The organism is Rufibacter roseolus (assembly GCF_017916365.1).
Classification (GTDB): domain Bacteria; phylum Bacteroidota; class Bacteroidia; order Cytophagales; family Hymenobacteraceae; genus Nibribacter; species Nibribacter roseolus.
Map to the genome: position 1 here is coordinate 230,686 of NZ_JAFMSU010000001.1, position 461,373 is coordinate 692,058.

Sequence of the window (461,373 nt, forward strand, 5' to 3'; positions counted from 1 at the left end):
CCTGGAAAAAGACCACATTCCCCACTGAAAGGCCGGTGTAGAACCGATTGCTGTACAGGTAAGCCCCCGCCCGGGCGTTGGGTTTCACTGCCCGCTCTATCCCCATGGGAATGGCCATATCGTCCCGCTCGGCAGGGTCCAGCTTGGTGCCGTCCAGGGTCTGCTGGGTCACGCCTAAAGAAAGGCCCACGGCCAACTTAGTACTGTGGCTTAAAGAAATCCGGACCGCCGAGTTGAACGACACCTCCGTGAAACGCTGGGCGCCCAACCGGTCATTGGTGATGATGAAGCCCCCAGCCAGTTTCCGGTTCAGGTTCCCGTCTACGCTCAGCGTCTGGCTGATGGGCGCTCCCTCCAGACCGGTCCACTGGCTCCTATGCGATCCGCTGAGACTGGTAAAACCTTTACTCCCGGCATACGCCGGATTCAACAACAGTCCATTGAACATGTACTGCGTGAACTGCGGGTCTTGCTGGGCAAAACTCAGGCGCGGCATTCCTACAAAGGCCACCCACACCAGCACCAGAACAAACGCTTTTTTCATTCTACTCATCTCTCTTTTAGCGCATGATGGTTATATAGCCTTTACGGATTACCTCCTGGCCCTCGCAGAGGCGTACCCGCAGCACGTAATAGTACGTTCCTTCGGCTAAGCCGCCGCCGTTCCAGTTGTTGCGGTATTTCTTCATGCGGTACACCTCACTGCCCCAGCGGTTCAGAATCACCAACTCGTTCTCTGGGTACTCCAGCAGGTTGGCCACTTCCCAGGTATCATTCTTCCCGTCATTGTTAGGCGAGAAAACGTTAGGCACGTGCAGTTCCGGGGCCAGGTATTTAGGCATGATGTCAAGGCTGGCCGAAGTGTTGGAGCAAGTGCCGTTGTGGGCTTCCACGGAGATCCTCGCCGAGGCCACCGGTGCATTCGTCGGCCCTTGCACGGTTACCCGGTTAGAACCCTGCCCAGAGGTGATGGTCCAGCCCGGGATATCCGATACGATGCTCCACTTGTAAGACACGCCTGCAGCAGCCGGCACAGAAAACTGGTTGCCCACGCAAGGCGAGCTCTCGTCAATAATCACCGGAGCCACACCCAAACCAGTTGCCACGGTCACTGATAAACTAGCCTCAGCGGTGGCGCCGCAACCATTCACCGCTTTCGCGCTCACTACCCCGGCACCTGGCTGGGCAGTAACGGTGATGCTGGTGGTTCCCTGCCCGCTGATGATCTGCCAGCCGGCTGGCACACTCCACTCGTAAGAAACCGCGCCAGTCACCGTTGTCACCTGGTACACCCGCTGCTCAGGGGAGGCGCAGAAAGCGATAGGGCCATTGATCACCCCTGGTTTCAAGGTTCCGGCCGCACTTGAGGTTACCGTCAGGCTTTTCTCTACCGCCACACCGCAGCCGTTCAAAGCTTTCACCCGAATGGTGCCTCCGTTGGAAAATGGAATTACGCTGATAGAGCTGGAATTCTGACCAGACACCAGGGTCCAACCTGCAGGCACTGTCCATTGGTATTGACTGATACCAGTACCAGAGATGCTGTAGGTTAGCGCTGCCGCGTTGGCACAGACATTCGCGTTTCCTGCAATCTCCCCGTTGATCACCGGTGACCCCGTGCTTGGCACTACGGCCACTGCCCGGGCTTCACTCTGCCCACAGGCGTTCTTGGCAATGACGCTGATTTGGCCTGCCTGGCTTCCAGCCGTCACCGTAAGGGTAGTTGTTCCCTGGCCAGACTCTATTTTCCAGCCGGCAGGCACCGTCCACTCATAAGAAGTTGCGCCGTTTACAGCCTCAATTTTGAAAATCAGCCCGGTTTGATTCACGCATGGAGCAAGCGCCGAAGCTGCTGCCTGGATGGTGTTTGGTCGGAGCGGCAGGTCTTTCTGTACCTGCACCTGCAAAGCGCTCAGGTTCGACTTCACCCCACAGCCATTCACACCAACCACACTCATAGTCCCGCCTGTTGCACCTGGAATTACCGTAATGGAGTTAGTCCCTTGTCCAGTTTCAATAGTCCAGCCAGTAGGCACCGTCCAGGTGTAGCTATTCACCGAGGCATCAGGGGTTACGCTGTACGTTACGCGGGTAGTGGCACAGGTTACCGGCTGCCCGGTGATTGCCCCCAGGTTAAAGGCCACGTTGTTGGAGACGCTTACGGCAAGACTGGTAGCGGCGCTGGTGTTACACACGTTTTTGGCCACTACGCTTACCTGCCCACCGGTAGTGCCGGTCTGCACCGTGATGGAAGTTGTTCCTTGGCCGGCAATAATGGCCCAGCCCACAGGAACTTTCCACTCATAAGAAGTAGCCCCGGTTACCGCCTGAATAGAATAGGTAATCTGGTTCTGATTGGCACAAATGGCTTTGTTACCCGTGATGGTAGCCGGTGCCGTCAGGTTGTTCATCCCCGAGGCGACCGCCAATACGCGTCTGGAGGAGGCGCCGCAGGTGTACTGTGTGTTCACTGAGATTTCTCCGGCACCAGTTCCGGCTTTCACCTGGATTTCTCTTGTACCCTGCCCACTCACAATGGTCCAGCCGGTAGGTACCTGCCATTGGTAACCGGTTGCGCCGGTGGCAGCCGTCACTGAATAGGTCTGGGTAGCCTCAAAGCAAACACCGGTAGTTCCCTGGATTGGATCAGTGGCCGGCGTGAACGCAGATGGCGCAACCACCAACATCTGGGCCGTACTGGTGCCGCAATTGTTGGATGCTTTCACAGTAACTGCCCCGGCGGTATTGCCCACTTTCACAACCAGGCTGCTGGTGCCCTGGCCAGAAACAATCTGCCATTCATCGGGCACCGTCCAGGTGTAAGTCATGCCAGCCACAGGATTTCTAACCGTGTAGGTTTGCTGGGTACCTCCGCCGCAAGGCTGGGTCTCGCCTATGATACCCGCCGGCAGCACCGGTGCGCTCTGTGAGGAAACGGCTAACTGCACCGCGGCACTTGCCCCGCAAGCATTGGAAGCGACCAGAGAGATGGTCCCTGCGCCGGCTCCTGCTTTTACCTGTATAACTCTGGTGTTCTGCCCACTCAAGATTTGCCATCCGGCGGGCACTGTCCAGGTGTATTGGGTGGCCCCAGCCAAAGCTTCCACGGAGTACGTCAGAGGCTCATTGGTGGAACAAGCTGTTTGAGGACCTGTAATAGCTTTAGGGGAGGCAGTGAGTGGTTGAGAAACGGTGATGTTCGTAGAGTCAGAGGTGGTTCCACAGTAATTAGCGGCCACTACTTTCAGGTACCCGCCCGTGGCGCCAGGTCTCACGCTCAGAGACCGGGTACCCTGCCCAGACAAGATCACCCACCCCGATGGAACAGACCAGGTAAAGGTTCTCGCGCCTTCGTTCTCCGCGATGGTGTACGTGCGCGTTGCCGTGGAAACGCAGAAAGCTTTATCGCCTGAGATGGGTCCTATGGCAGCAGGTGCCGCCGTTGACAAATTCACGTTCAGCGCTACGGCACTGCTAGTTCCGCAGGCATTACCGGCGGTTACCTGCACTTGCCCGGCCACGGTACCTACCCGCACCACCAAAGAAGTAGTGCCTTGCCCCCTGACAATGGTCCAGGTGGCTGGCACAGACCAGGTATAAGTGGTTGCTCCCGTTACGGCCGGAACAGTATAGGTAAGCTCTCCCATGTTGGCGCAGAGATTGGCTTGCCCGGCAATATTGCCAGGAGTCACGGGAATACCAGAAGAGATGGAGACAGCCAAAGAACGGGTAACGCTCTGCCCGCAACCGTTTCTGGCAGATACATTGATGGTTCCACCGCTAGTTCCTGCCTTTACCTTGATCTCACCTGTTCCCTGACCACTGAGGATACTCCAACCTGCTGGTACCTGCCACTGGAAAGAAGAAGCAGCGTTGGTAGAAGAGATAGAATAAGTAAGTTCATTGGTGTTGGCACAAACCGCACCTTCTCCTTGGATATTAGCAATTAAGGCTGGCACCCCAGCCGAAGGAGTAACCGCTAGGTCCGTAGAAGCGCTAAGCCCACAGCTGTTACTGGCGGTCACTCTCACCTGGCCGGCAGTATTACCTGCTTTTACAATCACAGTTGGGGTCCCTTGTCCGGAAACGATAGTCCAACCGGTGGGCAGGGCCCAGGTATAGGTGAGGCCCGCCACCGCATTAGGTACTGTATAGGTTTGCTGTCCGCCAATACATGGGGCAGTCTCTCCGGTAATAGAGACTGGTGCCGTAGGGATGGAAGTGGCCGGCGTTACCTGCAAGGTTCTTCCCGGGCCAGTACCGCAGCCATTCGTTCCGGATACAGAAATGTTGCCGGCAGTTGCCCCCGCTTTTACAGTGATCGCTGAAGTACCCTGACCCGAAACAATAGTCCAGCCTTGGGGCACAGTCCAGGTATAGGCCGTCACGTCAGCTGCGTTCGTCACGGAATAGGTAAGCGCTTCCTGTCCGTTACAAGGCGCAATGGAACCAGAGATGGCGCTTGGCATTACCGGTGGTCCGGTGCTCACGGTCACCTTGAGGGCGGTGGAGGTGCCATCTCCGCAAGGGTTGGAGGCCACTAACTTCACTTCGCCGGTAGACCCTACTTTCACGTTGATTCTGCGGGAACCTTGCCCAGATAGAATCCGCCAATCGGCAGGCACGGACCAGGTATACGTAGCGGCATTTGAGATTTCCTCTACAGAATAAGTGACCTCAGAGTTAGATAAACAGACGTCTGTCTCGCCGGTGATGGCACCTAAAATGGGAATATCAGAGAAAATAGACACGCCTAAGGAGGTAACCGGGCTTGTACCGCAGCTATTCTGGGCTTTCACCGTCACCTGCCCACCTGTAGTTGCGGCTTTGACCACCACGGTGGCGGTACCTTGCCCTCTCACAATACTCCAGCCGGCAGGAACCGTCCAGGCATAGCTTGAAGCAAAAGGCACAGCTGCTACCTGATAGGTAACTTCCTGCGTATTGGCACAGACCTGGGCAGGACCGGCAATAGCACCAGGGGCCGAGGGAGCTGCAGGGGCTATGATTACTTGGGCTTCGCTGCTGGCGCTTTTCCCGCAACCATTCTCCGCGGTTACTTTCACTTTACCGCCCGAGGTACCGGCATTCACGGTCACCGAAGCGGTACCTTGCCCCCGCACAATGGTCCACCCCACCGGAATTTCCCAGGCATAAGACACCGCACTGGCCACCGGATTGATGGAATAAGTAATTTCTTTCTGACCTCTACAAGCTTCTAATGGCCCTGAAATGGTGGACGGCATAGGAGGAGGCGAAGAAACGGTGCTAACCGCCAGAACAGATTCGGGTCCGTCCCCACAGGCATTCACTGCCCTTACTGAGATGGTGCCATTGACTTCAGCGCCTCCGGTGGACACCGTGATCACATTCGTCTCCGCACCCGAGGTGATAGACCAGCCGGCCGGCAGCGTCCAGGCATATCTGCGGGTTCCGGCTAGAGGCTCAATCTGGTAGACGTTTCCCGGCGTATTCACGCAGAGAGAAGTTTTACCCGTAATGGCACCCGGCTTTGAAGGCGTGGCGCAGATAGACAACTCAGAACTGTTGTTCTTGATATTGGGGTCAGTCCCGTTGCCAGTTACGGTTACAATGGTGGTAGAGAACTCGGTTTTAATGATGGTGGCCGTTACCGTCATGGTGGCGACAGCCCCACTCGGGAACTTACTGATGACCCAATCTTTCCGCAAGAGGTCAAACAAGGACCCCGTAGAGGTGGTGGCACTCAGGATTGAGAGCCCCGAGGTGGTTTCAAAGTTCAGAATAACGTTCGTTTCGTCTTCCGGTCCCAGGTTCTTGAGGGTAACGTTATAGGTCACGATAGTCCCTGCCCCGTATGGTCCCTGGCTCACGGTATGTGTCACCTCCAAATCTGAGATATTGTCAGATCCTAACTCAGACACATTGGTGCCGGTAAGCGTAACACTCCCAGATTTGCTCAACAGCTTGCCTTCTACCGCCACGCCGTTAGCCGTATTGATATTCCCGGTGCTTACCACTGTGCCTTTGAAAGCACTTTGGGCACCCATCACCACGTTTCCGGCAACTTGCCAGAACACATTCTTAGCCCTAACCCCTTGCCGCAAGTCAACCTTCACTGATGGGTCTACCTTCAGGTCACCTTCCACCTGAAACACGAAAACCCCGTTAGGAAATTTGCTCCCTAACAGTTCCAAAGATTTCTGCAGGTGGGCATTTCCTTTGATCCGGTACACGCCGGGCCACAGCTTCGCCCCAGACAGGCCGGAACCGTTTAGAGTGGAGGTAGGCTGTTGGCGGTTCAGGTCAGCGTAGACCCTGTCTATCTCAACCCAATTTTCCTGCGGGGCTGTCCCAATACGGAGCACGCGTTTTTCTACCTTGCTGGTGCCTTTGCTTTCAAATCCGGCTCCCCCGGCCACAGATACTCCTTGCAACGACTTTAGGGCCGGAGCTGTTTGCGTAAAGCCCTTTGAATGAAATACTAGGAAGATAAAGAGAAATAGTATTCGTATTTTCATGCACACACCTCCAAACTCATCTTGCTACTCCTTGGAGCATTAGTCCAATTGCAGGCACATGATTTTTATTATGATAAATAGTATTCATATTATGTTATGGACTTCCCTGAATTCAATTAAGCGGCCCTTTAGAATGAGAAAATCTATTGACTTATATAAAATAACTCCTGACTTCCTAGCCTTTGTTAAATAATTATAATCCAAATTCTTATGTCGGACAAATTTATCAAATAAAATGCAATAACACATGGATAAAATATATTCATTTTTTCTAATATTTTAAAAACCCGGGCAAGGACATCAACTTGGCACCAAGATACTTACCGGATAAGAAAGGGAATTTTACTGAAAACAGAGGGAAGCCGACCTTGATTTCAGGTCCGAAGAGAGAATCCTTCACGGACATTTTATTTGCTGACCTTCAGGGCAACAGGTCAATTTTAAGTGCATTTTAAGCCTGTTTTCCCTAAAAGCGCCTTAAAACAGCAGCCCACCCTCCTTCCTTGAAGAGATTCAAAGAAAGCGAGTGGGCTAACTTAAAGCGGCCTAAACAGTGACCGCAGCACCATTATTTATTTTTTCACTAAGGCTTCTACAATTCTAAAAAACAGAACACGCACTAAGATAAAAGTACCTTTTACTTACCTGCTTTTTATCTGTTTTTAAGGAAAGAAGCTAAAAACCTAAATATGAAAGCAAACATACCTTAGAATACTGACGAAGTTTTCAGCTCATTCATAAGGGCTAATTGCTCCATAAAAGCATCATAGTGCTCTACATTTATAAGAGCCATTAACTATTCAGAAACAAGCCACCACAAGGCCAGAAAAAAAGCATTATCAAGCCAAACCTCCATTCTATGGCTTACCAAACCCATTGCGGACACAGCACCTTCAGTTTGTTGTTTACTTTAATCCCCACCATCACCTCATGGGAACCGGCACTGGTCTTATTCTGCCCAGAGGTAGTCAAGTCATAGGAATAGGCAAAATCCAGCACGTGGTTCACGTTCAGGCCGAAGAGAAAGGCTACGGCATCTTTGTTCCGATAAGAGGCTCCCACCCATATCCGTTCATCGTACATCGCTTTCATATTCAGGTCAATGGCCTCAGGACCGGTGCTGGCTTTTTTGTACAGCACAGAAGGCGTAAAGGTAAGGTCCTGGATATGGAAGCGGTACCCGCCCGTCACAAAGTAATGAGGCACCAACCTTCCGGAAATGGAGTAATCCTGCGGTGTCCGGAAGTCGCTACCGCTATTGATGAGATGCGCCGCGGAGACACCCAGAAAAGCAAAGCGGGTATACAGCCAGGTACCCACGCTCAGGTCTGTCTTGAGCATGTTCACCTGGTCACCCAGCAAAGCAGCATCTGAGGTATTAATGGCCCTTGCCTTACTGGTGTTGAAACTGTTTCGCACCACGCCGGCAGAAATCCCCGAGGAAAGGTTCAAGGTGCTGGTAAGCGGCACGTGGAAAGCGTACACCAAGTTAACGGAACTTGTCCTGAGGAGCCCTGCTTGGTCAACCTGCACAATGGCCCCTATTCCGTGGTGCGGGCTCACGCGCCTGAACCGGTTATTGCGGTCCACCCTGCTCTTCATCCCACGGGCTCGGTTCCTGAACTTTCCGCGGCCCTGGGCGTTGCGGTCGCTCTTGCCTATGGACGCGTGCATACTGGTGTAGAGCGTGGTGGGGGACCCCTCAATGCCTATCCACTGCTTCCGGAAAGAAGACCTAATATCCATGTAATTCTCTATGCCCGCCACCGCCGGATTAATCACCAACCCATTGGTCATGTACTGGCTAAACTGAGGCATCTGCTGCCCCGCTGCGCGGAAGGAAGCCAAACAAACCAATGCCAGGCTCACAACAATAACAATTCTTCTTCCTTTCATGGCCTTAATTGATGATGGTGATACTTCCTGAGATAGGTTCTTCGTCCTCGCTCAACTTAATAATATAGTAGTAGGCTGCCACTGGCAACGGTTTGCCCTGGTAAGTGCCGTCCCAACGGGTTTGATAGCCTTTGGAGGAGAAGAGCTTGATTCCCCAGCGGTTATAAACCTCCACGGTGCAGTTAGGGTACTTCTCAATGTTCTGGATCTCCCAATCATCGTTCACACCGTCTCTGTTCAAGGTGAGCACGTTGGGAATAAAGATTTCCGGCAGCACCGTCACCGTCACCTCATCTTTTGCATAGCACCCTTCCGCCGTCTTGACCGTCACGGTGTAGGTAGTGGTCTCTTTGGGTGTGGCTGTGGTTGTGGCGGTGTTCACTGAGGACAAGCCCGTAGCCGGTGACCATTCATAACTCACCCCACCCGAGGCTACCAGCGTAGTAGACCGCCCAGTGATAATAGAGACATCAGGCCCGGCATCCGCCAACGGCGTTACCACCTCCACCTTCACTTCGGTGCGTTTACTGCTGGGGCACCCATCCGCTGAAACAGCCTGCACATAATAAGTAGTGGTTGCCGTGAGAGGCGGCGTAGCATAGGTGACATCGGTGTACAGCAGCGTGCCGCCCTGCGGTTGATCATACCATTCAACCCCAAACCCAGGATTGGTTACCGTGACGTTGATCCTATCGCCTGGACACACTTTTGGGTTAACCGTCACCAGCGCAGGCTCGGCAGGCAGCGGGTTCACTTTAATGCGCACCACATTGCTGGGTTGGTTCTGGCAAGGCAAAGAAATTGCCACCCTTCTGAACCAGGAGGTTTTGGTCAGGACCCCAGGTTGATAGTCTGCTCCATTATTGGTGCCAGGCGCAGGAGTGAAGCCGCTCGTAGGCCCATCGGTGCTGACTTCCCATTGGTAGGTCATGTCCGGACCGCCGCCGGCCGGCGTTGACCCTTGTAGCAGGGCTGGGGTCATCTGGGCGCAAATCTCCTGTTCTGTCTGGATGACGTTGTTGGTGATAGGCGTGATCACCGTAATTTTGATTGGAGCGCTTTTGCTTTCCAAACATGGGAAAGATGTCACCGTCCGCCGGAACCAGGTGGTGGTTCTCACAACTCCGGGAGAGTAGCTGGCTTTTTTATTGTCACCGGGCGCCGCCGCGAAAACAACTCCGTCGGTACTGATTTCCCATTGGTAGACATAGGTGCCATTGCCGCCGGTTGGCGTAGAGCCCGTCAACGGCTGCACGGCATCTCCGCGGCAGATGGTCTGGTCAGCGGCAATGGTGTTGCCACTGATAATGGGCACCACCGTTATCTGCACCACCGCCGAGGTAAGCGAGCATCCGCCGGAAAACACAGTGCGTCTGAACCAGGTAGTTTGGGTGAGACTCTCAGGTTGGTAGGTGCTCTCCGCATTATTGCCGGCGGCAGGAGTGAAGCCTCCGGTAGAACCGGTGGTACTGCTTTCCCAAAGATACGTATAGGTGCCATCACCTCCTTGCGGCTGCGTACCGGTAAGCGGCGCCGGCGGCGTACCAGAGCAGGTAGACTGCGGGAACGTAATCCGGTTGTTCGTGATTACCGGGCTGATGGAGATTCTTACGGGGGCACTTACGCTGGGCAGGCAAGGACCAGCGGTTACCCTTCTCCTGAACCAGGTAGGCTTGGTGATATTGGTAGGCAGATAGGTGTCACCGGTATTGTTTCCGGGCGCCGGAGCAAATCCGGCATCAGGCCCAACCGTGCTGCTTTCCCACAAATAGGTATACACGCCATCTCCGCCCGTAGGTACCGTTCCAGTCAAAAGGCTCGGCGATGAACCAACGCAAAGCGCTTGGTCAGAAGAAACTATGTTATTACTGATGTTCTGGTTTACCGTCACCAGAACCGCTGCCCGAGGGCTGGCGCAGCCCAGTGCATTGGTCACCTGCACGTAATAGGTAGTGGAGGCGGTAAGCACCGGCGTGGTGAAAGAGGTGCCCTGCCCTAAAGCCGTACCTCCCGTGGCTTCGGCAAACCACTGATAGGCGTCGGTTCCTGCCCCAGTCACCACCAAAGTTGCCGTATTGTTTTCGCAAATTACCTGGTTTGCCACCGTAGGAGCAGGTGGCAAGGGCTCTACAGTAATCTGCACCGCCACCGAGGTACTGGTACAGCCTCCTGTAGAAACCACTCTCCTGAACCACGTAGTCTGGGTGAGCGCGCCCGGCGCATAGTCCATCTCTGTTGCTCCGGCAATAGGCATAAAGTCTGTAGCAGTGGCCGAGGTGGTACTACTTTCCCAAACATAGGTGAACACGGCACCCGGACCGCTGGCAGGCACAGAGCCGGTTAATTTTTGCGGTGCAGTTTCACTGCATATTCTTTGGGCCGCGCTGATGGTGTTGTTCGTTACCGGAACGGTCACCGTTACTTTCACCATGTTACTCACGCTGGCGTCACACGCACCGCCTTCCACTCTCCTTCTGAACCAAGTGGTTTCATTCAGCCCGGTTGGCGTAAACTCCGCTTGGGTTGCGCCAGACACAGCCGCAAAGGTGGCACCATCAGTACTGGCCTCCCATTGGAATTTATAATTCCCGGACCCGCCTGTTGGCTGAGAACCAGTCAGGGTCTGGGCGGCTGAGCCTGCACATATGGTTTGCTCCCCGGTAATGGTGTTATCCGCGATAGGCTGCTGCACTTCCACCTTCACCTCTGGACTTGTAGAGGTACAGGTGCGGGAGAGGACCTTCCGTCTGAACCAGGTAGTTTGGGTCAGTGCCCCTGGCGCATAGCTTATATCTGTGGCTCCGGTAATGTCTGTGTACGTTGTACCGTCGGTGCTTTGCTCCCACTGGAAAGTAAAGTTGTTATCACCCCCGGAAGGTTGCGCGCCCTGGAGAGGGCTTGGGGTAGAACCAGTACAGATGGCCTGCGGCTGAGCATTGGTGATAACGTTATTGGCCAAAGGAGGGCTTACCGTTACCTGCACCACATTACTTGTGCTAGGCTCGCAGGCGCCTGCCGTCACCACGCGCCGGAACCAGGTGGTAGCGCTTAGGGTGGTAGGCTCCAGATCACGCCCAGTGGCGTTGGCCACCGGACTGAACCCGGCAGTGGCCGAAGTAGTGCTTTGCTCCCAGACATAGGTATAGGTTCCGCTTCCTCCGGTGGGGTCTGAGCCAACCAGCTTTTGAATAGATTCTCCAGAGCAGATGGTTTGGTCCGCTGAAACAGAATTACTGGCGATAGGCTGCTGCACTTCCACCAAAACGGCGGCACTCTCATTTCTCTGGCATGTACCCGACTCTACCACCCGCCGGAACCAGGTATTCTGGGTAACCGCAGAAGTAGGCGCAAAGTCTTTCCCCGTGGCTCCCGGAATGGCAGAAAACCCGCTGGAAGCAGAAGTCACGCTGCTTTCCCATTGATAAGTATAGGTGTTGTTCCCGCCCACCGGCTGAGAGCCCGTAAAGGCCGCTGGAATGCCTCCGGCACAAATGGTTTGCCCCGATGCCACTGTGTTATCGGTGATATCAGGCCGCACCGTCACTTCCACCGCAGCGCTGGTGGTAACACAGCCAGCGGAGCTTACTATCCTCCGGAACCAGGTGGTAGTGGTAAGGGCAGACGGCGAATAATCTTTTGCGCTAGCATTGGCAATGGGCGCAAACCCAGAGGTACCGGAAGTTGTGCTGCTCTCCCAAGTATAAGTAAAGGAGTTATTACCCCCAGTTGGCTGAGAGCCGGTTAATACGGCAGGAGTCTGCCCGGTACAGATTTCCTGGCCTCCGCTGACAGTGTTATCCGCGATGGCCGGCGCCACCCTCACCCGCACTTCCGCCCGGGAGGTGCTAACGCAATTATTTTCGTTAATGGCCTCCACATAAAATACCGTGTCACGGACCAGAACGGGAGTAGTGTACTTTTCACCCGTCGTCACCAAAGTACCACCGGTGCTGGCAGTATACCATCTGTAAGTAAATCCTGCTAATGGATTCACTGAGATATTAGCCTGCTGTCCCTCACAAATGGCCACGTCATTCAAAGTAAGGACAGGAGCGGCCGGAGTGGGGCTAAAGGTAAATGCCACCGCATTGCTTTCATGCACCTGGCACCTCTGCGAAGAAATGGTCCTTCTAAACCAAGTATTCCTAGAAATTAGCCCTGGTGTGTAGTCTCTTTCAGTATTGACACCTGGCGCATCTGTGAACGTAACGCCATCTGTACTAATCTGCCACTTATATTGGTAAGGCGCCCCATCTCCTCCGGAGGGTTGAGCCCCCGTGATGGTTCCTGGTAATACCCCTTCGCAAACTGTGGTGCCTGACTGGGCAGCAATAGTATTATTGGTGACACCCTGCAGCACCGTTACCGTTACGGCAGTCCTGGTGGCGCTCACGCAATTGAACCCACTAACCGCCTCTACATAATAAGTGGTAGTGGCCGTAAGGTCGGGAGCTGGCGTGAAAGCATCACCGGTAAACACCGGATTACCTCCAGAAGCCACCTCATACCACCGGTAAGTGGTACCTGCCGCACCTCCGGTAGCAGTCAGGGTGACTGTCTCTCCTTGGCAGATAGTCATATTGGCCACCGTCGGAGCTACCGGCAACTCCCTGATGATAATCTCCTGCGAAGCCGCTGCCGAGGCCCCGCACTCATTTGTAGCCGTGACAGTAACCGTGTAGGTACCAGGATTTGGGAAATCAATGGTAGGATACTGCGAAGTTTCAGAGGAACCAGCCACAAACGTAGCACCGCTGGGTCCACTCACCGTCCATTTATAGGCGGAGATGGTGCCGAAGTTGGCTTCGTAGATGGGCGTATGGAGCGCATTTGCAGTGGTGAACGGAATAGCCTGTGGCTCGCAGAGTTCCCGAGGCGCCGGCAAGGTGACAGTTGGTTGGGAGTTCACCTTTATCTGGGTGCTATCCCTACTGACCCCGCAGGGGTTTGTGGTTTCTAATTTAAGCGTATATACCCCGGCAGCGGAGAAGTTAAAGACTGGATCTTTGCTAGTGAGGGACCCGGAGGTAATGGTATAACCTGCATCGGGGGAAACAGACCAAAGATAAGTCAGTTGCTCACCTACAGATTGGTTAGAAGTTGCCACTTCCAGGTTGGCACATCCTGAAGCTGGATTTAGGGTAGTAGTAAAATCAGCAATAGGTGGGTCAATCACAGAAAAGACCATGGTAGTATCATGCGAATTGCAACTATTGGTTACCTTCAGCTTAATACTGTAGTCGCCTTTATTTGTAAAGTTTATAACTGGGCTTTGAGACGTAAGCGTACCAGTGGTAAGGTTCCATCCTGTGGCGGGGCTTATTTCCCACTGGTAGTTGGCGTTGTTATTACAGGACCCAAACCCAAGCAAATTCGCCCCTGGGTCAGAGGTATTCTTGAGCGTATAGGAGGTATTGATACAACCAGTGGGGCTCTTAGGATCTATTTCAAACCTGGCTTTGGGAGTGGCTGCAATAAAGATGGAACTCACAATCACCGTAGTAATTCCGCATGGGTTTTTGGCGGTAGCGATCATCTTGAAGGCATCCGTGCCACCGTTGTTACAAGAGCTCTTTAAAAAAGTATGGGTAAGGCTGGAAGGCACATTGTCCTGCGTAAATGAGTAGCCCGGCGAGCCATCATCAAACTGAAAGGTGTAAATGGTAGAAGGGGTGTTATTAGCGATCCCTGTGATAGGGAAAGTATAGGTAACCGGGGCGCAACCTACTGTGTTTCCCGGGCTACCCACAGTTAAACTAGGATTACTCCCGTTAAATACCTTTATGTTTTTGGTAGAGGTACAGTTAGGCCCGGCAATCACCAGCTTTAGGTTGAACTCTCCTTGAGTGGTATAGGTATGCTCTGCCTCTTCAAAGGAGGCCGGAAAATTCTGGATCTGGCCATCGCCCCAATCAATGGTATAGGCCCGGTTCGTAGCCTTGGTGGTGGAGGTGTTCCGAACCTTTAGCAGGTAATTTGAAGCCGTGGTGGCGCAATTAGTAAATGGGAGGGTGAAGTTTTGGGTGGCCAGCACATCTTCCAGAGACGGATCTGCCCGCTGGTTTACGGTAAGTTCTTTGGTGATTTCACTCGTACAACCGCCCGCATTGGTCACTTTCAGCTTAATTTGGTATTTCACCACACCGGTACCGTTGGAGACAAAGGTATGGTTAACCTCCTGTTGACTACCGGTATTTCCAGTTCCGGAGGAAGGGTCGCCAAAGTCCCATTCGTATTTATACCCCGGGCCCGCAGGAGAAGCCGTGAATCTTACGTTAGAACCGGAGCAGACATTATCGGTGAAGGTGAAGTCAGCGGTGGGGTTGCCACTGGTCACGACCTTGAAAGGAGCAGAGACTTTCTCAAAGCAAGTGGTGCCTTTCACCAGTACAGTGTAATCGCCTACAGCAGTAACCGTTAATCTATCACCTGTCTGGCCTGGAAGGTCAGCGCCATCTTTTTGCCATTGGAAAGTGGCTCCTGCACTGGTTGAGGTTGCTTCCAATACCACCTGACTACTACCTGGGCATATTGCTCCGGGCCCTACCGGAGAGACAGTGACATTACAGTCCTGTTGTGCCCATACTTGTACACAAGAAAACAGAATTAAAAAGCACGCAAAAGCTAGGCTACGGTAGAATTGTGCCATTGAATCTATAATATATTGTACAGAAGGGGGAATATGCTACCAATGAGAAGTAGAAAGAACTCTCATTGTTGGCTAAATATAATAAGCCAAATTATTATTTACCAATTAAGTTATATTTAAAATTAAAATAAGGATAGTTTATATTATATATAATATCGTTTATGATAGAATGGCAGGGGTGTAAGGAATTAAAACACCTTCATTTTAGATAAATTAAATCTATTTTTTTCTCAAATTTAGTAAATTTTATATCAAAAATATACTTTAACCAAGCATAAATTTACTTTATCAAACAGGACAGAAAATAAACTTGCATAGCAGGAAAAGGAAGGAGCATTCCTTAGGGAGATGCCAGAAAGGTTTATGATCGATTTTCCTGATTTTAGGTCTAAAACAAGGTAGATAGCCAAATACCAAGGATTAAACAGTCCTCAAACTCTATGCCTGCACAAAAAAGGAGAAATAATAGTTCCTCTCATGGCTTTAGCTTCTCTGCCTTCGCTGAAAGAGAGCTTATGATTTCCCAAAACAAGAGCCACCACCCAACTTGAAATTGCCTTAGAGCCAATGACCTCTGCTAATCCAACAAAGCTGCAGCAAGGAAAGCAGTTATAAACGCAAAAAGCCCTGCAGCGCTCTTTTGGTGAAGAGTGCCGCAGGGCTATTGTTGCAAATATCGCTTTCAGGGAACCTGGTTAGAGAAAATGCTTTATTGCAAAGGCTAAACTTCTTACCAACCTATTCCATAATCCTCACCATGGTTGCTGGAGCCGCCCCAGAAACTGCCGTGCTTCCAGTCAAAGTAGATGGCGTTGATCGGGCCACTGGTCCGGTCATCGAAACTCATGATGTAGCCCATCTTCTTTAGTTGTTCGCGCACCGCTTCCGGGGTACTATCATGCAGGAGGATCTGCCCTGGTTTTGGTTTGCGGTCATCCGTTTTGGTGCCGCCCAGGCTAAGCCAGAGCTGATTGGTGTTGAAGTTAGCTGCCTCAGAAGCCTGTTGCACGCTCATCCCGAATTCCGCTACGTTCAGGAAGAACTGCAGCAGGTTTTGGTCTTGCGTATCGCCGCCCTGCACCGCAAAGGACAGGAAAGGCTTGCCGTCTTTCAGGGCCATGGAGGGGGTTAAGGTCACCCGCGGTCTTTTGCCCGGCTCCACCACGTTGAAGGGGTTCAAAGAAGCATCCAGCACGAAGCTTTGCATACGCTGACTCATACCCACGCCGGTGTTGCCCGCAATGCAGGCCGGGTTCCAGCCACCACTGGGCGTGATGGACACCACCCAACCCTCTTTGTCGGCGGCCTCCACGGTAGTGGTGCCTAGCCACAGTCGCTGCTGATAATCAGACATGGAAGAGCCGTTCCGGATGTCATGGGTAGGGGCGAAGTTCCGCTTTGTGGTATCCATTTCGTAACCTCTCTGCTTCAGGAGTTTCAGATACGGGTTTTTGGCACCTTTTGCCTCAAACAGGTAAGGATCGCCGGGACCTATGTTGGGGTTGTTCTTGTCTGGCTGGATAAGGGAGGACCTTTGTTTCGCGTAATCTTTGCTGAGCAGACCTTTTATGGGTTCCTGCGGTGCGAAGTAAGAATCACCGTAATAGAAATCCCGGTCAGCGAAGGTGAGGTTCATGGCCTGGTACACCGTGTGGATATACTTGGCACTGTTGTGGCCCATCCCCTTCAAGTCGAAGTTCTCCAGCACGTTCAGAGCCTGCAGCATCACCGGCCCTTGGGTCCACTGCTGCAATTTATACACATCAATGCCTTTGTAGTTGACAGTTAGCGGCTCTTCCTCCAGCGGTTTCCATTTGGCCAGGTCCTGCATGGTAATCAGGCCGCCTTGCTCCTGGCTCCCGCGCACGAACTCCTTCGCGATATCGCCGGTATAGAAACGGTCATAGGCGGCCATGATAGCGTCTTTGCGGCTCTTCCCGTTTTTAAGGGCGTTTTTCTCAGCTTCCACCATTTTGGTGAGGGTGGTCAGCAGATCTTTCTGTACGAAGATCTCACCGGCCTCGGGGGCTTCCCTTTTCTCGCCGGGATGCGTCAGGAACACTTTCTTGCTGTAAGGCCATTGCTTAAGGCGTTCTTTTTCGCGCTCAAAGCTGTTGGCAGTCTGGGCTTCAATGGGGTAACCGGCCGCCATTTCCATGGCGGGGGCCAGCACCTGCTCCAGGCTCAGGGTACCGTAGTTGGCCAGCATGTGCAGCAGTCCGCCCGGTGTGCCGGGGGTAGTTGCGGCCAGCGGACCATATTCCGGCGGAAAATTATAGCCTTTGCTTTTAAAGAACTTCGCCGTAGCCCCGGTAGGCGCCACACCCATGGCGTTGATGGCGATGACTTTTTTGGTCTTGGGGTTATAGATGAGGGCCTGGGTCTCGCCGCCCCAACTCAGCACGTCCCACATGGTGCAGGTAGCGGCCAGCATGGCGCAGGCGGCATCCACGGCGTTTCCGCCCTTCTGGAAGATCATAGACCCGGCCGTAGCCGCGAGGGGCTTACCCGTTATGGCCATCCAGTTCTTGCCGTGCAAAGGCGGTTTCTGGGTCTGCTGCGCCGAGGCCGAAAGCGTGGCCGCAAGGCAGAGGAAAAGCGTAAAGAAACGTTTCATGTACATTTGGTTTAAGCAAGGGAAGGTAATCATAAAAACCGATGAACTGCTGGCTACAGCACGTTTTCTGCCGGAGATGTATACCTCCACCAACTGGCTTTGGGCCTGTTTTTCAGAAATAAGGCTAAAAACATATTTCTCTTAAGCCAACGCCGAGCCGATCGCTTTTTTCAGCGCGCCCATGATAAACTCATTGCTTCTCTTCAGGATGGTCTCATTCACAAAGAACTTGATCACGCCCTGGCTATCAGGCATCCTGAGTTGGATCTGCTCTTTCTCTTTGAGGTAGCCCGTAAACTTGTCATAGTTCACCGGCGCGGTGATCTGGAGGTTGAAGATGTTGCTTCCGCTGGGGATGGGGCTGATTTTCATGTTCCCAGACGCGTTCATCAGGGCCATCAACTGGTCACCTTTAGCACGGGATTTCTGGAGCAGGCTTTCAATATTGCCTATCTTGTCCAAGGCCACGGCGGCATATGGCCAGTTCTGGTAGATGTTACCTCCATAAATCTTGATCAGGTGCGGCATCTGGTCAATGACCGCGGCATCGCCGGCCAAGATGGCGCCGCCCTTGCTGCCCAGGTACTTGTAAAGCGAGATATAGACGGTGTCAAAATAAGACGCATACTCCCGGATGGGCACCCCCGAATACGCCGAGGCCAGGTGCAAACGGGCGCCATCCAGGTGCAGTTTGATGCCGTTCTCCCGGCAATACCCCGATATCTTTTTGATCTCCTCCAGCGAGAAAACCTGCCCATCGGCCCTTCTTACCGGGTTCTCAATGGAAACAGCCCCAATGCCGCTCTGGAAAACTTCCCCTTTTTGGTGGTAGGCGATGGACTCTTTCAGATCAGCCAGGCTGAACTCTCCTTTACCCGGCGCCAGCGGTACCAACCGCTTGCTGTGCACGGTTTGAGCGGCATCGGCTTCGTCGCGGTAGAGGTGGCTCGTTTCCTGCACAAAGATTTTGCTCTTGCCTTCGCTCAGCACCCGCAGTGCCAGGTTATTGGCCATGGTCCCCGAGGGCATGAAGATGGCTTTCTGTTTTCCGGTCAGTTTCGCGAATTCAGCCTCTAAACGGGAGACCGCGCCGCCTTTGGCGTAAGTATCCGGGGTATCGGGGTACTTCTCTGCAATTGCCTGTAGTTCCCGGGCGTACTCCAGCGGCGAGGTCATGGCGCCATCGGTCACGAAGTTGATGCTTTCCTCTTTTTTGGCGTAACCGGCTAACTCCGCGGAGGCGGACAGTCCGGAGGGCAGCAGGAAAGGAATCGTTGCCAAACTGGAGGTTTTCAGAAAATCACGCCTCCCTTTTATCTTCTTGGCCATAACTATTGTCTAAAGATGTGTAATCTTCCCCAATATAAAGGACTCTGTTTGATTTCTTGCCCATCATGGGCGGGTGATGCTTCCACAAATGGCAGGAGGCCTTTTAAGGCAAGTATCCAAGGCAGCGAATTCGGAGAACGGGCTCACACGGGTAGCTACTGTAACAAGCAGAGCCATCGGTGCTTTTAGATTTACCGTTTTCTGGCTCCTTTTTGCTTTATTTGGCAAAACAGATTTCGCGCATGAAGTTCAGCATCACCGGCACCCTCGGTTTACTTTTCCTTTGCCTAGCACCTTCGCTGCAGGCGCAGACCATTCCGGCATACGTGGGCAAGAACGACCGGAGAATCATGGAAGAGTACATCCGGTTTCTCTCCATCCCCAACGTTTCTTCAGACACCCTTAACATCCGGAAGAACGCCGCTTTTATCCAGGAGATGATGAGTAGCCGGGGCATCAAGGCCGAGTTGCTGAACGGCACCACCCCGGGCGTGACCCCGGCGGTTTTTGGCGAGATCAAGACGCCCGGCGCTACCAAGACCATCGGGTTTTACGCGCACTATGACGGGCAGCCGGTGAACCCTAAACAGTGGTACGCGGGCGTAGAGCCCTTCAAGCCGGTGCTCATCACCGCCCCGCTGGAAAGTGGCGGCAAGATCATGGGTCCCTACAAGCCCGGCGAGGCCGTGAACCCCGAGTGGCGTATTCTGGGCCGCGGCTCCGCCGATGACAAAGCCGGTGTCATGGCTATCCTCAATGCCTACGAGGCGCTGGCCAAGACAGGCAAACGTCTGAATGCCAACATCAAATTCCTGTTTGAGGGCGAAGAGGAATTAGGCTCCATCCATCTGGATGAGATTTTCCGGCAGCACAAAGCCAAACTGCAGGCCGATCTCTGGATCATCATCGATGCGCCCCGGCACGTCTCCGGCCGGAAAACCATTGTGTATGGCGTGCGCGGCGATGTGAACATGCATCTCACCGTCTACGGCGCCAAACGCCCGCTGCACAGCGGCAACTACGGCAACTGGTCCCCTAATCCGGCTTTGAAGCTGGCCCAACTGCTGGCTTCCATGAAAGACGACAAAGGCCAGGTACTGGTGAAAGGTTTCTACGATGATGTCACGCCGCTCACCGCCACCGAGCAGAAAGCCCTGTCCCAAATCCCCGATCAGGATGCCCAACTGAAAAAAGAACTCGGCATCCACTTCCCCGAGCGCCCAAACCAATCCCTGGCCGAGGGCATCATGCAACCCACGCTCAACATCAACGGCCTGCAGAGCGCCAACGTAGGTCCTATGGCCAGCAACGTGATTCCCACCAAAGCCGATGCCGTTTTAGACCTGCGTTTGGTAAAAGGCAACGATTACCGGAGACAGGCAGAAAAGGTGATCTCCCACATAAAAAGTCAGGGCTTTCAGGTCATCGACCGGGAACCCACCGAGGAGGACCGCCGGCAATACCCCAACCTCATCAAGGTCACCGTAGAACACGGCTACAACGCCCAGCGCACGCCCATGGACCTGCCCATTGCCAGGAGCATCCAGGCGGCGGTGCAGTCCACGGTCAAGGAGCCGCTGGTGTTGATCCCATCCATGGGCGGAAGCCTGCCGCTGTACCTCTTTGAGGAGATCCTGGGCACCAAGGTCATCACCGTACCCATCGTGAATTATGACAACAACCAGCACGCCGAGAACGAGAATGTGCGCATCCAGTACCTCTGGGAAGGCATAGAAACCATCGCCGCAATCATGGGCGCCCGTTTCTAGCCTGTAGCTTGTACTTGCCTTTTGGCCGCTGTATCTTTATTTACGCTCTGCAATGCGCGAGTGGCTGCAACTAAACTTTGAATTTCGGGCTAGCCCGATAACCTTATGAAAAGACATTTCCTCCGCGGGCTGCTGCCTGCCTCTCTCGCTATCTGCCTGACTTCATCGGCTTTCGCCCAGACCACTACCCCTGAGAAACCTATTCCGGTGGACAAGCGCTACGAGAACGAGATAAAAGCCCTGGCCAAAAATGCGGCGGTGAAGCAGGCTTTCAAGGTGATCATGGATTTGGAGCCGCAGACGAACCAGGACCTCATCACCCTCACCGAGATTCCGGCGCCGCCTTTCAAAGAGGAAGTACGCGGCAGGAAGTACGCCGAGATGCTGCGGGCCGCCGGCGCAGACTCGGTTTGGATTGATGAAGTGGGCAACGTGCTTTCGCTTAGAAAAGGGAAAAACGGCCAGAAAACGGTAGTCATGGAGGCGCACCTGGACACGGTTTTCCCCGAGGGCACCGATGTAAAAGTGCGGCAGAACGGAGACACCTTGCGGGCCCCTGGCATTGCGGATGATACCCGCGGCCTGGCCATGGTACTGCAGGTCTTGAAGACGCTGGAGAAAACCGGCATTGAAACCGAGGCCAATGTGCTGTTCATCGGGACCGTAGGTGAGGAAGGCCTGGGCGACCTGCGGGGCGTTAAGCACCTGTTTTCAGAAAAAGGGCCTAAAAACATAGATTCCTACATCGCCGTGGACGGCACCGGCCTGGGAACGGTCACCAACCGCGGACTGGGCTCGCACCGTTACCGCATCACCTTCAAAGGTCCCGGCGGACACTCCTCCGGGGCTTTCGGGCTGGTGAATCCCCACAACGCCTTGGGCAGGGCCATCCATTACTTTGCGGTAGACGCCGATAAATACACGAAAGAAGGCATCAGGGCTACTTACAACGTGGGCGTGATTGGCGGAGGCACCTCGGTGAACTCTATTCCGTTTGAATCCTGGATGGAGGTGGACATGCGCTCTGAGAGCCCTGAGAGGGTGGCAGGTCTGGACAAGCTTTTGCAGGCTGCCGTGCAGCGAGCGCTGCAGGAAGAAAACCAGATGAAGCGCCTCGGGGCAGACCTCAAAGTAGACGTGAAACTGATCGGCGACCGTCCGGCGGGCGGCATGGAACCCACCGTAGCCCTGGCCCAACGCGCCCTGGCCGCCACCCGCCTCCTGGGCACCGAACCCACCTTGCGCTTCGGCTCTACCAACTCCAATATCCCGTTCTCCAAAGGCGTTCCGGCCGTAACCATCGGGAGCGGCGGTACCGGCGGCGGGGCACACGCGCTGGAGGAATGGTTTGTGCCGAAGAGCACGTATCTGGGCACCCAACGCGCCCTGCTCCTGCTTCTGGCAGAAGCGGGGATGGCCAAAGGAAAAAAGTAGCCATTGGGTAAAAAGCGGCAGAGGGCCAACCTACATCAACTTGCTCAGCACAAAGTTAGTGTTCTTAATAAAGGTCACGCCCTCGCGCTCTTCCAGCTCAAAGCCTTTGGTTTCCTCTTGCTCCTTGGCTAGTTTTTTGGCTTTCTGCTTTTCATGATACTTCTTAAGGAGGGCAGTCGTCTCCCGGAGCCTCTTCTTCCTAAGCTCATCATAGTATTCCAGATAGAACAGTACCTGCAGAAAGGTAAGGGCCCTTATAAGCATACCCGCTGGGTGAATTATCTTCCTGGAGAAAAGATATAGCCCACCCTCCCTTTCCAGCACTGCCCCCTCGCCTAGGTATCTCTGGTAGAGCAAACTGGTGTAACTGGAGGCTTCATTTGGGTCTGCACCCTCTTTCAAGAAAATCAAGGATTCATTTTTTTTGAATTGCCTGTTGCAGGCCATGACGCGGAGAGGAAGAGGGTAGGGTTTATTCATTTGATTCTTAGTTGAATTTCAGGAATAGCGTTACTTCCACGCCTTAAGTATTCCGGAGGCAGTGTAAAGCTGGTGGTTATGCACTTGTAGGAGCAGAAAATTTCAGATTCAGCTTAAACTTATCGTTATCCGTAGGGAAAGGAGGATTATATTTGTCAGTTACTTACAAGCTTAAACACTCTTATTAATGGCAACAGTTTACTTCCAGAACCATGTAGTTACTATCACTTTCGAGGAGGAGTTGCAGCTAGGCACGGCTGTATGGTCTGGTTTTTTAAACAGCCAGGAGTTCCGGGAAGCTATCACAAACTGCATTGAGTTAATAGAGGGACGCAAGTTGTTAAGATGGCTCGGCGATAATAGACAGATGAAAGCCATCCGGCCGGTAGACCAGGAGTGGTTTGTAGAGCACATTATGCCCCGATTGCAACAGTCTGCTTTAAGGCGCAATGCCGTGTTGGTATCTGAAGATTTTTTTAACCGCACGGCGGTAGAACAGATCTACAGAAGGGCCGAAGGCCAGGGCGAAATGACCACAAAGGAGTTTTCTAGTAAGATTACGGCTTTGGCCTGGCTGAAAGAACCTATCAATACACCCGCTTAGGCGTTTCCTTTACCTTCGCCCAATCTTTCTCTGGCGAGAATGCTGAAAATAAATGATTACCTATCTGTAATCTGCAGCACCGGAGGCATTTTAAGGGCAAAATTCGTAAAACTGCATATTTTCAGGAGCCTAACCTGGCGCTAACTTTCGCCTATTATCCCTCTAACAATACAAAGGTCTAAAGCCTGCTTTTAAACCTATCACTTGGCACCATATGTCACCTTCACCAAGACAGGGAAATGGTCAGAGGGGAATTTGCCATGGTATGTATCGGTCAAAATTCCCCATTTTTTCACCTCAAAAGCATTGCTCACAAAAATGTGGTCAATGATTTCCCTTCCGTCGAACTGCTGTTTGAATCCGTTGAATGAAGTGTTGTTGGCATAAGGGTATTTCACTTGCCTGAAAGTGTCTTTCAGCAACCCTGAATTAGCAATGGTCAGGTACCACTCGCTCGCTTGGCCTCCGTTGAAATCACCCGTTAAGACCACCGGCTCTTTTCCGGCTATTTCCTGGATCTTACGCAAAATCAGCTTGCTGCTTTCTTTTCTGGCCTGCATCCCCTGGTGATCAAAATGGGCGTTGAACACATACAGCTTCTTCCTGGTGGCGAGGTCCTGCAGATATACCCACGACACAATACGGTGGCAGCAGGTTGCGTCCCAACCCAACGAGGGCTTATCGGGTGTCTGGGACAACCAGAAATCACCTTTGTTCAACAGCTTAAATTTATCTTTCCTGAAAAAGATGGCCGAGTGCTCGCCTTTCTCTTTGCCGTCATCCCGGCCTGCGCCGTAGCGGTCGTACTCAGGAAGCGCCTTGCTCAAATCATCCAACTGGTTCTTTAATCCTTCCTGGGTACCCAGCACATCAAACTCATGAAACCGGATAAGGGCGGCTACCGCAGGTTCCCGGCTCACCCACAGGTTTCCCGTATCGCCTGGGCTGTCATACCGCAGATTGTACGACCCAATTGTTAACTCCTGCGCCTGAAGGGCGGTAGTTACACCTACTATCAACAAGAGAAAAAGGAGCCTTCTTTTTAATCTCATAAAGCTTAGAGGTATCGCAGTTTTATAATTCACCCATTTCAGCTTAGGCATTGCCTGACACAAGCTGTTTCGGGAATGAGATAAAGGTAGTATTTCTCTTCGCAGTTTCTAGCTAGTCTCTGAGGAACAAAGCTGAATAGATGTGCCTAGGAAAACTGTATGGAAGATGTTTGATAAGGAAATCGTTTCATAGACACGGCAGGAACCTACCAAAGAAGCGCAAAAACGAAAAAGCCTTGCAAGTTTCCTTACAAGGCTTTTATCTGAGGTAGCGGGAACAGGACTCGAACCTGTGACCTTTGGGTTATGAGCCCAACGAGCTACCAACTGCTCCATCCCGCACTGTTTGTAATACAAATGTAGGGGCTTTTTCTATACGCTCCAAATCCTTTGCAAAAGTTTTTCTAAAAACGGCCCGTAATCCCGAAGTGAATCTTGCCTCTGGAGAGGCTAAAACCCTCTTGCGAGGTCCTCCCCACGGAGTAAACTAGCTGAAACACACCGGCTCCCGTGGAAAAGCTGATGCCGCCGCCCACGCCGCTGGCCCACTGAATATTTTTTTCATTTTTCAGGTCGCGGCGCAGATATCCCTGGTCATACAAGAGAAAAACGTACGAATCCTGCCCGGTATACAACCTATACTCCAGCGTACTCACGGCGTAAGACGAGGCGTAAAACGTATAATCATCGAAGCCGCGGAGCGAGGCCAGCCCACCCAACCTGAACAGCTCGTTCAGGTACAGGCGCTGATTCACCAGACCCTCGGCCCGAAGCCTGGTGAGCACCACCCCGTTTTTGGACACGGGCCAGTACCGCTCCACCCGCCCGGATAGAGAGATTTGGGAGGTCTTCATCTGCAGCGTGTCATAGTAGCTGGCTTCTACCCGAGCGTTCCGCTGTACCCGCTTGTTGCCCACCGCGCCCTGGAGAAACGCCTGGGTTCCGCGCCGTGGGAAGAACAGATCGTCCAGGTTGCCCCAGGCGTAGGCCAAGCCGTAGGATGTGAAGTTGGCGTCAATGGCCGATGAATCTGAGGTGCGCTGCCGCAGGGCTTCCGGCGAGAGCAGCTGCGAACTCACCACCTCGGCAAAGAACGTCACCCGACTGGTAGTGGAAAGCGGATAGGCAATCTCCAGCCTCGGCCGAAGGTTCAGAAAGGAAGTGTCCTGTTTGTAGAGATGGAACAGACCTGCCACCTCAAACGGCGAGTTGAAGAAGTGCGGGTGCCGGTACGCCACATCCAGGAGCTGCGAGTTGCGTTCCACCTTGCGCCAGTGCAGGCCAATCTGCTTGCCACTCCCACGCAGGTTGCGCACCTGCAGGTTCACTTCACCGGTGATGAGGAGTTTGTTCGCGGAAGAGTTGGGGTCGGGCAGAAACCCGATGATGCCATCAAACTGGTTTGCTTTTTTCTCATCCAGGAAGAAGTACACGCGGGCCTGGTTTTTCGCGAACAAAACCTGGGGCTCGCCGGTGATGCGCACAAACGGCAACTGCCGGAGCGCACGCATGGCGGCTTCTATGCGCTGAAGAGAATACGGCTGACCCGGAGCGATCTGGGTATAGCGGTAGAGCGTGCGCAACTGCATACGGCTGGAGCCCACAATCTGCACCGAATCAATGAGCATGAGAGGTCCGCGTACTACGCGCAGCACACCGCTCAAAGAATCATTGTAGAGGCGTAGCGAATCAATCTGCACGGCGGCGTACGGGAAACCGCTGTTCTCGGCTTCGCGCAGCAAACTCTGCTGCAGTTGGGCAAACTCGGCGGGCCGGAAAGGCTGACCACTGTAGAGCTTCTCCCTAAAGCCCACTTTCTCCAGCAAACCCTCGCCAACGTTCCCGTTCTTGAGCGAGGCCCAACTGTAGGGCCGCCCCACGTACACGTGCAGCCACAGGGAGTCATTGCGGCGATGCAGGCTGTCAATGGAGGCCGTGAGGTAGCCTTCTTCCTGCACCCGGGCCAGCCAGCTGCGCAGGTCCTGCTGCAGCTTCAGGGAATCATTGACAGAGAGTTTGGGTTGCAGGCGCTGCCAGATCTTTACGGCATCGGGGTCTACCGACGATACGTTCACCACCACTTTCTTGTCCTGCGCCTGCGCCACACTGCCCCACAGCAGCAAACCCAGGAGCAGCCCCAGAAATGCGTATCTTTGCGGGATTATCTTTTGGTACAGGCGGGAACTAGACTTCCTCTTCATTGTTTCTAAAGGTACGGCTTGCGCCGCGAAATTACCGCACCGCCGATTTTCATTTACTCTAAACGCTTTCCCTAGCCCAACCATATTTTGGCCGGAATTTATCTTCATATCCCTTTTTGCAAACAAGCCTGTCACTACTGTGATTTCCATTTCAGTACGTCTATGGGCCTGAAGGAACAGGTCTTGCAGGCCATGCACCGCGAACTGGAACTCCAGCAGAACTACCTGCAAGGCGAGGTTATCAACACCATCTACTTCGGGGGCGGCACGCCGTCCATCTTATCAGTAGACGAATTGAACGGCCTTTTGGAGGCGATTTACGCGAAACATACGGTAAACCCGAACGCAGAGATCACCTTGGAAGCCAACCCCGACGACCTCACGCCGGAGAAACTGCAGGCTTTGCGGCAGACCCGCATCAACCGCCTGAGCATTGGCGTGCAGTCATTCCATGATCCGCATTTGCAGCTCATGAACCGGCCGCATACCGCCGCCGAGGCTGTTAACTGCATCAGAATGGCGCAGGAACTGGGCTTTGACAACATCTCGCTGGACCTGATCTACGGCATCCCCGCCGAGGACGCGGCGCTTTGGGAAGAGGACCTGGCCAAAGCTTTCGCGTTGAATGTGCAGCACCTTTCCTGCTACGCGCTCACCATTGAACCCAACACCGTCTTCGGGAGCCGGGTACGGAAAGGCAAGTTCTCGCCCGCCGATGAAGAGCGCGTGGCCCGCCAGTTTGAGCTGCTCATGGACCAGGCCGCCCGGCACGGATTCCTGCACTACGAGATCTCCAACTTCTGTCAGCCCGGTTTTGAGAGCAAGCACAACAGCAGCTACTGGAAACAGGTGCCGTACCTGGGCCTGGGTCCCAGCGCCCACTCCTTCAACGGCGTGAGCCGCCAATTCAACATCGCGCACAACCCTAAATACGTGCAGGCCCTGGAAGCCGGGCAACTGCCCTGCACCGTAGAGGAACTCTCTGTAGAAGACCGGGTAAACGAGTACGTCATGACCACGCTGCGCACCAGCTGGGGCTGCGACACGGCCTACATCCGGGAGAAATGGGGCATTGACCTGGTGGCCCTCCACGCGGCATACCTGCAGAAGATCTCAACCCAGGGACTGCTGCGGCAGGAAGGCGATATCCTGATCTTAACCGAAGCCGGCAAACTCTTGGCTGATGAGATAGCGCTGGATCTGTTTTTACTCCAGGAAGAAGAGGCGTAGCGCATCAGCAGTTTGGGGGCTGTTTTGGAAAAAGCAGCCCCCAAACAGAGCTTTATTATGGGATCACCAGGCACAAGGCAGCAGTTTTTGGCCATTCGCCTTGAAATAACGTACTGCTAATGCTTGCCTAGGAGGAATAAATCCTTAAATTGATCCTATTCCTTCACTAAAACATCCCTTCATGAAAAATTCTACCCAAACTTTCAGGCTGTTGATCCTGCTTTTCTGTAGTTTCCTGGCCACCTCCTGCTCCAAAGACGATGATGAGGAAGTGATCCCGCCCCTTGAAAACCAGCTGGAGTACAATGATGTAAAGTACGACCTGGCCACCGTGTTATCCGTTGACCTGGGTGCGGCCGGCTTCTCCACCACCGAGACCCACTACGGTCAAGCCTTCCTGCTTTCTGACTACGTGGCCACCGGCACCGCCGCCCCAAAGATTATTCTGCAGCTTTATATGTTTTCCAAGGGCGCTGCTTCTTTTGGCTCAGGCACGTTTGAGTTCGCAGATGTTGAACAGGCAGATGCAGAAACGAAATACAAAGACAAAAACTTCTTTTTTGATTCTGCCCTCCTGATTGACCTAAACGGCGATGAGGAAATGGACGAAAACACGGAAACGTTTATGATCAAGGCCGGCACCATTAAACTGTCTGGCACAGCGGGGAATTACAACATAGAGTGCGATGTCACCCTTGAGAACAACAAAGGGTTACGGGCCCAATACTCTGGCGTAGTTACTCCCATCACCATAGATGATGACGATGATGATCCTGCCACCGCAGAAATGAGGAAAGCACCCAAGTCTTTCTTTTCTATGTCTAAAGCCTTGCAAGGCCTTAAACTAAACTAAAGTTAATCCAGCCACTTACCTGGCTTGCTTCTATTATCCTCTGTTTTAGGGCTATCTTCGCAAAAGATACCTTAAAACAGAGGATATTTTTATGGCGGGTGCTTTCCTGGAGGAAACAGTGCTGTCACAACCTTTTGGCCTCGTAAAGGTATCTGCCTTAGTTGCTTACCAGCCAATGAAGAAATTTATGTACATCCTTCTCTCCCTTATCGCTACCCTGGCCATAGGGGGCACTATGTTTCTGGCGTTTGCGCCGCAGTTCGGGGCCTCGGCCCATGGGCAGAGTCGGGAGCGCATTGAGAAGTCCAAGAATTACCGCGATGGCAAGTTCCAGAACCTTTCGCCCACGCCCATGATGGATGAATCGCCGTTCCTGGACAAGGTAAAGATCTTCGCCAAGTTCATTGGCGGCACCGAAGGCGCCACGCCCACAGATGCGTTGCCCATGGTAACTTTAAAGCCCGATGATTTCGCAGGCGTGCCGGCCGAGGGCGTGAAGGTGACCTGGTTCGGGCACTCGGCGGTGCTGTTGGAGCTGAACGGCCTGCGCATCTTCGCTGATCCCATGTTGGGGAAGCGGGCCTCGCCGGTGTCGTTTATCGGGAGCAAGCGGTTCAGCGAGAAACTGCCCATCGCCATTGAAGACCTGCCGCCGCTGGATGTGGTGTTACTCTCGCATGATCACTATGACCACCTGGACCATGGCTCCATCCAGAAACTGAAAGCCAAAACCAAACACTTCTTCGTGCCGCTGGGCGTGGCCGCGCACCTGGTACGCTGGGGCGTGGAGACGAGCAAAATCACGGAACTGGACTGGTGGGAGACTGCCCAGTACGAAGGTCTTTTCCTGGCTTCTACGCCCGCCCGCCATTTTTCGGGCCGGGGCCTCAAAGACCGTGACCAGACCTTGTGGTGCTCCTGGGTGCTCAAAAGCGGAGACCAGTCCATCTTCTTCGGGGGCGACTCTGGCTATGACACGCACTTCAAGCAGATTGGCGAGAAATACGGCCCCTTTGACCTTACCATGCTGGAATGCGGGCAGTACAACGAGGCCTGGCGCTCTATCCACATGATGCCGGAGCAGACCGCCCAGGCCCACCTGGACCTGAAAGGCAAAACCCTTATGTCTACCCACTGGGGTGCTTTCTCCCTGGCCCTGCACCACTGGAAAGAACCTATTGAGCGCCTCTCCAAAGCCACGCAGCAACACAACATCCAACTGGTGACGCCGCTGATTGGCCAACGCTGGAGCCTGCAGGCCGAGCTGCCGCAGACGCAGTGGTGGAAAGGCGTGGAGTAAAAAGCCCAGGCAACATCGCAGGATTGCAGGTCGTAAAAAGTTTGTAGGAATTTCATTGCAAGAGAAGTGTTCGTTTCAGGCTTGAATTATGAAAAACAGGCCCCAAACGCATCTTAATAGAAACTAACTTTTCTGACTATGGAAACGCTAACCAATCACAATCGCTATGCGCCTGCTCCGGGTGGGCAGGGCCGGCATTCTTTCTTCGGTGTTGTTTTCGCCGGTTTTTTGGTCTTGTTCCTGGCCGGCGTGCTGTACTTCACCCGTCTAACCGACTTCTCCTCCCCAGAGGTGACATCTACTCAACCGGTGGAGGATTTGCCTGCGGCGCAGGAGATAAAAATTGATGCCGCGGTTACTGGCTCTTCCGTTGGAACTACCGCCAACCTGGCCGGTCATGCTATGTTTGCGCCGCTGCTGGGGCAACCCACCAATGCCGCACCCTTGATTTTCAGGTAGCGTCTACCGAGATCAAGGACGTTCCTATCGGTTGATTTCCCCAAAAGGCTGAAGGGTGGAAAGCAGGTTTTCTTAAAAGATGCGCTTTGAAACAAACACGGTTCTCAGCATCTTTACCCATACCAATTTCCACCCTTCAAACCTTTTGGCTCCATGCGGTCCAGTGCCCTTCTTCGCTTCTCGGCTTTTCTTTCTATCCTGCTTTGGTCAGGCTGCGCTACGCAGAAAAGTATCACCGTTGCCCCCCGCCACGAGCAGGTGACCTACATGGGCCGGGTGGGGAAACCATCGCCGGAGACGGCGGAACTGTACTGGTCGGGCACCTCGGTGAAGCTGAATTTTGAGGGTACTTCTGTAAAAGCGCGCCTAAAAGACAACGCCGGAAGAAGCTACTACAACGTGATCCTGGACGGCGACAGCATTACGGTGATCAAGCCAGATACCTCCGCAAGGCTCTTCACCTTGGCCACCGGGCTGCCGAAGGGCAAGCACACGATAGAACTCTTCAAACGCACCGAGTGGGATAAAGGCACCACCACTTTTTATGGCTTTGAGCTGGGCGAGGGTGGCAAAGTATTACCGGCCGCGGCGCCTAAAACCCGCAGAATTGAGTTCTACGGCAACTCCATCACGGCCGGGTACGCCGTGGAAGATTTCTCGGGCAAGGACAACCCCGAAGGCATGAACACGAACCACTACGTGAGCTACGCCGCCCTCACCTCGCGGTTCTTTGACGCCGACCACACCTGTATCTGCAAAAGCGGCATCGGGATTACGGTAAGCTGGGAGCCCAACATCATGCCCGATATCTACGACCGCCTGAACCCCTCAGACCCCAGCAGCAAATGGGACTTCTCGCAGCAGCAGCCTGATGTGGTTATCATCAACCTCTTCCAGAACGATTCCTGGATTGTAAACCTACCGGATAATGCCCAGTTCAAGCGCAGGTTCGGGAGCACCAAACCCACCGAGGAATTCCTGATCACGGCGTACCAGAACTTCGTGAAGAGCATCAGAAGCAAGTACCCCAACGCCCACATCATTGCCATGCTGGGCAACATGGACATCACCCGCACCGGCTCGCCGTGGCCGGGCTACGTGGAGAAAGCCGTTGCCGGCTTACAAGATCAGAAGATCTACACCCTGTTTGCGCCTTACAAAGACACCCCGGGCCACCCCCGGGTAGAAGAGCAACAGGCCATGGCCAACCAGCTCATTAAGTTCATGCAGGAGAAGCTGAACTGGTAATGCGGGCTCTTATGAAAACAACCGGAATAACCCTGCTCTTCACCTTACTTTCCCTGGTAAGCTACGGGCAAAGCCGTGGGGCAACTGAGAAATTCAAAGCCAATCTGCTGCCCAGCAAAACCGGCGCCTTGCTCACCTACAACGGGCAAGAACACGCTTTCACCATCACGATGGACGCCGATAGCGTCAGGCCTTCTGATACACCAGGAATTGTATACGTAAACGGAATGATTGTTCAGGCTGGCCTTGTCCCTGTTCCAGCCGGACTCTATAAGGATAGTCTCACAGATAAAAGGCAGTTTGAAATCCTCCAGGCCTACGTTGCTTACGAGATGGAATACTTCAAGAAAGACTTAAACATCAATCATAGAGACTTAGAGGTGTATCAGGGTTTGTTTGGAGGAAAGCCATTCGTGGTTTGGACGTTCTCCATGCCTAAGAATGATAATATAAGAAAGCAAATCTACATCTCGGGCATTTGCTTCAACCAGACTTTGAGCTTGAACATACCAGTCAGGAGTGAAAAGGATTTTGAGAAATCTCTTGAGTTACTTACTCAAATGGCCAAGACAGTAAAAGAGTATGACCGTCCTTTGGATTTGAACCAGCTCTACAAAGAGCTTAACTAGCTGCTGATTTAAGGCTGTTTTCCCAAAAACAGGCGGAAAAGCCCTTCCCAGAAACTACTCCCATGCAAGAGACCCTGCACCAGAACAAGACCTTTGACCAGCTTAACTACACCGGCAAAGGCGTGGCGGGCCGTGAGTTTGAGGAATGCACCTTTACCAACTGCGATTTCACCGGTACCAACCTCTCCAACAACAGCTTCACCGATTGCGTCTTTGAGAACTGCAACCTGAGCAATGTGCAGTTGAGCCACTCCAAGCTGCACGATGTCACCTTCACCAACTGCAAACTGGTGGGCGTAGATTTCAGCGTGTGCCACGATTTTCTGTTTGCCGTACGGTTCAAAGGCTGTTCCCTGGATTATACCTACTTTGCCAAAAAGAGCCTCAAAAAGACCGTCTTCGAGAACTGCAGCATCAAGGAAGCTAACTTTACGGATACGGATTTAACCCAAGCCGCCTTCCTGGACTGTGACCTGGCAAGAACCGTTTTCCAGCGCAGCAACCTGGAGAAGGCAGATTTCAGGACGGCCTACAACTACACCCTGGACCCCGAGCTGAACCGCATCAAGAAGGCGAAGTTCTCGGTACAGGGCGCGCTAGGCTTGCTGGCCAAGTACGATATTGACGTGAAGTAGCAGCGGCTGAGACTGTTCCACGGGGAAAAGGAAATTTTGTGTACATTTAGTACCGGCATTTTCTCCAGAACAGGTCTTTACCGTTTGCTAACCTTATGCTTTCTTTTTTACGGCAGCCGTATCCGCTGAGCGAGCTCACGCTTATCAAATCCGTCTTCCATTCGCTGCTGTTTGGGTTTATCATCGCCTTCTCGCTTATCGTGTTTCAGCCGTTCGGGTCTTACAACTGGCACCATCCGTCAAAGAACCCTATTCTGGCGGGCTACGGCGTGGTAGCGGCGGTCTCGGTTTTCCTGAACTTCTATGCTTTCCGGAAAATGCTGCCCCGGCTTTTCACCGAGGCCAACTGGAGCGTAGGTAAGGAGATTATCTGGAACCTGCTGCACTTTGGCACCGGCGGATTTCTGTGCACCGTGTATGGTTCGCTCATGGGCGTGATGCCCTTCACCCTGAACCAGATTCTCTACATGTCTATGGTGGCCTTCCTAATGGGCTTGGTACCGGCGGTGCTCCTGGTGATGATCAACTACGTGTACCTGCTGCAGAAGTACCGCCCCCTAGAACCGATGGAGAAAAAAGAAACGCCTGCCCCGGCTGCTCCCTCAACCCAGGAAGAGGAACTGGTACTGGTGGCCGAGAACGGGAAAGACACCCTGGGGCTCTCTGCACTGAACCTGCTGTTCATTGAGGCTAGCGACAACTACTGCACCGTTTTTCACCTGGAATCCGGAAAACTGACCAAAACCTTGCTCCGCAGCAGCCTGAGTCGGTTGGAAAGTCAGATTACCTGGCCGGGCATTTCGCGGTGCCACCGTTCTTACCTGGTGAATCTGGAGCAGGTGCAGACAGTATCGGGTAACGCCCAAGGGTACAAACTCCATTTCGCCGGCACAGACCAGGTGGTACCGGTGGCAAGGTCGTACTCGGGGCTGGTGCGGGAGACGTTTGTGGCTGCCTGATCGCCCCAGGCGCCTTTGCCATTCACCCCAAAACCCGCCTATAGCCCCAAATAAGCGGCCTTTCGCCCCATACTCCGGCGGCGTATTTCCGAGCCTTCTACTTTTGACGAAACGATTCACACCTCCTTCGTCATGAAAAAGATCCTGAAAAGAATTGCCCTGTTTCTCCTGCTCACCCCGGTAGTGTTGCTGGTCTTGGTTTCTATTGCCTATGGTATTTACGCTTTGCTGGCCGTGGGCGGTGAGAGCACCCCGCACCAGGCGTACCTGCAAAAGCACAAACAGGAAGTAGACTTGCAAGCATCGGCACCGGCCTTCCCCATCTTTGACAGTGCCTTCTACCAAAAGCAGATTTTCTTCCTGGGCGAGGCCCACGGCACCGCCGCTCCCCAGGCCCTGGACTTCGCCTTACTCCAACACCTGAACCAACGCGTGGGCCTGCGCCATTACCTGGCCGAGGTGGACTACAGCCAAGCCTATTTCCTGAACCAATACCTGCGTACCGGCGAGGAGCGCCACCTGCAGACCGTGTTCCAGTTCTGGGCGAAACAGAACGCGCAGTGGGGTAACCAGAACTTCTATGACAAGATCAAAAAGATCAGAGCTCTGAACGGAACCCTGCCCGAGGCGCAGCGCATCCAGATTCTGGGCGTAGACAAACTGCAGGACCTGGACGCCACCCACTTGTTCCTGAAACAAACCCTGGCCCAACTGCCGCAGCGAACTTTCCAGGATTCTGCCCTCGCGAAGCTCCGGCAAGTCATCTCCGCCGATACCTTGGACACGGAAGCCTTGTCTTCTCTGGCTACACAAATGCTGTCTTTCTTGTCTCAAGATTCTTCTGCTTCTATTTTACCTTCCGCTACCAAGTTTGACTTGCAGCACACTTTGCAGAACGTGGCTTATTTAGACGGAAAAGCCCGCCGCGACAGCGTCATGTACCTCAACCTGAATACCTTGGTGAAAGCCCAGCACCTGGAGCACGCGAAGTTGTACGGCATGTGGGGCCTGTTCCACACATTGCCGGTGGAGTTGCAGCGCGGCGTACCGTTTGCCTATTACCTGCAGGGCGAGAACTCTCCTTTCAGAGGCAAGACAGTTTCCATTGGCGTGTACACCCTGGACAGCGAGAACATGATGCCCGCGGCCTCACTGCCCGCTTTCCTGAGCAAAGGGCAGCGATACGTGAACAGCACCATGGCTAACAACGACGGTCCTATGGTGTTCGTGAACGGCATCAAAGACCTGCGGGCCGCCAGTCGTGAGAACTCAATCACCCTATTCAAAACCGATGCCCCTAATTCGCCTTACCGCACTTCCTCGCGGCTGGCCAGCATTAAGGTGCTGTTTCCTAACCAGAGCATAGATTTCGCCGGCGAGCACCCGCGCATTACCCAGGTGTTCCAGTACGTATGCCTTGTACGCAACTCTAAGGCACTAACCCCATTACCATTGTTGTAATTACTAATTTTAATGGAGTAACTACCCAAAATGAGCCGCAGAAGGAGCCACGATGCTCCTTTTTGCGGTTTTAGCCTTATTTTAGTAAAACAAGGCTAAAAGGAAGGATGAGCCCCCAACTCATGAACTTACAGGACCATTACACCCAACTATGGGAAAGTGCCGAGGCCAGATTTGCCGCCGGTGATTTTGCCCTGGATCCCCTGATTGACTCGCCTGAGGACACCAGACGAGGACTCACTTTGCTGGCCCGCCCCAGCCAGGCGGTGGTAAATGAAATGCAGGATTTGTTGCAGCATTTAGCGCAGGTAGAGCCAGAGCAGTACTACTATCCTCCGGCAGACATTCACCTCACCGTACTTTCTATTATCTCCTGCTACCCTGATTTCACGCCAAAGCACATCCAGCCGCAGGCGTACGTTGACCTGCTGGAAAAGGCACTGAAGCCTCATTCAAAATTCGATATCCTTTATGCAGGGCTCACCGCCTCCCCCTCGTGCGTGCTGGTGCAGGGCTTTCCCCTAACCGATGAACTAGAGCATCTACGGAACGACGTACGGGAGGCTTTCCGGGCCTCGGGATTGCAGGAGTCCATTGACCAGCGCTACACCATCCAAACGGCCCATAGCACCGTAGTGCGGTTCAGAAAACCTTTGACCCAGCCTGCCCTATTTCTGCAAAAGCTTCGGGAATGCCGCCACCGCAAATTCGGCACCTCACCCATCCACACCCTGGAGTTGGTCTACAATGACTGGTACCAACGCGAAAGCACCACCCAAACCCTGGCCACTTTTACGCTGAAGTAATTTCTTTTCGGCCGCTTTCCGCGTATTTTAGGGAAAACAGGTCTAAAACGCCGCCCATGCTTTCTTCTGCCACCATCACCTTCCGGGACCGCACCTACGGTTACAACCCTCAACAACCTTTGGATATTTCCCTACCGCTGGCCCCGAGCCCGGAGAACGTCAACTGCTTCTGGGCCGAGCCGGTCCAGGTAGATACCATCATTGTGGGAGACTTTGTAGGAAGCGTAGCCCAGGGCGGCTCCACCAATTACCAGCGCGTGCACCTCACGCCCCACGGCAACGGCACCCACACCGAATGTTACGGCCACATCTCACCAGACCCAGCCGCCACGCTGGACAAATGCCTCAACCGTTTTCTATTTATGGCGCAACTGGTCTCCGCTACGCCGCGGGTATTAGAAAATGGAGACCTCATGGTGATGGCGGAAGATGTGATAGCCCGGTTGGATGAAGGTAATTTGCCTGAGGCTCTGGTCTTGCGCACCTTGCCTAATTTGGAGAGCAAACGCACTGCGCAATACTCGGGCACCAATCCTACTTACCTGGAACCTGCTTTGGCTGAATATCTGGCGCAGCATGGCATCCAGCATCTTCTATTGGACTTGCCTTCGGTGGACCGAGAGGAAGACGGCGGGGCTTTGCTTGCGCACCATGCCTTCTGGCAATATCCTGAGAATACGGGCACCCAGGCGACTATTACAGAATTAATCTTCGTGCCGGATGCAGTAGAGGATGGATGGTACCTTTTGAATCTGCAAGTCACCAGTTTGGTGCTGGATGCTAGTCCGAGCAAGCCGGTGTTGTATGCGCTGACGCCAGTAGTTTCTTCTTTGGGAGGGAGTGTTTCGTTTGCGGAGGCGCCGCATTAGCCTTTACTCCTTTGCCTTTATTGATTGCTTGAGGATTGGTGTTTGCGTAGTCCGTTGATGCTGGCGTGGCGCTGCAGTTTGCGTGGGTTTATAAACTGTATTGTTTCATTGCTTCCCTCCGTGCGCTCACGGCCGCGAGGCCCCGCCTTCCGGCCTCGCGCTGCGCCAGCTTCCTTTGCTCCCTGGCGGTCGCAATGCCTGACGGCACCGGAACCTGACAAGGCGCTCCACCGAAAGGCTGGAAAAGGAAATACGCTAGCAGGAACGCCTCAGACCTCACAGGTTTTGAAAACCTGTGAGGTCTTCTGTATATGACATGGTTCAAGTCTGCGACTTGGACCTAAAATGACCGGCAGTTTGCAAAGCCGTGAGGCGAAAGCCTTACTTCCCAGTGGCTACCATCATATTTTTAAATACAAGATTTCAGCCCATTTTTTGTAAAACACTTGAAAAAGAAAAAGGCTGCCTTGTAGGCAGCCTTTTTTGTGATCTGTACCAGCCGTGAGGCCAGAGGTATGCTTAGGCAGTAACTTCTTCTGAAGTAGCAGTAGCAACTGGAGCGTCTACTGGAAGAACTGATACGAAAGAACGGTTCTTAACGCCTTTTTTGAATTGTACGATACCATCGGTCAGGGCGAACAGGGTGTGGTCTTTACCGATACCTACGTTTGCACCTGGGTGGTGAGCTGTACCGCGCTGACGCACGATGATGTTACCAGCGTTGATGGTTTGACCACCAAAGATTTTCACGCCTAAGCGTTTGGAATGTGATTCGCGGCCGTTGTTAGAACTACCGACACCTTTTTTGTGAGCCATTTCTAGTCTATTTTAATCTGGGGAGAAACCCCAGAATAGGTTCTACAATAATTATTCTTTACCTCAAAAATTAACCAATGGTGTTGATCAACACTTTGGTGTACTGTTGGCGGTGACCGTTTTTCTTCTTGTAGCCTTTTCTTCTTTTCTTCTTGAAGACGATTACTTTGTCACCTTTGGCGTGGCCCTGGATAGTTCCAGTCACCTTTACTCCGTCTACAAATGGAGCACCAACAGTTAAAGTTCCGTTGTCATCAGTTAAAAGAACATTGGCGAACTCTACGGCGTCACCTTCATTGCCGGAAAGCTTGTTAGTGTAGAAGAACTTACCGCTCTCTACTTTCGTCTGGATACCAGCGATTTCTACAATTGCGTACATCAGCTTACGATATTTTAAAAATTGAACCGCAAAAGTACGGACAGTCAAGCTAATATCCAAACAAGCCCCTATTATTTCAGCCTGATTTTTACCGATACTCCGCTGGTTTATAGGCGGTTGTGAGTTATGCACCAAGATGTGGATAACTTTAGTGGATAAACATAATGTGTAATGATACTCAATGAGTTACGAGTGGATAAAGACAAGAAAAATGTTGGCCACCCAGAAAAGATGGCTAGATTGGGGTACTTCTGACCAGTAAAAGTGGGCGAACTCCCGGCCCTGAAGCATAGATGAAAGTAAAAAACTTCTGGGCTAATATCAAGAGAAACAGCAGGTTTGTTTTCCCACACCATCTCTCCAGCCTCTCAGCCCAATTCTCTTTTAAATTGTCGCTATTTAAACAATTGCCTCCTCCTTCTCAATCTTGAACGAAGCAGGCTTTGAGCGCCTGAACAAATCCGCAATCACTCTCCAGCTTTCGTGCATCCATCATTGGTGCATTCCTTTCCTCAAATTTTAAATCAAACTATTTCGCTGGGCAGAAAACAGCGAGAACAAACCCCTGCCTTCATCAGCTCGTTTTCCCCTGGTTTTAGAGCGACTCACAGCCTGACTAGAACCTAGAAAATCCTGCTTAAAAGGTACTTCTACCCACTAATGATAACCTTGCCCGTTTACCTTCCAAAATCAGTTACTATCCTTTAAGATACCGCTTACCAACCCATATAATAAAGCCTATATTTAAGGTTTCTAATTTTTATAAAAGCACAACAAGCTGATTTACAATATGTTAAAAGTGCATTACAATGTGGATAACCGCTGTATAAGAAATGGATAAATTCAACTGTTCTAATCGGGCAAACCACGTATTTGTCCCTATATTTGAAATCTCAAGCCGGTACAATTGCTCCTAAACCCAATGGTTCAGAAGCTGCCCTGGCCGGGGAGAAACGCCGTTGCGGCGGCGTCTCGTTAATTATTTTAGAGCAACAAACCGTTTTAGCTATGGAGCCCATATTACAAGAAAACCCTAATCGCTTTGTCCTTTTCCCCATCCAGAACGATGCCGTTTGGCAGATGTACAAGAAAGCGGAGGCTAGCTTTTGGACCGCCGAGGAGATTGACCTCTCGCCGGACTTGAAAGACTGGGAGAAGCTCAATGATGGCGAGCGCCACTTCATCTCCCACGTGCTGGCCTTCTTCGCGGCCTCAGACGGAATTGTGAACGAGAACCTAGCCATCAACTTCATGCAGGAGGTGCAGATGCCAGAAGCCCGTTGCTTCTATGGGTTCCAGATCATGATGGAGAACATCCACTCTGAGACCTACTCCCTGCTCATTGATACTTATATTAAAGATCCTCAGGAGAAAGACCGGTTGTTCAACGCCCTGGAGACCGTTGACTGCGTGAAGAAAAAAGGCGAGTGGGCCCTTAAATGGATCAACTCTGAGAACTTCACTGAGCGTCTGATTGCGTTTGCGGCCGTTGAAGGCATTTTCTTCTCTGGTTCTTTCTGCTCTATCTTCTGGATGAAGAAGCGTGGTTTAATGCCAGGGTTGACCTTCTCCAATGAGTTGATCTCCCGTGACGAGGGACTGCACTGCGACTTCGCGTGTCTGCTATACTCTATGTTAGTGAACAAGTTACCCGAAGAGCGCGTACAAACCATCATCCGCGACGCAGTGAGCATTGAGCAGGAATTTGTGACCGATGCGCTGCCCGTAGACCTCATAGGGATGAATGCAAAACTGATGAACCAATACATCGAGTTTGTGGCCGACCGCCTGCTGGTGGCCCTGGGCTGCGGCAAAATCTACAATTCAACCAATCCATTTGACTTCATGGAGATGATCTCCCTGCAAGGCAAAACCAACTTCTTTGAGAAACGTGTGGGCGAGTACCAGAAATCGGGCGTGATGAGCGACCGTGACGCCAACGTGTTCTCTCTGGACGAGGACTTTTAATTATCACCCCAGACAGCCCTAAAGCGCTTTGGGGCTGTTTTTCCAAAAACGGGCCCAAAGCATCCGGCAATCGGTTGGAGGTGGGGCTCTCAAGTAAATTCAAGCCAAAAATATGCTCCGGCGCAAAAGCGCATGGGAGAGAAATATCTGGATGGTACGTCATCCGTCACCTATTAGTGTAAGCGTATGTTAGTTGTAAAAAGAGACGGCCGCAGGGAATCGGTCAAATTTGATAAAATCACGGCCCGCATAGAGAAACTGTGCTACGGCCTGAACATGACGTTTGTGAGCCCGATTGAGGTAGCCAAGAAGGTGATTGACGGGATCTACGATGGCGTGACCACCGTGGAACTGGATAACCTGGCCGCCGAAACCGCTGCCTCCCTTACGACCAAGCACCCCGACTACGCCATTCTGGCGGCGCGCATTGCCATTTCCAGCCTGCACAAGGTGACGCAGAAGTCGTTCTTCAACACCATGAAGCAGCTCTACACCTACGAGGATCCCAAGACAGGTGAGAACGCTTCTCTGATTGCGAAGGACGTCTTTGACGTGATCAAGAAACACGCGGCCGTGCTGGATTCCAGCATCATCTATGACCGTGACTACAACTATGACTACTTCGGGTACAAAACCCTGGAGCGCTCTTATCTGCTGCGCGTGAACGGCAAAGTAGTGGAGCGTCCGCAGCATATGTTGATGCGCGTGGCCGTGGGTATCCATAAGAACGACATTGACGCAGCAATTGAGACCTACAACCTCATGTCTGAGAAGTGGTTCACGCACGCTACGCCAACCCTGTTCAACGCTGGTACGCCTAAGCCGCAGTTGTCTTCGTGCTTCCTGTTAACCATGAAAGAAGACAGTATTCCAGGTATCTATGACACCTTGAAGAACTGTGCTTTGATCTCGCAGAGTGCGGGTGGTATTGGTCTGGCGGCGCATAACATCCGGGCTACGGGTTCTTACATCAAAGGCACCAACGGTACGTCTAACGGTCTGGTACCAATGCTGAAAGTTTTCAACGACACGGCCCGTTACGTAGACCAGGGCGGCGGAAAGCGTAAAGGCGCTTTCGCGATTTACCTGGAACCATGGCATGCAGATATCTTCGAGTTCCTGGACTTGAGAAAGAACCACGGAAAAGAGGAGATGCGGACCCGCGACTTGTTCCTGGCCCTCTGGACCCCAGACTTGTTCATGAAGCGCGTAGAAGCCAACGGCGACTGGAGCCTGATGTGCCCTAACGAGTGCCCGGGCCTTTCTGAGACCTGGGGCAAGGACTTTGAGCGCTTGTATGAGAAATACGAGAAAGAAGGCAAAGCCCGTAAGACTATCAAAGCGCAGGAACTGTGGTTTGCCATCTTAGAGGCCCAGACCGAGACCGGCACCCCTTACATGCTGTTCAAGGACCACGCCAACGGCAAGTCTAACCAGCAGAACCTGGGTACCATCAAGAGCTCTAACCTGTGCACCGAGATCATTGAGTACACAGACAAAGACGAGATTGCCGTATGTAACCTAGCGTCTTTGGCTTTGCCGCGTTACATCAAAGAAGAGAAAGGGGTTAAGACCTTTGACCACCAGAAACTCTACGAGGTAACCTATACCGTTACCAAGAACCTGAACAAGGTAATTGACATCAACTACTACCCGGTTCCAGAGGCGAAGAAATCAAACATGCGTCACCGCCCTATCGGGTTGGGGGTACAGGGCTTAGCTGATGCGTTCCTGCAACTGCGTATGCCGTTTGAGAGCGCCGAAGCCGCCCGCCTGAACAAGGAGATCTTTGAGACCATTTACTTCGCGGCCATGACGGCTTCTAAGGATCTGGCCAAGAAACACGGTCCGTACGAGACGTTTGAAGGCTCGCCTATCAGCCGGGGTATCTTCCAGTTTGATATGTGGGGTGTGACGCCGGAAAGCGGCCGTTGGGACTGGGAAGCGCTTCGTCAGGAAGTGGTAGAGCACGGGGTACGCAACTCTCTGTTGGTAGCGCCAATGCCAACTGCTTCTACCTCGCAGATTCTGGGTAACAACGAAGGTTTTGAGCCTTATACCTCTAACATCTACGTGCGCCGCGTGTTGAGCGGGGAGTTCATGGTAGTAAACAAACACCTCCTAAACGACCTGATCGCGCTGGGTCTGTGGAACGACCAGATGAAGAATGCCATCATCGCTGCCAACGGCTCGGTGCAGGGTATCTCCAACATTCCGCAGAACATCAAAGACCTGTACAAAACGGTATGGGAAATCAGCCAGCGGACCATCATTGACATGTCTGCCGACCGTGGCGCCTACATCTGTCAGAGCCAAAGCCTGAACCTGCACGTGTCTAACGTGAACTTCGGGAAGCTGACTTCTATGCACTTCCACAGCTGGAAGAAAGGTCTGAAAACCGGTATGTACTACCTGCGTACCAAAGCCGCCGCAGACGCCATCAAGTTCACCGTTGAAAAACAAGCCGCCGAAACCCTGGCGCCGATGTACAACCAGGTTGAACAAAACATGAGCGACATGGCCTGTAGCTTAGACAACCCAGACGCTTGCGAGGCTTGCGGTAGCTAATCCTTAGTTTTGCTTAGAAATAGAAAAAGGAGGCCCGGAACGGCCTCCTTTTTGTTTGATTATACCTCTTCTGATTCTAAGAAACCACTACCTTAGATTCTACATTCTCTTATACATGAAATCTCTTCGTACTCTAGTTTTCTCTTCCTTGGCTATTGTTCAACTCTGTATTTCCTGCGGCCCAAACAACGAAGAAGAATACTACCCAAATGGAAAGATTAAGATGAAAGTTGAGTTGAAAGATGGCAAGCGCCATGGAGTTGCGTTGAAGTATGACTCCATTGGAAACTTGCAGATAAAGTCCCACTGGGTTAATGGTGTAGAAAGCGGAAAAGCCTTTCTCTTTTACCCAAGTGGCAAAGTAGAGCAAGAGACTACACTTAAAAACGGGGACTCCCATGGACAAGTGAAAGGCTATGCAGAGAACGGTAAGCTAGATTATATTGCTACCTACTGTGAGGGCAAGTTATGTGGAGATGAAATCAAATATTACTACGGTACTGGCATAAAAGCTGAACTTAACCGCTACGATAAAACTGGCAACCAATTCTATGCTGAAAGATATGATACTACAGGCACAAGGGAAGTAGCCTATTATCTTCCTGACCTATTAGGCAGAAAATCACCTTTGAAACTAGGGCAAGAGCACACCTTTACAATTGAATTTGCAGAGCCTATAAGAGGAAAGATTTATGCTGTTGTAGGTGAATCAGACAAATACAGCAATCAGAGACCTAGGTTCAGCAAGATTATAGATACACTTTATTCTAAGGATAACAGAAGGTTTATACACAAATTTGTTCCTCAAAAGCTTGGCATGAATTATTACGGCGCCATAGTCTACCATGAGCCGCTCAAGGAAGATTCCATTTGGGTTAATGGTACTTCTGTTAAATATGCTTTTGAAGTAGTGGAGTAATAATCACTCTGTTTTCGTCTTCCATTCTTAGAATGAAGCCGAAAACAGAACAGGATCGTAATTTTATTTATTGACTTATTTTAAATAAGACTGCTATGCAAACCATACGGCTACGGGTGAATGAGAAAGTGTACCAGAACCTGATGTGGTTTCTGCGCAAGTTCACCAAAGAAGAACTGGAGATAATTGAGGAGGATGATACCTTCACCGCTACCCAAAAAGAACTGAGGCAAGATTTAACCCAACTAGAAAACGGGGAGGCAGACTTTATAGACCTAGATCAATTAGACCAAGAGCTTGAAAATACCCTCAAGCGGTATGAAGCTTAAGATCAGCAGGCGGTTCAGTGAGAAACTGAATGCCCAAGTGCGGCACATTGCCCAAGACAAACCTGGCGCTGCCCGCAAGTTCAAAACAGACATCATTCAGCAGATTCGGGAGATCCCTAACATGCCGTTCAGGCATCGTAAATCTATTTTCTTTGACCAGGAAGAAATAAGAGAACTGGTATTCAAAGGTTACTTAGTAGTATACAGAATAAATCAAAAACAGAAAGAGATCGAGGTTTTTGGCTTCGTGAAGTATGAAGAAAACCCTCTCTGATCTCACCTAACTTTTAACGCATGACCTACACCTGTGCAGATTGTGGCCAAACACATGAAAGCTGGCCAGCATTGACCTATACGTCGCCCACTCATTACAACGACTTATCAGAAGAAGAGAAAGGAGCCAAAGGCTGGTTGGAAGGAGACTTCTGTATCATCACCCATGAAGATGAGTTAGACCGCTTTATCAGAGTGGTGATGACCATTCCGGTGAATGACCATTGCGATGATTTAGATTACGGTTTTTGGGTCTCGGTGAGTGAGACAACATTTAAGGATTACCAGCAGAACTACCATAGTGAAGCCCATGAGGTTAGCTACTTTGGGTATGTATGCAACAACCTATTGGGATATGAGGATACTCTCAATGTTCCGTCAACGGTAGTAACACAAGCTGGTAACAAAAGGCCGCACGTCTTTCCGCATGAAGACTTTGAACACCCGTTGGTACATGATTTCTACCACGGCATCAGCAAAGAAGAGGCCGAAAGCAGGATTGAGGAGATGATTCGCCAGACCAGTACTCTCGCAGAATAGTCGACTACTTCAATCTACACCTGATAACACCGGCAAGGGCGAACGTTGTTTCTCCCTACAAAGAAAGACTCCCGCTTTGGGTCTGTTTTCATAAAAACAGGCTCAAAGCGGGAGTTCTCTTTTTGAACACTAATCAACCTTACATCTGGTAAGTATAGTCCGTCACGAAGGGGGTGCCGTTCTCTGGGGTGGTGGTTTTTCTGACGGGCAGGTTCTGGGCATTGTATTCGTAGGTGAAGGTAGCCGTGCGTACCTCTCCGCTGGCCAGCGTGGTGGTCACTTTGCCGGGGTTGTTGCGGAACAGCAGAATGTTTGGCGTGAAGAGGGCATCTGCCAGGTGCTGCACACCTTTTTTGGTGTCATAGTTCTCGTACTTGCTCTTTTGCACCAATTCCCAGGCTGCCCCGGTGGTAGGCCTGGTGTATAAGGCAATCTCACTCACGTTGCCGTTGGCGTCATAGGTGTAGGTGACCTTGTTGGTTTCCCGGGGCGTGGTGGCGGTGGTCACGTCTTTGTAAAAGTCGTAGCGGGCAGTCAACCGCCCGTTCACGTTGTATTCAAAGGTGTGGTAACTCTGCAGTTTGTCGTCAATGAGTTCATCCAGTTTGTAAAGCTGGTTCTCTGAGGTGTAGTAATAGGCATTCTCCGTGTCTACGGTGGGGCCATCGGTGAGCACGTAGGCAAAGCGGCCCAGGTTATCATACACAACCTCGCTTGTAGACTGCGCATTCTCGTTCAGGGCCAGAGAACCCTTGCCCACCACGCGGGTAAGCCATCCCGAGGCCGAGTACTGGAACTCCCGGCTATCGCCTTGGGAGGTGTTAATCTTGGTGAGAAAAACGGGCGAGGATTGGGTAGAGGGTTCCGGGTCTTCCAGGTCACAGCCGGCCAGGAACAGGGTGGTGAATAAGACCAAGGTGAGCTTACTTAAGTAGTTTTTCATTTCTAAAGGGCATGTAAACATTAAGGTAGAAGATCTATACAGAAGAGCCACTTACCGCCCAGAAGGTTGCACGCCTCTGGAAAATTGCCCGGGATTCAATTGGCCTTAATTCCCCCAGATCCGCAAGAGCCCAGCTCAGGAAGCCTCTACCCGTTTCAAGCCCGATCTCATAAAAACAGGCCCTAAATGCTCCATCCGTTTTCCGGCTATTGTACCAGAAACAGCGCAAAACAAAAAAGGAAGCCTGCTGAGGCTCCCTTTCCTGGTATATGTTGCTGAGTAGGCTTAAGACTCCTATTTCACGGGTTGAAGCACCCAAGCCAGGGCTTCTTCGCGAGATTCAAAATCCTTGAGGGCCATATCGCCTAAATCTGGCGCGCGCTTCATGAGCTGTTCTACGGCCATTTTATTGAAAATGTCTTCGGAAACCACGGTGGCATTCCGCCGGATGCTGCTGTCCCTGAGCTTAGGGAAGGCGAACTCAGCGTACCAAGCCTGATCTGCCTGCCTGATGGCCTTCATCTGGCGGTTATCGGCGAGCCAGCGCAGGGGCTTGTGTTCCTCCAGCAGACGCACGCACATGGTAACGGCTTCCCTAAACTCTTCGCTGCTCAGGAAACCAACCGCCTCAGCTATGCCCAGCTGGTTAGTGTGGTCATACAAAAGGGTAAAGGCCTTACTCTGAAAATAAGTGGTTACCATAACAGGTTTTAAGCGATGTGATGTAACGGTTCTGGGTTTAGTAAAAATCTATGCAGTAAACGTATTGGCCCAGGCCACCTTGCCTGGCCTGGGCCAATCTTAGAACTTATGCCAGCCGGGTCTCCAGCGCGGAGATAAGACTGGTCAATTGCTCAGAAAGCTTGTCAATGTCTTGGAGGCCCTCGTGGGCTTCTTCAATCTTTCCGGAGCGGTACTGGCTTATTAGATGCATGGCGGTGGTAAGCAACTCTTTGTACAGCCTTGACATGGTGCTGAACTCGGGTAGGTTGCTATAGCGTACGGCACCAATGGTCCTGAACCACTGGCCCAAGGGACCGCTGGAAGAAAAGAACTCCTGGTCTGGAGTGCCGCCGTACACCGCAGAGCGTACTTTAGACTTAAATAAAATCAGCTTTATCCTGAGTTGCTGAAGGTCACTTTGGGCAGCGTTCATGTAAAGCTAGTAACTGGTAAACTCATGGATTTCTATGCCTCACCCTCTTTCTGAAGACTTTGCCGCAGCTTCACATGTTCCGTAATCTCGTACCCGAACACCAGGATACCGATAGTCTTCATCCCCTCGCCAAAGATAGGCTGGTAATTGAGTGTAAGGTAGACATCTTCCGAGGTCTTGGTGTCTTGCCGTTTCCGTTGAAAGTAGACTTCCTTGGCAGAGAAAGCCTCGCCGGTTTGGTACACTTTGTCCAGCAGATCCACAAACCCCTGCTCAGCCGCCTCCGGCACCGCCTCGGCTACGGTCTTGTCCTGTAGCTCCCGGTCCGGGAAAAGCCCCTGGTAATAAGGGTTAATCAATTCAAAGCGGTGCTCCGGCCCTTTTAAAGTACAGAAAATAGCCGGCGCGTTCATGATCATGTTCTCCAGAGTCTTGCGCTCAGACTGGGCCTTCTCTAAGGCAGCATGCACCTGGTCTGAGAGGAGCGCCATCTGCTCATTGCTCTCCAGCAGTTCCTGCACCATCTGTTTGGTGGCATGGATGTCTGTGGCGCTGCCTACCCACAAAGAAACCTTATTCTGGTTACCCAGCACCACGGGCGAGCACTTTTTCACAAACCAGCGGTAATTGCCATCGCGGTCCCGCATCCTTATCTCGGCCTGGAACTCTACCTGCTTCTGAAAACTCTCCTGCGCCCGCGTTGCAAAAGGCCCTTTGTCATCAGGGTGCATCACATCCATAAACCCGGTACTTGAAGCCATGATCTCCTGGGCAGGAATGCCGGTGTATTTTACAAAGCGCTCATTCACGTACGTCACCTTTCCCTCGGGGCTCACGGTGTATATCAACTGGGGCACCGTATCGGTCATGATCCTGAACTTGTTCTCGCTTTCCTGGTGGGCCAGTTTGGCTTGCTCCCGCTCCGTCACGTCCATGGTTTTCTGGATGATGTACTCCACATTGCCTTCCTGGTCCAGAACAGGCGTGTGCGAGGCCTCCCAGATACTCTCGTAGAACCCGCCGCCCTCAGAGGCAGGCCGCGCTATGTTGTACCGCACCAGGTCCATGAAATCTACCCGTTTGGTTTCTATTACCTTGGCAATGGACTTACGTACCGGGTTTTCCTCAAAAGAATAATGTATGTCTGGAAAAGCCTCCAGTAAAAGGTGAAGCCCCAGAATGTCCTCCTGTTTGCGCATAGTGGTCTGCAGGTAGGCATCTGTGGCGGCTATGATCTTAAAATCTGGGGTAAACACCACCAGGTTGTCTGGCACATGCTGGAATAAATTTGAAAAATCCATCTCACAAACGGGTTACGGGAGTGTAAATAAACGCAATAACTTAACTGAATGCCCAATTGTTTTTGGCGCCGCGTAAACTTGGGCCATAGCCTGAAAGCTGATAAAGCTAAGGCTAATCAGATCAAGCCTTTAGGAATTCAGATCATTAGAGGGAAGATTGAGCAAAGCCAGGGCGGGGTTACAAGGCGATCACAGGTCAAACATTTCAGGCCTGTCGCCAGGCAGAAGCCCATCCGGTAGAAAGCATCTTTCTGCACCCCAAAGCCCGGACAATGAAGAAGCCCCTTTCAAGAAAAGCACCTTTAGCCAAGCCTTTGCTCCAACACAGGCAGGTACCTACAAACCACATTTTTTTGTAATATTAGACCTGTACAAAACCTGCTGCACTATGAGAAAAACTTGTCTTCTGGCGCTTCTTTTCTGGGCATGTGTTTTAAGCAGCTGCGACTCAGATGACGCAGATGCACCTGCTGTGACCTTAAACACCCGGTGGCAGATGTATGCAAACAAAGTGCTGGCACTAGGCGGCAATGAAGCGTGTGCCTACAGTACCAAACCCTCAGACATGGCTTTCAAGCCTACCAATGCCACCTGCCAGGATGATGATGTCTATGACTTCAGCAGTTCAACAGAGTTAGTCATCGAGCATGGCACCCGCAGTTGCAGCGCCAACGAGCCTGCTTCTGCTACCACCGTCTATGAGCGGCAGGGAAACAAACTTATCATAGGAGGACGGGAACACACCATTGTACAACTCACCAGAGACACGCTTATTCTGGATGTCTGCGTTTCCTTAGCCGCTGGCAACTGGCCCACTACCAACTACGGGAAAGTAGGGATGAAACTAAGCAGAATAAAGTAAGCCAGAGGCGTTCCCATTGGCCAACAGGACTGGTTTTGCGGAACACGCAAGATAAACATGGGAGCTGTTCTCTGCTGCTCATTTGTCGTCTTTATAGACCACACTAATGCTTCCGCTGCGCTCCAGGCAGGCGGTTTCTATTTTGGCAATATCCACCGGGCCTCCCTTGGTGCGCAATACCTCTATGATATCGTTCTCTGTGATGCTATGCGCCCGCATCTGGTCTTCCAGCACCTTCCCATCTTTCACCAAGGATACGGTTTTGCCTTTGAGGAAATTGCTGATGCCGTGCCCATGCCCAAACTGAAAGGCCACGGATGCCAACATGCGGTGCAGGAGAATAAGCACTATGCCAGCGGCCAGCGTAGGAAAGAAAGGAGAGGTACCCGTAATGGCCCGGCTCATGATGGACCCATACATAATACTCAGGACGATGTCAAAAGTGCTCTGCTGCCCAAAAATGCGCTTGTTGGCCAATCTTATGTAAGTCAGGGAGACAAAGAAAACAATCACCGCCCTGACAGACATCTGCCACCAGTTAAGGTGTTCGTCTCCTATTCCCAGAATGTATTCCAGTGTTTCCATCTCCTCCCCAAACGAGGGAAAGAAGAGAGGGTTACGGCCAGAAAAAGTACTCCCTTTATTTCTCAAAAAAGCAGAAAAGGGATTTTCAAGGGTATACTTCCCATAAATTCTGCCTACGTTTTGGAGCCTGAATCCATAAAACAGGCCCAAAACACATGCGGGGTCTGGAGCATTACTTGGATGCTAAAGCAACTGGAATGACAAACTTACTTGGGGCCATGGGTCTCGCGCATAGGAGACCGCCTAGAACTCTTCCATAAGCCAATCCAAAGCCTTGTTTTCGTCCTCAAAATGTTTGACTTCCAGATCGCCCAGATCACCGGCGCGCTCAATAAGAAAGTCTACCGAGGCTACCTGTTCCTTGTCTTCTGAAGGAATGATGGCCATACGCCGTAAGGGACCAGCCAGCATGGAGGGCACTATGTTCTCAAAAATCCAGTGGGTGTCTTCTTCTGAGAAGGCCTTCATGTTGCGGTCATGGGCTAACCAGCGGGTTAGCTTATATTTCTCCATCACGTGGGAGCAAAGCAGGAAAGCCTCCTTCAAATCCTCACTGCTCATTTTTCCCTGCCAGACAGACTGGCCAAGTGAGCGGTTCTGGTCATACTGCACGGTGAAGGCATTACTCTGGTAATAGACGGAGGGCAATTGTTGAAGCATGTGATTATATCAAAATGACTCCCTCAGGAGCCGGGCAATTCTAGAACTCTTGCATAAGCCAATGAAGGGCCTCTTCCTCAGTCTGGAAGCTCTTAAGCACCAGGTCATCCAAATCACCGGCCCGCTGGATGAGATGCTCAATGGCTTCTACCTGGCCCTGGTCTTCTGAGGGCAGGAAAGCCATGCGGCGCAGGGGACCACTCAGATAAGAAGGCACCACGTGCTCAGAAATCCATTGGGTGTCTTCCTCAGAAAAGGCTTTCATTTTACGGTCATCGGCGAGCCAGCGGGTAAGGCCGTATTTTTCCATGACATAAGCACAAATGAGTAAAGCCTCCTGCAGGTCTGCACCGGTCAATCTGCCTTTCCAGACGGCCATACCCAGGGAACGCGCCTGGTCATAACGTACAGAAAAGGCCTCACTTTCATAATAGACAGAGGGTAAGGTTAAAAACATAAAATAAAAGACTACAGCTGCGTACGGGGGAAAGCAGTCTCTTTTGGACTAGTCTATTGGTTAATTAAAGTATAAAATATTAGGGTGCCCGGCAGCAAGACGCGGGGAGAATACTTGCAGATTTCCGGGCAGATTTTCAGGAAGGGTTTTTAAAATATAATAAACAGGGTACTATTTTATCTGGCAAGCTCGCCAAAGGCTTTTCCTTCTGCAGACTTCTCCTTCCTTTACCTTGGCCGCAAAGGTAAGCCGGAAACTGCTTTACAAATGACAGAAGGGTCTTAAATCTTTACCCAATTTTGTTTCTATCCCTATGACTTTACTTGCGAAGACACAGAAAAAGGGGCCATAAGCCATTCCAGGGCTTCTTTTTCATCGTTGAAATCACGCATGGCCAGGTGGTCAAGGTTGCCGGCGCGTTGCAGTAACTGCTCTACCGCCATCTTGTTGAACATATCCTCAGACACCAGGGTAGCCATGCGGCGCAGGGAACTCTGCAGCATGCGTGGGATGACATTGCTTAAAAACCATTGCTGGTCTGCCTGCCTGATGGCTTTCATCTTCCGGTTGTCGGCAAGCCAGCGGGTGATGCCTTTTGACTCCATCAGTTCAAGGCACTGCAAAACAGCCTCCCTAAGCTCGGGGCTGGCCAAGAAGCCATTCCACACGGCGTAGGCCGTGGCATGGTCTTCGTCATAACTCAAGGTAAGTCCGGTGGTTTGATAATAAATCTTTCGCATTGCGCCTTACATAGCACAGCCTCTTTCAAGCAAGACAACTCCGGTTACCTTTGTCTTGCTTCCTTTCTGGCTATCTGGTGAAATATACCTATCAGTCTTCTTATTGACACCTGCACCTGGGCATTCTCCTGAACACCTCCATTTCACAGGACCCCATACCATAGTATCTTACTGCCGGGCTTTTCCTACCGGGTTGGCTGCCTCAGAACAGCAGCGTTGCACCATTCTGGTTCTCCTTCGCTAGTCCGGTTCTGTTTTCAACAGCGTTGCGGTCTGGCAAATGCTATAAAATCCTGTACGTAGATATACACCCTTTAGACAGGAAAATACGGTGTTTTCTTGCGTTTAGGGCACATTTTTTACTTTTCTGCCGACAAGCAGCCGGCTTTTAGAAGCAACCTCCCTTTTCTACCTTTCAGCCGGCGTAAAAAACCTGCCAAAATTACATCATTGACATTTCACCTATTGCCATTATGTCTTAACGCCGCGTTTAAAAGGCCTCTGAGGGCATTGGTATGCCGTTTGCAATATGCCACCTAGAAAACAGCGACCGGAGGAGGAGAAACATCATGAAACTGATTAAAGATAAAAAGTTCTTACAGAACGTAGCGCATTATATAGACTTAACCAACACGCTGGGCGGAGGCACGGTGCAGCCGCAGGTGAAAATGGTGAAGCACAAGAAAGAGGCAGTTTTGCAGGTGTTGTTACCGGGCGTCTCTGCCGAGCAATTCCAGGTAGTCCTGGACAAAAACCAGCTCACCGTGATGGCCCTGCACCAGAGCGAGCAGCACCCAGCCATGCAGATGCCGCTGTTTCACCAGCAGTTCCTGTTGCCGCCTTATGTAGATTTCAACAATCTGCAGGTGGTACACGAGGGCAAAAAACTACGGGTGCATATCCCGTACCTGCCACAGGGACCCAGATTACTGGAAATTGAGCAACGTTAACCTAGTCATATAAAAAGGAGAACCCATTACCGTTTGGGGCTCCTTTTCTCAAACCCGGTCTAAAACGGCCCTTGTGAACTGATTGAAGCTATTACAAAAGGCAGCCTGGGTCTGCCAATGTTTCACAATTTAAAGAACTTAAAGCTATGGCCATTCAACGTTTTGGAAGCGGCTTTGACGACATGATGCCGCAGACCTTCAGCAGCATGCTGGACCGATTCTTTAATGATTCTGTGAATAGCCGCGAGCGGCTGAATAGTTTCAGCCCGCAGGTAGACACCTGTGAAACCGAGAAAGGGTATGAAGTGGAAATGTCCCTTCCTGGCCTGAAGAAAGAAGACATTCACCTTGACTTCCATCAAGGTCGTCTTACCATCTCTGGTGAGCGGCGTTTCAACAGGGAGCAGAAAGACAAACGCTACCACCTGGTAGAAAGCCAGTACGGTTCTTTCAGCCGGTCTTTCCAGTTCCCAGACAACGTGAAACCAGAAAACATTGAGGCGGTGTTTGAAAATGGTGTCCTGCACGTGCGGGTGCCTAAAGATGAGCAGAAAACTGCCCGTCACCGCATTGAGGTACGCGAAGGCAGCAACCAGCCTATCCAGATAGAGCAAAACGCCGAGAACCAGGGATCTGACGCCAAGGGAAATACTTCTTCCCGCAAGAAGCAGACATCCATGAACGAGAACGGCAACAAATAAGAAGGCTATGCAAAGCCCTTAAACAGAAAGGCACCACAATTGTGGTGCCTTTCTGTTTATCTATCTGGTGCAAACAGGTTAGCCCTGCTTGCCGGAGCTCATAGCGGCATTGCCGTTGCCGGCGCTATCTGGGATACTGCCCGGGTTGAAGGTACTTCTGGAAGTCTGGCCCGGCGTAGCGGGGGCGTTAGGTCCGCCGCCCGAGATACGGGTAGTGGTTCCCTGTGCGGCAGCGCCTGCCTTGTTCGCCCGCACGTAATACACGGTAATGAACAAAGCGATAATCAATAAAATACACAATGCAATGAACATAGTAGAATCAGGTTAAGTAAAACATAAGGCTTCTCTCTTTTACTTAGTTTTCTGCCTGCTGTTGCGCTTACCGGCTGCTTATTGCAATTGACAGGGGCTTATTGTCTTTTTTTATTTAGCTTTATCATACAGTGTCCACTTTTTTCGTTTACTTTTTGCTATGATAAAAAAATTATATTTCCTGGTTTTCCTTTGCTGGATGGGGGCACAAAGTAGTTGGGCCCAGATCAACAGCACCACCTCGGGGCAACCTTACTTTATAGAATTGCACAACGGGCAACGCGTGTACGCGAGCCGGCTCCAGTTCAAGAGCCCCATCTTCAAACAGAACTTCTTCCTTCTGGATGATTCTCTCAAATATGCCCCGGAAACGGTGAAGTATTTCCAGAGCCAGGAAGGCTTCTTTGCCCGCGTAGACGCCGGGCGGCGCTTCAGTAACTTCGCCCAGCGGGAACAGGCCGGGCGCGTGTCTACTTACTTTGTGTACCGCACAGATTACAACTCCTATGGCCCGGGTATTGGCGTAGGCTATGGCGGTTACGGAGGTTACGGCATGGGCGGCTACGGAATGGGAGGCTACGGTTACCCAACGCAGCGCCGCGTGTACTATTTCCAAAAGGAGAATGGCCCGCTGCAGCCCCTCACCTACAAGAACCTGCGCACCGCCCTCTCTGACAACCCGGGCAGTATGGAAAGCCTGCAGGACTACAAACGTGGGCAGAACATCCAGACGGGCATGTACGTGGCGGGTGCGGGCTTAATGGTGGCCGGCATTACGCAGCAGTTCAGAGGCGGCAGTACCAGCGGCAAGATCTCTCCGCTACTGCTCATTGGCGCGGGTATTTCGCTTATTCCCCAGATCCTGCGGCTGGTGAAAAAAGACCAGCTTGGCGAGGCCATTGACATCTACAACTATACTCCCAAAGAATAGAGACTAAGGTTTGTCCAAAAAGCAGCGGGCCCACTCAAGACTGAGTGGGCCCGCTGCTTTTTGTATGATATAGAGGCGGAAGCTGCCCCAGCCATCATTTCTGCGGCTTAGAGCTTGGCGCTTTTATCGGGGGCGACAGGTGTTTTGGCGGCAGTGGCTTTTTTGGCCTTTTTGGCTTTGAGATAGGAATTCAGCACGTAGCCTGCTTCCCCGTCAATCTGCACCAGAGACCACTCATGGTTTTGTTTCCGCATCACAATGATCTCGTCTTCAGGGCCCAGCAGGCGCATTACCTCTCCGCCTATGCCAGGCTGACGGTACATTTTAACTTTCTCTGTATTCACCCGGCTAGTAGGACCCTGGGCGAAAGATGATACTACTTGCATGCAAACGAGGGCGATAATGAATAATAAACGTTTCATAATTATTTCTTTTAAGTGAGTTAAACTGTTAAAAACAAATCTTTCTATTTTTCATTTTTTGACTTAAACAAACACCTTTTATCAGAAAAAAGGACGTACAGATCCAGGGCATAAAAAATGCCTATTTTGTTAATGCATGTTTCTTATGTATTTGTGTTATATTCTAATAGATGCAGATTCTAAAAGAAGGTTGCTTGCAGATGGCTAATTTTTTTTCTTTTTTATTTAAGCTTCAAATCATTCTCTCACAAGTCCTGAAATCCCTTAGCCTATTGGCCGATCATTTGTTCCTGTTCTGATTTTACAAGTTGCGTGCCATTATATAAAACACCTGATTTACAGATATTTACCCACTTACCATCATTCAACATGTGCGATGCCGGACACAGCACTATTTGAAATCGTACACTTTGCCAATTCAATCTTTCCAGAATAACTGAAGAAATATTTCTCCCGGTTAATTCAGGAAGTCTGCATGCAGACAAATTTTATTTTGTGAGTATTCATAGCGCAGGGATAAACCGTGTATCTACACATACAAACATGAAGACTAACACCTCTAATTACCTGCTTAACTCAGAACAATTATCTCATCATTCCTGGCTACCAACGGATCAAATATAGAAGGGCTATTTCCTAAAAACCAGGGCACAAATACTAATTAACAGATATTTAACTTTATTGGAATTACAGGTAAATTCTTTAACATTTTGTTAGCATTTGTTTCACCGCTGGTACGTGCTTCCTATTTTTGCCCCTTATTTGATACCCCATGGCTACACCTTTGCAGATAAGGGAAATAACAGAGTTGGCTGAGATGCTGCAGCAGTTCCCCTTGATCCAGTACCTGAACCCCAACATGGAGCCGGAACGCTATGAAACCCTGTTGCGGCTCATGCTGCCCCAGCAGTACCGTATGGTGGGCGTCTTTGAGGGAGATACCTGCCTGGGCCTCTCGGGATACTGGATGGGCACCAAACTATACAGCGGCAAGTACCTGGAGATAGACAATTTTGTGGTGGATGAACAGTACCGTTCCAAAGGCATCGGCAAAATGCTGGTAGACTGGCTAACCGATGAGGCCTCCAAAAACCAGTGCGAGACCATGATGCTGGATGCCTACGTAGTGAACAACGCCGCCCATAAATTCTATCTCCGCGAGGGCTTCGTGATCAAAGGCTTCCACTTCCTTAAGAGGCTGGCCTAATCCCAAAGGATTTATCCCCAGGAAGAAGTAACCTAGGCCCCAAACCATAGGAACCGTTTAGCGGGTATTTTTCCAAAATGGACGGTGAAACAGTAATGTTTGGTCAGAACCCCTAAGAACGCTTACCTTACAGTATGGAACCACTGCTTTTGTTACACGGCGCCTTGGGGGCCAGAAGCCAGTTTGACCCGCTGCTGCCTCTGCTTCCCGCGCAGGTGCCGGTATACGCTTTGAACTTGCCTGGCCACGGCGGAGAACCCTTCCCCAACGGCCCTTTTACCATTGAGTACTTCGCTGGGCAACTGCTTACCTGGCTGGAGGAACACAACTTGCCTCCCGTACAGGTGTTTGGCTACAGCATGGGCGGCTACGTGGCCCTGGAGGCAGCCCGGCAGAAACCAGAACGTTTCTCCAGGATCTTCACGCTGGCCACCAAATTCAACTGGACGCCGGAAATTGCCCAGGGTGAAACTGCCAAACTCCGCCCCGAGGTCATCTCAGAGAAAGTACCGGCTTTTGCCCAGACCCTGCAACAGCGCCACGCTCCCCCAAATTGGGCTCAACTGCTGCGCCACACCGCAGACCTGATGTTGGGCCTGGGACAAACGCCTACGCTCTCTGCGCAAGAATTAGCCCAGATCAACGTTCCAGTTTGCATAGCCGTAGGCGACAAAGACCAGATGGTTTCCGTAGAAGAATCCCTGGCCGCATACCGCCAGTTGCCCAAGGGGCAGCTGCACGTTTTACCCAACACCAAACATCCGATGGAACAACTTAACTGGCCGTTGCTGGCCAGTGCTTTACAACATTTCTTCTCTTATGCGTAAGCTTACCCATTTATTCCCCCACCTCTGCATCTTACTTTTACTGGCTCTGCTCGCCACCAGCTGCACCACCAAAGCCCCAGCCTTCGGGGAGCGGGGCTACACTGAGAAAGGCAAAGCGTCTTATTACTCAGATAAACTCCGGGGAAACAAAATGGCCAACGGCGACCGCTACAAACCCGGCAAACGCACGGCAGCCCACAAGAAACTACCCTTCGGGACCAAGGTAAAAGTCACCAATCCGCAGAACGGGCGCTCCGTGAAAGTGCGCATCACCGACCGCGGCCCGTTTGCCCCCGGCCGCATCATAGACCTGTCAAAATCGGCGGCCCGTAAGTTGGATATGGAGAAAAGTGGCATTGTGCCGGTGCAGATGGAGGTAGTGAAGGAAGGGAAGAGGTGATTCTTTTACTGCTGACGCAGTGTTGCCTAGGCTTGGTGCTAACTGCGCTGTGGTGAAGCTGACTTACCTACTGTTTTATTGCTTAAATTTTTGTTGACGTAGTCCGTTGATGCTGGCGTGGCGCTGCCGTTTGCGTTGGTTCATGAGCTGGGTTGTTTCATGGTTTCCCTCCGTGCGCTCACGGCCGCGAGGCCCCGCCTTCCGGCCTCGCGCTGCGCCAGCTTCCTTTGCTCCCTGGCGGTCGCAACGCCTTCGGCACCGGAACCTGACAAGGCGCTCCACCGAAAGGCTGGAATAGGGATTGCATAGGCAAGTCCCGCCCCAGACCTCACAGGTTTTGAAAAACTGTGAGGTCTTCTGTATTGTGAGGTCTTCTATATTTAGCATGGTTCAAGTCTGTGACTTGGACCCGCCATGGTCGGCAGTTTGCAACTGCCGTGAGGCGCTAATCTCATAGGCCCGTGTGCTGATCCGCTGGCGCGAGCTTCCAGCTCGTGTCCGCACGCATACCTGAGAATCTTTCCTGCAACATTTCTTAACGTTCTATTTAGCCCATAAACATCGTATTAAGGCTGATTTATGCAGAATGGCCCTAAAACCAAGCGATGAAGATCGGAATTACCGGCGGGCCTTCAGCCATTCGTAGATGCTGTCTACATCGGGTTTGCGGCAGAGTTCTGAGCCGGGGGTCATGGTGGCGGCGGTTCCGGCGGCTACGCCGTAGCGAATCACGTCAGACAGGGGCCAGCCTTCCTGCAATTTAAGCACCATGGCCCCTACCATGCTGTCGCCGGCACCTACGGCGCTTTCCTGTTTTACGGTGGGCGGCACCACGTACTCAAATCCTTCCTTAGAGGCCAGCATGGCGCCCCGGGGGCCCAAAGACACCACCAGTACCTGGCTCTTGCCCTCGTTCAACACCTGGGTAGCCAGATCTTCCTGCTCCTGAGAGGAAATCACTTCTTTGCTGGCTAGCGCGGCCAGTTCGTTCAGGTTGGGTTTGAGCAGGTAAATGCCTTTACCCGCCGCTTTCATCAGGGCGGCGCCCGAGGTATCCACTATCAGTTTGAAGCCTTTTTTGTAGGCCAGATCGGCAACGCGGGCATAGAAGTCATCGGGCACGCCGGGTGGGTTACTGCCGCTGGCAATCACAAACTCGGGCACCTCTTCCAGGTCCTCCAATGCCTGCAGCAGTTGCCGCCACTCGGGTTCGGTGACCTGCGGGCCAGGCATGCCAAACCGGTACTCCTGCCGCGAGGAAACCTCAAAGACCACCAGGTTCTCGCGGGTAGACTCTTGGCAGTTGAACCTCCTGAAAGACACTCCTTCGTGGTGGAGAAGCTCACCCAGTTTTTCGCCTGTATGTCCGCCGGCCAGAAACCAGGCGCAGGATTCCCCGCCCAGTTTTTTGATGGCCCGGGAAACGTTGATACCGCCGCCGCCAGGCTCAAACACGGGTTTCTCGCAGCGCAGTTTTTTCTCGGGGGCCACAGACTCTACCCGGGTGCTTTTGTCTATGGCCGGGTTCAGGGTAATGGTGATGATTTTCATAGCGTTGGTAGATGGAGGTTTGGCATGAGACCCTTTCCAGAGCGGCAGTCTATGCAAAGGCAAACGCCAAACTGTTTTGGTCCCCATTCTTGAAAAACAGGTTCTAAACGTCTTTTACACCAGCTTTACGGTTATCTTTAGAAAGAAAGTAAAAAAACATTGCCGCCCCTGCGACTTTTCTGACCTCCGGTGCCACTTACTGCCAAACCAGAGAATAGTCTTATGTCTCAACCTCAAGATCCCAAAAGTAAACAGCAGGCGTTTCTGGCGCTCTATGAGCCGGTGCATGCGCCTTTTGCCCGGTTCTGCCAGGCACGGGTATTCCACAGCGCAGACGCCAAAGACCTCATCAGCGAGACGGTGCTACAGGCCTATGAGCATTTTGATTCGCTTCGGCACAAAGAGGCGTTTCTGCATTTCCTCTTCGGGATAGCGAGCCGACTGCTCAGGAACAAAAGCCGCCGACGCAAGTTCTGGGGCATCTTCAACAGCGGGGAGGCCGAGGAAAAACAAACCGTCTCCGGTAATGCGGAACTGGACACCGATGTCCGGCTACTCTACGAGGCCCTGGCCAAACTTCCCGAGGAGCAACGCGAAGCCATTATCCTGTTTGAGATCTCAGGCTTCGCCCTGAAGGAAGTACAGGACATCCAGGGGTGCAGCCTCTCGGCGGTGAAATCACGCGTGGTGCGGGGCAAGAAACGGCTGGCGCGCCTGCTCAACGACCAGGAAACCCTTCGGCTGCTGGAAAGCGAACCCACCGAGGAAGCCCAGTTTGAGAAAATCAGCCCCAGAACGCAGGTAAGTCTAACTTTCTAACCAGAACACCCATGTCACCATCACATAAAAACCTGAACCAGTATTTTGAGGCCGCTAAAGCGCAGGAGCCGGTGATGCCCTTAGAGGAACTGCAGGAAACTTTAAGACAGCTGCCTGCCAGCTCTACCATCGGGAAACAAACATCGGCGGGAGCCGGGAAAACCAGTTGGATGTTCCTGAGCGCCGCAAGTGTTGTCACAGCTTTCGTCCTGTGGATTGTGCTCACGCAAAACCAAACATCGGTAAAACCGGCATCTCCCGTTGCGGTGACCGCGCCTAGCAAAGCCCAGCAAGTAGAGGAAGAACCAGTGCCGAGTTCATCCAGTACGCTAATACCTAAAAACAGGCCCTTAACTGCAAAAGCAACTCCTGAACAGCCCCGCATGGCCACAAAAGCCAAAGGCCCTGAGGCAAATATTTGGAAGGAGCCTGCTTCTGCCTCTATTACTCCTGTAACTGTAGAGAAGGGCCCGGCTCCGCTGTTTTACAACAAGGGGTTAAGGGCTATACCTTTGAAGGCAAAGCCTAAAGAGGAACAGCCGAAAGAAGGGGAAAAAGTTTTCGGGAACATCACGTTGCTGGAACTGCCACAGGAGACAGAGCAAAAATTGGGCATCCAGATCAATGACCAAGGCATCAGGTATGAAAGGCTGTTCAACGACCCCGCTGAAGGCATGATCCGGCTGGAAGTCACCGTCTATGGGGGAGATCACTCCGTTATCCTGGGCAATCCTACCCTGGTATTAAGAGACGGAAAGTTTGTGAGAGACAGCAGCAGGCTCTATTTGCCAGTGACCAAATTCGTGCCGATGTATATCTCTAACCGGAAAGGTGAGCGCCGGGTCATGTACCGCACCGACAGTGAGGACGAGCGTAAGTTTGAGCCCGAGTACTTCAACGAGATCCTGAACACGCTGATCCCGGTGCTGGTGAAGGCCAATAACAAAGCCAAAGACGAAGCCATTTTCTGGTTCTCAGCCACCCCAGATTTCCTGGCCCAGTTGCCTAAACCATTGCACCAGGCCATCGCGCAGGAATACCAGCTGCTGGAAGATCAGAAACAAGCCAAAGAATCCTCCAAGGCGGACGTGGGCGCGGCTACCCAGCTCAAGTACTTTGAGTCAAAGCCCGGCAGTTTGTCTTCTATCCAATACGCAGTAGTATTCCCCAACCCGGTTTCTGAGTGGCTGAACCTATCCATGAGCCTGAAGCGGGAAGAAGAGATGCGCGTGAGTCTGGTAGACATCAACGGTAGCCTGGTGAAAACCCTCTCCCCGTACAAGCGCTATGCTGCGGGCTCCGTTACCGAGAAATTCCTGATCAAGGGCACGCCCCGTGGCTTGTACCTGCTCCTAGCCGAAACCAAATCCGGGCACAAACACACCCAACGCATCATCATTGAGTAACAGATTAGTTAGAATAGACAAATCGTTTGGGGCTGATTTACAGAAATCAGCCCCAAAACTCTATGCTTACTTTTGGGCTAAGGTTACTTCCTGCCCGTCTACCAGTACCTGCTGCAACTGCAGATTCTTGTCCAGCACCACCAGATTGGCAGCCGACCCGGGAAGCAACTGGCCTACTTTGTGCTCCAGTTTCAGGACCTGGGCCGGGTAAAGCGTAGCCATGCGCAGGGCCTCATCCAAGGGCAGACCTACCATGTTCACCGTATTCTGCACGGCCTGCAGCATGGTCAGGGCAGAGCCGGCCAGTCGGCCATCCTCGGTTTCGCAGCGACCGTTGCGGTAATAGGCTTTGAAGTTTCCGAAATCGGTGAAGGGGATATCTGAGCCCACGCAGGCGGCGCAGTCAGAGATGAGAAGGAGTTTCTCGCCCAGCATCTTTTTGGCCAGGCGCACGGCGTAGGGGTGACAGTGCTCGCCGTCCACAATGATGCCGGTCCAGGCTTGACCATAGTCCAGCGTGGCCGCCGCCAGCCCGGGCTGTTTAGTGTCTATCCCGCTCATGGCGTTGTAGAGGTGGGTCACCGCGGTCACCCCGTTCTGGAAGAAATGCATAGCCTGGTCATAAGTAACCAGGCTGTGCCCCGCCGAGAGCACGATCCCGCTTTCCACCAGCCGCTGCAACACACTTTCCTCTACGCACTCGGGAGCCAGGGTAAGGTAAGTGATCACGTCTTTGCCCGCTGCCAGCAGCACGTCCAGTTCCTCGTGCGTGGCTGTCCGGATGCAGGCGGTATCATGGGCACCGGCTTTCTCAATATTGAAGAACGGACCTTCCAGGTGCATGCCCAGAAAAGTGCTGGGGCTCTGCTGCATGGCTTCGCGTACGGCCGTGATGGTTTCCAAAATCTTATCCTGAAACGCCGAGATCACCGTGGGCAGAAAACTGGTAGTACCAAACTGCAGGTGCGCGTCCCTGATGGTGTTCAAACTCTCCAGCGTGGGATATTGGGTAAAGTACACCCCACCGCCCCCATTCACCTGCAAATCCACGAAGCCCGGGCAGATAATGCCACCTTTGGCGTCCAGCACGGTAATGTCACCAGGAAGCTGGGCATCGGGCACCAGCCCAATGATTTGGCCATCTTCAAACAAAATGGCGTGGTGCTGGGTAATGGTGTGCCCCGAGTAAATGGTGCCGTTGGAAAGAGCGAAGCGCATGAGCCTGAATTTCTATTTTAGGGTAAATTTCAGGAAAACAGCCCGAAAACAGCGCAGCCATTTCCTGTTTTTCGCCCTTTTACAGAAATAAGCCTCAAAACGATGGCTGAGCCACAGCTTCCCCGTAGCAGGAAGGATTCTTGCAGTGAGGTGCAATTGCGCTTAATACAAGCTATTTCAGTTCGCCCACAAGATCCTTCCAGGATGACATGTGGGAGCGTTTTTCACTTCCTTATCGGCTTAAAACCAACCTTCCTTCAATTATTCACTCTCTTATTCACGCATTTACTCAATCACTCAATAACCATCACTCTCCCTGCTTCACGTCATCGTTACGGATGGCTTTCTTCTTACGTGGCGCTTTACCTGCGCTCTGCTGCCCAAATTTGTAGTCAAAGCTGAGGCGCACGGAGCGGTTGAAGTTGCGGTTCTCATTGGTTTGGGTGAAGGTGGCAGTGCGGGTCTCGGCGCCGTAGTTGATGGACCTTGTGAACGGGTTGTTCACACCCACGCTCACGCTGCCCTTCTTGTTGAACAGCTCCTTCTTCACGGCCAGGTTGTAGTACTGCCACGAGAGCGCCCGGCCCTGCAGCGTGACCCGGGGCGAGTTGAAGCCTCCGGTAAACTGCGCGCTCAAGCCTTTGCCCACTTCATAGCCGGTGGTCACGTTAAGGTTGTACTGCCAGCCGGTATTCTGGGTGCCTAGGCCCTGCAAACGGTTGTAGTACACGTTCAGGTTGCCGTTAAGGCTTAAGGCAGGCACCGGTTTGGTGGAGCCAGACAAGTTGAGGCCGTAGCTCAGCAACTTGCCGGCGTTCTCAAAAGTGTTCTGCGCCACACCCTGGTCTATGCCCAAAGTCACCTGCTGAATGGCGTTGTCTACCTTCCGTAGGTACAAAGCGGTGGTCACGGAACTGGTCTTGAAAAACGTGCTGTAACCCAGTTCATACAAGTGCGTCAGTTCAGGGTCCAGTTTGGGATTGCCGAAGAAGATGCTTTTGGGGTCTCGGTTATCGCGGTAGGGATTCAGCAGGAAAATATGCGGCCGCTGGATGCGTTGCGTGTAGCTGACCTTGAGCGTGTGGTTTTCCTTGAGCGTGCGCGACAGCGTGATGTTGGGAATAAGGTTGCCGTAGGTTTCATCCAGAAAGGTGTGGGTACTGGTAAAATCGCCTTTGAGGAGGGTCTGCTCAAAGCGGGCACCGGTTTTCAGAGAATATTTGCCCAGCGTAAGACCATAGGAAAGATAACCGGCCACTACATCCTGCTGGTAATTGAACATGTTCTCCTCTGGCGCGGCCTGGTTCTCCAGCGGATACCGGATATCATACCGGGCATTGCTCTCGGCGCGGCGGAGGATGGTTTTAACTCCTGTCTCCAGCGTGGATTTGTTGGAGAACGGATGGCTGTAATCTGCCTGAAAGGTAAGCTCGCGATTGCTGTTCTGGTTAGTGTTGCGCTGCAGGTAGAATAGCTGGTCCTCACTGTTGAAGCGATCCTGATTCACTAAGTTGTCGTGGTTTGACTGGCTGAACTGCGCCAGTAGTGTGAGTTCCTGCTGCGGCTTGAAAATGTGCGTGTAGTCCAGGTTGACATCGGTGCCCAAGGGTATGAACTGGTAATCATTGGTGTTGCGGATGTACGGCAACGCCCCCGGCTGATCTGTGGTGGTTTCCTGCGCGCTGTTGCCCTGGTAACGCCCGGTATTCATTTGCAGTCCCATAGAGAACAGGTTCACGGAGTCCAGGTCATAGTCCAGACCCAATTGCAGGGAACCGCCACCACCGTGCACCCGCCCGTCACCGGTCTGAATGGTAATGATGTCGCCGCCCTCAGCCACCTCGCGGCGGTACATGCCGTAGCCTTTGGGCACCGAGTACCTGAAACTGCCCAGGTTCAGGTTTAAGCCTACTTTGCCCCGCCGCGCACTCAGATTGGTGAAAGCGCTGCTGTTCTGGGTGCCCACCGTAAAGCCCGCGCTGCCATTCAGGCCGGGCATCGCGTTCTTTTTGGTGATGATGTTGATGATACCAGCCGTGCCCTCGGCATCGTATTTCGCCGATGGATTGGTAATCACCTCCACGCTTTTGATCATCTCAGCCGGAATCTGTTTGAGGGCATCAGCGAGGCTGGTAGCCATGATGGTAGAGGCTTTGTTGTTGATGAGCACCCGCACATTGGCGGAGCCCCGCAGCTGCACGTTCCCATCCACATCCACTGAGAGCGAGGGCACTTTCTTGAGTACATCGGCGGCGTTACCACCCGTGTTGGTGATGTCCTGATCGGCGTTGTACACTAGGCGGTCCACCTTATCTTCTACCAGCGGCTTCTGCCCCACCACCGTTATCTCCTGCAGCTTATTCCCCGCCGAGCTCAGCACCACGCGCCCCACTTCCACCTCTTCATCTGTCACAGAAACCTCCCTGATGCTTTTGACCTGGTACCCGACAAAACTGAACGTAAGCTGATACACTCCCGCGGGCACTTTGCTGAACGAGAATCGGCCCCGTTCATCGGTTAAGGTGCCGTCTACAGACACGTTGCTGTCTTTACGCAACAGCGCTACCGTGGCGTACTCCACCGGCTTCCCTGATACAGAATCTATCAGCAGGCCAGAGATTTTACCGATGCCTTTAACGGGAGTACTGGAGAGAGCAAGGGAGGCATTCTGAGCCCAGCCAACCATGGTGCAGTTGAGGCAAAGGCATAGCAGTCCCATCAAAAAGAGGGCTCTTTTTTTCATAAAAATGTTGGATGAAATGGGAGGATAGAAAGGAAGCGGTGCGCTGAGCGAGCAAACGCGGTTTGGTATCAGATCAGACCCGCCAAAGAACAGGAAAGGCGGAAACGGAGTGATTGGTATTTGATTCAGAAAAAAGTTTCAGGGCTATTTTCCAGGAAACGGCGCTAAAACAGGGTTGCTTAAGCCGGAAGCTGAACCCTTAGGCATGTGGATGTTCTTGTGGCGGCTTGGAATGATGCCTCTCCTGCCGGTCCACGCAAGGGCAATCCCTTGTGGTTGCCCTTGCGTTTGCCATCGCAATTCAGGTTGTTAACCTTTTAAATACAATTCCTGATCGTCCCCCTTTGAAGGGGGTAGGGGGATGACAAGACCGTGAAAAGAACCATTTGCACCATCCATGAAACGATTCATAATCATTCTCGGGAATGCGTGTGATCAGCACGATCAATCATCCCCTACCCCCTTCAAAGGGGGACATCCGGGTAGCGCATCTATCTCTTAGTTGACCTCAGCTGTTCTCAGCCGTTGTTGGTGTTATCACCAACAACCAAGACTACGGCTCCGCCATTGTGAAGGGCAACCACAAGGGATTGCCCCTACATATCGGCAGATGAAAACACCCCTCTCCAGAGCTGCGCTCGCTGCCTCAAACTTCCGTTTGGGCAATCCTCAAGGAGAGAATTGGCGATAGTAGAAATTTTTGTTTAGGGACCATTTTCTGGGAAACGGCCCCTAAACGGGAGTTAATTTTTCCGGCGGAAGTAGACGTTGTTGCTGATGGATTCAAGCTTGATGTTGGCGCCGCCGTCTTTCACTTTGCCTTGTAGCTGGTAGCCTACTATGGGTGCTTCCTGCTTCTTGTTGGCCAGGGCTATGTCCAGGTCTGAGTACACCTCGCCGGTGATGGTTTTGAGGGAAACGGCTGCGCCCTGTTGGGTGGGCCAGTCCATGTCTACGAAACCGCTGATGGACTTGGCGTTCACGGTGCCCCGCAGGCCGCGGAGTTCCAGGTCGCCGTTGATGGTCTCCAGGGTGAGGTTAGCGTCACGGGGCAGGAAAATCTCGTAGTCAATGCGGGTGCAAGCTTTATTTTTCAGCACCCCCTTAGAGTAATTCCCGAAGGTGGCAGACGATCCTTCAGGGCAATCACCGGCGAAGGTGCTGTTCTCCATGAGTTTCTCGTCCAGATCAGCGGTGACGTTGAGCTGGTCTTTGCCGGGTGTAAAGGTGAGCAGCATGGCCTGATTCAGTTGGCCGCCGTTGATCTCGTAAGTCACTTTCACGTAGGCTTCTTTTTTATCCCAGGCGGTTACCTTCACTTCGTCTCCGAACTTGAGGTTCAGGTGCACTTTGTTAGAGGCGGGCATAGCCATGGTCTTCTCCACCGTTTTTTTCTGGGCATGGAGGTTCCCTATACCCCACAGCAGCAGGGCTACAAATAACAGATTTTTCATAAGAGGAGTTGGTTTTAGAGTACCTAGGAGGTTTATTTTTTCTTCCGGATAAAGATGTCGCTGGAGATGGACTGCACGCTAATTTCTACGCCACCGCCGTTGACTTTGCCGGCAATGTCTCCGCCGCCGCCCACGATGGCTAAATCTTCATCCCCGTCTTTGTCTTTTTTCCGCTGCACATCCATGTCAAAATCGGTGTAGATCTCGCCTTGCATGGATCTGAGTTTGAAATTGGCTTTGTCTTTGGCCGGCAAGGTGATGTCAATATCGCCGCTCACGGTAGAGATGGCGCTGGGCTTACTCTGTGCAAGCGAGGAGAAGACTACTTTGATGGAGCCGTTGGTGTTATTGGCTACTACCGGTCCGGAGATGTTGTTCAAAGAGACCTCTGAGTTGTTCAGTTTCAGTTCCACCTCTCCGTCTACATCTGAGATGGAGATATCGCCCCCTTCCCAGTTGGTTTCTTTGTACACCACGGCGGCATTTTTAGGGATTCTGATCACGTACTCGGCGTCTATGCGGGAGGCTTTGGTGATGGTGACGGTGTTGCCGCTTTTGTTTACCCCCAGCCCCAGTTTGGTATTGTCTTCCACCTGGTTGTAGAGCGGTTTGAGGCCCTCAGCGCGTTTGGGCGGGGCGCTGTAATCCTTCGTCTCAATAACAACTTCATCGCCGGAGTAGCCCACAATTTTCACGTTGCTGTTGAACATGGAAAGCTGCACACGAGCGTCTTTGCCGTTGCCCAGTTTCACCTTGTAGGTGCGCAGTTCGGCTTTGCCGGGACCATCTTGCGCTCCGATAATATTTGATGAAATAGGAGCGGCGGTTGCTTTCTCTGAGACAAGGCAGTTCCCGGTGAGCATGAGCAGGGCCCATGCCAGTACAATTGGTTTTTTCATGGAAGTAGAGTTAATGCGTGACTAGATAAGGGTTCCAAGGCCCTCTTGTGCTTTGTATTTTACAATAGGTAAAAGGTCTTCTTTGTGCATGAGTCGTTCCAGCTGGGGCACCGCGGTAGCCTCTTTCATTTTCACCACCATCTCAATGAGGGTGAGCTGCATGAGCGGTTCGGTCTGGGTGCCCAGGGCGTGGATGAACGCTTTCCGGACCTCTTTGTGGTCTTTGAACTGGTAAAGCGCCTCGCAGGCAGCCAGTCGCACATTGAGGTTACCGTCATGGTTCATGGTTTTCACCAGCAGCTTGATGATCTTCTTGCTTTCCTGCTCGGTAAGCCCTTCGGTTTTGAGGCCTTGGGTGACCAGCTGCAGCCGATCGCTCGCCGATGAACTGACAGCTGAGGTTCTGGCGGCCAACACATGCCTTACCGGTTGTTTCCTGGCTGGAAGGTAAGTTTCTCTCTCAGGTGCCGGGTTGATGCTTACTGTAGCGGCATCATTCTGTATCGGACTTTCTTCCTGCGGATAAGTTTCCATCGTTTGCTGAGGCTCCTGGGTTTTCGGCTGCAGCGCTACAGTCTCCGTAGGGCTTGCCGGCATTGAATCATTCTGTCTGAAGTAATTTCCGGCCCAGAAAGCCACGATGAGCAAACTAATGCTGGCGGCTATCTGCCAAACGTAAGTCCTGAACAAGCTATCTTTTTTCTTCTCTTGAGGCGCCGCTCCCGCTGCCATACCCGGATTCTCTATTTTCTCAAAAATCCAGTCGTCTGCCAGGAATTTGTCCATCTGCACTGCTTGTTCCTGCGCATAGAACTGGAACTGCACGGCGTGCGGCTTCAGGGTGTCTGGCAGCAATTTGGTCTTCCGGAAGAAGTCTTTCAGTTGGTCTTCTTCTTCTAAAGACGTGTCGCCGTTGTAGTATTTCTCCAGTAAGGTTTCTACCTGCTCAAACTGCATAGTTTTCCATCTTTAAAAGTCCGTCTCGCACACTTTTGCGGGCCCTGCTCAGCGCCACTCTAATGGCGTTGACGTTGATGCCCGTTACCTGTTCAATCTCATCATAGCCGTAACCCTCTACATCGCGCAGGTGCAGAATTAGGCGCTGCTGCTCTGGCAGAAGATTCACCAGTTCCAGCACCTTGTTCACCTGATCGGTTTGCTCATAGCGCTGATAGGGGTTCACTTCCAGCGAGTCCAGTTCCATGTCCACCACGTCTACCATGTGCTTGTTTTTGCGGCCCTTAAGCTTGTCAAGGCACAGGTTTTTGGTGACGCTCATGGCGAAGGCCTCAATGCTGGCGTAGGCGTGGAGCTTGTGTTTGTTGGACCAGAGTTTCAGGAAAACATCCTGCAAGATATCCTCAGCCTCCTCCTTGTTCTGCAACAGGAAGAGCGCCATTCTGTACAGCTTCTGCTTAGCCGGGAGTACCTTGGTTTTAAACTCTTGTAAGTCCATTCAATAACAGAGACGACTGAGGAAGGAAGTCATTACAGGGTTTTCAAAATAAATTTTGAAAAAGTTCTGAGTCTTGAGTTCGGAGTCCTGAGTTAGGTGGAAAGTGGCTGTTTTAAGTCGATTTTAAGGAAAACAGGGCAGAAACATCAAGACGGATGAGGGGGTAGTTCAAAGTAGCAAAAAATGACTCAGGACTCAAGACTCAGGACTCAGGACTATTTCAGAAGGATGATCAGCACCGAGCCCGCCACCATGATCACGGCGCCCAGCGTTTTCTTGAGGATGTCTGTTTCCTGGAAGAATCTATAGCCCAGCCCGATGCTCACCAGTGTGGACAACTGGAACAGGGATAGCGCGTAGCCCACCGGCATCTGCTCAAACACATAGTTGGTGGTGAATTGCATGAGCCCGATACAGAAGACCAGCAGCACATACCGCTTTAATTTCTCCCTAGTGAACTCCTGCTTGAACCCCTGCCGGTGTGCAGAGCTCCAGAACGTGACTACCGCTGAGAACAAGGCCCCAAACCAACACCAACTGATAAAGGACACCGTGGGCGAGGAATACAAAATGGTCTTTTTGATGAACACCGCCTCCACTGCCGCAAACACCATGGCCCAGATGCGGAACTGGATGCTGGGCTGCCTCAGAAGTCGCCACGAGAACTTCTCCTCGGTAGTGTCCAGCACGAAATAGCTGCCACCAATAATAAGCGCAATCCCCAACACACCCCAGCCATTAGGGAATTCTCGCAGCAGCACCATGCCAGCCAGCAAACCAATCACCGATTTATAGGCGTTGATAGGCCCCAGCACCGACAAGTCTCCGCTTTGCAAGGCCCGCACCAGGAACCCATTTCCCAACGCCCCAAACAGCCCCACCAGAAGCGAATAACCCCAGAAACCCATCGGTAAGGCCAGCCAGTCAACCCCTGCAGCCGGGAGAAGGCACAAGAGGCTCAGCAGGAAATACGTATTGAAATTGACCAGCAAAGGCAAGCTTCCCGCCGTGGTGAGCTGCTTCTGAAACACATTGGCCAGCGGGTTTGAAAAGATTCTGAGTAAAACGGCTAAGAAGGTCAAATCAATGGGGGTAAGCGAAGCAGCAAGTTCAGTACGCTGCAAAGGAAAGATAAAAGGCCAATTCACCAGAATACCGGAAAATGGGGGTACTGCTTTCTGCCTCTTTTTTGAAAAACAGCCTCAGAACAGGCTTACGCCCACAGCCGCCGCACCAGGTAACCAGACAAAGAACTCAATCCGCCTACTACCCCGCCAATGACCACCGTTACCACCAGCAGAATCCAGGGAGAGTTCACAGTGAGCATGGCGGCCACGCGGTGGCTTAGAAGGCCATCAGTGACCACGTGCCAGAACAGCGCCGCCCCCAGCCAGGTCAACCCAATCGCCCCGAAGCCCGCCAGAAAAGCCTGCCCGCCGTAACGCGCCTTCCAAAACGCCACCGCAAAACAAACCAGCGCCAGGCTCCACCACGGCAGAAAGAACTGTGCTACAAGGCTGAGGAGAAGAATAAGAAGGAAGAGCATGGTTAGTTTTTCTTTAAACCTTTAAGGTTAGTTTTTTTACCGGGCTACATTTTAGAAAACAGGCAAAAACTGGGTGTTAACTCCAATAACAGCTATGTGTACTTTTTAACTTCCAGACAGTTCCCTCTCTTTCATAAACATACAGACATGCTTCGGCGCATAAACTTCCACAAAGGAAGTATTTCCAGAACATTACTTTGTTCATATCCTTAGAAAAGAGCGGAATGGTCATCTGATAAGAATTCATCCTGGAAGAGGTCCGTATCCCTTTATCGAAGCTAGTTTCCCATTTAGCTTTCTTTTCAGACTCATATTGCTGCACTAAAAAGTCAATGTCTTCTTCATTGAAGGTTTTTGACTCCTTAAAAAATTCTTCGAACCTTTTTCTGAATTCCAAGGAACCATCCATATCAAACATGCTCGTTTGAGCTTTCTTCCAGCTAACGACTCGCTTGTAAATCTTTTTACTTCCTGTAAACCACCTCTCATTGTACTTGGGGGTATTTGTCACCTCCCAATCCACAAACTGCAAGATTGCTGAATCAGGGATAACGGAGCTGTAAGTCTGACAATAACACAGGGCTGGGCAAAGGACTAGAAACAGCAGAATAACTCTTTTCATTTTTTTCAAGCTGAATAGCCAATCATTTTTTCCCATTCATGACCCACACCACATTTGTCTGTTCCTTTCTATCATTGGCTGAGCGCAGAAACAATAATGGATGCAGTTTGCCGACTTGCCAGTCATTCAGCAGGTTGTCATAGAAACGGCTGGCCGGGTTGCCGCTCTGCCCGCCGGGGTACACGCCCCAGGCCTGTATCTGCGGCCCCATTTGCACCACCATGCGCCAGGATGGGCCGTGGCTGCCGTTAAGTGCGTTGATAGAGTTGGCACTACCCCCGGTGAACAGCTGGTGCTCAAAACCAGGCAACTGGGCCATGTGCCGGATGTAGGAATCGCGGGCATTGCCCCAGAGCCATTGTTCGCCACCCACACCCAGGCTATCGGCTACTTCTTTGAAGGTGGCGTTCACCAGCATGGGCAGAGTCTCTTTCTGCGGGGTGTTCACGTCATCATACCAGCGGCTTCTGGGCACCTGCTGGATCATCTGCACCAGACGGTCGCGGGCGGGCGCTTTATAAGTCTCCGGCGGGAAATCATCGCTCCAGATGGCGCGGGCCAGGGTCTGCCACCAGTTCTCAAAAAGCGAGGGCGCTATCTTATCGGGGTTAAAGCGGTAGTCCCAGGAAGCAAGCAGTAGATACGCCTTTTTCTGGGTAGCCGAGAGTGAGTCCTGGTTGACCAGTTTGAGCATGGTGGGCAGCACGTTCTGCGGCACGAAGCTGTAGTTATCGGTTTGCATGAGCCGGAAGGAATCAGGCGTGGCCTGGGTCATGGCCGAGAGGCGCTGGTTGATGCGGGCACTGCGCTCATACCCGGCAAAGCTGGCGCCCAGGTAATACGGATAATCCTGGGGGCTTACCGGGGTCTGGTTCGCGGAGCTCACGAACCCGCGCTTGGGGTTGAAGACCTGCGGCACCTGCTCCATGGGAATCCAGCCCTGCCAGTCGTGCGCGGGATTGGAGCCATCCAGCAGGAACTTGCCCTGGTCCGGCCACTTCAGCGGAAACTGCCCGTTAGAGACAATAGCAATGTTCTGGGAGTCGGCGTAGACGAAGTTGAAGGCCGGGGCTGCCCAGGTGGTCAAGGCGTTTCGGAACTGGCCATAATCAGCGGCGCGGTTCACCAAAATCAGCGTTCTCAGTTCGTTCTGTGGGTCATGGGCAATCCAGCGCAGTGCGTGCCCAATGGGCGTGCTCCCGGCCCTAAAGGCTTTCTCATGCGGCAGATAAGCCACTGGCCCATGGTGCGTGTACAGGACCGTATCCAGGATCGTCTTCCCGCCTTTCACGTTGATTTTCTCCACTACCCGGCGAACCGGTTTCCATTGGTTATCGTGCCAGTACTGCTGCCGTTTTTCATCTTTGAACTTGATCTGGTACCAGTCCAGGACATCGGCGCCCACGTTGGTCATGCCCCAGGCAATGCGCTCATTGAACCCGATGCCCACCCCCGGTGCCCCCGGAATGATGACCCCGTACGTGTTGATGCCCGGTGCATGCAGCTGCACCACATGCCAGATAGAGGGTAGACTCAGGTTCAGGTGTGGGTCTGAAGCCAGCAGCGGATAGCCGTTGGCCGTCTTGGCGCCAGTCACGGCCCAGTTGTTGCTGCCCAGGTTCTCAGGCTTCTGGCGCTCCAGGGTATGCGAAGCTGCAGCCGCCATGAAATCTGCGGGGGTAGGTGGAACAGGAAGGGGCGTGAAATCTGGTTTGCTGCCCAAGGGCACAATGGGTTCCTCGTGGAAAGGATAATCGGGGAAGAGGTCCTGCGTGATTTCTGGCCCGTACTTGCGTAGGTTGTTCGTCATGCGCAGGTCATCTGAGTACCCGGTCATGTCATAGGCCAGCATCTTGAGCAACAGCGCAATTTTAAGCGTGGTCCAGGGCTCGGGTTTGTAATGCAGCAGCTTGTACTCAAAAGGATACTCATGGGGTGACAGTTGCCCGATATAGGCGTTCACCCCGGCGGTATAGGCCTCCATCACGGCCCGGCTCTGCGGATCAGCCTGCATCTTAGCCAGGGATTTCTTCGCGGCAGTTACCATGCCTATCCGGCGCTGGTACCGGTCCATCTCCAGAGTCCGATCGCCTATGATCTCAGACAATCGGCCGGCGGCCGCATGGGTCATGAACTCCATCTGCCACAGCCGGTCTTTGGCCGTGAGATAGCCTTGGGCATAGTACAGGTCATGGTCATTCTGCGCGAAGATGTGGGGCACCCGCAGAGAATCGAACCGGACCTGCACCGGCGCCTTTAAACCATCCAATGCCAGTTCCTCAGACTCAAAATGATCATCGGCGCCGCTGCGCCAGAAACCCTCATAAGGGCTCAGGAACGGACCCAAGGCCGGCACCACGCCGTACGTACGGTTAAGGCCATAAATGACAAGAAGGGTCAGGGAAACAGCAAGAATGGCTTTGATCCATTTCATAGAGAGGCGGGCAGCGGTGGTTTGTTCCTGTAAGATAGTTTCTTCTCCGAGTAATGGCAAGCCATGGCGGGTCAAGTGCTTTGCAGGAGTGTTCTGTTTTAAGGGTGATTTAGGGGAAATGGGCTTAGAACGGGAAATGGCTGTACGCCAAGGGCGGAATGCAAGGTACGCCAATCAGGAGATTGGCTGTCCGGGAGTTGCGTAGTCTGTGGACTACGCACAACAGGGTTATGTAGGAGCAATCTCCGCTGGCGCGAGCCTCTGGCTCGTGTCCGCTGGCATTGCTGATAAATCTTATGCCTGCTTTCAGCATTCAGGTTATCTGGTCTGTTCAAACCAACTTCCTCCTTTTTGTCATCTTGGAAAGATCTTGTGGGCGAACTGGAAAGCCGTTTACTCAAGCGTTAATACCGTTTGCACCAAGATCCTTTCAGGATGACAGGAGAAGAGAGAGGAGCTTATTCTCTGCAATACGTGCGAACACGAGCGGGACGCTCGCGCCAGCGGGGATTGCTGCAGAATCAGAAACCGTGGATCATATATCGTGGAGACAAGGCAGTGCTTGGTCTCTACCCGCTAAAAACCTGATATGGCACAAAAAAGCCGGAGGGTTTCTCCGGCTTTTGGGCTTTCAATTAGGTGAATCCATATTAGATATCGCCGGGGGTTTTGATGCGGCGCGGTGCGCCTTGTCCGCCACCGCCGCCCTGGCCTCTTTCCAGTTGCTCAGCCAGGATCTTGGCGAATTTCTCCTGTTGCTCAGGGGTTAGGATGGCATTGATTTCCAGGGCGCGTTTCTGGGCTTCGGCCTGCATGGCGGCACGGTCAGGCCGTCCGCCTGCGGCGCGCATTTTGTCCATCTCCTGGGCCGAGGACAGCACGATAGCTTTGATTTTGACGCTCTGCTCTGGGGTGAGTTCCAGTTGCTTCTCATAGCGCTGAAGTTGCATCAGGGCCCGCTCCTCAGAGGTTAGTCTGGCACGACCTTGGCCTTGCTGACTGCCTTGGGTGCCCTGGGCAAATGCCGAGGTGCCGGCTAAGAGAGCGATGAACAGAAACGCGAGCTTGGTTAAATTTTGCAGGGTTTTCATACTATAGTTTCGCTTTGGTTGGTTAAGAGATTAGAGACAATTGAGAGCCTTTGGTTTAATGGTACATCAAAAAAGATGAACTATCTGGAAGGCAATCAGGCATATGGAACGGTTTGTAAAAAAATTGCCTTAATTTTAAGGATGTTTTCTGGAAACCAAGCCAAAAACGCGCCATACTTCCCAAACGACCCTTTTTATTTTTTAACGCTTTTTGAATGAAACGTAAAATTTTGAGTATCCTGTTGCTGGGTGCCAGCTTAACGGCGGCCGCACAAAGCAACAAAATTGAGTTCACGGAGTACGACCTGCCCAACGGTCTGCACGTGATTCTGCACCAGGACAAAACCACGCCCACGGTAGCCGTGACCATGATGTACCACGTAGGTTCCAAGAACGAGAACGCTGACCGCACGGGTTTCGCGCATTTCTTTGAGCATTTAATGTTTGAAGGCTCAGAGAACGTGGAACGCGGCAAGTACATCAACATGATTCAGAGCGCGGGTGGGGCCGTGAACGCCAACACCTCTTTTGACCGCACCTACTACTACCAGATTCTGCCGTCTAACCAGCTGGCTTTGGGCCTCTGGATGGAAGCTGACCGATTGCGCGCCGCCAAGATTGACCAGCAGGGCATTGAGACGCAGCGCCAGGTAGTGAAAGAAGAAAAGAAACAGCGCATTGACAACCAGCCGTACGGCACTTTGCTGGAGAACACCTTCGCTACGGCTTACTCGGTGCATCCGTACCGTTGGGTGCCCATCGGGTCTGCGCAGTACATAGACCGGGCCTCGGCCAGAGAGTTTGAGCAGTTCTACAAGACGTTCTACGTGCCTAACAACGCTACCCTCACCATTGCCGGCGACCTGGACATCAACCAGACCAAAGCTTGGGTGGAGCAGTATTTCGCCAATATCCCCAAAGGCACCAATAATATTCCACGCCCAACCGTGGTGGAACCCGCGCAGATTGAGGAAGGCCGTAAAGTGGTGTTTGACAACATCCAGTTACCGGCGGTGGTGCAGGCCTACCACATCCCGGCGCAGGGTACTGAAGATTCCTACGCCATCAACATGCTTACTACGCTGCTGGCCGGCGGACCTAGCTCCCGTTTGAACAAGGCCCTGGTAGACAAGCAGCAGAAAGCGGTGACCGTGGCTTCCATTCCCATGCCGCTGGAAGACCCGGGGCTGTTCATCAACCTGGCCATCGCTAACATGGGTGTAGACGTGCATGATCTGGAGCGGGCAATGGACGTTGAGATTGACCGCGTGAAGAACGAGACCATCTCTGACCAGGAGTTCCAGAAGCTGCGCAACCAGATGGAGACCGACTACATCAGTAGCATCTCCACCCTGGAAGGCCGCACCGAGAAACTGGCTTCTTACCACGCGCTGTACGGCAACACCAACCTCATCAACACCGAGCTGGACAAGATCCTGGCCGTGACCAAAGATGACCTCATGCGGGTAGCCAAAAAGTATTTGACCAAAGAAAACCGGGCCGTGCTGCATTATTTGCCTAAAGCCACTCAAGCCAGATAAGCCTTGTTTTCTTTTCCTTACTCACAGAATTCCATGAAAAAATATATTTCCATTTTCTTTTTGGCGCTGGCGGTCTCTTTTGGCGGCGTAGCCCAAACAAAACAAACCCCACCGCCGGCGGGTCCGGCACCTACCATTGCCTTAGGCCAATATGAATTCTTCACGCTCCCTAACGGCCTGAAGGTGTACGTGGTGGAGAACCACAAACTGCCCACCGTGGCCATGAGCCTGGTGCTGGACCGTGCCCCGGTGCTGGAAGGCGAGAAAGCCGGCCTCACCGGCGCTGCCGGTTACCTCATGCGCACAGGTACCACCACCCGTACCAAAGACCAGCTGGACGAGCAGATTGACTTCATAGGCGCTTCCCTGAATACCACCTCTACCGGGTTCTCGGCCTCTGGCCTGAAGAAGCACTTCCCTAAACTGATGGAGTTGACCGCCGATGTGGTGCTGCACCCCAAGTTCACCCAGGAAGAGCTGGACAAGTTCAAGAAGCAGATGGGCTCCAGCCTGGCCTCTTCTAAAGACGATCCGGCCACTATGGAGGCCAACGTTCAGCAGGCGCTCCTCTTCGGGAAAAATCATCCGTACGGCGAGGTAGTCACCGAGAAAACCGTGGAGAACATCACCTTAGCCGATGCGCAGCAGTACTACAACACTTACTTCAGACCCAATATAGGCTACCTGGCCATTGTAGGCGACATCACCGCCAAAGACGCCAAGAAACTGGTGAAAGAATACTTTGGCAAATGGAAGAAAGCCGAGGTGAAGCAGAACACCTATCCGGCCCCGGCACCTTTGACCGCGAACCAGGTGGCTATTGTGGACCGCCCCAACTCGGTGCAGTCTAACATCTCGGTGACCCACGCGGTAGACCTGAAACCCGGCAGCCCCGATGCCATCGCGGCCAGCTTGATGAACAACATCCTGGGTGGTTCTTTCGCCCGCCTGGATGCCAACCTGCGCGAGAAGCACGCCTACACCTACGGCTCTAACTCCTCGCTGGCGTCTGACCGCCTCATGGGCCGTTTCAGTGCTTTCGCCAGCGTGCGGAACTCCGTTACGGATAGTGCCTTTACCCAGATTACTTATGAGATGAACCGCCTGCGCAAGGAGCCTGTACCGACTGAGGAACTGCAGAAGGTGAAGAACATGATCATTGGGTCTTTTGCCCGCTCGCTGGAGAATCCGCTTACGGTGGCCATGTTCGCCATCAACACCGCGCGTTATAACCTGCCCAAAGACTACTACGCCAACTACCTCAAGAACGTAGCCGCCGTCACTCCCGCCGATATCCAGCGCGTGGCCCAGCAGTACCTGCAGCCCGAGAAAGCGTACTTGGTAGCCGTAGGCAATGCCCGTGAGATCACCGACAAGCTGAAGCGTTTCAACGGAAACCAGCCGGTGGCTTATTTCAACGCCTTCGGCGAGAAGACCGATGCACCTATGGCCTCGCTTCCGGCCGGGGTAACCGTGCAGACGGTGTTGGCCTCGTACATCAACGCCATCGGGGGCAAAGCCAACGTGGAGAAAGTGAAAGACCTCACCATCAAACGCACCATGAAAGTGCCCGGCGCGCAGCTGTCGGTCACTAGTCAGCAAAAAGGCGTGGACAGGTCATTGCTTACCGTGAACTACGGCCCTAACGAGATCAACCGCGTGGCCATTAACGGCACCAGGGGCGCCATCATCACGCAGGGCCAGATGAAAGAGATGACCCCGATTGAGCTGCAGGACCAGAAGCTGGACAACTGGCTGAGCTTCCTGAATTACGACCAACTGGGCGTGAAACTGGCCCTGAACCAGATAGAGAAAGTAGAAGGCCGCGATGCCTACAAACTGGAGCTTACCCTGCCCAGCGGCAAGAGGTCTTTCCACTACTTTGACAAGGAAACCGGCCTGAAAGTACGCGAAGTGGTGACGGAGCAAACCTCCGTAGGAACCGCAAACCAAACCACCGATCTGAAAGATTACCGCGAGGTGAACGGCATCAAGTTCCCGCACCAGATTGACCTGCACATCGGCAGCCAGGTGATCTCCTCCACCGTGAACAGCGTGGAGATCAACAAGAACCTGAAAGACGATGTCTTCAAGCTGAAATAAGGTTCTTCAGTCATTTTACAGTTCGTCCCCGTTTAGAGGCTCTTTTGATGAAAAGAGCCTCTAAACGGGGACGATTTTTTCAGGCTTTCGGGTACAAGGGGGATTTTGGACCTTGGCTTCTTTAAGGGAAAAATAAGCTAGAAACAGAGGTTGTCAAGGAGCCGCTATCGGCGCAGACGCTCGCAGGTCTGAAAGACGCTGCGAGGTCATTTGAGCGGGCGCAGTTATCGTGGACGACCATAATATTTTTTGCTTTTGCTGATGAGAGGCTGAAATATTTTGCCTTGGGATGGTAGCCTTTAGACGGTAGGGAGCCATGAGCTGGTAGTTGATCTTAATTAGTGAGACCTCTCGCTACCGCGAGTTTGCAGCTCATGTCCACGTATTGCTGTTTCTGTTTTGCTGTGGCCAGCTTAAATGACCTCGCAGCGTCCGGAGGTCCTGCGAGCGTCTGTGCCAACCGCCGCTCCCGGGCACTCCATTTTAGGCCTGATTTCCTGAAAACAAGCCCGAAACAAAGTTTTCCCCAACTCAGAACTCTGGACTCAAGACTCAGAACTCCCCTTACACTCTTGCCCGGTTGATCAGGAATGCGCGCAGGGCTTTGTCCAGCGGCTCATGCAGGTGGAAGCGCTCGTAGTGGATCTGCTTTTTACGGGTATCGGTTTCCAGAGAGCGAAGCCACTCCTGCAGGCGTTGGAGGTACTCGGTGCGTTGGCCCTCAGTACTCACCTGCACAGTCTGGCCTGTCTCCAGATCCTGAAACGCGAGCTGGCCTTGGTACGTGAACTCCATCTCATTCTTGCCCATGAGATGGAATAGCAACGTGTCCTTCTCTAAGGCTCCAATCTTACGCAACGTTTCCGAAATCTCAGAGGTCTGCTCGTACATGTCGGTGACCAACACGGTAATCTCTTTCTGGCGCTTTTTCGCGAAAACGGGCGCTAAACGGTCTGGTGGTGGGAATGCACCGTTGGGTTTTACCTGCTCTAACTGATGAAAGAACCGCTGCAAATGCTGGCTAGACTGCTGCGGCGCCAACTGCACCAATTGCTCTTCCTGTAACACAAACAGCCCCACGGCATCGCCTTGCTGCACCGCCAGGTACGCGAGCGAGGCCACTAAATAGCGGGCATAGTCCAGTTTGGTAAGCGTCCCGTCTTGGTGTCCCATAGAACCACTGGCATCCACCACAAACCGCACCGCCACACTGCTGTCCACCTCAGATTCCCGGATATAGTACCTATCTGAGCGCGCGAACATCTTCCAGTCCAGTTGCCGCAAATCATCGCCAGGTTGGTAGCTGCGGTACTGGCTGAACTCTATGCCCGCTCCCCGCCTTATGCTCTGGTTGTGTCCCAGCATAAAGCCATCTACCACCGTCTTGGCAATCAGGCGCAGGTCTTTGATAGCAGCGAAGGTCTGGGGATTGAGGAGGCGATGGGGCATGATATATTTTAATTTATTAAGGAGCTTCTTCGTCCCCCTTTGAAGGGGGTAGGGGGATGATTACTCGTGCAGGTCATGGCGTTGTCGATAATAACTTAGCATTTGCATTTGGCATTGATCAGGAGCAGTTCTTAGTTGACACGCCCTTGTCATCCCCCTACCCCCTTCAAAGGGGGACGAAATGCGTGCACAGCAAAGAACTGGTTTTTAAAGGTGCTTAGTTATTCTTTTCGCACTTTTCTGCAATACACGTTTCCAAGGTTCGCTGCACGTTGGGTAAATCGTTCATCACCTCTTCATCGGTGAATCTTAGTACATTATAGCCTAACTCTGCCAATTCTTTATCTCTTACCGCATCTTCTTCGGTTTTGAAATTGTGCGAGTATCCGTCTACTTCAATAATCAATTTCAACTCCTTACACAGGAAATCAGCGATGTAGTTGCCTATAGACCGTTGTCGCAAGAAGGAGTATCCCAGTTTCTTTTTACTCAACAATTCACACCACAGTCTAATCTCTGCTTTCGTGGAAGCTGCCCGATGTGCCTTCGCGAGAGGCTTCAGTTTCTTGTTGTAGTGGTGATTGTCCTCCATTTCAAGAACAGTTTCACCTATATTAAAACCTCCCTCGGCATCTCCACACCTTTCAGCAGTTCTTCCACTACTTTGTCTGTAGTGATATTGTCTGCCTCGGCGGTGAAGTTGACTAGTACACGGTGGCGCAGTACTGGATAGGCCATGGCCTGCAGATCAGGCAATGTTACCGCGAAACGGCCTTGTAAAAGGGCTCGCGCTTTAGCGGTGAGAATGAGCGCTTGACCGGCCCGCGGACCGGCTCCCCAGCGTACGAACTCCTGTATAAAAGGCACCGGACTTTCAGCAGGACGGGTGGCACGGACTACGCGGGCAACATAGGAGACCAAATCATCTGAAATAGTGACTTCGCGCACCAAACTTTGGAGTGCCAGGATCTCAGGTCCGGATAGAATGGATTGTACCGTCTCCCGTTTGCCGCCGGTAGTGTTTTTCAAAACCGAGATTTCCTCCAGTTCTGTGGGGTACTTTATTTTGATGTACAGCAGGAACCGGTCTAACTGAGCCTCAGGCAACGGGTACGTACCGCTTTGCTCAATGGGATTTTGCGTAGCAAGCAGGAAGAAAGGGCGCGGCAGCGGGTAGGTTTTACCGGCGTAGGTCACTTCAAACTCCTGCATGGCCTCCAGCAGCGCTGCTTGGGTTTTGGGCGGTGTCCGGTTGATTTCATCGGCCAGCACGATGCTGGCGAAGATGGGACCTTCATTGAACTGGAAAAAACGCTTGCCCGTAGTGTGGTCTTCCTCCAGGACTTCGGTGCCCAGAATATCGGTAGGCATAAGGTCTGGCGTGAACTGGATGCGGCGGAACGGCAAATCCATGGCACTGGCCAGGGTTCGCACCAGCAGGGTTTTTGCCAGGCCGGGTACGCCTTCCAGGAGTCCGTGGCCACCGGCTAACAGGGTGATCAGCACCTCATCCAGCACTTCCTGCTGGCCTACAATGATTTTACTTATTTCCTGCCGAAGCGCCGGCAGTTTGCTTAACAGTTGGGTTACGTCTTGTGGGGTCACGTGGGGCGGATGCTAAACGATACTACTTGAACCAGTAAGTAAGCGATTGTTCTTGAATTTGCCTTTCCGTTTTTGGTTTGTTTTCAGGAAATCAGGGCAAAAAAGGTATAGAGCATTCGCACGCTGGCGCGAGCTTCCGGCTCGTGCCTTCACATTGCTAACAGGCTAATGGGTTGAAATGCGTGCGGACACGAGCCGGAGGCTCGCGCCAGCGGGGTACAAATAACCTGTCCATTCATACGATTCCATGAAGGATATTTTCTGTATCTTCAGGATAACTTTAAACCACACCACTTCATGAGAAGCTTTCTCTGTTTTATGCTGTTCTTATTCGCTTTCGCTCAAGTTCAGGCACAGTCAAAAGCATGGGAAGAATGGCAGAAACGCGGTGAAAAGCAGATTAATCTACTTCCCATGTACGGCGGCAAACCAAAGCCAAAGAATCTGCTGGCCTTGGACAAAAAATTCCTTGCAACTGTAGATAAAGGCGGCGGAACCAGAGCCGAAAACAGTAAGTATTTCTCTGACCGTGGCTGGCAGTACTTTCAACAAGGCGATTTTGCAACGGCTATGTTCAGATTTAACCAGGCATGGCTTTTAGACTCCACCAATTCTAAATCTTATTGGGGATTTGGTCTTATCTGCGGAATGTTGGAAAATTATGACGATGCCTTGGTCCATTTGCAGAAGGCATATACCTTGGATTCTTCTGATGTCCAACTATCATGCGACATCATTTTCACTTATTTCTCTAAATACGAAGAGTCAGGTCAAGCACAATACTTGGAAAGCGCAGCGCTTGCAAGTCAGAAAGCACTGCTGCAAAGTCCTGACAATGCATTTGTGCTCTATGCCCATGCGTTGGTTCAGTACATGCAGAAAGAATATTCAAGCGCCTGGGATTATCTTTACAAATCCAAAGCAAAGGGAGAAGTTGGGTTAGATCAGCGATTTCTAAAAGACCTGCATGCCAAAATGCCTGACCCTAGAAAGGAGTTTGTGAAAAACTAGTGAAAGAACATCTCCACTCATTAAGCGTTTTCGGCTACGTTTTCAGAATATAGCCCGGAAACGACCTTAACTGGTAAGCGCATACATCAGAATATTCACCCCGAATTTGGTGTTGTCCTCGGCGAGCCAGCGCTTGTTCCTGAAGTCATAGTCCCACTCGCAGCCATAGTCTTTGTTGCTGTAGAGCACGGCAATGCGGCCGTTCACTTCGTAGGCTTTGAGGTAATCGTGGACCAGGTCATCGCCCCAGCCGTTGAGCTCAAAGGAGGTGGTAGGCGGGCCTTCCTCGAACTTGAAAAAGGAACGGTAAATAGGATGGTTGTTGGAAATTTTCTTCAACGCCTTCGGCCCGAAACAGACGCGCATCTGTTCTTCAAAAGACCGTGCGAAGAGGCCGTCTATGTCATGGTTGCAGTCATCCACAAACACGAAGCCGCCGTTCTTCACGTAGCGCTCAAAATTGGCTCTTTCCTTCGCGTTAAACTGCACCAGCTTGTGGCCGCTCAGGTAGCAGAAAGGATAGCGGAACAGCTCGGCACTTTCCAGGCTGATGACCTTTTCCTGCTCCACTATGGGCACGGTGGTGTACTCTACCAGCGAGTGCAGCAGGTTGGAGGGCATCCGTTGGTCGGTGTCCCAGTTGCCGGAGCGGTATTGCAGGCGTACGAAGGTGAAAGGAGCGGGCATGGAAAACTACGAAACTAGAGTAAACCCGCAATAGATAAGTCTTCGTCCAGTTCCTCCCAGTGAATACCAACTCCATTCCCAATTAGGCGCCAGTTCATTCGTTGCGCTTCTGTACTGTCTCTCAAAACCGGAAACCACTCCAAAGGCACTCCCAATTCTCTTCCATCTGAAAGAAGAACATACATCTTGGCAACGGTGAACCAAACCTTTTGAGCTTGAGGAGTAGTGTGCTTAACTAAAGTATTCATGCCATTTTTGCTCAAACAGAGACTTCTGGGTAAAGGCTACGTCACCAACTCTATTTCTAATTTGTCATCTTGGAAAGATCTTGTGAGCAAACTAGAGGAACTTTCAATAAGCGCTTCTACCGTTCGCTCACAAGATCCTTTCAGGATGACAAAAGAGGAGATTGATAATATAAGCTTAATCCCGCTTTTGGCCTACATTCTTGAAATCAGGCCAAAAGCGGGAAAGAGATTCAGGCGCGACTACACCGCGTCTGACAAGCTGGTGAAGGTGAAGTCTCTGATCTTCATAGGGGGCACCAGGTTGCCGCCGATGCGCTGCGGTTTACCCAAGGCCTCCAGGTTATTGAGCATGATGACCGGGCTCTCGTTGAAACGGAAGTTCTTCACGGGGTGCTTGATCTTGCCGTTCTCAATGTAGAAAGTTCCGTCGCGGGTGAGGCCGGTGTAGAGTAGCGTCTGCGGGTCCACGGCTCTGATGTACCACAAACGTGTCACCAGAATGCCTTTCTGCGTTCCTTTGATTAAGTCTTCCAAACTTTGGTTACCACCGGCCATAATGAAACCGCCCGGAGAGGGTAAGCCTTTCACGCCTTTCTTCTGCGCCCAGAACTGGGAATAGGTCATGTTCTTCACCACGCCTTTGTCAATCCAGGTCACTTTCTCGTGCGGACGACCGTCGCCGGACCAGGTAGAGGAAGGGATCTCGGGGTTGGTAGGGTCTGAGGTGATGGTCACGCGCTCGTCAAACATCTTCTCGCCCAGTTTGGTCTTGCCACCCGGCTTGCTCAGGAAAGAACGGCCTTCCTCGGCGCTACGGGCATCCAGGCTGCGGAACATGTTTTCCAGCAGATCCACAGCCGCGGTAGGCTCCAAAATCACGGTGTATTTGCCGGGCTCCACCGCTTTGGCGCTCACCGAGCTTAGGGCTTTCTGGGCCGCAATCTCAGAGGCAGCAGCGGTATCCAGCTTGGAAACATCGCTCACATCACGCGTTACGTAGCCCGATCCCGTACCATCTGAGGTACGCATGGTCACGGAGAAATCTACATCTGAGCTCTGGTTGTAGGCGAACAGACCTTTGGAGTTCATCTTGGCGCTGAAGCCACTGCGGTCTTCCCAGAAACCGGCGGCGGTTAATTTCTTGCTGTCGGCGAGCTGCATGCTTTTTGCGGCTGCGTTGGCGCGATATTCAGGGTCAATGTCGTGGGTGGTTTTGAACCAGGCATTGCTGGGCAAATAATTCTGCGGGCCGAGCATGGGCACGTACTCCGGGCTTTCCGGGGCAATGCGGGCTACCTCTTCGGCACGGCGCACAACTTTCTCCAGCGAGGCATCGTCAAACTCGTTGATGGTGGCCACTCCGGAACGTTTCCCGAAACGGGCTTCCACGGCCAGCGACATGTTTTCCTCTTCACCGCTGGTAGACACGGTACTGCGGGCGTAACGAATGTTACCGCCTTTATAGCCGCTGAGGTTTACCTCGCACTCATCGGCTTTGGAATAGCTCAGGGCCTTTTTCAGCAGCGCCTGCGCCTGATCTTTACTTAATATTGCCATTGGTCTGTATCACGTATCAAGTAGCAAGACACGACTAATATAGTCGCACTTATCTCGCTAGTTTCTCCTTGTTAGATTTTTCTTCCAGTGTTGATGACATTCACGCCGTTGAAACGAGTGTGCGAAGAGCCGTGCGAAACGGCGCTCACCTGGCTGGGCTGGCCTTTGCCGTCGAAGAACGAACCGAACATGCGGTAATCGCTCTCGTCGCAGACAGCAGCGCAGGAGTTCCAGAATTCCTGGGTGTTGCTCTGGTAGGCCACATCTTCCAGCGGACCTACAATCTTGCCACCTTTGATCTCGTAGAACAGCTGGCCTCCAAACTGGAAGTTGTAGCGCTGCTGGTCAATGGAGTAAGAACCACGGCCCGCGATGTAGATACCACGGTCCACGCCTTTGATCATGTCATCCACGCTCAGCTTCTGCTTGCCTGGTGCCAATGATACGTTAGGCATGCGCTGGAACTGCACCGAGCTCCAGTTATCAGCGTAAGAACAGCCATGCGATTCTTTCTCACCAATGATGTGGGCCTGGTCGCGGGTGGCCTGGTAGTTCACCAGCACACCGTCCTTGATTAAATCCCAACGCTTGGTTTTCACGCCTTCGTCGTCATAACCCACGGCTCCCAGAGAACCCGGTTGCACTTTATCAGCGAAGATGTTTACGTGCTTGCTGCCGTACGGGAAACTCTTCGATCTCCATTTATCTAAATCAGCGAAGGAAGTACCGGCGTAGTTGGCCTCGTAGCCCAGCACACGGTCCAGCTCCAGCGGGTGACCCACACTTTCGTGGATAGTCAGGCCGAGGTGGTTGGGATCTAACACCAAGTCATATTTCCCTGCCATTACTGATTTAGCCGTCAGTTTCTCGCGGGCCTGCTTGGCCGCCAGACCGGCATCTGCTACTATGTCAAAGTATTTGTCATACCCTGTCAGGCCGGTTCCTTCCGGGCCTTTCATGGTAGGTGCTTTCACGGTGAGGTACTCAAAGCCCATGCCCATTGGCGCACTCAGCGCATCGCGGGTTTTGAACTTACCAGAGGTTTTGTCCACGGCGGTTACCGTGAAGTTAGGCCAGATGCGGTGGATGTCCTGGTCAATGTAAGAACCATCCGTAGAGGCGAAGTATTTCTGCTCGTTTATCTGAAACAAGGCTGAATTCACGAAGTTGGCACCGTTGGTCAGCGCCGCCGCGTTGGCTGCCAGAAGCAAATCGGCTTTCTCTGAAACAGGTACTGCGAAGGCATTCTGTTTTATGGGTGTTTTCCAGGAAACCTCGCCATAACCTTGCTGCGGTGCTAGTTGCACCGGCTCTTTCTGCAGCTTGGAATTGGCTTTGGCAATGGCCACGGCCTGCTCGGCGGCTTTGGCAACGCCTTTGTCACTCACGTCTGAGGTAGCCGCGAAGCCCCAGGTACCGTTGGCAATCACGCGCACGCCCACGCCGTAGCTCTCGGTGGTGCTGATGCCTTGTACTTGCTTCTCGCGGGTAAACACGTTCTGGGCCAGGTAACGGCCAATGCGTACATCGGTGTAAGTGGCACCTTTGCTTCTAGCGGCGTTTAAAGCCACATCGGCAAGGCGCTTTTTCAGGGCCACGTCCACCGTTTCAAGGGCGCGGGCCGGATCAATTTCGTGACCAAACGTTGGGATGTTGGAAAGCAAAAGCCCTCCTACACCCATGGCGGTCAGTCCTATAAAATCACGTCTTTTCAAGGGTTTGTTTGTTAGGTAAGCGAGAATTTCAGGAGCAAAAAGATTTGCACTTCTAAGTTTACTTGATGTTGCGGAGGAAAGCAAGAAAGTTGTGCGGTAACTGTGGAAAGGGCCGATGTGATAATTAACTGGCACTGAGGTTTACCACCTGTGAGGCTGCTCGCTTTAAGCCTGTTTTAGAGAAATCAGGCTTAAAACAAAAAGGCGCCACCCAAAGTGGGATGGCGCCTTTTCTTATTCTTAAAGCTGTTTACAGACTACTTGGTAAGAACCAAACGGTTGGTGAAGACCTTGTTGCCAGCCTCTACTTTGTAAATGTAGGTTCCGGCAGGCAAGCTGGTTCCGTCAAAGTTCACGGTGTGGTTGCCGGCAGCTTTGCGTTCAGCCACCAGCGACTGCACTTTGTTACCCATCACGTCATACACGTTGATCTGAACCGGTCCCTCCTGCGCTACGGCGTAGGTGATGGTGGTTCTGCCAGAGAATGGGTTAGGGTACGAGTACACGCGATCATTAGCCGAGGCAGCTACCGCAGTAGAGGTGCTGGTGGCAGCAATTGGCTGGGTAGCAGCGTTCCACTGAGCGTGGGTACGGGTAATGATCACGGCAAAGTCACCGCGGGTTACATCTTGCAGCGGCTTGAAGGTAGCGTGCAAGGCTGGCTTCAAGTCATAAGGACCTTGGGTCACCGAGTAGTAGGCGTTGATCAGGTTCAGTTCCAGGGCCACGCTCACGTACCCTTCCAGACCAGCCGGGATAGAAGCAGCATCTTCAATTGGATAGCTCACGCCGTCAACGGTAACGGTAGGTGTTTTACCGTTACGGGCCAAGGCAAATTCCTGCAAGCCTAGCGCCTGTACCAGAGAGTAAGACAACTCAGCGCGGTTTACTTTTCCGGCTGGCACAAATTTACCCGGAGACACTGGTAACATGATGCCGTTGAACTTGTGGCTTAAATCACGCAAGGCACCGCCTTTGGCCACGATGGACTCAGCCAGCAGCTTTCTGTCTTTTACATCGGTTAAGGTGAAAGAACCATCAATGGGCAGGAACTGGCGGATGCCTTCGCCCATCATGAGGTAATCGGCCAGGTCAATGCGCTTCAGAAGCTCGTCTGGCTTGAAACCACCACCTGCTAAACCATCAACCAAGCGGGCACCTACGGCCATTTTGATGGAAGCCTCGGCAGGGTGACCCGCGATATCAGCTAATCCGGTAGTGCCAGCAGCTGTCATTTTGTTTACAACGCCGTTGATGGTCTCGGGGAAAGCAACGCCGTTCAGGCCGGAAACCTCGGCGGTCCAGGTGCCTGCCTCCGGAGAAGCCACGGCAACGCCTCGGTCATAACTCAGGGAGAAAGTCACCGGAATGCCAGCACTGGTTCTCACGCCGCTTGGCGAGATCAGGGTTAATCTAACGGGGTTACCAGTTTCACCGGCTACGCCAGTGGCTTTGATTTTGGCTTCAATGCTGGTAGTGCCTGAAGCCACATTGAATTTGTAAACGTTGGTTGCAGTAGTGGCCGGGTTGAAATTGATGGAGAAGTTCTCAGATTCGCTGTTCGCGTTCACGTTGCTGTTGAAGGTTCTGGTCATGTTCACCGTGGAACCATAGATAGCAGAGGCTCTGAAGGCTCTGTCAACGGCAGCATACGCGTTCACATAACCGGCGCCCACTTCCCATGACTCAGTACCCGGGATGTTAGAGGCGGTCTGCTGCAGAATCTCTTTTACCTGCGCTACAGTTAGAGCAGGGTTTGCATCCAGCAACAGTGCCACGATACCTGCCACGTGCGGAGCCGCCATAGAAGTACCGCTCATGTGCGTGTAATAAGGCAAATGCGCAGGCTCTAGGGTAGTGGCATCTTTGTCAATTGACAGGGAAGATACCGGGGCAATCACGCGGGTTGAGATGATATCCACGCCCGGAGAAGTCACCGTTGGGCGGTCTTGCCAGGTGAAGGTTTGTCCGTCAAGGGTGAAAGAACCGCCTTTGTTTTTAACCCCTCTTGAGGAAAAGTCAGCCAAACGGCCCGATTTGTCGCCAGCGGCCACGGCAATCACCCAAGGGGCTTTTTTATAGTTACCGGTAATGGTGCTGGAGCTAGGGCCAGAGTTACCTGCCGAGAATACTACCACGATGTTCCGGTCAACGCAGCGTTTGGTAGCCAGCGTGATAGGATCGGCAGGGTTCACGTCTGAACCGGTGTCACTGGTGTTCCCGAAGGAGTTGGTGATGACCCGGATGTTGTAGCGGGCCTGGTTGATGATGGCATAGTCAAAGCCAGACAGCACATCCAGCAATAACAAGGCAGCACCGGAACCATAGCCTACCAGGTCAGCGCCAGGGGCTACCCCGGTGTACTTGCCTCCGGAGGCTTGGCCAATACCGCCCACAATACCGGCTACGTGCGTTCCGTGGCCACCGGTGGCATCGGTGTTAGGGATGTTCTCTACCGGTGTGTAAGGCAGAATACCGGAAACCGAGTTCAGGTTGGTCACCGAAGTAGCGTTCTGCTTCAGGTTCTTGCCAAACTGCAGGTCTGGGTGCGTTCCGTCTACGCCGCTGTCGTTTACCAATACGCCTACTCCTTTCCCGGAAACCGGCAGACCGCCGTTCTGGGTAGTGAACGACATCTCCGTGCGAAGTTTGTCAACCCCGGTGATGGCGCGGGCACCATCGTTCTCATACTTGAGAGATTCATTCAGGTAAAGAGAGGCTACTCTGGGGTCTTTGGCCAGGGCTTCTACCTGCGATGGGGTAGCCACAATACCGGCAATAGGCAAGGCGCGCAAGGTCAATCCTTGCACGATACCTATTTTGGTGAGGGAAGCGACATCCAGTAACGTAGGGGCCGCATCGCCTTTGAAAGTTACTACCACCTGCACGGGCAGTAATCTGTTAACGAGGGTTGCCTTGAGTTTTGGGTCTACAAAGGCTTGTGCGAAGACCTGGCTTACTGCCAGAAAGCAGAAAGCCGCAATGGATAGAATTCTTCTCATAAAGGAAGGTGGGTAAAAGTTTTACATTTGTTAGTTTGGTAGTGCGTAATGGGGCTTATGGAGTGTACCTACGGCATATTATGTCAAGTAGGTTTTTCTATATTTGAAAAATATAAAAGCAGTTTTCAACTCTCTTAAACCCTCACTTATTCTCTTTTATCACCCTTATTATTACAGATAAAACTTTTGCAAGACATACCTCTTCTTCCTTTTCAAAATTTCATATAATATACTTTACTAGTGCTAGTTATATCAACTAAATTCAATGTAACTACATCTTTTTAACAGGTGATCTTTTTAGTAAAATGGTTAAAAAATACAACAACCTTTTTTACTCCTCCTCGTCAGGTCTCCTGCTTTATCAGTGCACTTGAGAACTCCAGGCAGATACACAGCAAAGCTTAAGGGTACTCATTCTTGAAACCTCGGCAGGGATTTAGTACTATATAAATATGGCATCCACCACGCTTAGATAAGGCCACCCGGAGAGGCTCACCTGAACGCGAAAGCCTTTTAGCCGGACAAAAGAAATGCCCCGGCAGATGGCTCTACCGGGGCATTCAACTGATCAATATTTATCCCAGGGAAACTAGATAGGTCTTACCTTGCCCATGCCGCTGTGTTTCACATTAGGTGAGCCTTTGTAGCTCACATTCACAATGCCGGCGGCTTCTACACTCAGTTCTTTAGAAACGTTGACCTCCGCGTTGCTGGCGCCAGCGGCATCCAGGGTCAGGTAATCGGTTTTTAGGTCAAGGGCTTTCAGGGTGATGGCTCCGGCCAGATCCATCTTTACTTTATCGGCGCGGCCGCTTAAGGTTACTTTGGTGCCTCCGGCAAAATCACCGGTAAGTTCTTTCACCTGCACAGCCATTACCACGTTAATGCCGCCGGCAAACTCAAGGTTTAAAGCCGAACCGTTAATGGTGTTGGTAGAGGTGAGTTTGATGCCACCGGCCAGTTCCAGGGCTTTCAGGTCACGTACCGTTACATACGCTTTCAGACGCTTGGCATTCCGGATGCTGTTTGGTTTGGTCTTAATGGTGAGCATACCATCTTCTACCGTAGATTCAATCAAAGGCAGAATGTTATCCTCGGCCTCTAGTTTCAGTGCCTCAGAAGCACCTTGGGTAAGCACCACCTCAAAGCCGCCGCTCACTCTAAGTTTATTGAAAGAACCTACAGAACGGGTCTGGGTAGTGATTTTGCCGTTGCCTTCTACAGACTGAGCCTGTACTTGTGACACTAAGCAAATGAAGGTGAAGAGCAGTAAAAGGGAAGCGAATGTCTTTTTCATGGGTTTATGGAAATTTAGGGTCAGGTTGTTACTGTCTTTCTATTATAGATGCCGAAATCTGGTAATGGTTGCCTGACCTGCTCAAAAAAGAGATTAAACCGCCAGGCTCACCACCAGCCCTAGCAGCAGCGTAGTTACCCCGGCAATGAGGTAAAGGAACAGGAGCGTGGCCATGTTGAAGAAAGTACGCAGGTAGCCGCGTTTGAAAACCCGCCGCAACCCGAAGAAAAGGTACAGAAAACCCAACAGGTTGACCCAGCCAAACAGGTCTATGGAGGTGAACAGGTACAGCGTAAGCATGTACAGGATATACAGCACAAAGTAAAAGCAGTGCAGGTGAATGCTGAAGATAAGATGCTCCATGTAAAAGCGCTTGGCACGATAAAAGACCAGCTTGAGCAGTAGCGCAAAGACCGGCATGAGCACAAACATCATCAAAGACAGGTATTTGAGCCCCTTGGCAATGAGTTCGTTTCTGGTTAACCGCTGAAAATCGGCGGATTTCTGCAGAACCCCGCGCGTAAACCAGTTGTGTTGCTTAACCTTAAAGGCGGTAAGGGCAGAGTCTAACTGGGCATTGGAGGCATGCGGCGGAATACTGTCCAGCGTGGCGAAATTGTATTGTTCCGCTTTGCTATCGGCCACCAGAAGACTGTCCATCTTAAGGTTTTTCTCCTCCAACCTTTCCCGGACAATGTTCCGGATAGAATCAGGAGTTTGGGGGGTAGCCTGGGTGATGAGGCTGTCTACCTGCATCGGGGCTTTTCTTAATTGCTTTCCTATGATTTGTTCTCCACCTTCCACATGGCCTATCCGCAGGGAGAGCAGGAAAAAGAAGACAAAGGAAATGAACACGTACAGCCTGATGGGCGGCACGTAACCCATGCGCCGGCCCCGGTGGAACTCATTGGTGAGCTTGCCAGGATAGAAAAGCAGGTACTTGAGCGTTATCCAAAACTTGCTGTCATAGTGGATGGTGCCTTCCAGCAGTTCCAGTGCCACGTGTTTGAAGGGCACATTCAGGTCATGGTTCTCCTGACCGCAGCGCGGACAGAAGTTGTCTGGCTGCGCCTGGGCAAACTCAAAATCACAATTGGTACAGACCGAATATTTACGCAGATGCTTGCCCATAAAGCTTTGTACTACACGCTATATATTAGAGAAGCAATATACTGTAAATGGCGGCAAGTAGCAAAGAAAACCCGCTGCTATTGCCTGTAAAGGGCTTTTCTGCAGATCCTCAAAACAGGGTCACGTTCTGGTAGGCAGTAGAAAACCCAATCAAGCCGTTTTGGCCTTGGTTTTGGGAAAACTGCCCTTAAACAGCAGCGCCCGGCTAGGCCCGCTTTACACCCTCGGCCCCAAAAGCTATCCCTCCGTTGTCCTGCACATTGCTGAAGAGGCGCCAGAACTGACCGGTGTTTTCCAGCACGCCCTCGCTGGGCCTGATACGCAGCAGCCGACCGCCTTCCAGGGCAATGGTCAGTTCCCCTTCTTCTGAGGCCGTCACCTGCCACACGCGCATAGGCTCTTTCTGGCCGCGCACCAAATCCTGCAGTTTCCGGTCTCTGAGGTTGCTGCCGGGCACCATCGGGTCAAAGGCTGGATCTGCCAGCGTCTGGGTGTCTTTGGGGATTTCCACCTCCTCAAACCTGATGGCCAATGCTCCGGCCTCCTCCAGTTGCCAATGGCAAGCCACCTCCAGGGTCCAGGCGCCCACGTCCAGGATAAGGCCGGTGGCGTTCATGACGTGCGCCTTCCCGAAGTGGAAGAACTGCACATGCCCCAGCCGGGTGGTTTTGGTCAAGGGCAGCCCCAGCAAATGCTGCATTTCCGGAAAGATGTTCTCACTCATACACACGCGTTTCTAATCAAAAGCGAAGGTACGGATTTACCTGTTTCAACGGGCAGCGTGTTTCAGGGCTGTTTTCTGAAAAGAAGGCTTGAAATGGGAAACGTTTCTGGCCCCGAGGAATAGCAGGCGATTGAAGGTTCTCTGATGATTCGGGAATAAGGTGTATGTTTATTGTAGAATCATCAGATGTGTAATACATGATATCTAAAAACTCGCATGAATAAGATTAGCGGGGTCCTTTTCCTCCTTGTGGCAATATTGGTGAGTTCTTGTGATATGATAGACAGGTGGAAGTCTACTGATCTTCTGGTGGAAGCATTGAAAAAGGGAAAGCATGAGGTCACCATCCAAAGCAGCGTAGACACCATTGATTTAGGAAGACTCACCACCTTTGACTGGGATACGGTGTACTGGTTCGGCGGGTACATCAACAGGGGAAGCGCCGACAAAGAACTGCCCCATATAGACTGGAGGAAAGGCTTTCATGGCAGCAGGCATGTGGACGAAGATGACTACAGATTTGTTTTTGTGAAGGGGAACAGAGCGGTTAATTACGTGGACGTTCCTGATTCTCTTCTCAGCGATATCCACTTGGCTAAATTTTATATTGATGAAGAAGGAAACCAGCAAGATTACTATTATGATGGTGAAGGCAAGTTGCATTCATTTACCTTAACGAATTGGCCCAAGAAAGAAAGCAGGTTTATAATACTAAGAACGGAATCGGGATCTTATCTGCATCCGGTTGGTGGTTGCAGGTATCATGACTGTCCAGGCAACTCAGAAAAAAGAAAGGAAGAACTACTACACCCATCAATACCTATAAAACAGTAACCGCTTTTTAGCTTAGACTCAAGGCATTGGTATAAAAGCATAAACAATCACAGGTAATGGTGCCACCTAATCAATTGCAAGACATTTACAGCCAACCAAAATAGCGCATGATGACTTTAGAAACTGAAAAAGAGTTATCACCAGAACAACGTGAAGAACTCCTCACCACGTTAAAAGGCCGTTTTGAGCAAAACAGGCACCGCCATCAAGATCTTGAATGGGCCAGCATACAAGCAAAGCTGGTAGCCAATCCTAAAAAGCTGTGGTCACTCCATGAAATGGAAAGAACTGGCGGCGAACCAGACATAGTGGGTCAGGATGCAAATATAGGTGAATACCTATTCTATGATTGCGCCGCAGAAAGCCCCAAAGGCCGAAGAAGCGTTTGCTATGACCGTGAAGCGCTGGACTCCAGAAAAGAGCATAAACCAGAAAATAGCGCCGTAGAGATGGCCGACTCCATGGGCATTGACCTTCTCACCGAAGAACAGTACCGGCAACTTCAAACCCTCGGAAACTTCGACCTGAAAACCTCCAGCTGGCTCAAAACTCCCGCTGAGATCAGAAAGCTAGGTGGTGCCATCTTCGCGGATTTCCGCTACGGTCAGGTTTTCGTGTATCACAACGGCGCCTCCTCCTACTATGCGGCCAGAGGGTTCAGAGGCTCCTTAAGGGTTTGATCCACCTCTAGACTGAAAGATATGAAGAACCTCCTCATGCTCATCGTGTTGCTGCTTACTTCTGCTGTGGCAGAAGCGCAGGTAGCCATCATCAACGACAAAGACGGCTTCACAAATGTCAGGGAACAACCAAACGGCCAGTCTGAAATAATTTACAGGATCAGCAACAATGAAGTCTTCTGGTATGGCGAGGAAGAAGACAAAGGAGAATGGGTGACGGTTTACATCCCTAAAAACAAATTCTCCTTTTCCTCTACCCAACTAGATTACCTGCAAGGGTTCATCCATAAATCCAGGCTGCTGCACTTAGAGAAAGTCCAGTCCTACAAAGGAACCGATTTCTCGTTTGAGTATGTGATAGAACCCTTCGCCCTGAAGAACAGAATCGTGGACAAGCAGGAGGGCAAATGGGTTACAGCCATTGATGGCCGGCCGGTTTGGGGAACAGACGGAAACTTTCCTAGAACCCAGGTGAAGGACATAAAGGTGAAGATTGCAGGGAGACCAATTGTTCTAAGTAAGGCCTTCTTTGAGGATATCTACGAGTGCACCAACACCTTCAAGATTTACCAGAACGGAGACACGTATTTTGTTTACCAATGGAACAGTGACGGGGCAGGCAGCTACCAGATTGTGTGGGTATTCACCAAAACGGGCCTGAAACAGAGATTGGTAGGTTCAATGATCTAAAAAGCACCCACCAGGGCCGGTAAGCTGATTATTAACCCCGAACTCTTCTGAATGCTTGCCTAAAATCCCCAACAATTTCCCTCCCTGGTGAAAGCAGCTACTCAGGCTTGTCGCACAAAAATCCCCTTCCTCTCCGTTTCAGGCGCCTTTTTAGAAAATGGGCTCTATACAGAGAAGAAGGGGATTCTGGTTTATAACCTACCAGAAAGAACGGTTACTTTTTAGTTGAGTTCTTGCTGGAGTTGCGATTAGATTGGATCACGAAATTAGAGCCGTCTTTCTGCAGCATCAGGTCCACGTCTTCGCCGGTGGTTGTCTGGATGAGTTTTTTGTATTTGGCAAACAGGGCATCAGACTGTTTTTTGTCATTGATGTAGAGTCCGGTTTTGTCCAGCTTGAATTGGTAGTCATCATCCGCAGATTTGATGAGGCCATCAGACACCAAGGCAGCCTTGAGCTCTTTCATCATGGCCTCATGCTTCTTCATGCGCTCTTCGTGCTCCTTCATCCGGATGCCGTGCTCTTTCATGCGTTCCTCGTGTTCCTTCATGCGGACGGCGTGATCTGCCATGCGGCGGTCATGCTCGGCAGAGAAACGGGCTTGGTCCGCGGCGTGACCTTCCTGGCGATCCTGCATTCTGGCGCCAAATTCCCGTTGCCGTGCCTCAAATTCCTCCATTCTGGCGTGGAATTCCTTCATGCGCGTCTCATACTCCTTCATTTCCTTTTTATAGCGCTTGTTGCTTTCCGGGTCGCCAGACAAAGGCGCAATGGGTGGGATTGGGGCGATTGGCACAATCCCAGACCTTGGCATGCGTGGCATAGGCGGCATGGGCGCTAACTGGCCTCTCCTGCCTCTGAAGTTCACATCGTCGCCTATTCTGTCCAGCGAGGCCTCAACCTCCTCCATGGCGCTTTCCACTTCGTCATCATCTCGGATGGTTTTGCCTTTCTTGGCAGCGGCCAGTTGCTGGTCAATGCGGGACTGGTATCTGCCCAGTTCGCTCTTGGGAATGCGGCGGCCATTCACGTAGACTTCCACCACTTTGCCCTTCTTGTTCTGCACTATCACCAACCCGTCTCCCAGTTGCTGCAAGGTCAGGTCTTCCTCTTGCTGAAACTGCAAAGGCTTCTTTTCTGGCTGCACTTCCGGTGAAGCAGGTATATCTTCTGCATACTGGACTACAAGCGGTTGTTCCTCCGGGGTTTGGGTCTGGACGGTGATGGGTTTAGCGGGCACGTTGTAGTTGGCCCAGGCACTGGCCGAGAAGACCAGCACCCCGGCAATGACGGCACAGCTGGCCAGGAATCCTTCAGAGAAAGAAGGCCGGAGGCTGGATTTCTGCACCAGCCGGGTGATGCGGCCCAATAAAGACCTGCGGCGGCCTGAGAATGCCACGGCAAGTCGCGGAGCGGATACTTTCGTTTTCATGAGCAGTTCTTCTAAGTTAGTTAAGGCATAAGCATAGGTAAGGGAGTCGCCGCAGAGTGCCAGGGCCAGGTCATCGCAGGCGTGCTCCCGCTCGGTGCGGGCGCAGTCTGAGATCCACCACACGGCCGGGTGGAAGAAAAACAGGGTTTCCACCATGCTCTGCAGCAGGTTTAAAAGATAGTCGCGCCGGTGTACGTGGGCCAGTTCGTGGGCCAGAATGGCTTCTACCTGCGCAGTAGATAAACCGGCTAAAGCGCCCAAGGGCAGCAATATCAAAGGCTTAAAGTGCCCGATGACCATAGGCACCTGCACCAGGGCAGACTCGGCTACGCTCACCAGTTGGTGCATGCCCAGTTTGCGGGACAGTTCCACCGCTTTCTGTTGCCAGACCTCGGGCACCACCCGGGTACGGTAAGACCGCAGCCGTTGCACATACACCCAGCCACCCAGCACGCGCAGCCCCATTAGCAGCATACCCATGAGCCACAGCGTTACCACGGCCGGCAGGTTCTGGTTGAAATATCCCCGGCCCTGCGCCAGGGCGTTCTCCCAGAAAGAAGGCGGCGCGGTCTGGATAATGACGGTTTGCACCTGCAATGCGCTGGCCTCCACCGCGGCTACTTCCTGGATTGGCGCGGTGACCGCAGGATTATAGAGGTTACAGTACGTGATGACAGATACCAGCAGCAGGGCGATGAGCCCACCCCAGGCTACCCAGTACCGGGTAGCCGCCGAGTGCCGGTGCATTAACCTAAGCAAGACGCCCACCAGAAGGGCCATCAATGCTCCTTGCCAGAGAGAGTGCAGGAGGGTCCAGCCCAGCGCGTTGGTCACCGCCTGGGGCATGAGTTCATGAATCAGCGTTTGAGGAGTCATCTTCCAGTTTTTTCAAAAGGTGGCGGATTTGGTTTAATTCATCTGGGGTGGTGCGGTGATTGCCCAGGGCCTGCATTACCAGTTTCATGGCCGAGCCGCGGAAAGCGGTATCCAGGAAGCGGCCCAAGAGGTGCTGCTGGGTTTCCTCCTCGGTGACGGCGGCGCGGTACACGTGCGAGCGGCTTTCCTCATCACGCGTCACCAGGTTTTTCTCGTGCATGATCTGCAGCAGTTTTAAGGTAGTGGTATACCCGGTTTCCTTGGTCTTGCTCTGCTCTTCGTTCACAAACCGGACAGTGCTGGGCCCGTGCTGCCACAGGATCTGAAGGATCTCCAGTTCGGTTTCGGTGGGTTTTAAAGGGGCTGTATTCTCCATGGCTTCTCTTCAGGTCAACTCTACGACTTATTTCGTAGTCAATTATACGAAGCTTTTCGTAAAAAGAAAATTTAATCACGAAATTTTTCGTAGTTAAGGTAAAAATAAAAGCTCCTTTTTGCAAAGAAGCTGACTTTCAATATAGTGCAACCTCAACCCGCTGTGCTACCTATAAATGATACTAGCCTCGTGAAAGAAAACCTGCCTTAAGGCCGTTCTGCTGGAGAGTGTTGTCTGCCTTTGAGGCGGCTGTTTGGTTTTCTCTTCCGTACTTTACCGCATGAAGAAAGTATTTCTGTTAGGGCTTTGCCTTTCTCTGCTGGCCTGTTTGCCAGCCTTGGCCCAACGCTACAAGACGGCTGCCGGCCTTAGGATTGGCAGCGATGAGTTTGGGTTTACCATTCAACAAAAAATCCTGGAAAAAACCACCCTTGAAGGCCTGGTCACCGCCTCTCCTCGGGAAATAACCGCCACCATTCTGGGCGAGCAGCACTTTCCTATGCTGGGCCAGCGCTTCAACTACTATCTGGGTGGCGGAGCGCACGGTGGTCGCCTCAAAGATTACGGGGCCATTTACGGCGTAGATGCCATTGTGGGCCTAGAGTATAAAGTGAACGGGCTCCCGTTCCTGCTGTCCGCCGATCTGAAACCGGCCATCCATTTCCGGCACGAGGAGTGGTTCAACATGGGTGGGGCCTTCTCTATCAGGTACGTTATTATCAAGGAGAAGCCACCCACCCCGGGGCAAATCATCAAGGGTATTTTCAGCCCGTCAGACAAAAAGAAGAAGAAAAAGAAAGAATCCTCCTCCTGGTTCTAGCCTGATTGACCTATGCGCTGTTTCGGGCTTATATAAAGGAAAACGGGCCTGAAACAGAAAGCAGTGTTTTACGCTCCGAAGGACACTTTGCCGGTAGGGGCGTAGGCCACTGTGTTGGGTTGCGGAACAGTGGCATCTGCGGTAGGGCCAGGCATCCGTTTTCCGGCTTGGTTGATGTAAATCACTTCTTGTTTGTAGTTAAGGCCGCTCAAGGCATCTTGCAAGGCCAAACCAGAACCAATACACATTGCGAATAATAAGACGATGATTTTCATGGCTTTAAATTTTTAAGGTTAACAGTTACATTTTAGGTTTGTGGGATTGGCCTCCCTGGCGAAGCGCGGGACTTTGTTTTTCTGTTCCCTTACAACTAAAAGATGCAGTGACTGTACTTTTGGTTGTCTGCTCTGATTACTTTCTTTTCCAAAGGTGTGCCAACTTATAAATAATTGATTATCAAGTAATTATAACACACACCCATTTTACAACTGTCCGCCCGCGGACTAAATCTGTCCAAAAATGAACAGCCTTTGTTCACCCGTGCAGTTCCAGGGTATTATCTGCCAGAAAACTTCATTTATTTTCTCCAGTTGAGCCGTTTTCCCAGGAGTTAATCTAGGAGATGGTTTCCCTAAATTTGAGATTTGGTTTGGAAGCCTTGAACCAAGATTGAAAGATCAGCGCCGAATGGCTTGGCCCGCACCAATGTCTCCTAGGGCAAGAAAGAACATCTGACCCGGCGCGTTTACGTATTGCTTCTATGCTCCCAGATCTAACCCCCGAATTGACTTTCCAGACCTCGCGCAGCAGCGGCCCCGGCGGACAGAACGTGAACAAAGTTGCCAGCAGGGTAGAGGTATGGTTTTCCATCGATAACTCCGCTTTGCTCACACAGGAACAGAAAGACCTGCTCTTAGAGAAACTGGCGCCCCGCCTCAACAAAGAAGGCTTTCTGCATCTAGCCAGCCAGGAAGACCGCAGCCAATTGGCCAATAAGGATTTGGTGGTGCAGAAACTCTATGAAGTGTTGGAACAGGCCCTGCACCGGCCCAAGCCCCGCAAGAAAACCCGTCCGTCTAAAGCTGCTGTGCAGAAAAGGCTCCTGGCCAAGCAGAAGCAGGGGCAGAAAAAAGCCAACCGCCGCGGAGGCAGCGCAGAAGACTAATCTTGTTTTTAAGGTGTTTTGAGGAAATTGACTTAAAAAAGATATCTAATCCTTCTCTTCTCTGGTTCAAGTCTATGACTTGGACCCACCATGGCCTGCAGTTTGTAACTGCAGTGAGGCGCCAGCCTCAAACACGGATTTCACTTGCGTTGTGCGGAGAGTTAGCGGCAGCGCTCTCCGCACTTCCCGGACAGCCAATCTCCTGATTGGCGAATTGGCAGAGGTTCCAGTTGGTAGGATATCCCCGTGGTTAGTGTTCTCACCAACAACCTCTACTACCCTTCAATTCACTAAGTGCAGCTACCTCTCACTTCCTTCTTGCTTGTTTCCCGCGCTTGTTCCTCCGTTTAAAGGTTTGTCACTTTTCTCCTTGATGAGAAAAGTAACCAAAAGAATCAAGAAGCCTCCAACTCGCTGACGCTCGGACAGTGAGGCTTCACTTAAGATACCACCTGGCTAAAGCTATCTGTTGCATCGTACACGCAGGCCACTGCCACTTTAATTGCTCATCCGTGCGGCAGACCGTGTCTCGGCCTCACTGTAGGCCTTCGCCCCGGCCCGCCGCAGGTGAGCAACTGTAAAACCTTATTCCCTGCGCAGGCACAAAGGCATCCTTCATTTTATTGGGAATCTTAGAAACTTACCTGAATTCCGTTGGTGAGGCTGTACAGGTAGTTAGGGATGGGCACAATGGGGCGGTTCTCGTAGGTGTGCGAGAAGTTGGTGGTGAGTTGGAACCGGCTGTTGATTTTCATGATGATGGACACATCGCCGCTGAAGCGGTGTCGCGCCATGCCCGCCGGTCGGTCATAGCCAACCTGGTAATAATGAATGGTACTCAGCTCCAGAAACGGGTTCAAAGGCAACCGGATACTGGCGTAATTGGAGAGTTTGGGGATGCTCTTGTTGATGTACCGGTCTTCTTCCAGGTTATGCCAGCGTTCATATTCGTACATGGGGCCGGTGCCCAGGTTGAACCTGATATTGTCTTTCCGGACAACCGCAAACCTGATACCGGCGCCGGCTAGCATCCTTAACTCCAGTCCCCGGTTATAGTCATATTGAGCCTGGGCGTAGGTTTCATAAGATAAGCGGTCTTGCCGGTTAAAGGTCACGCGCCCGTGCACGTAACCGGTCTCTACCTGCGTCTCGCCCTTGAGGCGCACGTAATTGTAAGAACCCAGCAGCAGATACGTATTGCGGTCAGACACGTACCCAATGTTGCCGTTGCCGGTAAGCCCCAGGAAATGGTCGGTTTTGCCTTCTTTGCCCACGGCGCGGTTGAACAGGTTGAGGTTAACGCCCAGCTTGCCGGTGAAATAGTTAGAGGTATCTTTCTCCACCCGGGCTTTTTCTACATTCAGGATTTGGCCCGAGGCCGAGGCAACAAAAAAGAAAAGGAGAAGGAGAAGACCCGAAAGCCGAGGAAAAGAAAGCATAAGCAAGTAATGGTGACCCGGACTGCATAAGCCCGGAGTCATTTCAACGTAAAAAGAAGCCCTGTTAAGGTGCTACTCCATGGGTAAATTGTCCTCATCAGGCACGGCTCCTTTCCCGAAGTTATAGATTTTAGCTTAAAACCCAGCTACTTTCCCCTAAAACCAGGGTTTTGTCGTTTCCTGGCAACTTCGGTCTACGGCTTATTCCAAAGATGATAAACTCAGGCTTCATGAGGTCCAACTTGGTCTTTTACCAGTGATTCTAGCCGGAAAAGCAACACCCTGTTTTGACGCTGCTTTTCATAAAACAGCTTCAAAATAGGGTGCTCAAATGGTACGCTGGGATGTAGGCTATTGGTTTTTGTCTCCGTTAAATTCAGTGATGGCTTCGCCCAGGTCATAGACGGGTACCTGGGTGATTTCCTGGGCCACAATGCTGGCAGCGGCGGCAGAACGGTACCCTGCGGCGCAGTGCACCACAATGGGTTTGTCTGTCGGGATTTCGTCTAAGCGGTCGCGGAGTTCAGGCAGCGGTATCTCCAAGGCATTGGCAAACACCTTTTTCTCCCGCACCTCGTTCGTGTTCCGGACGTCAAGCATGGTGAAGGCATCTGGATTGGCCCTGAACTGGGTCAAATCCAACACCAGCGACTGCACCGTTCCGGGCGGGGCCACCGGCAGCGCGCCCGAAATAAAAGCTTCGTAACCAATGCTGGCGGTACGGCCAATCAACTCGCGCAGCTTTTCCTCGTCCTCGGCGATAAGGTAAAAACCTTCCTGGGGCTTCACCACAGACCCAAGCCAGGTCTCAAATTTGGGGCCTTCCTGCAGGTTGATTGCCTTGGGCAAATGCCCCTGCTTGAACTGGTTCTGGGGCCGCGTGTCAATGATAAGGCAACCTTTGCTTAGTTTATGGTCTGGCTCTATGATGGGTACCTGCTTCACCGAGGTCAGGAACTTGGGTGCGCCTTTCTGGTTCAGGTGCACATCATACTCAAAATAATGGGGCACAAAGGGCTGGTCGGCGGTGATATAGACCACAAACTCGTCCTCGGTCATGTCCTGCAGAGCGGGATTCGTGCGCTTCTCGTCTCCTATGGTGCTGGACTTGGCCTCGCTGATGGCTTTGCCGCAGAGACTTCCGGCGCCGTGGGCCGGATACACCAGCACATGATCTGGCAGCGGCATGAGTTTCTGGCGGGTAGATTGGTATAGCTGGCGGGCCAGTTCCTCGCGGTCGGCGGTCTCATGGCCGGCGCTTTCCCGCAAATCCGGGCGGCCCACATCGCCAATGAAGAGGGTATCGCCGGTGAAGACGGCATGCTCCCGGCCCTGCTCATCGCGCAGCAGAACAGAGATGCTGTCTGGCGAGTGCCCGGGCGTATTGAGGGCCTGCAGGGTCACGCCTCCAATGCGCAGTTCATCTCCTTCGTCAAAGGGCTTGTGCAGGTATCTGGCCCCGGCGCGTTTGCTCACGTAGACACTGGCCTGCCGGGCTTCTGACAGTTCCAGGTGGCCGCTCACAAAATCGGCGTGCGGGTGCGTCTCAATAACCGCGACAATCTTGGCGTCATGGATCATGGCAAACTCTTCGTAAGGCCTGGGGTCCCGTGCCGGATCAATGACCGCAATCTCTGAATCATCCATCACGATGTAAGAGAAATGGGCCAGACCTTTGTCTTCAAATTGCTGAATCTTCATATCACTAGCAGGTACGTATCCGGGGCAACATCGTTGGAGCAGCGGGTTTGCCGCCATACCCTTCCTTGGCGAGGCTGGCAAAGCTTGTTTCCTGCCATTTTCTGTCCTATTTTGACATCCTTGTGCAGGAGGCTACGTTCATACCTCTAGTAGTTTTGCCCACGGCACGCCCCACAATGGTTCGCCCTGACAGAGCCAGCCAAATTTAATTTCCCAACTTATGCAAGTACCCAAAGGAACCCTAATAGCACTGGGCGGCGGCGATGATGATGGTCTTATCAACCTGGTCCGCTCTGAGCTTTGCAGCATTGACTCTCATATTGAAGTGATTACCACGGCCACCCTGGAGCCTATGGAGTCTGGGCAGGCCTACAAAGAAGCGTTTGAGGAGCTGGGCTGCAGCAGCGTGCGCTTCATGCACATTGACGAAGACAACGAAGCAGATAAACCAGAGTACCTTTCGCGCATCGGCAAAGCCGAAGTGATCTTTTTCACCGGCGGAAACCAATTGCGGCTGAAAGAGTTTCTGGCCGGCACCCAACTGCACCAACTCATGCAACGCCGGTTCAAAGAAGAGGAAATCACCATTGCCGGCACCAGCGCCGGAGCCGCCGCCATGTCTGACCGCATGATCTACGAGGGCTACGGTTATTACTCTCTTTTGAAAGGCGAGGTAAAAACCACTGAGGGGCTTTCCTTTATCAAGAACGTGTTCATTGACACCCACTTCACGGAGCGGGGCCGCTTTGGCCGCCTGGCCCATGCCGTCTCCAAGCGCCCGCAGTTTGTAGGCATTGGTTTAGGGGAGGAAACCGGCATCATCATCAAAGGCGGGCAGCACGTAGAGGTTTTCGGGAATGCGGTGGTCACCATCATGGACAGCTCCCACGTGCGTTACTCTAACCTGGAGGAGGTAGAGGAAGGCGAGCCTATTGCCGTGGAGAACCTAATCATGCACCTGCTGGTAGAAGGCCATGAATACTGCTTAACAGACAGGGTCTTCCGGAAGGTCTCCCAGCAAAAGCGCAAGTCGCCCAGCAAAACCTGAATCAAGCGTTCTTAAACCTCCATCACAACAAAAAGCCCGGGGCCTTCAAAGAAGCTCCGGGCTTTTTGCTTATGACTGGTCTGCTTAGTTCTTCACCACCCTGCGGGAGATTTCTTTGTTGTTATCTGTTCTGATATGCAGAATGTACATGCCGGCAGAGAGGTGCTCGGCAGGGATCACGTACGCCCCGCTGGTGAGGGATCTTTGCGAGATAGCGGCACCGTACACTTTCACGCCCTGCAGGTTGAACAATTCTACCTGGGCCTCCTGGAAAGAGACGTTGCTCAAGGCTACTTTAAGGCTGCTGTTGGTAGGGTTAGGGAACACGGCCAGAGAAGACGCCGGCAACTGCTCCGCAGATTTCATGATGTTGAAGGTCTGGAAATCGCTAAACACTTCTCTGAGGGAGTTTTCCAACGCTTCACCTTCGGTCTCTCTTATCCTGGTGATTCTCTCGGTCAAGACGTTGCTGCTGTTGTAGGTAAGCACGTACTGCACCTCACTATCAAACGCCCATGCGTTGTTCTCCCATTCCTGGATAAGCATTCCCGTTATGTTCTTTTTGTCATCATAGGTAATGGTTTCGCGGTCACTGTTTACCCAGGTGGAGCCCGATGCCTCTTCTGTGGTCATGACCAGGGTTCTGGTGGTGGCGTTATAGGACGTGTTCACGCGCTCTTCGTTCACCCAGGTATTGGTGGCGGCGTCGTATTGCTGGGTTTCATACATGATGAACCCAAAGGGGTTGCTGGCTTCAGAAGTCCACATAAAGTTGGTGTCCCGCTCATCATCTTTCCAGGTGTTGGTGGTAGCGTCCCAATCCTGGTGCACAATAGTGTTTGGTTGGGTTTCATTACCAGTGTACAGGTAAATGGATTTACCAGAGTTGGAGAGCGGGCCGGTGCCGCCGGTGGTGGATTGGTACGTAATAGTAGAGGTGCGTCCCCGGGCATCATACGCGTAGGTAGACTTGAAGTCGGTTTTCCAGGTGCTGGTGAGCATATCCCAACTCTGGTTCACGGCCTCGGTCAATCTGAAATTGTCATAGGTATTGACTGTGCGGGACATATTTATTGCGTCTGTGGCCAACACCTGTTCCGTAATCTGCGCGCGGGAGTTATAGGTTGTGGTATAGGAGCTTACCGCTTGCCAGGCTGCCGGATTGGCGTCAGCATCCCAGACGTAGAATTGGGTCTTGCGGGGTAGGGTTATGGTGGTAGTCTGCGCGAAGGCGCTCACGCACAAGGCGCATAGTAAAGCAAGAATGTAAAGTGTTTTCATGGGGCTTTTGGTTTAGGATTCCTGGATAAAAGGTTTCATTGCTAAGACTCCTGACATTGGGTGACCTCCGTTCTAAAAGCACGTACTTTCTCCTCCCTACTACCTCCGCTTCCCTGGCGCTATGCTAAGACCTTTGAACCCAACCTGTTAAGCTTTGACAGTTACCCTTAAGACTACCCCTACCCGCACTACCAATTTTTTTGTATTTTTTAGGACACTCATCTGAAAGCAGGTTCCGGAACCCCTTCTCCCCAGCCCGGCTCTTGCATAAAAAAGGTGCGTTTACGGGCTGATTTTTAGAAATCAGCCCGTAAACGCACCTTTTCTCTCTCCCAAACCTTTAGGCTGGTTTACTTCGTTTTCACCACCGTGCGCGAAATCTCTTTATTGTTGTCTGTGAGGATGCGCAGGACGTACACGCCCGCCCCCAGGTGCTGACAGGGAACCACGTGGTTCCCCTTACTGATAGAAGGGTACGAGGTCATGGCCTCATACAATTTCTTTCCCTGCAGGTTGAAAAGCTGGACCTGGGCCTGCTTAAAGCCTGCGGCGGCTAAGGTGATATTCAGGTCACCGGAAGTGGGGTTGGGGAACACCGCCAGAGAAGACGCAGGCAACTGCTCCGCAGCTTTAGTGACAATAAAGGTCTGGAAGTCTGAGTACACATCTCTATAGCCATTCTCTAATTCTCCGCCCTCGGCTCTCCTTATTCTAGCGATCTTCTCTGTAAGCACACTTTCAGCATTGTACGTCAGCGTGTATTCTGTCCCCAGCGTGAACCGCCAAGCATTGTTGGCCTGTTCGTACGTCCGTATTTGGGTGGGGTTCATTTGAGCATCAAAGTTGGTAAGGGTACGTGAATGGGACACCCAGCCATCTCCGGATGGCACGTCAAGGACATAAGTTAATGTTCTGGTGGCAGGGTCATAGGAGTTGCCGTGTCTTTCATTATTCACCCAATCAACATCCAAGGGTGCAGGGGCTGTTTGAATGGCATGGCTAAGCAACTTGAAGGGGTTATTCTGATCTGTGGACCAGGCCTGGTGGGTGTGCCTTTCTGCATCCAGCCAACTATTGCTAACCTCATCCCAATCCTGGCGCAGAACGGCAGAAGGGTTCAGGTCATTTTCTGTATACTGGTACATGACCCTGGAGGTATTAACAAAAGATGAGCGGTCAAGGCCCTTTGCCTGTTGCGTTATGCTGATAAGCCTTCCCTGCGCATCATACACATACGTAGACTTAGAGCCATCTACCCAGCCTCCAGAACCAGGAATTAGCTCCAACGTTTCCAGTAACCCAAAATCGCCATATGTGTGGCGGGTCTTGTGTAATTCAACATCACCTTGAATAAGTATGCGTTCTGTTTCCTGGCCGCGCGTGTTGTACACATGGGAATTACTGAAAGCAAGTACCCAAGAGCCCGTTTCCTGGCTTCCGTACCATTCATAATAGTCTGTCCAGCGAGGGAGCGTGAGGGTTGTTTGCGCCCATGATCTGAAGGCAAGGGCACATAAGATCAGAGAGAGGTATATTGTTCGCATGGCAAGCAATGATTACTTACACAAAGCCACACAGAGTGCCGGGAAGCACCGCTCGTCCATTTCCCAAAGGCAATTTTACCTACTACTCAGCCATCCTGCAAACCACCTTTGCCGATTTTGTCTTGCACATAGTTAAGTTACAAAAAGCGTCTGGTAATTCACGCCATTTCCTACACATAACGGGAATATAATCAATAAGTTGATCACAAATAAAATGCGCGTTTAGCGGCCGTTTTGTGAAAGCAGCCGCTAAACGCGCATTAGAAGCTTCTGTACCTGGAGCTACAGCCTGAACTCTTTCTGCAGCTCCATATTGATGGCCACGGCGGCCTTGGTGCCTTCAGCGGCGGCTACAATAACCAACTGCATGTCACGGGCGGCATCTCCGGCCACGTAAAGCCCAGGCACATTGGTTTGCTGGTGTTTGTAGGTTCTTACCACGCCTTTGCTGGTGAAGTCACACTGCAGTTGCCGCGCCAGGTCAGAGTGCTGGTCTGAGCCAGTGGAGAAGAACATAGCCTCGCGGTTCTCCACCTGTCCGTTCTTGAGCACGATGCGCTGCAGATGCCCGTCTTCGCCCTCCAGCCTTTCAATGGCTGCGGTGTTGATCTGCACTTTGTTACGGGCCAGGAGCTCGCGGTCTTCGCGGGTAAGACGGTTGGTGCCATCTGTGAACAGCATAACGTCACTGCTCCAGGTTTTCAGGGAAAGGGAGAGCCCAATGGCATCGCGGTTTTTGCCGTAGGCGGCCAGCGGCTTGTTCTTTGACTCGTACCCGTCGCAGTAAGGGCAATGGTGGATGCTGGAGCCGTAGAAGGGCTCGGCCCCGGGTATCTTGGGCCAGCGGTCGCAGAGACCGGTGGCCAGCAGCACTTTCCGGGACAGGTACACCTGGTCTTCTTCATCCTCCACTTTGAACAGGTCACCCTCTTTGGTCACCCGTACAATCCGTTTCTGTTTGATATCCACTTCATACTTGGCCAGGTCTTCGCGGCCCAGGCGCAGGAACTCGGCCGGAGGGGTACCGTCGCGGGATATGAAACCGTTCATGGCATGGGAATAGGAGTTCCGGTACACGCCGGAATCAAACAGGGCCACTTTTCGCATACACCGCCCCAGGAGCATCGCCGCGCTAAGACCAGCCGGGCCTCCGCCAACAATCAATACATCATACATACTTGAAATCTCTTAACCAGTCATGGCTAAACGCATCTGGCAAAAAAGAGATGGTTTCTGCGTGATTTTTTTCTTAGAGGGCTTTTGCCTTCCTATGGATTATTTGAAGGAAACCGTACTTACCACAACGTCATAAACCGCTTTTATTTTACAGCCCCCTTATGGTTAAGGAAGGAGCCTTAATGGCTAAGCCGGAAGACTCGCACACGTGTGGGTACACAGGAAAATTCTCCCCGATGGCCTGTAAAAATACCATAGCATATTTCTGATCAAAACCGCACACACTAAATCATAATTAATAATTATAAAAAATATGGCGATATGCATAACACTATCAGAATATCAGTTCTATTTATCTATATTTGATTAACAAATCCTTAAGAACCAAATACACTTATTTTTAACTAGCGAACGCATGAAAAGTAAATTTTTAGCCTTACTAGGCAGTGCTGTGCTCTCGGCGGGCGTTGCCCAGGCCGGAGGGTTCCAAGCTAACCTACAGGGGCAAAAGCAGATAGGCATGGGCCACGCAGGCACTGGTTTGGCGCTGGACCAAAGTAGCATTTTCTTTAACCCAGGAGCGCTGGCCCACCTTCGGCAGAATGGTATCCAGTTGGGGGTTAGTGCGTTGAATGCGAAAATAGCTTACAGAGAACCTTCTCCAGGTTTCTCAGAGTCCACCACAGACAATCCCATCAGCACCCCGTTCCAGGTGTATGCTTCCTTTGGGAAAGAAGAAAGCCCGCTCCGCTTCGGTATTGGGGTGTACACGCCTTTTGGTTCTTCTGTTAACTGGGGTAACCAGTGGCAGGGACGTTACGGCTTGAATGAGTTAACCCTGAAAACCATTTTCATTCAGCCTACCATCAGCTACCGCATCTCAGAGAAACTGGGCGTGGGAGCCGGATTTGTTTACTCAACCGGTAGTGTGAACCTGCAAAGAAGCATTCCTTTGACAGACGCCAGTTACAATGAGGCCGGGGTAGAACTGGACGGTTCGGCGAGCGGTTTCGGGTTTAACCTGGGCGTTTTCTTCCAGCCTACAGAAAAACTCTCCCTGGGCCTTACCTACCGCTCTAAAGTGGAGATGGAAGTGAAAGACGGCGATGTGACCTTCATGCTACCTACTTCACCGTTAGTGGCGGGTCAGTTCCAGGCTACTCAGTTTGACGCCAGCCTTCCTATGCCTGCCAACATCACCCTGGGTATTGGCTTTAAACCTACAGAGGCCCTAACCTTTGCCGTTGATGTGCAGCGCGTAGAGTGGAGCGCCTACAAATCGCTGCGCTTTGACTACAATGCCGGGGTACGCGGAGAAACCTTCTCTGAAAGCCCGCGCAACTACGAAGACGTTTTCATTTACCGCGTAGGTGCCCAGTACAAGGTGTCTGACATTTTCACCGTCAGAGCCGGCGCTTACTATGACAACTCACCGGTACAGGAAGGCTACCTGACCCCAGAGACACCAGACTCTGATTCAAGAGGGGTATCTGGCGGATTAACCCTGGCCCTGAGCGATAAAGTTGACCTTGACGCCTCCTTCCTGTACATCAACAAGAAAGAACGCACCGATGACGCGAGCAAGTCTGGCGGTGTAGCCGGCACTTTCAAGTCAGTAGCCTACATTCCGGGTGTTGGCATCAATTACAAGTTTTAATTTCAAGACAAGATGAAGAACATATTCTATAGATTAGGCGCGGCCGCTCTTCTTTCCACCGCTTTCTTATTCAGCGGTTGCGAGCCCGAGTTTGAGGAGGACATTACCCTTAGCAAAGGTCCTCTGGATTTCAGCAAGTACGTATCCGTAGGAAACTCCCTTACCGCCGGTTACCAGGACAACGGCCTTTACCTGGAAGGCCAGGTGTTCTCTTACCCCAATATTCTGGCTAACCAGTTCAGCTTTGTAGGCGGCGGCCAATTTGTGCAGCCTCTGTTCACACAGGCCCAAGCCAATGGTTCTGGTTACCTTCGCTTAGGTGGATTCTCCTCCACCGGAGCTCCTATCCTGGCCCCGGTGACCACTAACCTGGCCGTACGCACCGATGTTGCTCCCCTACCAGGCGGCCGCCGTCTTACCAAATTCACCGGCGCTATCCAGAACTGGGGCGTACCGGGTATTTCTGTCCTGGCCAGCGCTGTGCCGCAATACGGTGGTGTGAACCCTTACTTTGAACGTTTGTTATCAGATGCCGAAGTGGGCCAGGTAAGCTACGTTCAAAAGGTGGTAGCCACTCAGCCTACGTTCTTCTCGCTTTGGCTGGGAAATAACGATGTGCTGGGTTACGCCACCGCCGGCGGTGTGGTAGATCCTGCCAACCCGTTTGGCGGCATTACCCCAACTGCTACGTTCAATGCGATTTACTCTCAGCTGGCAGCTGGCTTGTCCAGAAATAAAGCAGCCAAGGGTATTGTAGCTACCATCCCGGATGTGCGCTCGGTACCGTTCTTTACCACGGTAGGCCCTACGTTCAAGGCTGGTTTGCCTGCTGCGGTACCTGCAGTAGTGGCTTTAACCAAAAGCGCAGCCAACCGGACAGTGATCGCCAAGAATGACATCAGGGTAGGTTCTACCGGGTCAGCTTTGTTTACCCTTACCTCCACTGCTTACCTGGGCTTGTTAGGTCAGCCAACCGGTAGATACTGGCGTGACCAGGCCAAGGCGAAATATCCTTCAGATGCCGCAGCCATGGACCAGGAGCTGAAAAGACTGCTGCAGAACTACCAGCTGGATACCACCAAGATGTTTGGTTTAAGTGCAGAGAACCCCTTGCCAAGCGCCCTGGTACTGGATGCCGAAGAACAAGCCGAGATCCAGGCTGCTACAACTGAATACAATAACATTATCAAGAACGTAGCAGCCGCCAATGACCTGGCCGTGTTTGATGCCTTTACTTTCTTCAACAGCATTCAGACACCTTACAGCATGAACGGTGTTACGTATTCTCCGGCGTTCATCACAGGTAACCTGTTCTCGCTTGACGGCGTGCACCCAACGCCGCGCGGATACGCCATTATTGCCAACGAGATGATCAAGGCCATCAATGCCAAATACGGTTCATCCGTGCCTACCATTGATGTGACCCAGTTCCGGGCGGTGCTTATCCCGTAACCAGAACTACTTTCATTTTAGGAAAAGGCCAGCCCACCAGCTGGCCTTTTTTATTCGCCTCCTGGGTGGGCCATTATACTAGTCTAGAAAATCCCTCGTTTTCAGTCCGAAAGAGTTTATATTCGTATACCACCCTATCTAAAACCTGAGCTTATGAAAAACTATCCTTTACTTCTACTCCTGTTTTGCTGTACCCTTTTCTTTACCGCCTGTAGCGATGATGATGACGAAGCACCCTCTAAAGAGCAGATGCTGCAAGACAAGCGCTGGCAGATAACGGCTCTGGAGGCTTCCACTCTGTTTGGTGATATAGACTTCTACGCCGATCTGGAAGATTGCCAGAAGGATAACTATGTTGAGTTCAGGGACAATGGCGTGCTGGTAGTTAACGAAGGAGCCACCAAGTGTGATGATTCTGATCCGCAGGAGGCCCAGGGCACCTGGTCTTTGAACGGAGATGTGCTGCAGATTTCGGGCATAGGCGCTTCTTTTGGCCTGCCGGTGAATGATCTGGAACTGACCATCACAGAGCTTACTGCTACCAGCCTCTCCGCAGATTTCAAACAGAACGTCTCCGGCTTTGATATTGACGGCACGGTAACCATGAAGACCATGTAAACCCCAGAGGTACATAATATATATATTCCTTGAAAACAGAAGAGGGAGCCCGGCAACAGGCTCCCTCTTCTGTTTTTAAGCCGTTTTCCAGAAAACAATGCGATTTCCCCAGGGTATTGCCATACAACTCCCACTCTCACAGTTATTTCTCTAAAATAAACTATCTAATTCAGGTCGGCTTTCAACGGTTTCACTCGCCAAAAATCCAGGTTGGGTGAGGATGTCTACTTTTCCTGAAATCCTGTATAGGGGTTATCTGCAGAAGCCCGGTCTTATTTCTACAAACGGCAATTATACTTTAACTACATGAAATTGCACCAGGCACATAGAAGCAAGCATGTAATTAGAGTTGACCAGGCCAGTAGTTAAAAAGAATTCTAACCCTATTTCTAACCTATAATCATGTTTGTTTCACTTTATCAACTCCCTATCATGTTAAAAAAATCTTATCTTCTGACCATCTTAGCAGCTTTCACACTGGTGTTCTCTTCTTGCAGCAAAGACGATGACGGTGACGAGCCAAAATCAAGAGTAGATGTAAGCCAACTGGAAAAACACGAATGGAAAGTAACTGAGCACATTGTAAAGGCCGCCGGCCAGGATGACTATGACGTAATGGAAGAAGACTACGGCGGAGACATCTTCGTGAAGTTTGATGGCGACGGCGAATTCTCTGTTACCACAGAGAGTGATGGCGATTCTGAGTTTGACGGCAGCTATGATGTCAACGATGATGAGATCGACTGGAACTTCCCGCTCTCTGTAATGGCTCAGTTAAACGGAGAGGATAATGCCACTTACACCATCGAGCAGCTCAACGCCAATACTTTTGAGCTTACCACCTCTGAGACTATGCAAGGCGTGAAAGTGACAGAGAACATCACCTTCAAGGCTCAATAATCTTCCATACTTTAAGCGTCACCAGGTACCTCTTACACAGTTCACCTGGTGACGCTTTTTTATGGGCAAACCACATCCTTTATCTAATCTCTTATCTAAACCATCTATCCGATATCCATCATGTTACATAAGTCATACCTCCTCACCATCCTGGCCGCGTTCACCCTGGTGTTCTCTTCCTGCAGCAAAGACGACAAAGACGATCCGGAGCCTACCCTTGAAGCGCAGATATCCCAGAAAACCTGGCTTCTGGATGACCATGAAGTCCTGTTTGACGGGGAAGATGAGCCAACGAACGTATATGATCTATTCATTGATGCCGTGGGCACAGATGATATCGCCTTTAAACTTGACGGTAAAGGAGAATACATGATTTACCTGGACGGTGAAAAGGAAGAAAACGGGGATTACCAGCTGCAGGATGACAAACTTGACTGGGAATACCCCTTGACTTTCAGCTATGGAGCCTCAGATGGAGAAGACAATGACTTTAAGGTGAAACTCAACGGCAGCACCCTTACCCTTACCGGCGAAGGAACAGACCCCAGAGGTATAGACTTTAAAGAAACCATTACCTTCAAAGTAAAATAGAGTTAATTGAATATTGCAAAACAGGAAAGGGAGCCCGTAAGCTCCCTTTCCTGTTTTATGTGCATCTATTTCTCCCCTGTTTCAGGAAAAACGCCCTATAAACGCTTAGTGCGCCTGCAACCAGTTCTCGCCGGTACCCAGGCCAACTTCCATAGGTACGCTCAGCGGGAAAGCGTGCTTCATCAAGTCCTCTATCTTAGGCTGCACAATTGGCAATTCCTCCTTAAGCACATCAAACACCAATTCATCGTGTACCTGCAGGATCATGCGGCTGGCCAGTTTCTCTTCACGGAGCCACTGGTCAATGTTGATCATGGCAATTTTGATGATATCAGCAGCCGTGCCCTGGATAGGTGCGTTGATGGCGTTTCGCTCGGCGTAGCCCCTGATGTTCTGGTTACGCGAGTTGATGTCTCTGAGGTAACGGCGGCGGCCCAGCAGGGTCTCTACAAACTCCTGGTCGCGGGCCTGGTTGATGGCGCTGTCCATGTACTGCTTCACGGCCGGGAACTCCTGGAAGTACGCCTCAATGATCTCGGCGGCCTCTCGGCGTGGAATAGCCAGACGTTCTGCCAGCCCGAAGGCCGAGATACCGTAGATGATCCCGAAGTTGATAGTCTTGGCCTTGCGGCGCATGTCTGAGTCTACCTGGTCTACGGGCACGTGGAACACCTTGGCCGCGGTAGAAGCGTGAATGTCCAACCCTTTCTGGAACGCCTCTTTCATGGTGGCATCATTGCTAAAATGCGCCATGATGCGGAGCTCAATCTGCGAGTAGTCAGCGGAGAGCAGCACGTGGTCTTCATCCCTCGGAACAAACGCTTTGCGGATTTCGCGGCCTTTTTCCGTCCGGATTGGGATGTTCTGCAGGTTGGGGTTGGTAGAGCTTAAACGCCCAGTAGCAGCCACGGCCTGGTTGTAGGACGTGTGCAGGCGGTTATCCTCGGTGCAGATCAATTGCGGCAGGGCATCTACGTAGGTGCTCTTGAGCTTGGTCAGCTGCCGATGGTCCAGGATGAGCTGCACAATCTCGTGCTCAAAGGCCAGCTTGGAGAGAATCTCCTCGCCGGTGGCGTACTGGCCGGTTTTGGTCTTTTTGATCTTGCTGCCACCCAGGCCCATGCGGTCAAACAGCACCTCGCCCAACTGTTTGGGTGACCCGATGTTGAACTCCATGCCGGCCAGGTTGAAGATCTTCTGCTCTATCTCCTTGATATCGGTCTGGAGCACGATGGAAGACTCGGCCAGGGCCTCGGCGTCAATGCTTACCCCTTCGCGCTCCATGTGGCCCAGCACGCGCAAGAGCGGGTTCTCCACATCGTTGAAGAGGCGTTTCAGGCCTTGTTTCTCTAAAAGCGGGTCAAAGTAGTTTTTGAGCTGCAGGGTGATATCGGCGTCTTCGCAGGCATACTCGTAGATCTGCAGGGCCGGCAACTTGTCCATGGTGAGCTGGTTCTTGCCTTTGCCCAGCAGCGTCTCAATCGCGATGGGCGTATAGTGCAGATACGTCTCGGCGAGGAGGTCCATGTTGTGGCGCATGTCAGGCTCCAGCAGGTAATGGGCCAGCATGGTATCGTAGAGCGGTCCCTGCACGTCAATGTCGTAGCGCTGTAATACTACCAGGTCATACTTTATGTTTTGGCCTATCTTGGTAATAGTGGGGCTTTCCAAGACTTCCTTGAACTCCTGCACAATCTCGCGGGCGGCTTCTTCATCGTGCGGCGGCACGGGAATATAGTAAGCCTCGCCAGGCATGTAGCAGAACGACATACCCACCAAGCGGGCCGTGATGGCGTCAATGCTGGTGGTCTCGGTGTCAAAGGAAACCTCTTTCTGCAGTTTTAGATATTTGAGCAATTGCTGCCGTTGCTCGGGGGTGGTGAGCAGGTGATATTCGTGCAGCGTGGTATCAATGGTCTTTCTTACGCGGGGGGCATAATCCTCTCCGGCGGCAGTTGCATCAGTTCCTTCTGCCGTCTCCATGGTCTCGGCGGCGGGCATGTCAAACAGGGAGGTCTGCCCCATAGGTTTATCTGACTTGAGTCCTTTGCCCACGGTGGGTTTATTGCTCACAGGTTTGGGAACGGCCGGAGAGGCGGTGCCCAGCACGCGGGTAGCCAGTTGCCGGAACTCCAGCTCGTCAAACAACGCGGCCAGTTTCTCCATGTCCGGACCATCATAGCGGAGACCTTCCTCGTCAAAGTCAATGGGCACATCAAGGTGAATGGTCGCTAGTTCTTTGGACATGAGGCCCTGCTCGGCGAACTTCTCCACGTTCTCTTTCTGCTTGCCTTTGAGCTCATGCGCGTTGGCGATCAGGTTCTCCACGCTCCCGAAGCGCTGGATGAGCGTTTTAGCGGTCTTTTCGCCAATTCCGGGTATTCCCGGAATGTTGTCCACGGCATCGCCCTGCAGACCCAGGATGTCAATGACCTGCTTCACATCGCTGATTTCCCAGCGCTCTAGCACTTTGGGCTTGTCAATCACCTCAATGGCGTTGCCCAAAAAGGCCGGTTTGTAGACAAACACATGGTCGGTGACCAGTTGGTAATAGTCCTTGTCGGGGGTCATCATGAAGACATCGTAGCCGGCTTTCTCGGCCTTGCAAGACAGCGTGCCAATGATGTCATCGGCCTCAAAACCGTCCATCATCATGCCCGGGATCCCGAATGCCTCCACAATCTTCTTCACGTACGGAATCGCGATGGAGATATCCTCGGGCATGGCCTGCCGGTTGGCCTTGTATTCCACAAAGCTGTCGTGCCGGAAGGTTTTGGAGGGGGCGTCATAGCAAACCCCTATGTGGGTTGGCTTTTCGCGGTTAAGCAGGTCTACCAGGGTGTTGGTGAAGCCCAGTGCTGCCCCGGTGTTCATGCCTTTGGAGTTGATTCTAGGGTTCTTGCTGAAGGCGAAGTGGGCGCGGTAAATGAGCGCCATGGCGTCTAGCAGAAAAAGGCGTTTGTCTGGTGTACTCATAGGTTAGCGAAGGTACGGGCAAAGCCGCGCGTATGCAATGGTGACTCTTGTATAAACTCTGGATCAGGCAAAAAGTTAAAGCCCGCCGTTTTTATGTGATTCTGAAAAAACAAGCCCCAAACGGGATGCCACCATGCTTCTGCCTCTGGATGAACTAACACTGCTTCTGGTAATTCATACAACCAGAAACTGCTGTCCACGTGTACATGGGTTTGGCTAGTGGCCCCGCAAAGAACTAATATACAAGCTAAAAAGGCCCTTGGCTTTCCTCCTCTTTTCATTTTACCAACATAAAATCCGTTTTGCGGTTAACTCTCGTAGACATAGAGGTAAAGGACGTCTGCATTTGCGCGTTACCAGGCCCCATGTGTAGGATTTGTACAAACTTCAACCTGAAAAGAGGCAAATCTCAATCTTAAAGCATTATATTTATGTTTTGCTATATAATAAGCTTATAGGAAAGCAGATGGAAGAAGAAAAAGATAAGTTCTTATGGAAACTGGCCAAAAAGCGCGTGGCTTTCAGGCGGCACCTCTTTACATACCTGCTGATTAACCTGGTGGTGTGGCTGGTGTGGTTCTTTACCAAAGACCAGAATTACACTTATATGGGGTTACCCTGGCCAGCCTGGATGTCTTTTGGCTGGGGTATTGGGCTTGCCTTCAATTACTATGATGCCTACTACAGTACCCAGGACTATGCCGTGGAACGCGAGTACCAGAAACTAACCAGAAACAAGAATCTTTAGAACTAACGGATTTATTACTTAGTTTTGCTAGTAGACCAAAACTAGCAAATCCATGCCTAAATTTAGATCTGGGGTTCTGTACGGAGACGAGGTGCAGGACTTATTCAAGTACGCCAACGACAATAACTTCGCGCTTCCCGCTGTAAACGTAATTGGTACCAACTCCATCAACGCGGTGTTGGAAACGGCCAAAGCGGTGAATTCTCCCGTTATCATTCAGTTCTCCCAAGGCGGCGCCCAATTCTATGCCGGCAAAAGCCTGAGCAACGAAGGACAGGCAGCCTCCATTGCCGGTGCTATCTCCGGTGCCCACCACGTACACCAACTGGCCGAGGCTTACGGAGTAACCGTAGTTCTCCACACTGACCACGCTGCTAAAAAACTGTTGCCTTGGATTGATGGTCTGCTAGATGCCGGCGAGAAATTCTACGCCCAGCACGGCAAGCCTTTGTTCAGCTCCCACATGCTGGACCTTTCTGAGGAGCCTCTGGAAGAAAACATTGAAATCTCTGCCAAATACTTTGAGCGCATGTCTAAAATGGGCATGACCATTGAGATTGAATTAGGCGTAACCGGTGGCGAAGAAGACGGCGTTGACAACTCAGACGTAGACAGCGCGCACTTATATACCCAGCCAGAGCACGTAGCTTATGCTTACGAAGAACTGGGCAAAATCAGTAACCGTTTCACCGTGGCGGCTGCTTTCGGGAACGTGCACGGCGTGTACAAACCAGGAAACGTAGAGCTTCGCCCCGAGATCCTGAAGAACTCTCAGGATTTCATCCAGCAGAAATACGGCACCCAGGCCAACCCAGTGAACTTCGTATTCCACGGCGGTTCCGGCTCTGAGAAAGAGAAAATCACCGAGGCCATTGAGTACGGCGCCATCAAAATGAACATTGACACTGACATGCAGTGGGCATTCTGGGACGGCATCAAAAACTACTACGAAGGCAAAAGAGACTATCTGCAAGCCCAGATTGGTAACCCAACCGGCGAAGACAGCCCTAACAAAAAGTACTACGATCCCCGCGTATGGTTACGCGCCGGCGAAGAGACCTTTGTGGCCCGCCTCAAAGAAGCCTTCCAAGACCTGAACTGCATCAACCGCAACGCATAGTTTAATGTGCTAATTTTTTAATGTGCTGATGTGCTATTTTGGCAGCAGCATAAGTAGAAAGCCGATCCTTAGGGATCGGCTTTCTTGTTTTACAGGGCTTTGAACGTAGGGAAGCAGTTGAACGGCAATTCTGGAATGCGTCAGGAAGCGGTTTGGCTACAGTTTTGGTTGTTGGTGATAACACCAACAACGGCTGGCGAGAGTGGTATACGGTAAGGATTGTAGGGGCACCTCTTGTGGGTGCCCTTTCGGTTGCTAATGGTTGTTTCCAGTAGCTGCCGTTTATTGCGGAGGACCTGCTGGAGACAAGGCATGCCTTGTCTCTACATAATTAGACTAATGTAACAAGGATAGCAGGTCTAATCTCACCTTCGTCCGCAGGAGGATGCAGGCATTGCAGCGGCTCTAAAACCTAGGCAGGACCATGCAGGTCGGCGGAGGTTGGGCGCGTGCGTAACCCAACCTCCGCCGAGCGCAGGCAATGGCTTCTCAAATGGCAATGGCGTAAGTTCACTATGGAACAAAAGGCTTTTGCCAGGTGGTACCATAATGAAGAAAAGACTGTTTGAGCGTCAGCGAGTTTCTTTTCTTCTTGATTCTTTTGGTTACTTTTCTCATCAAGGAGAAAAGTGACAAACGCCCGCAGACCGCGGCTGCAGCCAAGAGGCTTGGAAGGAAGGAAGTGGGTGGTAGCTGTGGTAAGTGGATTGAAGGGGAGTAGAGGTCGTTGGGAACACCAAACACGGTGATATACTTCCAACTGGAACCTCTGCCAATTCGCCAATCAGGAGATTGGCTGTCCGGGAAGTGCGGAGAGCGCTGCCGCTAAATCTCCGCACAACGCGAGGAATCCGAGTTAGAGACTAGCGCCTCACTGCAGTTGCAAACTGCAGGCCATGGTAGGTCCAAGTTAAAAACTTGAACCAGAGAAAACGAGATTAGAAAAGTTAGCATTCTCATTCGCTTTCTTTTTCAAAGGAGGAATCCGCGTTAATTCAAGTCTCCTGGCAGGAAAGAATTCCTAGGCAAACAAAAAGCGATTTGGAGCCATTTTCTTAAAAACAGCCTCAAATCGCTTTACTATTATATCTTTTTCGCCACAGCGGAAACCAAACCATTTCTACCAGCTTGAGCCGGCGCCACCGCCGCCGAAGCTACCTCCTCCGAAGCCGCCGAAACCACCGCCTCCTCCACCTCCAAAGCCGCCACCGCCGCCTCCGAAGATGCCGCGTCCGCCGGAGAAGTCACCGAAGATCACGGGAGGGAAGAATGGTCCGCCTAGGGTGCGCATGCCGCCGCCCCGACCACCTCGCCCGCCACCGCGGCGACTGATGATGAAGATGAGGATCAGGATACCAATGATAATCCAGAGGAAGGGAATACCGCCGCCATCGTCGCCTTGCTGTTGCCGGGGATCTGCTTTATACTCGCCGCTGGCCACGTCAATGATGAAGCTGGTGCCTTTATCCAGGCCGGCGTAATAGTTGCCTTGCTTGTACTCGGGTTTGATGGTGTACTCGGTGATGCGTTTGGCAATGGCGTCTGGCACCACGCCCTCCATGCCGTAGCCGGTGGCAATGAATATCTTGCGCTCCTGCACGGCGGTTAAGATGAGAATCCCGTTGTTTTTGCCCTGCTGGCCAATGCCCCATTTCTCTGCCAATTGGAAGGCATAATCAGAGACATCATAAGGGCCAATGGAGGTGATGTTGACAATGGCAATCTGGGTGGAGGTACTGTCATTGTAGTTGACCAGCTTCTGTTCCAGGGCCTGCTCTTCCTGTGGGCTCAGTATATCTGCCAGGTCATTGACCAGGCGCGGCGGAGAAGGGCGCGGAGGAAAATCCTGCGCCAGTACCGGCCATGCCAACAGCCACAAAATCCCCAGAAGCCAGATTGATTTTCTCATTTATTTTTGGTTCTCGTCCAGGTTTTTACCAAAGGAGATATCGTCAGACAGCTCATTGATATCTTTATGGTCTCCGGCGTAAGGGAAATAACTTTTGAGTTGCTCGCCCGCCATGGTAATGCCTTTCCGGAGGCCCTCGGCGTACTTGCCCTCCTTGAAATCGGCGATGACAATTTTGTTGATCTCTACCCAGAAATCTTTAGGAACAACGGCATTGATCCCGGCGTCGCCCAGCACGGCAAACTTGTGGCTTTTCATGGCCACGTAGAACAGTACGCCGTTGCGCAGCTTGGTCTGGTGCATATGCAGATAGGCAAATACCTGGGTGGCCCGGTCCAGCACCTCGCCTTCGCAGGTGTCTTCAATGTGCACCCGCACCTCGCCGGAGGTGTTGCGTTCAGCTTCCTGAATGGCCTGCACTATGATGGCCTCATCTGCTTCGGTAATGATGTCGCGGGGCATGGTGTGGAGAGTTCTGAGTCTTGAGTGATAAGTCCTGAGTCAATGGCAGTTTCTGTTTGGAGGCCGCTTTTGTGAAAACAGCCGCCAAACAGAAAGCTAAAGTCTTGCTACTTGATACGTCCTACTTGATACAATCTAGAACTGTACCGTTGGGGCTTTCTGGGCACCGGCCTCGGCCTCAAAGTAGCCTTTCTTCTCAAACCCGAACCAGCCGGCGAAGAAATTGCGTGGGAAAGCCCTGATGTACGTGTTGTAGTCCTGCACCGACCCGTTGAATTTCTGCCGCTCCACGGAGATGCGGTTCTCAGTGCCTTCCAGCTGGGCCTGTAGCTCCAGGAAGTTCTGGTTCGCTTTCAGGTCAGGGTAGGCCTCGGCGGTAGCCATCAACCGGGAGAGCGAGCCGCTCAGCTGGCTTTGCGCCGCCTGGAATTTCTGCAGGTTCTCGGGGGTCAGGTCATCGGCGTTGAGCTGGATACTGGTTGCCTTGGCGCGGGCCTCTATTACTTGGGTCAGCGTTTCTTTTTCAAAGTTGGCAGCACCCTTCACGGTGTTCACCAGGTTAGGCACCAGGTCGGCGCGGCGCTGGTAGGAGTTCTGCACCTGGGCCCACTGGCTGGAGACAGCCTCGTCTTTCTGCACCATTTCATTGTATCCGCAGGAGCTCTGCGAGGCCAGAATCACGAAACCCATAAGGTAAAGCAATAGTTTTTTCATAGTTGAAGGTAGTTTATTCAGAATGGTGGTAATTACTTGCGTATTAATAGCCGTTGGCACCCTCTATACGCAACCGCGACAGAAATGTGCGTTTTTGCCCCGTTTTCCTGTAAACAGCCGGTAAACGGGAGCCTAAGCAACGGGCTAGAAGCGCCTGAAGAACAGACGACTAAAGATAAGGAGGTTCGGCTTAAATATTCAAAAAGCGCTATTTAAATTTCCTATCCGCCAGATTTTCTCCTTTTCCCCTGCTGGGCGGGTGTGCAGGAAAACCACAAGAATTCCGTAGCTTGTGGTGAAAAGCCTTCTAGAAAGTAGTATGAAAGCAGTAATTCCGGTGGCTGGCATGGGCGCCCGCTTGCGGCCCCACACCCACACCCAACCCAAGGCCTTGGTTCCCATTGCCGGTAAAGCCATTCTGGGTCATATCATTGAGCGGCTGCAGGCGGCGGGAATCACGCAGTTTGTGCTGGTGGTGGGTTACCTGGGCGAGAAGATTATGCACTACGTGCAACGCAAGTACCCGCATATTGAAGCCGAGTTTGTGGTGCAGCAGCCGCGCGAAGGCCTGGGTCACGCCCTATGGTCGGCGCGGGAAACTTTCCGGAACGAGGAATCGGTCCTGATCCAGCTGGGTGATACCATTGTGGACGCAGACATGCAGCAGTTTCTGGCGGCAGAGCACACCATTCTGGCGGTGAAATCGGTAAAAAACCCCACCATGTTCGGGATTGCGGAGATGGGCGGCGAAGGCTTTATCACCAAAGTGATTGAGAAACCCAAGATCCCCAAGTCAAACTCGGCGCTGGTGGGCCTGTACAAAATCGCACACCCGGCCAAACTGGTGGAGGCCCTGGAGCATATTGTGGTCAATGACATCCGCACGCAGAGCGAGCACCACCTCACCGATGCCCTCATGCACATGATCCAGCACGGCGAAAAGATGGTCTCCTACACCGTAGACCAATGGTTTGACTGCGGCCGCAAAGATACGCTGCTCCAGGCCAACGCCACGCTCCTGAACCGTCCCGAATTCAAACGCGCCGAGTACCCCGAGTTCCCCAATACCATCATCATTCCGCCGGTGAGCATTGGCAAAGGCGTGCAGATCTCCAATTCCATTGTAGGCCCTAACGTGGCCATTGGCGAGAGCGCCATCCTCAACTACACCATCGTGCGCAACTCCATCATTGGCGGCTACGCCGAACTGGGGTACGCCGTGCTGGAAGATTCGCTGGTGGGTTCAGACTCCGCGCTGAAAGGCCTGAGCCAGCGCCTGAACATCGGCGACAGCACTGAAATTGATTTCAGCCATTAAGAGTCTACTATTGAAATGAAAAAACTATTACCTCTAATTTTACTTTTGGGCTTGTTTGCCTCTTCTTCCAAAGCCCAAAAAATTGAACCTCTGAAGCTAGATCAAGAAGAAATACCAGCTGTTTATCAACTAACAGATAAGCTTCTTTGTAAGTCCACCCAGGCGACGCTTCTCTATCAGGAACCTGACATGTATTCAATGATCCTGGGGAAAATTGTTGAAAAAGGCCATCAATCTTTTGAAGAGAACAAGGATAAGGGTACAATCCTGTACTTCATATTTGATCAAGATATCACTGACAATGCCTTTATACCGGGATTACTTTGGGGAAGCACGAATAAACCTACCAAAGCTCACCCTGAAGAGTATATAGCTAAAGGGAATACATTGGTAGTCTGGAGTTTTGACAAGGACAGTACAATCAAAAAATTGTCTAAAGCAAAAGTAACAAAAGCATTATAGCCATAAATAACGCTATGATGCAGCTTGTGCTTTATGCGTCGTAAGTAGTGCAAGGCACACCAAAAACTTGCGTTTAGATCAAAGAATAAAGTCGCAGCAGCAAGAGATGACTCTCTGAAACGTTCACAGGAATGGCTTAATCTGCTGTGAGACTCCAATACATATGAGCAACAGAATCACCCAACTCTTCAATATCCAATACCCCATTATCCAGGCCGGCATGATCTGGTGCAGCGGCTGGAAACTGGCCTCGGCGGTGAGCAACGCCGGCGGGCTGGGCCTCATTGGCGCTGGCTCTATGTACCCCGATGTCCTGCGCGAGCACATCCAGAAATGCAAACAGGCCACGGATAAACCTTTCGGGGTGAACGTGCCGCTGCTGTACCCAGACCTGGACGAGCATTTCAGGATCATCATGGAAGAGAAAGTGCCCGTGGTGGTGACCTCGGCGGGAAACCCGAAGACCTGGACGAAGACGCTGCAGGACAACGGCGCCAAGGTGATACATGTGGTGAGTAACGTGAAGTTTGCCCGCAAGTGCGAGGAAGCCGGGGTAGACGCCATCGTGGCCGAGGGGTTTGAAGCCGGAGGGCACAACGGCCGCGAGGAAACCACCACCTTCTGCCTGATTCCGCTGGTGCGCCAAGCGGTGAGTCTGCCCTTGATTGCCGCCGGCGGCGTGGCGAACGGCGCCGGTATCTTCGGGGCGCTGGCCCTGGGCGCCGATGGTGTGCAGGTGGGCAGCCGGTTTGTGGCCAGCGAAGAATCCAGTGCGCACCAAAGCTTCAAAGACCGCGTGGTTGCCGCCCAGGAGGGCGACACGGAGCTTTCCCTAAAACAACTCACACCGGTGCGCCTGCTCAAAAACAAATTCTACCACGATGTGAAAGCCGCTGAACTCCGGGGTGCCAGCAACCTGGAACTGGCTCAGCTGCTGGGCTCGCGCAGGGCCAAACGCGGCATGTACGAGGGTGACCTGGAAGAAGGCGAACTGGAGATTGGCCAAGCGGCCGCCATTGTCCAGAAGATTCAACCGGCCGGAGAGATCCTACATGAGATGTGGCAGGAGTTTCTGGAGGCCCGGGCAAAGTTCTGCGGGGCCTGGTCTTAGGATAGGGGGAAAGCCGTGGCTCGCTGTCATTATGTAAAGAACGTATACCGTTCTGCTTAATCACCGACGTTGCCCATGTTTCTCTTCCGTGCCTTCCAAAGATCAACCTGGTATCTTTTGCCCTTGGTTTTGCTTCTCTTTTCCTGCGCAGAAAAAGAGTTGGAAGAAGAGGACCTGGACTTCCCGCAAAAGTTTATAGGCACCTACAAAGGTACGGCGCAGGAAAATTACCTGGATACGAAAAGCGGCACCCAGAAAGACACGGCGTACACCAATGTGCTGGTGACCATTGGCAGAAACCCCGAGGTAGACAGCCAGGTGTATGTGACGGTAGAGTTGCCCACCGGCCGCATCCAGAACTACATAAAGGTAGATGTCATAGGAAGCCAACTGTCCTTCCTTATGACGGGGAGGGGTTGCGGGTGCATGTCCAGCCTGGAAGCCACCTTGCAGGGATCAGTGCTGACCATGTCGCTCTATGAGCATAATTCCATCCTAGCCGACTCACGCATGGAGTTGCGGGTGACAAAACAGTAAACTCGGCTAGGACCTTCTCTCTGCCACCATTGCTTATATGAATCCTGTGGAAGCTGCAGCAGGAGTTTAAAAGACAAGGGATTGATTTTGTAGGTAGTGGTAGTCAATGCCTCTTTTTCGCATTATGCGTATATTTGGATATGGCAGCCATCAAAGACTTTATCACCATTGACCAAGATATTCTATCAGGACAACCTGTTTTCAAAGGAACCAGGGTTCCTATTGAGACCCTGTTCTCTCACCTGGAAAAGGGAATATCGCTGAATGAGTTTCTAGAGGATTTCCCTACGGTACACAGAGAACATGCTGTGGGGGTTTTAGGAATTGCGGAAAAACTGGTAACGTCAAAAAATATTGAGCAGCTATATGAAACTGCTGCTTGATGAAAACTTACCTAAGCGCCTCAAAACCCACTTTGCAGAACATGAAATCTACACCGTTCGTGACAAAGGTTGGAATGGGAAGATGAATGGCGAACTGATGCATTTACTCATTTCAGAAAACTTCGATGCCCTGCTTACTTTTGATAGAAACCTTCAGTTTCAGCAGAACTTCAAAAAGTACGCCCTTCCAGTCCTTGTATTGGCCGCCCCAGACAATACTTATATGACGTTGAGCACGATGGTTGCCGCTATTGAAGAGGTTTTAGCTCATCCTTTGAATCCTGGCCCAACTGTTATTTCTATTTGATTTTGCCCCAGGACCTCCTTGCCGCCGCCCTTGCCCAACATGTTTCCCTTTTCCCGGAACAGGAAGCGGCGTTCATGGCCATCTGTGAGCTGGGCGAGGCGAAGAAAAAGGAATTCCTGCTGCGCACCGGTGAGCAGAACCATTACATCTATTTCGTGCTGAGCGGCTGCCTTCGCTCTTTCATTATTGACCAGGCAGGCAAGGAAGTGAACCTGGAGTTTGCCGTGGAGCGGTACTGGATTAGCGACATCGCGTTCAACAAGCCGGCCCTTCTGTCCATCCAGGCGCTGGAGCCTACCCGGTACGTGCAGATCAACAACAATGCTTTTGAGCAGCTCACGGAACAGCACCCCGTTTTCAACCTGTTTTATAGAAAACTGCTCCAAAACGGCTACTTCGCGTTCAAGAAACGGATGCTAAATGGCATGACCCAAACCGCCGCCGAGAACTACCGCGATTTCCTGCTCAAGTTCCCCACCCTCAGCCAGCGCATTCCGCAGTACCACATCGCCTCGTACCTGGGCATCACGCCTGAGTTCTTCAGCTCCATCAAATCCGAAGGGTTGGACCTCTACCACCAGGCGATTTCTTAAGCTACCTTATTCTTTTCATGCCCTGGCCTCCTGATCTTTGTATAGTGAACCTGAGGCAGGAGAGACACTGTTTTACAGATGGCTCCATCCTCTGGCTCAAACCCTTTTTCACGCTTAAAAGCAACATCCGTGGAAAGAAGAAGCTTTATAAAATCAGTTGCAGGAGGAGCAATAGCCATGACAACTTTAAGTGCTTTCAGAAAATTTACCGAGGATTTAACGCCTCAGGACTATACCATGCCGGTGCTCTTTATTGGGCACGGTTCACCCATGAATGGCATCGAGGACAACGAGTTCAGCCAGCGTTGGAAGAAGATGGCGCAGGAAATTCCGGTGCCCAAAGCGGTGCTGGTGGTATCGGCACACTGGTTTACTAAGGGCACCAAGATCACGGCTATGGACTTTCCGCAGACCATCCATGATTTCGGGGGCTTTCCCAGAGAACTGTTCGCAGTGCAGTACCCATCGCCCGGCGATGCAGCCCTGGCCAAGGAAACCGCTGCGCTCATCACCACCACGCAGGTGGAACTGGACCACGACTGGGGCCTGGACCACGGTACCTGGACCATCATCCGGCACATGTACCCCGAGGCCAACGTGCCCGTTCTGCAGCTCAGCATTGACTACACCAAAGGCCCCCAGTACCACTATGACCTGGCCAAGGAACTGACCAAATTGCGCAAGAAAGGCGTGCTCATTGTGGGCAGCGGCAACATGGTGCACAACCTGCGCATGATGGACTGGAGCATGATCAACGGCGGCGGTTATGACTGGACCCAGACCATCAACGAGAAGTTCAAGGATCTTATCTCTACCCGTGACCACCAGCCGCTCATCAACTACCAGACCCTGGGCAAAGAGGCGCTGCTGGCCATCCCGACGGTAGAACATTACCTGCCGCTGATGTACACGCTGGGCTTGCAGGGCAAAGAGGAGGAGGCCACTTTCTTCAACGACAAAATGGTGGGCGGTTCCCTGACCATGACCTCGGTGAAAATAGGCGCCTAAGCGCCCTATCCTTGACTTAACCTTTGCCTGAGGCCAAGAACCTGCGTTTTTAACCTCTTTTGTTAAAAACGGCCCATAAACGCCCAACCCGGGGGAAGTGAAAACCCGGGTTGGTCTAGGTGTTGAGGCGGTTAGTCTAAAAGATTTCCTTAGTTCTTACCGGCTTCTTTACTTGTAGTCGTTTAGGGGCCGTTTTCCGGAAAACAGCCCCTAAACGTAAATCAAACTATAAAGCTATGCTCAAGAACAAAGACTTTTTGGTGCTGCTCATCCGCCTGTTTCTGGGCTACGTTTTTTTCTCAGCGGGCATCTGCAAACTCACGCACGGGCATTTCGGGCAGTTGATTGGGCCGCCGTGGCTGGAGGAATCCCTGGCGAAGTATGGCCTGGGTTTGTTTGCGCAGGTGGTAGCGTGCTGCCAGGTGGTATGCGGGGCTTTGCTGCTGAGCCAGCGGTTCAGCACGCTGGGTGCTGTGATGCTGGTGCCCATGAACATTTCCATTTTGGCTGTCACTATTTCTCAGAACTGGACTGGTACGCCTTACGTGAACGCTGTTTTCCTGCTCCTCAACCTCTTGCTGTTGTTTTATGAGTACCAGCGGTTCCTGTTTCTGTTTTCAGTAGAGGCGACAGCCGCGGCAACTCCGTCAAAAATTGAAACGCTCCGACACGGGCGCCTGCCCTGGATTATTTTGGGCGCCGCTTTGTTGACCATGGCACTGGCGCCTTTTCAATACAACCTCACCAACTTTGCCGGATTACTGACCTTCGGGCTGGCGGGGGCCATCTTACTCACCTCGGCCATCCTAAGAAAGCTGGAGAAGGTGCTGGTGGCGCAGGCTATGGCAAATATGTGGCTGATGACGCTGGGCTTTGTGTCACCCTTTGTTCCAACGTTGGTGGCTGTTAATTCCGGGTTGATTCTCTTGGTATTGCTGGTGTATCTATGGCGGAACAGGAGGAAAACAGAGCGGGCGCCCCAACTTGCCTCTGTGGTGGCGTAGCAGGTAAAATGGTCTGGATTCTTTACTTTAGCGGAGCAGAATTCCTCTGTGCGAGGTTCTGTTGACAAGCGAAAGTCTTTCTCTTCTATGGCGCATACCACCTCCTATCGGCAGATTCCACCGCCACCGCACCTGGCGGAGTACGTGCGCTATTTCTGGATTGCCGAGGGGCAGGACATCTCCGCGCCATATCACTTCAGTTCGGTGGCCAATGGCTGCGCGCAGCTCACGTTCCATTACCGAGGGTCATTCGTAGCGCCGGACACCGACCAAGCTGTGCCTGAGTTCTATTTGCAGGGACCCTCCAGCAAGCCTACTAAATTGGTGACAGAGGGGAGTTTCGGGATATTGGGGGCGGCTTTGTACCCATACACGGCTAGTCTGCTGTTCAAAACTCCGGGGCAGGAAGTCAGAGACCAGGTGAGGCCAGTACAGGAGGTATTCGGCAGCAGTTTGAGGCAACTGGAAGACAAGATCACCAACTCAGCTTCCACCGATGAACGCCTGGCGCTGCTGGTACACTTCCTTACAGAGCAACTACTGCAAGACAAAACCCCAGATGCCCCGCTCCGGCAGTTGATCAAAGCAGAGATTGACGCCGGTCAGCAACCCGATGTGGAAAAACTCTACGAACAGATGCACACTTCGCGGCGGCAGTTTGAGCGGCGTTTCAAAAACCTGCTGGGCTTCAGTCCGCGCGAGTATGCCAAGATTCAGCGGTTCCGGTACGCCCTGCAACAGTACCAGCAAGCGCCGGAGCAAAGCTTCACCCAACTGGCCCTCTCCAGCGGCTACTATGACCAGGCCCACTTCAATCGCGACTTTAAGGAACTATCGGGCGAGACGCCCCGCACCTTTTTCGCTGATGACCCACAAGCCCCGGGCCTCCGCATCTAACCACAGAATGTCGTTCTGATACAATCCCGCCTGCGCCGCTGCTGCTACTTTTGCCCTGTACTTAAACGAAAGCAAAATGACAAAAGCAGTTCATTTCTCAGACACCACCTTTGAGGAGTTTCTTCAATCAGACAAACCCGTGTTGGTAGATTTCTGGGCCGAGTGGTGCGGCCCTTGCCGGATGATTGGTCCGTTGGTAGAGGAGTTGGCGCAGGAATACGAAGGCAAAGCCATCATCGGTAAGCTGGATGTAGATAATAACCCGATCATCTCTGCTAAATACGGCATCAGAAGCATGCCCACCGTGCTGGTCATCAAAAACGGGCAAGTGGTAGAAAAGCAAGTGGGCGCGGTTCCCAAGAAGGTGCTGGAGCAAAAACTGACGGCACATTTGTAAAAGACATACCACGGAGGTGTATTGAATTGCGCCACCTGGAATGTCAGATTCAGCCATTTCCCTTCTTCCTGTCATCCTGAAAGGATCTTGTGGGCGAACTAGAAAACATTTAATAGCTGCTACTCCAGTTCGCCTACAAAATCCTTTTAGAATGACAGCAGAGGTAGGAAGGAGCCTAAAAGCAAAGAGCCCGGAAACTTACGTTTCCGGGCTCTTTTGGTAAAAACCGCTTTAAAACAGCAGACTATTCTTTGTCAATCAATTCCACGCTCCGCTTTACAAAGGCGGTCAAGGCTGCACCGGAAAGCATGTTCTGTGACAAGAGCGCCAGGTCGTAGGCCTGCTTGGCTATCTTCTCGCCGCGCTCGTCGTTGTGCTTGAGGATGCGGTGGTTGATCGGGTGATTGGCGTTGATGGTCACGTTGTACATGTCTGGCAGGTTGCCCATCATCATCATGCCACCGCCGCCCATGCGGTTCATGTCTTTCATGCGGCGCATGAACTCAGGTAGCGTGATAATTACAGGGGAGTCATCGGTGCTCAGGGCTTCTACCGTTACCGTCATGTTCTGGTTAGAGATCGCTTTCTCGAAAAGCTCCTTTAAACGCTTGGTTTCGTCTTCAGACAGAATGCTCTCCGGCTTGGCATCGGTCTGGATAAGCTTATCAATGGTGTCGGCGTCCACGCGTTTCAGGGTCGTTTTCTCCAGTTTCTGCTCTAACTGGCCAATGAAGTGCGGGTCAATCATAGAGTCCAGCTTCACCACATCGTAGTTGCGGCTCTGGGCCGTTTCAATGAAGGCGTGCTGCTTCTCGGCATCGGTGGTGTACAAGATCACCAGGTTACCGTCTTTGTCGGTTTGGTTGGCTTGCACCAGGTTGCGGTACTCTTCCAGGGTGTAGAATTTCTCGTCGGTGCTTTGCAGCAGGGTGAAGTCTTTGGCTTTCTCGTAGAACTTGTCGTCTGACAGCATGCCGTACTTCACGAACACGGCAATGTCGTTCCACTTCTCTTCGTAGGCGGTGCGGTCTTTCTTGTAAATCTCGTTCAGTTTATCGGCCACCTTACGGGTGATGTAGGTGTTGATTTTCTTCACGTTCGCATCGGCCTGCAGGAACGAGCGGCTCACGTTCAACGGAATGTCCGGGGAGTCAATCACGCCGTGCAGCAGCATCAGGAATTCAGGCACTACGTCTTTCACCTCGTCGGTGATGAACACCTGGCGGCTGTAGAGCTGGATTTTGTTTTTCTGGAAATCGAACTCATTCTTCACTTTAGGGAAGTAAAGAATACCGGTCAGGTTAAACGGATAATCCACGTTGAGGTGAATCCAGAACAGCGGGTCCTCAGAGAACGGATACAGTTCTTTGTAGAAGTTCTTGTAGTCCTCGTCGGTCAGTTCAGAAGGCGATTTGGTCCAGATCGGGTTCGGGTTGTTGATGGTCTCGCCGTTGAACTCTACCGGAATAGGCAGGAACTTGCAGTATTTGTTCAGGATGGTCTGAATGCGGGCTTCTTCCAGGAACTCCTCAGAATCTTCGGCGATGTTCAAGATCACATCCGTTCCGCGCTCAGTGCGGTTGCCGTTGGTGATAGAGAACTCCGTGGAACCGTCGCATATCCAGTGAGCAGCCTCAGCGCCTTCCTGGTGTGACAAGGTGTCAATTTCCACGGTGCCGGCCACCATAAACGCCGAGTAGAACCCTAACCCGAACTGCCCAATGATCTGGCTTTTGTCAGCATTGGAGTCTTTGTAGCGCTCCACAAACTCGGTGGCGCCAGAGAAAGCGATCTGGTTGATGTACTTCTTGATCTCCTCAGCGGTCATCCCTATCCCGTTATCGGAGATGATGATCTGCTTTTTCTCTTTGTCTACCTTCACGGTCACCTTCAGCTCGCCCAAGTCACCTTTCAGCTCGCCAATGCTGGAGAGGCTTTTGGCTTTCTGGCTCGCATCCACGGCGTTGGACACCAACTCACGCAGGAAAATCTCGTGGTCTGAGTACAAGAACTTCTTGATGATGGGGAAAATGTTCTCGGTGTGAATCGAAATCGTGCCTTTTTCTTCCATTTCCTTATCTATGTAAATAATGATGTGTGTTGCAGTTTTGTGAAAGTGTCTTGGCAAAAGCTGTTCCAGTACCATTCAAAATGACAGGATGGCAGGATTTCAGGTGAAGTGGCTCGCCCAAATTCATCTTGCACGTTGCCGGTAGGTTGCAGATCGTAGGGCAATCCCTCTTCCTGTAAACGGCTCTTCCTGTTTTAGGGCCGATTTTTGAAAAACGGCCCTAAAATAAAAACGCCTTCCTGCAGGGAGGTACCTGTTCTTTTTGGGCTTGACCTTCGTATTACACCAATACCCGGCAGTTTCACTCTGAAATATGAATGCTGGTGCTATATTTGCGGATAACCTTCTAGTTGTGCGAAGTCTAAGGAATATAAGTGCTTACCTCTTGCTCCTGCTGTTCATGCGGGTGATGGTACCTGAAAAGGTACTGGTGGCCTTGCACGCCCACGCGCACTCAGAAGACAAACCGCACGATGAAAACCGGCCCCACATTGACAAGAAGCACACGCACTGTCCTACGGCCGAGTTGTTCAACACCCCTTTTCAACCCTCAGAGACCATAGTGGAGCTTACGGCTCCCATTCCTTTGGTAGATAGTTACCAGGATGGCTACGCTTTCATCTGGAAGTTCAGCTATCCGCATACCGCCTCTCCGCGCGGCCCCCCTGTAGCCCAACTCAGTTAATTCTTTTCCTTCAAGACTGGGCAGGTACTCCCTTGCTTCGCCGTTTAGGGCCTGTTTTTGTAAAAACAGGCCCTAAACCCAACCCTTGAAGGCGGTTTGGAGGACGCTCCTCCTTTTCCCATTTCTTTTTTCTTACTGAGTTGCGCAAATACGTAAACTATTTGGTGCTGCTACTACTGTGTATTGGCCTGGCTTCTGCCCGTGTCCTGGCACAGAATGGTCCGATCCTTACCGGAACAGATGCTCCTGCCGATGCAGACTGCGGCATCACGCTTTCCGGCAAAGTCACCGACCATGAAGACCGCAGCCCCTTGATTGGTGCCACCGTGGTTTTGGAAGGCACCCCCCACACCAGCATCACCGATGCCAACGGCCATTACCATTTCCATGACCTTTGCCCCGGTACCTACCGGTTGGTGGTGTCTTACATTGGCTACAACCCAGAACGGCTGGAGAAGTCGGTTCGCTCCCCGGAGGTCATCAACTTCCGCCTGCACCCAGACGCTCTTCAGCTACACTCTGTGGAGGTCCGAATTGCCAAACAGCGCGAGCAGATTCCGCAGGCCACGGGCCACTTAAACGGACAGGAACTGCGGCAGACCCATGGCCAATCGCTGGCCCAGTCGCTGGAAAGGATGACCGGCGTAACCAGCATCCAGACCGGGCCCAGCATTGCCAAACCCGTCATCCACGGCATGCACAGCAGCCGCGTGCTGGTCATGAACAACGGCGTGCGCCACGAGGCCCAGCAATGGGGTTCTGAGCACGCGCCTGAGATTGACCCGTTTGTGGCTTCTGAACTGACGGTGGTGAAAGGCGCCGCCGGCGTACGCTACGGCGCCGATGCCATTGGCGGCGTGATTCTGGTAGAGCCTAAACCTCTGCGGGATTCGGCGGGCACCAGTGCCGAGTTGAATCTGGTAGGCGTGAGCCATAACCGCCAGGGCGTGGTGTCGGGCATGGTGGAAAGCAACCCGGCGGGTATCCCGTCGCTAAGCTGGCGCTTGCAAGGGACGCTCAAAAAAGCCGGAAACAGCAAAACCCCAGATTATTACCTGGCCAACACCGGCTACCAGGAGCAGAACTTCTCGGCCGCCGCCGGTTGGACCCGCCAGAAGTTCGGGGTAGATGCCTTTTTCAGCCGATTTGACACCAAGCTGGGCGTGTTCTCGGCCTCGCACGTGGGCAATCTTACCGACATCCGGAACGCCCTGCAACGGGAACGCCCGGAGCCGGAAGCTGCTTTCACCTATGACATCGGGGTGCCGTATCAGAACGTGACCCATGATCTGATGCGCCTGCACGGTTTCTACCGCACAGGTCCGGCCAGCCGATTGCTCTTCACCTACGCGCGGCAATACAACCAGCGCGAGGAGTATGACGCCCACGGCGACCAAAGCACCCCTGGTTTACGGTTTGAGATCACCACCCACAGCAGCGAAGCCGTTTGGGAACACCCGCTCATCTGGAACCTGAAAGGCAGCATCGGGGCCACGTACCAATACCAGTTCAACCGCTACGAGGGACGTTTCTTTGTGCCGTTTTACCAGAGCCACACCGGTGGACTATTCTGGATTGAGAACTGGGAGAAAGGCAAATGGCACGTGGAAGCAGGGCTCAGGTACGATTACCGCTACCTGCAGGCCAAGTTGTTCCGCAAAGACACTCCGGAGAGAACCGGCCAGTCTGAGTTGGACAATGAGCTGCTCACGCCTACGCACCGGTTCCAGAACCTGTCTGGTACGTTGGGCGCCATCTACCACTTCGGGCCGCACCTTGATCTGAACCTGAATGCCTCCACGGCCTGGCGGTCGCCAACTACTAGTGAGTTGTACAGCAACGGCATTCACCATGGTACGGGTACCTACGAGTATGGCAATGCGAATCTAGGCGTAGAACGGGCCTACAACTTCATGGCTACGCTGGCTTACGTGCAGAACAAGCGCCTGAACGGCGAGATCAGTGTGTACCACAACTACATAGACAACTACATCTACCAGGAACCCGACACGGTGCCTACGCTCACCATCCGAGGCGCTTTCCTGACGGCCCGGCAGAAGCAAACCAATGCCACCTTCACCGGCATGGATGTGAGTGCGTCTTACCAGTTGACGGACCATCTTCTGTTCGCCACCAAGGCCTCCCTGGTGCGGGCCTACAACCGTTCCGCCGATGAGTACCTGATCTGGATTCCAACAGACCGCTATGAGAACAGCCTGCGCTATTCCGTAGAACGATTGGGAGCCCAGGGAGTATTTGCGCAAAACTTTCTTCAAATCAGCGGACTAGCCGTGCCCCGGCAGCGCCACATCCCAGACAATTACCTGGCCCGGGATTACGCCATGCCACCTGCCGGCTATTTCCTGCTGAACGCCGAGGCGGGAACCACCCTGCAGTTAGGCAAACATCAGATAGAGGTAGGCCTTATTGGCCGCAACCTCCTGAACACCGCCTACCGCGATTACCTGAACCGTTTCCGGTACTACGCCGATGAAATAGGCCGGTCCATTACCCTGCGGGTGAGCATCCCGCTGAACTTTTAAACCTGAATTTTCACCTGAAAAGACTTTAAATCCCCATGAAATTATTTTTGAAACCTTCCTTAGCCTTTTTGTTCACTGCTTCTGTGTTCATGACTTCCTGCAGCAATGACGAAGATCCAATTCCTACGAACGAGGAAGAACTGATCACCACCTTGCAGTTGACCATGGTTCCACAGGGCGGCGGTGCTACTGTCACCGCTACCTACCGTGATTTGGATGGCGACGGAGGCCAGGCACCCACCGTTACCGGCGCTACTTTGGCCGCGAACAAAACTTATGATGTCACCGTGAAAGTGATGGATGAGTCTAAAAACCCCGCCGAGGACATCACCGAAGAAGTGGAGGAAGAAGGCGATGAGCACCAGTTCTTCTACGTGGTTTCCAATGGCCTGAACCTATCTGTGGCGTATAATGACACCGACAGCAACAACCGTCCGGTAGGCATCCACACCAGAGCCATTACCACCTCTGCCTCAACCGGCAACCTACAAGTGATCCTGAAGCACCAGCCTAACTCTAAAAGCGCTACCAGCACCATCAACACCGGTGAGACAGACGCCGAGGTAAGCTTCTTGATCACCATCCAGTAAGGGTAATAACCCCAATAGTGTAAAAGGCCCCGGCACATGCCAGGGCCTTTTCTGTTTTAAGCCTGTTTTCTTCCAAAGGGGTCAGAAATGCAAAACCCGCCTCAGGAGATGAAGCGGGTCTTGCTGCGGGTTTAGATAGATCTGCTTTAAAATATATTAGTCAAGTACTGGCTCTACTTTGTAGCCCTGGGCACGCAGCAGCTGAATGAGTCCTTCTTCACCGGCCAAGTGGGCGGCGCCTACGGCTACAAAAGAGGGGCTTTTTTGCATCATGTCTACCATGGGGGCCAACCATTTGTGGTTACGCTCATCCAGCAGCATGTCGTTTGACTTGGCTGCATCTTCCTGCGAGGTAATGAGGCTGTAAAGCCCGTTAAGGTCTTCCTGCTGGTAAAGTGACAGCATGTTCCTCATGAGCTTGCGCTGTTTGTCAAACTGCTTCACGTTGTTGAGTAGCTGCGAGGTCTGGTCCTCAAGGGTAGATTGGTCAAAAAGGGCCACCTGCTCTTCGGGGGTTTCCAGCACATACACATTCTTGTGCCACTTTTTGGCCAAATCCAGCAGGGCCAGATCATAAGACTCAGGGCTGTAGCCCAACAATTTAGGGTAAAGAAGCAACTGACCCAGGAACCCGGGCTTTATGTAGCGGAACTGTTGCATGCTGCGTTCCAGGGTGTCTTTCACAAAGCTAGTAAGAAGGCTGTATTCCTGCACCGTCATCAGAGACTCCAGCGGCTGGCTCATGCGCATGGACTTTGAGATGAGGCGGGTTAACTTGGGGCTGTCCAGGTCTACTTCAAAGACCACGGTCTCGGACTTTATCATTTTTTGTTTTACCTTACTAGGCAGAACAAACTGATCTTTGGGCACTAAGTGGAAGGTTCCGTAGAGATAGGAGGTTTTTATTCCTTTGCCGCTCACTTTCCAGAGCAGGGAGTTGCCTTGGGCATTGGGGGTAGCGCACGTTCCCTTCTCAGGAGAAAGCATTACGCCCAGGAAGAGACTCAGGAAGAAAAACCAAAAAATGCCGCGTTGGTACGTGCCCATAGAAAGAAGGTTACAGAACTTTAACAAAATTATAATTTTTTTTTAGAGCACCATACGGCCTATGTTATTATTCCGATGAAACCGGAAGATTACCCGTTCAAACCTAACCTCCTGCCGATAAAGAAATTACCCCCTTATGGGCATGAATACAGAATTATAACTAAAGTCCTACTCCGCTTTCACCCTTAAAACCTGTTTCTCCTTTATGCAACCTACCACCTCTCCGGCCACAAAGAGTAAACTGCTAAATACCGCCGTTATTGTGGCAGCCCTGGGCTACTTTGTAGACATTTATGACCTTGTCCTCTTTAGTATAGTAAGGATAGCGAGCCTGAAGGAGATAGGCATCACCAGCCCGGCAGCCTTGCTGGAGGAGGGAGTGCATCTAATAAATATGCAAATGACGGGCATGCTGCTGGGTGGAATCTTCTGGGGTGTACTGGGCGACAAGCGAGGCCGCATTTCGGTGCTTTTTGGCTCTATCTTCTTGTATTCTGCCGCGAACATCGCCAATGGTTTCGTGACGGATCTGGGGCTTTACGCCTGGCTTAGGTTCATTGCCGGGGTAGGTTTGGCGGGCGAACTAGGCGCGGGAATCACGCTGGTTTCTGAGGTTCTGCCCAAGGAGAAACGGGGCTACGGAACCACCATTGTGGCTTCTGTGGGCATTTCTGGGGCTATTTTGGCGGGTATCATAGGCGAATACTTCCATTGGCGTACGGCTTACTTTGTAGGAGGCGGACTGGGCTTATTGCTGCTGCTCCTGAGGATTGGGGTCTACGAATCCGGAATGTTTGAAAAAGCCCAAAAACAGGAGGTGGCCCGGGGCAATTTTCTGAGCCTATTCACCAGCGGTACCCGCTTCTTCAAATACCTCAAATGCATCCTTATTGGCGTGCCCATCTGGTTTGTGATTGGCGTGCTTATCACCTTCTCCCCCGAGATCAGCCAGGCTCTGGGCATCACGGCTCCCATCTCGGCAGCCAAAGGCATCGGGTTCTCTTATTTCGGGCTTACGGTGGGTGATCTGGCCAGTGGCCTGCTGAGTCAGAAACTGCGGAGCCGCAAAAGGGTGGTGGTGCTGTTCCTGCTGCTGCTTTCCGGCATTGTGGCGTTGTTCCTGCTGGCCCAGGGCGCCAGCGAAGCCTACTTCTATGCCCTGTGCGTGGCTTTGGGTTTCGGGAGCGGGTACTGGGCGGTGTTCGTGACCATCGCGGCAGAGCAGTTCGGCACCAACATCAGGGCTACCGTTACTACCACCGTTCCCAATTTCGTGCGCGGGGCGGTTGTGGCGCTCACGCTTTCCTTTAAAAGCCTCCAGGACGATTTCGGGCTGCTGCCTACCGCGGCGCTCCTGGGCGCCATCACTATCATCATCGCGTTGATCTCCATCAGCACCCTGCCCGAGAGTTTCAACAAAGACCTAGACTACACCGAATAAAGTTTCGGGCCTGTTTTTCTCAAAACAGGCCCGAAACTTAAAATGCCTCTGATCTTATTGGAGCTGTATATTTCACGGGCACTTTCTCTCCGTCTTGGATTCCGGGCGACCACTTGGGCATGGCTTGCACCACTTTCCGCCCGATTTCCCCCAGGAACTCATGCGTAGTTTTCACTACCCTGAATTGGACCACGTCACCATTCTGGTTTACCACAAATGAAAAGACAACCAATCCATTCACTTTCTTGGGGTGTGCCTTTATGCCCTTCCTGAAACTTTGGGCTAAATACTTGAACATCTCCTTGTCGCCGCCAGGGAATTGCGGCATCACTTCAAACGGATAGAACGGAACCTCTTGCCCGTTTTCATCATAGCAGGTGCCTTTCACTAATTTGCCTTGCGCATACACCTCGTGCCGCTTCCGTTGTCCGTTAGGATGGAATACGTTCATATCTCCTTCCAACGTCCCATTTACATGGGGTTGCTCCCATCTTAACTTTCCATTTTCGAACCAAGCCTCTGATTTTCCTACCACCTGATTCTTAACATACATGGTTCGCTTTTCCAGTTGTCCATTCCGGTGCCAGTTCAGAGAGAGCCCATCTCGCACAGAATCGACCTTGCTGAAGTTGATTTCCTCATACTTCTCGCCGTTGATGAAAAAATCTTTCTGATACCCACGGCCAGTTTTGGGGTCTGTAATGCGCACTACTCTATAATAAGCAGCCTCGGGCTGCGGAACCTCATCAAAGTCAGCGCTTAGGTAAGTAAGGGTAGAATCTGTTTGACTGAAGCCGGTGCCGGCAGCAAAAAGCAACAGGCATAGGGTAAGCAATACGTTTACTTGTTTGTTCATAACTAGTGAAGCCATTCGCCTCTGGCTCATGGCACATTTTGCACACTTTTTCTGTTATTGCAAGATAAGCACTATTTTTAGGAATGATTCTTTTCAACGAGACCGTTAGCATAGACAACTCCGTGGCCGCCGAGTGGCTCCAGTGGATGCAGGAAACGCATATCCCTGAGGTGATGGCCACTACTTATTTTGTAAAGTTCCAGATTGCCAAAGTGATGGAAGAGGAAGACACCGGAGGCACCACCTACGCCGTGCAGTACTTCGCCCGCCACATGGATGACCTGATGGAGTACCACCGCGACCATGACCAGAACATGCAGGCCAAAATGCAGGCTAAGTATGCCGGTCAGTATGCCGCCTTCAGAACCGTATTGGAAGTGGTAGGATAGTTAGTGATTAGTTGTTCGTTGTTGGTTATTAGTTATCAGCTATTGATCTACAGCCAGATCAGTAATTGTTTTTAGCCCATATTTATGAAAAAGCCCTGAAACCAGATGCTAGTTTCAGGGCTTTTTCATTTGAGGAACCTTGGGAATAAACCTGAGCCTTAGGTGTTAGTTAATATAAGCTAACCTTATTTTAGCCCGTTTATGCAAAAAGGCCTTCAAAACACAAATGCGGTTTAAAGGCCTTTTTCTTTGGCAGGAGAAAGCCTAAAACTGCTGCAGTTCCTCGTGGCTCAAGTTGCAGTTGATCCATTCGCCGTCTAGGTTGGCGCCTATGCTGCGGTAGAAGTTGATGGCGGGCTCGTTCCAGTCCAGCACCTGCCACTTCATGCGCTTGTAGTTTTCCTCTTTAGCAGTCTGCACCACGGCGTTGAACAGCATCCGGCCCAGGCCCTGGCGGCGCAGCCGTTCCGTCACCACAATGTCCTCCAGGAACAGCATCTTGCCTTTCCAGGTAGAGTAGGCGGTGTAATACAGCGCGATGCCCACAATGCCTTCCTGGGCTGACTCGGCCACGAAGAACTCAAAGATAGGCCGCTCCCCAAAACCATCTCGGCGCATGTCTTCCACGGTATTAGTGACTTCATCGGGGGCTTTCTCGTAGACGGCCAGTTCTACAATCAGGGCGTGCACGCCGGGCAGATCGGCTTCGGTGCCTCTCCGTACTTTTATGGTTTCGCTCATAATGCTTTTCTAAAAGGCCTCTCGGCCGATGGTGCTGCAAATTACGCCTCCGCGGACCTAAACAAAAAAGCAATCGGCACTGCTTTCCCAAATTCATCAGGCCCGCTCCGGCTGCCACTCACCTTAAGATCACCTACCACTCACCCCAGAATACGTCTCATCCGCTTATTCAGGACGGTTTTTGGTTATTAAACCGCTTACTATTGTCCCAGACAAACGGCCAAACTGCCTTCGTCTTCCAACCCAAAATCCATCCCCTGAAAACAAAAAATGATAAACCCGATATGGAAAATGTAAGCTTAAAACACCTAGCCTCCAAGGCACGGCAAGTACCACGTCAATCCACCGGCTTCATGAAGCATTCAACGTCACCTCTCAAAGCCTTCGCGCTGCTGGCGTTCTTGCTGACCGCAGCCATAGGCAACGGGCAGGCTCAGAAAGCACCCTCAGAAATCATCTGGGACAAATACGGCGTGCCGCACGTGTACAGCCAGAACACCGCTGAGATGTACTACGCCTTCGGGTGGGCGCAGATGCACAACCACGCCAACCTCCTGCTGGAACTCTACGGACAAGCCCGGGGCCGCGCCTCTGAGTATTGGGGCGACAAATACCTCAACGCAGACAAGCAGGTGCACCTGTTCAACCTGCCCGAAACCGCCAAAAAGCAGTATGCCCAACAGCCACCCGAGGGCAAGCAGCATTTAGACGCCTTCGTGCGTGGGGTGAACGCCTATGCCCAGATGCACCCGGAAGCCATTGACCCAGCCAAAAAGCAAGTACTGCCCATTACGGCCTCTGATGTGCTGGCCCACAGTTCCCGCGTCATTTGCCTGGAGTTCCTGGGCAGCGATGACATTCGGGCGGCCGTGCGCGAGATAACGCCGGGCTCCAACGCCTACGCCATTTCGCCCTCCCGGTCGGCGTCCAAGAAAGCCATGCTGGTGACCAATCCGCACCTGCCCTGGGAAGACTTCTTCGTGTTCTTTGAGGCGCACTTGTCGGCGCCGGGGTTCAACGCCTATGGGGTGTCACTGGTGGGGCAGCCTATCCTGAATATCGCCTTCAACGATCACCTGGGCTGGACGCACACTGTGAACACCATCGATGCCTCTGACCGATACGAGCTCACGCTGCAGAACGGCGGTTACCTGCTGGACGGCAAAGTTCAAGCATTCGAGAAAAGGACCGTGCCGCTGAAGATCCGGCAAGCCGATGGCTCTGTGAAAACGGAAAATATGGTTATCGCGTCATCTAAGCATGGTCCAGTGGTAGGCGAGAAGAACGGCAAAGCCTATGCCGTGCGCATTGCCGGGCTGGAGAACGGACTGCTGGGCACGCAGTACCACAAAATGGCGCAGGCCAAAAACTGGCAGGAGTTTGAAGCGGCGATCAGGATGCTGCAGAATCCGCTGTTCAACATCATCTACGCAGATAAAGCCGGCAACATCCTGTATCTGTTCAACGGCAACGTGCCTAAACGCCCCGAGGGCGACTGGGCGTTCTGGAACGGCACCGTAGACGGACGCTCCTCCAGGTACATCTGGAACTCCTACCATCCCTACGAAGACCTGCCCAAAGTCCTCAACCCCGGCACCGGTTTCGTGCAGAACGCCAATGACGCGCCCTGGACCAGCACCTACCCTGTAGCCCTCAAACCCGCTGATTTCCCCGCCTATATGGCGCCGCTGGAAACCCAACTAAGACCGCAGCGCGCCGTGAACATGCTCAAAGACGATGCATTCATTTCCTTTGACGAACTGGTGGCCTACAAGATGAACACCGGCATGGAATCGGCGGACCGCTTTCTGGATGATTTGCTCATAGCAGTGCAAAAACACCCTGATCCCGTCGCCCAAAGAGCCGCCGCCGTGTTGCAGAAATGGGACAGACAAACCGAGGCCCACAGCAAAGGCGCCATCCTGTTCGCCCGTTGGTTTGACAAAATGCGCGAAGACATGTTCACCACGCCCTGGAACCCCGACCAACCCTTCACCACGCCGGATGGCCTCAAGGATCCGCAAAAAGCCGTGGCCCTGCTGGTGACCACCGCCAACGAAGTAGAGAAACGCTACGGCGCTCTTGATGTAGCCTGGGGCGAAGTGTACCGCTTCAGGGTGGGCGATTACAACGTGCCCGGCAACGGCGCGCCCGGCCACTACGGCGTCTTCCGGACCATGTACTACTACAGCGCCGATGACAACAAAGAATACGCCTTCCACGGGGATTCCTACGTAGCCATCACCGAGTTCGGGGACAAGGTGAGAGCCCAGGTGCTGCTCAGCTACGGCAACGCCACCCAACCCGGCAGCAAACACCGCGGCGACCAACTGCAACTGCTGTCAGAAAAGAAGCTTCGGCCCGCCTTGCTGGAGAAACAGGAGATCCTAAAAAATATGGAGAAGCGGGAACAGTTGCAGATGAACCAGTGACCAAGTCAGTACTTTAAACTGCCTGTCTCTGTTTTGGGGCTGTTTTCATGGAAATGGCTTCAAAACAGAGACAGGCAGTTTACAGGGCGTACTCCCGCATCCAAGCGTTGAACTCCGGGGTCCTTCTTCGGCTCACGAAGACTTCCTCTTTGAAGGCGGGTTCCAGGGAAATGAGCAGGCGGCCGGTGCCGTCTGAGGAGAACCGCCGCACGGCGCTCATCTGGGCCAGCACCTGTCGGTTCAGCCGGAAGAAAACATCCGGGGGGAGGGTGTTCTCAAAATGCTCCAGCGTCTCGTCTACCAGGTAATCTTTCCCATGAAAGGTGCGCAGGAAGGTGAGTTCTTTGGCTTTGTAGAAATAAGCGACCTCGGTGAGGGGCACGGGCACCTGGGATTTACCCTGCTGGGCCATGATGTTGCGGGTGGGCACCTCGGGTTTTGGTTCCGGGATGAGCGGCGCCCGTTCCTGTTTCAGGTTCTGGAGTTTGGTTTCGTACTCTTGCTGCACCCGCAGCAGGGCATACAGCAAGTGAAGCCCCGTAAACATCAGGAAAGCCACCGGCACATCGGTCACGAACACCACCGTGACACTGAACACATCGGCGCGCTGCGCGGCCATGATGAACTCGTTGTAAACGAAGGAGATGAGCGTAACCAGCAGCAGCGTAACCCCGATGCCCAGAAAGGCTTGCTGCAACAGGCGCTCAAAAGGTGCCGTGAGCCAGGAGTAGCGTTGGTCCAGCCGTTCAATGATCCAACGGTTGTACTCCCAGAGCGCCCAGATGGATACCATGCAGACAGCCAGGTCCGCGTAGTAATCGGGGTTGCGCAATAGCTCAATCAGGGGCGCCGGCTCCCCCACGTGCCTGAACAGCAGCCCCAGGAAGGGCGCTACGGCCAATCTGGTTTTCAGGTCGGGGTAACGTGCCATGCTTGCGGAGATAGGGTGGATTGCCCTTTAAAGATAATCATCTGCCGGAGAGGACACCAACCCAAGCGGCTCTCTTTTTCACCCAAAAGTTTAAACACGTTTTGGGCCCGAATTCCCCAAAGAAGTACAAAAGCCGATACTCCAAGGGAATATCGGCTTTTAGCTATATTACAGACTGGGCTTCTATTGCGCCGCGTAAGGATTCACACCCATGTTGTAGTACACAAACGACCACACATCAGCGGCCTCGGCGATCTGGGCGGTGGTGGATTTCCCGGCACCGTGCCCGGCTTTCACGTCTACCCTGATGAGGTACGGATTGGTCCCGGCACCTTTCTCCTGCAGCGTAGCAATGTACTTGAACGAGTGCGCCGGCACCACACGGTCATCGTGGTCGGCGGTGGTGACCAGGGTGGCCGGATAGTTTACGCCTTCCTTGATGTTATGGATGGGCGAGAACTTCATCAGATTCTGGAACTGCGCGGGATCATCTGAGGAACCGTACTCCGGCACCCAGGCCCACCCGATGGTGAATTTATGGAAGCGCAGCATGTCCATCACGCCCACGGCCGGCAAGGCCACCTTGAACAGATCGGGGCGCTGGTTTACCACGGCGCCAATGAGCAGACCGCCGTTGGAACCGCCGGCAATGGCCAGCTTTTGTGAGGACGTGTATTTCTGCTTGATCAGGTACTCGGCGGCCCCTATGAAATCATCGAAGACGTTCTGCTTGTTGGGCGTCATGCCCGCTTTGTGCCAGGCCTCGCCGTACTCGCCGCCACCCCTGATGTTGGCCACCGCAAACACGCCGCCGTTCTCCAGCCACACCATGCGGGCAATGCTGAAACCCGGGGTCATAGACGCATTGAAACCGCCGTAGGCGTACAGGTAGGTGGGGTTGTTGCCGTCCAGTACCAGACCCTTCTTGTGGGTGATGAACATGGGCACCTTGGTACCGTCCTTGCTGGTATAGAACACCTGCTTGGTCTCGTAGCCTTCCATATTCACGTCTACCTCAGACTTCCGGAACAAGGTGGATTTGTTCGTGGCCACATCGTACTGGTAAATGGTGGTGGGGTAGGTGTAGGAGGTGAAGGAGTAGAAAACGGTTTTGTCTTCCTTTTTCCCCGTGAAACCATCGGCGGTGCCCAGGGTGGGCAGGGTCACATCATGCAGCCATTTGCCACTGGTGTCATGCACGCGCACCAGCGTGGCGGCATCCTTCATGTAGTTGAGAATTAAACGGCCGCCTACCAGTGAGGCGTAGTTCAGCACGTTCTCGGTCTCGTGCACTAGGGTTTTCCAATTAGTGGCCTGCGGCTTTTTGAGGTCTATTTCAATGAGCTTGTATTTGGGCGCGTTCTGGTTTGTGAGCACAATAAGCTTGTCGCCGATGTTCTCCACCACGCCAAACTCCTTGTCAAAGGTCTGGACCAGCGGCACAATGGGGCTGTTGGCTTTGGAGAGGTCCTTTACGTACAAAGAGTTGTTGCTGGTACCTTCTGAGGCGGTGAGCACGAGGTATTTCTCGTCCTCGGTGGTGCTGGCAAACAACAGGCGCAGCGGGTGCGCTTTGGCTTCCCAAATGAGTTGGTCCTGGCTCTGCGGCGTGCCTACCTTGTGGTAGTAGACTTTGTGGTACTCGTTCTTGTTGGCCATTTTGGAGCCTTCGGTGGGCTCTGCGTAGCGGCTATAGAAGAAACCGTCTTTGTGCCAGCTGGTACCCGAGAACTTGATCCAGTGCAGTTCATCAGACAGCTTTTTGCCCGTGGCCACGTCCAGCACGTAGGCATCGCGCCAATCAGAGCCGCCGGTAGAGGTGGTGTACACCGCGTACTTCCCATCTTTACTGAAATCAAGGCTACCCAGGGAGGTGGTGCCGTCCTCAGACAGTTTGTTAGGATCCAGGAACAATTCAGGGGTGCCGTTCAGGCCTTTCTGGCGGTAAAGCACACTCTGGTTCTGCAGTCCGTCGTTTTTATAGAAGTAATAGTAATCACCTTCGCGGAAAGGTGTCCCGTACTTGGGGTAGTTCCAAAGCTGCGTAAGCCGTTTCTGGATCTGCTCCCGGAACGGGATTTTGGAAAGGTAGTCAAAGGTGACGGCGTTCTGCTCTTTTACCCAGGCGGCCACATTCTGGGCTGTATCGGCTTCCAGCCAGTGGTACGGGTCTTGCACCTGGGTGCCGTGGTAGGTGTCTGTATGGTTTATCTTCTCGGTTTTGGGGTACATAAGGTTAGTAGGTTTGGCTGCCGCGGTGGGCGCAGGTGCTTCGGCGCTCGCCTCAGCGGAGGGTGAAGCAGTGGGCGTGCTGGTTTTGCAGCCAGTCATCGCCGCCAGGGCAGCAACCCAGATAAACGTAAAGGACTTGTTCATGTTTATGTGCGTTAGTTTCACCAGTTAAAAATCAAAAAAGCGCGGGTTTATGGACAGCACTTTAAAGAAAACTTACCGGGCCATCCCAAATCTACAAAATGGAAGCCTCTTCAGGGTTATGTTTCGGGCTATAATCCGGAAAACGCTGAGAGCGTTTGAGCCTGAGAAGCCATACCCATGGGCTTGTAGCCAGCTATACTATATTAGAGAAAACATTCTTATATTCCCAATAAAGAATATTGGCGCGGCGCTGCACAGAACCAGAGACAAGCTGGCCCGGAGAGCAGCGGCGGGTTTGTCATTTACCTGCACAAACCTTTATCTTCAGGACTTTTGAGCGTTCAGACCCACACACCTTACCACAGCCATGCAATTAAAGCACATTCTTCTTTTGGCCGGACTCTTCTGGGGAGCTGCCTCTGCCCAGGCCCAAAACAAACCCGTTGCCAAAGAACCCGCCAAACATGCCGCGAAAGCCCCGGCCAGACAAGGAGCTAAAGAGGCCGCCAAACCTGCCGCCCAGGAACAGATGAAACCCGTGATCAAGGAGCCAGCCGAGGGCGAGATGAAGCTCTACTACATGGCTTTGCTGAGGAAAGGCCCCAACCGAACCCAAGATTCCTTGACTTCTATGAGGATACAGGACGCGCACATGGCGCACATCAACAAGCTGGCCGCCGAGGGCAAACTCACCCTGGCCGGCCCGTTCATGGATGACGGTGACCTGCGGGGTATTTTCATTTTCAACGTTCAGACCATGGAAGAAGCCAAAGCCCTCACCGAGGCTGACCCAGCCGTGAAAGCCGGTCGCCTGATCATGGAACTGCACCCGTGGTTTGCCCAAAAAGGAGCCAAACTCAAGTAGAGAGTAGCTTTTTGACCCTTTTCAGAAAAAAAGCCCTGAAACAGAAAATAAATTTTTACAGCCGCACAATATGGACCAACCTACTTCCGTTTTAAGGGGGAAATAGTTGTTGTGTAACGTACCAGAAGGATCCGACTGACTTAGCCGGATCCTTTTGCGTTTTCAAGCCCCACCTTTTCACCCTTACCGGCGGCAGAAATCAGCGTGCCGTTGCCCCTTCCTTCTGATGGTATTTACCCATTATGTTAAGTGAGAAAGCCCTTTCTTACCTCTACACTTCCCTGGCAAAGCAGTTCCCGTTTTGTTTACAGCCCGATTTTCTGAAAAGAGGCCAAAATCACCAGACATCTTCCCCTGAGCCACAATAACTTACCTGCATTTCCCGTTTTCAACCCGAAGTAGTTTCTGTTTAGCTTTGAGGCATTTATCTGTACTGGGTAAGTGCCTCATTTTTTTACCGGCAGAAGCAATCGCACCCAACCGTGGCGGCCCTTTTATCCGTAGTGATATTGCATTGATGTCTCCAGACCAGTATCTTTCACAACCGGCGTTACCCTGCACTATCTTCCAACCAGCAGTCTCTATCCAAAGTCATCATATGAAGCATCGCTTTACCCGTCTTTTCTCTTGCTTACCTAAGAACCTTCTCTCTGTCATTCTGCTTGCTTTCGGCCTGCTGGGTACTTCTGCCGTGCAAGCCCAGGACGCGTGTCTGCTTATTCCGCTGTCACTGGAAGAGCGCACCCAGGCCGCCCAGGTGGTGGTGGAAGGAAAAGTGATAGGCCAGCGCTCTTTCTGGAATGAAGGGCACAAGAACATCTACACCGCCAACCAGGTGGAGATCTACAAAGTGTTCAAAGGCACTCCGGCGTCTACTACCGTGGAGATTATCACCGAGGGTGGCCGCGTAGGCCTGGACCTGCACACGTACTCTGCCACCCTGCAGCTGAAAACAAACCAGCAGGGCGTTTTCTTTCTGCAGCCGGGAAAAGCCCAGAGCCGCTACACGGTTTTCGGGAGTATGCAGGGCTTTATCAGGTATCAGTTAGCAGAAGGCACGGCCAAGGACCCGTTTGCCCAATACGGCTCTATCCCGCTGGAACTGTACGGTTCGCTTTCGCGCCTCTCCGGCACTCCCATGCGCTCCGTAAAAGCCAACCCAGAACTGGAACTGGCCCTGAAACCAAAAGCCAGTACCCAGAACCAGCGCCGGGCTATTCCGCTTATCGCCAGTTTCAGCCCTTTGACCCTGCGGGCAGGCACCGGCGATGTGCTCACCATCAACGGCACCAACTTTGGGGCAACGAGAGGTAACGGCTATGTAGAGTTCCGCAACGCCGATGACGGCGGCAAGACCTTTATCCAGCCGCTGCCCACTGATTACGTGAGCTGGACCAACACCCAGATAAAAGTGAAAGTACCCTCGTACGGCATTGACGGCGGCACCGCCGGCACCGGCGATTTCAGGGTGGTGAACAGTGATCCCAACACGGCTACCTCGGCCGCCCCTATCACCGTGATCTTCGCGTACTCCAACGTAAGCTACGAAGACGATGAACGCAACATCCCAGAGCAGAGCTACCAACCCCGCCTCATTGACCAAAACAACCTGGGTGGGTACACGTTCCGGTTCTCGGCCAACTTTGAGACCAATACCCCGGCGCTGTATGCCTTCAAGCGGTCCATGAACGAGTGGTCCTGCAACACTTTCGTGAACTGGATTACCGCCTCCAATGAGCCCGTGGCCAGCACCGCCGATGACAACATCAACTCGGTACGGTTCGCCAGCTCCGGCGAGTTGCCCGCCAACGTGCTGGGCAGAACCATTAGCCGGTACAAAGGCTGTATCTCGGGCACTACGGTGAATTTCTGGGTAGAGGAGATAGACATGGAGTACTCTCCGCGAAGCGACTGGCAATACGGCCCTGATGCCTCCGGCAACGCTCAATTCGATTTCCCGTCGGTGCTGGTGCATGAGTTAGGGCACGGGCATCAGCTAAGCCATCTTATTTTGCCCAGAGCCATCATGCACTACGCGGTGGCCCGGGGCCCGTCTTCCAGAACCCTCAACCAGATAAGTGATATAGACGGTGGTAGGTTTGTAATGGCCCGCAGCACTACTTCCTTCCCCTGCAATGTGGACCCTATGGTTCCCAAGCCAGCTAACGCCTGCGCCATTCCAGTGGAGCTGATTGACCTCACAGGAGAACTCACCACGGAGGGCACGGTGCTGTTGCAATGGACCACCCAGCAGGAAAACGGCATCACGGCCTTCGCCATAGAAAGAAGCCCCGATGGGGAAAACTATACCACCATTGGCACCGTGAACGCCAGCGGCAGCTCCACTACCCCCCGGTCTTATGAGTTCGTAGACGCCAAGCCTTTCTCCCAACTCAACTATTATCGCCTGCGCCTGGTGAGGACGAACAATACCACTGAGTATTCTGATGTGGTGCAGGTGGCCGGCCCGGGCTTTGTGCGGCAACTGGCCCCTAACCCCGGCGGAAACCAGACCTCGCTATTCTTTAATGTCGCCCAAGACGAAAGGGTGCGACTGTCTATCTATGACGTAACTGGCCGGCTTTACCGCAGCTTTGAGGTCACGGTAACCCCAGAAGCCAACCGCTATGACCTCACACTGTTCCCCGGAAACGATGACGACGAGGTACCTATCGTGCGCGGGCTGCTGCTCATCAGGTGGTCCACATCGCGCGAGAGCGGCACCTTAAGGTATTTGAAGCTAGACTAGCCACTTATTCGGCTAAGTTTCTTTAAAAGCAGGTGGGGTACGGAAACATTTGGCTTTCCGTACCCCACCTGTTTTAGGGCCGTTTTGAGGAAAACCACTCTGAAACAGAGTTGCCACTTGGGGCAGTTTTGGCTTGCATTGCACGTTGGGGAGGCGTAGTTTCGGGGCTTAGAGTTTTGCCATGCCACAGATGAATTGGGAGCGCCTGATCTCCAAGAAACGCTTTGACCTCCAGACCAAAGAACACGCCACCGATGAGTCGGTGCGCGGGGAATTCCAGCGCGATTATGACCGTTTGGTGTTCTCCACGCCGTTCCGGCGGCTGCAGAACAAAACGCAGGTCATGCCCATGCCTGAGAGTGATTTCGTGCACAACCGGCTTACCCACAGTCTGGAGACATCATGCGTGGGCCGGTCTCTGGGCCGCATGGTGGGCAAGGTACTGCTGGAGCGCCACCCGGCCATTCTGGAGACGCACCCCGGCATGCTGGAATCTGATTTCGGGGACATGGTGGCGGCCGCCTGCCTCACCCATGACATCGGGAATCCTCCTTTCGGGCATTCCGGCGAAGACGCCATCTCCGCTTTCTTCCGGAGTTCTGAGGCCGCTGGCTATCTGAAAGACTTGACTGCGGCCCAGATTTCTGACTTGCAGAATTTTGAAGGGAACGCCGCCGGCTTTCGAATCATCACGCACACCTACCCGGGCCAGAGCACCGGCACCTGCGGCATGCGCCTCACCTATAGCACCCTGGCCACTTTCACCAAATACCCGCGCCCTTCAGACGCCCTGGTGAAAGGCACCAAAAAAGCCAGCGAGAAAAAGTACGGTTTCTTCCAGGCCGAGCAGGCGCATTTCAGAAAGATTGCCGAGAAACTGGGCATGCTGCCGGCCGGCGAACACGCGTTCCACCGGCACCCCTTGGCGTTTCTGGTAGAAGCCGCCGATGACATCTGTTACCGCATCATTGACTTTGAGGACGGTTGCCGACTGGGTTTGATCCCTTTTGAGCAGGCCGCAGAACTGCTGCACCCGCTCCTGAACGAGCGCCCGGGCAAAACCCACAGCACCACCTTCCATGACTGGCGCGAGCAGCTGGGCGTCTGGCGGGCGGTGATCATCAACAACCTGATCTATGAATGCGCCGGCATTTTCCTGGAGAACGAAGAAGCCATCCTGAACGGCACCTTTGACCAGTCTTTGATCAACCTGGTGCAGCAGAAAGCAGCGCTGGACGAGATCAAGAAAATCTCCATAGACCGCATCTACCGCCACCGCCCGGTGCTGGAGATTGAGGCGGCCGGGTTCGAGGTGCTGGGCGGATTGCTGGAAGCTTTCCTGAAAGCCGTTTTCGAGCCGTTTTCCGGAAAACACCGCAAATACCTGGATTTGGTGCCCGACCAGTTCCTTGGCCCACAACGCCAGCTCTCCCAGGACAACTACGAGAAGATTCTCAACATCACCGACTTCATCTCAGGCCTCACCGACAGCAGCGCCATCAGCCTGTTCCGGAAGATCAAAGGGATTGACTTGCCCAGAATGTATTAGGGAATTGTTGATTGCTGATTGTTGATTGCTAACTATTCTTTGCTCACTGTTCTTTGCAGGACACTCACCCCCACATTGTCATCTTGGAAAGATCTTGTGGGCGAGCTAGACAAGCGCTTGAGTAAAGGCTATTACTGCTTGCTCACAAGATCCTTTCAGGATGACAAGAGAGAGAGAGAAGAGCTTAGGGTAGATGAAGATGCTTCTGGTATTCGACAAGTCGATTTGACCTAATTATTCAAAAACAGCCTATAAACAAAAAGGCCACTGCTTTACGCAGTGGCCTTTTTGTTTATCTACCTAATCTTCTCGGTTATTTCACGCTGGTCAACATCTCGGGGCGGAGAAGGTCAATCATCATGCTGATTTCCTGCACAGCTTTGTCACTGTTGCCGGAGAAACCCACACTTTTGAACCGGATGTTGCCGTTGGCGTCCAGGATGAATTTGGTGGGGATACCCTGGACTTTATAGGCATCTATCATCTTGTTTTCCTCGTCTAGCAGCACCTGGAACGAGTAATTCTTCTTGCTGATGAAATCTGAGGCGGTTTTCTTTTTGTCTTTCCCGCTCTCCCAGGAGTTCACAAACACAAACGCCACTTTGCTGTTGTCTTTGAACTTGTTCACCGCCTGCTGCATGCTCGGGAAAGAGGATACGCAGGGGCCACACCAGGTTGCCCAGAAATCCACCACTACGGTCTTTCCTTTGAGCGAGGCCAGGGACACGACATTGCCGCTGAGGTCGCGCAGTTCAAAGGCGGGCGCGGATTCCAGGATCATTTTCCGCTTCAGATCAGTGCGGAGCTTTTCTATGGCGGGAGCTTCCACTTTGGCCAGATAGGCTTCAAACCCGGAATCGGCGTTCTGCAGTTGGGTATAAATGTCTTTGAGGTAGCCTTTTACTTTGGCGGTGCCGTTGCCACTAGCCACCATCTCCTCCATGATTTTCTGGGCTTTGGCTTTGTTCCCGCCAGAGGCAAGGACCTCAGCATAACTCTCGGTGATATCGGGGCTGTTGCCGCGGGTGTACTTGTAGCCCTCCGCCAGGTATTTCTCGGCGGTGGCTTTATCGCCTTCTTTGAGGAGGATGGCGCCGTAGGTATCGGCCACCTGGCCTAGGGTATATTCGCGGCTCTTCTGCCAGTCAGTGGCGGCATAGAGGTCTGGCTTAGGCTCAGTGGGTTGCTGAACTTCTTTTTGGGCCAGTTCATAGCCTTTCTGGGCCAGGGCTTTGGCTTTGGCCAGGTCTTCGCCTTTCTCATACAGACGCCAGGCCGCCGAGTTGTACAAGGTGGAGGTAGCTACTACGGGGTATTTCGTTAACAAAGCATCGAACTCGGGCCAGTTGCCTGCCTCGGCGTATTCCAGCGCGATGCCGTTCAACAGACTCGTAACACGCTCGTGGGTTGGGTACTCCTTCACGAAAGCCAGGGCCAGTTCTTTCTTTTTGGCGGGGTCTTCCGTGTTGTAATACTCCATCAGGCGCTGGATTTGCACAAACTCGCCGTTAGGCTCCAGGGCGCGGGCCTGCTGGGCGAAAGCCTCTACTTTGTCTTTCTTCTCTAGGCGGTTGTAGTAGTTGGCCAGGAAACCCAGTTCTTTGGCAGTGAGGTTGGGCTCTTTAGACAAGTCTTCCAGTTCCTGCAGCACTTTTTGTTTATACTCTTCCCCTTTGTAGGTAAAATGTTGGGCGTAGGTTCTGGTCTGGGTCATTTCCCGCTTTTGGGCCGGGTACAAGGCCGCTTCCTGGCTTAAAAGATCCAGCGCCTTAGGGCCATCGTTTTCAATGCCCACCATGCCGCCCCACTCTGCGTAGGCCGCGGCCAGACCGTACATTGCACCTTGCACCGGCTGCTTTTTGGCAGTATAGAAGTAGAAGGGATAGCCTTTGCCATTGTTGCGGTCATAGGTCTCCTCTTCCCTGAAAAGCAGCACCGCGCCGTCTACCCCAGGTTCAGGCGTAAACCTGCCTTCCCAGCCGGCTTTGACTTTCTTGAGTTCTATCTCATGCACCTTGGGTTTGTTCTGGTCATAGGCGTACACCAGTGCCGTAACACTAGCGGCTTTCTCCAGGACAGTACCAGCCGGGTTATAGGTGAATCGCACTTCCTGGCCTGCTTTGGGTTGCGCCTGTTTCAGGGTGAGGGAGCCAGTGGGGGTTTGGGCCTGAGCCAGCGGAAGCCAGCACAAGACCAGCAGTAGCAGTAGTAGATTCTTCATGATTGTACCGTTAAACCAAGTGAACTCATCTCCCTAGCGGGAACAACTAGGGTAAATATGAAGAAATAACTGTACTTAACCTAGGCCAACCTGAGGTTTAACAAAGGTTTAACTTTCTGGTTTTTAACCCCAAAACGCACTTAACGGCACGCTTGCAGCACATAGCAGGGAGAAATCGGCTGGGGCTGAAGACTTTTAGAAGATGATGGTTTTGTTGTTGCTCACGAAAACCTTCTCGGCGAACACCAGTTTGAGGGCCTGCGCTAGCACAGTCTTCTCCACATCGCGGCCCGATTGGGCCATGTCACGGGCATCCTGGGTATGGTTCACCTGGATCACGTTCTGGGCAATGATGGGCCCCTCGTCAAGGTCACTGTTCACGAAATGGGCCGTGGCGCCTATGATCTTCACGCCCCGCTCATAAGCTTGCCGGTACGGGTTGGCCCCAATGAAAGCGGGCAAGAACGAGTGGTGGATGTTGATGATGCGGTTGGGAAACTGGGCCACAAAACCGGGACTCAGGACTCGCATGTATTTGGCCAGCACCACGTATTCGGGGGCGTAAGCGGCAATGACGTTGCTCATCTCCTGGTCATGCTCCTCGCGGGTCTTATTTTCATGCGATACGTGGTGGAACGGAATCCCGAACCGTGACACAAGCGAATCCAGTTCAGTGTAATTGCCTATCACCGCCCTGATGTTCGCGTTCAGATCGCCGTACTCGTGGCGCAGCAGCAGGTCACCCAGGCAGTGGTGCTCTTTGGTAACCAGGATCACGATGTCCTTTTTGCGCTCCGGCTCCAGTCGGATGTGGGCTTCGGGTGGCAGCTCGGCTCTGAGTTCGGCCACCAGCGCATCGGGTTGCACCTGGCCGGCCAGTTCAGCGCGCATAAAGAAATGGTTTTGCTGCCGGTCTACAAACTCATCGTTGCTGGTGATGTTGAGGTTGTTGCGGAAGACAATCTGCGTGATGGTGAAGATGAGGCCTTTGCGGTCTGGGCAGTCAATGAGCAGGAAATTAACCATGGGCTGAGAATTGGCAGGCAGGTTGTTCTAAGGCGATTTTTCAGAAAACAGCCTTAAAAGGAAAAAGAGATAAGAAAAGGATTTACACTCTTGGGGTTACAGGCGCAGTTTCATCTGGGGCAGGTTCTTGAACTGTTTGAACGTCTCCAGCAGGCCCAACTGCTTCATCACCACGCCGGCGTTGGGCAGACCCACCACCTGCCAGTACCCGTCGCGGTCGCGCATCTTCACCTCCACAATCACGGGGTTGGGTTGGGAAGGCACGCGCAGGTCAAGGCCCACCACGGCTACGGTATCGGTGCGGTTCACGTAGGAAATACCTTCCAGCCGGCCGTTAGACAGCGGGTTTTCCTTCAGAAGCTTCTGGATGGGAAGTACCGCCTGCAGCTGCTGCCACTCTTCCTCGGTTACGGTAGCGGGCCTGCCATCAAGGCCTTTCCGGTGGGCCACGTACTCCTCAATCCCGCCCCGGAGGGTCTGCAGTACTTCTTCTTTTTTAGAGGCCATGGCCATGCCCAGCGCCATCGCGGCCAGGGCCTGTTCTTTCTGGGGCAGCTCGGCCATGCCGGCCTGCACGGCTTGGTCTAGGAAACTGGCGGTGGTGCGGTCCACGTCCACGTATTTCTCCAGCGCCGCCAAATCGCGGTTGTCTACCGCTTTCTTTATCTGGTACAGGGAAAACTCGGGGCCTTGGGCGTAGCGTTTGTAGAGCCAGTAACCAACGGCGCTCACCAACACCAGAATGGAGAGCCAAACCATGATTTTCTTCATAGCATTATGTTCAGTCTGAATAGAAACCCTTTTTTTACGTAAAACCCAAGCGTTCGCCGTCGCAGCATGCCCTACGCCGCAAATTTTTCTTCCTCTGTTTTCCTGGGCTTTATGAAGATAGCACTTCCGGGTAAAGCGCCAAAAGAAAACCGCCGATCCGTTTTACGCCAGTTTTCTAAAAATCAGGCGTAGAACGGATCGGCGTTGTGCTTCTCTTAAGAATTACCGGCCGGATCTCTACAGCATGCCCGCTCCTATGGCGATCAAGGCCCCGGCGATGGTGGCCAGCAGTTTGCCGCGGTTGAACCTATGCTCTGGGCTGGTCTCAAACAGGATGGTGGTGGAAATATGCAGGAAGTTCCCCACCACCAAGCCCGAGAGCACGGTATAGGCTTCGCCGGAAAGCAGTTTCTCCAGAGCCACGTAATTGCTGAACAGCAAGCCCAACGGCGAGGCCACGGCAAACAACAGCAGATACATGAACGCCTTTTTGAAACTGTGCAGCTGCGCCACCAACACCGACATCAGGGCAATAGCCGCCGGGATGTGGTGCAGCGCAATGCCAGCCAGGATGTGGTAGAAGTTGTCACTTACGTGGGCGTGGCTGTGCAGGTGCTCATGCGCCTGTTGGGCGGCCATGCGGCTCTGCACCATCACGCTGCCCTCCAGAAAGGAGTGGATGATGAGCGAAGTAAGTAACAGCACCGGCACCGTGCCGTGGTTATGGTGCCCGTTCCCCTGCGGATGCGCATGGATGTGACCGTGCTCCACGCCGTGTGAGAACACCTCCAACACCAACTGCAGAAAGAAACCAGCCAGAATGTAGAACCCCACGCGGTGCGGGTCCTGGGTGCTGAGCAGGACATCGGGGAGAATGTGCAGGATGGTGAGCGCAAACAGGTACGCCCCGCTGAACGCCAGCAACAGCTTAAGCCAGCGCTGGTTGTCCTGGGGCAGGAAGCGCACAAGCCAGCCGGCGAGCAAAACAGTAAAGAATAGAACGGAGACCGCTACTACCATGGTTATTTCTTCAGGATGAAAATCATACGTTCGCTCTTCTCCGGATCATACGGCCCCAGGTGATAATCCCCGAACACGTCTGCCAACCGGAGCTGGGCCATCTGGAAGTACTCCAGAAACTCCTGGTACTGGAGCGCCCGTACTCTTTCTATAAATTCATGTGACTGGCCCTGGTCCTCAAACTTAATGGTCTTGATGATAAAGCCAGCCTCTACTCTACGGGTGATATGGAACACAATGCCGCCTACCTCCTTCGTCTCCCTGGCCACCAACCGGTTGATCACCCGCGGCGTATTCATGAAATCAATGATGAACTTGCCCCTGGGTTTGAGTGAGGCCGTGCTGGCCCTGAGCGCGATCACGTTCTCATAATCGGCGGCAAAATACCCAAAGCTGGTGAACAGGTTGAAGATGAAATCAAACGCCTCGGGTTTGAACACCTCGCGCATATCATGCACATAGAAGTGGAGCTTCTCGTTCTCAAACTGCCTGGCATAGGCAATGCTGCGCTCAGAGAGGTCCAGCCCGGTCACCGTATAGCCTTTCTGGTTGAGGTAGACCGAGTGCCTTCCCTTGCCGCAAGCCAGGTCCATGAGCTGACAAGTGGGCTTGGGCCGAAGATGCCGCAGGAGGTTGTCCAGGAAGTCTTGGGCCTCGCGGGCATCGCGGTTCTTGTACAGGAGATGGTAATACGGAGAATCAAACCAGGTGTGAAACCAGTCTTCCGGGTGCTGTATCATGCGGGTGCGGGGAAAAAAGCGGGCAGCACGTAGCTACAGGCCCAGGGCTTACAAGGTAGCGGTGCTGTCTGCCGAGGCCTGGTAGGCAGGGTTCTTCTCCAGGTCCATGTTGCACACCGGGCATTTGCCGGGCTCCATGCTGGCGCTGCCTTCACACTCCATGGGGCAGAGATAAGCCAGCTGCTGGCCTTGGGCAGCGGTGCTTTCTACGGCAGTGCCTTGCTGCGCGTCAGTAGTTGCGGCGGGTTCCTCCGTTTTGGGGGAGCCGTTGCAGGAAGAAACAGAAGCCAGGGTACCCAGCAAAAGGGCCCAGGCAAGGAAAGTCTTTCTCATAGAAATCAGAAGGTACGCCGAAGCCCGTTTTTGGTCTGTTTTGGGGAAAACAAGCCAAAAACGGGCTTCTAGCTAAGGTTGATTATTCGTGCAGGTCTTTTGCTTCGTTGTTTTCTACCGCGTTCTGCTGATTGCTTTTCTGGGTAGGAAGCGTGCCTTTCTGGGCACCTGGTTTGGTCTGGTTTTCGTGCTCGTCGTGGTTGATCAGGATATCTTCCCGGGTTTCCTCATCGTTGCGGGCGTTGTCAATGTTGGCGGTGTTGTTGCGCATTCCGGGAGGAACGCTGTCATCAGAAACTTTAACCTCAGGACGCAGGTCAGAAGGTTGGCTGCTGCAAGAAGCCAGCAAAAGCGCACCGGCCACGGCGAATACGGAAAGGGTATTTTTTATCATCTTTAGGAAATTTAGGTCGTAAACGGGTTATCTGGTTTTAGACGCTTACGCGGGAATAAAGTTTTTGCGGCGCAACAGGCTTTCCATGAGCTTGATGTCATTGGGGCTGTTGAAAATCTTGAACGGCAGGTGCAGGAACACCGGCACGTTGAAATTCTTGGCTACCCAGCCTTTCCAGCCGGTAGGCAGCTGGTCGGCGGCAGGGCCTTTGAGGTACATCTGGTAGGCATCTTTGGTTTGCACCACGCGGTCAATCATTTCCCACTGCAGGGCCATGCCTTCCTTGTCATTGCGTTTCATCAAAATCTGGCGCTGGTCAATCTCAAACATCACCCGCTCAAACAGCACGTTGCTTTGCTCCATCTGGGTCACACCCATTACCTGCGCAGAACGCACCAGGATGTAGAGTACCGTCATGATCACGGCACCCGCAACCCACCACCATGAGAAGGCGAAAACGGCCGGCAAAGAGAACAGCACCAGCGGAATAAGTGCCCGCCACCATTCTTTTCTCCATACCTGCACCAGCGCCATCTTGGCGTAATCATTCTTGTCTAACTGATTTTTCTTTGTGCGGATGGCCAGGGGGTTGAAAGGCTGCTGCTGTTGTACCCGCTGTCCGCCGCGTTGATTTGGTTGTTGCATAATTCTCTGGTATCACGTAGCAAGTATCATGTATCATGATGTTCCACCTGCCAACCTGCTGCTTCCTACGCTTCTACCGTTATTGGTTTAATTATTCTCTTTTACTCTTTTCAAATCGTGCTATTTGCTACACGATACTTGCTTCTACTTAAATGCCTTCAGACTCAGGTCCAGGCTGCGATTAGAGTGCGTTAAGGCGCCCACCGAGATGTAATTTACGCCCGTCTCGGCCACGGCTCTGATAGTTTCCTCCGTGATCCCGCCTGAGGCCTCGGTCTCAAAGCGGCCACCGATGAGTTCCACCGCTTCGCGCAGCAAAGATACTTCAAAGTTGTCCAGCATGATGCGGTCAATACCGCCGGTCTCCAGCGCCTGCCGCACCTCGGCCAGGTTACGGGTCTCCACTTCAATCTTCAACGGCTTACCCAGTTTCTCCAGGTAGCGGTGGGTGGCTTCAATGGCTTGTTTGATGCCCCCAGCATAGTCTACGTGGTTGTCCTTGAGCATGATCATGTCAAAGAGGCCAAATCGGTGGTTGAGGCCGCCGCCAATCAAAACCGCCCACTTTTCCATCATCCTGAAGTTAGGCGTGGTCTTGCGGGTGTCCAGCAATTTAGCGCCGGTGCCCTCAATCAGCTTGGCCAGGCTCTGCGTGTAAGTGGCAATACCGCTCATGCGCTGCATGCAGTTCAGGACCAGACGCTCGGCAGTTAAGATGGACTGGGCTTTGCCGTGCACGGTGAAGGCTACGTCACCATGGTTGATTTGGGCCCCGTCTTGTAAAAACACCTCCAAACGGAGCGTGGGGTCTACCTCATGGAAAATCTTCCAGGCCAGTTCCACCCCGGCCAGCACACCGCGGTCTTTCACCAGGAGCTTGGCCTGGTTCTGGGCACTCTCGGGAATGGAGGCCAATGACGAGTGGTCGCCATCGGCTACGTCTTCCTGCAGGGCCTGCCGGATAAATGCCCTAATGCCTTCTTGGGTAAGGTAGGATGCTTTCACGGTGCAAAAATAAAAAAAGGCACCGAACTATCGGTGCCTTTTCTATGGATTGTCCTGTTAGGGGCAATTATATTCTGTTATTTAAACTCAATGGTGTCAATCTTATAGGCATCGCCGTATTTCTTCACCTTCACCACCACGTTGTAGCGGCCGCCTTTGTGGTTGTATTTGCCTATGGCGTAGCGCTGGCCGTCTTCTGAACCACCTTGGTGGTCAAAGCTGAAACTCACCGGGGCATTCTTGCTGAAGAAATTGCGTACCACCATCTCGGCCTGACTCTGGCTGTAGCTGCCGTTGTCGCCGTCAATGTTCACGTCTACCTTGGAATTGAAGTAGCGAGCCAGTTCACGGGATGAACCGCTTTTAATCGCCGCCTGGATTCCACCCATCACATCAGATTGAGCTGCTACCCGTTCGGCGCCTACCAGCATTCCCAACAGCACCAAGGTCATCGCCATCAATCTCTTTAAATTTTTCATGTCTCGTTTTAAGCAGGTTTTACTACTCCAATGCCAAAACTATGCCAAAGGCTGATTAGTTCACTGGCCTAAAGATACAGGAAATCTCCATAATCAAACGGCAGACGCTTCTTTTTCACCAGAGGCTTGTATCTTTACGCGCATGAGCAAAAAGGTACTTTTGATGATTCTAGACGGATGGGGCCTGGGCACAGACCCTTCCGTATCGGCGATTGAGCACGCCAATACTCCTTTCATGGATTCTCTGTTCCACCGTTTTCCGCACGCGCGCCTGCAAGCCTCCGGTGAGGCCGTGGGGCTGCCTGAGGGCCAGATGGGGAACTCTGAAGTAGGCCACATGAACCTGGGTGCCGGCCGCGTGGTGTACCAGGACCTGGTGAAGGTGAATGTAGCCATCAGGGAGAAAACCCTGGGCCAGAACCCCATCCTGCAAGACGCTTTCAAGTTCGCCCGCGAGAACGGCAAACCGGTGCATTTCATAGGCCTGGTATCCGATGGCGGAGTCCATTCCCACATTGAGCACCTCAAGGCACTTTGCGGTCTGGCGCAGGAGCAAGGGGCTCCCAACGTATATGTTCACGCCTTCACCGATGGCCGTGACACCGACCCCAAAGGCGGTCTGGACTACCTCACTGATCTGCAGAACACCCTGGACGCTACCGGTGGCAAGCTGGCTTCCATCATAGGAAGGTACTTCGCCATGGACCGCGACAACCGCTGGGAGCGCGTGAAACTGGCTTATGACCTGTTGGTGCATGCCCAGGGCAGAGGCTCGGTGAACTGGCGCGAAGCCGTGCAGGAGTCTTATGACAACGGCGTCACCGATGAGTTCATCCAGCCCATTGTGTGCCTGAACGAGAACGGCGAACCTACCGCCAAAATCCAGGAAGGCGACGTGGTCATCTGCTTCAACTTCAGAACTGACCGCGGCCGCGAGATCACGCAGGCCTTGACGCAGCGCGAGTTCCCTGAGCAGGACATGACACCGCTCAAACTCCGCTACTACACGCTCACCAACTATGACGATACGTTTGTAGGCGTTCACCCCATCTTCGACAAAGACAACCTGGCCAACACGCTGGGCGAGGTACTGGCGAATGCCGGCAAAACCCAGATCCGCATTGCGGAGACCGAGAAATACCCGCACGTGACGTTCTTCTTCTCCGGTGGCCGTGAGCAGCCGTTTGAAGGCGAGAAGCGTTTATTATGCCCATCTCCTAAAGTGGCTACCTATGACCTGCAGCCCGAGATGAGCGCCTTTGACATCAGGGACGCCATTGTGCCGGAGATTGAAGGGGAGACCGTGGACTTCATCTGCCTCAACTTCGCTAACCCAGACATGGTGGGCCACACCGGCGTGTTTGAAGCGGCCGTGAAAGCCGTTGAGACCGTAGACCAGTGCACCGAGGCCGTAGTGACTGCGGCGCTTGCCCACGGCTATGCGTCCATCATCATCGCTGACCACGGCAACGCCGATGTGATGCGCAACCCAGACGGCACGCCTAACACCGCCCACACCACCAATCTGGTGCCCGTGATCTTAGCCGACAACGACTACAGAGGCGAACTGCAAGACGGCAAACTGGGCGATATCGCGCCTACCGTACTGGCTTTGTTGGGCATTCAGGCTCCCGCCGATATGAGCGGTACCTCGCTGCTGATTCCCAGCGTAGAATAGCCTTACCTTAAAATAAGAAACGGAGATAGCGAAGCACCTGCTGCTTTTCTATCTCCGTTTTTCATCTGTTTTGCGTAAAACAAGTCAAAAACCATTTACAGCTTTCTCTTCCTCCCCGTCCATGTTCAACGCTACTTCTCTTCGCTTCTGGTATAAAAAATCAACCTTGGTCCTGCTTTCGGCTTTAGTTCTGGGGGCAAGTGCCTGCCAGGACGAGGGAACCGTGGCCCCGGCGGTGAAGAGTACGCACCAGGCGTATGACCTGGTAGGTTTCCTGGACCGAGAGGCCTTGGCGCTGAACCAAAAGAAAGCCCAGGTGCGCAAAACCGTAGCGGAAGATGGTACCGTTAAAGAAACCAAGACCATCTCCTCCCTGAACTGGACCGAGGAACTGGCACCCTTCGCCGATGCCGATATCAACAAACCCGCGCTCAAAGGACTGTTCACGGTAGAGACCTCCTCAGACGCCTTAGGTCAGCAGGTACGCCGCTACAAGGCCAAGGAAGATGCGAGCACCAACGTGCAGGAAGTCACCTACACCCTGGATGCCAAAGGCCAGTTGGTACAGCTAGACGCCACCATTCTGCAGGACAACATGCTGTTCGGGACCAAAAAAGTACTGCACCTGGAGGCCCACTCTGGCACTGCGCCGCACTTGGTGCGTTACCACCTGGACGAGACACAGAAGCTGCTGCTGATGGGCGCCGAACGCTACAGTGTCACCGGAGAAGTGGCCCAATAGTCCCTTATCGTTTTAATTTTTATTCGCCCACCAGGGAGAAGTAGCGCACGCTCACGCTGCCCGGTACCAGTTTGGTGTCTTTGGGAATTCCCTTGTGCGAGTCATGGTACTGGTGGCTCTTGTACCAGGTTTTGAAGCTTTCCTCGTCTTGCCAATAGGTTTTAAGCCAGATTTCCTTGGGATTGTCCTGCGGAGACAGAACCTCCAGTTTCAGGAAACCCGGTGCATCGTCCACCAGGTGCGGACGATTCCGGAAGGCTTCCTTCACGCTGGCTTCAGTGTCGTTGGCAATAGTAAATGTACTGATAGAAATAAACATATTTGTACGTATAAACACTGAATACTACCTTGTGGTAAGAAAGCGTTCAGATTAGTAAGGTGTCACAGCCGGTAAGTTAAGGAAATTTGTAACGTAATTGAACCTATCACCGTTAACCGCATTTTCGCAGCTGGGCTTTCCCCTTAGCTCGGGGAAGCAAGAAGTAGCATGCAAAATTATCACAACCACCAGGTAGACCTCTCTAACTGCGACAAAGAGCCCATCCATCTCATCGGCCGGATTCAACCGCACGGGTTCCTGCTGGTGTTAGACAAAGAGACGCTCACCATTGAGCAGGCCAGCCGCAACGTCGACCAGTTTCTCTCTCTAGGGCTGGAGGAACTCCTGGGCCAACCGCTTCATTCCCTGCTTTCTGCAGATGATGTGACTTTTGACTCTGCCTATACAGGTTCTCAGTTCCTCACATTAGGCAACCGCCCGTTTATTGGCCATTTTCACAAATCCGGCGGCAAACTGATCTTAGAGGGCGAGCCCAGCGCGCCGTACCCAGACGCTGAGAAACTGCGCCACAACACCATTCTGTGGCAGCTGCACAACCAACTCAACAGCCTGTACACCCTGGAGAACGTGGCTGAGGCCGTGGCTCACACCCTGCGCACCATTCTGGAATACGACCGCGTTGACATCACCCAGTTTGACCAGGAGTGGAACACCGATGTGATTGCCGAAAGCCGAGATGTGCGCCTGAACTCATTTATTGGGCACCATTTCCCGGCCTCTGATATTCCGGCCCCGGCCCGGGAGCTGTTGAAGCAGAAGCACGTGCGCCAGATCCCCAACGTGGACGCCGAGGCGGTAGAGATTTACCCGTACTTCAACCCCACCACCGGCCAACCTACCAATATCCTGTGTTCAGAGCTGCGTAATCCGTCTGAGATCCATTTGGAATACATCCGGAACACTGGCGTGGCGGCTACCATCTCGTTATCCATCCTGGTCAAGAACCAGCTTTGGGGCGTGATTGCCTGCCACAACGTGGAACCCACCTACATTGACGTCTGGCGGCGGCAGCTCTGTGATCTGGTCGCGAAGACCTTCGGGAACGTGATTGCCTCTTTGCAGGAGAAACGGGACCAAGAGCAGTTCAACCGGTATAGGCAAGTGGAGCGCACCCTGGTGCAGCGCCTGAACAGCGGCATGGACCTGGCCGAGGGACTGTTCAAACCGCAGCCTTCTTTACTGGACCTCACCGAGAGCCACGGCGCCGCCCTGCTGCTGGACAAATCTTTGACCACCTTCGGGCAGACCCCTTCTGCGGAAGCCATCCAGAGCCTGACGCGCTGGCTTTCTGAGCATGTCTCTGAGGGGGTTTTCTGTACCCGCAATTTGTCTGCCGAGTGGCCCCAGGCCGAAACCTACCGTGAGGTGGCCAGCGGGCTGCTGGCGCTGGAGATCTCGCGCTACAACCAGGAGTACCTTCTGTTCTTCAAACCCGAGATCAGGGAAACCAGAATCTGGGCGGGCAACCCCGAGAAACCTGTTTTGGCCGGAAACCAACACATCCATCCGCGGAAATCCTTTGAGAAATGGGTGGAGGTGATCAAAGGCAAGTCGCAGCCCTGGAGTCTGAACGAGGTGGAAATCACCCAGGCTTTGTTGAAAGACCTCATCGCGATCAGGCTCCGCAACCAGACCGCCACGCTCCAGAAACTGAACCAGGAGTTATCGACCAACGCCGACCAGCTCCGCACCCGCAACGCCCAGCTGGAAGACTTCGCGTACATCATCTCGCATAACCTGCGCTCGCCGCTGGCCACCATCAAGAGCCTGCACCAGTACTACGCCGCCGAGCCCGGCGAGGAAAGCGCCGCCTACGCCATGGAGAAGGTGAACCAGGTGAGCGACAACATGTATGAGACCATCAGTGACCTGAACGTGATCCTGAAAACGCACCTGGTGCAGGATTTGCCGCAGGAAGAGGTGCAGTTAGCTGAGCTCATTGAAAAGGAAAAGCAGAACCTGGCCGCCGTCATCGCGCAGACCAATGCCCAGATCAACACGGAGCTGGAAGTGGCTACCATTTATATCCCCAAGCTGTACTTGGAGAGCATTCTGCACAACTTCATCTCTAACGCCCTAAAATACCGCTCTCCAGACAGGCAGCCAGAGGTGAAGATCAGAAGCTGGCGCAATGGAGACACAGTTCATCTCTCGGTGGCAGACAACGGCCTGGGCATGGATCTGGAGCGGATAGGAGACAAGCTGTTCGGGCTCTACAAAGTCTTCCACGTCACCGACCAGTCAAAAGGCCTAGGACTGTATCTTACCAGGATGCAGGTAAAGGCCTTGGGCGGCACTATTGATGTAGAGAGCGAACCGGGCAGCGGCACCACCTTCACCGTGAACTTCGGGCAGATTGACTACTCGCCAGCCACGCGCTAGAGTACGGTTCAACCTCTGATTTGCCTGTAAACATTAAAGCCGATTTGGGCCTGTTTCCTGAAAAACAGGCCCAAATCGGCTTTCGGCTTTTATGCTAATTACTTGCCCTGCAGGGTGACCACCACGGTGCGTTTGCCGCCGTGGTTGCGGTGCTCGCAGAGGTAGATGCCTTGCCAAGTGCCTACATTCAGGCGGCCGTTGGTGATGGGCACCGTCACGGAGGCGCCCATGAGGGAAGCCTTGATGTGCGCAGGCATGTCATCGGGGCCTTCCAGGGTGTGGCGGTAGTAGGGCGCGTTCTCCGGAACCATGCGGTTGAAGTGCTGCTCAAAATCGTGGCGCACGGTGGGGTCCGCGTTCTCGTTGATAGATAGGCTGGCCGAGGTGTGCTGGATGAAAATGTGCGCCAGGCCTACCTCTATCTCCTCCAGTTCGGGCAACTGGGCTTCCAGCAGATCGGTGATGAGGTGAAAGCCGCGTTTCACGGCGGGCAGGCGGAGGGTTTTCTGGAACCACTTCATACAGGTAAGGTAAATTATTGGTAGTCTACTTCCAAGGCCCCGGCATCGGGTTTCTGGGCATCGCGCGGTTTGTTCTCGTAGTCCACCGTAATGCCGGGCACCGGCGTACCGGCGGCGTTAGCCGGCGACAGCTTGATGATCTGGAAATCGAACTTGGGTGCATCGCGGAACTGCGGGTCTACGTTGAGCTGGTTTCCGTTGCTGCCGAACTCGGCTCTGTAGGCCTGGGTTTTCAGGAACGAGTTTCGGATGGTTCTGCTGGAGCCACTGCCCATGTTTCCGAACTGCAGTTCCTCTTCCTGCCGGCCCCATAAGATGCTGTTGACCACGTTCACCACGTAACTGCCTTCTCTAACCAGCTTTCCCTCTACCTCATATTTCTCTTGGAACGTAAAAGAAGGCCCGAAGCGCACGAAGTCATTCGCGTAGTTGGCCAGCGTACTGAAGATAATGTCATAGCGGCCACCGCCCAGACCCGCCACCGCGTACTCGGCGCAATTGGTGATGATGCTGTTCTCCAGGCGCACATCGCCACCATGGCTTAGCACGCCTATTTCCAGCATGTTTTTCACAAAACTGTTCCGAAGCGTGACCTGAGCCACCTGGTTCCTCTCGGCTTTGAGGTAAACGCCCGTGACCGCGTTCTTGATCTCGGCGAAATGGATCTCGTTGCTCTGGCTGGAAGGATGAAACTCCAAACCCCGCCACTGGCCCGGCGCGTTGCGGTACTGCTCCTCCAGGCGTACCTGCTGGAACACCACGCGCTTCTGGGGCTCGCCTTCCACCTTGAGCGTGCCCAGCACCTTGACCCTGGCATTGCGGTGCAGATGGATTTGGCTGCCTTTCTGAATGGTGAGCGTCTGTCCGGCCGGTACCGTCACCGAGTCATAGATCACGTGCGCTTTGGAGGCCGTCCAAACCTCGGCGGGAGCCGTGTGGTAGTTGTGCCGGTAGTAGGTGGCGTTCTGCCCGTAGGCCACCAGTTTCACTTTCTGCTGGTTTCCGTTCGTGAGGAACAGAATAGAGTCGTTCACCAGGAAAGGCTGCTCCTGCGCGTTGGGGTTGATGGTGGCTCTAACCAGCACCAGCAGGCTGTCCTCACCCCGAAGCTCCACGTCCTGCAGTTGCGGGCCCGGCCTTCCGTTCACAAACACCTGGAACGGCGAGGTTGCCAGTCCGCCCACTTTTATCTCCGAGATCCGGATGGCGTTCTTGTTTGGATTGTAGACTTTCAGGCGCCGGGTCACGCTGCCCACCTCGGTAAACACCGTGTCAAACAGCACCGTATCAGCCTCCAATCTGAGCAGGGCCCCGGCATCGGCGGTGATTTCCTCATCGCGGGGCGTGCAGGCGCTCATCCACCAGCCCACCGCACACACCAAGGCCAGGCTTTGCAGCCACAGGCGCCAGGAAGCAGAAAGGAACGAGGGAAGACGCATGAAGCTAATGTGCTGATGATTTAATGTGCTGATGTGCTAATTTCTCTGCCTGTACGTAGCCGGCCTGGTTTGAGGCTATTTTATGGAATTAAGGCCTGAAACAGAGAAATAAAAAAAGCGCAGCTCTGTTGAACTGCGCTTTCTGGTATGGGTTGGCTTAGGCCTGCACGCCTTCTTTCAAACGCTCAGCGTTCTCAGCAATACGAAGCTGCTCCACAAACTCGTCAATGTTACCGTCAACCACGCTTGGCAGGTTGTACACGGTTAACCCGATGCGGTGATCGGTAACGCGGCCCTGTGGGTAGTTATATGTTCTGATCTTGTCTGAACGGTCGCCGCCGCCTACCATGCTCTTGCGCTGGGCACCTTCTGCTTCGTTCTTCTTGGCCAGCTCTATCTCGTAAATACGGGACCGCAACACGGCCAAGGCTTTGTCAAAGTTCTTCAACTGTGATTTCTGGTCCTGGCACTGGGCCACAATACCGGTAGGAATGTGCGTTAATCTTACCGCAGAATACGTGGTGTTCACCGACTGACCACCTGGTCCTGAAGACATGAAAAGGTCTTTGCGGATATCGTTCATGTTCAGTTCGATGTCCAGGTCTTCTACCTCGGGCAATACTACCACTGATGCTACCGAAGTGTGGATACGACCAGCGGTTTCAGTGGCGGGTACGCGCTGTACACGGTGCACGCCAGATTCAAATTTGAGCTTGCCGTACACGTCCTCGCCGGAGATGCCCACGATCACCTCTTTGTAACCGCCCGCGGTACCTTCCATCACGTCAATGACCTCCATTTTCCAGCCCTGCTTCTCCGCGAAACGGCTGTACATGCGGTACAGGTCACCAGCAAACAGAGAGGCCTCGTCGCCACCGGCTCCGGCCCGGATTTCCATGATGATGTCTTTGCTGTCATTGGGGTCTTTGGGGATGAGCATTTCCTTAATGACCTCTTCCATCTCGTCGCGCTGCGGCAGGAGTTCGTCCAGCTCTTCTTTGGCCATCTCCCGGAAATCCTCGTCTTTCTCCGTGGCAATGACTTCTTTGGTGTGTTCAATGTTGCTGAGCAGCAGCTTATAACGCTCATACTCGGCCACAATCTTCTCCAGGTCCTTGAACTCTTTGTTCAGGGCCTTATATCTTTTCAGGTCACTGGCAACATCTGGTTGGATGAGTTGCTCATTAACCTCTTCAAACCGCTGTTTTATGGCTTCCAGTTTATCTAACATCTTCTGCTTTACTTAATTCAGGCCGCAAAGATACATAATTTCCGGCGCAATTGTTTGTGTGCGTTTAAGGCTTGTTTCAGGGAAAAGGGCCGTAAAACAAGGCGCTCTGCCTAAGCAGGTTCTTTACCGTACCTGCAAGGTCGCCAGCCCGCGCCCTATCTGTCCCCGGCCGGTGATCCCCTCCACTACCGCCTGGTACGTTGTAACAGCATCGGCGGCGAAAAAGGTCCACTCCGCAGTGCCTGAGGCATTGGTAGTGATGGTGGGAGCCCAGAAAATGGTGCTCCGCAGATCAGGCAGCTCGGTTTCGGCGGGGGCATCGTAGCGGGGCATGTAGAACTCCCGGGCGGTCTGGTACCGGACTCCCTTGTACGACGCCACACCTCTCCAGCGGGAGAAATCAGGCCTGGTGGAGCCCCCGCGTTTGAGCGAAACGGCAATCACGCCATTGCCGCCCTGGGAGCCGTAAACGGCGGAAGACGCGCCGGGCATCAGCACATCCACCCGGTCCACTTCACTCATGGAAAGCGTCCTGATGAATTCAATTTCTATGGGCATACCGTCCAGCAGGAAAAGCGGCGTTCCGCCCCCGCGCATGGAAATCTGGTCTCCTGCCACGTACACTCCCGGAATACGGCCCTGCAGACTGGAAATAAGGTTCATGCCCGGTGGCAGGTCTGCCGCTTTGATGCTCCTATCTGGCATGCTGTAAAGGCCCCGGCTGAAATAGTCCTCTCCTTCTTTTTGTTTCCGGGCTCTGATGTTCACCGTGTTCAAGAGGATGCTTTTCCCGGATAACTGGTCTAGCTTGAGCTGCTCGCGGTTGCCCTGCAGGTATCTGGCGAGTTCCTGGGAGAAAGGTCCGGGCGGCGGGGCCAGCGGAGCCCTTGGTTTCACCAGCGTGAGCGGCAATCCTTTCTCCAGCATCACCTCCAGCGCGTTTTTGCCTTTGGCCGAGAGGGCCTTTACCACAATGCGGGCGCTGTCATCCAGGCCGGCCACCCCAAACATGAACCTGCCCTGCGCATCGGTTGTGTCTATGAGCATTCCGGCAATGTTGCCAAGTTCGAAGAGGTTCACCACGGCATTGGGCTCCGGCTTACCCGATGTTTTCAGTACTGTACCCTTGACGGTGAGCGCCTGTTCAATGGGATGGGTAAGTTGGGGAGGTTTGTTCTGCAGCAGGTCTTGCCACACAAACCGGCGCCAGCCTTGGGTGAGCATGAGGTTGTCCAGCGCCATGGCAGCCTCAGGGTCCTGTCCGGAGAAATAGTAGCCCGGCTGTTCAATGTGCCCGCGCAGGTCTGAGGTAAGCAGCAGGTTGGTGAGGATGTTGCCGCCGTTGGCTTCCGGCATGATCTTCTGCTGATCCGTGACGGCTAGCGAGAAGTTGCCCGCCACCGGATTGCCCGCCTCATCTTTGGCCTGCAGGCGCATGGTTACTTTCTCCCGGGGTTTATAGGTTGTTTTATCAGAAGTAAGGCTTAACTGCAGTTGCCGGCCTTGGTTCACGAAGATAAGGCGCTCAGCCAGCGGCTCGCCGGTATCTGAGAACAGGGTGATCTGGGAAACCCCATCCGGGAAGCTCTTTCTGGGCACTTCCACTACCACCAGGTCTTTGTCTGTGCTCCCCGATCCTTTAAAACACATCTCCCCGCGGCTCTGTCCCAGGAAATGGAGGTTTCTGGGTCGGTTCACGCCATCGGCGAAGCCCAGCAGGTAGACTTTCAGTTTGATGTTCTCAAGGTTGCTGTTGTCCACGGTCATCAGTATGCCCTGCTCTTTGGCGGCGGGCAAGGGATACACGGCGAAACTTCCGTTGGGCAGCGACAGGCGGGCCTCATACTTCATTCCTTTGAAAGGCATGAACCTGATGCGGCCCATCCCAAACTTCAGGCTTTCGAAATCGGTTACTTTCTTGCCGGTCTGGTCATATATAGCGCCGGCCACGTCTGTACCCAGGCCGGAGGCATCCACGGCTTTGAAACCCACTACGTTCCACATGCCCGCAATCAGGTTCCCGCCCTCGGGGAAGAACTGCAGATCCGGTTTGGTGTTGGGCAGGGGAATAGGAAAGCTTTTCTCGTACGGCTCCAGGCCTTCGGCTACCGTTAGCTGCAGTTTGGCGTTTTGGCGATCCTCCCCCTCAGGCAGGAACAGCGTAAACCGGGATATTCCCTGGGCGTTGGTCGCGCCTTTGCGTCTGGATGATGTTTTGCGTCCTGTTCGGGTAAGGTAAGTGAAGGGCGTGTTGGTCAGTGGCTCTCCCTGGTGGTTCTTCAGGGAAAGGCTTACCTGCACGGAGTCTCCATTGCTCTGCGGCTTCACCTCGAAAGCCATGGAAGGCACCACGTCCTCCATCCTGGGGTTGTAGATGGTGAGGTTCTGGTGGAAAAAGTACTCCTCATCAAAGTTCTGCATCCAGCTGGTGTAGGCCCGCAGCCGGTACTGTCCGGCCGGGATGGTATCAGGCAGGGCGAAATCACCATGGCCCAGCCCGTTCTGTACCTCCACCGCTACCCGGCTGTAAACAGAATCCTCGGGGTTGACCAACTCCACGTAAAGCACTTTGCTCAGTTGGCTGGGTGTGTGCACATTGGCATTCACCAGATAGGCCTTGAACCAGGCATCCTCGCCGGCGGCATAGTAGGGCTTATCCAGGTGCAGATATACTTTCTCCTGCGGATATTCCTTCCCGAAACGCTGGAACCGGGCAATAATCTCTTCAAAACTGGTGAGCAAGGACGCGTTTTTGGGCCCAAATGCGAAAAGTGCGACTAAAACAAAAAGCAGCAGGCAGGGGATTAGTCTTATTCTTGGGGGCATGTAAGGAATAAAGGATAATAGATTGAATAGGAATACCGGATATATTCCTAAATATAGCCAAATCCCTGATTACCCTGGCTACAAGACATAGCCCTTTTTATATACTTTATTTCTCCTGCCTCATACAGGTTATAGCCCACTGTTTACTGGCGCTTTTCCGTAAATCTACCCTAAAACGCTTGGTACATTTCCTTCTTCGGATCAACCCCACAGCCTTTCCAGAAACCGGAGCACGTTCCGGTAGCTAAGGTCCATTAACTGTTCCGGGGAAAACTCCTGCCTTAGCTCCGCCAAAATAGACTGGTACCGCGCTGCCGTGCGATGTTCCTCATGATAATAAGATTCACCCAGCACACCGGATTCCTGGAAGAAATCAGCCCCGAAGGTCAGGGCCTGGGGCGCGTGCCTAAATCCGTAGCGGATATGTTCCAGCAGGGCCTCGGGGCGATCTGGGTGCACAAAGTTCTTCAGGAAATTCAGCCCGATGAGTCCCTGGCGATGCACTATCTCCTGCACCAGTTCCTGCGGCAGGTTGCGCGGATGGTCGCACACTTCCCGAAAGTTGGAATGGCTGGCCATAATGGGGATGTCCAGATTCTGTTGGTCAATGAAGGAGAGGATATCATAAGCGGCCGCGTCTGAGGTGTGCGCCAGGTCCACGGCAATGCGCCGACCGTTGAGGTAAAGGAGCAGTTCCTCGCCATCCGGTTTCAGCCCGATACTAGGCGTGAGATTGCCGCCGCTGAACCGGTTCTCGTCCACGTGGCTCAGGCTGATATAAAGCATCGGCCCCGCCAGTTCTATGATTTCCTCCAGCCGCGAAAAGGCCAGCTCCAGAGGCTCTTCTTCCTCACACAGTCCCGAGGCGTTCTCAATGGCGGCCACCATGGCTACCTTATCGCCGTGCAGCACCTGGTTTTGGAGGTCTTTTGAGCAAATCGGGGCAAAAACGTCTTCTCGCCGGAGCAAATCGTCCCGGTACAGATGGGCCTGCTTCAGGGTGAAATCGGCACTGCCTGGCTCGGTGGGGGTGAAGAACGCCATGGTCTGCAGCCTTACGCGCCCGGCCTGCAGGTGCGGGATGGCGCAGCCAATGCGGTTCACGTCCATGGGCGTGGCTCCGGGAATCCAAGCCAAGTAGCCAGTGAGGTCACAGTGCAGGTCAATGATGGGCAGGCGGGAATCTTCCAAATTGTGAATAGATGAAGGCGCGATGGCGTGAATACGGGTTCAAAGGAATCTAACTAAGCCCCAGTTTACGAAGAACTGCCGGGCCGCAGCCCAAAAGCCGGATTTTTTCCCGAATTTTGCAAAACAAATATTATCGTGCGCTGCCACTGGCGCGTACTTCTCTCTTTATGACAAATCTTCCTTCTATATTATTACACGCAGGCAAAGAACACTCCCTCAAACGCTTCCACCCTTGGGTTTTCTCGGGTGCTATCAAAAAAGTGGAGGGTGAGGTGCAGGAAGGCGACATCGTGGCCGTGTACACGAACCGACGCGAGTTCCTGGGCCTCGGACATTTCCAGCCGGGTTCTATTGCCGTGCGCATCTTCTCTTTTGAGGAGGTGGAACCTGATTACGCTTTCTGGAAAAGCCGCGTGCAGCGGGCCGTGGATTACCGGCGCGAGCAGGGTTTCCTGGATACACCAGACACCGATGTCTACCGCCTGGTCTTCGCCGAGGGCGACAACCTGCCCGGCCTCATCATTGACGTGTACGGCAATACCGCTGTGCTGCAGGCGCACAACGTAGGCATGTTCCACGTGCGACAGCACATCGCGCAAGCGCTGATGGAAGTCTATGACGGCAAACTAACTGCCGTATACGACAAGAGCGCCGAGACCCTGCCGGCCAAAGGTCCGGTGCAAGGCCAGAACGGCTACCTCATCGGAGAGACGCCCACGCCGCACGTGGTCACCGAGAACGGCAACAAGTTCCTGGTAGACTGGGTGACGGGTCAGAAAACCGGCTTCTTTATTGACCAGCGCGAGAACCGCCAACTCTTGGCGCATTACTCCAAAGGCAAAACCATCCTGAACACGTTCTGCTACACCGGGGGCTTCTCCATTTACGCGCTTAACGCTGGCGCCACCGCTGTGCACTCCGTGGACGTCTCCAAAAAAGCTATCGAACTGACTGATCAGAACGCCGTCCTGAACAACGGCCAGGATCGCCATGAGGCCTATGCCGTAGATACCTTTGAGTTCCTGCGCGGCAAAGAAGGCCTCTACGACCTGATTGTGCTGGACCCTCCCGCCTTCGCGAAAAGCCAGAAGGTGCGCCATAACGCGCTCATGGGCTACAAACGCCTGAACGCCGAGGCCATCCAGAAGATTAAGCCCGGTGGTATCATCTTCACCTTCTCCTGCTCCGGCGTGGTAGACAAATACCTTTTCGCCAGCACTGTCATGGCAGCCGCCATTGAGGCCGGCCGCAACGTGAAAGTCATGCACCATCTCTCCCAACCCGCTGACCACCCGGTAAGCATCTTCCACCCGGAGGGCGAGTACCTGAAGGGATTGGTGCTGTACGTGGAATAAGGTCGTATCAGGAAACAAGCATCAAGTAGTACGACTTTAGACTTGATTTCAGGAAAACAAGTTGAAAACAGGAAGGCCTCTGCAGCGAATAAACGGCAGAGGCCTTCCTCTTTTTGTGACTAACCGGAACGGTAATCGGCGCAGACGCTCGCAGGACCTCCGGATGCTGCGAGGTCTCGGGAGCAGGCGGATTAGCTTAGGCTGACAGAAACTCCCCTCCTAATTTAGGAGGGGTACCCGAAGGGTGGGGTGGTGAATGGACAAGCAGCGAAACAGTGACGTCAAGCAACTCAAATTAGGCTGCTGTGGCTTGCAAAGACGCCTTTCTAGTTCGCCCACAAGATCCTTTCAGGATGACAATAGAGAAAGTTGCGATGATGAGGAAGACAGCCCAGCATCGTGATACTTGATACGCGATACTAAAAGCTTCCCAGCGTAAACAGCCCCTGTACGTTCTCCGGTTTCAAAGCTTCATCCAGGCTCATTCTGATGCGCCATTCTTTGGGGTAGTGGTTGTTGACGCGGTTCTGCAGTTTCTTGCCCCAGCCTAAGGCTACGCCGTTGAACTGCACCAGCACCCAGCCGTTGGCGGAGTTCTCCAGGACCACGTCCTCGCGGTGCAGAAATTTGAGGGCAGTCGCTAAATCCACCTCGGCGCGGGGGAAAGCATCTTCTGATACGTGTTGGGAAAGCGCCAGGGCGGGCAGAGGCTTGGCGTTGTTCTTCATGACCTCAGCCACCTCAATGCCGCCGTAGACCACGCGCAGGTTCTCGTAGAGTTGTTCCAGTTCCAGCATCCAGGCTTGAGGCAGGGCACGGAGGGTTTCCTTGTGCTTCACCAATTCCCAGTTTTGGGGCTCTTTCAGCCAATCCTGCACCAAACCTTTCTCCTGCTTGGAGGCGCTCACCAGGAACGGGCGCTTGCTTTTGCGGTAGGCCCGCGCCTCTTCGCCGCCGGTTTTGCGCACGGCGGCCAGGAAGAAGCCCTCGCCCTGGGTGCGGTGCGGGTAGAAGCGGTAGCCGTGCATGCCTTCCAACTCAGTTTCCGTGATGCCCCAGTCAGGTTGTAGTTGCAGGGAAATGGATTCAGCGTCTTGTTGCTTGGCGAGCCAGGCCAGGTTCTCTTCGTTTTCCTCCAGATTGTAGGTACAGGTGCTGTAGATGAGCACGCCGCCGGGCTTGAGGGCATCCCAGACATCCATGAGGATGCGGCGCTGACGCTCAGAGCAGAGTTTCACGTTGGCCTCAGACCATTCGTTCACGGCATCGGGGTCTTTGCGGAACATGCCCTCGCCGGAGCAGGGGGCATCTACCACCATCACATCGAAGAAGCCGGTCAGCGCCCCGATGTGGCTGGGGTCATTGTTCGTGACGACCACGTTACCGGAGCCCCATTTCTGGATGTTCTCCGCGAGGATATTGGCCCTAGGTTTAATGACTTCGTTGGCCACCAGCAGACTTTCCTCGGAGAGCAGCGAGGCGATGTGGGTGGATTTTCCGCCGGGGGCGCCGCACAGGTCCAGCACAGCCAAAGGCTCGCTTAGGTCCACGCTCTGTTTTAAGGCCTGCTCCAGGAACATGGAACTGGCTTCCTGTACGTAGTAAGCACCGCCGTGGAACATGGGGTCTAAGGTAAAACTGGGCCGCACCGTCAGGTAGAAACCGGTCTCGGTCCAGGGCACCTGGGGCAAGCTGGTGGGCAGCGGCATCTTCGCGCGGTTCACCCGGATGCTCGTAGGTGAGGGCTGGTTCAGAGCATCGGTGAAGGCGGGATAGGCCTCGCCCAACTGCGTCTGCATGCGGGTCTGGAAAGGGGCAGGAAGTGCTAGGCTCATAAACTTAGGTGCCCGGGCTTAGGCCGAAGCTCCCGCAAAGATACTACTTCTGTTTTTGGCCTGTTTCCCTAAAAAGCGCGGGAAAGCAGAATTAATCCGCGGCCAGGATGGGCTCGCGGCGCGTGGTGATTTTGGCCGGCTTGCGCACAGTGCGGCTCTGGTACACGGGATTGTCAATAAACGCCACCACTTTCAGGGTCAGGTCCAGGCCGGTGATGGTGCTGGGGTTCTCGAAACCCAGGTACAGGTAGCCGTCATCGGTTTTGGGGGTCTGGTTGATCAGCACTTTGCCATAATCAGAGAGTACGTCTTTGCCGCTGGCCACTGTATAGGGCTTCCAGCCGTCTTCATCTTCCTTGAACAGGTAGGCGTTGTTCTTATTGAACAGATGGTAGCTGATGTACCCGCTGGACTTCACCTGCGGCAGCTGCGGCAACAGTCCCAACCCGAAAGCCACCAAGGGATTGCTGCCAGTCAGCAAAGCAGTAGCTCCTTTGGCCAGCGTCTTGCCGGTTTCCTGCAGCGCCTGCACCGATTCCTGCCCTACACCCACCCAGTACACCCAATGCTTGGTACCGGCTGGCAGCTTGAAACGCTCGGTGCTGCGGTTGTTGCTGGTGATATTCGTGAGCGACGCCAGCCGAAAGGTTTTGTCCACCACCGTCTCGGATTTGAGGTCGTTTTTCACCAGGACTTTCTCGGTGGTGGTGGTCCAGACGGTGTCTTTGACCGTGCGCCAGGCCACCAGCGTGTTGAAATTCTGTGTGGACTCGCTTTTAGGTATGCGGGTAAGCGTGAAATGGCTCTTGGTGCTGGTCTGCGACAGACTCTGCAGCGTAATGGTGTACACCGATTTCTGCGGCGCTGTGAGGCGCAGGTTGTTCAGTTTCTTCGTTTCCTCAATGCTGTACAGCGGCGAAGAGGAGAAATACTCCTGCACCGTTACCTTGTAGTTCGTCTTGGCTTTGTTCTCCAGGTCCAGCACCAGCACATCGCCAGCCTGGAAGGCGTACTGCAATTGCGTGGCTGGTTGCCCGGTGCCCGCTACCTGCAATTCCAGATCCGCGATCTTGATGGATTTGCCGCCTTGCGCCGATGCAGCGATTGAAAAAGTGATAAGTAGCCCGCAGAAGGCCAACGCAGCACGAAGAAAAGTCCCAGACATATAGTAAACAGAAGCCAAACCTGATTTGCGTGCAATTTACAAAAATCGCCTCATAATCAGCAGATAGGCTTCCGATACATATTTCCAGGCACGCCAGTTCCCGCCTGCTCCAGCTTCCGGGCTCGTCTATATTATATTAAGGGCTGCGCGCTCGTCAAATCAAAGCCAACGGCACCCGTTTAGGCTGAAGCGGTCGCTAATAACCACCCAGCGGCTCAATCCACATCTTGCGGGCGACCGCTTGGGCCGCGAAACCAGTGACAGACTCCCGGAACCGGCCCCTGAACTGCACCGCCACCTGCTGCCCGGTCTGCAGCTCGCTCAGGCTGATGGTCTTTCCGTCCAGGCCCACAATCTGGGTAATAGGTGTCACCAGCACCACTGCCCGCCCAAAACGGGAGAACCGATCAGGGAAACCTTCCACCAGAATGAGCATCTGGCCCTGGTTGTATTCCCGCTGGGTGATGGTGCCTCTTACGTCTACGCGCTGCGGCGAGAACCTAGGTCCAGCTGGAGTGGTATCTTCTTCAGCATTGGAGGTGGCGGTTGTATTCTCAGTGCCGGCAGGAGCAGTGGTCTGGCAACTAGTCAAACAAAGGCCGGCAGTCAACAGAAAGAACAAATACAGCGTGAGGGTTTTTATCTTCTTCATGGTCTTGTACTTAGCTAGAAATCTATGAACGAAAACCGCGCCCAAATGGCTGAACAGAAGAAAGGGATGCTGGTGTTTTTGGTTTATTTTTGGAAAATACGGCCCAAAACGGAGTAATTATAGGATAGAAGTTGTTATCTCTGTATCCGGTTAATCTACCGCGATTCCTTACCTTCGCCGTTTTCGCGGCGCGGAAAATCAATTTTATGGCTAAGATCAAAACAGCATATTTCTGCCAGAGCTGCGGCGCGCAGTCGGCTAAATGGATAGGCCGCTGCCCGGCCTGCGGCGAGTGGAACACCTACGTAGAGGAAGTAGTGGCCCGCGAGGATGTGACGCCCACCTCCGCCTGGAAAGTGGGTACCAGCAGCCAGCAGGTGGCCAGCAAACCCAAACCCATCGGGGAAATCACTTACTCTGAGCAGGCCCGCGTGGTCACCGAGGACGCTGAGCTGAACCGCGTGCTGGGCGGCGGCATTGTGCCCGGCTCTATGGTCCTCATCGGGGGCGAGCCCGGCATAGGAAAATCCACGCTCATGCTGCAGATTGCGTTGAGCCTGCGCAGCCAGCGCGTGCTCTATATCTCCGGCGAGGAAAGTGAGCAGCAGATCAAGATGCGCGCCGAGCGCCTGGGCACCAAACATCCCAACTGCTTCATCCTCACCGAGACCGGCACCCAGAACATCTTCAAGCAAATTGAACAGCTCCAACCCGATGTCCTGATCATTGACTCCATCCAGACGCTGCACTCGTCTTTTATTGAGAGCGGCGCGGGCAGCGTGGCCCAGGTGCGGGAATGTACCGCCGAGCTGCTTAAGTTCGCGAAGGAAAGCGGCACGCCGGTGTTTCTCATCGGGCACATCACCAAGGAAGGTAACCTGGCCGGGCCCAAGATCCTGGAGCACATGGTAGACACCGTGTTGCAGTTTGAGGGCGACCGCCACATGACCTACCGCATCCTGCGCACCACCAAAAACCGCTTCGGGAGCACGTCTGAACTGGGTATCTATGAGATGTTGGGCACGGGCCTGCGCGAGGTGAGCAACCCCTCTGAGATCCTGATCTCGCAACGCGAGGAGGCGTTCAGTGGCATCACCATTGGGGGCACTATGGAAGGCAACCGGCCGCTTTTAATTGAGGTGCAGAGCCTGGTGACGCCGGCCACCTATGGCACGCCGCAACGCAGTACCACCGGCTACGATGCCAAGCGCCTGAACATGCTCCTGGCCGTGCTGGAGAAGCGCGGGGGCTTCAAACTAGGCATGCAGGACGTCTTTCTGAACATCGCTGGTGGTTTGAAAGTGGAGGACCCCGCTTTGGACTTAGCCATTTGCGCCGCTCTGCTTTCTTCTTTTGAAGATGTGGCTATTCCGCACACCACCTGCTTTGCCGCCGAGGTGGGCTTAGGGGGCGAAGTACGCGCAGTGCACCGCATTGAGCAACGCATTTCTGAGGCTGAGAAATTGGGTTTTCAGGACATCTATATTTCCAAATACAACAAGAAAGGGGTAGACCTGAGCCGGTTTAACATCAGAATTCACGCAGCCAGCAGGTTGGAGGAAGTCTTCAGTGGTTTATTTGGATAAGCCAATCCTTTGAACTATTTTTATTTCCGGTGGCGTTAGAAAACCATTACTGAATCAAAGATTGTATCTTCTTTATTGATTTTCAAGATGTCTTTCACCCCTCACAGATTATTGACTTCTTTAGTGCTGAGCCTGGTGCTCTGCTTTAGCACTATTTCCGCTCACGCTTCTCAAGGCACGGTAACCATCACCGGTAAAATAAATGAGCCGGTAAGTGACAGCGTACTGCTGGAGCTTTACACCGTTCCGGCCTCCTACTCCGGCGAGTCGCACACAGTGGCCTTGTCCAAAAACGGCGAGTTCACCCTCACGGCCCCGGTTTATGAGCCCATGCTGGCTGAACTGGTGCACGGTCCCGAGTCCATCATGCTGTTCCTGCAGCCCGGCGATAACCTGGAGGTGCGCGCCGATGCGGAGGATTTTATTTCTACGGTGAAATTTAAAGGCCAGGGTTTTGACGAGAACAATTTCCTGCTGGAGTTTGAGCGCAAGTTTGAGGAGGAGGAAGACTACCAGGTGCTGCCAGACAACATTCACAAGCGTGAAAAGGAGTTCCTGCTTTTCCTGGAGGAGCGCCGCGAGGACCAGATCAAGTTCCTGGAGAAATTCCTGAAAACCGCTAAAGTCTCTGAGGCATTCAAAGGCTACGCACGGGCGCAGATTGAATTCGGGTACGCCAATGACCGCCTTACCTACGTGGATGTGCGCAAACGCGTGGGTGATCTGCCGCCCCAGCTTTCACCTAATTACTATGACTTTCTGAAGAAGGTAAACCTTAACGCCCCTGGCGCCATGAGAAACCAGGCTTACCTCGATTTCCTGAACAACTATTTCCAATACCGCGCCCTGGAGCAGAAACCGGCCAACCTGGAGCGCGACTACTACCCAGTCATGTACGGTTTGGTGAAGCAGGAGCTGCAGGGCACCGCCCGTGACATGATGATGGCGCGTATCCTTTCGCAGGCTTTCAGGTTCGGGTACGTGCCAGACGCTGATGCCATGTACTCCGATTTCCAGAAAGAGGCCAAGGACCAGAACTTCATTTCTTTTGTGCATGCGCAGTATAAGCAGTTCAGAAGGGTAGGACTGGGCAGCCCCGCCCCGGCGTTCACCCTGCTTTCTTCTACCGGCGACAGTGTTTCCCTGAGCAGCTTCAAAGACAAGATCGTGTACCTGGGCTTCTGGCGCACACACTGTGGCATCTGCAACGTAGACCAGCAAGCATATAAATACTTTGCCCAGCAGTTAGCCGATAAAGACATTGTGCTGCTGCAGGTATCGGTGGGCGAAGACTTCAACGCCTGGAAGGCGGGCATCGCGCAGAAGAAACTGCCGGGCATCCACCTGTACGCGCCAGACCTCTCGGCCAAGATCCTGAAGGACTATGACGTGAAATCCTTCCCCGGTTATTTCATGATTGCCCCAGACGGCACCCTTATCAGCACCAACGCCCGCCGTCCCGGCCACGCTGAAGGTGCCCGTGACATTGCCGCCGCCGTGGACCAATACCGGAAGACCGCCAAGAAGTAGGGCATAGATTAACCCAAACTTTCTTACACCTTTCAAGATACTGGTCTCAGTATATCAAAGGAAACTAGCCACCGCTGCAGCACACAGCCTCGCCTTTTTTGCCTACTTTTGCTTATTGAGCATGTTTAAAACAAAAACAGGTGCTATCTGCAGAAGGTGGCACCTGTTTTATAAGCACCCAATCATTTGACCCGAGGCACGTTTCTGGATGGATTGAATTTAGCGTCTAAGCTTACCCCGCGCCGTTTCTGGAACGCGCTGCAGGTGGTGAGCAGCTACGCTTTGGCCCGCCTCACCAAGAAGCCTCGCCACTGGGGCGACCCGGTGAGCATCTCTTTTGAGCCTACCACCTCCTGCAACCTGCGCTGCCCCGAGTGCCCCAGCGGACTGCGGTCTTTTACCCGTCCTACGGGCATGCTCTCCAACGAACTTTTCAAGCAGACCATTGACCAGCTTCACAACCGGCTCCTGTACCTGCTGTTTTATTTCCAGGGCGAGCCCTACCTGCACCCCTCGTTCCTGGACCTGGTGAAATACGCCTCCGGCAAGGGTCTGTACACCGCCACTTCCACCAACGCCCATTACCTCACCGAGGAAAATGCCCGCAAAACCGTGGAGTCTGGCCTGGACCGCCTCATCATCTCTCTGGACGGTACCACGCAGGACGTCTACAAACAGTATCGGGTAGGTGGCAAGCTGGACAAAGTGCTGGAAGGCACCAAGCGGCTGGTGAAGTACAAGCGCGAGCTCAAATCCAAGACCCCGTACCTCATTTTCCAGTTTCTGGTGGTGCGCCCCAACGAGCACCAGATTGAAGACGCCAAACAACTGGCCAAAGAACTGGGCGTGGACGATGTCTGGTTTAAGACCGCGCAGATTTATGACTATGCCCAAGGCTCGCCGCTCATTCCTACCATAGACTATTACTCGCGCTACCAGGCGCAGCCCAACGGCACCTACACCCTCAAAAACAAGCTCATTGACGGCTGCTGGAAGATGTGGCATTCCTGCGTCATCACCTGGGACGGCCTGGTGGTGCCCTGCTGCTTTGACAAAGACGCCCATTACCGGCTGGGCGACCTGCAGCAACAGAGTTTCAGACAGCTCTGGAAAAGCGATGGTTACCGTAAGTTCAGGGGTTCGCTGCTCAAGGGCCGGAGCCAGATAGAGATGTGCCGCAACTGCTCTGAGGGTACCAGAGTCTGGGGCTAGAAACCCTTCTTGCTTTCTTTAGCTGGATTGCCTTATATTCCGTATGAGGAATTTAGCCCCAAGGCTTGGCTTTGGGCAGAGTTTCAAGGTTATTCAATTCTCATCCCCGTGACTGAAATCAACGAAGCGTTTCAACTCCTTTGGCGCAAGCTGGAGATTTGGCTGAGGCAGATAGTGCTCATGCTGCCCAACCTGTTCCTGGCCATGCTGGTGCTGGTGCTTACCTTTATTGCCGCCCGGCTTTTAAGAAGAACCTCAGACAAACTGCTCATCCGGTTCACCCATAGCAGCGCCCTCAACAACCTGGTGGGCACCACCGTGTACGTGAGTACGCTTACCCTGGGCATCTTCTTTACCCTGAGCATCCTGAAGTTGGACAAGACGGTGACCACCTTGCTGGCCGGTGCCGGTATCATTGGTTTGGCCCTGGGTTTCGCGTTCCAGGACATTGCCGCCAACTTCATCTCGGGGGTGATTATCGCGTTCAGGAAACCGTTTGTGGTGGGTGACGTGATTGACACCAATGACCATTTCGGGACCATTGAGCGGATCAACCTGCGTACCGTGGACATCAGGCGGCAGACCGGCGAGTTGGTGAAGGTGCCCAACCGCAAGGTGTTTGAGTCGGCGCTCACCAATTTCTCGCACTACGGCATCCGCCGGATTGACCTGAAGGTGGGCGTTTCCTACGCCGAGGACCTGGAACGGGTACAGCAGGTGGTGAAAGACGCCATGGTGGGTATCAGGAACATGATTGACAGCAAAGAAGTGGAGGTGGTGTACGAGGAGTTTGGGGGAAGCAGCATCAACTTTCTGGTGCGCTACTGGATCACCTACAAACGCCAGACAGATTTTGTGTACGCTAAGAGCGAGGCCATCATCAAGATCAAAAAGGCCTTTGACCAGCATAAAATAGAGATTCCGTTCCCAATCACCACGCTCAACTTCGGGGTGAAAGGCGGCAAAGACCTGTCTATTGAGATGAAGGAACCGGCCTCGCCGATAGACCATCCGGTGGAACTGAAGGTAACACCCAAAGACCCGGAACCTTCTGACGACGGAAACCAGAACCAAAGCAAAACGGCCGGAGAATAGTCTCCGGCCGTTTTGCTTTGGGGTAAAAAGTAATGCCTACTTTTTGTCTATCTTCTTGCCCAGGTCTTCTACCTGTCTCAGGAAAGCATCCACGTTCTGGTCGGCGTAAGGGCCGTAGGAGTTGGAGATGGTTCCTTTGGTGCCGTCGGTGCACTCAAGGGCATAGAGAATGGCCATATCATCTGGGTCAGTGTCGCCTTCAAAACGATAGAAATCCACAATCCTCACTTCTTCCACGCCATAGCTTTTATCGCCTTTCAGGTTTACGAGGCGGTTGTCTTCAGTCACTCTGAAGTCTTCTGTGAAGCCCTCCTGGTTGAGCTTCGCCTCTACTTTCACTTGGCTGGTTAATTGTTCTTTGTCTTGCATAACCTGATATCTTTAGATGTTTTCCGTATCAATTGGTGGTTTCTGGACTATACGTAAAAATCCGGTCTGGTTGCCAGCAATATTCAAAATAAATGATATTAGAGGCACCTGAAGGCCATTTTTCCCTTTGGGGCACTTTGCCCTGGAAACCTGTTTTGGCATTGTTTTCAGAAAAATAGACCCTAAACAGAAAGCCATAAAAGCAGAAAGCCGCTCCTGCTGGAACGGCTTTCTATGGATATCGGTAAGAACAAGATTTTTATTTGAAGGCCTTTTTGGCTTCTATCTCCCCCTGGATCTTGGCCAGGTCAATGGTGGAGCAAGCCCCGCCGCAGCCTTTGGCGCAACCGGCCTCTTTGGAGAAAAAGCTCTTATAGCCCATCCGGAGGAGATAGCCTGCCGCCAGCAGAAAGATAAAGACGATGATGATTTCCTGTACCATAACATGTGGGTAACGCCGGCAAAGGTAGAAATAGTTTAAAGATTAGCTGGGAATTACCGGTTTCACGGTTGAAACTACCTGTGCCATTTTACGACCAATTCTTCAAAAACAGCCCGTAAACGCAGGAAGCTATTCCTTCCAGAACGGCTCAATGAGTTGGAGCATCTCCTGTTGCACCTTGGGGTTGTTGCTCACGCAGATTTCGCGCCCGAAGACGTAGTTCTTGCCGCCCCTGAAATCGGTGACCTGCCCGCCGGCTTCCTGCACCAGTAGGGCGCCGCCGGCCACATCGTAGGAGTTGATGTTGAACTCAAAGTAGCCTTCAAACTTGCCGCAGGCTACGTAAGCCAGGTCCAGCGCGGCAGAACCCAAGCGGCGCACGCCGTGGCAGCCCTGCATGAAAGAGCCCATCACCTGCAGGTATTTCTGCATGAGGTCAAAGCTGTAGTAGGGGAAACCAGTGGCGATGAGGGAATCTGCCAGGGAAGGAGCACCGGACACGGTGATATTGCGGTCGTTGCAGAAGGCCCCGCCACCCTTCACGGCATGGTAGCATTCATCGCGGGTGATGTCATAGACCACGCCAATCACCAACTCGTCCTTCTGCATCAAGGCGATGCTCACCGAGTACACCGGCAAACCATGGATGAAGTTGGTGGTGCCGTCCAGCGGATCGATGATCCAGTTGAACTCCTCACCTTTCTCCGTTTTGGTTTCCTCCTCGGTGATGAACCCAGCCTCGGGCAGGAGTTTTTCCAGCCCCGCCACCAGGCGCTCCTCGGCTTCTTTGTCAACGTAGGAGACCAGGTTGTTCAGGCCTTTGTGCTCCAGATCGGAGATATCGAAGTTGGCCGCCTCGTACAGAATGAACTTGCCTACTTCTTTGGTGAGCTGTACTACCTGGTCGCGGAGAGCGGATATGTCTTTCATAGTTTTAGGTATGGGTCCGCTGCGCGGAATGCGTGTTGATTACGTTTTTAGGTGTCCGGCGGGTAAACCTAAGCACCACAGCCAACACCACCAGACCCAGCGCGAGCCATTGTGTGCCGTGTCCGATGAGCTCGCCGTGGCGGGTATAGAACGTCTGCTCCTGGTTGAACCTGATCTGGCCGCGCATGGCCGCCGGCACCCACCAACCCGATCTCTGCAGCAACTCGCCTTTCTGGTCTATGAACCCCGAGATACCCGTATTGGCTGAACGAGCCACGGCCCGTCTGGTTTCAATAGCCCGCAAAGAGGCATAGGCCAAATGCTGTTTGTAGCCCGGCGAGTCGCTCCACCAGGCATCGTTGGTGATGATGAAAATGGCACTGGCACCGTTGCGCACGTATTCGCTCACGTACTCGCCATAAATTGATTCATAGCAGACTACCGGCGCGCCCACCAACTTGGGGTCCTGGCTGTGCTGGAAGATGGCCCTTGTTTCCTGCGTGCCCATGTTCCCGGCAATGCCGCCCAAATCAATGGCGAACATTTTCAAGGCTTTGAACACACCCGGATACGGGGTTTTCTCTACGCCCGGAACCAGCTTGGATTTGTGGTAGAACTCATGCTGCCCGCTTGGTTTGAAGTGCAACCCGGCATTGTAGACGTCGTAATAGCCGATCTGCTCATGAAACCTGGCTGTACTGCTTCTCTTTGTAGAATCCGGGTACAGCCGTGCCGAGGTGATGCCGGACACCAATTCCACGCCGGGGTGGCGGTTCAGGAAATCGCGCAGCGCATAACTCACCGGGCTCAGCCCGAAATTCTCTTCCCAGTTAATGCCGTTGCTGATGGAGGTCTCAGGCCAGAGCACGAATTTGGTGTTGGGCGTGATCTGCTGCTCTGATAAGGTGATCAATCGGGCGAACTGCTGCTCAAACGGGATATAGCCCTCGCCGCCCTCGAACTTCTCTTTGTAGGGGTCCACGTTGGGTTGCACCACCACGACCTCGGCCAGCTCGCCTTTCTCCTGGTACCGGCTCCCGATGAAGAAGGAGAGAAGCAGCGGCAAAATAAAGGTCAACGCCGGGGAAAGCCATTTGCTTTTCTTCTTCTCCGGCGAGGTCAGCGCGAAGAACACCAACAGGTTCACCGCCCATACCCACACGGAGCCGCCCAGATAGCCGGTGTACTCGTACCACTGCACCCAACTGGGCAGCGAGGCAAAGCCGTTACCCAGCGTGAGCCAAGGCCAACTCAGGTCCCAGTTCAGGTGAAACTGCTCAAACGCGATCCAGTATATGGGCAAGCTCAGGTATCCGATGGCGCGGCCGGCGGCTCGTTTGGTCCAGAAGAAGGCCATCATGGGCATCATCATGAACAACGCATTGAACACCACGGCCGCAATGCCGCCGCCCAGCGTGGAGTAACTCACCCAATAGGTGGTGAAGATGTTCCAAAGCAACAGCGTGAGATAGGCATATTTGAAGAACGTGCGCCCGCGTTTAGGGGCCGTTTTCTCAGAAATGGCCTTTTCCAGCAGCAGGAACGGCACCCAGCCTATAAACAAGACAAAGGCCAGTGGTTTCACCGGCCAACCCAACCACAGCAGAAAGGCGCTCAGAAACGCCAACAGCGGGAGGTAAAAACGATTATTTGTTTCCTTGGACAACAATGACAAATTCTCCTTTGATTGCTTTGGTAGTAAACGTCTGCACCATCTGTTCTAAGGTGCCGTTAAGGGTTTCCTCAAACATTTTACTTATTTCGCGGCTCACCGAGACCATGCGTTCCCCCCCAAACACTTCTTTGAACTGCTCCAGCGTCTTCAAGACCCGGTGCGGAGACTCGTAGAAAATCATGGTGCGTTCTTCCTGGGCCAGGCTCTGCAAACGCGTCTGCCGGCCTTTCTTGATGGGCAGGAATCCTTCAAACGTGAACCGATCTGTGCTGAAGCCTGATTTCACCAGGGCGGGCACAAACGCGGTAGGCCCGGGCAGACATTCTATCTTGATGCCTTCCTGCACGCAGGCGCGCACCAGCAGAAAACCAGGGTCAGAAATTCCGGGGGTGCCAGCATCTGAGACCATGGCCATCTTTTCGCCCTTCTTCAGGCGTTCCACCAGGTGTGCTACGGCTTTGTGCTCGTTGTGCAGGTGGTGGCTGTGCATGCGCTTGTCAATGCCCAGGTGATTCAACAATTTGCCGCTGGTGCGGGTATCCTCGGCGAGCACCACGTCCACCTCTTTCAGAATCCGGATCGCCCGCAGGGTGATGTCCTCCAGGTTCCCGATGGGCGTGGGCACTAAATACAGACTGGTCTCTTCTACGGGTTCGGCCATAGCTCAAAGATACGGAAATTTGAGTTCTGAGTCCTGAGTCCTGAGTTCTGAGTAAAATAGGCGTTTTAGGCCTATTTTCAGGGAAATGCTCCCGAATCAGGAATTAGACTCCGTATCGCTCGGCCAGGGCACTGATGCGCTGGGCCAGCACGTGGTCACGGTTGGTGACGGTGTTGCCGGCGTCATGGGTGGTAAGCCTGATCTCCACTTTGTTGTAACTGTTGCTCCACCAGGGGTGATGGTTGATTTCCTCGGCCACTATGGCCACCTCGGTCATGAACGCGAAGGCTTCTTTGAAGTCGCGGAACTTGAAGCTGCGGGTAAGATGGTTGTCTTTTTCGGTCCACATAGGTGCGTTTGCCGGCGGGGATAAAGAGCTACCTGCCTTGGTATTTCCTGCCTACCGGCGTCTCCGTGTTTTTACTCTCTTTTTATGAAAACGATGGTAAAACGTAGCTAACTCCAGACACTTCCTCGTATTTCTTAATCTGCTTCCCCGGCTAAGGCCCCGAACAGTAATGAATTAAACCATTAACAGACAAAAACTACTATAGAAATGGCAACAGAATATCCGCAGGAAGTTCCAGATCAGCACCAGGAGCACCAACCCGGTCACGAACACCAGATGAAGCAAGAACCTATTGTAATCAGGGAGAACTATAAGGGCAGTGAGAAACTGAAGGGCAAAAAAGCTTTGATTACCGGCGGAGACAGCGGCATTGGCCGCGCCGTGGCCGTCCATTTCGCGCGCGAGGGTGCCGATGTGGCCATTGTGTACCTTGATGAAGAGAAGGATGCGCAAGACACCCGCCAGATGGTAGAGGCCGAAGGAAAGAAATGCGTGCTCATCCCCGGCGATCTGCGTGACGAGAGTTTCTGCAAACAAGCCGTGGAGCGTGCGGTACAGGAACTAGGCGGCCTCAATATATTGGTGAACAACGCTGCCGAGCAGCACGAGAAAAACGACCTGCGCGAGATCACTCCTGAGCAACTGGAGAAAACTTTCAGGACCAACATCTTCGCCTACATCTACGTGGCCCAGGCGGCCTTGAACCACCTCAAAGAAGGGGACTGCATCATCAACACCACCTCTATCACTTCTTACCGGGGCTCCAGTCACCTGATGGATTACGCCTCTACCAAAGGTGCTATTACTTCCTTTACCCGTTCGCTCTCCCAGAACCTGGCTGAAGAAGGCATCAGGGTGAACGCCGTGGCTCCCGGCCCTATCTGGACCCCGCTAATTCCGGCTACCCTGGAAAAAGTAGGGGATTTTGGAAAAGACCAGCCAATGGGCCGCTTAGGGCAGCCCTCAGAAGTAGCGCCGGCGTATGTTTTCCTTGCCTCTGAAGACGGCTCTTACATTACCGGGCAGACCATTCACGTGAACGGCGGTGAGCAGATAGGTGGGTAATTCTCTCAACCTTTCCACGTGGAAACAGTAAAAAGGGGAACTAGTACACTTTAACTACATACGCCTATGGCTACTGACAATAACGGCCACCCCAACGGACACGACCGTCCGGTACGGGTGATAGATGATACCGCCACCAACATGGAAGACATGATGGCGGGACATATCATACCAGGTGCTGATCCGCCTAAGAACGAGGCACAACGCGGTGGTTTCGGGAACCGCGACGGCAAAGAAGGCTATGGCTCTGACAGCTCAGACGGACCAACCGGCGTGAGCGTGAACGAGGAAGCCGACAACAACGAGCCGCCTAAAGACAACATGCGGACCGACGGCGAAGGCCGCGGCACCTGATGCCGACCCAAAGCTTTTGATTGTTTAACTAAATAGAAAAGGAGGAACTCATGCCATATAAGAGCAAGAACACCAGTCACGACTCAAAGTCACAGAAAGGTGAACCTACCGGTGAAGGCATCAGCAAAGCCGGTGCTAAAACCACTGGTGGCCCAGACGCGATTGATCGTAGCGAAGAAATAGCGGAAAGATTCCTGGATGAAAACGGCAATCCAGCCCCGGAGGCCATCACCCATCCTAACCGCAATCTCCATAAACCAGACATCAACAAACCCAGCTACGGCGGATCTTGATGTATTCTTCACTTGAAGAGAAAAAGCACCTCCTGAACGGGAGGTGCTTTTTTGTGCCGTTGTAAGGCAGTTTTAAGGAAAACAGGCGCTAAATACCATTTCCATGAGTTTTACTTTCCGTTTATCATTCATCTTTTTAGCCCATCTGCTTTAACTAGACAAAGCCGATGGTAGGCATAACCACTTTCAAACTTTTGCTTCATGGCCCGGTACGCGATCTCAGATATCCATGGTTGTCTTGTCACTTTCCGTAAGATGGTGGAAGAAGTAATCCGGTTGCAACCCCAGGACCATCTCTACCTCTTGGGAGACTACATCAATAAAGGCCCAGACAGCAAAGGCGTTTTGGACTATATCTTTTCGCTCCAGCGCCAAGGCTACAGACTTACCTGCATCAGGGGCAACCATGACCAACTCCTGTTAGATGCCGTTGACCAGGGAGAACACACTGTCTGGCTCACTCCCGAGGACAAACAGAAAACCCTGGAGAATTTTGGCGTAACCCAAATCAAAGACATTGGCTCAGAATACCTCTCCTTTATCAGGTCTCTGCCCCTTATGGTAGTGCTGGATGACTATGTATTGGTACACGCCGGCTTAGACTTCAGCCTTAACAACCCGCTACTTACCAATAATCACCTCCTCATGAACACCAGGCAAATGCAACCCACCCTTGCCAAACTAGGCGGCCGCCGACTTCTCCACGGTCACCTTCCCGTCCCACAATCCACCATTGAAAAAGCGGTAGCAAAAAAAAGACCAGCTATTAACCTGGATGCCGGATGTGTATTCTACCGGAATACAGAATTTGGCAACCTTTGTGCGTTCAACTTAGATAAAATAGGACTTTTTTTTCTACATAACCAAGAACAGCCTTACCAAATAAAAATTAAGTAGTTTAGGATATTCCTTGCACTATATTTGAATTAATTAATACATAATTAAATTTATTATATTATTTATCAATTAATTAAATTATAATATCCTGTTGATTTCAGCATAAACCCCCTCTATCAATCAGAAACCCAATTTTGTGTTGAGTATGTTTCTGATTCACCGAAAGCCCATAGAATCCTATGACAAAAAAATTATAACGAATATTTAGACAATCTTAAACATTCTAGTAATTTTACCCGTAGTTCGCCAGCCCCAAGCGAGACAACATAGTACTTATACTTATATTTTAAGTAGCAATATTTAAATAAGAGAAAGAAAAGGAAGGCTAATAAGCGGGGCAGGCAAAAGCAATTTAAATAGGAATACAAATAAGTTTATCAATTATAAAGTAGCGTTTATGGAGAAAAATTTACTCAGAAGAAGTGCTTCAGGGGAAAACAGTGTAAGTAGGGTTTGGCTATTTTTAGTCTTGATGCTCTGCGGAATGGCGTCTGCATTACAGGTACAGGCGCAGGTAACAAGTTTACCTACTTCTCACAACGGTCGTTGGGATAGATTAAATTCTAGTGCCCCTAAAGCCGGCTGGACTCACACTGGCTTAGCAACAGATGCTACTTACAACCTAGGGCCTGTTACTGAGGTAGACGGATCAAGTAGATCTGCTACCTTTGACACATCTGGCGATGTTTTATCAATAAACTTTTCTGGCATCACTACCCAATTGCCAGGCGAATTCAGTTTCTATCTTGGTTGGAGATATACCGGAACTGCCACTGCTCCTTCAACCTTTAGCGGCACTTTCTTTCTAGAAGAATCCTCCAATAATAGCACTTGGACTTCACTGCAGGAATTTAATAGCTCCAATTTAACACGCGTAACTGCTACAAGTGGCGGAGGAGCGAAAGTAACCATCACTCCTAAAAGCGATACGCGCTACCTAAGATTCCGATTGGCGACACTGCCTGCATCCACCCAAGTACTTGTTGACCAGGTAAGTCTTACAGCATTACCAGATGCGCCGGAAATCAACGTATTAGCTGGCAGCACACAACAGGATGCCGGCTCAACCTATACATTTTCTCAACAGAATATTAATACCAGCAGCGCTCCAGTTACATTCACCATCCAAAACAACGGAACCCTGCCTTTGTCAATCACCACTCCGTTGGTAGTAACGGGAACTAACCCTGATCAATTTCAGATCACGCAACAACCAACTTCCTCCTCCATTACAGCAGGCTCAACTACCACTTTCAAAGTGGTTTTCAAGCCAACTTCAGTACTCAGCAAAAATGCAGAGATCAGAATTGGCAATAATGATTCAAACGAAAACCCTTACACCGTAAAGCTCCAAGGCAGTGGCATCCTGTTGGCTCCTACCATCACCAGTTTTGATCCTAAGGCCGGCCCTGTAGGCACCTTGGTGACCATTACCGGAGCTAATTTGGTAAATACACAGAATGTCTTATTCTCTGACAACACTACAGCTGGCAAAAGAGCTGCGTTCACCATTGTTGACAACAACAGCATAACCGCCACCGTACCGACAGGCGCCATAACGGGCAAAATTAAATTGACCAACAATGATGGGGCAAATGTTGCTGTGAGCTCTGAAGACTTTACAGTTTATCCTGCACCAATAATTACCTCCTTCTCACCTACCACAGGTCCTGTTGGAACCGTGGTGACCGTGAAAGGCAGCAACTTCTCAGAAGGCGGCGGGATGAAGTTCACCGACGCCAACGGCAACCTCATCTACGCCGAGGACTACGTGTTCGTAAGCGAGACAGAAGCGACCGGCCGAGTTCCGCTTGGCGCTGTTACAGGGCCTATTGCAATGGAAGGGGATTATGAAACCACTAAAAGCACCACCAGTTTCACGGTGACTGCTCCCGCTCCGGTTATTACCTCCGTAAGCCCTAACTCAGGCTCTGTGGGTACAGTAGTAACGGTAGAAGGCATTAACCTAAAGAATATCAAAAGTATAACATTTGGAGGAGTAACAGCCACCGAGTACGATGACTCTAATGATAACAGCTTGATCATAATTGTTCCAGCTGGAGCGATTTCAGGCCAGATGATTGTCACTACAGAGGGCGGCTCTGATGAGTCTAACTTCACCGTAATTACAACCGCACCGGTTATCACCTCCTTCTCGCCTGCCTCTGGCCCTGTTGGGACTGTGGTAACCGTGATAGGCAACAACTTCTCTGAGGGCGGCGGGCTCAAGTTCACCGACGCCAACGGCAACCTCATCTACGCCGAGGACTATGTGTTTGTGAGCGAGACCGAGGTGACTGGCCGGGTTCCGGCTGAAGCTGTAACAGGCGCAATTGCCGTTGAGAATGATACAGAAACTACCAGAAGCTCTACCAGCTTTACGGTAACTGTACCGGCTCCGGTTATCACCTCCGTGAGCCCGAACTCAGGATCCGTAGGAACTGTGGTAGCGGTGACAGGAACAAATCTTACAAAGGTAATTTCTGTTACTTTCAATGGAACCGTTGCGGAATTTGATGAGACCCCAGAAGGACTTAACACTGTTGTGCCCGCAGGCGCCACTAGTGGCCCGATGGTAGTGAAAACCGTTGGTGGAACAGATGAATCAAACTTCTTAGTACTTGAGCCAACTACCCTTCCTGTAGAATTGGTTAATTTTTCAGGAGAAAGCACTCCTAAAGGCGTGCTTCTAACCTGGTCAACCGCTTCAGAAAGAAACAATGAGTACTTTGAGGTACAGGCCAGCACTAACCCTACTAAAGAATTCAATACTATCCAAAAAGTAGAAAGCAAGGTAGTTAACAGCTCAACTGTTACATCATACGAAACTGCAGATCGAAATCCAGCGAGAAATGCGGTAACTTATTATCGTTTGAAACAAGTTGACTTAGATGGCACTGTTGAATACAGCAAAACCATTGCCGTAGAAAACAAAAACTCTGCTCCGGCTTCTTCTTTAGCCGTTTACCCTAACCCTTTCAATGATAGCTTTAACCCTACCATTGAAATAACAACTGAAAAGGGAGGCAAGCTGACAGTAGCCTTATACTATGTAACAGGAAAGAAAGCTTTTGAGCAAGTCTTCACAGTAGAGAGCGGAGTATCTACCATGGAGCTACCTCTAAAAGATGCCTCCCTTAGCACGGGGATGTACATCTTGACTACAGAATTGAATGGCAAAATCACCACATCACGTGTTGTCAAGAATTAAGTTGGATTAAGGCATAAAAAAAGGGGAGACAGTTGTCTCCCCTTTTTTTATGCCTTAATCGCAGCTCTTTGTAACAAGAGACGACAAAGAGAACCCTTTGGTAAAATAATCACTCTAATCTTCAAAACCCCTCAGGCATAATGATCCGCTTCAAAGCCAAAAACATAACAAAGGCTTTTTGATTCATCTCCGACCATTAAACTTAAGGGAAGACACCACTTTATCAGGTATTACTTCAAAGGCTTTATATATAAAAAGCAACATTATATTATATATAACCTACATAATGCTTGGATTTATATATTAATATTATATATTAGACCGTAAAATTGACCTTTTATAACATTAAAAGGCTATTCTATAACAATAGCCAATATTTAACTATCATTAAAAATGAAGGACTGAAATCAGAAATTCCCTAAACTCTTTACTTATACCAAACCAGTGGCTTTTGCCTTTTGAAAATGTAAAGTAGAATTGTTCTAAAACATGAACATACCTGACCTAACCTTAAATTCACCTCTAACCCTTTATTTATGAAGCAAACTTTTACCAGTTTAAAGCAAGCAGTGTATCTCACACTAAGCTTGATTCTTGTTTGCGGAAACCTGATTGCCGCAAATATCAACTCTACCCATTATCTGGGCCTGAGTAAACCTGCTAACGCGGCCTTCTCAAGGATTGCACAGGGAACATTATCCCTATCAAACCTTGCGCCTTTGGCGCAGATCCTAACGCAGGTCGCATACAATGACACCACGGCAAGCGGTAAAACTTACTATTGGGTTCCTTTTGGCCTGAATAACAGAGGAAGCGGAGCATGGAGTGAGTTAGGCCATTGGGCTACAACAAGTGGCGGAAAAGAAAAGCATGAAACATTGCCAACGCCAGCAGATGACGTAGTTTTTGACCTCAACTCCTTTTTGTTTACCGGGCAGAAGGTGACTGTTGACGTAGAAGCCAATGTTAAAAACATCTCCTGGGTAAATATCAGATTTACCACCTTTGAAGGCAGCACCTCTAGCTTAAATGTGTATGGTTCTTTCCAGGCACACAACAACTTACTTATAGCAGGTCCGGCTGGGTTTACTATTACTTTCAAGTCAGACCAACCAGACACTCCTATCAACTTCCTAAATAAATCTTTCCCAGCGGCATCTAAAATAAACTTTGATGGCCCAGGAGGATGGATTCTGCAGAACCAACTAAGCACAGCACAAGGAAGCAGCCTTACTTTAACCGCAGGCACGCTTAAAACAAACAATTTCAACATCGCCGTTAATACGTTCAGATCTGTTGGAGATAAAGCCCGAACATTGGAATTGGGCACCTCTGTTATTAGCGGCCTCAGCACTTGGGACGTCTCTGGTTCTTTAACACTGAAAGCAGAAGAATCAAAGATTGTATTAGACGGTCTTGGATTACATACCTTTAACGGAGGGGGTAAAGCTTACAGAGTTGTTACGCTTCATGGCCCAGAGTCTATTGTAACCAACAGCAACACCTTCAAGGAGCTTTCTTTGCCAATAAACCCAGATGTAACGGCTACTAATACCCTAAATCTGGAAAGTGGTCAGGTACAAACTATTGAAACTTTATCTACACCAGGCAGCGCGCCTTATACTACTATCAAATCTTCCGTGGGAGGCAGTAAAGCCACTATCAACTTTACGTCTCTAGCCTTCTGTACAGATTACCTCATTCTGTCTGATGTACACGCAACAGGTCCGGGGAACTACTATGCAGGCTTAAACAGCGAAAACAAAGGGAATAATACAGGATGGCATTTTATTCCTTGCGCAACATCAGTTTATGCCCCCAAGACAACCGCTGATTATAACGAAGCATTTGCGAGTACCTCCACTGTTTCTGAAGGCTTGAACAAGTGGCTGGAGATAAAATACAATGGAGAACTTATTGGTGCAATCAAAGATGGAGGCAATATATTAGGTGAGGTAACCATTCAATTTGCCATCGATAGCAGCAGCAGTCGAACTTTGAAAGGGACCAATGGTGAAGACATCAAGGTAACTCCCAGAAACTGGAGAATTACCTCAACTAACCCTGTATTGGCAGACAAACCAGTGAGCATCCGCCTTTATGGCCTGCAAGATGAATTTGATGCTTTCAAAGCTGCAAACATTAGTGTAACAACCCTAAATGACTTAAACTTCACATCATACAGCAGCGTAGACAGCACTGAGAACTGTGATTTTACAGACAACCTAAGTGCAATTTCCACTACGACCCTAATCAGCAACCCTGCCTTTACCACTGCAGGTGATTATTTCACCGCTGAATTGATTGGCATCACAGATTTCACAGAACTCTACCTCCACAACGGCGAAGCCGCTATTGATTTCGTTGCCTCTAAACCCACACCTCCAGTTGTGGAAGAACCAGAAGAAGAGCCAGTAAAAGAAGATCCAACTGCTACAGTAGAAGAAATGGACTTCACCGCCCATTGGAATGCAAAAACGGTAAAACTAAAGTGGATGGTCCCTGGCAGAACAACGGCTTCTTATGATGTAGAAAGAGCTTCCAGCCTGGAGAGCAAAGAGTTCAAGACCATCATCTCTAACGCCCCGAGACAGAACAGCGCCAACGCGGCAGTAGCGGTGTACCATGCAGAAGATTATACTCCGGCGGCCAGCCCAGCCAACTACTACCGCCTGAAGCGCACCAACGCAGACGCCACTGTTACTTACAGCCAGACGCTGAAAGTAGACAACAAGGCTTACGCAACGGCCGTGCAGGCTTCTCCAAACCCGTTTACGGATAAAGTGAAACTAACCGTAAATGCCGAGAAAGCCGGAGAATTGAGCGTAAAACTCATGACTGAGCAAGGCAACGTTGCTTTGGAGAAGAAAATCAAAGTAGCCAAAGGCACTTCTGAGTCAGAATTGGTGATTGGCGCGAAAGTGAAAGCAGGGATTTACCTGCTGGTAACTGAGTTGAACGGCGAGCGTCTTTCTCAGCGCCTGATCAAACAGTAAGCAGAACATCAATTTAATTAACTCAGGAAACCCTCAGGCAATGCCTGAGGGTTTTTTGTTTGTTTTCCGGAAAACGGCTCTAAAACTCAAAGACGGCTTTCTCTTGCGCCTGGAGAGGCTAAACCATTGGTTATTTGCTGCAATGGCCGTACTTTTGGGCACCCACTAACAGAATTGAAATGCAACGCGATTCCCAAATCTTTGATCTTATCCAGAAAGAGCACCAGCGCCAGCTGCACGGCATAGAACTCATCGCCTCGGAGAACTTTGTTTCAGACCAGGTGATGGAGGCCATGGGCAGTGTGCTGACGAATAAATATGCCGAGGGTCTGCCGGCCAAGCGCTACTACGGTGGCTGCGAGATTGTGGACCAGTCTGAGCAGTTAGCCATTGACCGCGCCAAGCAACTATTTGGGGCTGAGTGGGTAAACGTGCAGCCGCACTCCGGCGCGCAGGCTAACGCAGCCGTGATGCTGGCAGTGCTGAACCCCGGCGACAAGATCCTGGGCTTCGATTTATCGCATGGTGGACACTTGACCCACGGCTCATTGGTGAACTTCTCAGGGAAACTGTACAAACCGTCGTTTTATGGCGTGGAGCCGGAGACCGGTGAGATTGACTGGACCAAGGTAAGGGAAGTAGCTGAGCGCGAGAAACCGAAACTGATCATCTGTGGCGCCTCGGCGTATTCCCGTGACTGGAACTACAAAGCTTTGCGCGAGGCCGCCGATGCGGTGGGCGCGCTGGTTCTGGCTGATATCTCACACCCGGCAGGTTTGATCGCCACTGGCCTGTTAAACGATCCGTTTGAATATTGCCACATTGTAACCACCACCACCCACAAGACTTTGCGTGGGCCACGCGGCGGTATGATCATGATGCGGAAAGACTTCGAGAACCCATTCGGGCTGAAAACCCCTAAGGGCGAGCTGCGCATGATGTCTTCATTGCTGGACAGCGGCGTATTCCCGGGCACGCAGGGCGGACCGTTGGAGCACGTGATCGCGGCCAAGGCGGTGGCGTTCTTTGAGGCGCTTTCGCCTTCTTACAAAGAATACACGGCCCAGGTACAGCGCAACGCACAAGTATTGGCCAAATCATTCGTAGACCGCGGATACAAAATCATCTCCTCGGGCACCGATAACCACCTGATGCTGATTGACCTTCGTTCTAAGGACCTTACCGGAAAACTGGCCGAAAACACCCTGATCAAGGCCGACATCACCATCAACAAGAACATGGTGCCGTTTGACGATAAATCTCCTTTTGTGACCTCCGGAATCCGAATCGGCTCCGCCGCCGTAACTACCCGAGGACTGAAGGAACAAGACATGGACCGCATTGTGGACTACATTGACCGCGTGCTCATGAACCATGACAACGAGACCATCCTGGCAGATACCAGAAAAGAAATCAACAATTGGATGCAACAATTCCCGTTGTTCAGTTACTAAGTAATCAGACACAGGTAGCAAGGCATTAGACACAAGACTTTTCGCGGGGTTTCTTGGAAAACGACCCATAAACCCCGACGAAACTTAGAGGGTTAACACTCCTGCCTATTTGTAAAACATTAAAATACCAATGGCACAACGTTCCGGAGAGGTGGCAGCGCACAGCGGAGAAGAGCATGAAATGACCTTTTTGGACCACCTGGAGATTCTCAGGTGGCATTTGATCCGTTCGGCCGCGGCTGTGGTGGTGTTCACGGGCATTGCCATGGCCAACAAGGAGATTGTCTTCCATGACATTATCCTGGGTCCATCGCGTACCGATTTTTTCACTTACAGGAAACTCTGCGAGGTAGGCGCGGCCATCAGCTCGCCGGGCCTGTGCATCAACAAGCTGGATTTCACGCTGCAGAGCCGCGAGCTTTCCTCGCAGTTCACCATGCACCTCACCAGCTCGTTCGTGATTGGGTTGTTGCTGGGCTTCCCGTACCTGTTCTGGGAGATCTGGAGCTTCATTAAACCAGGTCTGTACCCCAATGAGCGCGAGAACTCCAGAGGAGCGGTGTTCTTCGTGTCATTCCTGTTTCTGCTAGGGTCCTTGTTTGGGTATTTCATTGTATCGCCGCTCTCCATCAACTTTTTGGCCTCTTACCAGGTAGACCCTAGTATTGCCAATGAGTTCGATTTATCGTCTTACATCTCTACGCTGGTTACGCTGGTGTTGTCCTGCGGAATCATGTTTGAGTTGCCCATGATTGTGTATTTCCTGTCACGGGCGGGTATTGTGTCTCCGGAGCTCATGCGCATTTACCGCAAGCACGCCATTGTGGTGATCGCCTTCGTGGCGGCCATCTTGTCGCCGCCGGATGTGCTGAGTATGACTTTGATGGGCATTCCGCTGCTGCTGCTCTACGAGGTGAGTATCAACATCTCCTGGTGGGTGCGCCGCCGCGATTTGGCAAAATTGAACCAACAAGCTACTTCTTAAAGAAAGACTAAGATGAAAATAGCACTAGGCGGCGACCACGCCGGATACCAATACAAAGGGATGGTGAAAGAGCAACTGGAGTCCCTGGGCCACGAAGTGAAAGACTTTGGACCATTCTCAGAGGCCTCCGTGGACTATCCAGATTACGTGCACCCGCTGTCTACAGCGGTAGAGAACAAAGAATACGAACTGGGCATCCTGCTCTGCGGCAGCGGCAACGGCGTAGCCATCACCGCGAACAAACACGCCGGCATCAGGGCGGCGCTATGCTGGCAAAGAGAGCTGGCCGAACTGGCTCGTTCCCACAACAATGCCAACGTACTGTGCGTGCCAGCCCGTTTCGTGAGCGAAGAAGTAGCCCGCGAGATGGTGGAAGCTTTTTTAACCACTCCGTTTGAAGGTGGCCGTCACCAGACCCGCGTAGACAAGATTGCCTGCGCCTAGCGGCGAAAGGCGAGTTCTGAGTATTGGGTTTAGAGTCCTCAGTCTGAAAGAATATATGAATTTGTAGGGGCGCCTCTTGTGGGCGCCCTTGCTGTTTTAGGGCTATTTTCTAAAAAAAAGAGGCTTAGATCACTAGAGGTCTCTTTTCGACCAAATGAAATCAGCCTTCCAGCAGAATCTCACCAGAAACCGAAAATGGCAACCACAAGGGATTGTCCCTACATCTGGTCTTTGACAGACGCTTCTACAAAGTCTCTCCCGTTGTTGGTGTTATCATCAACAACCTAGACAACGATTCAACCCACGCTGGGAAACTAGGAGTGAAGAACCCTACTACGCCAATCACCATGAGATTCTCTTCCTTGGAGGGGTAGGGGTGAGTTCCTGCTTCAAGCCAGATTCCCTGAAAATAGCCCTAAAACAACAACCCAAATCCCGCACCAGGGACTTACTGCACCCGGCGGTAGAAGGGACCGTTCTCTACCTTTTCGTAGCGTTGGAACACCAGGGGCAGCTTGTATTGCAGCTCGGGCATGAGGTTCTGTTGGTCTATGATGTAGGCAGGAGGGTTCTGCCGGAGGTCCTGCAGGATGGTGAACAACGCATCATAGTGGCTCAGGCGCCCGAAGTAAGGTTTGGCCAGATCCCAGCGCAGGTAGGGAGAGCCTAGGCTGTTGTTCTGGTAATAGTTGAGATCAGGGCCTAAGACCAGGAGTTGCTGTCCTTTTACCTGCTGGTATTTGGGCGCTTCCTGCACCTGTACCAGCTCGGGCTGTAGACGGAGGGCGGGGTACACCAAGCCCAATGGGTTATAGCGCACGGCCACCACGGCGGCAACAACTACCAGGAAGAGGAGTTCGGCAATCCAGAGGCGGTTTCCCCACCAACTGAAGAGAAAGATGCCGAAGTAAGAGATGAGCGGCAACAGCAGCACCAGGCCTTTGGCTGAGGCATCATGGCCGTTCAACAGCACCAGCACCACCACAATGGTCCAGATGAGCATGATCTGCAGGAAGCGCGCCTGGTAGTTAGGTCCCAGCGTGACCAGCGGCAGACTCAGGAAAGACAACACCAAAATACCCAACGGAAGCGCCGCCACAGTCATGACTTGTCCCATAGGTAACCCAAAATCAAAGGAAAATTGCCAGGACCAGGTCAGGCCCTGCTCCAGGAATGGGCCCAGGGAGTTCTGGTACAGGAAATAGGTGAGCACCACCGTGAACGGGAACACAAAGCCCGTGAGCATAAGCAAAGTGCTTCGGAAGGCCCCGGAGGCGAAGTAGATGATCGCGAAGAAGCCCAGCACCAAAAACCACACAAATGGCAGGTAACACAGCGCGGCTAGTCCCAGCATAAACCCGGCTTTGAACAGACGGCGGGCGTTGGCGGCCTCTTTGGAAATCGCTGTAAGGCTGTACACGGCCAGAATCACGAACGTATGCCCCAGCAGCAGCGGAGAAAGCACATCCAGCTCAAAGAAAATACTCCCGAACAGCATGTAGAGCAAGGCCGGCACGTAAGATTTATAAGGGTGTACCTGATTCCGGTTGAAGACATAGTTGAGCAGGAAAGCCTGGTAACCTATCAAGAAAGTGGCCAGGAGGCGGTGCATCAGATAAGAGCGCGGAGCTACCATGTCCAGAAACCAGTACACGGCCGCTGAGAGCGGGGCCGTGGTGTCATAGACATCCTGGTAGAGGGTAAAACCGGCGTGCAGGCGCTCTCCCAGAAGCACATGGTGCAGCTCTGAGAGAGTAGCAGGGAGCCCAAAAATGAGCAATGGAAGCCGGATGAGGAGAAACAGCAGTACCAACACCACCCACCTGGACGGAAACAAACTGCGGAAGAATCGTATCAAGCAATGCGCGGCTTAGCCTTCGCTCTGACCTTGCGGCAAAGAGGAGGACGGTTTGTGGGGTAAAAATGTGAAATTAATACGATATTTGCGGAACCATGGAAAGTAAACGCCAACAAAAATTCGCCAGACTGATTCAGAAGGAGCTTGCTGAGATCTTCCAGCGCGATGTTTCCCACCTGTTTCAGAGCACCTACATATCGGTGAGCGGGGTAGCCGTCTCCCCAGATCTGGGCGTGGCAAAAGTGCATCTGAGCCTGCTGCTCAACCCTAACGGGCGCAATCTGCTCAATGAGATAAAAGTACATACCAAGACCATCAGGCACGAACTGGCCAAGCGCATCAAGAACCAGGTGCGCGTGATCCCGGAGCTGATCTTTTACCTGGACGATACCGCCGAGTACGCCGCCAAAATGGACAAGATCATTTCTGAGCTGGATATCCCGTCCGAGTCAAAAGAAGACCCAACCAATCCCTTCCGCACCGAAGAAGACTACTACCTATCTGACGAAGATGGCGAAGACGATGAGGAAGACGCCGACGGGCGCTAATCCGTTACCCGTTCTCCAAGCCAGCTACTAAACCCACCCATGCAGTACGATCCAATTAAACGCGTTCTGGGCGAGGCCTTCAACAAGACCCCTTTCCTGCGCAAGCTTTTTTACAACCTTTTAGACCTGCTTCTGCTGCGTACGTGGCACATTCATAAAGAGCTGCGGGCCTGGGCCAAAGGCAAACGCCAGCAGCCCGTACAGATCCTGGACGCCGGCTCAGGCTTCGGACAGTACAGCTACTATCTCTCGGGTATGGGCGCCAACTGGCGCATCCTGGCCGTGGACGTGAAAGACGAGCAGATCGCGGATTGCAGCAACTTCTTCCAGAAGATAGGCCGCCACAACGTGATGTTCCGGAAAGAGGACCTGGTTACCTACCGGGAGCCGCAGGCCTTTGACCTGGTGCTGAGCGTAGACGTGATGGAACACATCCTGGAAGACGTGGAGGTGTTCAAAAACTTTCATGCCTCACTGCGGCCCGGCGGCATGGTGCTCATCTCCACCCCTTCTGACCAGGGCGGTTCAGATGTGCACGGCGATGATGAGAGCTCCTTCATTGAGGAACACGTACGCGACGGCTACAACATCAAGGAAATCCAGGAGAAACTGAAGAGTGCCGGTTTCAGCCGCACCGAGGCGCATTACTCTTACGGCGCACCCGGCAAAATCTCCTGGCGCCTGAGCATGAAGTACCCCATCCTGATGCTGGGGGCCAGCAAGCTGTTCTTCATCATCCTGCCGTTCTACTACCTGATTGTGTATCCGTTCTGCCTCTTGTTGAACTGGCTTGACACCAACGGCAAGCACCCTACCGGTACCGGCCTTATTGTGAAAGCCTGGAAATAGCGGCAACAGGTAGTTAGCTGGCTTATTGGAAGATGCAAAGAAGAAGCCTTTCTATATTGGAGCTTTTTTATGGAAAACGGCCCCAAAACAGGCGCTGCCTTCCGGGCTTTGACAATCTGCCAAGAACTGCTAACTTCACCTGGATATCCCCGCTATTCCTTATAAACCTCCAAGATGATTGAGTTAGTCAGGACAGATTCAACCAACCCGGATTTTGTAGAGCTTGTTTCCCTTTTAGACGCCGATCTTCACGTGCGGGACGGGGACGACCACTCGTTTTTTGCACAATTCAATAAAATCACGGCCATCAAACACGTAGTGGTGGCATACCTGCATGAGGTGCCGGTAGGTTGCGGGGCCATCAAAGCCTATTCCCAAGACACCGTGGAGGTGAAAAGGATGTTTGTGCTGCCTGAGTTCAGGGGGCAGGGCATTGCCGGGGAAATCCTGGCGGAACTGGAGCGCTGGGCCGCCGAGCTGGACTATTCAACGCTGATCCTGGAGACCGGCAAAGCGCAGCCCGAGGCCATCAGGTTGTACACCAAGAGCAATTTCAAGGTCATCCCTAACTTTGGGCAATACGAGAACATAGAAAGCAGCGTTTGCATGCAGAAAGCCGTTCAGCGGCAACCCGTGAGGGAGCTGTAGTTTGGTCCTCTTTTTACAGAAATACCCCTGAAACGGCTACCAGGGGAGAAGAAAACATAACCCTTTTGCCCCAGAACAGTAAAGGTGACCTGAGTGATGGATGCGTTTAACCATTCTTTCCATCACTCCTTCACTTAATCACTCATTCACTAATCCACGCATTTACCCAAAGATGAACGTTGCCCTTTTTATCGCCCGGCGGTACTTTTTCTCCAAGAAGAAGCGCAACATCATCAATATCATCTCCATCATTGCCATGATTGGCGTGGGCGTGGGCACTATGGCGCTTATTGTGGTGCTCTCGGTGTTCAACGGTCTGGAAGACCTCATCCGCTCGCTGTACGGTAAGTTTGACCCCGAGATCAAGATCACGGCCGTGGAGGGTAAATCCTTTGAGACGAACGCCCAGTTCCTGGATAGAATCAGAAAGACGCCGGGTGTGGCCCTGCTCACCGAGGTAATTGAAGACAACGCCCTGCTCCGCTACAACGACCGCCAGATGGTGGTGAAGGTGAAAGGCGTCACAGATAATTTTTTCCAGCAGAACCAGATTGACTCCGCTATTGTAGACGGCGACTATCACCTGAAACGCGGAAACCAGCAGTTTGCCTTAATTGGCCGCGGCGTGCAGTACCAGCTCTCCATCAGACCAGAGAACCCTTTTTCGCCGCTGCAGTTCCTGTATCCTAAGGCCGGCAAGAAAACCATCATCAACCCAGAGAACGCTTTCCGGCAGCTGGGCATCCAGGCGGGCGGCATCTTCGCTATTGAGCGGCAGTATGATGACCAATACGTTTTTGTGCCGCTGTCCTTCGCGGAGGAGCTGCTGAGTTACGGCAACAAGCGCACCTCGCTGGAGATCAAAACCGATAACCTGGACAACATTGACCAGGTAAAGTCTGACTTGCAGAAACTGCTGGGCAAGGAATTCAACGTGCAAGACAGCGAAGAACAGCACGTGAGCCTGCTCAGGGCCGTGAAAGTGGAGAAGCTGTTTGTGTTTGTCACCTTCACGTTTGTGCTGCTAATTGCCTCCATTAACATCTTCTTCTCGCTCTCCATGCTGGTGCTGGACAAGCAGAAAGACATTGCCATCCTGGCCTCGCTGGGTGCCGACCCGGGCACCATTAGAAAGGTTTTCCTGCTGGAGGGCGCTATTGTAGCGTTTACCGGGGCCATTGTGGGCTTGGTAGTGGGCGGCACCATCTGCTGGCTGCAACAGACGTTCGGGTGGGTTTCCATGGGCATGAGTACCTCGGTGGTGGAGGCGTACCCCGTGCTCATGCGCCCCACTGACTTCCTGCTTACCGCGGCGGCCATTATCCTCATCACGTTTCTGGTGTCTATCCGGCCGGCCCGCCGCGCCGCCGCCCTCACCATTAGGGATAACCTTTGATCGGTTTAGAGCCTCTTTTCTGAAAACAGCTCCTAAACAAATGGGGCCAATACCCTGATTTCCTAACGTTTGTTACCTACATAATTTTAAGAAAATGGCCCTAAAATAGGATTGTCATTACTTAAAAGATGGTAATTTGCTAAAATTTCTGCCTTTTTCTGCGGGTAAAAAAAGATTTTGTTGTACTTTCAATATTGGGATTGGAAGCCTCTGCCATGAAAGTATACACAACACAGCCGTTTCAAGTAATCTATTCTCTCTTTGAGCATGAATACCTGGGCTATTTGTTTGAGTCTTTCGTGGTGCAGGTCAACTCCAAGCGCCAGCTCACGCTCCAGCACCAGAACATCTCCAGCAAGAACGCCGATGAGTTCGCCGCCCGCCTGAACGACGTGGACTTTGAGTTGATTGAGCTCACCGACCAGATACAGCAGGATGCGGTGTTCAAGAGATTCGCCCTGAAGAAAACCACTCTCTCTGATTTCTTCTTCAAGACCTACGACCCCGCCAAAGGCGACAAGCTCCTGCAGGAGAGCATAGACCATTACATCCAGAGCCGCATGGCGCGCATTCTGGAGCTCTTGCAGGACAAGATGGTGTTTGTGATGGGCAAGGACGGCGAGCCCACCTGGAAGCGCCTGAACATGGCCTCTGAGAAAGCCACCGTGCTGTTCCACTTCCGCCGCAACGACGACAACACCCACTATTTCCCCACCATCAAGTACAAAGGCGAGCGCCTGGAGTTTCAGTACAAAGACGCGGTGCTGGTGTGCAAAGAGCCCGCCTGGCTTTTGCTCAACGATGTGCTTTACAGCTTTGAGAAACAGGTAGACGGCAAAAAGCTGCAGCCTTTCCTCAACAAGAAGTTCATTGTGGTGCCGCGCAACGTGGAGGAAAGCTATTACCGTAAATTTGTGGCCCCGCTGGTAGAACAGTTTGACGTCTACGCCAAGGGCTTCGATATAAAGTCTGAACGCTACGTGCCGCAGCCGCAGCTCCTGTTCTCTGAACTGGCGGTGGCCGAGCCTTCCCCGGCCTTGTTCGCCACTACCGGCGAAGACGAGGAAGAAGAGGAAATCAAGAACCCTTCTGAGGGCGACAAGATCGTTTTTCAGCTCAGTTTCAAATACGGCACTTACACCGTAGGCACCCAGGAAGCGCGCAACATCAGCGTGAGCGTAGAGAAAACCCCAGACTCCTATGTGTTCCACCGCCTGCACCGTGACCTGGACCGGGAGAACGCCTTCCTGCGCGAGCTTTCCAGCCGCGGGCTGGAGGTACGGAACGGCAAAGCGGTCATGGACAAGCCCCAGGCCTTCGGGTGGCTGAACAACTACGCCAAAGACCTGGAAGAGCTGGGCTTTACGTTAAAGCAGAGCCAGTCTGAGAAGAATTACTTCATAGGCGAGACCAGCGTGAACGTGGGTATCAACGAGACCAATGACTGGTTCGATATCTACGGCACGGTGCGGTTCGGGCCGTACGAGATTCCGTTCATCAAGCTCCGGAACCACATTCTTACCAAGCGCCGCGAGTACAAGCTGCCCAATGGCCAGATCGCCATCATCCCCGAGGAATGGTTTACCCAGTACCTGGAGCTGTTTGCCTTCTCTGAGGGCGACGAGGAACTGAAACTGCGTAAGCACCACCTTTCCCTGGTGAGCGATTTGCAGAACGGCAACCTGGCCCACGTGACCATGAGCCGCAAACTGGAGAAACTCCGCGAGTTTGAAGCCGTGGAAGATAAGCCGCTGCCCGCCGGCTTCAAAGGTGAGCTGCGCCCGTACCAGAAAGCCGGCTACAACTGGCTGCATTTTGTACAGGATTACCATTTTGGGGGATGTCTGGCAGATGACATGGGTCTGGGGAAAACCGTGCAGACGCTGGCTATGCTGCAGCACCGCAAGGAAAACGGCGCCCAGACGGCGTCTCTGCTGGTGATGCCTACCTCTTTGGTCTACAACTGGCTCGCCGAGGCTCAGAAGTTCACGCCCCAACTGCGCATTCTCACTTACACCGGCACCTACCGGAACAAAAGCGTGGCGCAGTTCAAACACTATGACCTTATTCTCACGTCTTACGGCATTGTGCGCCTGGACCACGAGATTCTGAAGAAATACATGTTTGACTACATCATCCTGGATGAGAGCCAAGCCATCAAAAACCCCAATTCTAACACGTCTATCAGCATTAGGGAGCTCAAGTCCAAACACCGCCTAATCCTGACGGGTACGCCCGTGGAGAACAGCACCTTGGATCTGTGGAGCCAGATGTCGTTCATCAACCCCGGCTTGCTGGGTACCCAGAACTTCTTCAAGAAAGAATTCCTTCGGCCTATAGAGAAGCTGAAGGACGAGCACAAAACCCGGCGCCTGCATGCACTCATCAAGCCGTTTATCCTGCGCCGGCACAAAAGCCAGGTAGCCAAGGAACTGCCCGAGAAGATTGAGCACATCGCATACTGCAAGATGACCGAGGAGCAGGAGCACGCCTATGAGGAGACCAAGTCTTTTTACCGAAACAAGATCCTGAAGAACATTGAGGAGCAGGGCACGGCCAAGTCCCAGTTCATGCTCTTGCAGGGCCTCATGAAACTGCGCCAGATCGCGAATCACCCCCGCATGGCTGATCCGGAATCTGATGCGGAGTCTGGCAAACTGGGCGAGGTGCTGCGCCTGACCAAAACCGTGGTCAACGAAGGACACAAGGTTCTTATCTTCAGCCAGTTCGTGAAGCACCTGGATATTGTCCGCGCAGCACTGGACGAGCGCAAGATCAAATACGCCTACCTGGACGGCTCTACCAAAGACCGCCAGGCCCAGGTAGCCAATTTCCAGAACGACCCTAAACTGCCGGTCTTCCTTATCTCCCTCAAAGCCGGGGGCGTGGGTATCAACCTCACCGCCGCCGACTACGTGTTCATCCTGGACCCCTGGTGGAACCCCGCCGTGGAAGCCCAGGCCGTGGACCGCGCCCACCGCATCGGGCAGCAGAATACCGTCTTCACCTACAAGTTCATCACCAAGAACAGCGTGGAAGAGAAGATCCTGGCCCTACAGGACAAAAAACTCCAGATGGTCTCAGACCTCATCTCCACCGACGAAGCCGTTATTAAACGCCTCACCAAAGAGGATATTGAGAGTTTGCTGAGCTAAGCGTTAAGGGGCTGTTTTGTACAAATAAAGCCACAAATAGAAGCGCTTATTTCAATAATTTGCACGATAGTATGTACTTTACCTCAGGTCTGGCTATTGTAAATAGGGTGTTTTTAATCTAAGTATAGCGCCAATTCAGGCTTACATTTTCATAATATTTGGCAACCAGCAACCAATAGAATCAAAGAGTAGATATAAATGAAGAGTATTGTTGCCAGAAGGGCTCAAAAGGCAATTGCCTTAATTTTGGCTTTCTTTATAATACTTTATTTCTTTCAGAATCCTTTTAAGTCAACTGCAGTTCCAGGTTGGCATGACAAAATGTTCTTTCCATACAGACTAATATTTATCTTGACGCTGGCATTTGACTTTCTTTTACTCTACAGACTATCTGTTAGGAGAATGTTCACTAACCTGTTTTTCATTTTCACCTTGATTGCTGGAATAGCCATAGCCTTGGAAGATTCTGCTATTCAATATTTAACTGTGCTAGGTGATATATCAAAGCTTACTGAGAGACTGATAAAGTTAGACTTTGTCTTATGGGCTTTACTTATTCTATCACAATCTCCTCTCATCTGGAGCGCTACCGCAGGAAGTAGAAATAAAGACTAAAGTGAAAAGCCCTTTAGCCAACAGGATATAATTACTTTATTCATGCAAGGTACGCCTTAAAGGCAAAGCCCTTAGACAGCAAAATCATCATAAACACAATGCATCATACCGTGGCTAATTATCCTTTCCCTCAGGAATTCATAGACTATTTGGCCTCTCATACACTAGCAGGGGTGAAGGGCGGAAAAGACGGACATAGATTCTTAGACATCTGGATGGTAGAGGTAAACGGAAGGGTGTTTGCCAGAAGTTGGTCAAAAAGTAACAGAAGCTGGTTTACTGCCTTTAAAGAGGAAGGGATTGGCCAATTGAAGTTCGGAGACAAGATTATTCCGGTGGCTGGTAAGCCTTTGGCGGATAGCCAAACAAATTCCCTCATAGATCAGGCTTACAAAGAAAAGTACACGCAAGCGCATAATCTGGTTTATGTAAACGGAATCACCCAACCAGAATACCATGAGTATACCATGGAGTTCTTTTATGACGCGTAAGAAAACCTCCTGCTCACTACAATCTTCTTTTTAAGTAAAAAATTTAAAATTTTCATATTTAAGTACCAAAATAATAACGTACTATACGAAAGGAGAAAAATATTTACCTATTTCGTGTAGCCGCTCTGCTTTGGGTAGGCTGTCCACCTATCTAGACAAGTATGTTAGCAGAAACAACCGCAGGCAAGCCAAGGCAACGGATAGAAACGGAAAAGCACCTCAAGGAGAATTTTGACTACTTTGATTTACTGAAAACCATTGCCATCTATTTTGTGGTGGTCTACCACTGCAGCACCACTGAGATAGACTTCCTGCACCATGCCAGCTTTTCCACGTACGCGTATTACTTCCTTAATTCTGTTCTAAGCACCTGCGTCCCTATTTTCTTCTTTATAAATGGGGCTCTGCTCCTAAACAAACCTACCCTAAACCTTAGAAGGCACACGTTTAAGATCATCCGTATGGTATTGCTGGTCACGCTTTGGGCGCTTATTACTTTAGCAGCTTTGATGGTGATCAGGGGAGAAACTTTGCCGGTGAAGGAAATCCTGAAAAGCGTGTGGCAGATAAAGGAAGGCTGGACCACCCATCTGTGGTTCTTACCGGCGTTGGTGGTGATCTATATCTTTTTGCCCCTGTTGTTTACCACCTACAAGCACAGCCCCAAAAGCATATACTTCTTCCTGGCTTTTGTCATGCTGCTCACGTTTGGCAATACGCTTATAGGTATGTTATTGACGTTAGCCAGTTTCTTCTCCCAAAGATTCCTGAACAGAGGTTTTGACGTGAACTACTTCGGTGAGTTCAATCCCTTCAGGGGAATCCACGGCTATACCATGGGTTACTTTATCCTGGGCGGACTGCTGTTTGCCAAGCGAGAGATTCTTCACCGGAAGAAATACCGCACACTGGCCTGACTTATTCTCCCCCTCTCTATGTTCATGCTGTTCTCTTATGGCGTGATGGCCTCTGTGAGGCAGAACAGCATCCTTGACCTGGTTTGGTCTGGCTATGACACTGTATTTACCTTGATCAACGTGGTAGCCATTTTCGTCCTAGTGCTGCCATACAAGCATCAAGGGGCCTTGGGGAAAGTGGTTACGCTTGTGGGCAAGAACTCATTGGGCATTTACTTCATCCACATCATCATCGGTTCGCTTCTGGAGCCCTATTACAAACCCATGGCTTTCTCAGCTACCCTAGGCATGAATGTGGGGTACACGATGGTCATTCTGTTCAGCTCTTTATTGGCGGTGTGGGCTCTGAGGAAAATACCCGTGGTAAGATCTCTGTTCATTGTATAAGCGGTAAGTGCGGGCCTGGACAAGTCCAGCTATTTTGTAGAGGCCAACCCTAAAAAAAACAGAAAGGAGCACCACCGCTAAGTAGTGCTCCTTTCTTTATGGAAACTGTTTTATACCTGTTTTCAGGAAAACGGCCGTAAAGCTTATTCTACTGTAACCTGGTCTTTGTTTTTCTTCCCGATGGAGATTAACTGGGGCAGCACCTCCCCGAAGTTATTCACCCCAACCACCTGCCAGTAATCCTCTTTCTGGAGCATGCGCAATTCCAGCACCAGAGACTCATTGCTGTTCTGGGGTCTTACTTTGAGGCCTACCAACGCGATGGAATCCTGCCGGTCTATGTGGTCCACGCCTTCAAACTCCAGTTTGGGCAGCATCTTCTCGTTCACCAGGCGGCCCACCGGCAGCAGCTTAACCACATCGGCTACTTCGGGCACCTTCTGCCCAGATACCGTCTCCACGCTTTGGATGAGTTGGTTGCGCACGGCAGAGGTCAGTTGCTTTTTCGCTTTTAGTCCTTTCCTGAGCAAGTTGGCGGCTCCTTGCAGCTCTTCTGGTAATAAATCAACAACCATGTTCTGGCTCTGCTCCACAATACTGCTGGAAGTGCGCTTAAAGTCTACGTACTTCTGCAGCTTTTCCATGTCTTTGGCTTCCAGCGCTGCCCTTATCTCCACAATAGAGGCCTCAGGACCGGTTTTTGCCCGGTTATAGAACCAATACCCGCCAGCGCAGAGCGCCACCACTACCAAGAGAAGTAAAATCTTTTTCATGTAAAAATGTATAATTAAATCTTGATCAATAAATACAAAAGGCAGCCTTTTACCGGCGAAGAAGGCTAGTAATATTACTAAAAAGATTTAACATACCATTATATATAGAACCCGCCCGGCATACCTCTTTTTACTTCATAGAGGCTTTAGCCCTACTTTCAAGAAAACAGCCCTAAAACAGCATCGCCCCCTGATAACCATGTATCAGGGGGCGATGTCAGCCTAAAACTTAGATGCGGCTTAAGCCTTCAGATTAGCTTTTGGTATAAGGGAACTTCTTAGAGGCTTTGCGCATGATGGTAGTGATGATGGAGTTGGTATCGCTCCCGAAGCTGCGCGACAGGCTTTTCTCATATTTCCAGAGCAGATCGCCGGAGGCGCCGTCATAGATGTTGATGGCGGTTTTACCGGAGTTGGTAGCACCGGAGAAACCTACGGCCAAGGTCATAGCCAGGGCTGCGCCGTCAGACATCGGCTTGTCGGTGCTGAAAGTACCGGTGATGATGCCGTCTACGCCCAGTACTTTAGACAACTCAGCAGGGGTGAAGCTCTTGATATTTTCCGGGGTGATGTTGTTTTTGAGCAGGATAGCGTTGGTAGTGGCTGCATCCTGGAAACCGATGGTGTAGTCATCCTTGCTGCTCACTTTCAGGAAATAAGTCTGCAGGGCGCTCTGTACGGCCAGGCCTTCTTTCACTTCCATCTCCTTGATCTGCTCTGGCGTCATGCTTTTCATCTGGTTAGGACGCAAGCCAATTTTGGTGTCAAAGGGCAGGATGGCGATCATTTTGTGCGATTTGGCAATGCTGGCGAACGCCGGGTTGGTGTAGATTTCCTTTGTCTGGGCAGAGGCACCCAAGCTTACCAGCAAGGCTACCAGGATGAAAAATAATGAAGTTGATCTCATGATAATTGGTTTTTTTAGAATGAAGGGTTAATACTGGTTTTCAGGTGAACTTACAAATTTTAATTAATTATTTACTATATAGTAAACAGCTTATTTAGCAAAAACTTTGCCCTGCAGACTACTTCATTTTGGCGTAAGGAATTTGCCGGGTGGCTTTGCGGGTAATGGCTTTGATGATGTTGTGGGTATCGCTGCCAATACCTCTGGACAAAGCCTTGTCATAGCTCCACAGCAGATCTCCTGAGGCTCCGTCATAGATCCGCATCATGGTGTTGCCGGAGTTGGTAGGCCCGGCACCGCCCACGTAAGGCGTATAAAGGAAAGTGTAGATCGCGACGGCCGCTGCCACCGCCGTGGAAACCGGCTTCTCGGTGGTGAGGGAGCCTACCAGCACTGCATCCACGCCCAACATCTGGGCCAGTTCGGCGGGTAGGTAGTTAGGGATTTCCTCCGGCTGGATGTCGTGCTCTTTCAGGATGGCATTGGTCACGTTCACGTCCTGCACGGCTATCTTCTCTCCGTCTTTGTTCACCTTATTGAGAAAATGGATCTGAAACGCGCTCTGCACCGCCCTGCCATGCTGCAACTCCAGCGCGTACAGCTGCTCAGGGGTCAGTTTGCGCATTTGGTTCGGCCGCAGGCCCACCTGCACATCAAAAGGAAGGATAGCAATGGTTTTATGGTGTTTGGCCGCCGCAGCAAAAGCAGGGCTGGTGTACATGTTCCTGGATTGGTTACAACTGCCCAGTCCTACCACTATCATCGTCATGATCACCAGAAGCGCAATTCTCATTTTCTTTTTACAGGTTGATGCTTACTTTAACAAACGCTTTCCTCCATTGCGGGCCTTTTACCGGAACATTGCCGCAGGGAACAGGTTAAGTAACTGTACCAATTTGCCGGCATGAAACTCCATCTCCAGTTCAAGGTAGCCCAGCACCACCGGGCTATTCTAGAAGGTTTTACAGTAGACCTGTTCAGGGCCCTTTCACCCCCATTCCCCCAGCTAAAAATTTTACGTTTCGATGGAAGTTTCCCCGGCGACAGGGTGGAAATAGAGCTGAAGGCAGGCCCCATCAGGCGCCGCTGGACCAGCCTCATCACCGAGCGGGAGGAAAATGAGCGGGAAAGCTGGTTTGTGGACGAGGGCCAGGAACTGCCGGCACCTTTGACCTTTTGGCGGCACCGCCACCTTATCACCCAAGAAAAAGGGCACAGCATCATTCATGAGCAGATTGAGTTCCGCACCGGTTCCCGCCCCCTGGATCTGCTGCTTTACCCCGTCATGTATGCGCAGTTCTCCTTGAGAGGACCGGTGTACCGCCGGTTCTTCGGGAAGGTAGGTAGGAGGGTTTAGAGGCTGTTTTCGGGAAATTGGGCCTGAAACGTAATGGCCTGGAAAGAGATTCTTCCAACCTTTTGCCCGGGGAACAGGTTATGGTCTGGAAAAAGCGCGAAACTGCGTAGATTGGCGATATGGCAAAAGCAGTAGTAATTGGTTCGGGCATTGGGGGCATTGCGGCGGCTATCAGGCTGGCGGTGAAAGGGTACGCCGTGACGGTCCTGGAAACCAACGCCTCCTTCGGCGGGAAAATGACGCAGTTCACCCTGCCGGGCGGCTACCGGTTTGATGCCGGCCCGTCGCTGTTCACGCTGCCGCACCTGGTAGACGACCTCTTCACGCTGGCGGGCCGAAACCCCCAAGACTACTTCCAATACCAGCGCCTGCCCATTGTCACCCAATACTTCTGGCCCGACGGAACGCGCCTCACCGCCCACGCCGCGGCAGATGATTTCGCCCGCGAAGTAGAGACCAAACTGAGCATTCCGCAAAAGAAGCTGCACCGGCACCTGGAGAAAGTGGCCCGCCTCTACCACGCCACCGCCAATACGTTCCTGCATAAATCATTGCACAAACTAGACACCTACCTTAGCCCCGATGTGCTGAAGACGCTGCCGGCCCTGCCCGAGCTGGGTCTCACCACCACCATGCACGCGGCCAACGCCCGCGCCTTCTCAGACCCGCGCCTGGTGCAGCTTTTGGACCGATACGCCACCTACAACGGCTCAGACCCTTACCAGGCCCCCGGCACCCTCAACCTTATTCCGCACCTGGAATTTAACATAGGCGCGTTTTACCCGCAGGGCGGCATCTACGCCATCGCGGAGAGTCTGGTGAAGCTGGGGGAGGAGTTAGGCGTGCAATTCAGGTACAATGAGCCGGTTACGGAGATCATTACTCAGGGAGGAAAGGCCACGGGCGTGCGCACGGCGCAGGGTACGTATGAAGCAGAGGTGGTGGTCAGCAACATGGACGTAGTGCCTACTTACCGCAAGCTGCTGCCCCAGCAACCCGCTCCGGAACGAACCCTTCGGCAACCGCGCAGCAGCTCGGCGCTTATCTATTACTGGGGTATCTCGCGCACCTTCCCCGAGCTGGACCTGCACAACATCTTCTTCAGCCAGGATTACCAGCAGGAATTTGCGCACATCTTCCAGAAAGGCACCATTGCCGAGGACCCTACGGTGTACGTGAACATCACCTCCAAATACACGCCAGAAGATGCACCTGCCGGGCACGAGAACTGGTTTGTGATGGTGAACGTACCGCACAACGCCGGGCAAGACTGGGAAGAACTCATCCAGAAAACGCGGCAGCAGGTGGTCAGGAAAGTAAGCCAAGCCTTGGGCGTGGGCCTGGAAGCGCTCATTACAGTGGAGAAGGTCTGGGACCCCCGCGGCATTGAGGCAGATACGTCTTCTTTTGCGGGTGCCCTGTACGGCAGTTCTTCTAATAACATGATGGCGGCTTTCCTGCGGCATCCTAACTTCACCAATAAACTCAAAGGCCTATACTTTGTAGGCGGCAGCGTACACCCAGGCGGCGGCATTCCGCTGTGCCTGCTCTCAGCTAAAATAGCGGCAGACCTGGTGCCGGTGGTAAGATCAGAGGTGCAGGCCTGAGGCAAGCTTTTTCGTTTTAAGCTCCTTTTCTGAAAACAGGCTGAAATCTGGTTTCCGCCCTGTAGAAGATTACCCTGGCTACGGGTGGTTTTTCTGGGGCAATTGTTGTTCTTTGCAGACACTGAACTTCAAGTCTTCCATCCTAACCCGTTTCCAGAAACTGCTTGAGAACGCCTTTTGCTTCATCGGTCCGGCAGGCGCTACCCGTGGTGCTTCCCTTTGCGGGGCTCATGGTGTGGCTCACGTGGTATGTGCGGGATAACGGCTTTTTCTGGGACAGTATTCTGCTGGCTTCTAAATACGGGCAGTGGTACTACCAGACCCGGTTCACCACCTTGTATGTGCCGGAACAGCTGGCGGGCTATCCGCCGCTCTTCGGGATGTATCTGGCGGCCGGCTGGCATCTTTTTGGGAAATCCGTGGCGGTAAGCCATTTTTTGATGCTCCCTTTCCTGATGGGTATTGTCTGGCAGGTGTATCTGCTGACCCGGCGTTTTCTGCCTTCTTCCTGGGTTCTCCTGGGCATGCTCCTCATCTTTCTGGACCCAACGGTACTGGCCCAAAGCGCACAAGTGGCCCCGGATATAGTGCTGCTGTTTCTCTACCTGGTCTGCCTCAACGCTATTCTGCAACATCGGCCGGTGCTTCTTGCGGTGGCGCTGGGGTTCATGGCCATCCATACGCCCAGGAGCCAGATCATGCTGGTGGCGGTGTTTTTCACGCACTTGTTTCTGCTTTGGCAGGAATACGGGAAACCATCTGTACCAGCGCTGGGCAAACTGCTTCTGCCGTACGTACCTGCGGGTCTGCTGCTTCTTCTCTGGCTGTGGCTGCATTACCGGCACTTCGGGTGGGTGGGGTACGCGCCTTCCTCAGACTGGAGCGCCTATGCGGGCATTGTCAGTGCCCAGGAATTTGCCCGCAACCTGTTCCTGATCAACTGGCGACTCATTGACTTCGGGCGGGTGGGGCTGTGGCTCACGGGACTTATTTTGCTCTGGCGGATAAGAAATGAGTTTTCCCAACCCACGAAGGAACTGCTCATCCTGTTGCTGGTCCCGCTCTTGACATTGATAGCGGTGCTGGTCTGGTTCACCAACCCAATCGGGCATAGGTACTGGTTGGTGGTGTATGTCTTGCTAGGGTTGCTGGCCGTGCACCTGCTGGACCAGGTCCTGACGCGGCGGGTAGGGCTCACCGTGTACCTGATTCTGGCCGCGAGTTTAGTCAGCGGGCACTTCTGGGTCTACCCTGAACGGGTGGCCAAAGGTTGGGATGCCACGTTGGCCCACTTGCCCTACTTTGAATTGCGCCGCCAGATGATGGCCTATCTAGACCGCCAACAGATCCCGTGGCAGGAGGTGGGCAGCGATTTCCCCAACTTGGCCGCCCCCGCTGACACTGATCTCACCCGAGACTTCCGGCGGTTCCCCGCCAAGGACCTCACCCGCCAGACCTACATCTTCTACTCCAATGTGTTCAACGGCTTCAATGACTATGAACTCGCCGAATTAAGGCACCATTGGGTCGTGATCCATGAGGTAAAGAAAGGCCAGGTATACATGCGCCTGTACCGGAAAAAGAAAGCCCTTTACCATCATCAGCAACGAGCATTTTCTCTGTTGAAATATCCTTCCGGTTTATAGGCTGTTTTTGCAAAACAGGGCTATAAATGGATGTTGATAATACGCCCTTTTTCTTCCTTTCCTGAGGTCTGGAATAATTCAATCACCACTGATAATCAGCAACATGTAAGTATTTGTGAATAATCTAGAGAGGCTTAAATTAACCTTTTATCCACTTCCATTAGAGCTTTGTTCTCATCTAAAATTTGCTATATTTGTTTACCCCTAGCCCTGTAAACGGCCCCCGAAAATGACCAAGGACGAGCTCTTACGCACGGCCATGCGCTCCTTCTCTGCCAACGGTGTCAAAGACTTAACAGAGCGGCAGCTCATGCAGAATTTCGGTTTATCTGTGGAGGATTTCAACGAGTCTTTCACCGATAAGGAGGACTTCCTGCGCCAAGCCGTGGAGCTTTACCTATCTGAGCAGAAAGAGATCCAGGACAAGCTTCTGCTGGAGGCGGACCATTCCATAGGCAAGATCATGCAGGTCATCAAACAGCACGTAAGACAGCTGCAGCAGATCAACCCCAACTATTTCATTCAGCTGCAATACCTGTATCCCCGCATCTGGACCCTGTATCTGCGCCACGCCCAGATGCATTCTTACTACCTTTTCTATGACTTGCTGAACAAGGGCATTCAGCAACAGATTTTCCGGCCCGATCTCAACATTGAAGTAGTTACCAAGGTACTGCTGGAGCAGATCAATATCCTGTTGAACCAAGCTCTTTTCCCGCCCCACCGCTACAACCTGTCTGAGGTTTTCAGGGGCATTTTCCTGTATTACCTCAAGGGCATTTCCACGGAGAAAGGCAACAAAGAACTGGAGAACTTTTTCTCTAGTTTTACTCTTTAACCTATCACCGGGCTTTTTACCCTTTTCCGCGGGAAGTACCTATTTCCGCTAGAAAAGAAAACAATATCTTTGTGGCTCGTAAGACATTGAATTGCGCGCCATTATCTGGTTTTAACCCGATTTTTCAGATTATAGATGACATTTAAGCAAACCGTTTTACAGGAAGTGCTCAATCTTTTCAGACAGGAGGGCGTGGCCCACCTGAATGAGCAGGAAATCCTGAACCGTGTTGATATCTCCTCGGCCACTTTCCGAGAGTTTTTCAAGGGAATGGAAGACTTGGTCACCCAAGTGGTGAATTATGATCTGGAAGCCCGTAAACAAGACCATGAACGTATCTTTGCTGGGGAACCCAGTCCGCTCCGTCGGCTGCTTCTGGTAGTGAAACTGGGCCTGGACACACTGCGTTCGTCACAGCCCACTGTGCTCATGGAAATCCAGGAAAACTACCCAGCTGCCTGGAATCTTTATTGGAACCACTCTAATGACTATTCCACGCACCTGCTGTATGAGCTGCTTAACGAGGGCGTGTTGCAAAAGGAATTCCGCCAGGACCTCAACATCCAGCTGGTCACCAAGATCATGCTGGAGCAGTTAGGCCTTATTGTAAACCCATTGACGTTCCCGCCAGACAGGTTTGACATCTCTGAGGTTTTCCGGAGTGTATTCCTGTACTACATACGCGGCATCTGCACCGAGGAAGCCATGAAAACCGCCGAGGATTTCTTCTCAAAGCTACGGTAAACCGTTTCATACCTCTTTTAACAAAAAAGCCTGCTAAACATCTTTAGCAGGCTTTTTTGGTTTCAAGGCAATGTCTCTGTCTTAGCTGATGGAGATACGTACCTTTTGGGTGAACTCGCGCAGGGCGGTCTTGAAATCAGAGTTATGGTCGGCCATGTGGTTCAGGATCCAGATGGCGCCAAACACGTGGGTCAGTTTCTCGCCTTCATCGGCACCTTCAATCTCAAAGGCGGGCGTTTCTTCGTTGATGAGTTGCTCCTCGGCTTCGCGCAGGCTGTCAATGGTCTGCGTTTCCACCAGTTTCTTAATGGCTGGTATCTTCATGGGGGAAATTAGGCTAGTTTACGAACCATCTCGGTTACAAAATCTTCTTTGCTGGTCGCAGCGCCTTCTACCAGTTCGCCGTTTTTGAACACCGCGAAGAAAGGGAGGTTGGTTACGCCGGCCAGTTTGCGGGCCTCGGGGCTGGTCTCCGCGTTCACATCCACAAAAGCCACGTTCGCGAACTCCTCGTTGCCAGACATGCGCTTGAACTTAGGGGAAAACAGACGGCAGTTGCCGCACCAATCGGCGAAATACTTCACCACCACGCGCTCGTTATTCTTGAGCACATCCTGGAAATCTGTATCGGTAGCTTGGATAATAGCCATAGGTTTAAATATGTAGGTACATTAAAATTTCAAATCTTACGCAAATTTAACGCTTTTGGCCTCTTTTTCAGAAATAAAGCCCAAAATACGCCCGCCACTTTTATTATGTAAAAGACCGAAGTAAATTACGTTGTCTCTGCAAAGCGCCGGCTGCGGACAAATCTTGGTGCTTTTTCAGGGCCTTAATCATTCTTGCCGTATGTCATTTCGCCGTTTTCCCAAAAGCTTTTTCTTTCTCTTGCTAGCCATGGTGGGCCTTTTGGCTGCCTTTTCGCCGCCGGCCTGGCAGCAGAATGAGGTCATCAATAGGGTAGTAGCCAAACTCACCACGCTGCACAACAAATACCCGCAGGAGAAAGTGTACCTGCACCTGGACAAACCGTACTATGCCGCCGGCGACGACATCTGGTTCAAGGCTTACCTGGTCAACGCGCATGACCACGTGCCCAGCGACATGAGCAAGGTACTGTACGTAGAGCTCATCACCCCAGACAACACGTTCTACAAGACCAGCGTGGTGCGGCTGGACAAAGGCAAAGGCCACGGCGATTTCTCCCTGCCCGATGACATGCCCGAGGGCACTTACCGGCTGCGGGCCTACACCAGCTGGATGCAGAACTTTGACGAGGCCTATTTCTTCCACCAGAACATCACCGTCTGGAGCCCCCGCAAGAACGACGTAGTCACTACCACCGCTTTCACCTTCAAGCCCCAACCCACCGGCGACTCTGTTCTGGTGAACCTGCGCCTGCAGAACTACGCGGCAAAGCCTTTGGCGCAAACTACCTTTTCCTACTCCACCAACTTTGATAAAGGCACCAACAAAAAAGTCACTACCTCCGCTGAGGGTAAATCTTTCCTGCGGTTGTTCTTGCCCCATAATGAGACCTCAAGCCCCAAGCTCTTTCTGACCATAGAACAGCAGGCCGGCAACCTCAACCGCACCATTGCCATTCCTACGCCCAAAGATCAACTGGATGTGCAGTTCTTCCCCGAAGGCGGCCATCTGGTAGCCGGTCTCTGGAATATGGTAGGCTTCAAAGCGGTAGATGCCAACGGCCTGGGCAAAGAGGTGCAAGGCGCTATTTACAACCAGCAGGGCCAGAAAGTAGTTGATTTCAAAAGCCTCAAGTTTGGGATGGGTCGCCTGGGCTTCATCCCCGAGGCGAACCAACAGTACACGGCCCGTATCACGGCCCCCAAAGGCACAGCGAAGGAATACCCATTACCAGTGCCGCAGAAAAAGGGCTTTGTGTTCTCGGTGGATGGCAAATCGGGGCCTAACATCAGGGTCAAATTCTACAGCCTGGGCTTTAAGCAGGACAGCGTAGGCAAACCCAAATCCCTGCACCTGGTGGCCCAGGTACGCGGCGAGGTACTGTACGCAGCCTCCAGCCCGGTAGCCCAGGAGGTCTTCCAGATGGAAGTGCCCAAAAATAAGTTTCCCTCCGGACTGGTGCAGTTCACAGTCTTCTCTGAGACCGGTGAGCCCCTAGCCGAGCGGCTGGTATTTGTGAACCACGCTCCGCAGGTACAGATGACCATCACGCCAGACAAGCCCGCCTACAAACCCCGCGAGAAAGTGACGCTGCAAGTGCAGGCAAAAGACGAGAACGGCGCGCCCGTGGCCGGAAACTTCTCCCTGGCCATCACCGACCAGAAAACCGTCACCCCATCCCCGTACGCGGCTAACCTGGTGTCTTACCTGCTCCTCAGCTCAGACCTGAAAGGGCACGTGGAAGAGCCCTCGTATTACTTCAGTTCGGCTGCGCCCGAAGTGGTACTTGCCCTGGATAACCTCTTGCTCACCCAAGGCTGGCGCCGGTTTGTCTGGAAAGAGATCCTGCAAGACAAGTTCCCGCAGCTGCAGTACCGCGCCGAACGGGATTTGTACGTGAGCGGCACGGTGACCAAGATCACTGGTCAGCCGGATACCTACTCAGACATTATGCTCATGAACGGCAACAACCCCATGGCCACCATCAAACTCCAGACCGATGACCAGGGCAAGTTCCAGTTCAGCCTGGCAAGCTTCCCGGACACTTCCACCATTACGGTGCAGTCGGCCAAGGGCGTAGCCAGCGCCTTTGTGGAGTTGGATAACAACCTGCCGCAGATACAGGCCTTCCCACAGGTGCCGTATGAGCCTATTCCGGCCCCATATTCCAATGAAGTTTGGGCTTACCTGCAGCGCAACCGCGAGCAGCTGAAACTAGACCAGTTCTCCGGCAAAAGCGGCATCTTGCTCCAGCAGGTGAACGTGCGCGGCAAGAAACAACAGGAGGAGTTCAAACCCGCTGCCGGAAGCCTGCATACCACCGCCGACCGCGTGTTGAGGGGATCTGAGCTTCCGCGCGGCATAGACATCATCCAAGGTTTGCAGGGCCGGGTAGCCGGTTTGCAGGTGACCAACGGCATGGTGAGCATGCGGGGTGGGGGACAGCCCCTGTTCCTGATAGACGGCACCCAGACGGATGCCTCCTTTATCCAATCTTTGAACCCCAACCAGGTAGAAGCGATAGAGATCCTGAAACCGGGTGCTTCCTCGGCCATGTACGGCTCCCGCGGCGGAAACGGAGTTATTGCCATCACCACCAAGAGAGGAGCCGATAAAAGCGACAAACCCGGCACATCGGGGAAAATGCCGGGCATGGCTACTTACCAGGGACTGTACTTTCAGAAAGCGCGTGAATTCTACCTGCCTCGCTATGACAAGCCGGATACCAGCAACGTGGTCATGCCAGACCTGCGCACCACGCTTGTCTGGAGCCCCAACATCCAGACAGACGCCACCGGCAAAGCGGAAATCACTTTCTTCACCGCTGACCAGAGAACCACCTACCGGGCTGTCCTAGAGGGAATGACTCCTACCGGTAAGCTGGGGCATCTAGTCACCACATTTCAAGTGAAGTAAGGCTTTTGGCTTATTTTTGAGAAACCGAGGCCAAAACAGGTTACCTATCGTTCTTATTCAGATTTGGCAGTATCAGGCTTGCTCCCGAAGAATCCGCCGCGACCACGTCTAGAGGGCTTGGTCTTCAACGTGATCTGCTCAATGATTTTCTGACGAGGGAATGAGATAACCCATATGCCTCTTACCTGTCCTTCCTCAAAGCCGTTGGGCTGACCCTGCGCCGAGAACACGCGCAACTGGTCCAGGGTGGAGGAGGTATAGTCCAAGAGGCTGGGCTCATCGCAACTGGCGCAGTTCCTTCTTTTAATCTCAATAGGCCGCTGGTACTGGAAATGGCCCTCGCGCACCTGCAGTTCCACGTGGGGCACCGGTTTACCGGCCTGGGAAAGAAGCTGGTTTTGGGTCAGGAACTGTTTGGCCTCGTTCTCAGAACTGAACTTCTGCCGGATTAGGGTGGCGTTGTAGCGTTGCAGAATGCTGTTCACCGTGGGCAGTTTGTCTGGCTGGGCTACAAACAGCGCCTGCTCCTTGGGCTGGCTCTCGGCGAGCTGCAGAAAGGCACCTTCTACCAACCTGATGACCGTATCGCCGGCTAGAAGCGCCTGCTTCTCCATGTCTTCCTGCGTGATCCGCTTCACCTTGTGGCGCTCGGCCTCCACCGCCATTTCCTTGCCCCGCTCCAGTTTCTCCGGCTCACAGGCCAACGTGAAAAAGCTAAACGCAAGCAGGACTAAGTATGAATTCTGTTTTATCATGGGTATCAATGCAAACCAACGCCATAGGCGCCTTACAAATGGCAAAGATGGGGCTTGGATGGCTTATACACAACGTACGGTTTCCCGCTTGGGGGAGTTAGATAAAAGCTTTTGGTTGTGGTGGGCTTTTGCCGTGTTTTCATGAAAACAGCCTCAAAACAAATCTATGCTGGTAATTCCCTGGGTCCATTGTTGATTGTATTGTAGAGACAAGGTATGCCTTGTCTCTAACGGTTCTACCGCAAAGAACGGCAGCTACTGGCAAGGGCACCCACAAGAGGTGCCCCTACATTTCTTACAGTTCTCTCGCAATCTCGTCCACCGTTGTTGTTATTATCACCAACAACCAGAACTGAGGCTCACCTGCATCCTGACGCATTGCGGAATTCCCTTCTTGGAGGGGTAGGGGTGGGTTCAAACTTCTCAGACATTTCCTCCAAAACAGCCCTGAAACAAAAACTAAAAGAAAAGCCCGCTGCGTGGGCAACGGGCTTTTGGTATAAGCAGGAAGAACCTTGCTTATTTGTTTTGCAATACTACCGGCTCTCCCAATCCCAAGTCTTTGAGACCAGCTAATTGGGTTTTGGCGTCGCCTACTACTACGTAGACCATTTTGTTGGGGTCAATGTAGTTGTTGATAAGGCTCTTGGCTTGGGTGTAGCTCAGGTTCTGGATAGCGGATTCGTTCTGTTTGAGGTAATCCAAGGGCAGGTTGTAGGTGCTGATGTTTTCCAGCAAACTGACCAGGCTGCCCAGGGTTTCGTAGCTCAGCGCAGTCTCTTTGACCAAAGCGCCTTTAGTGGTAGCCAGGTCCTGCTCGGTGTAGGTAGTACCGTAGGTTTTCAGGATCTCGTCCAAGGTCTGCAGGGATTCCTTCGTGACGTTCGTACGTACGCTGGAAGAGGCGGCAAATATGCCCGGCGCGGTTGGACGGCGCGAGAAGCCCGATCCGGCTCCGTAGGTATAGCCTTTCTGCAGACGCAGCACGTTGAACAGGGTAGAGGCCGATCCGGCACCCAGTTTGTGGTTGATGGCCTGCAAGGCGGCATAGTCTGGGGAGCCCACCGGCACGGCCAGGTAACCCGCGTAAATCACTGATTGCTTCGCGTCTGGCTGGTCTATGAAGTACAGACGGGCAGCTGGTTTATTAGTAGCTGTTATTGGCGTAGGCAAAGCCACATTCTTAGCGGCCCATTTCTGCTCTAAGCCCGCAAGTGCTTTGGCTACCTCGGCCTGTTTTACGTTACCGGCCACCTGGAAACTAGCGATGCTCGGCGAGAAGTTCTTCTGATAGTAATCCTTCAGGTCTTGCAGCGTGATGCCCTGTACCGTTTCCATGGTCCCGATGGTGGGGTAGGCAAAGCGGCTGTTCTCACCGTACAAAACTTTATTGAAGGCCAGTGAGGCGATGCTGCCCGGGTTGGCCTGGTTCTGCTTGATCTGGTTCAATTTCGCCTGTTTGGCTTTGGCAAACTCGGCCTCGTCCCAACGCGGCTCCAGTAGAATCTCCTCCACCAGCTTCATCACCTGCGGGAAATTGCGGGAAAGCGTGTTGCCTGAGATGTTGATGTCCTCAGAGGAGGAATTCACGTTAATGAAGGCGCCCAGCTGCCCGATGGCTTCCTCTAGTTGCTGCGGCGTCTTGTTTTTGGTGCCTTCCATTAGCATGGCGTCCACCAGCGAGGCAGTGCCTATCTTCTTAGGATCATCCAGTTGCATACCGCCTTTAATCTGGATGCTGAACTGCACCAGCGGCAATTCGTTCTGCTCAATACCGTACACTTTCATGCCGTTCTTGAGCTGCGAAGTCCAGATGGTAGGGGCTTTGAAGCTGAAGTTCTTGCTCAACTCCGGCATTTTGCTGCGGTCAATTTTAGAGGGCGTTTTCGCGAAGGTAGTCGGTTCCTTGCCGGTATTGGCTCCTTCGGCGCCAGCCACCACTTTCTCTTCAACAACCTCGGCCTTCACAGCACCTTTCAGCGCCAGCTCTTCTTGGCCTTTGGGTACGAAGCTGGTGGCCACGAACGGTTTGCCTTTGATGTACTTACGGTACACGTTCATGATGTCCTGCGCAGTTACGGCCTGCGTCATGGCGATGTCTTTCTTCGCGAAGCTAGGGTCACCGGCAAACTCGTTGTACTGGGCCAACTGGAAGGCCTTGTTCAGCAGGCTGGAGATGCCGTTGTACAAGGCAGTTTCCTGGCGGATTTTCAGGCGCTCTAGTTCTTTCTCGTTCACGCCCTCTTTCTCAAACTTGTCAAAAGCGGCGAACACGGCGGCCTGCACATCGTCCAGATCCTTCTTATCGAAAGCGCGCACCCGCACCCTGAAGGTACCGGCAATCTCGGCGGATGACTGGCCTGCGGAGGCACCCGGGGCTAGTTTCTTCTCTTCCACAATGATGCGCTCAAACGGCGAGTTCTTGCCATCAGACAAGAGGCTGCCCAGCATGTTTAAGGCGTAAGAGTCTTTGTGGTACTGCTCTACCGTGGGGTATACCATGGTAAGCTCCGGCAGATTGGCGAAGTTATCCACGTGGAAAAGCGACTTGGTGGCTGTCAGCTTCACGGGCATAGGAGCCAATGGTTTCACAGCGGCATGCGGCTTCAGTTCGCCAAAGTACTTCTCTACCAACTTCTTGGCATCGGCGGTTTCAAAGTCTCCGGTGAGTACCAGCGTGGCGTTGTTCACACCGTACCATTGTTCATAAAATTCCTTTACATCGCCTAACGTAGCGTTCTGGAGGTCTTCCAGTGACCCAATTACCTCCCAATTATACGGGTGGCTTGCCGGATACAGGTTCTTCAGGATCACGTAGTTGGTGTGCCCGTAAGGCTGGTTATCCACACGCTGGCGCTTCTCGTTTTTCACCACCTGCTTCTCGTTCTCCAGGCCCCACTCGCTCACGGTATTGATGAAAAAGCCCATCCGGTCAGACTCCATCCAGAGGATTCTCTCCAGGGCGTCTTTAGGAACCACCTCGTAATACACAGTGCCATCGGTGAAGGTACCTCCGTTGAATGTGCCGCCTATCTGGTTCACGTTCTTGATGAAATTGCCCTTGCCCACGTTCTCTGAGTTCTGGAACAGCATGTGCTCAAAGAAGTGCGCGAACCCCGTGCGGCCTGGCTTCTCACGGTTAGAGCCCACGTGGTACATGATGGCCACCGCCACCTTTGGGTCTGATTTGTCCTGGTGCAACACCACTTCCAGCCCGTTGGTCAACTTGTACTTCTCAGACTTCAGATCGAATTGCGGGGTAGCGGCGGAAGATTTGGCCACGGTTTTGGCGGCAGGTTTCTTGGAGGCCTGCGCCCATACGCTTTGGGCAGGGCTCAAGGCCATACTGCCCATCAACACAGAAAGGCAAGCTACTTTTAATCTTCTGTTCATGGTAAGGGAAAAGGGTTTGTTCTCTTGTTTAGATAAGACCTACAGCGGCCGGTGTATTAGTAGGGAAAGATAGGTATTTATTACAGCCAACACCTTCCTTTTCATTTCAGGTTTCCTTTCTGTTTTAGGCCTGTTTTCCAGGAAACACCGTTAAAGCATTTGAATGAACCCAACGGAGAGAAGTTAGGGAGAAAGAGGAATCCTTCGGCTTATACGTGCTCCGGTAATATTATTATTTATCTATATTTAATGCTTCTTACCTCTGAACCCATCTGCCGTTTTAATCCTCGTTCTATAAAAAGAGGCTATAAATGAGTTTTTTCAGGGGAATAGTTGTTGAGGCATAGTAAAAGAAAAGTCATGACTGGCCGCTGCTGGTGCCCGTCTTCATCCTACACCTACATGAAAAACAGAAGGCTTATCTTATTTCTCTTTATCCTTGGTACACTGCTCGCCTGGACCGCCCTTTGTCTTACCTATTTCACTACCGGCCGCATTGAATGGTTAAGGCTGCTCACTTTCCTGGTATCTGGTATTCTGGCGTACGTGGTTTATAGACGCAAATGAAAAAACTGCACCTCATTTTACTCTTCTGGTTTGTCGCCATTTCCACTTGGGCGCAGGCACCAGCTACCCTTTCCATTCCTAAAAACAAGTATGGCCTGCCCGTGGTGACTTCCACGGGTTTGTACCAGAAACTAGTAGCACAGAACCCAGACCACGAACTGGTAGAACTGCAGTCTTACATACCAGGGTTGGTGCTGGACATCAAGTACGCCACGGCAGATAATCTGGTGAAGGAGCCGGTCTATACCATTGCCACTGCCTACGCACGCAAACCCGTAGCCGATGCCCTGAAAAAGATACAGGCGGAACTGAAACCGCTTGGATTGGGCCTGAAGATCTATGATGGCTACCGCCCTTACCACGTCACAGAGCTTTTCTTTGAAAAAGTAAAGAAGAAAGACTATGTGGCTAATCCCAAAGACGGCTCCCGCCATAACCGCGGCTGTGCTATGGACCTTACCCTTATCACCCTCAAAGACGGAAAGGAACTACAGATGCCCACGCCGTATGATGCCACAGTAAAACAGTCCCACCCGGATTATCCACATGTCTCTGCGCAGGTGAAGAGGAACCGGGCTTTGCTTATCAACACCATGCAGCGCCACGGTTTCACCGTTTTCCAAAATGAATGGTGGCATTTTGACTTCAATGACTGGGCTAAGTACCCGCTAATGGACATCAGGTTTGAGGAACTTAAAAAGATGAAGCAGTAACCCTTAAGAAAGCTGCTGTTCCAAGGCCTTTTTCCTGAAAACAGACCAGAAACGGGAGGCGTGATCGTCACCCGTTTTTTATGAATAATTCCGTAGTTTTGAGCTATCTAAAGTATTAACCATTTTCTAACAGACATGAGCGTACGCATAGAGAAAGACACCATGGGCCCGGTTGAGGTGCCCGCCGATAAATACTGGGGAGCCCAGACCCAACGATCCAAAGAAAACTTCACCATCGGGGGCCAGTTAATGCCTACTGAGGTGATTGACGCTTTCGCTATCTTAAAGAAAGCAGCCGCGTACACCAACGCCGAATTAGGCGTACTTCCCCAGGACAAAGCCGAGATCATCGGCCGCGTGTGCGATGAGATTCTGGCTGGTCAGTTAGCCGATCAGTTTCCATTGGTGGTATGGCAGACCGGTTCCGGTACCCAAAGCAACATGAACGTAAACGAGGTGGTAGCCAACCGTGCGCACGTACTGTTGGGAGGCGACCTGATGGACGAGAAAAAGAAAATCCACCCGAACGACGACGTAAACAAATCGCAGTCTTCCAACGATACCTTTCCAACCGCCATGCACATTGCGGGTTACAAGGTAGTAGCCGAGCATACGCTGCCAATGGTGCAGAAACTGCGCGACACGCTGCACGCCAAGTCACAGGAGTACATGAACGTGGTGAAGATCGGCCGGACGCACTTGATGGATGCCACGCCGCTGACCCTGGGCCAGGAACTGTCTGGTTACGTGTCTCAGCTGGACCACGGCATGCGCGCCCTTAAAAATACCTTAGATCACCTGAGCGAACTTGCTTTGGGTGGTTCTGCCGTAGGAACAGGCTTGAACACGCCGCAAGGCTACGCCGAGCTGGTGGCCCAGAAAATCGCTGAGTTCTCTGGTTTGCCTTTGAGAACCGCCGAGAATAAGTTTGAGTCATTGGCCGCGCATGACGCCATTGTAGAGACTTCTGGTGCCCTGAAGCAACTGGCCGTAAGTCTGATGAAGATTGCCAATGATATCCGTCTGTTGGCTTCAGGTCCGCGTTCCGGTATCGGGGAAATCATCATCCCAGAGAACGAGCCGGGTTCTTCTATTATGCCAGGCAAAGTGAACCCAACCCAGGCCGAGGCCATGACCATGGTGTGCGCCCAGGTAATCGGGAACGACGTGGCCATCTCGGTAGGAGGGATGAACGGTCATTTCGAGTTGAATGTGTTCAAGCCGGTGATGATCTACAACCTGCTCATGAGCGCCCGCCTGCTAGCCGATGCCTGCGACTCTTTTGACAAGCACTGCGCCGTGGGTATTGAGCCTAACTACGAGGTAATCAAGCGCCAACTGGAGAACTCGCTCATGCTGGTAACTGCCCTTAACCCGCACGTAGGTTATGACAACGCGGCCAAAATCGCGAAGAAAGCCCACAAAGAAGGCACTACTCTGCGCCAGGCAGCCCTTGACTTAGGCTTGCTCACCGATGAGCAGTTCACCGACTGGGTACGTCCGGAGGACATGATTGGAAGCTTGAAAAAGTAATCTGTTTACTGCCTTTTTTGGCGAAAACACCCTTAAAAGAGAAAGGCCCTTCCGCAGTAGCAGAAGGGCCTTTCTCTTTTATTTAAGTAAGGTCAAAAAAAGAAGGACCGCTCTTATGAACGGTCCTTCTTTAGTATTCATTATGGTTGCAGGTACTTGTACTCTAACGTAGCGGTGGTCTGGTTATCGGCGCCGGCTCTGTTGATGCCGGTTACCTTGAAGATCACGTAGTTGTTCGTATCCACCAATTTAGCGATGTACACGTCACCCACTACCAGGTCAGCAATGGAAGTCACTACCTGGCTTGGCGTGGCCGCAGAAGCCGTGTAATACGCCTGGCGTACGCTGTTCACAGTAGCGCTGTTGTACACGGCAGCCGTGGTTTTCACAAAAGCGGTCTTGTTCTCGGCTTTCACCGCAAACTTGTTGCTTCCTACGCTGGTCACTGTGATATCCTTGTTCGTGGTGGCAGTCTCGGTTCCTACATTAGCTCTTCCCACAAAGTTGAAGGAAGTGGCAGCAGCATCACCGTTGATCCCGATGGTAGCGGTAGCAGTTCCCGTGAAAGGAGTGGCCGCCACAATGCTCACCGGTGCCGAAGAAACAGAAGCAGCGTTCTTAGGAGAAACCGCTTTCGCCTCGAAACGGAAAACCACATCCTGACCAACGGCGTTGGCCGGAACCTTCACATCCACGTTTCTAGTAAGCGCGGCGCCAGATTTGGTCAACCCGATTCTGTCAATTCTAGTCTCTGGGTTGGTGCCCACGGTAGCGTACACGTTCAAGCTGTCCAGGTCCTTGAACAGGATGGCAGAAGCAGAAGTAGTAGCAGTAGCGGAAGTTACGCCACCCTCGTTCAGCACCAATTCGTAACGGATCACATCATTGGCAGTGTTGGCTCCGGCCGTCACGGCAGAACGGTGCGCTACGCTTTTGATCTTGATGGTAGGCGTAGCCTCGGCTATTCTGAAAGATGCGCTTCTGGTTTTAGAGGCATTGTTGAACCCAATGGCTTTGGCATCTAACCGCACGGTGGCTTTGTTAGCTAAGCCTGCAGGTACCACGTACTCCACCACCAGGGTATCGGCTCTCTTGATCTTTGAGAAAGCGCCCTGGGCCGGAAGTGTTCTCACCACGGAGGAGTCCTGGTTATCAAACTTCTGCAGGAGCACAATTTCCTTTACATCAGATTTGTTGTACACCAACTCCAGTTTCACGGTCTCACCGGCCGCGTACTTGGCAGCTACCGGCAGTGTACCGGTAGCTTGGAAAATCTGGAAAGAGTCTTCAGTGATTTTGTAGGGTGGCTCGTAATCTTCTTCACACGATGTCAAAGACAAACATGTGAAAGCTATAGCAGGCAGGGCCAGGTATTTATTAAAAATGCTTTTCATATCTTCTTTAGATTAAGTCCTTTACTTCTACCTACTATTGCTGATCCCACCAAACTGGGATGGTCACATAATCCTGGGCACCCCAGCCCATTCTGGCTACTTCAGTTGGGTTAAACTGCGTCTCAGTTTGGGCAGGAGGGAGGCGACGAACTACTTTACCGTTCAGCAGGGCGTTCACGCCGGTTGGCATCTGGAAACCTGGGTAGATGGTAGGATCGAAATCAAATCTGCGCATGTCTGACCAGGACTCTGGGTTCAGGAACATGGCAATGTACTTCTGCTCCATGATGTTCTTCAGGGTCAGGGTAGTCTCGCTCTGGGCTACGGCCGCGCTGGCCATGTACGTAGCTTGGGCAGCCGCAGCTACTCCCAGCTTGGTCATGTGCGCAGTTATACCGGCTTTGTAAGCGGTAAAGGCACGGGTTTTGTCACCCTTCCGGAAAGCAGCTTCTGCCTCAATGAAACGCATCTCAGCATTGGTCACCATCGGGAAAGGGCTGTTGTCTGTAGAGTAGTAACCGCCATAGATATCTGTGGCAGCAAGGGCTGGCGAAGAACCAGCGCCTGGTACGGCTCCGTTGCTCAGGGTTGGGGAGATGATAGGGAAACGAGGATCATCAGCCGCGGTGGCATCACCCAGCAAGGTGGTTCCGTTCAGCAGGTTCACGAACATTTTGCCAAAGGTATAGCTGGCAAAGTTTGCTCTGGTAGGCCCGAAGATGCTGGTAGTGGCAGACTCCACGCTGGTAGGTTGTCTGTAGCCCAGCATGGCGTCATCGGCGTTGGATTTGATTCCTTTGTCAATGGCGGCCAGAACGGCATCTGGATTGTAATTGGCTTTCTTGGTCAAGTGGTTCAGCTGACGAGCCTTAATAGAGTTCACCAGTTTGATCCATTTGCTTACATCACCCTGGTACAGGATATCGCCGCTTACCGGGTTAGCGGTATAGAACGGGCGCTTGTTCTCCGTGGCAGGCTTAGAGAACTCCACCTCAGCCTCATCCAACAAGGTAAGGATGGTAGAATAGATCTGCTCCTGCGGATCATACTTAGGCGCAATGTTGGTGTATCCTTGCCACGCCTCGGTGTAAGGAACATCGCCCAGCATATCGGTCAGGTGGGCCATGATGATCGCTTTCATGGCTTTGCCAGCTCCTACATAATAAGGAGAACCCTCAGCCGCCGCTGACTCCATCATGGGGCCAATGTTGCTACCCACCAGGTAATAGGTGTTGTTGAAGGTAGAGGTAGAGTTACTTGGCGTGAAGAAGTACTGGTCAGTGGTGATGTTGGCCGTTCTACCGGCAATGTTCTGCGTGATCTGCCCCACTCTCAGCTCAGACAGAAGCTGCACCTGCAGACCGTTGCCAATGATGCTTGGCAGCAGGTAATTAGGCGTAGTGGAAACCGGGTTGTTTGGATCTTCATTGACATCCAAAAAATTGTCGCAGGAGGTAAGCCCTAAGCCTACCACTGCGCAAAAACCTATGATAAATTTTTTCATGATTTGAGTCTCAATAAACTAGAAGGATAATTTCACGCCGAAGTCAACACCTTTGGTACCTGGCACGCTTCCGTAGTCGAAGCCACCGGAACCACCACCACGAACACCCGCTCCGGCAGAAGCTGTTTCTGGGTCAGATCCTGAATATTTGGTCAAAAGGACGAGGTTACGGCCCGTCACGTTCAGTTCCACGTTTTTGAAAGGAATGCGTCCGAAAGCTGATTTAGGCAATTTGTAGGCCAGGGTCACGTAACGCAGACGGATCCAGGAAGCGTCTTCAATGAAGTCATCACCTACCACAGACATGATGTTACGGTAGTAGCTCTCTGTCAATTCTACTTCTCTGGTGTTAGGCACGTAGGTTACTTTTCCATCGGCACCGGTCACGGCTACCACACCTGGGAACACAGCTTTTTTATAACGGTCCAACGTACGGGTGCTCAAACCGCTGTTTACCAGGGTAGCCTCGTTACCGTTCACCACCACGCCGCCTTTGCGGATATCAGTCAGGAAAGAAAGCGACAGGTTGTTGTAGTTGAAGGTGTTGGTGATTTGCAGGGTATAGTCTGGGGCGCGGTCACCGGCATACGTGAATTTCTGGTCCACAAAGGTTGGGTAACCAGCGGCGCTGATGATCATCTGGCCGTCTGGAGCACGCTCATACTGCATGGCGCTCAGGCCGCTCAAAGAACCACCTTGGAACACACCACCTCTAGCGAAGCCTACAATCCAGGCATCTGATTGGTAAATCTCAGTTAATGGATAAGGGATGCTTACTACTTTGCTTCTGTTGCGGGCGAAGTTGGCTACTACATCCCAGGCAAAGCCACCTTTCTGGATAGCCGTTCCTGACAAGATTGCCTCAACCCCTTTGTTCTCTACGGTTCCGCCGTTCACGTACTGCAGAATGAAACCAGAAGCCTGGCTCAGACGCGGCGCGATGATCTGGTCAACGGTTCTGTCATTATAATAAGTAACGTTGAAACGCAGGTTGTTTTTAGAGAAGTTGAAGTCCAGGCCAGTCTCAAAGGAGTTCTTGGTCTCTGGCTTCAGCTCTGGGTTACCACCGAAGAAGTTGTTCCGGAAACCACCGCCCAGGAAGGTGTTGTTGGTCAACGGAGAAGTAACGCGGTAAGGAGGAGAATCTTTACCTACCTGCGCGTAAGAGATGTTGAATTTACCAAACTTCAGGAAAGAGCCTGAGCTAAGCGGCAGGTGCTCTGTGAACACGTAACCCAAGCTGGCAGAACCGTAGGCGAAAGAACGATTTTTCACCGGAAGGGTAGAAGACCAGTCATTACGGCCCTGCAATTCCAGGAACAGGAAGTTGTCATAGTCAAAGCTTACCCGACCAAACGCCCCAATCAAACGACGCAGGGAGTTCCGCTGAATCACGCTGCGGTTGGTGGTGTTGTTCAGGCCCACAAAGTCTGGATTCTGGAAAATCAGACCTAAGTAGTCAACGCCTTTGGTCTCGGTTTGCTCAACGGTGTTACCCAATACCAAGCCCACGCCAAATTTCTCAGTGATGTTCTTGTTGGCGGTTACCACAAAGTTAGAGGTGTACTGCTGGAACTGGTTCACAGAGATAGCCAGACCACCAGATTGGTTGTTAGGCAAAGAAGTACCTGGAGAACGCACACTCTGGGTACGCTCGGTGTACACATCGGTACCAACGCGGTAGTTGATCTTTAACCATTTAGTAGGATCCAAGGTGATGCCTACGTTACCAATGATACGGTCGGTACGATCGGTCTGCGGGTTTTTGTTAACCGTGAAGTAAGGGTTGTCAATGTCACCGGTTACGCTCTCTAACAGTCTACGGCGTGAACCGTCTGGGTTTTGCCAGTCAGACATGTTGTCGTTTAGCGGCCAGTTAAAGATACTTACCAGGAAACCACCGGTTCCGCCAAACAGACCCGGGCCTTGCAACGCTCTTTTACCGCTTGTCTGTAAGTAGTTGGCAGATCCGTCAAATGAAAGCTTGTCGTTGAATTTAGCTGTACCAGACACCCGCACCGAGTTCTTCTCATACTCGGTCTCAGGCACCACCCCACCCTGGTCTAAGTGGTTTGCGGAGATATAGAAACTGGTTTTCTCTGAGCCGCCCGAGATGCTCAGGTTGTGGTTCATCTTAAAGCCGGTCTGGAAGAAATCTTCCACGTTGTTGTAGACAGGTTGCCCTTCCTGGAACTTAGGTCCCCAAGATCTGCGGGTAGTAGCGTCAAACACCCCGTTGGTTCCCTGCTGGTACACCTGCTGCACTTCAGGCAGTCTGTTTACCTGGTCCATTGAGAAAAGACCGTTGTAGGTGATAGAGGTCTGACCAGCCACGCCTTTTTTGGTAGTGATGATCACGGCACCGTTACCGGCACGCAGACCATATAACGCTGCCGCGGCAGGTCCTTTCAACACGGTGATAGAAGCAATGTCATCTGGGTTGATGTCACCGGCGCGGTTAGAGGCACCCACCGAGCGACCCAACATCCCGTTGAAACCGCTACCGGCACCGGGCGCAGTTGACTCCTGGAACGAGGAGTTGTCTACCGGAATACCGTCAATCACAAATAAAGGCTGGTTGTCACCGTCAATAGAAGAACCCCCTCTGATAACGATGCTGGAGCCTTCGCCGGCACCCCCGCCGGAACTAGTGATGTTCACCCCGGCCACTTTCCCTTGCAGGGCGTTCACCACGTTCTGCTGACGAGACTCTTCCAGGGCCGCACCGCTTACCTCTTGCACGGCATAGTTGATGCTCTTCCGCTCCTGGGCAATGTTGAAACCGGTTACTACCACTTCCTCCAAAGCCTTGGAATCTGAAACCAGCACAATGTTGATGGTATTGTCTACGCCAATGGTGCGCTCCTGCGGAACCATACCAATGAAACTGAACACTAACACGCTACCCGGCGCCGCCTGGATAGAGTATCTACCCTCGGCATCGGTGGAGACACCGTTGGAGGACCCTTTTACTACCACACTCACGCCGGGCATGGCGGAGTTGTCTTCAGAAGAGGTGACCCTTCCGGTAATGGTTCTGCTTTGGGCAAAACCCGCCTGCGCAATGCAGATGCACAGGGCAAATAGAATTAGCCGTAACATTATTCTCATAAATAAGGATTTAGGGGTGTACTGATTGTTGTTGTTGATCTGCGGAATTCTGAGAAAGTGAATAAATCAATGTATGGAGATAGATGGTAAGTAGGTAAACCTTGGCATAAACCACTGATTGGCAAGGCAGGCGCAAAATTATAGATTTGCTAAAAACTTACTCTTCTTTAAGCCGCAATTTATTTTTTTCATCAAAAATTGCTTTGTTTAGGATGAAGTTTTCAGAAAAGGCCCTTAAAACGATAATTTAACCAGTTTACCTAAGTATAGGGTAGAGTCTATATGAAATTTGATTGGAAAATTATAAAAAACCTGGCAAAGCATCACTAGCAATTGTAAGTATTTTTAATTTAAAGCCGGCACGTGTTAATTTTTGTTTTTGATTAATGAAGACTTTCTTAAATAATTTACTAACACAAATGAAAGGACCCAGCTAAATACTTAAATTAGTGCCTTTCCACCTATCTTGGTCTCAGGCCGCAGATTTCCCTGCATTTCTGGCGTAAAACTGGTAAAATCTGCTATCTTGTCTTTTACAAAGTTCTGTGAACCTGCGCCTTAGCTAATCATCTTATTTTCCCACCTCTGATATCATCTTCTATGAATACAATCTCTACTTCAACATCGGCGCCAGCGGAAATGATCTCGCAAGAGGCCTTGACGAAACCCGATAAAACAAGGCTCAGGTCTCTGGATGTTTTCAGGGGAATCACGGTGCTGAGCATGATTCTGGTAAATAACCCGGGCAATTGGGGCAAGATCTACGCTCCGCTCAAGCACGCAGAATGGCACGGATGCACCCCCACCGATCTGGTGTTTCCGTTTTTCCTTTTTATAGTGGGTGTGTCTATTGCCTATGCCTTGTCCGGCGCCAAACAGCGTCCTGAGCAGCATACGGCTACCATCTTCCGGATTATAAGGCGCGGACTTACCCTGTTTGCCCTGGGTCTGTTTCTGGCCCTCTTTCCCAAATTTGACTTCGAAACGGTCCGGATACCAGGGGTATTGGCGCGCATTGGGGTGGTTTTCATCATCGCGGCCATTATCTTCCTTAAAACTGAGCGCCGTACCCAGATTCTGATTGCCGCTTTTCTGTTGATAGGGTATTGGGCCCTGATGATGTTTGCCCCGGTGCCCGGCATAGGGGAGGCCAACCTGCAACCTAGCACTAATCTGGCCGCCTGGCTGGACAACAAACTGCTACCCGGCCACCTCTGGAAATCAACCAAGGTCTGGGACCCGGAAGGCATTCTAAGTACATTCCCGGCGGTGGCTACTGCGCTATCAGGGGTGTTGGTAGGGCAGTGGCTCAGGAAGAAAGACGATCCCGGAAACAAAATAGCCTGGCTTATGGTGTGGGGTGTGATCTGTACCTGCCTGGGGCTCATCTGGGACCTACACTTTCCTATCAATAAAAGTATCTGGACCAGTTCCTTTGTGCTGTACACCTCGGGGTTAGCTATGCTGGGCTTAGGGCTGTGCTACTGGCTTATTGACGTGAAAGGCTATAGAAGATTCACCACGCCTTTTCTGGTGTATGGCGTGAACGCCATCACTGTTTTCTTTCTCTCCGGACTTCTGCCCAGAATCCTGTCCATGATCAAGATAGACACGCCGGCCGGTGAGGTAGACAGCAAGACATTCCTCTACGAGTCTTTCTACACGCCGTACCTGAGCCCCATCAATGCCTCATTGGCCTGGGCCATCACCTGGATTCTCTTCTTCATGGTGTTGCTCTATGCCATGTACCGGAAGAACATCATCATCAAAGTATGATCAATTCCTTAGTCAATTGGCAAGCCTACACTTTTTTGCGGCCATTTTTGTGTAAATGGCCTTAAAACGCAGTTAGATGTTCATTCACTTCAGGTGATGGAGAATAGAAATTGCACCTGCCCGGCTTGCCTTGCGTAAGTACCCAAGATGGAACCACAACAACCCACCTTTTTTAGAAGACGCCTGAACAGTTTCGGGTATGCTTTGAAGGGAATCACGGCGGCTTTCCGGTCTGAGATCAACCTGCGGTGGCACGTGCTGTCTGCCGGGGCGGCGGTGACGGCCGGGTTTTACTTTGGACTGACTACCGTAGAATGGGTTATTGTCATCTTCTGCATCGGGCTGGTCTGGATGGCCGAGCTCTTTAACACGGCCTTGGAGGTGGTGGTGAACCTGGTATCGCCGGAACGGCATCCGCTGGCGGGCAAAGCCAAAGACATTGCGGCGGGAGCCGTGCTTATTGCTTCTATTACCGCTGCGCTGGCGGGGCTTTTGGTATTCTTGCCTTACGTGTGGGCCCTGTTGCAAAAGTATACGTAAACATTCTTTCTAACCGTCACGTTTACTACTTTTGCCCAAACCGGAGCGGCAGAAAGCCTCCCTGTACCCCTAATTACCTGCCCCATGACTACTAACGACGTACTTAGAAACCTCACCGAATACAACATCTGGGCGAACTGGCGCGTGCTCAAAAGCTTTGACCGCATTGAGGGAGACCTCCCTGATTACGCGCAACTCATGTTCAGCCACGTCCTGAACGCCCAGGCCATCTGGATTGCCCGGATCACCGGCACCAAGAGCCCGGTTACCGTGCTGCAGCGCCATAGCCTGGCTGAGCTGCACCAACTGCATGAGCAGACCTCGGCGAAACTGGCGGAGCTGTATGACCAAGCCGATGACGCTGAGCTGAACCGCACCATTGAATACACCAACACCCAAGGCAAAGCATACTCCACCAAAGTGCAGGACATCCTTACCCACGCCATCAACCACGCAACCTACCACCGCGGTCAGGTTGCCCGTGAGCTGCGTTTGGCCGGGCATGAGCCCATCAACTCAGACTACGTAACCTACGTGCGCATTCGCTACGGCCAGGACCTGGAGATTTGATCCAATCCTGTTTTCAGGTTAATTTCTTAAAATGACCCTTTAAACAGATCATGATACAAAAATGAAGAGGGGAGCCTATGATGGGCTCCCCTCTTCATTTTGCTGCTTTTCTTTCTAGTTAAGGTCTACCGCCGGAACATCGGTGATGCTGTTATTGGTGACCGTGATGTTGGTGAGTTCTTTGTTCTGGTAAGGGGCGGTGGTGCTGAACTGCAATTTGTAGGTTCCCGCCGGGATGCCCTTGATCAGGTAGCGGCCTGCGTCATCGGCGAAACCCCCTATGGTGTCATTGGCGGCGGAGATCACCAGAATGCCGGGCTTGGCGGCGGCTGGGGTCACGGTGCCTCTGATACCACCCGCGATGGCTTGCGCATACGTGCGGATAACCGGCTTCAGGTTGTATTGGCCGCTGTTCCCACGTGGAACAATTGACTTGGCCGCATCAAAGTCTAACAGTAATCTATAGGTTACATCGGCCACCAGGTCTGCGTTGATCTGCAGTTTCAGACCCGAGGTCTGGCCGCTGGGGGTGGTAAGCGGGCGGATAGTGGTCTCACCTTTCAGTTTGAGGGAGTTGTTGTTTCCCAGCACTAACCTGATTTGGGAAATACGTCCAGCAGGCAGGTTGGCGCTGGCGAGCAGTGTATCGCGGCCGTTGGCGAAGTCCAGAAGGTTGTATACGCCAGGATGAATGGTCTCCAGGGTTTCCCAACCAGCCTCATCATCGTTGGCTTCGCGGTGGATCTGCACGGAGCGGATATCCACGTTTACTTCTTCATAACCTCCAGGAGCATCGGTTAGGCGTACCTCCATGCGGGAAGAACCGGCCGGGTCATTTTCATCTGAACAAGCGGCAAACCCTACAGCTGCCGTCCACAGCATTCCAAATAGCAATCGTTTTTTCATAATAAAAAGGTGAGTAGGAACAAGACCACCCATTTTGGCGGCCGCCACCTTATACGCAAGACTGGCGGAGAGTTGCTACACAATAATAGAGCCGTTTTTAGCCTATTCTAAGAAAAACGGCTAAAAACGGCTCTATTTATATGGTTATTCTTACTGTTTCTTGGTGGTATCTGCTGGTGTTGAAGTAGTTGGCTTTCTTGGAGCTAAAAGTTTGTTCAGCCTTGACTTGGCCTCGGCTTTGAGCTTTTGCTCCGCTTCCTGGCGCTTCTGCTCCAGTTCCTGCCGGGCCTTAAGTTCCATTTCCTGCTGCTTTCTAGCCAATTCAACTTTGAGGCTGTCTTTGTTCGTGGGCACGTTCACGTTGTATTTCTCTTTCACGCCTTCCAGTTTGCTGGTGACCACCTGCTTCACCAGCGAAGAGGCCTCGGCTTTGAGGCTGCTGCCTTTCAGGGCCACGGCCGGGTCATTGTAGTTTCCGGTCACGCCCAGTTGCAGCGTTACCCGCTCCAGGCCATTGAGGTTCTGTACCCCCGTGAGGCTGGTGATCTTGCCGGCCAAAGCGTTGCCTACCTTACCGGAAGGAACATCCATAGCCACCACGTAGTCTACCTTTCCGCTCACGTTGTTGGTGCCGCCCACGGTCATCTTGATATCGCCCACTGCAAAATCAAACGGCTTCACCACTAGGTTACCGCCCACGATCTCAGCCGCGAAACCCCGGTTCTTTAGGGTGAAGTTCTGCACTTCCTTCAGGTTGGTCAGCTGGCTGATTTTGGCTAGCGCTTGCACGTTGGCAACCACGGCTTCTACCACTTCAATCATGCCTTTTCCTGTAAGAGAACTCATCACCGGCATCATGTCACTGCCTAGTTCTCCACTGAAATTAAACTTAGAAGAAAACTCGCCCTTCAACAGTTTGGCAATGGGCGCAAGGCGCTGAATGGTATTAAATGAGTTAAAGGACTCTTGAAAATCAAGGTTCTTGATGTCCAGCCCGAAGGAGAATTTAGGGTGGATAAGGTCTCTGGAGTCATAGGAACCGGTAGTGGAAAACTGCCCGCCCAACGTGTTGAAAGAAACATCTTCCAGCCTGGCAATCTGGTCTTTAAGACTCACTTTACCCTTCACATTCTGCAGCTTGAGGTTATCATAGATAACGGTTCCGGCCTGGGTTGTCAACACCATATCCAGGTTGGCTGGTACCTGTACCACGCCTTGCGCTTGCTGGGTTGAGGCGGGCACCGTTTGGCCGGTATGCTCATCTACCATCCATTCGTTCACATTGAAACTGTTGGACCGCAGGGAGAAATTGCCGCGCAAAGGCTGGTTCTCTGAAAACAGGTAGCCCATGTAGTTAGAGACGGTGCCGTCCATCTGCACATCGCTCTTGCCCAGGAAACCATCAAGCCCTTGGAGCGCCACCTTCTCATTGTTGAAAGTAGCCTTGGCCGAGTTGATGCGCATGCCCTGGGGCAGATCAATGCTCTTGTAATTCAGTTTGGCAATCTGCACGGTGCCGCTGGCTTGTACATTTCCATAACGGCCGGCGTCTACATCGGTCATCTTGCCTTTGGCCAGGATATTTCCGTTTAGACGTCCGCTGAGGGTGGTGCCTTCAATAGGAATGATCTTGGTGAGTTTGGTCAGATCCAGCACGCCTCTGATGTCGGCATCGAACTGCGGTTGGGCCAGGTTCTTAATGGACACGCGTCCTTCCAGCGGTTCTTTGTCAAGCAGCATCTTGAAGCGGGAAACCTGAATATCCGTATCGGCGGCGTTGCCGGTGCGGTTCACTACGGTGGAGGTAACGTTCACCTGCTCCAGTGGGGCCGGGAACTCAGAAGACTTCACGTAACCGTTGGTGAGGTTGAGCGCGGCGGTAACCACCGGCATGTGGTTCTCAAAGTACACGCCCTTAGCATTGGCATCTATATCCAGCAAGCCGCGCAGGGTAGTACCTTCTAATGGGAATACTTTGGTCACTTCGGCTAAGTCTAATTTGGCCTTCAGGTTACCATCTATCTTCATCGGCTCCAGGCCATCAATGACTACGCGGCCATCTACCGGGTTCTTGCCTAGGTCCAGATGCAGTTTGCGCACATCTACCAAGGTGTGGTCTATGTTACCGTCGGCGTTCTTCACGCTCATGTCAATGTTGATGTTCTTGGCGGCCTGCGGAAGGTCTGGGTACTGGAAGGTTCCGTTGTTCACTTTAAGATCTACCCCGAAACCCGGCATAGAAGTCTCGTTGAAAATCCCTTTCACGTAACCGTTGAACGCTACCTTGCCATCGGTCTTCACGTCCTTGAACTTATCAGTGAACACGCCGGGCACCAGGGAGAAGATGTTTTTAAAATCGGTCTCCAGGGCCTTAAAAGTTAAATCCAGGTTGATGTCATCGGTAGGCATGGCAATGGAGCCGGCCATACCCAGGGCAAAATCATTGATCCGGAAGTTATTGTCTTTAAAGGTGTACTTCATGTTGGCCAGGTCCATGGCCATGGTCACATCGGCGTCCAGTTTCTTGTTCTCAATGTAGTTCACGCCGCCGTAGGTCATGGTGAAGCGCTCTGCTTGCGTCTTGGTCTCCATATCGAAGACGTCTTTGGCCAGGTCACCGCTGCCGGTGTGCTGCACATTGTAGGCGTTTACCCCAAACGGAATGCTCAGGTCCTGGTACACAATCTGGCCGTTGTTGATTTTCCATTCCTCAATACCCATCTTGAAATCTGTGGTGTCTTGGGCCTCTGGGGTGGCGGCGGTGTCTGGGATGAAGATGTCCCAGTTGGCTTTCCCGCTTTTGAGCACCAGCAGCTTGAGGCGCGGCTCATCCATCTGCACCGAGTTGATCTCAATCTGGTCGCCTGAGATGACGCTCATCAGGTCCAGGCCCAGGTTGAAATCAGGCAGGTAGGCGAGGGTGTCGCGCTGGAAAGAATCTTTGCCCACAATAGTGAGTTCTTTCACGCTTAGGCCCAGGTCTGGGAATGTGCGAAACAGTGACAGACTTACGTTATTTGTTTCGTATAAGACGCGGGCGTTAATACTTTTGGCAATCTCCTTATCCAGGCGCTCTTTAATCTTATCTTTGAAGAAGATAGGGATGAGAGCAGCTGCGGCCAGCAATACCACAATAAATACTGCCAGACCTATAAATACTTTCCTCATGTTAGTAATGATGTGTTTTCAGCTTGTAAGTTTAGGTATTTTCAGATGAATATACGCTTACATGGGTTCCTGCAATTTGTGTGCCGCGGGTGTATGCGGTGGCAAGGTGGATCGGCAAGATTAGCGGTACTGGTTTCTTCTTTGCTCTTTTTGTCTCATGGAGCCTTGGCGCAGGAAAGCACCAGCACCCTGCCGTATGCCCACCGTTTATTTCTTAACCCGGCTTTCACGGGATTATTGTCTGACTACAGCATTACGGCAGGCCACCGGTCACAATGGACAGGGGTCAATGGCGGCTACAGCACCCAATGGGCCAGCGGAGAATACCGTTTTTCCCAGAACAAAAATGCGGTAGGTGCCACTTTCATGGCAGACAAGGCCCCGGCAGGCGGGTACCAGAAAATACAGGCCGGCCTGCTGTACGCGTACCATACTAAATTAAAGGAAAAGTTGGATTTAAGTGCCGGCATGCAGGTGGGCTATGGTTCTCAGAAGCCGTCTGCCAACGGACTCATCTTTGAAGACCAGCTAAACTCCAATGGCACGGTCACCAACCCCACCGCCGAGACCTTTGGATTGGACAGAACCTCTTACCTCACTTTATCTGGCGGGCTGCTGCTGTTCACGCCGCAGTTCTGGTTGGGCGTCTCGGGGCACCATTTGAATAATCCCAAAGTAGGGGAGATGTCGGCCAGTACCGCGGCTCCGGTTCTGCAATTTCAGACGGGTTACAAGTTCTACGTGAGGAGCTATTTCAACCGTGATCGGTTTGAGGAAATCAGCTTTATTCCCACAGTTTCCTACACGCACCAGCGCAGCTTTAACCGCTTAGACGCAACTATTTATGCCAATATCACACCTGTTACGTTAGGGTTGGGAACCACCTTGTTGCCAGGCGCAAAAAATACTTCAATTGCAAGCACTATTCAGGGGATAGTTGGCGTTACACATAAAGGATTTAAAATAGGATATGCGTACCGGCATCCGCTTGCGGCCAGCCCGGTAGCCATAGGCCCTACGCACGAGCTCGTTCTTTCCTTTGAGAAAGTGGATTACTTGAAGATTTTTAAAAGGTCTGGGTCAGACAAGAAATACAATCGGATTTCTTGCCCGGCATTCTAATTTTCTATATTATTGCGTGTTAAAAGCCACATTTGATCTAAAGAATACAATCTTACCGGTATTTACCAATTTTATGAAAGTTTCTAAACACTTAATGTACGTGTTGGCGGCGGGAGCAATCGTTTTCTCCTCCTGCTCTAAAAACAACCGTCCCACTAGCCAGGATCCCGGCAAAAACAGTACTGCCACTGGGATTGCCTATGATGATGAAGAAGGTGGTTTTGCTGTAGCCGACTATAGCGACGTACCTGAAGGACCCGGTTTGGTATTTATTGAAGGCGGTAGAACCACCCTTGGTTCTTCTGAGGAAGATGTGGCCATGACCCGCGACAACATTGAGCGTACCGTAACCGTGGCGTCTTTCTACATGGATGAAGCAGAGGTAGCCAACATTCACTGGCTGGAGTACCTGCACTACATCAGAAAAGACTCTTCTGAAGAAATCTACGCCAAGGCCTTGCCAGATACCACCGTTTGGGAGCGTGAATTGTCTTTCAACGACCCTTACGTAAACTATTACCTGCGTTACCCAGGTTTCCGCTACTACCCGGTAGTAGGGGTGAGCTGGTTGCAAGCCCAGGATTACTGTACCTGGAGAACCGCCATGGTAAACAAAAACCTGGCTGCTGACTATGATGGCGAATTAGCTGAAGGAACTACACCTCCAATTGAGTCTGGCGCCATTCTGCCCAACTACCGTCTCCCAACAGAAGCTGAGTGGGAATATGCTGCCCAGGCTTTGATTGGAACCCAGCTGAGCGAAGAAGAAAACCAAACCAACAAGCGTATCTATCCTTGGGATGGACACCAGGTGCGTAACCCGTACGGCAAAGGCCAAGGTCAGTTCCTGGCTAACTTCAAACGTGGCCGTGGTGACTACGCCGGTATTGCTGGCTCATTGAACGATGGTGCCATGATCACTGAGTACGTGTACGCTTACCCGCCAAACGACTTCGGTCTGTACAACATGGCTGGTAACGTGAACGAGTGGGTACAAGACGTGTACCGTCCGCTTTCCTTCCAGGATGTGGAAGACCTGAACCCAGTGCGTCGTAACGGTGTGCAGGATGATTCTTCAATGTATGATGTAGCCGGCTTCCAGTCTCTGATCACCAACACCGTGCGCGTGTACAAAGGTGGTTCCTGGAAAGACGTGGCTTACTGGTTGTCTCCAGGAACCCGTCGTTACATGGAGCAGGATTCAGCTACCTCTACCATTGGTTTCCGTTGCGCCATGATCAACACTGGCTCAAACAAATAAGAAATCAACTCTTAGTCATAAACAAGAAAGGCCGGTATATCCGGCCTTTCTTGTTTATGACTATTTTCTTTTACGCCTTTATAAGGTGTAGGCAATAGACGCCACGCTTACGGCAGTGGCCCCCTGCTTGAGCAGCACCTGAGCACAGGCTTCTATGGTGGCACCCGTGGTGATGACATCATCTACTAATAAGACGTGTTTCCCCTGTATGGCTTCCGGCCTATGTATGGCATATAACTGCTGCATGGCTTCCCATCTGGCTTGCCGGTTTTTGGTGGTCTGGGTAGCACTAAGTCGGTTTTTCCGGAGGGCGTCAGTTGCCAACGGCAGCTCCAGGTGATCCGCAATGGCTTTCGCAAAACCCAGGACTTGGTTATAGCCGCGCTGCCGCTCCTTGCTCTGGTGCATGGGTACGGGTACCACTACTTCCACAGCCCTGAATTCCTCCTGGGTTTTAAGCTGAGCCCCGAACCACCTTCCCAATAACTCACCCACTTCTTCCTGGCCTTTGTATTTCAACTGGTGAAGCAACCGCTGCACGCGTCCTTTCTCTTGGAAGACAAGGTAAGCCGCCGCCAGTTGAATGGGAACCCGTCCCCAGAAAACCTGGTGCAAAGGGTTGTCAGTAGGGGAGAGGTGAAAGTTGGTGTACGGAAGTTTGATGCGGCAGTGGCTGCAGATGATTTCCTCACCCATGGCTAAATCCCCGCCGCAGGCCCGGCAATCCTCGGGGAAAAGCAGCGCCAGGAAATCGTGATAGAGCGTACGGAGGCCCAACTGCGGTGGCAACATAGACTACTTGCGGATTTTGGTGTAACTTTACATAGCGGCGCAGAATGCCGCCTTTAATGACGCATAAAATGAGCTTAGTAACAGAATTCAACGATTACCGCACCCGCATGAACGAGAAGATCATGGAGGCGGACAATAAAGTGATCAAGCGCTTTTTCAACTTAGATACGAATGCCTACGCAGAAGGTGCGTTGAATGTAAAGACCAAAGAGATGCTGGGCTTGGCCTGCTCCATGGTACTGCGTTGCGACGACTGCATCAAGTACCACCTGGGCAAATGCTTTGAGTGCGGCCTCTCTGACGAGGAAGTGTACGAGGTCTTCGCCATCGCCAACTTAATTGGTGGATCCATCGTGATCCCGCACTTTAGAAGAGCCGTGGAGTACTGGGAAGAACTGAAAACCGAAAGGCAAACCCAAGCCTAGAACGATTTCTGTTTACGTCCTGTTTTCGGGAAAACAGCCCTAAAACCGTTGTTTGTACTTGTGGATTACTGTCTTTTTCTTCTTCCATTCACAGAGAAAATAAGAAGACATAATCTACTTAAAACAGCGTTTTAGGGCTGTTTTCATCAAATCAGGCTCTAAAAAAGTTTAGAAAAATGGTGGAAAGCGAAGAGAAATCCACTCCGGTGCTATGCCACTTATGCACACAGAAATTCTATGGAGAACGAAGAAGATTTTGATGTTAGGTGGGCCGCGTTACGCCAGGACATCAAGAAACAGTTTGGGAAAAAGCCTGACCTGAATGCCATCTTATTTTTGATTGGCGTGCAGGAACTAGGCCAGGGGATACGGGAGTTCACCAAGGAAGAAAAGCAGGATCTGATGCACATTGCCACCTGCAAACTCCTTAGTCTGTCTGGCTACTATGAGTTGGAGGGCCTAGACCAGGAGGGGTGGCCGCACTGGAAATCGGTGAAGCCGCTGCCGGCCTGTAACCTGAAAGAGCAGGAGCGCATGCTCAAGTGGCACGCCCTGGAGTACTTTGACGAAATGAATTCATGAAGATTATCAGCTACAACGTAAACGGCATTAGGTCTGCCATATCCAAAGGCTTCCTGGATTGGGTGAAAGCCGCCAACCCAGACGTGCTTTGCCTGCAGGAAATCAAAGCCGACGAAACCAAGTTTGACAAAGCTTGCTTTGAGGAAATAGGGTATCATGTTTACCTGCATCCAGCCATTAAAAAAGGCTATAGCGGTGTGGCTATCCTTTCCAAAAAGGAGCCTAAAAACGTGTGCATCGGCTGCGGCATTGAGCAGTACGACCATGAGGGCAGAGTTATCCGGGCAGATTATGACGGCTACTCGGTGTTGAACGTGTACATGCCTTCGGGCTCCAGCGGCGAGCACCGCCAAGCCTTCAAGATGGAATGGCTCCGCGATTTTCAACAATACATTCAGGGTTTAAAGGACACGGTGCCTGGTTTGGTAATCTGCGGCGACTACAACATCTGCCACCAGGCCATTGATATCCACAACCCTAAATCAAACGCCAACTCATCCGGCTTCCTGCCCGAGGAACGGAACTGGTTCTCCAGTTTCTTGAAGGATGGTTACATTGATTCGTTCCGGCACTTCAACCAGGAGCCGCACCAATACACCTGGTGGAGTTATCGGGCCAATGTCCGGGCCAAGAACCTGGGCTGGCGTATAGATTACCTCTTGGTTTCTGAGCACTTGAAGCCTTTGATGAAGCGGGCCGCTATTTTACCTGAGGCTAAACACTCAGACCATTGCCCTATACTTTTGGAAATGCACCCCGTGGAAAACTAGGCTTTATCCTCCTACCTTGAGAATGCGTTTCTGGCCTGTTTCTAGGAAAACAGGCCAGAAACGCATTTTTATTTTACTTCTTCTGTGGACAGCGCCATTCCTTATATTGTAGAGTAGGGCAATCCATTCCTCACCTATCCACAGGAACCATTTTCCTGCGCCATCGCGTTTTTCACCTGATTTGAGGAACATAGCCCAAAAACCCTGCGGAATGCTCTCAAATCAGAGAATTAACAATAAATTAGTAAGCAAAAGAGTTAATACTCTGCTGATTAAATACGTATGACAATAAAAGGAAACGGCTGGTACTCATTTCTCCCGTACCGTTGTTTCGGGCTACTCTAATCTTATCTCATTTATGCGGGCTGCCGGTTCTTTGGATACAGTTTTACAGCAGCTTCAGGCGTTTAAACGCAAATTCTACCTGAACCTGCTTTTTAAAGGTGCTTTACTCTCATTGGGGTTGGTGCTTTCTTCTTATCTGCTCATCACCGTTCTGGAGTATTTCTTTTATTTCCAGCCGGAGGTACGGGCCTTTCTGCTGTTCTCATTTCTGGCCATCAGTGCCTTTGCCGTAATCAGATGGCTTTGGGCACCCATTATGGGATTGACCAACCTAAAGAAACTCCTCACCGATGAGCAGGCCGCCCAACAGGTTTCCCATTATTTCCCAGAGATACAGGACCACCTGCTCAATTTGCTGCAACTGAAAAACGTAGCCATGGGCAATGACCTGGTGGCTGCCAGTGTGGAGCAGCGCTCAGAAGAATTGGTAGGGTACCGTTTTCCGGAACGGATCAAGTTCACCCAGAACCGCTCTTACTTTAAATACCTGCTGCTGCCGCTTACTTTGGTGGTGATCCTGGCTTTCATTTATCCGGCTCTGTTTGTGCAGGGAACGGAACGTATTATCCATTTCAAGCGGCATTATGCCCCTAAAGCTCCTTTCCAGTTTGAAATCCAGAATTCCTCCTTGCAGGCATTCAAAGGCGAGGACTTTCAGTTGAAGGTGAACATTGAGGGTAATCGGGTACCCGAGGAAGTGTTTCTGGTGATTGACGGCCGCCAGATGCCGCTCAAGAAGTTGAAAGACCAGACTTACGTTTATGATTTTGAGCAAGTGCAGGAGTCAGTGGATTTCCAGTTGACCGGCGCCGGCTTCTATTCAGATGAAAACCGCTTAACCGTGGTGGCCAGACCCATGCTTCGGCAGTTGAAGGCCCAGTTACGTTACCCTGCCTATACCAAACGGCCTGCCGAAATCCTGGACAACACAGGAGACCTGACCATCCCGGAGGGAACGCAAGTGACCTGGCGCCTGGCCGCGGACAACGCCGATTCGCTCTGGCTACAGTTTGATGCGCCGGTCCAGAAAGTAAAAGCGCAAACCGAAGACGAAGAATACGTGGTGCGGAAGACGTTCATGCAAAGCCACCGCTACAGCATGCACCTCAAGAACCGCTACTCAGAGAACAAAGAGCAGATCTCGCACCAGATCACCGTTATCCCAGACCGCAACCCTGAGATTACCCTGGAACAGTTCCGTGACTCGGTGCTGTACTCTTATTTAGTAGTAGGTGGGACCATCTCAGATGATTACGGCTTCAGCAATCTTTCCCTGCACTACAGGGTGCTCAGAGGAAACAAAGCTGCCACTGGCTACAGAGCGGTTTCTATTCCGTTCAGTGGTTCTCTGGCCACACAGTCGTATTTCCGACAAATGAACCTGAAGCCGCTGAACCTGCAGCCGGGCGACAAACTAGAGTACTTCGTGCAAGTAACCGACAACGACCAGGTTCCCCAACCAAAAAGCGCCCGCACTTCCACGTTCATCTTCAAGTACCCAGACCCGTCTGAGGTGCAGAAATCAATTGAGGAGTCTTCGCAGCAGGTGCAGTCCCAGATGAAGTCTTCGCTTACCAAGGCCGAGGAGTTGAAGAAATCCCTGGAGCAGAACGAAGAGAAGACCAAGCTGAAGAAAGAACTCTCTTACCAGGATAAAAAAGCCCTGCAAGAACTCGCCGATAAGAAGAAGGCTCTACAGGAAGAACTGGCCCAACTGCAGAAGATGAACGAGCAGTTGAACCAGCAACAGGAGCGTTTCTCGCCCCAAAACGAAAAATTAGCCGAGAAACGTGATCAACTCAAGAAGATGATGGACCAACTGCTGGATGAGGAAACCAAAAAGCTTTATGAGCAACTGGAGAAACTGCTGGAGCAAAAGCAGCCTCGACCAGAACAGATACAGCCGCTTCTGGACAAACTCAACAACAAAGAAGAGAACCTGCAGAAAGAGTTGGACCGCCTGCTGGAGATGTTCAAGCAGCTGCAGGTAGAGCAGAAGCTAGACAATGCCCAACAGAAACTGGATGACTTGGCCAAGAAGCAGGAGGATCTAGCGAACAAAACCGGCGAGCAGAACAATAAGCCAGACCAAGCCTTGCAGCAGGAACAAAAGCAACTGCAAGAAGAATTCAAGCAGATGCAGAAAGACCTCAAAGAGGCCGAGAAGATGAACGAGCAACTGGAGAATCCTGAGGACATCCCTGACACCGATAAGATGGAGGAGCAGATTGAGCAGGAGCAGGAGAATGCCCAGGAGTCCATGCAAAAAGGCCAGAACAAGAAAGCGAGTCAGTCGCAGAAATCGGCGGCACAGAAGATGAAGCAGATGTCGCAGCAGATGCAGAGCCAAGAAATGGAAGGCGATATGCAACAAGCCCAGCAGAACCTGGACCATCTGCGGGACATCCTGGAGAACCTGGTAACACTGTCCTTTGACCAGGAGAAATTGATGAAGGACTTCCGGAACGTGCAGCAGAGCGACCCGAGGTTCATCGGGCTGGCACAGCAGCAGATCAAACTCTCAGATGATGCCAAGATCATTGAAGACTCTTTGCTCTCCCTTGCCAAACGCGTGCCGCAGATACAGTCCTTCGTGACCCGCGAGGTGGGTGCCATGGAAGGGGAGATGCAGAACAGTTCTGAGGCTATCAAGGACCGGAATCTGCCTAAGACGGGTCAGCACCAGCAACTGGCCATGACCTCCATGAACAACCTGGCCCTGATGTTGAGTGACGTGCAGCAGCAGATGCAACAGGCCATGATGGCTATGCAGCAAGCTGGCCCTGGCAAGAAGAAAGGCAAAGGCAAGAACGGAAAGAACCAACCGGGCGCTTTAGGGCAAATGCAGCAGCAGTTGAATGAGCAGATCCAGCAGCTTCAGAAGAGCGGCCAAAGTGGTCAGCAATTGTCGGAGCAACTGGCCCGCCTAGCGGCACAGCAGGAAATGCTCCGGAATGCCATGAAGGAACTGGCGCCTTCGCCTACTCAGCCGGGGGGCAAAGAAGGAGGGGAGAAACTCAGTAATTTGAGCAAGCTCATGGAACAAACCGAAACTGATCTCGTTAATAAACGTCTTACAGAGCAGACCATGATGCGGCAGAAGGAGATTTTGACTCGTTTGCTGCAAGCTGAGAAAGCCGCCAATGAACGTGATCTGGATGAGAAACGAGAGGCAAACACCGCCAAGGAATTGCCCGCCCGTATCCCGCCATCGCTTCAGAAATACCAGGAACGGCAGAAACAGCAGACAGAATCGCTCCGTCAGAACCTACCTGCTTTAACACCTTATTATAAAAAGCAAGTAGATGCTTATTTTAAGCGATTAGGTTATTAGATTTGCAGACATTTCAGATATAGTAAACATATTATGAATCAAGTTAAAATTCAGATTCCTTCTATCATTGAGAATATCCGTATCGTGGAGAGCTTCATTGACAACTCACGGGAGAAATTTCAGATTGAAGATGACATCTATGGTAATATCATGGTTGCCGTGACGGAATCTGTGAACAACGCCATCAGACACGGCAACAAGTTTGATAAAGATAAGAACGTCTATCTTTCTCTTTTTGTAGAGCCCAACCAACTTCGCTTTGAAGTACAGGACGAAGGAAACGGATTTGACCCAGAGACCTTATCTGACCCAACTGCCCCAGAGAACCTGGAGAACCCCGGCGGAAGAGGTATCTTCTTAATGCGTAACCTCTGCGACGATGTCTCTTTCAGTAATGACGGACGTACGGTTTCTTTAACTTTCAATATTGAGAATGCAGGAACTACCCATTGAGTTCTTTACCGAGGAGGTAGAATTTGAGGTTAAAAACGAAGAGAAAGTCAAAACGTGGCTTTTGGAAATAATTTCGAAATATGACTTCGAATTAGAATCTTTGAACTACATTTTTTGTTCCGATGAATATCTTCATCAGATGAATGTAGAATACTTAGAGCATGATACGCTCACTGATGTCATCACCTTTGATAATTCCGACTTTGAGGGAGTTATTGAAGGTGATGTTTTCATTAGTATAGACCGCATTGTGGACAATGCCGCTACTTTCAACATTTCCCCAGAAGAAGAGCTTCACCGGGTAATGGCGCATGGCTTACTCCACTTGCTCGGTTTTGATGATAAAACGCCAGAAAAGAAGGCTTTAATGCGAGCCAAAGAAAATGAGTGTTTAGATCTGCTGAAGTTGTAAACACCTCTTTCTAGAGTTTTCCTCACTTATCAACAATGTTTCACGTGAAACATCACACTAATCCACACTATGTTCACAAGTTATGATGTAATAGTAGTTGGGGCGGGACATGCCGGGTGCGAAGCTGCACATGCGGCCGCCACCATGGGGTCGAAGGTATTGCTCGTAACCATGAACATGAACACTATTGCGCAAATGTCCTGCAACCCGGCTATGGGGGGCGTGGCCAAAGGCCAGATTGTAAGAGAAGTTGACGCCCTGGGTGGCATGAGCGGAATCATTACGGACAAGACCATGATCCAATTTCGGATGCTGAACATGTCCAAGGGTCCCGCCATGTGGAGCCCGCGGGCTCAGAGCGACCGCATGCGCTTTGCTGAGGAGTGGAGAATGGCCCTGGAGCAAACGCCTAATATTGATTTCTGGCAGGAGATGGTTTCTGAGATCCTGGTGGAAGACTGCCAGGCGGTAGGAGTGAAGACCAGCCTGGGCATTGAGATCAGAGCCAAAGCCGTAGTCTTAACCAACGGAACCTTCCTGAATGGCATCATCCATATTGGCGAGAAAAAATTGGGCGGCGGCAGAGCCGCCGAAAAATCCGCAAAAGGCATCACCGAGCAATTGGTGCAGTTGGGCTTTGAAGCCGGCCGCATGAAAACCGGAACGCCTCCGCGCGTAGACGGCCGTAGCCTGAACTATGACGTGATGGAAGAGCAGAAGGGCGATGAGAATCCGTCTAAGTTCTCCTACACCGATACCCCGGCGCTCACCAATCAGCGGAGCTGCTACATCACGTACACTAACTCCAAAGTACACGAGATCCTGAAAACCGGGTTTGAGAAATCGCCCATGTTCCAGGGACGCATCCAAGGCTTGGGTCCGAGGTACTGCCCATCCATTGAAGATAAGATCAACCGATTCGCGGAACGTGACCGTCACCAGATCTTCGTGGAACCGGAAGGATGGAGCACCGTGGAAGTTTACGTGAACGGTTTCTCCAGCTCATTGCCCGAGGATGTGCAGTTCAAAGCCCTCCGCGAAATCCCCGGATTTGAGAACGCGAAGATGTTCAGACCGGGTTACGCTATTGAATATGACTTCTTCCCGCCTACCCAATTGAACCTCACGCTGGAAACGAAGTTGGTGGATAACCTCTACTTCGCAGGGCAGATTAACGGTACCACCGGATACGAGGAAGCGGCCTGCCAGGGCCTTATGGCGGGAATTAACGCCCATAATAAGGTGCATAACTCAGAACCGTTCGTCTTGAAAAGATCAGAGGCGTACATAGGTGTTTTGATCGACGATCTAGTAAACAAGGGTACAAACGAACCATATCGTATGTTCACCTCGCGCGCCGAACACCGCATCTTGTTGCGCCAGGACAACGCAGATCTTCGCCTCACCGAGAAAGGCTACCAACTGGGTCTTGCCTCAGAAGAGCGTCTGCAGAAAGTGAACCGCAAGAGACAAGAGACGCAGGAAGTACTCACGTATCTGCAGCAAAAAGGAATTGAGCCGGAAGAAGTAAACGCCATGCTGCTTTCCCTTGACTCCGCACCTATCAGCGAGCGAGCCAAAGCCGGCAATTTGTTGAAACGCCCAAATGTAGAATTGGAGCACCTGGTGGAATCATCAGAGAGCCTGAAACTGTACCTGAGCAAATATTTACCAGACAGCCTGGAGCAGGCGGTTATTCTTTTGAAATATGCGAGCTATATTGAGAAAGAAAACCAGATGGCCTCAAAAATGGAGGAACTGGAAAACTACCGCATCAAAGACCGACTGGACTACAAAGCCATCACGGCGCTTTCCAACGAAGCCCGCGAGAAGCTCTTGAAAGTACAGCCAGAAACCTTAGGACAAGCATCCCGCATCAGTGGCGTATCTCCCGCAGATATCTCCATCCTGATGGTATACTTAGGAAAATAGAATGAGCTACGAACGGCTAGACCATTGCCCCATTTGTTCAAAAACAGAGTTTAAGAATTTTCTAGTAGTACAAGACAAAAGCGTAAGCCAGGAGAGTTTTGTGATTGTGCAGTGCAAAAACTGCCAGCTCAAGTTCACGAACCCGCGTCCGCCCGAGGAGAGCATAGCCCCGTACTATGCCTCGGAGGCTTACATCTCCCATTCAGATACTAGCAAAGGCCTGCTTAATAAAACCTACCGCCTGGTTCGTTCCATGGCGGTAAAGAACAAGGTGGAGCTGGTAAACAAACTGGGAAACAAGGGCCGCATCTTAGACTACGGTTGTGGAGTGGGTTATTTCCTGCAGGGTTGCCAAAAACAAGGCTGGCAAGTAGAAGGAGTAGAGCCCAACGAGGCAGCCCGGAAGCAGACGGAGGAGAAAATTGGCAAGCCGCTGTTTCAAGGCAGTTTAGAAGAAATTGGCCAGGAAACGTTTGAGGTAGTCACCATGTGGCACGTATTGGAGCACATCCACCAGTTGAACGAAACGCTCAAAGCTCTGGTGAACGCCACCAAAAAAGGAGGCCATGTAGTGATTGCCGTACCTAACGCAGATTCCTACGATGCCAAGAAGTATGGCGCCAATTGGGCTGCGTACGATGTTCCGCGCCATCTGTACCACTTCAACAAAGCCAGCATGCAGCGGCTTTTGAAAAAACACCGGTTGCAGCTCAAAGAAGTGTTACCTATGAAGTGGGACGCCTACTACGTGAGCATCCTCAGTGAGAAGTACAAGAACGGGCAGACCAAGATGCTGGATTCCTTTTACACAGGGTTCAGGTCTAACCTCCACGGTGCCCAGAATGACAATTCTTACTCCAGCCAAATCTTCATCGCGCAGAAAAATTAAACAGATACACTAAGCGTAATGACCTTGCAGTTCACACTGTAAGGTCATTTCCATTTTAAAGCCAAAAATGAAAAATCAGCTTAAAAACGCACTCACGGGCCTAGCCCTGTTTCTAAGTGGGTGCGCCAGCATCAGCAGCCCCGAGGGGGGAGCCAAAGATGTCACGCCTCCAAAACTTGTGAGCAGCTATCCCAGCAACGGGCAAACCAACGTAAAACCCGAGAAGATCACGTTGACCTTTGACGAGAACATCCAGACGGTAGACCTCACGCGGCAACTCATTATCGCACCGTTCACAGACAATACTTATAAGAGTAGGGTGAAAGACGGCACAGTGGAACTCACCTTTTCCAAGCCCTGGGACGAGAACACCACCTATAGCCTCAACTTCAGAAACAGCCTGGCAGATCTCACGGAGAAAAACCCGGCCCGCAACGTGGTCGTCACTTTCAGTACTGGTCCTTTATTAGACTCGGGGAGGGTAAGCGGCAAGGCCAACCTGCTGTTCAGCAACACGCCACCTAAAGAAGTGAACGTGCTCTTATACCCAGTAACGGATACTTCCCAAGTAACCAAAGGCCGCCCGCTGTACGTGACCAATACAGACTCCAGCGGAAACTTCAACTTCAGGAACATCAAAGAAGGAGACTACTTCATCTACGGCTTAACTGAAAGCAACAACAACCTGCGGTACGACAATGAAAATGAATTCATCGCCTACACCACAGACACCATCAAAGTACGGCCCTCAGTTGAGGGCGTTCAGCTGCGCCTGCATACCCAGGATGTGACCCGGCCCAACGTAGTGGCCAGGAGAAGCTTCCTGAACATGTATGAGGTGGAGTACAATGAGGGAATAGCCCAAGCCAGAGTTACCGCTGCTGACAAAGATCCCAACATGAGATACCTCATAGCCAACAACGGGAAAACCCTGCGCCTGTTCCCAGCCAAACCAGATGAAAAACAGTGGCTCGTGGAAGTGCAGGATAGCGCCAGCAACTCCCGCCTGGATACTGTGGCCGTGCGCCTCAGCGGGAAAGCGGCCCCTCGCCGCAACAACAGCTTTGCGGTATTGAACGGGTCACCCGTGAAACCCGGCGAGCAGATCAGGGTGCAGTTTGAGGTACCCACCAAAGTGGTGAATCCGGTGGGGGCCTTCTCCTTCGTGCTGGATTCTGTGACCACCGTCTCCACCAAAGACACCTCAGAGTTCCGGTTCAACCCCGAGACCACCCAGATAACTTTCCGGTTGCCGCTCGCAGCCAAACGCGAGATCGAAGTGAACATGGATACGACCAAGGTCTTGCCTTACATCGGGGAACCTTATGGCAAAATGCCGCAGAACCTGGAAGTAAGCGATAAGGTGGATGCCGGTAGCCTGAAAGTACTCCTGAAAACTACCCAGAAGAACTTCATTGTGCAGCTCCTGTCCCAGAATGCCGTGGTGGAGGAAGTGAAGAACCAAAAGACTATTCTCTGGGACGATCTCAAGCCGGGGTCATATCAGATCAGGATCCTGGTAGACCTGAACGGCAACGGAAAATGGGACAACGGCCTCTTGAAGGAGCGCCGATTGCCCGAGCCGGTAGTCTTACCCAAGGACATTTGGGAGCTCAGGGCCAACTGGGAAATTGAATCCCAGGTCATAGAGTTCTAGCGTGGAAACGGGGTGGATAACTGTGGACAAGAATATGGATAAAACCGGCGCAAGTCTGATAAATCAAAAACCCAAAACCGAAGATTCTACGTTCAAACATGCAATTGTGGGTGGCCGTGCATAAAAACAGAATTTTCGAAAAGTTATGCACGTGAGTATAAACGTTGGGCCTTTTCCCCGTCTTTTTGTGTGAAGAAGTGGAAAGTTCCCGTAAGTACCTGATAAAGACGATAAAAGAATCCACAGAGACTTGGGAATAAATGGGACTACTACGAGGATATTTCAGAAGTGCGGGGAAAACGTGGGGACAAGAAATTTTATCCACTTCTGCACAGCCCTAATGACGAACAAGATTCTTTTTTAAAAAAATCATTTTATAATAGATATCAGGTTGACTCCGTGGAAAAGTGGGAAAAGCCGAAAAATCAGGAATGAGAAGGGGGAGCTGGGGCGCGGCGCGGTTTTGCCGCAGATGGCCCGAACAGGGGCCAAATGTGGAAGACCCGCTATTTTTGAGTAGTTTTAGGAAAATAAACCCGGAAACGGAACCATATAACCAATTGAAACTATGGAACAGGACAAAGAACAATTTGACAATGAGATAAAGCTGGGATACGGCATTGGCGATTTACACTTCGGGTTAAGCATGGATGATGTGGAGGAGATCATGGGCGAGCCCGAGGAAGTAGAAGAGTCTGACGAGGAAGATGAGTTTGAGCACAAGGCCTGGAACTACTGGGACAGCGGCTTCTCGTTCTACTTTGACAAAGAAGACGACTACCGCCTGAGCTGCATAGAGACCGCCAACCCCAACGTAACATTGTTCGGGAAGAAGATCTTTGAAATGAGCCAGCAGGAAGTAGAAGATCTCTTCAAGCAGAATGGCGTGCAGAACGTGGAAAAGGAGAAAATCGAGAACAACGTGACCTGCCTTTCTTACGAGCGCGAGATGATTGACCTGTACTTTGAAGAAGGTAAGCTACTAGCCGTAAACTTCGGGGTACACATGGACGATAACCTGGAAGTACTTTGGCCAAAAGAAGGCTAAGGGCATCAACCAGTAACTGCTACATACTCTATTAAACAGAAAGAACCGCCTAAAGCGGTTCTTTCTGTTTATAGCCAATTTTAAACCCATGCGTTTTGCCACTGTTTTTCAAAAAACAAGCCCAAAATGGCTGCGGTATACCAAGGCATGTGCCCGGTTATCACCAAATACGCAATCCTGAAGCGGCTCATTTTTCAGGTTCCACGAAAATACCCGTGGAACCTGAAAAATGAAGGCCTTATAGAAGCCATTTTTAAGACCGTACAGCCATCGGGCCAGGAATAACGAGCTCTCATGAGCCTGATCAAGCTGCAGCCTTTAGAAGGGCCTCTATTCACTAATTGCCTTATGGGTTTACGTTCCATCTGGAGGTTGGCTCAAGAAGTCCTGGAGGAACGCTAAAAGAAATGAAATAAGCCAAGACTCTAGACGCATTAAAATTGCCATTCCATTTGGGAGCTGTTTTACAGAAATCAGCCTTAAACCAGCTTTAGGTTTAACGGAGAGCAGAGATCAAGTAGGCAGTTGAGGTCAAATCGGGGTAAAACAAAAGAGCCGCTACATCACTGCAGCGGCTCTTTTGTTTTGAGGTAAAGGTGGTTTAGGCAAACATCCAGCGGAAGATCAGGAACAACGTTCCGGATAAGAACATGGAAACCGGCAGGGTCAGTACCCAGGCCAAGGCAATGTTCCGGATGGTGCCGGCATTCAGGTTCTTGATCCCGCGGTTGGCCACCATACTACCGGCAATACCGGAAGAAAGGATGTGGGTGGTACTCACCGGAAGTTTGAACACGAACGTAGAGAAACCAATCACGCTGGCAGCCATGAACTCAGCCGAAGCGCCCTGGGCGTAGGTAAGGTGTTCCTTTCCTATTTTCTCGCCAATGGTTTTCACAATGCGTTTCCAGCCAATCATAGTCCCGATACCCAGAGAAAGCGCGATCATCATGATTACCCAGTTAGGGGCGTAGTCTGTGTAAGAGCGTAGGCCGGTTACCCCAGCTTTCAATTGGTCGCGGTCACGCTGACTTAGGGTAATATCCTGGCTTTCCATCAACTTATCAGATCCTTTGGTGATTAAAAGGATGTCACGGCGCAGCAGGAAACGGCTGTCTTTAGGTAAAGCTTCGGTAGATGGGTTAGCGGTAAGAAGGCTTCTCATTTCTCTGGTCTCAGCATTCAAAAGGCTTAACTGCTTGGCATCAGTGGCAGACAGAACGGTGCTGTCTACTTTGGTCAATACCTGCTCAACCTGGGTAACGGAACCCAACAAGCCCGCCGGATCTTTGTCGCGGTCCAAGGCATAGTAAGAAGGAACAATGGCAATCAAGATCAGCATCACCAGACCAACCCCTTTTTGGCCGTCATTTGATCCGTGGAAGAAAGATACCAGGGTACAGGTGATAATAAGAATGATACGGATCCACAATGGGGGAGCTTTGCGTTTGTGCGGCTCCTTGAAAATGGTCTTGTTTTTCACAAACCGCTTCAAAAGGAACATCAGGAAAACGGTCAACGTGAAACCCAGGAAAGGAGATACCAGAAGAGACATCCCGGTTTTGGTGGCCTCAGACCAGGCAAAGGTAGCCTCGGTGGTAGAGGGCAGCAGCGAATAGGCGATTCCTAGTCCCAGGATGGAGCCGATTAGCGTGTGGGAGCTGGAAGAGGGCAGACCGTAGTACCAAGTACCCACGTTCCAGATAATGGCGCTTATCAATAAAGCCCCAATCATGGCAATGCCGTGCCAGACATCCTGGTCAATGAGCGTCTCAATGGGCAACAGGTACACAATACCCATGGCTACCCCAATACCGCCGGCAAAAACGCCAATGAAATTCCAAAAGCCAGACCAGACAACCGCTGCCCAGGGGCGCAAGGTGTTGGTGTAGATAACGGTGGCCACAGCATTAGCCGTGTCATGGAAACCGTTCACAAATTCAAATGCACACGCGGCCAGTAAGCAGATTACCAGCAAGATCAAAAGATCCGTTTCTAGTCCAAACATAATGTATTATAGGTGAGAAAAAAGCTGCCAAAATTAAGGGTTTAAATACCTTGCAATGTTACCGAATTGTTAAGGAATGCTGCCCCCTTCAATTTTAGGCTCAGTAAAAGTACGAAGCATGCGTTAACTCCACTCATAATCAGGGGGCAAGACAGAACATTTACGCCCCGCAGGCGGTATCTCTCTAACCAAACCCATACGTTGTTTTGCCAAAAGTGCCAACGAAACCTCTATATTTGCGCCCATGAGCACAACTGAGAAAACCACAGAGAACGCACAGTTAAAAGATATCATCTCGCACGCTAAGGAATACGGCTTCGTGTTCCCGTCCAGCGAGATCTATGACGGACTTCAGGCCGTGTATGATTACGGTCAAAATGGGGTGGAGTTGAAAAACAACCTCAAAACGCTTTGGTGGAAATGCATGACGCAACTGCACCAGAACGTAGTGGGCATTGACGCTGCCATCTTCATGCACCCCAGCACCTGGAAAGCATCGGGCCACGTAGACTCTTTCAACGACCCCATGATTGATAACCTCGACTCCAAGAAGCGCTACCGCGCCGATGTTCTGATTGAGGAAAAAGCCGCCGAGTACGAGAAAGCCGGCGATGTGGAGAAAGCCCAATCTTTGCTGCAGGAAATGGGCCGTTTGTTGGGCGCCGAAGATTTGAAAGGCGTACAGCAATTGATTACCTCAGAAAACATAAAATGCCCAATCTCAGGCACTTCTAACTGGACCGAAGTACGCCAATTCAACCTCATGTTCTCCACACAGGTAGGATCAGTGGCCGAGGACTCCAGCACCATTTATCTACGCCCCGAAACCGCCCAGGGAATCTTCGTGAACTTCCTGAATGTGCAGAAATCAGGCCGTATGAAAGTACCTTTCGGAATTGCTCAGATTGGTAAGGCGTTCCGGAACGAGATTGTAGCCCGTCAGTTCATCTTCAGAATGCGCGAGTTTGAGCAGATGGAGATGCAGTTCTTCGTGCGCCCTGGCACAGAGATGGAATGGTACCAGCACTGGAGAACCATGCGCCGCAACTGGCACGAGGCCCTGGGTGTTCCCGCCGAGAAGCTCCGTTTCCACGACCACGAGAAGCTGGCCCACTACGCGAACGCCGCCGTGGACATTGAATTTGAATTCCCCTTCGGATTCAAGGAAGTAGAGGGCATTCACTCAAGAACTGACTTTGACCTGACGCAGCACCAGAATCTGAGCCGCAAAAAGCAGCAGTACTTTGACAATGACTTGAACGAAGACGGCAAACCCTACGGAAATTACGTGCCTTACGTAGTGGAAACTTCCGTAGGCGCCGACCGCCTGTTCCTGATGACGCTCTGCAACGCCTTCACCGAGGAAGAAGTAACCGAAGGAGACGCTACCAAAACCCGTACCTTCCTGAAGTTCCACCCGGCCATTGCCCCGGTGAAAGCCGCCATCTTCCCGCTCGTGCGCAAAGACGGTTTGCCAGACAAAGCCATGCAGATCTTCGATGACCTGAAATTCGATTTCAATATCATCTACGAAGAGCGCGATGCCATCGGGAAACGCTACACTCGCCAGGACCTGATCGGAACGCCGTTCTGTATCGCCGTGGATTACGAGACCCTGGAGAACGACACCGTCACTGTGCGTGACCGTGACAGTCGCGAACAGAAGCGCATGCACATCTCAGAACTGCGCCAGTACATCGGTGATGCCGTCAGCTTCAAGCGCATCTTCGAGAAAATTTAACCCGTGGAAATCTGCTGGTTTCCCAAAAACAGCTTCTAAACACATTAACACGAAAAAGGCCTCTGCAGAAATGTAGAGGCCTATTTTGTGTGGGATAAACTAAGATTAAGCAAGCGCCTGAAGGTAGGTTTTCCACTTGGATGTATAAGCTCCTTATCAAAACAATTCTCATGGTTCAAGTCTGTGACTTGGACCTACCATGGGCTGCAGTTTGCAACTGCAGTGAAGCGTTAGCTTCAAAAGACGTTCACCTTATTAATAGAGTAAATTGCTGGGAGTAAACTGCTGGCGCGAGCTTGCAGCTCGTGTCCGCACGCATTCCTGAGATAAAATCTGCATACTCTATTTTGTCATCTTGGAAAGATCTTGTGAGCGAACTAGAAAAGCATTGAAGTAACGCTTCTGCCGTTTGCCCACAAGATCTTTCCAAGATGACAGAAGAGGGTAAAGGCTTTTATAGACCAGAGGCTAAACCTTTATAAAGAATGAAAGCGCTGTTAGCAATGCGTGCGGACACGAGCCGGAGGCTCGCGCCAGCGAACGTGCGATATTATTATTTAGCTGCAGTTACAAACTGCAGTTCATAGTAGGTCCAAGTCACAGACTTGAACCATATAAATTTTAGGTGTAGACCAGCTATAAACCAAAAAAGCGCATTGGGCCTGTATTCATTAAAACAGGCCCAATGCGCTTTTCAATTTACAGAACAAATTTCTCAGGATAGGGTAGGAGCGAAGTCTACCCCATGACCAGCCACTTCAGGATTCAACCGCAGTACTTCACCTGCTTGTTCAAAGCCGCCGCTGAACGGATGCTCCGCTATAAATAAAGGAGTGTCCAGATCTATGTACCCGAACCCGCCGATGCCAGCGGCGAAATGGGCGGAGAAGGTCATGGCCAGAATACTCTCCACCATGCCGCCAATCATGAGACCTAATCCGTGGACCTGCGCCAGGGCTGCCATCTGCAGTGCTTCCAGCACGCCGCACTTCATCAATTTGATGTTGACAATCGTGGCGCTTTGGTCCTGTGCCAACCGTGAAACATCTTGTGCGCTGCGGGCAGACTCATCGGCAGCGATGGGGAAAGGACATGTGGTTGCCAACACCGCCAGGTCTTCCCAGGATTCACGTGGAAGTGGCTGTTCCAATAAGATGATCGGGATTTTGGCTTCGGCGGCTCTGTTGACAAAGGCTTGGGCACGCTCCAAATCATAACCACAATTTCCGTCAACAATCAGTTTTGCCCCCGGTGCTGCGTTGTGGATTGCCTGAATTCGGCGGAGATCGTAATCCACATCGGTTCCTTCGGTCTTTACTTTTATAATAGAGAACCCGCGTTCCACGATGGACTTGGCCGAAGCCGCGGCGTGCGCCTCATCGCCGGCGGTGATGGTGAGGTCGGTGACCAACTGCGTCTGCACTCCTCCGAAGAAAACATACAGCGGCATCTGGTAGTGTTTGCAAAGTGCGTCTAGGATCGCCATCTCCAACCCGCACCGGGCAGCGGGTGCATTATGGGCGAGTTTATCTAATTCCTTGGCCAAGGTGCGCCAGTTTTTGACGTCTTTCCCGATGAGGTGTTTCTCCAAATCCTGCAGTACCGCCAGGGTGCTTTCCTGTGTCTCGCCGCTCACCGCCGGGAACGGAGCCGCCTCGCCCAAACCAGTCGTTCCATCCGCCAGCTGCACCTGCACCACCACATTTTCCACTTGGTACTGGGTGCCCGTGGCTATGGCGAAAGGTTCTATCAGAGGCAGATTCAACGGTTGATAACTCACCGAGACGATTTGGGTAGAATTCATGCTTTTTTGTTTATAGGTGTGCCGGCAAAGAAACAAAGAAAGGAAATGCCGCCGATAGAAAAACCGCGAATAAAATCTACCAAGGCCGAAAGCATGGAAGTTATCCTGTGAAAAAGTGGTTTTCCTGTTTCAAGGCTGTTTTGGGAAAAGGAGGCCTAAAATGAGGAGTTGTCCACGGCAAGTTTTCTGTAACATCACCAAGCCCTTTTCGCTGGCGCGAGCCTCCGGCTCGTGTCCGCACGTATTCCTGAATGGCTATTCCACAATGTGAAGGCACGAGCGGGACGCTCGCGCCAGCGGAGGAGAAGCCATCGAGAAGCTTCAATGATCTGGTGCCGTTACTTCCTCTAATCAGAGTCAATAAGCAGCGAGTCGTTTCCCGCCTGTTTTCAAAAAAGTAGCCCCGAAGCGGAAAAAAGCGTTGGAATCCTAACAGAAGTTATTTATTGTTTAACTTTGCTTAATTATGGCTTACGAGAGAGAGGCAATTTATTCTGTCTCGTAAAGCTTTAGCTAGTATCGGCTTGGGCAGGGTACCACCTGGCGGACCGATACTTTGGGAATAGAGTAACAGCGACCACACCATACGTTCAAACAAGGTGAAGTACAACGAGTATAAGCAACTAGACTATGCGGGTCTGGCCGAAGAGGTGAGAGCCTACTGGAAAGAGAACCGCATCTTTGAAAAATCGGTGGAGACCCGCGAGGGTCAGCCCACCTTTGTTTTTTATGAGGGACCGCCCTCTGCCAACGGCGCGCCGGGTATTCACCACGTGATGGCCCGTGCCGTGAAAGACATTTTCTGCCGCTACAAAACCCTGCAGGGATTTCAGGTTGTCCGCAAAGGCGGCTGGGATACCCACGGCTTGCCCATTGAGCTGCAGGTGGAGAAAGAACTGGGTATCATCAAAGACGATATCGGGAAGACCATCTCGGTGGAGGAGTACAATGCCCGTTGCCGCGAGACCGTGATGCGCTTCAAACATCAGTGGGATGACCTCACCGAGCGCATGGGCTACTGGGTAGACCTGGACGAACCGTACATCACCTTTGACAACCAATACATAGAGTCAAACTGGGCCTTGCTCCGGAAACTCTATGACAAAGGCTACCTCTACAAAGGCTACACCATTCAGCCGTACTCGCCTTCAGACGGAACCGGGCTCAGCTCCCACGAGCTGAATCAGCCGGGCTGCTACAAAGAAGTGAAGGATACGTCCATCGTGGCGCAGTTCAAAGTCATCAGGAATTCTGCCTCAGAGTTCCTTTTCCATGGGTCAAATGATGGTGTCTACATCCTGGCCTGGACTACCACGCCCTGGACCTTGCCTTCTAACACCTCTTTGGCCGTTGGCGACAAGATTACCTATGTGCAGATAAATACCTTCAACCCGTACACCCACCAGCCTGTGAGTGTGGTGCTGGCGAAGGCATTGGTAGGGAAGTATTTTTCAGACAAGAACAAAGACCTGCAGCTCGCTGACTACAAACCCGGCGACAAAGCCATTCCGTTTGAGATTGTGCAGGAGTTTACCGGTAAGCAATTGGTGGGGATCCGGTACGAGCAACTGATGCCCTATCTGCAGCCGTTCTACGATGCAGATAAAGCGTTCCAGGTAGTGGCCGGAGATTTCGTGACCACCGAAGACGGTACCGGCGTGGTGCACACGTCCCCAACCTTCGGGGCCGATGACTTTAGGATAGCCAAACAACATGGCATCCCAGCCTTGACCATCAAAGACGAATTAGGCAATGAGCTTCCTACCGTTGACCGGAGAGGGAAGTTCATAGACGAGATTGGCGTAAGGCTGCAGGAAGGCGTTCAGAAGTATAACATCAAAACCCATAAACCGCTTGGGCCCGATGACTTCTACGTGAAGAACTACACGAATGAAGATGAGAGCCACCCGGATTACAAAACCACCGATGTCATCATCTCCATCATCCTGAAAGAAGAGAACAAAGCTTTCAAGGTAGAGAAGTATGAGCACACGTACCCGCACTCTTGGCGCACCGATAAACCGATTCTGTATTATCCGTTGGATGCCTGGTTCATCAAGACCACCGCGGTGAAGCAGCGGTTGATTGACCTGAACAAGACCATCAACTGGAAACCGGAGTCCACCGGCTCAGGCCGTTTCGGGAACTGGTTGGAGAACCTGGTAGATTGGAACCTGTCGCGCTCGCGCTACTGGGGAACCCCGCTGCCCATTTGGCGCACCGAGGAAGGCGATGAGGAAATCTGCATCGGCTCTGTAGCCGAGCTGGACCGCGAGATCGAGCGCAGCATTGACGCCGGTTTCATGCAAGAGAACCCGCTGCGCCAAGCCAAGAAAGCCGAAGGCAAAGCAACCGGTACGCCTGCACAGCACCAGACCAACACCCTGCTGGAATTTGCCGGCGAGTTCGCGCTGAGCCCCACCGGCACCGAGGAGCCTCGTGCTGAACTGGGCATCACCGATTTCAATTACGAAGGATTTGACCTGCACCGTCCTTACGTAGACAACATTATCCTGGTAAGCCCGAGCGGCAAACCCATGAAGCGCGAGACCGACCTCATTGACGTGTGGTTTGACTCCGGCGCCATGCCGTACGCCCAGTGGCACTACCCATTTGAGAACCAGGAGACGTTCAAAGCCAACTTCCCCGCTGACTTCATCGCCGAGGGCGTGGACCAGACCCGTGGTTGGTTCTTCACCCTGCACGCGCTGGCCGTGATGCTGGAAGACAGCGTGGCGTTCAAGAACGTGATCGCGAACGGCCTGGTGCTGGACAAGAACGGAAATAAGATGAGCAAGCGCCTCGGCAACGCCGTGGATCCGTTTGAGACCATCGGCCGCTTTGGCCCTGATGCCACCCGCTGGTACATGATTGTGAACGCGCCACCTTGGGATAACCTCAAGTTCAACCTGGACGGGGTCACCGAGGTACAGCGTCGTTTCTTCGGGACGCTGCAGAACACGTACTCGTTCTTCGCGCTATACGCCAATCTGGACGGTTTCACGTTTGAAGGAACAGAAATCCCGGTAGCGCAACGCACCGAGAGCGACCGTTGGATTATCTCCCGCCTGAACACGCTGGTGAAAGAAGTAGCCGGCTACTTTGACGACTACGACCCAACCAAAGCCGCCCGTGCGATTCAGGACTTCGTGGCCGACGAGCTGAGCAACTGGTACGTGCGCCTGAACCGCAAACGTTTCTGGAAAGGTGAACTGAACCAGGACAAACAAGCGGCTTATCAAACGCTGTACACCTGTCTGGAGACCGTGGCCAAGCTGGCTTCGCCGATTGCGCCGTTCTACATGGACCGCCTGTTCCTGGACCTGAACCTTGTGAGCGGAAGAAGCAAAGCCGAGTCTATCCACTTGGAGTCATTCCCGGAAGTGCAGACGGACCTGATTGACGTAGACTTGGAGCAGCGCATGCAACTGGCGCAAAGCGTGTCTTCTTTGGTGCACTCGCTCCGTAAGAAGCACATGATTAAAGTGCGTCAGCCACTAGGCCGTATCTTAATTCCGATTCTGGATGAGAAAATGAAGACCCAACTGCAAGCCGTGGAAGATTTGATTCTCTCTGAGGTGAACGTGAAGAGCCTGGAGTACCTGGAAGACACCACTGGCATTTTAGTGAAGAAGATTAAGCCTAACTTCAAGCGTCTGGGCCAGGTATTCGGGCCGAAGCTGAAGTTGGTGGCTGCCCAGATTCAGCAGATGAGCCAGGAAGACATCGCCAAAATGGAGCGCGAAGGTTTCTTCGAGATTCCAGTGGAGGATGACACGACTGTGCTGAGCCGCGAAGACGTGGAAATCATGTCTGAGGACATCCCGGGTTGGCTGGTAGCTTCAGAGGGAGCACTGACCGTAGCCCTGGACATTACCGTGACTGAGGAACTCCGCTTGGAAGGGATGGCCCGCGAATTGGTAAACCGTCTGCAAAACTTGCGCAAAGACACCGGTCTGGATGTTCAGGATAAAATTAGAGTGTTCCTGCAGGATGGCAATGAAGAAGTGGCTGCCGCCGTTCAAGCTTTTGGAGGCTACATCTCCGAGGAGGTACAAGCGGTGGAACTAACCTTGGTGCCAAGCCTGGCAGATGCCGAGGCCGCCGTACTAGACATGGAAGGCTTCAGTTTGCCGGTGAGGTTGGAAGTAGCCAGATAAGAGTACGCTTACCAGGAATTTAAAAGAAGATTGAACGCCGGCCGTTTTGAGCCTTTTTGAGAAAAACAGCCTTGAAACAGTCGGTTAAACCTTAATCATGAAGTACGCAAAATACTATCTGGTTGCCTTGCTGGTGATCGCGGTGGACCAGGCCGTAAAGATGCTGGTGCACCAAAAGATGCAAATGGGCCTGCCGGGGCAGATTCCTGTCTTCGGGGACTGGTTCAAGCTGCATTACACCCTTAACCCAGGCATGGCGTTCGGGGTAGAATTGGGATCGGCTTACGGCAAAATCATTTTGACGGTCTTCCGGATGGTGGCCATGGTAGCCATTGGGTACCTGGTGTATTACCTAGTTCAGAATCGTTACCACAAAGGACTGATCTTCTGCGTGGGGTTGATTTTGGGCGGGGCTATCGGGAACCTCATAGACAGCGTTTTTTATGGTGTGCTTTTGGATAATGCCCCTTACGGTGTGTCTACCCCATGGCTGCACGGCCAGGTGATTGACATGTTCTACATTGATATATGGGAAGGCATTGTGCCGAACTGGATTCCTATCATTGGGGGAACACCCATGTCGCTGTGGCCTATCTTCAACGTAGCCGATGCCGCTATTTTTGTGGGGGTTCTGATCATCATCTTCAACCAGAACCGTTTCTTAAACCATCCGCCGGTAAAGGAGAAACACGAAATCAATATAGTAGAGGCGTAAAAAAGAGGGCTGTCCATTTGGGCAGCCCTCTTTTTTATGGGTGTTTTTCAGAAATCGGCTTAGAAAGAATAGCCCATGTTCAAGCCAACGGCGAAGATGGAAGTTCCTTTGTTATAGAAATATCCTGCCGCGCGCATCCCGAAGAACAGGCGGGTGTCGTCAAAGAAATCTGTCTCGAAAACGGCTTTCCCGCCAAAGTCTTTTTCCCGGATATGCACGAAAAATTCATCGGCGTTTCTTCCCGGCGTGGTAGTGGCTCCCTGGGGAATATCTCCTTTTTTCAGATCCAACTCTGAGCGCCTCCGTACGGCAGGCCCCACCCCGAATTTAAAGGTGTACTTCTCCGTCTCATACAAGTCATAATAGAAAGAGGCGTCAAACATGACAAAGGCTTTCCGGGAGGTGAAAAGTTGGATGTTCTTATCGTAGCGGGAGGAACTGAGGTACTCCCCGGAGACGGTGAAATGGAAATGGTCAGTGAGTTCACGGGTATATTGCTGGGTGAACAAGGCCCCGCTATTATCTCCTTCCAGGATATAGGCAAAATTCACCCCGGTTCTGAAGTGGTTTGGATAGCGGTATTGCGCCGAGGCACCTTGTACGGCAAACAGGAAGAAGAACCCAACTAAAACGCTTTTCAGCAGAAGGTTACTTAGGAAGTTAACGTGTTTCATAAAAACGGGTCTTAATTCAAAGGAAAAGGGGATGGGCATGCGGTATTGTCAATACTCAGGTTTAATTATTTAAGTTGTGCCGCTAAATAAATTTTCTGCTATATAGAGGCTTTGAAGGCGTTTTTGAAGGAATCTAGCCAAAATCCTGCCATAATTCCGCCTCAATCATTAGCTTGTATTCAGGTATGACCGATGAACTTACCTGAAGGGATTCCCTTAAACTGATTCTGCCTTTCCCCATTACCCATTTTACATGTCCTTAGCCACCTTCTTGTTACAGGTAGACCAATTGAACATCGCTTTCAAGGCAGGGCAGGAAGCAGTGGCGGCCGTAAACGGGATTTCCTTTGAGGTCAGGAAAGGAGAGGCGGTAGCCATTGTGGGGGAGTCCGGCTCGGGTAAAACGGTAACCGCCTTATCACTCATGCAGCTCTTGCCCCGGGACGGGGTGCTTACCTCGGGATCTGCTACGTTCCAGTCCCCGGGTTTAGGTCAGATAGACTTATTGAAACTCTCAGAAAAGCAGCTCCCTAAGTTAAGAGGCAAGGAGATTTCCATCATTTTTCAGGACCCAGCGTCTTCTCTGAACCCCGTGATCTCCTGTGGAAAACAGGTAGCAGAGGCTTTGCTCATCCACTTGCCCATTTCCAAGAAAGAGGCTTATTCCCGCACATTGGCGCTTTTTGAGTTGGTGAAGCTACCTGAGCCTGAAAAGATTTTCAAGCGTTTTCCACACGAGCTTTCTGGGGGGCAGAAGCAGCGCATCATGATTGCCATGGCCATGGCCTGCGAGCCTTCTCTCCTCATTGCGGATGAACCTACCACTGCGTTGGATGTCACCGTGCAGGCCGGCATTCTGCAGTTGCTCAATGAACTTCGGCTGAGGAAAGAGATGGCTTTGCTGTTTATTTCCCATGACTTAGGAGTGGTGGCCGAGATCGCTGACCGGATATTGGTCATGTACCAGGGCCGCGTAGTGGAGGAGGGTGCTGTGACGGAGATTTTCAGCAACCCAAGGCATCCGTACACCAAAGCCTTGCTCGCCTGCAGGCCCACCTTGCAAACCCAGGGAAACGTTATGCCCACCCTTTCGGACTTCGTTTCCGGAGAGCTTCAAAGCTATTTTCAGGAAAACGGCTCCCAAACAGAAAGACCTCAGAAAGCAGTGGAAAAAGCGGAGAAAATAAAGGCAAACCAAGACTCATCAAGGGCTGAAGAGCTAGCAGGAAAACCCATCCTGCAAGTACAGGATATCCACGTGGAATTCACCCGAAGCAGATTGTTCTTTTGGCAGCAAAAAGAGGTTGTGAAAGCCGTAAACGGCGTTTCCTTTGAAGTTTTCCCGGGCCAGACTCTGGGCATCGTAGGCGAATCTGGTTGTGGGAAAACCACTCTGGGACGGGCCTTATTGCGGTTAATAGAACCCACCCAGGGGAAAGTAGTTTTCAACAGCAGAGATTGGTCTAATTTGCCCGCCGAAGAACTGAGGAAAAGTCGGAAAGACTTCCAGATGATCTTCCAGAATCCGCTGGCTTCACTTAACCCGATGATGAAAATAGGGGAGGCGATCATGGAACCCATGCAGGTGCATCAGGTGTTACACAGTCATCGGGAGAGAAAGCAGCGTACCCTTGAGTTACTGGAGGCCGTGCAGCTTCTGCCCGAACATTTTCACCGTTATCCCCATGAATTTTCCGGCGGCCAACTGCAGCGTATCTGCATTGCCAGAGCGTTGGCGCTGGAACCCACGTGTATCATCTGTGATGAAATCGTCTCGTCTTTAGACGTATCGGTGCAGGCGCAAGTCCTGAACCTGCTCAACCGTCTCAAGCGCGATTTCAATCTCACACTCCTCTTTATTACCCATGACCTCTCTGTGGCCAGGTTCATGTCTGATCGCCTGTTGGTGATGGACCAGGGCCGCATAGTAGAGCAGGGCCCCGCGCAGCAGATTTTCTCTTCCCCGCAGCAACCTTACACCAAAGCCTTGCTTCAGGCCGTACCGGCCGGGGAGCTGAAGGATATTTTAGCGGCGCAGGAGAAACGAAAAGCGTACAAAGCAAGTATAGAACAATAGATATATTTGCAGGCGCTTCCCTGGCAGAGGCGTTTTTATGCTGTTTTCCTAAAATCAGCCCCTAAACAGCATATTGTAAACACTTTCCAACGTAGAAGGGAAGCAGGATTAAAACATTTTGGCGACTGCAATGCCGCTCAGGTTCTGCCTTTGAAATCAGAATCTATTAGAAATTGAAAAGAATTAATGGAAAGAAAAAGAAGAGGCCCGGGTGCCGGCAGAGATTCAGCCCCGCGGTCTGGTAATACCAGAAAAGACAAAGGCGCCCCACGCCGTGAAAGGGACGGAGGTTCCGGCAGACGCAGTGGCGGTGGCCAGAATTCGGCCGGGCAAGTGTCCAGGGAAGTGCTGTTGAACATCTTCGGGCAGGAGCCCAAGAAGGTGTTCACGTACCGCCAACTGCACCGTCGCCTGGCCGTGACAGACAAAGAAGGCCGCGAACTTGTTTCCGGTCTCCTGAAGAAGATGAGCAAGAACGGCGAGTTGATTTTCCTGCCGGATGATTCCTATATCCTGAACCCTGAGTTCCGGGGCAGCGTGGAGAAAAGCTTTGACCGACCTGAGCGCGGTAGCCGCAGAGAGAGAGATTCTGACCGCGGCGCCACCGTCTCCCGCCGGGGAGGCGCTACCATCGTGGGTAAAGTTGATTTGGCCAACGCCCGCCACGCCTACGTGGTGAGCGAGGAAAGCGAGCAGGACATCCGGGTACCGGTAGAGAAACTCATGTTTGCCATGGACGGCGACACCGTGCGCGTACAACTGCGCAGAACCCGCCGGGCCAATGAACGTCCCGAGGGGGAAGTGGTGGAGGTGATCCAGCGCCAGCGCGAAGAGATTGTAGGCCGTCTGGAGCTGTCCAAAGGTTACGGCTTCATCGTGCCCGACCAGAAGAAAATGTACTTTGACGTATTTGTGGGTGAGCGCGGCCTAGCCGATGCAAACCACGGCGACAAGGTGCTGGTACGCGTAACGGAGTGGCCTGAGGACCCGCAGAAAAGCCCTACGGGCGAGATCATCCGCGTCTTCGGCCCGGCCGGAGAGCACAACGCCGAGATCCACGCCATCATGGCCGAGTTCGGGTTGCCGTTTGAGTTCCCTGAGTCAGTGGAGAAGGAGGCCAATGCCATCCCGGAGAAAATCAACCAGGAGGAAATCGCCAAGCGCCGCGACTTCAGAGACATCACCACGTTCACCATTGACCCGGCCGATGCCAAAGATTTTGACGATGCCCTTAGCATGCGCCAACTGGAGAACGGCAATTGGGAAGTGGGCGTGCACATCGCCGATGTGACCCACTACGTGCAGCCTAACAGCAGACTAGAGAAAGAGGCGTACCGCCGCGCCACCTCGGTGTACCTGGTAGACCGTACCATTCCTATGCTGCCCGAGCGCCTGTCAAACGGACTCTGCTCTCTGCGTCCAAACGAAGACAAACTCACGTTCTCGGTGGTGTTTGAGATTGATGACAACGCCAAGGTCCACAACTACTGGGTAGGCCGTACCATCATCCACTCAGATCGCCGCTTCGCTTACGAAGAAGCCCAGGAGGTGATTGAAACCGGTGAAGGTGACTACGCGCAGGAGATCCTGAAGCTGAACGAGCTGGCCAAGAAATTCAAAGACAAACGCTTCCAGAACGGAGCCGTGAATTTTGAGACCATTGAGGTGAAATTCAAGCTGGACGAGAACGGCAAGCCGCTGCACCTCTACGTGAAAGAGCGCAAAGACGCGCACAAACTCATTGAGGAGTTCATGCTGCTGGCCAACAAGTACGTGGCCGAGCACGTGTACAAGCAACGCAAAGGCAACAAGAAGCTGACCATGGTGTACCGGACGCACGGCGCCCCGGATCCAGAGAAACTGATGAACTTCTCTGTGTTCGCCCGTAAGTTCGGGTACAAGGTAGATCTGGAAGAAGGCAAGGACATCTCCAAGGAGCTGAACAAGCTCGCTGACCAGACCCAGGGCAAGCCCGAGCAGAGCGTGCTGCAGAGCCTGGCCATCAGAACCATGGCCAAAGCCAAATACAGCACCGAGGAGGAAGGTCACTTCGGGTTGGCGTTCGCGCACTACTCGCACTTTACCTCGCCCATCAGACGGTACCCCGATATGATGGCGCACCGCCTCATCTACCAGTATGAGCAGAAAGATTTCTCTGCTGAGAAGGAAGAGTTTGAAGAGCGCAGCCTGCACTCCTCAGACATGGAGAAACGCGCCGCCGAGGCTGAGCGGGCTTCCATCAAGTTCAAACAAGTGGAGTACATCAGCAGCTTCATTGGGCAGCAGTTCAAAGGCATCGTGTCTGGTCTCACAGATTGGGGCATGTACGTGGAGATTGAGGAGAACAAATGCGAAGGCATGGTTCGGCTGGCAGATCTGCAGGACGACTTCTACGAACTGGACTCGGCTAACTACCGCATCATCGGGCAGAACAACAAACGCATAATCTCGTTTGGCGATGAGGTGATAGTGGAGGTGAAAGCCGCCAACGTGCTGGAGCGTACCATTGACCTGACCCTGATTGACACCGTGAAGAAATAAGCGGTTTCTTTGAAAAGCGTTTTCGGGCTCCTTTGCTGAAAAGGGCCGGGAAACGCTTTTTATGGCTTGTGAGTAAAAACAAAAAATGCGGTTTCTTTATTTTACTGTAGCTTTGGCGGTAAGTAAAGAAGCCGCATTTTCATCTAAACCAAAGGACTTTGCCCAATCGCTTAAAAAATACTCCTGTGAATATCTCCCAATTCTCAGAACGTATACAACAGACGCTGTCCACGCTCCGGTACGGGCAGTCCCCCGATGAACTCTATGCCCCCATCCGCTATATGATGGATCTGGGCGGCAAAAGAGTGCGTCCGCTGCTGACAGTCCTGGGCGCTTACCTCTTCCATGACGACGTGGAAAAGGCCCTGATGCCTGCCGCAGGGGTAGAGGTTTTCCATAACTTCACGCTCATGCACGATGACATCATGGACAATGCGCCTTTGCGCCGAGGCCAGGAAACCGTGCACGAGAAATGGAATACCAGCACCGCCATTCTCAGCGGCGATGTGATGCTGGTGCGCGCCTATGAGTGCTTTCTGGGCGTAGACCCGCAGAAATTACCCCAGGTTCTGCAACTGTTCAGTACCTGCGCCGCCGAGGTCTGCGAGGGTCAGCAGCTGGACATGAACTTTGAGAGCCGCCAGGATGTGCGCATTGAGGAATACTTGCACATGATCAAGCTCAAAACGGCTGTGCTGCTGGGCTTCGCGCTGGAACTGGGCGCGCTGCTCAACAACGCCGCCGCCGAGGATGCCCGCCACCTGAAGGAGTTCGGGATCAACATGGGCATTGCCTTCCAGCTCCGCGATGACCTGCTGGATGTGTACGGTGACCAGGCCAAGTTTGGAAAGCGCGTGGGCGGTGACATTGTCTCTGATAAGAAAACGTACCTGCTGCTGAAAGCCCTGGAACGTTCCTCGGCCACCCAGCGCGAGGAATTGAAAAAGTGGCAGGGGCAGGGCGGCAATGGCCGCGAAGCGCAGAAAGTGCAGGCCGTGAAGTCCATCTATGACGAGCTGGACATCCAGGGCACCACCCACAGCCAGATCAACCACTACTTCCAGAAAGCGCTCCACCACCTAAACGAGGTCAACGCCCTCAACAGCAAAAAAGAGCTGCTCCGGCAACTAGCCCTGCAGTTGATTGAGCGCGAGAACTAATGCTTTACATAAGCCTCTGGTAAAACCACAAGCCCTCGGTAGAACTGAGCGTCGGCTTTGCCGATCCGGGGAATGGCTTTCTACTTTCAAGCTAACTGAATTTGAAGTAAGCTGTTTTAGCCCTGTTTTTCTTGAATGGCGCGTAAAACGGCTTCCATGCTTTTGGTTGCTTTTCTGAGTTGCTTTGTCCGCTAAAGGTGATTCTTCCCTCTTAGAATACCCCAGGGAGAATGCCAGTCATCGTCTGAATTGCGCAGGTTTTGCTAACTTGAGCCATTATCTGGGGCTGCTGCCCTATCTATTCTGTACCTATTTAGAGCCACATGCCCATTTCCATCACCTTTGTCATCATTGCCGTTACCGTCCTCGCTTCTTTGTTTGCCTGGCAGAACCAGAACCTGATGGAGAATTGGGTGCATCATCCGCAGTCGGTGGCGCGCAACAATGAGTGGTGGCGACTGCTGACCTCTGGCTTTCTGCACGCCGATTTCATGCATCTCTTCTTCAATATGTTCTCGCTGTACTTCTTCGGGGGTGTGGTGGAGAACCAGTTCATGGGCGTGTTCGGGTTTACCACCGGGGCCATTCTCTACGTGCTGCTTTACCTGGTAGCCATCATTGTCTCGGACCTGCCCACGTACTTCAAACATAAAAACGACAGCCGGTATTACTCTCTGGGCGCCTCGGGCGGGGTGGCGGCCATCATCTTTGCCAGCATCTATTTCAATCCGCTCACAGAGATGCTCATTTTTCCTATTCCTATTCCCATCAGGGGGTACATCTTCGGGGCACTGTATCTTTTCTATTCCTATTACCTGAGCACAAGGTCCAGCGGTGACGGCATCAACCATAGCGCCCACTTCTATGGGGCGGCTTTCGGGTTTGTGGTGAGCATCATTCTGATACCAGGTCAGCTGCTGAATTTCTTCCAAACCATTATCCAATCCATTGGCGGTTAAGATTCTTTTGTATTTACCCTAGCGGCGGGGCTTCGCCTTTTCTTTAAAACTTACGTATACTATTGTAATACAGCGTTTTTAAGGAACAGGAGGGTAGATAAATGTTGAATTTTACGAAGTTATGTCTGGTGTTTTGCATTTGCCTGGGTTTGCAGGCGAACGGCAAAGCTCAGTCTCTAGTGGCCAAGGTGGCGGCTGTCTCTAAAGTAAACCAAACCAGCCTAGGCGAAGGCATTGCGCAGAAAGATCCGGTGCTCCTAGACCTGGTGACCAAAGCAGGCTTAATGCCCATGCTCACCAATGGCGGGGAATACACTTTCTTTGCGCCCTCGGGCCAGGCATTAACCCAGCACCAGAATGATTCGCCGGAACAGCTCAGAAGTTTCTTAGAGCAGCACATTGTGAAAGGAACTCTCACCACCGATGACCTGCGCGACGGTGCTGATATAAAATCAATGGGTGGCAATAACCTGCGCGTCTGCCGCAAGAAAGGAAATCTTATGGTGAGCGGACTGCGCTTGACGAAATCTGACCAACTGTATATGAACGGTGTCTGGCACCAGCTGAGCGGAGCCATCCAAAGCAGCGCCAGTACGCTTTGATAAAAGCATGTGTGAATGCAAAAGGGCCTGCTATTATAGCAGGCCCTTTTTGTTTTAGGCTTGGTTCATAGGTCCGTTTCTAAGCCGGTTTCTGAAAAATAACGCCGAAACGGATTGGAAGGCAGAAGCGATTACCGGATGTTATCTGCCTCCACTTTCCGCTCAATGACAGAAACCGCCGAGGCTCCGAAGTACCCAATGGCTCCGTTGCTGATGTTGCCGGGCGCGTTGGCTGGTGGGGCATCAAACGGGCCGCCGGTGTAGTACTGCATGCGTGAAAGCACCCGGAAAAACTCGTACCCAGGCCGGTCCAGCGAGAGCATTTCCACCTTCATCACATCGCCCTCTTCCAGTTCAATGCCAATCTCGGGGTCGCCGTAATTGCCGTCGTAGAGGTCATCGTTAATGGCTACTATTTCTTTGTCGCGCTCGCCGTTCACGTAGATGTTGAACTTGTAGAGATCGCCTTTGCCAGCCGGTTCCCGGAAGAAGATGGTGGCGTAGTAGCCCTCTTCTACCTGGGCATTGCCTTCCTTGAAATGGTAGGTAAGGGAATCAAGGGTGCTCACGGGTTTCAGGAAGCTGCTGGCGGTGTATTCCTGTCCGTTCAGTTGCACGTTGAGGTAGTACGTGTTGCCGCGTTTGCCTTGCAGTTGACCCGTTTGGTACAGGCCGTTGCCTTTCGCTTGCAGGGTTTCCTCAAAGCCCTCGCTGTCTTTTATACGCACCACAGCGTTTTCCAGCCCGGCGGCCGGACCTTGGTTCAGGTAGCCTTTTGAGGTAGAGATGCGCACGGTGTAAGGTCCCGGTTGATCGGTGACTAAGCCTTCGATGACCACTTTGGCGGCGTCCTCAGGTAAATCGTAGTCAATGACTTCCTCGCAGCTGCTGAACAGGAACAGGGAGGAAAACAGGAGGAACAGGTACTTTTTCATGATCTATTCTGGGTAATTCACTTAGAAATTGAAGTTGTAAGTAATTGCCGGGATGATCCCGAACATGTAGGTTTTCACGGCCTCGGTCTTGCTGGCATCGTCTTCGTTTTCCCGGAAGGCGATAGAGAAGGCGTTTTTGCGGTTGTAGGCATTGTAGAGCGAGAGGCTCCAACTGCTGTCATGCTTCTTGCCGGTAAGGCTGCGCGGACGGTCATAGGTCACGGCTAAATCCAGGCGGTGGTAAGCGGGCAAGCGGAACCCGTTGCGCGAGGAGTAGATAGGATAGGAGTGCCCCTCGTACTCAAATCGGCCAACCGGCATGGTGGTGGCCCCGCCGGTGGCGTACGTCCAGTTGGCCCCGAAGCTCCAGCGTAGGTTCAGTTGGTAAGTAGAAACCACGTTCACCGAGTGGCGGCGGTCATAGCGTACCGGGTAAGCTTTGCCACCGTTGATGCCGGGCACCGTACGGTCGGTTTTAGACCAGGTGTAGCCAATCCAGCCGGTGAAATCGCCTTTCTGTTTGCGCAGCATAAACTCCGCGCCGTAAGAGGTGCCGGAGCCACGCAACAGCACCGTGTCAATGCGGTTGTTCAGGAACACATCAGAATTGTCTTTGTAGTCAATCTGGTTCTGCATCCACTTGTAGTACACCTCCACCGAGGCCTCAAACATGTTGTCCTGGAAGTTGCGGAAGTACCCGGCGGCCACCTGATCGGCGATCTGCGGTTTGGTGTAGTGGTTGCTGGGTACCCACACGTCAAAAGGCAACGAGGCGGTGGAGTTAGACAGCAGGTGCAGGTACTGGCGCATGCGGTTGTAAGAGACCTTCAACGAGCTTTTCTCGTCTACCTGATACTTAGCTGAGAAGCGCGGCTCCAAGCCCATGTAGTCTTTGATCACCTCCAGAGAGCCGTAGTCTTTGCGCCCGATCTTGGTAAAACCATCCTCGGCGTACTCATAGATGGTGCCTTTGCCCACGTTGGCGAAATAGGAGAAGCGCAGGCCGTACTCCATGGAAAGGCGCGGCGTGATCTCATACTGGTGGCTCAGGTACGCGGCGGCTTCCAGGGCATTGCTGCCCGCCAGCCTGATCTCGTTGAAGTACGACTCTGGGCCCGGTTTTACTACGCCCGGCTGAAACCGGTGGAACGTGCCTACCCACCCAAACTTGAACTGGTGTTGCGGATTCAGGTAATAGGTATAGTCGTTTTTGAGGCTGTAGTCAATGATGTGCGAGGTCCAGGTGAACTCAGAGGATTTCTCTTTGGAGCCCAGCGAGTAGTCAAAATCGGAGAAGATGAGGGTGGTGTTGGTGAACAGCCTGTCGTTGAAGAGGTGGTTCCAGCGCAGGGTGGCCGTGGCGTTGCCCCAGTCAAAGGCGCCGGAGTTGTTGCCTGCCACATCGCGCCCGAAGTACCCGCTCACGAACAGCCTATCCTTCGGACCCAGAATGTAGTTTGCTTTCAGATTGAGGTCATAGAAATAGAGCTGGTTGTCTTTGATACCCTCGTCTGAGCTGAGTTTGAAGAACACATCGGCGTAGGTTCTACGGCCAGAGAGGATAAACGAGCTCTTGTCTTTCACGATGGGCGCTTCCACGGTGAGGCGACTGCTCAACGTCCCGATTCCGCCCGAGGCGGCAAAGCGCTTGCTGTTTCCTTCTTTCATCCGGATGTCCAGCAGCGAGGACAACCTGCCGCCGTGCTCCGCCGGGATGCCGCCTTTGTAGAGCTGCACGTCCTTGATGGCATCGGCGTTAAACACCGAGAAGAAGCCCATGAGGTGGGAGGCGTTGTACACGGGAGCCTCGTCCAGCAAAATCAGGTTCTGGTCCACGCCGCCGCCGCGTACGTAGAAGCCACTGGTACCCTCGCCGGCAGTCTGCACGCCCGGCGTCATCTGGATGGCCTTGATCACGTCCACCTCGCCCATGAGCGCCGGCATTTTCTTGAGTTCGGCTACCTGCATCTTCATGGTGCTCATTTCCATGCTGCGCACGTTCTCGTCCTTCACATCGGTGTTGGTCACTACTACTTCCTGCAGGGTGGTTTGGTCGCTTCTAAGCTCAATGTTAAGTTTCTGCGGGGAGGAAAGGTTTACGGTTTGGGTGTGCGTGGCAAAACCCAGATAGCTCACCGCCACGGTGTAGGTGCCCTGCGGCAGGGTAAGGGAGAAGAAGCCGTACTCGTTCGTGGCCGCGCCCACGCCCGAGAGTTCGCGCACGCTCACAGTGGCCCCAATGAGGCCCTCGCCGGAGGATTGGTCTTTCACGTAGCCGCTGAGGGTGAGTTTCTGTTGGGCATTCCCGGCAAAAGGAAGAAGCGATAGGAGCACGCAGAAAGACAGCAACAGCAGATTTCTGTGATAAATGGGAAAGGGTTTGCTGAAAATCATAACTATGTAATCTCTGGTACATTGGGAATATGACCACAAACCTATCTTTTACCCCTATATCTTCATTTCTATATATGACGGAGAAGGCCTATTCTTAGCCCAACCTGGATAAATAAGGCTTGAAACAACCATGACATAGAGGCCAGAAACCAGGAAAACGGCCTGAAAGGGATTTTCAGAATGCGGCACCTTTATCCCAGAATTTAAATTCATGAGAGGCTTGGGAAGGAATTGTCTGAACTGAGTGCATTGTGATTTGAGGCTATTTTAGGAAAAACGGCAAATAAATGCGCACGGCCGTGCAACCCTTAGCGGGTATGGCTCATCTTTAGAATGAAACGTAACGCTACTCCTATGAAAAAAACCAACTTGTTTCCTCTGCTGGCTGTACTGGCCCTCATTGCCTCCTTGTCTTCCTTCAGGGTGGCCAGCCGCTCTGTTTTTGATGAGCAGACCCGTAATGTACCGGCCTTCCATGCCATAGGGCTGGCTTATCCGGCCAACGTGATCCTGCGCCAGGGCAGCACCCAAAGCCTGAAAGTAGAGGGCGACAAAGACCAGTTGGCAGATCTGGTAACGGAGGTGAAAGACGGCCGCCTTTCCATCAAGAGAAAAGACGAGGACAGAAACTGGAACTGGTCTTCTAACAACAATGACCGCGTCACCATCTACATCACCGTACCCATGGTAGACCACCTGGCGGTAAGCGGCTCGGGCAAGATCAAAGGGGAGGGTACTTTCAAGGCCAAATCCATGGACCTGGCGGTGAGCGGCTCCGGTGGCATCCAGCTGAACGCCAACGTAGAGGACCTGTCCAGCCGTATCTCGGGCTCCGGCAGCATTGAACTGAGAGGCGAAGGCCAGCAGAGCACCATCTCGGTGAGCGGCTCAGGTTCCCTCAAAGGTTTTGAGTTCAAGACCTCCGATGCCAAGATAAGCATCAGCGGCTCGGGCACCTGCGAGATCAACGCCACCTCCACGCTTAAATCCAGCATCAGCGGCAGCGGCCGGGTTTCTTATGAGGGATCGCCCAGCGTAGACAGCCGCGTGAGTGGCAGCGGCACCGTGAAGAAACGCGGTTAATTCAAGTGAGTTATCTGCCGTTCCGGAGGGCTAAAGAAAGACATCGTTTTTACCCTGTTTTCCGGAAATCGGCTTTAAAACGGCTTACCTGCTAATAGTTGTAACAGGCAAAAGCCAGGGTGTAGGGGAAATCGGGCTGCATTTCTTCAGATTTTTTGGATCTGGTGTTTGTAGAGAGACATGAAATAAAGCTTCCGATTTCCCTTCACTTCTGGTGAACTGCCAGGCCTGAAGTTATACTATTTGCCTGAAATTCAATCAATACTCTTTTCTGTTTTAAGCCTCGTTTCGTAGAACTGTGTTCAAAGAAACGGGGCTTTTTCCTGCCTTTATCTTAGCTACTGAGGGAGATATGGGGGTAAAGTGCAGGTTATCGGTCTCAAGAAGAAGATGCCCCGAACTACCTCTTCTATGAAAATCTACTTCTCCCCGGCGCTCCTGCTCTTGGTTCTGTTTCTTCAAACCGCCTGCATGCGGGTCTATGAGCCGGTGGTCTCCGGTGACCGGCTGTCTTCGCTGCCCACACCCAGTCATGGCAAAGAAGTGGAGGTATTTTTCCCCGGTGAACGACCCTCTGATACAGCCTATGTGAAAATTGCCGTGGTGGAGGAGAAGGCAGAAGGCGAGGTAGCGTACGCGCAGTTGGTAGAGCAACTCAGGAAAAAAGCGCAGAAGCAGGGCCTTGACGCAATCCTCATCCTGGGCAAAACCCAGGGCACCCAACTGAAAAACGATGCCACCTTGTTTGAGGTCATCCTGGAGATAGCTTCCGGCGACGAGATCAAGGACAACTATTACTCCGTCACTACCCACGAACTGAGCGCCGTGGGCATCAAATACAAACGTAACCTGCAGTACCTGCCCCAGTACGTGCAAAGCAAGCGCATTTACGTCCTGGAGAAAGGTCAGGAGCTTCTGTTGGCCACAGTGGCCGTTGACCACTTGGGACAGGACCAGAAAGTAACGTACCAAAATGTGAACGATACGCCTACCTACCAGAGGTTCGTGCACCGGTACAGCTTAGACCATCTCCTGAAAGAGCAGGGCCCTCACTGGCATTACCTGGAGGAGAACGGACTGGTGGTGAGAAGAAAACTCCTAAGCATGGATGGCAGCGGCCCTATCAAGAACATCAAGATCAGTTACAATGCGGCCCAATTACCCGAGAAACTGGAAATCCGCCACCCAGTCACGGCTCTGCCCGAGGTTCTTACCATCACTTACAACTCACAGGGGCAGGTCACCCAGAAACACATCTACCGCAATAAGCAGCTCGTCTTACAGGAAACCAACACGTATGGTGCTGATGGTAAACTGGTGAGCACCCTGCATGAGAAAGTACAGCACGGCCAGACCATCCCCTTCCTGAAAACCGTCTACGACTACTACAACCTGCTTTCCCTAAACTGACCTACAGGTTCTGTTTTAGCGCCTCTTTTCTGAAAAAAGCCCCTAAACCCGCTGCACGGTTATTGCAGCGTGCGTGGCCGGTACAACAGGAAACCAACGTGCCCAAATACGCCCCAGCGATGCTCATCATTGTCAAAGTGGATGAAGTGCAAAGCCGCCGGCCCTATGGGCAGATGCAAAATAACCCCGGTGCTGGCCGTGAGTCTTGGGCGCTCAAACCCTTTGGTCCTGATGGCTTCCTGCATAGGGCCTTCTTCTAGTAAGCCATGGATCACGTGCACATAGGTCTCGGTGCGCCATTCAAACTTGGTCAGGAAGGTGGTAGAGTACCGCAGACCCGCTGCCCCAAACCTGCTGGCGCGGTACTTGTCCAGGAACAGCGTGCGGGAATCTGGCAGTGGCGCAAAAATCGGAGAGCTGGTGAGCGATGACCGGTAATTAGAGAAGGTGCCCTGCGTGCTGACTACCCCTTCCAGAAAATAACCCCAGGTACTTCTATCCTTGTTGAAAGGGAAATATTCTTCCAGCGTACCAGAGATCTGGAGCCATTGATGGTCTGCCGTGCGTCTGTCCGGGTTCAGGGAGGTAGTGCCTGGTTTGTACGCTTCCTCACCCATCACCCCCCGGATGCCCATCACCGCCCTGCGGCCGCGCGTGGAGTACATCTTCCGGTTCAGGGAGTTGCGCTCAAACCGAATAGCCGCCGTGTAGCCGGTGAAATCAGTTTCGTCCAGCACATCCTCAGAGGAAACGGTCCTCACGTTGGCGTACTCATCCTCGTTGGAGAAATACGAGACATCCGTTACTACCCGGCTCCTGAAATTATGGCTGAAGCCGGCTTGCACGCCCAATTTGAAATCACGCTGGCGCACCTGGGTGCTGGCGGCATCGCGGTTCAGGAAGTCGTTTACGTCACGGTAGTTGAGGGAGCTGTACATCACCGATGGTTCCACGTAGAACGGCAGCTTGGCTGGTATATTCACCCGGAAGCCGAACTGCCCGGCGGCATAGAACCGGCCTATGTTGGCGTTGGCGCCCACGGTGTACAGCAACCGGTTCAGGTAACGGTACTCCAAGCCCAGGTACAGGTTGTCTACCGGCCTGGTACTGAAAACGGCCCCCACCTCGGCGGTGGCATTGTTGCTCTGCTGCGCGTCAATGCTTAGCTCATAACCTCCGGCCAGACTGTCAAAACGGATGCGCGGATAAATCCCTTTGAAGAAATCATTGGCAGCCAGCCGGTAGTAGCCTTCCTCAATGTCGCCAATCTCATATTGGTTGTCATCGCCGCGGCGAAAGAAGTTGCGCACGTAGTTGTGCTGGTTTTCTTTCAGGCCCTGGATCTTGACGCTGGCGAAACGCGGCGGGGGTGCCTGCTTCTGGAACGCCTGCCGTCTTTGCTGCAAGCTCACCGAGTCTACCTCGCGCCGGATGCGCTGTTTCATGAGCGGCAGCTTTTCCTCGGTGGCTTTTACCCCGATATCAATCAGGTCCCGCACGCGGTCAAAGGCAGTGGTGCCGTACCCTTCCAGATCGGGTTGGATGAGGATGCCGTTGGGGCCTACCGCCAGGGTATCTGCTACGTCAAAGCCCAGGAAAACCAGGGAAGAGCTCAACAGTTCATCGTCCTTTTCATGCGGGTATTTCTTGAAGGAAACATCGCCCACGTTCACGCCAATGATGATGTCCGGCTTAAACTCGGAGCGCATCACATCGGTGGGGAAGTTGTTGAACAAGCCTCCGTCAAAGAGGTAGCGCCCATCGGCCTGCCGGATGGGCCGGAACGCCAGCGGCACCGCCATGGAGTTACGCACGGCATCGGCCAGAGACCCGCCGCGCTGCACGATCTGCTGGCGGGTAAAGATTTCGGCGGTAAGGCTACGATAAGGCACAAACAACCTGTTGAAGTCATACTTAGAAATGGCTCCGCCCGCCGCCAGGGTAGAAGCCAGGGCATAGTTCAGGTTCACGTCGCTTACCAGTCCGCTGGTGGTCTGTACTTTGATGCTTTTCTGCAGGGAGATGGGTAAGCGCAATGCTGCCGGCGAGGGGTCTAAGCTGAAATAGTTGAAGGCGTGTTCTTCCAGCGGTCGGCCAGAAACCCAGTACTGGAATTTAGGCGACAACACCAGGTCTTCAATGTCCTGGGGCGAGTAGCCGGCGGCGTACAGCGCACCCACCACAGAGCCCATACTGGTGCCCACAATGTAGTCAATGGGAATGTTGTTTTTCTCCAGCACTTTAAGCACGCCCACGTGGGCCAAGCCTTTTGCGCCGCCGCCGCTGAGCACCAGGCCCACTTTCTGGGCAGAGGCTTGCCAGGATACAAATAACAGCAGGAACAGGAATACCCTTAACCGAGATAAGAGTTTAATCATATGAAATCTGACTAGAATATGGATCTGAAAGAATTGGCTTATTGCAATTGCTCTGTTCTCCTGGAAGCAGAAAGGGGGGACTTTTTCTGTTAAACGAGAAAACCGGTAAGGAAACACTAAAAATCAAAGGCAAAGCCGCTTAGGAGCACTTACTGGCATAGCCCGGAAAAGGTTGGAGTCCTGAACCAGAAAAGGCTTGGTTTTATCTTACCTGCCAAAGGCAAGGCAAATCTGCCCAGGAATCTTGCACAAATCAGAGGAGCACGGGCGCGTGTGCAGAGAAAGGAAGTTCCGTTTCAGGCCTGTTTCAGGGATTTCAGCCGCAAAACACCATTGCGGGAGGTAGGGAAATTCAAGGGCGCTTGGTCTCCTGCAGCGGGACAATCCAGGGAGAATGCTGATGTGGCAACCAGGGAACCCCGGCCAGGTTCACCGTAGAATCTACCAGAGGCTGGGAAGGTCGTTTGTTGAGGCTCACCTGGGTGTGGGCAAACACTTGCACTTGCTTGTAGCCCTGTTGCCGGTACTTACGCTCCAGAAACTGACAGTATTGCCACAGAAGGTCTGGGTGCGTGGCTACGGTACGGGCTTGTTTTGGAGTGAGATGGTTCTCTGGATACTCCCAGAACAGCTGGTTATCTGCCAGCACTTTGAAGCTGGCATAGCCGCTTTTGGTGCGCAGCATCATGTGCCAGGACATGCGGTGCCCTTCCTCGGTCCAGTTAGGGTTGCCCGGAAACCACCAGTGCCGCAGCGGCAGCAGAACCTGTATAAGCAAATGAATCCCCAGAAGCCAGAAGAAAAGCCTTTCTCCGGTGCTTATTTCCCGAACCGGGTTCTCAGAGGCAGTGAATACCGGCTTCCTCCGGAGGAGCCTTCTTCTGATGGTTTCCGGCGGAAAGAAGAACAAACACAAGGCCAGCGCCAGGTACGGGAAAATACCGATATGGAAGATGGCCGAGTTGAAGCCGTGGAAGAAGATGGCCATGCAGAAGGCCAGGACCCGCGTACGTGGCCAGAGCAGCAGCGGAACAATGAGGAGGTCAAAGAAGATACCGCCGTACACCACCAGTTTCTGAAACCAAGCCTGCTGTAGTAGCCCGCCAATGAGCCAGAAATGCGTTTTGTTCCCAAACCAGACTTTAATGGGAATACCCGCCAGCCAATCTGCGTTCATTTTAGCAACGGCGGCGTAGGTATAGACAATTGCCATCTGGGTCACAAACACCAGCAGGCACCAGCGGGGGCAGGAAAGGGATTTCAGCTCCGGCTTGCGTCTGGCATCCAGAGAGGCGTACCGGTGGGCGGGCACCAGCAGCATCAGGAAACACAGCACCAGCAACAGGTAATAGTGGTTGTTGTAGCTGGTTTTCTGCATGAGGTAAGCGCCCCACCAAAGCACGGTAAAGAGGATGATGCTGGCCCGGTAATACAACCCTACCATTACCAGCAAGCCCAATACGGCCATGGTGCCATAGTAGAAGTACATGCCGTTACCGGGCAAAGGCCTGAGCCACTCAAACCCGATGAACGGGAAAAAGACCGTGGGCTCTACCAGGTTCTTCTTCACCCAGCCCGTTAGAATGGCACCGGCCGTCTCCAGAAACAACAGCAAGCCAAACAACCACCGGAACACAATAAGCGGCGCATTGTCTACCGGTTCACGGAGCCAGGTCAGGAACGAGGGTTTAGAAGTTTGTAAGACTGCGGTTGAGCCCATGGATAGTTGTACTCCAGGCAAAATAAAACAGTTGAATGTACAAGTCTACGGTTCTTTGCCCATGAAGTAAACCAAAAGAAAATGTCTTACACCAAAACAGCCTGGCATTACAAGTGCCGGGCTGTTTTGAAGGTGTTTTCAGGAAAAAAGGCCTGAAATGCTCTTTACCGGAGAGGCTTGGGAACCACCGGTAAGCTTTCGTGCCCCTCAGCATCTACTGCCTGCACGGCAAAGAAATAATTGTCTTTGGAGTACGGCAGGGTAGTGGTGGTGCCGTCTACGTAGATTTTCTTCTCCCACATAGGCGATGACGTCTCACGCATGAGAATGTAGTAGCCGGTTGGTCTCTCGCCTTTGGACGGGGCTTTCCAGCGCAGCTCGGTTTGGTTCGTGAGGTTGCTGGTGACTACGCCTACTTCCTCGGGTGAGGCCGGTGCCAAGGCCAGGTTGGCTAACGTAGCCAGGTTCATGGCGGTGTTCTTGCGCACGTACTCAAAATCTACGTGCTCCGGGAAGTCGCCGTAGTTGATGCCGTTCTCGGTGCGTACGTTCTGGTGCTGGTAGCGGTAATTTTCGTTCATTTCACACACCCTAATGGCCGTGAAACCCGCCTGGCTGAACGGCGTGTGGTCTCCGCCGCGCAGGAAGCGGTCGGTGCGGTAGTTCAGCACCACTTCCAGTTGCGGCACGTAGCGGGCGGTCATCTCTTTCATGTAACGAGCCAGCTGGCGGCTGCGGCTGTCGTTCTCGCCGCCAATGCTTTTGCGCAGGGCAGCCATTTCCGGGGTCTCATACGCAGGTACGCCTTCAGAGAAAATCCGCACGCGGGTATTGTCTTTAAGGTTGGTCTCGTCTGAGAAAGAGTTACCTATCATGTCATTGTTGAGCATGGCTACCAGGTTCCAGTTCTCGGCCTTGGCTTTTTCTGCCAGGTGCTTGGCCCCGTACAGACCTTGCTCTTCGCCCTGCACGCACACAAAGATGATAGTAGCTGGGAACTGCTGCTTGGCCATCACGCGGGCCAGTTCAATGACCGCGGCAGTACCGGAGCCATCGTCATTCGCGCCGGGGGCTTTGCCTTTGACGTCCATCACATCGGTGTTGCGGGTGTCTATGTGGCCGCTGACAATGAACACACGGTCATCGGTAGGATCGGTGCCTTTGAGGGTAGCCATTACGTTGGCCATCTCCACGTCTTCCTTGATGCGGCGGCCATCGGCTTTCACAATGTATTTGTCCTGGGTTACGGTCATGCGTCCGCCCGAGGTGGCGGCGGCTTTCTCCAGCTCGGCCTGGGCCCAGTTGCGGGCTGCGCCAATGCCTTTCTTCTTGTCTTTGACGGTACTCAGTGAATGGCGGGTCTCAAAGCCTACCAGCCCGCGCACCAAACGCTCCAGTTCCTGAGCCGAGACCTGCTCAGTCATGGTCTTGATGGTGGGATCGGTTCTGATGATGTCCTGGGCCGAGGTAAGGTTAGTAAGGAAAAGTAAACCCAGGGCGGCGGAACCCGCACGGGCAAACGAGGAAACAGAAGTAAACATAAATGGGGTTGTGGCTTTGTTTGTATAACCTGACCTGTAATTTCCGGATTATTCCGCAGAAACCAATGGTAAAGCGCTGGACAGAAAGCGAAAAACGGTTTAGGCCCTGTTTCCCGGAAAAGAAGGCAGAAACGGCAGGGTGCAAAAATGTTCTCCGTGGAACATTTTACAGGCAAAGCAACGTGAACTGGTGTTAGTACGTTTTACCTAAACCACCAATTGCAGAAACTATGAGTCAATCCGTGTCATCCATTAAGAGCCCCGCTGTGTCACCCGGCAGAGAATTTCTGGATAGTGTCCATTACTACTATGACCAGGCTGCCCAACATTCCAAACTTCATCCCGGTATTCTGGCGCAGATCAAGGTCTGCAACAGCGTCTACAAAGTCAATTTCCCTGTGGAGGTAGACGGGCAGGTACATGTGTTTGAGGGAATCAGGGCCCAGCATAGTCAGCATAAGCTGCCCACCAAAGGCGGTATCAGGTTCAGTATGCACGTAGACGAAGACGAGGTAGTGGCGCTGGCCAGCCTCATGACCTTCAAGTGCGCCGTAGTGGATGTGCCGTTTGGCGGGGCCAAGGGCGGCGTGAAAATAAATCCCAGAACCTCCTCTGTGGAGATGCTGGAGAAAGTGACCCGCAGGTTTGCCTCTGAGCTTATCAAGAAAAACCTTATCGGGCCGGCCGTAGACGTACCCGCCCCGGACTACGGAACCAGCGGCCGCGAGATGGCCTGGATTGCCGATACCTACCATGCTTTCAAATTTGGGGAAACCAACGCGCTGGGCTGCGTTACCGGTAAACCGGTAGGCCAGGGGGGTATCCGAGGCCGGAACGAGGCCACCGGTCTGGGCATTTTCTTCGGGCTGCGGGAAGCCATGCAGGACCAGGCCGTACTGAAACCATTGGGTCTCACCAGCGGATTGGCCGGCAAGAGAATCATTATTCAAGGCATGGGGAACGTAGGGTACCATGCGGGCAAGTTCCTGCAGAACGAGGGTGCCATTATCATAGGCGTGGCCGAGCGCGAGGGCGGTATCTACAACCCAGACGGCATGGATATTGACAGCATTTTCCATTACCGCAAGCAGAACGAAAGCTTTGAAGGACACCCAGACGGCCACTTCATCCAAAACTCCATTGAGATGTTGGAGTATGACTGCGATGTGCTGCTACCGGCTGCCCTGGAGAACCAGATCCACAGCGGAAACGCCGAGCGCATCAAGGCCAAAATCATCGCCGAAGGCGCCAACGGACCCGTTACCCAGGAGGCCGAGCGGATTCTGCACGCCCGTGGCGTAGTCATTATCCCAGACCTGTACCTGAATGCCGGCGGGGTGACCGTCTCCTATTTTGAGTGGCTCAAGAACCTCTCCAACGTGCGCTTCGGGCGGATGGGCAAACGCGCCGAGGAAGCCAGTCTCAAGCGCCTGGTGAGCACCATTGAGAAAACCACCGGCAAGAGCCTCTCCGCCGAGGAAAAGCTGTTGATCATCCACGGCGCTGATGAACGGGATTTGGTCTACTCCGGCCTGGAAGACACCATGATAACGGCCTACCAGGAGATGCGCGAAGTAACCCACCAAATCAAAGGCATCACGGACCTGCGTACCGCCGGTTTCTACGCCGCCATTGAGAAGATTGGCGTGAGTTATCAATCACTGGGTATTTTCCCGTGATGGTTTGCGAATTGTTTTCGGGCTGTTTTTATTGAGACAGGCAGGAAAGGGGCGCCTCGCTGGAGTGAATCTGGCGAGGCGTTTCTTATTTTATTGTTTGGTTCTGGCGTTGCTTTTGGTCTTTGTGGTTTTCGATGTGCTTTCGTAATCCGTTGATGCTAGCGTGGCGCCGCAGTTTGCGTGGGTTTATAAGCTTGGTTGTTGCATCGCTGTGCTCCGTGCGCTCACGGCCGCGAGGCCCCGCCTTCCGGCCTCGCGCTGTGTTCTTTTCCTTTCCTCGGCTGAAGCCATCGGAATGTTGGGCTTTGCCCAACACCGGAAAATCACAAGGCGCTCAACCGAAAGGCTGGAATTGGAAATGCGTCAGTAGAAACGCCTCAGACCTCACAAGTTTTCAAAACCTGCAAGCATCTTCCCTGCAGAGACTCCCCCTTGAGGGGGCGAAGGGGAGTGTTTACACCTGCTGCATCGTTTTGGATTCAACTTTGGCAACTTCCTTTCTTCTTTTCACTGGTTCAAGTCTGTGACTTGGACCTACCATGACCGGCAGTTTGCAACTGCCGTGAGGCGACAGCCTCAAGAAAACGTATCATTCTGCTAATAAGGCTGCTATATGCTTTAAGTTGACTTAGCCTTCATACAGAAAATTTCTCCTATGCTTACAAGTCCTTACTTCAGCTTGATGTATTCGTAGCCAATTTTTGAAAATCAGGTCCAAAATAACTCTGATATGTCAGCGGAGACGTTATTTCCGGCAGAAAGTGTAATTTACCTGGGGCCAAGGCTACTAATACCTTAAACCTTTACGTACCACGGTGGAGAATCCGGCTTTACGCGCAGAATTTGTCAAGCTCATTGCCCAGGATCAGGCCCTGATCCATAAGGTGTGCAGCATGTACTGCCGGGACCCTGAGGAGCGGAAAGATCTGTTTCAGGACATAGTGCTGCAACTTTGGCGGTCCTATCCCTCGTTTAAGCACGAGTCCAAGGTAAGTACCTGGATGTACCGCGTAGCGCTGAACACCGCCGTCTCCAGTTTCCGGAAAGACAGCCGCCGCCCCCGCCACGGCTCTCTCTCAGACATGGACCTGCAGATTCCGGCCACGCCCGATACCTCCGCTGAATACGAGTTGAAAATAAAATATCTCTACGCCGCCATTGACCAGCTCTCGCAGGTGGAGAAGGCCATTGTGATGCTGTACCTGGAAGACAAAAGCTACGATGAGATGGCTGAGATCATAGGTATCACCAAATCAAACGTAGGTGTGAAGTTGAACCGCATCAAAGCGAAACTAGAGAAGCTGTTAACCCCGGTGTATGATGAATTTAGATAGCCTCAAAGATACCTGGAAGGTATACGCGGCCCAGGCGGCGGCAGAGCACCAGGTGACCGAGCACCAGATCACAGGCTTGCTCAAGGCCCGTACCGAGAACGCCCTAACCAAACTCAAGCGGAACATCTACTTTGAGTTAGTAGTGCAGGTCTTTACGGTATTGTTGTTTGGGGCGGGCACCATCCTGGTCAAAGAAGACCCTGCCTTTCAGGTCTTGTGTGTGGTAGTAATGGTGGTGTGTTTACCGTTTCTGGGTTATTTCTGGGCAAGGCTGTCTTATGTGAAAAGCCTCAACGTGACCACCGCCAACCTCAGGTCTACCTTGCGCAACCTTATTGAAATGCTCACCGGCCTCACCCGCCTCTACTTCTGGACCAACATGCTGCTGGCGCCCATCGGGTTGGCGGCTGGCCAACTGGCATATCTTAAGCTGGCCAAAGGCATCAACATCTCGCACCTGCCCTGGGAGCAAATGTATCTTCGCCTCATCATCGGGTTTGTCATTGGCGCCGTGCTGGGTTATTTCTTTTTGAAGTGGTACATCCGGCAGATGTTCGGTGGCCATCTCAAGGCGCTGAAAGCTGCTTATAGTGAGTTGGAGAGTGTGGAGGTAGCAGCGTAGCTGGATTAATCTTATTTTTAAAGGATTGATGTTTTCTTAGTATGCATTTCGTTTGTGCTGCTACTGCCTTTCAGTTGTTTTCTTTTGCATTCGTAGTCCGCTTGTGTTGGCGTGGCGCCGCAGTTTTCGTGGGTGCATAAGCTTTACTGTTTCATTGCTAAGCTCCGTGCGCTCACGGCCGCGAGGCCCCGCCGTCCGGCCTCGCGCTGCGCCAGCTTCCTTTGCTCCTTTCAGTCGCAATGCCTGGCGGCACCGGAACCTGACAAGGCGCTCCACCGAAAGGCTGGAATTGGTGCTTTTGGTTAAAGCCTTTGCAGCTCGCAACAGCGAACCATCCCAAAATATGGTAGGTTTTTATTCCCCTCCTCGGAGGGGCAGAGGTGGGTTCATTTTCCATGGTTCAAGTCTGTGACTTGGACCTATAATGGCCGGCAGTTTGCAACTGCCGTGAGGCGTTAGCCTCAAACCAGCTTTTTGCCTACTCCATTGTTCTCCTCGGCCTCAATCTTCCCCCTTTCATTATATTCCTAGATTACTCTTATGAAAAAGTAGAGGGATGTCTACACGTGCCTGACCACGTAATTCCAACGTTTTTAACAATGTAGAGTCCAAGCACCGCCTTGCCTCTTACCGTTCCCACCTCCATCACAATCTACTCAAGCAAATCTTCCATCATTACCTTCAAACTTCCTTGGCAGACAAAGAAAAAGCAGGGCAAGGCTGTAATATTTAGGCAGTTCGAGATACTAACGAATGGAACAGCCTTCCTTACTACCTTCCCTTTATGATCAGACTTCTACTTTCTCATCAATGGAAAGAAGCTACCCGTTCCAGTGTATGGCAGAAGAACCTTGCCGTGAACCTGGTGCTGGGCTTCTTCATGCTCCTTTTGCTGCTGTATGTGGTGGTGCTGAGTGCGTTTATGGACGTGATTATTGAGAAGGCGTGGCCAGACAAAGATCCGGTGGCGGTGATCAATGGGGCTCTGCTGTATTACTTCCTGTTTGACCTGGCCTTTAGGTTCTTCATGCAGGAGTTGCCGGTGCTGGGCATTCAGCCGTATTTGCACCTGCCGGTGGGCAAAGGCAAACTGGTGCATTTTGTGCTCTGGAAATCTATTACCAGCTTCTTTAATTACATGTCTTTGCTGTTGTTCATCCCGTTTGCGCTCAAAGTGCTGCCGGAGGTGTATGGGCTAGGCGGAGCCTGGATGTGGGTGCTGGGGCTGTTCCTAATCACTTTGATCAACAATTTCCTGACGCTTTACTTCAAACGCCAATTGGTAGAGAAACCCCTGGTGACCTTCGGGTTCCTGCTGGCGATAGTAGCGTTGGCCACATTGGATTACCTTAACCTTATCTCAGTGGGAGCGGCCTCCGGATCGTTTTTCCGGGCCTTAGGGCAAAACCCTGTCTGGGTGCTGGTGCCTGTGGCGCTACTGGTGGCAGTATACCTGCTTAACTACCGCTTCCTGATTGCCCATACCTATCCAGAGGAAATGCGAATCAGTAAACAGTCTAAGGTGGGTACCTCTGCTGAGATCGGTTTCCTGCAGCGGTTCGGCGAGTTGGGTACGCTCATTGGGCTGGAGTTGAAGCTGATCATGCGCCACAAACGGCCTAAGTCCACCACCATGATGTCTGTCCTCTTCCTGGCCTATGGGTTCATCTTCTACACTCAGGAAATGTACACCAAGGGGTTTGCCATGCTCATCTTCCCAGGCATTTTCATGACAGGTTTCATGATGCTGAGCTACGGTCAGTTTGTGCCGGGCTGGCAGAGCGCCCACTTTGATGCCCTGCTTACCAAACGCCTGAGCCCGTATACCTTCTACCTGGGCAAATTCTGGATGTTTGTGCCCGCCTGTACCATCGCCTACCTGGTGACGCTGCTGTATGGCCTCATGCCGGGCAGTGGCGGCAAGATCATGCTCATCAACACGGCCTGCTTTCTCTACAATATAGGTGTGAACACCTTTGTGGTGCTGTACCTGAGTACTTACAACAAAAAGCGGATTGACCTGAGCAAGAGCGCTTCCTTTAACTGGCAGGGCGTGGGTGCCTCCCAGTTCATTCTCATGCTGCCGGCGCTGCTTTTGCCAATCCTGGTATATCTGCCCTTCGGGCTGATGGACAAACCGTGGTGGGGAATTGCGGCCGTGGGCATCATTGGTCTGCTGGGATTCCTTTTCCATAGGCAGTTGCTGGGCATAGTGGTCAACCGTTTCCAGCGCGAGAAATACGCCATCGCGGCCGGTTTCCGGCAAGCTTAGTTTTAACCCTGATTTCAAAAAATAGCCGCATAACGAGATGATAGAAGTACGCGATCTCCAAAAGAATTACAACGGCGTAACGGTGGTGAACATCCCGGCGCTAACCGTACAGAAAGGCGAAACCATTGGCCTGGTAGGCAACAACGGCGCTGGCAAGACCACTTTCTTCCGGATGATCCTGGACCTGATCCGCCCTACCAAAGGCGAGGTGTTCAGCAAGGGCGAGAACGTGCGCGCCACCGAGGATTGGAAACAGTACACTGGGTCGCACCTGGACGAAGGCTTCCTCATTGACTTCCTCACGCCCGAGGAGTATTTCGCTTTCATTGGCAAGCTCAATGGGTTGACCACCGGCGATGTGCAGGCTTTTCTGGACCGCTTCCGCGATTTCTTCAACGGCGAGATTCTGGAGCAGCGCAAGTACATCAGGGATTTCTCCAAGGGCAACCAGAAGAAGGTAGGCGTGGCCGCCGCCGTCATGTCTGATCCGGAACTCTTAATCCTGGATGAGCCTTTCGCCAACCTGGACCCCAGTTCCCAGATCAGGCTCAAGAACCTGTTGAAAGACCTCAAACGCCAGGGCATGACCCTGCTCATCTCCAGCCACGACCTGAGCCACGTGATTGAGGTTTGTGACCGTATTGTGCTGCTGGAAAAAGGCCAGGTCATAGAAGACATGAAAACCGACGAAACCACGCTCAAACAGCTGGAAAGCTATTTTACGGTATAGATATCCACAGCAGAATCCTGTGAAAAAGCATCTGGTCCCGTAAGGGTAATCCACACGCAAACTGATTTGACTTGTCCCTCTTTCAAGGCCGTTTTCTGCAAAACAGCCTTGAAAGAGGGATTTTTATGCCTGATGGTTTCTGATGATAACTAGTAAGAACAAAGCCGTAATGGCGCAATTAAAAGTCTGGAGCCTAATTCTGTTTTAGCCTCGATTTCTGAGAAGCGGCCGCAAAACGCCTTTTGGCTCCTGTGCGTAGAGAAACACCAAACAGAAACCAAATGGATTCACTCACGCACGCTGCTTTGGGCGCCTGCCTCGGCGAGATCATGCTCTCCAGAAAGCTGGGGAAGCGGGCTTTGCTTTATGGCGCGGTGGCCCAGAACCTCCCCGATATGGATGTGGTAGCGGCGCTGTGGCTGCATCCCTCAGAAAACCTGCTAGTACACCGCGGGTTCACCCATTCCTTTTTCTTCGGGTTGCTTTTGGCGGTTCTGCTCACGTATTTAGCGGGTAAGTGGCACCGGAGCAGCGGGGTACGGTGGCAGCAGTTCTTCCTGTTTTTTGTGGTGCAGATAATTGCCCATGATCTGCTGGATACCTGTAACGCCTACGGCACCGGATTGCTGGAGCCGTTCAGTCACCAGCGGTTCTCTTTTCACCTGCTGTACGTAGCAGATCCGTTCTTCACCATTTGGCCTGTGGCGGCTTTGGTTGCGTTGTTGATTCTCAAGAATCCTTTGCCGGTAAGAAAACGATGGGCTTTGGTGGGCTTGCTGCCTGCGGGGCTGTACCTGCTGTATGCAGTGGTAAACAAATCGGTCATCCAGGAGGGGATAGAAGCTTCTTTGGCCAAAAGACAAGTGCCGCATACGAGCCTCATGGTCACGCCTACACCGTTCAATAACTGGCTGTGGTACGCCGTGGCCACTACCGATAGTGGTTATTACGTGGGCCATCGGTCTGTTTTCGCGCCGGATGATTATGCCACGGATTTCAGGTTTTTCCCAAAAAATGAGGCACTGCTGACTTCGGCGGTAAGTCCGGAGGAAGTGCAGGAGTTGAAACGGTTTTCCGCCGGCTATTACACTGCCGAGCGCTGGAATGATACGCTGGTGTTCAATGTGCTGCGGTACGGGCAGATCCTGGGCTGGCAAAACCCCGATGCCCGCTTCACGTTCCATTATTTCTTGAGCCCCCCAGGAGTGGACAATAAACTGGTCATGCAGCGCGGCCGGGTGAAGGGCTGGACCAGAGAAACCCTGCAGCAGATGTATTGGGCTATCTTCAGGGTGCCGGAGGAAAGACATCGGGTGAAGCCCAGAAAGCAATAAACAACCAGCAAAGCGCTTCTTTTGGGGTTGTGGGGCGAAAGCGTACGCTATGGTGGATTTGCGCTTAAATTTCCATAAACAAACCTGAAACATAGATTCTGTGGCGTACCTCCTGAACAGCGTAGATTGGTTATTGATCTGGAACATCGTCTACTTTACGGTGGTGGCTCTGGTGTGCCTGCGCATTATCTATGACACGGGCTCCACGTCTAAAACGCTGGCCTATCTGCTGTTCACCATCTTTGTGCCGTTTGTAGGCATCATCATCTACTTCTCCTTCGGGATCAACTACAAGAAGCGCCGGATCTACAGCAAGAAGCTGGTGAAAGATGAGATTTTCCTGCAGAAGCTGGAGCACCGCGTGGAAACTTACTCAGCGGAAACGCTGGCGGCCAGCAACACCCAGGTGCAAGGCTACCGGGAACTGGTGAAGCTCCTGCTCAACGACGGGCTTAGTCCGCTCACCGGCGGAAACCGGGTGAAGCTGCTGCTGAATGGCGAAGAGAAATTCCCCGAGGTGCTGCAGGCGATGCGGGAGGCCCGGCACCACATCCATCTGGAGTATTACATCATTGAAGACGACGTCATCGGAAACCAGATCAAAGACCTCCTCATCCAGAAGGCGCAGGAAGGCGTGCAGGTGCGGTTCATCTATGACGATTATGGCAGCCGGTCTATCCGGAAGAAATACGTGGCCGAGTTGCGGGCCGCAGGCGTGGAGGCTTTCCCTTTCCATAGGGTGCGTTTCCTGCTGCTGGCCAACCGCCTGAACTACCGTAACCACCGTAAGATCATTCTGGTAGACGCCAAAATCGCGTTTGTGGGCGGCATCAACGTAGCCGATCGTTACATCAACCATCCCGGGGAAAGCAAACGGTTGTACTGGCGGGATACCCACCTGCGTATTGACGGTCCGGGTATCTACTACCTGCAGTACCTTTTCTTCTGCGACTGGAACTTTGCCTCGGGACAGATGCTGCCGCCGCACCGGAGGTATTTCCTGACCCCGCCGCTCCCAGATGGCCATGCGCCCGTGCAGATAGCCGCCAGCGGCCCAGATTCGCCTATGCCCACTATTCTATTCTCCTTGTTGCAGGCCATCTACCTGGCCCAGGAAGAAGTGCTCATTACCACGCCCTACTTTATTCCCGGTGAAGGCATTCTGCAGGCACTCACGGTGGCGGCGCTGGGTGGCGTTAAAGTGAAACTGCTGGTGCCGGGCATCTCAGACTCGGCCCTGGTGAACGCGGCGGCCTGGTCTTACTATGACGATATGCTCCATGCCGGGGTGGAGATTTACCTGTACCAGAAAGGCTTTATCCATTCTAAAACCACGGTGATTGACGGCACCGTGAGCATGGTGGGCACCGCCAACATGGACAACCGCAGCTTTGAGCTGAATTTTGAGGTGAACGCCGTGGTCTATGATACCGATCTCTCCCAGCAGCTCCGCGGCATCTTTTACCGGGACCTGGAGCACGCCACCAAAATAGACCTGGAAGCCTGGAGGCAAAGACCCCGCCTGAAACAGCTCTTCGAGAAACTCGCCCGCCTACTCTCGCCGCTGCTTTAGAAGGAGGAGGTTGGAAAATATCAGTTCCTAGTAGTACTAATACTGAAGATTAGATTAAGCTAAACTTGGAATGAAACAGTCATGCGCAAAAAGCTCATTCCTCGGTCTGTCCCCTGACAGACGGAAATAACAAACCGAAAACAGGCGGATATTGGATTGGCCTGTCCCTAACAGGCTAAGGTAAAGCAGGAGGTTTAGGGCCACGGCATCAGCAAAGCTGGTTTAAGGGGGCACTCTACGGAAGTTTTAAACTTCCGGCTATGGTAGGTTCAAGTCACAGACTCGAACCAGGTACTTTACAGAATATACCAATGATTTGGCTTTTCCTTCGGTAGTATAAATTTCCCTCTGGGAGGGGCAGGGGGTAGGTTCCCCCTTGGGAAGCAGTTCTACCAGCAGTCTCCTCTATACCTCGCAGAACGGCGGCTCCCGTTTTACTCCGGTTTTGGAAAAACAGCATTGAAACAGACTACAGCTCAAACCCCAGCTGGCATCGTTGCCCTAGTAGGGCCGTAATGTTCTGGCGCAGTTCCAGGTTGGTCTTAATCTCTTTGAATTCCTGTTCAGAACGGGTCTTGATTTCTTTCCGTTGGATGGCCTCAATAAAGCGGCGGGCGTCATCCGGGGTTTCCAGGAGCAGGCCCGGCACCTGGGCTGGCTTGTCGTCCTCACCTTTGGCCACCATGGTGAAGTATGAGGTATTGGTGTGCTTCATAAACCCAGATTTCACGTTCTCGGCCACTACTTTAATGCCCACCATGAGCGAGGTTTTGCCCACGTAGTTCACCGAGGCCATGAGGCTCACTAGCTCACCTACTTCCACGGGTTGCAGGAAATGGACGCCGTCTACCGTCACGGTAACGCAATAGTTGCCCGCGTGCTTGGCGGCGCAAGCATAGGCTACCTTGTCCATAAGCGAAAGCAGAATACCCCCATGGATCTTACCGCCGAAGTTGGCGTAGCTGGGGATCATCAACTCGGTGAGCGTGGTACGGGAATGGGAAACCGGGCGGAATAAATCTGGTTCAAGTCTGGGTTGCTGCATGCCCGTTTCTACGCTGTTTTTAGAAAAAGTGTCTAAAACGGGAAACCTGCTTATCCTCTGTTTTGCCAGAAAATTACAGAGAGGGAGGAGTGTTTTGCTTTCTAATTGCAATGAGCGCTCAAGCAGTTAGCGCCAAGTATTATTGCTATAGAGTAGTAATAGCATAAAAAAGGCAAAATGTAATCCCACCAAACCTATGAAGGTGCTCTTGAAGCGGGATGTACCCAGAGTTAAGTCAATCAAAAATCCGTAGATGGGATATTGAAGTAGGCCTAAACCAATGATAAGGAATTCCATATCCATTGCTTCGGAGGCTGTGAATACCATTACAATTGATGCCCAGGGAAATAGAAAAAACGCTGGTCCATACCAACCATGACCTCCGCCCGCAGAGAAAACAGCCATTATCAGGAGCAATGGCGTTAACAGGGAAAGGGTAAATGCCCACCTGTGTCTTGAGGTCATACGTCAGAAATGACGAATTTCAGTAGTTTGAATGCCTACAGGAAGATGACATCATCAACCACCTGCTCGCCCATTTCAATGTTGATCAAGGCCATCACTTTCCCCCGGGCCATGTTCAGTTCATGCTTAAGCGGGGCTGAGGAAAGGCGCACGTACAGTTTGCGGTTGCGCACAAATACCTCCTGCGTTTTCATGGAGATGGCTTTGCCCATGATCTTTTCCCAGGAGCTCACCAGCTGCACCTCGTTTAGTTTTCCGTTCAGTTTATAGGCTTTGAGCATGGCATCAATACTGTCTTTCAGGGAGATAGTATCGGCTTTGCGCATGAACGGGTTTCTGGGATTAAGCGGACGCAGGGACATAGGAGGCTCTTTTAAGGTGTTGCTACGGCGCTAAATTACTCTAATCTCAAGCGTTTCGGTGAGGTTTGGCCAGATGAATTTACCCACTCGGTTATCCCCAAATCAACCTCAGTTATACACCTGCTATTTACAGACTGTTTTACAGAAAACACCCTCAAAGCACCTCCTCCTGATACGAGAGTTCTTTTCTTTTTACGGTAGTGAGGACAGATTTATTTAGGAGGAAAGAACATTACCGCTGGCGCGAGCGTCCCGCTCGTGTCCACACGCACAGCAGAGTTACTTTTGTTGCTCAACTAGTAATAAATAGAAATACGTGCGGACACGAGCGGGACGCTCGCGCCAGCGGCACAAGAACCAACTGGCAACTAATAACTACTCTTCGTCTTCAATCGTCACCGCAGTTCCTTCAGAGATTCTGAAACGGCGAATGTTATTGGACAGGGGCTGCAGGATTTTGTCGGTGCGCTCCAGGTGGGTATCAGTGAGGAAGATCTGCCCGAAGGTGTTGTTGGCCACCAGTTGCATGAGCTGCGTGATGCGTTTCTCGTCCAGGCGGTCAAAGATATCGTCTAGGAGCAAAAGCGGTTTCTGGCTGTTTTTTGAAGAAAGCACCTCAAACTGGGCCAGCTTCAAAGCAATGACATAACTCTTCTGCTGCCCCTGCGACCCAAAGTTCTTCACGCTGCGGCTGTCCATCAAAAATACGAAATCGTCTTTATGCGGGCCCACGGTGGTGCGCTGCAGGAGTAGGTCTTTGCGGTGGCTTTGGTCCAGCAGGTAGGCGTAGTTCTGCCGGATTAACTGGCTTTGGTACCCGAGGGTCACCACTTCATGCGAGTCTGAGAGGTGCTGGTAGTGGCGCTGGAAGACGGGCTCAAACGTTTCCAGGAAAGCGGCCCGCCTGATACTCAGCTCGGTGCCCAGGGGCATGATCTGCTCATCCAGAATCTGTAGGTACTCCTTATCTACGTAGCTTTTCTCATAGAACTGCTTCAGAAGCGAGTTGCGCTGCTTTAGAATATAGGTGTATTGGATGAGTAGGTCCAGGTAAGAATGGTCCAGCTGGGCCATGAGCGAGTCAAAGAACTTGCGGCGCTCCTCGCTGCCTTCCCTGATCAGGTCCGTGTCATACGGCGAGATCAACACCACCGGGAACTTGCCCACGTGCTCGCTCACCCGCTCGTAAGGCGCTTTGTTTAAGGTGATAATCTTTTTCTGGCCCGTCTTTAAATAACACTGAACCGCACTTATTTTCTCTTCGGTTTTAAACCGGCCTCGTACAATGAAATACTCCTCGCCCTCTTTGATGTTCTGCAGGTCTGAGGAGGTGAAGGCGCTTTTGGTGAGCGACAGATAGTGGATGGCGTCCAGCAGGTTGGTTTTGCCGCTGCCGTTGTCGCCAATGAAACAGTTGATGTGCGAAGAAAAAGGCAGGGTGGCTTCCTCGTAATTCTTGAAGTGCAGTACGTGTAGATTTTCGAGGAGCATGAACTTGTTTACAGATTTTTACTTAATTTCGCATGTTTAGAATACCTTACGGAACCGAGTCCAGGCTACATCTACCTTGATAAAGCTTTTGGCGAGGTCTCAATATTTTTGACTTAACCCTTACCAATACAAATACAGTATGGCAGAGACGAAAGCAGCGAAGACGAAAGATGCGAACAAGGCAAAGGTAAACGCTGCCCCAGCATTTTCAAAAGAGACCTACTTGCGCTGGTATGAGATGATGCAGCTCATGCGCAAATTTGAGGAGAAAGCCGGTCAGTTATACGGCCAGCAGAAAATCAAAGGTTTCTGTCACCTTTACATCGGGCAGGAAGCCTGTGCGGCCGGTGCCATCACCGCCCTCACCAAAGACGATAAATGGATCACCGCGTACCGCGACCACGCCCACCCGCTTGGGTTAGGAACTTCTCCTAACGCTGTGATGGCCGAGTTGTACGCCAAAGCCACTGGTTGCTCTAAAGGCAAAGGCGGTTCCATGCACATTTTCGATAAAGAAGTAAACTTCGTAGGCGGTCACGGTATTGTGGGTGCCCAGGTTCCGCTTGGTGCTGGTCTGGCCTTCGCTGAGAAATACAACAAGACCGGTAACGTTGCCATCACCTACATGGGTGACGGTGCCGTTCGTCAAGGTGCCCTGCACGAGGCCTTCAACATGGCCATGCTGTGGAAACTGCCCGTTATCTTTGTGGTGGAGAACAACGGTTACGCCATGGGTACCTCGGTACAGCGTACGTCTAATGTGACCGAGCTGTACAAACTGGGTCTGTCTTATGACATGCCGTCTGAGCCCGTGAACGCCATGCGTTGCGAGGATGTGCACGAAGCCGTAGCCCGCGCCGCTGAGCGTGCCCGCGCCGGTGAAGGCCCAACCTTCCTGGAGTTCCGCACTTACCGTTACAAAGGTCACTCTATGTCTGACCCGGCTAAGTACCGCACCAAAGAAGAACTGGAAAGCTACCGTAACCAGGACCCCATTGAGAGCGTGCGCTACACCATCCTGGAAAACAACTTCGCCACGGAGCAGGAACTGGAAGAGATTGATAATAAGATCAAGGCCCAGGTGCAGGAATCTGTGGAGTTCGCCGAGAAATCTCCTTATCCAGCCCCCGAGGAATTGTACACCGATATCTACGTAGAGAAAGACTATCCTTACGTGATGGACTAAAAAACCAGGGCCGTGGGAACCTGAGCTAACAATTTGTGGTTCAACGGGCAGGGCTTTTTCAAGAACAGCATCTAAATCCTTTTTTATAATTACTGATGTCAAATAACACAATTAAGCGAGAAGGCGAATTCGAGCTATTAGAAAACCCGGATGCGCTGGCTGACCGGTTGTTGAAGTCGGAGAGTTATGTGGAGCGTCACAAAAACCTGTTCATCGGGATTTTTGTAGCCATTGCTGCCGCTGTGGTTGGAGGGTTCCTGTATTACCAGAACCAGCAGACCAAAAACCAGGAAGCATTGGCGGCCATGTTCCAGGCCGAATACTATTTAGAAGCTGATTCCCTGAGCAAAGCCCTGAACGGCGATGGCCAAAACGACGGTTTCAAAGCCGTAGCTGATGAGTACGGCAGCACCAAGGCTGGTAAACTGGCTAACTTCTACGCGGGTGTTGTTTCTCTTAAGCAAGGCAAATATCAGGAGGCTCTGAACTACCTGGAGGAATTTAAGTCTGATGACCTTCTGCTGCAGGCCCGCGCCTACAGTCTGCAAGGCGATGCCAACCTGGAACTAGGTAAAAAAGAAGAGGCTGCTGCCCTGTACAAGAAAGCCGCTGAGCACAAAGCCAACGACTTCTTCTCTCCGCAGTACCTCATGAAAGCTGCCGTGGCTCACGAAGCCGCGAACCAGTACGCCGAGGCTATAGAAGTGTATGACCGCGTGATCAATGACTACCCGTTAAGCCCAGAGGTAAACGAGGCCAAGAAATACAAGGCCCGTGCCGAGGGATTAGCTAAGAAATAAGGCTCCTTAGAGTTAAATAAGAACAGAGCGGCTGCTGAAAATAAATTCGGCAGCCGCTCTGTTTTTTTATGCAAATTTGCGTAGAACCGTTTCTGGGCTGTTTTTGGCGAAAAAGGCCTAAACCGCAAAGTCCAGAGATACCAACGCTCCCTTAAATTTCCTTAAAGATGGCAAGCGCCCTTAAAAACCTTAGTGAGTATAACTCAGATAACCTCCCGGATATTTCAGGCAAGAAGTTTGGCCTGGTAGTGGCCGAGTGGAACAAAGAAATCACCGACACCTTGTGCAAAGGTGCCTACGAGACGCTGCTGCAGCACGGTGCTAAGCCCGAGAACATTTACCGCAACACCGTGCCCGGTTCCTTTGAACTGACCCTTGGCGCCCAATTTCTGGCCCAGAGCAACGAGATAGACGCGGTCATCGCCTTAGGGGTAGTCATCAAAGGTGAAACCAAACACGATGATTATATCTGCCACGCCGTAGCCCAGGGACTCACGCAGGTAGGCCTCAAGTTCAACAAACCCGTAATCTTTGGGTTGGTTACCACCAATGATGAGCAGCAGGCCTGGGACCGCGCCGGTGGCAAGCACGGGAACAAAGGCGTGGAAGCCGCGGCTACCGCCATCCAGATGCTGAATTGGGTTAACTAAAACATTTTGTGCTAAACGTTTAAACAAGAGGACCAGTTATGATGTAGCTGGTCTTCTTGCTTTTATAGACATTCCTTAGATGTTAAAAGGTAAAAAACAGGCTGTATTCCCCCCTCCAAAACAGTCTGAAAACCTGCTTCTGTTTTAAGGCAAAAAGCTGAAAAATAGGCCCAAAAAGGCAGGTACAGAGTAGAAAGTAGTAGTTAATTACAATAAAATTATAGATTTCAGTTATCATTTTGATTCTCTGCTTACTTTATAGAAATATTAATTGTATTTTTGCGCAAAAAATAAGTAGCAGTACTTTCATTAATCAGGGGATCGTATAAATTCTGCGTATTTTACTAAGAAGGATCTTCTAGCTTGGCTGCTAACCTTTTATACTAACAAACTATAGCTAAACTGTTACGAACCCTTAAAGCCATGAGTGAAGAAAAACAGCGGTATTCTCAAGAGGAATTGAACGAATTTCAGGAAATCATCATTGAGAAACTAAATAACGCCCGCAAAGAGGTAGCCTTTATCAAGGAGACCCTGAGCCGCAGAAATGATTCCGGAACTGACAATACGGCCTCTACTTCCAAAGTTCTGGAAGACGGTGCAGATACCCAGGAGAAAGAAAGCTTGAACCAGTTGGCGTCACGGCAGTTGAAATTTATCCAGCAGTTGGAGAACGCCCTCATCCGGATCAAGAACGGAAGTTACGGGGTATGCATCAAGACCGGCAAATTGATCCCGAAGGAGCGTTTAAAGGCGGTGCCGCATACGCAGCACACCATTGAGGCCAAAATGAGCCGCAACGACTAATTAAACCGCATAGAATTTGAACCTGTTACTGAACCATCTTCAGGCGCTGATATTTTGTGCCACCTCGCCCGTGTCTATAGAGGAACTGCAGAAATGCCTTTCCGAGGCCCTGGTCACCGAGGTGAGCGTGAGTGATGTATTGGAGGGAATTGAGCAGTTAAATGCTCAATTCTCTACTGATGCTTTCGCTTTCCAGATATACGCAATTGGGGGTGGTTACCAGTTTTTGACCAAGCCGGCCTACCAGGACTCGGTTAGTATTTTACTCAAGCACAAATCCAAGAAGAAGCTATCTGCCTCTGCCTTGGAGACCCTGGCCATCATTGCCTACAAACAGCCCATCACGCGCTCCCAGATAGAGCAGATCAGAGGCGTGAGCTGTGACTACGCCATCCAGCGCCTGCTGGAGAAAGGCCTGCTGGAAATCAAAGGCAAAGCCAATACCATCGGTCGCCCCGTCCTGTTTGGCACCAGCCAAAAGTTCATGGAGTACTTCGGCATCAACCACCTCAAAGACCTTCCGCAGCTCAGAGACCTGGCCCCGGAAGAGAACAGCATCGGCGAGACCGCCGCGCTCTAATTTTTACAATCACATCTTTTATACAGTAGCGATACTGCAGTTTTTCACAACAACATGGCTAGAAACGAAGATACGCCTCAAGAAGGCAACGAACGTCCACGGAATAACAATTCCTGGAACGAAGGAAAGAAAGTATTTGGCAGAGGTACCCGCTTTGACCGCCCGGAAGGAGGTAACCGCGAAGAGGGCTTCCGCAACCGGGACAGAAACTCAGAAAATTCAGACAGACCGCGCCGCGACGACCGCGACGGCGATATAAACACCAACCGCGAGAACAGAGAACGCGCGCCCAGAAGGGAAAGCGACCGTAGAGGTGGCGATTTCCGTCCAGCTCGTGGGTTTGACCGGCCAGACAGAGGCAATAATGACCGCCCAGACTTCCGCCCACGCGGAGGCGAGGACCGCTCTGACCGCAGACCAGCCAGAGAAGGTGGGTTCAACCGCGAAGGCAGAGATGACCGCCGTGGAGGTTCTTTCAATGACCGTCGGGAAGGTGGCAGAGGCCCAGCCCGTGGAGGTGACGAAAGAGGCGAACGCCGCTCTTTCAATAACCGTGATGACCGGGGCGGTGAGCGCCGTGGTGCAGACCGTCCGTCTTTCGGCGCTGGCAGAGAAGATAACCGTCCAGCCCGTGGTGGAGATCGTCGCGAAGGTGGTTTCTCCTCTGACCGCAATGACCGTGGTTTCAACCGCGGCGGCGATGACCGCAGAGAAAGAGGCGCTGGCAGAGAAGAGCGTGGCTTTAACCGGGGTGGTGACCGCCGCGAGGACAGGTTCAACCGTTCAGATGACAGCCGCAGAGATGCACCGCGCGAAAACAGGCCGTTTTCCGGAAAGCGGGACGAAAACAGCGCTGAGCGTCCGGCCCGCCGGGAAGAGGGCAGAGGCTTTGACCGCAGTGCTCCACGTGAAAACCGTGGCCGCGAGGATCGTCCTTCTTTCCAGAGACGTGATGACCGTCCAGAGCGTGGCAACAGCCGCCCTGAGCGCGGTGACCGTAGCGGCAAAGGCTTCAAAGAAGGCCGCTTTGGTCGTTCAGACGAAGAAACCCAGGAGGCACCTTTCTATAACCTGAAACGCTACGAAGAGCGCCGCAAGAAAAGAGACGACTCCTATGGCAACGAAGACCTGCGCCTGAACCGCTACATCGCCAACGCCGGGATCTGCTCCCGCCGCGAGGCAGATGAGCTCATCGCCGCCGGCGAGATCAAGGTAAACGGACAGGTAGTTACCGAGATGGGCTATAAAGTAGCGCCAACGGATACCGTGCAGTATGGTCGCAAGACCCTGAGCCGTGAGAAAACGGTGTATGTGCTCCTGAACAAACCAAAGGACTTCCTGACCACCACCGATGATCCTGAAGGCCGCAAGACCGTGATGGACCTGGTGAAGAATGCCTCCAAAGAGCGTATGTTCCCGGTTGGCCGCCTGGACAGAAACACCACCGGTTTGCTCCTTTTCACCAATGACGGTGAACTGGCCCAAAAACTGACGCACCCGTCTAACAAGGTGTCTAAAATCTACCAGGTAGAACTGGACAAGCCTATCACGCAGGAACACGTGAAGCAGATTCAGGACGGCCTGATGCTGGAAGACGGCAAAGCCGAAGTTGATGAAGTAGCGCTCCTGGGAGAAAGCAACAAGTTCCTGGGCATCGAAATCCACATTGGAAGGAACCGCATTGTGCGCCGCATCTTTGAACACCTGGGCTACGATGTAGTGACGCTGGATCGTGTGCAATACGCTGGCTTAACCAAAAAAGACCTGCCAAGAGGCAACTGGCGTTTCCTCACCGAAAAAGAAGTAGTGCGCCTGAAATACTTTATGTAATCTGTCGTTCATAGAATGCTGAATCTGGCGATAGACCGGGGTAACACCCGCATCAAAGCCGGTCTCTTCAGAGACGGGCTTTTGGTGCAACAGTTCACCTGCCCAGACTTCCCCGCACTGGGGAAAGAACTGGCGGGCGTTACCCTGCAAAACGCCATTATGTCTTCTGTGAGCCAGGAATCGGCAGAACTGGTGCAGCACATCCCGGTGTCTGGGCAAAGGATTCTGTTCCATGCCCAGACACCGGTGCCGGTGCACAACAACTATGGCACGCCCCATACTTTAGGCGTAGACCGGTTGGCGGCAGCGGTAGGGGCCCAGTACCTGTTCAAAGACCACCATTGCCTTATCATAGACGCGGGAACCTGCATCACCTATGACCTTTTGGAGGCAGATGGAACGTTCCAAGGCGGCAGCATCTCGCCGGGTGTGACCATGCGTTACCAGGCGGTGCATACTTTCACCGGGAAACTGCCCTTGCTGGAAGGCTACGAGTTACCGCCCAGGCCTGGCAAAACCACCGCCGAAGCCATTCAAGGAGGCATTCTCTACGGCGCAGTGGCAGAGGCCGAAGGCATGATTCAACATTATGAACGTCAATACAAACCGTTGACGGTTATTCTGTGCGGCGGCGACGCCCCGTTTTTTGAAAGTACAGTAAAAGCACGCATCTTTGTCATTCCCGAATTGGTTTTAATCGGGTTAAACCGAATACTTGAGTATAATGTATAAGCCTTTCCGCGCCCTGTTATTGATCTCTGGTTTAGTTATTGGGTCACAGCAACTACAGGCGCAACAGCTTTCCAATTCCCCTTATTCCCGCTTCGGCGTGGGCGATCTGGTGCACGGCACCGGGTCTATCCGCAGCGCCGGCATGGGGCAGGTGGGGGTGGCCAACGGTAGTGCGGCTCTCATCAATGACCTTAACCCAGCCCTGCTGTACTATAACAACTCCGTGACGTTTGAAGCCGCCGTGGCCTCTGAACTGAAGCGGTTGTCTGACAAGAACACCTCTCAGGTAGACGGTACCGCCAACCTGGGTTACCTGTCTTTGGCTCTGCCGCTTTCGCGCAGGTGGACTACCTCCATTGGGCTGAGACCTTACAGCCGGGTGAATTACACTACTATCTCCACGGCGCCGGTGGCCGGGTCAGGATCTACCGTTACCTCTTATAATGAGTACAACGGCACCGGGGGCATCAACGAGGTTTATTTTGCGCACGGTTTCAGAATCGCCAATGGCTTAACCGCGGGTGTTTCCGGGTCTTACCTTTTCGGGACCATTGACCGCCAGGAATCCACCATTCTGGTAGACAGAGAAGATTCTACCAGCGCTTTGCAGAAAACTTTGATCCACACCACTTCCAAGTACACCGGCCTCATGTTCAAAGGAGGCTTGCACTACCGGAAGAAAATAAGCGATAAGGCCAGCCTAGGCATTGGCGGTACCTATACCACCAAAGCCAACATCAGCACAGACCGGCAGGTAGCCCAGGAGCGTCGTCTATTGGATGAGTCCCTGATCTCCAGCCTGGTAACCGACAGTCTGGAAGGCTACACCACCCTGCCGCATATGCTGCAGCTTGGTTTGTCTTTTGATAATAACAAAAACTGGTCAGTGGGCGCTGACTATACCCAAACCAAAGGCTCAGAATACAGAGGCTTCAGCTTGGCCAAAGAGGGCGGCCGCCAGGAACTGGGAGACGGCTATCGCATTGGCATTGGTTCTGAAATCACGCCAGATGCGGGTTCGGTGAGCTCTTATTTTAAAAGGGTAACCTATCGCTTTGGCGGTTACTATGGTAACACCCAGGTCAATGCCATTACACCGGGTAACGCTACCCCAAGGGCCCATGACCTGAAAGACATGGCCCTTACCTTTGGCTTCTCCCTTCCTTTGGGCAGAGGCGTACGTCCACCAGACTATACCCAGGCCCTCCTGAATACCAGCTTTACCGTAGGACAACTGAAAGCAGAGAACACAGGTCTCAAAGAACAGTATCTGCGGGTGAACCTGGGCATCACCTTCAACAACCGGTGGTTTATAAAACGGAAGTTTGACTAAGCCACATTCATCATACAGCCTCAGATAAAAAAGACAGATACCAGGCCCCTGAATCTACAGTTGATTTTTGGGTTTGGTATCTGAACCGTTTAAAGGAATGAGTAATCAGATTCAAGTGCTGCTGACAAAGTATTGGGGCATCAAGACGCCGCTCCTCTGGGTATTTCTCCTGGGCGTGATGATGAGCTGGAGTTGCAAGAAGGCAGACGAGAATATCAAGCCCATTGAGTACAAGGGTCCCACCTCAGAAACCTACAACCAGGTCACCATTTACAGTGACTCGGCGAAGATGAAACTGAAGCTGAGTGCCCCGGTAGAACAGCAGCTCCAGAACGGAGACATTATTTACTCCAAGGGCATGTACATCACCTTCTACGAAGAAGGTAAGCCCACTACCATCATCACGGCCAAGTTCGGCCGGTATGACAAAGCCAAAGACCAGTATGTGGCCCGCAACGATGTGGTGGTGAAAAACATCGTGAAGAATGAACAATTGAACACCGAGGAGCTGTTCTGGGAGCGTCAGAAGCAAAGCATTTTCACAGACAAGTTTGTCCGTATCACCAGCACCGAGGAAGTGGTAACAGGCGTAGGGCTTACCGCCAAACAGGATTTCTCTGACTATACCTTAAAGCAATTCTCCGGCTCTTTTGTCTTAAAGCAATGACCTTAAAACAAACCATCTACATGGCATTGGCCGTTGCTTTTCTGGTCATTGGCGTGCACCAGTCCATTGTGAACGGCGTGCTGCAAAGCTATTGGATCATCATGCTGTCCATTATCTTTCTCATGCTTTTCCGTATGAACAAGGCAAAGCATTGATCTTCCCCGCTTTATGGACCTTGCCTACATGTATATGATTGCCGCGGCAGGATTCCTGCTGCTTTCGCTCTTCAGTGTGGCAGAGGTGGCCTTGCGGCAGATTGGGCGGGCCTACATCAGACTACAGGTCACGGAAAACCGAAAGTCCATCATCGGGTTTCTCCTGAGCCGTGAGAAGCAGACGCTGTTCACCATTCAGTTAGGTCTGGGGCTGGGCTTCCTTTTATTTGGTTTAGGAGGCTTGGGAAGTCTTTCTGCGCTACTGCAACCATATTTACAGTTTTTCCTTGCGTTTGCATTGGCGGGTCTGGCCACTATCATGTTGGCCTGGCTGCTGTTTCTGGTGGTGGGTATGCTGGCTAGCCTGGTGGCGGCCGCCAGTCTGCTGAAAGTGATCTCTCCGCTGGTAGCCTTCTTCTTTGTGCTTTTTTACCCCATTACTTTTCTGGCTACCGCGGTTTCAGGCCTGTTTTCTTCAAATGAGGACGAAAACGAGACCGATGTCCTGGCCAACGCCTTGGCTTTTCAGCCCTTTGCGGTAAGGCTCTCCTCCCCGGATGAGATTGTGCTGGCGCCTTCCAGCGAGGTGGACAGCAAGATCTTCAACAATGCCCTGGAGTTCAAGAACGTGAAGGTACGGGAGTGTATGGTGCCCCGCACCGAGATTGACGCCATTGAGTTGGAAGAAGGCGTACAGGTGCTCCGCGAGGCGTTCATTGAGACCGGCCACTCTAAAATCCTCATCTACCAGGACTCCCTGGACCATATTCTGGGCTACTGCCACCAATTTTCCCTGTTCAACAATCCGGCTACGGTAGAGGAGATTCTCACGCCCATGGAAGCCGTGCCCGAGACCATGCTGGCCCGTGAGCTCTTTGTAAAGTTCATCACCGAACACCGCAGCATTGTGCTGGTGCTGGATGAGTTTGGCGGCACCTCTGGGATTGTGACCCTAGAAGATGTGATGGAAGAGATTCTGGGTGATATCAATGATGAGTATGATGAGGAGGATCTGTTAGAGCAGGCGCTGCCACAGCCGGGTTCTTACCTCTTCAGCGCCCGCCAGGAAATAGACTACCTCAATGAGAAGTACGAGCTTAACCTGCCCGAGGGCGACTATGAAACTTTAGGTGGTTTTATCTTGTCTGTACTGGAGGAAATACCCAAGGCGGGCGATGTGATAGTGGTCCCGCCCTTTGAAATCAGGATCCTTTCTATGGATGAGCACCGCATCAATACGGTACATCTTTCAGTAAGGTTGGCCTCTCCAGAAGAATAACCTGCGCTATAGAGACTTATATTTTGATTTTATCACTTATTGCGATTATTTTGCATAACGCTTAAAATACGTCTAATACTTACATGGCATTAATTAACAAGATTCGGGAGAAGTCAGGGTTCGCCATTGGCGCCATAGCCATTGGCTTGCTCATTTTCATTGTGTTGGGAGACTTGCTGGGACCAAATTCCCGCCTGTTCGGCAACAAGATGGTAGTAGGAGAAGTGGCCGGACATGAAGTGTCTGTGCAGGAATTTGAAGCCATGTTTGAGGAGGCTAAAAACAACTACGCTAGCCAGTACGGCCGCCAGCCTTCAGAAGCTGAGTTGTCTTCCCTGCGCGAGCAGACCTGGAACCAATTAGTGTTCAAATACGCATTTGAGGATGAATTTGAGAAAGTAGGCATTGGCGTTTCCGCCGATGAGCAGGTAGACATGGTACAAGGCCGTAACATTCACCCGGCCCTAAAACAGATGTTCACCGACCCTAAGACTGGCCAGTTCAGCGTAGAGCAGGTAAAACAAACCCTGCGTAACCTGGGCAGCATGCCTCCGGAGCAACAAGCCGCTTGGCGTAAATACGAGCAGGATCTGGCTACAGACCGTCTGCGCAACAAATACTATAATCTGTTCACGGTTTCTAACTACGTGACCACAGAAGAAGCCAAGCGTTTCAACGCTGAGCAAAACACCAAGGCCACCATCACTTCATTGTTTGTGCCTTACTTCAGCATCGCAGACTCTACCATCAAAGTAACCGATGACCAGTTGAGCGAGTACCTGAACAAAAACAAAAAGAAATTTGAGGTTGAGGAAGGCCGCTCTATTACTTATGTAACAGTACCGGTAACCGCCTCTAAAGAAGACAGCACAGACTACAGCAAAGAGACCTCTGAACTGGCCGCACGTTTCGCCACTACTGAGAACGACTCTCTGTTTGTGAAAGCTGAATCTGAGACGCCGTTCAACCCAGCTTACGTGCCGGCGAACGAGTTGCCAGAAGAACTTAAAAACCAGGCGCTGGAAAAAGGCAAGCTATACGGACCTTTCGCCCAGAACGGAAGCTTCAGCCTGTACAAGATCATGGATGTGAAAGAAGGCGGTCAAGCCTCTGTTCGTGCCAGCCACATCTTGATCAAGCCAGACAACACCACCCCAGAAGCCAAAGCCGCCGCGAAAGCCAAAGCCCAGGGCATCCTGAACCAGATCAAAGGCGGTGCTGACTTCGCCCAACTGGCTGCCCAGCACGGTACTGACGGAACTGCCTCCCAAGGTGGTGACTTAGGATGGTTCACCCAGGGCCGTATGGTGCCTTCTTTCGAGAAAGCGGTGTTCGCCGCGCCGGGTGTTGGTTTGCTGCCAAACCTGGTAGAGACAGACTACGGTTACCACATCGTGAAAATCACCGAGCCTAAGACTACCAAAACTTACCAGGTAGCCCAGGTAACCCGCGCCCTTACGCCAAGTGACAACTCTCGTGAGCTTGCTTTCAGCCGTGCCGGTGCTATCGCAGCTAACAGCACCAACCTGGAGACCTTCAACAAGACCATCGCCAGCGAGAAAGGCCTGTCTAAAGTAGAGGCCAAGAACATCAACCCCGCTGACCGTTCTATCAACAACCTGCAGAACGCCCGTGAACTGGTACGTTGGGCTTTCTCTGAAGACACCAAAGAAGGTTCAGTTTCTCCAGTGATCACCATGGATGACCAATACGTAGTAGCGGTTTTGACCGGCAAACGCGAAAAAGGAACCGCCAAAGTAGCCGATGTACGTGAAGAACTGACTGCCGCCGTACGTAACGAGCTGAAAGGCCAGAAAATCAAAGATAAACTGGCTTCTGCCACTGGTTCACTGGATCAGATCGCTGCCAAATACGGGCCTGATGCGCTGGTTCGTCCGGCCAACGATATTACTTTAGGTGCCGCTACTATCCCGGGCTTAGGCCTGGAGCCGGTTGCCGTTGGTAAGATCTTCGGCCTGAAGCCAGGTCAGCGTTCCGCCCCAATTGACGGAGAAGGCGGTATCGTAATCGTGCAGTTGAACAGCCTGACCCCAGCCGCTCCGGTAGCCGATGTTGCCTCTGTGAAGCAGCAGTTGCAAGGCACCCGTGCCGGACGTGTACAAAGCGCCCTGTATGAGGCCGTTCGCAAAAACGCCAAGATTGAAGACAACCGCGTTAGATTCTTCTAAGCCAAACCGGTTTTCAGAAATATTGCAAGAGCCGCGCCACCCAGCGCGGCTCTTGTGTTTTCCGGGCTGTCCATTTAGCGGCCTATTTTCAAAAATCGGGGTTAAAACAGTATATTGAACAGGCGTAGAATACGTTAAGGAAGAATAGCTTAGCTGGAGAATACCATGAGAAGAAAGTTATTATTTATTTGGCTCCTTACCTTGGGCATTCTGGGCACAGCTGTGCCACAGGTCAGCGCCCAGAGCGTTCCAGAGCAGATGGCCCTGGCCAAAGAGTACCTGCGCCAGAGTGAATACAGCAAGGCCGAGGCGCTATTCGTGCAGTTGGTGGAGCAAGACGTGCAGTTTGGCTTGGTGTACCCAGATTACCTGACCACGCTGTTGGCCCTGCGCAACTTCAAAGAAGCCGAGAAACTGGTGAAACGGGCGCAGAAGAAGTACCCGGGTGTGCCAGCCTATGCCATAGACGAGGGACGCGTGCTGCAGGTCGCCGGCAATACCGCCGCCGCCGAAAAGAAATGGACCCAGGTAGTGCAGACCGCCACCCCCGAGAACGTGTACGGCATCGCCACGGCGTTCCAGCAGGCCGATATGCTCCCTTACGCCGAGCAAGTGTACCTGCGCGCGCGCCAGCTGAGCGGTAGCGAGAAGACCTTTGCGGCCCAACTGCTCCAACTCTATTCTTACCAGCGCAAAACCGATCTGTTGATTGAGGAGGTGCTGCGCCAGGTGAGAAGCAGCAATGTGCCGCTCACCTTCGCCCAGAATATGCTACAGAACGCCCTCCGCAATGAGGAGTCCCTTTCCATGCTGGAACAGCGCCTCATGACCGCCGTACAGGCCGAGCCGGATGCCACGCCCGTGCAGGAACTGCTCATCTGGACCCTTCTGCAGCGCAAAGACTTCGGGCCGGCACTCCTGCAGACGCGGGCGCTGGACCGCCGTACCCAGGGCGGCGGGGCCCGGGTGCTCTCCATGGCAGATATCAGCCTGCGGAACAAAGACTACGCCACCGCCATTGAGGGCTACACCTATGTAATGCAGCAGTACCGCACCGGCGAACTGTACCCCATCGCGCGACAACGCATCATCCAAGCTCGCGAGGAGCAGGTAAAGAACACTTTCCCCTTAAACAAAGAGAAGATAAAGCTGCTGGCCCAGGAGTACGAGAGCTTGCTGCAGGAACTGGGCCGCAACGACCGTACCGCTGAGGTCATCAAAGAACTGGGTGAGTTGCAGGCCTTCTATCTGGGCGCGCAGGAGTTAGCCGTGAAAAACCTGCAGGAAGTGATTAACATGCCAAGAGCGCATCCTAACGTGGTGGCCGAGGCCAAACTGGCCCTCGCCGATGTGTACCTCTTGCGGGGTGAGCCTTGGGAAAGCACCCTGCTGTACAGCCAGGTAGAAAAAACGCACAAAGAACAGCCGCTGGGCTATGAGGCCAAACTCCGCAACGCTCGCCTCAGCTATTACAAAGGTGATTTTGAACTGGCCCAGAGCCACCTTGACATCCTCAAACTGGCCACTAGCCGCGAGATCGCGAATGATGCCCTTGACCTGAGTCTGCTCATCATTGACAACACGGGAATGGATACCTCGGCGGCGGCGCTCAAAGAGTACGCTGCTATTGATTTCCTGGTATTCCAGCACAAATATCCCGAGGCCATGGCCGCCCTGGACAAACTGCTCACCAAGTACCCCGGCCACAGCCTCACGGATGAGATCTATTTCCAGAAAGCCGAGCTACAACAACAGATGGGTCAATTTCAGGAAGCTGCCAAGAACCTGCAGCTCATCATAGAGAACCCCAAATACGACATCCTCTCAGACGATGCGCTCTTCCTGCTGGCCAAACTGAACGAGGAGAACCTCAAGCAACCCGACAAAGCCCAGGAACTCTACAACCAACTCCTGGTGAAGCACCCCGGCAGCGTGTTCGTAGCCGAGGCCCGGAAAAGGCTGAGAAAGCTGCGCGGGGATAAAGTGTAGAAAGGAAGGTTCGCAAGAATCCGGCTGCTGTTTTAGGACTACTTTCTTATAAATGGGCCTAAAACGGCTGCCGGATTTTATTTGCCGGGAGGCTACTCCACCACAATCTGCGGATTCACCTCTTGCAAAGCTTGAAGGAAGGCTTCTTTTTGGGCCGGAGAAAGGTAAATTGTGTCCCAGCGGTTATAGTTAATGACCAAGCCATGTAAGCCCAAGGCCGGCCTGAGTCCCGCCCACAGGTATTGGTTCTGCTTTATTTCCCTGATTTGCCGGATAGGAATAGTACCGTGCAGCGGCCCGCATCTGTATTGGAGTGTCTCCCCGGAGATGAGATAATGGGTGCCAAACTAGGTCCAGAGCAACAAGCCGCTGGTAAGGAGGCAGAAAACTAGCAGCCCTAGCTTTCTTGGAAACGACATCCCACTTCGGAGTTCCTGAATCAGCAATACGGCCAGTAAGGCAACGGTGCCCCAAATGGTGAGCGTGATAAACCAGCTTTTTGATGAAGTGAATTTCACAGAAGCCATGGCCTTACGGGTTGGTGCGCCTAAGGTAGAAATACCAGAGAGAAAACCAAGAAGGAAGAACCAACGCTTTATAGCGACGCCCGTTTCCAAAGTCTTTTGGGCCTGATTTCCTTAAAACAAACCTGAAACGCTAATCCCGGAAGAAGATAAACAGAATGGCCAGGAACAGGAAAAACGACAGGTACATGAGGCCGTCTACCAGGCCGTAGTCTTTGTATTTGTGGTAAAAGGCTTTCAGTTTTTTCACGGGCGTAAAGCTAAGGGAAAAGGATCTGGTTTTAAAAACAGCAAGCGGCTAAAAGGAGTGCCCGGTTCTCTCGCAGATTTCGTATTTTTGTGACCTCATTTCACAGACCAAGCCGCAGCAACAGCCGATGCAGAAACGATGGGTAGTTAAGGACGCGCCGGACGCCGCAAAAGTACAGCATATAGCCCAGAGCCTAAACCTGGTTCCTGCGTTGGCAGCCATTCTCTGCCAACGGGATATTTGCACCTTTGACGAGGCCAAAACCTTTTTCCGTCCCTCGCTGCAGGATCTGCATGACCCATTCCTGCTCAAGGACATGGACAAGGCCGTGAACCGGCTCGTAGACGCTCTGCACCGCCAGGAGCGCATCTTGATCTACGGCGACTATGACGTGGACGGCACTACCTCGGTGGCCTTGGTGTACGGCTTCCTGCAGCCTTTCTTCCAGGACCGGATTGAGTACTATATCCCAGACCGTTACTCAGAAGGTTACGGCGTGTCTTTCCGGGGGATAGACTACGCCCAGGAGAATGACTTCAGCCTGATCATCTCCCTGGACTGCGGCGTGAAATCCATTGACAAGGTAGCCTACGCCAACACCAAAGGCGTGGACTTCATCATCTGCGACCACCACTTACCCGATGAGGAATTGCCCCAGGCGGTGGCCGTGCTGGACGCCAAGCGTGCCGATTGCCCGTACCCTTACAAAGAACTGGCCGGCTGCGGCGTAGGCTTCAAGTTCATGCAGGCCTTCTGCCAGCAGCAGGGCTTTGACGAGGAGCCCTTGCTCCAACTCCTGGATCTGGTAGTAGTGAGCATCGCCGCCGATATTGTGCCCATTACCGGCGAGAACCGCATCCTGGCCTACCACGGACTGCAGCGCATGAACAACGCGCCGCTGCGCCCCGGACTGGCCGCCTTGAAGGACCTGGCCGAGCTGCGCAGCGAGCTGGACATTACCCAGATCGTATTCGGCTTTGCGCCGCGCATCAACGCCGCCGGTCGCATGGGCGATGCCAAGCGTTCCGTAGCCATGCTGCTGGCCAGAACGAAGGAAGAGGCCTTTGACATGGTGCAAAAGATCAACGTGTCCAACTCAGAGCGCCGCGGGCATGACACCAGCATCACCAAAGAGGCTCTGCAGATGATTGAGGACGATGATTTCCTGCGCAGCGCCCGCTCCACCGTCCTTTTCAAGGAAAGCTGGCACAAAGGCGTGGTAGGCATTGTGGCCTCACGCTGCATTGAGAAATACTACCGCCCCACCATCATCCTCACGGAGTCCAACGGCAAGGCCACCGGCTCGGCCCGCTCCGTGCATGGCTTTGACGTGCACCAGGCAATCCTGGCCTGTTCAGATCTGCTGGATCAGTTTGGAGGGCACATGTACGCCGCGGGCCTCACCCTGCCCGTGGAGAACGTGCCAGCGTTTAGAGAGCGTTTTGAGCAAATCGTGGCCGATACCATTCTGGAGGAGCAGCGGGTGCCCATGATGGAGATCGATATTCCGCTGGAGTTTCACCAGATCAACCAGCGGTTCTTCAACATCCTCAAGCAGATGGAGCCGTTCGGTCCGGGCAACATGGCGCCCGTGTTCATGAGCACCTGCGTGTATGACACCGGCTCAGCTCGCGTAGTAGGCGACGCCCACCTCAAACTGCGCCTCACCCAGGACGGCGAAACCTTCTTTGATGCCATCGCCTTCGGCATGGCCGAGTACTACCCACGCATCCAGAAGGGCATCCCGTTCGATGTCTGCTACGCCATAGAAGAGAACGTCTTTCGGGGCAACGTGACCTTACAGCTGCGCATCAAAGACATCCGCTTTGCAGGGTAAACAAATCTGTAATCCGCTGTTTTAAGCCAGTTTTACCAAAAGCAGGGCAAAAATATGATGTTGGGGCAATCCCTTGTGGTTGCCCTTGGCCGTTCCCAATGCTTCACACGACGGATGGTCTGCCTGATCGTTCCGTCTTGTAGCTTATTGTCATAACACATCTTAACTATACGGGCTACCGGTTAGGGCAACCACAAGGGATTGCCCCTACATTTCCTGCCATTGGCGCAGACGCTCGCAGGACCTTCGAACGCTGCGAGGTCTTTTGAGCAGGCTGTACTTCCGACGGAGAACCCCGTCATTGTTGGTGTTATCACCAATAACCCAAACTGCGGCACGACTTCCTCCTGACACATGTGGAAATCCCCTCCTCGGAGGTGTAGGGGTGGGTTATCGTTCTAAGTCTATTTTCCCTAAAACACATTAGAAGCAGCATTTAGGGGTGGATAAGTTCGCATCTGAGGGGCAGATGGTGTATTTTTAGATTTCCATCCTACACAAACAAGCTCTATTGATGATGAAACCCAGAATTCTTTTGGCGGGACTCTTGCTGAGCGCGGGTGCTTTGACGGCACAGGCGCAGACGCCCGCCAAAAAAGTATTGACCCATGAGGTCTATGACTCATGGAAAAGCGTGGAAGGGGACTCGCTCTCTAACGACGGGAAATACCTGCTCTACGCCGTGAATCCGCAGGAAGGCGACGGGGTGCTGCACCTGAGAGACCTGAGCCAGAACTCCGGCAAGACTTTCCCCCGCGGATACCGCAGTGCCTTCACTTCAGACAGCCGCTTCGCCATTTTCCAGATCAAGCCTGCCTACGCCGCCACCCGTCAGGCCAAACTGAAGAAAAAGAAGCCCGAGGAAATGCCCAAGGATTCCCTGGCTATTCTGGACTTGGGCAAAGGAAACACGCAGTACCTGGCGCGGGTGAAATCCTACAAACTGCCCAAGCAGAGCGGCGAGTGGCTGGCTTACCAAATGGAGGCACCCCTGGCCACCAAAGGAGGAGCCAAAGACACTACCAAAACCGCAGCTCCGGCTGCCAGCAAAGCCCCTGCAAATGGCGGTGGCAAGAAAGAAGACGCCACTGAGCTGGTGCTGCGTCACCTGCCTACGGGCCAGGAGTACCGCTTTGACCGCGTGACTGATTTCCTGTTCTCAGACAAAGGCAACCGCTTGTTCTTCGTGCAGGCCGGTAAGAACGCCAAGAGCAAGAGCAGTCTGCACGTCTTCAATACCTCGGCGCGGAAAGCCATGCCGGTAGACAGCGGCCGCGTGACTTACAAGAACTTGGTAACAGACAAAGCCGGTGAGCAACTGGCCTTCGTCTCCAGCAAAGACAGTACCGGCAAAGACCTCCGGTACTTCCAGCTGTTGCACTGGGTTGCTAAGGATAACAAAACCCGCGTCCTCGCTGATACCGCTTACAAAGGCATGCCGGCCAAGTGGATGGTGAGCGAGCACGCACAGCTGGGTTTCTCAGACAAAGGCGACCGCCTGTTCTTCGGGACGTTCCCAAGGCCGACGCAGTACGAGAAAGACACCACCAAGCTGGACGAAGACAAAGTGAGCTTAGATGTCTGGACCTATCGTGACCCCTTGATTCAGCCCATGCAGTTGAAACAGCTGGAGCGCGAGCAGAAACGCTCGTTCCTGGCCCTGTATGACCTCAAAAGCAAAAAGATGGTGCAATTGGCAACATTGGAGATTCCCGATGTTTCTTTAAACCCTGGGCGTACCGCCGATGTAGCTGTAGGTAGTAGCAGTGTGAACTATCTCCTGAGCGTGGGCTATGACACTCCTTCGCGGCAGGATGCCTGGCTCATTGACCTGAAAGACGGCAGCCGCAAACTAGCCGTGAAAGACACCCGCGGCACACCCAGGTTATCGCCGGGCGGCAAGTACCTGTACTGGTACGAGCCATCGGACAGTTCCTGGAAAGCGATGCCCGTGAAAGGCGGCACCCCGGTGAACCTGACCAAAAAGCTGAAAGTGGCTTTCTACGATGAGCAGAACGACATGCCCACTCTGCCGGAGGAGTACGGCCTCACCGGCTGGACCAAAGACGACCAGTACCTGCTGGTGAACGACCGCTATGACGTTTGGCGCCTGGACCCCACCGGCAAAGCCGCTGCCATGAACATCACCGATGGTTACGGACGGCAAAATAACCTGCAGTTGCGCTACGTGAGCCTGAACCCCAGTCAACGGGTGGTGCCTTCAGAAGAGAAACTGCTGCTGCGCGCCTTGGACCTGAAAACCAAAGACGCCGGCTTCTACACTGATTATGTGACCAAAGCCGGTGCGCCGCAGAAAATCCTGATGGAGCCGTACAGCTTCACGGGCGTGCGCAAAGCCAAAGACAGCGATCGCCTCATCTTTCGGAGAGCCAGCTTCAAGGAGTATTCAGATGTATGGGTGACTAATACCAGCTTCAATGCACCGCAAAAGATCAGCAACGCCAACCCGCAGCAGAGTGAGTACCTGTGGGGCAACGTGGAACTAGTCAACTGGCGCTCAGACGATGGCGTGCCATTGGAAGGCCTGCTGTTCAAACCAGAGAACTTCGACCCGAAAAAGAAATACCCGATGCTGGTGTATTTCTATGAACGCAACGCCGAGACCCTGCACAATTACCGCGCGCCAGCTCCCAGTGCCTCTACCATCAACATCCCGCTGTTTGTGAGCCAGGGCTACCTGGTGTTTGTGCCCGATATTATCTACAAAGACGGCTACCCCGGCGAGAGCGCTTACCACAGCATCATTCCGGGTGTGCAGAGCCTGGTAGCCAAAGGATTCGTAGATGAGAAGAAGATGGCTTTGCAGGGGCAGAGCTGGGGCGGGTACCAGGTGGCCTATCTGGTGACGCGTACCAACATGTTCAAAGCCGCCATGGCCGGAGCGCCCGTGAGCAACATGACCAGCGCCTACGGCGGAATCCGGTGGGAGACAGGCATGAGCCGCCAGTTCCAGTACGAGCGCACCCAGAGCCGCATAGGCGGGACGCTGTGGGAGAAACCCCTGCAGTATATTGAGAACTCACCGCTGTTCTTTGTGCCGAAGGTGGAGACGCCGCTCATGATGATGGCCAACGACAATGACGGGGCTGTTCCGTGGTACCAGGGCATTGAGATGTTCATGGCCCTGCGCCGCCTGAACAAGCCGGTTTGGCTCCTAGTCTACAACGGCGAGGCCCATAACCTGGTGCAGCGCAAGAACCGCAAAGACCTCTCGGTGCGCATGTCGCAGTTCTTTGACCATTACCTCAAAGGTGCCCCGGAACCCGCCTGGATGAAGAAAGGCGTACCAACGCTGGTGAAAGGCAAAGAGTACGGCCTGGAGTTGATTGAGGAACCGGCCACTACCACGCCAACGCCTGGTCAGCAACCAACTACTCCTGTCACCGCGCAGCCTACTACAATGAAATAACCCGCTTTCAAGGCGATTTCCTGAAAACAGCCCAAAAGCCCATCCTTTGTGAGAAGAGGATGGGCTTTTCTATGGGAAGACTACAAGCCTTGAGATCTGTTCGAGGTTAGATAAAAAGGAATCAACCCGAAAAACCTGAGATCCGGAAGGATATTGCGTGAGCGGGGTTCAGGCCCTTCGCGCTACAAAGACTAAAAAGGTGCCCTTGCTGCGGTATCAGGCGAAAGCTTAGGGCTGGTTTGGGCCAGAAATAGACGGTTCTGTTTTAGCCCTGATTTCAGGAAAAGAGTGCTAAAACTAGTTGGATTGGGCCATTACCTGAGTAGTGGCTGGAGCAGGAACAGCCTTGGTAGCAGGCACGCAGTAAGCACTTAAAGCTTCTAAATCACCGTAGAACCAGTTTACGTCTACGGGAGCGTCAATGCCTCTTACGATGCCTTTTTCTGAATACTGCCAGAAAGCCATCTTGTCACCGGGGTGGATGGAAGGCTCGGCGTTCTGGTACCGGGCGATCCAGAAATGATAACCCGGGAAGTAGCCCCGGAGCTTGCTGTCATAGAACTTCTGATAGCTGTAGATGATGGGTTTCACGCCGTAATGCTTCTCAACCTCGGTGAGCCACTGGCGGATACCACTGCGCATCTGGGCATCGGGGATGTCGCTGGCGTAAGCTTCCACATCCAGCACTGGGGCCAGATCGCCGGGTAGGAGGGTAACGGTGTTTTTGAAGTGTGCAACTTGCTTTTCAACGCTCACCCAAGGCTGGTAGTAATGGTAGGCACCGCGTTTGATGCCGTGCTGGCGGCTGAGCTCCCAGTTGCGGTCAAAGTAAGGGTCTTTCATGAAATCGCCCTCAGTGGCTTTCACAAAGGCGAAGTTGATATTGGAGTCTTTCACATGCTCCCAGTTCACCTCACGCTGGTACCTTGACACGTCAATGCCATGCAGAAACGACACAGGATCGTTGCCGGCACTCAGCAGGGCCACGCAGAAAGTAAACAAGGCCGCCGCCACTCCGGCGTGACGGGCAACTTTCCTCAGGAAGGAAAACATAGATGGAAAACGCATGGGTGAAAGAAGAGGTATAAGTTACAGCTAAATGACAGCTTGCGCAAGGAATATCCCTATGGGTCAATCACTTTGTTTGAAAATTCATAATCCTGAGTGGAACATTGTGGTTCCTGCGTACGTAGCTGCAGCTCTTTTGCGTTACCGTACCACATCTGCGGTTTATTCCTTAATTTTAAGGCAATGATTTTACGTTCTGAAAACCTGTTCAAAAAATACAAGTCTCGCACGGTAGTTAACGATGTGAGTGTGGAAGTAAACCAAGGAGAGATTGTAGGGCTGCTGGGCCCTAACGGCGCCGGAAAAACCACCTCTTTCTACATGATTGTAGGGCTGGTGAAACCAAACTCCGGGCGTATTTTCCTGGACCAGGAAGACATCACTGAACTGCCCATGTACCGAAGAGCCAAAAGAGGCGTAGGTTATCTGGCGCAGGAGGCATCGGTGTTCCGCGACCTGACGGTGGAGGAGAACATCATGTCTGTGCTGGAGATGACGGGCAAGAGTAAGCAGGAGCGCCGCGAGAAAGTAGAGGAGCTGCTGGAGGAGTTCTCGCTCACGCACGTGCGCAAAAACAAAGGCGTGGTGCTCTCCGGGGGTGAGCGCCGCCGTACCGAGATCGCCCGTGCTCTTGCCGTAGACCCATCTTTCGTGTTGCTGGATGAGCCATTTGCCGGGGTAGACCCCATTGCGGTAGAGGAGATCCAGACCATCGTGGCCAAGCTAAAAACCAAGAATATCGGCATCCTCATCACCGACCACAACGTGAACGAGACGCTCTCCATCGTAGACCGCGCTTATCTATTGTTTGAAGGCAAAATCCTGAAAGCCGGCTCCGCCGAAGAACTCGCCGCCGATGAGCAGGTGCGCCGCGTTTACCTGGGTAAGCACTTCGAGCTGAAAAGAAAGGTTTAGTTGATTGCTGATCGTTGCTAATAAACGAAACCTTTCTTTTATCATCCTGAAAGGATCTTGTGGGCAAACCAGAAAGGCTTCTTTCCAACGCAATTACCCTCTGCAACCAAGATGGTAAACAGGGAAAAGTGGTTTCCTGAGCTACATCACTAGTTAGAAACTTAATCTCTGAAGAACAGTACAAGCACATATTCCAGCGCTTACTGCGGTTGCCTCTCTTGATCAATGGCCTCATCAAAGTGACGAATGACAACCTGAAAACGTAGCTAGGAAAACAACAATCAACAACTAACAATCAACATTTAGATAGTGGAGATAATCAATTCGCTTGTGACGTGGGTAATGAAGAAGAGGATCCATCAGATAGACCTTTTCCGGAAGTACCCGCATGATGTTCAGAACGAATTGTTCACCAACCTCATTTCCACGGCCAAGAATACCGAGTGGGGACAGAAATACGGCTACTCAGATAAATTGAGCGTGCGCGAGTTTCAGGAACGCGTGCCGGTCTGCGCCTATGAAGATCTGTACCCCTGCATTGAGCGCGTTATGCGTGGCGAACAAAACGTGCTATGGCCCAGCAAGGTGGAATGGTTTGCCAAATCATCGGGTACCACCAATGCTCGCAGTAAGTTTATTCCCGTTACCCCAGAGGCCTTGGAAGACTGTCACTACAAAGGAGGCAAAGACATGCTGTCCATTTACGTGAACAACTACCCAGACACGAAGATATTTTCCGGTAAGGGCCTCTCCATCGGGGGCAGCCACCATCCCAACGAGTTCAACTCAGAAACCCGCTGCGGCGATGTCTCGGCGGTGATTATGCAGAACCTGCCTATTTGGGCCGAGGCCATGCGCACGCCACCACTCAAAGTGGCACTTATGGACAAGTGGGAAGAGAAGATTGAGAAGATGGTAGAGATCACCGTCAAAGAAAATGTGACCAGCCTTTCGGGCGTGCCCACCTGGACCTACGTGCTTTTAAACCGCATTTTAGAAGAAACAGGCGCAAAGGACATCACCGAGGTATGGCCTAACCTAGAGCTGTTTACCCACGGAGCGGTGGCTTTCGGTCCATATAGAGAACTGTTCCGGCAGCTGATTCCTACCGAGAAGATGAACTACCTGGAGGTCTACAATGCCTCCGAAGGGTTCTTCGGTATACAGGACGAGCCCAGCCTCAAAGATGAGATGCTCCTGATGCTGGATTACGGCGTATTCTACGAGTTCATCCCCATGGAAGAAGCAGACCAGCAAAACCCCAAGGTGCTAACCTTAGACCAGGTGGAGCTTGGTAAGAACTACGCCCTGCTGATTTCCACTAATGCCGGTCTGTGGCGCTATAAAATAGGGGATACCGTTAAGTTCACCTCTCTGGATCCGTACCGCATCAAGATCTCGGGCAGAACCAAGCATTTCATCAACGCCTTCGGCGAAGAGGTGGTGGTAGAGAATGCCGAGACCGCTATTACGAAGGCCTGCGAGGCCACTGGCGCCACCATCACCAACTTCACGGCCGCGCCGGTGTACTTTGAGGGCAAGAGCAAAGGCGGGCACCAATGGGTCATAGAGTTCTCCCAGCAGCCTTCCAGTTTAGCGCACTTCACCGATGTCTTAGACCAAACGCTGCGCAAGGTCAACTCAGACTACGATGCCAAACGGCAGAAAGACCTGGCCTTGCAGGCACCGCTCATCACCGTGGCTCCCTCCGGCGCCTTCCTGAACTGGCTTCAGCACAAAGGCAAACTGGGTGGCCAGCACAAAGTGCCGCGCCTTGCAAATAACCGTGAGTACCTGGAGGAGATTCTGGCAGTAAATAACCTTTCCTAGTCAAAAAGGGAGAACTTTCCGCTAACCTGTGAGTATCGGCGTTTAACGCCTGTTTTCCCGTAAACTGCTCTGGAATAGCGGGCTTATAACCTTAGCTTTTTGACCTGGGTGTTTTGCCTAGCATTTCAGGAAAATAGGCTCAAAAGAAGCCATTGATTTTGAGGCAGGTCATAATATCAGGATCATGTCTACTGTAGTAATGAATAGTATTTATACAGGCAAAATTTGTATAAATACATAATAATCCTATCTTTATACCATTCTAAGTATATCAAAGAATATTATTGCTCTTCCAATTAAGCAGATAGAACGCCTCTAAAGCTACTCTTAGGCTTTCTGTTAGGGAGTAGAAGACCCAAAGTGCCGGCGTCTAGGTAGCCGGAGAAACCAATACGGTTCATCAGGAAAGTCCCCCACAGTTTCTAGTACTCTTCACGTGAAATTCAGAGCATAGTTCCGGCAAAGGAATCTCTATGCGGCTGTAACCATTCGCCTTTCCAACTTTAACCTTACTAAAGCCATGAAAAGAGTTCTTGCCATTGTGTGTGTCGCCGCTTTGTTCTACAGCTGCGAGAGCAAACCCAAGGAAAACAAAACTGCCGAGGCCGGGATCGTCAATGCCGTGACCGAATCATCCACGCAGCCTACGATCTTGAGCCAGGAGGCACTGAAAGAACGGGGAGAGTATTTGGTCACCATCGGGGCCTGCAGTGATTGCCACTCGCCCAAACTTACTCCCACAGACAAGATACCACCCATGACGCCAGACCCTGATCGGTTCCTGTCTGGGCACCCGGCATCCGAAAAACTTCCGCCTATGCCTGCAGGTGCGGGAAAAAACGGATGGGTGCTTTTCAGTATGAATAATACGGCGGCAGTAGGGCCCTGGGGTACCTCTTTTTCGGCGAACCTAACGCCAGACCCTACCGGTATTGGTAACTGGACCCTGGATAACTTCAAGAAAGCGCTGCGTGAAGGGAAATACAAAGGTATGGACAATACCCGGCAAATACTTCCGCCCATGCCCTGGCCGCACTACAGTAAAATGAAAGATGAAGACATAGAGGCTATCTTTACGTACCTGAAGTCTATAAAACCCGTGAAGAACGTGGTGCCGGCACCTCTTCCGCCCGCAGCCTAGGTTAAACGAAAAGGGAGAAGACACATGTGCCTTCTCCCTTTTCGTTTAAAATAACTCTACAAAGAAACGCTATTCCAGGAAGCTGCTCAGCAAACCGCCTTCTTTGTTGGCGTTTCCGCCGTAGGGCATCAACGCCTGGATGAGTTTCTTCACCGGCATAGACTGAATCCAGACACGGCCGGTGCCTCTGAGCGTAGCCAGGAACAGACCTTCCCCCCCGAAGACCATGGAACGCAAGCCGCCCGCCCGCTGAATGTCGAAATCAATCCCGTTTTCATAGGCCACCACGCAGCCAGTATCAATGCGGAGGGTCTCGTTGTGCAGGTGCCGCTCAATTACGGTGCCACCCGCGTGGATGAAGGCCAGACCATCGCCGGTGAGGCGCTGCATGATAAAACCCTCACCCCCGAAAAAGCCTGCGCCCAGACGCTGGTTGAAGTGCATGGCAATGCGGGTACCCAGCGCCGCGGCCAGGAAACCGTCTTTCTGCACAATCAAACCCTGCGGGAACTCGGCCAGGTTGATGGGCATGATGGTGCCCGGGTAAGGAGCCGAGAAGCCCACTTTGGCTTTGCCATACCCACGGTGGGTAAAATGCGTCATGAACAGCGACTCACCCGTAATGGCGCGGCTACCCATCTGCACCAGCTTGCCTAAGAAGCCCTGAGCGGGGTTAGAGCCATCGCCCATCTTGGTTTCAAACTGAATGCCGTCTTCCATGAACACCATGGCGCCGGCCTCGGCAATCACGGTTTCTTGCGGGTCTAGTTCTACTTCCAGTACCTGAATGTCTGAGCCGTAAATGCGGTAATCTACTTCGTGGGATGTCATATGTGAGGTTAGGTTTATTTTTTCTTCGGCTTAGGATCCGTTGGTTTCCCTTTGTCAGAGAAATCATCATCGGCCTCATCATCAAAAGATGTCCCTTTCTTGAAGAAATCCTCCTCGTTCTCTTCCTCATCCACGGTTTCCTCAATGGGGAATTCCTCGTCTTCTTCCTGCGGCCGTTTCTTGCCCTGGTCACCTACCAGTTTCTTGTCTGAGACGTTGCGGTCCAGGAAAGAATTGAGCTGGTCAATGTTGAAGTTAGAGGTGATGTCCCCCAAGGGATTGATCTTGATCTCGAAGCCCTCCAGTTCAGGGTGCACCTTCGCTTTTTTCTCCGGTTTATTCTCTGGTTTGTCCTTGTCTGCTTTCTTCTTTGCCATAGTAGTAAAGTTTACGCCCAGGCAAGCCGCCGGGCCAGTTGCTTTTACTACAAACGGGAAATCTGGCAGAAGGATAAACGAATTAAAAAGAATCCGCCGTCATAAGCAAGCCCCAGATGCTTGTTTATGACGGCGGATTTTATTGTTAGACCTAAAACATTTTGGGGCTGTTTTCTGCAAAACAGCCCCAAAATCATATGTATCGCATTTCTCTGCCTGCGCAGAAATTAGCGTTAAGCAGCGTACTGGGCCAGCTTGGTCAACGCGGCATCAATCCGGCTTTCAGTTTCTTCCCGGCCGATGATCTCAATGATGGCCATCAGGTCTGGGCCTGCTTCCACGCCGGTCAGGGCTATTCTCAAGGCCTGCATTACCTGGCCAATTTTCAAGCCATTGCGCTCCAGAACCTGTAGCAACAGGGCTTTTACAGAATCAGCGTTGAACTCTGGCAGAGAAGCTAGCTCGTTTCTGAATTCCTCAAAGGCTCCGGCAGCAGCAGCCGACCATTTCTTGGCCGCTACCTGCTCATTGTACTGCGTTGGCGCCACGAAGAAGTAAGCAGCCTCTTTCCAGAAATCCTGCGGGAAGGTCACGCGCTCTTTCATCAGGCTCACGATCTTCTCGGCGCGCTCTTCAGAGCACTCAATGCCTTGCTCGGGCAGGGCTGCCAGCAGGTACTGGGCTAATTCTGCGTCTGGTTTGGCGCGCAGGTATTGCTCATTGTACCAACGGGCTTTCTGGATATCGAAACGGGTACCGGATTTACCGATGCGCTCAATGCTGAAGGCCTCAATGAGTTCTTCCATAGAGAAGATCTCTTGCTGCGTGCCCGGGTTCCAGCCCAGGAAGGCCAGGAAGTTCACGAAACCGTCTGGCAGGTAACCCGCCTCTCGATAGCCGCTTGATTTCTCGCCGGTCACCGGATCTACCCAGTTCAGCGGGAATACCGGGAAACCTAACTTATCACCGTCGCGCTTGCTCAGTTTACCGTTGCCATCTGGTTTCAATAGCAGCGGTAAGTGTGCGAACTCCGGCATAGTGTCTTCCCACCCGAAGTAGCGGTACAGCAACACATGCAGTGGGGCACTTGGCAACCACTCCTCGCCTCTGATCACGTGGGTGATGCCCATCAGGTGGTCATCCACGATGTTAGCCAGGTGATAGGTTGGCATGCCGTCAGACTTCATCAAAACTTTGTCATCAATGGCCGAGGAATGCACCATTACCCAACCTCTGATCAGGTCTTTCAGACGAACTTCTTCTTTACGGGGCACTTTCAGACGGATCACATATGGGTCACCGCTCTCCAATCTGCGTTTCACCTCATCCTCCGGCAAAGTGAGGGAGTTCTTCATAGTGGCGCGGGTGATGGCGTTGTACTGTGGGGTGGCTACCTTAGCGGCTTTCAGGCGCTCGCGCATTTCTTCCAGTTCCTCAGCAGTGTCAAAAGCATAATAGGCGTGGCCGGCGTTCACCAGTTGCAGGGCGTAGTCCATGTACATGGGCTTACGCTCAGACTGGCGGTAAGGGGCGTGCGGGCCGCCGTGCACCGGGCTTTCGTCCAGTTTAATGCCGCACCACTCTAAGGAGTCAAAGATGTATTGCTCGGCGCCGGGCACAAAGCGGGTTTGATCTGTATCTTCAATGCGCAGTATCATTTTACCGCCCATTTTTTTAGCAAAAAGGTAATTATACAGCGCTGTGCGTACCCCACCAATATGCAGCGGCCCGGTAGGGCTAGGGGCAAAGCGTACTCGTACTTCTCTTTCCATGTTGTATAGGTATTTCAATCGAGGTGCAAAAGTACGGTATTTCAAGTCTTCCGTAAAGCTTTTATCCTTAAAACCTTGCGTCTCTGTTTACTAATTATTCCGGGCTGGTTTTCCCTGCTTCTCAGGGCTTTTGCTTAGGAAACCACTTGTGTTCCAATAAGTTTGTAAACCTGCCGCTTTTAGTACGTATGAAGGAGGAAAATAAACTACATGCTGAAAAGTAAGCTAAAGAAGGCTTGGAGTATCATTGTAGAGGTTTGGCTGGATTTTCTGGACAACAACTCGTTCCAGAAAGGAGCGGCCTTGGCTTACTATACCATATTCGCGCTGCCGCCTATCCTGATCATCATGATCAATACCGCCGGGGCCATCTTTGGGAAAGATGCGGTGCGGGGCCGGGTGTACGAGCAACTGCGTGATCTTCTGGGCAGTAAAGGGGCCTACGATATTCAGGAGATGGTAGAGAACATCAACCAGTCGGCTGACTTTACCTTTGCCACTGTGGTGGGGGTGTTTACCTTGCTTATAGGGGCCACCGGGGTTTTTGTCTCCCTGCAAGAGTCACTGAACCAGATTTGGGGCGTGAAACCCAAACCCCGAAACGAGTACCTGAAGCTGCTCTGGGACCGGCTGCTATCCTTCGCTATGATTCTGGCCATTGTGTTCCTGCTGCTGGTGAGTCTGGTAGTGCACACCGCATTGGTGGCCATCACCTCTTTCCTGACAAACCGGATTGATGAGTCTATCCTGCAACTCACCTGGATTGTCAATTGGGTGGGTTCCACGGGGGTGGTCACCTTTCTGTTCGCGTTGATCTATAAATTTCTGCCCGATGCCAAAATCAGGTGGGGCGATGTTTGGATAGGGGCCCTGGTCACGGCCGTCCTCTTTTCGCTGGGAAAATCATTGATTGGCCTCTACCTAGGAAACAGCGACTTTGCCGGTATCTATGGGGCCGCGGGCTCGGTGATTGTGGTGCTCACCTGGGTGTTTTATACCTCGCAGATCGTTTTCATCGGGGCCCAGTTCACTTTGGTGTACGCCCGCCGCTACGGAGCTGATATCTATCCTTCAACCTACGCGGTACGGGTCATCAACAAAGAAGTGGAGGTGGGGCATGCCCCCGTGAACGATGAACCAGGCCCTAATGAGGCCAAAGCCAAAGGCGAAGACTGTGAAGTTGACGAGAAGGTAAAGGATTGAATGAATGAGAGAATAAAAGGACGGATGTCTGCTTAAAGCCTGTTTTCCTGAAGACTGCCTTAAAATATATCAGGTAGACTCCATTACAATTCCATTCTCTCATTCATTCAATCTCTCCATCACTCATTAGAATTTAACCGCGATGCAGGAGATCTCCACATTCACATCTTTGGGCAGGCGGCTTACCTCCACGGTTTCGCGGGCCGGCGGATTGCTGGTGAAATAGCTTCCGTACGTCTCGTTAATTGCCCCAAAGTTGCCCAAGTCTTTCACGAAGATGCTGCACTTCACCACGTTGCTGAAGTCCATGCCTGCTTCCTGCAGAATGTACTGGAGGTTCTTCATGACCTGGTGCGTCTCGGTTTGGATATCTGCCTGTACTAATTGGCCAGTTTCCTGATCCAGGGCGATCTGTCCAGAGATATACAAGGTATTACCGGCCATTACGGCCTGACTGTAGGGGCCGATGGGGGCCGGAGCAGATTTGCTTTCTATGATGTTGGTTGCCATATGCAAAATGGTTAATCTGTATCTTTACAGGCTTAAAGGTACAGAAATATGAACACATTGGTTTTAGCCACGGAAGAGCAGGAAGCAGAAGTAAGCCTTAAATTCTATAACAGAGCCTATTTGCATTTACAAGACCCGGCAGAACTGAAAGCCTGGCTTCCGCAAGCGAATTTAGTGATTGATTTGCTTCTGCATGAGAGACCAGAGCGCCTGGCGCAATACAACCAGCAAGGCAAAGGCGACAAACTAACCGTGTTCTTCAACGCAAACCATCTAAACCTAACGGAGTTTACCTCAGCTTACTCCCCACTCAATTTCAACCTAGCCGGATTAATAGGCGAACCACTTGTGAACAAAGAAGTTCTGGAAGTAGTCCCTCTTCGCGAGGATTCCCACCGCTCTATTGACAAGGCTTTCGTGTTCCTGGCCTCGCTTTACCAATTGGTGAAGAATCACAAATAGGGGTTTACAGCCTCTTTTCGCGAAAACAGCCTCAAAACAGAAGGGTTTTATTGAGCCTTTGCTATTCTTCCGCTGGCGCGAGCGTCCCGCTCGTGTGCACGTATTGCAGAAAGGACTTTGTCGGGCTTTTCAGAGATAAGGTTCTCCAGCCTACTCAAGCCCTATCGCTCCTCCTCTTCTGTCATCTTGGAAAGATCTTGTGGGCGAACTAGAAAGGCATTAGAGAAACGGCACTACCGCTTGCCCACAAGATCCTTGCAGGATGACAAAGGTGTGGGTGAAGTGATTATCAGCAATGCGTACGGACACGAGCGGGACGCTCGCGCCAGCGGGGGAAGTATCCTTAGCTTGTTTTAAGGCTGTTTCCCAAAAACCAGCTTAAAACAGCAAGGGCAGCCGTAACGCTGCCCTTGCTGTTTTTATGAGTTGATGTGGTTAACTTTAGAATCAGCCCTGGCGCATTACGCCTATTTTCTCACCGGTAAAGTCAGGGAAGAGGACTTTGTCATTCTTGATGTTTAGGTGTTTTCCGGCTACTTCGCTGAAAATACTCCGGAAATCTGTAGTGACGGGGAGGTCGCGGCCGTCTTCCAGATTTTCTTTGGCCAGCGGCGGCACGTGGCCGTGCACCATTCCGCCGTTCACGTCGTTGCCTAAGATAAATAGGCAGGAGCCTCGGCCGTGGTCGGTGCCGTTACTGCCGTTCTGGTGCACGGTGCGGCCAAACTCGGTCATCGTCATCACGTTCACGTCATCCTGGTAGGCGTCCAGGTCTGTCCAGAAGGCGGTGATGCTTTGGCTCAGGTCATTCACGTTGCGGGCGAAAGTGCCGTTGGAGGTCCCTTGGTTGTAGTGCGTGTCCCATCCACCGGACTCGGCGAAAGCCACTTCCAGGCCCACGTCCATCTTGATCATCTGAGCGATCTGCTTCAGTGATTTTCCCAGCCCGGAGTTAGGGTAGACCGCATTGTTGGCCGGAATGTAGTTCTTGGAATCTATCTTTTGCAGCATCTTCACGGCCTCAAAACTCTCTTTGCCGGTTTTGTTCAGCAGGGAAGACGAGGTCTGGTCATACAAATCCTCAAAGTTCTTGGAGGCTAACGCCGCACCCTGTTGGTTTCCGCGCATCTGCACCCCGAAATCCTGTAGGTTGCTGATGGCAATAGCGGCATGGTCGCCGTAGAAAGAGCGGGGCAACGATGACGTGAGGCTGACTGCCTGGAACGGGGTGGGCTCGTGGCCCAGTAAACCCACGGCCCGGTTGAGCCATCCGCTGGCTGTGCCTTTGTCAAAAGGGGTGCCGGTTTCCATGTAGTCCTGCGCATCGAAGTGGGAGCGGGTGGGGTTAGGAGAGCCCATGCCGTGCACAATGGCCAGGCGCTTCTCCCGGAACAAGGACTCAAACGACCGCATGGCCGGGTGCAACCCGAAACGCCCGTCCAGGTCCAGCAAGGGATTGGCCGAACTCTGCGCAGCAGTCATGAACAGGCCGGGTCGCGCCTGCTGCAGGAATTCATCGGTGAAGGGCGTCACGGCCATCAAACCATCCATGGCACCCCGCTGAAAGATGCAGACCAGGATCTTGTTTTTCTTGTAGGGCAGCACCAGTTTGCTGCTACTGGCCGCCTGCGCCAAAAAATTAGGTACGCCGCCCAGGCCCGCCGCGAAAAGCGCCAGCGCCCCTGATTTCAGGAATCCTCTTCTGGTAGTCATCTCAATTTTTTTGCGGGTTAAACAGATTATCTGCGCTGGAACTCAGGGGACCCAATGATGATGCCCACCACCTGGGCCAGCATGGGTGTGTTGGTGCCTTTCAGGGCCTTGGGGTTCATCGGCATGGCAGGGTCTTTCTTCTGGTTCTTTTTACCGTCCTGGCCTTTTTTCTCCTGCATTTCAATCATCATCTCATCCTCTTGCACCCGGGTTTCGTTCTGCATTGCCACTGGCTTTTTATTAGCCGCTGCATCTACCTTCTGCCCGAAACTAGGATCAGTGAGCGTGGGCGTTAAGCGTTTGATAGTGGCCTCCAGATTGCGCTCGGGCAGCAGGAACTGGCTGTAGGTGAGCAAAGCTGCCTCGGCGCTTTCCGGTTCCCGATTTTGGTTCAGGGCTACCAAGTCAAAGGAAATGCCCTTTATCTTCTGCGAAGCCAAAGCCAGCCCAAAGTTCATGCGGTTGAGCAAGGAGCCGGTGTTGATCCAGTAAGTGCCTTTATCTGGGAAGCCAGTAGGAGCTTGGTAATAGTAGATTCGCTCGCCCATTTTGGTGATCCAAGCATTCAAGGGAGCGGGGTCCTGAATGTCAGCGTTGAGGCTGCGCACTGAACTAATGGCCAGTTCAAACGGCGACTTGGTTTTCTCCCGCAAGGCCTCTTTGCTCCAGAACTCGGGCGCGGTGACCATGGTCAGCAACACCTCCTTGATGTCTCCGTCCTTCTCCCGAAAGGTTTTGGCCATCTTGTCTATTAGGCTCTGGGGCGGCGTATCATTTACGAACCGGATAGCCAGCTTTCTGGAGATGAACTTTGCCGTTGATGGATGGTGAGCTAGTAAATTGATCAGCCGCAGGCCTTCTTCGTAGCCGCCGTTAGCCGGAAAATTGGTGCCCAGCACTACTTTCGGTCCCTGGTCATGCTTATTGGCCGCGAAGAAGAAGTCTCCTTCCTGCACACTGCCTTGTTTTTCCAGCAAAGCAGCCCGGTCTGGGTTCTGCTCAGAAGCTGGCCTTTTCAGGTTAAAATGATTCATCTCGGGGTTGATGGTCCAACCAGTTAAGATGCGGGCTGCCTGCGTCACATCCTGCTGGGTATAACCACCATCTACTCCTAGGGTATGCAGTTCCATGATCTCGCGGGCGTAGTTCTCATTCAAGCCCGCACCTCTTTTAACTGTCTTTATTTTCTGAGCCAATTGCTTTTGCTGTAGCGCGGTGTCTTGGGCCAGACGGGCCTCCAGCATTAGTTGTTGGCGCTCCTGCCGCTTTTTCTGCTCCGGGGTGAGGCTTTGTTTTTCGGCTACGCTTTTGAAATTGTCCAGATACGCCAGCATAGCAGGTGATTTAGCCGTGGCCAGCAAAATAGTCTCGAACTTGCCCAATACATTAGGCCTGATCACATCCCGCTCATAGGAGGTAAGGTACAGGTCGCAGTTCTTGTTCGTGAGCGAAACGTTGAAATGGTTAAACCAGAAGCTAGTCAGGATTTCCTGTAATTGGTTCTGCGAGTAAGTGGCCCGCAGGATTTTTTGATTGAAGAGCGCATTGTGAAGTTCCCCCTGCGGCCTGAAGCCTTTTTCCCGCATATAGGCACCCAGTTTCTCCCTTTGCGCTATTCTGCCTTCTTTGGTCAGTTCACTGTTCTTGAGGGAATCTATATGAAAGACACCTTCCTGCATTCCCAGCTTCAGGATTTGGCCTTTCTGCGGGTAGTAGTACACAATCTCCTCATTTGACATCTTCAAAGAGCGGTAGGGAGCAAGCTTCTGCTCCAGTTCAGGGTCAGGTAGATTGGCCTGGAGCTGCTGCGCAAACCATTTCTCCAGCCCTATTTTCACCACCTCATCTACCTGACCTGGCTTGGAGCCGAAGGTGAAACGGCTAAGTAAATGAGCCGCCGCCTGCCGCTCGGTGAGGCCCGCCTTTTTATAGGGGAATTTGGGCACTTTTGCCACCGGTTCCGCTGCACTTCCAAATGAGGAAAGTAGGCAAATTGAGAAGACGAAGACCAGCGCCTGACCGGGATATCTAAACATACGGTGCATACTGCCGATATTTTAAGTGATTACTTTCTGTCTCAAGGCTGAGGTTACGGTTAACGATATATTGTTCTGCCGCCAAACCCGTGTGCGAGGTGCTTTCTAAATGCTTTTGCTCATGCTTCCTGGTTCATTCCAAAGTGAGAACGGCACAGGAAGCACGGGGCCTTTAGCCTGAGCTACCCGCTTTTTCCTATAGAGCGGAGAATGGGCGTAATGGTTTAATGTTAATAAAAAGATATTCTGCGAGAATCCCAAGTACTTGGCTAATAAACAGCCATTTACCATTAGGATCAAGCACTTGTCATCATTCCCAGAGTAGTTCCCCTAGTGCTTTATCTAGTGCCTATGATTTTAAAGTGGGCTTTTTATAGGACTAGAAGTAGTCTCCGTTTTTGAGCTTGTTTTAACAAAAACAGGTCCAAAATACGCAATCAAACAAGGAAGCAATCTAAATGAAAAAGGGGAAGCCAAACGGCTTCCCCTTTTCAGATTTATGATGGGTAAAAATTACTCTACAGTTACAGACTTAGCCAGGTTCCGTGGCTGGTCAACGTTACAGCCGCGCAGTACCGCAATGTGGTAGCTCAGCAACTGTAAAGGTATAACCGAGATCAACGGCATCAAGGCTTCGTGGGTGTTAGGCACCTCAATCACGAATTCAGCCATCTGCGGGATCACGGTATCACCTTCGGTAACCACCGCAATCACTCTACCCTTACGGGCTCTTACTTCCTGTACGTTAGAAACAATCTTCTCGTAAGAACTGTCTTTGGTGGCAATTACCACCACTGGCATGTTCTCATCAATCAACGCGATAGGTCCGTGCTTCATTTCTGCCGCCGGATATCCTTCTGCGTGGATGTAAGAGATCTCTTTCAGTTTCAAGGCGCCTTCCAAAGCTACCGGGAAGTTGAAACCACGACCTAGGTATATAAAGTTAGTGGCGTCTTTGAAGATCTCAGAAATAGCCTGGATCTCTTTGTCTAACTGAAGTGCCTGCTCCACTTTAGCCGGGATTTTCTCCATCTCTAGCATTAAGCTACGTAAAGCAGTCAGCTCCATCGTGCCGCGCATCTCGGCAATCATCATCGCGATAAGGGAAAGAACCGTTACCTGGGCGGTGAAAGCTTTGGTACTAGCCACCCCAATCTCAGGACCGGCGTGGGTATAGGCACCAGCATCGGTAGCCCGGGCAATAGAAGAACCTACCACATTACACACCCCAAAGATCATGGCGCCTTTTGATTTGGCCAGTTCCAGGGCGGCAAGCGTATCAGCGGTCTCACCAGATTGGGAAATCGCTACTACGATATCTCCCTCACGGATTACCGGGTTCCGGTAACGGAACTCAGAGGCATATTCTACTTCTACCGGGATACGGGCAAACTCCTCAATCATGTACTCGGCCACCAAACCAGCATGCCATGAAGTACCGCACGCCACGATGATGATACGATCAGCGTTCTTGAAACGGGTAGCATACTCTCTGATGCTGGACATGGTCAACTGCGTGTTCTCTGCCACCAGACGGCCGCGCATGCTGTCCATGATAGAACGAGGCTGCTCAAAAATCTCTTTCAGCATGAAGTGCGGGTAACCGCCTTTTTCAATGGCTTCCAGTTCCAGCTCCAGTTTCTGGATGTAAGGCGTCTGTACCACATCTTCTTTGGTGCGGATGTCCAGAACGCCATCTTTAATTACGGCAATCTCAAAATCATTCAGATACACTACTTCATTCGTGTACTCAATGATTGGAGTAGCGTCTGAGGCCAGGAAGTACTCACCTTTGCCTACACCAATCACCAACGGGCTACCTTTGCGGGCCGCTACCAATTGAGTAGGGGAATCATGGGAGATAACCACGATGGCGTAAGCGCCTACTACCTCGTGCAAGGCCAGACGTACAGCTTCTGCGAGAGAAACATTGCTGTTCTTCTGTACATCTTCAATGAGGTTCACGAATACCTCAGAGTCAGTATCGCTGTGGAACTCGTAGCCCTTGTTGATTAAGTGTTTTTTAAGGGAAGCGTAGTTCTCAATGATGCCATTATGGATAATAGCAATCTTCTTGGAGGTAGAATAGTGCGGGTGCGCATTGGCATCGTTCGGCTCGCCGTGGGTTGCCCAACGGGTATGGCCAATACCAATGGTACTGCTGGTGTCCTGGTTACCGATATGCGCTTCTAAATCGGCGACTTTACCTTTTTTCTTATAAACTTTAAGATCACCATCGTTTAACAAAGCTACACCGGCACTGTCGTAACCGCGGTACTCCAAACGCTTCAATCCTTTCAAGATAATGGGACAGGCTTCTCTCTGTCCTACATAAGCTACTATTCCACACATAGTGATGTAATCTACTGTTTAGCTAGGGGTATATAAAAAATAATAATTATTGAGCAGTTGAATAGAAGAGTCTTAGCTTGATCCGGCGCTCAGCGCTGGGGCTTTGATTCGCTTCTATAATAGCCCGGTTTACAGTCTGTGCCAGGTTAGAAGGCGTTGACAGGGAACTGCTCACGTTGGAAGGCAGTAGAATAAGGCCATTGTTCGTTCTTCTGTTATAAAGCAGGTTCTGCATATAGCTAGTGATATTGACCACATACACATAGCCTCCTTTTGCCCCTCTATACTGGAGGGTAGCGGGAGCGGTAGAGTTTTCCGCCAACAGGGCGCTTGGTACTCCGGCGTTCAACGCAATCCGGTTAGAGGTGGTTGCTTCCACCACGGTAATAACTGGAGGCAATAGAGCGGAGTCTTTGGCGGTGATTACGGTGGAGGTTACCAGCGGGATAATCAGTTCGGCTTTGTTGATGGCCAGGTTCTGTTCTCCGCCGGACTGCGTCTTACGGAACTCAGCAAGATAAGGCAATTCTATTTTAGTAACCAGCCCGGCCCCAGCCTGAAGGTAGGTGCGGTTTCCCGCGTTGGCAGATGACAGGGTATTGCCGGTGGCGGTTAAAGAAGCAAGTGGCGTTGCGGCTCGGTTTGCCTCAATATGGTTGTAATATCGGTCAGTGAACAGCAGCGAAGTAGTCTTTGCTATATTTTTCTTTGACTTGTAGTGCAACGTAAGCGTTGTGTTGGCAGAAGTGGGCAGGAACCCTACAATGCTGCCTTGCTCATCAGAACCGTTTGCGGGTACAAGAGCCAGGCCGTTGATGACGTTGGCAAACGTTTGGGTGGAGGAAGTCTGCGCCAAAGCCTGAAGAACCTCATTCGCGAAAGCGCCGGTTATCTTGATCTTCAATAAAAGCGGCAGCGTTTTGGTCGTATCAGTGGTGCTTCTATAGGTAGTGCTAGGCCGGGGGCTGAAGGTCACACTCCCTACCGGGGTTTCATTGTACGCCATCGGCTCATTGATGAAATAGGTCTCATCATCTCTGAAAGCCTGGGTCAGACGATGGACATTCATGGCTATGGCCTTGGTAGTATCCCCGAAAGCATAGTTGTAGTCCAGGTTGATGACCAAGGAGTCAGCGCCTTTGCTTACATCAATGGAGTCAGCGTTGGCAGGAAAAGTCAGGGGAGCAAACTCTGCGTACGTTTTAGCTGTCACGGTTCCAAATACGGGATCAGTGATTCTACCAACCTGTACCCGAGCCGCGCCCAAACCAATAATAGAGTCTTTCAGTAAAACAGTAGAAGCTCTTACTGTAGCTGTGTCTGTATAAGAAGTGCCTATCTGGGTACCTGGTTCCTGCAGCTCCAAACCAATAGCCGTTGGGTCTTCGCATGCAGTGAAAAAGAAAGAGAAAATAAAGAGTACAGCAGCTGCTTTACTAATTCGCAAGTTCATTATACAAGTTAAAGTAAGAATCCAGGGTGTTTTCGTCTGAGCTAATGGTGTTGATCTGCTTGGTGCTGTTATACTCCTGAAACATGGCATTCAGGTTGTCGCTGAAGTCCTCGTTTGACTTGATCACCATATCAGCATACTGAAGGCCCATTTTGATGAAAGCACCGAAGTCACCTGATCTCAGGTTCGTCAGCATCTCGTCTTCAATGTCCAGCATCTTGGCTTTTTCCAGCAGATCGCCCTCAAATTTGTGGGTGAACTCACTGTTGTAAACCGAGAACACAGATTTGGCCGTCTTGAAGATAGGATCATTCTTATAAGTGCTCTTCAGGTACAGCGGAATCAGGCTCGTCATCCAGTCGTTGCAGTGTACAATGTCTGGGGCCCAGCCCAGTTTCTTCACCGTCTCTAACACGCCTTTGCAGAAAAAGATGGCCCGCTCATCATTGTCTGGATAGAATTTATTGTCTTTGTCCACCAAAACGGACTTGCGGTGGAAATAGTCTTCGTTGTCAATAAAATAAACCTGGAGTTTGGCATTTGGGATAGAGGCCACCTTGATAATCAGGGGCTTTTCCTCTTCGCCAACGGCAATATTGATGCCAGAAAGGCGAACCACCTCGTGCAGGCGGTTCTTGCGCTCGTTGATCAAACCAAACCGAGGCACAAAAATCCTTACTTCCATCCCACGCTCTTGCATCGCTTGTGGCAACATCCTCAGGAATTCCGCTACTTTTGTGGTTTGCAGAAAGGGATCAATCTCAGTAGCCGCGTATAAGATTCTCAATTTGGACATAGGTTGGAGTGATTAAAATAAAACAGGCAATAGTAATTGCGAAATGCAAAATTAAGCAATTATCAGCTGATTCTCAATTTATTTGAATAAAATCATACCTTTGGCGTCTTTTGCCAATTCAATATTAAACCCGCAGCCCTCCATGTTGCAGCTTACCTCTTTATCTGATATCCGGCAGCACACCGAGATGCTGCGCCAGCAAGGCCAACGCATTGGGTTTGTCCCGACCATGGGCGCCCTGCACGAAGGCCATCTGTCGCTCATCAGGGCTGCTAAAAGCCAGAACGATATCACCGTCTGCAGCGTGTTCGTAAACCCGGTGCAGTTCAACAACGCCGAGGATTACCGCCTGTACCCCCGGCTGCTGGAGGCGGATGCCCAGATGCTGACCCAGGAAGGCTGCGATGTGCTGTTTGCGCCCACGGCAGAGGAGATGTATCGGCAGAAAGCCCGGTTGTCTTTTGATTTTGGGGAGTTGGAGCAGGTAATGGAGGGCGCGCACCGTCCGGGTCACTTCAATGGCGTGGCAACGGTGGTAAGCAAGCTTTTCCATCTAGTGAAGCCGCACCAGGCATTCTTTGGGCAGAAAGATTTGCAGCAGTTTGCCATTATCCAACAACTGGTGCTGGATTTGAGCTTTGACCTGGAACTGGTGTGTTTTCCCATCATCAGGGAAGAAGACGGCCTGGCCATGTCCTCGCGTAACCGACGCCTCACGCCGGAACAGCGGGCGGTTGCACCGCACCTCTACGAAGCCCTGCAACTCCTGCAAAAACAGCTTCAGTCTAAACCGGTGGCAGAAGCCAAAAAGGAGGCGGAGGCGTTTTTGGCATCTTTTCCGGAAATCAGGCTGGAATACCTGGAGGTAGTGCATGCGCAGACGCTGCAGCCGTTAGAAGAGATCTTAGCGGGTGTGCCGGTGGCCCTATGTCTGGCGGCTTTCCTGGGCGAGGTGCGGCTCATTGATAATATGCTGTTGTAGATTCTATTCTTGCATTAAAACCAAAAAGTCAACTGCCTGTTTGTCTCATAAATAATCTATAACTTTGCATGTTTTTAGATTGTTTTGATGCAGATTGAAGTTCTTAAATCCAAGATACACCGGGCCAAAGTAACCCAGGCCGAGTTGCACTACGTGGGAAGCATTACCATAGACGAAGATCTGTTGGATGCGGCCAACATGGTTCCCCATGAGAAAGTCCAGATCGTGAACGTGAACAACGGCGAGCGCTTTGAGACCTATATTATAAAAGGAGAAAGAGGTTCTGGTATGATTTGCCTCAACGGCCCGGCAGCCCGTCGGGTGCAGGTGGGGGATATCATTATCATCATCTCTTACGCTCTGATCAATTTCGCGGACGCCCGCACCCACGAGCCCACCGTTATTTTCCCAGACCAGCATAACCGCCTGGTGTAGTTCCCGCCCCGGCATGAAGAAAACCATCAACGTACTGAAGTACCTGCTGCTGCTGGCGGTATCGGTTTTCTTGATGGCCTATGCCTTGCGCAGTATCAACTTCTCCGCGGTAAAGGCCGAGCTTTCTCAGGCGAACTACTTTTGGGTAGCTGTTACCTTGCTTGTCTCGGTGGCTGGTTACGTGAGCCGCGCCATCCGCTGGCGGATGCAGTATGCGCCTTTGGGGTATAAGCCTAAGGTCATGCAGGCCTACCATGCCCTTATGGTGGGCTACCTGGCCAATGTGGTGCTGCCGCGGGCGGGTGAGGTCATCAGGTGTACTTTGCTCAGGCGGTCATCCGGCATACCGGTGAACGTTTCCCTGGGTACTGTGATCACAGAGCGGGTCATAGATCTGCTGATGTTGCTCTCGTGCATGGGCATTACGCTGTTGCTGGAGTTTGACCGCCTCAAAGATTTCTTCTTGGAGATCTTCTCCGAAAAATTCCACGGCCTGGAGCAGAACCTGCAGACGCTGTATGTACTGGGGGCTGTAGCCGTTTTCGGGACGGGAGCCATGATCTGGTTTGTGTACCGGAACATCGCCAAACTGCGGCAGAACACTTTCTTCAAGAAGTTGAGTGCGTTTGTACGAGGCTTGTGGCAGGGAATCTCTAGCGTAGCGAGAATGGAGCAGAAAGGCGCTTTCATTTTCCATACCGTATTCATCTGGCTTACCTATTACCTGGGCAGCTACCTGGCTTTCTTTGCTTTACCCGGTACCTCAGGACTTTCCTGGCAGGCGGGCATGGCCATTCTGGTGGTAGGTGGCCTGGGAATGTCGGCACCGGTGCAGGGCGGCATTGGCGTGTACCACATATTGGTGAGAACCGCTCTGCTGCTGTATGCCGTGCCTCTGGACAAGGGAATGGCCTATGCCCTCATCACCCATACCACGGGCGCCCTGCTGGTGGTGTTTATGGGCGGCATCAGCCTGGTGGCCGGCTTGGGCCAGACCAAAGGCAAAGACCAACCCGCCAGGCAAGTCGCGTAAGCCGTTTCCGGTTCGTTTTCTTTGAATCGGCTGGAAAACAGAAGCCGGGTTTCTGCGTTCTTTTCCCAGGAACTGCTCCTTTATATTGTACCATCTAACCGTTTCCCATCCTATGCTTCCTTCAGAAGAGAAAATCATGTCGCTCTCCCGGCTTTTAACCAAAGTAGAAGAGTGGCGGGCGCAGGGCCAGAAGATTGTATTCACCAACGGCTGCTTTGATATTGTGCACGTAGGCCACGTGGATTACCTGGAGCGGGCGCGGCTGTTAGGCGATAAACTGGTGGTGGGGCTGAATACTGACCAATCTGTCAGTAGATTAAAAGGGCCGTCCAGGCCATTGCAGGACGAAATGTCACGTATAAGGGTTATGGCATCCTTTTGGTTTACAGATGCTATAGTGTTGTTTGACCAGGAAACACCCCGCGAGTTGATCCAAGCCATAGGACCGGACGTGCTGGTGAAAGGCGACGATTATGCCATAGAGAATATCGTGGGACATGATATAGTGCAAGCCAGAGGCGGTGCCGTGAAAACAATTCCGTTGGTGAAGGGGTACTCTACTTCACAGGTGGTGAACAAGATCCTGAGCGACCAACACAGTTAACCTTAAAAGAAAGAAAGAGATGGGCGGTATTTGGATAATCATGATTGCAATGATGCTGGCCTCGGCGCTGGTCAGCTGGACATTGAAAAGTAAATTTGAGAAGTACTCCAAGCTGGGCCTCAGATCTGGGCTCAGTGGCCGCGAAATTGCGGAGATGATGCTGGCAGACCACGGAATCACCGATGTACGCGTGATCTCCACCCCTGGCCGGCTCACAGACCACTACAACCCCGCCGATAAGACGGTGAACCTGAGCGAGCCGGTGTACGAGGGGCGTAGCGCGGCGGCAGCGGCCGTGGCGGCCCACGAGTGTGGGCACGCCGTGCAGCATGCCAAGGCCTACGCGTTCCTGAAGTTCCGCTCGGCCATGGTGCCTGCCTTGAGCGTGGCCAGCCGTTATATGCAATGGATTCTGTTGATCGGGGTGCTGATGATTCAGACCACACCCATTCCATTGGCGGTAGGGGTGCTGCTGTTCGCCTTGACTACCCTGTTCAGTTTTATCACCCTGCCGGTGGAATTTGACGCCAGCAAGCGGGCCTTGGCCTGGATGGACACCAGAGGCGTGGTAACTACCCAGGAGCACGGCATGGCCAAAGACGCTTTGAAATGGGCCGCGATGACGTACGTGGTGGCCGCCATTGGTTCATTGGCTACCTTGCTCTACTATGCGTCCATGCTTACCGGCCGTAGAGACTAGGAACCTTTAAACCAATTATATGTAAAAAAGAGGATAGCGGAAGCTGTCCTCTTTTTTTGTGCATCCTTTTCGTTTTTAGGCTGTTATTCAGTAAATAGCCAAAAAACCGAACAAATGTTAGCTTTAGCTTTTGTTTGCGGGTAGAGTAGGCTGCTTGCATACTATTTTTTCATTATTTTTGTTTTATCATTCTCACACCATAGCATTCATAATAAACACCTTATATGGACTTTAAATTAACGGAAGAGCATTTGGCCGTGCAGGAAGCTGCCCGCGACTTCGCCCAGACAGAACTGTTGCCGGGCGTGATTGAACGTGACGAGCACCAAAAGTTTCCGGCGGAGCAGATCAAGAAGATGGGCGAGCTGGGGTTCCTGGGCATGATGGTGGATCCTAAGTACGGAGGCGGCGGAATGGACACCGTTTCCTATGTGCTGGCCATGGAAGAGATCTCCAAGGTAGATGCCTCTGCCTCGGTGGTGATGTCAGTGAACAACTCCCTGGTGTGCTGGGGGCTGGAGAAGTACGGCTCTGAGGAGCAGAAGCAGAAATACCTGCCGCGCCTGGCTACCGGCGAGATCATTGGCGCTTTCTGCCTTTCTGAGCCAGAGGCTGGGTCAGACGCCACCATGCAGCGTACTACCGCCGTGGACATGGGTGACCATTACCTGCTCAACGGCACCAAGAACTGGATCACCAATGGCAGCACTGCCTCTGTATACCTGGTGATTGCGCAGACCAATCCAGAGTTGCGGCACAAGGGTATCAATGCCCTTATCGTGGAAAAAGGCATGCCAGGCTTTGAGATTGGGCCAAAAGAAAATAAATTAGGCATAAGAGGCTCAGACACACACTCTTTGATGTTTACAGACGTTAAGGTTCCAAAGGAGAACCGCATCGGGGAGGATGGCTTTGGGTTTAAGTTTGCCATGTCTACCCTTAACGGCGGCCGCATCGGGATTGCTTCGCAGGCCCTGGGCATCGCCTCCGGCGCCTATGAACTGTCTTTGAAGTATTCTAAGGAGCGGAAAGCGTTTGGTGTGCCTATTTCGCAGCACCAATCCATCCAGTTCAAGTTGGCAGACATGGCCACCAATATTGACGCAGCCCGCTTGCTTTGCCTGCAGGCTGCCGCCGATAAAGATGCCCACCGCGATTACTCAAAATCCGGGGCAATGGCCAAACTTTTCGCCTCCAAAGTAGCCATGGATACGGCCGTTGAGGCTGTTCAAATCCATGGTGGGTACGGCTTTGTGAAAGAATATCACGTAGAGCGCCTCATGCGCGATGCCAAAATCACGCAAATTTACGAGGGAACTTCTGAGATACAGAAAATAGTAATCTCTAGGGAGATATTGAAATAGAAAAGGGGATTAATAACGTTTATTGTTGATATAAGGGTATATAGTAATTGTCAGTTTATAAATATCTACCTTTTTTGTTTGATAACTTAAAAGATAAGTACTAATTTTAAACCGACAGACAACTTAAAAAATCAACATAAGTTAAAACCCTTTAATAAGTGCCCTTACATGGAAGATTACAATAAAATAATTGAGTCGCTGAAAGTGCGCTACATCAAGGCTAAAAACCTGGTGTTGCAGCAGCCGCTGACGGTGCGTAACTACTATGATGTTGGAAACAACCTTATTTTAGTGCACAATGGCATTGTTGCTTTCGGAGACGATAAACAAGTAGCAGAAGAGGGTCAGCTACTCTTCATTCCAGGCGGCCGTAGTACAAAACTTTATTATGGCGATACCGAGAGCCGGGTTATCTCCAATGATGATTATATCACCACCAAAGATAAGTTTTTCAAAAGCAACAATGACCTTGACTTAATCGGCGAAGCCGATGACAGCCACAGCTTTGTGAGCTTTGAGGCCAAGGTATTTGACTCTGTGAACTTCTTCACCTCCCTTGAGGTGCCGGCGTTTGTGATTACCAGCAACAAGCTGGCCACGCTGGTGATCAAGATTGTGGAGGAAAGCATGCAGGATCTGCCGGGCAAGGAGCGCATCATCAGCTTGTACACAGAGCAGATGGTGGTAGAGTTGATCCGCTACATCTTGAAGAACAAGATGTTTGTGGAGCAGCTGGCTACCAACAGCACTTACTTCAAAGATCCACGCCTCATTGACCTGTTCAACTACATTAAGGAGAACCTGGGCGGCGACTTGTCTAACAAGGTGCTTAGCAACGTGGCCAACGTTTCTGAGGACTACGTGGGCCAGTACTTCAAGATGCTTACCGGTATCAACCCGCAGGACTACATCGAATACCAGCGCATGGAGCGTGCCGTATTCTTGCTGCGCACTACCAAGAAGAGCATCAGAGAGATTGGCAAAGACGTGGGATACAAAGACACTGCGTATTTCTGCCGTCGCTTCAAAATGATGTTCGGGATTCCGGCCGGTAAAATGCGCCGCCGTGAGTCATCCATGAACGTGTAAGCACTTGCACAGAGATTAAAACAGAAAGGCCCGCCAAAAGCGGGCCTTTCTGTTTTTAGGGTGTTTTGGAGAAAAGAGGCGATTTACCACCCCGCCCTTCGGGCACCCCTCCTAAGGTAGGAGGGGAGTTGTTCAATTGGACCTTGAATAGGATTGGGTTGGCGCTTACAACTATTGCCAGGTCTTTGGATTAAAAGAATAAAGTAGCGGAATCAGGGTCTCAGAGTTCTTGAGACTGAGATTTTAGAAAGGGAAGCGTTTTAGACGTGATTTCCCGAAATCGGCCTTGAAACCTTGTAGGCGCATAGTTCCCCTCCTTGGCTAAGGAGGGGGAAGGGGTGGTTGGTTGTCTTATCAGATTACTCCTGCGGCAGTGCCACGTTGAAGCGTTGCTTTACCTCGCTCACCTCCTGGATGAACTGCGGGCTCTTTTCAATGTGGTTGCCCACCACCAGAATGTCGGCGCCGGCTTTCCAGGCTGCCTCGGCTTTCTCAGTTGTGTTCACGCCGCCGCCCACAATAATGGGCACGGAAACAGCCTGGCACACCGCCTGGATCATGGCAGCGCTCACGGGATACATGGCTCCGCTGCCGCCGTCCAGGTACATGTATTGCAGGCCCAGCATCTGGCCGGCCAGGGCAGTGGCGGCGGCAATGGAAGGCTTGTCATACGGGATAGGCGTGGTGCCGCTCATGTAGGAGGCCGTGGTCTGACGCCCCGAGTCAACGAGCATGTAGCCGGTAGGGTAGAGGGGTAAACCGCTGGATCTGAGCAAAGGCGCAGCGGCCACGTGCTGACCAATGAGGAAGTCCGGGTTACGGCCCGAGATAAGCGAAAGCAAGAGCATGCCGTCGGCCTGCGGGTCTATGTACAGGCCACTGCTGGGGAACAGAATCACCGGAATGGAGCTGTGCTGCTTGATGTAGCTCACAAAGGAGGTCTGGTCTGGGTTAGAGATCAGACTGCCGCCCATGAAAAAGAAATCCACCTCGTGCCGGTGGCTCAGCGCCAGGATCTCCTGGCAGCGGGCTACGGTGAGGTGGTCTGGGTCCAGGAGCACCGCCAGCCGTTTAGGGTGGTTGGCGGTGTCTGAGGTATTAGATATCGGAAAAAGATGGTGATTCAGGTGATTGGGCATTCGGGCTAACGTCAGGCTGTGACTGGTAATCAACAGTGGTGTTTTCCTCCACTAGAAGAGGTTGGGTTAGAATTGGCTGCGAGGTAGTAGCCGGTTGGTGCAGATGCTCTTCCACCAGTTTGGAAAGGTACACTACCACCAGAGCCGCCAACTGCTGCTCCAATATCTTAAATAAATCTGATTGGAAAAACGCCTTGAGCCCGGAAGTTTCCTCTTTGTGCCGCGAGCGGTAAGAAGAGGTGGCCACAGTGCCGGTGTTGGGGTGATAGACCGCCGGATAGGTACGCTCAATGGCGCTGTAGAGCGGCTCGTCATCCTCCACATCGGGGATGGACGAGATCCAGGCGCGGTCCTCGGCACCTTTGAAGCGGGCCGGGTTCTCCAGGCGGTTGCTTTTCTTTCTCTTCTTGGGTTTTGCGTCTTTCCCCCTGCCAAAGGCTTTGCTGATCAGGTAGATGCCCGCCAGCACGCCGCCGGCAATGGCAATGCTCTTCCCAATCTGCTGGGACTGGTCTTTCAGTTCAGTGACATCGCTGAGTAAGGCATTCTTATATTCTTCTTTCTGACGTTCCAGGAACTCGCGCGGGTCATCAAAAAGCGGATTGGTTAGTTCGCTCATGGCAGCAGGTATAGTTAGATGGTTTGTTCAGATTCATCAGTTTTGTAAATGGTATTCCGGAAAGCCTTGTCGGCCATGCCCTGGAATACTTTCTTGTCCAGCCCCACAATTAATATGACGAGCAAGATAAGATAAAAAAGTGTGACAATCCCGAAGCCCCAGAAGCGGCTGTCAAGTAAGTCGTTTAACAGCAGTGCAATGAACACGTTGAGGAACAGCAGCACCATCAACCCCACCAGACCCAGCAGCACGCCGTGCACCGTACTCACAAAGATGCTTTTCAGTTTGGTTTGCAGATCAAGCTTCACCAGGTCAATGCGGGTATCTATGTACCCCATCAGGTTTGCTATAATGCTGTCGGTTTTACTTTTGTCTTCGGTAGCCATGTGTTTTCTAGTTGATGGTGCGTAGGAGATATACGGAACATCTGCTGAAAAATATTCCAGAAATAATCTTCCCCAGAGTTCCATACGGGATAAGGCATTTTACGGATACCATTTGGCATTGGATATCTGCCGCCTTTTAAGAGCCGTTTAAAAGAAAATAAGGCTAAAACGCTACCCATGCAGCCGGGCTAACTCGTACTTTTGCAGATGGCCTGCCGGCCCAATGACCATTGAAAAAGAACTACTACCATATTCTGGGAGTCTCCCCCAGCGCATCGGTCGCTGAGATAAAAGCCGCCTACAAAAGGCTGGCCCTCAAATGGCATCCCGACAAGAACCCCCACGACACCCACGCCGAGGAGCGGTTCAAGCAGGTGAACGATGCCTACCAGGTGCTCTCCAACCCCCGGCGCCGCGCCGCCTTTGACCTGCAGCAGCAGTATGAAAAAAGCCAGCGGCAGGCCCACGCCCACGCCATGCCCCGCTACCACCATACCCGCCAGCCCGCCGGTTTCAGGGAGCGGCATTATCGGCAGCGGCCTCAGAAGCACACGCACTTCTCCCGGCATGACCTGCAGGTGGTGCTGGGGGTGGTGGTAGCCGCCGTGTTGCTGGTGATGGGCCTCTACTTTGGCTGGCGCCAGATAGCCTCCAGCCGGGCCCTGAAGCAGGCGCAGGAGGCAGAGAAGCAACGCCTCTGGAAGCAGGCCGATGAGGCTTATTCCACCGTGCTGGAGCATAAGCCAGCCCTGGAAGGTGCCCGGGTGCGGCGCGGCGCCCTCCGGCTGACTTACCTCAAGAACCCCACTGGTGCCATTGAAGATTACTCGGCGGTGCTGCGCGAAAGCGAAAACCCGAAGGCTGCCTGGTATGCCGCCAGGGGCAAGGGTTATCTGCAGACCAAGCAGTACCAGCAAGCCCTCCAGGACCTGAACAAAGCCATTGCCCTGGACGGGGCCCAAGCCGGCGCCTATCTGGACCGTGGCGTGGTACACCTGCAACTGGAAGACAACTGGCCCGCCGCCGAGGCTGATATCACTACCTACCTGCGGAAAGCCCCGCGCCCTTCTGCCCACACCACCGAGGCCCTACTGTACCGTACCTTCGCTCTCTACAGAATGCAGCAATTGCAGAAAGCCTGGCAAGACACCGAGCAGGCGCTGCGCCAATCTCCCGCCAACCCCAAGGCCTTTTACCTCCAGGCCAAAATAAAACAAGCCCAGGGCGACTCCACCCGCGGTTGTGCCCTGCTCTCCAAAGCCGCCCAACTGGGTTTCGCCCTGGCCGCCCAGGAAGTGAAATACCAATGCCAACCGTAAAATCAGTGTCAATCATAAAAGTTATCTGACCTAGCCTAGCTTTTCGAGCTTAATCTTGAGCGATGTTGTACAAGCTTTAACTATGTTCTAAAAGCCTGGTCCACCGTTCTCCTTCCTTTCTGTTCTGTTTTGCCTTTCCCTCCCCAATTTGTCATCCTGAAAGGATCTTGTGGGCGAACTGCAATGAGGTTGCTCTAGCGTGCCCGGTCACAGAAGGAGATGCGTTCTAGATTGGCAAACTTTCCCAGTCTGATCTTTCCTGTGCTCTGTAAGCTCTTCCATTTTCGGGGTGTTTTTCAGAAAGCAGCCTAAAATCTAGTATTTGAATCACCAAACCCTCATCTCAAGAACCATCAATTTTCGGGTGAAATGCGGTTGATTTCTCCTTGTATACCTGCTATGGTTTAGTGCCGGTAGGCCTTTTCGGGATAGGAAAAATCCAGCCAGACCTTACCTTTGGTACACTTTCCTGGCTACCCAGATTATCAGCCTTTAGGTAATATAGCCCGATGCAGATGTTAATAGTAACAAAAAGGCCTGTGATTTTCTGATGGAGTTTCTGCGCCAGGAAACGTAAAGAAAGAGAGAAACAATTGCATTTGAGAAACGCGGTTCCTGGCCAGGCCAGTGGCTGCTTTTGATTCCGCCGTTCTGCTGTGGCGCCTCTGTTTCCTGAAAGGCCAGGCACAGAACAATGTTCGCTGATCTTGCCATCACCTTGTAGGTGGCATCCCTGACGCTGGGAAGAGAATTGAGCCTCTTTTCCCAGAAATCACTCCTAAGAAGCCAAGGCTTTTTAGTTTTTCCGCTTACTATGATGAAACCTTTACCCCTCCTTTTTTCCATCTTCCTGCTCTTCCTGGTTTCCTGCTCAGATCTCTTTGAATACCATCCCAACCAGATCCGGCTGAAACCCGAGGAGAAGAACCTCACCGCTTTTTACCTTCGGCAATTGGCCGGCCAATCACCGGGCGATACGCTGCGCATCCTGGTTATGGGCGACACCCAGCGGTTCTATGACGAGACCGTGGATTTTGTGCACAAAGCCAATTCCTTCCCAGACATAGACTTTGTGATTCACCTGGGTGATATCTCTGACTTTGGCATGTCCAGGGAGTTCCGATGGGTGCATGACATCATGAAAGACCTCAGGTGGCCTTACCTCACCGTCATCGGGAACCATGATTTGCTGGGCAACGCGCGCAAGGTGTACGCCGAGATGTACGGCGACCTGAACTACGCTTTTACCTACGGCCACACCAAGTTTGTTTTCCTGGACACCAACGGCCGCGAGTACGGCTTCAATGGGAACATCCCCAACCTGGAGTGGCTGGAGAATGAGCTTCGGCCCGCGGCCGGGGAGAACTGGAACCAGGCTATTGTGGTGTCACACATCCCGCCCTTTGATTCTGACTTTGACCCTGAGTTGGAGATGTCTTTTCACCAGGCGCTGGCTTCCAGCGGCCGGGTACCGTTGAGCCTGCACGGGCATCAGCATGGCTGGAGTTCAGAGAAGGCCTATGACGATGATGTCCACTACCACGTGACCACCACGGTGAAGCGGCGCGGGTTTACTTACCTCAAGGTTTGGGACCAAGGGTATTCTGTGGAGAAAATAGCCTACTAAGATGCAACGCTTCACGCAATTCCTTTTGGGGCTGGGCCTGTTTCTATGGGCTTTCCCCGGACAGGGCCAGACTCCGGAAAAAGAGCTGTCGCCGTTCTACCTGAAAACCCAGTTTGCCGGCGATATAGGGCTGGTATCGGTGGGAGTGGGGCGGCAGTCTTTGAACCGGAAACTGGAAACGGACGTGTCTTTCGGGTATTTGCCCAAGAAGGTAGGCGGAGATCACCTGCTTACCATCGCGGTGAAATCATCATGGCTGGCTACCAAACCCATCAAGATAGAGAAGGTAGACTGGTACCCCGTAACTACCGGCATGCAGTTGAGCTACACCTTCGGGGATGAGTATTTCGCGTCTGAGCGGTTCCTCAGCCGGTACCCTAACAGCTATTACCGGTTTTCCACCGCGCTCCATCTGTACTTCTTTGTGGGCGGCCAGGTGAATCTCACTAGGGTAGAAAAGCTGAACCGTTTCAGCGGCTATTATGAGATGGGGACCATGGGAGAATACCTGATCTCTTATGTGCAGAACCCGCGTTACCTGAACCCCGCAAAGATTTTCCATCTGGCTCTGGGCGCTAAAATGCGGCTGTAGAAAGCGTTATCCAACTGGTTTGCTCCCAGGCTACTTGGGGCTGAGCTTGTTTTGGGGCCGTTATAAAGAAAATGCGCCGAAAATGGTACCCAATAAAGAAGAAGATTAGATAATAAAAGTAGAGACAAACCAACGGTTAAATGCCTGCGTTTTAGATGCTAAGTTAATTTCTGAGTATCCGGGAGGCTGCCGCCTGGAAGGGAGAGGGTCTGGTGCTGGAACCTTAAGATAATAGGCAGACATTAACCCAATTGCTGTGGCCAGGCAGACCGCACCAAAAAAAGGTGAAAAGATTAGGGACCTTTCTACGCCGCAGAAAAATAAAAAAACGCTACCTTAAGCACTAAAGCAGTCTTCTGGAGCGTATGAGACTACAATAAAGGCCACGCAGAGATGGAAATAAAAGTGAAGGAGTTCAGCCAACTACCCCTGACAGAGCAAATCAATTGTGTGCAAAGCACCGGCAGGTATCTACACGCACGCCTCAAGGGTTGGTGCCACATCAGTCTATATTTTATGGGGACCTTTTACGCCGAGGTCTGGCTTCTGGAGCATTGCGGCAGCATTGGCATGATCAGGACGTTTACCTCCCAGGCGCAACTGGAACCCTACCTCAAAACTTCCTCTATGGAAAAACTTGTACAAGAATTGCTGCCTTAAGGCAAAGGTTTACGTTTCTACCAGCGTGGTTTTCAGTCCCAGCCACGATCCCTCCGGGGTTTTCCCAACGGCGTAGGCCTGTACCTGTACTTGCCCTATCCGGTATACGCGTACTTCTTGTAAATGAGTCTCCAGCCACCCTTGCAAGGCTATGAACCGCTGGGCAACAGCCTGCTGCGTGGGGTCTTGCTCAGGGTATGTGCGTACCATGTTCCGGAGGAAATAAGCAAGAGTTACCTCTTCCGCCGGCTGGTCTGGCTTTCCTATGGCATTCAGAAAATCGGCGGGGGAATGGATAGAAGTGCCGGCTGGCAGCGTGAAAGGCTCCAGCGGAGCCTCGATTTCACTGATGAACAGCAAGCCCTGGGCTGCCTGCGCTAAGTCCTGAAGTGTAGACATTTGGTTAAGCATTTAAGCTGCGCCCCTTAGAGGCAACGTATCTATTCATTTTTCACCCGTAGAAGAAAGGATCCTGGGCTTGAACGGCAACAGCGGTAAAAAAGCTGCATAGGTTCACGCGCAGGATCCTTTCTTTTTATCAGGCAAGATTCACCCGGCTTTACGGTTTCTTTTCACCTGGCAGATGATTGGCGCTTTTACTGGGTAGGGCCGCTGTCTACGCGCGCTTCAATGGTGCTCTGTACGCTAGCCGATACGTTGGAGAGCAGGTCATAACCGGTTGCTGCCTCAATGGCATCTACCGTGGTACGGTATGTGCCCCAGGTGCTGCTGATGCTGGTGGTGTTTGGCGTATTCACGGCAATCACGCGGGTGCTGGAAGTGACGCGGCTTGCATCACCGGAGCCGTTGGGTAGCACCACAATCACTTTCCAGATGCGGTTGGGTACCGTGATTTTTCCGGCCGCCAGAGTCTCTGCGTAGCCGTTGCTGCCGGTGCCGCCCTTGCCGTAGCTTCCCATGATGATGTACAGCTCATTGCCGGCGCTGATAAGGGTGCGGCAGTAGTTCTCCAGGTTAGCCCAGGTCTGCTGGTTGTTCGGACCGGCCTGCGGAATTATGTTAGACATGAGGAACGTGGCCGAGTTGTCTGTGGTGGTGAGGGTGCGGTCTGCCGAGGGGCAGTTGTGGCCCCGGTCAAAGCCGCTGCCGGTGTAATCTGTGGACTGCACCCGGTAAAAGGCGCTGGGGAGCGAGGTATCGGCCCGGAAATCATCCTGGCGGGGAGCGCTGCCTACCCAGGCGCTGCTCAGGTGCCAGCTTACCCAGTTGGGCGTACCCCGATAGCTGTTGTAAGACATTGCATACTGAGGCTTGCTCAGCAGGTAGTTGCTGTAGCTGGTGTTGGCGCCGCTGGGATTGCCCATGGTCAGATGGCTGTCCTGGGTGGCGGTGGCGCTGTCGGTGGAGGTGTGGCTCAGGGGTTGATTGGGTTCCACGTCTTCCACGGAGCAGGAAGCGGCAAAGCCCAGGGTGAAAGCCATGAGCAAGGAACGGTACAAATTCTTCATGAGGGGCTGGTTTGTTTGGTGGATAGTTTGATTATTTAAAGCAAGATAGCTTACAAAGAGCTACTTGCAAGGATTTAGATAGGAATAATTCATGTTAAATAATCGTAAACTCAACTCTGGGGCAGGAAAGCACGGCGGAAAGGTTTTACAGGTGTTTTTTTGAAATCAGGCCGAAAACAAGGAGGGGCCAGGAGTGCAGAAGGAAATTTTAAGTAGGTGAGGCGCTTTACCACTGGTAATCTGATTTCTGGGCCCGGTGAAACAATTTGAATTAGGGGCTTGTACACAGCGAAACAAAATGTAAGTTAGATTCTGAAACTGGGGAGGCTCATTGCTTGTCGTCGGCCAGGCCAAAAATGCCAGGAAAACCACGGGGCAGGCCCTTACCCGCGGATTCGTATACCATTGACCATCCAGATTGCATGAATCGTAAAACCACCTATGCCGCGGCCAGAACCGTGGCGCCAGCCATAGAAGCTCATTTTGCCCACCACCAGACTGAAGCCCAGGAACGTGGAGAGTTGAACCTGGCGCCTACCCCCTCGGTAAAGGTGATTGAGGCCTTGATTGATGCCGCTTTCTGGGCCAGCCTCAGAAAGGAAGAAGGACAGTCGCCCCGCATCTCCCTGGCTTTTCTGCCCCCAGACCAAGCCGTGAAACCGCTTTTGTTTGCCCATCGGCTCCCGCTTACCACCCATAACCTCACCAAACTGGCGCCCGGCGTAGAGCGCCCCGGAATCCATATTGGGGTCTGGAAAGAGCATGGCGAGTTGTACATGTGGGGCACCACCCGCGAGATCCTCAGCTTTTGCTTTGTGCTGGACGTCTCTGAGCCGGGTCTGCTGGTGGTGAAGCATAGAAGGTCTAGCGGGTTTGGGAAGTTCGCCAACGTGGCTGTGCTCAAGGGCGATGTGATCAAGTTCATAGATGAGCGCAACGACAGCCTACCCGATTGCCCCGAGGTACTGACTTCCCTGCTGGGTTTCAATACTCCCTCCACCTGGGACGACTCGGTGAACATTCTGGTGCAGCTTGCTGTGTCCATGCGGGCGCACGGTAGGGGCGGTACGCTGCTGGTGGTGCCTACCGGCTCTGAAACCTGGCAGCAGTCCATTCTGCACCCGGTGCAGTACGCCATCTCGCCGGCTTTCTCGGCGCTGGCCGAGCTGATGCGGCAGGAAAAGGAAGACCGGAGCCGCAGCATCTGGCAGGGCGCCCTGCGCCGGGAGATTGACGGCCTGGCAGGCCTCACGGCGGTAGACGGCGCCACCATTATCAATGACCAGCATGAACTGCTGGCTTTCGGGGTGAAGATCATCCGGGCAGACGGCAATGACCTGGTGGAGCAGATTGCCCTCACAGAGCCGGTGCTGGGGAATGAGCCCGTCATTATGCACCCCAGCAATAACGGCGGCACCCGTCACCTTTCCGCTGCCCAGTTTGTGCATGACCAGCGCAACGCCACCGCCCTGGTAGCTTCCCAAGACGGCCGCTTCACCATCTTCAGCTGGTCGCCCTGCGAGATGATGGTCCACGCCCATCGGGTAGATACGTTGTTGCTGTAGGTGACAGAGGTTGTACTAATAAAATCAATGCTATTAATTTTAGCTTAGAATCATGTCGTAAAAGGATAGATATGCTCCTGATTTCTTACCTTTGGTATGGAGCAGAAAGACTTTTTATATACACGAATGATAAGCGAGCAAGAGCCACGTATCAAATATTCTTTTTCAGGCCATGAGTCTTTCCAATGCAGGCAGCTTTGGTTGAAAAAAGGATTTGACTACATAAAAGCAGGAGGATCATTTCATAGCGAGAGTGCTGTGGTTGATTTAGGAGTTGGTAAGAATATGGTGGCATCTATCCGCTACTGGTTGAAAGCTTTCAACATAGTAGACAATAAAGATGAAGTAACCCAATTTGGAGAGCTCCTACTAAGTGATGGGGGCTATGATCCTTTTCTTGAAGACACTGCTAGTCTTTGGCTTTTACACTATCAACTGGTGAGTAAAGGTGTTGCCTCTACTTATTTTCTAATATTCAATGAGTTTAGAAAAGAGAAAATCCAGTTTAACAAAGATTCTTTTGTCAATTACATAAAGCGGAAAGCAGAGACAGAGAAAGGATTGGGCTTTAATCCTAAAACTGTTGGGGACGATTTTGATGTCTTCCGCAAGCTTTATCTGTCCTCTAATGATGATGCAAAGAGCGGAATAGAAGATAGTTTTTCTGGAATATTGACCGAATTAGGATTGCTAAAGTCAATGATGCAGATAAGAGAAGAGAATGGCAAAAGATCAAAGCAGGACCTTTTCTATATTGAAAACACAGAAAGGCCGACTCTTCCACCAGAAATACTGCTTTACAGTATATGCTCCAATTCTGCATATGGAGCTTCCATAAGTTTACATAGCTTAGAAAACGACATCAACAGTCCAGGAAACATCTTTGCTCTAAATAGAGCGGGTTTGGTGAGCAAGATTGAAGAAGCGGTTGAACTATACCCTTTTATTACTTATACAGACCAAGCAGGTATAAAAGAATTGCAGTTTAAGAAGGAGATAGAACCGTTAGAAGCCCTCAGATTGTACTATGAAATATAATTTCACACCTTCCGTAAATATAGTTAGAGATACCAATGTAGACTATTTCTACATACCAACCCCTAACGCGAAACGGGTGATTGGGCAAATGGTGGATGATTTTAGAAAAGGTATTCGTGCCTTTAATCTAATTGGATCTTACGGGACAGGTAAGTCCTCATTTTTACTTGCCTTAGAACAAAGCTTAAGAGGTTTAAAGCCTTATTTTAATGCTAAGTTTTTACAAGAGCCAAATTTTGATGTCATCAAGGTTGTTGGTTCTTATAACAGTATCATTGATACCCTAGCAGCAACCTTACAAGTTAAGGCAAAGGAGAATCTGCCTGAGAACGTATTGTCAGAAATCTATAACAGGCACTATGATTTAGGTAAAAATGGATTATTGTTCATTGAAATCGATGAGTTTGGTAAGTTGTTAGAATACGCTGCTCAGAATAATCCTGAGCAGGAACTGTATTTTGTGCAGCAGTTAGCTGAGTTTGCCAACAACCCCGAGTACAACATTGTACTAATAACTACCATACACCAAGGGTTTGAAAGCTACGCCTATGGGCTTACGCCTGCCCAGCGACAGGAATGGACAAAGGTAAAAGGTCGCTTTAGAGAAATTACTTTCAATGAACCGGTAGAGCAGCTGCTTTTTCTAGCGGCAGAGCACATTGCTGCTGCTACAGATTTCAAAGCGCCAAAGAAAGAAGTAAAAGCAGCCTATAAAATATTTGCTGGTTCAAAGGCATTCCATAATACGGCTTACAGTAATGAGATTAGTGAGAAGTTATTTCCACTTGACCTCTTTGCAGCAAACATTTTAACCTTGTCTTTGCAGCGATATGGACAGAATGAGCGTTCTCTGTTTTCATTTTTAGAAGCAACAGATCATACCAGTATTGCACGGTTTAGAAAGACGGATTCTCCTTTTTATAACTTGGCAAATGTTTATGATTATCTAAACTTCAATTTCTATTCATTTCTTGCTTCAAAGTATAATCCTGATCATTCCGCATGGTTCGCTATAAAGGTAGCCCTAGAGCAAGTAGAGAATAGTTTTGAGACAAATTTAGAAGCTTATTCTAGAATTGTAAAAGCAATAGGTTTATTAAGCATCTATGCAGCAGCTGGTTCAAATCTGAACAAGAGCTTTTTGGTTGCCTATGCCACACTTTGTTTAGGAATACTAGATGCAGAGGTTTTGATAAATGATCTAGAATCTAAATCAAAGCAAATCATCTTATACAGGAATTATAGTAAGCGGTATATCTTATCTGAAGGAACGGATGTCGACATTGAAGGAGAGTTGATTAAAGCGGCAGACTCTGTAAATGAAATTACAGATGTGAAAACTGTCCTTGAGAAATACTTAGATCAAGATCCAGTTCTAGCTAGGTCATATTTTTACTGGACAGGTACTCCGCGCTACTTTAGCTATCAGATTAAAGAAGATCTTGAGGCAGATGTTCCGCAAGGAGAAATAGATGGTTTCATTAACTTGATCTTTAATGAGAGATTAAATGTTGAAGAAGTTCAAAAGTCATCCAAAGAGCAGAAAGAGGCGATTCTGTATGGTTACTTCAAAAACTCTAAAGAAATAAAAAACCTCTTGTATGAGATTGAGAAAACTGAGAGGGTTTTACAAGAAAACAGAAACGATAAAACAGCAAGAAGAGAATTAGAGAATATCATACTTCACCAAAAGAACTTGCTCCAACATTATATAGATAGGAATCTATTTGGTGAGAAAAGTGAAGTGGTTTGGTTTTGGAATGGCGAAAAGCGGACTCTTGAAGATAGAAAAGACTTCATTGTGTTGCTATCAATGATTTGCGCTCAAGTATATGCAGATACGCCAACCTTCAATAATGAATTGGTGAACAAACACCGTATTTCTGGAGCCGTTCATAGTGCCAAAAGGAATTACTTCAAAGCCTTGGCAAACCATTGGATGGAAAAGGATCTTGGGTTTGCAACAGACAGATTCCCCGCTGAGAAAACCATCTACATCACATTGCTGAAACAGAATGGTCTTTCTCCTTACATAGATGTAGTAGGGCAAGATATTTCTGTATCTGAAGGTTCGTCCTTTAAGGCACTTTGGAATTGTTCCCTTCACTTTCTAAATAAAGCTAAGAAGGAAAAGACCAACCTAAATGAATTTGTAGAGGAGCTGAATAAACGACCTTTGAAATTAAAGCAAGGTTTAATTGGCTTCTGGGTGCCAACCTTTCTTTTCTTGAAGCGAAATGATTTAGCTTTATTTGGGGAGAATGGTTATATACCTGTTTTAAATGATGAAATCTTAGAGCTTATTTCTAAAGAGCCGAAGGCTTTTTGGGTAAAGGCATTTGATATTGAAGGTGTTAAGTTAGATATCTTCAATAGCTACCGCCTGTTCTTAAATCAGGAGGTGAAGGAGAAAGTAGATAACCAGACTTTTATTCAGACCATTAAGCCTTTCTTAACTTTTTATAGAGATCTACCTGCATACGCTAAAAATACTAAACGCTTAAGCAGAGAGGCGTTAGCTATTCGTACTGCTATTTCTAAGTCAGAAGATCCTGAAAAAACCTTCTTCGAAGATTTCCCAAGTGCGTTAGGCATTTCCTTTAGTCAATTAAAAGCAGATGCGATTAGTTTAAATGACTACATCTCTACGCTGCAAGATGCTATAAGGGAAGTAAGGACTAGTTATGACGGTTTAGTAGATAGAGTAGAAGAATTTATTCAAAATGAGTTGCTGTATGAACGCTGCTCCTTTGAGGAGTATAAGAATAAACTTCAGTCACGCTATAAAAAGCTGAAGAAGCATTTGCTATTACCTTACCAAAAGACTTTTATCCAACGCTTAGACTCTGTTTTAGACGACCGTAAAGCATGGCTAAATTCAATAGGACAAGCAGTTGTAGGCAAATCCTTAGAGAACCTGAAGGATGAAGAGGAGATTCTGCTGTATGAAAAGTTCAAGACGTTAATTTTAGATCTAGATAGTTTAACTGAACTTTCTAAATCTGAAATTGATGAAGAGAAAGAAGAAGTACTAGGAGTACAAATTGAATCCTTTGCAGCAGGAGTTACCCGGAGTACTCTTAGATTGCCTATGAGTAAGAGTACTGAAGTAGATGTCATCAAAGACTCTTTATTAGGAGTTCTTTCAAAAGATGATAGCTTAAATATTGCGGCATTGGCCAAACTTTTAAAAGAAATAGTATCGAAATGAGTAATGTAAGGCATGTATTGGGCATTTCAGGAGGGAAAGACAGTGCCGCTTTGGCTATTTACCTAAAACAGAACTACCCAGCTTTAAACATTGATTACTATACCACAGATACAGGTAAAGAGTTAGACGAGACCTACCAGCTCATTGAGAACCTAGAAGTCTATTTAGGAAAGAAGATTACGTTGTTGAAGGCAGCCGAAGGGAGCCACGTGGATTCCTTTGACCATTTCTTAAAAATGTATGGAGGCTATTTACCTTCTTCTAACTCACGCTGGTGTACCAAAAAGCTGAAGTTAGAGCCTTTTGAAAAGTATGTAGGCAATGACCTGGTAGTTTCTTATGTGGGTATTAGAGGAGATGAAGACCGTGAAGGGTATATCTCAAAGAAATCAAATATCCAATCCATCTTTCCATTTAGAAAAAATATCTTCAGCGAAGATGTAATTACCAAGTTTATCAATAATAACAACACAGAGAAGTTGATTACCCTTACTGATGTTATAGATCTTGGTAGAAGAAGAGATAAAATCATTGATATCTTAGCCAAACCTATTGCTTTGAACTTTAACCAGCAAAGCAAAATGGACCAGCTCTTCAATCAAGGGATAAAAGAGACTAACCGCCTCATCTTTGAATTTTTAAAATCTACAGATTACCCCTTAGCTAAAGAGGAAGATTTTCCGCTCATAGACAATGAAGAAGTTCTAGTAAGGGATGATATTTTTAGGATTTTAGAAGAAAGTGGCGTAGGTATACCTGCCTATTATAAGAAAGTTGATTTTGAGGTTGAAGATAAAAAAGGACAATATGCTAGAAGCCGCTCAGGCTGCTATTTTTGCTTCTTCCAACAAAAAATAGAATGGGTTTGGCTTTATGAGCAACATCCAGAGCTGTTTCAGAAAGCATTGGATTATGAAAAAGCCGGATATAATTGGAATCAAGAGGAAACCTTATCAGAGTTAATCTTGCCAGAAAGAATAAAACAGATTAAAGAAGATTATATTAAGCGTCAAGAACGTACTCAGTCAAACATGAAGTCCTCGTTTCTTTTAGATATTTTGGACGATTCTGAAACAGAAGGCTGTGCTGCTTGCTTTATATAAATGAAAGAAATTATAAGATATCTTTTTGAAAATTCAGATCAGCGGGAGTGCTTTTATGATTCTCTAGGGAATGTAACGTTTACTTTTAATCAAATTTATGTTTCCGTAAATTTTGATGAAGAATTAGAGTTTGAAGATAGCTTTAACTATATAAGAGATGTAATTGAGCTAGATGAAATTGTTGAAGGAAGGAGTCTGTCTGAGTTTAGAATATGTTTATCTGAATACTTGGGTGCCAGAGAAGATGTAATCTCTTTCAATGAGAATGATAAAAAGTATTATTATTCTTATTTGCCAATTTCTATCACAAATTCAATATTGATTCTTGTACGAGAGTTAAGAAAATTAATAAATCCTCACATTGTAAAAAATTATAGATTCGATATTAATAACCCAAGTGGTGGATTTTGTAATACAGAACCAAATTATGAGGGATATATATATATATTAGTTTCATTGGTGAATTTAGAAGCAGTTAAGAGTATTGTAGCCATATTCAAAAAAATCAAGCTGCTTGAAATACCTTGTAATTATTGTATCACTTTCATTAAAGAGCATAATGTAAAGAATGATTTTGAGGCTCAATTCATAAACACAAGCACCAAAGTAAGAAGGTTAGGATATTTGAAGCTGTTTAGTAGTTTTATATATGAAAGGAAAAGAATACCTGAATCCTTTTTAAATAGAAAATTTGAACAATATGCTCTTTTATATAACTCTCATCTTGATGAAGCTATAAATGCAAAAGGAATTATACAAGATGCAAATGGGAAGTCGGCTGCACCATATATAGAGCTTTTGAAAGAATTAGATTTAATCACTACAGTTAATAGAGTTGTTGTACCCACTAAATGGCTTAGAGTCTACCTAGCATTAAATGAAAACGATTATGACGAATCATTAAATGCCTTTTTATTGAATGATTTGGATAAACTTTTTTTCTTAGAAATTATATTAAAGAAAGATTTTCTATATTTCTCGTTGGTGTTAGAATATGTATATTCGAATGATAGCATAAGTATCAAGGACTTAATCAAAAATTTTCAAGGCTTGTTGTTAGAAAGAATAAGTGCGCTTCAACAACAAATTGGTTATAGAAATACTAAAGCTATTTCAGAGTTGAAGGTTATAGAAAAGAGAGTCTTAGATTGGAAGAAAGCTGAAGTTTACCTTGAACATATCATAATGCCTAGAATCAACTGGATGTTGGATCTTAGATTGATAGATTTAGAAAATGGCTTAATACAAATAACAGAAAATGGCAAAAGGCTATGTATAGAACTTTGCTATTGGATTGATATTGGAGCTGAATACGTAACTGACTCTTCTGATTTCATTAGAAGGTTTTATCCAGCTATATACTTTATTACTTATAAAGGGTCTCCCGGCGTCAGTGCATCTAGAGAAGAGATTTTGTCAAGAATTGTAAATAATATAGAAAAAAGCTTTGTTCTTTTCAAGACCTTAGCTCCCAATAGAGTCACTTCTTCACAAGCAATCACATATTCTAAATACCAAATGTGCTTAAGTAATGGTTATGCTGTTAGTGAAAGATTTCATATTAAAATGTTAGAGACAGAATTGCGTGAGAAATTTATCTATAAATATCAACCACAGTATAGTGATGGATATATTCAAAATATTAACAAATAACAATGTCTTACGAAGAATTATTTAATTTAAAATCAAATCCTTTCAGACTGACGCCTGCAGTAAAATCTGAAGAGATCGTCTGGGCTGGATTTCCAGAAGTTAAGGAGAAGTTTGAAAAAAGAATTATTCGTTCTATTAAAATACCGAATTCTTCCTTGGTTTTGAATTGGGGTGAATACGGTAGCGGGAAAACTCATGCAGCAAGATATTTTGGCAAAAGAACTGTTTTACAGGATTTAGCTGAAAGAGCTAATGGGGAGATCCCCTTTTTTCTATTTGTAACTTTGCCAAAGGGGAAGTCACCAATAGAAGATTTTTATATCTCAATTATTGATAAACTTGATATAAGAGATTTAAGATCAAAGTTTAACTCTCGAGCAGGAGATCTTAATCCATACATTGATAGTATCGGAGATAATAATCATATAAAGAGTATACTTAAGACTGTCTTTTTAGGAGATGGTGATATAAATATTTTAAAAAAGTATTTATATGGTAATATAACTGCTTCAGATGCAAGAGAGCTGTCTCCCTCTGGTATACTTAGAGCTCTTTCTCCTGATTCTGATTATTCTAAGCTTTTATCAGGTTTATTTTCATGTATTACTTTTGAAAAGGCTTTCTATTCATCTGTAATTTTGTGGATTGATGAGTTTGAGGATATTGCAACAATGACAAAGGTTAATGGTGATAAGACTAATTCTTTTCTAAGAGAGCTCTTGGATAATACACCAAACAATCTTATGATTTTTCTTAATCTTACTCAATCTGCTCTTTTCAATATCGAAGATTTAGGTGAATACATTAGTGAAGCTGTTAAGTCTAGAATAAAGGAAAGGATTAATTTCGAGCTTCCTTCGATTAACGACCTCCTTCAGTATGTTCAAGATTTAATTTCATTCTTTAGAGTAAATCCAGATAATAATGGAGGTAATCCCTTTTTTCCCTTCAATGAGGATTTGATAAAAATCATTGGGAACGAACTTGGTTCGGTTTCATTAAGGAGGTTTAATGAAGCATTAGGATTGTTGATTGAATTAGCCGAGTTAGATAGCTGCACTCCGATTGATACAGCCTATTATGAATTAAATAAAACAGATATAATAGGCTGGAAGGAATAATATGTATGTTATATATCCTAGATGCTTGTACAATAATTAATTTGCTTCATATTGACGAAGATGAATATTTATTAAAAAAAATTTCTTCTTTTGAATTCCATATTTGCAAAGATGTTTTTGATGAAGTTAATAAGAATGTATTTAAAAAATTTAATAGTATCATTCCTTACCCCTCAGATAAGCATTCTATTATTGAGTATAAGTTAAACTACTTCAGAGAGAAAATTTATTTTGATGAAAGCTTTAATGATCTTGAGTCAGATATTGGTGAACTTTTAGATTACAAAAAAAGGAATGGTGAATTCTACTGCGCCCTTTTATCGTTCTATTTGAACATATTTAGCAAATCTCATATAGTTTTGTTTACTGATGATGGCCCTGCCAAGGAGTTTTTCAGTCCACATTTTCTGCATCACCGAGTTGGGTATATTGAAGATACTGTTGATTTACTTATTCATTTGTATAGACATAACGATGATTTCTCTTCTAATGATTTAAAGAAATTTTTGTCTAATCTATATTTTGAATATTCCTCTGAGTTGAGTTCTCTGCAAAATGATCTTGAATCTTTTGAGATTCCCAAAGACCAGATAAGAAATTCTGACCTTAGGAATAAATTAGGTCAACTTAGGAATGCAATCCAAAGACTTGATATTGAATTCTTATCCAAAGCTTACCAAGAAGTTATGGCTAACGGCAAGAAGTTTTCTTCTCTTTACGGGGTTTTAGATAAATATAATTTTTTCTTCTATAAAAGGCCTAATACCGCCTTGTTTAATAAGGTTAAGAGTAATCGAGGCTTTGTTGATAGTAAACCTTTCTATAGATTTTAGGTTCCGATGATAAACATAGAACAAGCTTTTAATACAGAGAACAGAAGTGTTTTTGAATATTATCAACGTCCTGGTGTAGGATTTTATATTCCTCTATATCAAAGAGAGTATAGCTGGGACAATTCTAATATAGAACAACTATTAGAAGACATTTCAAAAGGCATTGAGAATATTATTGAAGATGACGAAACCGAAATTCGTTTTTTGGGAACAATAATTACTGTTACTGAAACAGATAAAAACAAAGTTCAACCTCAAGATACAAGAGCTTTACCTAGTTCTATAGAGAAAGTAATTGATGGACAGCAACGTCTTTCCACTATTTCCCTTCTAAGTGCTTTGTTGGTAAAGCACATTAATGATACAGAGGCAAAGGTCTTAAAAGCACTTACAAAGTACGAGACTACTCCTGAAGCTAAGGAGGAACTTCAGGAAGAGATTTCAGAAATATGTAAGTATTGGAGAGAGAAGACTTATGATGTTTTCTCTGTTGATTTAAAACGAGGTAAACCTACTAGAAAGCCTAAGATCATAAGGGGGAGTGTAGATAAGTGGGTAATGCAAGAACCTACTAACTCTAGCTACGTCTCTTCTGTCTCTGGCTACTTGTATGCTTTTATTAGCTATGCTTTTGATAAAGGGGAGGCTCCTAAGTTTGATAAAGATTCAAATGCAGGGAAGAACTTAGCGGCTGCTGATGCATGGCTTAGAAAAACTGTGTTAAATGCTCACTTAAACTATAATGGTTTCTGCCCTGCTAGTAAGATCCTTGAGAAGATCAACCAAGAGTATTTGTGGCAATATGACCGGCAAAACCTATATGACATCATAGAAGAAGCAGATTTTGAGAATCCCTCAAGCCTGAGTTCTCAGCTTAGCTCTTTAGTGCAGCTACTGGCTGTTTGTCATTATTTGCTTGACCGATGCTGCTTTACCATTATTCAACCGGTAGATGATGATTGGGCATTTGATATGTTTCAGTCATTAAACGCTACAGGCACCCCGTTAACAGCCATAGAGACCTTTAAACCGTTGGTGGTTAATACACTTAATATTGAGAATATTGAATTCAAAGGTTCCGTAGAAGATAAGTACTTTTGTAAGGTTGAGCATGCGTTTGGTGATTTAAGAAGCGCGGCTCAGAAGAGTAAAATGACGAATGAGCTACTTACTTCTTTTGCCTTACCGGTTGAGAGTTACAAGTTAGCCACGCATTTCAGCTCACAGCGGAAATGGTTAGAGAAAATCTACGACAAGAAGCTAAAGGATTTTGACGACAAGCAAGCCTTTATAAAGTTCTTTGGTAACTACTCTGAATTTTATAAAATGGTATGGCAGGATTATACCGCAGAGAATAACCAGCCAATCTCCTACATCTCAAGCTCAAATGAGGCAGACTTGGTTTCTCTCTTAGTTCTTTACCTGAGACAAAGTAATCATAAGATGTCAATCACTATTCTTGGCAGCTTGTTTCATAGCTTAAGCGAAGGTACGCCCCAATCAGTAACCAACTTTACTCAAGGTGTTAAACTAATAGCTGCATTTTATACTTTATGGCGGGCAGCTAAATCTAATGCAGGGTTAGATGATGCTTATCGGTCATATTTCAGAGGCAATGCTAAAGAAGATATTGAGGAGCATACTTGGCTAAAAGATAAGTCTTTCTCTCTGGATTCAATTAGAGAGCATTTTCAGAATATCTTACGAAAAGGAGATATTGCTACTAAGGATGAGTGGGTGCAAAAAGCCTCTTCCTATTTAAGGTATGATAGAGCAATGAGCGTATGTAGATTCGCTTTGTTTGTGTCCGCGCATGATACTATTAATGATCCTTATGAAAGAGGTTTAGTTAAGTTAGGTACTCCCAACTCTAACCCAATTTTGAATCTTCAGCGTTGGAATTCAGAAGATTTAAAATCAATTGAGCATATAGCACCTAGAAAAGGAGTGGATACGTGGAGCGGAAGCTTGTATGATGATTCTGCCCTATTTGATTCTCTTGGTAATTTGACCTTGCTGCCCCTTCCAGTAAATAGCTCAGCAGGTAATAAGGGCTGGAAAGAGAAGTTGATTTATTATAAGCATCTCAACGAGAAGGATCCTAATAAGGTAATTGAGCTGCGTAACTTTGCTAAAAATCAAGGCTTTAATTTAGATGTTCAGAAGATAGCCTCACTACAGGATTGTAACTATTCCCACCATATCGACCACATTATTCAAATAGATGAGGAGGTCGAATGGGATGCGGAACTAGTAAAGAGACGGACTGCTAGGATGTTGGAAATAGTCTGGGATAGGATAAACGGATGGATTTTTAACTAAGCTCTTTTTAACCTCTTAGATCTTAACTACTGAGATTTTCATTTTAATCCCGAATTAGAAGTTGCTTGCTTCCGGTTCGGGATTTTATTTTATTGCATATTCCAGGTAAAATTTTGGGTCGCGCTTGTAAAGGATTCAGTAATAAAAGCTTACCTTAAAGGAGGAACTGCGGCAAGCGCTACAAGTTTGCAAATAGGTACTGCCTCAAGACGATTTGCTTTCCCACACCTTCAAGATATAAGACTATGGAAACAAAAGACACACTATTGGCACCTATGCCCGGAACTGAGCACCGCGAGGTGGGAGGCGTTCTGATGGACTTTGTACGGACCGGTGATTCACGGGTAAAGCGGGTGGTGTATCCGCCGGGCTTTAAGTGGTCTACCCACATGAAGCAGATTGTGGGCACCGATCTCTGCATGCACGCCCACTTGGGTTTCCTGGCCAAGGGGCACCTCCAGATCCTGTACGCCGATGGCATCACCGAAGACTTCGTGGCGCCGCAGGTAGTAGCCATAGAGCCTGGCCACGATGGCTGGGTAGTAGGCGAGGAGCCCGCCGTCTTGATTGAGTTTGATTTTGAGAAAGATACCTTGAGCCGATTGGGAATGGAGACTTTCCACCACCATCGGCTGTTGCCTAAAGCAGAATAATCGTTTGCTGTTCCTGCACCGGGAGCGTCGGCTTTGGCAGCTGGGCAGCATCGTTCGCCAGGATCAATGCGCTTTCAGAATTATTTTCCCAAAACACCCCAAAAACAAAAATCCCGCTCCATTATCTGAAGCGGGATTTTCTTTTCTGCTGGTGGTGATGATTGGAATCGAACCAACGACACAAGGATTTTCAGTCCTTTGCTCTACCAACTGAGCTACATCACCAGCATCTTTTAGAACCTTTCCGGGAGGTGTTTCGCTACCGTTCTGGTGAAAAAGTATGCAAATGTAAGGAGCCTGCGCGGATTTGCAAAACTTCTTGCAAAAAAATCTTTTCTGCCCTTTTCAGAATACTTTGTTAAATTCGTTCGTAGTACAAGCAGTTTCCATGTCTAAAATATCCTTTCTGTGATCAGTAATATTGTCTTTTTGGTGGTGGCGTTGGCAGGTATCGGTCTGTTTGTGTGGCAGATCCGTAAGATTGTGCGCAACATTAACATGGGCCGTGACAAGACCATTTCCGGCGATGCTTCCCAGCGTTTGAAGGCCCTTTTATTGGTCGCTTTTGGCCAACAAAAAATGTTTAAGCGGCCCTTGCCCGCCGTGCTGCACCTGTTTGTGTACATCGGATTTCTGGTGATCAACGTGGAATTGATAGAGATTCTGATTGACGGCGTCTTCGGGACGCACCGCATCCTAGGGGTGTTGGGGCCGGTGTACAGCGTGCTCATGGCCATCAATGAGGTGCTGGGTCTTCTGGTAATTATTGCCTGCGTGATTTTCCTGGCCCGCCGTAACCTCACCAAAGTGCCGCGCCTGACCCGCGGACCCGAGATGCGCGCCTGGCCTAAAATGGATGCGAATGTGATCCTGATCACCGAGATTGTGCTGATGGTGGCTTTGTTCGCCTTCAACATCGCAGACCAGAAACTGGCGCAACTGAGCGGACATCAACTGGCGGGGGCATTCCCGGTAAGCGGTCTCATGGTGGACCTGTTTGGGAGCGATGTGAATACCATGCAGGTGATTGCCGGTATTGGCTGGTGGGTGCACATTGTGGGTATTCTGGCTTTCATGAACTACCTGCCCAGCTCCAAGCACTTCCACATCATCACCTCGTTCCCCAACGTGTACTACTCCAAGCTGGAGCCGAAAGGTCAGTTCAGCAACGTGGAGAGCATCACGCACGAGATCAAAGCCATGCTGGATCCCAGCTACGTAGTGCCGCCCGCACCAGAGGGAACCGATCCGCAGAAGTTCGGCGCCAAAGACGTGGAAGACCTCACCTGGAAGCAGCTGCTGGACTCCTACACTTGTACCGAGTGCGGCCGTTGTACCAGCGTGTGCCCGGCCAACCTTACCGGCAAGCTGCTCTCGCCGCGTAAGATTGTGATGGATACCCGTGACCGGATGGAGGAGAAAGGCGAATCGCCGCTGCTCTTCAACCCGGCGCACTATGGCCAGGAATCTGAGCGCGTGAAAGTAACCGAGGAGCGTACCCTGTTGCGCGGCTACGTAACGCCCGAGGAACTGTGGGCCTGTACCACCTGCAACGCCTGCGTGGAGTCTTGCCCCGTGAACATCAACCAGCTGTCTACCATTATTGACCTGCGCCGCTATCTGGTGCTGGAAGAATCGGCGGCGCCGGCGTCTCTGAACACCATGTTCAATAACATTGAGAACAACGGCGCGCCGTGGGCCTTCTCTCCATCTGACCGGTTCAACTGGGCCGATGATTTATACACGGTTTCTAAAAACTAGCCTCTAAACAGCAGCTTGCCTAACAAGCATTAGCTTTTGTGCGACATGCCTAATAAATTAGCACATGAGCACATTATCTAATTAGCACATTACCCTGATGTCAGAAAGAAAACAGATACAAGTACCCGTCATGGCCGACCTGGCTGCCCGCGGTGAAACCCCCGAAGTATTATTCTGGGTGGGCTGCGCCGGTGCCTTTGACGACCGATATAAAAATGTTACCCGCGCTTTTGTGCGCATTTTAGAGCACGTAGGCACCAAGTACGCCGTGCTGGGCATGGAGGAAACCTGCACCGGGGATCCCGCCAAGCGCGCCGGCAACGAGTTCCTGTTCCAGATGCAGGCCATGACCAACATCGCTACGTTTGACGGCTATGGCATTAAAACCATCGTGACGGCGTGCCCGCATTGCTTCAACACCATCAAGAACGAGTACCCGGCGCTGGGCGGAAACTATGAGGTGATTCACCACTCCACGTTCCTGCAGAACCTCATCAACGAGGGTAAAGTGAAGATTGCCGGGGGCGGTGAGTTCAAAGGCAAGCGCATCACCTTCCATGACTCCTGCTACCTGGGCCGAGCGAACAACATCTATGAGGCGCCTCGTGAAGTACTGGCTGCCTTGGATGCTGACCTGGTGGAAATGAAACGCAGCCGCGCCAACGGTCTTTGCTGCGGTGCCGGCGGTGCCCAGATGTGGAAAGAACCGGAGCCCGGAAACAAAGACATCAACGTGGAACGTGCCGAGGAAGCCATCGGGACCGGTGCCACTATCATCGCCTCCGCATGTCCGTTCTGTATGACCATGATGTCTGACGGCGTGAAAAGCCAGAACAAAGAAGACTCCGTGCAGGTGTTTGACATCGCAGAACTCATCGCGCAGGCTGAAGGGATCAACGCGTAACTAGTAGCACGTATCGCCTAGCACTACTTTAGGAGAAGAGCAGAAGCGATATAAGGCCGTTTTTCAGAAAACAGGCTTGAAATAGTATACCCTGCTTCAAGTTTCTAACTTGGAGCTATTCTTGTCGCAAGTTTTCAACTTGCGTGAGTACCAAAGAAGGTAGAAGCGCAAGTTACAAACTTGCGGTAGGGTTTTACCGCGATATAGCTATTAGGCTATGGGCATGGCATACGACGTTACAGTGTAACGTCGCTACAGGCCGGAAATGTAGCCTCGTTACACTGTAACGAGGTGGTTGCAGAAAGAGAAAAGCTTTTCAGGTCTATTTCCAGAAAATTGGCTTGAAAACAACAATGCACAGTCCTGATACATGATACGCGATACTTGTATCTAACTGTGTCTATTTATAATTAGCATATTACAAAAAATGTACGTTCCTTTTGAGCAATTACCGCCGTATAGCCGGGTGTGGGTGTACCAGATCAACCGTCCGCTGACCGAAGGGGAGGAGGCGCGCATGAACGGGCTGCTCCAGGATTTCGTAACGGAGTGGAGCAGTCACGGCCGCGATTTACAGGCATCTTTCAGCATAAAGGAACACCATTTCCTGTTTCTGGCTACCAATGAAGAAGTGGCCTCGGCCAGTGGGTGTTCCATAGATAAATCAGTCGCCTTTTTAAGGCAATTAGAGCAGGAATTCAACGTTCAATTATTTGACCGTACCCAGCTGGCTTTCAGGCAGGAAGGTGGTGTGCGGACGCTTCCCCTGGCCAGAATAAAAGCCGAGGTGGCGGCAGGAGCTTTATCGCCTGATTCGCTTTATTTCGATACATTGATTCCAACGGTGGGGGCGCTCCAGGAGCAGTGGCCCAAACCGGCAAAAGATACTTGGCTGGCTCGGTATTTCCAGGGCCAATAACGCGTAGGAATGCACATGATGCGACAGAACAGAACGCTTGTAATGGGAGTGGCCTTGTCTTTGGCGGTGGCGGCTTGCGGGCCCTTCAAAAGCTCCGTGCAGAAAGGCAACAAGAACTTCGGGAAAGAGGAGTACCAGTTGGCTATTGACCACTACCAGGCTGCTTTGAAGAAAGGCCGCACGGGGGCCGAGGTCAATTTCAAGCTGGCTGAGGCATATCGTTTGTCTAACCGTCTGTCGCAGGCTGAGCAATACTACAAAGCCGCCCTGGATGCCCGTAAAACCGAGGAGACTATGTTCCGCTACGGCATGGCGTTGAAGGCCAACGGCAAATACGAGGAAGCGGCCTCGCAGCTGCAGAATTACCTGGCCGTGGCTTCTAACAAGACGCTCATCCGGCTGGCCCAAAGAGAGGTGGAGAACCTCAAAGAGGTGGCCAGCATCGTGAATACGCCCACTTACAAGATTGTACGGCCAGTGCCCGCCGCCAACACGGCCGCCTCTGAGTTCTCGCCCATCATCCTGAACAACGAGGTCATTTTCTCCTCTTCCCGCGAAGAAGCCAAATACAAAGGCAACGGCGAGGGCTTCCTGAACCTGTACGTAGTGCCCGTGGCTGATACCGGCAACACGGCCGCTCCGGTAAGACCTTTCTCGGCTCAGCTCAACGCCCCCGAGGTGCATGACGCTTCCCCGGCTTTCACCAACGAGGGTCGCACCATGATCTTCGCGCGGGGCAACACCGGCAAAAAGAACGGCAGCGCCAACGTAGACCTCTACATCTCGCAATATAAAACCGGAGAGTGGTCTGAGCCCCGCGCCGCCAGTTTCAATGATCCGGTAGCCTGGGATTCATCCCCGGCATTTGCACCCGATGGCCGCACCCTTTATTTTTCCTCTGACCGCCGCGGTGGCCAGGGCGGACGCGACATTTGGAAAACCGTTCTAGACGAAGGCGGCCGTTTCTCCCGACCCGAAAACCTGGGGCCTACCATCAACACACCGGGCAATGAGTCCTTCCCGTACGTAGCGCAAGAGGGAACCCTGTACATTGCCTCAGACGGTCACCCTGGGCTGGGCGGACTGGATGTCTTCCGGATCAATGGCGATTCCATCATCAACATGGGTACGCCCATCAACTCAGTGGGCGATGATTTCTCCATCCTTATTACTGGCAAAGACCAAGGCTTTTTCGCCTCTAACCGTTCCGGCGGATTGGGCGGCGATGACCTGTACTCTTTCACGAAACGGCAACCCAAGCTGGTCAACTTCTTCGTAGACGGAAAAGTTTTGGAGCGCAACGAGAAAACTAACTCTACCACCCCCATGCTGGGCACGCGGGTAACGCTGCAGAACGCCCAGGGCCAGAAAGTAGCCGAAGCCACCTCAGATGCCAGCGGTAACTTCACCTTCAAACTGGATACGGCCAGCGTGTATTCGGTCATCGCGGAGCGAACTGGCTACTTTGCGGCCCGGAACTCGGTGATCACGCAGGGCAAAACCCCGCCGCAGAGCCAGCTGACCAAACCAGTCACCGACATCCGGCTCACCACCACGCTCACGCTTGCTAAAATAGTGAAGAACAAAGCCATTGTGGTGGAGAATATCTTCTACGACTACGACAAAGCCAATATCCGTCCGGATGCGGCTGTGGAACTGGATAAATTGGTGCAGACCCTGGTGGATAACCCCACCATCACCATTGAGCTGAGCTCGCACACCGATAGCCGCGGCGTGGACATCTACAACCAGGACCTGTCGCAGCGCCGGGCCCAGAGCGCGGTAGATTACATCATCTCCAAAGGCATAGACCGTAAACGGATCACCGCCCGCGGTTACGGTGAGTCAAGACCAGTGGTGCGCAACGCCAAAACCGAGGCCCAGCACCAGCGCAACCGCCGCACCGAGTTCAAGGTGACCCGTATTGACGAGCCCGCTCCGTAACAAAGTAAAGCGAGACTTCTGCTGAACGCTGGCGCGAGCCTCCGGCTCGTGTCCGCACGCATTCCTGAAAACAAGCATTTCAGATGAAACAATGACCCTCTCTTGTAAACTTGGAAAGATCTTGTGAGCAAGCTGTAGAAGCGATTATGTCAACGTTTTTCTAGTTCGCCCACAAGATCTTTCCAAAATGACAGCAGAAGGGAAGTTGTAATTTTAAAATACGTGCGGACACGAGCCGGAGGCTCGCGCCAGCGATAGCGGAGTAAAGCACGGTGTAAACTAATGCTCATTTTGAAATACCAAAAGAAAAGCCTCTCATAACCGGGAGGCTTTCTTATTTTTGCCCAGCAAATGGCGGCTCCTCGTTTTGGGGCTGTTTTTGTGAAATCTGGCCCTAAACGGCTTCTAAATTATCTTTCCCGCCATGGAAAACCGGTATCTGCAACGCGGCGTGTCCGCCTCCAAAGAAGATGTGCACAACGCCATCAAGAACATTGACAAAGGCTTGTTCCCCAAAGCGTTCTGCAAAATCATTCCGGATCTGCTGGTGGGTGACCCCGAGTTCTGCAACATCATGCACGCCGACGGCGCCGGGACCAAATCTGCCCTGGCCTACCTGTACTGGCGTGAGACTGGCGACCTCTCCGTCTGGAAAGGCATCGCGCAGGACGCCATCGTGATGAACACCGATGACCTGCTCTGCGTGGGCGCCACCGACAATATCCTGCTGTCTTCCACCATAGGCAGAAACAAGAACCTGGTGCCCGGTGAGGTGATTGCCGCCATCATCAACGGTACCGAGGAAGTCCTGCAGATGCTCCGCGACAACGGCATTGGCATCTACAGCACCGGCGGTGAGACTGCCGATGTGGGTGACCTGGTGCGCACCATTATCGTGGACAGCACCGTGACGGCCCGCATGAAGCGCTCAGATGTGATCTCTAACCATACCATCCAACCCGGCGATGTGATTGTAGGCTTCGCTTCTTACGGACAGACGACTTACGAGAGTGAGTACAACGGTGGCATGGGCAGCAACGGCCTTACCTCGGCCCGCCACGATGTGTTCGCCAATTACCTGGCCCAGAACTACCCAGAGAGCTTTGACCCCGCTGTGCCTTCTGACCTGGTGTACTCCGGTAACTGCAAACTGACGGATATCAATGAGGAAACGGGCTTAACTGTGGGCAAATTGGTACTGTCGCCTACCAGGACCTACGCGCCGCTGGTGCAGGCCATTCTGAAAGACTACCGCTCACAGCTGCACGGCATGGTGCATTGCAGTGGCGGGGCGCAGACCAAGGTGTTGCACTTCACAGAGAAAGTCCATATCATCAAAGACAATCTGTTGCCGGTGCCGCCGCTGTTCAGGCTGATCCAGGAGCAGAGCAACACCAGCTGGCAGGAGATGTACAAGGTCTTCAACATGGGCCACCGCCTGGAGCTGTACGTGCCCGAGGCCATCGCGCAGGACCTCATCAGCATCAGTCAGTCCTTCAACCTGGACGCGCAGATCATTGGGCGGGTAGAGGCCAGCGAGAAAAACGAACTCACCATCAAGAGCCCCTACGGCCAGTTTTACTACCAGGGATAACCGATAAGAGCAGGAGGATGAAAATAAAAGTCCTTTCTGTTTAGGGGCTTGTTTGCTGAAAACAGTCTCTAAACAGAAAGGGCTTTTGTAGCTATATAGGTTTGGCACAATATTGGGTTAGCACCTACTTAGCAGTTAGCCACTACTCTTATGAAACGTTTTTACATCCTGAGTGTACTCATGCTGTGCCTGATACAGTTAGTGCAGGCGCAGCCAGCCCTAGACGCCGCCCTTCTGGTGGAAACCCAGCGCGGCGAATATTTCCAACTCACCATTGGCGGCCGCTTGATCAATCCGTCTCCGGCGCCCAGGGTAGCCGTGGGCGAGTTGCCGGCGGGCCGGCATATCCTGCATCTGCGGGTGCTGGGCAGAGGCCGCCGGGCCCAGAACATCACCGCCGAGGTCATCCTGGCCAGTGGTTATGAAAGCGTGTATACGTTGGTGCCTACCGTGCCGGGCCGTACTTTCCCGCTGGTGCTGCGCAAAGTGGAGGATGTGCCTTATTCCCGTCCTTTGCCACCCGCCAGCGGAAATGTGGCCTGCCAGTACGTGATGGACCAGCAGGATGTGGACCGGGTGCTCCGGTTCATGAAGGACGAAGGATTTGATGACCGACGGCTGGAAATCGCCAAGGGCGAGATAAAACTGGTTGGCGGCATTATGACCGAAGACCTCTACCTGCTCATGAAAGCCATCTCTTTTGAGGACCGAAGGGTAGCGCTGGCAAAATTCGCCTATGACTACGTCTGCGACCGCCAACGCTTCAGCCGCGTTTTTGATGCCCTGGAGTTCAGCAGTAACCGCCGTGAGTTGCAGGACTTCCTGTACAAACGGTAAGCTAAACTGGGTTATGGAAAATACATAAGGAGAAGATTCCCCTCCTTGGAGGGATAGGGGCGGGTTTCCTCCGCCAGAACACCTTAGCTAATTATCAAAAGGCCCCAAACAGAAAGGCCCTGCTTCTAGAAGCAGGGCCTTTCTGTTTTTAAGCCTAAGCCGTATGATTTACCGCAGGCGGTCCATAGAGCGCACCAGGTCCTCGTCACGTTTTATGAAACGGTTGGCCAGTACGTTCATGAGCAACCCAAAAGCCGGCAGGTAGAAACCAGAGAGGTACTCGCCCTGGGTATTAGTTTTGATCATATCCTCGCCCACATAAGAGGAGAAGTAGAAGGCACAGCCCATGAGAGCGGCCATTACCAGGGAGTTCAGCAAGCCCAGTTTCATCTGGGTCAGGCGACTCTTGTACTGGAAAATCTCATAAAGGGCAATAAGGGCAGCAGCCCCGGCCAGAATAGCGATGAAAATAGTGTTGGTAGAGGCGGCATCGGCAGCGCCGTTCACAGGACCTAAGGAAAAAGCGGTTAAGGCGTACTCCTGGTTGTTAGCCGGATTAGTTTTAGCCCAGATAGGCAGGAAAAACAAGGCCACCATGGCAATTACAATCAAAAACAGGAAAACGCTCTGGATTCTCTGAATCATAGTTATTTATTGGTTTCTAAATCTTTTACAAAACTACATAAATCTTGCTTAACAAGATACCCGCCCCAGACCAATCCTTTAGGTTAGGGATGAGGGGGAAAAATGTGGAAATTAAGGTTCTGAGGATTAGTTGGTTGAAGAGGTATTCCACCGCTGAAAGGTGGTTTTCCACACACAGGTGTGCAAAGAAAAGATTTTTTGGTCTGGCCAAAGCGGTTAACTTGCTCTGGTTGGCATGAACGTTGTAAAGCCAGTTATATAAAAATCTTGGAATCATGAAAAGACTTGCGGTATTCAGTTTAGTAGGGTTGCTGTTAGTAAGCGGGGGAACAGCATCGGCAGTAGAACTTGCCGGGACTAAGTATTCAACAGGGATCAGAGACAAGCAATCTGCCAAAGCCGAGAAGAAGCGAGCCAAGTTACTGGCCAAGGCAGCCCGCAAAGACGAGAAATACCAGCAGGCCTCAGCTAAGGCCAAAGCCAAGTATGAGCGTGACCAGGTGAACCTCAAAGAGGAATACAACCGGAAGCAACACCGCCTGAATGACCGCCTCACCAAGGCCGGCAATACCACCGGTTCTTATGAGCAGGAGATGGCCCACCTGAAGAATGACTACGAGCAGGAAAGACAAGCCCTGCAAACCAAGTACGAGCGCCAACGCGATGCCCGTCAGGCCGCCTGGCAGGCAGATAGAAATTCGCCCACGGGCAACTCCTTCGCCAATCCGTTCTAAATACTAGCTAATCGGCCTCTTCTCCAGAGGCTGATTTTTTTTCCGGGTGTTTCCCGGCGGAAGGCATAAGGCTGTGTAGAGGCTGTTTTTCAGAAAACGGCCTCTAAACAGAACCGACCGTTTTGGGGTAGTGCGCCAGAGCCTGAGACTCACCCGGTAATTGCGTATCTTTGCGCCATGCGGTATTTTTTAGAAGTGGCGTATGACGGCACCAGGTTCCACGGTTGGCAGATACAGCCTAATGCGCTCACGGTGCAGGAGGTGCTGGATAACTGCCTGCGCACGGTTTTCAGGTTACCCCAGGTGGAGACCATAGGCAGCGGCCGCACCGATACCGGCGTGCACGCGACCCAGCAATGGGTGCACGTGGACTTGCCGCAGGCCTACAAACCAGCCGAAATCCAGCACAGGCTCAACCGCATTCTGCCCCCCGATATCTCCGTAGGTCAGGTGCTGCCGGTAGGCCCCGAGGCGCACACGCGTTTTGATGCCACCAGCCGCACGTACGAATACCGCATCACCCTGGATAAAAATCCCTTTCTGGTGCGGCACGCCTATCATCTTTCCCGCAGACCAGACGTTGCCCTAATGAACGAGGCGGCGCAGGTCTTGCTGCAACTGGAGGATTTTACCACCTTCTCCAAAGTGAAAGGCGACACCAAGCACTACCGCTGCACCATCACCCAGGCTTTCTGGCAGGAGCACGGACCGCAACTAATCTTCACCATCAAAGCCAACCGTTTTCTGCGCGGCATGGTACGATTGGTGGTAGGAACCTTGCTGGACGTGGGCAAAGGCAAGCTCACCGTGGCTCAGTTTCGGGACCTGATCCAGCGCCAGGACCGGTCTCTAGCTAGTGGTGCCGCCCCTGCCGAGGGGCTGTTTCTGCACCGGGTGGAATATCCGGAGAACTATTTTGCCCAACAGCGGGTACTCTTTGAGGAAGTCCTTGCCGCACAGGTGAGAACAGAGGAACCATCCTCGTAACCAAACCTCCTGTTTTACGCTTTCTTTTAAGAAACCAAGGCCTAAATGCAGAGAGGCTTACCTTACTTTTACGTTCTGGTCCCGGCATTACCGGGTTCAGACTTAACCAGCAATTGATCTAATGAGTGAAATAGGAGGCAGCAAGACCGGAAGCGCATTTGACTGGGAAGTCCTGCGCAAGATATTCCGGTTTGTGAAACCGTACCAGAAGGTGTTCTATCTGGTGATTTTTTTAACTGTGGCCTCGGCGATCCTGGCCACCATCCGTCCGTTCCTCATCCAGGAGATGGTGGACAAGCAGATTCTGCAGTACAACTGGCAAGGGGTGAACCGCATGTTCATCTGGCTCATTGTGCTGCTGGTGGCCCACACGGCGGTCTCGTACTTCCATACCTACTTTGCCGGTTGGTTGGGCCAGTACGTGGTGCGCGACATCCGGGTGAAGCTGTATGAGCACATCCTCAAGCTGCGGCTCAAGTTCTATGACCGCACGCCCATAGGAACGTTGGTGACGCGTAACGTGAGCGACGTGGAAACCTTGTCCGATGTATTCTCCGAAGGTTTGGCGGCCATGATTGGCGATGTGCTGCAACTGCTCTTCATCCTGGCTTACATGTTCTGGATTGACTGGAAACTCACGTTGGTGAGTCTTTCCATGTTCCCGCTGCTTATCATCAGTACCTATATTTTTAAGGAAAAGGTGAAGGCCTCATTCCAGGAGGTGCGCGGCGCGGTGGCCAAACTCAACGCCTTTGTGCAGGAGCACCTCACGGGCATGATGGTGGTGCAGATCTTCAACAACGAGGAGCGCGAGATGAAGAAGTTCCAGGCCATCAACAAAGAACACACCCGCGCCAACATTAAATCGGTGCTGTACTACTCTATCTACTTCCCGGTGGCCGAGGTCATCGGGGCGGCCGGAACGGGCTTGTTGGTGTGGTACGGGGCCAAAGGCGTGATCCAGGATACCGTGACGCTGGGCTCGCTCATCGCCTTCATCATGTACATTGCTATGTTCTTTAGGCCCATTCGGCAGATCGCCGATAGGTTCAACACGCTGCAACTGGGCGTGGTGAGCTCTGAGCGGATCATGCGGCTGCTGGAAAGCGAGGAAATGATCTCTGACTCGGGTACCCACGCGCCCGAGGAAGTGAACGGCGACGTGCAATTTGAGAATGTCTGGTTCGCCTATAATGACGAGAACTGGGTGCTGCGCGGCGTCTCCTTTGATGTGTACGCAGGACAGACAGTGGCGCTGGTGGGTGCCACGGGGGCGGGTAAGACGTCCATCATCAACCTGCTCAGCCGCTTCTACGAGATCAACAAAGGCACTATCAGGGTTGATGGCACTGATATTAGAGAGTACGACCTGGACTTGCTGCGCCGCCAGATTGGCGTGGTGCTGCAGGATGTGTTCCTTTTCTCCGGCACCATTGCCGATAACATCAGCTTGGGCAACAAAGACATTACCGAGGCCCAGATGTGGGAGGCCGCCCGTTTGGTGGGCGCCGACAGGTTCATTGAACGCCTGCCCGGCGGTCTGCACTACAACGTGATGGAGCGCGGCGCCACGCTCTCCGTGGGGCAACGACAGCTAATCTCGTTTGTGCGCGCCATGGTGTACAACCCCAAAATCATCATCCTGGACGAGGCCACCTCCAGCGTGGACTCTGAAACCGAGGAGCTGATCCAGTTCGCCATCGCGCAGCTCATGGAGGGCCGTACCTCCATCGTGATCGCCCACCGCCTCTCTACCATCCAGAAAGCCGATAACATTATTGTGCTGGACCGCGGCGAGATCAAGGAAAGCGGCCGCCACGAAGAATTGATCCAGTCGGGTGGGTACTACGCCCAGCTCCACGAGATGCAGTACAAGAACTTCGTGTAAAGGGAAAACCCGTTTAGGGCTGTTTTTAGAAAATCGGCTCTTAAACGGGTTTTTACCTGGTGCCTGGTTTGCGGTTGAGCCTTACCTTTGCCTTGCCTTAAACGGTGCAAAGAGAATAGATATACAGATGGGTAAAAAGTTTTTGATTGTCTTGGCGGTGATCATCGGTCTGGGACTGGTAGTGTATACTTATATGGGCGGCTTTGCCGAGGTGAAGGTGTCCCGGACAACGTCCTCCGCGGTGATCGTGGCCGGCAGGTATTATGAAGGCTCCACCGATTCTGAGGAGCTGGGCCAGATCTATCAGCAGGTAGGCAAAGCCGTGGAGCAGAAGCAACTCTCCGGTGATTTCGCGGGCATCTATTACAACAACCCCGGCAAGGAATCCAAAACCCTGAAAGCCTTTATCGGGGTAGCCGTGAAGGATTCCAGTGCTGCTTTACCCTCCGGATTCACTTATAGGGTGGTTCCCGCCGGCCGGCAAATCCTTCGGGGCGAAGTAGACGCCAACATCACCATCGCCCCCAGGCGCATCTACAGTAACCTTTTTGACTACGCCGAAGAGCAGAAGCTCACCCTGCAGGAGTTCTACGTGGAACGTTTCCCCGAGGGAAAGCCCGCCGTGATTGAGGTGGCTCTGGCCCAAAAGTAAATAACCGTTTTAAGGCCGGTTTTAGGAAAACGGCCTTAAAACGTAACCGCAAGGCGCCTCAGGAATCTTTCCTGAGGCGCTTTTGCTTTTAAGCCGGTGGAGCCGCGTTCAATTGCTTTGTGAGAAGTCTTTCGGTTTTCTCCTCGTTACGACATCATCTTATGCTGAGAATCTCAGGAGATGAGAGGTTTACTTGTGCAGGACCTTGGCCTTCTGGCCTTCCTGCAGAATAGGTGGTTTGGCCGCGGATGCTGCCGTTGATGTTTTGGGCAGCGCATATTCCACCTTCACCAGTTGGTGCAGTTCGTTATCCCGGCCCCTGATCTCAAAGTCCACCGCGGCAATGGTCTGTTCCCAGTGGAAGCGCATCACCCCGAAGTTGAGTCTGTCATGCATCTGCCCTACGCGATAACGGTTGGGTTCATTCACCAGTCCGCCCATCCAACTGTGGGTGAGGCCGCTGGAGGTGAAGTCATAGATGGGGTAAGGCACGCCGGGCCACGAGATCTTGGAAAGCTCGGCGAAGTGCCGGTCCCCGGATAGCAGGATCACGTTGGGCGCTTTGGTTTGGGCAATGAGGTTGAACAGCCGCTCCCTGGACTTGGGGAAGTTGCCCCAACGTTCATAGCCGTGGTCGTTGGCGATGATCTGCAGGCCCGTCCCGATGAGGTGAAACTGGGCCTTGCTGTTTCTGAGCTCCTTCTCCAGCCATCGCCACTGCGTTTCTCCCAGCATGTCGCCTTTAAGGTTGTTCTGGTAAGCGGGTTCCTGGCCTTGCAATGAGTCGCGGTGGTAGCGGCCGTCCAGGAGAATGATTTTGATTTGCTGGCCCGGCGGGCCGTAGGTGTGGGCGCTGTACACGCCTTTCTGTTTCCGGCGCGGGCTCTGCAGGGGCTCATCCAGGAAATCCCAGAACAATTGGGCGCTTTGGCTTTTGTGTTTGTATTCTTTGCCGGCGTTGTTGCGACCGTAATCATGGTCATCCCAGATACCAATCACCGGCACTGTCTGCATTAGCTTTTGGTAATCCTCGTTTTGGAGCTGTTTTTCGTATTTTGCCTTCAAAACACGCATGTCATCGGTGTCGCCGTAGATGTTGTCGCCCAGCCAGACCCAGAGCTGCGGTTCGTTCTTGAGGATCTCACGCCACAGCGGCTGCTCGCGGTCCTGGGAGTTACAGGAACCCAGCGCAATGGCTGTTAGCGGCGTTTGGCTGTTAACCAGCGGCAGGGTCTCTAAACCCCGCTCCGTGTCTGCCGAGGTGCAGGAGAAAAGGGAAAGCAACAGTGAAAAAAGGAGCCAGTCTCTAAGGTGGTGCATACGCAAGGGTACGGCAGAGGCAGGAGCCAGGATGCAATCGGCTTAGGTGAGGTGGTAAACACAAAAGCCACAGGCAGGCTGTGGCTTTTGTGCTATATAAAGATATGCTGTTTACTCAGCGGTAGTTAGACCCAGATATAAGGAGATGCCCAAGGATAAGCCTCTCAACCCTATGTTAACATCAAAGGCGTTGTTTACAGTGGAGGAAACCGGCTTTTCAATCTGTGATGTCATTCTAGAGTAAGCAATACTCCCTAGAAGACATTCCAGCCCTATGGAATTGGAAGGGAAAAACACAAAACCTGGAGAAAGGGTTACGCCGCCTCCCTTAGAGGATGTCTAATAGAAATGAAGAGAAGAGGAGAGCTCCCCCTCATCGTATTCTGTTTTAGAACGGGTATAAAAGGCACTTAATTGCCCAAAGAAAGCGACCTTGGTGCCAATGGGCTGGTAGGCGCGGGCAAATGATCCAAAACTGTAGGCGGAAATTTTATTTTCTATAATAGGGTACTCTCCAGAACTAGACTGGCCTAAAGTAAAGGGGGCGGAGTTCAAAGAATAGCTGCCATAGGCGCCTACGGCTATTTTAGGGTTTACAAAAAATCCAACGCTTGGACTGATGGCAAACCGGGTACTTCTCATCTCACCATAAGTAACTACGTTCTCAGATTTGTTTGTGGAGAAGCTCGCAGATCCTGAAATGAGCATTTTGCCAAAGTCCTGGGCTAAAGTAATAGAAGACATGCTGCAGAACGCTAGTGCCGCTAAAAGCTTTTTCATGAAGTGTGGAAGGGGATTAAATAATAATGAATTTATAGATGTATTTATTTCATGATAAAGTTAATTGAAGGGGTTTAGAGAAAAGCAGAGTTAAACGAAATGTTGAAAAAAACACCTATCAGGTGGTAGAAACATCTATGAATAGTCACAAAGGGGGATGCTTCAACATTGGCCTAAATTCTTGTACCCTGTATAAAGTTGTAAAGGACTTTAAAGACGCGAAAGCAGACACAAAAAAGAAGGACCAGCTTTCTACGGCTGGTCCTTTCGTTTATGCTTGGCTTGCGCCCTATCTATTATATACAAGCCCCATATAGGGGTACAGTTTAGTCTAAGCGCGGGTGTTCATGATCCTGAACGCCTCGGCCCGGGTGATCTCTCTTTTCAGAAGCAGCAGGTTGTTGGTGTTTACAATCAGGAGCTGAAATTGCTGTTTCAAGTCATGGTAGTAAATCAACATGGTTAGATCCTCGTATCCGCGTCTGAAAATGTTTCTGGCTTTCGTCTTTAAATTATTTAGTTCCAAATTTACCTGCCTCAGTTTTTTCATCATTGCTCCTAACCTCCCCTCATGCAAGAGTTTGTGAGTAGTTATACTAAAATACAGGGTGCTGGTTGCGGTAAAAAAGATAGAATCAAATTGTATTTTAAAAATAGTGTCAAATGCTTTATAGTTGTTAAAACCCTTGCTATATGGTGATTGGCTCAATTTTTAACCATTTAGATCCAGAAATGTTTAGACTTTTTCCATAAGAGGTTAAAGAAGCATCATGAAAGGCGGGAAATACTGAGATTGCCTGGCTATGGCAGTGGGTTTAATCAGGGTTTAAACCCTAGAATGTACAATGTGTCTTCGGTTTAAATACAAAAGGTGGCTTAAAGTGCATTAAAAACCCGGGAAATGGCTGCAGGAAGAGGTATTTTGAAAAAATAGGAACCACTCTTAGGGTTTTTGAAGAACCCAGATGTTATGATTTCAACAGCGAAACAGAAAAAAAGGCAACAAAAAGCCCAAGCACTAGAAAGCGGCCTGCGGCTAGTACTTGGGTATCTATTGCTAAAGTATTCCTAGTTATCTGAGAAGGTATAACCGCAGAAGTTATAAATCTCAGCCAGCGGAGCTACTGGTGGCATGGTTTCTTGCAGCACCAGCGGGGGGTTGTGGGTTGACTCAAAACCCCATCGGTTTCGGTTGCAGTAGTACAACTCTTTCGGCAATTCTAGTTTTCGGTGTTGTCCCATAATATGTATACCTCCTACTATAAAGATTGAATTACAGGGTTTTACCCCTACCTAAACACGTTACTTCCTTAAAATTTATTATCAGGGCCAAGGCATTATTGAGCGCTTCTCGTTTATCTTAAGCCTTGAGCTCCAGTTGTAGAAATGAAATCAAAAACAGGGCGAATACTGGCAGTAACTCTGCTGCTTGGGATTGCGCTTCTGCCGGCATTCTCCTATAAGTATGTGGCAGCTGCGGCTGGGGTATTCTGGAATTGGTGGTGGCCCTGTCCGGAGAACGGCCTCCTGCCAGACAAAGAACCCCCTAAAACACCTAGGCAATACCTCACGCTTTTGTGCATAGTACTGGCCTTAGGGTTGTTTGGTTTCCAACTCTACAGAGATATAACAGATAACGGGGCCAGCAGGCTTCCGTCTACCATTCCCGTGCATGAGTAGTGCAGTTTTAAGCTAATCTGCTAAAACTATGCCAGAAACGGGCCTAAATATGCTTGGTCAGATCCCTTATTCTGTTGCGCAGCTGGTCTAAGTGGTTCTGCTGCTGCTTCTGTTTGTCAATCTCCTCCAGTTGGTGGAGCAAGGCCTGCATCTCGGCTAAGTAAGCAGAACGGTCTTTCTTTAGGCCGGTGGGCAAAGCACCTTCGCCTTCTTTCGTCTCAGATTTAAATACGTTTCCCTCCCCGTAGATCACCCACCTGGAGTTCAGGTCCGGCAACTGCTTCAGCAGCGTAACCAGGTCATCCATACAATAATCTTCCCCCTGCAGAATGCAGCCCACAACGTCTGGTGGCGTTTTGGTAAGCACACTAAGCTGGTACACGTCCAGCTCTTTTATGCGCATGTAGAAGTTCAGGCGGGCACTGGTTTGCTGTAAGTTAATGGCCATGTTCTCAATGATTTATAAGTACGAGTAAACGGGTGCATCCGGATCTTTGTACAAAGGGAAAAAACGTACGAGGCGCGATGTCAATCCATTTCCTCATACGCAATACCCATAGATTGTGTTAAAGTTGGTTGCAGGGCTGTTTTCAGAAAAACAGGGCTTAAACAAACCCAGGCAAAGGGCAGGGAGCAGAAATTTTTAGCAGAACAAGAAAACGGGCCTTGCGTTTAGCCATTGGTTTCTGGCTTTAAAAACTACGTTAAAATAAAAATTACCACAGTTTTGCTATATTTGGCGGTTGAAGACAAAGGGACCTTTTCTTACCTACCTCTTAAAACTTTTGCATGAAGACTCAGTTTGAGCCCTTAAATTTGATCATGTTGGTTGATGATGATGATACCACCAACTTTGTGAATAAGCGTTTATTAACCAAGTTGGGCGTGGCCAAAGAAATCCTGATCAAGAAAAACGGAGCGGAAGCCCTTGAGTATCTGCAGAATTCGGCCCAGAGTGGCCAGGCATACCCAGACCTCATTTTTCTTGACATCAAAATGCCGGTGATGGACGGGTTCAGCTTTCTGGACGAGTACCACAACCAAGCCTTATCGCAGTTCGGTAGCATGATCATCCTCATGCTTACCTCCTCAGCCAGTTTCTATGACCTGGAGCGCCTGAAAGGCTATGAATCTGTGAAGAAGCACTTCTCCAAAGCCTTAACGGAGAGTGACGTCAAAGAAATCATGGCCGACTATTACCAGAAAAACTAACTTCACTACCCCATAAAAAGCAAAAGGCGCAGGATCACTGCGCCTTTTGCTTTTTATGGGGCTTAGACCAGGTGATCGGTTATTTGCCGGACAGTGTCTGGTTCAAAGGGCCAGGTGAAATGCATGGCCGTTCCCCGGTCTTCTGATTGTACCCATACGCGGCCGCCTTTCTCTTCCATGATCTTGCGCACAATGGCAAGGCCAATGCCCGTGCTGTCGGCGTGGTTCACGTCACTGGTAGTCTCAAACAGTTCAAAGATCTTCTCCTGGTCGGCGGCCGGAATGCCGGGGCCATCATCCTCTACCACAAACTCCCAGAATCCGTTTCTCTCATAGGCCCTTACCCAAATGCTACCGGTGGGCAGATCATGGTACTTCACAGCATTGCTCAGCAGGTTGCTGAAAATCTGCTGCAGATAAATCTCCTCGGCCTCCAGTACCGGAAGATTATCTGGGATGTAGATAGAAATACCCTCGGGTACGGTGAGGGAAGTAACCACATTGTACACCAGTTTCCCCACGGAGACCGGCTTTTTCTGAATCTGCTGCCGCCCGGTTAGGGAATACGCCAGCACGTCTGTGATCAGGTGGTCCATGCGCTTGAGCTGCAGCTGGATCATGGGCATTACGGCCTGGGCCTCCTCAATGCTGCCTTCCTCCATAAAATCAGTGATGGCATCTGCCAGGCCTTTTATGTTCTGGAGCGGCGCTTTTAAGTCATGCGTTACAGTATGCGCGAACTCATCCAGGGTCTTGTTCACTTTCTCCAGCTGCTGGTTTTTGGTTTCGCGTTCCTGCAACAGGGCATTTACCTCCTGGTTAGAGGTCTGTAGTTCCTGGTTCAGGTGCTGGATTTCCCGCAGTTGGTATTCTGCCTCAATGGTGCGCACCCGCAGCTGCTCCATGAGCTCAATGAGCTGCATATTCTGCCGCTTTATCTCGGCGTAAGGAGATATCTCAGATTCATGGTTGAAATAGTCTGCCCAGCCCTGGATAATGGCTTTGTTGATGGGCGGATGGTTACTAGGGATGCGCTTCTGCAGCCGCACGCGGGTGCCTTTCTCAAAATCGCTGTCCAGGAAAAAGTAGTCCACCAGTTTGCGGGAGCTGTAGATGCCCTGTCCTTTACCGCCGGCCGGAGGCGTGTATTGCCGGTCCAGCAGGGTCTGTACGTTAGGGATGCCCCGGCCCCGGTCGGTCACAAAGGCCTCCAGCAGCATAATGCCTCGGTTTTCCAGCATGTTGAACCTGATGGTGCCTTCCCCCACGTGTTCCAATACGTTGCGGCAGATCTCAGAAACAGCCGTGGCGAACTTGGTTTGGGAGGCCACGGGTAACCCCGAGAACTCAGAAAGCTGCATGGCCCTTTTGTACGCCAGTACAACATCCAGTTCGTTCTGCAGCTTTATTGTGGTGATGGGCTGGTCCATAACAGATTCAATCAGTAGCGCGCACCACTACTACCAAAGTGTCATCGGTGGTGCGGGTATTGTCTTTGTAGAGTACTGCTGCAATCAACGTTGGGTCATGCCTGGTCAGTTCCGGGTACTTGCTTAAATCCCACCGGCTTTTTAGGCCGTCTGAGTGCAGGATCATGATATTGCCCCTTTCCCAGGTGAGGTGCTGGTCATTGATGGTGTTAGGCATGCTCATGCCCAGGGTGCCGTTATAAGACAGCAGGCTTTTGGACTTGTCTGGCATGATGACCCGTCCGGCAATATTTCCTATGCCGCAAAACAGCAGGCTATTGGTTTCTGTGTTCCACTGGGCAATGGCGCCCACCGCCCCGCGGGTGCGTTTAATAAGGGCATGAATACCGCGCAGCATCTCGGAAGGCGTTTGTTTGGGCTGCTGCTTAAAAGCCTGCAAGGCATTTTGGGCGGCCTCATGGGCATGTTCTCCATGGCCCAGCCCGTCCAGCACCAGCAGATGCGCTCCCTGGAGAGACAGCCGCAGACCCCAGCCGTCGCCGCTTACTTTCTCGCCGGGTTTGGGTACCAGTACCGCGCCCACCTGGAATTTCTGCTCGCTTCTGGCCGCCGATTTAGGGATTTTACCTTTCCGGTAGACCCGGGAAAGAATCACCGTGCCAATACCGCGCTGGGAATAGATGTCAAAGAAGTCAGACTGCCGTTTGATAGCGCCCAAACCCTGACCCATGCTGCCATACGTGGAGACGCCGTCTTCCATCATGCGCTGCGGATCGCTCATACCGGGACCGTTGTCCAGGCAGATCAGTTCCACGCCGCAGGTTTTCCCGTTTTCCTCACAGATGGCCTTCACCAACAGCTCGCCGCCTTTAGAGTCAGCGTGCTTTACCAGGTTGGTGGCCATTTCCGTGATTACCAGGCTCACGCGGCCGGCCTCGGTTTCGGTGAATCCGGTGGCCTCGGCAATTTTGGCAATATCGCGCCGGATAATGTTCAGGAAGGTCCTGTCTGCCAGCGGGAAATGATGGTGTTCAGCAAAATTAAAGTCCATTTTTCCACCGTATTATGGTGACTGTGGTGCCTTTGCCGGGTTCGCTTTTGATATCAAATTCATTCACTAGCCGTTTGGCACCCGGCAAGCCCAGTCCTAAACTCTTTCCGGTAGAATAACCGTCTTTCATAGCCAAGGTTACATCTTTTATGCCGGGCCCTTCATCGGCAAAGACCAGGCGCACCCCCGGGATGCTGTTTTTGCTCACAATCTCCAGGTGGGTAATGCCGCCGCCGCCGTAGCGCAGCATATTCCGGACTAATTCACTGGCTGCCGTGATCAACTTGGTCTGGTTCACCAGGCTCATGCCAATTTTAGTAGCCAGCTCCTTTATCCGGTTCCGGAACAAAACTACGTCCTGCTCTTTCTGTATGCTCAGCTTCTCCTTAGATAAAACTATCATAGAGGCCTTCTTCGTCGGTGTCTATTTGGCCAATTTTGTTGCGCAACAGTTCCATGCCTTGCTCCACGTCCAAGGCAGTGTGAACGCCCGCGAGGGTAAGACCTAGTTCTACCAGCGTAATGGCTACCGCTGGCTGCATGCCTACCACCACAGTGGCGGCATCCATGATTTTAGACATAGACGCAATATTGCCCAGAATACGACCCATGAAGGAGTCTACTATGCTTACGGCAGAAATATCAATCAATACACCCTTGGCTTCGGTCTTGCTCACCATGTTGATGAGGTCATTCTCCAGGGTAAGGGCCAGCCGGTCATATAAATCCACTTGGATGGTTACCAGCAGGAAGGGGCCCATCTTTAAAATAGGTATTCTTTCCATGGCAGCGTTTCCTTAAAACCCGAAGTTCTGTTTAGACCCTATCTGACCGTTCTGGGCAGCTTTAGACACCTGGATGTTCAGCATGGAGAAAGACATCTTCAGGGCGCTGGCCAACGTGGCTTTGGTGTAGATGTTGGTAAGGTCAATGCCCAGGTGCACAATGGTCTGGGCAATCTCGGCGCGGATACCACTGATGATGCACTCGGCACCCATCAGTCTGGCGGCGCTCACGGTTTTGATCAAGTGCTGGGCCACCAGGGAATCAACGGTAGGTACGCCGGAGATATCCAGGATGGCAATACGGCTGCCGGTGGCCACAATCTCTTCCAGCAGGGCCTCCATCACCACCTGGGTGCGGGCGCTGTCCAGGGTGCCGATGATGGGCAACGCCAGAATGCCTTCCCATACCCTGATCACAGGGGTGGAGATCTCGCTCATTTCGCTGGTCTGGCGCAGGATTACCTCTTCGCGGCCTTTGATGTAGGTTTCTGTGGTTACCAGGCTCAGGCTGTCCATGATTTTATTCATGGAGATGATCTCGCGGTACAAAACGGTTGTGTCTTCTTTGTAACGCTCTTCCAGCATTTGGCTCAGTACTTCTTTGAGGCTGAGGATATAGGCACTGGTCTCGCGCGGAGAAAAGCCCTGACGCGCCCGGGAGATGGAAATCTCGCTCAGGATATCGTGGATGGGCTCATAGCCTGCTGAATCAGGGTTTTCTGCCTGGGATGAGGCAAAGGCTTTCAGCAGGGAGTTCAGGAATTCTTCTGATTGCTGCTGCAACTCAGCTACGCTCATAAGGTCATCGCGGAGGGCGGCATCTTTGGTCTGGTTGGACATCCAGGTATCCAGGATCTGCTTTTTCTTGCCTTTGAGTGCTGCGGCGCTTTCTTTGTTCATAAAGGGTTGGGTTGTCAGGGAGTAAGAAGACAAATTTGCGTTTTTGTGCCTCTTTCCTGAAAACAGCCCCTTAATATGGGGGAGGCATTTGAGTTGAAAGTAATAATTTGGGGTAAAAGTAATAAATAAAGCGGCTAAACGGGTACGCCAGGAATTTGTTTTTAAAGAAGTCCGGTTTTAATGAGGATGCATAAAAAAAATCCCCGCCGGGAAGACGGCGGGGAAAAGGCAGAATGTTAAAAAGGGAGTAAGTGGTGAGAGTACCGGTTTTCTGTTTCAGGGCTGGTTTTAGAAAATCGGCTTCTGAACAGGAATGGAGAGTCGGCTACTCGGTTTTAAGCGCCCGTACCGGGTTAGAGAACGCCGCCCGCAACGCCTGCACGCTCACGGTGGTGAGGGCAATGAGGAGCGTCAGGGCGCCGGCCGCTAGAAACACCCAGTACCCTATGTTGATGCGGTACGAGAAATCCTGCAGCCATTTGTCCATGAAGTAATAGGAGATAGGTCCGGCAATGACAAAGGCGATCAAGACCAGTTTCACGAAATCGGCGGAGAAAAGGCCTACGATGCTCGCTGAGGAAGCACCCAGCACTTTGCGAACACCCACTTCCTTCGTCCGCTGCGCCACCATAAAGGACACCAACCCATACAAGCCCAGGCAACCGATGACGATGGCGATAAAGGAGAAGACCTTGAACAGGTGCGCCTGGCGCTGCTCCTCCTCGTAGAACCGGGCAATGGAATCGTCAAAGAACTCATAGTGGAAAACATCATCTGGGTAGGCGGTCAGCCATACGTTCTGCAGGTGGGCCAGGGCGGCTTTGGCGTTTTTCTGCTCTATTTTGGCGTTGAGATAGAAGTACACCTGGGTCATGGTGGACATGACTACCGGCGGAATCTCATTGCGCAGCGATGACAAGTGGTAGTCTTTGACCACGCCCACAATCTTGCCTTCGTTTTGGCCGCCGTTCACAAGCAGTTTTTTGCCTATTGCCTCCTGCGGATCTTTAACGCCCACTTTCTGAAGGAACGTCTCATTCACCACAAACTCCTGCATGGTATCGCTTTTCTCGTACATGCGGCCGGCCAGCAACGGAATACTGAACGTTTTCAGGTAATTCTCATCGGCGAGCTTCAAGTTCACGCTGAAGTTGCGGTCCACAGAAAAGTCATCGTACTGGAAAGAGGAGTTCATGTCAATGTTGGCCGAAGGCGGCGCGATGGCAAATGAGGTGGCCTTCACCGCAGAATGGGACTCCAGCTGTGGGCGCAGGGCCATCAGGTCTCCCGCCTTACCAGCCGGCACCGGAATGTTCACAATAGCCTCCTTGTCAAAACCCAGCGAGGCGCTCCGGAAATACTCCATCTGGTTGTGCACAATGATGGTGCAGATGATGAGGACCTGGCAAATGGTGAACTGTACCACCACCAGCGTGCGGCGCAGCGATAAACCTGCCACCCGGGCCGTAGCCACCTTGCTTTTGAGCGCCGAGATAGGCTGAAAGCCGGAGATTACCAGGGCTGGGTAGAAACCCGCGAAGAAAGTAACCGCCACCAGTACCGCCAGCAAAAAGAGCAGCATCTGCGGGTCATGCAAAATGGAGAAAGAGATCTGCAACTCCAGCAACTGGTTCAGGAAAGGCAGCAGCAACTCGGCAAACACTACTGACAGCAGCAGGGCTACCAAGGTGATGAGCCCGGTCTCGCAGAGGAACTGGGTCATAAGCTGCGGCTTGCTGGCCCCCAATACTTTGCGCATGCCCACCTCTTTGGACCGGCGCAGGGCCTGGGCGGTAGCCAGGTTCACGAAATTGATGGACGCCACCAGCACCAGGAACATGCCAATCAGACCCAGGGCCCAGAGCGTGGTCTTGCTGATGGTGCGGCTGCTGAGCGTGCCATATTCATCATCAAAGTGCATCTGCAGTAAGGGCTGGAAGATGTATCGTTCCTTCTCGCCGGGCGAGATGCGCCGGTACTTAGACGTGATTTGGTTGAGCCGGTCCTCGGCCTGCTTTAAAGAAGAACCCGGAGACATGGCAAAGTACACCTGCTGGTTGCTGTTGGTGCTGTTCCAGGAATCGTTCATGAACGTGTTGATCTTCTTGGAAGACTCATAGTCTATGAGCATGAGGTAAGGCAGGTCTGTGTTCTCAGGGGCATCTGGGATCACGCCGGTTACTTTCAGGTTCACCACGTTGTCCATGCGCAGGACCTTGCCCACGGGGTTCTCACCGGGGAAATACCGGTCGGCAATGCTTTGGGTGAGCAGCACAGTGTTTACGTCTTTCAGGGCCTGTCTGGCGTTGACGCTGCCGGTAGGAAAATCGAACAGGTCAAAAAAGGCAGGCTCCACAAACAGCACGTTTTTCTCTTCCCTGAACTTCTTGGCCGGTACTTTGTCATTGTTAGACAGCACCGTAAAGGTGCCGCCCTCGGTGTTGTACAGGTGCGTGGCCGGGGAAAGCTCGGGCAGAGAAGCCTTGATGGTGGCCAGCATTGGGAAAGGAGTACCGGCGTTGGTCTCTGGACCATTGGCGGTGAGTTTGTCTACGTTGATGCGGTAGATGCGGTCTGCCTTGCTGTGGAAGGTGTCATAGCTGAGCTCGTGCCGGATGACCAGGTATAGCAGCAGGCTGCAGGTGATGCCCAGGGCCAGGCCTATCACATTGAGCATAGTATACCCCAGGTTGCGGCGCAGGGTACGCACCGCAACTAAAAAATAGTTTTTGAACATGGCTACCGGGCTTACAGGATGGCGAGCTCTTTCACATTCTCAGAGATGATCTGTCCGTCAAACAGGTTCACAATGCGGTGGGCGTAATCGGCATCGGTGGGGGAGTGGGTTACCATCACAATGGTGGTGCCTTGCTCGTTGAGGCTGCTCAGGAGCTGCATCACTTCCTGGCCATGGGCCGAGTCCAGGTTACCGGTGGGCTCATCCGCCAGGAGTAATTTAGGTTTGGACACCACGGCGCGGGCGATGGCCACCCGTTGCTGCTGACCGCCCGAGAGCTGCTGCGGGAAGTGGTTGCGGCGATGCGCGATCTGCATCTGCTCCAGCACCTGCTCCACCCGCTGTTTGCGCTCGGCGTTGCCCACCTTCAGGTAAATCAAAGGCAGTTCCACGTTCTCATACACCGTCAGTTCATCAATGAGGTTGAAACTCTGGAACACGAAACCCAGGTGCTCTTTGCGCAGGTTGGCGCGCTGGCGCTCACTGAACTTAGAGATCTCCTTATCCAGAAAATAGAACTCGCCGCTGGTGGGGTTGTCCAGTAACCCGATGATGTTGAGCAGCGTGGATTTCCCACAGCCTGATGGTCCCATGATAGCCACGAACTCGCCCTGACGCACTTGCAGGTTCACATTCACCAACGCGGTGGTCTCCACCTCATCGGTGGTATATTTCTTCTGAAGGTTGACGGTCTTTAACATATGGTTGGTTGTTAATTGTCTATTGTTGACTGTTTAGCTACGCTTGCAGATCAGTCCCCCTTCGAAGGGGGTAGGGGGATGATAACTCCTGCTGATCAATCATTCCCAAGGTTCATTATTCAATCTTTTATTCAACTGCTTCTCGGTTCTTCAACTGCCTGTTCCCATGGCCTGTCCCCTGACAGGCCATTTTCGATTTTCTGTTTCGGTCTGTCAGGGTACAGACCCAGGCGGGTTCTTTTGGGTTCTTTTCGCGTCTTTGTCATCCCCCTACCCCCTTCGAAGAGGGACGGAATGCGTGTGTTCTTCAACTCAGAACTCAAGACTCAGAACTCAGGACTATTTAAGCTCCAACTTATCCTTATCATTGAAGGCGTCATAGGAGGAGACAATCACCTGCTCGCCAGGTTTCAGACCTTCCAGGACCTCGTAGTACTCTGGGTTCTGGCGGCCCAGCCGGATGCTGCGTTTAGAGGCTACTTTCCCGGATTCATCCAGCACATAGGCCCAGGCGCCACCAGTGCTCTGGTAGAAGCCGCCTCTTGGGAGCAATACCGCCGGAGCCGGATCAGAGAGCTGCAACCTGATCTGCAGGGTCTGTCCGCGCCGGATGCCTTCCGGTACCTTGCCAATGAACTTCATGTCAATGGGGAAGCGGCCGTTGGTCACCTCAGAGTATACCAGGGCAATCTCCAGCGGGTAAGTCTGGCCGTTGTAGGTGAAGGAGCCCTGCTGGCCGGCGAACACGCGGCTCACGTAGTGCTGGTCCAACTCAGCCTTCACTTTGAAGCCGCTCAAATCATCTATCTGGCCAATCACCTGGCCCGACTGCACCGGCGTTCCCAATTCCACCTGAATAGAGGAAAGCTGCCCGGATATAGGGGCTTTGATGTAGAGGTTCTTGAGGTTGTCTTCCATCATGTGCAGGTTGCGGCTGGTGCGGGCAATGGTGGTTTCCAGTTGGGCAATCTGCTGGCGGGCGTTGTTCTCCTCAAACTTCTGCGATTCCTGCTCAATGGCGCGTTCGGCTTTGAGGCGCTCATACTCTCGCTTGAAATTGAAGAACTCCTGCTGAGAAACTGCTTTGGCCTCGTAGAGGGCAATGTTGCGCTCATACATATCCTTGGCGGCGTCTACCTGCGCGTCTAAGGTGGCCAGGCGGCGGCGGAGGTTGAATTTGTTCTGCTGCAGGCTCAGTTTAGAGTTCTGCAGATTGTTGATGAGGTCATTCATGAGGGTTTCCTGGTTCATGAAGTCCAGCACCAGGCGGTTATTGGTGAGTTTCAGGATGGGGTCGCCTTGTTTCACCGGCTTGCCGCCCTCCAGGTACTTCTCATCCACGGTGCCGCCTTCCACCGCCGGGATCAGAATAGTTTTGATGGGGTGCACGGTGCCGTCTACCGGAATGAACTCCTGGAAAGAACCCTGGCTCACGGTGGCCATGGTGATTTTCTGGCTTTCCACGTTCAGCTTAGAGCTATTGTCGGCGAAGGCGATGAAGTAGGTGACCAGGGCTACGAGCAGGATGCTACCTATGTAGGCTGCTATTTTCTTGGGCGTCCAACGCTTCTTTTCTATGATACGGTCCATGGTGTTAAAGCAATTTTGTTATTCTCTCCCAATTGCTGTGCCGGGTTTATAAAACGCTGTAAATCAATAAATTGTGAATTTATGTGTAGCGAAGAGTGTCCGCTGGCGTACACTTTTTGTTCATGCCCGAACATTCCCCGGGCAAAGCGTGCAGCCACCTGGGGTTTCCTGCGTCTTTTCTGGGAAACAGGCCAAAAGCAGCTTCGCTTCCCGGATAAGGGAGTGATACTAGCCGGGTCTTTCCTCAACTTGAGCGCGATTTCCTGCAAAAATCCGGCAGCGGGCAATTTCCCATCTCGTCTCACCTAAACCCTAAATATACCATGAAGAAACTGTTCACCGCTTTACTGTTTTCTTTCTTCTTCTCGGCTGGTTGGGCGCAGTGCGTGTCCACGGAGCAGGACAAGGCCGGGGTAACCGCTGCCTGCCAGGACTACATTCAGGCCTTTTACAAGGCAGACACCACCATTGCCTACCGCAGCGTGCATCCCTTGCTGCAGAAGCGTGGTTTCTCCTATTCGGCCGCGAACCAGGCCTATTCAAAACAACTGGAGATGCCTTTCCCGGCCTTGGTGAGTCTGGCTAAACGGTGGAATGCCGACGGCAAGCAGGCCAATGAGAACTCGGTGCAGAAAGTACAGATCCTGGATATCTGCGACAAAACCGCCTCGGCGAAAGTAACCGCCGTGTGGGGCATTGACTACATCCACCTGGTGAAAGAGCAGGGCAAGTGGTGGGTCATGAACGTGCTGTGGCAGTCTGTACCGCAACAAAAGCTATAGGTTTGCTCTGTTGCTTTTAGCCCTGTTTCCGGAAAAATATCCCGGAAACAGGGCTTTCTTTGTTGTTGATAGGTTGTGTTTGGTTGAAGGTCAAGCCGCCGGGGCAAATAGCGATTGGGTGGCAGGCCTACAGCCTGCCGAGGCAGTTTTTCTGTGGTTTAAAGTGCTCTAGATAAGCGCTGCTCAGACCAGAGAAAAATATTTTGAAACTTTTAGCCATAATTATATGTATGTACATTAAATGTATATACATTTGTGCATCGGATTTCAATAACCGAGCTAAAAAGTAGACTTTAACCTTTTAAAATCAAAATCATGGCAACTACCAAATGGGCAGTAGACCCAATGCACTCAGAAGTACAGTTCAAGGTGAAACACTTGATGATCACCACTGTGACGGGTTATTTCCAGAGCTTCAACGTGGAGGCGGAGACCGAGGATGAGCAGTTTACCAACGCCAGCAGCGTAGTGTTCTCCGCCGATGTGAACTCCATCAACACCAACAACGAGCAGCGCGACACCCACTTGAAATCAGCTGATTTCTTTGATGCGGAAAACCACGGCGAGATCCGGTTTGTGGGCAACAGATACGAGAACGTAGGCGGCGATGATTACCAACTGCACGGCGATTTGACCATCAGAGGCATCACCAAGCCAGTGACGGTGAAAGTGGAGTTCGGGGGTATTGTGGTAGACCCTTACGGCCAGACCAAAGCTGGTTTCACGGTAACCGGTAAAATCAGCCGCAAAGAGTTCGGGCTTACCTGGAACGCCGTAACCGAGGCGGGCAGCGTGGTAGTAAGCGACGAGATCAAACTGCAGGCCGAGATCCAGCTGGTAAAACAAGGCTAAGCTGCTGCCGGAAACTGAGGCTGCGGTTTCGGTTTCCGGTTAGTATAATCTGTTCCTTTTCGGGTTTCGCTCGTACAAACATCATTAAATAGACCTAAAATGCAATTTGAAAGATATAATCCCGCTTACAGAGGTCTCAAAGACCTGGGTTGGCTGAAGAGCAATTTCATCTTCAGTTTCTCTAGCCACTACAACCCAGTGCGGGCGGGTTTTGGGTTGCTGCGGGTATTCAATGATGACTACGTGCAGCCCGAGAACGGTTTCGGTATCCATCCGCACGCCAACATGGAGATCATCTCGGTGATGCTCTCGGGGTCTATGAACCACATAGACTCGCTGGGCTACAAAGAGGTGGTGCACAAAGACTGGGTGCAGATCATGAGCGCGGGCAGCGGCTTGCGCCACGAGGAGCATAACGTGGGCCAGGACGAGGTGAACTTTCTGCAGATCTGGATTGAGCCCAAGCTGCAGAACATCACTCCCCGCTACCAGCGCCGGTTCTTTCCGGAGGAAAAGCGGCTGAACCAACTGGTCACTATTGTGAGCAACGAGGAAGGCCAGGCCCATTGCTGGATAAACCAGAACGCGAAGCTTTCCCTAGGTTCTTTTGAACAGGGGCAGCCGCTCACGTATTCCTTCAACCCGCTGAACAAAGGCGTGTTCGTCTTCAACATCAGCGGTACGTTACAGGTAAACGGCCAGACGCTGAACCAGCGCGACGCGGTAGGCATCTGGGAGACAGACAAGTTAGATTTTAGCTTTTCAACCGATAGCAAATTCCTCCTCATAGAGGTGCCTATCAATCACTAAGCCATCATGGAAAACAGAATATTAGGCCTGCACCATATCACGGCTATTGCCGGAAAGGCCAAAAAGAACGTGGACTTCTACACCAAAGTGTTGGGTCTGCGCCTGCTCAAAAAGACCGTCAATTTTGACGATCCCGGTACTTACCACCTGTACTACGGCGATGAGCGCGGCAGTGCCGGCACCATCCTGACGTTCTTCCCCTACGAAGACGCCCGCCGCGGCAGCGCCGGCACCGGTATGGCTACCAACATCGGCTACTCCGTGCCAGAGGGCAGCTTTGATTTCTGGATTGACCGCTTTGAGAAGCACAATGTCATCTACAACAAGCCCTCTGAGAAATTTGGGGAGCAGTACCTCACGTTCCTGGATCCCGATGGCCTGAAACTGGAGCTGGTAATTCCTAAAAACCAGGACAACCGCGTGGCCTGGGAAACCGATGAGATCAAAGCCAATGTGGCTACCAAAGGTTTCCACAGCGTAACCCTTACCCTGCGCGACATCAAAGGCACCGCCGCCGTCCTTACCGATGTGTTTGGCTATACCTTACAGGAGAAAAGCGGCAACCGTTACCGCTACATCACCGATGCGGTGGAGCACGCGGCCATCATTGACCTGGTGGAACTGCCCAACGAGGCAAGAGGAATCGGCGGGGCCGGCACCAACCACCACATCGCCTTTAGGGTGAAAGACGAGGAAACCCTTATGGCGTTTCGTCAGAAAGTGGCCAAGGCTGGTCTTAACATCACGGAAAAGATTGACCGTAACTACTTCTATTCACTCTACTTCCGGGAGCCGGGCGGCGTGCTGTTTGAGATCGCGACGGATAACCCGGGTTTCGGGATTGACGAGTCCTGGGACCAGCTGGGCTCCAGCCTGCTGTTGCCGCCGCAATATGAGTCGCACCGCGCCGAGATTGAAGCGGTTCTGCCTAGCCTGGACTAAATTAGTTTAGGATCAAATCTCTCGAATCAGTTTTAGGGCTGTTTTGGGAAAAACAGACCCAGAATGGAAGTATTCAACATCACCCGCGTGTACGCGGATAAAAGCGGCGAAAGCCATTTTGCCCAACTTGCCAAGCCCCTGCACTCCGCAGGGGATATTGGCTTTTTGTCTGATCCCGAGGAAGTGGAAAGTATCATTTTCCGGAAGGTGCTGCCCAGCTATGACTATGACTTCCACTGCGCGCCTGCCCGGCAATACATTGTGCTGCTGGACGGCGAGATTGAGATAGAAACCTCTCTAGGCGAGAAACGGCAGTTCAAAGCCGGAGACATTCTGCTGGTGGAAGACACCAATGGCAAAGGACACCGCACCAGAAACTTGTTACCCGCGGTTAGGAACTCCATTTTTGTTACCTTGAAACCGTAATAGCAGTTTACCCATCATTCTAAATAAACACACATGAAACTGGTAGTAGTATCTGGGAGTGCCCGCCCGCAGCGGCAGTCACACCAGGTGGCGTTGGAAGTGGGGAGAAGACTGGAAGCAAAAGGACACAGCGTTCATCTGCTGGACGTGCGGGAACTCAATTTCCCGCTGCTGGAAAACATCTTTGACAAAACCCCCAATCCTTCTGATCTGATGAAGGAAACCAGCGCCGCCATTGCCCAGAGCGATGGCCTGGTGATTGTGTCACCGGAGCATAACGGCAGCTATTCCGGCGCTCTGAAAAACACTCTGGACTATTTCTACAAAGAGTATTTCCATAAGCCGTTTGGGATTGTGGCAGTATCGGCGGGCATGCTGGGCGGCATTAACGCGGCCAAAAGCCTGCAGCACTATGCCCTCACCCTGAACGGGATTGTTTTGCCCAATGCGCTCCTCACGCCCAAAGTGCAGACATTGTTCCAGGACGGGCAGTTGACCGATGCCGCATACAGTGGGCGCCTGGATAAATTTTTGGAAGATTTTCTGTGGTTAGGGCAAGCCATTCAGGCCACCCAGGTTAACCAGGTTATACAATAAAGCTGCCTATGTACACGCACGAAAGACACGTCATCACCCACGGCAAGCCTTTGTCCCAGACCGGCAAGGCCCTGATCATGATCCACGGGCGGGGCGCCTCGGCAGAGAGCATCCTGTCACTCGCTGATTACCTGCCGGTAGCGGATTTCTCGTTGTTTGCCCCGCAGGCCACAAACCACAGCTGGTACCCTTACAGCTTCATGGCACCCACAGAGCAAAACCAACCAGCACTGGACTCGGCTCTGGAGCAGATCCATGACCTGGTGAAATCCATGGCGGGCGAGGGAATCAGCAGCCAGAACATCTATTTGCTGGGCTTCTCACAGGGGGCCTGCCTCACCGCCGAGTACGCCGCCAGAAACGCCCAGCTCTTTGGCGGTCTGTTCCTCTTTACCGGCGGGTTGATAGGTCCGCAACTGAACACCAGCCACTACAAAGGCGATTTCAAAAATACCCCCGTTCTGATTACCACCGGTGACCCAGACCCCCACGTGCCCGTGAGCCGGGTAGAGGAGACGGTGCAGGTTCTGGAAGCACACGGCGCCGGGGTCACCAAGAAAATCTACAAAGGCCGGCCGCATACCATTCTGCAGGAAGAGCTGGAACTGGCGAAAGAAATCCTGACCAGAACCCAGGAGAGTGAATAATCTTCTTATCTTAGAGAGAAAGAACCCTCTGAATGGAACAGGAGATCAAAAACAACACGGCCAAACATCAGTTTGAGACCACCATTGAAGGCAAAACCGCCCTGGTGAGTTATAAGCTGAAAGACAACGTCATGACCGTACTGCACACCGAGGTGCCCGAAGAGCTGGAGGGCCGGGGCATTGCAGCGGCTTTGTCCAAACAGGTGCTGGAGTACCTGAAAAAGGAGAACATGGAGCTGATTCCGCTGTGCCCGTACATGGCGGCTTACCTGAAAAAACACCCCGAGTACCAATCGCTGGTGAAAAAGTAAGGAGCGGTGCGCTCCAGGCAAACCGCAGGTGTTATCTGTAACCGTTAACGTTTAAGCAGGATGAACGTGCAGGTAGATTTCAAAGGCGAGAAAGAAGTTTCAATAGCAGATGGCCAGACCCTGTTGGAGGCTTCCCTGGCGGCGGGTATCCCGCATTGCCATGCCTGCGGCGGAAAAGGGCAGTGCACCACCTGCCGTGTGCTGGTGCTGAACGGCGCTGAGCAGCTCTCTGAAGTCAACAGCTGCGAAAGGCTGGTGCGCGAAGTGCGCAAACTCCCTGATAACGTACGGCTCGCCTGTCAGACCAACGTAAGGGGAGAGGGCGTGCAGGTGCATCGGCTCATCAAAGATGACATAGACCGTTTCATCTTCATCAACGGAATCAAGGAAGACCCTTCAGAGGCCATAGGGAAACGGCGCAAAATGGCACTGTTCTTCATTGACATCCGCAATTTCACGCCCTTCATGGAAGCCAACCTTCCTTTTGACGTGATCCACATCATGCGCCGCATTATCACCCTCTTTAGAAATGCCATTGAGCATTACGGCGGTAAGATCATAGACACCGCCGGCGATGGCGTGTATGCCGTCTTTGGACTGGACACGAACATCAAGATGGCCACCGAGTCGGCTGTATTTGCCGGGATCAAGATCTTGGAGGATGTCAAGATCTTCAACAACACTTACATGCGAGCCTATTTCAACCACTTCTTTGAGGTAGGCATTGGCCTGCACGTGGGGCAGGTGATCTACGGCAACGTGGGCATCGGGCTGAACAACAGCCTTTCGGTGATGGGGTTCCCGGTGAACGTAGCGGCGCGCCTCCAGGCTGCCACCAAAGAACTGAACAACAGCTTCGTGATCTCCGAAGCCGCCTACGGGATGCTAAGGAATCCTCCTTTCTCCGTCAGGACCGCCAAAATCAACCTCAAAGGCGTGAGTAATGCCTTTGAAGTCATGCTCATCGGGAAGCCCTACCAAAACGCCGCCGCTGCCACCGTTAAGGCTGATTAAGTGCCGCAGTAAAAACATCCGATTTAAGCTTGTTTTCTAGATAAGAGGACCTAAAACAGAGGTTGCCCCTACATCTGCAATTTTCCATCTATTGAAATCAGGCACAGCCTTATCTCTTTCCTTCTCAACTGTTCACCAGCGGACACTTTTTTGTTCAGCGCCGGACACCACGCTATCCAGGGATTTTGTAAATTCACCTTGCCAGCCCAGAAAGCGCCTTTTGCCGGGTATGGCACAGTTTAGGTGTACTTTATACAAAACGTAACCAAAACCCGTGGAACAGAGCCTAGGTAAAATCCTGATCATAGACGACAACGAGGACATTCTTTTCTCAGCCAAGATGCTGCTGAAGAAGTATGCCCAGCAGGTGCTTATTGAGAAAGACCCGCGCAAGATCCCGTTCCTGCTGAACCACGATACCTATGACCTCATCTTGCTGGACATGAATTTCATGGAAGACACCACCAGCGGCAACGAGGGTTTTTACTGGCTGAAGGAGATCCTGACCAAAGACCCCAGCGCGGTGGTCATCATGATCACGGCCTTCGGGGATGTGGAGATGGCGGTACGGGCCCTGAAAGAAGGCGCCACCGATTTCGTGCTCAAGCCCTGGCAGAACGAGAAACTCATTGCTACGCTCTCAGCCGCTTCTAAGCTCAAGACTTCCTACAAAGAGATTTCCACGCTGAAGAAAACCAACCGCGCGCTGGCCTCGCAGCTGAGCCAGGACGTGAACCTGGTGACCGGCCAAAGCCCGGCCATGCAGCAGCTGTTGCACCTCATGAACCGCGTGGCTAAAACCGATGCCGATGTCCTGCTCCTAGGCGAGAACGGCACGGGGAAGGAGGTTATCGCGCGCAGCCTCCACCAACAGTCTTCCCGCGCCGATAAGGTCTTTATCTCCGTGGACATGGGTTCTTTGACGGAGACCTTGTTTGAAAGCGAGCTCTTCGGGCACAAGAAAGGCGCGTTTACCGATGCGAAGGAAGACCGCGTGGGTCGTTTTGAAATGGCCAATGGCGGCACGTTGTTCCTGGACGAGATCGGGAACCTGTCCCTGGCCATGCAGGCCAAACTGCTCACCGTTTTGCAGCGACGTGAGGTCATCAGGGTAGGGACGGGGCAGCCCATTCCCATCAATGTACGCTTGATCTGCGCCACCAACATGCCCTTGCAGCAGATGGTGCAGCAAGGCCGTTTCCGGCAGGACTTGCTGTACCGCATCAATACCATTGAACTGAATTTGCCGGCGCTGCGCGACCGTTTGGAGGATCTGCCGCTCCTGGTAGACCATTTCCTCAAGCGCTACGCCCAGAAGTACAAGCAGCCTGCTAAGTCGGTCTCGGCGGCGGCGCTGGAGCGGCTGAAAAGATATGACTGGCCGGGCAACATCCGGGAGTTAGAGCACGTGCTGGAGCGCGCTTCCATCATCTCAGAAAACCACGTGCTGCAGCCCCAGGACTTCTTCTTTCTGCAGATGCAACAGCCCTCCTTTGCTGAAAACGTGCCCCAAACGCATAATCTGGACGAGGTGGAGCGCGCCACGGTAGTCAAAGCCATGGGCAAGTACGACGGCAACATCTCCAAAGCCGCCAAAGAACTGGGCTTGTCCCGCGCATCCTTGTACCGCCGCCTGGAGAAATATGGGCTTTAAGAACTTCCGGTTTCAGGTCATTTTGCGGGTGCTGCTGCTGGTGGCCTCCGTGTTCCTGTTTTTCCGCCTTGATTTCAAGTCCTCGCTGGTGGCCACCCAAGTAGCGATGGGCGTCTTGATTGTGGTGCAGACCGTGGCCCTGATCTTGTTTATTGAAAACACTACTGAACGGCTCATCAAATTCCTGAACACCATCAAGTACGATGATTTCTCAGAGGTTTTCTCCTCGCGCGGTGAAGGCAAAGTCTTTGACGAACTCTACCAGCGCTACAACGAGGTCATCCGGAAGTTCCGCGACATCCGCTCTGAGAAGGAGGCTACTACGCAGTATTACCAAACGGTGGTGCAGCACATTGGCATCGGCATTATCACCTTTAAGAAAACGGGCGAGATTCAGCTCATCAACAACGCGGCCAAGCGGCTACTGCAGGTTTCGCAGCTTTCCCACGTGGAACATCTTAAGAATGAGGCGTCTCAATTGGTGGAGCAGTTGCTGACTTTGCCCGCCGGGCAGAGCAAGGTGCTGCAGTTAAAGCATGGCAAGGAGCGGGTGCCGGTGTCTTTGTTTGTGGTGGATCTGGTCATGCGCGGCGAGGACTTCCGATTGGCCTCCATTCAGAACATCCAGCGGGAACTGGAGGAGAAAGAGATGGAAGCCTGGCAGAACCTCATTAGGGTGCTCACCCACGAGATCATGAACTCGGTGACGCCAATTTCCTCGTTGGCGGGCAGCGTGGCCGCCGATATCCAGGACGTGCTGGAGGCGCAGACCAACGGGCAGATTCTGTTGCAGCGCGAGGAAACCGAGGACATGGGCATGGCCCTGCAGACCATTGAGCGCCGCAGCCAGGGCCTGGTGCGTTTTGTGCAGGATTTCCGGAGCCTGGCCCGCGTGCCGGTTCCCAAAAAGCAGTTCTTCTCCGTGCCAGACATGCTCCGGCAACTGCAAACACTTTTCCAGGAAGAACTCATGCACGAGAACATCCTGCTGCTGGTCAACTACCCCTCGGGCGGACTGCAGGTGCTCGCTGACCGCGAACTGGTGGAGCAGGTGCTCATCAACCTTATCCGGAACGCCATCCACGCCCTGGCTGACCAACCCACCAAAACCCTGCAGATAGAAGCCTTCCCCGACCAAGACAGCCGCGTGGTCATCCAGGTCACCGACAACGGGAGCGGCATCGCCGAGGAGGCGCAGGAGCAGATTTTCCTGCCTTTCTACACCACCAAAGCCACTGGTACGGGCATAGGGCTGAGTTTGTCCAGGCAGATCATGCGGTTGCACAAAGGCTCTTTGACGGTGAGTTCTGAGTTGGGCCAAGGCACCACGTTCACCATGCATTTTTAGGGCGTTTTAGTTAAAGGATGTTAAAATCAAGGGGCTGTCTCTGATAGATGCGTATTTTTCCTGAGATAAGTTTCCGCTATGTTTTCCCCGGTCTTTAAACCCCCGCACCCGCTTAGTATCCTGGCATTGATGTTCCTGCTGTGGTGCGGCCTGGGCAGACCTGCGCATGGGCAGGCGGGGAGTTCTGCCAGCGTGGCCGGTACCGTGGTTGATGCCCAAACCAAGAAGCCGTTGGGCTTTGCCACTGTCTTCATTGCCCAAACCACTTACGGCACCAACTCCGTTGAGAACGGCACCTTTAAGCTCTCTTCCCTGCCCGCGGGCACCCATGAACTGGTAGTGTCTTTCCTGGGCTACGAAACGCTGTCGCATAAATTCACTTTGCAGACCGGGCAGCAGCTTTCCTTCCGGTTTGAGCTCGTGCCCAAGGCCAATGCGCTGCAGGAAATCGTCATCAGGCCAGACACCAACTGGAAACAGAACTACGCCATCTTTCTTAAGAACTTCATCGGGCAGACGGCCAACGCGGCCAAAACCGAGATCATCAACGCCGATGTGCTGTATTTCCATTTTGATCCTGAGGCGGGGTTGCTGACCGCCGAGGCCTCTAAACCATTGATCATAGAAAACAGGGCTTTGGGTTACCGGCTGCACTTTGTGCTGGAAGACTTCCAGGTGGACTTTGCCCATGGCCAGACGTTTCATGCCGGGTACCCCAGGTTTGAGGAGATGAAACCCCGCAGCAAGGCCCAGCAAAACCGCTGGGAAGAAGCGCGGCGCAAAGCCTACAATGGTTCGCTCATGCATTTCACGCGCGCCCTTTACCAGAGAAACCTGGAGGCTGAGGGCTTCAACGTAAGAAGGCTGGAGCGGCGGCCCAATCCAAACCGGCCACCCGAGGCTGAGATTCAGGCCGGGCTGAACCGGGCCAGGGATCAGCAGATGGCTACCACCATCAAAATAAACAAGGGGAGCGCGCAGGAAGACAGCCTCAGTTACTGGAGCCGGATGGCCGGGCTGGACAAGACTGTGGCATATCTATACAAAGACCCTATTCCCTATGACCAGTTGATAGCCCCGGATACTTCCGGCGATAGACTGCGGCTGCAGTTCAAGGATAATCTAAACGTGGTGTACACCAAGGAAAAAGAGGAACCGGGTTTTGTGAACCAACGGGTTTTTTCCAAGCCCCGGCCGCCCGGCTTCCAGACCTCGCTGCTCACGTTAACGGAGGCCTACACTTTTATTGAGCCCAACGGTATGATCCTGAACCCATACTCGCACCTGGTGGAAGGGTATTGGGGCTGGGAAAAGCTGGCCGAGATGCTGCCCCTGGGCTATATGCCAAACTCAAAATAGGCAATTCTGGCGGTGGCTTTAGCCCGCTTGAGGGAGACGAGCTAATTTGAATAATTATATTAGAATTTTTCTGAATTAGGTTGGGGTATAGAAGTTTTTAGATGGAATAATTATATATTGGGTTCAGATTCAGTAAGAACAACCATTAATACCATTTTTTTGAGAAAAGTGCAGTGGGTTCTGCGGGGATAGGCGGTGTAAGGATATAATCTTTACATCGGTACTAAATTTTTATAAAATATTTTCTGGATAATAATCTCTTCTGAAAGTGCTTTTTGGCTCCTTTAGACAAAGTGAATAATAAAGGCTGTTTCTCTGGTCTTCGGGGGAAAGCTATGCATACATAACGAATTACATTCAATTATTTATATATTTAAACCTTACCCCGCTCTATGCCCAATTCTACCCTTTTTAACACACGGTCTTTACTGGCTGTGGTATTCCTTCTGTTCCATTTTGCGGCCGCTGGCCAGGATGCCCCGGTCAAATTCGGGAAAGTGACAGAAGAAGAGCTCAAAATGAAGGTCTACGACAAAGACACCAGCGCCGCCGCCGTTATCCTGGCAGATTACGGCCGGTCTTATTTCTCGTATGCCCAAGACTTCAAAGTGAATTTTGAGCGCGTTTTACGCATAAAGATCCTAAAGAAGACTGGTTATGACTGGGCAAACGTAGTGGTGCCGTATTACCAGCGCAACAGTGACAAAGAGCAGGTCATCAACATCAAAGGCGCCACCTACAACCTGGAAGCCGGTAAAATGGTGAAAGTGAAAATGGAGGATAAAGCCGTTTTTGATGAAAAAGCGAGCGCCAACTGGTCAAACAAAAAGTTTACCCTGCCGGCCGTGAAAGAGGGATCGGTGCTGGAGATCTCGTACACCATTACCTCAGACTTTCTTTTCAACCTGCGTGACTGGACTTTCCAGAAATCCATTCCTGTAGTCTACAGTGAATACAGAGCCACCATCCCAGAGTATTTTGAGTACAAGCAGAATCCGCAGGGCTATGAGCCATTTACCATAAATGAGGCTATTCCCGGCAATATGACCTTTACCGTGCGTTGGAGCAGTTCCATTGAACCGGGCATGGGCGGAGGCCGTACCTCCGGCGGTTCAGAAGTTGTTTCGGCCAGAAGCATGAACCACCGTTGGGTTATGAAAGACGTGCCGGCCATCACCCCAGAGTCGCACATCACCACCCTGGATGACTACGTTTCCAAAATTGAATTCGAGCTGGAGTGGGTGCGGTACCCTAACCAGATTGCCAAGAGGATTGCCGGCAACTGGAACAGCCTCTCTGAGGAACTGATGACCGATGAAAGCTTTGGGTTGCAGTTGAACCGCACCGGGTTCTTCAAGAACGAAGTGGCCGCCCTGCAGTCTGTGAAAGACACCTTAACCCGCCTCAACACCATCTATGAGTTTGTGAAGAACTCGGTGAAGTGGAACGGGAACGGCGGCAAATACGTGACCACCAGCCTGCGCAAAGCCTTTGACAATAAAACCGGCAACGTGGCAGACATCAACCTGATGCTGGTAGCCATGCTACGCGATGCTGGGTTTGAGGCCAATCCGGTGATCTTGAGTACCCGTGACAATGGACGCGTTCCCTACTCGCCAATCCTTAGCCGCTTCAACTATGTCATTGCCTATGCCAAAGTGGGCGATAAGCAAATTCTGATGGACGCCACTGATCCTCTCATGCCAATGGGGATGCTGCCTAAACGTTGCCTCAACGGCAATGGCTGGCTAGTGACCAAAACCGGTGGTGACTGGGTGCCATTGCAATCTTCCAACCGTACCACTGAGCTGATCAACGCAGACGTGCAGATTCTGGCCACCGGCGTGCTCAGCGGGAAAGTGATGGAGTCTACCAGCGGCCTGTGGGCCCTGAACACACGGCATAGCGTTCAGGAAGCCGGGGAGGCCAAGTACCTGGAGAAACTGGTGAGCACCCAGACCCAACTGGAGCGGAAAACGCCGGTTCTTCAGAACCTGAAGGAGCTACACAAACCTTTAGCCCTGCAGTATGAGGTGACCAGCGTGGGAGATACCCAGAACAAAGACATCATCTACCTTAACCCCATGATGCTGAAAACGCAGGAGGATAACCCCTTCAAAAACGCCACCCGCAAATACCCTGTTGACTTCGGTCATGGTTCTGAGGAGGTGTACATTTGCAATTTCATCATCCCGGAGGGCTACGCCATTGAAGAAATGCCCAAAAACCTGATTCTGGCGCTGCCGGAGAACGGCGGCAGATTCACTTACATGCTGCAGGTAACGGGCAACAAGATCCAGGTCATGAGCAAAGTGACCATCTCCAAGCCGGTTTTCTACGCCGAGGAGTACGAGCACCTGAAGCAGTTCTATACCCAGATGGTGGCGAAGCACGCAGAGCAGATTGTCTTGAAAAAGAAGGGTTAATCTTGTTTTTGGCTCATTTTTCTTAAAACCATGCAAAAACGACTATTGGCGCTCCTGCTTTGCCTGCTGGTGGGTGCCACTTCCCGGGCCGGAGACACGCCCACCTACGCGGCATTAACCATCAGCCCAGCCTTGTCCAAAGGCGCCAACGCCGTGGTCCGGATAGAGGAAACCACGTTTACGGTCACTTCTCCAAAAACGGCCACAGAACGCATCAGGCGGGTCATCACCGTCCTGAACGAGGAAGGAAAGGGCTATGCCCAACTGGTGGTGCCTTATGACAAACTCAACAAGGTAGACTATATCAAAGGTACGCTCTATGATATGTTCGGTAAGAAAGCCAGCACCTTGAAAGCGTCTGACATAAAGGACTACAGCAACACCAGCGATTTCTCCCTCTATGAAGATAACCGGGTGAAGGTGGCGGGCGTGTCCCATTCCTCTTACCCCTATACCGTAGAGTTTGAGTACCAGACCACGTCTAACAACATGCTGTTCTATACCCAGTGGCGACCTCTGGACGGGGAGAAACTGGCGGTGGAGAAAGCCACCTTCCAGGTAAACATGCCCGCCGGCATGCCGCTGCGGTACCATGAGCAACTGGTGCCTGAGAAGGCAAGTGTAAAGCAGGAGGGAGGGCAGCAGGTGTACCAATGGCAGGTGAAAGACCTGGCACCTATTGAGCGGGAACCCTTCGGCCCGGCCTTCAGTGAGTTGGTGCCATTGGTGCGTACGGCACCGGCCAGTTTTGAGGTGCAGGGCTACGCCGGAACTCTGGAGACCTGGAAGTCTTTCGGGGAGTGGCAGAACAAGCTGAACCAGGGCAGAGATATAATCCCGGAGGCAACCAAGGGGCAGATTCTGGCTTTGGTGAAAGACCTGCGCACGCCAGAGGAGAAGGTCAAAGCCATTTACCAGTTCATGCAGAACAAGACGCGCTACGTGTCTATCCAGTTGGGGATTGGCGGCTGGCAGCCTTTTGAGGCTTCTATGGTAGACAGCAAAGGCTACGGCGACTGCAAGGCCTTGAGCAATTACACCAAAGCCCTGCTGGAAGTGGCCGGTATCAAGAGCCATTACGCCCTTATCTATGCCGGAGAAGACGACCGCCCCGTGTTGAAGGATTTCCCTAACAGCCAATTCAACCACGTGGTGGTTTGCGTGCCCATGGCCAAAGATTCTATCTGGCTTGAATGCACCAGCCAAATGGCCGATGCCGGGTACACGGGTTCCTCTACTGGTGACCGTTACTCGCTCCTCATCACCCCGGATGGAGGTAAACTGGTGTCTACGCCCAAGTTTAAAGCGTTTGACAACATTCAGAGACGCACGATACAGGTAAAACTGAACGCCCAGGGAAGTGGGGTAGGAGAAGCGCTTACTAATTACACAGGAATCCAGCACGAGGAGCGGAATGGCGTGCTTCAGCACTACAACCCTGAGGAACAGTTGAAATGGCTGTACAAAAACACCAAGATCCCGGCGTTTGAAATCAAGACCTACAACCTGGAGAAGGTAAAGAACGCCCCCATTGTAAAAGAGAAGCTGCAACTGGAACTACCCAGACTGGCCTCGGTGAGCGGGAAGCGTCTTTTCATCACGCCTAACCTCATGAACCGCTGGAGCTCAGCGCCCGCCGTGGCTGAGACCCGGAAGCATGAGGTCATCTGGCCCATGTCTTTCCATGACGTAGACTCTGTGGAATACGAGATCCCGGCCGGTTATAAAGCCGAAAGTATGCCCCAGCCAGTGAAGATCACTACTGCTTTTGGCGAGTACCAGGCCCAGGTGCAGATGAAAGGCACCAAGCTTATCTATGTGCGCCAGCTTACCATGCACAAAGGCCGTCACAAGGCAGAGCAGTACAAAGAACTGGTCAACTTCCTCAAGCAGGTTTCCAGGGCAGACCAGCAGCAGGTGGTGCTGGCCGCCGAAACCACCTGATTCAGGTAAATCTATTGAAGCCCCGGGCGGTGTTGTTTCAGCGCTGTCCGGGGCTTTTAACGCAGTACTTAATCCATCCCCACAACCCTTTATTTTATGAATACCAATGTGTTTTTCAGGCCTTGGCTTGTCTTGCTGTGCCTGGCCCTGGGCCTCAGCACACCGGGCTTCTCCGCCGACCCTTTCAAACTGGGCCAGGTCACGCCCGAGGAGCTGAAGATGACTTCCTATGCCCCGGATACCAGTGCCGCGGCCGTGGTGCTGTATGACCTGGGCGAGTCTTCCTTCCGCTTCACCAAAGACACCCAACTGCAGTTCAAACGCATCGTCAGGATAAAGATCCTGAAGAAGAGCGGTCTGGACCAGGCCGATTTCCTAATCCCTTATTACCGCCGCCGCGACGGGAAAAAAGAAGAGGTCTCAAACGTGAAAGGGTTTACCTACAGCCTGGAAAACGGCGAGATGGTAAAGGTGAAGCTGGATGAAAACGCCATCTTTGATGAGAAGCAGGACGCGAACTGGTACCTGAAAAAACTTACCATGCCCGGGGTGAAAGTAGGCTCTGTGATTGAGCTCTCCTATACCATCACCTCAGACTTCTTCAAGCTTCTGCGCGAGTGGGAGTTCCAGCACCGCGTCCCGGTGAAGTGGAGCGAGTACCGCGTGGGCATGGTGCCTTTCTTTGATTACAAGCACATTACGTACGGAGGGCATCCGTACCATATCAAAGACGCCAAGTTAGAACGCAAGACGGTGCCCGTTGCCTGGACCGATGATGTGGGTTTGGCCAAAGTGGATAAAAGCGGATCTATGTCCATGTCTATAGTACAGTACCAATGGGTGATGAAAGACGTGCCCGCCTTCGTTGAGGAGCCTTACCTTACCAACGCTAAGGATTACCTCTCTAAAATAGAGTTTGAACTGGCCAAGGTGGAATACCCAGAGCAGAAGCCGGTGTACATGACCGGAGACTGGGAAAGTTTCACCAAAGAAATGGTGAAGGAAGAAGAGTTTGGGGGCCAGCTCGCCAACGCCACCTTCCTGAAGAAAACCACCGATGGGCTCATCGCCGGGAAGACAGACTCCTTGGAGAAAGTGAAAGCGGTGCTGAACTTCGTGAAAAACAACATGCGCTGGGATGGCAAGCACCGCATCTACACCGAGAACCTCCGCAAAGCCTTTGACAACCGGCTGGGGTCTTCTGCTGAGGTGAACCTGGTGCTCACCGCCATGCTGCGCCAGGCAGGCCTTGATGCCAACCCCATGCTGGTGAGTACCCGTGAGCACGGTCGCCCGGTGACCAACTCGCCCATGATCAGCAAGTTTGACTACGTCATTTCCCACGTAGCCATAGGGGGTAAAAACTACCTGCTGGATGCCACTGAAAAGGACCTGCCTTTCGGGATGCTGCCATTGCGCTGCCTTAACGTGCAGGGCTGGGTCATGACCGGCACCGCCGGGAAATGGCTGCCGCTCACCGGCTCCGAGAGAAACGCCCAATTAGTTTCCGGGAACATCAAAATCCAGCCAACTGGTGAGGTAAGCGCTTTGCTTACCGAGAATTACCAAGGGGTGCCGGCCCTGCAGGCCCGTTCCGCCATCCGAGACAAAGGCCAGGAGGCGTACCTGAAGGAGTTTGCCAATGCCGGAACAGACTGGGTGCGCCAGGGCGTGAAGATCCATAACCTGGAGAACCTGCAGGAGTCTTTCAAGAAAGAATACCAGCTCAGCAAAACCGGCGAGGCCAACTCCGCTGATCTGCTTTACATTTCACCCATGCTCACCCATGGGCTGGGAGAGAACCCGTTCAAGCTGGCCACCCGGCTGTACCCCATTGATTTCGGGACGCCGGTAGACGAGACCTACGTGTTCACCTACCAATTGCCGCAGGGGTACGAGGTGGAGGAAATGCCTAAAAGTGCCACTTCTGTACTGCCTGGCAACGCCGCAAAGTTCTCCTACGTGGTGCAGATGACCAACGGACAGCTGCAGATCATCAGTAAACTTAACATAAACAAAACCTTATTTGATGCCTCTGAGTACGGAAACCTGCGGGAGTTCTATAATAGGTTGGTAGCCAAGCACGCAGAGAAAATTGTACTGAAGAAGAAAAGCTGATCCATGTTTCCGGGGCATTTTACCTAAAATGCCCCGGAAATACTTCAAGGAGTAGCGGATCTTAATAAACCAACTGTAACAGAAAGCCTTGCCCATGCGCAGGGCTTTCTGGTTTTTATAGAGCCAAAATGGTGAGGACTACCCCTCCTTGGTGTTATTTATGGAAAGATTAAAATGAAGTTACGGCTGTTTTTGGTGTCTCTGGTGTGTGGGTTAGGTCTGGCGTTGGTTGCGCAGGGGCAGCCTAATAATGTCAACCACTGGTTACAGTACTCAGGGTCTTACTGGTTCAGCCCCCGGTGGGTGGTCAATACCAATTTTCAGTACCGCACCTACAAACCTTTCAAAGACCCCAGGGTGGGGTTCCTGGGTGCCGAGTTGCAGTATAACCTGAAAGAGGTTCCGGTCACTTTTGGGGCTGGCTACGCGCACCTGTTCAACCGCAACTACGTTTCCCCCGAGGAAACCAACCTCACCAATGAGGACCGTCTTTACCAGCAGGTTTCCGTGCGAGGTAAGCTTGGCAACGTGGGCATGGTGCATAGATACCAGATAGAGGAACGGTGGCTTACCCAAGGTTATCACACGCGCCTGCGCTACCAGGTGGCCCTACGGATACCATTCGGGCCTAAGAAAGAGGAGGAGCGACCCTGGTACGGCATTCTGCGCAACGAGATACGAGTCATCATCCGCGACCAGCCCTTTGATTCTAACCGAGTTTTCGGTGGGGTGGGGTACACGTTCAGCAAGCACCTCACCCTGGAAGGCATGTGGATGTCTCAACTGGCCGGCGGCGGCAACCACCAGCACTTCACCATGTTCCTCCTGCGCCACGATTTCGGGCGGATGGAGTAGCGGCCGGGTTTAAAGCACATAGCCATTTACAGTCAGTTTTCTTAAAAACAGCCGCAAAACAGAAAGGCGTAAAAACAAGAAAGCCCGTTGCTCTTAGAGAACAACGGGCTTTCTTGTTTTCGTCGGAATGGCAGGATTCGAACCTGCGACCTCCAGCACCCCATGCTGGCGCGATACCAGGCTACGCTACATCCCGATCATTGGTATCTGCTGCAAAGTAAAACAAATTTCAGATTTGAGGAAAGGTGTCCTGAAAAATGTGTGCAGGAATTTAGCAGAATAAAGCTGTTTTAGGCCTGCTTTTCAGAATCCGGGCCCTGAACAGCTTTATTCCATGTCCTCGGTCTGCAGCTGGCGCTCATAGAGGGCGCGGTACAGGCCGTCTACTTCCAGCATCAGTTCCTCGTGAGTGCCGTGCTGCACCACCACACCATCGTCCAGCACCAGAATCCGGTTGGCCAGTTTCACGGAGCTCACGCGGTGCGAGATAATTATGGAGGTCCGGTTCTCCATCACGCGGTGCATGCTGTTGAGGATGGCGTTCTCGGTCTTGGTGTCTACCGCCGAGAGTGAATCGTCTAAAATCAAAATCTTGGGCTCGCGGGCCAAGGCGCGGGCGATGGATACGCGCTGTTTCTGACCGCCGGATAAAGTGATGCCGCGCTCGCCCAGCACGGTGTCAAACTGCGCCGGAAAGTGCATGATGTTGTCGTAGACGGCAGCGTCTTTAGCGGCCTGCAGCATCTTCTCCTCGGGCAGCGCCTCTACCCCAAACCCGATGTTGTTCCGGATGGTGTCTGAGAACAGGAACACGTCCTGCGGCACGTACCCAATCTGGCTCCGGAGGCTGGAGAGGCTGTAGTTCCGGATGTCTTCGCCGTCAATGAGAATGCGCCCGCCGGTGGTGTCATACAGACGGCACAGCAGCGCCGCGATGGTGCTCTTGCCCGAACCCGTGTTGCCAATCACAGCCAGCGTCTCGCCGGGATGGATCTCAAAGGAGAGTTTCTTGAGCGCGTGGATGCCGGTGTCTGGGTACACAAAATCGACCTCGTCAAAGACAATGGCGCCGGTGATCTCTCTCTCCAGGTTCTCCTGCGAGATAATATCGGTTTTGGTGTGCAGGAACTCGTTGATGCGCTGCTGCGAGGCCGCGGCCCGCTGCACCAGAGAGGTAGTCCAGCCCAGCGCGGTCACTGGCCAGGTAAGCATGTTCACGTAGATGAGGAACTCCGCAATTACCCCGGGCGTGATGCTACCGTTAATAACTTCCTTGCCGCCAAACCACACCGTAATGATGGTACTCAAGCCAATCAGAAACAGAATGAGCGGGAAGAACAGCGAGTTCACGAAGTTCAGCTCCAGCGATTTGTCTTTGTAGGTGTTGCTGGCGGTGGTGAAGTTGGCATGCGAATCCTGCTCCCGCACAAAGGATTTCAACACCCTGATGCCCGAGAATGCCTCCTGCACAAATGTGGTGATACCGCTCAGGCTTTTCTGGATCTCGTCAGATTTTTTCTCAATAATGTTGTTCACGTAATAGATGCTCACGCTCAGGATAGGTAGCGGCAACAGCGTGTAAAGGGTCAGTTCCACGTTCACCGAGAGCATGTACGGGATCACCATCAGGAACAAAACCACCAGGTTGATGCCGTACATGATGGCCGGCCCCAAATACATCCGCACGCGGCTCACATCCTCAGAAATACGCGCCATTAGGTCACCGGTGTTGTTCTTGCGGTAGAAGGAAAGGGGCAGGGTCTGGTAATGAGCGTAGATCTCGTTTTTAAGGTCGTTTTCAATCAAGCGGCTCATCACAATGATGGTCTGCCGCATAAAAAACAGGAAAATGCCACGCAAGAGGGCCATGAGCACAATCACAGCACCATAGAATAACGTGCTTCGGGCGAAGGAATCATACACATCCTCCTGCTGGGCGAACCCGTCATGGAGGTTGTACATGGTAATGCCCTCGCGCACCAGGTCAAAGGCGTGCCGCACCACCTGCGCCGGGATAATGGCGAAGATGTTGGAGACAATCACAAACACAATGCCCCAGAAGAACCGGAACTTGTATTTGAGCAGATATTTATTCAGGTATTTGAGTGATTTCACAGGCTTCGGTTAAAGAAAATACGTACTAACACTTGTTAGGATTTTCTTGGTCTTCAAAAATATAAATTTAATTTTGCATCAAAATTACCGATTAGCTTCCCCAATATCTAACAAAGTCCGATTGGTATTTAAGGTAAACACAAATCATGATAGAAGTTAAAGATCTAACTACTGAGCAGGAAACCTCGGTTTTCAGCCAAATAAGCGAATACAACCATGAGCAAGTGGTGTTCTGCCATGACCATGACACCGGCTTAAAAGCTATCATTGGCGTGCATAACACCGTACTGGGCCCTGCCCTGGGTGGTACCCGTATGTGGACATACGCAACTGAGGCAGAAGCGCTGCGCGATGTGCTGCGTCTTTCGCGCGGGATGACGTTTAAATCTGCTATCTCGGGCCTGAACCTGGGCGGCGGAAAAGCCGTGATCATCGGCGACTCCAAAAAAGACAAGACCGAAGCCATGATGCGCAAGTTCGGGCGTTTCGTGAACAACCTGAACGGCAAGTACATCACCGCCGAGGACATGGGTATGACTACCCAGGACATGGCCTACATTGGCATGGAGACCAAATACGTAGCTGGTCTGCCAGAATCACAGGGCGGTAGTGGTGACCCATCACCGGTAACAGCTTACGGTACTTATATGGGTATGAAAGCCGCCGCCAAAAAAGCGTGGGGCACTGATAGCCTGGCCGGAAAAAAAATCTCGGTACAGGGAACAGGCCACGTAGGTGGTTACCTCATTGACTACCTGGTGAAAGAAAACGCCCAACTGTTCATCACCGATATTGATCAGGAGCGCTTGAAGCGTATCTCGGCGGCTACCGGTGCCACCGTGGTTGGTCTGGACGAGATCTATGACGTAGACGTGGATATCTATTCACCTTGCGCCATGGGTGCCACCATCAACGACAACACCCTGTCTCGTCTGAAGTGCCAGGTCATTGCCGGCTGCGCCAACAACCAGCTCAAGAACGAAGACATCCACGGACCAGCTTTGGTAGACATGGGTATCGTGTACGCCCCAGACTTTTTGATCAACGCCGGGGGGATCATCAACGTGTACTCAGAGGTGAAAAAGCTGAACCGCGAGTGGGCCATGCAGCAGACCGAGCAGATCTACAACACCACGCTCAACATCTTCGCCAAAGCCGAGGCCGACGGTACGCACACCCAGAAAGCTGCCACCGAAATCGCGCAGAAACGCGTAGATGATATGGCCAAGATCAAGCAGACCTACTAATTGCCACCTCTCGCTAGAGAGCTAAAGATAGTGAATGCGTTTTCGGGCTGGTTAGAGAAAACTGGCTTGGAAACGCATTCTGCTTTTTAACCCAACCCTCCGGGGAAGGGAGTTTTGGAATGTGTGAGAAATTGGCTGAACGGCAGTTATGGTTATTGGTGATAACACCAACAACGGCGGACGTGGTTGAGAGGGGAACGGTAAGCATAAAGTAGGGGCACCTCTTGTGGGTGCCCTTTCCTGTAGCTGCCGATTTTACCGGAGAACCCGTTGGAGACAAAGCGGTGCCTGGTCTCTATATTCTCCAAACCGTAGAAACAAGACAACCACGCCAGCCTCCGTCCGCAAGGACGATGCAGGCATTGCAGCGGCTCTTCTGGCAAGACAGGCACATGCAGGGAGGCGGAGGTTGGGCGCATGCGTAACCCAACCTCCGGTGACCGCAAGCAGTGGCTTCTCCAACAGCAATGGCGCAAGTTCGCTATGCAACAGAGGACGGCAGCGGGGTGTCACAGAAAGTGAAGAAAAGACTGTTTGAGCGTCAGCGAGTTTCTTTTCTTCTTGATTCTTTTGGTTACTTTTCTCATCAAGGAGAAAAGTGACAAACGTGGGCAGGATGCGACTGCAGTTCTGAGACTTGGCAAGGAAGGGATTAGAAAGTATAGGCAGAAGAAAGAGTGTCACGGAAGTAAACCCTTGCCATAGTAGTTTGAGGCTAACTCCTCACTGCAGTTGCAAACTGCAGACCATGATAGGTCCAAGTCACAGACTTGAACCAGGAAAAGGAAAGGAGAAGGAGCAGCAAGCGTTGACATCCCCTACCCCCTTCAAAGGGGGACCATGTGCTTTGCAGGCGTTTTCCAGAAAATGAAGCAAAAGCGGCAGATGGAGAGGTGCAGCTTACGTCTTTTGGTATTAAGACCAACAACGGCGGTGACAAAAGGCAAGCATGGAGGAACCTCGCCACAGGCGAAACTAAATTAAAATAACTCCGGTTTGCTTCTTGCCCCGTTAGTTCGGACCTTTGCGGCTGAATTGGGGGCCGGGCCGTATAAGCCTTCAAGGCGGCCCGTTTCAAGCCAACTTTTACCGTAATTTTCACGTTCACCACGTTCTTTCCTTATTATCATGCTCAACCGCAGAATACTCCGAATCAAAGCCATGCAAGCTATTTACGCCTATGTGCAGGCAGAAGGGTCTGACTACCAGTTGGCCCTGGACTTGATTGCGGATAGATTTGCCCCCGACCTGATGGCCATTGAGGTCCAGGACCGTAGAAAACTGGAAGGGCAGAAGCAGATCGCCAGCCTGCTGTTCAAAGAATGGTACGAGACCAAGAAGTTTGACACCGAGGAGAAAGACCGTGAAATTCTGGATGCTGCCCAGGCGGCCGTCAACTTCTACCAGAACACCCTGCGCAAAGACCTCAAGTATTTCGGGAACCAGATGCTCACCGCTGCTGAGGAAATCTATGACCGCTACCTGCTTACCCTGCTGGTGGGCCAGGAATTGGTGAACCTCATTGAAGGCGAGGAGCAGAAAGCGGCCACCCGCTTCACTGAGCGCAAAGACGTGAACCTGCGCAAACTCCTGGATAACAAAGCCCTGCAGAAACTGTTGGCCAACAAATTCCTGGAGCAGCGCGTGATCCGGAGAAACCTGAGCTGGGCCGGTGAGATGGAGGTTATCCAGAAGATCTACCGCAACAACCTCAAGTCTGACGAGGAAGTGCTGGCCTATCTGCAGATTCAGGAGCCTACCTATGAGCAGGACCACGATTTGCTCAAACATATCTTCAAAAACGTTATCTTTAAGGACGAGAACCTGCAGACCCTATTTGAGGAAAAAGACCTGAACTGGGTTGAGAACAAATCGGTGGTGAAGAATCTGGTGAACAAATCCATCAAGATGCTGGAGGAGGACACCGATGAGAACCTGCCGCTGCTGGATTTGTCTGCCAGCTGGGAAGATGACAAAGCGTTTTTTGAGGACCTCTACAACGAGACCCTGAAAAACGACGAGAAATACGAGGCCATGATCTCTGAGAGCGTGCAAAACTGGGATGTGGAGCGCGTAGCCCAGCTAGACAAGATCATCCTCAAAATGGCACTTTGCGAGATGCACATTTTCCTGAGCATCCCCGTGAAAGTGACTATTAACGAGTACATTGACATCTCCAAGGTTTACAGCACGCCTAAAAGCAAGCAGTTCATCAACGGGGTGCTGGACAAGCTCTCGCAGGACCTGCTTTCCAGCGGTGCCATCCGGAAATCGGGCAGAGGATTGCTGGATAACAAATAATCTCGGCCGGTTTTCGTTCGTAAGGAATATAAATGAGCTTTGAGTGCGGCGTTTGGGTGCTGTTTTTCTTAAAACAAGCCCTAAACGCGGCGCGGCTCCCAGATACAACCTACTATAACACTACCTAAACTATGGGCAAAAAAACCAATGCTATCCTTGCCTTTTCCTCCGGTATCGCCACAGGGGCGGTATTAGGTATCCTGTTTGCGCCGGAAAAAGGCCGTGAAACCCGTGACAAACTGAGTTTTCAATTAGAGAAATACCGCGCCAGGCTGTTGGAGCTTTCCAATGACCTCATTGCCGGAAGAGAAGAACAAGGTTCTGCCGCCAAAACCGAAGGGCAGCGCGTGATCAAAGACGCCCGTGACAAAGCCGAGCGCCTTCTGCTGGACGTGGACTCCCTCATCAACGAAATAAACAGTAAAAAGGAAATATAAGCCCCTGCCCATGACAACCGTTACCCTTATTCCCGGCGACGGGATAGGTCCTGAGATCACAGAAGCCGTAAAGGCGATCTTTGCAGCCGCAGAAGTGCCCATTACCTGGGAAGAAGAAAACGCTGGCCAAACTACCTTTGATGCCAAAGGCGAGCTCATCCCGCAATCCCTTATTGACTCCCTGGAGCGTAACAGAATCGCCTTGAAGGGCCCTATCACCACCCCGGTGGGCAAAGGGTTCAAGAGCATCAACGTGCAGCTGCGCCAGAAATTCGACTTATATTCCAACGTGCGCCCCGCCAAAACCACGGCTGGCGTGAAAACCCGCTTTGAGAACGTAGACCTGGTGCTGTTCAGAGAGAACACCGAGGGCCTTTACTCCGGTCTGGAGATGTACGATGAGCGCCTGGGTATCTCTGATTCCATCGCCCGCGTAACCGTGGAAGGCTGCCACAAAATCGTGCGCGCCGCATTCCAGTACGCCGCTAAGCACAATCGCCCCAAAGTAACCGTTGCCCACAAAGCCAACATCCTGAAATCTGCGGGAAGGTTGATTCTGGAGGCTGCGGCCAACGTGTCTAAGGAGTTTCCTGAGGTGCAGTGGGATGAGAAAATCATTGACAACATGTGCATGCAGCTGGTGAGCAAGCCAGAGCAGTTTGAAGTGATCGTGACCACCAACCTCTTCGGGGATATCTTGTCTGATTTGTGCGCCGGTCTGGTAGGCGGATTGGGCGTGGTATCTGGTGCCAACATCGGTGACGATATGGCCATCTTTGAAGCTGTGCACGGCTCTGCCCCTGACATTGCTGGTCAAGGCCTTGCCAACCCAACCGCTCTGTTGCGTTCAGGTTTGATGATGTTGCAGCACATGGGCTTGCATGAGCACGCAGACCGCATTGACAATGCCTTGGAGATTACCCTACTAGATAAAAGCTGCTGCACTCGTGATTTAGGCGGAACTGCCTCTACCTCAGAATTTGCGCAGCATATCATTTCTAATTTGTAACTTGTCCTGTACTTAAATCAGGCTAAATAATATGAAAAAGCAATTTGTGATCGCGTTGCTCCTAGCCGGTGGCCTTTGGACCTCTAGCTGCGAGAAAAAAGCAACAGAAGAGACCGCCACTGCCACTGAGCAGAACGCGTCTGAAGGCAGCGCTGCCGTTGCCGCCAATGACCCCGCCACTAACCCCAACGTAACGGGCCAGGAGGCGGTGAACCCTAATGCCCCTAAGCCAGTCATGACGTTCAAGGAAACCGAATTTGACTTTGGTGACATCAAGGCCGATAAGAAAGTAGAGCATACCTTCACCTTCACCAACACCGGTAAAGCACCTTTGATCATTGAGAACGCCTCCGCTACCTGCGGCTGTACCGTTCCAGAGTGGCCGCATGAGCCAATTGCCCCAGGTGGAACCGGTCAAATCAAAGTGGTATTTGACCCAACCGGAAAATCTGGTCAGCAGTCAAAGCAAATCACCATCACAGCCAACACTGATCCGCAGATCAACCAGGTAAGCATTAAAACCAACATCACTGGCACAGTGCCACAAGCAGGAGCAGACGGACCTGTTCGCATGTAATCTTAGAACATCCTTATGTTAACTGTATTATTGCAAGCCTCCCCTGAGGGGGCAAACCTTTATTCCAACTTCCTGTTCATCGGGTTGATTATTCTGGTGTTCTACTTTTTCATGGTGCGCCCGCAGCAGAAAAAAGCCAAAGACCAGAAGAAATTCCGCGAGGAGCTGAAGCGTGGGATGAACGTAGTAACCATTGGCGGTCTGCACGGCCGCTTGCTTAGCATAGACGATGACACCGTCTGGATTGAAGTAGACAAAGGCATTAAACTTAAGTTTGACAAAGTAGCGATTGCGGTGGAAGCCACTAGCCGGGTGAATGCCAACACCACCGCCGATACCCCTAACACCTAAGAGCCACCTTGCCATTTAACAAGACAAAGCACGCCCTCCTCTGGTTACTGAGGCCATTCTCGCCCAAGCAGAAACAGTACTGGAGGGTGGTGTTGCTTTGTTTTTTTACGGCCTCTACTTTCTGGCTGCTTAATGCGCTCAACAAGAGCTATACCACCCAGGTCTCTTATCCCATCCTGTTCAAATACAACCCCAGGCAACTGGTGCCGGTGAAACCATTACCCGAGGAGGTGATGATTAACGTGACCGGCAAGGGATGGAAACTGCTCCGCAAGAACCTGCTCTTTAATGTAAGGCCGGCGCAACTCACTATTAGAGGGCTGCCCCAGTTAAAGCGCTTACCCGGCCAGGCCCTTCGCCCGGCCATTGCCAACGTGCTGGACGGTCTGAGCCTCAACTTTGTGGTGACAGACACCATCAGCTTTGATTTTGACCGATTAGTCACCCGCAAGTTCCCGCTGGCCATTGACACCACCCAGATAAAGGTAGCCGCCGGCCACGCGTTTGTAGGTCCGGCCAAAATCCTCCCAGACTCCGTGACCTTCACCGGACCGGAACTGATCCTGAAACAATTCCCCAATCCTTTCCTTATGGCCCTGCCGGTGCAGAACCTGACGGGTCCGTATAAAGGCGAGGTGCCGGTTACCCATGACTTCACTTCCCTGGTGAAGGCCGATGTAAGTGAGGCCGAGGTGCACTTTAACGTGGTATCCTTGGAGCGTAAAGAAATTACCATACAGCCTGTTTTGCAAAATTTCCCGGCGGGCCATCAGCTGCGGTTGGTAAACGGGCCCTTGGTTCTGCACTATTCCTATCTGCCTCGCCACCGGGAGTTGGTTCAGCCAGAGCAGTTCCAGGTAGCCCTTGATTTCAAGAAGTTCAACCCCGAAGATTCCACCATTGTACCCACCGTGCTGCAGAAAGCGCCCAATACCAGACAGGTAACCGTTATGCCGGGAAGGGTGAAAATATCCTTAACCCCGCAGTAAACCATGCTGAAGATAGGCATCACCGGTGGTATTGGCTCAGGCAAAAGCATTGTCTGCCGATGTTTTCAGTTGCTGGGCGTGCCGGTCTATGATTCTGACACCCGCGCAAAGTGGGTCATGAACCATGATCCGGAACTGCGCGAACAGCTCATCGCTACCTTCGGGCCAGAGACCTTTGACGCCCAGCAGAACCTGAACCGACCCTACCTCAGCCAAAAGGTTTTCCATAATGCCGCCGAACTGGCTAAACTGAACGGATTGGTGCATCCGCAGGTGCGCAAAGACTTTTACTCCTGGTTAGAGCAACAGACACGGGCTCCTTACATTCTCAAAGAAGCAGCCCTCATGTTTGAGTCCAACGCTTACACCCAGGTAGACCACGTGCTCACCGTATCAGCACCACTATCCCTGCGACTGGCCCGCACCCTCCAACGCGACACCCACCGCAACACCACCGAAGTGGAAGCCATCATCGCCAAACAACTCTCAGAAGAAGAAAGGGTGAGCCGCGCCCAGTTTGTCCTCTACAATGATGACACCCGCCTGGTGCTGCCCCAGGTAGTTCAACTGCACGAGCGCTTCCTGCAACTAGCCAAGTAGACGTTTCAGGCCTGTTTTCAAGAAAATAGGGCAGGAATAGGAAGGGTAGCTCCTCTTATCTCCCTCTCAAAGAAGAACCTTCTGCAATAGGCCGAGCCTCAGAGAAACAGTTGAACAGACACAATATGAACTTGAGGCTGGCGCCTCACGGCAGTTGCAAACTGCCGATCATTTTGGGTCCAAGTCACAGACTTGAACCATGTCATAAATAGAAGACGCTCGCAGGACCTCCGGACGCTGCGAGGTCTGAGGCGTTCCTGCTAGCGCATTCCCAATTCCAGCCTTTCGGTTGAGCGCCTTGGCAGATTCCGGTGCCGAAGGCATTGCGACTGAAAGGAGCAAAGGAAGCTGGCGCAGCGCGAGACCGGAAGGCGGGGCCTCGCGGCCGTGAGCGCACGGAGCTTAGCGATGCAACAATAAAGTGATTGAACTCACGCAATCAGCGGCCCCACGCTAGCACAAGCGAATTACGAGTGCAGAAATAAGGGCAAGCCACCATCCCATTTTACGGCCTCTTTTTCCAAAACATCCCCTAAACAGAAAGTACTTATTTGATAATAGGATACCGGGTGAAAGGCTTGGAAGGATCAAAGATCTTGCGGTACGTGACGTGCGTTTTGTAAATGCGGGCGCCCAGACCCCGGGTCACCAGCATCATCTTCGGGTTGAAATCACCTACCCAGTTCATCTCAATCTCACGGGCGCCATAGTCGTTCAACGGTCCCTGGGCATGCACAATCATGTAAGAATCAACGCCTTTGGACTGGAACTCAGGCACTACGCCAAAAATTACCCCAAAGACTTTCTTGTCATTGCGTTTGTTGTAGCGCCAGCGGTGGTAGAGGAACTTGAGTTTGGCGGGTAAATTGAACTTGCCGTTCAGGTGCTTGAAAATCTGGTTCAGCTCGGGCAGCATGATGAAAAACGCGATGGGTTTCCCCTCAAAATACACGAAGTTGATGATCTGCTCCACCATCACAGGTTTCATGCTTTTCACCATCTTCAGGGCTTTCTCCAGCGTCATCTCATTGATACCCGAGTGCCCGGCCCAGGCTTTGTTGTAGACTTCCAGAAAGTCCTGCGCCAGTTTTTCCAGGTTGTTTTTAGAAGGATGCCCGAAACTGTACCCCGGTGTTGCGTCCAGCGCGGCGGCCCGTTGGTACACCTTCTCCCCGAAGCGCGCGTGGGTATCCATGTAGTAGGTGTACTGCTTGAAATACACCTGGAAACCGTAGGCCTCAAACAGTTGCTGATAGTATGGCGGATGGTAGAACATGCCGTAGTTGGGCTCCGTGAACCCCTGCACCAGCAGGCCCCACCACCGGTCACGCTCCCCGAAGTTGATAGGCCCATCCATTGCTTCCATGCCTTGTGCAGCCAACCATTTCTGGCAGGTGCCAAACAGGATATTGGCGGCCGACTGGTCATTGATGCACTCAAAAAAGCCCATGCCCCCGGTCACGTACTCAGAAGCGTTCTTGGTTTTGTTGTTCACGAAGGCCGCCACCCGCCCAATGGTTTGTCCCTGGCTGTTCCGCAGAATCCACCGGATGGCAGTTCCGTTCCTGAAGTTGGGGTTTTGTTTAGGATCAAATACCTGCTCAATGTCCTTGTCCAGCGGACGGATCCAGTTGGGATGGTCTTGATAAATGGAGGAAGGAAGGTCTAAAAAGGCTTTGACGGTGGAAGCGTTGGTAACTTCAAGTAACTGCATATCCAGAAGGGGGCTAGGAAAGGCAAAAGTATGCAATTGCCCCAGAAGCACCATGCAAAGCCGTTCTCTCTTTTGTCAGCTCAGTTTTCTCTGGAAGTTCAGCCAAGCCTGGTAGAACCGGGCCAGGTGCATGGCCTCTGTAAAAGGATATTTCTGATGGTCAAACGGACTGATGAATACCTCTTCCATCACCAACCATGAGATATTGAAACCCATGAAGTAAACGGGTTTCAGGCTCCAGCGCCAACCTTGTCTCAGCAAGATGTGGGTATCTTCTTCCATAACGACTTCTTCAATCGGTGGTTATCATTAACCATTGTTTTACAAGGTGTGAAACCTCCTCAATGGCTACTTCATACAACGAAAAAAAAAGACGCTAGTTTGGTATGGCCACAGAACTTATTGAAATAAAATGATTTATGGGCCAATAAAAGCAAAAGCCTTCCTGTTTAGGAAGGCTTTTGCTTTGGCTGAGCAGGAGATAGGCAAAGGAAATAGTGAAAAAGATACGCCGTTTAGCGCCTGTATTTTCACTTTTACCCTCATTTCATTTTACAGCCGCAGAACCCATATCTGAATTGCTGATGAAGGCGACTTTCTTGCTGTCCGGGGACCAGGAGGGAGTGTTGATGGTGCCTTGCCCACCATATACATAGGCTATGACCTTAGGCTCTCCACCGGCTATGGGCATCAGGCGCAGGTACACATGTTTGTAGAACGGATGATCCCCGGACTGCACTTCTTCTTTGAGGAAAGACACAAACACCAGCCACTTGCCATCAGGCGATATGTGCGGAAACCAGTCATGGAAGTCGCCTTTGGTAACGGGTTCCTGGGCGGTGCCATCGGGTTTCATGCGCCAGATCTGCATGGTGCCGGTGCGGGTGGAGTTGAAATAGATGTATTTGCCGTCCGGGGAGTATTCAGGGCCATCGTCCAGGCCTTTGGCGGTGGTCAGGCGCGTTTCTTTTCCGCCGGCGGATGGGATGGTGTAGATGTCGTACTCGCCGTTGCGCTCGGCGGTGAAGGTCAGCGTCTTGTTGTCCGGCGACCAGCCGTGCAGGTAGGAGGGGCCTCGGGGCGTGATCTGTTTGGGGGTACCACCGGTGACCGGAACGGTGTAGATGATGGAGCCGCCCAGCTCCTCCACGCCGCTGCTCAGGCCCAGCATCTTACCCCCGAAGGACAGCACATGGTCATTGTTGTTGTTCTTGACCGGGCCGGTATTCAGCAGTTTGGGCTTGCGGGTGGCCAGGTCAAAGGTGTACATGAGGCCATCGCTGTTATAGATGAGGGTTTTGCCATTAGGTGTCCAGTTGGGGGCCTGCAGTGATTTGGGCGAGGTGTGGATGATCTCGCGGTTGCCGGTGGCCACATCAAGGATCTCCAGGTGGCTGCCCAGGTACTGGCGGTACTGCACCAGGTTATCCGGGGCGGGTACGGTAAGGCGCACATCCCTGAAAATGCCTTTCTCCAGCACGTCTTTGTTATGTGAGCCCACAAACAAACCCACGTACACATCCTGGCCCAGGTTCAGATTGGACACCTGCTCGGTCACAAACGGCTGCCCGAATTTAGCCACGCGCATGGTGAAGGTATTGCCTTTGCGCTCCAGTTGGATCACGTCGGCACCGGTCAAACTTGATTTGATTTCCTGGGTGCTGTCTCCTTTGGCTTTGCGGTATTGCAGGGAAGTCAGGCCATCGCCGTGCACCACCGCGTTGATGTGGGCCGAGTTTCCGTCCAGGTCTTTGCGCACCATCCAACCTACTTTCCGGTGCGGGTCCACACCTTGGCCCACGAACCTGGCGCGGGTGTACAGGATGAAATCGCCGGACATGCGCTTGTAGAGGTAATGAAACTCGTCTTTGTCAAACCAGATGTTGTAACCCGATCCGGCGACTTCGTACTCCTGGGTTTTGGGGTTGTACGTGGCGGTGCCGGGTTTCAGCACGCTGCCAATGTCTTTGCTGCCGTCAAACACCCCAATTGGTTTCTGCTGCGAGAAGGCAGGCAGACTGATGAGGGCAAGCAAAACCGTGCAAAAGAGAAGCAAACCGCAGGAATTCTTTTTCATATTGGGCCAGGTTAGGTCAGTGATGATCTGTTTACCCAATAAGATAGGGTATTTTCCTGAAAATCAAGGCGCAGCAATCGTTTTAGGGGCCTTTTCAGAAAAGAAGGCAAAAAGCCCGGACTGCTCCATGGCAGCCCGGGCTTTCTAAGGTTACTTGTTTCTAGGCGGTTTTCAGGAAAACAGGCCTAAAGCAGCTGATCGTTGTCAGATCACCAGCCGCACGCCGCCCAGTTCCTGCAAACCGTAAACGAAGCGGTCACCGGGCGAGCCAATGAACATGAAGTTTTTCGGGATCTTCCACTTGGAAGACAGTTCCTGGATTAGATCGGGCCCGAAGTGTCCCCTGATAACGATGAAATCAACCTCCAGTTCCGGATAGGCCCGGTCCAGGACTTCTACCTCGTGCATCAGTTTCTTAGGCGGAGCCTCGCCTTCTCTCAGCACGTTCACAATTTTGATACGGCTGGTTTGCTCGTTCTCCACAATGTAGCGCATCACCTGGTTGATGTTGGCAATGTTATCGCCGCGGGTGAAGAAGACGAACTCCTGTGACCGGATGGTGGTGATCAGGCGCATGGTGGTGTACGAGGTGAAGGGAAGGATCTTGGCCAGCGGCTTCTCTATCTGCTGCAGCAGGTACGCAAACAGACGGAGCAGCCTGATCCGGAACAGCATGATGAACACCACCGAAACTGTAGGAATGAAATACTTGAGGAAAACCCACACGTAGGCTGGGTTTAGCAGGGCATTTCCCACCAAGGCCGCTACCACGGCCAAGATAGCGACAAAGACCACCACGCCACGCGCCCGCACCGGCCGCGGCAGCCGGTTCCGGCGCATCTTAAGCAGAATATTGCCCACCCCAAACAGGGTCATCACAGACAGGAACGAGATGGTGTACACGCCCGCCAGTGCCGCAATGTCTCCGCGGGTAATCAACAGGATGGAAACGCATAGCAGAAAGAAGCTGATCATGATGAGGTACGCCGAGCCTCTTTTGTTTGTGGTCAGCAGGAATTGGGGCAGGCAGCGGTCCAGCGTCATGCGGTGCACCAGGCCGGTCACGCCCACATAAGATGTGAGTACCGCCCCACTCAGTACCATGGCCGCGTTGATGGAGACCAGGATGGAGAGCCAATGGCCGCCCGAAATTTCCCCCAAATAAGCAAGCAAAGCGGTCTGATGTTCGGCTACCTGGGCCATCGGAATAATGGCGATAGCCAGGAAAGCGGTAAGGGGGTTGAAGATGGTCACTGCCAGCCACATGTTGCGCAAGGTCTTGGCGAACACGCCCGGGGCCTGCTCCTCCACAAAGTTGGCCGAGCTCTCAAAGCCGGAGATTCCCAGCATGGCCGCCGCAAACCCGTAGAAAAGGGCCCGCCAGATGCTTCCCTGCAAAGGTTGGCTGTAGTTCAGGGCCAGCGTATCAAACCCATGGTTGAACAGATAGTAGAATCCTATCAGCACCAGCAGGGTGAGCGTACACATGTGGGTAATGAAGATGATGATAGCCACTATGGAAGACTCCCCAATCCCCATAATGGTCAGGCCCATGAAAAAGGCCAGCAAGCCAATGGTGGCATAGATAATGGGAAGCCCTTCCCAGAGGTGGTGCACGTAGTGCATGGCCTCGCTGGCCGAGATCACCGCAGTGGCCATGTAAGACAGCAGGGTAAGGCAGGCTGCCATGGAGGCTGTGCTTTTGCTGGTGGTGTTCAGCAGTGCGTTGTAGGCTCCACCGTTGAGGGGGAGGGCACCCACCACCTCGCCATAGATGCTCCGGAACAGATACAGTACCCCACCCACCAGCAGCAGTGCAATCCAGGCGTACTGGCCCGAGTAGATGATGGCCAGCGCCGATACATACAGGCAGGAGGAGGTAATATCGTTCCCGCAGATGGCAGTGGCCGCCAACTCTTTTAGTTTGGGCGCGTGCGTGGGCGAGATTGAGTTTGTAAGGTCTTTTTTCATCCGTCTTTTTTGTAATAAGTCTGCCACGTGGCAGCTTATGAACCCTGGCTAACCGAGGCTTTTCAGCACCCCTGTAAGCTAAAAAGGTAAAAGTTTGGTAAGCACATCTTCAACCCAACCCCTATACGAGGGAAGTCTGAGACGAAGATATCAAAATTGCTGAATTGTGATTCACCCCGTTTCTCTATAAAATCAGACAGATCAGCGGATGCTATACGGGTGTTTATAGGACTGGTTGAAGTAAGGATTTTTCTGGTGCGGCAAGGACTGTGACGAGGATGAAAGTAGGCTCAGAGCACCTTCCCTCAGAAAAGGCCTGATTCAGGAAAAACAGCCCCTAAACAGCTTTCGGCCTTTGGCCAATATAAATTTCTGTGAAAGGATATGACTGAATAGAAGCAATATCTTTATTTGTCTATATTTAATGGCAAAAGAATGTCCGGTTTCTCAGGAACAGTTGTCTGATTTATGTAACAACCGAATAAAATTGTATAACAGCAGTTCCGGTGATGTCTTTACTTTTGCAGGTAATAATACAGGTCTTGCACAACTCTGGCCCACAGAGCGCGTTAAGGCAGTAAACAGTTGAACCTCAAGCCCCATGAAGGCAATGCACAGATTTATTCACCTCAGCTTAGTAGTAGCCCTCTTGATAGGCTCCTTCGGCTTCCGTGTGGATCCTATGCGTTGCGCTGGCAAGAAAGATGGTGTAGCGCTAAGCCTCTCCATGGATTCTGGTTGCTGCTGCAGCAAAAAAGCCAAAGAAAAGCAAGCCCCCTGCAATGACGCCACCTGCGTGATGCAGCGGAGCGTAGCTTCCACTAGTAACTTCAGCCTTTCTGCCCAGCAGGTGGTGAAGGCAGTAGCCAAGCCGGCCACTTACCCTAGCTTTGCCCAAAGCATCAGGCCGGTTTTATTGGAGACCCTTCCACGGGTAACCTTGCCGCCGCCTATCTCGGGGCGTGATATCGGTATTCTGCACCAAAGTTTCCTTATCTAGTTTTCCTCTCTTTTTTCAGAAGCGGCCGCTATTCGCATTGTGGCTATCTTCTGTTCTGTAAAATCAGTTCTGTTTTGATGACCTGTGCAACTGGCTTTTAGCTATGGCTGCGGGTATCTGACGCTGTTTTCTTTCAGTGCGCCTAGGGCTTAAGCCAGGGCTTGCCTTAACCTGATTTTACAGTATCCGCTTATTCCATTTTCCTGCTCTTCCTTTCTTCGGCTTTAGCGCTGCTATGCCCTGGAGATTGTCTTTCAAGCGCCTTGCCGGAACGCGTGTTTCCGTGAGGCAACCTGTTCGTTTTTCCCTAGTCCAAACCAATCTATTTATGAAATCTCTCAAAATCAACATCGCGTTGGCCTTCTTCGGCCTGACTGTATTCACTGCCTGCAACGGTTCCGGAACGGAGCAGAAAGCCGCCGAAGGAACTACCACCACCACAGAAGCCCAGGTAGCGGGCGTGAGTTACACCTGCCCCATGCACCCCGAGGTGGTGAGTCAGGAGAAAGGCAAATGCCCTAAGTGCGGCATGTTCCTGGAAGAAGTAAAACCCGGCCAGAAGCTTGACTCGGCCGCGGCTGCCCAGCAGCACCACGAAGGCGATCAACACTAAGTTTTAATATCCTGTCTCAGGCGCCAGTGGCTTCCCAAGCTCCAGACCTGCCCGGTTGTTTTGGGCCTGTTTCCATCAAAACAGGCTCAGAACGCCCCAGGGTTTGGGTGAGGGGAACCGGGCGCCGGCTGGATAATTCCATCATTCTATGATAGGCAACTTAATTTCCTTCTCGCTCCGCAACCGGGTGATTGTGCTACTCATTGCGGCCGGTCTGTTCGGGTGGGGCGTGTATTCGGTGACCACCAGCAAGGTAGACGCCATCCCTGATCTATCAGAGAACCAGGTGATCGTGTTTACCGAGTGGATGGGCCGTAGTCCGCAGATTATTGAGGACCAGGTGACCTACCCGTTGGTGACCAACCTGCAGGGCATGCCCCAGGTGAAATATGTGCGGGGCGTCTCCATGTTCGGGATGAGTTTCATCTACGTCATCTTCCAGGACCAGACCGATATCTACTGGGCCCGAGAACGGGTGCTGGAGCGCCTGAACTACGCTAACCGTCTGCTCCCCGAAGGTGCTATTCCTACCCTGGGTCCGGACGGAACCGGCGTAGGCCACATCCTTTGGTACACGCTGGAGGCCCCGGACATGGACCTGGGCGAGCAGCGCGCCGTGCAGGACTGGTACGTGAAGTTCGCGCTGCAGAACGTGCCCGGCGTGAGCGAGATCGCCTCGTTTGGGGGCTTTCAGAAACAGTACCAGATCACCCTTGACCCTAACAAACTGACGTATTTCAACCTGTCGGTGCCGCAGGTCATGGCGGCGGTGCGGGCCAATAACAATGAGAGCGGCGGCCGCAAGTTTGAGATGAGCGACATCGGGTACATCATCAAAACCACCGGCTATCTCAAATCAACCGAGGAAATAGAGAACATCCCCATCGCCACCCAGAACACCATCCCGGTGAGCGTGCGCGACATTGCCACCGTGCAGATGACGGGCGAGAGCCGCCTGGGGATCTTTGACCTCAACGGCGAGGGCGAAGCGGTAGGTGGCATTGTGGTCATGCGCTACGGTGAGAACGCCGAGGAGGTCATCCGGAACGTGAAGGCCAAAATGGAGGAGGTGTCTACGGGCCTGCCCAAAGGTGTGAAGTTCAACATTGTCTATGACCGCAGCGGGCTCATCAATGAATCGGTGGACTCCATCAAAACCACGCTTATTGAGGAGATGCTGGTAGCCTCGGCCATTGTGTTTCTGTTCCTCTTCCACTGGCGCAGTGCCCTCATCATCATCATCCAGTTGCCTTTGTCCGTGGCCATTGGGTTCATCCTGTTGAATGTTTTTGATATCACCTCCAACATTATGTCGCTCACCGGTATTGCCCTCTCTATTGGGGTGATTGTGGATGACGCCATTGTAATGGTGGAGAACGCTTACCGGCATCTAGCGGATGCCCAACAAACCGAAGAAAATGGATAAGCAAACGCGACTGACCATCATAGAGAAAGCCTCCAGGCAGGTGGGCCCCAGCGTGTTTTGGAGCACCATCATCATCATCACCTCCTTTTTGCCGGTGTTTTTGCTCACGGGGCAGGAGGGACGCCTGTTCAGCCCGCTGGCCTGGACCAAGACCTTCATCCTGATTGTGGATGCCTTTGTGGCCATCACCGTGACACCCGTGCTGCTGTCACTGCTGCTCAAAGGCAAATTCAAGCCCGAGAGCGCCAACCCCATCAACCGCGGGCTGGAACGAGTGTACGCCCCCATCCTGCGCTGGTGTCTCAAATGGCGGAAAACCACTATCGGGATTAACCTGCTGGCGCTGCTGGTGAGTATTCCCATGCTCATGAGCCTAGGCTCAGAGTTCATGCCGCCGCTGGACGAGAGCTCCATCCTGTTCATGCCCGTGACGCTGCCCGATATCTCCAACGCTGAGGCCAAACGCATTCTGCAGGTGCAGGACAAGATCATCAAATCGGTGCCCGAGGTGGAGCAGGTGTTGGGCAAAGCTGGCCGGGCCAGCACCGCCACGGATAACTCGCCCATCAGCATGATCGAGACCATCATCCAGCTGAAACCGCAGTCCCAGTGGCGCGAGGGCATGACCAAAGCCCAGATTATCGCGGAGCTGGACCAGAAACTGCAGATCCCCGGCGTCATCAACGGCTGGACCCAACCCATCATCAACCGTATCAACATGCTGGCCACCGGCATCCGGACGGATGTGGGCGTGAAGGTCTACGGGCAGAGCCTGGATTCCATTGCGGTGGTCTCAGAGAAAGTGCGCAATGCCCTGCAAAAGGTGGAGGGCGTAAAGGACCTGTACATTGAGCCGGTGACCGGCGGCCGGTACCTGGAGATCCAGACCCGGCGCGAGGAACTGGGGCGCTACGGCCTGTCAGTGGATGATGTGAACAGTATTGTGGAGTCGGCGCTGGGAGGCATGACCATTGGCAACACCATTGAAGGCCGCCAGCGCTTCTCCATTAACCTGCGCCTGGCCCAGGAGTACCGCAACAGCCTGGACCGCATCCGCCGCATTCCCATCCAATCTGGGACCGCGGGAACCGTCCCGCTCTCGGCCGTGGCCGATGTCAAATTTGTGGACGGGCCGCCCATGATCGCCTCGGAGAATGCGCAGTTGCGCGGGGCCGTGTTGTTCAACGTGCGGGACCGCGATCTGGGCAGCACCGTGCAGGAAGCCATTAACACCATCAATCAGCAGGTAACGGGCATGCCCAACGGCTACCACCTGGAGTGGAGCGGGCAGTGGGAAAACCAGATCAGGGCGAACCAGACCTTGAAGATCATCATCCCGCTGGTGTTGGTCATCATCTTCCTGATCCTGTACTTCTCTTTCAAATCCTTCAAGGAGGCGTTGCTCAACCTAATCACCATTCCCTTTGCCCTAGTAGGGGGCGTGTTCATTGTGTACTTCTACGGCATCAACCTGTCCGTAGCCGTGGCGGTGGGCTTCATCGCCTTGTTCGGGATGGCGGTGGAGACCGGGATGCTGATGGTGGTGTACCTGAACGAAGCCATGAACGAGCTGGTCGCCGTGAAGGGGAATTCCAGCCAGACCATCACCAAGCAGGACATCCGGGAGTATGTGTTCCAGGGGGCGGCCAAGCGGTTGCGCCCTAAAATCATGACCGTTTCCGTTTCGCTGTTCGGGTTGATTCCCATTCTGTGGGCCACCGGCGTGGGCACCGATGTGATGCTGCCCATTGTACTGCCCTTGATTGGCGGGGTATTCTCCTCTTCCATTCACATTCTGCTGGTGACTCCCGTGGTGTTTGAGATGACCAAAGAATACGAGCTGAAGAAATACGGCAAACTAGAGATCTACGATGTTAAGCATTAACTATAAGAACTACCTTTTAGCCGGCCTGTTGCTGCTGTCAGCGCTCAGTTCCAGGGCCCAGGAGGTGTATACCCTGGAAACCGTTATCCATATCGTGCACCTCAACAACCTCATGTTGCAGGAGCATGATCTGCGAACCCAGGCGATGAAAGAATCTGCCAAAGGTGCCCGAAGCTGGATGGCGCCCATGGTGGGTGCAGGGGTGTTCATGGTGCCATACCCGGGCCAGACGGTGATGGAAGACCGCGATAAAGGCATGCTGATGACCGCCATTGAACAGGACATCCCCAATCCGGCGAAGCTGAAGGCCAAGGAAAAGTACCTGCAATCCAGGGCCTCCATAGAGGAGGAGCAGCACGAGGTGATGATGAACCAGTTCAGGGCGCAGGCCAAAACCGCCTATTACCAGTGGGTGGTGCTGGAGAAGAAAAAGTCGGTGCTGCGCGAAAGCCAGCGCATCATGCAGTTCATGCTCAAGCTGAGCAAGGTCCGCTACCCTTATAACCAAAGCTCCCTGGGCAGTATCTACAAAGCCGAAGGCCGCCTGGGCGAAGTGGAAAACATGCTCACCATGACTGACAGCGAAATCATCCTGAAGAACCTCCAGCTTAACATGCTCATGAACCTGCCCGCCGAAACCCGTTTCAGGATAGACACTACCGTGCAGACTCCAGAGTTGATGCCCTTACCGGATACCGCAGCTTTGAGCACCGCCCGCAGCGATGTGCGCCAGATAGACCGCACCATTGAGTCCATGCAACTCAACCTACGGCTGGAGAACATGGAGCGGAAACCGGAATTTGGGGTACGTTTTGAGAACATGATGCCCCGCGACAAGATGATGCCGAAGGTGTACACGCTCATGGGTATGGTCTCCATTCCCATCGCGCCTTGGTCTTCCAGGATGTACAAGTCCAACCTCAAGGCCATGAACCTGGAGATACAAGGCATGCAGAAAGGCCGCGAGAACCTCCTCAACGAAGCACGCAACATGGTGGCCAGCATGGGGCTGGAGCTGCAGACCAAACGCACCCAGGTGCAGAACTACGAGAAGAAGATCATCCCGGCGTTGCGGCGCAACTATGAAACCACGCTCCTGAGTTACGAGCAGAACACAAGCCAGCTGCCCCTGGTCATTGACGCCTGGGAAGCCCTGAACATGGCCCAAATGGAATACCTCAACAACCTGGAACAGCTTTACCTGATTGGTGTGAACTATGAGAAAGAACTGGAAAAATAAGCTCCTGGGTTTGGTCATCCTGCTGTTGCCGTTCACCTTCTCGGCCTGCAAAGACAAGCACGGTACGGGAACCGAGGCGGCCCATGCCATGGAATACACTTGCCCCATGCACCCGCAGATTGTGCAGGACAAACCGGGTTCCTGCCCCATCTGCGGCATGGACCTGGTAGCCAAACAAACCGCCAACGCACCAGCCGCCGCCGTGCCAACCGACCTGAACTACTTGCTGCAACCCGCGAATCAGACGGTGATTTCTTCCATCCAAACCACGCACCCGGTGCAGGAGAAGGTGGAAAATGAAATCACCATGAACGGCGTGGTGACCTATGACACGCGGCGCCAGTACATGATCCCGGCGCGTTTTGGGGGCAGAATTGAAAAACTGTACGTGAAATTCAACTACCAGCCGGTGCGCAAAGGCCAGAAGCTCTACGACATCTACAGCCCCGAACTGGTGACCGCCCAGAAAGAACTCCTTTATCTCCTGCAGAATGACCCCGGCAACTCGGCGCTAATTTCAGGTGCACGGCAAAAGCTGCGGCTCTTAGGTGCCACCGAAGGACAGATCAGGCAACTGGCCAGAATGGGCCGGGAGTCCTATACTTTCCCGGTGTTCAGTCCTTACAATGGCTATGTGCTGGACCCTGCTGTTAACGCAGCGCCAACCGTGGCTCCTTCTGCTGCCGCTGCTGGCAGTAGCGGAGATGGCATGGGCGGCATGGGGGGCGGTGCGGCTCCCGCAGGAGGGGCAGCGTCCGGCGCAAGCACCTCTTCGGCGGCGGGGCAGGGCGGGGGCTTCGCCATCCGGGAGGGCATGTACGTGACCACCGGGCAGGCCCTGCTCAAAGTGGTAGACGCCTCGCAGGTGTGGGCGCAGTTCAACGTGCCTGGTGGCCTGGTGGGGCAGCTCAAGAAAGGGACGCCGGTGACCATCACCTTCAACCAGTTGCCGGGGAAGACGCTGCAGTCTGCGGTGCTGCTGGTGGAGCCGGTGTTTGAGGCGAATGAGAACTTCGCCCGGGTGCGGGCCTCCTTGCCGGCGCAGGGAAATTCCGCCTTGATCGGACAGGTCATCACCGGGAAAGCCAGCTATAGCACCGGCTCGGCCCTGTGGATTCCTAAGGAGGCTGTGTTGGACCTCGGTACGCAATCTGTGGCTTTCCTTAAAGTGGACGGCGTGTTTAAACCGGTTCCTGTGCAGGTGGGCCAGCGCGCCGACGGACGGGTGGAAGTTGTACAAGGGCTGACGGCCCAGGACGTGATTGCGGTAAACGCACAGTTCCTGGTAGACAGTGAAAGCTTTATCAGGGTGGAGGATACGAACCGATGAGAACATCAATAAAGAACCTATTCTTCGTGTTGCTGGCCGTTTTGGTGGTGGCTTGTAACGGCAAAGACGAGCACCAGCATGCCGAAGCGGGCACCACCTATACCTGCCCCATGCACCCCCAGATAGTGGAAGAAGAGCCCGGTTCCTGTCCGGTCTGCGGCATGGATCTGGTTCCGGTGCAGAAACAAAAAACCGAGGCCAAAACGGCCAGCTCCTATACCTGTCCCATGCACCCGCAGATTGCAGAGGACCAGCCGGGTTCATGCCCCATCTGCGGGATGGACTTAGTTCCGGTGCAAAATCAGAAAAACGGCTCAGAAACGGGTGCCATCATGCTCAGCGATAACCAAATCCGGTTAGGGAACATCACCACGAGGCCCGTCCAGATGGGGCAGGTAGGCAGCAATACGGTGCTTACGGGAAGATTGGTGGTGGACCAGACCCAGGCCGATCTGATCAGCAGCCGGGCGGCGGGCCGTATTGAGAGGCTGTACGTGAAGGAGACGGGCCAGTCCATCCGGAAAGGGCAACCGCTCTACGACCTGTACAGCGAGACGCTGCTCACGCTGGAGCAGGAGTACCTATTGGCGCTGGACCAGGTGAAGGCCTTCCCCGGCGAGAAACAGTTTGCCTCTATCCTGAGCGCCTCTAAAAGAAAGCTGCAACTATCGGGCCTTACCAACGCGCAAATCAACCGCATTGGCCGTACCCGCCGGTTTGACACCCGCATCACGTTTGTGGCGCCCACCTCGGGCACCGTGACGGAGATCTCCGCCGCCGAGGGAATGTACGTGGCCGAAGGAAGTCCGCTTTACCGGCTGAGCCGTTTCGGGAGTATCTGGGCCGAGGCGGAGCTGTACGCGCAGGAAGCAAACCAACTGAAGGTAGGTACGCAGGTGGAGGTCACCGTGCCCGGTGCCACTTCTCCTATCAAAACCAAGATATCCTTCATCAACCCTGAGTTCCGGCAGGGGAGCCAGGTAGTAGTGGCACGGGCAGCTTTGCCCAATCCGCAGGGAAGATTGATTCCGGGAACCCAGGCCACTATCACCTTGCCGGCGGCGGCAAACCAGGCCCTGACCCTGCCGCTGGATGCCGTGATCAGAGACTCCAAAGGGGCGCACGTTTGGGTGCAGAGGGGAAAGAATACGTTTACGTCTAAGATGGTGACCCTGGGTGAGGAAAGCGCGAACCAAGTGGCCATTACCAGCGGCCTTACCGAGAAAGACACCGTGGTGGTCACGGGCGCTTACCTGCTCTACAGTGAATATGTGCTGAAGAAAGGCTCAGACCCCATGGCCGGGCACAACCACTAACCACGTAAAAGCAAAGCTGTTTTAGGGCTTGTTTTCAGAAAACAGCCATAAAAACAATGAACGCTGCGGCTAATCTGTCTCTTGTTGTAAATTGCCGGCATGGTAAGAAGCAGGCATTACTATATCCGGAAGTTCCACCGCTATTTTGGGGTTATTCTGGGCATTCAGTTCCTTTTCTGGACCCTAGGCGGCTTGTACTTCAGCTGGAATGACATAGACAAGGTGCACGGCGATCACCTCCGGAAAGAGAAAAGGTATCTGCCCGCCGCCCTGAACCTGGTTTCCCCGCAAATACCCCTGAGGGAACTACAGGCCACTACCGACGTGGATTCGATCAACTCCATTCAGTTGGTGGAGGTGTTGGGTTTACCCACATACCAGATTCGCTACTACTCCAAGGAAGATACTACCCAAAATGCGCAGCCAGGTGACGCGCACGGCGGCGGACACGCAGTTGCCAGCAGTAAGGTGCAACTGGCCAATGCCACTACAGGCCAGTTAATGGCGCCACTCAACAAGGAGACTGCGGTGCAAGTCGCCTTAAATAACGTAGTGGCACCAGCCCAGGTGGAGAAAGTAGAGTACCTCGCCGAGGTAAGTGGCCACCATGAATACCGTGAGAAGCCTCTGCCCGCTTGGGCTGTTACTTTCAGCGAGCCTAACTGCACGGTGTATGTCTCCGCAGAACTAGGCACTTTCCAGGCCATCCGGCACAACCAGTGGCGCATGTTTGACTTCCTCTGGATGCTGCACACCATGGATTTCCAAACCCGCGATAACATAGGGAATTTGCTTTTGAAGGCTTTTTCGTTTTTCGGGCTGATAACGGTACTGTCTGGGTTTGTGCTTTACTTCGTCTCGTCTTCTGCCATGCGGAAAGTGAAAAAGAAGGCGGGTGGCCTATGAGTGGGTGTGGGTAACCGGCGCGCGCAAGACAGCCAGCGTGACGTTTGATAAAGAGGTGATCATAGGAGGAACTTATTTCCCCGCCGTAAAATACTCGCTGTTAATCATTCCTGGCCACTTATCCGGATCATAATCCTGAACGAAGACAGGAACAGCGTTTGACCTAAAACTATGGCCAGGGAAAAGCCGTTTTGCAAATAAAAGTAAATTCCCCTCTACTGCTGTAACAACAAGATAGATTGAGGTGCCCCATTCAAGAAGCTGGTAGTACCTACCTATCACCACTGCTTGGAAGAAGGTAGGGGCTACCGGAAAAATCGGCTCAATAGAGGAAAGAATTTTAAAATAGAAACACCATGGAAGGGAAAATTGGTAAGCAGGACATGATGCATGGTTCCATTTTTGTTTTACTGAAGCGGTATGTGGAAAACGCCTATGATCACAGCACTTGGATAAGGCTGGTAGAATCGGCAGGCGTAGGGCGGACGGCTTACCACATGCACGAGATGTATCCCACTGATGAACTGTTCAACATAGTTGGCAAAGCCTCTGAGGCAACCGGTATCCCTGTCTACGACCTGATGGAAAGCTATGGTGAGTTCCTGGTTCCGGATTTGCTTCTGGTGTACAAGAAATATGTAAGGCCTGAGTGGCGCACCTATGAGATGCTGCTGAACACCGAGGAGGCCATGCACGGCGCAGTGAAGAAGGAAGATGGCAGGACATCCCCACCCAAACTGCTGGTGACCAAGCAGGGGCCAAGCAGATTGATTGTGGACTATCATTCAAAGCGCCGTATGGCTGGGGTAGCTGTAGGAATCATAAAAGGAATAGCCAAATACTACCATGAGAGCGACGAGGTGAGCGTAAAACGCCTCACCGAACCGCATGCCGAGAGGGTTCAGATTGTGGTGGATTTCATGAACCGGTCATGATGAAGCCAGGTCTATGATGATTATCTATGAAAACGGGTTTGTGAAAATCCATTATGATCCTGCAGAGGACATCATGTTTGCGACCTTGCCGCAGATTGACAACAGCCTCTTCACTGAAGTTAGGCGGTCATACGACATAGTGGTGGACCATGTGAAAAGCTACGATGTCAAGAAACTTCTGATAGACGCCTCCCAAACCCAGGTAAAGGTGCCTGAAGAGGTTTTATTGCCTATCTTCTCCCATTTCATCAAAGGGCTGAGTTCTTCCCGGCTTCAAAGGCTGGCTCGCATAATTTCCTCTAATATCTCCCGTGAAAGGATTATAGAGTTAACTTTCATGCATACCTCGCCACCCTTCCAGTATGAAGGGTTTCCTCATTCCCACCAAGCAATCACCTAGCTGAAGGGGTAACTGCAGTCAAAAAAAAACACAGTTACAGTATCATTCTGTTTTATCTCTCTGGCCAGATAAGCAGCAGGCCGCCTTTGCCCGCTGTGCCTGAGTATTTCGGTACCTCTATTAATGCGGCCGAGCCATTCTGGAGGCTCTTTACAACAGAGCGAGCAACCTAAACTTACCCTTCCCAAATACTCTTACTAGCGGCTTCAGCAAGTGAACTATGGTTCGATATGGCCCTAAGCTAAGTAATGCATTGCCAAGGTTTGTATGGCCTATTTCAGGTTCTTTTCAGCTTGTATTGCCAGTAATTCCTCTTGTTTAGCGCTCCAGGAACCTATAATTAGCTAGATATGAGTTAGGCAGCCCCTGGTGAATATTAATTTTCCTATGTGACGCTTAGGTAAAACTTTACATATACCGATAAACTGACAAAAGGTTATATAAATTTTATAAAAATTATTTTAATTATAAAAAGAATTTTAAATATATAAGAGAATATATGTCAGATAAATTCAATAGTTAAAATTTGACATAGACAAAATCTGAAATGTGGATATTCTGATTTTAATAAGCTTTTTTCAATAAATATATAGGACTTAAATGTTTTGTTTGTAAAGTGTTTAGATAGAGTTTTAGAAAATATTATGTTAATATATTAGAATAGTATAAATGTATAGTGTGTAGAATTGACAAATATCATTTCTAATATTGTGTCGTAAGTTCAAAACGATAGTTAAGTAATACAAAAGAATTTATATACTATTATATCTATACATGAAACGTTTGTACCCCTCCTGCATAAACTCCTTTGCTCAAGTACCTTCATTAGTGTCTTACACACAGCAAGAAGAGACTACAGAATCTTTGAAGAGCAAAGATGTGGTTAAGGTTCCAGCACAAACCTTTTTTTCAAATCTAGCCGCTGCTGCTCTGCTATTAGTATTGATGGTGTTCGCAGGTATGTCCCAGGCATTCGGACAAACAAACGTAGCTATTGGCAAAACGGCAACGGCCACTTCGGTTAACTCCACCTATCCGGCAAGCAATGCCGTTGACGGTAACACAACCACCAGGTGGCAAAGCTTGGACAACAACACAGTGTCCTTTACAGTCGATTTAGGCGAAACTTATAATATTTCCCAAGTGCAGTTGTTGTGGGAGTCCAATAACTATGGAGTTGACTTTGCCGTGCAGGTTTCTAATGACAACGTTAACTGGACGGTTATGCGGACTGCAGAAAATAATGGTTCAGCTACTAACAACTATACTGGATTAAATTTTTCAGGACGTTACGTCAGAGTGAACGGAACGGCAAAAAGGGCATCCTTTCTCTTCCAAACATATTACTACTCTTTGCAGGAATTTCAAGTGTATGGAACTCCAGTGTATAGTTATATCTCCCAGCATTACTCCATATACTCGCTGAAAAACGGAACAGAGTTAGCGAAAGCAACCCTCAACACTGGCCAAATCAGTAGCGCTACAATTGCAACGGGTGCTAATCCCTTGCCTGATTTCCTAACACTAAACGCGAATGGGAACATTACTGTAAATAACAATCCGGTAACAGTTGGCACCTATTCAACTACCGTACGCTTTAATGGAAGCACAAACCTTACCGCAGGTGTACAAATTAACATCAATGATGATGTATTTCAAGTCAACAACGAAGCCTTCAAACTAGGAGACAACAACTACAGGTTAACAGAGGCCTCTGCCAACAAAAGAGGTGAAGTTTGGAGAACTACTCCTGTTGACTTGTCTAAATCCTTTGAGATTTCTTTCAAGGCTAACTTGGGAACGGCAGATGGCGGAGCAGATGGTATCGCTTTCGCATTGCAGCGCCATGGTAGCAATCCTTTGTTTGCCTACGGTGCCACAGGAGAAGGTTTGGGCGTAGGACATGGAAGCAGTACCACCAATCCCAGGTCTGGAGGTATTTCCCCATCTGTTGTAGTGGAGTTCGATACTTGGCAGAATACAGAGGTAAACAATGCAGCGATTGAACCAAACTATGACCATTTGGCCATTTTCCTGAGTGGCGAGGAGAGAACCCCTGTGAGGGAGATTGAAGGGAATGCCACCTCTCCATGGACTGTTAAACCTATGAAAGGTACTGCAAGTGCTCCGGTAAACGTGGAGGATGGGGTAGACCACTTAGTGAGAATTATCTGGGATAAGGACACTAAAAAAATGTCAGTGTACTTTGACAATAGTCTACGGACTTCCTATACAGCAGACTTGGTGAAAACCGTTTTTGGGGATGATCCTATTGTATACTTCGGATACTCTGCCAGTACAGGGTCAAGCGTAAACCAGCACATAGTGTCTGAGATTAACTTTACCCCGCTGGATATTGATGGGGACGGGATTGCGAATAGCACAGACATGGACAGCGATAATGATGGTATATCCAACACTGCAGAGTCTGGTGGTGCAGATCCATTCGCAGACCATAACGCAGACGATTTAGCCAACTATAAAGACCCGGTTTACGCTGCTAGTGTAGGTAGCTCCCTGAATAGCAAAGGTGTGGTTGCCAGCATGGACAAGGATGGAGACGGTATCATCAATGTGTTGGACCTTGACTCAGACAATGATGGCCTCCCCGATGCAGTAGAGGCTAATAATGGTAACCTGCCAGACAACATGCAGGCGAACGGCCAGTATCCTGCTTCCTTTGTAACTGGTACTACGGATGTAAACCGCAACGGAATGGTAGATGCGGTGCAGTCTAATGCATTGCCCAACGGAGATAAAGATGGTGATGGAATTCCCAACGCCTTGGACCTTGACTCAGACGGTGATGGAATTGTAGATGCCATTGAGGCAAACAATGGGGTACTGCCTTCCAGCATGACTTCTGTTGGCCAGTACAGTGTCGCCTACATGTTCCAGAATGATCATAACTGGGATGGCATCAGTGATATAGTGGCCAGTACCCCGCTTGCCAATGGAGACTTTGATCAGGATGGTTTAATGAACTTCCTTGACATTGACGCTGACAGCGATGGATTGCCAGATAATTTGGAAGCGCAGGCGAAGGATGGCATGCTCGCTGCCAAAAAAGCAGACCTAAACCAAAACGGAATTGACGATGCGTTTGATGCCAACGCTACTGGGGGTAAAGCCTTGGTTCCAGTTAACTCAGGCGGCATTGAAAGCCCAGACTTCCTGGATCTTGACAGTGACGGAGACAGCTTCCTTGATTTTGTGGAAGCATTTGACAAAAATAAGGACGGTAAGTCTTCAGATGATTTCCTGCAGTTAGCCGCAGATTTCCGGACCAGATCAGGAAACTCCAGCATGTATACGGCAACAAAAGAAGCTAATGGGTATCCGGCCTGGATGGCATACGCCAGTGATAAGAGGCTTAACTTCCTGAGCCCTAAAAGTGCCATTTACTACAGAGATTCAGATGCAGATGGCTTGGTAGACCTAATGGACACCCAGTCTTATGGCGAAGAGCCTACCGGGTCCTCCGTGAACTACGCCTTCCGCAGCTCAGACCTCAACACCCCGTTACCGGTAGAACTAATTAGCTTCAAGGCAACCCCCAAAGGGTCTAACGTAGCCCTAACGTGGGCCACAGCTTCAGAGAAAGACAACGATTACTTCCTGGTAGAGCGGAGTCTGGATGGTAGAACATTTACCAGCGTAGGGAAGGTAGCCGGCAACGGCACCACCAACGTGATGCAGAACTACAATTTTATGACTGCTTCTGCCCCGGCCGGAACTGTTTACTACCGTCTCAAGCAGGTAGATTATAATGGCAAATCGGAGTATTCTAAAGTTATTTCAGTAAAAGCACAAGGGGCTATAGCTAGAGCCTTCCTGGCCGCCTATCCAAACCCCACGTTGGGTAAAGTGGTGTTGGTTTCTGCGGATCTGCCTGCCGGAACTGCCACTGTCACCCTGCTCCATGTCAATGGACGCGTCGTGTTTCAGAAACAGGTGGAGGTAAATGCCGGTGATATTGAACTAGACTTAGCCGGTCAAGCAGCTGGCGTATATTGCATTCAGGTGCAAACCGCTGCGGGCAAAGGAGTGGTGCGCGTGGTGAAGCAGTAAGCAACAGACTATATATTATTAAGAAAGGCCGTCCTGCTGGGGCGGCCTTTTTGTTTACCGGATAAGCTTCGTGATTGTAGTTTCGGGATTATTCAAAAGCAGGAACCTGCCGGATAGAGAAACGGAAATATATCCGCCAGCATTACAGTTCCGCCAGCACATCTCGGTAGCCCCGCCCTATAGGGATGGAGACGCCATTCACCTCTACCTCCTCCATGGTATAAGAGTCTATCTTGTTTTTAGACACAATGAATGAGCGGTGAATCCTTTTGAAAAGATGAGCCGGCAGTAGCGTCTCAATCTCATGCGTGCTCATCTTGGAAAGGTATTCTCCTTTGGTAGTGACCAGCTTGATGTATTCTTTCTGGCTTTCTATGTACAGGATATCACAGAACAGGATTTTCACCTTCTTCTTCTGCACATTCAGGAACAGATAGTCTTTGGCTTCCTGGGGAACGGCGGGAGTGCCCGGTTTATCTTTATGGGCGGTTTTTACTTTATTCACCGCTACCAGGAACCGCTCAAACTCAATAGGCTTCAGGAGATAATCAGTGACGTTCAGGTTGAACCCCTCCACGGCGTACTGGTGGTAGGCCGTGGTGATAATGACCTCCGGCGGATTGGCGAGCGTTTTCAGGAAAGCCATGCCTTTCAGTTTAGGCAGGTGGATGTCCAGGAAGATAAGGTCCACGGCATGGTCGCGCAGGTAATCGGTGGCCAGGATTGCGTCTTTGAAGGTTCCCTGCAGTTCCAGGAACGGCACCTGCGACACGTAATCGGCCAGGATTTTCACGGCCAGGGGCTCATCTTCCACTATGATGCACTTGATGTTAGACATGGCTGGCGAGGTTTATTTTCAAAGTTGCCGTAAACACATAGTCACCGGGTTGCACAGAAAGGCTGTAATCTGTGTAAAGCAGTTCCAGTTGCCGCCTGAGGTTGGAAAGCCCGATGTTCTCTTTCACCGGTCTTTCTTCTGAAGATGCCTCTGTAGAGTTCTTTACGATAAACGCCAGCTGCCGCTTATTCACCGATAGATGGATGTCTACGAAGGGCTGGTTCCTGGTCTCAGACACGCCGTGTTTGAACGCATTCTCCACCAGCGGCATGAGCAGCAAAGGAGGCAGGGCCTGCTTCATGTCTTCCACGTCATAGTTGAAATTGACCCGCAAAGTCTCATCGTAACGCAACTGCTCCAGGGCGAGGTAGTCGCTGATGATCTTCAGTTCCTGTTCTATGGCAACAAAGGAGCCGCCGGCCTCATATAGCATAAACCTCAGGATCTTGGAAAGCCGCAGAATGGACTCCGGAGCCAAATCAGACTTATCGCGGGCCAGGGAATAGATGTTGTTCAGGGTATTGAAGAGAAAGTGCGGGTTGGTCTGCGACTTGAGGTAGTTGAGCTCGGCCTCCTGCTTTTCAATGCGCAGTTGCTGGGCGGCATGCTTCAGTTGAATAAAGTCATAAATGTGCCTGATTACACCGAAGAAGAAGATAGACATCACGCTGAACCCCATCTGCTCCGTGGCCCCTGCTTCTGCCGAGGGAAAGGTCTTCAACGCAGTGTATACCCCCAGCTGGATGCCTATGAACCGCCAGGCATACAAACCCCAGGAGTAAAGCATGATGTGGGCCACAAAGAGAAACAGCGAGCTGAAGATCCTTTTCCAGCTTAGCCGGGCCAGGGTAAACTCAAACAGCACGTAGTTGAGCACCACCACATAACTCACCCGCCAGATGTTATTCAGCGCCCTTTGCCCAAAGGAATCGGGGTTCTTGGCCAGGTCAGAAAACAGCCAGAGTAACAGAAAGACCAGCCCTATGCCCGCATAGAGTGTCACCCGCTTTTTATCCAGTGTTTTCTTCATGCTGCTAATTATGGGATTTATTTCGGTAAATCTGAATCCGTTCTTATGGCTGTCTATAGAAGGTGGTTTGCCGCGCACAGACAACCGGTCAAGGTCAATGGGCTGTGTTCCGAACGCTTCTCCTTATTAAGAAATACGCTCTTTTGTTTTGGGGCTGTTTTCTGCTAATCGGCTTAAAAACGTTGTTTGTTGACCAAAGCGTGCTGTCTGTTGACGGCCGCTTTTGCCTTCAGTTTTATTGTATATCCTTGTGTCATCATCCCCGGGAGCTCTAGCTGATCACCAGGAATCCGTTTCAATATATAAGTTTCTATATGTAAAAACGGAGTCAAACTGCGCAAACTTTTTAGCCCAACTCATTTAGTCTAACCGTTATGCACCTCACAAATCCTCACAGAAAATTTAGGCTCCTATTTTTTACCCTGTTCTTCGCCAATGGGGTGCTCTTTCCGTGTTTCTCCCAGTCTTCAGGTTATGAGGCAGCCAACTGGAATACCTGGTTGCTGGATAGGGAGCAGCAAATAACCGTACTTCCGCCCCCTTCGTCAGCGGCGTTAAAAGCTGAACTGCGCACCGTGAAACAGCGCGTGGCTAAACTAGACGAGGCAAAAATGAAGACGATTAAATACTGGGATGCGGGTGCCCCGGCCTACCGCTGGAACCAGCTGGTGCCCGAGTTAACCGCCCAGAAGTTTGAAGTAGCGTTAAGGATGCCCTCAGCGTGGATGAACATGGCCATCTATGACGCCACGGTGCTGGCCTGGCGCGAGAAAGCCAAACACCAAAGGAAACGTCCCCACCAGGTAGACCCTTCGCTGAAGCCTGCCATCACCGCACCACAAACTTTTTCTTACCCCTGTGAGCACACGGTAACGGCCGCCGCGGCCGCCCACGTGCTGGCCTATTTCTTCCCGGCCAAAGCCGATTCCATTCTACAACTGGGGCGGGTCGCGGCCCAGTCGCGCATAGATGCGGGCGTGCAGTTCCCCAGCGATGTGGAAGCCGGCTGGAAGCTGGGCGAAGAGGTGGCCAAACAGGTTATAGAAAAGGCGAAGCAAGACGGCTCGGCCACGGTTTGGAAGGGCGATGTGAACAAAGACCCTAAGAAATGGACCGGCAAGTACCCGGTGGGCATCAACCTGGTTTCCTATGTGCCCCTGGTGCTGAAGTCGGCTAACCAGTTCAGGCCACCCGCTCCCCCAGACTTCGCCGCCGAGATGAAGGAAATGAAAGAATTCAAGCAGACGTTCAAATCTGCCGCCACCGCCTATTTCTGGGCCAACAGCGGAGACCTCTGGACCGATCTGGCCAGCAAGAAAATGTTTGAGTACCGCCTCCAAGATGACGCCCCGGCAGCAGCCCGCATTTACTGTGTGTTGAGTACTGGCTACCATGACGCAGCCATCGCCATTATGGATGCCAAGTACGCCTACTGGGGCATCAGGCCCAACCAATATGACTCCACCTACAAGCCCCTGATCTCCACGCCGCCCTTCCCCGGTTATCCATCGGGTCATGCGGCAGCGGCCTCCACGTCATGCGAGGTACTGTCATACTTCTTTCCCGCCGATGCGGAACATTTCCGGAAACTGGCCAAAGACTGCGCCGATTCAAGGTTCTACGCCGGCATCCACTTCCGGTCAGACAATGAGGTAGGCCTGGCCATGGGCAGAGAACTGGGCAGATATGTAGTGGAAACTTTGATGCAGAAACAGGAGCCAGTAAGCCTGAAGAGCTGGAAAGGAAAATGAGCTGCCGCAACTCAGTTTGAGGGCAAAAGCCAGAAAATGGCCTTAAAACGAAAAAGCACTTACCAGGCAAACCTGATAAGTGCTTTTTACTTAAGTGGGACGTGCTGGATTCGAACCAGCGACCCTCTGCTTGTAAGGCAGATGCTCTGAACCAGCTGAGCTAACATCCCAAACTTGTGGTGTTGAAGACCGCGTGTCTTCAAGGGTAATCTCTCCATAAAAAAACCTCTCTAGAAGGAGAGGTTTTCCTTAGTGGGACGTGCTGGATTCGAACCAGCGACCCTCTGCTTGTAAGGCAGATGCTCTGAACCAGCTGAGCTAACATCCCTTATCGGTAGAAGACCTGTTGTCTCCGTTTGATGATGCAAATATGGCAGGTAGAATTTTAATCACCAAATGCTGGCTCAAAAAAGTAGATAAAAATTTATGCGACAGGTGGCGATGCCTTTCTGAAATGAAGGTTAAAACATTCATTTGCAAGAAGCTACTAACGCTTGCAGGAGAATGATAAGAGGGTGAAAATTTCTTTCCATATCTCCGGCGGTAGGGTAAAGGCTGGAAAAATCTGGCTGGCCTGAGAGCTTGTTTAGCCAAGTTCTCAGGCCAGCAGCAAGCCATTGCCTACGTTCAGAGGGATAATTTTACCTTTGGGCCGAAAAGAGGAGTGAACCGTTTTTGTCGTATTTTCCCGAAAATAAGCTGAAAACGAACGCACCTGCCTTCATGAAAAAGTATTTCCGTCCGTGGCTCTCCTTGGTATTCCTGGTCTTTTCCGCCTGCCAGAGCAATACCAGTACCACCAGCTCCCAAACCGCATCGGCAAACGCCAAAGTCTATTACCCAGGGAAAGGCGATGCTTGGGAAAAGCGTACCCCTGAGCAGGTAGGCATGGACCCCGAGCTGCTGTCTCAGGCGGTGCTGTACGCCCAGACGCAGGAAACCAAGTGGCCGCGTGATTTCTCCAACCAGGAAGAAGTCTTCGGGAAGCTGCTGGGGCCAATCCCCTCAAGCCGGGCGGGCACCAACGGCATCATCCTGCGGCACGGCTACATTGTGGCCGAGTGGGGTGATACCAAAAGCGTGGACCCAACCTACAGCATCGCGAAGAGTTTTCTGTCTACCATCCTGGGCATCACCTTGGACAAGGGCATGATCAAGGACATCCACGATCCGGTGGGCCAATACATCAAAGACGGCGGCTACGACTCTGAGCACAACCGCAAGATTACCTGGCAGCACCACGCCCAGCAGACGAGCGAGTGGGAGGGAGAGCTCTTCGGGAAGACGCACACCTTTGTGGGCAAAGAGGAATTTGGCAGCGGCGAGCGCAAACCGCGGGAGTTGAAAGAGCCCGGCACTTTCTATGAGTACAACGACGTGCGCATAAACCGTTTTTCTCTGTCTTTGCTACGGCTTTGGAAAAAGCCCCTGCCCCAGGTGCTCAAAGAGAAAGTCATGGACCCAATTGGCGCCTCGGAGACGTGGCAGTACCTGCCGTACCGGAACTCTGTGGTGGACGTGGACGGCAAACAGTTGCCCAGCGTGAGCGGCGGTACCCGCTGGGGCGGCGGTCTCTGGATCAACACCCGCGACGAGGCCCGCTTTGGCTACCTGTTCCTGCGGCAGGGCAAATGGAAAAACAAGCAGATCGTATCCAAAGAATGGGTGAAGGAAGCCACCACCCCTGGTCCGCACGGGCCAGATTACGGTTACCTCTGGTGGCTGAACACTCAGAAAAAGCAGTGGCCCAACGCGCCGGCCACCAGTTTTGCGGCCTTGGGGGCGGGTTCCAACACCATCTGGGTAGACCCGGAGCATGACCTGGTGGTGGTCTGGCGCTGGCACGGCACCAACGGCGATGAGCTTTTCAAGCGCATCATAGCCGCGGTAAAGCAGTAGAAAAGAGAGAGTATTGGGTTGGCGTTTAAGGGCTGTTTTAGAGAAAACCGCCCTTAAACGCCAACTCGTTTTTAGCCTTGTCGTTTGTGTTATTCTACACCAACGCAAAAAAACTATGGCTGAACAACCCACCACGCTTCTCAAGGAGTACTCAGATCAGGAAAAAGGCGCTTATCTGGGCGCGCTGGCCACCATTGCCTCGGCCGACGGACATGTGTCAGAAGAAGAGCTAACCTTTTTGCAACTGCTGGGCGAAGCCGCGGAGTTGCCCGAGAACCTGCAGCAGGAGGTAGTCTCTATCGCCAAGAACCCCTCGCAGATAAGCCTGCAGCGCTGCCTGGATGTACTCAAAGGCAGTCCGCTGCGCTTTTCCTTCATCACCGATATCATCAGCTTCGCGAAATCTGACGGCCAATACACCGCCGATGAGCAGCAGCGCATTGCCGAGATAGGCAAATACCTGGGCATTGACCAGAAGCAGTTCAGTATCCTGGACCAGTTTGTGGACAAGGCCAACCAGGCGCAACAGCAAGGCGAAGACCCTACCTCGCAATCTTTCATGAGCAAGAGCGGCTTCGGTGATATGTTCAAGAACTCGGGCATCTCCCCAGGCATGGTGACCGGTATGCTGGGTATCCTGGCGCCCATGGTCATCAGCGGTATGATGAACCGCCGCCGCGGCGGCTATGGTGGCGGCATGATGGGAGGCGGTATGATGGGAGGCGGTATGGGAGGTTTGCTAGGTGGTCTGCTAGGCGGCGGAATGATGAGCGGCGGCATGTACGGCGGTGGCCGGATGGGCGGCCTGGGCTCCATGGCCTCTATCTTGGGTGGCCTGGGCGGCCGAAGAGGTTACGGCAGCGGCATGGGCAGTGGCGGCTTAGGCGGTCTGCTGGGTGGTATCCTGGGCGGAGGCCGCAGAGGCACCGGCTGGTAAGCTGATTTCCAGATAAAAGCAGAACCCCTGTTTCAGTGCCAATTTTTGGAAATCGGTACTGAAACAGGGGTTTTTATTTTGCCATTGGTGGTGATAATAACAAAGTCGTGAAGCAAAGTGGCAATGCGTACGACGTTACAGTGTAACGTCGCTACAGGATTAAAATGTATCCTCGTTACACGGTAACGAGGTGATGCTACAGGGGAAACTAGCCCTGCTACTCCTTAGCCAGCCATTGTTGGTGTTATCACCAACAACCAAGACCCAGGCGCAAGGGCAACCACAAGGGATTGCCCCTACATTAAATCATCCTCACATCTTCAAATTTCCCAATCTTCACATCTTCAAATTTCCCAATCTTCACATCTCCAAATCTCCTACGCTTCCTGTTTCATGTAAACCGTTTGCGTTGGGAAGGCGAACTCCGCGCCGTGTTTTTCCACGATCTCCACAATCTGGTAGTTGATTTCCTCTTTCACGTCAATGTACTGGTCATAGTCCAGGGTGTCAATGAAGTAGAGCACCATGATGTCTTTGGAGTGCGGACCCAGGTTGAAGAAGCGCACGCGGCCATCTTGGTTTGTGCGCGGATAGGCGTCTATGAGGTGCTGGATATCCGCCACGATGGCTTTCAGTTGCTCTGAGGTGGTGCTGTAGGTAAGCGTGAGGTCAAATTTCACCCGCCGGAAGGTGCGCAGCGTGAGGTTGTCCAGAGGCTTGTCAATCATGCTTTTGTTGGGCAGCGTCACGTAGCTTTTCTCCAGCGTCCGGATGCGGGTACTTCTAAAGCCTATTTTCTCAATGGTGCCGGTAATCTCGCCCACCTGCACCAGATCGCCTACCACAAAGGGGTGATCCAGGAAAATGGTAAAGGAGGCCAGCAGGTTCTCAAGGCTTTCCTTGGCGGCAAACGCGATGGCCAGACCACCCACTCCCAGACCGGCCACCAAACCCGCCACGTTCACCTTGAACACCGTACCCAGGATCACGAAGAACCCGATAATCACGATGATTACCTTGGAGAAATCCACGAAGAACGGCACCAGTTGGTCATCCAGCTTTGAGAGTGTACGGGCTGCACGTTTAGAGAACATCATCCCGATGAAATCCACCAGCCGCAGGATCACCCACGTAAGCGAACAGATAAGAAAAATGCTGTAAATGCGTCGTAGAATACGCTTGAGGCCCAGTTCCTCCTTGCCCGGTAAACCCAGTTCCGGCGGATAGTTGAGACGGTCAAAGGCAATGTAAAGGAAAACCAGGAACGTGAGCACCTCCAGCGGGGTCACCAGCAGGCGCTTGAACTCTTCTTTGGTCACATCCTGGTTGATGCGCTTGATGATGCCCCGGAAGAGAATGGTGGAAAGCAGCCGCGAGACTACGGTTTTGAACAGGAAGCCAGACAGCATAATGCCCACAAAAATGAGGTACTGCTGTACGGTGTTGCCCAGGAAAACGAACCTAAGGATATCTGAAACTTGCTCTTGCATCTATAAAAGTTAAAGCGGCTTGCAACCAAAACACGGGCGCAAGGGTCATCTTGTAAATGAACCAGCAAATCTATGAAACGAAAAATCTTATTCCAGATTTTTGCCCTGGGCCTGTTTCTCAACGCAGTGGCCTGCCAGATTCCGTCTGAGACCACGGAAGAGAGTGGTGGTATCTCCACGGGGCAATGGTTAGTTTACAGCGAGCTGCAGTGCAACAATAACCCCTGGGGCTACTGCAACAACAACCCAGACGTAAAAGTCTGCGTGAAAAAGTACGTACAAGACCAAGGATTCACGGTGCTGGAGGTAGACATGACGCCGGCTCCCGCCGATCTGATCACCTGCGCTGCCTGTTCTTGCCCCACTGGCCGCACCTTCAAAGTAAGGGTGGCGGAGCAGGACGTAGCCAAACTACTGGCCGCCGGCTTCAAGAAACAGTAAGAAAGAAAGCTTGGGCATAATCCTCGTCTGCCAAGAATATCTAGATATTAAGCAAAAGCCAAACACCCCAGCCGCTTTTAACCCGATTTTATTAAATCAAGGACAAAACGGCTGGGGTGTTCCTTTATGATTCTAAGCCAGGCAGCAGATGCACTGGCTAGCCTGTTCAGGTCTTTACAGCAACTGGCTCAAAGCGATCTCAAAGCAAGTCTTCGCGATCTCGGTTTTCTTAGGATTGCGTTCATTGGCTTTCTCCAGCGCCTGTCTGATGGTGCGAGAAATATCGGTGAAGATGGCTTCATCGGTGATTTCCACGTCCTGCTCCATGAGGTAGGCAAAGACGCGCGCCATGCCGCAGTTGGCTACGAAGTCTGGGATGACGGACACCTGCTGGTCAGCGAACTCGCCCGTAGCCCCGAAGAAAATTTCCGGGTCCTTGAATGGTACGTTGGCCCCGCTGGAAATCACCTCCAAGCCGTGCTGCTTCATGCGTTCTATCTGCTCAGTAGACACCAGCCTGGAGGCCGCCGCCGGGATGAAGATCTCGGCCTCCAGATCCCAGATGCGGTTATTTACCTCCTCAAAAGGGATGAGGTTCTCCGCCGTCAAAGTGTTGCCCACCCGGTTCTGGAACAGAGCATTGACCTCGTCAAACGAGAAGCCATCTTCCTTCATGAGGCCGCCCACGCGGTCAATGATGCCCACGATTTTTACGCCTTCCGCCGCCAGATAGTAAGCGGCTGCCGCGCCCACGTTCCCCCAGCCCTGGATAATGGCGCGCTTGCCTTGCAGCTCGCCGCCCCACAGTTCATAGTAATGCGCTACCGCTTTAGCCACGCCGTACCCGGTGATCATGTCGGCTACGGTGTATTTGCGGGAAAGGGAAGGGGAGTAGTGCGCATCTTCCAGCACCTTGCTTACCCCTTGCCGTAACTGACCAAGCTTGTTTATCTTCTGCGGCTCGGTGGCCTTGAAGTGACCGTTCACAATGCCTTCCTGCGGATGCCACAAGCCGTATTCCTCGGTGATGGGAATTACTTCATGAATCTCGTCTACGTTCAGGTCACCGCCGGTGCCGTAGTAGTTCTTGAGCAGTGGGTACACCGCCCGGTACCAACGCTCCAGCACACCCTGCTTTCTGGGATCGGCCGGGTCAAAGTTGATCCCTGATTTAGCGCCGCCAATAGCGGGTCCCGATACCGTGAACTTCACTTCCATGGTTTTGGCCAGAGATTCCACCTCGCGTTTGTCCAGCCCTTTGCGCATGCGCGTCCCTCCGCCGGCTGCCCCGCCTCTTAAGGAGTTGATGACCACCCAGCCCTCGGCCTCAGTCTCGGCATCTTTCCACTCAAAAACGATTTCAGGGCGCTTGTTCTCAAATTTGGCGAGGAGGTCTTTCATAATGGTTAGGGGTTGCGTTCTCCCGCAAAGGTACAGGATAACGCTTGTTAGCCTAATGGGAATTTTAAGTTTTGCTGATGCTATATAAGGGTACCCTGTTGCTTTGGGCTTTCGTAGTCCGCTTTCGCTGGCGTGGCTCTGCAGTTTGCGTTAGCTCATAAGCTTTATTGTTTCATCGCAAGGCTCCGTGCGCTCACGGCCGCGAGGCCCCGCCTTCCGGCCTCGCGCTGCGCCAGCTTCCTTTGCTCCTTTCAGTCGCAATGCCTTCGGCACCGGAACCTGACAAGGCGCTCCACCGAAAGGCTGGAATTGGGAATGTCCTAGGAGGAACGCCCCAGACCTCACAGGTTTTGAAAACCTGCGAGCGTCTTCTACATATGACATGGTTCAAGTCTGTGACTTGGACCCAAAATGACCGGCAGTTTGCAACTTCCGTGAGGCGAGAGCCTCGGAATCACGTTTTGCACCTATTTTTCCTAAAACGGCCCCGAAACGTCAGTTCCAGTAGATGGCGCCGCCGCAGTTGTCGTGGCGGGCGCCGGTGACGCTGCGGAGGCAGTTGGGTTCCTGGCGCCAGCGCAATACGCCCAGGAACGCGAAGATGAGGGCCTCTTTGAAGTTGACCAGCTCGGGCTCAGGCACCACTACCTCAAAGTTGGGACCCAGGTAATACCTGATCTGCTCCACCAGGAAAGAATTGAAGGCGCCTCCGCCAGTAAGCAGCAGTTTGCCCCGGCCTTGAGGCGTGTAGCGCCGCACCGATTGGGCTATTTGCCAGGCAATGTGGTGACAAGCGGTGTGTAATTTGTCCTGCACCGAGGCGTTAGAGTCCTGCAGTGTTTTAAGGCTGTGGGAATCGGCCCACTCTTTCCCTATTGATTTGGGAAAAGGAGCCGTGAAATAGGCGGGCTCGTTGAGTTGATCGAAGAGGGCTTGGTCAAACTGGCCGGTGCGGGCGAGGTCGCCGTTTTTATCATAGGGTTGGCCCAGTTGCTCGGCTAAAGGGTTCAGGAGCATGTTGCAGCAGGAGATATCGAAAGCCACGCGGTGATTTGGGCCTTCCTGCGAGATGTTGGAGATGCCACCCAGGTTCAGGCAGAAGTCATACTCAGAGAACAGGAGTCGGTCCCCGATGGGTACGAGCGGGGCGCCTTGTCCGCCCAGGGCAATGTCCAGGGTTCTGAAGTCGCAGACCACGGGCAAACCGGCCTCGGCTGCCAGGTAGGCGCCGCTGCCTACTTGAAAGGTAATGTGCAGTTGGGGTTGGTGGAAAACCGTGTGGCCGTGCGAGGCGATGAAGTCAACCGCCAAATTATTTTTCGTGACAAAGTCTTTGGTGAGCTCGCCCAGATAGTGCCCGTAGGCCCGATCTGTGGCGATTATTTCAGCCGCCGAAACCTCTGTGAGGCCCGCTAGGCGCTGTTCCCAAATATTTGAATATGGAACTGTTTCAGTATTAAGTATTTTATATATCCAATTGTCATCATTATACGTAAATCTGCAATAAGCCAAGTCAACTCCGTCTAACGAAGTGCCCGACATAATACCTATAACATGGTAAGTCGCCATGCGTTAAAGTAACGTAATGTTCAGGTATGAAGCAAAACGGGTTGCAGGGCGGGTTTAAAGGCGCGGAGACGCGTCTATTGTAGTATTGATTTTTGTGTGTCCTTATGAAAAGTTTATTATCCAGAGTGGAATCTAAGAAGATTGATAAGGCTGCCTCAATGCTGAAGGTATTGGCGCACCCAAAAAGGTTGGCCATCGTGGATCTTCTGGGTAAGGAAGACAAGATGACTGTGACGGAGATCTACCAATACCTGGATTTGCCGCAAGCCATTGCCTCACAGCACTTGATCACGCTGAAAGACAAGGGGGTGCTCTCGTCTTTCAAGGTTGGCACCAAGATCTATTATTCTCTCTCCATCCCTAAGCTGATTGATGTGATTGACTGCCTGGAGGAGTGTTGCGGCGACCTGTAACATTCCCTTCTGCTAGTTTCCCCCGTCAAGTAAGTATTCCCGGAACCGTTTCCAGCCTGTTTTCAAGAAAGTAGGCCAGAAACGGTTTTAATTTTTTAGGCTTATCCCCTACTCCTTGTATTTGAGCACCAGCACGGCCGGCAATGGCCGCTGTCCTTCTTTGTCTGAAGGCTTGATGGTGTCTTTTCCTTTCACGTACAGCGCACTGGAGCCGCCGCCGTCAAGGTTCACGGCCTCACGGCAGCCCAGGCTCACCATCAGTTGTGCCAACTGGTCTAAACTTGCCCCCTCGGCAATGCCTTTGTTGCGGCCTTCAACCATCAAGATAATCAGTTTCTGGTCTGGGGTATAGCCCATCACCGTCCGCGGATTGGGCCCGATGAAACTGGCGCCGCCGCGCATCTCTTCCTGAGCGGTGACATGTACTTTGCCATCCTGCACCAGCACCGGCCCGCCACCTACGGCGGTTTGCGGTTTCCAGCGTTTCATGTGCCTGGCGGTGCGCCTGGAAGGTGCCGGCGCCGGCTGTCCATTGGTTCCGGCAGCATAAGGTGCCGCTAATTCCATGGTTTTCTTCTTCTTGCCCACATTGTATGCCCAGGCCACATCGGCGGTGCGGTTCCGGAAAAACCCGATGACGCCCGTAGTGGGGTGATAGGTGAGCGTATCCGGGCCGTTGGGGTTCTTGCGCCTAACCGGCGCCTGCGGGGCCAGGACCTTGCCGTTGTTGATGACCAGGTTCAGGTTGCTGTTGTCTGCGAAGGAGAAGAAGGTGGTGTTCACTACTGCCAGCACGTTGCCGGTTTCCTGCTCATAGTACTGCTTGGGCGTAAAGCGCTGGCCGTTGCCAACCCTGGCCACGATCTCTAGTTTGGGGTCTTTGAGGTCTGCCTCCAAATAATAGGCTCTAAACGGTTTGCCGTCCAGAGAATCTGAGGTGGTGAATACTTTCACCGAGGTAGGAAGTCCCGTTTGATGTTCAAGGGAAGGAAACCATTTCACTTGCGCAAAACCCGGAAAAGACAAGTAGACCGAGAGTAGGAGGGGGAGCAGCTTTTTCATCGCGCCAAGATAAAGTCTAGCTTGTCAGATTCTCTGTTTCTGCCTTCATTTTCTGAAAAGCGGCTCAAAATGGGTGTGGTGGTTTCCCTTTGAGAGTAGCAGGCGCCGTTTGGGTTGTTGGTGATAACACCAACAATGGCGAGTGAAAGCGGCTTGAAACAGAGACCCACCCCTACCCCTCCAAGGAGGGGAATTCTCTCCGATGCACTAGGACGCATTTGAACAGCAATAGAGGCGGTAGAAAAACAGGTCAAAAATGTTAAGGCAATCCCTTGTGGTTGCCCTAACACCGGGGCAAACGCTAAAGGGCAACCATAAGGGATTGCCCCTACAATGGCCTGCAGCAGAAACATCGTTCAGGGTATCCGCAAAAAGAAAATCGGGACGCTCTTTGGAGGAACGTCCCGATTGGTATGGTCAATAATGAAATTCTAGTTAAGAGTGGCTCTCGGCGGATTGTTTCTCCAGGTCGAAGAGGTCGGTGAGCACGTCAATGAGGGTTTCGGCCTCGCCGCGTTTGCAGGCGGCTTTGAGTTGCAGTACCGGCAGCTTGATGATCTTCTGCATCATGGACTTGGTTACGTCATCCATGTGCTTGGCTTCCTGCGGAGAGAGTTTCTTCATGTACCGCGCCATCTCTTCCTGGCGGATGGTCTCCAGCGCGTTCTTCAGCTTCTGGATGGTAGGCGACACGTTCATCTCCTTGCTCCAGTCCTCAAACCCGGCGATGGATTCCTTGATGATCTGCTTTACCTGCGGCACGGCATCCAGGCGGCGTTGCAGGGCTTCAGAGGCTTTGTTCTGGATGGTGTCAATGTTGTACACCAGCACCCCTGGGATCTGCTCTATCTGCGGCTCAACGCTGCGGGGCACGCTCAGGTCAATGAAGAACTTGTACGTAAGCACGTTCAGGCGGCTCACCATTTCCTTGGTGAAGAAAGGCTCATCGCGGGCTACGGAGGAGATGATGACATCGGCCTCTTTCATGGCTTCCACCAGGTTCTCAAAAGGAACTACTTCTAGGCCGCACTCCTCGGCCAGGATCTCGGCCTTGGCTTTGGTGCGGTTAGAGATCTTCACGTTCTGGAAATCTGAATCAGAGAGGTGGCGGCACACATCGGCGCCAATCTCGCCTAAGCCTACCACCAGCACTTTAGGGTTGGCGATATCGGCGGTAAGGCTTTCTACCAACTCAAGGGCCGCGTAAGAGGTAGAGGCGGCGCCGTCTCTAAACGAGGTCTCCTGTACTACGCGCTTGTTGGTGAAGAAAATGGTGTGCAGCAGGCGGTGCAGGAATGGTCCGGCGGCCTCGTTGTCTACACTCCACTGGTAAGCTTGTTTTACCTGGTTAGAGATCTGCATGTCACCCACCACCTGCGCGTCCAGGCCCATGGCCACGTTGAACAGGTGCTGAACGGCATCTGCATGCTCGTTCACGATGGTGAAGTAATCCAGGTACTGGGAAATATTGGAAATGCCTTTGCTGATGCCCAGCAGCTTCACGATCTCGTGGCTGTAGTCATCATCAGAGGTGTAATAAACCTCGGTGCGGTTGCACGTGGAAAGAACTAATATGTCAGTTGCCTGAATGAAATTTTTGAGCGTTTGCAGGAACTGTCGGCACGACCCCTCATCCAAGGCGATAAGCTCTCTTATGTCTAAGGGAGCTTTTTTATAAGAAAGACTGACGGCTCTAAAGTTGTGAAGCATACGGCAGTTTGAAATAGCATGCAAAATTACAGCACATACTTTTAATAATGAATTACTTTTGTATCTTTCTTTTATTTATACTCATTACAAATTGCTGATAACAGACGCTCGGGCTACTATCTTCGTTAAGAGAGAACCCAATCCCTAGACGGGCGTATTTCCTCTAGCGTTGCCTTTGTACATGATCCCGACCTCCATTTATTCCAGGAAATCCAGGTTAAAGCTGCTCATCATTGCCATTGCACTGATTATTGGCGCGGCCACCGTCATCTACACTAACCTGTTGGTAGCCAAGCTTTCTGAGCGGGAACAGCAACTCATTGATTTGTACGCCAAAGGTCTGCGCTACATGATCAACGCCGAGATTGACTCAGACAACCTGGTGTTCATCCAGGAGGAGATCATTGACGCAAACCGCTCCGTACCCGTTATCCAGACCGACGAGAAAGAGAACGTCATCGCCTATAAGAACCTTGATATCCCCGAAAAAATTTCAGAAAACCGCAAAAAAAGGCTTTTGCAGCGCGAAATAGCCAAGATGAAGGCCCAGCACAAGCCCATTGTGGTGTCTTACCAGCAGGAGTTCAAGAACTATATTTTCTACAAGGATTCTGAGTTGCTCACGCAGTTACGCTATTACCCGTATGTGCAGCTCACGGTCATCGCGTGCCTTTCTGTGATTGCCTATTACGCCTTCAGTTACTCCCGCAAAGCGGAGCAGAACCGCGTGTGGGTGGGTCTGGCGAAGGAAACCGCTCACCAGTTGGGCACGCCGCTCTCTTCTTTGATGGCCTGGTACGAGTACCTTAAAGGCAGTCCCCGGTTTGAAAATGAGCCCATTATTGAAGAACTAGGTAAAGACGTGCGCCGGCTGGAGATCATCACCGAGCGTTTCTCCAACATCGGGTCGGTGCCGGTGCTCAAGGATGAGCCACTGCAACGGGTACTGGAAAACGCCATCGGGTACCTTCGCAACAGGGTCTCCAACAAGGTGGCTTTCTCCATAGAGTCTGAGTTCCCACCGGAGACCACGGCCAAAGTGAACATCCCGCTTTTTGAGTGGGTGATAGAGAATATCTGCAAGAACGCCGTGGACGCCATGGAGGGCAAAGGCAGTATCACGCTGCGCCTGGTGAAAGCCAACGCAAAAGACGCCATCGCGCTGGACATCCAGGATACCGGCAAAGGCATCCCTAAGACGAAGCAGGAAGAAGTGTTCGTGCCCGGTTATACCACTAAGAAACGCGGCTGGGGCTTAGGTCTGGCGTTGGCCAAACGTATTATTGAGAATTACCACCAAGGTCGCCTGTTTGTGAAATCCTCTGAGGTGGGAAAGGGCACTACGTTTAGGGTGGTGTTGAATAGGTAAGGTGTTTTGGAGGTGTTTTCTGGAAAGAAAGGGAGAAACGGATTAGCGGAAAAAGTCTTCTATTCGGTAGAACACGTTTTTAGGAAAGCTAGTGTCTTTTACTGGAAGCCCGCTCACTGAAATACCTCCCAATACTCCCTGAAATGAATTATGGGTTGGTTTGCCTTGTAGCAGCGCAATCCTAACTGCTTGAAGATTTTCCAATTCTGAAAGGCGGAACCGTTGAGTTTGGTAGCCAATAGCCGAAATCACTAACCATTGTTTCTCCAGCGATATTATTTTAGAAAACGGCAGGCGGAAATTGCCCAGAGCATCTGCCTTGGTTTCTACGGAGTCATTCAGCCTGATGATTATGGCTGATGTGCCTGCTAGTATATTTCCGACGATTGAGTTGTTGTCCTGCGCAGATACAGTGGGAGAAAGCAGAAGGCTGGGTGCTGGTAAGAGTTCTATTTCTGAGCTGCGCTGTTGAATATGCTGGGCGGCAGTTGGGCGAGCGGTTAGCCATGTTGCTAAACCCAAGACCAAAGCAGGTAAAGTCCATTTCTTTTTGGAACTAGACTTAGGTTTATATTCCCGGTTGAGTTGATCATCGCGGAATCTCCCGCAGCCATTTCCAGATTGTTTTGTCAGCCAAGCTATTACCTCTGCATCAGACATCATTGTGAAATCCACTACCGTTTTCTGGCAGTTTTGACAGAATCTGCCTTTCTCATTTGGTGTCATTTTATTCCAGCTTTCATGGCAAGGTTCTGGAATGGTGACGCTGATTTTGTCTCTGGACATGAATTCCTGTTTTGAGGCTGATTTCCGGAATAGAGGCCGGAAATAAAAACTAAAAGAGCTTTTCTTTTAGTCGCTGGAAGAAGTTAAGCTGCGGCTTATTTTGCTGAACCGGTGGGTTTCTCACTAGTTGTACATTCCCCGCCACCACTACAACTTCTACCAAGGAGGCACGATCTAGCCGCAATCTGATTTCATTGGAAGCTTGGGAATTTGATTCTTTCAGAGGAATAGTTTCTGTCATGTAGCCAATAAAAGAGACGACGAGCGATAGGTTTTCTGTGCCTGTCCCCTCCGGAAGCACAATTTCAAATTCTCCGTGAACGCCGGTAGGTTTTGCTATAGAAGTTCCCGCGACTCGCACGGTGACACCAGGTATGGGCTCCAGGCTGATAGAATCTACAATTATGCCTCTGTAAACAGAAGAAGGGGTTATGGTGGAATCGCGGATTATAGAAGGTAAGGCCTGCGCACGGTCCTGTGCAGGAATTGATGCATTTGATGTCTGTGCTTCTGCCGTCTTGGAACTGAACCAAGCAAATAGGCCCAGCAAGGCTGGTCGCCAATCCCACTTTCTTGAGGGTACGGGAAGAGCTGTTAACTCTCTTCCTAATTGGTTTGACCTAAAGCGGCCACATGTATTTTCTTTCCCTAACCAATCTACCACCTCCACATCAGACATCATCGTGAAATCTACTACCGTTTTCTGGCAGTTTTGGCAGAAACGGCCTTGATTAAGTGGCGTCATAGATGCCCAATCCTCGTGGCAAGGCTGCGGTATGGTGACGGTGAGGCGGCGAGTAGGCATGGCTTCTTTTGAACTCGTTTCTGAAAAGTGGGGCAAAACAGGTTATCGGAACAGGTTTTTGACTCTGTAGTAAAGACCACGTGGAGAATACCACTTATACCAGAAGGCACCACCGACTATAACAGTTTCTCCCATGGTGCTTGTGTCTTCGGAGAGAAGAATGGTTACTTCTGAGGCTCTCAATAATTCCGCTACCTTTCTCTCCTGGGGTATATAACCTATAAAAGAGATAATAACCGTTTGTTCTTCAGTTTGTATTCCTGTAGGAAGTTCCAAGGAAAAATACCCATTCACATCTGTGGGGGTGGCCATGGTAGTGCCTTTGAGTAGTACCGTTGTGCCTGGCATTGGGTTATTACCTTTCGCGTCCAGTATTCTTCCTTTAAGTACTACTAAGCTATCAGCGGCCAAAGCTTTTTGAGAAATTTCTTCTTCAGGCGCTGCGTCTCTGATAGACAATGGGAAAACAGGAGAGGGGTGTGCCTCCACCGGCTTCGTGTTTAACCACGCCGACAAACCTAGTACCGCAGCTCGCCAGGTCCAGCGCCGTCTGCTGCTTGCGGAAGTCGCCAGCAATTCCCTGCCTAGCTGATCATGCCTAAACTTTCCGCAGGTGCGACCTTCTTGCTTTGAAAGCCAATCCACTACTTCGGCGTCAGACATCCTGGTGAAGTCCACCACTGTTTTGGCGCAGCTTTGGCAAAAACGGCCCTGAAGCTCAGGTGACATGGCGTTCCAGTCCTGGTGGCAGGGCTGGGGCACGGAGACGGTGAGGCGGCGGTTGGGCATAGGGGAGGGTTTGTCTAAATATAGGGTGGTTTCGCCGCTTTCAGAATATTTTGCTTAACTTTTCCCCTGAATTTTTACACCCAACAGACCAAGTGAATTTAAAAAGTCTTTTTCGCCGCAAGAGTTTAACCGCTGTTTTGCATACCCCGCCCGCCGATGTAGCCGCCCACCCGGGGGCTGTGGAGGAGGGCCTGGAGCGTAACCTTACTGTAAGGGACTTGACTTCCCTGGGGATCGCCGCCATTATTGGGGCCGGTATTTTCAGTACCATCGGGAATGCGAGTTACGAGGGCGGTCCGGCGGTGTCTCTGCTGTTTGTCTTTACGGCTATTGCGTGTGCGTTCTCTGCGTTGTGCTATGCGCAGTTTGCGGCCACCATTCCGGTGAGCGGCTCGGCTTATACATATGCCTATACTTCCTTCGGGGAGCTGGCGGCCTGGATCATCGGCTGGGCCCTGATCATGGAATACACGGTGGGGAACATTGTGGTGGCCATCTCCTGGAGCGATTATTTCACCGGGCTCATGAGCGGGGTTGGCCTGGATATTCCGGCCTGGCTCACCATGGGAACCCAGAGTGCCCACAAAGGCTACTACGAGGTAGTGGCGCTGCTGCAGGCCGGGCAACCGCTCTCCGCGGCTGATCCGGTGCAGTTGGAGGCGTATAATACCTGGCTGTCGGCCCCTAATTTCCTGGGCGGAAAACTGGTGATCGACTTGCCAGCCTTCATGATCAATGCCGTGATCACTGCTTTGGTATACATCGGGATAAAAGAGTCCAAAAACGCTTCTAACCTGCTGGTGCTGCTGAAAATGGCCGTTGTGCTGGTGGTGATTGCCGTGGGGATCTTCTACGTGAACCCCGAGAACTGGAGCCCGTTCGCCCCTAATGGCATCGGTGGCGTGCTGAAAGGCGTATCAGCGGTGTTTTTTGCCTATATCGGGTTTGACGCCATCAGTACCACCGCCGAGGAATGTAAGAATCCGCAGCGCGATTTGCCCCGCGCCATGATCTACGCCCTTATCATCTGTACTATTCTGTACGTGATCATCACGCTGGTGCTGACGGGAATGGTATCCTATAAAGAACTGGCCGTGGGCGATCCATTGGCCTATGTGTTCACCAAAGTAGGGGTTGACTGGTTGGCTGGTGTGGTGGCGGTGAGCGCCATCTTCGCCATGGCCTCGGTGCTGTTGGTGTTCCAAATCGGGCAGCCGCGCATCTGGATGACCATGTCACGTGACGGATTGTTGCCTCCTTTGTTCTCAAAAGTTCACCCGCGTTTCAGGACACCGTCTTTCTCCACCATAGTGACCGGGCTCTTCGTGGGCGTGCCGGCCTTGCTCCTGAACATGGACCTGGTGATTGACCTGACCAGCATAGGCACACTTTTCGCGTTTGCCCTGGTGTGCGGTGGTATTCTCATGATTGACCCCCATGGTACTTCCGAGGCCCGTTTCAAAGTGCCTTACCTAAACGGCAAATTCCTGGTGCCGCTCATCCTGGGGTTAATCGGGGTGCTGGTATTAATGTATAATCGGCAAGCCATTGATGAGTTCTGGCGTGCGGTGGCCTGGAGCGGTGGCTATGAGGAGTTCCGCCACCAGATTCCTATGCTGGTGTTCCTGATTTCCTGCGTGCTCATGGCCTGGGTTTCTTTCAGACGGAACTTGTCTTTGCTGCCGGTGCTGGGTCTTTTAACCAACCTCTACCTCATGACCCAATTGGGCGTGAACAACTGGTTGCTCTTCACTGTTTGGCTGCTGATTGGCTTGGCTATCTACTTCGGGTACAGCTACAAACACAGTAAACTGGCGGTGCGCCGACAAGTAGTGTAGCGCGTAAAAATTTTCTTGTGCTGCGGCAACTACGCTATTGTTGCTAAAAGGTTACAAAATTTTTTCTTTCCTCCCTATTAGGTGGTATCTTTCCTATAGTTTAGGCAGGCAGAGGCGTGTCTGCATATTAAAAGGAAAAGCTGAGGCTGTGGTTGAGAGAGAGATCATTGAAAGTAATCTGCACCTGACATACCGCAGGGATTTGGATATCCTGTTTCTGCGGTGGTATAGGAGCCCCGATTCTGTGCAGTTGCGGCAGGGGTATCTGCAGGCGCTTGATATGGTCAAAGAGGTGAAAACAGCCTATTACATGTTTGACCTGCGAAGCCGGGGTCAGGTGTCTGCCGATGACGAGGCTTGGTTGCTCCAGAATTTCTTTCCCTCCATGGAAGAAGAGTGTAACCATCAAAGCTACTGCGCTAACCTGGTTACTCCCACGCACTTCAATTATATTAAAGAAACGGTTGGGCTTGAGTTCCTGGAACAGTACAGCGACCTAACCAAGATGGGTATTTTCCTGTCTGAGCAGGATGCCGTAGCCTGGCTCCTGAAAAGCCGCGCCGATCGATAGTTATCTCTCCTTCCTCTATTTAGCCCGGTTCACGAGCAATACCCCGCCCAGAATAATGGCCATGCCAACGTAGTGCATCAGGTGAATGGTCTCCCCATCGGCTACGCCCCAGATCAAAGCCACAATAGGCATGAGGTACGTGGAGGTGCTCGCGAAAAGCGTGTTGGTCATGTGGATGAGCTTGTTGTAGAACACCAACCCAATAGCGGTACTGAATACGGCCAGCAGCGTGATATAGCCCAAAGCTTCCCAGGCTTGAGGCTGCGTGGCGAGTTTCTCCAGCGCCGGGGTGGTGCAGAGATAAGCAAACGCCAGCGGCCCCACCGTAAGCAAAGCTAGGCTGGCCATGGTCAAAGGCTTAATACCCGCCAGGCAGTGCTTGATAATGTTCAGGCTCCCGCCGTACAGCACCGTGGCCAGCACCACATACAAGCCATAGAAAGAATTGGACGAGGTCTCCTGGGCGCTGCCCGAGAAAATAAGCACCGCCGTCCCGATGATCCCGATCAGAATCCCCAGGACCCGCAGTAACGTGATCTTCTGCCGGAAGAAAATAGCTCCTATAATAAGCGTGAACAGCGCCGTCAAAGAGTTTAACACGCCCGCCAGGCCGCTGGCCAGTTTCGTCTCAGCATAGGCAAAAAGAAAAGCCGGAATCAGGTTGCCTATGAGGCCGCTTAGCAGCAGGAACTTCCACTGGCCGGGTTTAGGTGCTTTCAACCCCTTCAGCGCGAAAGGCAGTAAGGCCAGCATCGCAATGGTAATCCGGATGGCGCCCAATTCATCAGAGGAAAAAACCTCCAAACCTTTCTTGATCAAAATAAACGAGGTGCCCCAGATAAGAGCCAATCCGGTCAGGATGATCCACGCCAGCGCGGGGGTAGAAGAGGCAGGTTTGGCAAGGGTGGGAGAAGAGACTTCAGTAGACACGGAAATAGCTTGAAAATGAAGTGCAAAGATAAGGGATGCTTCTAAACTAATGAGAGATTGAGTGAAGGATAGAAGGACTGCATCTGTTTTAGCCCTGGTTTTGGGAAAACAGACTTGAAAAGGTATTGGCGCAGACGCTCGCAGGACCTCCGGACGCTGCGAGGTCTTCTGAGTAGACGGTATAGCGCTGGCAGCCAGAAACTCCCCTCCTGATTCAGGAGGGGTGCCCGCAGGGCGGGGTGGTGAGTAGGCTAAAAG

General features: G+C 51.9%; 384 protein-coding genes, 5 tRNA genes and 2 pseudogenes (1 of these 391 only partly in view). 227 read left to right on the forward strand and 164 right to left on the reverse strand.

Translation table 11 applies throughout. The features are described 5' to 3' along the window. The 6 genes from J3P35_RS00975 to J3P35_RS01000 form a co-directional block, all read right to left on the reverse strand. Positions 1 to 544, reverse strand: the 5' portion of a protein-coding gene (locus tag J3P35_RS00975) for a PorP/SprF family type IX secretion system membrane protein (protein WP_210462196.1). The gene continues 410 nt to the left of window position 1, outside the view; only the first 544 of its 954 coding nucleotides appear in the window; its start codon is at positions 542 to 544; the stop codon falls past the left edge of the window. Between the two features lie 16 nt (positions 545 to 560). Next, positions 561 to 6,416, reverse strand: coding sequence for an ice-binding family protein (locus J3P35_RS00980; RefSeq protein WP_210462198.1), 5,856 nt, complete (start codon positions 6,414 to 6,416; stop codon positions 561 to 563). Positions 6,417 to 7,364: 948 nt separating this feature from the next. Next, positions 7,365 to 8,396 carry a PorP/SprF family type IX secretion system membrane protein gene (locus J3P35_RS00985; protein WP_210462199.1) on the reverse strand — a complete coding sequence of 344 codons (1,032 nt, stop codon included), beginning with the start codon at positions 8,394 to 8,396 and terminating at the stop codon, positions 7,365 to 7,367. A 4-nt stretch (positions 8,397 to 8,400) separates the two neighbouring features. Continuing rightward, entirely contained in the window at positions 8,401 to 14,901 is a 6,501-nt protein-coding gene (locus J3P35_RS00990; RefSeq protein WP_210462200.1) for a gliding motility-associated C-terminal domain-containing protein, read from the reverse strand. A gap of 874 nt (positions 14,902 to 15,775) precedes the next feature. After that, positions 15,776 to 17,662, reverse strand: a complete 1,887-nt coding sequence (locus J3P35_RS00995) for a gamma-glutamyltransferase family protein (RefSeq protein WP_210462201.1) — start codon at positions 17,660 to 17,662, stop codon at positions 15,776 to 15,778. A gap of 141 nt (positions 17,663 to 17,803) precedes the next feature. After that, positions 17,804 to 18,943 (reverse strand): threonine aldolase family protein, encoded by a 1,140-nt coding sequence (locus J3P35_RS01000; protein ID WP_210462202.1) that lies wholly within the window; start codon positions 18,941 to 18,943, stop codon positions 17,804 to 17,806. A gap of 290 nt (positions 18,944 to 19,233) precedes the next feature. Between J3P35_RS01000 and J3P35_RS01005 the strand changes: the two genes are divergently transcribed. Together J3P35_RS01005 and J3P35_RS01010 are read left to right on the forward strand one after the other, a co-directional pair. Then, positions 19,234 to 20,760: a M20/M25/M40 family metallo-hydrolase gene (locus J3P35_RS01005; RefSeq protein WP_210462203.1), complete on the forward strand. Its 1,527-nt coding sequence runs from the start codon at positions 19,234 to 19,236 to the stop codon at positions 20,758 to 20,760. A 105-nt stretch (positions 20,761 to 20,865) separates the two neighbouring features. Continuing rightward, on the forward strand, positions 20,866 to 22,194 hold the full coding sequence (locus J3P35_RS01010) for a M20/M25/M40 family metallo-hydrolase (RefSeq protein ID WP_210462204.1): 1,329 nt from the start codon (positions 20,866 to 20,868) through the stop codon (positions 22,192 to 22,194). A gap of 30 nt (positions 22,195 to 22,224) precedes the next feature. On the opposite strand, the gene J3P35_RS01015 is transcribed toward J3P35_RS01010, so the two are convergent. Further along, on the reverse strand, positions 22,225 to 22,674 hold the full coding sequence (locus J3P35_RS01015) for a hypothetical protein (protein ID WP_210462205.1): 450 nt from the start codon (positions 22,672 to 22,674) through the stop codon (positions 22,225 to 22,227). 187 nt (positions 22,675 to 22,861) lie between these two features. On the opposite strand from J3P35_RS01015, the gene J3P35_RS01020 reads away from it, so the two are divergent. Continuing rightward, positions 22,862 to 23,278: an STAS/SEC14 domain-containing protein gene (locus J3P35_RS01020; RefSeq protein WP_210462207.1), complete on the forward strand. Its 417-nt coding sequence runs from the start codon at positions 22,862 to 22,864 to the stop codon at positions 23,276 to 23,278. 200 nt (positions 23,279 to 23,478) lie between these two features. Here J3P35_RS01020 and J3P35_RS01025 read toward each other — a convergent pair whose 3' ends face one another. The 3 genes from J3P35_RS01025 to J3P35_RS01035 form a co-directional block, all read right to left on the reverse strand. Next, positions 23,479 to 24,330 (reverse strand): endonuclease/exonuclease/phosphatase family protein, encoded by an 852-nt coding sequence (locus J3P35_RS01025; protein ID WP_210462209.1) that lies wholly within the window; start codon positions 24,328 to 24,330, stop codon positions 23,479 to 23,481. Between the two features lie 269 nt (positions 24,331 to 24,599). Continuing rightward, positions 24,600 to 24,672: transfer RNA gene (locus tag J3P35_RS01030), tRNA-Met, on the reverse strand. Positions 24,673 to 24,734: 62 nt separating this feature from the next. Next, positions 24,735 to 26,531, reverse strand: a complete 1,797-nt coding sequence (locus tag J3P35_RS01035; protein ID WP_210462211.1) for a BamA/OMP85 family outer membrane protein — start codon at positions 26,529 to 26,531, stop codon at positions 24,735 to 24,737. A gap of 87 nt (positions 26,532 to 26,618) precedes the next feature. Between J3P35_RS01035 and hemW the strand changes: the two genes are divergently transcribed. From hemW to J3P35_RS01090, 11 genes are all read left to right on the forward strand, one after another. Beyond that, positions 26,619 to 27,761, forward strand: coding sequence for a radical SAM family heme chaperone HemW (hemW, locus tag J3P35_RS01040; protein WP_210462213.1), 1,143 nt, complete (start codon positions 26,619 to 26,621; stop codon positions 27,759 to 27,761). A gap of 181 nt (positions 27,762 to 27,942) precedes the next feature. Beyond that, complete coding sequence (locus J3P35_RS01045; RefSeq protein WP_210462215.1) at positions 27,943 to 28,614, forward strand: hypothetical protein; 672 nt, start codon at positions 27,943 to 27,945, stop codon at positions 28,612 to 28,614. A gap of 175 nt (positions 28,615 to 28,789) precedes the next feature. Further along, positions 28,790 to 29,914, forward strand: a complete 1,125-nt coding sequence (locus J3P35_RS01050) for an MBL fold metallo-hydrolase (RefSeq protein WP_210462217.1) — start codon at positions 28,790 to 28,792, stop codon at positions 29,912 to 29,914. 138 nt (positions 29,915 to 30,052) lie between these two features. Continuing rightward, positions 30,053 to 30,373 carry a hypothetical protein gene (locus J3P35_RS01055; RefSeq protein ID WP_210462220.1) on the forward strand — a complete coding sequence of 107 codons (321 nt, stop codon included), beginning with the start codon at positions 30,053 to 30,055 and terminating at the stop codon, positions 30,371 to 30,373. Positions 30,374 to 30,526: 153 nt separating this feature from the next. Beyond that, on the forward strand, positions 30,527 to 31,621 hold the full coding sequence (locus tag J3P35_RS01060) for an SGNH/GDSL hydrolase family protein (protein ID WP_210462222.1): 1,095 nt from the start codon (positions 30,527 to 30,529) through the stop codon (positions 31,619 to 31,621). 11 nt (positions 31,622 to 31,632) lie between these two features. Continuing rightward, positions 31,633 to 32,250, forward strand: coding sequence for a hypothetical protein (locus J3P35_RS01065; RefSeq protein ID WP_210462223.1), 618 nt, complete (start codon positions 31,633 to 31,635; stop codon positions 32,248 to 32,250). A gap of 62 nt (positions 32,251 to 32,312) precedes the next feature. Then, the gene (locus J3P35_RS01070; RefSeq protein ID WP_210462225.1) at positions 32,313 to 32,885 is read left to right on the forward strand and encodes a pentapeptide repeat-containing protein; all 573 of its coding nucleotides are present in this window, start codon (positions 32,313 to 32,315) and stop codon (positions 32,883 to 32,885) included. A 95-nt stretch (positions 32,886 to 32,980) separates the two neighbouring features. Further along, positions 32,981 to 33,844, forward strand: a complete 864-nt coding sequence (locus tag J3P35_RS01075; protein WP_210462227.1) for a LytR/AlgR family response regulator transcription factor — start codon at positions 32,981 to 32,983, stop codon at positions 33,842 to 33,844. A 132-nt stretch (positions 33,845 to 33,976) separates the two neighbouring features. Then, positions 33,977 to 35,305, forward strand: a complete 1,329-nt coding sequence (locus J3P35_RS01080; protein ID WP_210462229.1) for a TraB/GumN family protein — start codon at positions 33,977 to 33,979, stop codon at positions 35,303 to 35,305. A 122-nt stretch (positions 35,306 to 35,427) separates the two neighbouring features. Next, a complete protein-coding gene (locus J3P35_RS01085) occupies positions 35,428 to 36,111 on the forward strand; it encodes a 2'-5' RNA ligase family protein (RefSeq protein ID WP_210462231.1) in 684 nt (227 codons plus the stop codon). Between the two features lie 56 nt (positions 36,112 to 36,167). After that, the gene (locus tag J3P35_RS01090) at positions 36,168 to 36,980 is read left to right on the forward strand and encodes a cyclase family protein (protein ID WP_210462233.1); all 813 of its coding nucleotides are present in this window, start codon (positions 36,168 to 36,170) and stop codon (positions 36,978 to 36,980) included. Between the two features lie 519 nt (positions 36,981 to 37,499). Here the strand turns inward: J3P35_RS01090 and rpmA are convergent. Continuing rightward, positions 37,500 to 37,796 (reverse strand): 50S ribosomal protein L27, encoded by a 297-nt coding sequence (rpmA, locus tag J3P35_RS01095; RefSeq protein ID WP_210462235.1) that lies wholly within the window; start codon positions 37,794 to 37,796, stop codon positions 37,500 to 37,502. A gap of 70 nt (positions 37,797 to 37,866) precedes the next feature. Beyond that, positions 37,867 to 38,175, reverse strand: coding sequence for a 50S ribosomal protein L21 (gene rplU, locus J3P35_RS01100; protein WP_210462237.1), 309 nt, complete (start codon positions 38,173 to 38,175; stop codon positions 37,867 to 37,869). 1,008 nt (positions 38,176 to 39,183) lie between these two features. On the opposite strand from rplU, the gene J3P35_RS01105 reads away from it, so the two are divergent. The 6 genes from J3P35_RS01105 (at position 39,184) to J3P35_RS01130 (ending at position 44,772) form a co-directional block, all read left to right on the forward strand. Further along, positions 39,184 to 40,143, forward strand: coding sequence for a ribonucleoside-diphosphate reductase small subunit (locus J3P35_RS01105; protein WP_210462238.1), 960 nt, complete (start codon positions 39,184 to 39,186; stop codon positions 40,141 to 40,143). A 186-nt stretch (positions 40,144 to 40,329) separates the two neighbouring features. Next, positions 40,330 to 42,711, forward strand: coding sequence for a ribonucleoside-diphosphate reductase subunit alpha (locus J3P35_RS01110; protein WP_210462240.1), 2,382 nt, complete (start codon positions 40,330 to 40,332; stop codon positions 42,709 to 42,711). 115 nt (positions 42,712 to 42,826) lie between these two features. Beyond that, positions 42,827 to 43,630 carry a toxin-antitoxin system YwqK family antitoxin gene (locus tag J3P35_RS01115; RefSeq protein WP_210462242.1) on the forward strand — a complete coding sequence of 268 codons (804 nt, stop codon included), beginning with the start codon at positions 42,827 to 42,829 and terminating at the stop codon, positions 43,628 to 43,630. A 95-nt stretch (positions 43,631 to 43,725) separates the two neighbouring features. Further along, positions 43,726 to 43,959: a tRNA pseudouridine synthase A gene (locus tag J3P35_RS01120; RefSeq protein ID WP_210462244.1), complete on the forward strand. Its 234-nt coding sequence runs from the start codon at positions 43,726 to 43,728 to the stop codon at positions 43,957 to 43,959. Further along, complete coding sequence (locus J3P35_RS01125) at positions 43,949 to 44,233, forward strand: type II toxin-antitoxin system RelE/ParE family toxin (RefSeq protein ID WP_210462246.1); 285 nt, start codon at positions 43,949 to 43,951, stop codon at positions 44,231 to 44,233. Before J3P35_RS01120 ends, J3P35_RS01125 begins: the two co-directional genes overlap by 11 nt. A gap of 20 nt (positions 44,234 to 44,253) precedes the next feature. Beyond that, positions 44,254 to 44,772 carry a DUF2199 domain-containing protein gene (locus tag J3P35_RS01130; RefSeq protein ID WP_210462247.1) on the forward strand — a complete coding sequence of 173 codons (519 nt, stop codon included), beginning with the start codon at positions 44,254 to 44,256 and terminating at the stop codon, positions 44,770 to 44,772. Between the two features lie 139 nt (positions 44,773 to 44,911). Here the strand turns inward: J3P35_RS01130 and J3P35_RS01135 are convergent, their stop codons facing one another. From J3P35_RS01135 to J3P35_RS01150, 4 genes are all read right to left on the reverse strand, one after another. Further along, positions 44,912 to 45,715 (reverse strand): hypothetical protein, encoded by an 804-nt coding sequence (locus J3P35_RS01135; protein ID WP_210462248.1) that lies wholly within the window; start codon positions 45,713 to 45,715, stop codon positions 44,912 to 44,914. A 294-nt stretch (positions 45,716 to 46,009) separates the two neighbouring features. Further along, entirely contained in the window at positions 46,010 to 46,417 is a 408-nt protein-coding gene (locus J3P35_RS01140; RefSeq protein WP_210462249.1) for a SpoIIAA family protein, read from the reverse strand. A gap of 106 nt (positions 46,418 to 46,523) precedes the next feature. Continuing rightward, positions 46,524 to 46,871, reverse strand: a complete 348-nt coding sequence (locus tag J3P35_RS01145; protein ID WP_210462250.1) for a histidine kinase — start codon at positions 46,869 to 46,871, stop codon at positions 46,524 to 46,526. A 32-nt stretch (positions 46,872 to 46,903) separates the two neighbouring features. Then, positions 46,904 to 48,172: a PAS domain-containing protein gene (locus J3P35_RS01150; protein ID WP_210462251.1), complete on the reverse strand. Its 1,269-nt coding sequence runs from the start codon at positions 48,170 to 48,172 to the stop codon at positions 46,904 to 46,906. Positions 48,173 to 48,560: 388 nt separating this feature from the next. On the opposite strand from J3P35_RS01150, the gene J3P35_RS01155 reads away from it, so the two are divergent. After that, a complete protein-coding gene (locus J3P35_RS01155) occupies positions 48,561 to 49,034 on the forward strand; it encodes a hypothetical protein (RefSeq protein ID WP_210462252.1) in 474 nt (157 codons plus the stop codon). 78 nt (positions 49,035 to 49,112) lie between these two features. Here J3P35_RS01155 and J3P35_RS01160 read toward each other — a convergent pair whose 3' ends face one another. The 4 genes from J3P35_RS01160 to J3P35_RS01175 form a co-directional block, all read right to left on the reverse strand. Then, a complete protein-coding gene (locus J3P35_RS01160; protein ID WP_246849897.1) occupies positions 49,113 to 49,619 on the reverse strand; it encodes a DUF421 domain-containing protein in 507 nt (168 codons plus the stop codon). Positions 49,620 to 49,862: 243 nt separating this feature from the next. Beyond that, on the reverse strand, positions 49,863 to 50,279 hold the full coding sequence (locus J3P35_RS01165; RefSeq protein WP_210462254.1) for a SpoIIAA family protein: 417 nt from the start codon (positions 50,277 to 50,279) through the stop codon (positions 49,863 to 49,865). Between the two features lie 40 nt (positions 50,280 to 50,319). After that, positions 50,320 to 50,736: a SpoIIAA family protein gene (locus J3P35_RS01170; protein WP_210462256.1), complete on the reverse strand. Its 417-nt coding sequence runs from the start codon at positions 50,734 to 50,736 to the stop codon at positions 50,320 to 50,322. Positions 50,737 to 51,047: 311 nt separating this feature from the next. Next, positions 51,048 to 51,476, reverse strand: a complete 429-nt coding sequence (locus tag J3P35_RS01175; protein WP_210462258.1) for an STAS/SEC14 domain-containing protein — start codon at positions 51,474 to 51,476, stop codon at positions 51,048 to 51,050. 569 nt (positions 51,477 to 52,045) lie between these two features. Here J3P35_RS01175 and J3P35_RS01180 point away from each other — a divergent pair. Both J3P35_RS01180 and J3P35_RS01185 read left to right on the forward strand, forming a co-directional pair. Next, positions 52,046 to 52,426: an Hsp20/alpha crystallin family protein gene (locus J3P35_RS01180; protein WP_210462260.1), complete on the forward strand. Its 381-nt coding sequence runs from the start codon at positions 52,046 to 52,048 to the stop codon at positions 52,424 to 52,426. Positions 52,427 to 52,572: 146 nt separating this feature from the next. After that, positions 52,573 to 53,127, forward strand: coding sequence for an Hsp20/alpha crystallin family protein (locus tag J3P35_RS01185; protein WP_246849899.1), 555 nt, complete (start codon positions 52,573 to 52,575; stop codon positions 53,125 to 53,127). Between the two features lie 78 nt (positions 53,128 to 53,205). Here J3P35_RS01185 and J3P35_RS01190 read toward each other — a convergent pair whose 3' ends face one another. Beyond that, positions 53,206 to 53,439: a hypothetical protein gene (locus J3P35_RS01190; protein ID WP_210462262.1), complete on the reverse strand. Its 234-nt coding sequence runs from the start codon at positions 53,437 to 53,439 to the stop codon at positions 53,206 to 53,208. 160 nt (positions 53,440 to 53,599) lie between these two features. On the opposite strand from J3P35_RS01190, the gene J3P35_RS01195 reads away from it, so the two are divergent. Beyond that, positions 53,600 to 54,370 (forward strand): hypothetical protein, encoded by a 771-nt coding sequence (locus J3P35_RS01195; protein ID WP_210462264.1) that lies wholly within the window; start codon positions 53,600 to 53,602, stop codon positions 54,368 to 54,370. Between the two features lie 107 nt (positions 54,371 to 54,477). Here the strand turns inward: J3P35_RS01195 and J3P35_RS01200 are convergent, their stop codons facing one another. Beyond that, entirely contained in the window at positions 54,478 to 54,792 is a 315-nt protein-coding gene (locus tag J3P35_RS01200) for an SH3 domain-containing protein (RefSeq protein WP_210462266.1), read from the reverse strand. A 772-nt stretch (positions 54,793 to 55,564) separates the two neighbouring features. Here J3P35_RS01200 and J3P35_RS01205 point away from each other — a divergent pair. The 3 genes from J3P35_RS01205 (at position 55,565) to J3P35_RS01215 (ending at position 57,226) form a co-directional block, all read left to right on the forward strand. After that, the gene (locus J3P35_RS01205) at positions 55,565 to 55,999 is read left to right on the forward strand and encodes a GNAT family N-acetyltransferase (RefSeq protein WP_210462268.1); all 435 of its coding nucleotides are present in this window, start codon (positions 55,565 to 55,567) and stop codon (positions 55,997 to 55,999) included. Between the two features lie 134 nt (positions 56,000 to 56,133). Then, the gene (locus J3P35_RS01210) at positions 56,134 to 56,826 is read left to right on the forward strand and encodes an alpha/beta fold hydrolase (protein WP_210462270.1); all 693 of its coding nucleotides are present in this window, start codon (positions 56,134 to 56,136) and stop codon (positions 56,824 to 56,826) included. Further along, on the forward strand, positions 56,819 to 57,226 hold the full coding sequence (locus J3P35_RS01215; protein WP_210462271.1) for a septal ring lytic transglycosylase RlpA family protein: 408 nt from the start codon (positions 56,819 to 56,821) through the stop codon (positions 57,224 to 57,226). The genes J3P35_RS01210 and J3P35_RS01215 overlap by 8 nt, the downstream gene beginning before the upstream one ends. A gap of 618 nt (positions 57,227 to 57,844) precedes the next feature. Here the strand turns inward: J3P35_RS01215 and J3P35_RS01220 are convergent. Beyond that, a complete protein-coding gene (locus J3P35_RS01220; protein ID WP_210462273.1) occupies positions 57,845 to 58,777 on the reverse strand; it encodes a 1-phosphofructokinase family hexose kinase in 933 nt (310 codons plus the stop codon). Positions 58,778 to 58,999: 222 nt separating this feature from the next. Between J3P35_RS01220 and J3P35_RS01225 the strand changes: the two genes are divergently transcribed. Next, positions 59,000 to 59,596 carry an RNA polymerase sigma factor gene (locus J3P35_RS01225; protein WP_210462275.1) on the forward strand — a complete coding sequence of 199 codons (597 nt, stop codon included), beginning with the start codon at positions 59,000 to 59,002 and terminating at the stop codon, positions 59,594 to 59,596. 11 nt (positions 59,597 to 59,607) lie between these two features. Continuing rightward, positions 59,608 to 61,002 (forward strand): T9SS type A sorting domain-containing protein, encoded by a 1,395-nt coding sequence (locus tag J3P35_RS01230; protein ID WP_210462277.1) that lies wholly within the window; start codon positions 59,608 to 59,610, stop codon positions 61,000 to 61,002. A 66-nt stretch (positions 61,003 to 61,068) separates the two neighbouring features. Here the strand turns inward: J3P35_RS01230 and nagA are convergent, their stop codons facing one another. The 11 genes from nagA to J3P35_RS01285 all read right to left on the reverse strand — a co-directional run bounded on the left by nagA (position 61,069) and on the right by J3P35_RS01285 (position 74,465). Next, on the reverse strand, positions 61,069 to 62,220 hold the full coding sequence (nagA, locus tag J3P35_RS01235) for an N-acetylglucosamine-6-phosphate deacetylase (protein ID WP_210462279.1): 1,152 nt from the start codon (positions 62,218 to 62,220) through the stop codon (positions 61,069 to 61,071). Positions 62,221 to 62,527: 307 nt separating this feature from the next. Next, positions 62,528 to 64,939: a TonB-dependent receptor domain-containing protein gene (locus tag J3P35_RS01240; RefSeq protein WP_210462281.1), complete on the reverse strand. Its 2,412-nt coding sequence runs from the start codon at positions 64,937 to 64,939 to the stop codon at positions 62,528 to 62,530. Between the two features lie 767 nt (positions 64,940 to 65,706). Then, positions 65,707 to 66,417, reverse strand: a complete 711-nt coding sequence (locus J3P35_RS01245) for a DUF4097 family beta strand repeat-containing protein (protein WP_210462283.1) — start codon at positions 66,415 to 66,417, stop codon at positions 65,707 to 65,709. A 32-nt stretch (positions 66,418 to 66,449) separates the two neighbouring features. Further along, positions 66,450 to 67,316, reverse strand: coding sequence for a DUF4097 family beta strand repeat-containing protein (locus tag J3P35_RS01250; RefSeq protein ID WP_246849900.1), 867 nt, complete (start codon positions 67,314 to 67,316; stop codon positions 66,450 to 66,452). Between the two features lie 21 nt (positions 67,317 to 67,337). Continuing rightward, entirely contained in the window at positions 67,338 to 68,273 is a 936-nt protein-coding gene (locus tag J3P35_RS01255; protein WP_210462285.1) for a HEAT repeat domain-containing protein, read from the reverse strand. Then, complete coding sequence (locus J3P35_RS01260) at positions 68,263 to 68,772, reverse strand: RNA polymerase sigma factor (RefSeq protein WP_210462286.1); 510 nt, start codon at positions 68,770 to 68,772, stop codon at positions 68,263 to 68,265. Before J3P35_RS01260 ends, J3P35_RS01255 begins: the two co-directional genes overlap by 11 nt. 215 nt (positions 68,773 to 68,987) lie before the next feature. Continuing rightward, positions 68,988 to 69,896 (reverse strand): EamA family transporter, encoded by a 909-nt coding sequence (locus J3P35_RS01265; RefSeq protein WP_246849901.1) that lies wholly within the window; start codon positions 69,894 to 69,896, stop codon positions 68,988 to 68,990. A gap of 89 nt (positions 69,897 to 69,985) precedes the next feature. Continuing rightward, positions 69,986 to 70,318, reverse strand: coding sequence for a hypothetical protein (locus J3P35_RS01270; protein WP_210462288.1), 333 nt, complete (start codon positions 70,316 to 70,318; stop codon positions 69,986 to 69,988). Positions 70,319 to 70,394: 76 nt separating this feature from the next. After that, positions 70,395 to 70,940: a hypothetical protein gene (locus J3P35_RS01275; protein WP_210462290.1), complete on the reverse strand. Its 546-nt coding sequence runs from the start codon at positions 70,938 to 70,940 to the stop codon at positions 70,395 to 70,397. A gap of 22 nt (positions 70,941 to 70,962) precedes the next feature. Then, positions 70,963 to 73,434, reverse strand: a complete 2,472-nt coding sequence (locus J3P35_RS01280; RefSeq protein WP_317195343.1) for a penicillin acylase family protein — start codon at positions 73,432 to 73,434, stop codon at positions 70,963 to 70,965. A gap of 590 nt (positions 73,435 to 74,024) precedes the next feature. Then, entirely contained in the window at positions 74,025 to 74,465 is a 441-nt protein-coding gene (locus tag J3P35_RS01285; protein WP_210462292.1) for a hypothetical protein, read from the reverse strand. 215 nt (positions 74,466 to 74,680) lie between these two features. Here J3P35_RS01285 and J3P35_RS01290 point away from each other — a divergent pair, with 215 nt between their 5' ends. Together J3P35_RS01290 and J3P35_RS01295 are read left to right on the forward strand one after the other, a co-directional pair. Continuing rightward, positions 74,681 to 76,006 carry a M16 family metallopeptidase gene (locus J3P35_RS01290; RefSeq protein WP_210462294.1) on the forward strand — a complete coding sequence of 442 codons (1,326 nt, stop codon included), beginning with the start codon at positions 74,681 to 74,683 and terminating at the stop codon, positions 76,004 to 76,006. Positions 76,007 to 76,039: 33 nt separating this feature from the next. Next, positions 76,040 to 78,109, forward strand: a complete 2,070-nt coding sequence (locus J3P35_RS01295; RefSeq protein WP_210462295.1) for an insulinase family protein — start codon at positions 76,040 to 76,042, stop codon at positions 78,107 to 78,109. A gap of 564 nt (positions 78,110 to 78,673) precedes the next feature. Here the strand turns inward: J3P35_RS01295 and J3P35_RS01300 are convergent. The 3 genes from J3P35_RS01300 to J3P35_RS01310 all read right to left on the reverse strand — a co-directional run bounded on the left by J3P35_RS01300 (position 78,674) and on the right by J3P35_RS01310 (position 81,163). Beyond that, a complete protein-coding gene (locus J3P35_RS01300; protein WP_210462297.1) occupies positions 78,674 to 79,558 on the reverse strand; it encodes a DUF58 domain-containing protein in 885 nt (294 codons plus the stop codon). A 217-nt stretch (positions 79,559 to 79,775) separates the two neighbouring features. Continuing rightward, entirely contained in the window at positions 79,776 to 80,150 is a 375-nt protein-coding gene (locus J3P35_RS01305; RefSeq protein WP_210462299.1) for an endonuclease domain-containing protein, read from the reverse strand. Positions 80,151 to 80,167: 17 nt separating this feature from the next. Beyond that, positions 80,168 to 81,163 carry an AAA family ATPase gene (locus J3P35_RS01310; protein WP_210462301.1) on the reverse strand — a complete coding sequence of 332 codons (996 nt, stop codon included), beginning with the start codon at positions 81,161 to 81,163 and terminating at the stop codon, positions 80,168 to 80,170. Between the two features lie 297 nt (positions 81,164 to 81,460). Here J3P35_RS01310 and J3P35_RS01315 point away from each other — a divergent pair, with 297 nt between their 5' ends. Next, positions 81,461 to 82,174, forward strand: a complete 714-nt coding sequence (locus tag J3P35_RS01315) for a tetratricopeptide repeat protein (RefSeq protein ID WP_210462303.1) — start codon at positions 81,461 to 81,463, stop codon at positions 82,172 to 82,174. A 66-nt stretch (positions 82,175 to 82,240) separates the two neighbouring features. Here J3P35_RS01315 and J3P35_RS01320 read toward each other — a convergent pair whose 3' ends face one another. The 8 genes from J3P35_RS01320 to J3P35_RS01355 all read right to left on the reverse strand — a co-directional run bounded on the left by J3P35_RS01320 (position 82,241) and on the right by J3P35_RS01355 (position 92,535). Further along, positions 82,241 to 82,861: a DUF4159 domain-containing protein gene (locus J3P35_RS01320; protein ID WP_210462305.1), complete on the reverse strand. Its 621-nt coding sequence runs from the start codon at positions 82,859 to 82,861 to the stop codon at positions 82,241 to 82,243. A 14-nt stretch (positions 82,862 to 82,875) separates the two neighbouring features. After that, on the reverse strand, positions 82,876 to 83,109 hold the full coding sequence (locus J3P35_RS01325) for a DUF2442 domain-containing protein (RefSeq protein ID WP_210462307.1): 234 nt from the start codon (positions 83,107 to 83,109) through the stop codon (positions 82,876 to 82,878). 240 nt (positions 83,110 to 83,349) lie between these two features. Next, the gene (locus tag J3P35_RS01330) at positions 83,350 to 84,666 is read right to left on the reverse strand and encodes a TldD/PmbA family protein (protein WP_210462309.1); all 1,317 of its coding nucleotides are present in this window, start codon (positions 84,664 to 84,666) and stop codon (positions 83,350 to 83,352) included. A gap of 71 nt (positions 84,667 to 84,737) precedes the next feature. Next, positions 84,738 to 86,381: a TldD/PmbA family protein gene (locus J3P35_RS01335; RefSeq protein ID WP_210462310.1), complete on the reverse strand. Its 1,644-nt coding sequence runs from the start codon at positions 86,379 to 86,381 to the stop codon at positions 84,738 to 84,740. Between the two features lie 257 nt (positions 86,382 to 86,638). After that, complete coding sequence (locus J3P35_RS01340; protein WP_210462313.1) at positions 86,639 to 89,383, reverse strand: S8/S53 family peptidase; 2,745 nt, start codon at positions 89,381 to 89,383, stop codon at positions 86,639 to 86,641. A gap of 589 nt (positions 89,384 to 89,972) precedes the next feature. Then, complete coding sequence (locus tag J3P35_RS01345) at positions 89,973 to 90,680, reverse strand: head GIN domain-containing protein (RefSeq protein WP_210462315.1); 708 nt, start codon at positions 90,678 to 90,680, stop codon at positions 89,973 to 89,975. A gap of 93 nt (positions 90,681 to 90,773) precedes the next feature. Next, positions 90,774 to 91,811 carry a DUF3667 domain-containing protein gene (locus tag J3P35_RS01350; protein ID WP_210462317.1) on the reverse strand — a complete coding sequence of 346 codons (1,038 nt, stop codon included), beginning with the start codon at positions 91,809 to 91,811 and terminating at the stop codon, positions 90,774 to 90,776. 205 nt (positions 91,812 to 92,016) lie between these two features. Further along, positions 92,017 to 92,535, reverse strand: coding sequence for a hypothetical protein (locus tag J3P35_RS01355; protein ID WP_210462319.1), 519 nt, complete (start codon positions 92,533 to 92,535; stop codon positions 92,017 to 92,019). 216 nt (positions 92,536 to 92,751) lie between these two features. Between J3P35_RS01355 and J3P35_RS01360 the strand changes: the two genes are divergently transcribed. The 3 genes from J3P35_RS01360 to J3P35_RS01370 all read left to right on the forward strand — a co-directional run bounded on the left by J3P35_RS01360 (position 92,752) and on the right by J3P35_RS01370 (position 94,739). Beyond that, positions 92,752 to 93,369 carry a hypothetical protein gene (locus J3P35_RS01360; protein ID WP_210462321.1) on the forward strand — a complete coding sequence of 206 codons (618 nt, stop codon included), beginning with the start codon at positions 92,752 to 92,754 and terminating at the stop codon, positions 93,367 to 93,369. Between the two features lie 110 nt (positions 93,370 to 93,479). Further along, positions 93,480 to 94,049: a DUF4256 domain-containing protein gene (locus tag J3P35_RS01365; RefSeq protein ID WP_210464030.1), complete on the forward strand. Its 570-nt coding sequence runs from the start codon at positions 93,480 to 93,482 to the stop codon at positions 94,047 to 94,049. 21 nt (positions 94,050 to 94,070) lie between these two features. Continuing rightward, the gene (locus J3P35_RS01370; RefSeq protein WP_210462323.1) at positions 94,071 to 94,739 is read left to right on the forward strand and encodes a hypothetical protein; all 669 of its coding nucleotides are present in this window, start codon (positions 94,071 to 94,073) and stop codon (positions 94,737 to 94,739) included. A 214-nt stretch (positions 94,740 to 94,953) separates the two neighbouring features. On the opposite strand, the gene J3P35_RS01375 is transcribed toward J3P35_RS01370, so the two are convergent. Beyond that, the gene (locus J3P35_RS01375) at positions 94,954 to 97,047 is read right to left on the reverse strand and encodes a M56 family metallopeptidase (RefSeq protein WP_210462325.1); all 2,094 of its coding nucleotides are present in this window, start codon (positions 97,045 to 97,047) and stop codon (positions 94,954 to 94,956) included. Further along, positions 97,022 to 97,423 carry a BlaI/MecI/CopY family transcriptional regulator gene (locus J3P35_RS01380; RefSeq protein WP_210462327.1) on the reverse strand — a complete coding sequence of 134 codons (402 nt, stop codon included), beginning with the start codon at positions 97,421 to 97,423 and terminating at the stop codon, positions 97,022 to 97,024. Before J3P35_RS01380 ends, J3P35_RS01375 begins: the two co-directional genes overlap by 26 nt. A gap of 280 nt (positions 97,424 to 97,703) precedes the next feature. Here J3P35_RS01380 and J3P35_RS01385 point away from each other — a divergent pair, with 280 nt between their 5' ends. After that, positions 97,704 to 98,243, forward strand: coding sequence for a hypothetical protein (locus J3P35_RS01385; protein ID WP_210462329.1), 540 nt, complete (start codon positions 97,704 to 97,706; stop codon positions 98,241 to 98,243). Between the two features lie 68 nt (positions 98,244 to 98,311). Here the strand turns inward: J3P35_RS01385 and J3P35_RS01390 are convergent, their stop codons facing one another. Continuing rightward, positions 98,312 to 98,518 (reverse strand): hypothetical protein, encoded by a 207-nt coding sequence (locus J3P35_RS01390; RefSeq protein WP_210462331.1) that lies wholly within the window; start codon positions 98,516 to 98,518, stop codon positions 98,312 to 98,314. 485 nt (positions 98,519 to 99,003) lie between these two features. Between J3P35_RS01390 and arfB the strand changes: the two genes are divergently transcribed. Then, the gene (gene arfB / locus J3P35_RS01395; protein WP_210462333.1) at positions 99,004 to 99,408 is read left to right on the forward strand and encodes an alternative ribosome rescue aminoacyl-tRNA hydrolase ArfB; all 405 of its coding nucleotides are present in this window, start codon (positions 99,004 to 99,006) and stop codon (positions 99,406 to 99,408) included. A 632-nt stretch (positions 99,409 to 100,040) separates the two neighbouring features. Here the strand turns inward: arfB and J3P35_RS01400 are convergent. Continuing rightward, positions 100,041 to 100,847 (reverse strand): DUF481 domain-containing protein, encoded by an 807-nt coding sequence (locus tag J3P35_RS01400; RefSeq protein WP_210462335.1) that lies wholly within the window; start codon positions 100,845 to 100,847, stop codon positions 100,041 to 100,043. Between the two features lie 351 nt (positions 100,848 to 101,198). Continuing rightward, positions 101,199 to 102,548, reverse strand: coding sequence for an MBL fold metallo-hydrolase (locus J3P35_RS01405; protein ID WP_210462337.1), 1,350 nt, complete (start codon positions 102,546 to 102,548; stop codon positions 101,199 to 101,201). A 220-nt stretch (positions 102,549 to 102,768) separates the two neighbouring features. Between J3P35_RS01405 and J3P35_RS01410 the strand changes: the two genes are divergently transcribed. Beyond that, positions 102,769 to 103,596, forward strand: a complete 828-nt coding sequence (locus J3P35_RS01410) for a cyanophycinase (protein ID WP_210462338.1) — start codon at positions 102,769 to 102,771, stop codon at positions 103,594 to 103,596. Positions 103,597 to 103,680: 84 nt separating this feature from the next. Here J3P35_RS01410 and J3P35_RS01415 read toward each other — a convergent pair whose 3' ends face one another. The 3 genes from J3P35_RS01415 to J3P35_RS01425 all read right to left on the reverse strand — a co-directional run bounded on the left by J3P35_RS01415 (position 103,681) and on the right by J3P35_RS01425 (position 107,597). Further along, the gene (locus J3P35_RS01415; RefSeq protein ID WP_210462339.1) at positions 103,681 to 104,877 is read right to left on the reverse strand and encodes a T9SS type A sorting domain-containing protein; all 1,197 of its coding nucleotides are present in this window, start codon (positions 104,875 to 104,877) and stop codon (positions 103,681 to 103,683) included. A 350-nt stretch (positions 104,878 to 105,227) separates the two neighbouring features. Next, entirely contained in the window at positions 105,228 to 106,421 is a 1,194-nt protein-coding gene (locus J3P35_RS01420) for a T9SS type A sorting domain-containing protein (protein WP_210462340.1), read from the reverse strand. A 282-nt stretch (positions 106,422 to 106,703) separates the two neighbouring features. Beyond that, the gene (locus J3P35_RS01425; RefSeq protein WP_210462341.1) at positions 106,704 to 107,597 is read right to left on the reverse strand and encodes an NAD(P)/FAD-dependent oxidoreductase; all 894 of its coding nucleotides are present in this window, start codon (positions 107,595 to 107,597) and stop codon (positions 106,704 to 106,706) included. A gap of 415 nt (positions 107,598 to 108,012) precedes the next feature. Here J3P35_RS01425 and J3P35_RS01430 point away from each other — a divergent pair, with 415 nt between their 5' ends. The 5 genes from J3P35_RS01430 (at position 108,013) to J3P35_RS01450 (ending at position 112,815) form a co-directional block, all read left to right on the forward strand. Next, entirely contained in the window at positions 108,013 to 109,254 is a 1,242-nt protein-coding gene (locus J3P35_RS01430; protein ID WP_210462342.1) for an OmpP1/FadL family transporter, read from the forward strand. A 12-nt stretch (positions 109,255 to 109,266) separates the two neighbouring features. Next, positions 109,267 to 110,706, forward strand: coding sequence for an SGNH/GDSL hydrolase family protein (locus tag J3P35_RS01435; RefSeq protein ID WP_210462343.1), 1,440 nt, complete (start codon positions 109,267 to 109,269; stop codon positions 110,704 to 110,706). A 153-nt stretch (positions 110,707 to 110,859) separates the two neighbouring features. After that, the gene (locus J3P35_RS01440; protein WP_210462344.1) at positions 110,860 to 111,324 is read left to right on the forward strand and encodes a lipocalin-like domain-containing protein; all 465 of its coding nucleotides are present in this window, start codon (positions 110,860 to 110,862) and stop codon (positions 111,322 to 111,324) included. 432 nt (positions 111,325 to 111,756) lie between these two features. Then, positions 111,757 to 112,224 (forward strand): hypothetical protein, encoded by a 468-nt coding sequence (locus J3P35_RS01445; protein ID WP_210462346.1) that lies wholly within the window; start codon positions 111,757 to 111,759, stop codon positions 112,222 to 112,224. A 120-nt stretch (positions 112,225 to 112,344) separates the two neighbouring features. Next, positions 112,345 to 112,815 carry a hypothetical protein gene (locus J3P35_RS01450; protein ID WP_210462348.1) on the forward strand — a complete coding sequence of 157 codons (471 nt, stop codon included), beginning with the start codon at positions 112,345 to 112,347 and terminating at the stop codon, positions 112,813 to 112,815. Between the two features lie 105 nt (positions 112,816 to 112,920). Here the strand turns inward: J3P35_RS01450 and polA are convergent, their stop codons facing one another. Beyond that, on the reverse strand, positions 112,921 to 115,791 hold the full coding sequence (polA, locus tag J3P35_RS01455; protein ID WP_210462350.1) for a DNA polymerase I: 2,871 nt from the start codon (positions 115,789 to 115,791) through the stop codon (positions 112,921 to 112,923). Between the two features lie 466 nt (positions 115,792 to 116,257). Between polA and J3P35_RS01460 the strand changes: the two genes are divergently transcribed. Continuing rightward, complete coding sequence (locus tag J3P35_RS01460) at positions 116,258 to 116,539, forward strand: 2TM domain-containing protein (protein ID WP_210462352.1); 282 nt, start codon at positions 116,258 to 116,260, stop codon at positions 116,537 to 116,539. 52 nt (positions 116,540 to 116,591) lie between these two features. Next, entirely contained in the window at positions 116,592 to 117,659 is a 1,068-nt protein-coding gene (gene fbaA, locus J3P35_RS01465) for a class II fructose-bisphosphate aldolase (protein ID WP_210462354.1), read from the forward strand. Positions 117,660 to 118,779: 1,120 nt separating this feature from the next. On the opposite strand, the gene J3P35_RS01470 is transcribed toward fbaA, so the two are convergent. The 3 genes from J3P35_RS01470 to J3P35_RS01480 form a co-directional block, all read right to left on the reverse strand. Then, positions 118,780 to 119,568 carry a TPM domain-containing protein gene (locus J3P35_RS01470; protein ID WP_210462356.1) on the reverse strand — a complete coding sequence of 263 codons (789 nt, stop codon included), beginning with the start codon at positions 119,566 to 119,568 and terminating at the stop codon, positions 118,780 to 118,782. Continuing rightward, positions 119,569 to 120,030, reverse strand: coding sequence for a TPM domain-containing protein (locus J3P35_RS01475; protein WP_210462357.1), 462 nt, complete (start codon positions 120,028 to 120,030; stop codon positions 119,569 to 119,571). Positions 120,031 to 120,165: 135 nt separating this feature from the next. Continuing rightward, positions 120,166 to 120,744: a LemA family protein gene (locus J3P35_RS01480; RefSeq protein ID WP_210462371.1), complete on the reverse strand. Its 579-nt coding sequence runs from the start codon at positions 120,742 to 120,744 to the stop codon at positions 120,166 to 120,168. A gap of 319 nt (positions 120,745 to 121,063) precedes the next feature. Between J3P35_RS01480 and J3P35_RS01485 the strand changes: the two genes are divergently transcribed. From J3P35_RS01485 to J3P35_RS01515, 7 genes are all read left to right on the forward strand, one after another. Continuing rightward, positions 121,064 to 122,062: a sugar phosphate nucleotidyltransferase gene (locus J3P35_RS01485; protein ID WP_210462373.1), complete on the forward strand. Its 999-nt coding sequence runs from the start codon at positions 121,064 to 121,066 to the stop codon at positions 122,060 to 122,062. A 15-nt stretch (positions 122,063 to 122,077) separates the two neighbouring features. Further along, positions 122,078 to 122,524 (forward strand): hypothetical protein, encoded by a 447-nt coding sequence (locus tag J3P35_RS01490; RefSeq protein WP_210462374.1) that lies wholly within the window; start codon positions 122,078 to 122,080, stop codon positions 122,522 to 122,524. Positions 122,525 to 122,687: 163 nt separating this feature from the next. Further along, positions 122,688 to 123,635: an NAD(P)H-dependent flavin oxidoreductase gene (locus tag J3P35_RS01495; RefSeq protein ID WP_210462376.1), complete on the forward strand. Its 948-nt coding sequence runs from the start codon at positions 122,688 to 122,690 to the stop codon at positions 123,633 to 123,635. A 159-nt stretch (positions 123,636 to 123,794) separates the two neighbouring features. Beyond that, a complete protein-coding gene (locus tag J3P35_RS01500; protein ID WP_210462378.1) occupies positions 123,795 to 124,172 on the forward strand; it encodes a hypothetical protein in 378 nt (125 codons plus the stop codon). A 140-nt stretch (positions 124,173 to 124,312) separates the two neighbouring features. After that, positions 124,313 to 124,555: a DUF433 domain-containing protein gene (locus tag J3P35_RS01505; RefSeq protein WP_210462380.1), complete on the forward strand. Its 243-nt coding sequence runs from the start codon at positions 124,313 to 124,315 to the stop codon at positions 124,553 to 124,555. Beyond that, positions 124,539 to 124,862, forward strand: a complete 324-nt coding sequence (locus J3P35_RS01510; RefSeq protein ID WP_210462382.1) for a DUF5615 family PIN-like protein — start codon at positions 124,539 to 124,541, stop codon at positions 124,860 to 124,862. Before J3P35_RS01505 ends, J3P35_RS01510 begins: the two co-directional genes overlap by 17 nt. A gap of 2 nt (positions 124,863 to 124,864) precedes the next feature. Further along, on the forward strand, positions 124,865 to 125,455 hold the full coding sequence (locus J3P35_RS01515; protein WP_210462384.1) for a Crp/Fnr family transcriptional regulator: 591 nt from the start codon (positions 124,865 to 124,867) through the stop codon (positions 125,453 to 125,455). Here J3P35_RS01515 and J3P35_RS01520 read toward each other — a convergent pair. After that, on the reverse strand, positions 125,452 to 125,634 hold the full coding sequence (locus J3P35_RS01520; RefSeq protein ID WP_210462387.1) for a hypothetical protein: 183 nt from the start codon (positions 125,632 to 125,634) through the stop codon (positions 125,452 to 125,454). The two genes, J3P35_RS01515 and J3P35_RS01520, sit on opposite strands and share 4 nt — an antisense overlap. Here J3P35_RS01520 and ygiD point away from each other — a divergent pair. The 4 genes from ygiD to trxA all read left to right on the forward strand — a co-directional run bounded on the left by ygiD (position 125,633) and on the right by trxA (position 128,761). Continuing rightward, positions 125,633 to 126,463 carry a 4,5-DOPA-extradiol-dioxygenase gene (gene ygiD / locus J3P35_RS01525; RefSeq protein ID WP_210462389.1) on the forward strand — a complete coding sequence of 277 codons (831 nt, stop codon included), beginning with the start codon at positions 125,633 to 125,635 and terminating at the stop codon, positions 126,461 to 126,463. The genes J3P35_RS01520 and ygiD overlap by 2 nt on opposite strands. A gap of 236 nt (positions 126,464 to 126,699) precedes the next feature. After that, complete coding sequence (locus J3P35_RS01530; RefSeq protein ID WP_210462390.1) at positions 126,700 to 127,467, forward strand: DoxX family protein; 768 nt, start codon at positions 126,700 to 126,702, stop codon at positions 127,465 to 127,467. An 87-nt stretch (positions 127,468 to 127,554) separates the two neighbouring features. Continuing rightward, positions 127,555 to 128,364: an AraC family transcriptional regulator gene (locus J3P35_RS01535; RefSeq protein ID WP_210462392.1), complete on the forward strand. Its 810-nt coding sequence runs from the start codon at positions 127,555 to 127,557 to the stop codon at positions 128,362 to 128,364. Positions 128,365 to 128,440: 76 nt separating this feature from the next. Then, a complete protein-coding gene (gene trxA, locus J3P35_RS01540) occupies positions 128,441 to 128,761 on the forward strand; it encodes a thioredoxin (RefSeq protein WP_149090146.1) in 321 nt (106 codons plus the stop codon). Between the two features lie 244 nt (positions 128,762 to 129,005). On the opposite strand, the gene htpG is transcribed toward trxA, so the two are convergent. Continuing rightward, entirely contained in the window at positions 129,006 to 130,832 is a 1,827-nt protein-coding gene (gene htpG, locus J3P35_RS01545; RefSeq protein WP_210462394.1) for a molecular chaperone HtpG, read from the reverse strand. A 352-nt stretch (positions 130,833 to 131,184) separates the two neighbouring features. Here htpG and J3P35_RS01550 point away from each other — a divergent pair, with 352 nt between their 5' ends. The 3 genes from J3P35_RS01550 to J3P35_RS01560 all read left to right on the forward strand — a co-directional run bounded on the left by J3P35_RS01550 (position 131,185) and on the right by J3P35_RS01560 (position 134,650). Beyond that, a complete protein-coding gene (locus tag J3P35_RS01550) occupies positions 131,185 to 131,517 on the forward strand; it encodes a hypothetical protein (protein ID WP_210462396.1) in 333 nt (110 codons plus the stop codon). 164 nt (positions 131,518 to 131,681) lie between these two features. Continuing rightward, the gene (locus tag J3P35_RS01555; protein ID WP_210462398.1) at positions 131,682 to 134,060 is read left to right on the forward strand and encodes a TonB-dependent receptor; all 2,379 of its coding nucleotides are present in this window, start codon (positions 131,682 to 131,684) and stop codon (positions 134,058 to 134,060) included. Between the two features lie 35 nt (positions 134,061 to 134,095). Beyond that, entirely contained in the window at positions 134,096 to 134,650 is a 555-nt protein-coding gene (locus tag J3P35_RS01560) for a hypothetical protein (protein ID WP_210462400.1), read from the forward strand. 156 nt (positions 134,651 to 134,806) lie between these two features. Here J3P35_RS01560 and J3P35_RS01565 read toward each other — a convergent pair whose 3' ends face one another. Next, the gene (locus tag J3P35_RS01565; RefSeq protein ID WP_210462403.1) at positions 134,807 to 135,697 is read right to left on the reverse strand and encodes a TraB/GumN family protein; all 891 of its coding nucleotides are present in this window, start codon (positions 135,695 to 135,697) and stop codon (positions 134,807 to 134,809) included. A 205-nt stretch (positions 135,698 to 135,902) separates the two neighbouring features. Here J3P35_RS01565 and J3P35_RS01570 point away from each other — a divergent pair, with 205 nt between their 5' ends. Next, entirely contained in the window at positions 135,903 to 137,138 is a 1,236-nt protein-coding gene (locus tag J3P35_RS01570; RefSeq protein ID WP_210462405.1) for an MFS transporter, read from the forward strand. A gap of 37 nt (positions 137,139 to 137,175) precedes the next feature. Here the strand turns inward: J3P35_RS01570 and J3P35_RS01575 are convergent, their stop codons facing one another. Further along, positions 137,176 to 138,009 (reverse strand): energy transducer TonB, encoded by an 834-nt coding sequence (locus J3P35_RS01575; protein ID WP_210462407.1) that lies wholly within the window; start codon positions 138,007 to 138,009, stop codon positions 137,176 to 137,178. 68 nt (positions 138,010 to 138,077) lie between these two features. Here J3P35_RS01575 and J3P35_RS01580 point away from each other — a divergent pair, with 68 nt between their 5' ends. Next, positions 138,078 to 138,383, forward strand: coding sequence for a DUF4286 family protein (locus J3P35_RS01580; RefSeq protein WP_210462408.1), 306 nt, complete (start codon positions 138,078 to 138,080; stop codon positions 138,381 to 138,383). A gap of 264 nt (positions 138,384 to 138,647) precedes the next feature. Here J3P35_RS01580 and J3P35_RS01585 read toward each other — a convergent pair whose 3' ends face one another. Then, positions 138,648 to 139,124 carry a GNAT family N-acetyltransferase gene (locus tag J3P35_RS01585; RefSeq protein ID WP_210462410.1) on the reverse strand — a complete coding sequence of 159 codons (477 nt, stop codon included), beginning with the start codon at positions 139,122 to 139,124 and terminating at the stop codon, positions 138,648 to 138,650. Positions 139,125 to 139,477: 353 nt separating this feature from the next. Here J3P35_RS01585 and J3P35_RS01590 point away from each other — a divergent pair, with 353 nt between their 5' ends. After that, positions 139,478 to 141,556: an acylase gene (locus J3P35_RS01590; protein ID WP_210462412.1), complete on the forward strand. Its 2,079-nt coding sequence runs from the start codon at positions 139,478 to 139,480 to the stop codon at positions 141,554 to 141,556. Between the two features lie 79 nt (positions 141,557 to 141,635). Here the strand turns inward: J3P35_RS01590 and J3P35_RS01595 are convergent, their stop codons facing one another. Both J3P35_RS01595 and J3P35_RS01600 read right to left on the reverse strand, forming a co-directional pair. After that, positions 141,636 to 142,487, reverse strand: a complete 852-nt coding sequence (locus tag J3P35_RS01595) for a LytR/AlgR family response regulator transcription factor (RefSeq protein WP_210462414.1) — start codon at positions 142,485 to 142,487, stop codon at positions 141,636 to 141,638. 183 nt (positions 142,488 to 142,670) lie between these two features. Beyond that, a complete protein-coding gene (locus tag J3P35_RS01600) occupies positions 142,671 to 144,863 on the reverse strand; it encodes a prolyl oligopeptidase family serine peptidase (protein WP_210462416.1) in 2,193 nt (730 codons plus the stop codon). Between the two features lie 367 nt (positions 144,864 to 145,230). Here J3P35_RS01600 and J3P35_RS01605 point away from each other — a divergent pair, with 367 nt between their 5' ends. The 3 genes from J3P35_RS01605 (at position 145,231) to J3P35_RS01615 (ending at position 150,026) form a co-directional block, all read left to right on the forward strand. Then, a complete protein-coding gene (locus J3P35_RS01605; RefSeq protein ID WP_246849902.1) occupies positions 145,231 to 145,728 on the forward strand; it encodes a YciI family protein in 498 nt (165 codons plus the stop codon). Positions 145,729 to 146,326: 598 nt separating this feature from the next. Then, positions 146,327 to 148,477 (forward strand): IPT/TIG domain-containing protein, encoded by a 2,151-nt coding sequence (locus J3P35_RS01610; protein ID WP_210462433.1) that lies wholly within the window; start codon positions 146,327 to 146,329, stop codon positions 148,475 to 148,477. Between the two features lie 181 nt (positions 148,478 to 148,658). Beyond that, positions 148,659 to 150,026: a deoxyguanosinetriphosphate triphosphohydrolase gene (locus tag J3P35_RS01615; protein WP_246849903.1), complete on the forward strand. Its 1,368-nt coding sequence runs from the start codon at positions 148,659 to 148,661 to the stop codon at positions 150,024 to 150,026. Between the two features lie 313 nt (positions 150,027 to 150,339). On the opposite strand, the gene J3P35_RS01620 is transcribed toward J3P35_RS01615, so the two are convergent. The 10 genes from J3P35_RS01620 to J3P35_RS01665 form a co-directional block, all read right to left on the reverse strand. Then, positions 150,340 to 152,247 (reverse strand): TlpA family protein disulfide reductase, encoded by a 1,908-nt coding sequence (locus tag J3P35_RS01620; RefSeq protein ID WP_210462435.1) that lies wholly within the window; start codon positions 152,245 to 152,247, stop codon positions 150,340 to 150,342. Between the two features lie 195 nt (positions 152,248 to 152,442). Beyond that, positions 152,443 to 153,273: a formyltetrahydrofolate deformylase gene (purU, locus tag J3P35_RS01625; protein WP_210462437.1), complete on the reverse strand. Its 831-nt coding sequence runs from the start codon at positions 153,271 to 153,273 to the stop codon at positions 152,443 to 152,445. Between the two features lie 96 nt (positions 153,274 to 153,369). Further along, complete coding sequence (locus tag J3P35_RS01630) at positions 153,370 to 154,044, reverse strand: DUF2939 domain-containing protein (RefSeq protein WP_210462439.1); 675 nt, start codon at positions 154,042 to 154,044, stop codon at positions 153,370 to 153,372. 237 nt (positions 154,045 to 154,281) lie between these two features. Beyond that, complete coding sequence (locus tag J3P35_RS01635) at positions 154,282 to 155,064, reverse strand: ZIP family metal transporter (protein WP_210462441.1); 783 nt, start codon at positions 155,062 to 155,064, stop codon at positions 154,282 to 154,284. A 2-nt stretch (positions 155,065 to 155,066) separates the two neighbouring features. After that, positions 155,067 to 155,804, reverse strand: coding sequence for an SAM-dependent methyltransferase (locus J3P35_RS01640; RefSeq protein ID WP_246849904.1), 738 nt, complete (start codon positions 155,802 to 155,804; stop codon positions 155,067 to 155,069). 48 nt (positions 155,805 to 155,852) lie between these two features. Further along, positions 155,853 to 156,137: a heavy metal-binding domain-containing protein gene (locus J3P35_RS01645; protein ID WP_210462443.1), complete on the reverse strand. Its 285-nt coding sequence runs from the start codon at positions 156,135 to 156,137 to the stop codon at positions 155,853 to 155,855. Positions 156,138 to 156,219: 82 nt separating this feature from the next. Next, entirely contained in the window at positions 156,220 to 156,531 is a 312-nt protein-coding gene (locus J3P35_RS01650; RefSeq protein ID WP_210462445.1) for a hypothetical protein, read from the reverse strand. 45 nt (positions 156,532 to 156,576) lie between these two features. Then, on the reverse strand, positions 156,577 to 157,176 hold the full coding sequence (locus J3P35_RS01655; protein WP_210462447.1) for a hypothetical protein: 600 nt from the start codon (positions 157,174 to 157,176) through the stop codon (positions 156,577 to 156,579). 144 nt (positions 157,177 to 157,320) lie between these two features. Further along, a complete protein-coding gene (nadC, locus tag J3P35_RS01660) occupies positions 157,321 to 158,181 on the reverse strand; it encodes a carboxylating nicotinate-nucleotide diphosphorylase (RefSeq protein WP_210462449.1) in 861 nt (286 codons plus the stop codon). A gap of 77 nt (positions 158,182 to 158,258) precedes the next feature. Next, positions 158,259 to 158,660 (reverse strand): DUF4783 domain-containing protein, encoded by a 402-nt coding sequence (locus J3P35_RS01665; RefSeq protein WP_210462451.1) that lies wholly within the window; start codon positions 158,658 to 158,660, stop codon positions 158,259 to 158,261. A 142-nt stretch (positions 158,661 to 158,802) separates the two neighbouring features. Between J3P35_RS01665 and gpmI the strand changes: the two genes are divergently transcribed. Next, positions 158,803 to 160,338: a 2,3-bisphosphoglycerate-independent phosphoglycerate mutase gene (gene gpmI, locus J3P35_RS01670; RefSeq protein ID WP_210462453.1), complete on the forward strand. Its 1,536-nt coding sequence runs from the start codon at positions 158,803 to 158,805 to the stop codon at positions 160,336 to 160,338. A 166-nt stretch (positions 160,339 to 160,504) separates the two neighbouring features. Beyond that, complete coding sequence (locus J3P35_RS01675; RefSeq protein ID WP_210462455.1) at positions 160,505 to 161,080, forward strand: hypothetical protein; 576 nt, start codon at positions 160,505 to 160,507, stop codon at positions 161,078 to 161,080. A gap of 19 nt (positions 161,081 to 161,099) precedes the next feature. Here the strand turns inward: J3P35_RS01675 and J3P35_RS01680 are convergent, their stop codons facing one another. Continuing rightward, complete coding sequence (locus J3P35_RS01680; protein ID WP_210462457.1) at positions 161,100 to 161,399, reverse strand: antibiotic biosynthesis monooxygenase family protein; 300 nt, start codon at positions 161,397 to 161,399, stop codon at positions 161,100 to 161,102. 168 nt (positions 161,400 to 161,567) lie between these two features. Between J3P35_RS01680 and J3P35_RS01685 the strand changes: the two genes are divergently transcribed. Next, on the forward strand, positions 161,568 to 163,802 hold the full coding sequence (locus tag J3P35_RS01685) for an ATP-binding protein (RefSeq protein ID WP_210462459.1): 2,235 nt from the start codon (positions 161,568 to 161,570) through the stop codon (positions 163,800 to 163,802). A gap of 98 nt (positions 163,803 to 163,900) precedes the next feature. On the opposite strand, the gene J3P35_RS01690 is transcribed toward J3P35_RS01685, so the two are convergent. From J3P35_RS01690 to J3P35_RS01710, 5 genes are all read right to left on the reverse strand, one after another. Further along, positions 163,901 to 164,323, reverse strand: coding sequence for a secondary thiamine-phosphate synthase enzyme YjbQ (locus tag J3P35_RS01690; protein WP_210462461.1), 423 nt, complete (start codon positions 164,321 to 164,323; stop codon positions 163,901 to 163,903). A gap of 14 nt (positions 164,324 to 164,337) precedes the next feature. Next, the gene (locus J3P35_RS01695; protein ID WP_210462463.1) at positions 164,338 to 165,762 is read right to left on the reverse strand and encodes a hypothetical protein; all 1,425 of its coding nucleotides are present in this window, start codon (positions 165,760 to 165,762) and stop codon (positions 164,338 to 164,340) included. Positions 165,763 to 165,919: 157 nt separating this feature from the next. Beyond that, on the reverse strand, positions 165,920 to 166,993 hold the full coding sequence (gene prfA, locus J3P35_RS01700; protein ID WP_210462465.1) for a peptide chain release factor 1: 1,074 nt from the start codon (positions 166,991 to 166,993) through the stop codon (positions 165,920 to 165,922). A gap of 123 nt (positions 166,994 to 167,116) precedes the next feature. Further along, on the reverse strand, positions 167,117 to 169,735 hold the full coding sequence (locus J3P35_RS01705; protein WP_210462467.1) for a carboxypeptidase-like regulatory domain-containing protein: 2,619 nt from the start codon (positions 169,733 to 169,735) through the stop codon (positions 167,117 to 167,119). A gap of 285 nt (positions 169,736 to 170,020) precedes the next feature. Further along, positions 170,021 to 171,010 carry a dipeptidase gene (locus tag J3P35_RS01710; RefSeq protein ID WP_210462468.1) on the reverse strand — a complete coding sequence of 330 codons (990 nt, stop codon included), beginning with the start codon at positions 171,008 to 171,010 and terminating at the stop codon, positions 170,021 to 170,023. 167 nt (positions 171,011 to 171,177) lie between these two features. Between J3P35_RS01710 and J3P35_RS01715 the strand changes: the two genes are divergently transcribed. Next, the gene (locus tag J3P35_RS01715; protein WP_210462470.1) at positions 171,178 to 172,365 is read left to right on the forward strand and encodes a class I SAM-dependent rRNA methyltransferase; all 1,188 of its coding nucleotides are present in this window, start codon (positions 171,178 to 171,180) and stop codon (positions 172,363 to 172,365) included. 419 nt (positions 172,366 to 172,784) lie between these two features. Here J3P35_RS01715 and J3P35_RS01720 read toward each other — a convergent pair whose 3' ends face one another. The 3 genes from J3P35_RS01720 to J3P35_RS01730 all read right to left on the reverse strand — a co-directional run bounded on the left by J3P35_RS01720 (position 172,785) and on the right by J3P35_RS01730 (position 176,017). Next, complete coding sequence (locus tag J3P35_RS01720; RefSeq protein ID WP_210462471.1) at positions 172,785 to 174,200, reverse strand: methyltransferase RsmF C-terminal domain-like protein; 1,416 nt, start codon at positions 174,198 to 174,200, stop codon at positions 172,785 to 172,787. 91 nt (positions 174,201 to 174,291) lie between these two features. Further along, positions 174,292 to 175,365, reverse strand: a complete 1,074-nt coding sequence (locus J3P35_RS01725) for a hypothetical protein (RefSeq protein ID WP_210462472.1) — start codon at positions 175,363 to 175,365, stop codon at positions 174,292 to 174,294. Positions 175,366 to 175,561: 196 nt separating this feature from the next. Then, positions 175,562 to 176,017, reverse strand: coding sequence for a hypothetical protein (locus J3P35_RS01730; protein WP_210462474.1), 456 nt, complete (start codon positions 176,015 to 176,017; stop codon positions 175,562 to 175,564). A 206-nt stretch (positions 176,018 to 176,223) separates the two neighbouring features. On the opposite strand from J3P35_RS01730, the gene radA reads away from it, so the two are divergent. The 4 genes from radA to J3P35_RS01750 all read left to right on the forward strand — a co-directional run bounded on the left by radA (position 176,224) and on the right by J3P35_RS01750 (position 181,440). Continuing rightward, complete coding sequence (gene radA / locus J3P35_RS01735; protein WP_210462476.1) at positions 176,224 to 177,603, forward strand: DNA repair protein RadA; 1,380 nt, start codon at positions 176,224 to 176,226, stop codon at positions 177,601 to 177,603. A gap of 87 nt (positions 177,604 to 177,690) precedes the next feature. Beyond that, positions 177,691 to 179,133, forward strand: a complete 1,443-nt coding sequence (locus tag J3P35_RS01740) for a TlpA disulfide reductase family protein (RefSeq protein WP_210462478.1) — start codon at positions 177,691 to 177,693, stop codon at positions 179,131 to 179,133. Positions 179,134 to 179,319: 186 nt separating this feature from the next. Continuing rightward, positions 179,320 to 180,345, forward strand: coding sequence for an SPASM domain-containing protein (locus J3P35_RS01745; protein ID WP_210462480.1), 1,026 nt, complete (start codon positions 179,320 to 179,322; stop codon positions 180,343 to 180,345). Between the two features lie 108 nt (positions 180,346 to 180,453). Further along, entirely contained in the window at positions 180,454 to 181,440 is a 987-nt protein-coding gene (locus tag J3P35_RS01750; RefSeq protein WP_210462482.1) for a mechanosensitive ion channel family protein, read from the forward strand. A 36-nt stretch (positions 181,441 to 181,476) separates the two neighbouring features. Here J3P35_RS01750 and J3P35_RS01755 read toward each other — a convergent pair whose 3' ends face one another. The 6 genes from J3P35_RS01755 to J3P35_RS01780 all read right to left on the reverse strand — a co-directional run bounded on the left by J3P35_RS01755 (position 181,477) and on the right by J3P35_RS01780 (position 185,866). Beyond that, complete coding sequence (locus tag J3P35_RS01755) at positions 181,477 to 181,809, reverse strand: hypothetical protein (RefSeq protein ID WP_210462483.1); 333 nt, start codon at positions 181,807 to 181,809, stop codon at positions 181,477 to 181,479. A gap of 259 nt (positions 181,810 to 182,068) precedes the next feature. Further along, positions 182,069 to 182,251 (reverse strand): FeoB-associated Cys-rich membrane protein, encoded by a 183-nt coding sequence (locus J3P35_RS01760; RefSeq protein WP_210462485.1) that lies wholly within the window; start codon positions 182,249 to 182,251, stop codon positions 182,069 to 182,071. 129 nt (positions 182,252 to 182,380) lie between these two features. Continuing rightward, on the reverse strand, positions 182,381 to 183,181 hold the full coding sequence (locus J3P35_RS01765; RefSeq protein WP_210462487.1) for an inositol monophosphatase family protein: 801 nt from the start codon (positions 183,179 to 183,181) through the stop codon (positions 182,381 to 182,383). Between the two features lie 4 nt (positions 183,182 to 183,185). Beyond that, positions 183,186 to 184,847, reverse strand: coding sequence for an apolipoprotein N-acyltransferase (gene lnt, locus J3P35_RS01770; protein WP_210462488.1), 1,662 nt, complete (start codon positions 184,845 to 184,847; stop codon positions 183,186 to 183,188). Further along, positions 184,828 to 185,517, reverse strand: a complete 690-nt coding sequence (gene rsmI, locus J3P35_RS01775; RefSeq protein ID WP_210462490.1) for a 16S rRNA (cytidine(1402)-2'-O)-methyltransferase — start codon at positions 185,515 to 185,517, stop codon at positions 184,828 to 184,830. The genes lnt and rsmI overlap by 20 nt, the downstream gene beginning before the upstream one ends. A gap of 103 nt (positions 185,518 to 185,620) precedes the next feature. Then, the gene (locus J3P35_RS01780; protein ID WP_210462491.1) at positions 185,621 to 185,866 is read right to left on the reverse strand and encodes a 4a-hydroxytetrahydrobiopterin dehydratase; all 246 of its coding nucleotides are present in this window, start codon (positions 185,864 to 185,866) and stop codon (positions 185,621 to 185,623) included. Positions 185,867 to 186,073: 207 nt separating this feature from the next. On the opposite strand from J3P35_RS01780, the gene J3P35_RS01785 reads away from it, so the two are divergent. From J3P35_RS01785 to rpiB, 9 genes are all read left to right on the forward strand, one after another. Further along, positions 186,074 to 186,931 carry an SDR family oxidoreductase gene (locus J3P35_RS01785; protein ID WP_210462493.1) on the forward strand — a complete coding sequence of 286 codons (858 nt, stop codon included), beginning with the start codon at positions 186,074 to 186,076 and terminating at the stop codon, positions 186,929 to 186,931. A 66-nt stretch (positions 186,932 to 186,997) separates the two neighbouring features. Further along, positions 186,998 to 187,285, forward strand: a complete 288-nt coding sequence (locus tag J3P35_RS01790; RefSeq protein WP_210462495.1) for a hypothetical protein — start codon at positions 186,998 to 187,000, stop codon at positions 187,283 to 187,285. Between the two features lie 50 nt (positions 187,286 to 187,335). After that, positions 187,336 to 187,578 (forward strand): hypothetical protein, encoded by a 243-nt coding sequence (locus tag J3P35_RS01795; protein WP_210462497.1) that lies wholly within the window; start codon positions 187,336 to 187,338, stop codon positions 187,576 to 187,578. Positions 187,579 to 187,779: 201 nt separating this feature from the next. Continuing rightward, complete coding sequence (locus J3P35_RS01800) at positions 187,780 to 188,475, forward strand: metallophosphoesterase family protein (protein WP_210462499.1); 696 nt, start codon at positions 187,780 to 187,782, stop codon at positions 188,473 to 188,475. Positions 188,476 to 188,872: 397 nt separating this feature from the next. Then, complete coding sequence (locus J3P35_RS01805; RefSeq protein ID WP_210462500.1) at positions 188,873 to 191,686, forward strand: IPT/TIG domain-containing protein; 2,814 nt, start codon at positions 188,873 to 188,875, stop codon at positions 191,684 to 191,686. A gap of 536 nt (positions 191,687 to 192,222) precedes the next feature. Then, positions 192,223 to 194,682 carry a T9SS type A sorting domain-containing protein gene (locus J3P35_RS01810; RefSeq protein WP_210462502.1) on the forward strand — a complete coding sequence of 820 codons (2,460 nt, stop codon included), beginning with the start codon at positions 192,223 to 192,225 and terminating at the stop codon, positions 194,680 to 194,682. 179 nt (positions 194,683 to 194,861) lie between these two features. Continuing rightward, on the forward strand, positions 194,862 to 196,136 hold the full coding sequence (locus J3P35_RS01815) for a serine hydroxymethyltransferase (RefSeq protein ID WP_210462504.1): 1,275 nt from the start codon (positions 194,862 to 194,864) through the stop codon (positions 196,134 to 196,136). A gap of 130 nt (positions 196,137 to 196,266) precedes the next feature. Beyond that, positions 196,267 to 197,121, forward strand: coding sequence for a twin-arginine translocase subunit TatC (gene tatC / locus J3P35_RS01820; protein ID WP_246849905.1), 855 nt, complete (start codon positions 196,267 to 196,269; stop codon positions 197,119 to 197,121). Positions 197,122 to 197,133: 12 nt separating this feature from the next. After that, positions 197,134 to 197,565 carry a ribose 5-phosphate isomerase B gene (gene rpiB / locus J3P35_RS01825; protein WP_210462506.1) on the forward strand — a complete coding sequence of 144 codons (432 nt, stop codon included), beginning with the start codon at positions 197,134 to 197,136 and terminating at the stop codon, positions 197,563 to 197,565. A gap of 448 nt (positions 197,566 to 198,013) precedes the next feature. Here the strand turns inward: rpiB and J3P35_RS01830 are convergent, their stop codons facing one another. Further along, positions 198,014 to 199,423 carry a hypothetical protein gene (locus tag J3P35_RS01830; protein WP_210462508.1) on the reverse strand — a complete coding sequence of 470 codons (1,410 nt, stop codon included), beginning with the start codon at positions 199,421 to 199,423 and terminating at the stop codon, positions 198,014 to 198,016. Positions 199,424 to 199,518: 95 nt separating this feature from the next. On the opposite strand from J3P35_RS01830, the gene rbfA reads away from it, so the two are divergent. The 8 genes and pseudogenes from rbfA (at position 199,519) to J3P35_RS01870 (ending at position 208,429) form a co-directional block, all read left to right on the forward strand. Next, positions 199,519 to 199,971 carry a 30S ribosome-binding factor RbfA gene (gene rbfA, locus J3P35_RS01835; protein ID WP_210462510.1) on the forward strand — a complete coding sequence of 151 codons (453 nt, stop codon included), beginning with the start codon at positions 199,519 to 199,521 and terminating at the stop codon, positions 199,969 to 199,971. Between the two features lie 39 nt (positions 199,972 to 200,010). Continuing rightward, positions 200,011 to 200,820, forward strand: coding sequence for a class I SAM-dependent methyltransferase (locus J3P35_RS01840; RefSeq protein ID WP_210462512.1), 810 nt, complete (start codon positions 200,011 to 200,013; stop codon positions 200,818 to 200,820). A 174-nt stretch (positions 200,821 to 200,994) separates the two neighbouring features. Then, entirely contained in the window at positions 200,995 to 201,468 is a 474-nt protein-coding gene (locus tag J3P35_RS01845; protein WP_210462514.1) for a GNAT family N-acetyltransferase, read from the forward strand. Positions 201,469 to 201,640: 172 nt separating this feature from the next. Further along, positions 201,641 to 202,864: an ABC transporter permease gene (locus J3P35_RS01850; protein WP_210462517.1), complete on the forward strand. Its 1,224-nt coding sequence runs from the start codon at positions 201,641 to 201,643 to the stop codon at positions 202,862 to 202,864. 215 nt (positions 202,865 to 203,079) lie between these two features. Continuing rightward, positions 203,080 to 206,019, forward strand: coding sequence for a DEAD/DEAH box helicase (locus tag J3P35_RS01855; protein ID WP_210462519.1), 2,940 nt, complete (start codon positions 203,080 to 203,082; stop codon positions 206,017 to 206,019). A gap of 198 nt (positions 206,020 to 206,217) precedes the next feature. After that, positions 206,218 to 206,634 carry a hypothetical protein gene (locus tag J3P35_RS01860; protein WP_210462521.1) on the forward strand — a complete coding sequence of 139 codons (417 nt, stop codon included), beginning with the start codon at positions 206,218 to 206,220 and terminating at the stop codon, positions 206,632 to 206,634. Between the two features lie 98 nt (positions 206,635 to 206,732). Beyond that, the gene (locus J3P35_RS01865; RefSeq protein ID WP_210462523.1) at positions 206,733 to 207,125 is read left to right on the forward strand and encodes a DUF2255 family protein; all 393 of its coding nucleotides are present in this window, start codon (positions 206,733 to 206,735) and stop codon (positions 207,123 to 207,125) included. Positions 207,126 to 207,286: 161 nt separating this feature from the next. After that, positions 207,287 to 208,429 (forward strand): annotated as a pseudogene (locus J3P35_RS01870) (acyltransferase). A 143-nt stretch (positions 208,430 to 208,572) separates the two neighbouring features. Here the strand turns inward: J3P35_RS01870 and J3P35_RS01880 are convergent. The 3 genes from J3P35_RS01880 to J3P35_RS01890 all read right to left on the reverse strand — a co-directional run bounded on the left by J3P35_RS01880 (position 208,573) and on the right by J3P35_RS01890 (position 210,902). Then, positions 208,573 to 209,202, reverse strand: coding sequence for a DUF2939 domain-containing protein (locus J3P35_RS01880; protein ID WP_210462529.1), 630 nt, complete (start codon positions 209,200 to 209,202; stop codon positions 208,573 to 208,575). 253 nt (positions 209,203 to 209,455) lie between these two features. Then, entirely contained in the window at positions 209,456 to 210,109 is a 654-nt protein-coding gene (locus J3P35_RS01885; protein WP_210462531.1) for a hypothetical protein, read from the reverse strand. 118 nt (positions 210,110 to 210,227) lie between these two features. After that, complete coding sequence (locus J3P35_RS01890) at positions 210,228 to 210,902, reverse strand: hypothetical protein (RefSeq protein WP_210462533.1); 675 nt, start codon at positions 210,900 to 210,902, stop codon at positions 210,228 to 210,230. 111 nt (positions 210,903 to 211,013) lie between these two features. Between J3P35_RS01890 and J3P35_RS01895 the strand changes: the two genes are divergently transcribed. From J3P35_RS01895 to J3P35_RS01915, 5 genes are all read left to right on the forward strand, one after another. Continuing rightward, entirely contained in the window at positions 211,014 to 211,466 is a 453-nt protein-coding gene (locus J3P35_RS01895; RefSeq protein ID WP_210462535.1) for an SRPBCC family protein, read from the forward strand. 119 nt (positions 211,467 to 211,585) lie between these two features. Beyond that, positions 211,586 to 213,073, forward strand: a complete 1,488-nt coding sequence (gene crtD / locus J3P35_RS01900) for a 1-hydroxycarotenoid 3,4-desaturase CrtD (protein WP_210462537.1) — start codon at positions 211,586 to 211,588, stop codon at positions 213,071 to 213,073. A 164-nt stretch (positions 213,074 to 213,237) separates the two neighbouring features. Further along, on the forward strand, positions 213,238 to 214,719 hold the full coding sequence (locus J3P35_RS01905; RefSeq protein WP_210462539.1) for a hypothetical protein: 1,482 nt from the start codon (positions 213,238 to 213,240) through the stop codon (positions 214,717 to 214,719). A 229-nt stretch (positions 214,720 to 214,948) separates the two neighbouring features. Beyond that, positions 214,949 to 215,557: a TetR/AcrR family transcriptional regulator gene (locus J3P35_RS01910; protein WP_210462541.1), complete on the forward strand. Its 609-nt coding sequence runs from the start codon at positions 214,949 to 214,951 to the stop codon at positions 215,555 to 215,557. 135 nt (positions 215,558 to 215,692) lie between these two features. Further along, positions 215,693 to 216,301 carry a TetR/AcrR family transcriptional regulator gene (locus J3P35_RS01915; RefSeq protein WP_210462543.1) on the forward strand — a complete coding sequence of 203 codons (609 nt, stop codon included), beginning with the start codon at positions 215,693 to 215,695 and terminating at the stop codon, positions 216,299 to 216,301. Between the two features lie 81 nt (positions 216,302 to 216,382). On the opposite strand, the gene J3P35_RS01920 is transcribed toward J3P35_RS01915, so the two are convergent. Continuing rightward, positions 216,383 to 216,625: a DUF6952 family protein gene (locus tag J3P35_RS01920; RefSeq protein ID WP_210462545.1), complete on the reverse strand. Its 243-nt coding sequence runs from the start codon at positions 216,623 to 216,625 to the stop codon at positions 216,383 to 216,385. 8 nt (positions 216,626 to 216,633) lie between these two features. Next, on the reverse strand, positions 216,634 to 216,951 hold the full coding sequence (locus tag J3P35_RS01925) for a thioredoxin family protein (RefSeq protein ID WP_149090075.1): 318 nt from the start codon (positions 216,949 to 216,951) through the stop codon (positions 216,634 to 216,636). Positions 216,952 to 217,150: 199 nt separating this feature from the next. On the opposite strand from J3P35_RS01925, the gene J3P35_RS01930 reads away from it, so the two are divergent. Beyond that, positions 217,151 to 219,865 carry a TonB-dependent receptor plug domain-containing protein gene (locus J3P35_RS01930; protein WP_210462547.1) on the forward strand — a complete coding sequence of 905 codons (2,715 nt, stop codon included), beginning with the start codon at positions 217,151 to 217,153 and terminating at the stop codon, positions 219,863 to 219,865. A gap of 53 nt (positions 219,866 to 219,918) precedes the next feature. On the opposite strand, the gene J3P35_RS01935 is transcribed toward J3P35_RS01930, so the two are convergent. Further along, on the reverse strand, positions 219,919 to 220,620 hold the full coding sequence (locus J3P35_RS01935; protein ID WP_210462549.1) for a hypothetical protein: 702 nt from the start codon (positions 220,618 to 220,620) through the stop codon (positions 219,919 to 219,921). Between the two features lie 519 nt (positions 220,621 to 221,139). Then, entirely contained in the window at positions 221,140 to 224,013 is a 2,874-nt protein-coding gene (locus J3P35_RS01940) for a M16 family metallopeptidase (RefSeq protein ID WP_246849906.1), read from the reverse strand. Positions 224,014 to 224,415: 402 nt separating this feature from the next. On the opposite strand from J3P35_RS01940, the gene J3P35_RS01945 reads away from it, so the two are divergent. From J3P35_RS01945 to fumC, 3 genes are all read left to right on the forward strand, one after another. Next, the gene (locus J3P35_RS01945) at positions 224,416 to 224,580 is read left to right on the forward strand and encodes a hypothetical protein (protein WP_190300310.1); all 165 of its coding nucleotides are present in this window, start codon (positions 224,416 to 224,418) and stop codon (positions 224,578 to 224,580) included. Beyond that, positions 224,577 to 225,293 (forward strand): M15 family metallopeptidase, encoded by a 717-nt coding sequence (locus tag J3P35_RS01950; protein ID WP_210462551.1) that lies wholly within the window; start codon positions 224,577 to 224,579, stop codon positions 225,291 to 225,293. Before J3P35_RS01945 ends, J3P35_RS01950 begins: the two co-directional genes overlap by 4 nt. A gap of 135 nt (positions 225,294 to 225,428) precedes the next feature. Continuing rightward, the gene (fumC, locus tag J3P35_RS01955; RefSeq protein ID WP_210462553.1) at positions 225,429 to 226,826 is read left to right on the forward strand and encodes a class II fumarate hydratase; all 1,398 of its coding nucleotides are present in this window, start codon (positions 225,429 to 225,431) and stop codon (positions 226,824 to 226,826) included. Between the two features lie 140 nt (positions 226,827 to 226,966). Here fumC and J3P35_RS01960 read toward each other — a convergent pair whose 3' ends face one another. Genes J3P35_RS01960 through J3P35_RS01970 form a run of 3 tightly spaced genes read right to left on the reverse strand, consistent with a single transcriptional unit; the run spans position 226,967 to position 232,835 of the window. Next, positions 226,967 to 228,220 carry a hypothetical protein gene (locus tag J3P35_RS01960; protein WP_210462555.1) on the reverse strand — a complete coding sequence of 418 codons (1,254 nt, stop codon included), beginning with the start codon at positions 228,218 to 228,220 and terminating at the stop codon, positions 226,967 to 226,969. A 34-nt stretch (positions 228,221 to 228,254) separates the two neighbouring features. Then, complete coding sequence (locus tag J3P35_RS01965; protein ID WP_210462556.1) at positions 228,255 to 229,724, reverse strand: SusD/RagB family nutrient-binding outer membrane lipoprotein; 1,470 nt, start codon at positions 229,722 to 229,724, stop codon at positions 228,255 to 228,257. A gap of 18 nt (positions 229,725 to 229,742) precedes the next feature. Beyond that, positions 229,743 to 232,835, reverse strand: a complete 3,093-nt coding sequence (locus J3P35_RS01970) for a SusC/RagA family TonB-linked outer membrane protein (RefSeq protein WP_210462558.1) — start codon at positions 232,833 to 232,835, stop codon at positions 229,743 to 229,745. 600 nt (positions 232,836 to 233,435) lie between these two features. On the opposite strand from J3P35_RS01970, the gene J3P35_RS01975 reads away from it, so the two are divergent. The 3 genes from J3P35_RS01975 (at position 233,436) to J3P35_RS01985 (ending at position 235,721) form a co-directional block, all read left to right on the forward strand. After that, complete coding sequence (locus J3P35_RS01975; RefSeq protein ID WP_246849907.1) at positions 233,436 to 234,611, forward strand: acyltransferase family protein; 1,176 nt, start codon at positions 233,436 to 233,438, stop codon at positions 234,609 to 234,611. A gap of 147 nt (positions 234,612 to 234,758) precedes the next feature. Then, on the forward strand, positions 234,759 to 235,151 hold the full coding sequence (locus J3P35_RS01980; RefSeq protein ID WP_210462560.1) for a diacylglycerol kinase: 393 nt from the start codon (positions 234,759 to 234,761) through the stop codon (positions 235,149 to 235,151). Between the two features lie 84 nt (positions 235,152 to 235,235). Next, on the forward strand, positions 235,236 to 235,721 hold the full coding sequence (locus J3P35_RS01985; protein ID WP_210462562.1) for a DinB family protein: 486 nt from the start codon (positions 235,236 to 235,238) through the stop codon (positions 235,719 to 235,721). Positions 235,722 to 235,835: 114 nt separating this feature from the next. Here the strand turns inward: J3P35_RS01985 and J3P35_RS01990 are convergent, their stop codons facing one another. Beyond that, entirely contained in the window at positions 235,836 to 236,603 is a 768-nt protein-coding gene (locus J3P35_RS01990) for a DUF4382 domain-containing protein (RefSeq protein ID WP_246849908.1), read from the reverse strand. Between the two features lie 174 nt (positions 236,604 to 236,777). Further along, the gene (locus J3P35_RS01995; RefSeq protein ID WP_210462565.1) at positions 236,778 to 239,795 is read right to left on the reverse strand and encodes an AsmA family protein; all 3,018 of its coding nucleotides are present in this window, start codon (positions 239,793 to 239,795) and stop codon (positions 236,778 to 236,780) included. 45 nt (positions 239,796 to 239,840) lie between these two features. On the opposite strand from J3P35_RS01995, the gene J3P35_RS02000 reads away from it, so the two are divergent. Together J3P35_RS02000 and gldJ are read left to right on the forward strand one after the other, a co-directional pair. Next, positions 239,841 to 240,917 (forward strand): PorP/SprF family type IX secretion system membrane protein, encoded by a 1,077-nt coding sequence (locus J3P35_RS02000; RefSeq protein WP_210462567.1) that lies wholly within the window; start codon positions 239,841 to 239,843, stop codon positions 240,915 to 240,917. Positions 240,918 to 240,990: 73 nt separating this feature from the next. Continuing rightward, entirely contained in the window at positions 240,991 to 242,178 is a 1,188-nt protein-coding gene (gene gldJ / locus J3P35_RS02005; RefSeq protein ID WP_210462569.1) for a gliding motility lipoprotein GldJ, read from the forward strand. 78 nt (positions 242,179 to 242,256) lie between these two features. On the opposite strand, the gene J3P35_RS02010 is transcribed toward gldJ, so the two are convergent. Further along, on the reverse strand, positions 242,257 to 242,970 hold the full coding sequence (locus J3P35_RS02010; RefSeq protein WP_210462571.1) for a ComF family protein: 714 nt from the start codon (positions 242,968 to 242,970) through the stop codon (positions 242,257 to 242,259). A 68-nt stretch (positions 242,971 to 243,038) separates the two neighbouring features. Between J3P35_RS02010 and J3P35_RS02015 the strand changes: the two genes are divergently transcribed. The 10 genes from J3P35_RS02015 (at position 243,039) to J3P35_RS02060 (ending at position 254,817) form a co-directional block, all read left to right on the forward strand. After that, a complete protein-coding gene (locus tag J3P35_RS02015; protein ID WP_210462573.1) occupies positions 243,039 to 243,395 on the forward strand; it encodes a carboxymuconolactone decarboxylase family protein in 357 nt (118 codons plus the stop codon). 237 nt (positions 243,396 to 243,632) lie between these two features. Beyond that, positions 243,633 to 243,977: a hypothetical protein gene (locus J3P35_RS02020; RefSeq protein WP_210462574.1), complete on the forward strand. Its 345-nt coding sequence runs from the start codon at positions 243,633 to 243,635 to the stop codon at positions 243,975 to 243,977. Beyond that, positions 243,974 to 244,747 (forward strand): exodeoxyribonuclease III, encoded by a 774-nt coding sequence (locus J3P35_RS02025; RefSeq protein WP_210462575.1) that lies wholly within the window; start codon positions 243,974 to 243,976, stop codon positions 244,745 to 244,747. Before J3P35_RS02020 ends, J3P35_RS02025 begins: the two co-directional genes overlap by 4 nt. Before the next feature lie 376 nt (positions 244,748 to 245,123). Then, on the forward strand, positions 245,124 to 248,426 hold the full coding sequence (locus J3P35_RS02030; RefSeq protein ID WP_246849909.1) for a DUF4175 family protein: 3,303 nt from the start codon (positions 245,124 to 245,126) through the stop codon (positions 248,424 to 248,426). Between the two features lie 33 nt (positions 248,427 to 248,459). Beyond that, the gene (locus J3P35_RS02035; protein ID WP_123127003.1) at positions 248,460 to 248,879 is read left to right on the forward strand and encodes an ATP-binding protein; all 420 of its coding nucleotides are present in this window, start codon (positions 248,460 to 248,462) and stop codon (positions 248,877 to 248,879) included. Continuing rightward, positions 248,860 to 249,291, forward strand: coding sequence for an rRNA maturation RNase YbeY (ybeY, locus tag J3P35_RS02040; protein WP_210462577.1), 432 nt, complete (start codon positions 248,860 to 248,862; stop codon positions 249,289 to 249,291). The genes J3P35_RS02035 and ybeY overlap by 20 nt, the downstream gene beginning before the upstream one ends. Positions 249,292 to 249,360: 69 nt before the next feature. Beyond that, the gene (gene mnmG / locus J3P35_RS02045) at positions 249,361 to 251,223 is read left to right on the forward strand and encodes a tRNA uridine-5-carboxymethylaminomethyl(34) synthesis enzyme MnmG (RefSeq protein ID WP_210462578.1); all 1,863 of its coding nucleotides are present in this window, start codon (positions 249,361 to 249,363) and stop codon (positions 251,221 to 251,223) included. A gap of 1 nt (position 251,224) precedes the next feature. Further along, positions 251,225 to 252,112 carry a class I SAM-dependent methyltransferase gene (locus J3P35_RS02050; RefSeq protein WP_210462579.1) on the forward strand — a complete coding sequence of 296 codons (888 nt, stop codon included), beginning with the start codon at positions 251,225 to 251,227 and terminating at the stop codon, positions 252,110 to 252,112. A gap of 67 nt (positions 252,113 to 252,179) precedes the next feature. Then, positions 252,180 to 253,769 (forward strand): Ig-like domain-containing protein, encoded by a 1,590-nt coding sequence (locus J3P35_RS02055; protein ID WP_210462580.1) that lies wholly within the window; start codon positions 252,180 to 252,182, stop codon positions 253,767 to 253,769. Positions 253,770 to 254,337: 568 nt separating this feature from the next. Beyond that, positions 254,338 to 254,817 (forward strand): hypothetical protein, encoded by a 480-nt coding sequence (locus tag J3P35_RS02060; protein ID WP_210462582.1) that lies wholly within the window; start codon positions 254,338 to 254,340, stop codon positions 254,815 to 254,817. A 601-nt stretch (positions 254,818 to 255,418) separates the two neighbouring features. Here the strand turns inward: J3P35_RS02060 and J3P35_RS02065 are convergent. After that, entirely contained in the window at positions 255,419 to 256,825 is a 1,407-nt protein-coding gene (locus tag J3P35_RS02065; protein ID WP_210462584.1) for an inorganic phosphate transporter, read from the reverse strand. A 244-nt stretch (positions 256,826 to 257,069) separates the two neighbouring features. On the opposite strand from J3P35_RS02065, the gene J3P35_RS02070 reads away from it, so the two are divergent. Next, complete coding sequence (locus tag J3P35_RS02070) at positions 257,070 to 258,566, forward strand: glycine--tRNA ligase (RefSeq protein WP_210462586.1); 1,497 nt, start codon at positions 257,070 to 257,072, stop codon at positions 258,564 to 258,566. A gap of 715 nt (positions 258,567 to 259,281) precedes the next feature. On the opposite strand, the gene J3P35_RS02075 is transcribed toward J3P35_RS02070, so the two are convergent. Continuing rightward, positions 259,282 to 260,370, reverse strand: coding sequence for a dipeptide epimerase (locus tag J3P35_RS02075; protein WP_210462588.1), 1,089 nt, complete (start codon positions 260,368 to 260,370; stop codon positions 259,282 to 259,284). A 599-nt stretch (positions 260,371 to 260,969) separates the two neighbouring features. Here J3P35_RS02075 and ileS point away from each other — a divergent pair. Together ileS and J3P35_RS02085 are read left to right on the forward strand one after the other, a co-directional pair. After that, positions 260,970 to 264,530: an isoleucine--tRNA ligase gene (ileS, locus tag J3P35_RS02080; RefSeq protein ID WP_210462590.1), complete on the forward strand. Its 3,561-nt coding sequence runs from the start codon at positions 260,970 to 260,972 to the stop codon at positions 264,528 to 264,530. Positions 264,531 to 264,627: 97 nt separating this feature from the next. Continuing rightward, positions 264,628 to 265,245, forward strand: coding sequence for a lipoprotein signal peptidase (locus J3P35_RS02085; RefSeq protein WP_210462592.1), 618 nt, complete (start codon positions 264,628 to 264,630; stop codon positions 265,243 to 265,245). Between the two features lie 59 nt (positions 265,246 to 265,304). Here the strand turns inward: J3P35_RS02085 and J3P35_RS02090 are convergent, their stop codons facing one another. Then, positions 265,305 to 265,919 (reverse strand): hypothetical protein, encoded by a 615-nt coding sequence (locus tag J3P35_RS02090; RefSeq protein ID WP_210462594.1) that lies wholly within the window; start codon positions 265,917 to 265,919, stop codon positions 265,305 to 265,307. 253 nt (positions 265,920 to 266,172) lie between these two features. Between J3P35_RS02090 and J3P35_RS02095 the strand changes: the two genes are divergently transcribed. From J3P35_RS02095 to J3P35_RS02115, 5 genes are all read left to right on the forward strand, one after another. Further along, positions 266,173 to 267,996, forward strand: a complete 1,824-nt coding sequence (locus tag J3P35_RS02095) for an ABC transporter ATP-binding protein (protein WP_210462596.1) — start codon at positions 266,173 to 266,175, stop codon at positions 267,994 to 267,996. 186 nt (positions 267,997 to 268,182) lie between these two features. Then, a complete protein-coding gene (gene rnr, locus J3P35_RS02100; protein WP_210462598.1) occupies positions 268,183 to 270,537 on the forward strand; it encodes a ribonuclease R in 2,355 nt (784 codons plus the stop codon). Positions 270,538 to 270,722: 185 nt separating this feature from the next. After that, positions 270,723 to 271,697 (forward strand): polyprenyl synthetase family protein, encoded by a 975-nt coding sequence (locus J3P35_RS02105; protein ID WP_210462600.1) that lies wholly within the window; start codon positions 270,723 to 270,725, stop codon positions 271,695 to 271,697. 323 nt (positions 271,698 to 272,020) lie between these two features. After that, entirely contained in the window at positions 272,021 to 272,656 is a 636-nt protein-coding gene (locus tag J3P35_RS02110; protein WP_246849910.1) for a rhomboid family intramembrane serine protease, read from the forward strand. Positions 272,657 to 272,757: 101 nt separating this feature from the next. Continuing rightward, positions 272,758 to 273,258 carry a fasciclin domain-containing protein gene (locus tag J3P35_RS02115; protein ID WP_210462602.1) on the forward strand — a complete coding sequence of 167 codons (501 nt, stop codon included), beginning with the start codon at positions 272,758 to 272,760 and terminating at the stop codon, positions 273,256 to 273,258. A 131-nt stretch (positions 273,259 to 273,389) separates the two neighbouring features. Here J3P35_RS02115 and J3P35_RS02120 read toward each other — a convergent pair whose 3' ends face one another. Both J3P35_RS02120 and J3P35_RS02125 read right to left on the reverse strand, forming a co-directional pair. Further along, positions 273,390 to 274,193, reverse strand: coding sequence for a DUF4249 domain-containing protein (locus J3P35_RS02120; RefSeq protein WP_210462604.1), 804 nt, complete (start codon positions 274,191 to 274,193; stop codon positions 273,390 to 273,392). A gap of 21 nt (positions 274,194 to 274,214) precedes the next feature. Then, a complete protein-coding gene (locus J3P35_RS02125; RefSeq protein WP_210462606.1) occupies positions 274,215 to 276,587 on the reverse strand; it encodes a TonB-dependent receptor in 2,373 nt (790 codons plus the stop codon). Between the two features lie 354 nt (positions 276,588 to 276,941). On the opposite strand from J3P35_RS02125, the gene J3P35_RS02130 reads away from it, so the two are divergent. Both J3P35_RS02130 and J3P35_RS02135 read left to right on the forward strand, forming a co-directional pair. Further along, the gene (locus J3P35_RS02130; protein WP_210462608.1) at positions 276,942 to 277,670 is read left to right on the forward strand and encodes a head GIN domain-containing protein; all 729 of its coding nucleotides are present in this window, start codon (positions 276,942 to 276,944) and stop codon (positions 277,668 to 277,670) included. Between the two features lie 390 nt (positions 277,671 to 278,060). After that, a complete protein-coding gene (locus tag J3P35_RS02135; RefSeq protein WP_210462610.1) occupies positions 278,061 to 279,080 on the forward strand; it encodes a hypothetical protein in 1,020 nt (339 codons plus the stop codon). A 59-nt stretch (positions 279,081 to 279,139) separates the two neighbouring features. On the opposite strand, the gene J3P35_RS02140 is transcribed toward J3P35_RS02135, so the two are convergent. The 3 genes from J3P35_RS02140 to J3P35_RS02150 all read right to left on the reverse strand — a co-directional run bounded on the left by J3P35_RS02140 (position 279,140) and on the right by J3P35_RS02150 (position 284,719). Further along, entirely contained in the window at positions 279,140 to 281,458 is a 2,319-nt protein-coding gene (locus J3P35_RS02140; protein WP_210462612.1) for a patatin-like phospholipase family protein, read from the reverse strand. Positions 281,459 to 281,810: 352 nt separating this feature from the next. Continuing rightward, entirely contained in the window at positions 281,811 to 283,178 is a 1,368-nt protein-coding gene (locus J3P35_RS02145; RefSeq protein WP_210462614.1) for an HTTM domain-containing protein, read from the reverse strand. Positions 283,179 to 283,342: 164 nt separating this feature from the next. Further along, positions 283,343 to 284,719: a M28 family metallopeptidase gene (locus J3P35_RS02150; RefSeq protein WP_210462616.1), complete on the reverse strand. Its 1,377-nt coding sequence runs from the start codon at positions 284,717 to 284,719 to the stop codon at positions 283,343 to 283,345. A gap of 230 nt (positions 284,720 to 284,949) precedes the next feature. Between J3P35_RS02150 and J3P35_RS02155 the strand changes: the two genes are divergently transcribed. The 7 genes from J3P35_RS02155 to cls all read left to right on the forward strand — a co-directional run bounded on the left by J3P35_RS02155 (position 284,950) and on the right by cls (position 294,263). Next, positions 284,950 to 286,398, forward strand: coding sequence for a Glu/Leu/Phe/Val family dehydrogenase (locus J3P35_RS02155; protein WP_210462618.1), 1,449 nt, complete (start codon positions 284,950 to 284,952; stop codon positions 286,396 to 286,398). Positions 286,399 to 287,213: 815 nt separating this feature from the next. Continuing rightward, complete coding sequence (locus J3P35_RS02160) at positions 287,214 to 287,732, forward strand: RNA polymerase sigma factor (protein ID WP_210462620.1); 519 nt, start codon at positions 287,214 to 287,216, stop codon at positions 287,730 to 287,732. Next, complete coding sequence (locus J3P35_RS02165) at positions 287,716 to 288,354, forward strand: hypothetical protein (protein WP_210462622.1); 639 nt, start codon at positions 287,716 to 287,718, stop codon at positions 288,352 to 288,354. Before J3P35_RS02160 ends, J3P35_RS02165 begins: the two co-directional genes overlap by 17 nt. Positions 288,355 to 289,138: 784 nt before the next feature. Then, positions 289,139 to 290,626: a DUF5687 family protein gene (locus J3P35_RS02170; RefSeq protein WP_210462624.1), complete on the forward strand. Its 1,488-nt coding sequence runs from the start codon at positions 289,139 to 289,141 to the stop codon at positions 290,624 to 290,626. 37 nt (positions 290,627 to 290,663) lie between these two features. Further along, complete coding sequence (locus tag J3P35_RS02175; protein WP_149090028.1) at positions 290,664 to 291,356, forward strand: ABC transporter ATP-binding protein; 693 nt, start codon at positions 290,664 to 290,666, stop codon at positions 291,354 to 291,356. A 281-nt stretch (positions 291,357 to 291,637) separates the two neighbouring features. Beyond that, entirely contained in the window at positions 291,638 to 292,690 is a 1,053-nt protein-coding gene (locus J3P35_RS02180) for a metal-dependent hydrolase (protein WP_210462626.1), read from the forward strand. Positions 292,691 to 292,790: 100 nt separating this feature from the next. Beyond that, positions 292,791 to 294,263 carry a cardiolipin synthase gene (cls, locus tag J3P35_RS02185; RefSeq protein ID WP_317195344.1) on the forward strand — a complete coding sequence of 491 codons (1,473 nt, stop codon included), beginning with the start codon at positions 292,791 to 292,793 and terminating at the stop codon, positions 294,261 to 294,263. Positions 294,264 to 294,732: 469 nt separating this feature from the next. Here the strand turns inward: cls and J3P35_RS02190 are convergent, their stop codons facing one another. The 3 genes from J3P35_RS02190 to recF form a co-directional block, all read right to left on the reverse strand. Then, positions 294,733 to 295,308 (reverse strand): acyl-CoA thioesterase, encoded by a 576-nt coding sequence (locus J3P35_RS02190; protein ID WP_210462628.1) that lies wholly within the window; start codon positions 295,306 to 295,308, stop codon positions 294,733 to 294,735. Positions 295,309 to 295,808: 500 nt separating this feature from the next. After that, on the reverse strand, positions 295,809 to 296,135 hold the full coding sequence (locus J3P35_RS02195; RefSeq protein ID WP_210462630.1) for a DUF721 domain-containing protein: 327 nt from the start codon (positions 296,133 to 296,135) through the stop codon (positions 295,809 to 295,811). A 375-nt stretch (positions 296,136 to 296,510) separates the two neighbouring features. Next, a complete protein-coding gene (gene recF / locus J3P35_RS02200) occupies positions 296,511 to 297,626 on the reverse strand; it encodes a DNA replication/repair protein RecF (protein ID WP_210462632.1) in 1,116 nt (371 codons plus the stop codon). 139 nt (positions 297,627 to 297,765) lie between these two features. Here recF and pdhA point away from each other — a divergent pair, with 139 nt between their 5' ends. The 13 genes from pdhA to J3P35_RS02265 all read left to right on the forward strand — a co-directional run bounded on the left by pdhA (position 297,766) and on the right by J3P35_RS02265 (position 311,823). Then, complete coding sequence (gene pdhA, locus J3P35_RS02205; protein ID WP_210462634.1) at positions 297,766 to 298,812, forward strand: pyruvate dehydrogenase (acetyl-transferring) E1 component subunit alpha; 1,047 nt, start codon at positions 297,766 to 297,768, stop codon at positions 298,810 to 298,812. A gap of 95 nt (positions 298,813 to 298,907) precedes the next feature. Beyond that, positions 298,908 to 299,612 (forward strand): tetratricopeptide repeat protein, encoded by a 705-nt coding sequence (locus tag J3P35_RS02210; protein ID WP_210462636.1) that lies wholly within the window; start codon positions 298,908 to 298,910, stop codon positions 299,610 to 299,612. A 167-nt stretch (positions 299,613 to 299,779) separates the two neighbouring features. Next, on the forward strand, positions 299,780 to 300,262 hold the full coding sequence (gene ribH, locus J3P35_RS02215; RefSeq protein ID WP_210462638.1) for a 6,7-dimethyl-8-ribityllumazine synthase: 483 nt from the start codon (positions 299,780 to 299,782) through the stop codon (positions 300,260 to 300,262). A 423-nt stretch (positions 300,263 to 300,685) separates the two neighbouring features. Next, the gene (locus tag J3P35_RS02220; protein ID WP_210462639.1) at positions 300,686 to 301,069 is read left to right on the forward strand and encodes a TraR/DksA family transcriptional regulator; all 384 of its coding nucleotides are present in this window, start codon (positions 300,686 to 300,688) and stop codon (positions 301,067 to 301,069) included. 16 nt (positions 301,070 to 301,085) lie between these two features. Continuing rightward, complete coding sequence (gene scpB / locus J3P35_RS02225; RefSeq protein WP_210462641.1) at positions 301,086 to 301,649, forward strand: SMC-Scp complex subunit ScpB; 564 nt, start codon at positions 301,086 to 301,088, stop codon at positions 301,647 to 301,649. Positions 301,650 to 301,703: 54 nt separating this feature from the next. Then, positions 301,704 to 303,479: a pseudouridine synthase gene (locus tag J3P35_RS02230; RefSeq protein WP_210462643.1), complete on the forward strand. Its 1,776-nt coding sequence runs from the start codon at positions 301,704 to 301,706 to the stop codon at positions 303,477 to 303,479. Positions 303,480 to 303,494: 15 nt separating this feature from the next. After that, positions 303,495 to 304,211: a type III pantothenate kinase gene (locus J3P35_RS02235; RefSeq protein WP_210462644.1), complete on the forward strand. Its 717-nt coding sequence runs from the start codon at positions 303,495 to 303,497 to the stop codon at positions 304,209 to 304,211. Next, a complete protein-coding gene (locus J3P35_RS02240; RefSeq protein WP_210462645.1) occupies positions 304,204 to 305,544 on the forward strand; it encodes a PorV/PorQ family protein in 1,341 nt (446 codons plus the stop codon). The genes J3P35_RS02235 and J3P35_RS02240 overlap by 8 nt, the downstream gene beginning before the upstream one ends. 97 nt (positions 305,545 to 305,641) lie before the next feature. After that, positions 305,642 to 306,211: an LPS export ABC transporter periplasmic protein LptC gene (gene lptC / locus J3P35_RS02245; protein WP_210462646.1), complete on the forward strand. Its 570-nt coding sequence runs from the start codon at positions 305,642 to 305,644 to the stop codon at positions 306,209 to 306,211. Then, positions 306,208 to 306,366, forward strand: a complete 159-nt coding sequence (locus J3P35_RS02250) for a hypothetical protein (RefSeq protein ID WP_190300305.1) — start codon at positions 306,208 to 306,210, stop codon at positions 306,364 to 306,366. The genes lptC and J3P35_RS02250 overlap by 4 nt, the downstream gene beginning before the upstream one ends. A gap of 13 nt (positions 306,367 to 306,379) precedes the next feature. Then, entirely contained in the window at positions 306,380 to 307,645 is a 1,266-nt protein-coding gene (locus tag J3P35_RS02255; protein WP_210462647.1) for a hemolysin family protein, read from the forward strand. An 83-nt stretch (positions 307,646 to 307,728) separates the two neighbouring features. Next, entirely contained in the window at positions 307,729 to 309,834 is a 2,106-nt protein-coding gene (locus tag J3P35_RS02260; RefSeq protein WP_210462648.1) for a peptidylprolyl isomerase, read from the forward strand. Positions 309,835 to 309,999: 165 nt separating this feature from the next. After that, complete coding sequence (locus tag J3P35_RS02265) at positions 310,000 to 311,823, forward strand: tetratricopeptide repeat protein (protein WP_210462649.1); 1,824 nt, start codon at positions 310,000 to 310,002, stop codon at positions 311,821 to 311,823. A 92-nt stretch (positions 311,824 to 311,915) separates the two neighbouring features. Here the strand turns inward: J3P35_RS02265 and J3P35_RS22235 are convergent, their stop codons facing one another. Next, positions 311,916 to 312,152 carry a PH domain-containing protein gene (locus J3P35_RS22235; RefSeq protein WP_210464039.1) on the reverse strand — a complete coding sequence of 79 codons (237 nt, stop codon included), beginning with the start codon at positions 312,150 to 312,152 and terminating at the stop codon, positions 311,916 to 311,918. Positions 312,153 to 312,724: 572 nt separating this feature from the next. Between J3P35_RS22235 and recJ the strand changes: the two genes are divergently transcribed. Together recJ and J3P35_RS02280 are read left to right on the forward strand one after the other, a co-directional pair. Continuing rightward, a complete protein-coding gene (gene recJ / locus J3P35_RS02275; protein WP_210462651.1) occupies positions 312,725 to 314,434 on the forward strand; it encodes a single-stranded-DNA-specific exonuclease RecJ in 1,710 nt (569 codons plus the stop codon). Between the two features lie 514 nt (positions 314,435 to 314,948). Next, the gene (locus J3P35_RS02280; RefSeq protein ID WP_246849911.1) at positions 314,949 to 317,864 is read left to right on the forward strand and encodes a S9 family peptidase; all 2,916 of its coding nucleotides are present in this window, start codon (positions 314,949 to 314,951) and stop codon (positions 317,862 to 317,864) included. Between the two features lie 297 nt (positions 317,865 to 318,161). On the opposite strand, the gene J3P35_RS02285 is transcribed toward J3P35_RS02280, so the two are convergent. Further along, the gene (locus J3P35_RS02285; RefSeq protein ID WP_210462653.1) at positions 318,162 to 318,932 is read right to left on the reverse strand and encodes a glycoside hydrolase family 25 protein; all 771 of its coding nucleotides are present in this window, start codon (positions 318,930 to 318,932) and stop codon (positions 318,162 to 318,164) included. A 183-nt stretch (positions 318,933 to 319,115) separates the two neighbouring features. Between J3P35_RS02285 and lptB the strand changes: the two genes are divergently transcribed. From lptB to J3P35_RS02300, 3 genes are all read left to right on the forward strand, one after another. Then, the gene (gene lptB, locus J3P35_RS02290; RefSeq protein ID WP_210462655.1) at positions 319,116 to 319,847 is read left to right on the forward strand and encodes an LPS export ABC transporter ATP-binding protein; all 732 of its coding nucleotides are present in this window, start codon (positions 319,116 to 319,118) and stop codon (positions 319,845 to 319,847) included. Between the two features lie 342 nt (positions 319,848 to 320,189). Further along, the gene (locus tag J3P35_RS02295; protein ID WP_210462657.1) at positions 320,190 to 321,677 is read left to right on the forward strand and encodes a GH3 auxin-responsive promoter family protein; all 1,488 of its coding nucleotides are present in this window, start codon (positions 320,190 to 320,192) and stop codon (positions 321,675 to 321,677) included. A gap of 520 nt (positions 321,678 to 322,197) precedes the next feature. Next, complete coding sequence (locus J3P35_RS02300) at positions 322,198 to 322,818, forward strand: c-type cytochrome (RefSeq protein ID WP_210462659.1); 621 nt, start codon at positions 322,198 to 322,200, stop codon at positions 322,816 to 322,818. Between the two features lie 69 nt (positions 322,819 to 322,887). On the opposite strand, the gene J3P35_RS02305 is transcribed toward J3P35_RS02300, so the two are convergent. The 3 genes from J3P35_RS02305 to gltX all read right to left on the reverse strand — a co-directional run bounded on the left by J3P35_RS02305 (position 322,888) and on the right by gltX (position 325,798). Then, the gene (locus tag J3P35_RS02305) at positions 322,888 to 323,649 is read right to left on the reverse strand and encodes a TIGR00266 family protein (RefSeq protein WP_210462661.1); all 762 of its coding nucleotides are present in this window, start codon (positions 323,647 to 323,649) and stop codon (positions 322,888 to 322,890) included. 14 nt (positions 323,650 to 323,663) lie between these two features. Further along, positions 323,664 to 324,026 carry a hypothetical protein gene (locus tag J3P35_RS02310; protein ID WP_210462663.1) on the reverse strand — a complete coding sequence of 121 codons (363 nt, stop codon included), beginning with the start codon at positions 324,024 to 324,026 and terminating at the stop codon, positions 323,664 to 323,666. 233 nt (positions 324,027 to 324,259) lie between these two features. Further along, positions 324,260 to 325,798, reverse strand: coding sequence for a glutamate--tRNA ligase (gene gltX / locus J3P35_RS02315; RefSeq protein ID WP_210462666.1), 1,539 nt, complete (start codon positions 325,796 to 325,798; stop codon positions 324,260 to 324,262). Between the two features lie 210 nt (positions 325,799 to 326,008). On the opposite strand from gltX, the gene J3P35_RS02320 reads away from it, so the two are divergent. Continuing rightward, a complete protein-coding gene (locus tag J3P35_RS02320) occupies positions 326,009 to 327,001 on the forward strand; it encodes a YihY/virulence factor BrkB family protein (protein WP_210462668.1) in 993 nt (330 codons plus the stop codon). A 126-nt stretch (positions 327,002 to 327,127) separates the two neighbouring features. On the opposite strand, the gene J3P35_RS02325 is transcribed toward J3P35_RS02320, so the two are convergent. Continuing rightward, the gene (locus J3P35_RS02325) at positions 327,128 to 327,511 is read right to left on the reverse strand and encodes a RidA family protein (RefSeq protein WP_210462670.1); all 384 of its coding nucleotides are present in this window, start codon (positions 327,509 to 327,511) and stop codon (positions 327,128 to 327,130) included. 48 nt (positions 327,512 to 327,559) lie between these two features. Here J3P35_RS02325 and J3P35_RS02330 point away from each other — a divergent pair, with 48 nt between their 5' ends. Then, positions 327,560 to 327,973, forward strand: a complete 414-nt coding sequence (locus tag J3P35_RS02330; RefSeq protein ID WP_210462672.1) for a hypothetical protein — start codon at positions 327,560 to 327,562, stop codon at positions 327,971 to 327,973. Between the two features lie 447 nt (positions 327,974 to 328,420). Here J3P35_RS02330 and J3P35_RS02335 read toward each other — a convergent pair whose 3' ends face one another. From J3P35_RS02335 to J3P35_RS02355, 5 genes are all read right to left on the reverse strand, one after another. Beyond that, positions 328,421 to 329,686 (reverse strand): DUF1501 domain-containing protein, encoded by a 1,266-nt coding sequence (locus J3P35_RS02335; RefSeq protein WP_210462674.1) that lies wholly within the window; start codon positions 329,684 to 329,686, stop codon positions 328,421 to 328,423. A 26-nt stretch (positions 329,687 to 329,712) separates the two neighbouring features. Continuing rightward, positions 329,713 to 331,722 (reverse strand): DUF1800 domain-containing protein, encoded by a 2,010-nt coding sequence (locus J3P35_RS02340; RefSeq protein ID WP_210462676.1) that lies wholly within the window; start codon positions 331,720 to 331,722, stop codon positions 329,713 to 329,715. Positions 331,723 to 332,235: 513 nt separating this feature from the next. Next, a complete protein-coding gene (gene glmS, locus J3P35_RS02345; protein ID WP_210462679.1) occupies positions 332,236 to 334,074 on the reverse strand; it encodes a glutamine--fructose-6-phosphate transaminase (isomerizing) in 1,839 nt (612 codons plus the stop codon). Between the two features lie 46 nt (positions 334,075 to 334,120). Next, complete coding sequence (locus tag J3P35_RS02350; RefSeq protein ID WP_210462681.1) at positions 334,121 to 335,527, reverse strand: DUF4270 family protein; 1,407 nt, start codon at positions 335,525 to 335,527, stop codon at positions 334,121 to 334,123. After that, the gene (locus tag J3P35_RS02355; protein ID WP_210462683.1) at positions 335,511 to 336,323 is read right to left on the reverse strand and encodes a glycogen/starch synthase; all 813 of its coding nucleotides are present in this window, start codon (positions 336,321 to 336,323) and stop codon (positions 335,511 to 335,513) included. Before J3P35_RS02355 ends, J3P35_RS02350 begins: the two co-directional genes overlap by 17 nt. 142 nt (positions 336,324 to 336,465) lie before the next feature. On the opposite strand from J3P35_RS02355, the gene panC reads away from it, so the two are divergent. The 7 genes from panC (at position 336,466) to J3P35_RS02390 (ending at position 342,530) form a co-directional block, all read left to right on the forward strand. Further along, complete coding sequence (panC, locus tag J3P35_RS02360; RefSeq protein WP_210462685.1) at positions 336,466 to 337,305, forward strand: pantoate--beta-alanine ligase; 840 nt, start codon at positions 336,466 to 336,468, stop codon at positions 337,303 to 337,305. A gap of 87 nt (positions 337,306 to 337,392) precedes the next feature. Further along, entirely contained in the window at positions 337,393 to 337,740 is a 348-nt protein-coding gene (panD, locus tag J3P35_RS02365) for an aspartate 1-decarboxylase (protein WP_210462687.1), read from the forward strand. A gap of 13 nt (positions 337,741 to 337,753) precedes the next feature. Beyond that, on the forward strand, positions 337,754 to 338,773 hold the full coding sequence (locus tag J3P35_RS02370; protein WP_210462689.1) for a lysylphosphatidylglycerol synthase transmembrane domain-containing protein: 1,020 nt from the start codon (positions 337,754 to 337,756) through the stop codon (positions 338,771 to 338,773). A gap of 112 nt (positions 338,774 to 338,885) precedes the next feature. Continuing rightward, positions 338,886 to 339,377: a D-glycero-beta-D-manno-heptose 1-phosphate adenylyltransferase gene (gene rfaE2, locus J3P35_RS02375; protein ID WP_210462691.1), complete on the forward strand. Its 492-nt coding sequence runs from the start codon at positions 338,886 to 338,888 to the stop codon at positions 339,375 to 339,377. A 40-nt stretch (positions 339,378 to 339,417) separates the two neighbouring features. Then, complete coding sequence (locus J3P35_RS02380) at positions 339,418 to 340,077, forward strand: zinc metallopeptidase (protein WP_210462693.1); 660 nt, start codon at positions 339,418 to 339,420, stop codon at positions 340,075 to 340,077. Between the two features lie 224 nt (positions 340,078 to 340,301). Further along, the gene (locus J3P35_RS02385; protein WP_210462695.1) at positions 340,302 to 341,441 is read left to right on the forward strand and encodes an acyl-CoA dehydrogenase; all 1,140 of its coding nucleotides are present in this window, start codon (positions 340,302 to 340,304) and stop codon (positions 341,439 to 341,441) included. Positions 341,442 to 341,609: 168 nt separating this feature from the next. Further along, entirely contained in the window at positions 341,610 to 342,530 is a 921-nt protein-coding gene (locus J3P35_RS02390; RefSeq protein ID WP_149089989.1) for a helix-turn-helix domain-containing protein, read from the forward strand. Positions 342,531 to 342,889: 359 nt separating this feature from the next. Here J3P35_RS02390 and J3P35_RS02395 read toward each other — a convergent pair whose 3' ends face one another. The 3 genes from J3P35_RS02395 to J3P35_RS02405 are packed head-to-tail and all read right to left on the reverse strand — an operon-like array spanning position 342,890 to position 344,674. After that, positions 342,890 to 343,669, reverse strand: a complete 780-nt coding sequence (locus J3P35_RS02395; protein ID WP_210462697.1) for a geranylgeranylglyceryl/heptaprenylglyceryl phosphate synthase — start codon at positions 343,667 to 343,669, stop codon at positions 342,890 to 342,892. Further along, a complete protein-coding gene (locus J3P35_RS02400) occupies positions 343,629 to 344,288 on the reverse strand; it encodes a hypothetical protein (RefSeq protein ID WP_210462699.1) in 660 nt (219 codons plus the stop codon). The genes J3P35_RS02395 and J3P35_RS02400 overlap by 41 nt, the downstream gene beginning before the upstream one ends. A gap of 14 nt (positions 344,289 to 344,302) precedes the next feature. After that, positions 344,303 to 344,674 (reverse strand): phage holin family protein, encoded by a 372-nt coding sequence (locus J3P35_RS02405; RefSeq protein WP_210462701.1) that lies wholly within the window; start codon positions 344,672 to 344,674, stop codon positions 344,303 to 344,305. A gap of 230 nt (positions 344,675 to 344,904) precedes the next feature. On the opposite strand from J3P35_RS02405, the gene J3P35_RS02410 reads away from it, so the two are divergent. From J3P35_RS02410 to J3P35_RS02425, 4 genes are all read left to right on the forward strand, one after another. Continuing rightward, on the forward strand, positions 344,905 to 345,993 hold the full coding sequence (locus J3P35_RS02410; protein ID WP_210462703.1) for a J domain-containing protein: 1,089 nt from the start codon (positions 344,905 to 344,907) through the stop codon (positions 345,991 to 345,993). Positions 345,994 to 346,807: 814 nt separating this feature from the next. Then, entirely contained in the window at positions 346,808 to 347,620 is an 813-nt protein-coding gene (locus tag J3P35_RS02415) for a metallophosphoesterase family protein (RefSeq protein WP_246849912.1), read from the forward strand. 1 nt (position 347,621) lies between these two features. Continuing rightward, positions 347,622 to 348,212: a hypothetical protein gene (locus tag J3P35_RS02420; protein WP_210462705.1), complete on the forward strand. Its 591-nt coding sequence runs from the start codon at positions 347,622 to 347,624 to the stop codon at positions 348,210 to 348,212. Between the two features lie 516 nt (positions 348,213 to 348,728). Then, complete coding sequence (locus tag J3P35_RS02425) at positions 348,729 to 348,872, forward strand: hypothetical protein (RefSeq protein ID WP_210462707.1); 144 nt, start codon at positions 348,729 to 348,731, stop codon at positions 348,870 to 348,872. Positions 348,873 to 348,881: 9 nt separating this feature from the next. Here J3P35_RS02425 and J3P35_RS02430 read toward each other — a convergent pair whose 3' ends face one another. Both J3P35_RS02430 and J3P35_RS02435 read right to left on the reverse strand, forming a co-directional pair. Continuing rightward, positions 348,882 to 349,271: a nuclease A inhibitor family protein gene (locus J3P35_RS02430; RefSeq protein ID WP_210462709.1), complete on the reverse strand. Its 390-nt coding sequence runs from the start codon at positions 349,269 to 349,271 to the stop codon at positions 348,882 to 348,884. Between the two features lie 197 nt (positions 349,272 to 349,468). Continuing rightward, the gene (locus tag J3P35_RS02435; protein WP_210462711.1) at positions 349,469 to 350,341 is read right to left on the reverse strand and encodes a DNA/RNA non-specific endonuclease; all 873 of its coding nucleotides are present in this window, start codon (positions 350,339 to 350,341) and stop codon (positions 349,469 to 349,471) included. Between the two features lie 422 nt (positions 350,342 to 350,763). Here J3P35_RS02435 and J3P35_RS02440 point away from each other — a divergent pair, with 422 nt between their 5' ends. From J3P35_RS02440 to J3P35_RS02480, 9 genes are all read left to right on the forward strand, one after another. After that, entirely contained in the window at positions 350,764 to 351,906 is a 1,143-nt protein-coding gene (locus J3P35_RS02440; RefSeq protein WP_210462713.1) for a putative sensor domain DACNV-containing protein, read from the forward strand. Between the two features lie 96 nt (positions 351,907 to 352,002). Beyond that, entirely contained in the window at positions 352,003 to 352,944 is a 942-nt protein-coding gene (locus J3P35_RS02445; RefSeq protein ID WP_246849913.1) for a DUF4007 family protein, read from the forward strand. Then, positions 352,934 to 356,155 carry a hypothetical protein gene (locus J3P35_RS02450; RefSeq protein WP_210462715.1) on the forward strand — a complete coding sequence of 1,074 codons (3,222 nt, stop codon included), beginning with the start codon at positions 352,934 to 352,936 and terminating at the stop codon, positions 356,153 to 356,155. The genes J3P35_RS02445 and J3P35_RS02450 overlap by 11 nt, the downstream gene beginning before the upstream one ends. Further along, on the forward strand, positions 356,152 to 357,258 hold the full coding sequence (locus tag J3P35_RS02455) for a phosphoadenosine phosphosulfate reductase family protein (protein WP_210462717.1): 1,107 nt from the start codon (positions 356,152 to 356,154) through the stop codon (positions 357,256 to 357,258). Before J3P35_RS02450 ends, J3P35_RS02455 begins: the two co-directional genes overlap by 4 nt. Further along, positions 357,259 to 358,911, forward strand: coding sequence for a hypothetical protein (locus tag J3P35_RS02460; RefSeq protein WP_210462719.1), 1,653 nt, complete (start codon positions 357,259 to 357,261; stop codon positions 358,909 to 358,911). 2 nt (positions 358,912 to 358,913) lie between these two features. Continuing rightward, complete coding sequence (locus J3P35_RS02465) at positions 358,914 to 360,032, forward strand: hypothetical protein (protein WP_210462721.1); 1,119 nt, start codon at positions 358,914 to 358,916, stop codon at positions 360,030 to 360,032. A gap of 5 nt (positions 360,033 to 360,037) precedes the next feature. Beyond that, a complete protein-coding gene (locus J3P35_RS02470; RefSeq protein WP_210462723.1) occupies positions 360,038 to 360,865 on the forward strand; it encodes a hypothetical protein in 828 nt (275 codons plus the stop codon). Between the two features lie 6 nt (positions 360,866 to 360,871). Next, a complete protein-coding gene (locus J3P35_RS02475) occupies positions 360,872 to 363,187 on the forward strand; it encodes a DUF262 domain-containing protein (RefSeq protein ID WP_210462725.1) in 2,316 nt (771 codons plus the stop codon). Between the two features lie 245 nt (positions 363,188 to 363,432). Continuing rightward, on the forward strand, positions 363,433 to 363,840 hold the full coding sequence (locus J3P35_RS02480) for a cupin domain-containing protein (RefSeq protein WP_210462726.1): 408 nt from the start codon (positions 363,433 to 363,435) through the stop codon (positions 363,838 to 363,840). 149 nt (positions 363,841 to 363,989) lie between these two features. On the opposite strand, the gene J3P35_RS02485 is transcribed toward J3P35_RS02480, so the two are convergent. Further along, a tRNA-Phe gene (locus J3P35_RS02485) sits at positions 363,990 to 364,065 on the reverse strand. A 183-nt stretch (positions 364,066 to 364,248) separates the two neighbouring features. Between J3P35_RS02485 and J3P35_RS02490 the strand changes: the two genes are divergently transcribed. From J3P35_RS02490 to J3P35_RS02515, 6 genes are all read left to right on the forward strand, one after another. Then, entirely contained in the window at positions 364,249 to 365,601 is a 1,353-nt protein-coding gene (locus tag J3P35_RS02490; RefSeq protein ID WP_394371256.1) for a 4Fe-4S dicluster domain-containing protein, read from the forward strand. Between the two features lie 97 nt (positions 365,602 to 365,698). Beyond that, a complete protein-coding gene (locus J3P35_RS02495; protein WP_246849914.1) occupies positions 365,699 to 366,505 on the forward strand; it encodes a (Fe-S)-binding protein in 807 nt (268 codons plus the stop codon). A 427-nt stretch (positions 366,506 to 366,932) separates the two neighbouring features. Next, a complete protein-coding gene (locus tag J3P35_RS02500; RefSeq protein WP_210462728.1) occupies positions 366,933 to 367,424 on the forward strand; it encodes a hypothetical protein in 492 nt (163 codons plus the stop codon). A 15-nt stretch (positions 367,425 to 367,439) separates the two neighbouring features. Continuing rightward, positions 367,440 to 369,368 (forward strand): OmpA family protein, encoded by a 1,929-nt coding sequence (locus tag J3P35_RS02505; protein WP_246849915.1) that lies wholly within the window; start codon positions 367,440 to 367,442, stop codon positions 369,366 to 369,368. A gap of 424 nt (positions 369,369 to 369,792) precedes the next feature. Continuing rightward, positions 369,793 to 370,962 carry an AIR synthase related protein gene (locus J3P35_RS02510; RefSeq protein WP_210462730.1) on the forward strand — a complete coding sequence of 390 codons (1,170 nt, stop codon included), beginning with the start codon at positions 369,793 to 369,795 and terminating at the stop codon, positions 370,960 to 370,962. 150 nt (positions 370,963 to 371,112) lie between these two features. Next, entirely contained in the window at positions 371,113 to 371,799 is a 687-nt protein-coding gene (locus J3P35_RS02515) for a DUF4476 domain-containing protein (RefSeq protein WP_210462732.1), read from the forward strand. Positions 371,800 to 371,967: 168 nt separating this feature from the next. Here J3P35_RS02515 and J3P35_RS02520 read toward each other — a convergent pair whose 3' ends face one another. After that, entirely contained in the window at positions 371,968 to 372,444 is a 477-nt protein-coding gene (locus J3P35_RS02520; RefSeq protein WP_210462734.1) for a DUF4293 domain-containing protein, read from the reverse strand. A gap of 275 nt (positions 372,445 to 372,719) precedes the next feature. Between J3P35_RS02520 and J3P35_RS02525 the strand changes: the two genes are divergently transcribed. From J3P35_RS02525 to J3P35_RS02540, 4 genes are all read left to right on the forward strand, one after another. Continuing rightward, positions 372,720 to 373,178 (forward strand): hypothetical protein, encoded by a 459-nt coding sequence (locus J3P35_RS02525; RefSeq protein WP_210462736.1) that lies wholly within the window; start codon positions 372,720 to 372,722, stop codon positions 373,176 to 373,178. A gap of 177 nt (positions 373,179 to 373,355) precedes the next feature. Beyond that, positions 373,356 to 374,165, forward strand: a complete 810-nt coding sequence (gene truA, locus J3P35_RS02530; RefSeq protein WP_210462738.1) for a tRNA pseudouridine(38-40) synthase TruA — start codon at positions 373,356 to 373,358, stop codon at positions 374,163 to 374,165. Positions 374,166 to 374,286: 121 nt separating this feature from the next. Then, a complete protein-coding gene (locus J3P35_RS02535) occupies positions 374,287 to 376,053 on the forward strand; it encodes an ABC transporter ATP-binding protein (protein ID WP_210462740.1) in 1,767 nt (588 codons plus the stop codon). A gap of 127 nt (positions 376,054 to 376,180) precedes the next feature. Beyond that, entirely contained in the window at positions 376,181 to 376,705 is a 525-nt protein-coding gene (locus J3P35_RS02540; protein WP_210462741.1) for a GyrI-like domain-containing protein, read from the forward strand. Between the two features lie 189 nt (positions 376,706 to 376,894). On the opposite strand, the gene J3P35_RS02545 is transcribed toward J3P35_RS02540, so the two are convergent. The 4 genes from J3P35_RS02545 to J3P35_RS02555 all read right to left on the reverse strand — a co-directional run bounded on the left by J3P35_RS02545 (position 376,895) and on the right by J3P35_RS02555 (position 380,933). After that, on the reverse strand, positions 376,895 to 378,025 hold the full coding sequence (locus tag J3P35_RS02545) for an alkaline phosphatase D family protein (RefSeq protein WP_210462742.1): 1,131 nt from the start codon (positions 378,023 to 378,025) through the stop codon (positions 376,895 to 376,897). Positions 378,026 to 378,364: 339 nt separating this feature from the next. After that, positions 378,365 to 378,805 carry a hypothetical protein gene (locus J3P35_RS02550; protein ID WP_210462743.1) on the reverse strand — a complete coding sequence of 147 codons (441 nt, stop codon included), beginning with the start codon at positions 378,803 to 378,805 and terminating at the stop codon, positions 378,365 to 378,367. A gap of 331 nt (positions 378,806 to 379,136) precedes the next feature. Continuing rightward, entirely contained in the window at positions 379,137 to 379,265 is a 129-nt protein-coding gene (locus J3P35_RS22080) for a hypothetical protein (protein WP_262713900.1), read from the reverse strand. A gap of 1,263 nt (positions 379,266 to 380,528) precedes the next feature. Next, a complete protein-coding gene (locus J3P35_RS02555) occupies positions 380,529 to 380,933 on the reverse strand; it encodes a hypothetical protein (RefSeq protein ID WP_210462744.1) in 405 nt (134 codons plus the stop codon). A 341-nt stretch (positions 380,934 to 381,274) separates the two neighbouring features. Here J3P35_RS02555 and J3P35_RS02560 point away from each other — a divergent pair, with 341 nt between their 5' ends. After that, on the forward strand, positions 381,275 to 381,697 hold the full coding sequence (locus J3P35_RS02560) for a response regulator (protein WP_210462745.1): 423 nt from the start codon (positions 381,275 to 381,277) through the stop codon (positions 381,695 to 381,697). Between the two features lie 62 nt (positions 381,698 to 381,759). Here the strand turns inward: J3P35_RS02560 and J3P35_RS02565 are convergent, their stop codons facing one another. From J3P35_RS02565 to J3P35_RS02600, 8 genes are all read right to left on the reverse strand, one after another. Further along, the gene (locus J3P35_RS02565; RefSeq protein ID WP_210462746.1) at positions 381,760 to 383,127 is read right to left on the reverse strand and encodes a sensor histidine kinase; all 1,368 of its coding nucleotides are present in this window, start codon (positions 383,125 to 383,127) and stop codon (positions 381,760 to 381,762) included. Between the two features lie 7 nt (positions 383,128 to 383,134). Next, positions 383,135 to 384,178, reverse strand: a complete 1,044-nt coding sequence (locus tag J3P35_RS02570; protein ID WP_210462747.1) for an ATP-binding protein — start codon at positions 384,176 to 384,178, stop codon at positions 383,135 to 383,137. Next, positions 384,168 to 384,581: an anti-sigma regulatory factor gene (locus J3P35_RS02575; RefSeq protein WP_210462749.1), complete on the reverse strand. Its 414-nt coding sequence runs from the start codon at positions 384,579 to 384,581 to the stop codon at positions 384,168 to 384,170. Before J3P35_RS02575 ends, J3P35_RS02570 begins: the two co-directional genes overlap by 11 nt. Next, positions 384,565 to 384,963, reverse strand: a complete 399-nt coding sequence (locus tag J3P35_RS02580; RefSeq protein ID WP_210462751.1) for an STAS domain-containing protein — start codon at positions 384,961 to 384,963, stop codon at positions 384,565 to 384,567. The genes J3P35_RS02575 and J3P35_RS02580 overlap by 17 nt, the downstream gene beginning before the upstream one ends. A 12-nt stretch (positions 384,964 to 384,975) precedes the next feature. Then, the gene (locus J3P35_RS02585) at positions 384,976 to 385,863 is read right to left on the reverse strand and encodes an STAS domain-containing protein (protein WP_210462752.1); all 888 of its coding nucleotides are present in this window, start codon (positions 385,861 to 385,863) and stop codon (positions 384,976 to 384,978) included. A gap of 325 nt (positions 385,864 to 386,188) precedes the next feature. Continuing rightward, positions 386,189 to 388,600 carry an ABC transporter permease gene (locus tag J3P35_RS02590; protein ID WP_210462753.1) on the reverse strand — a complete coding sequence of 804 codons (2,412 nt, stop codon included), beginning with the start codon at positions 388,598 to 388,600 and terminating at the stop codon, positions 386,189 to 386,191. 11 nt (positions 388,601 to 388,611) lie between these two features. Further along, positions 388,612 to 389,301, reverse strand: a complete 690-nt coding sequence (locus tag J3P35_RS02595; protein ID WP_210462754.1) for an ABC transporter ATP-binding protein — start codon at positions 389,299 to 389,301, stop codon at positions 388,612 to 388,614. 339 nt (positions 389,302 to 389,640) lie between these two features. Further along, positions 389,641 to 390,891: an efflux RND transporter periplasmic adaptor subunit gene (locus J3P35_RS02600; RefSeq protein ID WP_210462755.1), complete on the reverse strand. Its 1,251-nt coding sequence runs from the start codon at positions 390,889 to 390,891 to the stop codon at positions 389,641 to 389,643. 323 nt (positions 390,892 to 391,214) lie between these two features. On the opposite strand from J3P35_RS02600, the gene J3P35_RS02605 reads away from it, so the two are divergent. From J3P35_RS02605 to J3P35_RS02680, 16 genes are all read left to right on the forward strand, one after another. After that, positions 391,215 to 391,673, forward strand: coding sequence for a nuclear transport factor 2 family protein (locus tag J3P35_RS02605; protein WP_210462756.1), 459 nt, complete (start codon positions 391,215 to 391,217; stop codon positions 391,671 to 391,673). Between the two features lie 315 nt (positions 391,674 to 391,988). After that, positions 391,989 to 392,525: a YceI family protein gene (locus J3P35_RS02610; RefSeq protein ID WP_210462757.1), complete on the forward strand. Its 537-nt coding sequence runs from the start codon at positions 391,989 to 391,991 to the stop codon at positions 392,523 to 392,525. 99 nt (positions 392,526 to 392,624) lie between these two features. Continuing rightward, positions 392,625 to 393,335 (forward strand): pirin family protein, encoded by a 711-nt coding sequence (locus J3P35_RS02615; RefSeq protein WP_210462758.1) that lies wholly within the window; start codon positions 392,625 to 392,627, stop codon positions 393,333 to 393,335. Between the two features lie 6 nt (positions 393,336 to 393,341). Next, complete coding sequence (locus tag J3P35_RS02620; RefSeq protein ID WP_210462760.1) at positions 393,342 to 394,277, forward strand: ring-cleaving dioxygenase; 936 nt, start codon at positions 393,342 to 393,344, stop codon at positions 394,275 to 394,277. A gap of 63 nt (positions 394,278 to 394,340) precedes the next feature. Beyond that, the gene (locus J3P35_RS02625; RefSeq protein WP_210462762.1) at positions 394,341 to 394,703 is read left to right on the forward strand and encodes a cupin domain-containing protein; all 363 of its coding nucleotides are present in this window, start codon (positions 394,341 to 394,343) and stop codon (positions 394,701 to 394,703) included. Between the two features lie 33 nt (positions 394,704 to 394,736). After that, the gene (locus tag J3P35_RS02630) at positions 394,737 to 395,300 is read left to right on the forward strand and encodes an NADPH-dependent FMN reductase (protein ID WP_210462764.1); all 564 of its coding nucleotides are present in this window, start codon (positions 394,737 to 394,739) and stop codon (positions 395,298 to 395,300) included. 8 nt (positions 395,301 to 395,308) lie between these two features. After that, positions 395,309 to 395,947 carry an alpha/beta hydrolase gene (locus tag J3P35_RS02635; protein ID WP_210462766.1) on the forward strand — a complete coding sequence of 213 codons (639 nt, stop codon included), beginning with the start codon at positions 395,309 to 395,311 and terminating at the stop codon, positions 395,945 to 395,947. A gap of 32 nt (positions 395,948 to 395,979) precedes the next feature. Continuing rightward, positions 395,980 to 396,258, forward strand: a complete 279-nt coding sequence (locus tag J3P35_RS02640) for a GNAT family N-acetyltransferase (RefSeq protein ID WP_210462768.1) — start codon at positions 395,980 to 395,982, stop codon at positions 396,256 to 396,258. Positions 396,259 to 396,318: 60 nt separating this feature from the next. Next, positions 396,319 to 397,272, forward strand: a complete 954-nt coding sequence (locus tag J3P35_RS02645) for an adenylate/guanylate cyclase domain-containing protein (RefSeq protein ID WP_210462770.1) — start codon at positions 396,319 to 396,321, stop codon at positions 397,270 to 397,272. 274 nt (positions 397,273 to 397,546) lie between these two features. Then, complete coding sequence (locus tag J3P35_RS02650; protein ID WP_210462772.1) at positions 397,547 to 398,926, forward strand: sigma-54-dependent transcriptional regulator; 1,380 nt, start codon at positions 397,547 to 397,549, stop codon at positions 398,924 to 398,926. Beyond that, a complete protein-coding gene (locus J3P35_RS02655; protein ID WP_210462774.1) occupies positions 398,916 to 400,274 on the forward strand; it encodes a sensor histidine kinase in 1,359 nt (452 codons plus the stop codon). Before J3P35_RS02650 ends, J3P35_RS02655 begins: the two co-directional genes overlap by 11 nt. Before the next feature lie 78 nt (positions 400,275 to 400,352). Further along, entirely contained in the window at positions 400,353 to 401,633 is a 1,281-nt protein-coding gene (locus J3P35_RS02660) for a carboxypeptidase-like regulatory domain-containing protein (protein WP_210462776.1), read from the forward strand. Between the two features lie 392 nt (positions 401,634 to 402,025). Continuing rightward, positions 402,026 to 404,059, forward strand: a complete 2,034-nt coding sequence (locus tag J3P35_RS02665) for a DUF3857 domain-containing protein (RefSeq protein ID WP_210462778.1) — start codon at positions 402,026 to 402,028, stop codon at positions 404,057 to 404,059. Positions 404,060 to 404,089: 30 nt separating this feature from the next. Further along, on the forward strand, positions 404,090 to 406,003 hold the full coding sequence (locus J3P35_RS02670; protein ID WP_210462780.1) for a DUF3857 domain-containing protein: 1,914 nt from the start codon (positions 404,090 to 404,092) through the stop codon (positions 406,001 to 406,003). A 96-nt stretch (positions 406,004 to 406,099) separates the two neighbouring features. Further along, entirely contained in the window at positions 406,100 to 408,121 is a 2,022-nt protein-coding gene (locus J3P35_RS02675) for a DUF3857 domain-containing protein (RefSeq protein ID WP_210462782.1), read from the forward strand. A gap of 174 nt (positions 408,122 to 408,295) precedes the next feature. Continuing rightward, positions 408,296 to 408,976 carry a DUF2490 domain-containing protein gene (locus tag J3P35_RS02680; RefSeq protein WP_210462783.1) on the forward strand — a complete coding sequence of 227 codons (681 nt, stop codon included), beginning with the start codon at positions 408,296 to 408,298 and terminating at the stop codon, positions 408,974 to 408,976. Positions 408,977 to 409,098: 122 nt separating this feature from the next. On the opposite strand, the gene J3P35_RS02685 is transcribed toward J3P35_RS02680, so the two are convergent. Both J3P35_RS02685 and J3P35_RS02690 read right to left on the reverse strand, forming a co-directional pair. Then, positions 409,099 to 409,172 (reverse strand) — tRNA-Pro (locus tag J3P35_RS02685). A 131-nt stretch (positions 409,173 to 409,303) separates the two neighbouring features. Beyond that, entirely contained in the window at positions 409,304 to 411,091 is a 1,788-nt protein-coding gene (locus J3P35_RS02690; protein WP_210462785.1) for an ABC transporter ATP-binding protein, read from the reverse strand. A 146-nt stretch (positions 411,092 to 411,237) separates the two neighbouring features. On the opposite strand from J3P35_RS02690, the gene J3P35_RS02695 reads away from it, so the two are divergent. The 8 genes from J3P35_RS02695 to coaE all read left to right on the forward strand — a co-directional run bounded on the left by J3P35_RS02695 (position 411,238) and on the right by coaE (position 418,602). Then, a complete protein-coding gene (locus J3P35_RS02695) occupies positions 411,238 to 412,338 on the forward strand; it encodes a Glu/Leu/Phe/Val dehydrogenase dimerization domain-containing protein (protein WP_210462787.1) in 1,101 nt (366 codons plus the stop codon). Positions 412,339 to 413,499: 1,161 nt separating this feature from the next. Beyond that, a complete protein-coding gene (gene nusB / locus J3P35_RS02700; protein WP_246849916.1) occupies positions 413,500 to 414,639 on the forward strand; it encodes a transcription antitermination factor NusB in 1,140 nt (379 codons plus the stop codon). Between the two features lie 131 nt (positions 414,640 to 414,770). After that, the gene (locus J3P35_RS02705; RefSeq protein WP_062543282.1) at positions 414,771 to 415,076 is read left to right on the forward strand and encodes a YtxH domain-containing protein; all 306 of its coding nucleotides are present in this window, start codon (positions 414,771 to 414,773) and stop codon (positions 415,074 to 415,076) included. A gap of 10 nt (positions 415,077 to 415,086) precedes the next feature. Then, positions 415,087 to 416,085, forward strand: coding sequence for an isocitrate/isopropylmalate dehydrogenase family protein (locus J3P35_RS02710; protein WP_210462791.1), 999 nt, complete (start codon positions 415,087 to 415,089; stop codon positions 416,083 to 416,085). Between the two features lie 31 nt (positions 416,086 to 416,116). Next, positions 416,117 to 416,662, forward strand: a complete 546-nt coding sequence (locus J3P35_RS02715; RefSeq protein WP_210462793.1) for a DUF1573 domain-containing protein — start codon at positions 416,117 to 416,119, stop codon at positions 416,660 to 416,662. Between the two features lie 15 nt (positions 416,663 to 416,677). Next, positions 416,678 to 417,013 carry a preprotein translocase subunit YajC gene (gene yajC / locus J3P35_RS02720; protein ID WP_210462795.1) on the forward strand — a complete coding sequence of 112 codons (336 nt, stop codon included), beginning with the start codon at positions 416,678 to 416,680 and terminating at the stop codon, positions 417,011 to 417,013. A gap of 8 nt (positions 417,014 to 417,021) precedes the next feature. Next, entirely contained in the window at positions 417,022 to 418,002 is a 981-nt protein-coding gene (locus J3P35_RS02725; RefSeq protein WP_210462797.1) for a YbbR-like domain-containing protein, read from the forward strand. A 3-nt stretch (positions 418,003 to 418,005) separates the two neighbouring features. After that, a complete protein-coding gene (gene coaE, locus J3P35_RS02730) occupies positions 418,006 to 418,602 on the forward strand; it encodes a dephospho-CoA kinase (RefSeq protein WP_210462799.1) in 597 nt (198 codons plus the stop codon). 547 nt (positions 418,603 to 419,149) lie between these two features. Here the strand turns inward: coaE and J3P35_RS02735 are convergent. From J3P35_RS02735 to J3P35_RS02750, 4 genes are all read right to left on the reverse strand, one after another. Next, entirely contained in the window at positions 419,150 to 420,316 is a 1,167-nt protein-coding gene (locus J3P35_RS02735) for a hypothetical protein (RefSeq protein WP_210462801.1), read from the reverse strand. Between the two features lie 75 nt (positions 420,317 to 420,391). Continuing rightward, positions 420,392 to 420,598, reverse strand: a complete 207-nt coding sequence (locus J3P35_RS02740; RefSeq protein ID WP_210462803.1) for a hypothetical protein — start codon at positions 420,596 to 420,598, stop codon at positions 420,392 to 420,394. Between the two features lie 265 nt (positions 420,599 to 420,863). Then, positions 420,864 to 422,393 carry a PD40 domain-containing protein gene (locus J3P35_RS02745; RefSeq protein ID WP_210462805.1) on the reverse strand — a complete coding sequence of 510 codons (1,530 nt, stop codon included), beginning with the start codon at positions 422,391 to 422,393 and terminating at the stop codon, positions 420,864 to 420,866. A 204-nt stretch (positions 422,394 to 422,597) separates the two neighbouring features. Then, complete coding sequence (locus tag J3P35_RS02750) at positions 422,598 to 424,364, reverse strand: APC family permease (protein ID WP_210462807.1); 1,767 nt, start codon at positions 424,362 to 424,364, stop codon at positions 422,598 to 422,600. 610 nt (positions 424,365 to 424,974) lie between these two features. On the opposite strand from J3P35_RS02750, the gene J3P35_RS02755 reads away from it, so the two are divergent. The 13 genes and pseudogenes from J3P35_RS02755 to J3P35_RS02810 all read left to right on the forward strand — a co-directional run bounded on the left by J3P35_RS02755 (position 424,975) and on the right by J3P35_RS02810 (position 439,486). After that, entirely contained in the window at positions 424,975 to 425,364 is a 390-nt protein-coding gene (locus tag J3P35_RS02755; protein WP_210462809.1) for a hypothetical protein, read from the forward strand. Between the two features lie 328 nt (positions 425,365 to 425,692). Continuing rightward, positions 425,693 to 425,977, forward strand: a complete 285-nt coding sequence (locus J3P35_RS02760; protein WP_210462811.1) for a heavy metal-binding domain-containing protein — start codon at positions 425,693 to 425,695, stop codon at positions 425,975 to 425,977. A gap of 148 nt (positions 425,978 to 426,125) precedes the next feature. Then, positions 426,126 to 427,403 (forward strand): efflux RND transporter permease subunit, encoded by a 1,278-nt coding sequence (locus tag J3P35_RS22085; RefSeq protein ID WP_210462813.1) that lies wholly within the window; start codon positions 426,126 to 426,128, stop codon positions 427,401 to 427,403. Continuing rightward, positions 427,396 to 429,288, forward strand: coding sequence for an efflux RND transporter permease subunit (locus tag J3P35_RS22090; RefSeq protein ID WP_210462815.1), 1,893 nt, complete (start codon positions 427,396 to 427,398; stop codon positions 429,286 to 429,288). The genes J3P35_RS22085 and J3P35_RS22090 overlap by 8 nt, the downstream gene beginning before the upstream one ends. Continuing rightward, the gene (locus J3P35_RS02775; protein WP_210462817.1) at positions 429,275 to 430,528 is read left to right on the forward strand and encodes a TolC family protein; all 1,254 of its coding nucleotides are present in this window, start codon (positions 429,275 to 429,277) and stop codon (positions 430,526 to 430,528) included. Before J3P35_RS22090 ends, J3P35_RS02775 begins: the two co-directional genes overlap by 14 nt. Further along, positions 430,506 to 431,858, forward strand: a complete 1,353-nt coding sequence (locus tag J3P35_RS02780) for an efflux RND transporter periplasmic adaptor subunit (protein WP_210462819.1) — start codon at positions 430,506 to 430,508, stop codon at positions 431,856 to 431,858. Before J3P35_RS02775 ends, J3P35_RS02780 begins: the two co-directional genes overlap by 23 nt. Further along, positions 431,855 to 433,174, forward strand: coding sequence for an efflux RND transporter periplasmic adaptor subunit (locus J3P35_RS02785; protein WP_210462821.1), 1,320 nt, complete (start codon positions 431,855 to 431,857; stop codon positions 433,172 to 433,174). Before J3P35_RS02780 ends, J3P35_RS02785 begins: the two co-directional genes overlap by 4 nt. A gap of 99 nt (positions 433,175 to 433,273) precedes the next feature. Beyond that, positions 433,274 to 434,080: a PepSY domain-containing protein gene (locus J3P35_RS02790; RefSeq protein WP_210462823.1), complete on the forward strand. Its 807-nt coding sequence runs from the start codon at positions 433,274 to 433,276 to the stop codon at positions 434,078 to 434,080. 37 nt (positions 434,081 to 434,117) lie between these two features. After that, complete coding sequence (locus tag J3P35_RS22240) at positions 434,118 to 434,213, forward strand: hypothetical protein (protein ID WP_394371267.1); 96 nt, start codon at positions 434,118 to 434,120, stop codon at positions 434,211 to 434,213. A 223-nt stretch (positions 434,214 to 434,436) separates the two neighbouring features. Then, positions 434,437 to 435,015, forward strand: a complete 579-nt coding sequence (locus J3P35_RS02800) for a heme NO-binding domain-containing protein (RefSeq protein WP_210462827.1) — start codon at positions 434,437 to 434,439, stop codon at positions 435,013 to 435,015. Positions 435,016 to 435,028: 13 nt separating this feature from the next. After that, the gene (locus J3P35_RS02805; protein ID WP_210462829.1) at positions 435,029 to 435,415 is read left to right on the forward strand and encodes a hypothetical protein; all 387 of its coding nucleotides are present in this window, start codon (positions 435,029 to 435,031) and stop codon (positions 435,413 to 435,415) included. Positions 435,416 to 436,375: 960 nt separating this feature from the next. Then, positions 436,376 to 436,717 (forward strand): annotated as a pseudogene (locus J3P35_RS22245) (discoidin domain-containing protein); the annotation flags it as partial. 204 nt (positions 436,718 to 436,921) lie between these two features. Further along, positions 436,922 to 439,486, forward strand: coding sequence for a lectin-like domain-containing protein (locus J3P35_RS02810; protein WP_246849917.1), 2,565 nt, complete (start codon positions 436,922 to 436,924; stop codon positions 439,484 to 439,486). 142 nt (positions 439,487 to 439,628) lie between these two features. Here J3P35_RS02810 and J3P35_RS02815 read toward each other — a convergent pair whose 3' ends face one another. Together J3P35_RS02815 and J3P35_RS02820 are read right to left on the reverse strand one after the other, a co-directional pair. After that, the gene (locus J3P35_RS02815; RefSeq protein WP_210462833.1) at positions 439,629 to 440,324 is read right to left on the reverse strand and encodes a LytR/AlgR family response regulator transcription factor; all 696 of its coding nucleotides are present in this window, start codon (positions 440,322 to 440,324) and stop codon (positions 439,629 to 439,631) included. Beyond that, positions 440,317 to 441,354: a sensor histidine kinase gene (locus J3P35_RS02820; protein ID WP_210462835.1), complete on the reverse strand. Its 1,038-nt coding sequence runs from the start codon at positions 441,352 to 441,354 to the stop codon at positions 440,317 to 440,319. The genes J3P35_RS02815 and J3P35_RS02820 overlap by 8 nt, the downstream gene beginning before the upstream one ends. Before the next feature lie 611 nt (positions 441,355 to 441,965). On the opposite strand from J3P35_RS02820, the gene J3P35_RS02825 reads away from it, so the two are divergent. Continuing rightward, on the forward strand, positions 441,966 to 443,105 hold the full coding sequence (locus J3P35_RS02825) for a phosphatase PAP2 family protein (protein WP_210462837.1): 1,140 nt from the start codon (positions 441,966 to 441,968) through the stop codon (positions 443,103 to 443,105). 95 nt (positions 443,106 to 443,200) lie between these two features. Here the strand turns inward: J3P35_RS02825 and J3P35_RS02830 are convergent. Next, positions 443,201 to 443,275: transfer RNA gene (locus tag J3P35_RS02830), tRNA-Val, on the reverse strand. Between the two features lie 83 nt (positions 443,276 to 443,358). After that, positions 443,359 to 443,433, reverse strand: a tRNA-Val gene (locus J3P35_RS02835). Positions 443,434 to 443,828: 395 nt separating this feature from the next. On the opposite strand from J3P35_RS02835, the gene J3P35_RS02840 reads away from it, so the two are divergent. Both J3P35_RS02840 and J3P35_RS02845 read left to right on the forward strand, forming a co-directional pair. Next, the gene (locus tag J3P35_RS02840) at positions 443,829 to 445,004 is read left to right on the forward strand and encodes a serine hydrolase domain-containing protein (RefSeq protein WP_210462839.1); all 1,176 of its coding nucleotides are present in this window, start codon (positions 443,829 to 443,831) and stop codon (positions 445,002 to 445,004) included. Between the two features lie 115 nt (positions 445,005 to 445,119). Beyond that, the gene (locus J3P35_RS02845) at positions 445,120 to 445,941 is read left to right on the forward strand and encodes a tellurite resistance TerB family protein (protein ID WP_210462841.1); all 822 of its coding nucleotides are present in this window, start codon (positions 445,120 to 445,122) and stop codon (positions 445,939 to 445,941) included. A 377-nt stretch (positions 445,942 to 446,318) separates the two neighbouring features. Here the strand turns inward: J3P35_RS02845 and J3P35_RS02850 are convergent, their stop codons facing one another. Continuing rightward, positions 446,319 to 447,431 (reverse strand): mechanosensitive ion channel family protein, encoded by a 1,113-nt coding sequence (locus J3P35_RS02850; protein WP_210462844.1) that lies wholly within the window; start codon positions 447,429 to 447,431, stop codon positions 446,319 to 446,321. A gap of 72 nt (positions 447,432 to 447,503) precedes the next feature. Here J3P35_RS02850 and J3P35_RS02855 point away from each other — a divergent pair, with 72 nt between their 5' ends. Further along, positions 447,504 to 447,872 (forward strand): hypothetical protein, encoded by a 369-nt coding sequence (locus tag J3P35_RS02855; protein ID WP_210462846.1) that lies wholly within the window; start codon positions 447,504 to 447,506, stop codon positions 447,870 to 447,872. 174 nt (positions 447,873 to 448,046) lie between these two features. Here the strand turns inward: J3P35_RS02855 and J3P35_RS02860 are convergent, their stop codons facing one another. Together J3P35_RS02860 and J3P35_RS02865 are read right to left on the reverse strand one after the other, a co-directional pair. Next, a complete protein-coding gene (locus J3P35_RS02860; RefSeq protein WP_210462847.1) occupies positions 448,047 to 449,273 on the reverse strand; it encodes a Glu/Leu/Phe/Val dehydrogenase dimerization domain-containing protein in 1,227 nt (408 codons plus the stop codon). 495 nt (positions 449,274 to 449,768) lie between these two features. Beyond that, a complete protein-coding gene (locus tag J3P35_RS02865) occupies positions 449,769 to 450,842 on the reverse strand; it encodes an anhydro-N-acetylmuramic acid kinase (RefSeq protein WP_210462849.1) in 1,074 nt (357 codons plus the stop codon). 104 nt (positions 450,843 to 450,946) lie between these two features. On the opposite strand from J3P35_RS02865, the gene J3P35_RS02870 reads away from it, so the two are divergent. Further along, positions 450,947 to 451,255 carry an ArsR/SmtB family transcription factor gene (locus tag J3P35_RS02870; protein ID WP_066830613.1) on the forward strand — a complete coding sequence of 103 codons (309 nt, stop codon included), beginning with the start codon at positions 450,947 to 450,949 and terminating at the stop codon, positions 451,253 to 451,255. A 108-nt stretch (positions 451,256 to 451,363) separates the two neighbouring features. Here the strand turns inward: J3P35_RS02870 and J3P35_RS02875 are convergent, their stop codons facing one another. The 3 genes from J3P35_RS02875 to hemA form a co-directional block, all read right to left on the reverse strand. Continuing rightward, on the reverse strand, positions 451,364 to 452,317 hold the full coding sequence (locus J3P35_RS02875) for a phosphodiester glycosidase family protein (RefSeq protein ID WP_210462852.1): 954 nt from the start codon (positions 452,315 to 452,317) through the stop codon (positions 451,364 to 451,366). Continuing rightward, positions 452,314 to 452,670 (reverse strand): hypothetical protein, encoded by a 357-nt coding sequence (locus J3P35_RS02880; RefSeq protein WP_210462855.1) that lies wholly within the window; start codon positions 452,668 to 452,670, stop codon positions 452,314 to 452,316. Before J3P35_RS02880 ends, J3P35_RS02875 begins: the two co-directional genes overlap by 4 nt. An 82-nt stretch (positions 452,671 to 452,752) precedes the next feature. Then, positions 452,753 to 454,027, reverse strand: coding sequence for a glutamyl-tRNA reductase (hemA, locus tag J3P35_RS02885; protein WP_210462857.1), 1,275 nt, complete (start codon positions 454,025 to 454,027; stop codon positions 452,753 to 452,755). A gap of 181 nt (positions 454,028 to 454,208) precedes the next feature. On the opposite strand from hemA, the gene J3P35_RS02890 reads away from it, so the two are divergent. Next, the gene (locus J3P35_RS02890; RefSeq protein WP_210462860.1) at positions 454,209 to 455,396 is read left to right on the forward strand and encodes a sensor histidine kinase; all 1,188 of its coding nucleotides are present in this window, start codon (positions 454,209 to 454,211) and stop codon (positions 455,394 to 455,396) included. 42 nt (positions 455,397 to 455,438) lie between these two features. On the opposite strand, the gene J3P35_RS02895 is transcribed toward J3P35_RS02890, so the two are convergent. From J3P35_RS02895 to J3P35_RS02905, 3 genes are read right to left on the reverse strand one after another with little or no spacing between them, the layout of a single operon-like run. Then, positions 455,439 to 456,182 (reverse strand): hypothetical protein, encoded by a 744-nt coding sequence (locus J3P35_RS02895; protein ID WP_210462862.1) that lies wholly within the window; start codon positions 456,180 to 456,182, stop codon positions 455,439 to 455,441. A gap of 49 nt (positions 456,183 to 456,231) precedes the next feature. Then, positions 456,232 to 456,987: a carboxypeptidase-like regulatory domain-containing protein gene (locus J3P35_RS02900; RefSeq protein WP_210462865.1), complete on the reverse strand. Its 756-nt coding sequence runs from the start codon at positions 456,985 to 456,987 to the stop codon at positions 456,232 to 456,234. Between the two features lie 42 nt (positions 456,988 to 457,029). Further along, positions 457,030 to 457,776 carry a carboxypeptidase-like regulatory domain-containing protein gene (locus tag J3P35_RS02905; protein ID WP_210462867.1) on the reverse strand — a complete coding sequence of 249 codons (747 nt, stop codon included), beginning with the start codon at positions 457,774 to 457,776 and terminating at the stop codon, positions 457,030 to 457,032. A gap of 137 nt (positions 457,777 to 457,913) precedes the next feature. On the opposite strand from J3P35_RS02905, the gene J3P35_RS02910 reads away from it, so the two are divergent. Continuing rightward, positions 457,914 to 459,614: an amino acid permease gene (locus J3P35_RS02910; RefSeq protein ID WP_246849919.1), complete on the forward strand. Its 1,701-nt coding sequence runs from the start codon at positions 457,914 to 457,916 to the stop codon at positions 459,612 to 459,614. 148 nt (positions 459,615 to 459,762) lie between these two features. Further along, entirely contained in the window at positions 459,763 to 460,185 is a 423-nt protein-coding gene (locus tag J3P35_RS02915) for a hypothetical protein (protein ID WP_210462871.1), read from the forward strand. Positions 460,186 to 460,200: 15 nt separating this feature from the next. Here J3P35_RS02915 and J3P35_RS02920 read toward each other — a convergent pair whose 3' ends face one another. After that, complete coding sequence (locus tag J3P35_RS02920; protein ID WP_317195345.1) at positions 460,201 to 461,115, reverse strand: DMT family transporter; 915 nt, start codon at positions 461,113 to 461,115, stop codon at positions 460,201 to 460,203. Positions 461,116 to 461,373: the final 258 nt, after the last annotated feature.

Bases quoted from the DNA above. Each gene is read 5' to 3' on its own strand.
- J3P35_RS00985 (WP_210462199.1), bottom strand. From the start codon at position 8,396: ATGAAAGGAAGAAGAATTGTTATTGTTGTGAGCCTGGCATTGGTTTGT.
- J3P35_RS00995 (WP_210462201.1), bottom strand. From the start codon at position 17,662: ATGAAACGTTTCTTTACGCTTTTCCTCTGCCTTGCGGCCACGCTTTCG.
- J3P35_RS01005 (WP_210462203.1), top strand. From the start codon at position 19,234: ATGAAGTTCAGCATCACCGGCACCCTCGGTTTACTTTTCCTTTGCCTA.
- J3P35_RS01010 (WP_210462204.1), top strand. From the start codon at position 20,866: ATGAAAAGACATTTCCTCCGCGGGCTGCTGCCTGCCTCTCTCGCTATC.
- J3P35_RS01015 (WP_210462205.1), bottom strand. From the start codon at position 22,674: ATGAATAAACCCTACCCTCTTCCTCTCCGCGTCATGGCCTGCAACAGG.
- J3P35_RS01020 (WP_210462207.1), top strand. From the start codon at position 22,862: ATGGCAACAGTTTACTTCCAGAACCATGTAGTTACTATCACTTTCGAG.
- J3P35_RS01025 (WP_210462209.1), bottom strand. From the start codon at position 24,330: ATGAGATTAAAAAGAAGGCTCCTTTTTCTCTTGTTGATAGTAGGTGTA.
- J3P35_RS01035 (WP_210462211.1), bottom strand. From the start codon at position 26,531: ATGAAGAGGAAGTCTAGTTCCCGCCTGTACCAAAAGATAATCCCGCAA.
- J3P35_RS01045 (WP_210462215.1), top strand. From the start codon at position 27,943: ATGAAAAATTCTACCCAAACTTTCAGGCTGTTGATCCTGCTTTTCTGT.
- J3P35_RS01050 (WP_210462217.1), top strand. From the start codon at position 28,790: ATGAAGAAATTTATGTACATCCTTCTCTCCCTTATCGCTACCCTGGCC.
- J3P35_RS01055 (WP_210462220.1), top strand. From the start codon at position 30,053: ATGGAAACGCTAACCAATCACAATCGCTATGCGCCTGCTCCGGGTGGG.
- J3P35_RS01060 (WP_210462222.1), top strand. From the start codon at position 30,527: ATGCGGTCCAGTGCCCTTCTTCGCTTCTCGGCTTTTCTTTCTATCCTG.
- J3P35_RS01065 (WP_210462223.1), top strand. From the start codon at position 31,633: ATGAAAACAACCGGAATAACCCTGCTCTTCACCTTACTTTCCCTGGTA.
- J3P35_RS01070 (WP_210462225.1), top strand. From the start codon at position 32,313: ATGCAAGAGACCCTGCACCAGAACAAGACCTTTGACCAGCTTAACTAC.
- J3P35_RS01075 (WP_210462227.1), top strand. From the start codon at position 32,981: ATGCTTTCTTTTTTACGGCAGCCGTATCCGCTGAGCGAGCTCACGCTT.
- J3P35_RS01080 (WP_210462229.1), top strand. From the start codon at position 33,977: ATGAAAAAGATCCTGAAAAGAATTGCCCTGTTTCTCCTGCTCACCCCG.
- J3P35_RS01085 (WP_210462231.1), top strand. From the start codon at position 35,428: ATGAACTTACAGGACCATTACACCCAACTATGGGAAAGTGCCGAGGCC.
- J3P35_RS01090 (WP_210462233.1), top strand. From the start codon at position 36,168: ATGCTTTCTTCTGCCACCATCACCTTCCGGGACCGCACCTACGGTTAC.
- rpmA (WP_210462235.1), bottom strand. From the start codon at position 37,796: ATGGCTCACAAAAAAGGTGTCGGTAGTTCTAACAACGGCCGCGAATCA.
- rplU (WP_210462237.1), bottom strand. From the start codon at position 38,175: ATGTACGCAATTGTAGAAATCGCTGGTATCCAGACGAAAGTAGAGAGC.
- J3P35_RS01105 (WP_210462238.1), top strand. From the start codon at position 39,184: ATGGAGCCCATATTACAAGAAAACCCTAATCGCTTTGTCCTTTTCCCC.
- J3P35_RS01110 (WP_210462240.1), top strand. From the start codon at position 40,330: ATGTTAGTTGTAAAAAGAGACGGCCGCAGGGAATCGGTCAAATTTGAT.
- J3P35_RS01115 (WP_210462242.1), top strand. From the start codon at position 42,827: ATGAAATCTCTTCGTACTCTAGTTTTCTCTTCCTTGGCTATTGTTCAA.
- J3P35_RS01120 (WP_210462244.1), top strand. From the start codon at position 43,726: ATGCAAACCATACGGCTACGGGTGAATGAGAAAGTGTACCAGAACCTG.
- J3P35_RS01125 (WP_210462246.1), top strand. From the start codon at position 43,949: ATGAAGCTTAAGATCAGCAGGCGGTTCAGTGAGAAACTGAATGCCCAA.
- J3P35_RS01130 (WP_210462247.1), top strand. From the start codon at position 44,254: ATGACCTACACCTGTGCAGATTGTGGCCAAACACATGAAAGCTGGCCA.
- J3P35_RS01135 (WP_210462248.1), bottom strand. From the start codon at position 45,715: ATGAAAAACTACTTAAGTAAGCTCACCTTGGTCTTATTCACCACCCTG.
- J3P35_RS01140 (WP_210462249.1), bottom strand. From the start codon at position 46,417: ATGGTAACCACTTATTTTCAGAGTAAGGCCTTTACCCTTTTGTATGAC.
- J3P35_RS01145 (WP_210462250.1), bottom strand. From the start codon at position 46,871: ATGAACGCTGCCCAAAGTGACCTTCAGCAACTCAGGATAAAGCTGATT.
- J3P35_RS01150 (WP_210462251.1), bottom strand. From the start codon at position 48,172: ATGGATTTTTCAAATTTATTCCAGCATGTGCCAGACAACCTGGTGGTG.
- J3P35_RS01155 (WP_210462252.1), top strand. From the start codon at position 48,561: ATGAGAAAAACTTGTCTTCTGGCGCTTCTTTTCTGGGCATGTGTTTTA.
- J3P35_RS01160 (WP_246849897.1), bottom strand. From the start codon at position 49,619: ATGGAAACACTGGAATACATTCTGGGAATAGGAGACGAACACCTTAAC.
- J3P35_RS01165 (WP_210462254.1), bottom strand. From the start codon at position 50,279: ATGCTTCAACAATTGCCCTCCGTCTATTACCAGAGTAATGCCTTCACC.
- J3P35_RS01170 (WP_210462256.1), bottom strand. From the start codon at position 50,736: ATGTTTTTAACCTTACCCTCTGTCTATTATGAAAGTGAGGCCTTTTCT.
- J3P35_RS01175 (WP_210462258.1), bottom strand. From the start codon at position 51,476: ATGCGAAAGATTTATTATCAAACCACCGGACTTACCTTGAGTTATGAC.
- J3P35_RS01180 (WP_210462260.1), top strand. From the start codon at position 52,046: ATGAAACTGATTAAAGATAAAAAGTTCTTACAGAACGTAGCGCATTAT.
- J3P35_RS01185 (WP_246849899.1), top strand. From the start codon at position 52,573: ATGGCCATTCAACGTTTTGGAAGCGGCTTTGACGACATGATGCCGCAG.
- J3P35_RS01190 (WP_210462262.1), bottom strand. From the start codon at position 53,439: ATGTTCATTGCATTGTGTATTTTATTGATTATCGCTTTGTTCATTACC.
- J3P35_RS01195 (WP_210462264.1), top strand. From the start codon at position 53,600: ATGATAAAAAAATTATATTTCCTGGTTTTCCTTTGCTGGATGGGGGCA.
- J3P35_RS01200 (WP_210462266.1), bottom strand. From the start codon at position 54,792: ATGAAACGTTTATTATTCATTATCGCCCTCGTTTGCATGCAAGTAGTA.
- J3P35_RS01205 (WP_210462268.1), top strand. From the start codon at position 55,565: ATGGCTACACCTTTGCAGATAAGGGAAATAACAGAGTTGGCTGAGATG.
- J3P35_RS01210 (WP_210462270.1), top strand. From the start codon at position 56,134: ATGGAACCACTGCTTTTGTTACACGGCGCCTTGGGGGCCAGAAGCCAG.
- J3P35_RS01215 (WP_210462271.1), top strand. From the start codon at position 56,819: ATGCGTAAGCTTACCCATTTATTCCCCCACCTCTGCATCTTACTTTTA.
- J3P35_RS01220 (WP_210462273.1), bottom strand. From the start codon at position 58,777: ATGAAAATCATCACCATTACCCTGAACCCGGCCATAGACAAAAGCACC.
- J3P35_RS01225 (WP_210462275.1), top strand. From the start codon at position 59,000: ATGTCTCAACCTCAAGATCCCAAAAGTAAACAGCAGGCGTTTCTGGCG.
- J3P35_RS01230 (WP_210462277.1), top strand. From the start codon at position 59,608: ATGTCACCATCACATAAAAACCTGAACCAGTATTTTGAGGCCGCTAAA.
- nagA (WP_210462279.1), bottom strand. From the start codon at position 62,220: ATGCGCTTCGCTCTTTCCAACGGCACCATTTACTCGGGGCACACCATT.
- J3P35_RS01240 (WP_210462281.1), bottom strand. From the start codon at position 64,939: ATGGGACTGCTATGCCTTTGCCTCAACTGCACCATGGTTGGCTGGGCT.
- J3P35_RS01245 (WP_210462283.1), bottom strand. From the start codon at position 66,417: ATGAAAAATCTGTTATTTGTAGCCCTGCTGCTGTGGGGTATAGGGAAC.
- J3P35_RS01250 (WP_246849900.1), bottom strand. From the start codon at position 67,316: ATGAAAAAACCAATTGTACTGGCATGGGCCCTGCTCATGCTCACCGGG.
- J3P35_RS01255 (WP_210462285.1), bottom strand. From the start codon at position 68,273: ATGCAGTTTGAGCAGGTAGAAACCTTACTGGAGAAATACTACAACGGC.
- J3P35_RS01260 (WP_210462286.1), bottom strand. From the start codon at position 68,772: ATGGACTTACAAGAGTTTAAAACCAAGGTACTCCCGGCTAAGCAGAAG.
- J3P35_RS01270 (WP_210462288.1), bottom strand. From the start codon at position 70,318: ATGCTCTTCCTTCTTATTCTTCTCCTCAGCCTTGTAGCACAGTTCTTT.
- J3P35_RS01275 (WP_210462290.1), bottom strand. From the start codon at position 70,940: ATGAAAAGAGTTATTCTGCTGTTTCTAGTCCTTTGCCCAGCCCTGTGT.
- J3P35_RS01285 (WP_210462292.1), bottom strand. From the start codon at position 74,465: ATGAAAACCCTGCAAAATTTAACCAAGCTCGCGTTTCTGTTCATCGCT.
- J3P35_RS01290 (WP_210462294.1), top strand. From the start codon at position 74,681: ATGAAACGTAAAATTTTGAGTATCCTGTTGCTGGGTGCCAGCTTAACG.
- J3P35_RS01295 (WP_210462295.1), top strand. From the start codon at position 76,040: ATGAAAAAATATATTTCCATTTTCTTTTTGGCGCTGGCGGTCTCTTTT.
- J3P35_RS01300 (WP_210462297.1), bottom strand. From the start codon at position 79,558: ATGCCCCATCGCCTCCTCAATCCCCAGACCTTCGCTGCTATCAAAGAC.
- J3P35_RS01305 (WP_210462299.1), bottom strand. From the start codon at position 80,150: ATGGAGGACAATCACCACTACAACAAGAAACTGAAGCCTCTCGCGAAG.
- J3P35_RS01315 (WP_210462303.1), top strand. From the start codon at position 81,461: ATGAGAAGCTTTCTCTGTTTTATGCTGTTCTTATTCGCTTTCGCTCAA.
- J3P35_RS01320 (WP_210462305.1), bottom strand. From the start codon at position 82,861: ATGCCCGCTCCTTTCACCTTCGTACGCCTGCAATACCGCTCCGGCAAC.
- J3P35_RS01325 (WP_210462307.1), bottom strand. From the start codon at position 83,109: ATGAATACTTTAGTTAAGCACACTACTCCTCAAGCTCAAAAGGTTTGG.
- J3P35_RS01330 (WP_210462309.1), bottom strand. From the start codon at position 84,666: ATGGCAATATTAAGTAAAGATCAGGCGCAGGCGCTGCTGAAAAAGGCC.
- J3P35_RS01340 (WP_210462313.1), bottom strand. From the start codon at position 89,383: ATGAGAAGAATTCTATCCATTGCGGCTTTCTGCTTTCTGGCAGTAAGC.
- J3P35_RS01345 (WP_210462315.1), bottom strand. From the start codon at position 90,680: ATGAAAAAGACATTCGCTTCCCTTTTACTGCTCTTCACCTTCATTTGC.
- J3P35_RS01350 (WP_210462317.1), bottom strand. From the start codon at position 91,811: ATGGGCAAGCATCTGCGTAAATATTCGGTCTGTACCAATTGTGATTTT.
- J3P35_RS01355 (WP_210462319.1), bottom strand. From the start codon at position 92,535: ATGAGTGAGAACATCTTTCCGGAAATGCAGCATTTGCTGGGGCTGCCC.
- J3P35_RS01360 (WP_210462321.1), top strand. From the start codon at position 92,752: ATGAATAAGATTAGCGGGGTCCTTTTCCTCCTTGTGGCAATATTGGTG.
- J3P35_RS01365 (WP_210464030.1), top strand. From the start codon at position 93,480: ATGACTTTAGAAACTGAAAAAGAGTTATCACCAGAACAACGTGAAGAA.
- J3P35_RS01370 (WP_210462323.1), top strand. From the start codon at position 94,071: ATGAAGAACCTCCTCATGCTCATCGTGTTGCTGCTTACTTCTGCTGTG.
- J3P35_RS01375 (WP_210462325.1), bottom strand. From the start codon at position 97,047: ATGACTCCTCAAACGCTGATTCATGAACTCATGCCCCAGGCGGTGACC.
- J3P35_RS01380 (WP_210462327.1), bottom strand. From the start codon at position 97,423: ATGGAGAATACAGCCCCTTTAAAACCCACCGAAACCGAACTGGAGATC.
- J3P35_RS01385 (WP_210462329.1), top strand. From the start codon at position 97,704: ATGAAGAAAGTATTTCTGTTAGGGCTTTGCCTTTCTCTGCTGGCCTGT.
- J3P35_RS01390 (WP_210462331.1), bottom strand. From the start codon at position 98,518: ATGAAAATCATCGTCTTATTATTCGCAATGTGTATTGGTTCTGGTTTG.
- arfB (WP_210462333.1), top strand. From the start codon at position 99,004: ATGCTCCCAGATCTAACCCCCGAATTGACTTTCCAGACCTCGCGCAGC.
- J3P35_RS01400 (WP_210462335.1), bottom strand. From the start codon at position 100,847: ATGCTTTCTTTTCCTCGGCTTTCGGGTCTTCTCCTTCTCCTTTTCTTT.
- J3P35_RS01405 (WP_210462337.1), bottom strand. From the start codon at position 102,548: ATGAAGATTCAGCAATTTGAAGACAAAGGTCTGGCCCATTTCTCTTAC.
- J3P35_RS01410 (WP_210462338.1), top strand. From the start codon at position 102,769: ATGCAAGTACCCAAAGGAACCCTAATAGCACTGGGCGGCGGCGATGAT.
- J3P35_RS01415 (WP_210462339.1), bottom strand. From the start codon at position 104,877: ATGAAAACACTTTACATTCTTGCTTTACTATGCGCCTTGTGCGTGAGC.
- J3P35_RS01420 (WP_210462340.1), bottom strand. From the start codon at position 106,421: ATGCGAACAATATACCTCTCTCTGATCTTATGTGCCCTTGCCTTCAGA.
- J3P35_RS01425 (WP_210462341.1), bottom strand. From the start codon at position 107,597: ATGTATGATGTATTGATTGTTGGCGGAGGCCCGGCTGGTCTTAGCGCG.
- J3P35_RS01430 (WP_210462342.1), top strand. From the start codon at position 108,013: ATGAAAAGTAAATTTTTAGCCTTACTAGGCAGTGCTGTGCTCTCGGCG.
- J3P35_RS01435 (WP_210462343.1), top strand. From the start codon at position 109,267: ATGAAGAACATATTCTATAGATTAGGCGCGGCCGCTCTTCTTTCCACC.
- J3P35_RS01440 (WP_210462344.1), top strand. From the start codon at position 110,860: ATGAAAAACTATCCTTTACTTCTACTCCTGTTTTGCTGTACCCTTTTC.
- J3P35_RS01445 (WP_210462346.1), top strand. From the start codon at position 111,757: ATGTTAAAAAAATCTTATCTTCTGACCATCTTAGCAGCTTTCACACTG.
- J3P35_RS01450 (WP_210462348.1), top strand. From the start codon at position 112,345: ATGTTACATAAGTCATACCTCCTCACCATCCTGGCCGCGTTCACCCTG.
- polA (WP_210462350.1), bottom strand. From the start codon at position 115,791: ATGAGTACACCAGACAAACGCCTTTTTCTGCTAGACGCCATGGCGCTC.
- J3P35_RS01460 (WP_210462352.1), top strand. From the start codon at position 116,258: ATGGAAGAAGAAAAAGATAAGTTCTTATGGAAACTGGCCAAAAAGCGC.
- fbaA (WP_210462354.1), top strand. From the start codon at position 116,592: ATGCCTAAATTTAGATCTGGGGTTCTGTACGGAGACGAGGTGCAGGAC.
- J3P35_RS01470 (WP_210462356.1), bottom strand. From the start codon at position 119,568: ATGAGAAAATCAATCTGGCTTCTGGGGATTTTGTGGCTGTTGGCATGG.
- J3P35_RS01475 (WP_210462357.1), bottom strand. From the start codon at position 120,030: ATGCCCCGCGACATCATTACCGAAGCAGATGAGGCCATCATAGTGCAG.
- J3P35_RS01480 (WP_210462371.1), bottom strand. From the start codon at position 120,744: ATGAAAAAACTATTGCTTTACCTTATGGGTTTCGTGATTCTGGCCTCG.
- J3P35_RS01485 (WP_210462373.1), top strand. From the start codon at position 121,064: ATGAAAGCAGTAATTCCGGTGGCTGGCATGGGCGCCCGCTTGCGGCCC.
- J3P35_RS01490 (WP_210462374.1), top strand. From the start codon at position 122,078: ATGAAAAAACTATTACCTCTAATTTTACTTTTGGGCTTGTTTGCCTCT.
- J3P35_RS01495 (WP_210462376.1), top strand. From the start codon at position 122,688: ATGAGCAACAGAATCACCCAACTCTTCAATATCCAATACCCCATTATC.
- J3P35_RS01505 (WP_210462380.1), top strand. From the start codon at position 124,313: ATGGCAGCCATCAAAGACTTTATCACCATTGACCAAGATATTCTATCA.
- J3P35_RS01510 (WP_210462382.1), top strand. From the start codon at position 124,539: ATGAAACTGCTGCTTGATGAAAACTTACCTAAGCGCCTCAAAACCCAC.
- ygiD (WP_210462389.1), top strand. From the start codon at position 125,633: ATGACAACTTTAAGTGCTTTCAGAAAATTTACCGAGGATTTAACGCCT.
- J3P35_RS01520 (WP_210462387.1), bottom strand. From the start codon at position 125,634: ATGGCTATTGCTCCTCCTGCAACTGATTTTATAAAGCTTCTTCTTTCC.
- J3P35_RS01530 (WP_210462390.1), top strand. From the start codon at position 126,700: ATGCTCAAGAACAAAGACTTTTTGGTGCTGCTCATCCGCCTGTTTCTG.
- J3P35_RS01535 (WP_210462392.1), top strand. From the start codon at position 127,555: ATGGCGCATACCACCTCCTATCGGCAGATTCCACCGCCACCGCACCTG.
- trxA (WP_149090146.1), top strand. From the start codon at position 128,441: ATGACAAAAGCAGTTCATTTCTCAGACACCACCTTTGAGGAGTTTCTT.
- htpG (WP_210462394.1), bottom strand. From the start codon at position 130,832: ATGGAAGAAAAAGGCACGATTTCGATTCACACCGAGAACATTTTCCCC.
- J3P35_RS01560 (WP_210462400.1), top strand. From the start codon at position 134,096: ATGAAATTATTTTTGAAACCTTCCTTAGCCTTTTTGTTCACTGCTTCT.
- J3P35_RS01565 (WP_210462403.1), bottom strand. From the start codon at position 135,697: ATGGGCACGTACCAACGCGGCATTTTTTGGTTTTTCTTCCTGAGTCTC.
- J3P35_RS01570 (WP_210462405.1), top strand. From the start codon at position 135,903: ATGCAACCTACCACCTCTCCGGCCACAAAGAGTAAACTGCTAAATACC.
- J3P35_RS01575 (WP_210462407.1), bottom strand. From the start codon at position 138,009: ATGGCTTCACTAGTTATGAACAAACAAGTAAACGTATTGCTTACCCTA.
- J3P35_RS01580 (WP_210462408.1), top strand. From the start codon at position 138,078: ATGATTCTTTTCAACGAGACCGTTAGCATAGACAACTCCGTGGCCGCC.
- J3P35_RS01585 (WP_210462410.1), bottom strand. From the start codon at position 139,124: ATGAGCGAAACCATAAAAGTACGGAGAGGCACCGAAGCCGATCTGCCC.
- J3P35_RS01590 (WP_210462412.1), top strand. From the start codon at position 139,478: ATGAAGCATTCAACGTCACCTCTCAAAGCCTTCGCGCTGCTGGCGTTC.
- J3P35_RS01595 (WP_210462414.1), bottom strand. From the start codon at position 142,487: ATGGCACGTTACCCCGACCTGAAAACCAGATTGGCCGTAGCGCCCTTC.
- J3P35_RS01600 (WP_210462416.1), bottom strand. From the start codon at position 144,863: ATGAACAAGTCCTTTACGTTTATCTGGGTTGCTGCCCTGGCGGCGATG.
- J3P35_RS01605 (WP_246849902.1), top strand. From the start codon at position 145,231: ATGCAATTAAAGCACATTCTTCTTTTGGCCGGACTCTTCTGGGGAGCT.
- J3P35_RS01610 (WP_210462433.1), top strand. From the start codon at position 146,327: ATGAAGCATCGCTTTACCCGTCTTTTCTCTTGCTTACCTAAGAACCTT.
- J3P35_RS01615 (WP_246849903.1), top strand. From the start codon at position 148,659: ATGCCACAGATGAATTGGGAGCGCCTGATCTCCAAGAAACGCTTTGAC.
- J3P35_RS01620 (WP_210462435.1), bottom strand. From the start codon at position 152,247: ATGAAGAATCTACTACTGCTACTGCTGGTCTTGTGCTGGCTTCCGCTG.
- purU (WP_210462437.1), bottom strand. From the start codon at position 153,273: ATGGTTAATTTCCTGCTCATTGACTGCCCAGACCGCAAAGGCCTCATC.
- J3P35_RS01630 (WP_210462439.1), bottom strand. From the start codon at position 154,044: ATGAAGAAAATCATGGTTTGGCTCTCCATTCTGGTGTTGGTGAGCGCC.
- J3P35_RS01635 (WP_210462441.1), bottom strand. From the start codon at position 155,064: ATGGTAGTAGCGGTCTCCGTTCTATTCTTTACTGTTTTGCTCGCCGGC.
- J3P35_RS01640 (WP_246849904.1), bottom strand. From the start codon at position 155,804: ATGATACAGCACCCGGAAGACTGGTTTCACACCTGGTTTGATTCTCCG.
- J3P35_RS01645 (WP_210462443.1), bottom strand. From the start codon at position 156,137: ATGAGAAAGACTTTCCTTGCCTGGGCCCTTTTGCTGGGTACCCTGGCT.
- J3P35_RS01650 (WP_210462445.1), bottom strand. From the start codon at position 156,531: ATGATAAAAAATACCCTTTCCGTATTCGCCGTGGCCGGTGCGCTTTTG.
- J3P35_RS01655 (WP_210462447.1), bottom strand. From the start codon at position 157,176: ATGCAACAACCAAATCAACGCGGCGGACAGCGGGTACAACAGCAGCAG.
- J3P35_RS01665 (WP_210462451.1), bottom strand. From the start codon at position 158,660: ATGAAAAATTTAAAGAGATTGATGGCGATGACCTTGGTGCTGTTGGGA.
- gpmI (WP_210462453.1), top strand. From the start codon at position 158,803: ATGAGCAAAAAGGTACTTTTGATGATTCTAGACGGATGGGGCCTGGGC.
- J3P35_RS01680 (WP_210462457.1), bottom strand. From the start codon at position 161,399: ATGTTTATTTCTATCAGTACATTTACTATTGCCAACGACACTGAAGCC.
- J3P35_RS01685 (WP_210462459.1), top strand. From the start codon at position 161,568: ATGCAAAATTATCACAACCACCAGGTAGACCTCTCTAACTGCGACAAA.
- J3P35_RS01690 (WP_210462461.1), bottom strand. From the start codon at position 164,323: ATGAAGTGGTTCCAGAAAACCCTCCGCCTGCCCGCCGTGAAACGCGGC.
- J3P35_RS01695 (WP_210462463.1), bottom strand. From the start codon at position 165,762: ATGCGTCTTCCCTCGTTCCTTTCTGCTTCCTGGCGCCTGTGGCTGCAA.
- prfA (WP_210462465.1), bottom strand. From the start codon at position 166,993: ATGTTAGATAAACTGGAAGCCATAAAACAGCGGTTTGAAGAGGTTAAT.
- J3P35_RS01715 (WP_210462470.1), top strand. From the start codon at position 171,178: ATGACAAATCTTCCTTCTATATTATTACACGCAGGCAAAGAACACTCC.
- J3P35_RS01720 (WP_210462471.1), bottom strand. From the start codon at position 174,200: ATGAGCCTAGCACTTCCTGCCCCTTTCCAGACCCGCATGCAGACGCAG.
- J3P35_RS01725 (WP_210462472.1), bottom strand. From the start codon at position 175,365: ATGTCTGGGACTTTTCTTCGTGCTGCGTTGGCCTTCTGCGGGCTACTT.
- J3P35_RS01730 (WP_210462474.1), bottom strand. From the start codon at position 176,017: ATGAAGAAGATAAAAACCCTCACGCTGTATTTGTTCTTTCTGTTGACT.
- radA (WP_210462476.1), top strand. From the start codon at position 176,224: ATGGCTAAGATCAAAACAGCATATTTCTGCCAGAGCTGCGGCGCGCAG.
- J3P35_RS01740 (WP_210462478.1), top strand. From the start codon at position 177,691: ATGTCTTTCACCCCTCACAGATTATTGACTTCTTTAGTGCTGAGCCTG.
- J3P35_RS01755 (WP_210462483.1), bottom strand. From the start codon at position 181,809: ATGCAAGACAAAGAACAATTAACCAGCCAAGTGAAAGTAGAGGCGAAG.
- J3P35_RS01760 (WP_210462485.1), bottom strand. From the start codon at position 182,251: ATGGTACAGGAAATCATCATCGTCTTTATCTTTCTGCTGGCGGCAGGC.
- J3P35_RS01765 (WP_210462487.1), bottom strand. From the start codon at position 183,181: ATGAAAGACATATCCGCTCTCCGCGACCAGGTAGTACAGCTCACCAAA.
- rsmI (WP_210462490.1), bottom strand. From the start codon at position 185,517: ATGGCCGAACCCGTAGAAGAGACCAGTCTGTATTTAGTGCCCACGCCC.
- J3P35_RS01780 (WP_210462491.1), bottom strand. From the start codon at position 185,866: ATGTGGACCGAAAAAGACAACCATCTTACCCGCAGCTTCAAGTTCCGC.
- J3P35_RS01785 (WP_210462493.1), top strand. From the start codon at position 186,074: ATGGCAACAGAATATCCGCAGGAAGTTCCAGATCAGCACCAGGAGCAC.
- J3P35_RS01790 (WP_210462495.1), top strand. From the start codon at position 186,998: ATGGCTACTGACAATAACGGCCACCCCAACGGACACGACCGTCCGGTA.
- J3P35_RS01795 (WP_210462497.1), top strand. From the start codon at position 187,336: ATGCCATATAAGAGCAAGAACACCAGTCACGACTCAAAGTCACAGAAA.
- J3P35_RS01800 (WP_210462499.1), top strand. From the start codon at position 187,780: ATGGCCCGGTACGCGATCTCAGATATCCATGGTTGTCTTGTCACTTTC.
- J3P35_RS01805 (WP_210462500.1), top strand. From the start codon at position 188,873: ATGGAGAAAAATTTACTCAGAAGAAGTGCTTCAGGGGAAAACAGTGTA.
- J3P35_RS01810 (WP_210462502.1), top strand. From the start codon at position 192,223: ATGAAGCAAACTTTTACCAGTTTAAAGCAAGCAGTGTATCTCACACTA.
- J3P35_RS01815 (WP_210462504.1), top strand. From the start codon at position 194,862: ATGCAACGCGATTCCCAAATCTTTGATCTTATCCAGAAAGAGCACCAG.
- tatC (WP_246849905.1), top strand. From the start codon at position 196,267: ATGGCACAACGTTCCGGAGAGGTGGCAGCGCACAGCGGAGAAGAGCAT.
- rpiB (WP_210462506.1), top strand. From the start codon at position 197,134: ATGAAAATAGCACTAGGCGGCGACCACGCCGGATACCAATACAAAGGG.
- rbfA (WP_210462510.1), top strand. From the start codon at position 199,519: ATGGAAAGTAAACGCCAACAAAAATTCGCCAGACTGATTCAGAAGGAG.
- J3P35_RS01840 (WP_210462512.1), top strand. From the start codon at position 200,011: ATGCAGTACGATCCAATTAAACGCGTTCTGGGCGAGGCCTTCAACAAG.
- J3P35_RS01845 (WP_210462514.1), top strand. From the start codon at position 200,995: ATGATTGAGTTAGTCAGGACAGATTCAACCAACCCGGATTTTGTAGAG.
- J3P35_RS01850 (WP_210462517.1), top strand. From the start codon at position 201,641: ATGAACGTTGCCCTTTTTATCGCCCGGCGGTACTTTTTCTCCAAGAAG.
- J3P35_RS01855 (WP_210462519.1), top strand. From the start codon at position 203,080: ATGAAAGTATACACAACACAGCCGTTTCAAGTAATCTATTCTCTCTTT.
- J3P35_RS01860 (WP_210462521.1), top strand. From the start codon at position 206,218: ATGAAGAGTATTGTTGCCAGAAGGGCTCAAAAGGCAATTGCCTTAATT.
- J3P35_RS01865 (WP_210462523.1), top strand. From the start codon at position 206,733: ATGCATCATACCGTGGCTAATTATCCTTTCCCTCAGGAATTCATAGAC.
- J3P35_RS01880 (WP_210462529.1), bottom strand. From the start codon at position 209,202: ATGAAAAAGATTTTACTTCTCTTGGTAGTGGTGGCGCTCTGCGCTGGC.
- J3P35_RS01885 (WP_210462531.1), bottom strand. From the start codon at position 210,109: ATGAGATCAACTTCATTATTTTTCATCCTGGTAGCCTTGCTGGTAAGC.
- J3P35_RS01890 (WP_210462533.1), bottom strand. From the start codon at position 210,902: ATGAGAATTGCGCTTCTGGTGATCATGACGATGATAGTGGTAGGACTG.
- J3P35_RS01895 (WP_210462535.1), top strand. From the start codon at position 211,014: ATGAAACTCCATCTCCAGTTCAAGGTAGCCCAGCACCACCGGGCTATT.
- crtD (WP_210462537.1), top strand. From the start codon at position 211,586: ATGGCAAAAGCAGTAGTAATTGGTTCGGGCATTGGGGGCATTGCGGCG.
- J3P35_RS01910 (WP_210462541.1), top strand. From the start codon at position 214,949: ATGACCAAGGACGAGCTCTTACGCACGGCCATGCGCTCCTTCTCTGCC.
- J3P35_RS01915 (WP_210462543.1), top strand. From the start codon at position 215,693: ATGACATTTAAGCAAACCGTTTTACAGGAAGTGCTCAATCTTTTCAGA.
- J3P35_RS01920 (WP_210462545.1), bottom strand. From the start codon at position 216,625: ATGAAGATACCAGCCATTAAGAAACTGGTGGAAACGCAGACCATTGAC.
- J3P35_RS01925 (WP_149090075.1), bottom strand. From the start codon at position 216,951: ATGGCTATTATCCAAGCTACCGATACAGATTTCCAGGATGTGCTCAAG.
- J3P35_RS01930 (WP_210462547.1), top strand. From the start codon at position 217,151: ATGTCATTTCGCCGTTTTCCCAAAAGCTTTTTCTTTCTCTTGCTAGCC.
- J3P35_RS01935 (WP_210462549.1), bottom strand. From the start codon at position 220,620: ATGATAAAACAGAATTCATACTTAGTCCTGCTTGCGTTTAGCTTTTTC.
- J3P35_RS01940 (WP_246849906.1), bottom strand. From the start codon at position 224,013: ATGAACAGAAGATTAAAAGTAGCTTGCCTTTCTGTGTTGATGGGCAGT.
- J3P35_RS01945 (WP_190300310.1), top strand. From the start codon at position 224,416: ATGAAAAACAGAAGGCTTATCTTATTTCTCTTTATCCTTGGTACACTG.
- J3P35_RS01950 (WP_210462551.1), top strand. From the start codon at position 224,577: ATGAAAAAACTGCACCTCATTTTACTCTTCTGGTTTGTCGCCATTTCC.
- fumC (WP_210462553.1), top strand. From the start codon at position 225,429: ATGAGCGTACGCATAGAGAAAGACACCATGGGCCCGGTTGAGGTGCCC.
- J3P35_RS01960 (WP_210462555.1), bottom strand. From the start codon at position 228,220: ATGAAAAGCATTTTTAATAAATACCTGGCCCTGCCTGCTATAGCTTTC.
- J3P35_RS01965 (WP_210462556.1), bottom strand. From the start codon at position 229,724: ATGAAAAAATTTATCATAGGTTTTTGCGCAGTGGTAGGCTTAGGGCTT.
- J3P35_RS01970 (WP_210462558.1), bottom strand. From the start codon at position 232,835: ATGAGAATAATGTTACGGCTAATTCTATTTGCCCTGTGCATCTGCATT.
- J3P35_RS01975 (WP_246849907.1), top strand. From the start codon at position 233,436: ATGAATACAATCTCTACTTCAACATCGGCGCCAGCGGAAATGATCTCG.
- J3P35_RS01980 (WP_210462560.1), top strand. From the start codon at position 234,759: ATGGAACCACAACAACCCACCTTTTTTAGAAGACGCCTGAACAGTTTC.
- J3P35_RS01985 (WP_210462562.1), top strand. From the start codon at position 235,236: ATGACTACTAACGACGTACTTAGAAACCTCACCGAATACAACATCTGG.
- J3P35_RS01990 (WP_246849908.1), bottom strand. From the start codon at position 236,603: ATGCTGTGGACGGCAGCTGTAGGGTTTGCCGCTTGTTCAGATGAAAAT.
- J3P35_RS01995 (WP_210462565.1), bottom strand. From the start codon at position 239,795: ATGAGGAAAGTATTTATAGGTCTGGCAGTATTTATTGTGGTATTGCTG.
- J3P35_RS02000 (WP_210462567.1), top strand. From the start codon at position 239,841: ATGAATATACGCTTACATGGGTTCCTGCAATTTGTGTGCCGCGGGTGT.
- gldJ (WP_210462569.1), top strand. From the start codon at position 240,991: ATGAAAGTTTCTAAACACTTAATGTACGTGTTGGCGGCGGGAGCAATC.
- J3P35_RS02010 (WP_210462571.1), bottom strand. From the start codon at position 242,970: ATGTTGCCACCGCAGTTGGGCCTCCGTACGCTCTATCACGATTTCCTG.
- J3P35_RS02015 (WP_210462573.1), top strand. From the start codon at position 243,039: ATGAGCTTAGTAACAGAATTCAACGATTACCGCACCCGCATGAACGAG.
- J3P35_RS02020 (WP_210462574.1), top strand. From the start codon at position 243,633: ATGGAGAACGAAGAAGATTTTGATGTTAGGTGGGCCGCGTTACGCCAG.
- J3P35_RS02025 (WP_210462575.1), top strand. From the start codon at position 243,974: ATGAAGATTATCAGCTACAACGTAAACGGCATTAGGTCTGCCATATCC.
- J3P35_RS02035 (WP_123127003.1), top strand. From the start codon at position 248,460: ATGAATCAAGTTAAAATTCAGATTCCTTCTATCATTGAGAATATCCGT.
- ybeY (WP_210462577.1), top strand. From the start codon at position 248,860: ATGCAGGAACTACCCATTGAGTTCTTTACCGAGGAGGTAGAATTTGAG.
- mnmG (WP_210462578.1), top strand. From the start codon at position 249,361: ATGTTCACAAGTTATGATGTAATAGTAGTTGGGGCGGGACATGCCGGG.
- J3P35_RS02050 (WP_210462579.1), top strand. From the start codon at position 251,225: ATGAGCTACGAACGGCTAGACCATTGCCCCATTTGTTCAAAAACAGAG.
- J3P35_RS02055 (WP_210462580.1), top strand. From the start codon at position 252,180: ATGAAAAATCAGCTTAAAAACGCACTCACGGGCCTAGCCCTGTTTCTA.
- J3P35_RS02060 (WP_210462582.1), top strand. From the start codon at position 254,338: ATGGAACAGGACAAAGAACAATTTGACAATGAGATAAAGCTGGGATAC.
- J3P35_RS02065 (WP_210462584.1), bottom strand. From the start codon at position 256,825: ATGTTTGGACTAGAAACGGATCTTTTGATCTTGCTGGTAATCTGCTTA.
- J3P35_RS02070 (WP_210462586.1), top strand. From the start codon at position 257,070: ATGAGCACAACTGAGAAAACCACAGAGAACGCACAGTTAAAAGATATC.
- J3P35_RS02075 (WP_210462588.1), bottom strand. From the start codon at position 260,370: ATGAATTCTACCCAAATCGTCTCGGTGAGTTATCAACCGTTGAATCTG.
- J3P35_RS02085 (WP_210462592.1), top strand. From the start codon at position 264,628: ATGAAGTACGCAAAATACTATCTGGTTGCCTTGCTGGTGATCGCGGTG.
- J3P35_RS02090 (WP_210462594.1), bottom strand. From the start codon at position 265,919: ATGAAACACGTTAACTTCCTAAGTAACCTTCTGCTGAAAAGCGTTTTA.
- J3P35_RS02095 (WP_210462596.1), top strand. From the start codon at position 266,173: ATGTCCTTAGCCACCTTCTTGTTACAGGTAGACCAATTGAACATCGCT.
- rnr (WP_210462598.1), top strand. From the start codon at position 268,183: ATGGAAAGAAAAAGAAGAGGCCCGGGTGCCGGCAGAGATTCAGCCCCG.
- J3P35_RS02110 (WP_246849910.1), top strand. From the start codon at position 272,021: ATGCCCATTTCCATCACCTTTGTCATCATTGCCGTTACCGTCCTCGCT.
- J3P35_RS02115 (WP_210462602.1), top strand. From the start codon at position 272,758: ATGTTGAATTTTACGAAGTTATGTCTGGTGTTTTGCATTTGCCTGGGT.
- J3P35_RS02120 (WP_210462604.1), bottom strand. From the start codon at position 274,193: ATGAAAAAGTACCTGTTCCTCCTGTTTTCCTCCCTGTTCCTGTTCAGC.
- J3P35_RS02125 (WP_210462606.1), bottom strand. From the start codon at position 276,587: ATGATTTTCAGCAAACCCTTTCCCATTTATCACAGAAATCTGCTGTTG.
- J3P35_RS02130 (WP_210462608.1), top strand. From the start codon at position 276,942: ATGAAAAAAACCAACTTGTTTCCTCTGCTGGCTGTACTGGCCCTCATT.
- J3P35_RS02135 (WP_210462610.1), top strand. From the start codon at position 278,061: ATGCCCCGAACTACCTCTTCTATGAAAATCTACTTCTCCCCGGCGCTC.
- J3P35_RS02140 (WP_210462612.1), bottom strand. From the start codon at position 281,458: ATGATTAAACTCTTATCTCGGTTAAGGGTATTCCTGTTCCTGCTGTTA.
- J3P35_RS02145 (WP_210462614.1), bottom strand. From the start codon at position 283,178: ATGGGCTCAACCGCAGTCTTACAAACTTCTAAACCCTCGTTCCTGACC.
- J3P35_RS02150 (WP_210462616.1), bottom strand. From the start codon at position 284,719: ATGTTTACTTCTGTTTCCTCGTTTGCCCGTGCGGGTTCCGCCGCCCTG.
- J3P35_RS02155 (WP_210462618.1), top strand. From the start codon at position 284,950: ATGAGTCAATCCGTGTCATCCATTAAGAGCCCCGCTGTGTCACCCGGC.
- J3P35_RS02165 (WP_210462622.1), top strand. From the start codon at position 287,716: ATGATGAATTTAGATAGCCTCAAAGATACCTGGAAGGTATACGCGGCC.
- J3P35_RS02170 (WP_210462624.1), top strand. From the start codon at position 289,139: ATGATCAGACTTCTACTTTCTCATCAATGGAAAGAAGCTACCCGTTCC.
- J3P35_RS02175 (WP_149090028.1), top strand. From the start codon at position 290,664: ATGATAGAAGTACGCGATCTCCAAAAGAATTACAACGGCGTAACGGTG.
- J3P35_RS02180 (WP_210462626.1), top strand. From the start codon at position 291,638: ATGGATTCACTCACGCACGCTGCTTTGGGCGCCTGCCTCGGCGAGATC.
- J3P35_RS02190 (WP_210462628.1), bottom strand. From the start codon at position 295,308: ATGCAGCAACCCAGACTTGAACCAGATTTATTCCGCCCGGTTTCCCAT.
- J3P35_RS02195 (WP_210462630.1), bottom strand. From the start codon at position 296,135: ATGTCCCTGCGTCCGCTTAATCCCAGAAACCCGTTCATGCGCAAAGCC.
- recF (WP_210462632.1), bottom strand. From the start codon at position 297,626: ATGCTCCTCGAAAATCTACACGTACTGCACTTCAAGAATTACGAGGAA.
- pdhA (WP_210462634.1), top strand. From the start codon at position 297,766: ATGGCAGAGACGAAAGCAGCGAAGACGAAAGATGCGAACAAGGCAAAG.
- J3P35_RS02210 (WP_210462636.1), top strand. From the start codon at position 298,908: ATGTCAAATAACACAATTAAGCGAGAAGGCGAATTCGAGCTATTAGAA.
- ribH (WP_210462638.1), top strand. From the start codon at position 299,780: ATGGCAAGCGCCCTTAAAAACCTTAGTGAGTATAACTCAGATAACCTC.
- J3P35_RS02220 (WP_210462639.1), top strand. From the start codon at position 300,686: ATGAGTGAAGAAAAACAGCGGTATTCTCAAGAGGAATTGAACGAATTT.
- J3P35_RS02230 (WP_210462643.1), top strand. From the start codon at position 301,704: ATGGCTAGAAACGAAGATACGCCTCAAGAAGGCAACGAACGTCCACGG.
- J3P35_RS02235 (WP_210462644.1), top strand. From the start codon at position 303,495: ATGCTGAATCTGGCGATAGACCGGGGTAACACCCGCATCAAAGCCGGT.
- J3P35_RS02240 (WP_210462645.1), top strand. From the start codon at position 304,204: ATGTATAAGCCTTTCCGCGCCCTGTTATTGATCTCTGGTTTAGTTATT.
- lptC (WP_210462646.1), top strand. From the start codon at position 305,642: ATGAGTAATCAGATTCAAGTGCTGCTGACAAAGTATTGGGGCATCAAG.
- J3P35_RS02250 (WP_190300305.1), top strand. From the start codon at position 306,208: ATGACCTTAAAACAAACCATCTACATGGCATTGGCCGTTGCTTTTCTG.
- J3P35_RS02255 (WP_210462647.1), top strand. From the start codon at position 306,380: ATGGACCTTGCCTACATGTATATGATTGCCGCGGCAGGATTCCTGCTG.
- J3P35_RS02260 (WP_210462648.1), top strand. From the start codon at position 307,729: ATGGCATTAATTAACAAGATTCGGGAGAAGTCAGGGTTCGCCATTGGC.
- J3P35_RS02265 (WP_210462649.1), top strand. From the start codon at position 310,000: ATGAGAAGAAAGTTATTATTTATTTGGCTCCTTACCTTGGGCATTCTG.
- recJ (WP_210462651.1), top strand. From the start codon at position 312,725: ATGCAGAAACGATGGGTAGTTAAGGACGCGCCGGACGCCGCAAAAGTA.
- J3P35_RS02280 (WP_246849911.1), top strand. From the start codon at position 314,949: ATGATGAAACCCAGAATTCTTTTGGCGGGACTCTTGCTGAGCGCGGGT.
- J3P35_RS02285 (WP_210462653.1), bottom strand. From the start codon at position 318,932: ATGCGTTTTCCATCTATGTTTTCCTTCCTGAGGAAAGTTGCCCGTCAC.
- lptB (WP_210462655.1), top strand. From the start codon at position 319,116: ATGATTTTACGTTCTGAAAACCTGTTCAAAAAATACAAGTCTCGCACG.
- J3P35_RS02295 (WP_210462657.1), top strand. From the start codon at position 320,190: ATGAAGAAGAGGATCCATCAGATAGACCTTTTCCGGAAGTACCCGCAT.
- J3P35_RS02300 (WP_210462659.1), top strand. From the start codon at position 322,198: ATGAAAAGAGTTCTTGCCATTGTGTGTGTCGCCGCTTTGTTCTACAGC.
- J3P35_RS02305 (WP_210462661.1), bottom strand. From the start codon at position 323,649: ATGACATCCCACGAAGTAGATTACCGCATTTACGGCTCAGACATTCAG.
- J3P35_RS02310 (WP_210462663.1), bottom strand. From the start codon at position 324,026: ATGGCAAAGAAGAAAGCAGACAAGGACAAACCAGAGAATAAACCGGAG.
- gltX (WP_210462666.1), bottom strand. From the start codon at position 325,798: ATGGAAAGAGAAGTACGAGTACGCTTTGCCCCTAGCCCTACCGGGCCG.
- J3P35_RS02320 (WP_210462668.1), top strand. From the start codon at position 326,009: ATGCTGAAAAGTAAGCTAAAGAAGGCTTGGAGTATCATTGTAGAGGTT.
- J3P35_RS02325 (WP_210462670.1), bottom strand. From the start codon at position 327,511: ATGGCAACCAACATCATAGAAAGCAAATCTGCTCCGGCCCCCATCGGC.
- J3P35_RS02330 (WP_210462672.1), top strand. From the start codon at position 327,560: ATGAACACATTGGTTTTAGCCACGGAAGAGCAGGAAGCAGAAGTAAGC.
- J3P35_RS02335 (WP_210462674.1), bottom strand. From the start codon at position 329,686: ATGACTACCAGAAGAGGATTCCTGAAATCAGGGGCGCTGGCGCTTTTC.
- J3P35_RS02340 (WP_210462676.1), bottom strand. From the start codon at position 331,722: ATGTTTAGATATCCCGGTCAGGCGCTGGTCTTCGTCTTCTCAATTTGC.
- glmS (WP_210462679.1), bottom strand. From the start codon at position 334,074: ATGTGTGGAATAGTAGCTTATGTAGGACAGAGAGAAGCCTGTCCCATT.
- J3P35_RS02350 (WP_210462681.1), bottom strand. From the start codon at position 335,527: ATGAACTTGCGAATTAGTAAAGCAGCTGCTGTACTCTTTATTTTCTCT.
- J3P35_RS02355 (WP_210462683.1), bottom strand. From the start codon at position 336,323: ATGTCCAAATTGAGAATCTTATACGCGGCTACTGAGATTGATCCCTTT.
- panC (WP_210462685.1), top strand. From the start codon at position 336,466: ATGTTGCAGCTTACCTCTTTATCTGATATCCGGCAGCACACCGAGATG.
- panD (WP_210462687.1), top strand. From the start codon at position 337,393: ATGCAGATTGAAGTTCTTAAATCCAAGATACACCGGGCCAAAGTAACC.
- J3P35_RS02370 (WP_210462689.1), top strand. From the start codon at position 337,754: ATGAAGAAAACCATCAACGTACTGAAGTACCTGCTGCTGCTGGCGGTA.
- rfaE2 (WP_210462691.1), top strand. From the start codon at position 338,886: ATGCTTCCTTCAGAAGAGAAAATCATGTCGCTCTCCCGGCTTTTAACC.
- J3P35_RS02380 (WP_210462693.1), top strand. From the start codon at position 339,418: ATGATTGCAATGATGCTGGCCTCGGCGCTGGTCAGCTGGACATTGAAA.
- J3P35_RS02385 (WP_210462695.1), top strand. From the start codon at position 340,302: ATGGACTTTAAATTAACGGAAGAGCATTTGGCCGTGCAGGAAGCTGCC.
- J3P35_RS02390 (WP_149089989.1), top strand. From the start codon at position 341,610: ATGGAAGATTACAATAAAATAATTGAGTCGCTGAAAGTGCGCTACATC.
- J3P35_RS02395 (WP_210462697.1), bottom strand. From the start codon at position 343,669: ATGCCCAATCACCTGAATCACCATCTTTTTCCGATATCTAATACCTCA.
- J3P35_RS02400 (WP_210462699.1), bottom strand. From the start codon at position 344,288: ATGAGCGAACTAACCAATCCGCTTTTTGATGACCCGCGCGAGTTCCTG.
- J3P35_RS02405 (WP_210462701.1), bottom strand. From the start codon at position 344,674: ATGGCTACCGAAGACAAAAGTAAAACCGACAGCATTATAGCAAACCTG.
- J3P35_RS02415 (WP_246849912.1), top strand. From the start codon at position 346,808: ATGATGAAACCTTTACCCCTCCTTTTTTCCATCTTCCTGCTCTTCCTG.
- J3P35_RS02420 (WP_210462705.1), top strand. From the start codon at position 347,622: ATGCAACGCTTCACGCAATTCCTTTTGGGGCTGGGCCTGTTTCTATGG.
- J3P35_RS02425 (WP_210462707.1), top strand. From the start codon at position 348,729: ATGGGGACCTTTTACGCCGAGGTCTGGCTTCTGGAGCATTGCGGCAGC.
- J3P35_RS02430 (WP_210462709.1), bottom strand. From the start codon at position 349,271: ATGTCTACACTTCAGGACTTAGCGCAGGCAGCCCAGGGCTTGCTGTTC.
- J3P35_RS02435 (WP_210462711.1), bottom strand. From the start codon at position 350,341: ATGAAGAATTTGTACCGTTCCTTGCTCATGGCTTTCACCCTGGGCTTT.
- J3P35_RS02440 (WP_210462713.1), top strand. From the start codon at position 350,764: ATGAATCGTAAAACCACCTATGCCGCGGCCAGAACCGTGGCGCCAGCC.
- J3P35_RS02445 (WP_246849913.1), top strand. From the start codon at position 352,003: ATGGAGCAGAAAGACTTTTTATATACACGAATGATAAGCGAGCAAGAG.
- J3P35_RS02450 (WP_210462715.1), top strand. From the start codon at position 352,934: ATGAAATATAATTTCACACCTTCCGTAAATATAGTTAGAGATACCAAT.
- J3P35_RS02455 (WP_210462717.1), top strand. From the start codon at position 356,152: ATGAGTAATGTAAGGCATGTATTGGGCATTTCAGGAGGGAAAGACAGT.
- J3P35_RS02460 (WP_210462719.1), top strand. From the start codon at position 357,259: ATGAAAGAAATTATAAGATATCTTTTTGAAAATTCAGATCAGCGGGAG.
- J3P35_RS02465 (WP_210462721.1), top strand. From the start codon at position 358,914: ATGTCTTACGAAGAATTATTTAATTTAAAATCAAATCCTTTCAGACTG.
- J3P35_RS02470 (WP_210462723.1), top strand. From the start codon at position 360,038: ATGTTATATATCCTAGATGCTTGTACAATAATTAATTTGCTTCATATT.
- J3P35_RS02475 (WP_210462725.1), top strand. From the start codon at position 360,872: ATGATAAACATAGAACAAGCTTTTAATACAGAGAACAGAAGTGTTTTT.
- J3P35_RS02480 (WP_210462726.1), top strand. From the start codon at position 363,433: ATGGAAACAAAAGACACACTATTGGCACCTATGCCCGGAACTGAGCAC.
- J3P35_RS02495 (WP_246849914.1), top strand. From the start codon at position 365,699: ATGTCAGAAAGAAAACAGATACAAGTACCCGTCATGGCCGACCTGGCT.
- J3P35_RS02500 (WP_210462728.1), top strand. From the start codon at position 366,933: ATGTACGTTCCTTTTGAGCAATTACCGCCGTATAGCCGGGTGTGGGTG.
- J3P35_RS02505 (WP_246849915.1), top strand. From the start codon at position 367,440: ATGATGCGACAGAACAGAACGCTTGTAATGGGAGTGGCCTTGTCTTTG.
- J3P35_RS02510 (WP_210462730.1), top strand. From the start codon at position 369,793: ATGGAAAACCGGTATCTGCAACGCGGCGTGTCCGCCTCCAAAGAAGAT.
- J3P35_RS02515 (WP_210462732.1), top strand. From the start codon at position 371,113: ATGAAACGTTTTTACATCCTGAGTGTACTCATGCTGTGCCTGATACAG.
- J3P35_RS02520 (WP_210462734.1), bottom strand. From the start codon at position 372,444: ATGATTCAGAGAATCCAGAGCGTTTTCCTGTTTTTGATTGTAATTGCC.
- J3P35_RS02525 (WP_210462736.1), top strand. From the start codon at position 372,720: ATGAAAAGACTTGCGGTATTCAGTTTAGTAGGGTTGCTGTTAGTAAGC.
- truA (WP_210462738.1), top strand. From the start codon at position 373,356: ATGCGGTATTTTTTAGAAGTGGCGTATGACGGCACCAGGTTCCACGGT.
- J3P35_RS02535 (WP_210462740.1), top strand. From the start codon at position 374,287: ATGAGTGAAATAGGAGGCAGCAAGACCGGAAGCGCATTTGACTGGGAA.
- J3P35_RS02540 (WP_210462741.1), top strand. From the start codon at position 376,181: ATGGGTAAAAAGTTTTTGATTGTCTTGGCGGTGATCATCGGTCTGGGA.
- J3P35_RS02545 (WP_210462742.1), bottom strand. From the start codon at position 378,025: ATGCACCACCTTAGAGACTGGCTCCTTTTTTCACTGTTGCTTTCCCTT.
- J3P35_RS02550 (WP_210462743.1), bottom strand. From the start codon at position 378,805: ATGAAAAAGCTTTTAGCGGCACTAGCGTTCTGCAGCATGTCTTCTATT.
- J3P35_RS22080 (WP_262713900.1), bottom strand. From the start codon at position 379,265: ATGTTGATTTACTACCATGACTTGAAACAGCAATTTCAGCTCCTGATT.
- J3P35_RS02555 (WP_210462744.1), bottom strand. From the start codon at position 380,933: ATGGCCATTAACTTACAGCAAACCAGTGCCCGCCTGAACTTCTACATG.
- J3P35_RS02560 (WP_210462745.1), top strand. From the start codon at position 381,275: ATGAAGACTCAGTTTGAGCCCTTAAATTTGATCATGTTGGTTGATGAT.
- J3P35_RS02565 (WP_210462746.1), bottom strand. From the start codon at position 383,127: ATGGACCAGCCCATCACCACAATAAAGCTGCAGAACGAACTGGATGTT.
- J3P35_RS02570 (WP_210462747.1), bottom strand. From the start codon at position 384,178: ATGGACTTTAATTTTGCTGAACACCATCATTTCCCGCTGGCAGACAGG.
- J3P35_RS02575 (WP_210462749.1), bottom strand. From the start codon at position 384,581: ATGATAGTTTTATCTAAGGAGAAGCTGAGCATACAGAAAGAGCAGGAC.
- J3P35_RS02580 (WP_210462751.1), bottom strand. From the start codon at position 384,963: ATGGAAAGAATACCTATTTTAAAGATGGGCCCCTTCCTGCTGGTAACC.
- J3P35_RS02585 (WP_210462752.1), bottom strand. From the start codon at position 385,863: ATGAACAAAGAAAGCGCCGCAGCACTCAAAGGCAAGAAAAAGCAGATC.
- J3P35_RS02590 (WP_210462753.1), bottom strand. From the start codon at position 388,600: ATGTTCAAAAACTATTTTTTAGTTGCGGTGCGTACCCTGCGCCGCAAC.
- J3P35_RS02595 (WP_210462754.1), bottom strand. From the start codon at position 389,301: ATGTTAAAGACCGTCAACCTTCAGAAGAAATATACCACCGATGAGGTG.
- J3P35_RS02600 (WP_210462755.1), bottom strand. From the start codon at position 390,891: ATGGACCGTATCATAGAAAAGAAGCGTTGGACGCCCAAGAAAATAGCA.
- J3P35_RS02605 (WP_210462756.1), top strand. From the start codon at position 391,215: ATGAAGAAACTGTTCACCGCTTTACTGTTTTCTTTCTTCTTCTCGGCT.
- J3P35_RS02610 (WP_210462757.1), top strand. From the start codon at position 391,989: ATGGCAACTACCAAATGGGCAGTAGACCCAATGCACTCAGAAGTACAG.
- J3P35_RS02615 (WP_210462758.1), top strand. From the start codon at position 392,625: ATGCAATTTGAAAGATATAATCCCGCTTACAGAGGTCTCAAAGACCTG.
- J3P35_RS02620 (WP_210462760.1), top strand. From the start codon at position 393,342: ATGGAAAACAGAATATTAGGCCTGCACCATATCACGGCTATTGCCGGA.
- J3P35_RS02625 (WP_210462762.1), top strand. From the start codon at position 394,341: ATGGAAGTATTCAACATCACCCGCGTGTACGCGGATAAAAGCGGCGAA.
- J3P35_RS02630 (WP_210462764.1), top strand. From the start codon at position 394,737: ATGAAACTGGTAGTAGTATCTGGGAGTGCCCGCCCGCAGCGGCAGTCA.
- J3P35_RS02635 (WP_210462766.1), top strand. From the start codon at position 395,309: ATGTACACGCACGAAAGACACGTCATCACCCACGGCAAGCCTTTGTCC.
- J3P35_RS02640 (WP_210462768.1), top strand. From the start codon at position 395,980: ATGGAACAGGAGATCAAAAACAACACGGCCAAACATCAGTTTGAGACC.
- J3P35_RS02645 (WP_210462770.1), top strand. From the start codon at position 396,319: ATGAACGTGCAGGTAGATTTCAAAGGCGAGAAAGAAGTTTCAATAGCA.
- J3P35_RS02655 (WP_210462774.1), top strand. From the start codon at position 398,916: ATGGGCTTTAAGAACTTCCGGTTTCAGGTCATTTTGCGGGTGCTGCTG.
- J3P35_RS02660 (WP_210462776.1), top strand. From the start codon at position 400,353: ATGTTTTCCCCGGTCTTTAAACCCCCGCACCCGCTTAGTATCCTGGCA.
- J3P35_RS02665 (WP_210462778.1), top strand. From the start codon at position 402,026: ATGCCCAATTCTACCCTTTTTAACACACGGTCTTTACTGGCTGTGGTA.
- J3P35_RS02670 (WP_210462780.1), top strand. From the start codon at position 404,090: ATGCAAAAACGACTATTGGCGCTCCTGCTTTGCCTGCTGGTGGGTGCC.
- J3P35_RS02675 (WP_210462782.1), top strand. From the start codon at position 406,100: ATGAATACCAATGTGTTTTTCAGGCCTTGGCTTGTCTTGCTGTGCCTG.
- J3P35_RS02680 (WP_210462783.1), top strand. From the start codon at position 408,296: ATGAAGTTACGGCTGTTTTTGGTGTCTCTGGTGTGTGGGTTAGGTCTG.
- J3P35_RS02695 (WP_210462787.1), top strand. From the start codon at position 411,238: ATGATAGAAGTTAAAGATCTAACTACTGAGCAGGAAACCTCGGTTTTC.
- nusB (WP_246849916.1), top strand. From the start codon at position 413,500: ATGCAAGCTATTTACGCCTATGTGCAGGCAGAAGGGTCTGACTACCAG.
- J3P35_RS02705 (WP_062543282.1), top strand. From the start codon at position 414,771: ATGGGCAAAAAAACCAATGCTATCCTTGCCTTTTCCTCCGGTATCGCC.
- J3P35_RS02710 (WP_210462791.1), top strand. From the start codon at position 415,087: ATGACAACCGTTACCCTTATTCCCGGCGACGGGATAGGTCCTGAGATC.
- J3P35_RS02715 (WP_210462793.1), top strand. From the start codon at position 416,117: ATGAAAAAGCAATTTGTGATCGCGTTGCTCCTAGCCGGTGGCCTTTGG.
- yajC (WP_210462795.1), top strand. From the start codon at position 416,678: ATGTTAACTGTATTATTGCAAGCCTCCCCTGAGGGGGCAAACCTTTAT.
- coaE (WP_210462799.1), top strand. From the start codon at position 418,006: ATGCTGAAGATAGGCATCACCGGTGGTATTGGCTCAGGCAAAAGCATT.
- J3P35_RS02735 (WP_210462801.1), bottom strand. From the start codon at position 420,316: ATGCAGTTACTTGAAGTTACCAACGCTTCCACCGTCAAAGCCTTTTTA.
- J3P35_RS02740 (WP_210462803.1), bottom strand. From the start codon at position 420,598: ATGGAAGAAGATACCCACATCTTGCTGAGACAAGGTTGGCGCTGGAGC.
- J3P35_RS02745 (WP_210462805.1), bottom strand. From the start codon at position 422,393: ATGAAAAAGAATTCCTGCGGTTTGCTTCTCTTTTGCACGGTTTTGCTT.
- J3P35_RS02750 (WP_210462807.1), bottom strand. From the start codon at position 424,364: ATGAAAAAAGACCTTACAAACTCAATCTCGCCCACGCACGCGCCCAAA.
- J3P35_RS02755 (WP_210462809.1), top strand. From the start codon at position 424,975: ATGCACAGATTTATTCACCTCAGCTTAGTAGTAGCCCTCTTGATAGGC.
- J3P35_RS02760 (WP_210462811.1), top strand. From the start codon at position 425,693: ATGAAATCTCTCAAAATCAACATCGCGTTGGCCTTCTTCGGCCTGACT.
- J3P35_RS22085 (WP_210462813.1), top strand. From the start codon at position 426,126: ATGATAGGCAACTTAATTTCCTTCTCGCTCCGCAACCGGGTGATTGTG.
- J3P35_RS22090 (WP_210462815.1), top strand. From the start codon at position 427,396: ATGGATAAGCAAACGCGACTGACCATCATAGAGAAAGCCTCCAGGCAG.
- J3P35_RS02775 (WP_210462817.1), top strand. From the start codon at position 429,275: ATGTTAAGCATTAACTATAAGAACTACCTTTTAGCCGGCCTGTTGCTG.
- J3P35_RS02780 (WP_210462819.1), top strand. From the start codon at position 430,506: ATGAGAAAGAACTGGAAAAATAAGCTCCTGGGTTTGGTCATCCTGCTG.
- J3P35_RS02785 (WP_210462821.1), top strand. From the start codon at position 431,855: ATGAGAACATCAATAAAGAACCTATTCTTCGTGTTGCTGGCCGTTTTG.
- J3P35_RS02790 (WP_210462823.1), top strand. From the start codon at position 433,274: ATGGTAAGAAGCAGGCATTACTATATCCGGAAGTTCCACCGCTATTTT.
- J3P35_RS02800 (WP_210462827.1), top strand. From the start codon at position 434,437: ATGGAAGGGAAAATTGGTAAGCAGGACATGATGCATGGTTCCATTTTT.
- J3P35_RS02805 (WP_210462829.1), top strand. From the start codon at position 435,029: ATGATGATTATCTATGAAAACGGGTTTGTGAAAATCCATTATGATCCT.
- J3P35_RS02815 (WP_210462833.1), bottom strand. From the start codon at position 440,324: ATGTCTAACATCAAGTGCATCATAGTGGAAGATGAGCCCCTGGCCGTG.
- J3P35_RS02820 (WP_210462835.1), bottom strand. From the start codon at position 441,354: ATGAAGAAAACACTGGATAAAAAGCGGGTGACACTCTATGCGGGCATA.
- J3P35_RS02825 (WP_210462837.1), top strand. From the start codon at position 441,966: ATGAAGACGATTAAATACTGGGATGCGGGTGCCCCGGCCTACCGCTGG.
- J3P35_RS02840 (WP_210462839.1), top strand. From the start codon at position 443,829: ATGAAAAAGTATTTCCGTCCGTGGCTCTCCTTGGTATTCCTGGTCTTT.
- J3P35_RS02845 (WP_210462841.1), top strand. From the start codon at position 445,120: ATGGCTGAACAACCCACCACGCTTCTCAAGGAGTACTCAGATCAGGAA.
- J3P35_RS02850 (WP_210462844.1), bottom strand. From the start codon at position 447,431: ATGCAAGAGCAAGTTTCAGATATCCTTAGGTTCGTTTTCCTGGGCAAC.
- J3P35_RS02855 (WP_210462846.1), top strand. From the start codon at position 447,504: ATGAAACGAAAAATCTTATTCCAGATTTTTGCCCTGGGCCTGTTTCTC.
- J3P35_RS02860 (WP_210462847.1), bottom strand. From the start codon at position 449,273: ATGAAAGACCTCCTCGCCAAATTTGAGAACAAGCGCCCTGAAATCGTT.
- J3P35_RS02865 (WP_210462849.1), bottom strand. From the start codon at position 450,842: ATGGCGACTTACCATGTTATAGGTATTATGTCGGGCACTTCGTTAGAC.
- J3P35_RS02870 (WP_066830613.1), top strand. From the start codon at position 450,947: ATGAAAAGTTTATTATCCAGAGTGGAATCTAAGAAGATTGATAAGGCT.
- J3P35_RS02875 (WP_210462852.1), bottom strand. From the start codon at position 452,317: ATGAAAAAGCTGCTCCCCCTCCTACTCTCGGTCTACTTGTCTTTTCCG.
- J3P35_RS02880 (WP_210462855.1), bottom strand. From the start codon at position 452,670: ATGTTTCTGCTGCAGGCCATTGTAGGGGCAATCCCTTATGGTTGCCCT.
- hemA (WP_210462857.1), bottom strand. From the start codon at position 454,027: ATGCTTCACAACTTTAGAGCCGTCAGTCTTTCTTATAAAAAAGCTCCC.
- J3P35_RS02890 (WP_210462860.1), top strand. From the start codon at position 454,209: ATGATCCCGACCTCCATTTATTCCAGGAAATCCAGGTTAAAGCTGCTC.
- J3P35_RS02895 (WP_210462862.1), bottom strand. From the start codon at position 456,182: ATGTCCAGAGACAAAATCAGCGTCACCATTCCAGAACCTTGCCATGAA.
- J3P35_RS02900 (WP_210462865.1), bottom strand. From the start codon at position 456,987: ATGCCTACTCGCCGCCTCACCGTCACCATACCGCAGCCTTGCCACGAG.
- J3P35_RS02905 (WP_210462867.1), bottom strand. From the start codon at position 457,776: ATGCCCAACCGCCGCCTCACCGTCTCCGTGCCCCAGCCCTGCCACCAG.